The organism is Nitrosomonas ureae, from assembly GCF_001455205.1.
In the GTDB taxonomy this organism is placed as follows: Bacteria; Pseudomonadota; Gammaproteobacteria; order Burkholderiales; family Nitrosomonadaceae; genus Nitrosomonas; species Nitrosomonas ureae.
In genome coordinates this window covers 56,489-517,861 of record NZ_CP013341.1, presented here as the reverse complement: position 1 = coordinate 517,861, position 461,373 = coordinate 56,489, and the positions used below count along the sequence as shown (strand labels likewise).

The following is a 461,373-nucleotide window of genomic DNA, read 5'->3' as shown; positions in this document are numbered from 1 at the left end:
GGAACCAAGTGTAGAAAAAATAAAAATCAATAAGATGCGTGTAACCTGATTGTTCCACCATCCTTTTAGAGTGGTTGTGTCAGTTCTGAGCCGTTTAAAATCGCCTACTTCCGGCTTGCGCAAATAAGTTTCTACGGCGGCTACTACCATGCCCGCACCAATGGTTGGATTGAGTGATGTTAACGGGGCCGCCAGAAAAGCGGCCAGAATTGAGAGTGGATGCGCGAAAGCTATCGCTGCACCCAATGCCGAAAGCCCGCCATTGATCAGTATCCAATCAATGACCATGGTTGTTCCCAGTTCCGGACTGCGCATAAAGCCAATAACAAATCCTGTGAGAATAAGTGCAACAACCAGCCATGGAATAAATTTGAGCCATTGAGAGGTAGGAGGAATAGTATCCAATTGCACAATTCGTTCATTCGGACTTGTGATGCTTTGTGCCTCAAGTTGTTGCGCCATACCATTCAAATGACCGGCGCCAATCACCGCGAGGATATGCTGATAGTTGTTTTCTTTGCTTTCTCTGAGAAGACGGGCGGACATGTATTCATCCCGTTCACTGATGAGGGGGTGGAATAAATCTTTTTCATTTTCGGCAAACTGCGAGAAAGAGCTTTCCAGAACATCCCCTTCCTTAAGCTTCTCAATTTCCTCGGCGCTGAATTTTTCTTTGCTGATTACACTTGCAATTAAACCAGCGAACAGATTCATGCGTTTCCACCAGGGGACATTATGATAGATCCGTTTCATCGTTGTGCCAATCTCTCGATCTATGAGTAAAACCGGTAACTTAGCAGCTTGTGCATCTCTGATTGCCACGCGCATTTCGGCTCCCGGTTCAATGCCGAACTGTTCTGCCATGCGTTGCTGGAAGGCGCCCAATGCGAGACTCGCAGCGACCATGCTGGCTTGACCTGTTTTGATTACTTGGAAAAGATCCATCTTAGCCATAGCATCAGGGTTGACGATAACTTTGTGTCGACTCGGGCACAATTCAACCGCTACTGCATCATAATTTCCTGTGGCTATTAATTCCTGTACTTTATCCGCGCTCGCTTTTGAGACATGCGCGGTTCCCAGTAATGTGATGCTGCAGTTATTTACTTTAACAGTTCTGATCGGTTCGGCGCGAGTGCTGGATATGCCGGATGTCTCAGCGGTTTGTTCTTCGATATTGATCATGGGTTATTGGATGAAATAAATCATAAAGGAATGGCGGATGATACCAGTATTGCATAACAGTACAGTAGTTATCACGAGGATAGTTAGGATGAATAGCATTGCGGTAAGAATGAACGGTTGAGTATAAGCGCTGGCGGATGTAAAGAGTTGTAGTATCGGTGTACAATTCATAAAAATAGATGGTAGTGTGATAGTTATTTGCAAGCATAATAAATTCGAGGGAAAAGTAATTATCATGAAGAAACTTATTGTCGCTGTTCTTTTTGCCTTAGCTATTATGTTATCCGGTTGTGCATCTTCATCAGAAAAATATAATGCGCCCTATATATCGCCCGCACAATTTCAAACTTATAGTTGCGCTGAATTATTGGCTGAGATTGAGCGAATTCAATCCAGAGTCAGTTATTTAACAGGTAGATCAAATGGCAATGTGTCGGCTAATGGTAAGTTGGCACTGGATGCGGATTTATCACTTTCATGGACAGCGTTATTTGCGCTAGCGGGATCTAAAGAACAAGAATCTGAATATGCGCAACTTAAAAGTGAGTATGATGCAATACAACAATGGGCGGTTATCAAGCAGTGTTCGGATGTAATTCCTCCCGCTGAAAAGCCTCCTGAGTTCGATCCAGATCTGGTGGAAAGATTTATATCAAATCCGATTGTTAGTTAGCGAGGTATTAGAAAGTGAAGAGCTTGGATACAAAATGATAGCGTGCTAATTGGTACCGATGTATTTTTTGCAGATCCGAGATAAAATCCGGGTTAGCTCGATATTTTCGCAATATCCATTAGTTCTTTCTGGAATCTATTAAATTTACAGTGAGGCAGATACGCTGATTAGGACGTTCTCTAGAGCATTGCCTGGTAGCCGCTTCATTGCGAGCTGCTGATCATCGTTAGTGAAGTGTTGTTTTCTACTCAAACCAAACGGATCGAAACGCGAAATGATGTGTGCAATAGGCAGCGACAGAATTCATTAATTTGCGAACGCACGATTGTCAGCTATCAATTATTCAACATGAGGCAGTAATAGCGAATACATACGCACCTTAATGTGAGTTTACAGAGGCTGGAATTATGACATAATTAATCAATTTAACTGACTAATTAAATTTGAAAAGTGATTTGGCTAATTTTTTTTAAAGATTATTTAAAAATTTTATTAATTGGATTGTTTGTTTTTTCAATTATGCAAAATGTTGTTCGGGCTGATAATGGAATCTGGATAGATGTAGACACGGTTGAGCAAACATTGTCAGTGATGCAAGGTGATATCGTTCAAGCGGTTTTTGAGAATGTCGCCATTGGCCGTTATGGCACTACTTGGTCTAAGGTGACAAAAGATGACAAGACCCCTTTGGGTAGATTCAAAGTCGGCTGGGTTAATGAAAAAAGCCGTTATTATCGCTTCTTTGGTCTTGATTATCCCAATCTTGACACGGCGAAACGTGCATTGGAAGAAAACAGGATTGATGAAGAAACTTGGTTGTCAATCAAGCAAGCAAAAAGTAGCGGGAGAACACCTCCGCAGGATACATTGCTTGGAGGACATATTGGAATACATGGTATTGGAAGAGGTGATCAAGAAATTCATCATAAATACAACTGGACGAATGGTTGCGTTGCGCTGACAAATGAGCAAATAGATCAGCTGGGTAAATGGATTAAACCAGGTATATGGGTGAATATCCGTTAGCAATAATTCCATAATCCATATGATTTGTATGACTTTGTTGTTAATTACTTGAGCTTGTGCCTGCGTAGAAATACATAATTTTATTATGTACTTAGTGCGTTATTTGTTGGGTTTATAGCTAAGCTGTTGGTAAATTAGTCATAAAATCCATTTATTTTGCGAAAGAAATCGGATAAGATTCCAATGCGTTGCTGGTATGTGGTATCAGTGGCTAGTAAAGTTGTGAATGTTTGTGCGTGTTGAATAGAATAAACAACTGAGGAGATTGGAATGAAAGAAAAAATTCAGCATCCAGTACGTATGTTAACGCTGGCAGTAGTGGCAGGTGCTTTTATTGGATTGACGGGCTGTGCAACGACTGGTCAATTAGAAGAATTGCAAAATAAACATAATGCTGATGTCGCTTCAGCAAAAGCTGACGCAGCTGCAGCCAAACAGGCTGCGGATGCTGCTAATGCAAAAGCAAATGATGCATTACGCGTTGCAGACGAAGCAAACAGACGTTCAATGGATACGGAATCGAAAATAGATCGTATGTTTAAGAAAGCTATGCATAAATAAGCGGTTAATAGTTCTTGTATTCAGAAACCCCTCTTAAGAGGGGTTTTTTATATGTATTTGTAATTGAATTGTGTTTATGTTTAGTTAAGCTGCTGTAAAATTAATTGCTTAAGTTTTGTGAATGAATCTGAGTTTGAGTGCGTGAGATTAAAATAGGAATTCCGCTTTTTTCAATTATGGCTTGTTTTAAGGCTTCCTGATCGATTTCAAAATTTACCGGAATATTTCTTTTGTTATTACTTAATAAGAGAAAATCATTAATTGCATCGATTACTATTAGCTGGTAGTCGATATATTTTGATTCGTCTTCTTCCAGTGGGGGATGAAGCTCAATGAAAAGTGAATCTAATAACCAGCCGAGTTTAATGGGTTGATTGACCACTTGCACTTGCGTACCGACCGGAACTTTATCAAATAATGCTTCAATATCTTCTGGGTACATGCGAACACATCCAGCCGAAACGCGCATTCCAACACCAAATGGCTTGATAGTGCCATGTATTAGGTAACTACCGCTACCAATACTTAATCTCATTGCATGCCGCCCTAATGGATTAGTCGGGCCTGGTGGCACTATGCTGGGATAGGGTGGCTCACCATTTGCAATTCTATCCATTTGAAGCGATTTTGGGGGTATCCAAGTTGGATCTTTCTTTTTTTCAATTATTCTAGAGATACCCAAAGGTGTTACCCAATCCATTCTGCCGATCCCAACCGGGTGAGTAGTGACGGTAGGTTTTTCCCCTTTTTTAGGTTCAGGGAAATAGTAAATCCTCATTTCGGGTAAATTTAATACTAAACCTTTTCGCTCGGCCCGGGGGATAATATAGCGGCTTGGCAGGATAACCGTGACACCATCTTCAGGTAGCCAGCGGTCAACGTTAGGATTGGCCAGTAAGATTTCTATTTGACCAATATCGTATTGCCTGGCGATATCAAGCAATGTTTCTGAGCTGCTGGCGTGCATGGTTTTTATTTGACCGAAAATATCAATGCCGGGTGGAGGAAGAGTCCATGTTTCAGCTCGAACAATGGTAATCGTAAAAAGAAAGGCTATAGCAGGGAGAAAAAATAGCTGAGTTTTGTTCATGATCATGTCATAACAGCATCAATAAAGTTAGTGAGGGAAGTGAAATGATAACTGAAACTTTCTTATCAGTAATGTAAAAAAACGAGCGTAACTATAGGGTATTTGCAAAATCTGACGGATAATGGAAACACTCAAGGTGTTTTGTGTTTTATCTATATGATTTGATAGATAATAGAATAAGGGTTTATCGATTCAATCATGTTTTTATGCGGGTAATATCGGAATTTTGCGCAAACTCATAGAATTTTTGGGCTTAACCCACAAATACGGGTCTTAAAGTTAGTATTGATTTTAGATTTAAATTGCTTTGCAATTCGAGTCGCACTTTAAGCTTGGAAATGAATGATCAAGTATGTATTTTTCAAGTCATACATGCATGGCTAATCCTGAATTAAGCTTGAGTGAAATATATAAAAAATAAAATTATAGTCAGAAAAACAACAGGAGTGTTGTTTGGATGCAACATCGTGGTGGTTAAATTTGTAAAATATGCTCGTTTTTCTTGCAGAATGCTTATGTGTTCGGCACAATCAAATCAAACCCTCCGAGTCGGGGGGTCCGGACAAGCGGGGTGCATTCCACTGGAGTGTAGTAGGGCAAAAAGGACGGCCCCAATCGTTTTAACATTAAAGGAGAACTTCCGTATGAAGAAGAAACTTATATCGCTGGCAGTAGCTGGCGTACTTGCAGCCCCGATGGTTGTGTCAGCACAAGGAACGAATGTAACGCTTTTCGGTAGTGTGCAAGCCGAGTATGCTACAGTTAATAAAGACGGTCAAAGTAGTCAGGCTCTTATCGGTGATGATACAGGCCGTTCAAGAATGGGGATGCATGTAACTGAGAATTTAGGCGGTGGTTTGAAAGCAAAGGCGCATGTTGAATATGGTTTTAGTACTGGCAGTGGTGCATTGGGTGTTGCGCGTGAACGTTGGGTAGCGTTGGCAAACGATAGCTGGGGTGAAGTGAAATTTGGCCGTGTTCAATCTCCATTTAAAGATTTTGCGGGCGGTATGACGATTGATCCGTTTGCATACACCACTCTACAGGCTGCAGGCAGTGGTGGTACCATGACTGCTTCTGCTAATGGTTTAGGTTCAGGCGCTCAAAGTTTTGTAAATAGTGCTGTGCGTTTTGATTCGCCACGGGTTGAAGGGTTCAGTTTTGCAGGTATATTAATGCCTGGTGACTCTAATCGGTTGGATCAAGCGAATTTTATTCCTGGGTCAGATACCTACCAGGGAAGCATAGCCAATTCAGGTGGTGAAGATGGTGAGTGGGACTTCCAAGTCGCAGGTAAATATGAAGCACAAGTTGCAGGTCATAATCTAGGTTTATTCGGTGGATATTCCCGCGATAATATTAGTACTCGACAAAGAACAGTTTTAGGTTTAAATAACAATGAGCACGTGTGGCGTGGTGGTTTGATGTGGGGTTTTCAAAACTTCAAGCTCAGCGGTCAATATGAAAGAGTTAGTAATGCAGTAGGTGCAGCTACTTGTTCCAATGCTGCTGCCTTGGGTAACCCAGGTACTGGTGCTTTGGATTCACGTTCGCACTGTAATTCAGCAATGAATCTGGGTGGTGATGGCCATCTCTGGTTTGCCAGTGGTCAATATGACTGGGGTAATACCAGCTTTATCGCTCAAGGTGGTATGTCAGATGCTAACGCAACTGCCACTGCACTTAAGCATGAAGTCAGTACTTTTACTGTGGGTCTGATACATAACCTCAGCAAGCGCTCAAGTCTGTTTGGTGGTTATCAACGGGGTATGCTTGATGATAAAGCAGCAGTTAACCCGCTCAGAGACCATAATACTTATTCTGTAGGTATGCGTCACAACTTCTAAACCAACTTGGTTTTGTAAAAAAGGCACCATTTGGTGCCTTTTTTATTGTCAGAAAGAAATATAATGAATCTCTATGATTGCTATTATTGATTGATGTTTATAGAGAGGTTTCAAATATGAGTATGAAAAAATGGACTGATGAAGAGCTTATTTCAACACGTGATAATCTTGAGTCATGGAACAAACGAAGCAATGGCCCAGGTTCCGGTTCAAAAATGTGGCTGTTTACAGCTATATTAGGGGCATTTGCAATTTCAACAGGTATTGTATTTATCTTTTTTGATGGCATCGACGTATTAAGCATTTTGTTAATAATTATGGGTACTATTACGTGCGCATCATGGTATAAAAGTGAAAAGCAGCGTAAAGATAATGCTGCATTCCTGAATGAAATTAATAGAGAAATTAAATCTCGTAAGATAGAGAAGGCGCCAAAACTCAAGAATGGATCAAATGTGCAAGTAAATGAAATCGAGCATGCAGAATCAACAAATATAGATGATACAGAGACAACGACTGAAGCAAGACATCTAGAGAAAATAGAAGAAAAATCAGAAAAATAGCTTGTATATAATAATGATTCAGCCATCGATAAAATCGAATCGGTTCATTATTTATGGAAGAGATCATGCAAACAAAAGAGCATTGCCGATGAATGATTTAAATGTATTTTTCGATTTAACTCAGAAAGAGAAATGCGTTTTTGTGATGCTCTGTCAGTTTTCATGGGTGCAAGGTGAACCGTTGTTGCTTATTTTTGATGTGGAGAATGAGGTTTATTCAAAGCAAGGAATCACTCTATCAGTATTAAAGCATTTAGAGAATATTGGTTTAATTACATTTGAGAGTAAAGGTTTCGTAAAAAAAGGATTGGGAAAACATACGCGACTTTTTTATTGTGGTAGGCCGACGAAAATAGGCTTTCAGGATAATGAGAATAATTCCTTGGATCTGGGGCATGTTCTATTAACAGCGTGCGGTAAAGAATTAGCTTCAACTATTCCGGTGATTTGGAACCAGCAATTTTATGAGTATGTTATTCGCAGATGGTTTGAGCAAGGATTGGTTTTGTCTTCTATACAAATTGACCGCGATCGGAAACTAAGTTTTGTTGACCGCGTGTGTGCGATTAGAGTACCAGGATAGCGCGATAATCATTGACATTGGTATGCGTGGGACCGGTAATGATTAAATCATTTAATTGTTGGAAAAATGTATAGGCGTCATTATTAGATAGAAACGATACAGGATCCAAGCGAAGTTTATTTGCGCGAATCAGAGAATCCGGGGTGATGAGTGCTCCAGCATTATTTTCGCTGCCATCCAGTCCATCCGTATCGCATGCCAGTGCATAAACGTTATCAAGAGTAGAAAGTTCGATTAATAATGACAACAAGAACTCGGTATTACGACCTCCTCGACCATTGCCTCTCAATGTGACGGTTGTCTCACCTCCCGATAACAGAGCCAACGGTGGCTTCAGCTTTTGCGGATGTAATCTTATTTCTTTCGTCAACGCGGCATAGCATTTGGCAATCTCTCGAGATTCTCCCGTTACTGTGTCACCAAGTATTAAAGTACTTATCTCATGTTTTTTGAAATAATCCGCAGCTGCGACCAAGGATTGATGAGCGTTTGCGATAATTCTGTTTTCGACTTGATTAAAGATGGGGGAACCAGGTTTGGGTGTTTCGATGATAGCATGTTCTATGCCTGCCAATAATAGTTGCCGGATTGTTGCGGGCACATCCAGATGGTAGCGAGCGAGTACAGCAAGCGCATCAGAAAATGTGGATGGATCAGGGGAGCATGGTCCGGAAGCGATATGCGTTGCTTCATCTCCAGTAACATCGGAAATAATTAAAGCGAGGATGGGAGCTCTGCACGCGGCAGCAAGCTTGCCGCCTTGAATTGCTGATAAATGTTTGCGAACAATGTTAATTTCCTGAATGCTCGCTCCACATCGCAGTAGTTGATGAGTGACTGCTTGAAGGTCTTGCAGTGAAATACCTTCGGCTGGCAAAGATAACAGACTGGAGCCCCCTCCACTGAACAAGCAAAGCAATAGATCACTAGGTTCTAATGCTTGAGCTGCTGAGAGAATTTTTTGTGCTGCACGCTCGCCATTTTCATCCGGTATTGGGTGACCCGCTTCAACCACTTTAATTTTATGCGTGGGTAATGTGTGTCCATAACGAGTGACGACCAGTCCATCGATTCGAGCGTCAGCGGGCCATGCGTTTTCGACCGCCATCGCCATCGCGGCAGATGCTTTGCCAGCGCCCACAACAAGTGTGCGACCTGGGGGAGGATGAGGAAGATTCGACGGAATGATGTGAGTAGGGTCGGCAGCTTTGACAGCTACTGCAAAGCTTTCCAGCAAATGATCGCATGGATTCATTTTGCCAGCATGGATTGCAGATAATGGCCAGTATAACTGTTTTTATTGGCTGCAATCGCTTCCGGCGTGCCTTCTGCAATGATATACCCGCCACCATCACCACCTTCCGGGCCTAAATCAATAATCCAGTCGGCTGTTTTGATGACATCCAGATTATGTTCAATGACTACAACCGTATTTCCATGATCGCGCAGTCGGTGTAATACATTCAACAACAGATCGATATCCTGGAAATGTAGGCCGGTTGTTGGCTCATCCAGGATATACAAGGTCCGGCCTGTATCGCGCTTGGAGAGCTCCAATGATAGTTTTACCCGCTGCGCCTCTCCGCCGGAGAGTGTAGTGGCGGATTGTCCCAAGGTGATATAGCCGAGGCCAACATCAAGCAATGTATTTAGTTTCCGGGCAATCACCGGCACTGCGTTGAAGAATTCAAATGCATTTTCCACAGTCATTTGCAAGATTTCATTAATGTTTTTTCCTTTATACTGAATTTCCAGAGTTTCCCGGTTATACCGATGACCGTGGCATACATCGCAGGTAACATAAATATCTGGAAGAAAGTGCATTTCCACTTTTATCATGCCATCACCTTGACAGGCTTCGCACCGGCCCCCTTTGACATTGAATGAGAACCGACCGGGTGCATAACCACGTTCGCGTGCTTGGGGCACCCCGGCAAATAATTCCCGGATCGGAGTGAATAATCCGGTATAAGTTGCAGGATTGGAACGCGGTGTACGTCCAATCGGGCTTTGATCCATATTGATAACCTTATCGAGAAAAGCCAATCCCTCGATGTGTTGATAGGGTGCCGGTTCAGTATTACTGCCATAAAGATGGCGAGCGACTGTGCGATGTAGCGTTTCATTAATGAGTGTGGATTTGCCGGATCCCGAAACACCGGTCACACAAATAAAGAGACCTATCGGTAGAGTCAACGTAACGTTCTTGAGATTATTTCCAGTGGCGCCTTTGATTAGAAGTACCCGATCATCGTTGAGAGAATGACGTTTTTCTGGAATTTTTATTGATAATTTACCGGATAAAAATTTTCCCGTCAGAGAATCATTATCTTCCTGGATTGATTGTGGTGTACCTTGAGCAACAACGAATCCCCCGTGCTCACCGGCGCCCGGTCCCATATCCACAACATAGTCTGCTATCTGTATAGCGTCCTGATCATGCTCAACCACGATGACACTATTACCCAGATCACGCAGTTTCTTGAGTGTATTGAGCAGGCGCTCATTATCGCGTTGATGCAAACCGATGGAGGGCTCATCTAAAACGTACATGACACCCGTTAAACCGGAGCCGATTTGACTGGCTAAACGAATACGTTGAGATTCACCGCCGGACAGTGTATCCGCGGAACGATCCAAAGATAAGTAATCCAGACCGACATTATTGAGAAATTGTAAACGGTTGGAAATTTCCTTGATGATACGCTCAGCAATTGATTGCTTGTGACCCGATAATTCAAGGTGATCAAAAAATTGCTTGGCTTTCTTGAGTGGAAAAGCACTAATCTGGTAAATTGCTTGTCCGGCAACATGCACATGACGCGCAGCCTGACATAAGCGCGTACCCTGGCAATCCGGGCAGGTTTGTGCATTGAGATATTTAGCCAATTCTTCCCGCACGGTTTGTGATTCGGTTTCTTTGTAGCGACGTGTCAGATTGGGAATGATTCCTTCAAAAGAATGGGTTTCCTGTTGCTTGCGTCCGTTTTCTGTCAAATAAGAGAAATGTATTTTCTCTTTACCGGAACCATATAAGATAATGTCGCGAATAGCTTCATCCAGTTTCTCAAAGGGTGTTTCCAGATCAAAACGATAATGTGTTGCGAGGTTAGTTAATAACTGAAAGTAAAACTGATTGCGCCGATCCCAATTTTTTACCGCACCGGCGGCTAGTGATAGGTGCGGGAAAGCTACGACACGTACTGGATCAAAAAAAGTAATCTGCCCCAGGCCATCGCATTTGTTGCAAGCCCCTAATGGATTGTTGAAAGAGAATAATCTCGGTTCCAGTTCGGATAGCGAATAACTGCACACCGGACAACTGAATTTGGCTGAAAACAAATGTTCGTGACAGGTATCTATCTCAACCGCCAAAGCGCGCCCATCCGAATGGCGTAATGCAACTTCGAATGATTCGGCAAGCCGCTGTTTAGCATCCGGAGAAACCTTCAAGCGGTCAATGACCACTTCAATGGTATGTTTCTTGGTTTTCTGCAGCCTTGGCAATGCATCGATTTCATAAACTTCGCCATCAATCCGCAAACGAACAAAACCTTGTGCGCGCAGTTCGTCAAATAATTCTGCTTGTTCACCTTTGCGCTCGACGATTAACGGAGAAAGGATCATCAAGCGTGCGTCAGGCGGTAGCTGTAATACATGATCTACCATTTGTGATACGCTTTGCGCAGTCAGAACAATGTTGTGTTCAGGGCAAAAAGGATCACCCACGCGCGCGAATAGCAAACGCAAATAGTCATGAATTTCTGTCACAGTTCCTACCGTCGAACGCGGGTTGTGCGAAGTCGCTTTTTGTTCGATGGCAATTGCGGGAGAAAGCCCCTCGATCAAATCAACATCCGGTTTCTCCATCAATTGAAGAAATTGTCTTGCATAGGCTGAAAGGGATTCCACATATCGACGCTGACCCTCCGCATAAAGCGTATCAAATGCAAGTGATGATTTTCCTGATCCTGATAGACCGGTAATGACAACAAGCTTGTTACGAGGTAGGTCAAGATGAATATTTTTCAGATTATGCGTGCGTGCACCGCGTATTTTTATGGATTCCATGAACTATCTATGTATGAGTCAACCTGCTAATATACCCAACTTTTTAGAAATATAACAACTTGATTCATGTCTGCTTCATCATCTGAAAAAATGTCTCCGGCAGAATTGCGAGCAACCATTGGTTTGGCCGGTGTGTATGGCTTGCGTATGTTTGGACTATTTATCATTTTACCGGTGTTTGCTTTTTATGCTGAGGACTTGCCTGGCGGCGACAATTATACGTTAGTCGGTATTGCATTAGGAGCATACGGCTTAACGCAAGCTATACTGCAAATTCCTTTTGGCTGGCTGTCCGATCGTATTGGACGTAAGCCTGTCATATATTTGGGGTTGATTTTATTTGCTGTTGGTAGCTTGATCGCAGCTATTGCGGTGGATATATATTGGGTAATAGTGGGGCGTGTCATCCAGGGTGCTGGCGCAATATCGGCTGCTGTAATGGCTCTCGCAGCGGATCTTACGCGAGAAGAGCATCGTACTAAAGCGATGGCGACGATCGGCATGACCATTGGTACAGTTTTTGCCATTTCCCTGATTGCTGCTCCGGTTCTAAATCAATGGATAGGCGTGCCAGGGATTTTTGCTATGACCGGTATACTGGCGTTACTTGCGATGCTTGTTGTGAAGAAGATCATTCCTGATCCGCATATCAGTCGCTTTCACTCGGATACCGAAGTGTCACCTGCAAGTTTTGTAAGCGTGTTGCAGAATAGGCAGTTGTTGCGTTTAAATTACGGTATTTTTGCTTTACATGCCACATTAATGGCGCTTTGGCTTGTTGTGCCTCTCACTTTACGGCAAGCAGGAATGGCGGCGAGTGATCATTGGCAGATTTATTTGCCTGTGTTATTGCTGTCGATTGTCTTGATTATCCCAGCAATTATTTATTCTGAGAAGAAAGCCAAGTTAAAGCAGGTGTTTGTTGCAGCAATCGCTATTTTACTGATAGGGCAGATATTGTTGGCCATGATGTTTGATTCGATATGGGGTACGGCCATTGCATTATTGGTTTTTTTTACGGCATTTAATTTGTTGGAAGCTAGCTTGCCTTCCTTGATTTCCAAGATTGCACCTGTGGGTGCGAAGGGGACAGCAATCGGGGTATACAGTAGTACGCAATTTCTGGGCGCTTTTGCCGGTGCTGCGGCAGGTGGTTATTTATTCGGTACGCATGGAAGCTCTGCATTATATATGTTCTGCGGATCATTGCTGATAGTGTGGTTGGTATTGGCTGTAACGATGAAATCCCCTGCTGCTGTGCGTTCCAGAATGTATCCCGTAGGTGAAATGGACATCGGCCAATCTCGAGAATTATCGCGTCAACTTGCAGCAGTATCGGGTGTCAATGAAGCGTTAGTATTGGTTAATGAGAGAGTGGCTTACTTGAAAGTAGACATGAAAGGCTTCGATGAAAAAAAAGTGATTCAATTGCTTGGGGAGAAAACATAAATGGCTTCAGTCAATAAAGTTATACTTATTGGTAACTTGGGGAAAGACCCGGAAACTCGTTATATGTCAAGTGGAGATGCAGTGACCAATATTACTTTGGCTACTACAGACACTTGGAAAGACAAGAATGGTGAGAAACAGGAGAGAACTGAGTGGCATCGTGTAACTTTTTATCGAAAGCTTGCCGAAATTGCGGGAGAATATTTAAAAAAAGGTCGCTCAGTTTATATTGAAGGAAGGTTGGAAACTAGAAAATGGACTGATAAAAGCGGTGTGGAACGTTATACGACTGATATTATCGCCAGCGATATGAAGATGTTAGGTAATCGATCGGGAAGCGGTAGTTTTGAATCAACTCCTGATCAAGAAGAAGATCACTCGGCTCCTGCTAGATCTTCCTCAACTAAAAGTGCAAGCGGATTTGATGACATGGATGACGATATTCCATTTTAATCATATAGTTGAAAATTATTAGTTATTTCAAGCTTTATTCTTTACTTCAAAAGATGCTCGATTGAAAATCTGCCATTATGATAACCATACTTAATATTTTGTTGTTTGCGACGAGATGCTTTGTCCGAGCACGTTAACGTTCCTCAGGTAAACGGAATACTTCCTGCCGAAGTTCGGCGGGAGCCATGTTGGCTTGACGACGAGAAGGCAATGAGAACTCGATACTTGCAATATTACCGCCAATCTCCTTGGCCATATTTCTAAACTCCAGCGCTAACATGCATTTTGGAACAATAAATGTCTGCTTAAATCCAGATTTAAAATGAACAAGAATTTTCATGGTTTATCCAAGTAAGTTTTATTTATTAATGAGTTAGTTGTTAAATTAACAGCAATGATGCTGCTTCAACGACTTAAAAAAAATAAACTTTAGCCTAGAGTTATGATTCTTTTATGTCCATATATATGAGGCGCCAATTGATATGAATTCGTATTGAGGCTATCTCAGGATGTCATTATTTTAGATTGAAGCTTGCCATGAAGCTGCGATCGATATAGTTTTTCCAAAGCCAAACCCACTTTCCATGGGTAAAAAGAGCACCTCGGGAAGCAACCGCATGACGCCCTCCTGTAGTTAGTAAGCTTAAGAAGTGTCGTTGCGGCTTATAAGGTTGAAGATGTTTATGCCCCACTAATTGCGTTGAAATGTTTTTGGCCAGAAGTGGTCCCTGGCGGACAGCATAGACACCGGTTTTAGGTAAGTGCATTGGTGTAAATGCTGCGCAATCGCCTGCGGCAAAAACATCTGGATGTGAAGTGCTGCGAAAGAATTCATCAACTTGAATAAAGCCATTGTTGTCGTATGCCAATCCGCTTCTTTCCATCCATGATTGCGCACTCGCATGAATGGCCCAAGCGAGAAAATCATAGTCATGGCGTGTATAGTCATCGAGCACCAACTGATGTTCGAGCGCCGAGATCACGAATTTCCCCTGAATAAGTCGGATTCCGTGTCTTTGTAAATACCGATAGAAAAAATCCTGTACTTTCTTGTTGTGTGACTTAAGGATATGTGAATCAGCGCAAATCAAGGTGAATTCTGCACGAATAGAAGTTGTATTTGCTATTCTATAGCGCAAAGCGAGTAATATTTCTATTCCGGCAGCACCTCCACCGACAATGACAATGCGCTGTAGCCGACTTGATCGTGACTGCGTGGTAAACCAATGCTGCCACTGCTGCAGAAATTGCTTTATGGGTTTTACCGGGTAACCGTAAATAGTTGCCCCAGGGATACTATGAAGCGCAGGTTGCGACCCCACATTGATCGACAAAACATCATAACGTAACAAGAGATTATCTTGACAATCGATTTGTTTTCTTGACGGATCCATATGCATAACTTTGCAATGGACAAATTTTATACCAGCCCATTGGCAGAGTATTCGCAAATCGATATGACAATCCCCATATGCGTAGTGCCCGGCAATGAGTCCGGGTAGCATGCCAGAGTAGGGTGTCATCGTATCGCTACTGATAAGCGTTATGCGAACACCGGTAAGTGGTTTCATAGCCAGTCGTTTAATTGCAATGAGATGGCTATGACCACCGCCGATCAGGAGTAAATCTTTATTTCTTTGTGTTAAGCCTATCATTATTAACTTTTTTGTGTTGCGTTCTTATTAGAAAAATGTGATAGTTCTCACCGCAACATTATAAGTTAATACAAAATACGATAAGGAAATTACAAATATGTTGCTTGGCTTCGAAGGTGGATATGGTATTGCATTGAAATTGAAACAGTATTTCATTCTGCTTCAATGCCTGGAAGCGGCTGGATAATTTATTTAATATTTTTGGGAGATTAGTTATGAATTTTATTAAAACGAGTACATTAACATCATGTCTTGTTCTTTTTTTATCCGTAGCGCTGTTAATTGGTTGCAAACCAATATTCGAAAAAAAGCCGATACCATCCAAAGATGATCAGGCAGCTGCCGCGACAGCGCCTTCATCAGCACTGGAACCCGAACCCGAACCCGAACCCGCGGCGCTCGCGACTCCTGAGCCAACCGAAATTGAAGATGTACAAAGCTTGCAAAGCATGGACTCAGCAGAAAGTGATATTGATGCTGTAGGTATTGACATTGAGAACAACGAAGCTCCAGCACCTATTGCTGATGATGGTGATGATATTGTAAAGCCTGATACGGCAATGATACGCGATATTCAACAGGCGCTCGTGAATGCTGGATTTAATCCTGGTCCGGTTGATGGAAAGAGTGGTGGTAAAACTACAGCAGCGATTGAAGCATTTCAAAAAGAGAATGGTATTGTACCTGGAAAGATTGATAAACGGACATTACGTGCATTAGGTGTTGAGTTTTAAAAGGTAGTATTTTATAAATACCAGGAGCTATAAGTTTCTGGTATTTTTTTATTGGTGCATATTGACCATTAATCAATGAGTTGAAAAATATTTGCTATAGTGAGCGGTCATGGTCTATAGTTAAAGAACTTCTGAACAGCTTTGTTCTTCATTGTGGGCGTAGGTAGGAATATTTTTGAGTTAACAATGTGGATTTCTTATTGTGTTCGAGAAATGAAGGTTGTTGAAATACTCCATAAGAAACTGATTCTCAGAGTTCTTGGAGATATATATAAATATATATGATTAAAGCTGAGAAAATTTAGTTTTTGAGGATTTTTATTAGATTAGATATATTTCAAGTTTTTTAAACATGTATTAGTGTGTTTAATGAATTATTGAAAATTTTTTAGATAGCGGCTGCAAGGAAGAAAGAGAGAAAAGCACAGGGTGCATACTATATTAATAGTAGCACGTGCACTTACCTTAAGCCGGAATGCAACACAGATAGTTCTCAATGGTGTGCTAAAAGATACGTGACGGGCTGATTGTCAGCATTGTCTCATATTGATTGTAAATCAAGTTGTTAATAATTTGTTTTTGAAGTACTTTTGGAGGTTATTCATGGGTGTTCCCTTACGTCAGCAGATTGCAGTAGGTACGTATTTGATCAAGCAAAAATTAAAAGGAGTGAAAAAATACCCTTTGGTATTGATGCTGGAACCTTTATTTCGATGTAATCTAGCTTGCGCAGGCTGTGGAAAAATCGCACATCCTGAAGATGTGCTTGATCAACGTCTCTCCTATGAAGAGTGCATGCAAGCTGTAGATGAATGTGATGCTCCAATGGTGTCGATTCCAGGTGGTGAACCATTGCTTCATAAAGAGATGCCGCAGATTGTGGCGGGTATTATTCAGCGTAAGAAATATGTTTATCTATGTACTAATGCATTGTTGTTAAAGAAACGTATCGACGATTACACGCCATCACCTTATTTGACTTTTTCAATTCATTTGGATGGTATGCAAGAACGACATGATGCTTCAGTTTGCCAGGAAGGAGTTTTTGACCGTGCGGTTGAGGCGATTAAGCTGGCATTAAGTAAGGGTTTCAGAGTCACAGTAAACTGTACGTTGTTTCAAGGCGAAACACCGGAAGATGTGGCAGAATTTCTGGATTATGCCATGGAGTTGGGCGTCGAGGCTGCAACGATTGCTCCCGGATTTAGCTACGAAAAGGCACCGCAACAGGATGTGTTTATTAAAAGTCAGGATACCAAGGTATTATTCCGAGGTATTTTTGAGCTAGGTAAGAAACTAAAACGTAAATGGCGTTTGAATCACTCAGCATTGTATTTGGATTATCTTGCAGGGAATCAGGAGTATGAATGCACCCCTTGGGGTAATCCGACACGCAATGTATTTGGATGGCAGAAACCTTGCTATCTATTGTCAGATGAAGGTTACGCTAAATCCTTTAAGGAGCTTCTTGATGATACGCCTTGGGAAAAATATGGAACGGCTAATAATCCGAAATGTGCTCAATGCATGGCACACTGTGGGTATGAAGCGACAGCCGTAGAAGATACTTTGCGCCATCCATGGAAGGCGCTGATTGCATCACTTAAAGGGCCTAGAACATCAGGACCTATGGTTGCCGAGCCGATACCAAAATGGGCTGCAGCAGAAAACAAAGCACCTAAAAAGCTTTCCGATATAGCAGTAACACTGGTTAATAAATAGACAGCGGTTGTATTAATTCTGTATTTTAAAATTCAGTGTGAGTAAGAATGTTGATAAAGTTAGTACTTTATCTGTCGGTCTTCGGCACCCTATGTTGGTGGCTGCTAGTATTATTTCCATGGCGTCCTTGGAGTACGCGTGAAAAAATTGAAATTCTAGCGCATAGCAAAGCTATTTTCAGTGACGACCTGAGCAATATCACCGTCTTAATCCCAGCGCGTAATGAAGGTCCTTATATCCGGCATACACTCCATGGAGTTAGAGCACAAGGTGAGAATGTGCGTATTATTGTAATCGACGATCAATCCGTGGATGACACTGCGGAACAGGCCAGGCAGTGTGGAGTGCAGGTATTAGCAGGTACTGCGCCGCCAGCTGGTTGGAGCGGTAAATTATGGGCGTTAGAACAAGGGTTGCGGGAGGTTAAAACGCACTATACATTACTACTGGATGCTGATATTGAACTGGCTCCGGGAATTATTTCTGAGTTACGGCAAAAAGCGAGTAATGAGAACCTGGCCCTCGTATCGCTGATGGCTAAGCCACCTATGGACAATTTTATAGAGTGTTTGCTGATGCCGGCATTTATTTTTTTCTTCAGATTGTTATATCCATTTGAACTGGCAAATAAACCGGGATCAAGTGTTGCTGCTGCCGCTGGCGGATGTATTTTGGTAAGAACGCAAGCATTGCGTTCCACAGGTGCTTTTGCCAATTTACATGATGCATTGATTGATGATTGTACTTTGGCCGCACATATTAAGGGTAGGGGAGCACAAACGTTTATTGGACTTAGTCATGCGGCGCGTAGTCATCGCGGCTATCATGAGTTAAAGTCAATCTGGGAAATGGTCGCGCGTACTGCGTTTACGCAATTAAGATATTCATCCATTTTGCTTGTGATTTGTACATTGATCATGATTTCCATGTTTTGGATGGCGCCGTTTGCTTTTATGTTTTCGCCTGGCTTGGAAGTATATCTTGTGAGTATTCTGGCGTGGGCTGCTATGTTTTTTACTTATTTGCCTACTTTAATTTATTATCAGCGTTCCCCGCTTTGGGCGGGTGCTTTACCGATCATCGGTATTTTGTATCTTGCCATGACTTGGACGTCAGCATTGCGGTATTGGCAGGGGGAACGCGCTTTGTGGAAAGATCGTCGCTATGAAAGTAAAACAAACACTTAAATTGATAGGATGGTGTCTGATCTTAGTAATGCTGTTACCAATTCCTGCAGCGTTGAGTTCATCCGATTCACAAAAAAACGGCCCAGAACAGGCTGTAGCGTATCTGCAATCGTCTTTACTCGAGGTTATGCGAGAAGGCGAGAAATTGGATTACGATGGGCGCTTCAAGTATTTACAGCCCGTCATTGATCAGACTCATGATATCGATCTAATTATAAGAACAATATTGGGCACAACGTATTGGTCGCAGCTGGATAATGTACAGCAAGATTTAATAGTTGAAACTTTCCGTCAATTGAGTATAGCAACATATGCGGGTCGTTTTGTTCAGTATGAGGGTGAGCAGTTTCAGATCATTGAGCAGCGTGCCCTGCCGCGAGATCAAGTGTTGGTGCGCAGTCAATTGACCAAATCGGATGGTGGTACGGTAAATTTTGATTATGTGCTACATCAAGTTGCAGGGGAGTGGCGTATCGTTAACATCCTGTTTGACGGTGTGAGTGATCTGGCAATAAAACGTGGTGAATATCGTGCCATTCTGCAACGGGATGGTTTTCAGGCGCTGATTGAAATGCTCAAGGAAAAAATTGCATTGACACGACAGAGTCCATAATGATTTTTATCTATTCTTTTTCAATGGATTGATAAGACGTGAAAAACTCACTGGGTTCTGGTTATCGTTTCTTTGCGCGTTGGGCAGATATATCCTACTGCTATGCTATTTGGATTATTCTGCTTATTCTAACATTGGTTACACTGAGCACATTCTATGTAGTCAATAATCTTGGTGTTCATACAGATACGACCGATATGCTATCCGAAGAGGTTCCTTTTCGCGCAAATCATATCCGTTATCGACAATCGTTTCCTCAATATGAGGATACGTTGTTGCTGGTATTGGATGCTCCCACACCTGAACAAGCACATATAGCAGCAAAACGTTTTACTCGTTATTTGCAGGATGATGTTACACAATTTCCTGCTACTTACTATTTAACCGGAGAGCCTTTTTTTGAGCAGAATGGATTGTTCTACAAGGATTTGTCCGAGTTAGGCCGACTTACTGATTATTTGGCTGCGGCGCAGCCACTGATCGCACGTTTGGCTGAGAGTCCCACTCTATCCACATTTTCTTCGGTTTTGACAGATGCAGTTGAGGAATTACGCAAGGGGCGAGAATTGGAACTGGAGCCAGTGCTCAGTGGTATCAGCGCAACGCTGGATGCCCGGTTCACTGGCAAATCCCGGGCGCTATCATGGCAGGCGCTATTAGGTGGGGAAGCACAAAAAGATACCTATCAGGAATTGATTATCGTAAAGCCCAAGCTTGATTATTCCCAAATATTTGCTGCTGAAGGACCTATTGACGCAATTCGTACTACAGCGCAGAAGATGGGGTTTGCTCCAAATGCAACTGAAAAATTGCGTATTACAGGAGAGGTGGCACTGGCTCATGATGAACTTAATAGTGCAATGCACGGAACTCAAGACGCCGGGTTGCTGGCACTGATCATGGTTGCTGCGGTACTGCTGATTGCATTTCGTTCTGTAGGTGCAATCTTTACAATCATAGTGAGTTTATTGCTTGGTTTGTTGTTGACAGCCGCTTTTGCAACCCTTGCCGTCGGCTATTTAAACCTGATCTCTATTGCATTCGCGGTATTATATATAGGGCTGGGTGTTGATTTTGCGGTTCATTTTCTGCTTCGGCTTGAAGAAATTAGAAGGACTGATCAGACCACTGTTCCAGAAGCGGTATATAAAACAGGCGGCGATATGGGACAATCGCTGCTCATCTGTGCATTGACTACTGCGATCGGTTTTTATGCTTTTATGCCAACGACTTATCGAGGTGTTGCAGAGCTGGGTTTAATCTCGGGAACGGGTATGCTCATAAGTTTTCTGATCACGATCACAATGATACCCGCCTTACAAAAGCTTTTTCCGATTCAGATCAGGAAATCATCCTCTTCGGTTCGATTGGTCGATAAAATACTGGACCTGCCAGGGCGTTCACGCAAGCTCGTGTACAGCGTGACCAGCGTCGCTATACTGGCGTCTATTTTTGCCTTGCCACATATCAAGTTTGATTACAATTTATTGAATTTGAATAATCCGAGTGCAGAATCAGTCAAAACTTTTCAGGAGTTGTTGAGAGGTACCGAAGATTCACCTTGGCATATCAATATATTGGTCGATGATTTTCAGGAAATAGGGCAAATAGTAAAGCAGTTAAGCACCCTGCCCGAAGTTAAAAGAGTTGTCAGTATATTGGATATGGTGCCTGAGGAACAGGAAGAGAAGGGCCTTTTGATCGAAGAGATGGCAATGATTCTGGGACCCATTTCTTATTCTCCCACGGCATTTCTGATTCCGAATCCGCATACAGTTGCGCAGCAGAGAATGGCGCTGGATCAGTTAAGAATCGCATTAAGTCAATTCGTTGTTGAGCAACCGGAACATGCCGCCGCAGTTTCTGCTCGTGCATTACAGGAATCGATTGCGAATTTGCTCATGCAGCTGGGCAAGCCCGCATTGGAAAATGGCGAAGCAAAACAACAATTATTGCTTGCAGTTAATAATGATTTGCTTAGCTTGTTACCGGGCGCTATCGAACGTCTGCAGTTGGCCTTGGAGGCGCAGCCATTTTCGCAAGAAGCGTTACCGGCGTCAGTGACTGATCTTTGGTATGGTAAGGATAATGTGTATCGTATTGCAGTTTATCCATCAGAAAATATTAATGACAATGATGCCTTGCGCCGGTTTGTTCGTGCTGTGCAAGAAATTACCCCTAATGCCACGGGCGTTCCTGTTATTAGTTTGGAAGCAGGAGAGGCGGTAGTCGATGCATTTTTTCATGCGTTCTCGCTCGCACTGATTGGTGTCATATTAACGATCTGGATTATGCTTCGAAGCGCTACTGCTACTTTTATGGTGCTAATTCCGCTATTAATCGCAATATTGTTAACCGGAGCCAGTACAGTAGTGATGGATCTGTCGTTTAATTTTGCCAATATTATCGCGTTGCCGTTATTGTTGGGAATTGGGATCGATAGTAGCTTGCATATGGTATATAGAAGCCGGAGTGCTGGTGCGGATTATGAAAATCTGCTACATACCAGCACGGCACGTGCCATTTTCTACAGCGCGCTGACAACTCTTGTAGGATTTGGCAGTCTTATATTCTCCATTCATCAGGGTACATCCAGCATGGGGCAGCTGTTAACTATAGGACTGCTGTTGACTTTGGTCTGTGTTCTGATTATTTTGCCGGTATTGCTGCAATCAGCAAGCGGCAAGAAAGAGATCAGTGCTTAAATCTTCTTTATTCTGGTTTTGCCGAATCATTTCTCGTTAAAGCGGCGGCGAAGAAACCATCCGTTTGATGTAGTTTAGGAAATAACTGCAAAAATTCACCGGTATCCAGCAGTATTTTTTGCTGAGACAGCAGCTCAGCGCAATTCAACAGGTTAAACTGGGGATGCGCGGCCAGAAATTCGTTAATGACAGTTTGGTTTTCTTCCGGTAAAAAGCTGCATGTTGCATACACCAACCGCCCGCCCGGTTTTAGCAAACTGGCGGCTGCAGAAAGAATGGCAGCCTGCTTGGTTTTGAGTTCATCAATACTGTGGGGTGATTGGCGCCATTTTAAATCGGGATTGCGGCGCAGTGTCCCGAGACCGCTGCAAGGAGCGTCTATCAATACACGATCAATTTTTCCAGCCAGTCGTTTGACCTTGATATCATTCTCATTTGTGATTCGTTGTATATGCAGATTGGATAAGCCTGAACGTTTGAAGCGCGGTTTCAAGTTGTTCAATCTTTTTTCGGAGACATCAAAAGCATAAATACGCCCTTTTGAATTCATTAAAGCGCCCAGCAGTAATGATTTACCGCCCGCACCGGCGCAAAAGTCGACAACCATTTCGCCGCGCTTGGGTGCCAGCAAATAGCCCAGTAATTGGCTTCCTTCATCTTGCACTTCTATTTTTCCCGATAAGAAAAGTGCATGGCGATTAATCGCAGGTTTCCCGACAAGTCTGATGCCACAAGGGGAGTAAGGTGTCGCCTCGGCATTAATGCCTTCCTGCTTGAGCGTTTCCAGCACCTCACCGCGTTTGGCGAGGATGGTATTGACCCGGAGATCAAGTGGCGCGGATTTTTGTAGCGAGAGCCCCAAATCAAGAATATCCGTGTCGGGCATGAAATGTTGTAGTTTCTCTACCAGCCATGCGGGAAATTCGGCCTGAGTCGCCAAGGGAAATATATCCGGTTTGATAGCTTTAATCTCTGACAGCCATTTAGTCTCCACTTCGCTGATCAGCGATGCTAACTCGCGTAAATTCATTCCTTGAAGCTTAACCAGATACGCTAATATCAATGCGCGTGGCGTTACAATTTTTACCAGACTTTCAAGAAAAAAACGGTGCCGCAAAATATCAAAAACTGCTTCTGCAATGAATGCGCGATCCTGAGCTCCTAGCATTGGATTATCCCGAAAGAAACGCCGCAAGATTGCATCGGCCGGATACTCCAGAGGAAGTATAGTACGTAGGGCAACAATCGCTGCGTCCAGCTGAGAAGAAGTAAAATGCATTGATTTCCTGATGTGTAGTTGTAGCTGAAAGATCGGATTAGTAATCAGCTTTGTAGCTGATATTAATTCCGGTTACTATTTTTTCGATTTCACGGCCATTCTCTTCAATCGAAACAATGCGGACAGGGAGCATATGATTGTTTTGCGCAAGCCACAAGATCCTTTTGAGCTTTGAGTTTTTATCTTCTTGGCGGGTCAATACAATAGTTTTCATTTTCCCGAGCGGAGTATTGAGTGTTTCTTTGGTGATGGTATAACGTGATAACACCAAACCATGCCCATTGGTAATGTGGCGTTCTACATGGTGCTCAGGTAAGGGGGTAAACATAAAATTATAAGATAAACTTAAGCGGTCGAGAGTGCCTTTGGGTAGTTTTTCTTGCGCTTTGTGTTTCTGATGACTTAAAGTGACAGTGTGATTTTCCCAATCAAATATGGCCATGCTGGGTTCTTTTTTTCCGCGTTTTTCATAAGCGCGAGAAGGCCGCAATCCATTTTCAGTAATCATTCCTTCGCTATGACGCATGATACTGTTGGGCTCTAAAAGCTTGAAAATTCCCGTGGCTTGAGCTTCGCTATTAATGCTATAACTATAGCGGCCGTCGTCCATATGTTTGATTTCCATAACCTCATTGATTTCTCCTTCACCGATATCTGTTGTCACGGCATAGTTAATTTCAATGCGGGAAGGTATATCCGTTGCATAAACCGGGACTGAGAAGCTTAATACCCATACTAGAAGTGCCGCGGATGAAAGTTTCATTTGGATAGTCCCGGTGAATAAAGTGTAATTTCACAAATACTGGAATCCAGCACTTCAACGTGATTTTCATTCATTATGATCCGATCTTCCATAAACCACCGTACAGCTAGGGGGTAGATAAGGTGTTCCTGCTGCAAAACCCGGGTGGCCAATGTTTCTTCGGTATCACTGGGTAATACAGGAATAGCCGCTTGAATTACAATGGGGCCATGATCCAGCTGCGGAGTGACAAAATGTACCGTGCAACCATGAATTTTAATACCTTCTTGCAATGCGCGCGCATGCGTCCCCAAACCTGGCAAGGCGGGTAACAATGAAGGATGAATGTTCATTAACCGGCCTTGATAACGTTGCACAAAGCGATCGCTCAGTATACGCATGAAGCCAGCCAGCGCAACCAGCTTTGGCTGATACGCATCGATGCACTCTGCCAATGCGGTATCAAAAGCTTGTCGGTCGGGATAAGAGCGGTGATCAATAACGATCGTTTCAACACCATAATTTCTGGCGGTCTCTAAACCCATTGCATCGGGATTGCTACTGATTACAGTAACGCGATCGATTTGCGCTCTGGCTTCCAGCAACGATTGCATATTGCTGCCACGTCCGGAGATCAGAATAACCAGTGATTCCATGTCTTGTAATGACAATACTTCAAACTATAACAGTGGGTGCTTGACTAGATGCGCGTGACTTGATTTCACCGATTTGCCACACGGTTTCACCTTCAGCACCGAGAATTTGGATTGCGCTGTCGGCATTTCCCGGTGCGACCACGATCACCATGCCAATTCCGCAATTAAACACGCGGGCCATTTCGTATTCTGCAACATTACCTTGCTGTTGCAGCCAGTGAAATAGCGACGGCATTTCCCATGAATTTTTGTGTAATACGGCCATAACTTTTTGTGGCAGAATACGCGGTATGTTTTCAATCAACCCCCCACCGGTAATGTGCGCTAGTCCTTTGACAGGTAATTGTTGAATCAGCTTCAATATTGGTTTTACATAAATATGCGTTGGCGCCATGATGATATCAGCGATGGTTTTTCCAGCAAGATTACTTGATAGATCAATGCAATTCTGTTCGATAATCTTGCGAATTAGTGAATATCCATTGGAATGCGCGCCACTGGAAGCCAAGCCCAGTACAATATCACCGTCCTGAATTGTGCTTCCATTAATTATTTGATCTTTCTCAACAATTCCAACAGCAAATCCGGCCAGATCGTACTCATCACGGGGGTACATTCCGGGCATCTCTGCCGTTTCACCGCCGATCAGTGAGCAGCCTGCCAATTCACAGCCTTTGGCAATACCGCTGACGACTGCTGTGGCCGTTTCTACGTTCAATTTCCCGCAAGCAAAATAATCGAGGAAAAATAACGGTTCGGCACCTTGCACCAGAATATCGTTCGCGCTCATTGCAACCAGATCGATACCTATCGTGTCATGCCGCTTCAGTTCAAAAGCCAGTTTAAGTTTGGTGCCTACTCCGTCCGTACCGGATACCAAAACAGGGTTTCGATATTTCTTGGAAATTTCAAACAAAGCCCCAAAGCCACCGATTCCGGTGATTACTTCAGGGCGCAATGTACGCTTGGCAAGTGGTTTGATATTTTCAACCAGGCGATCGCCTGCCTCGATATCTACACCGGCGTCACGATAAGATAGTTGTTTTGCATCAGGATGATCAGAGTTAGAAGGAATCAAATTAAGTTCTCGCGTAGTTACTGAATAAAAGCTGCTTAAAGTTGCAATTTTAACGCAAATGAAACATGTGCATGAGATGGATGTAAAAATTCATTCGGCAGTTGATTTTGATACCACTTGTTAAAAAGGGAATCAAACCGGGGTGATGGGTTGATTATTGCTTTCTTTTTCTGAAGCTTCCGAATGATTGTTATTTTGACGGTGGGGGGGAAACTATATTGTTGATCTTACAAGATTCCTAGCCCTGTTTGCAAATGACAATCGAGGTTGTTCAGAAGTTCTTACGGATATGCCACGAGCTTTTTAGAAGAATATTGGGAGCGGGCTTTGAATATTGCATTTTAGATTTTTTAAGCGCTTATTTATTTGAATCAGCGGATAGTGACTACTACTAATTCAATAGTCATGTTGTATATATATTACACAACGAATTGTAATGTAAATTAACCGCTGTTTTAATTTTTCAATATGATTCAATTACAGTATATTGTAATTAAATTGAATATTTGATTGCTATAAAAATAGGCCTTAATACCTGGAACGAGTAATTTGTTTAATAGGGTGATCGCGCAATGTTAAAAAGTATCATCGGCCTAGCCCTTCTATTGATTGCAATTAATGGATACTCGCAGCAAACACTGAAGTTTGATGGTGTCAATGATGACTCAATTGTGAACTCTGATTCGATAACAGGTGCTTCTGCGATAACAACGAGAGAATTATCCAACGTTTCCGAATCCGGGTTCATCGAACAACCAAAGTCATCATTTGCGTTATTGGGTGCTGTGGTACCACCCGCGACAGCGATGCGGTTATCCTGGCAGCCCAATCAATCCTCGGATGGCCTTTCCATGCCAACCCCCATTCTGGTCGTTAATGGTGCTCTGTCAGGGCCTGTGCTCTGTCTAACAGCTGCGATTCATGGGGACGAATTAAATGGTATCGAGATTGTAAGACGTGTGCTTCATGGCACTGATCCTGAGAAATTATCCGGAACTATTATTGGCGTACCTATTGTAAATCTGCAAGGTTTTCAACGATCTTCCCGCTATCTGACAGATCGTCGTGACCTTAATCGTTTTTTTCCGGGAAATCCTCAAGGTAGTTCCGCTTCACGGATTGCATATTCATTTTTTAAAGAGATCATCAGTCATTGCAACTTTCTTGTTGATTTGCATACAGGTTCAGCGCATCGTACCAATCTGCCACAAGTCAGAGCCAATCTTCTGCTATCCAGCGTGGCTGAATTTGCTCAGGCTTTTGGAGTATCCGTAATTCTTCATAGCGAAGGTTCTGCAGGAATGTTGCGTCATGCTGCCGTTGAAATTGGAATTCCCTCGGTAACTTTAGAAGCGGGAAAATCCATGACATTGCAAGAACCAGCTGTTCAATATGGCGTTAAAAGCATTCAAACCCTGCTGGATAGGATGAACATGCTGGAAGCAGCTCAGCCACTAGAGGCTCCGGATTCAATTTACTATCATTCAGCGTGGGTGCGCGTAAATCATGGCGGCATTCTTCTGGGCAATGTCAGATTGGGAGATAAAATTAACAAAAATGATATCCTTGGTATTGTCACCGATCCCATTACCAATATGCGCAGCGAGATAATTTCACCCCATAACGGTCGGATTATCGGTATGGCAATTGATCAAGTGGTTATGCCCGGCTTTGCTGGCTTTCATATCGGCATTCAGGAATCCGAAGAAAGATCCGCCAGGCTTAATCATAATAAGGATCAAAAAGTCATTGTTCAGCACATATCTACAGCGCCGGAATCTGAATAATCCGCAAAATTGCAATTAAAAAATTAGAGATGCTCAAGCAAGTAACTGAACAACTGGAAGATCTTTTTTATTTAAACTCCAGTCCCTTATTTCACATATCTCATTAGTTGATTTACTTAAATCAGCCAGATTTTACATCCTGGTTCTTGATTAGACGTACATAATAATTACCATCTACGCCCAATTTCTCGAAAGTAATATTCTCAGCTTAAGTGAAGATTAGATTAGTAGTAGAGCGTTGCGTAAAACAGAAGAATTCCGAGTGTAAGTGAATAGCAGTTTTGTCATGCAAAATCTCACTGGGATAACTGAAGCATTTATGGATGCCAAAACTATGATAAATAGCATATCATGGTGCGTTTTTAGCAGCAAAAAGTGGCGCAGGAGTGGTATGATCAATGCTGAATTCGTTGCAATGATACCGCCCTTGGGCGGTATTCGTTTTTTTCTTTCCAGGAACCCTTAGACGCTAGCTTCCAGTTTGTGGCAGTTTTTTAATGCAGAGGTCATTCATGTCTTTCAGTATCGCCAATCTGTTATCACAACATCGTACCGATAAGTTCGATTTGCACGATCGGTATTTGAATGCCCAGTTGGTCAAGGTTTTGAAAACGATCGGTTATGACCGGAATTATGAGCGTGCGGCGGGGCAGTATCTGTATGATGAACAAGGTAATGAATATCTTGATTTGTTGAGCGGGTTTGGCGTATATGCGTTTGGACGCAATCATCCGACCATCGTCAATGCGTTAAGAGAGGTATTGTCACTGGATATGCCTGATTTGGTGCAAATGGATGTGTCGATTCTGAGTGGTTTATTGGCCAAGGAGATTTTGGCCACAACACCGGATAATCTGGAACGGGTGTTTTTCTGTAATTCTGGGACGGAGGCGGTTGAAGGAGCAATAAAGTTTGCGCGTTACGTTACCAAGCGCAATCGGATTATTTGTTGCGATCATGCCTATCATGGGTTGACGATGGGGGCCTTGTCGTTGAACGGCGAGCAAATTTTCAAGGATGGTTTCGGTCCATTGTTGCAGGATTGCGGTTCGGTTCCATTTAATGATCTCGTGGCATTGGAGAAGGCCTTGAGCAATCGCGAAGTGGCCGCTTTTATTGTCGAACCGATTCAGGGCAAAGGGGTAAACATCCCGGATGATAACTATCTGCCCGAGATTGAGCGCTTATGTAAGAAATACGGTACCTTGTTTGTCGCGGACGAAATTCAAACCGGACTTGGACGTACCGGTAAATTCTGGGCCATTGAGCATTGGGGCGTGAAGCCCGATATGATATGCATGGCCAAGGCGTTATCCGGTGGGTTCGTGCCGGTCGGTGCAGTGGCTATGACGCAGCAGGTTATGGATAGCGTGTTTAATCGCATGGATCGGGCAGTCGTGCACGGTTCTACCTTTTCCAAAAATAACATGGCGATGGCGGCTGGTTTGGCGAGCCTGGAGGTGATCAGAACTGAGAAACTGGTGGAAAACAGCGCGAAAATTGGTGATGAGCTGATCGGCAGGCTCAATGCCTTGACAAGTCAGTATGAGTTTTTGAAAGGAGCCCGTGGCAAAGGTTCGATGATTGCAGTTGAATTCAAGTCACCCAATAGTTTTTCGTTGAAAGCTGCGTGGATGATGTTGGAAGCTGCTAATAAAGGGCTGTTTTGCCAGATGATCACGATTCCCTTGTTTAAAGAGCACAGAATTCTGACGCAAGTGGCGGGACACGGCATGAATGTGATCAAACTTTTGCCTCCCCTTACTTTGACTCAGAAAGATTGCGACCACATCATGTGCGCATTGACCAAGACCATCGCGGATACGCATCAAGTGCCGGGTTCTATTTGGGAGCTTGGCAAAAATCTGGCCAGCCATGCGCTAAAATCAAAAGCTGGTTAATTCATTTTGTATGAACACTGAATATTCCGGAAGCTTACATTATCTCTGGTGGTTGTTATTAGCTTGCGTAGCAGGTGGGCTGATTTATCTGCTCAGTCCGATCCTGACTCCTTTTTTATTGGCTGCAGTGATAGCGTATATCTGTAATCCGATGGTGAGCTACATGGCTGACAGAAAAATACCGCGGACGGTAGGTGCGGTACTGGTTATGCTGTTGTTGCTTGGAGTGTTTGCCGCTTTGATTTTGATTATGGTGCCTTTGTTTGAGAAAGAGGCGAACCGGCTGTTGGATAAAATGCCGGCATATTTGGATATGCTGAAGAATCATGTGATCCCTTGGCTGGAATCAAGACTGGATATCAGCCTGCAGCCGGATATGAATGTATTAAAGGAAGCGCTTTCCGAACACTGGAAAAGCGCCGGAGGCGTGGCCGCAAAGATGCTGCCTTCCTTGACCAGCGGAGGAATGGCGGTTGTTGAGTTTCTGGTCAATCTGTTATTGGTGCCGGTCGTGTTGTTTTATCTGTTACGTGATTGGGATATGTTGGTCAAACTTATCGATGAAATGATCCCGCGGTATTGGCATGATCAGATTTCTCAGTTAGCGCGGGAGACTGACCGCATTCTGGCGGAATTTCTGCGCGGCCAATTATCAGTGATCTTATTAATGAGTATTTGTTATATCACCGGGCTTTGGTTGGCAGGACTGGAATTTGCGTTACCCATTGGTTTGGTGGCGGGTATTCTCGTGTTTGTGCCTTATCTGGGGATGATTGTTGGTTTAATGCTGGCGACCTTTGCCGCTATGATGCAATTCCAGGATTGGAGCGGCGTGATTACGGTGTGGGCTGTTTTTGGTATCGGTCAAATGCTTGAAGGCATGCTGATCACGCCTTGGCTGGTGGGCGACCGGATTGGACTGCATCCGGTTGTCGTTATTTTCGCTTTAATGGCATTTGGTCAATTATTTGGCTTCTTTGGAATCCTCCTGGCGTTGCCGGTCAGCGCGGTGATGCTAGTCTGGTTGCGGCATTTGCGGCAGCGTTATTTGGGAAGTGATCTCTATAATTCGTAGCAATTTTTTAGATCGGATTATGACGATTAGATAATGAACATGCAACAGATGCTGTTAGACATTAATCCTCTACCGTTACCTACGCTGGAGAATTTTCTGCCAGGGCGCAATGCGGAACTGATGTACATGTTAAGAAGTATTCTGTCTGGAAAAGAAAAAGAATGTTTTGTTTATTTATGGGGTAATTCTGGTTGTGGCAAGAGTCATTTGTTGCGGGCGATTGTCACAGCTTATGCACGAAAAAACGCAAAAGTGGTATATAGCTGCGCTGAGAATCATTATCCCTTTCGTGGTGACAGTGCGGCAGATTGTTTCGCACTTGACGACATTGATGGTCTGGATGCTTCAGGGCAGGCGGAACTATTTAGTCTGTATAATCGGTTGCGCGAAGATGGTCATGCATTATTGCTGGTAAGCGGATCCACTGCGCCGGCGTATTTGGATATGCGGCAGGATCTGGTCACCCGCTTAGGCTGGGGATTAGTGTATCAGGTGCATGAGCTAACGGAAGAAGAAAGAGTACAGGCGATGCAGACTCATGCTGCGGATTGCGGTTTTACTTTGTCACAGGAAATTTGCGTATATTTATTACGCCATGGTCGACGCGATTTACCGTCGTTGATGATGACATTGGATGCGCTGAATCGTTATTCTCTGGTTCATCAGCGTCCCATAACTATACCTTTGTTACGAGAATTATTACGGGTGGATTCATGAATTTAGCATTATTTGATCTGGATAACACGTTAATCGCAGGTGATAGTGATTTTCAGTGGGCACAATTTTTGATAGAAAAGAAAGCGTTGGATCGTGAGTTGCACGAGGCCAAGAATATTGAATTTTATGAGCAGTATAAAGCGGGAACGCTGGATATACACGAGTTTCTGGATTTTCAGTTAAAACCCCTGGCACGTCATTCACGTGCCCAATTGGAAGTTTGGCGCAGTGAATTCATGTGTAAGAAAATTATACCGCTGATTGCGCCAGGAACGCGGCAACTAATCGAGCGGCATATGCTGGACAATGATCTATGTATCATTATTACCGCCACGAATAGTTTTGTCACGGCCCCGATTGCCCAGGCGCTTGGCATCAGTCATTTGATCGCGACTGAACCGGAAGAGAAAGATGGGGAATTTACGGGCCGGGTGTCTGGAACACCTTCTTTCAGGGAAGGAAAAGTTGAGCGATTGGAGAAATGGCTGGATGCGCACAATCTGACCTGGTTATCGTTTCTCCGTAGCTGGTTTTATAGCGATTCACTCAATGATTTGCCTTTGCTCTGCAAAGTAACGCACCCGGTTGCCGTCGATCCGGACCCTACATTGAAGAGCCACGCAGAAAGCAATGGCTGGCCGATAATCAGTCTGCGCTAATCTTCCCGCCTTAATTGCGGAAACAAAATGACATCACGAATGCTCGGGCTGTCAGTTAACAGCATGACCAAGCGATCGATGCCGATACCTTCGCCGGCTGTGGGCGGTAAGCCGTATTCCAATGCACGGATGTAGTCTGCGTCATAATGCATGGCCTCACTATCGCCAGCATCCTTGGCTTTGGCCTGCTCCAGGAAACGTGCCGCTTGATCTTCCGGATCGTTCAATTCAGAAAATCCATTAGCGATTTCACGCCCGGCAATATACAGCTCAAAACGATCGGTGATATCAGGATTGTTGTCGTTACGCCGCGCTAAAGGAGATACTTCCGCCGGATAATCAACGATGAATGTGGGTTCAAACAACAAATGTTCGGTAGTTTCATCGAACAGCGATAGTTGCAAGCCACCCAGGCCATCGTTGGGATTGTAGTGAATTTTCAATGCGTTCAATTCTTCGATCAGATAATTACGATCATTCAATTGTGCGGCGGAATAGTGCGAATGGAATTTCCGGATAGCTTGGATGATGGTCAAGCGCATGAATGGTTTGGATAAATCCATTGTCTTGCCTTGGTAGGTAAGGTGCGTGGTGCCCAGTACTTTTTGCGCTGTATGGGCGAGCATTTGCTCGGTGAAGTCCATCAGGTAGATATGGTCCTGATAAGCTTCATAGAATTCCAGCATGGTAAACTCAGGATTATGCCGTGTGGAGATTCCTTCATTGCGAAAATTGCGATTGATTTCAAAAACTTTTTCCATGCCGCCGACAACCAGACGTTTCAGGTACAGCTCGGGGGCGATGCGCAAGAATAGCGCCATATCCAGCGCGTTATGATGGGTGGAAAAGGGTCTTGCCGATGCGCCTCCGGGAATCGGGTGCATCATTGGCGTTTCAACTTCCAGATAATTGCGCTCGACAAAGAATTCACGAATTGCCTGGATAACTTTGGAACGAATAGTGAATACCCGGCGCGTTTCTTCGTTAGTAATCAAATCAAGGTAACGTTGACGATATTTTTGCTCCTGATCGGCCAAACCATGAAATTTCTCCGGCAAAGGGCGCAAGGATTTTGTTAGCAATTGTAAATCAGTGACGCGAATGGAGAGTTCGCCTGTTCTGGTTTTGAATAAAATGCCTTGCGCGCCCAGGATATCACCCAAGTCATAATGCTTGAATGCTGCGTGTGCAGCTTCTCCGGTATGATCGTTCGAGATATACAACTGAATGCGTCCACTCATATCCTGTATGGTTGCAAAGCTGGCTTTACCCATGACGCGCTTAAGCACCATGCGCCCTGCTATTTTTACCCCAATTGCCTGTTCTTCCAGTCTTTCTTTGGGGAACGCATCAAATTGTTGATATAACTCTGAAGCTAAATGATCGCGTCTGAATGTATTGGGGAAAGCATTGTTGATCTGACGTATTTCAGTCAGCTTGGCGCGGCGTTCAGCAATAATTTGATTTTCATCAAGACTGATCGGTGGATTTTCTTGCATCATATTATGGTGTGGTATAGGAAATATACTTTAAGACAAGTTACTGCTTGATAGTATTGTTTGCTCAATTCAGTTTCTGGTTTTGTTATTTTACGTGACTAAGGCGATGGGTTTATTTTCAGAGTATGCCCGGTGATGCATTGCTTTATGAGGTGTACCCAGATGTGTGATTTATCACAGCGCTTTGTTGTGATATAGCCTAAATTGCCAGCATTTTTCGCGTATGCGATATTAACTGATAAATCAGGCGCTTTCTAGTTCTTTATAGATACGCACAGAAGCTTCACGATAAATTAACAGAATTTAGGTCATGAAATTTATGAAAATTTCACAATAAATGAGTAAGAATAGGTTGTCTGATTTTTCTCTTAATTTGTAGGCATAAATGTTTACTGAAGCGATGCAAAACTTATTGCCTAGCAATCGTATTAAAGTACTTCTGATTGATCCGCATCCGATTGTTCTATTTGGATTAAGCGTTATCCTCGAAGAGGAGGACAGCCTGGAAATTGTGGATGCGTTGCATTCAGTAGATCGTATTAAGAATGTTTTGAAGCTGAAGAAGCCAGACATTGTGTTGATTGACCCCCATAGCCCTGGTTTTGATGGGCTTAATCAAGTCAAGCAAGTCCAAACAGCGCTTGGAGGCGAAGTCAGAATAGTGGTTTATACCGCAACAGTCAACCAGTCTGAGACCTGTGATCTGATCAGAATGGGAGTCAAAGGTATTCTGCTCAAAGAAATGCCAGTTTCACTAATCCCGCAATGTTTAAAGAAAGTGCATGCAGGCGGCGAATGGCTGGATCGCCGTTCCATGAGAATGGCGTTTGAACAAATTTTACACCGTGAATCCGCGCATAAAATGATTTCTGCGCACTTATCCAGTCGTGAAATATCTCTGGCTGCTTTAATTGCAAAAGGTTACAGCAGTAAATTAGCCGCGCGGGAACTGCAGATTACCGAAGGTTCGGTGCGGGTTTATCTTAATCGTATTTATTCCAAGCTACATATTTCCAGTCGCCTGCAATTGGCGCTTCTGTTCAGGGAAAAAGGATTGAGTTAGTTGCTCACTCATCTCATAAGTTTTGTAATTAATTGTAAAGCACCTCCAAAATTCTTAATAGCCATATCAGTTCAGTTGCCTGGACAAAGTTGGTTTTTCTGATTTGATTTCAGAATTTTTTCCCATGAATATGAAGTCGTAGCACAAGGGCACAGTCTCAATTCGATACTCAAGCGATTTGATAAGGTGTGCTGATAAATATCGGTAAAATTTAGCAAACGAATATTGTTCTGAATAAACATTTCTGAATGTAAGTAAAATCCTACATTTTATCTTTTTCCAACAAGGAGTTGGAGAATATTCCAAGTTGTGCCTATTTTAATCAGCCATGTTAACAATTGTTAATAGGGTGAATTAACATCTTGTAGCTATTTATCCATCAAACAAATCCTTAATCTTCATTATGCAGGCATGATCATTTTACAAAAATGACATTTGTCGGTGTTGTAATCAGCAGGGAAGGAAGTGACATTCATCAAGTTTGCTTTTATTTGATGGATGTCAATATAAGTTTGACAGGGCCTATACATAATCGAGACGCACCACAAAGTGTGAATTTTAAAAAAATAACTGTAGAGTAGGAGGACATTATCATGAACAATGGAGAGTATGAATCCGATCGGGGCAACATCGCTGATCCGGATTCTCCATCCAATGAATCAAGGCGTGCGTTTTTTAAAACAACGGGTGCCACGATTCTGGCCGCACCGGCCATTTTAACTTCGCGTGAAAGCTCAGCACAAGCCATTCCGGATGAATCGTTACTACCCAGCCCGCCCACCAGGCCTTGGCAAAGAGAATTGCCGGAGGAGGTTGAGCCGTTGGAACAAACTGATTTGTCCGATGACGCTTATCCTCCACAAGGTTCCGCTAATACCGCAAATGGAGAATGCGGGCGTAACGATCATCAGCGTTGGGATGATTTCTTTGGTGCGCATCCGCTTGAATCCGGTCAGGCCGATACTTACGAGCTTCGAGCTGAAGCGATTACGGATTATGAGTTCCATCCGGATTACCCGAAGCAATTGGTGTGGCACTATATCGGTAAAAACTCAAGCGGTGGTGATTACCATAATCCCACCTTTCATGCGCGTTATGGGCGCCCGGTAATAGTGCGTTTATATAATGAGTTACCAAGTAATCATACGGGTTTCGGCACACCGGAGATCAGTATGCATTTGCACAATCTGCATACGCCTTCGGAGAGCGATGGTTTCCCTGGTGATTATTTCAGTGCAACCAAAGCCGGGCCTACTTTGAATGGCCCGGGTCAATTCAAGGATCATTTTTATCCCAATATCTATGCGGGGTACGATGAATTTCCAAAAAGCGTCAAAAACCCCGTGGGTGGCGATAAGCGTGAAGCACTGGGAACGCTGTGGTATCACGATCATTGTCTGGATTTTACCGCACCCAATGCCAACCGTGGTTTGGCCGGTTTTTACTTGCTTTACGATGAGCTGGATTCAGGTGACGAGCATGATCCGAATCCGGCAGCTTTAAGATTGCCCAGCGGTGCTTATGATTATCCGTTGGCATTCCAGGACAAGCGTTTTGACGCTAACGGCATGCATATTTTCGAAGAAATGAGTTCGGAAGGCACACTGGGTGACAAAGTGACGGTCAACGGTATTATTGAACCCATACTCAAGGTGGCAAGCCGTAAATACCGTTTTCGCCTACTTAATGCAGGCATAGCACGTTTTTATCAGTTTCATTTGGTTGCGGCCAACAATGTACAACAGTCTTTCACCTATATCGCCAACGATGGTAATTTACTGCCTAAGCCGTTGCTGAACCGCAAGAATGTCCGTCTGGGCGTGGCCGAGCGTGCCGATATCGTAGTGGATTTTTCTTTGTATCCACAAGGTACCGAGCTCTATCTGGTGAATCGCTGGGAGCAAACCAGTTCGCGCGGACCCAAAGGTGTCAAAGCACCGGGAATGAAGGTGCTCAAATTCATCGTTGATCGCGAGCCGGATGAGCCGGATGTCAGTCAGGTTCCGGCCAAGCTGCGCCCGATTCGCAGACCGACCGCTACGGAAATCGCGACGGCTCCGGTCAGGTACTGGCGCTTTGAGCGCAAAAACGGCATGTGGGCGATCAATGACAAATTTGTGAACGTCCGTTCCGCGGGTGCGAATATGGCTATGGGCAGCTTTGAGATCTGGGAACTGGATAATCCGTCCGGCGGCTGGAGTCATCCGGTACATATCCATTTCGAAGAAGGACATATCCTGAATCGTTACGTGGATGGCATCGAAGTGACTGTCCCTGTACATGAGAGAGGACGCAAGGATGTATACGTTTTGGGGCCTAATGAGAAAGTGAGATTATTCATGCGGTTCCGGGATTTTCCCGGTAAGTATGTGATGCATTGCCATAATATGATCCATGAAGACCACGCCATGATGGTGCGCTGGGACATTCTGGGCTAAGAAGAGAGAGGGGGATATCATGAATAAAGAAAATAATGAACCTGTGGGTTCACGCAGGGAAATACTGGCCGGCATGGGATTGGCGGCGTTGGGTCTGATTGGACTGAATTCGGCTTGGCAGAAGCTGGGTTTCACTGAAACTAAGCCTGCGCTTAATCCTAATATCAGAAAATACAAACCGGCGGATAGCGCCACACCGTTTCCGAACGTTACGCTGTATACGCATGAAGGCGAGGCGGTAAAGTTTTATGACGACCTGATCCGCGACAAAGTGGTTGCGATCAACATGATGTATTCGCAATGTTCCGGCATTTGCCCGAAATCGACGGCGAATCTCCGGGAAGTGCGGAATATGCTGGGTGAGCGTGCGGGGCGTGATGTTTTCATGTACTCCATCACGCTGGATCCCAAGCGCGATACGCCGGAATTGCTCAAGCAATATGCTGAGCGCTATGGCATCCAGGATGGCTGGAAATTTCTGACGGGCGCGCCGGAAGATATCGAGTTGATCCGCTACCGGCTGGGTTTTTATGATGTCGAGGAAGACGTGGATAACATCAAGGAAAATCATACCGGCATGGTGCGCATCGGCAATGATGAACGTAAACGCTGGAGCATGGCGCCCGCGTTGTCTGATCCATGGCAAATCATGGCAACCATCAACCATCTGGATCCAAAGGTTGTGCATACCGCTGAGGTGCACACTTAAAAGTACGTGTACGTGTTTAAGTACTAGGGAAGCTTTGAATAAATTCTGTGACAAAGTCAGAGCTTCTTTAATCGCGACAGCAATCAGGAAAATAAAATTTATGTTAGATAGTTATAAGTTTCTTAGAACTATCAATTAACTGGAGGAAGTTGGATCATGAAGCTCTTTAAAATAAAAGAAATTACTGACATAGGCAAGAAAGTGGGTTTTGCTTTGGTCTTTGTAGTGACAATGATGGGATTGAATATGCCATCGGCCAATGCGGCATTGGCCGGAAAAGGTTTAATACATCCGGTGAATCATTTCCCGACTTGGTTTTCCGATAGCGAAGGCACTACCGTGCAACTGTGTCTGGATGGTGATGGTGCAACCGGCATGTGTTTCTTCGATCCTGTAATTCCAGGCAATGCAACCTCGGTAGCGACCGGCTTTGGCGCTGAGGCGTTCTGGTGGTCGGCCGATGCTGCTCTGACTTTGGCAGGAGGAGGACGGGCAAATCTAGTACTGGCTTTGGAGGCAGCTTATGGCGCGGGAGATCCCGCACCGAATGACCAGTTCGCTTTTGGGCGTGTACGTATCCGAGTCGATATTCCGGTTGCTGGCGAATACAAAATCTGGCATCCCTTTCTCAATGAAGCTGATGGTTGCCAACCGGAAATCTATAATGCAACGGCGGGCACGCGCGCTATTAATGTGACCCGAGATACGGGCGGTGCTGCACCGTTTGAAACCATGCTAAGCGGCGAGGTCGGTCCTTTATTGATCTGGGATCCGGCAATTGCGCCGGTGGCGCCAGTCGGTTATGTGGGCGATCCTAACGTTCCGCATGAAGTAATCGGTGGCCATTGCGGTATTGATTATTTCCGCATCGAAGGCCCGGTCGGCGTGGATTTGGATGGCAGCGGGCAAAATTTTGTGGAAACCCATTTATTTTCGGTACAAGGAAAAATTTATGACGAGGCTAATTCCCCACCAGGAATTGAACCTGTGCGCACAACCTATTTCCGCACCACAAATGTAGCCACGGGTAATACGACGGCCCGTATCAATTCATGGGTGAAAGCGCCGACTACTGCAAGCGTTGAGATCGGCGGCATACCTCAAGCCAATCAAAATGGGCCTATGGCATTCGATGGCGAAAATACCTTTTTCAAACGTGCCACGTTAAATGCAGCCAATGGTCTTTCTGTGCCTGATCAAGTAACGATTACTGCCAGGAGCGCCACTGGTTTGGAAACCGTGGAATCGGTAAGTGTCGTTGATCAAGTGAATATTACTTTGGCAACCTGGACCAAGGCGACTGGAGTAATAAGGGTCGTGGCTACTTCGAGCGACAAGATAAATCCAATTGCCGGGGGCACGATTCCTGAGCTTACGTTGCATATAGGAAGCGCAACATTCCCCATGCCGCAAGTGGGTGTTCCCGGACGATATGAAGTGTTGCTGTCGGGGGCGGATGCATTCCTAATACCGCCAGCGCGAGTTACGGTAACGTCTTCACAAGGTGGCAGTGATACTGATGGAATAGCGGATTAGTCAATGCAAAACGATAAGCCCTTGGCTATGGCTATGGCTATGGCTATGGCAAGGGCTTATCAGGGGTCGATAAAGGAGATTACTTGGAGATTTCTTAATTTGTAGTAGTTCAGGCTCGATCTGACAGTGCGAGCTAAGAAATCTTTTCAATCATTGTATTGTCTGCCAGTTCAACCCGGTTTCTACCTTTATGCTTGGCTTGATACAGTGCCTCGTCTGCTTTTTTTAATAACAATTTCTCGTCTAACGTTTTTGCTTCCGCACTGATCGCCACACCCAAACTGATTGTTACCGAGACAAATGTCTCGTTGGCTTTAATTTCTTTGCAAGCGACTGCATTACGAAATCTTTCCGCAGCTCTTAATGCGCCATCCTGATTATACGGCGAGATAATCGCCAGAAACTCTTCACCCCCGTAGCGTCCGATGTATTCATGTGAGCGAGCTGATTGAGTCAGCCGGTTGGCGATTTCGCATAAAACCGCATCTCCTGCAAGATGGCCGTAAGTGTCGTTGATGGCTTTAAAGTGATCGATATCAATCATGATAATTGCAATGCCATAGCCCCCGCGTTTGGCACGCTGGATTTGTTTGTGCAGAATGTCAAATATACCGGGACGGTTGAATAAACCAGTCAGTGCATCGTGCGTGACACGTTGTTCGAGTGATTTTTTCTGTGCCTTAAGCTGTTTGTTTAATTTTACTCCTTGATATAACTGGTTTTTCTCAATCAGAACGGATATTTGACTGGCGATTTGCAACGCCAGATCCTGATGTGAATGTAAATCTTTGTAAACACTTTTATCGCGACTGGAAAAGAAAATAAACCCGATCGGTTTGCCGCCGGCGAGCAAGGGGCAAATGAGGCAGGAACGGATACCTTCACTAAAAATGGCTTGCGTAAGGCGGGATTTTGAGTGTTTCTCCAAATACGAGTTTAAATCATCGATAACGAGCATCTCTCTAGGGTTTGTGATTGCTAGAACGCTGTGGTCAGACGCGGGAATAGTGAGTCCGATATTTAATATCAATGGATCGTATTTGGCACGTGACCAATGTAATTTAAGTTTGTTTCCATCATTCTCGAGCAGTGCCAGACTAATCCGATCGTAAGGCAGGTGGTCCTGAAAAGATTCATAGATATGGTTCAAAACATCGATTAGATGAAGATTGTGGTTGCATTCGACCATAATCTTATAAAGGGATTGACTCCTTTCCAGTTGTTTCTGAAGATAACCGGATAATTTCTCCAGTGATTTTCCAAGTTGACCAATTTCGTCATTTCCGGTTGGAATATCTGATGTGAAATCACCTTGGGACATTGCTTCAGCCGCCTTGAGTAGTGCCCGGATTCGATTATTCTTTTTCATTTCTCTCGTAACCCATTCAATGGTAATGTTCTTTCAATCAAGACAGTTAAGTGCGCATTCTGCTCATTTTCCCATCAGCATTTGAGTGATCGACTGGTCATTAATTCACTGGATTCTATTTTCCTCCAAAACACAAGAATGATGGAATGTCTTTGTGGGGAAATATTTTTAAGATAACGTCTGACCATAAAGTATTTAAGTACCGTCAGTGCTAAAATCTTTAATCGAATTTAAGAATAATGTAAAAAACAAGATGATAGGGATTTTAGTGATCACACATGAAGATTTGGGCGATCATTTGATTCGTTGTGCAAGTCATGTGGTGGGTATGAAACCGCGCCAGTTGTCGCATTTAAGTGTTTTTACCCAAGATGCCCCTGAAGTTGTATTAATTAAAGCGCGTAAATTGATAGAACAGCTGGATAGTGGCGATGGTGTGCTGCTATTGGGTGATATGTTAGGTGCGACACCCTGCAACATCGCCAGTCGATTGGTGCAGCCTGGTAAAGTGGAATGCCTTGCTGGTGTTAACTTACCGATGCTGGTGCGGGTGATAACGTATCGCAATGAGCCGTTATCGGATGTCATAGAGAAAGGACTAAGTGGCGGGCAGAGTGGGGTGATACAAATTAATGCGGAAGAGTCTAGTCATGCAAATTAAAGAAGTCGAAATTATTAACAAGTTGGGCTTGCATGCGCGGGCATCAGCAAAACTGACCAAACTGGCAAGTCAATTTAAAAGCGAAGTCTGGGCGACGCGCAATAGCCGTCGTGTCAATGCGAAAAGCATTATGGGCGTGATGACGCTGGCGGCCAATAAAGGTTCGCGCATACAGCTCGAAACCACAGGCGATGACGAGATTGAGGCGATGACAGCACTGGTCGCATTGGTTGAAGATTATTTTGGTGAGAGCGAATGAGCTTTATTTTACATGGCATAGGCGTATCCGAAGGCATTGCAATTGGTCACGCGCATCTGGCTGATCCCGCTGCTTTGGAGGTGGCACATTATTTGATTCCAAAGAGTCAGATAGAGAAGGAAATTGCACGGCTGGACAGTGCTTTTGCTGTGGTGCGGAAAGAATTTGAGGCGTTACAGCAATCTGTTGCGGACGGGCATGCACGTGCGGAGTTTAGTGCATTTCTGGATTTGCATTTGATGATCCTGGATGACCCGATGCTGTCAGAGGCCACACGCAGCATGATTGCGCAGACTTATTGCAATGCCGAGTGGGCCTTAACGCAACAGATGCAGGAATTGTTGGTGCAGTTCGAAGCCATTGAAGATGCCTATTTGCGTGAACGCAAAGCCGATGTGAAGCAAGTGGTTGAACGTATACTCAAAGCGATGTTGGGACGCCCTGGCCACTTACCGGTTGTGACGAAGTTGGCGGGTGACAGCATTTTGGTTGCGCATGACTTAAGTCCTGCCGATGTGATGCAGTACAAGCAACATCAATTCATTGCTTTCCTGACTGATTTGGGCAGCCAGACATCGCATACCGCGATTGTTGCGCGCAGTCTCAATATCCCCTCGATCGTGGCCTTGCATCACGCACATCAGTTGATTCTGGAGAATGACTGGTTGATTGTCGATGGAATTCACGGCATCGTAATTGTAAATCCGGATAAATATGTTCTGGATGAATACCGTCTGCGGCAAAGCCAGCTTGAACTCGAAAGAAAGAAACTACAACGCCTTAAAAGTGTTGCTGCGGTGACACTGGATGGGACGCAAATTGATTTATACGCCAATATTGAACTGCCTGAGGATATTGCGCAGGTCAAGGAAAGCGGAGCTACCGGCATCGGGTTGTTTCGCAGCGAATTTTTATTTCTGAATCGCGATGATTTACCGGGTGAAGATGAACAATTTGAAGCGTACCGCACGGTAGCGGTGAAAATGCATAAATTGCCAGTCACCATACGCACATTCGATTTGGGCGCAGACAAAAGCCTCAAGGGCAGCGAGCAAGTGGCGACTAATCCGGCGCTGGGTTTGCGTGCCATTCGATTGAGTTTGGCGGAACCCAAAATGTTTCACAAGCAATTGCGTGCTATTTTGCGCGCTTCCAAGTACGGCGATGTGCGTATCCTGGTACCGATGCTGTCGAATGTTGCGGAAATCGATCAAACATTGCACTACATCGAGTATGCCAAGCAGACTTTGCGCGATGACAAGATTCAATTTGACGAGCATATTAAAGTCGGTGGGATGATCGAGATACCGGCAGCTGCCCTGTGTCTGGAGACGTTCATGCGCAAGCTGGATTTTTTGTCGATCGGCACTAACGACTTAATTCAGTATACCTTGGCGGTTGACCGGATTGATGATGCTGTGGCGCATTTGTATGATCCCTTTCATCCGGCCATACTCTGGTTGATTTCGCATATCATTCAGAGTGCCAATCGCGCCAAAGTGCCCGTATCCATCTGTGGCGAAATGGCCGGTGATAAGCAATTCACGCGATTGTTGCTGGGTATTGGATTGCAGCAGTTTTCCATGTATCCATCGCAATTGCTGGCGGTGAAAAACCAGATTCTGAAAAGCCATTTGCCTGATATTATTCCACTCGCGCAAAAAATCATCAAAACGGACCAACCGGAAAAGATGGCTGCGTTGCTGACTAAATTGAATGACTAGCGGAACGTTAAGCAGTGTTTTAGAAGTGGCAGATGCACGGCAGAAAAAGGTGAAAGTCGTAGTTTATACCGATTAAATGAGCATTCTTTAATATCGCAGCGGAATGGTGATAGTTTTTCAATGGCCTGCTAGTGTGCGCTGATTTATTGACGATATAATAGCTGACATAATATTCAGCGTTTCCTTGGAATTCCTCTTTATATAAATGCAAGATTCAAAATCAGTGGGTGTGGTGATTCCCCAATTTGTACAAATTGACAAGCCCTTGCAGCTGAAAAGCGGGTTGTCGTTGGATAGCTATCATTTGGTGTATGAAACCTATGGCCAGCTGAACGCCGCATATTCCAATGCAGTATTGATTTGTCATGCGCTTTCCGGCAATCATCATGTGGCCGGTGTTTATGCGGAAAATGAGAAAAGTATCGGCTGGTGGGACAATATGGTGGGTCCCGGAAAACCGATTGATACCAATCGTTTTTTTGTCATTGGCGTGAATAATCCGGGCGGCTGTCACGGCTCTACGGGTCCGGCCAGTGTCGACCCTCACACGGGCAAGCATTATGGCGCCGGATTTCCTGTGGTGACGGTGGAAGACTGGGTAGAGGCACAAGCACAATTGGCTGAACATTTAGGAATTGAACAGTTTGCCGCAGTGGTGGGCGGAAGCCTGGGTGGTATGCAAGCGATGCAATGGACACTGGATTATCCGGAGAAAGTCCGCCATGCGCTGGTGATTGCGGCGGCCCCCAAATTGACGGCGCAAAATATTGCATTTAATGATGTTGCGCGTCAGGCAATCATGACCGATCAGGAATTCTACGGGGGTAATTTTTATGCCTATGATACCTTGCCGCGGCGCGGCTTGCGGCTGGCGCGCATGCTGGGGCATATCACTTATCTTTCCGACGATTCGATGGCGGCGAAATTCGGCCGCAGCTTACGCAACGGTGAGCTTTCTTTCGGATTTGATGTGGAGTTTGAAATCGAATCGTACCTGCGTTACCAGGGCGACAAATTCGCTGATTTATTCGATGCCAATAGCTATTTGCTGATGACCAAAGCACTCGATTACTTCGATCCGGCTGCAGCCTATAATGGTGATTTGAGTGCGGCATTCCGGGTGGCCAAAGCAAATTTCCTGGTAATCTCGTTTACTTCGGACTGGCGTTTCTCGCCCGAGCGCTCCCGGGAAATTGTCAAGGCGTTATTGAATAATGAACTTAATGTAAGCTATGCGGAAATTACCTCCAGTTACGGGCACGATTCGTTTCTGATGACAACGCCTTATTATCATCAACTGGTACGGGCGTATATGGATAATATTTCTATCTAAGTAACTGAATGAGCCTGAACTTAATCATGACTGACACTACAGTACCATCGACCATTGCATTGCGCCCGGATTTTGCCGCCATTGCGGCGTGGATTCATCCCGGTGCGAAAATACTCGATTTGGGTTGTGGCGACGGTTCGTTATTGCGCTATTTGCGCGATACGCGCAATGTTTTTGGCTATGGCGTGGAAATCGATGATGACAATCTTCTCAGTTGCTTTCGCAATGGAATCAATGTGATTCATAATGATCTGGAAGCGGGATTGTCCAGCTTTGCATCGGATTCGTTCGATTTTGTCATTCTGTCGCAGACCTTGCAGGCTGTGCGGCATACCGAGGGTATCATCCAGGAGATCCTGCGGGTCGGTAAGGAAGGCATTATTTCCTTTCCCAATTTCGGTTACTGGAAAAACCGCGTGCAGGTAATTTCGGGACGTATGCCGGTGCCAGAAACACTGCCGTATAATTGGTACGATACGCCTAATATTCATCTCTGCACGCTGGATGATTTTGAAGCGCTGTGTCAGCAATGCAACGCGCGGATTCTGGAGCGCAGCGTGATGAATAATCATTATCGCCCGGTAAATTTCCTGCCGAACCTAAGAGGGATGCTGGCGTTTTACCGCTTTGAAAGCAAAGGCTAAGAGCGATGGAAGCAAAATCTTTACGTTCCATTTATCAGCTCAAAATAACCCTGAAAGGCATGCGTCCGCCAATCTGGCGCCGGATTCTAATGGCGAGCACGACCAAGCTGGATGACGTTCATCTCATTTTTCAAATCGTCATGGGTTGGACCAATTCCCATATGCATGAGTTTATTCAAGGGCGCGATCGTTATGTTGAGCCGGATGAAGAGTTTCCTTCTGATGCCAAAGATGAAGCACAGTACCGGTTGGATCAACTTTTGGAAAAAGAAAAAGAAAAGCTGATCTATATTTATGATTTTGGTGATGGTTGGGAACACGAAGTGGTTCTGGAGAAAATTCTGCCATTTAAGACCAGTGCTGACTTGCCCATTTGTGTAAAAGGATGCCGTGCCTGTCCGCCGGAAGATATCGGAGGAATTGGAGGGTATATGATGTTTCTGGAAGCAATTTCTGATCCGACGCATCCGGAACATGAAGATATGCTGGAATGGATTGCCGGGGATATTGAAGGTCCATTTGATCCGGAAGCGTTTGATCTTGCTGAAGTGAATCAACTGTTGCAAAGTTAATTTGCAGCCATTCCTTTGACTATGAATTCATAGCGCTGGTTTCTCAGCGCGTATGGCAGAGATGTTCCAGCGCACTGAGCTCTGCTGCAGAAAATCCAGCCCTTTGTCTGGCTTCGTAATGAAAAGGGCCACAAATCCGCCCGGTAAAGTATTGGTTGATCAGTTCCCGGAATAATTGCTCCGAATCCAATTTACGCTGTTGACAAAGATACTTGAACCAATGCGAACCGATAGCGACATGTCCCATTTCATCGCGTAGGATGATTTCCAGCACGGCAATGGTTCTGTCATCACCTGCTTGTCGTAAGCGTTCGATAATGCCAGGCGTTACATCAAGCCCCCTGGCTTCCAGCACGCGTGGTACCAGGGCCATTCGCACCAGCGGATCAAATGCCGTGCGTTTGGCCATGTCCCATAAACCGTTGTGCGCGGGCAAATCGCCGTAGTCACTATTCAGCTCATTCAGGCGCTGGCGCAACAACTGGAAGTGATAAGCTTCCTCAATGGCGATTTGTACCCAATCACTATAAAATTTCTGGGGCAAATCACGAAAACGATACACCGCATCCCAGGCCAGATTGATGGCGTTGAACTCAATATGCGTGACCGCATGAATCAGTGCAGCGAGTCCTTCGGGGCTACCCAGTCGACGTTTCGGCACATCGCCGGCAGATACCAGAATGGGTTTCTCGGGGCACCCGGGCTCGTCAATGAGTTTTGGCGCGCTTTTTGATTCCAGTGATAGTAAGCCATCACGCCAAGCTTGCGCGGTTTGTTCGGTCAGTTGAAGTTTCTCCTTGATTTCACAGGCCGACAGACACGATTCAGCGGCATCGAACAGGTTTTCCATAAATTTTTAGAGTGCTTGGGAAAAGAAAGCATGGCCTAATACAAAACGTTATTATATGCTTGGATTATGCATCAATACCCAAACTCCCATAAGCGACACCATAACCATGCCTGATAAACTTAACGATCCAACACATCATGTTCAACTGCCGGAAGGGCAACCCATACTGCGCATGGTGCCGATGCCGTCGGATACCAATTATGCCGGCGATATTTTTGGTGGCTGGATCATGTCGCAGGTGGACATGGCCGGTAGTGTTCCGGCGCTACGCCGGGCGCATGGAAGGGTTGCTACAGTAGCGGTCAATTCGTTTGTTTTCAAACAACCGGTGTGTGTTGGCGATCTGGTCAGCTTCTATGCCGACATCATCAAGGTAGGGCGCACCTCGATTACCGTCGATGTGGCCGTATACGCGCAGCGCGGTGTACGGGAAGGGGGTGAGGAAGTGTGTATCAAGGTGACCGAGGCTGTGCTGACTTACGTGGCTATCGATAGCGATCGGCGGCCAAGACCGGTACCGCAGGAATGAAGCCATGCCCTTGGAGTAAATCAGCCATACTGCATTAAAGCGGAAGCAAATTTACCGCCTTCCATATGTGCACACGGCGATTCCTCTATCCATCCAATTATCTTATTGACTAACAGGTGACTGAAATGCTGGATTTACCCCGACGTACCCATATCTACCAGAATCATCATTTCGATAGCACGCGCTGGGATTATTTTCAACCGCGCGATGATGATATCGTTATTGCAACTTCCTACAAGGCGGGTACGACGTGGACACAAGCGATTGTGGCGCATCTGCTGTTTCCGGATGGGAATTTCCCGGTTCCGCCTGCGCAAATGTCGCCATGGCTGGATATGCGGATTGTTCCGCTCGAGGTGGTACTGAACACCTTGAAGACGCAACAGCATCGCCGCTTTATCAAGACGCACCTGCCGCTTGATGGCATGGTGTATAGTGAAAAAATCAAATATCTCTATGTCGCTCGTGACGCCCGTGATGTCTTCATGTCTTTGTGGAATCACTATACGAAGATGAAGGAAGAAGTTTTCATGCTGTTTAATATGCTGCCGGGTCGCGTAGGGGATACACTCCCGCCTGCCCCCGAGGATATTCATGACTTCTGGCACCACTGGATATCCCGTGGTTCTTTTGCATGGGAAACGGATGGCTGGCCGTACTGGTCGCACCTTGCCAATGTTCAATCCTGGTGGAATTTCCGCCACCTGCCGAACATTCGGTTGTTTCACTATACCGACATGCTCGCAGACACCCAGCGCGAGGTTCGACGCATTGCTGCTTTTCTCGAGATCGATGTGCCCGAGCAAGCCTGGGAGGGCATCATCAAAGCTGTTTCATTTGCCGAAATGAAGCGCCAGGGCGGACTGTATGCACCGGAAGGCGGTCAACTCTGGAAAGGCGGAGCGGAAACTTTCATGCACAAGGGCACCAATAACCGCTGGCGCGACGTGCTCTCCGACGAGGAACTGGCGCTCTATGATGCCGCTTGCAAACGTGCGTTGACACCGGATTGCCGCGAGTGGCTGGAAAATGGAGGCACGATCTGATGCAATTGCAACACTGAACAAGCATCGCTCAGAACCGTCTCTATTAACAAGAGACGGTGCGTGCCGGGTTGGCGCAGGCTTTGCTTTGCTGCCCAGGCTTGAATAATGGGTGAAGATATCCCTTCGCTAACCCCCTTGCACTCTTTCTACCTTTCTTTCTTCAGTACCCTTAGAAAGGAAGCGATTTATCCCTCTCGATGTGCGCGCCAAAGTGCTTAAGTACTTTTGGCAATCTGTTAGCTCCCCAGTGTGATCAAATTGGAATCATTGAAAACTGTAAATTAGCATTTTGTTGATCCAGATCAAAATAGCTAACTCCGATTCGGTTCACAATGCATACGCTTTCATAACCTAGAGGAGTAAACAGAGAAATGAGCACAATAGAACAACCCAAAGATTCAGACACCATTAGAAATATGAGCATCAATGTTGCAGTGATATTCGGCGTGATAGTGAGTCTGATTGTGGTATCGATATATCTTGCCGAGAATTTAAGCTGATTGGTCGGTGTGAGCGGCACTGAAAAGAAATCTACGGTCGAAGGGTTCTTGGGGGCACAGATTTAATTCTGAAAAAATGTTCCTATCGCAGGTTGGCGTGAGTGACTCTACTTGCAAAAGGGATCAATCGACTGTAGGCAATTTTGGGGCATCAGCTCATGATGCGCATTTAGTAGAGAATTGAAAAATACCATCTGGTAATGGGAAAAATGCAGAGTGGAAATGTCAATATACGCTACGCAGCGTATTGTACGGGTATTAGAAGACGGTGCAGTAAGGATAGCCGTGAATTGCCTGGTCAATTCCCGACCGGTGTCATACGACTATGCTCCTGAATGAGGCTGGTAGTCTCCGTATTGTGCTTTGCCAGCTCTGAAACAGCTTTTGCCTAACGCCTCTGCTTCTTTTGGATCGAAGCGGTTTTCGGCGTAATTTTCCAGATTTTCTTCCGTAAAATTCTCAAAGTAATTAGATCCCCTCACTCATTTCGTGTCTCCTATTTCGATTGAAGAAAATACTGCTTTTGTGATGCCCAACGGTTGACATGAGTGGCATGTCCACTCCTATGGAGTGGTTAAATCTTACTACTCCACAGCGGCATAAGCGCATCCATACACCTGAGTGGTCGTGAGGCGAACTCGGCAGCAGTCAGCGCAGTTAAGTGAATAGGGACCCCGTACATTCTTGTTGCGTCATCAAGTGCGGTTCGCAAGGCGTAGTACGTGTCTAGTGCCACTGCTGGATCGCTCTTGACAACAACAAGGATGTCGATGTCGCGGAAAGGCTCGCCGCGAAAGGCTGATCCGAAGCCATACGCAGCCTCAAGCTCGTTCTCGGCTGAGGTGATAGATTGGATTGCCATCCTTGTCGCGCTGGTGATATGCCCAATACTGACTGGCCCAAAGCGCTCCGGACATTTCATTGGTGACATAGAGACCAATCTGCTCCGAGAGGCAGAATTCCTTTGCTTGCTCTGTGTAGCCACACCATCCGCCTCCGATATAGATAATTGATGGTTTCCCGAACTCATGAATAACGCGATGTGCTGCGGTGAGTCCCATCGTGTATTCATTCAAACAGACAATCGATAGGTGATCGTTCTGCTGCTTTCGGTCAACCTCGAAGACAAGATCGTCGTGCCGAGTCAGCTTCGCTGAGTTTCCATGGTTGCACAAAAGCTTCTCAAGCCATGAAATCTGGGCAAAGCTGACGTTCCAACTGTTGCTTCCATTCTGGCTCATGACAGCATTGCCTTCTCGAAGTCCTCGGGAAAAAAAGGGTAGGTGTCCAGTCGTTTGTGTTGATGCTGCTCAAAAGCTTTGGCATGAATCTTGAACTGGAAAAAGGATTCAGTCGCGAGCGCGTTCAGCAACGCGATGTTGGCCTCGACTGCATTGATGATTTTGAGGTTGTTCGGAACGATTGTGTCTAGCTTCCGCAGTGCCCAAACTTCATGCATGTTTGACCCTGGGTCATTCTGTGCGACCGAGGACTTCGGCCCAAGGCTAGACCACAAAGCCTTGTTTTCGTGGAGCAGGCGAGCGACATAGTTTTTTAACTCGGCTGCGCTCTGGAATTGCAGTGTGGCTCCGGTCGTGCGAACGCTCTTCTCGTGATTTCGCTTCCACTGGTGGAGCATCTCCACCGAGTAGGTACCCGTAGGTGCTTTGTCAACGGTGCGGTGGCAAGTTGGGCAGAGCAAGACCAAATTCTCGTACTCATCGCTTCCGCCTGTGCCACCTCCGCGAGGGCCGGATGGCCTGCTGGCGATGACATGCGCCATCTCACCAACATTGAAGTTACGACCGTCCATTAAAAGGACGGTGAGGTCCGTTCGGCAGCCAGGGTTGGAGCAAATGCCGGCCGCTCGACCCCATAAGAGCTTGACTGTGTTGTTGCTGATTGCCACGACTGAGGTGTCCTGTGAGATCTAACTAAAATTAGACATCTGAAATGACGTAATATAATACGTCACACATGAACTTTAACACGGTAAGCTGCATGCACTTTCCTTATTATTTTATAAAATTACGCCAATTTAGTTTTAATCATAGCAGACCTGTTAGATCCATAAATATATACGATGAATAAACCCACAGAAGAAGTAACTGTTTCGTTTTCTGCGATGTTTTGGGCAACGGTGTATTCAATAGCGCTAACCCCCGGAAAACAGAAATATGAATACGAGTAACTTTGTCTTCCAGCTTTTGCCATTAAAGAAATGAAGCGCAATAATTGGCAAGGTGGTAATAGCTCAACTGAGTATTTTGTGTTACTCCGTATTCGTTTCAAAAACTGTAATCGGCGATGAGGCACGTTGCAATAACCAAGTCAATGGAATTCCTGAATCCGAGTGTCCGTTCAATCGATCCAGCAACAGGCGCTTATTCTTACCGGTAACAACCAATGCAATATGCTCACTTTCCGCCAGTATTTTCAATGAAAGACTAACCCGCAACGACGGCGCAATCGGGGGGGCAACGGCTACACAGTGGTGGTTGGAAGGCAAATCAGGATTTATGCCCGGAAACAGCGAAGCAATATGTCCATCTTCTCCCAGGCCCAATACCGTCAGGCTCAATGACGGCAGTTGATCCAGTCGCTGATGAATCGTGTCGACGGCGTCAAAAGGGTTTTCGTGCTGGGTTTTCAGGCCAATGAAAGAGGTGTTTGGCGGGAGATGCGCCATTAAATACTTTTTCACCAGCTGTTCGTTCGATTGTTCATTGTTGACATCCACCCAGCGCTCATCGGAGAGCGTGATTGTAATTCGATCCCAGGGCAGTTGGCATTTTGCCAATGCAGGCAAGTAGTGGCGTGGGGTGCTGCCGCCGGGAACGACCAGAGTGGCTTGGGGTTTTCGTGTTAGCGTATTTTTTAACGTGGTTGCGGCAAAATCGGCAAAGCCTTGGCTCAACGATTCGATATCCGGATAGGCATGTCTATGCATCACGGTGAATTGCTTAAATCGGCTAATCCGCGTAAATCGGGCACGATTTCGATATGCGCGGGGAAAGGATTGGGGTCACCCGGAAAGACGCGGCCCAGGAACGCGGTATTGTTGGCTTGTGCGCCTTCCAAATCCGCGATTGCGTCGCCGATCATCAGTACGGATGCGGGGTTGAGTCCATAGGTAGATAAAAATTCTGCGATGATGGTTTTTTTCAGTGCCGGGGCGCCATGCACTGCTTTGAAATAGGGCGCGAGACCGCGGCGTTCGACGATGACCTTGAGTTCCGAATCCGGCGTTCCGGAGGCGACAAACAGCGGAATTCTTTCGGCTTGCTGGCGAATCAGCTCAAGCGCACCGGGTACCGGATCGGCGGCGATGACGGCTTCAACCACCAGTTCGGAGAAACGGATATCCAGTTGTTTTTCTTCCGCTTTGGTCAATGGCGCCTTATGGAGATAGTGTTGCTGGAAGTGACGGAATTTGTGGTAGCGTGACATGCCGCCGTTCTGATTATGGAATTGCACCACTTTTGCGACAATTTCTTCGCCATACGGGCGGTACAGGTCTGCGAATGCCTGTGTTTTGATTTTTCCGGATTCCACCACGACACCGTCGAAATCGAAAATGATGGCTTGCCAGTCAAAATTTCTCATGGCTATGCGCGGTTATCTGACGTGGATGGCGTGGCGTCGTCGTTTTCGCCGTTATGGTGCAAATCCTGGTGAATTTCGCGCAGACAGTCGAGCATGCCTTGTCCCAGATCGACATGTTCATTCAAAACCAGTTTGCGGCCAATTCTCGGCTGGAAAGCATAGGGCGTGATTTTATAGTGGTGCACGGTGTTGGCCTCATCGAAATGTAATTCCACCGGCCACGGTAACATTTCCGTAATCATTGTCATCACATCCCGAATACGCAATTTCTCCTGACCGGTCAGGATCAGGTGCCGGTTGGCGTATTCCGGTGCCAGTACTTGTACGCTCATGCGTGCGGCGTCTTCGACATGAATGTACTCACGCATGGCTTCGCCGCTGCCTTTGTAAGTGATTGAGTGTTGTTCGACGGCTTCTTGCAGCATGCGGTAGATGCCGTTGCGTTTGTCGGCGCGGCGCCCGTACAGCGAGCCGTAACGCAGGATGTTGTAATCCAGGCCGTAACGCTCGTGATAGGTTTCGGTGAAACGCTCCGCGGCCTGCTTGCTGGCGCGATAAAAAGAGCCGGATTCGGAATAAACATAGACGCTGCTGGCGAATATAAAACGGCGCGCACCGGCGATGCGCGCGGCTTCGAGCACGTGCATATTGCCCAGTACGTTAATGGTTGCGGTGGGAATGGGTTTGTTGTGCGCTTCGTCGATGTCGGCGATTGCGGCGAAGTTATATACGATCGATGCTTCCCTGGCGGCTTCGATCACCTGTTCGAGATTCATGATATCGCCCACGATCATTTCCTGATTGCTTTTAAGAAACGGCGAAGGGTTGCGATCGAATAGCCGCACTTGATAGCCTGCAGCGGATAATGCGTCGGCGACGTGACTGCCTAAAAAACCGCTGGCGCCGAACACGATTACTTTTTCATTCGATATCGCTGTCATTGGATCACACCTGCTTTGATCAAACCTTGCAGTAGATTCTCCGCCGCTTCGATCTCCATGCGCTGACGCGATTCCCGGGCCAGGGATCCAACATGCGATGTCACCATGACGTTATTCAATTCAAGTAAGGTGCCTTGATAAGGCTCATGCTCAAAAACATCCAGCGCGGCTGCACTGACTTTGCCTGATTTGAGCGCATCCGCCAACGCGTTTTCGTCGACCAGCCCGCCGCGTGCTGCATTGATGACAATGGCTTGCGGTTTCATCGCTGCAAACGCCTGCGCATTCAGCAGATGATGCGTAGCGGGTGAGTAGGGCAGGTGCAAGGTGATGATGTCAGCGCTTGTCAGCAACTGCTCCAGCGTCAGCAACGTGACGCCTTCCGGCACTTGGGTGGCATGTGGATCATGCGCGATTACCGTGGCTTCAAATGCCTGACACAAGCGCGCAACCCGGCGGCCAATATGCCCCAGACCGATGATGCCGACGGTTTGCGCTGCCAGCAGGCGGCCCTGCGTGCGTGGCCATTCGCCTTTGCGCACCGCCTGATCAATTGCGCCGATTTGTCGCAGGAGACTTAAAATGAATCCCAGCGTCAGTTCCGCCACCGCTTGCGCAGGCGCTTCCGGCGTATTCAAGACGGTGATGCCGCGATTTCCGGCTGCAGACAGATCAACACTATCCAAACCGGTGCCGCAACGCGAGATGACTTTCAGGTTGGGGGCGGCTTGAAATACTTGCTCGGTCAATGGTTCGATACCTGCGATCATACCAACCGAGCCGGCTTTCAGTAATTCGATAATTTCATCTTCGGTTAGTTTGCGGCGATGCGGATTGGTGATGATGCGCATGCCTTTTTGTAGCAATTGCTGTAGCGGCGGGTTATTATCGATATCAAACGACGATGTGGAAATAATCAATGTATTCATGATATTTTAAGTGTCTCGCGAATGCTTTTCAGATGAGTGCGGCAAATCGAATCCAGAATACGGATATCCAATCCATACCCAAGAAAATTAAAACCCGTTTGAATGCGTCGCTGCAGCGCCTGCAAATCAGGTTCGATAACATGAATGCCGCCGGGTTTGCCGGCACGGCGGCCTGCTTCAAGCACTTGTGCGATAGCTGCCTGCACATCGGGATGATCGAGATCGCCGGGGCGCCCCATGGAGCCGGATAAATCGTAGGGGCCGATAATATATGCGTCGACGCCGGGAACCTCGAGAATGCTGTCAATCGCTCTGACAGCATCGACATGTTCAATCATCACAACAATTACCGCATTTTCTTCCAACCATTGGCGGTAAACCTGAAAGCTGTTGCCGTAACCCTGCGCGCGCGCCAGCCCGACGCCGCGTTGGCCGCGCGGCGGATAATATACGCTATCTACAGCGGCTTTGGCATCCGCGGCGCATTTGATCATCGGCACCATGATGCCGGTAGCGCCAGCATCCATAACACGCTTGATCTGATCGGGATGATTGGACGTCAGGCGCACGATAGCGGGACATTGTTTGCCGTCCAGTACCTGGATGATCGATTGCACTTCGCTGAGTTCCAGCACGCTGTGCTCCATATCCAGCACTAACCAGTCAAACCCGGCGGCTGCCATGATTTCGGCAATTGACGGATGCCCCAGTGTGACCCAGGAGCCAATGGTCAATTCGGAACGATTCAATTTTGCTTTTAAGGACATGGTAACTCCTAGTAGCGGGCAAGCAGTGGATCTGCGGCCATCAGCTTCTCGACGCGCAGCAGGTCAGCCGTGGTATCGACAGCTTGTGTGTTAAATTCGGTCGGTACCATTTTAACCTGCAGACCGTGTTCGAGCAGGCGCAGCATATCGATCGATTCCAGTTGTTCCAGTGGCGTCGGCAGCAGGCGGGTGTATTGAAACAGCGTTTCGCGGCGGAAAGGAATGATGCACACCTGCTTGTACGCAGCGGTATCGGTAAAACCGGTTTTTGCCAGTGACGGAATCGGGCGGCGTGACATGTAGAGTGCATTGTTGTGTTGATTCATGACGACCTTGATGGTGTTGAAATCGTGATAGTCAGCCTCGTGATCGATTTTACGTACCAGGTTCACGCAGCCTAGTTCCGGATCATTTCTAAATGGTGCAACAGCAGTGTCGATCATAGTCGGGTGCGTCATCGGTTCGTCGCCTTGAACCATTACGATCAATTCTGCATCAGGGATATGGGTAACCGCCTCGGCAACCCGATCACTGGCGCGTTCGTGGGTGTTCGCAGTCATGATCACCGGGGCGCCAAAGTTTTCAGCAACTTGGCGGATTTCTTCATCGCAGGTTGCGATATAAGTAGCGTCGAGTGATTTGCTCATGGCTACGCGTTTGTAAATGTGCTCAATCATCGAGCGGCCCAGGATTTGCGCAATGGGTTTTCCGGGAAAACGAGACGAGCCCATGCGGGCGGGAATGACGGCAATTGTTTTCATGAAATAATGTGTGATCGGTTGGGGTTAGAGATGTATGGTCAAGAATGATGTACTGATTATCCGATTTTTTTTATTTGTTGGACAATAATAGTTATTGGAAAATTTAAATACTTTTTCACCTGTTGTGGTTTTTTCACAGGTGCGGACATGTTACTGGTAATTGGGTAGTTGCGAGAGTAAAATGGCGCGCTTTATAGAATCATCTGTTTAAACAGGAAAAATGCCTAAGATGCACTTTGTTCTGAGTATTCGTTCATCGCGGTTATGAAAGCGCTTTTTTTTCTTCGACACTATAACGATATCGATCACGTTACCCCGATTGTGTATCAATGGATTGAATCAGGACATCAATGTGATGTGGTATTGATTGGATCAACACAATTCCGGCGTGATTTCCGCGTCAAATATCTGAGCCAACTACAAGGTGTGCGCGTGGCGCACATGAATGAGTTGTTTTCGTGGGTGGATTACTGGAAATGGCGTTTGCAGATGTTGATGCTGACGCGCAACGTTCGGCGTATCAGTGTGATTGGCCGGTTGGCAGAAAAATTGGCGGAACGGATCGACGAAAAAAAACGCGATCCCTTATGGCGGCATACCGCGGGATTTCTGCTGGATCGCTGCTTTGGTGACACAGGTAAAGGCGTGGTCGCTTTTGATTGGGTTGAACGTAACTCGGTAATTTGCGTGGAATGGGTCGAGGTTGTAATCGCCATGGCAAAGGAACGCGGATTGGGAACGGTGTCGTTACCGCATGGCGATAGTCCGCATGCCAGTCAATTGATCCGTCGTGGCGAGCGCAGGGTTGAACCGGATGCGACATTCTCGGCGGCTACGATATTCGACAAGGTGGTGGTGCCCAATGAGCTGTGTGCTGTACGTTTTCGTCCGTTTATGACAGAAAGCCAGCTTGCTGTGCTGGGTTCTCCCCGATATTGCGAGGCATGGCTCAAAGTATTGTCCGCATTGATGCCACCTTCGCCACTGATTCGATCTGATAGTAAGCTCAAGATAGTTATGTTCCTGCGCAAAGCCAACTTTACGACATTCTGGGAAGAAGTGGGGGAAGTGGTGCATATGCTGGCCGGATTTCCTGATGTCGAATTGATCATCAAACCACATACGCGCAGCGGGTGGAAGCAATCATTGACCAAAGACAGTTCGATCAAGAAATTGCCGAATGTCAGGGTTGCCGGTGATGATGCACATTCGGTGCATTTGATGAACTGGGCTGATGTCATTATTGATCTGGCCACTTCCGTGGTATTTGAAGCGGTCAGGACGAAGAAACCGGTTCTCGCGGCTGATTATTTAATTGCCGCCCGTTCTGCTGTGGCTTATTACATGCCGGAAACGGAGTTGAAATGCCGCGACGATGTATACGAAAAGATTGATTATTTTCTTGCTAACGGATTTGATTCTTTCTATGTAGAAGAGCATCGACAACGCTTCTTGAAAGAAATGTTGGATTATCCGGATGCCAATGTGCTACCTCGTTATGTGTCATTGCTTGAGCAATTGGCGAGCTGAACCAAAGTACCAGGAGGCTGCCTGTCATGCAAGGATCATGATTGATCGTTTAATCCATGAGGGGATAAGATGCGGGCTAAGGATATATTCAACGAATTGATCGTGGCAGCCTATAAACTGAAGGGAGGCTATACTGATGTGCGCGTGAGGGATCAGCGGATTTTAATTTCGGTTGATCACTTGCGCACACTCAACCGAGCTAAAACGTATTCGAACAAAGAGCCCGATACGTTAGACTGGCTGGATAGCTTTGAACCGGGTTCATGCTATTTCGATATTGGCGCTAATATTGGTCAATATTCACTCTATCCGGCAAAAAAATACGGGCCTGCCGTGCAAGTATTTTCTTTTGAACCGCAGAGCAATAACTACTATGCGCTCAACAAGAATATTTACCTGAATAATTTAGGGAATCATATTTTATCCTATTGCGTTGCGGTATCGGGTCGCAGTGAGTTTTCCAAGTTGTATATTCCTAAATTCATTCCGGGAGGGAATCGGTCCTAATTCGGACATGAGGATCTGGAAAACATGAAAATGTCGGCAACTCACACTCAAGGAATGTTTGGTGTGACATTGGATGATCTATGCGGACAATGGGGATTTCCCTGTCCCAATTATATGAAAATCGATGTGGATGGAATAGAAATTTCCATTCTGGAAGGTGCATCCGCTGTGCTGAGAAACCCCGCGCTGAAATCCGTGATTATTGAATTGGGCACGAATGCCGAACAAGAAAAAGCCACTGCGATTATGCAACAGGCCGGTCTCGAAGTGATTCGCAGACCCTCCCGAAACTGGGGTGAAACCTATCTGATTTTTGGCAGGGTTTGATCGCTCGTCTTTGACTAATGAGTACGCTCACGGCTCTCACGATTGATGTAGTAATTCCTGTATATAACGCGCCGGAATTTAGCAAGCGATGTATTGATTCTGTAGTGACGCATTTGGGTTCATTCATTCGAACGATTTATATTCAGAATGACGCTTCCGGTTCGCAAACCCGTGCGATGCTGGATGGTTTGTCGTATCCCCAAGTCAAAGTTTTTCATGCGCTGGATAATCAAGGATATGGAAAGTCGGTTAATGATGCCGTGGCGCGTTCTGATGCTGATTGGGTATTGATACTCAATTCTGATATCGAAGTTTTGGGAAATTTTTTGCTCCCCCTTTGTGCAGCGATTGCCGTCGACCGCAAGTTGGCGGTTATTAGCCCAACTGAGGGGGATATTTCAAGCGAGAAAGCGGCATCTTACTTGCGTCAACCAGGTGGATATATCACTACGTATCGCCTCAGGGGCTATGCTTTTTTGATTCGTCGCGCTGTTTTTCAAGAGCTGGGTGGATTTGATTCGCAATTTGGCCGAGGCTATTATGAAGATACCGATCTGGGACGCCGGTTGGTGAAACATGGGTGGCGTATGGGTGTGCATCCGGATGCAGTTATTCGCCATGAAACCGGTATGTCATTTGGGCGTGGAAAGGCATATCAGGAATTGGTGCGGCGCAATCGCGCGTTGTATTTCTCGCGTTATCCACTGGCACGGCAAAATGTACTGGTCGTTTCGGGTGCTTACACTTTGGCCGATTTGCCTTTGGCGGTGACAGATTTGCTGGAGCAGGTGATGCGGCAAGGTGGACGACTCCACTGGCTAACGCCAGAGCGATTGCCAGTGCTTCCCTGCTTGCAAATGCGTAACAGTGTGATTAACCTGAGTGTGCTTGTGAAATTGATGTTACGTGGCTGGTTGCGAGAGGACAAGCGTATCACTATGGTGTGGATGCTGCCAGCTGTTCCTCTATGGATGCGCATTTTATTGAAATTGTTTGTTCTATTGCGTGGTTTGAAAGTGCGCGAATGGAACGCGGCATCATTCTGAAATTTTAACCTATCGGCTTTATGCAAACGAATAATACAAGACGGGAATGGTTTATTCGCTTTGCATTAGTCTTTTTTTGCGCAGGATTCTGGCGTGGCGAATTAATGTTTATTTCCTTCCCACTGCTGACAGTTGCATGGCTTATGGACGGTGGTATATATCGTCTGAGGGAAGTAATCACAATACCCCTGACACAAGCAATCCTCCTTTTGTGCGCATTATTGACGCTAGGAGTATTATGGGGTGAGTGGCCGCAAGATGGACGGATGAAATGGGTGAAATATTTTTCGCTTCTGGTTTTTATTCCTTTTTACGCACTGATAGATAAAGAGCGTTTGCCATGGGCGCTGGGTGGTTTGATTGTCAGCTATTTATGCGTTCTGGTGGTGGGTGTTTATCAGTGGCTCACCATCGATGCCCAAGGAATTCCGTTATTAGGAATGTCTTATCTGAGTTTTTCGGCAATGCTGGGAATCGGTGCAATTGTAACGAGCGGAATTGCCTGCATGAATCCATCAGTCAGACTGCAAATATTGTTTGTGATTGCTACTCTAGTTTTACTTTTCATTCAATTTCATCAGAATGGAAGAATTTTTCTACTGGTGACACTAATAAGCATATTGCTGATTGCTTTTTTGCGTTATCAAATAGAGATGAGAAAATTTCTTACGATTCTGATTTCCGTGTTGATAGTCGCAGTGGTTTTTGCTTACAGTAGTCCTGTATTTCAGGCTAGATTGATTCAGATAAAAAGCGACATCGAGTTATTACAGCAGGGGAATTACAGCTCCAGTTTAGGGTATCGGCTTGCAATGTGGGATGTGGGACTGCACGGGATCGCGGAGCGCCCCTTATCAGGTTTCGGTACAGGTATGCCCGAGAAATATTTCGAGAAAACCATCGCGACTTACAAAGATGGCTTATACAAGGATTTGCCGGAATTCCAGGAAACTGCGCATTACCATAATGATTGGATCGAAATCGGCATGCATATCGGTGTTCCCGGAATGCTGATCTTGGGGTTTTTATTATGGAGTTGGTATCAGGCATTCCAGAGGAATAATCTGAATTTACTAGGCCTGGGTTTAATAAGTTTTATCTTTTTATCCGGGCTTACGGATACTTTTATTATTTTCAGCAGAACACCGATTCTGTTGTTGATAATTACTGCAATAGCCATAAACTGGTATAAACGTGAACATGAACATTAAGGATTCAATACGGCAAAATCTAATCGCCACCGAAGCCAATCCGGATTGCTATTTATGTGGAAAGTCCGGAGAAATACTTTATCGTAATCGTACTGATTATCTGTTTGGCACGCCAGGAGAGTGGAGTTTCAAAGTATGCAGAGGAAACGATTGCGGCTTGGTCTGGCTTGATCCAAGACCCATGGTGAGTGAGATCGGAAAGGCATATCAGCATTATTATACGCATAAAAAATCAGGCCATGTGCGGCAAACTCCTATGGCGACTATTATGCGCGCAATTTTGCATAGCATGAGTATCCATCTGCTCGGGTTGCGGAAGGAGCGAAAACACTATAAGTGTATGTATCTGGATCAGATCTCTCCGGGCCGGTTATTGGAGGTAGGTTGTGGTAATGGGAAACGATTGGCGCGAATGCAAGCATTGGGCTGGGATGTTATGGGACAGGAGGTTGACCCGGTAGCGGCCAGTTATGTTTCTGAGGAAAGGGGGATTCCCGTGCATTTAGGGATGCTTCAAACCTTGGATGTAACCGAAAGATATGATGCTGTCATTCTGAGCCATGTGATTGAGCATGTGCATGATCCGCTGTCTTTATTGGAGTCTTGTTATCGTTTACTTAAAGAAGATGGCTTGCTGGTTATACTGACACCGAATATTGCAAGTCATGGTCACCGAAAATTTGGTGCGGTTTGGCGCGGACTTGAACCGCCAAGGCATTTATATTTATTTAACCGTAAAACATTACTCCGACTTGCACAAAAAGCCGGATTTAATTCTCTACGCTCATGGACGACATCGGTAGGTGCTTTCGGCATGGGTCAGGCGAGTGTGTCTTCTGTAAGTGGTGCAAAAGAAGGGCGCTATCTTATTACTACTCGCGATGTTTGGAGAGGATTCTGGTTTCAACTTGTGACGCGGATTATTCTTTTATTTAATAAAGATTCCGGCGAGGAGTGTGTATTAATGGCGACGAGAAAGTGACTGATTCCATTTTAATCGGAGACAGGGTATGGATAATTTTCGATCGGTGGATATTGATGATTCAGACGGGTTAAATCCGGTTAATCCGGTAATTGAGGCATATCTGCGAAACTTGCTGATATGCACCGACCACCCGGTTCTTTTCGAAATGGAAGAGTTTGCTCGAGTTAAGAATTTTCCGATTGTTAATCGTCTGGTCGGTATTTTTCTTAAAGCTCAGGCGAGCATGATCAATGCCAAAAGAGTATTTGAATTTGGCAGCGGTTATGGTTACTCGGCTTATTGGTTTGCGCAGGCTGTGGGGAGTAATGGCCGTGTGATTTGTAGCGATTCAGATGCAGCAAATCGTAATCGCGCGGAAACATATCTTTCTACTGCAGATTTATGGCAGCGTACAGAATTTCATGTGGGTCAGGCGCAAGATATCTTCGAGCAAACTGAAGGTTGGTTTGATATTTGCTATAACGATGTCGACAAAAGCGCTTACCCTGAAATCTGGAAAATGGCTAAGCAGCGGATACGATCCGGTGGTTTATATATCGCTGATAATGCCTTGTGGCATGGGCGTGTAGCAATAAAAACTTGTGCGGATATGACGGCGGTGTCGGAGTCGACAGCAGCGATCATCGAACACAATCAGATGATTTTTAATGATCTGGATTTTGACGTGTTCATTAATCCAATTCGAGACGGGGTACTTGTTGCCCGGAAAAAATAATGTTTTTGTTGCATGCGGTGATCCTATCAAGATTAGATCGTCATGCATTTCTCATGGCAGTTTAATCGATTAATTGGTATAGTTATTGTATAGGTAGCAGGCCATGTGAGATTGGGTTGCTACAGGTTTGTAATTCTAATTTATCTGTTCTTCAAGGAAAATAATATGCAAATTCATGTCTACGATACTTATGTTAAAGCAAAAGATGGTCATACGATGCACTTTGATGTATTTACTGCGGTAAAAGATGATCAGAAGGCTGTCGAATATGCAAAACAATGGCTTACCTCGATTGGTGAAGGCGATGCGGTTATTACCAGCAAGGAATGCAGTTTCTGTCATAGTCAGAGCGCACCTGCCAATGTCATGGATGAAATCAATCAGAATGGTTTTTATATTTACAAGATGGAAGGCTGTTGATAATTCTATTTTATGATTAACAGGTTGAGGTGGAGTGAAAATGTCTCATGTTTTTAGCTCTGATTAATCAAAACTGCAATAACTATAATTTTCAAGGTTTCCAAAATGAAGCATAAATTTACCAGATTAGTGACGATTGGTGCTATTTTTATCTTATGTAATTCAGTTCAAGCTGCTGAACCAAAACTTATTGGTCAGCATGGTGATTGGACAGCCTATATGTTTATGGAAAACGATAGTAAGGTTTGTTATATGGTGAGTCAACCTAAAAAATCAGAGGGAAATTACACCAAACGTGGTGACGTTTTCGCTCTGATAACGCATCGTCCCGCTGAGAAAAGTAGAAATGTTTTTAGTTATATTGCCGGCTATCCCTATAAACTAGGAAGTGAAGCAACAGTCACTGTGAATAATCAGAATTTTCGTCTTTTTACTCAGGATGATTCAGCGTGGGCCTCAGATGAAGCAACTGACAATAAAATCACGGATGCAATCAAGCGAGGAAATTCATTGGTGGTTAAGGGAGCATCTGCACGAGGAACAGCAACGACGGATACATTTGGACTCAGTGGTTCAACCGCGGCCCATAAAGCAATTTCAGCTGAGTGCGGTGTGAAATAAAAACAAGATGTGATATTTTAAAACCCTATGTCTTCGATTGACAGGGTTGACGAGGGAAATTGTATGGTCGATAAAATTATTATCTATCAAAAACCTACATGCAGTAAATGTAGGGTTGCGTTATCTTTGCTTGAGGAGAGTGGTGAGGAATTTGAGTCGATTAATTATTATGAGAAACCTTTAACAGTGAATGAGCTGCGAGGGCTGATTCAAAAACTTAATTTGTCCGCGCGTGATATTCTTCGCACCGATGAGCCGGCTGCTTATAGCTTAAGCACAGCATCCGAAGATGAGATTATTAACGCAATGATAGAGAACCCGGATTTGATTCAACGTCCTATTGTAGTACGGGGTGACAAAGCAAAACTATGTCGTCCCCCGGAGACTGTTATGAGTTTCTTTAAGTGGTAATAATACATTACATATAAGGCAAGCGAATGCCTGAATAGCAATTACCGTACACTATGCAGCATAATGTACGGATTTTTTTCGATATTACCCGCACTTACTCTGTCGTGATGGAATCCGGTTCTGACTGTACAGGTTGTTTTAGATTCTTGTTGCTACCAATGCGAGCAGGTAGCTTCTCGCGGATACGAGCGGATTTGCCAGCACGATCTCTGAGGTAATAAAGTTTTGCACGGCAAACTGCGCCTCTGCGTTTAATTTCAATACTTGCTATTAATGGGGAGTAGGTCTGGAAAGTGCGTTCCACACCCTCTCCGCTTGAAATTTTGCGAACAGTAAATGCTGAGTTTAGTCCGCGATTTCTTTTGGCTATTACGACACCTTCATAGGCCTGCACACGTTTGCGCTCCCCTTCGACAACATTTACGTTGACAATTACGGTATCTCCGGGAGAGAAGTCGGGTACATCTTTGTTCAAGCGCTTCATTTCTTCCGCTTCTAATTGCTCAATCAAGTTCATGTTTTTCTCCTATTTGCTGATTCTGCCTGGATTTGCAGGATTGTTTAAATTCTTCTAAAAGTTTTTCTTCTTCTAATGTCATGCCATGAGCAAATTTTAAGTTAAATAAATCGGGTCTTTTAAGCCATGTTCTACCAAGTGCTTGCTGGAAACGCCAGCGACGGATCTTTGCATGGTTACCTGACATCAATATTTCGGGTACATGATTGCCTTTGTAAATTTCTGGGCGAGTATAGTGCGGGTAATCTAACAAGCCCTCTACAAATGAATCCTGATTTGCAGATTCAGGATCACCTAGCGTGCCTGGAATCTGCCTAACAATACAATCTATTAATACCATCGCGGCCAATTCTCCACCGGAAACAACATAATCCCCAATAGAAATTTCCACGTCCACCTGACGGTGAATCAAGCGTTCATCAATGCCTTCATAGCGTCCGCAGAGTAATACCAAACCTGGTAGCTTGCCCAGTTGTGTGACCATTTCATGGTCAAGGCGACTTCCTTGCGGTGTTAAGTAGGCAACGGTAGGTTTGTCAATACCCAATGCATTTTGTCTTGCTCGCGCCCGAATGATAGCGTCATCCAAGGGCTGGGCCATCATGACCATTCCAGGTCCGCCACCGTAGGAGCTATCATCCACTGTACGATAATGGTCGTGAGTAAAGTTTCGCGGATTCCATGTGTTGAGATTGAAAATACCGCTCCTGTTTGCTTTACCTGTAATGCCATATTGTGTAATGGCATCGAACATTTCAGGAAACAATGTAATAAGATCGAATTCAAATGACATGGGGCTTGCCTTAATAATCCCAATCCCAATCAACTATGATCTGAGCATTCTCCAAATCGATTTTCACGACATACTGCGAAATGCAAGGTATAAGAATTTCTTTTTTTTCTTGGTCTATCCTTATAATGCGTAAAACATCGTTTGCACCCGTTGCAAATAAACCGACCACTGTACCCAGTTTTTCTCCTTTTAAATTAAGTACCTTGGCATTAATTAAATCAGTCCAATAATAACCATCAACCCCATTCTCAGACAAATCAGGTAACCAATTGCGTGGGATTGCAATTTGTATTCCTTTGAGTTTTGTTGCTTGTGTGCGGTCAGAATATTCTTTTAGCTTTACTAATAAAGTAGTACCGTAGATATGGCCATTAACCACATGTACTTTGTGCCATTCTGTATTTTCATCGCCCAACCACCATTGTGAATATTCCATCAATCCATCTAAATGCTCTGTATAAGGATTGATTTTTATCCAGCCATGAACTCCATATGGGCCGATGATATGACCCATTACTATCATTCGTGCAATTTTGGTTCAGCTACTTTAACCGTTTGCTGGAACTTCTTTTTTAGTTGCGAATTGTTTGATCAAGCGGGCTACAGTTGATGATAATTGCGCGCCTTGGGATTGCCAGTAAGCAACTCGTTCCAGTTGAACTCGAAGAGCTTCCTCGCCACCCGTTGCTCTTGGATTGTAAAAACCGATACGCTCTATGAATCGACCATCACGCGCATATTGGGAGTTTGCTACAACCATGTTAAAAAAAGGGCGCTTTTTTGCGCCACCCCGCGCTAACCTGATAATGACCATAATTTTATATCTGCCTTTAAAACTTTAAACTAAAGTTGATTAATTAATGTTAATTTTTAAATTAAAAACACAATACTTGCTTGACGGAAGAACTATATTTTAACATTTAATTTTACATGAAATTTAATGAACGTGACAAGAGATAATATAATCATACTTGTAGAAACCATTAACTGTTAATAACAATTGGGATAAGCGTGTTAAAACTTAATCTTGTGGAATTAATAAATTGAATTTGCATTCTGATTCTTTAAGGGAATCCGTTAACAGTGAATCAAATCAATGTGTCTCATGCGGCTTGTGTTTGCCACATTGTCCTACATATCGTCTGCTGAAATCCGAGGCTGACTCTCCACGCGGACGGATCAATTTGATGAATGGATTTGTTAATGGGCGAATCCCATTGAATGCACGACTCATTCAACATATGGATCGTTGTTTGACTTGCAGGGCCTGTGAAGTTGTTTGCCCTAATAATGTGGCTTATGGAAATTTGATTGATAGCATGCGTGCACTCATTACTGCTGATCAACCAAAATCTGTTGACTCGCCACGAAAGCTCTTTGTGATAAATTTATTAAAAAAACAATTACTCAATAAACCTGTGCGATTGGATCGCATGCGTGGATTGTTTCATTTTGTGCAAAAAAAAGGTTGGTTACACTGGATAAGAAAATTAAGCAATTTTGGTAATAATAAACTTGTGCGGTTTGTTGCGCAGCTTCCATTAATTAAATTTCCGCACATGGGAGTGATTGGTGAAGAATACGGCAAGAATAATCTCTGGAAAGAAATCTACCCTGCGATAAGCAGAAAGCGTGGCGAGGTTGGATTGTTTTTAGGCTGTGTAGCACGTTTAACAGATGTGGCGACGTTAAATTCCTGTATTTATGTGTTGAATCACTTGGGATATACAGTGTATGTTCCAGCAGATCAAGTGTGTTGTGGTGCTATATACCAGCATGATGGAGCGATCAAGGATGCTGCGGTATTGTCGCAGCAGAATAAATCTGCCTTTGCGAGATACGATATTGATGCAATTATTAGTACAGCTTCAGGTTGCGGTGCGCAATTGCTTGAATCCGGAGTAACGAATGGTCGTGCACGAATTGCGGATATTAGCCAATTTTTGATTGCTAATGGGGAATGGAGGGATGTGAATCTCGCAGCGCTACCGGAAAAAATACTAGTGCATGAACCCTGCAGTCAGCGTAATGTATTGCGGGAACAAGCATATCCTTATAAGTTAATCGAGCTTATCCCGGGGGTGCAAGTGGTGCCATTGCCAGGTAATAATCAATGCTGCGGTGCTGCGGGTACTTATTTCCTAGATCAACCCGATATTGCTAATATGTTGTTGAATGAAAAGATGTTGGCGCTTGAGGAAAGTGGGGCTAGATATCTGGTTACTTCAAATATTGGTTGTGCTATGCATTTTTCAAATAGAATGTATGAGGATGGGATGCGGGTAGAAGTGTTGCATCCGGTTACATTACTGGCAAGACAAATGGGTTTAAAATTGTAATTAAGGTATATTTTTAATATATTGGAATTATAGTTTCCCCAAGAATCTTGATATCATTTTAATCATGTCCGTTCTTATTTGAGATGTTGAATAATGATGAATGTTGATAAGCTTATTATTGGTGTTGATAGTGCCTTGCGTACTTTGTTAACTTCAGCTCAGACGGCACGACCTGTTCCTGGTAACGAGTTGCCAGAAGCGGTTCTGACGGATGTTGAGAAACGATTGTCCTGTGCGTTGATGCGAGTGAATCATGTGGGTGAAGTATGCGCACAAGCTTTGTATCAGGGGCAGGGACTAACGGCACGGAATGAGGTGGTGCAGCAAACATTGTTACGAGCTGCTCGTGAAGAAACAGAGCATCTGGCGTGGACTGAACGTCGCATCGCTGAGCTGGGCGGGCGTAAAAGCGTACTCAATCCATTTTGGTATGGTGGATCTTTTGCTATAGGAATGTTCGCGGGAATGCTGGGAGATAAATGGAATCTTGGTTTTCTTGCCGAGACGGAACAGCAGGTAGGGGCTCATTTATCCAGTCATTTACAGAGATTGCCCGATAATGACGAAAAAAGTCGCGCTATAGTAAAACAAATGGAAATTGATGAAGCTGGTCATGCAACGATGGCATTGTCGCATGGAGGGGTGGAGTTACCTCTGCCAGTAAAGGTTGCTATGAAACTAGGATCAAAAGTGATGACTCAAACTGCATATTGGATTTAAGCGGTAAAATTTTTCAATAGTTCAATACAATAAGCGAAAGAATCATAATGTGTTAAGTAGATAGAGATCCCGCTATGAAAAATGTTAATTTGACACATCATTTCTTAATTGCGATGCCGGCAATGGTGGATTCAATATTTTCTAAAACACTGACCTATGTTTGCGAACATAACGAGCAAGGAGCATTGGGAATTGTCATAAATCGGCCAACAGATATGACATTGGTCAATCTTTTTAGGCAATTGAGTATTTCATCAACAGACTTGCTTGCTGAGTCAACTCCAGTGTTATTTGGCGGACCTGTACAATTGGATTGTGGATTTGTTTTGCACCGTCCAGTAGGTAGTTGGCAATCAACATTGAGCGTGAATCAAGAAGTTGGTTTGACCACATCGATGGATATTTTAAAAGCTATCGCCAATGCCGAAGGACCGAGCCAAGCTTTGATTGCGATGGGATATGCCGGCTGGGCAGCGGGTCAAATTGAACATGAACTGGCCCAGAACGCATGGTTGACTGTGCCAGCTTCAATAGATGTGATATTTGAGCTCCCTTCTGAAGAAAGACTTCCTGCTGCAATGCAGCTGCTGGGGATTAACGATTATGCAAATCTATCCAATGAAGTGGGGCATGCTTAAAAATTAGGACAAATGATAGAACATTTATCGAAAAAGCGGCAGATAAGTCAGCCGATAAGGCAATTTTCTGATGGATCTATTTTAGCCTTTGATTTTGGAAAAAAGCGAATAGGAGTGGCTATTGGCAATACTGCATTAGGTGTAGCGCATCCCCTTATTACAATTGATAGTGAAGTGACAAATAAGCGTTTTGTAATGATTGCTCAATTAATCAATACCTGGCAACCGGTATTATTTGTGGTGGGCTTGCCGTTACATAGTAATGGAGTCGTACATGAATTAACTCAGTTAAGTGAGCGTTTTGCGCGGCGCCTGGTGGGGCGCTTTAACATTCCAGTCGTAATGCAAGATGAGCGTTATACTAGCCAAACGGCCAGCACTATTTTACGTGAAGCCGGTGTCGTTGGCAGGGAACAAAAGTCAGTATTGGATCAAATAGCCGCACAACAAATACTTCAATCATTTTTTGACGAGCAGCATGCAATTACCAGACGCTGAAAAAGTTTTCAATAATCTTGCAAGAAAAATACGAACTGATAGCAATAAGGATTATGCCCTTGTTGGTATTCGTACAGGCGGAGTATGGCTAGCGGAGCGTTTGCACCAGGAGTTAGCGATCACAAAGCCGCTTGGTATCTTGAGTGTATCTTTTTATCGCGATGATTTCGATAAGATTGGGTTGCATACACAAATTAAGCCGTCAGAGATTCCTTTTGAAGTGGAGGGAGCGCATATTCTTCTGGTCGATGACGTGCTGAACACGGGGCGCACCGTGCGTGCAGCGATCAATGAGTTGTTTGATTACGGGCGGCCGGCATCGATTATTTTGGCGGCTTTAATTGATCGTGGCGGGCGGGAATTGCCGATCGCAGCTCAATATATTGGCGTTGAGCTTGAGTTGCCAGAAGAAAAAATGTTGGAATTGAAGCGGAATCAAAGTGGAAAATTAAGCCTAAATTTATATAATAAAGATTCTCCGTAATGGTCAATAGAAATCCGCAGCTGGATGAAAACGGCGCGTTGCAGCATTTATTGACAACGGAAGGTTTGCCGTTGTCTATGCTGCTGCATATTCTGGATACAGCCGAATCTTTTGTGGGAGTTACTGAGCGTGATGTCAAGAAAATACCATTGCTGCGCGGTAAGTCGATATTCAATCTTTTCTTTGAATCAAGTACGCGTACACGAACCACGTTTGAAATTGCTGCCAAACGTTTGTCAGCTGATGTCATCAATTTAAATATTGCTGTTTCTGCACAATCCAAGGGTGAAACCCTGTTGGATACTGTGGACAATCTTTCTGCGATGAATGCTGATATGTTTGTGGTGCGGCATGCGCAAAGTGGCGCTGCTCACTTGATTGCAAAACATGTCCGCTCAGATATTCATGTCATCAATGCTGGGGATGGAAGCCATGCACATCCTACTCAAGCTTTGTTGGATATGTTTACGATACGGCGTTACAAGCATGATTTTCGCAACTTACGTGTTGCCATTATCGGTGACATATTGCATTCCCGAGTAGCGCGGTCTCAGATTCACGCATTAACCACATTGGGTGTCCCAGAAGTGCGCGTTATTGCACCGAAAACTTTGCTACCTAAGATGGTGGAACGCCTTGGTGTGCACGTTTATCACGATATGGCAACCGGCCTAAAAGATGTTGATGTATTGATGATGTTGCGTTTGCAAAATGAGCGGATGAAAGGTGCAAACTTACCTAGTGCGGAGGAATATTTTAAATATTATGGGCTGACTGTGGACAAGCTGTCACTTGCTCGGCGCGATGCAATAGTGATGCATCCTGGGCCAATGAATCGTGGCGTAGAGATCGATTCAGCAGTTGCAGATGGTAAACAATCGGTAATTCTGCCTCAAGTGACATTTGGCATTGCAGTGCGTATGGCTGTGATGTCAATCTTAACAGGCAATTAAGTTTAAAGATTTTTATTATGAAAATTCATATCAAAAATGGAAGATTCATTGATCCAAAGAATGATATTGATTCTGTACAGGATATTTTTATTGCTAAGGGCAAAGTTGTCGGGATAGGTGAAACTCCTGCTGAGTTTCAGGCAAGCCGTATAATCGATGCTCAATCGTTGGTTGTATGCCCGGGTTTGGTCGATTTATCCGTGCGTTTGCGCGAACCAGGATTAGAATATAAAGCGACTTTAGAATCTGAGATGAGTGCGGCCGTTGCCGGCGGCGTAACGAGCATTGCGTGTCCTCCAGATACGGATCCACCGCTGGATGAACCAGGTTTGGTAGAAATGTTGAAACATCGCGCTAAGAATCTGAATCAAGCGCATGTCTATCCCATTGGTGCGCTTACTCAAGGATTGAAGGGCGAGCGATTGACTGAAATGGCGGAATTGAACGATGCTGGGTGTGTGGTTTTTGGTCAACCGGATGGTTTGTTACCAAACCTTCGGGTGCTCATGCAGGCTATGCGGTATGCATCTACATTTGATTTTAGCGTGTGGTTGCGTCCTCAAGAAATCAGTTTGACTGGCGATGGTGTAGCGCATGATGGTGAGGTCGCGACCCGATTAGGATTACTTACAATCCCCGTTTGTGCAGAGACAATTGCTATTTCCAACATTATATTATTAACAAAAGAAACGGGAGTTAAAGTACATCTGTGCCGAATTTCTAGTGCTGAAGGGCTGGCGATGATTTGTGCTGCCAAGCAACAGGGTTTGCCAATAACCTGTGATGTGACGATTAATCATCTCCATTTGTCAGATATGGATATTGGTTTCTTTGATTCCAACTGTCATTTAATGCCACCACTGCGTGGTTCTTATGATCGCGATGCGTTGCGACAGGGTCTGCTGAATGGTGCGATTGACGCGGTTTGTTCCGATCATGCGCCGGTAGACGAAGACGCCAAACTGTTGCCATTTGGTCAGTCTGAGATCGGAGCTACTGGCGTAGAGCTATTGCTGCCCTTGACATTAAAATGGGGGACAGAAATGCGTTTGTCTTTGCCGAAGATTTTAGCAAAGATTACTTCGGATCCGGCGGGTATTCTAGGCATTGAGGCAGGGCATTTGTCCATCGGTAGTGCAGCTGATATTTGTATTTTTGATCCTGATCATTACTGGAAAGTGACATCTTCGGCCATTCTGAGTCAAGGCAAAAACACACCTTTTATGGGTATGGAATTACCGGGTGGAATTAAATATACTCTGGTGAATGGTCATATTGTCTATGAACATTGAATCTGTTTGCACTTTTCTGATTTATTAACGATACACGAAGAAATGTTTTTCAATTATCGGGAGAAATATGTCTAATCCATTGCTTGACTTTTCTGGTCTTCCTCGTTTTGTAGAAATAACAAATGAGCATATTGCGCCAGCCATTGAGGCATTGTTGGAAGAGAATCGTGCTTTAATTGAAAAAGTGCGAACTGATGTTCAAGCGCCTACTTGGCAAAATTTTGTACAGCCAATGGTAGATGCGAGTGAGCGTTTGTCACGTGCTTGGGGTCAGGTGTCGCATTTAAATGCGGTGATGAATACTCCGCAGTTGCGGGAAATATACAATGCCAATTTACCTCTGATTACTCAGTTTTATGCTGAGTTATCTCAGGATGTCCTGTTGTTCGAAAGATTTAAACAATTACGCAAAAGTTCGGAATTCAGCCATTTGACTTCAGCGCGGAAGAAGATCATTGAGAATGAATTGAGAGATTTTCGTTTAGGTGGCGCGGAATTGCCGTCTGAAAAGAAACAGCGGTTCTTGCAGATTCAGAAAGAATTATCAAATTTATCATCAAAATTCAATGACAATTTACTGGATGCGACGAATGCATATGAATTATTGATTGAGGATGTAAAAACCGTAGTGGGTATTCCGGCCGATGTACTGCAAACAGCCAAGGAATTGGCGGCAGCGGACTCCAAGGTCGGTTGGAAGTTTACCTTACATATGCCTTCGTATCTTCCTGTGATGCAATATGCTGATGATCGCAATTTGCGCGAGAAAATGTATCGTGCTAATGCTACGCGAGCGAGTGAATTTGATAGTCCGGCTGGATCGGATAAGGATAATATGCTGCTTATTAAAGAAATATTGAAGTTGCGCCAAGAAGAAGCGCAAATGCTGGGCTATGAAAATTACGCTGAAGTCTCTTTGGCGACAAAAATGGCAGCCTCACCACAACAGGTTCTGGATTTTCTGAGGGAACTGGGGACTAAGGCAAAGCAGTATGCCGAGAGAGATTTGCAAGCACTTAAGCAATTTGCAGCTGAGAAGTTAAATTTGCCAAAAATTGAGGCTTGGGATGTGGCTTATGTCAGCGAAAAATTGCGGGAAGAGCGTTATAATTTTTCAGATCAGGAGGTTAAGCAATATTTTCAAGAAGATAAAGTGCTTTCTGGTATGTTTGGATTGGTGGAAAAACTATATGGGATTCAGATTCGTCCTGTATTGGCTTCGCGTGAAGTTCAGTGTTGGCATCCCGATGTTAAGTTTTTTGATATTCTGGATGTTTCTGGACAACTGATTGGTCAGTTTTATTTGGATCTCTATGCACGAGCCACTAAACGGGGTGGTGCTTGGATGGATGAAGCGGTAACGCGGCGCCGTATTGATGATCAGCAAACAGAGAAGCATAAAATACAAGTGCCGGTCGCATATCTTACGTGTAATTTCTCGGCACCTGTGACAATTAACGGTCAGTTACGTCCTGCATTATTCACGCATAATGAAGTAATTGTGTTATTTCATGAGTTTGGCCATGGCTTACATCATTTACTGACAAGGGTAGAGGATTTGGGTGTGTCGGGCATCAATGGTGTCGAATGGGATGCGGTAGAGTTACCAAGCCAGTTTATGGAGAACTTTTGTTGGGAGTGGGATGTGGTGAGTGAAATGACGTGTCACATTGATACAGGGGAATCCATACCTAGGGTTTTATTTGACAACATGCTGAAAGCAAGGGATTTTCAGAGCGGGTTGCAGATGATGCGGCAAATTGAATTTGCTTTATTTGATATGCATGTGCATTTTGATTATAAACCGGATGGCAACAAGACGGTTTTACAGTTAATGGATGAGATTCGGAATGAGGTGGCAGTGATCATTCCACCTGATTTTAACCGTTTCCCGAATAGCTTTGCGCATATTTTTGCCGGGGGATATGCTGCCGGTTATTATAGTTATAAATGGGCAGAAGTTCTTTCGGCAGATGCTTACAGTGCGTTTGAAGAGGTTGCATCAACTGGTGTAGTTAATGCGGTGACGGGATCGCATTTTCTCGAAGAAATTCTTGCAGTGGGGGGTAGTCGTCCGGCATTAGAATCATTTATAGCTTTCAGGGGGCGAGAGCCAGAATTAGATGCGCTATTGCGTCACAATGGCATGGGAATGGTATAAATGAAAAATTTACTTTTAGTGCTTTTTGAATGAATTTTTGTTAATTAATTTGACAAGTCTGTTGCATAACTAAAACTTGCGATTTGATTCAGTCAGGTTCTTTTTTTATATTTAGAGAGGTGGCGTCTGTTCATGGCTATTCTGAGCAAATATATCGTTTTGGATCAATTCATATTGAACGTATTCTATAAATGTGGCAAGATCAATAAAATTTTTTACTAAAATAACAAGATGATTAATATTATTCATTCCAAAGTTGTCGCTATTCTGTTGATTGGCTTATTTTTAACCGGCTGTGCTTCCACAAAATTGAATAACGACGATGGTCCTTATGATCCTCTAGAACCAATGAATCGTGCAGTTTTTGATTTTAATGAAATGGTTGATAATAATGTATTCGAGCCAGTTGCTAAAGGTTATAAAAAAATTATGCCTGATCCCCTCGAGTTGATGGTAGGGAACTTTTTTTCAAACCTTAATGATGTAGTGGTACTAACTAACTCTGTTCTGCAATTAAATTACGAGAGCGCACTTGCTAGTAGTGCACGATTACTTATCAATACCACCTTTGGTATTTTTGGTTTGATTGATATTGCAAGCGATATAAGTGCAGCCAGTGATGTTAATCTCAGCAAACGAAATGAAGATTTTGGCCAAACCTTGGGTCGCTATGGAATTGGTAGCGGACCTTACGTGGTGCTTCCTTTCTTGGGACCGAGTTCGGTTCGCGATACTTTTGGTATTGCTGTTGACAGTTTCTTTGTCGATCCTGTCACACAAGGAGTAACAGGGGTTTTTATGCATAATGTGGACTACATTAATTCTGCTGCTGTGCGCTTTCCGATAGCAACAGCGAGGGCTGTAAATACACGTGCGCAGCTACTGGATATTGAGAAAACCCTGGAGGAGGCTGCGTTGGATAAATATGAATTTATGCGCGATGCATATTTACAAAGACGCACTAGCTTGGTGAATAACAACAGTGAAGAAAAATAGGAAGGTAAACTTCCGGCGGATTAGTCGTATTGATATGGCTTCTTAAATTCTCAAAATTAATAAAATAATATCGATTGTTTGATATAGTATTAATTAATAAGTAATTTATTTATTAATAATTGGCCAGTATACCCAAAAGCACATTGATAAGGAATTTTTCCAGATTCAATGTGCTTTTTTTAATCCTGAAAATGAAAGTAAGGTAAAAAATAATAACAATGTGATATTGCGGTTTGATCTAAGACGCAGCACATGCGTGATACAGTCTGGGGAACCAAAGTGGACTAGATGGGAAGATTTTGAAATAGGGACTTATCCAAAGTGTGGAATGATTCAGAGGTGTTTTGAGATAACGGGAAAATGAATCAATGAGAAATTCAGTGGTGATTGTGGGTAGTGGTTTGGCTGGTTATGGCGTGGCGCGCGAAATACGCAAGCTTAATTCAGAGCTGCCGATTGAAATATTTTCAGCTGATCATGGCGGTTTTTATTCCAAGCCCATGTTATCTAATGCACTATCATCTGGAAAAAGTCCTGATTCTATTTTGAATGGAGATGCTGCTAAGATGGCATCGCAGTTAAAGATTTCCATTCGTCCCTTTTGCCGGGTTACTTTGATAGATCAAGAGAGGCATACGATAACTTTGTCTGATGGCGAAAAAATAATTTACGGACAGCTGGTTTTAGCACTGGGTGCAGACCAAGTGCGTTTGCCATTGTCAGGAGATGGTGCAGAGGGGATATTAACTGTCAATGATCTTGATGATTATAAGAAATTCCGGGACGCTTTGATTGGTCGGGCGAGAGTTTGTATCATAGGAGCAGGTCTGATTGGTTGTGAATTTGCGAATGATTTGGTAGCGAGTGGCTATCGAGTCGATGTGATTGATATTGGCGCGCAACCGCTTGGTCGTTTGTTGCCTCCAGAAGGGGGAGCATTTATACAAAAGAAACTGGAAGAGGCTGGTGTATTTTTTCATTTAAGCACAACAACCCAGGCGGTAGATCAAATACAGCAAGGAAGGTTTCGTTTGACGTTAGCCAATGGCGAATCAATCGAGTCTGATATTGTATTGTCAGCAGTTGGATTAAATCCGCGCACGCAACTTGCCGCCGCAGCGGGTATTCAAGTTAACCGTGGCATCGTTGTGAACCGTTTGCTGCGGACTTATTGTGCCGATATTTATGCATTGGGCGATTGTGCGGAAGTTGAAGGAAAAGTGCTACCATTTGTAATGCCTATTACGCATGCTGCGAAAGCTTTAGCTGCAACACTTACCGGTAATCCCACTCAGATTCATTATCCGGCAATGCCGGTAATTGTAAAAACTCCATCCTGTCCAACAGTAATCTCACCACCGGATTTTAGTATCAAAGGTAAGTGGAATGTTGAAACAGAAGAAGATGGTGTTAAAGCACTTTATCAAAATGACACAGGAAATATACTTGGATATGCATTATTGGGCTCAGCAACCAAGGAAAAAAATAACTTGACTTCACAATTACCTGCAGTATTGAATTGATAATGAGCAGTATTTGAATTTTGGTGGTTGTGGGCGACTAGATGATTGATAATATGATAGATATGGCATACTTAAGGCAATGAAGTTTTTCTTCGATATTTTTCCAGTAATATTATTTTTTCTAACTTTTAAACTGTATGATATTTTTATAGCAACTGCTGTTGCGATAGTAGCGGCTATTGCACAAATTGGCTGGCTTTGGTTACGAAAGCAGCAAATAGAAAAGCTGATGTGGATAAATCTGGCGACTATCGTGATTTTGGGTGGAACTACATTATTAGCTCAGGATGAAATATTCATTAAATGGAAACCGACAGTTCTATATTGGTTGATCGCATCTGTTTTACTGGTATCGAGTTTGGTATTTGGAAAAAATATAATCGAATTAATACTTAAAAAACAAATGATCTTGCCTGCGGCAATATGGGAGAAACTTAATCTGAGCTGGACAGTTTTTTTTCTATTAATGGGAGGGATTAATCTCTATGTTGCTTTTAGCTTCTCAGTAGATATCTGGGTTACATTTAAGCTATTCGGTGCTACGGGAATGATGCTGGTGTTTATAATTTTGCAAGTGATGGTATTAGGAAAATACTTGAAGCCAATACCTGAAAGAATTTTGACTGTAAATGAACAAGATAATCAGATTGAAAAAATCGACAATAAGAATGGAAAGAAACAGTGATGCTATATGCTATAAATGCAGAAGATGTACCCAATAGTTTAGAGAAAAGAATATTAGTCCGATCAGAACATTTAACAAGAATCAAGGGATTGCAGGAAGCCGGTCGACTAATTTTAGCAGGGCCATATCCTGCAATCGATAGTCAAGATCCAGGCCCACTCGGTTTCTCGGGTAGTCTGATAGTGGCAGAATTTGAATCTCTGGAGGCTGCCCAAGCTTGGATTAATGAAGATCCCTATGTTAGTGTAGGCGTTTATCAAAGAGTAACTGTAAAACCTTTTAAAAAAGTTTTACCCGAATAAAAAGTTAAGCTATATTTTTCTCTATAATATCAAGTGATTTAATTGGAAGTGGTGACTACAGAGTTCACGTCTTGCATGTAAAGGCGTATACTCCAAGAGAGGCTATATTCTGATGAGTATAAATTTTATCCTAATTGTAAAAAGGAAATTCCATGGGTTTAAAGAAATTTTCACAAGTGATGATAATTAGTGTTTGGAGCTTGGTTGCATTTTCGGTTCAGGCTCAATCATCAGGAGTGGTGGCTAAAGTAAATGGTGTGGCAATTCCACAATCTCGCTTGGAATTGATGGTGAAAGCGAATGTAGCACAGGGGCAGCAAGATGGTCCAGAGATGAGAAAGGCTTTGCGTGAGAATCTGATTGCGGAAGAGATCCTCGCACAAGAAGCGACTAAGAAGCGCCTTGACCAAGATCCGGAAGTTATTGCGCAACTTGAGATAGCGCGGCAAGCAGTTTTGGTGAGAGCATTTCAAGCTGATTATATAAAAAATAACCAAGTCAGTGACGATACTTTACGCAAGGAATACGATGTTCTAAAAGTGCAGATGGGAGACAAAGAATATAAAGCTCGTCATATTCTTGTAGAAAATGAAAATGAAGCACGGGATATTATTGCTAGTCTCAAGAAAGGTGGTAATTTTGCCAAAATTGCTGAAGAAAAATCTATCGATGACGGGAGTAAGGAAAATGGCGGAGAATTAAATTGGAGTCCGCCAGCTGCTTATGTCAGACCGTTTTCTGAGGCACTGGTGAAATTGTCGAAAGGTGGAATGACGGAGCAACCAGTACAGACTTCATTTGGGTGGCACGTAATTCAACTGATGGATATACGGCCAATGGAAGTTCCTCCGTTTGAAGAAGTAAAACAAAATATACAGCAGCGCGTATTGCAGCGCGAATTTGCTACAGTAGTGCAAGATTTACGCAGTAAAGCAAAAGTAGAATAACTTTTCTTCGATGTCCGGGTAGATTGGGAATTAAAACGACTTAAGAAATTTCCTGTCTACCCGTGCAGAGAGTCCGCAGAGTAGCTGATAACTGGAAGTCCCGGCGTACATAGCTATTTCTTCGACAGGTATACCTTTACCCCAAAGAACAACGGGGTCTCCTAGTTTAGTATTTTTAACTCCAGTAAGATCTATAGCCAGCATATCCATGGATATCCGGCCTAGTAATCGACTACGTTGATTATTAACTAATACCGGTGTGCCAGTGGGTGCGTGACGCGGATAGCCATCAGCATAACCGCACGCAACAATTCCAATGCGCATTCGATCATCAGCTTTGAACAATCCATGGTAACCGACTTTATCACCGGCCTCCAAATCATGTATTGCAATAATTTTACTTGATAGTGTCATGACTGGCAGCAGATTGAGATCTGCTGCGGTTTTATCTGGAAAAGGGGAAGCGCCGTATAACATGATTCCAGGGCGAACCCAATCACTGTGGGTTTCAGGATAATTAATGATAGCTGCTGAGTTTGCAAGAGAGCAGGGATAGTTGTATGTTTCGGTGATTGTTTCGAAGCATCGAAGCTGACGAAGAACACTTGCTTTTTCGGAAGGATCATCAGCACTAGCAAAATGTGTCATGAGCGTAATATTTTTTACATGTTGATTGTTTGTTAATTCTTTAATGACTTGTGGCAATTGTTTGGGAGATAATCCAAGGCGATTCATGCCAGTATTAACTTTTATGAATATGTCTATTTTATGATTCTTGAAATCAGATAGCATGGATACTTGTTCAGCGTGATGAATGACGGGGCTCAATTGATACTGCTCAACTAACGCTATTTCCTTCGTAGAAAAGAAACCTTCCAAAAGTAAAATTGGTTGCTGGTAGCCTATTGTGCGTAAAGTTATAGCGGCCTCTAATTCCAGTAATGCAAATCCGTCGACATTCTTAAGAGCGTTTGCGGTATGAAGTAATCCATGGCCGTATGCATTCGCTTTGAGAACTGCCAATATGCGTGCTTTGGGTGCGTATTGACGAACTATAGTCAGATTATGTACTAAGGCAGAATAATCAATGATTGCTTGAATAGGACGTGACATCAAATTTTATGATAAAAATAAATGGTATTGGCGAGGTTCTTTCCAGTGCACTAAATATATTTTCAAACGTTGGTGATTCGGCAATTTGCATAATATGCTAATCTCATCAACTTCATTGAAGTTATCGATAATGAATGAGCTAGAGTTTTTTATAAATAATGCTAAAAAAATTTAACCAATTATCACTGACAAAGAATCAACATTACGGGAAATAAGTTTGAAACGCGGGTTTTATACAATTATGGCAGCGCAATTCTTTTCCTCACTCGCAGATAATGCGCTGCTAGTTGTAGCAATTGCTTTGTTAATCGATTTACATGCTCCCGCTTACTTAACGCCCTTGTTGAAGTTTGTTTTTGTACTGTTTTATGTCATTCTTGCTCCATTTGTTGGTGCGTTTGCTGATTCTATGCCCAAAGGGCGGGTCATGTTTATTAGCAATACCATCAAAATTACTGGTTGTGGGTTATTATTTGTTGCTATGCATCAGTATCTTGCATTAGCCGCATACGCAGTTGTAGGATTGGGGGCGGCAGCTTACTCACCTGCTAAATATGGCATATTGACAGAATTATTACCACCGGAAAAATTAGTGATTGCAAACGGGTGGATTGAAGGGTTAACAGTAGCATCTATCGTATTAGGAACAGTCTTGGGTGGTGTATTAATCACTCCGTCGGTGGCGAATGCTTTGTTAGAATTTGATTTTCCATTTATAGAGACGGGGATAGATAATGCACTGGAAAGTGGAATCTTTTTGATAGCTATCATCTATTCCATTGCGGCATTATTTAATTTGTATATTCCTAATACAGGTGTCGATCATCGCATTCCTAAAAGAAATCTTTTTTTTCTGGTGCATGAATTCAGTCACTGCGTCAAATTGCTATGGTCCGACAAACTTGGGCAAATATCTCTTGCGGTGACTACTTTGTTTTGGGGGGCAGGTGCTACGCTCCAGTTTATCGTATTGAAATGGGCCGAAGTGGCAATGGATTATCCTCTCAACCAAGCGGCACAACTGCAAGGAGTGGTGGCTTTAGGTATCGCTGCAGGTGCTATTATGGCAGCTCGATGGATTTCTTTGCGTCAATCGGTAACAGTTATTCCATTGGGTATTGCAATGGGTATTGTTGTAATGGCTATGATTTTAGTGACGGATTTGTGGATAGCTATTATCTTGTTGATGCTGATTGGTGGGTTGGCAGGTTTTTTTGTGGTACCCATGAATGCCTTATTACAGCATCGTGGACATATTCTGATGGGTGCAGGACATTCTATTGCAGTGCAGAATTTTAATGAGAATTTGAGCATTTTAGTGATGTTGTCACTCTATGCTCTATTAATTCTTTTCGAAGTGCATATCTATATTGTCATTGCTGTTTTCGGATTATTTGTTTCTGTCATGATGGCATTGGTTAGGAAATGGCACCTGTCAAATCAGAGTAAAGAAGATTCATTGCATTTGATCGGCGCAAGAAAAGGGCGTTAATTTACTTCTCAATTAGTTAGGTCGAATGTGAGGTATTATCAAAGGGAGATGGATTCTGAATCAATGATTCCATAACTGATTGGGCGAAGCACAAATCTTTCCAGGCTTTGGCCTTTTCTGGTAGAGAACGCAATAAATAGGCGGGGTGATAGGTAACAATCAATGGTATTCCCGAATAGTCATGTATTTTTCCACGTAAACCGGAAATGCTATTGTCGCACTTAAGTAGGTTCTGTGCGGCTACTTTGCCTAATGCAATAATAATCTTGGGTTTGATCAATGCAATTTGTTTGGTCAGGAAAGGCTCGCACTGCGCAGCTTCGTTTGTACTAGGGTTTCTATTATTCGGGGGGCGGCATTTGACGATATTAGTAATATAAATCATATGCCTGCGGTTTAATTGAATTGCTGACAACATCTGATCCAGCAATTTCCCTGCTTGCCCTACAAATGGTTCACCTGTTTCATCTTCTCTTGCTCCAGGTCCTTCGCCAACAAATAACCAGCTTGCGTTTTTATCGCCAGTACCAAATACAGTGTGAGTGCGAGTCTTGCTCAAAGGGCAAGCAGTGCAATGTGACACTGCTAGTTTCAATTGATCAATTTCCTTGGATTGCGCTGGATTCTCTTTAAGCGTAAACGAAGATATAGTATCTTCATTTTTAGGGGATTCTGGAAGAGTTGATTGATTCATACGGAAAGTATCCGATCTAAAGTACCATGTCGGCAATAGATTTAATTCTTCAAGTATTTGTCTGCGCCGATTATTCATAACTCCAGCTGCATAACTAGAGCATCTTCGCGACCACACATGGCTGGGTAGTAACCTTTTCGTGTGGCAATTTGATGAAAACCCATTCGCTTGTAGAGCTGTGCAGCACCATGATTGGATTCACGCACATCAAGAAATATTGATTTTGCTTCTCGCTTTTTAGCGTGCTCAATGAAATATTGAAGTAATTTTTTACCTAAACCTTTCTTTTGCCAATATGTGGCAATACCAAGTGTCAGTATATGAGCTTCTTCAGGGCTCATCATCATGATTCCATATCCCGTGAGCGTATCATCTTGCTCGAGTACCTGACACACATAACCTGCCTTAATGGAATCTGCAAAATTTCCTGGTGACCATGGAAAAAGAAAAATTTCGCGTTCGACGAGAATAATGCGATCTATATCCGAATAGTGCATCTTTCTGATGTCGGCGGCTCGCTGTAATGTGTCATAACTGTCGTTCATTTTCTTTTAGTGCTACTTTGTTTCGTAAGTATACTGGTGTTGCATTGGCTGGATTGATCCCCGGACGAAGTAGTGCAAGCTGGGCGATTTCTTTAGCATGCGGGTGAAGATTGTAGTGAATTTGTTGAAGATTTTCACAATAGCGTGATGATAATTCTTCGTGATAAACATCGAATCCGCTACCGCAGCCATACCAATTAGAATCAGTGTCAGATAAAGTCGGGGCTTGTTGTGGTAAACAAAGAATGGGTGAACTAATAGTTTCCCATCCATGGTTGGTCACCTTCTGATAGGTAGCATGATAAATCTCGCCCATACGAGCATCAAGCGCCACAATAACTTTCTGTTTGTCTATTTTTTGCGCTACGGCTTCCAGGGTGCTGATTCCTATAACGGGGATGCCAGTGGCATAAGCCAGGCCTTGTGCGACTCCGCATGCGATACGTAAACCGGTAAAAGATCCCGGGCCAGCGCCAAAGGCAATGCTATCCATCTGCTGCAATGTCAATTTTGCTTTCTCCAGCATTTCATGAATCATAAATAAAAGAATTTCTGAGTGGCGTTGTCCTGCATGAGTTTCTTTCTCTATTGTTACCCCTTCCAGTTGAAGCGCCACGGAACAAAATTCGGTAGAGGTTTCAAAAGCGAGAATTTTCATGGAGATTGTAAAGTTGAAGTATCCGAGGAAATTGATTTGATTATGAGAAAATATCAGGGAATTTTTATTTAAGAGATCAGCTTATTCTAAATACCAATGATTGAGCGGAATATATTCTACCCCATTGTGTGTTGGTTGCGATTGTATGAGGAACCATTGATTGACATACCATTGAATAGGTTTAATCATGTTAGTGTTAATGTGGCAAATGGTTTTGTGGAGTATAGTAATGTGTGGCTTATAGGCACGATTGTCAAATACGAAACCATTTTCTGATAGCGCAATCTTTAACGAATCAGTAAGAGAAAAGAGCTCTGCAGGAAATTCTTTTGCTTTAATGTAAATGATATGGTTGTGCTTCCAATAACCGATTATGTCTAATTTAAGCTCAAATTTTTTTGCTGATATAATTTTTGCGATTTGCTGTAGTGTTTGAATCTGGTGGATATTGATATCCCCCAGGAATAGCAATGTCATATGAAGATGCTGCATTTTAATTTTATGGCCACCATAAATGGATTCAAGCATTTCACTATGGTATATCAATTGTTTTTGTACCTGTTTGTTAGGAAAAATCGCAAAAAATACTCGGATTGATTTTCTTTCTATTTTTTTACTCTTGATCAAAATCTCTTTCCCATATGATCAATTAAGCATACGACTTCGGCTGCGATACCTTCTTCACGGCCAATTGCGCCCAAACGTTCAGCAGTTTTCGCCTTAATATTGATATTACCGGCTTGGGTTCTTAGATCCTGTGCAACATTGCTAATCATGGCTGGGATATGCGGTGCCATTTTAGGAGCTTGAGCAATAATAGTTGCATCAATATTAATGATTTTATACCGAGAGTTTTCCAATAAGCGATGTACATTGCGTAATAACAATCGGCTATCGATATTTTTATACTGAGGATCGGAATCAGAAAAATGTTTTCCAATATCTCCCAATGCTGCGGCACCAAGAAGGGCATCGCAAATAGCATGTAGTAATACATCTGCATCAGAGTGACCCAATAATCCCTTATCGTGAGGGATTGTGACGCCACCAATAATCAAATGGCGGCCTTCGATCAGTTGGTGTACATCAAAACCTTGACCTATTCTTATCGTACTCACGGATTGTTCCTTTGATGAATAATTAATTCTGCTAATGCCAAGTCTTTAGGATAAGTGACCTTAAAATTGTAAGTATCACTCAGTATAAGTTTGGGATGGAGTCCTAGCGCTTCGATTGCACTTGAATCGTCAGTAATGTGGAGTTTCTTAGCATTCTGTAGTGCTTTGGTAAGTAACTTGTAGCGAAACATCTGCGGTGTTTGTGCTTGCCATAAATTTTCTCTGGGCTCGGTGCACATCACGAGATTATCGATATTGCTACGTTTTAAGGTATCAGATACAGGTACTGCTAATAACCCACCTATTTCATCGTGAGATAATTCACTAATTAATTTGTCCAGTTGAGCCGCAGCTAAGCAAGGTCTGGCAGCATCATGCACTAGAATCCAATCATTGGCATCAACCAAGTTTTTTTGCTTTGCTATAGTGAGTCCATTTAACACACTTTCAGCTCGTGTTGCACCGCCACAGTTAAGTACAATCAATTTGTCAGAAAACTCTGACCAGTCATGTTTGATCCAGTTGTAATCGTCGGGGGCAAGCACGACAAATATGCTTGTAATAAGCTTATTATGATAAAGTGTATTTATTGAATGATAAATCAAAGGCTTATTGTTCAAGAGTAAATATTGCTTGGGGAGTTCGCTATCCATGCGAGATCCTGAACCTGCAGCTGGAATTAAAGCAAAAAACTTTGTCATTATGATTCTTGTTAGAAAACTGATTGGTGAAGCAAGTTTGATAAAATTATTGCAGTAATTATAATTTTTTGTGTGTCTTTTGTCTGAGGTTATTGGTGTGTGGGTATTTATTTATTCAGTATAAATACTTATTGTGGTTGTTTGAGTTTAAGGAAGGTGTGTGAGCTTTTATTCAGCAGTGGTTATAATTACTAAATTTAATTCTAGGTGGAGTTTATGGAAGCTGAACAAATTAATGCAATTTCAAATCGCCTTCAGGATATTGATAGTCGGGCCAGTGAGTTACGGAGGTTTCTTTGACTTTGATTCCAAACAAACTCGACTGAATGAATTAACACGATTACTTGAGGACTCAACAGTTTGGAGTGACAGTAAACGTACTCAAGAAATAGGTCGTGAAAAAAAATCGCTGGAAGATACTGTGGTTACGTTAGTGTCTATGGAGAAGCAACTTAGCGATGCTAAGGAATTATTTCAAATAGCTAAAGATGAAGCGGATGAGGCAGCGCTAGTCAGTATTTCGCTTGATGCCGAAAATATTGAAAAAACTATAGCAAACCTGGAATTTCGGCGCATGTTTTCCGGTCCAATGGATCCGAATAATTGTTTTGTGGATATACAGTCAGGTTCTGGAGGAACCGAAGCGCAGGACTGGGCCGCGATGCTTGAGCGTATGTATCTGCGGTATTGTGAAAGGCAAGGTTTTGATGTTGAAATTTTGGAAGAGTCACCAGGTGACATTGCCGGTATCAAGAGTGCTACTTTAAAAGTTTCTGGTGAATACGCGTATGGTTTTTTGCGGACAGAAACCGGTGTGCATCGACTAGTTAGAAAATCGCCGTTTGATTCTGGTAACCGCCGTCATACTTCATTTTCCAGTGTCTTCGTTTATCCGGAAGTTGATGATAGTATAGAAATAGAAATCAATCCGGCAGATTTAAGGATTGATACGTTTCGAGCGTCCGGAGCTGGGGGACAGCACATTAATAAAACAGATTCCGCTATTCGTATCACACATAATCCCACAGGAATAGTTGTGCAATGCCAAAGTGGCCGTTCACAACATCGGAATAAGGCGGATGCGCTTACAATGTTGAAGTCTAGGTTATTTGAGGCAGAGTTACGTAAGCGCAATGAGGAGAAACAGGCCATAGAAGAAAACAAAACGGATATTGGTTGGGGGCATCAGATTCGATCGTACGTATTGGATCAGTCGCGGATAAAGGATTTACGTACAAATGTTGAAGCGGGAAACACACAAAATGTATTAGATGGGGATTTAAATAACTTTATTGAGGCGAGTCTTAAACAAGGAGTCAAATGAGCTGGATTTTCATTGGTAGCTGAGAGCTGAGTGATTGTATTCCTGAGAGTTTTTTAATATAGGTGGGTTAATTGGGTTTTTATTACAAAAATAAGGTTAGAAATATCTTGACCCGTATTATAGAGTCTGTATAATTCCGCTTCTCTGCTGCTTAGCAAGTATCAATAAGTAAAGCAGCAACGCTCTTTAAAAAATTACAATCGATAGGTGTGGATACTTAATAAAGTGAAGAGGTTTAAATCCTCAAAAATAAAATAGTATTCGCAAGAAATAAATGGTATTGATAAATTAAGAAGTTATGTCAATTATCGAAATGTCAAGCGAAAGAGTTAACAGAATCGAACTTAAGAGTTTGATCCTGGCTCAGATTGAACGCTGGCGGCATGCTTTACACATGCAAGTCGAACGGCAGCACGGATGCTTGCATCTGGTGGCGAGTGGCGGACGGGTGAGTAATACATCGGAACGTGTCCTTAAGTGGGGGATAACGCATCGAAAGATGTGCTAATACCGCATAATATCTAAGGAGGAAAGTGGGGGATCGAAAGACCTCATGCTTTTGGAGCGGCCGATGTCTGATTAGCTAGTTGGTAAGGTAATGGCTTACCAAGGCAACGATCAGTAGTTGGTCTGAGAGGACGACCAGCCACACTGGGACTGAGACACGGCCCAGACTCCTACGGGAGGCAGCAGTGGGGAATTTTGGACAATGGGCGCAAGCCTGATCCAGCAATGCCGCGTGAGTGAAGAAGGCCTTCGGGTTGTAAAGCTCTTTCAGTTGAGAAGAAAAAATTCTGGCTAATACCCAGAATTCATGACGGTATCGACAGAAGAAGCACCGGCTAACTACGTGCCAGCAGCCGCGGTAATACGTAGGGTGCAAGCGTTAATCGGAATTACTGGGCGTAAAGGGTGCGCAGGTGGTTTTGTAAGTCAGATGTGAAATCCCCGGGCTTAACCTGGGAATTGCGTTTGAAACTACAAGACTAGAGTGTGGCAGAGGGGGGTGGAATTCCATGTGTAGCAGTGAAATGCGTAGAGATATGGAAGAACATCGATGGCGAAGGCAGCCCCCTGGGTTAACACTGACACTCAGGCACGAAAGCGTGGGGAGCAAACAGGATTAGATACCCTGGTAGTCCACGCCCTAAACTATGTCAACTAGTTGTTGGGTCTTATTAGACTTGGTAACGAAGCTAACGCGTGAAGTTGACCGCCTGGGGAGTACGGTCGCAAGATTAAAACTCAAAGGAATTGACGGGGACCCGCACAAGCGGTGGATTATGTGGATTAATTCGATGCAACGCGAAAAACCTTACCTACCCTTGACATGTTAGAAAATATTCAGAGATGAATTTGTGCTCGAAAGAGAATCTAAACACAGGTGCTGCATGGCTGTCGTCAGCTCGTGTCGTGAGATGTTGGGTTAAGTCCCGCAACGAGCGCAACCCTTGTCATTAATTGCCAGCATTAAGTTGGGCACTTTAATGAGACTGCCGGTGATAAACCGGAGGAAGGTGGGGATGACGTCAAGTCCTCATGGCCCTTATGGGTAGGGCTTCACACGTAATACAATGGCGCGTACAGAGGGTTGCCAACTCGCGAGAGGGAGCCAATCTCAAAAAGCGCGTCGTAGTCCGGATCGGAGTCTGCAACTCGACTCCGTGAAGTCGGAATCGCTAGTAATCGCGGATCAGCATGTCGCGGTGAATACGTTCCCGGGTCTTGTACACACCGCCCGTCACACCATGGGAGTGGGTTTCACCAGAAGCAGGTAGTCTAACCGTAAGGAGGGCGCTTGCCACGGTGAGGTTCATGACTGGGGTGAAGTCGTAACAAGGTAGCCGTAGGGGAACCTGCGGCTGGATCACCTCCTTTCAAGAGAGCTTTATTTAAGTGTCCACACTTATCGATTGTTTTAATAGGCAGAGCTAAGATCTGGAAAGCTTTTTGTAAAATAAGTTTATCAGGGAGATAGATGATGCTTAGACTCGATTTGGGGTCTGTAGCTCAGTTGGTTAGAGCACACGCTTGATAAGCGTGGGGTCGGTGGTTCAAGTCCACCCAGACCCACCAACAAAATGAAGGGGGTGTAGCTCAGCTGGGAGAGCACCTGCTTTGCAAGCAGGGGGTCATCGGTTCGATCCCGTTCACCTCCACCACTTCTAAAGTTGATGATGGGGTGAGCTTTAACTAGATATTAGTGATGCATGTAAAATATATGTAATTTTGTTCTTTAAAAAAATGGAAAAGTAAAATATTTTGTTTGTAGTAAAGTAATATTTTTACTACAAATAAGATTGGGGTTAGATTGTATCTTATAATTTTATTGTATTGATGATGGATTTAAAATCATCAATATCTTTAATTTTTATGGCATTAAGTTATTAAAGTTATAGGATCAAGTGAATAAGTGCATGTGGTGGATGCCTTGGCGATTACAGGCGATGAAGGACGTGGAAGCCTGCGAAAAGCTTCGGGGAGTTGGCAAACAAACTTTGATCCGAAGATATCCGAATGGGGAAACCCGATTCTTGTTTAATAGGCTTTTGAGTTGTATAAAAGCAAATTAAGCAAGAATCAACCTTAGCTGAATATATAGGTTAAGTGTGGCAAACCTGGAGAACTGAAACATCTAAGTAACCAGAGGAAAAGAAATCAACCGAGATTCCCAAAGTAGTGGCGAGCGAAATGGGATCAGCCTTCAATATTTAGCATCTTGAGCTAATCGAATTTTCTGGAAAGTTAAGCCATAGCAGGTGATAGCCCTGTAGATGAAAGTTCAGATGTGGAACTAGGATTGAAATAAGTAGAGCGGGGCACGTGAAATCCTGTTTGAAGATAGGGGGACCATCCTCTAAGGCTAAATACTCGTAATCGACCGATAGTGAACCAGTACCGTGAGGGAAAGGCGAAAAGAACCCCGGAAGGGGAGTGAAATAGATCCTGAAACCGCATGCATACAAACAGTAGGAGCTCGAAAGAGTGACTGCGTACCTTTTGTATAATGGGTCAGCGACTTACATTCAGTAGCAAGCTTAACCACATAGGGGAAGCGTAGCGAAAGCGAGTCTTAATAGGGCGATTAGTTGCTGGGTGTAGACCCGAAACCAGATGATCTACTCATGGCCAGGATGAAGCGAAGGTAACACTTCGTGGAGGTCCGAACCCACTAATGTTGAAAAATTAGGGGATGAGCTGTGGGTAGGGGTGAAAGGCTAAACAAATCTGGAAATAGCTGGTTCTCTCCGAAAACTATTTAGGTAGTGCCTCATGTATCACCTTTGGGGGTAGAGCACTGTTATGGCTAGGGGGTCATTGAGACTTACCAAACCATTGCAAACTCCGAATACCAAAGAGTGTAAGCATGGGAGACAGACATCGGGTGCTAACGTCCGGTGTCGAAAGGGAAACAACCCAGACCCTCAGCTAAGGTCCCCAAGACACAGTTAAGTGGGAAACGAAGTGGGAAGGCATAAACAGTCAGGAGGTTGGCTTAGAAGCAGCCATCCTTTAAAGAAAGCGTAATAGCTCACTGATCGAGTCGTCCTGCGCGGAAGATGTAACGGGGCTCAAACTGTGCACCGAAGCTAGGGATTTACATTTATGTAAATGGTAGGAGAGCGTTCCGTAAGCCTGTGAAGATGACTTGTAAAGGTTGTTGGAGGTATCGGAAGTGCGAATGCTGACATGAGTAGCGATAAAGGAAGTGAAAGGCTTCCTCGCCGAAAACCCAAGGTTTCCTGTGCAACGTTAATCGACGCAGGGTAAGTCGGCCCCTAAGGTGAGGCAGAAATGCGTAGCTGATGGGAAACTGGTTAATATTCCAGTACCTTTGTTCAATGCGATGTGGGGACGGAGAAGGTTAGTTCGGCCGGGTGTTGGATGTCCCGGTTTAAGCGTGTAGATATGTTGCTTTGGCAAATCCGGGCAATTTAATTGAGGCGTGATGACGAAACACTCTTAGGGGTGCCAAGTGAGTGATACCATGCTTCCAGGAAAAGCCACTAAGCTTCAGTTGAATGAAGACCGTACCGCAAACCGACACAGGTGGGTGGGATGAGAATTCTAAGGCGCTTGAGAGAACTCAGGAGAAGGAACTCGGCAAAATGACACCGTAACTTCGGGAGAAGGTGTGCCTTTAGTATGTGTAGTGCTTTGCGCATGAAGCAAAATAAGGTTGCAATAAACTGGTGGCTGCGACTGTTTAATAAAAACATAGCACTCTGCAAACACGAAAGTGGACGTATAGAGTGTGACGCCTGCCCGGTGCCGGAAGGTTAAATGATGGGGTGAAAGCTCTTGATTGAAGCCCCGGTAAACGGCGGCCGTAACTATAACGGTCCTAAGGTAGCGAAATTCCTTGTCGGGTAAGTTCCGACCTGCACGAATGGCGTAACGATGGCCACGCTGTCTCCTCCTGAGACTCAGCGAAGTTGAAATGTTTGTGAAGATGCAATCTCCCCGCGGCTAGACGGAAAGACCCCGTGCACCTTTACTGTAGCTTTACATTGGATTTTGATAACATTTGTGTAGGATAGGTGGGAGACTTTGAAGCGAATTCGCTAGAATTTGTGGAGTCAACGTTGAAATACCACCCTGGTGTTGTTGAGATTCTAACCTAGATCCATTATCTGGATTGGGGACCGTGTATGGTAGGCAGTTTGACTGGGGCGGTCTCCTCCCAAATTGTAACGGAGGAGTACGAAGGTACGCTAAGTACGGTCGGAAATCGTGCTGATAGTGCAATGGCAAAAGCGTGCTTGACTGCGAGACTGACAAGTCGAGCAGGTGCGAAAGCAGGTCATAGTGATCCGGTGGTTCTGTATGGAAGGGCCATCGCTCAACGGATAAAAGGTACGCCGGGGATAACAGGCTGATTCCTCCCAAGAGTTCATATCGACGGGGGAGTTTGGCACCTCGATGTCGGCTCATCACATCCTGGGGCTGTAGCCGGTCCCAAGGGTATGGCTGTTCGCCATTTAAAGTGGTACGTGAGCTGGGTTTAAAACGTCGTGAGACAGTTTGGTCCCTATCTGCCGTGGGCGCTGGAAATTTGAGAGGACCTGCTCCTAGTACGAGAGGACCGGAGTGGACGCACCTCTGGTGTACCGGTTATGACGCCAGTCGTATCGCCGGGTAGCTATGTGCGGAAGAGATAACCGCTGAAAGCATCTAAGCGGGAAACTCTCCTTAAGATAAGATTTCCCGAGGATTTAATCCTCCTAAAGGTTCGTCGAAGACTACGACGTTGATAGGTCGGGTGTGTAAGCATAGTGATATGTTGAGCTAACCGATACTAATTGACCGTGCGGCTTGATCCTATAACTATAATAATTTAATTAATTTTTATGAATTTTTCTAACCTTATTTACTTTTTCTAAAATTAAATGATAATAATATCATTTAATTAATAAGTTACGCTTGGCGGCCATAGCACTTTGGACCCACTTCTTCCCATCCCGAACAGAACTGTGAAACGAAGCTGCGCCGATGATAGTGTGTATTCGCATGTGAAAGTAGGTTACCGCCAGGCACTCAATAACAAGACCCATCACTTTAATTTGTGATGGGTTTTTTCATTTTGGCGGTAATAAGAAAAAAATAGACACTCCGCTGTAAATGACGAGAATCTAAATTTGAAATAGGAAAAATTAAGTTATCCGATTTCTTTTATTCACGAATACTAATGTTTTGCCTTATTTCGATTGAGATCATGCCGAACATATATCATGCATGATTGTAAGTTTTCTTTATCATTAGTTGGTTTAAGTTCTTAACTTCTGTTTTTATGGGTAGAATGATTATGAAAGAATACGATCTAAAGAAGGGAGATTGGGAAAGAGATTTACTCGAAGATCTCGCTTTAGCTTCCTTAAATGAGCAGAGGCGCGCGCGTAGATGGGGAATATTTTTTAAGCTAGTTACTTTTCTCTATCTTTTTATTCTATTATTTTTTGCATTAGGCTGGATTGACGATGGGAAAGTTAGACTAGCAGACAAACATACTGCAGTGATAGATTTAAGAGGAACGATTACCACTGAGAGTATGAACAGTGCTGATAAGATTAATAGCAGCTTACGATCAGCATTTCAAGATAAAAACACGAAGGGTGTTATTTTGCGAATAAACAGTCCTGGAGGAAGTCCAGTTCAAGCAGGATATATTAACGATGAGATACGCCGTTTGCGTGCTAAATATCCAGATATTCCTCTTTACGCAGTTGTCGGAGATATATGTGCGTCCGGGGGATACTATATAGCAGTTGCAGCAGATAAAATATATGTAGATAAAGCAAGTTTGATCGGTTCCATTGGTGTACTGATGGATAGCTTTGGCTTTACAGGTACTTTAGAGAAACTTGGTATTGAAAGACGTTTGTTAACTGCCGGCGAAAATAAAAGCTTTTTAGATCCTTTTTCGCCATTGGATCCTATTCAAATGGATCATGCTACCAAATTATTACGTGAAGTGCATGAGCAGTTTATCCAGGTTGTTAAACAAGGAAGAGGAGAGCGCCTGAAGAATGATCCAGATATATTTAGTGGGATTATTTGGACCGGTCAGAAAAGTATTGATTTGGGACTTACTGACGCTATAGGTAATGCGGAGTATGTTGCCCGTGAAATTATTAAAGCTGAAACGCTTATCGATTTTACACCTCGCGAGGGTCTTTCAGATGTATTCTCCAAGCGCTTTAGCCAAATCATTTCAAATCTTATATTTGATGCTGGGTGGGCTATTAAGTAAAACACAATCTGGTCAAGTAAAAAGCGGACAACCCAGTTAAGCGATTTTTCTCAATATTTCTGTTTCCGTTTCATATTGATTCGGGCTTTTGTAGCCCAAGTATGAATGCAACCGATGACTGTTATAAAGCATGGAAATATACTGCAGCACATCTTGCTGTGCTGCATGACGGGTATGGTAGTGCCGCCAGTGGATTCGCTCCCGTTTAAGGTTGCCTTCGATACTTTCAGCCACAGCATTATCGAAACAATTACCGGTGCGGCTCATGCTGCCGATAAAGCCAAGTATTTCCTCCAGAAGCCTTCAGTACTCCCCGCTGGAATACTGCGATCCGCGGATGCCCTTCTAAATGTCAAGCAGCAATTTGGATACTATTGATAAGATTGTTGCGTTTTTTCAGAATGTAATAAACTTCTCGCGCAATATAGCGTTTAAGGCACCGCAGCGCCTCAAGTTTCGTATGCCCTTGTGTCAAACTTTTATCAACGTACTCTTTAGTTTTATTGTCCGTCCTCAGTCGTCCAATAGCGATAATATGCAGTGCACTATTAGCGGCTCTGTCACCGCCGCGATTCAATCTGTGTCTATTGACCTTGCCCGAGGAAGCAGGAATTGGATTTACACCGCATAATGCGGCAAAGCTAGCTTCGGATTTTAATCGATCCGGATTGTCTCCCGCGGTAATGAGTAATTGTGCAGCAGACTCATAACCAATGGCTTTACCTGCAATCAGATCGGGAGCAAGTTCATCAACTATGGCTGAGATCATGACATCCCGATCCGCAATCTCATCATGCAATTCCAGATATCGCCGTGCAAGAGATTTCAATGCGATTTTGTATGCAGTTGATATATTACGATACCCGCCCAGATCTGGCCGCCAAGTGACAAGAGTACGGATTAATTGCATGCGAGTCAGTGCACGGAGCGGTTCCCGAATCGACTCTGGTGCGGAAATAATATTCATTTGGATCATTTGGAGTGCGATACGTCTAGCTGCAATGGCAGTCTTCCTACATACCTTTAGAACTCGTAACGACTCCACCATGCCATCTCGTGTTTTAGGTGTGACGGTTCGTATTCCAGCAAATGCAGCATGGGCCGCATTTTCCGCATCGATTGTATCGTTCTTGCCGCGTCTGCGTCGATCCATTTTATCAGGTGAGGTAACTTCTAAAATTTCGACGTCAAACTGCTGCAGATACCTTAGCAAACCCGCACCATAAGTCCCAGTGCATTCTATTCCAATGCGCTTGACCTCACCAAAAGATTGCATCCAATTCATCAGCATTGATTTGTATCCTTGCCGTGTTGTGGGGAAAGAATTACTGGCAAGCACTCGATCGTAAGTATCGACTACGGCTGCGAAATGTATGTCTTTGTGGGTATCAACTCCTCCAACTATGCCATGATGATTGTCATCCATTCTCAGCTCCCTATTTTTGAATGATGTTATTGATAGGGATTCACCGAAACCGATTGCCGGGACAAGACAGTAATGAGATAAGCGATCAGGCCCTTCTTGGGTCACAGACAATGGCGAGGTGAAACCTCACCGATAGATATTGCCAAATAACCGACAGATCCAGGGAATGACACTATTGACGGTCTATCGCTCTGAGAGTCAGGAAACTTGGCAATTCTTACGGTACCAGAATTCCAATAATTGCTCATTCAATGATTGAGTCAAATCATTATTGAAATCTGGTGCAAGTATTCTTACTGAGCCCTTCTTTGCGTCCCATCATATCGGAAATTATAACGGCGAACTTGTTGGTCTTAAGAATATCAAGGGCTTCATTGGTGGGAGAGTGCCAGAGAGAATTCAACACCTTGTGCTTGGAAGGCTTGGACCTCATGAACGATATTCTCTGGGCGGTCATCAATCCATAAAACCCGGTTTCTCCGTTCGCTTGATATTTGACTTTTACTCGCATTAGAAACAATGCTCACAATTTCCCGAAGTTGGGATTCAGGTAATTCACCATCATGCCCAGAATGTTTGGCAGTTGCAGTGACGAGGGATGCAACGGATGTCATTTGGGATTTCATGAAATTATCTTCATTTTTAAAGTCAGAGGGTCCATGAAGTTTATTGTGATGATTGGCAACAAGCCAAGGAAATCCGCAAAATACTATTACGGGGAAGAAAACCATGAAGTAGACCAGGGGTGTGATGTGCTCTGAGATGCCTTGCCCTAAACCTACAACAAGTGACGCAAATCCGTACACAAGCACTATAAAAAGCGCAATTATTCCTAATGGACTTTTTGCAAAGCCTTGTGCCGATTCTCTAAATTTATCTGTATTCATAATGTGTTGTCACATAAACATAATTAAGTTGTAGTAATTCAGACTGGATCTTGCAGTTTTGCTGGCAGGAAACATGGTTCATGTGCTCGTGATGAATGATGCTGTATTTATTCTTCCTGATTCTTCTGACTATTATCACGATGATGTTTCTCAATCTGATTCTTCAGGATCAACATGGTTTGTTGTGACTCACGCAATTGATTTTTTAACGTCACTAATTCAATCTTTAAGTCATTGTATGCAGTTTTAGTTGCAATCAGTTCAGTCTCTAATTTTTTGGCTTCAAATGAAGGAGTGAAGAATGGGACAATCACTAATAGCGCGGTAGCGATTGCAACTATCGCAGTTAAGCCAATCAACCACTTGGTCAGTTTCTCGTTAATCATTGCATTGCGCACAGTGATGACAGCATGGACGAATGCTTCCTCACTTTGTAAGGCGTTTGGGTTTTTATTTAATCTATCCAAAACCTCATTCAGACTAACTTTCAGATATTCGTCAGTCGTTGGATTCTCTGTTTTATCGGCAAACGAGTTCATGGCATTACGTGCGTTTCATAAAGTATGGTTAGATGTATTTAAGCTATTGATATAAATATTATCCTGATAATTCTTGTCTGTAATTCCAATCATTATAAATTTTTCATTGATGGTTGGGTGATAACTGGATCAAGTTCGAGTGATTACTGGCCTCGGAGGACATAACAGATCAGTCAATATAAAATAATCCGTGCCGCCGAACAATTTTCCAATCAGAAAGTTTACCTTTTCGGCATGCACCGTAACGAAAAGAGGGTGGCAATTCCGAGAATTGGAAACGCAGATCGTAGAACCAGATGCACAAATCTGAATCAAGAGTATCAATTCGTTCCAGTACCGGGAATTGGGCAAAGGTGCGGAAAGGCTCAAAAACGGGACTGAGCCATGCTTCACGGACGAGTGTTCTCTGTGTGAAGTCATCCCCGAATTGTTGCTGGACATGCCAATTATTTTCCGAAATGGGGCGATATGCAGACGCCATCTTTGACAGGAGCGAGGTTGTCCGGTGTTGTCCTAAGGATTGCTGTAAATTCATATCGGCAAGATGATAGGTTTCATTGTGCCGGATGATGATTTTCCAGTGGAACGGTGACAGCGGTTGTGGTAATGCGGTGATATGCGCTTGTGAAATAGCTTGGGAATCGGTATAACGGACGCCGATTTCGATGGCTTGCTGGTACAAAGTCCATAAAATAATCACATATCCGCATAAACAAGCTAAAGCCGCCATAGCCGCGATTCGTTGTCGCGGATAGCGCCACGAAATGATCAGGCCGACAATGATGATCAGACTGAACCAAGGGTCGATGACAAATACCAGCGGTAGAGAAAAACGTTCGGTTGAAAAGGGCGCGAACAACATCAACCCATACGAAGTGATAAAGTCTCCCGCGATATGAATGGCAATACCGAGGCATATGGGAGGAAAAAACAATTTCCAGGCACCGTGTCTTTGAGTCAACCAGGCAAACAGCCTGGACAAGAGCCATGCCCACAACGGTAATAAAATCAGCGAGTGCGTTGGGCCCTGGTGCCAATTCAGGTAGGTGAGCGTGTCGATCAGGCGGAGCGCAAAATCTACATCCGGGAACGCGGCTGCGGTAAAGCCCGCTGCAATTTGTATGTGCAATGGTAATACGGTAATGTCTTTCGGTCGTGATGGCGGCGGTGATTGTGCTACAGCCCGTGCCAGCAGGGCACCGCTTAAGGCATGCGTGAGCGGATCCATGATTTTTTATTATCAGCCGGACTTGGCATGAATTTCTGAAGCAATCGGTTCTGTCAGTGGAGAAGACTGGGGTTCGGGAGAAGTTTCGGATGCAGATACAGATTGCTCAGCATAATCGGCTGCGGTTTCTTTGCACGGAATACCATAAATCCTATGATCCAGCGATTCAGCCACGCGCAGCTTGTGCTCCAGGAAATCGCGCGTACGCTGTGAATTTTCTGATGAATCCTGCATCCAGTAAGTAAATGTCGCTAAATAAATTGTAGTAAGCGCGGTTTCTTCCAATGCGCGCCGCAGAAAAGTGGCGTCGCGTTGTGCGGCTTCACGCATCCATTGTACTGTGCGGCTGATGCGCATGATGGCGGGAATCTGAATATGTAAATGACCGGGTTCCAGTTTGGTGCCGATCATTTGTCGCGTAATCTTGCGGTGTGCAACTAATGCATCCAGCCAAGCCATAATAAGATGCTGCAAGCGTTCGCGTGGCGATAACGACAAAAATTCCACGGTTTCTGCTGATCTGAGCATTTGACCATCGGCCTGGTCAAACCAAGCGTCAATCAAATCTTCTTTTTCGCGGAAATAAAGACGAATATCATCCAGAGAAATATTTAATTCAGCAGCCACATCAAACAAGCGCACTGCTTCCCAGGATGAACTTTCTGCGAGGGCAACGGCCGTATCCACGATTGTACCGCGTAATTCAGGCTTGCTTTTTTTCATTTTGATTCTCCCCAAGTATTGATAGGAGTAGTGCAATTTGATGCCATTTTCACTATAACATACAAGGAATCATCAGAAAAATGGTAAATTAAGAGGAGGTCCGTGATGACTCAATATCAACCGAAGCCCGGAAGTTTTTCAGGATTATGTTAAAGTTTCTTTAATCTAATCGAAGTAGTTTTTTCCTAACACGAATAAAAAATGGGATTGAGATGCTGCAGATTCCACAACAAAACATGTTTGATCGCTTGATCTGGAAAGCGGATGATTGTTTGCTTCTTGATGATCTCGTGTTTCGGGCAATGCGCCAAAAGACCGGAAAATGGAGTGGGGACAAGCATTTCATTTTTTATAAGATTCAACCCTTAATTGAGCAGTATGCGCATTATTTCCGGCGCCGCTGCGATTTCCAGCCAAAGAATATCTTTGAGTTAGGTATTTTTGATGGCGGCAGTATTGTATTTTGGCATGAGCTATTCAAACCTCAGAAACATGTTGCATGTGGACTTGGCGGATCGCATGGATAGTTCATATTTCCAGAAATACCTGACGTCACGCGGCTTATCGGATCGGATTCAAACTGTCTGGAAAACTGATCAAGCAGACAAATCAAAACTTTCGCATTTTATGAGAACCATGTTTGATGTTCCACCGAATCTGATCATTGATGACGCCTCGTATTTATACGAACCTACTCTCGCTAGTTTTGAAGCTTTGTTTCCACTCATGCCGCCGGGTAGTTTGTTTGTGTGTATTATCGAAGATTGGGGGCATTGGCGCGATTTCATTGCTCTTCCTGAATGGTCGGGAAGGAAGCCGCTCACGCAACTGATTATTGAACTGACTGAATCTGTCGGGTCATGGACCAATATCATCAACGACATTCCCATATATCGGGACTTTGTTGCTATTGAACGCGGACCCCGAATTATCGAAGATCCGGCATCCTTTAGTCTGAAAGAGCATATCTATCGACGTTCAGTCGATCAATTTGTCCCACCTATTTCAGGTTATCAGAGAATTATCAATTACTTGAAGCATAGGTTGTGTTTTCTAATTATTCTAAGAGCTCGTTGAGCATTAGGCAGTTACGTGTCAAATGATGCTGAATAGTAAGCGAGGAGGACTCGGGTTGCTTGGTTTGAAATACGGACAAGTTGATGTAATTCTGTATAACATGCCGCATGCGGTATCGTGTTGGCGTTATGATGCCGGTACTGTGAGCATGAACCCGGATCATCGTGACGAGATTCCGCATGCCTGCCAGTTGAAACCGTTCTTCTAATACCTGTAAATTTTCAATGACTGTCCGGATACGGTACGCTCGGGATTCAGACTATCAATGGTTGCTTGAATTGCATCATACCGTGTACCGTGACCTAATAACACAAGAGTTCGGTTATTGGGATAGTGATGAGGAATTAGGTTTGTTCAAGAATGCATGGGAATCGAAGCAAATCGAAATTCTTTTACAGAATGACAAGCCTGTCGGTATGTTGATCGTAGTTGCGCATGTGGATCATTTTTGGCTGGATGAAATTCAAATTGATCCTCGTTATCAAAATCAAGGCATCGGCACTGAAGTGATTGGGCGATTAATTACCAGAGCACGCGCCGGTTATTTGCCGCTGCGATTAAGAGTTTTGCATGCGAACCAAAGCGCTTACCGGCTTTATCAGAGATTGGGTTTTCTGCGAATCGGTGGGGTGAAGCATCACCATGTGATGGAAATAAGATGATTTTTTGAGAAGGGTAACGGTTGTAATCGTTCGTTTTGATAATGGGCAATCGCTGAGATGATTTGTCGGGTTCGTAAGAGAGCTATTATTAAGATCTGGTTGTATCATAATAAACATTAACATCATGTTTATTAATGAATAGATGTAAGGTTAATAAATAATCAAGTTAGAAAAGGTGTTTGGATTTGGCCACTTAATTTTCCTTTTTGTAATATACACACAGACTTATCCACAGAAATTGTGAATAGAAAATAGAGTGTTAAAATTGTAAGAGCCAGATACGATGCGTGCCGAACTAACTGCTTGGTAATATTATACGGAAATCGGGTAACATAACAGGTTGCAGAATAATGCCCGGATAAAATATCTGGATCTATAAAGTGTGTGAGGAGATTGTTTCGTGTTATCTTTAATTCAAGCTGCGGGTTGGCCGATTTGGCCGATCATCATTGCTTCCATAGTTGCCTTGGCTATTATCGGGGAACGAATGTGGACATTGCGTTTGAGTGTTGTTTCGCCGAAAGAGCTGTTACCCAGGGTGTTAAGCGAATATAAGCGTAATGGCGTTAACCCTGAAATGCTGGCGCGACTGCAGACGCATTCACCATTGGGGCAAATTCTTGCAGTCGGTCTTAGAAATGTCAAAAGTACGCGCGAGGTAATGAAAGAGTCGATTGAAGAATCCGGCCGGGTGATTGTGCATGATTTAAGTCGTTACCTGACTACGCTAGGAACCATTGCTGCACTGAGCCCTTTGATGGGTTTGTTTGGCACATTGGTGGGTATGATCGAAATCTTCGGATCAAACTCTCCTACCGGTAGCAACCCTGCACAGCTTGCTTATGGGATCTCCGTTGCGCTATATAATGCTGCATTTGGCATACTTGTCGCTATTCCCAGCATGATTTTTTATCGCCACTTCAGAGCAAAGGTTGATGATTTTGTGATAGAAATGGAATTGCAAGCGTTAAAATTAGTAGAAATTGTGCATGGCGAGAGAGAAGGGTGATTTTTCTTATATGCACTTTTTAAATTGCTTGAAGATGTTTATGACTTTATCTTGTTGTGGAGCACATTCCAATTTATAGGCGCGAATTAAAAGTGACTTTAATCGTGTGAACTTTGGAAGGATTGAGAATTTCTAGCTGGAGTACAAATCACGATGCTGAGCTAGTAGTGTATACTCCGCTGAATCTTTTTAGCAGGAAATTTTCGTTGTGCAGGTAAGTTGATGAGATACGATAGAATGTGTGGCAAATGGGAGTTGAGGTTTTGCTACCATCCGAATAATTCTTGAATAGCATGTCAGTTTTCCTGGATTGTGGCTTTAATTGATCGATTTGATAGATTTCTTGAATTTTGGTTGATTTGAATATATGACAGCACTTGATGCGCTGAGTATTCTACAAAAAGTTAATGTGCTGGGTAATCCGATGAAATTAAATAATTGTTGAATCAAGGATTGATGAGCCTGTTGCATGTTATTGGCTTTGTTGAAGAAAACATGAAAATGGGCTGTATTACAAGTAAATGAGTGAGAATTCCGGAATCTTGAGAAATATTAACTATCACTATTTGATTCTTATTATATTTTTTCTCTGCCTGACAATCTTGCAAGGATGCGCGACAACACCTAAAAGTAGTGATGAAGAAGTTGATCCGATTGATCCGCATGAGAAAATTAATCGTGCTTCCTATGATTTTACGGATCGTGTCGATCGGGTGATTTTTGAGCCGATTGTAAATGTTTATGTTGATTATGTGCCTACTGCCGCACAACGATCAATTGGAAATTTCTATGATAACCTGGCTTATCCGAATGTCGTTCTCAATTCTTTTTTACAAGGAAAGATAAAGCAGGGCGCCGGGGATACATTGCGTTTTCTTGTGAACTCGACGATTGGTATGTTTGGACTGTTTGATATGGCAACCCACATGGGTTTACAAAAACACGATGAAGATTTCGGCCAGACGTTAGGTGTATGGGGAGTTAATCCAGGCTCTTATTTATTTGTTCCGCTACTGGGGCCTAGTAGTGAACGTGACGTGACCAATATACCGGTAGGGCTTGTGACCAATGTGCTTTTTTACGCGGGTCTTGCGGTGGGTACGTATTTTGCTGCGCCATTGACTATTTTGGGTGCTATTGACAAGCGGGCACGGTTGATCGGCCCGATGCAGATTCGGGATGAAGCAGCATTGGATCCCTACTTGTTTGTACGTGAAGCATCACTGCAACAACGCGAATTCCTGGTACATGATGGCAAACTGCCTCTGGACCTTTATTATGATCCTTTTCAGGACAATCCCTTTGATAACGATGTAAAAATCAAGAAATAATGTTCCTGCTTTTGATTTTATTTTACTTCATAAGGTATTGAGTACCCGAACAACAATACAGCCGATTTCGTTAACAGACACCTTTTATTTTAAATTTACAATAGATATGAGCGCTTAGGAATATATGGATGGGTCACAGAGAATATCGGATATATCGCGGCAACCGGAGGGGTTTACTGTGAATGATGTAATGTCTTCAACGTATTCAGTATCCAATCTGAATCAGGATGAAATCAATGTAGAAGAGCTGGAAAATAAGTTTACACAAGCTCGTTCGGCCATGTTGACGCTACAGAAACCTGATGGCCATTGGTGTTTTCCGCTGGAGGCGGATTGTACAATTCCAGCAGAATATATTCTGATGATGCACTTCATGGATGAAATCGATGTCATTCTGGAGAATAAAATTGCCCGTTTCATTCGGGAAAAGCAGGATCCTGCCCATGGTGGATGGCCATTATATTATGGCGGTGCATTTGATATCAGCTGTACCATTAAATCTTACTATGCCCTGAAGCTGGTGGGCGATTCTTCCGATGCAGCGCACATGATACGTGCTCGCGAAGCTATTCTGGAACGTGGCGGTGCGGCTAAAGCCAATGTTTTTACTCGTTTGCTGTTAGCCATGTATGAGCAGATTCCATGGAGCGGAGTGCCGGTTGTGCCTACGGAATTGATATTGCTACCCAGTTGGTTTCCGTTTCATATCAGCAAAGTATCTTACTGGTCACGCACTGTAATGATTCCCTTGTCTATTTTGTGTACGATCAAAGCACGTGCAATCAATCCGCGCAATGTGGATATCCGTGAATTATTTATTGTGCCGCCCGAACAGGAAAAGAATTATTTTCCGCAAGCGGATACCTGGTTGAAGCGTGCTTTCATGCTGGTCGAACGAGTTTTGTCACGTGTCGAGCCCAAGCTTCCCCAAGCTATACGCCAATATTCGATAAGTAAAGCGGAAAATTGGACACTTGAGCGTTTGAATGGCGAGTGTGGAATTGGAGCTATCTTTCCTGCAATGGTTAACGCACATGAATCGCTGGCATTGCTGGGTTATGCGTATGACCATCCCAGCCGCGTACAATGCCGTAATGCGCTACGAGGGTTATTAGTTGACGAAGGGGAGCGTGCTTGGTGTCAGCCCTGTACCTCACCCGTTTGGGATACAGTATTGACATGTTTGGCATTGCAGGAAGATCCAGCAGCAAATCAGGAGTCTCTACTAAAAGCACTGGATTGGTTGGTTGAGCAACAGGTTTTGGATGAACCGGGTGATTGGCGCGACAAACGGCCGGATTTGCCAGGGGGCGGTTGGGCATTTCAATATGCGAATCCGCATTATCCTGATCTTGATGACACCGCTGCCGTGGCCTGGGCACTGGATCAAAGCGATTCGCAACGTTACCAGAAACCCTTGGATCGCGCAGCGAATTGGCTGGCGGGAATGCAATCACGTAATGGTGGCTTTGCGGCTTTCGATATTGATAATACCTATCATTATTTGAATGAAATTCCTTTTGCCGATCACGGTGCATTGATAGATCCTCCGACAAGTGATGTGACGGCGCGTTGTGTCGGCTTGTTGGGAAAATATGGGAAACATCAACGTGAAGTTTGGCGCGGCATCAGTTTTCTGCTGCGGGAGCAGGAGAAAAATGGATCATGGTTCGGACGCTGGGGTACCAATTATATTTATGGCACCTGGTCAGTGTTGGAAGCTTTTCAGTTGGCCAACTTTGATATGCAGCATACATCGGTGCGCCGCGCCGTTAAGTGGTTAGAGTCCGTACAAAGAGTCGACGGCGGCTGGGGTGAAACGAATGATTCCTATCTGGATCCACAGCTGGCCGGACAATTTCTTGAGACCAGCACTACATTTCAAACCGCCTGGGCGGTGCTGGGCCTGATGGCGGCTGGAGAAGTCAATAGTAAATCGGTACGCAGGGGTATCAATTACTTATTGCATAATCAGGCGGATGATCATTTGTGGGAAGATCCTTGGTTTACTGCACCTGGTTTTCCTCGGGTTTTTTATCTTCGTTATCACGGGTATTCAAAATTCTTTCCAATTTGGGCACTGGCGCGCTATCGTGCTCTAACAAAGACAAAGGAGACGGTTGCTTGAACGTAATCGGTGTTGTTTCAGCGCTAAAGTCTGAGGCAACTTGTATAGTGAATTTGCGCATTCCTGTTTATCAGGTGGTGAATGCGGGAGAGAGAACCCGTTTGTGCCTTAGTAGCATGGGAAGCAATGCAGCACGCGGAGCAGCGCTGAAATTGCGCGAGTTTGGTGTCAATGCATTGGTGAGTTTTGGTGTCGCTGCCGCATTGGATGATAAACTGATTCCCGGCGATCTGGTGTTGCCTGAATCCATTGCAGTGGATGGAGAAAGCCTGCCGGTAAATCTGGAGTGGCGTAATCGTCTGGAGCATTTGCTGTCAGCGCACTTGACTGTTACCGGTGGGATTCTCGCATCCAGTGAGGCACCTTTGACATCCAGGCAGGAGAAGCTTGCGTTGGGTGAGACAGTTGGTGCTTGTGCGGCTGATATGGAAAGCGCGGCTGTGGCAAAAGTAGCGGCTGACGCAGGCATTCCATTTGTCGCTATCCGTGCGATTGTCGATCCGGTCGATTTTTCTCCGCCGGAGGCATTGTTGAGCGCGGTGTATCCGGATGGCGGTGTTGATTTTATACGTCTCATCACATTGTTGATAGGCCGCTCGGTTTCGATCAAGACACTGTTTCATCTTGCATTAGGAATGCACGCAGCCCGTGCTACATTGACAAAAGTCGTGCAAACCGCCGGAGCGGCATTTGCCAGCGAATTCATTCTTGAAAGTTGTCATGCAGATGGTAACGGTGAATCAGCTGGTAATAGTGACTGAAACTGCAATGCGGCTAACTGTGAATACAACGGGCTCGATTGTAGCAATTGTGCATGCGTTCCCAATGCATCCAGACGCCCGCGATCAAGCACAGCAATCCGATCTGCGGATTGCACCGTGGCCAAACGATGAGCAATGACCAGTGTGGTGCGGTTGCGCATCAGAAGTTGCAATGCTTGCTGTACCCAAAACTCGCTTTGTGCATCCAGCGCGCTGGTGGCTTCATCCAATAGCAAAATGGGTGCATCGGCTAATACCGCGCGTGCAATCGCCAATCGTTGTTTCTGACCGCCGGATAAGCCTAATCCGGAATCTCCCAATTGTGTCTGATAGCCTTGTGGCAGCATGCAAATGAAATCGTGTGCAAAAGCTGCTTTGGCAGCTGCTTCGACTTCGGTATCAGTAGCGTGGGGACGGGCATAGCGAAGATTTTCGCTGATTGTGCCGTAAAATAGCGCCGGATTTTGTGATACCAGGGCAAAACATTGCCGCAATGCAAGAAGATCCACATTCCGAATATCAATTCCTTCCAGTTTGATACTGCCGGACTGGCTATCAAAAAAACGCAAAAGCAGGTCAAATAATGTGGATTTTCCTGCACCGGAAGGACCCACCAGTGCCAATGTTTCACCTGCGCGGATCGTGAGTGATAGCTGATTGATAACCAACACCTCGGGGCGCGAAGGGTAGGCAAAGCACAATTGATCAAGGGCGATATTTCCGGATACTTTTGGTAATGGGCGAGGTTGCTCAGGAGATTGAATCAGATTCTGTGCTTGCAATAATTCTACTGTCCGTTCTGCGGCACCGGCGGCACGTTGCAATTCACCAATCACTTCGGAAATGGAGGCAACGGCTGAGCCGACAATGACGCTATAGAAAACAAAAGCGGCCAATTCTCCGGCACTGATGCGACCTTCGATGACATCCATACCACCCACCCATAGCATTAATCCGACAGCGCCGAGGACCAGAATTATGACGATAGTGATCAGTAACGCGCGCTGGGTAGTGCGTTGCTTGGCAACTGCAAATGCTGCCTCGACCTGGTCGTGAAATGTGGATTGGTCGATGGACTGGTGATTGTAAGCTTGTACGGTTTTGATTTGACCGAGCACCTCGCCGACATAAGCGCCCACTGCAGCAATTTTGTCCTGGCTTTGGCGTGATAAATGCCGTACCCGGCGACCATAAATCAGAATCGGAGCTACGACCAACGGTACGCAGATCATCACCAGGGCGGTGAGTTTTGCATTGGTAATGAATAGCCAGATAATACCGCCAATCATCATAATCAAATTGCGTAGCGCGAATGAAACCGAAGACCCGATAACCGTTTGTAGTAACGTCATATCAGCAGTGAGACGCGATTGGATTTCGAGACTGCGGTTTTGCTCGAAAAAGCCGGGATGCAGATGAATCAAGTGATTGAATACCTTACAGCGGATATCGGCAATCACCCGTTCCCCAAGCCAGGTAACCCAATAGTAGCGGGTAAATGTGCCTGCAGCCAAAGCGATCACCAGCAATAAAAATATCGCTACATATTGACTCAAAAGATCTTTGGATTGCGTTGCGAATCCTTGGTCTATCAGTAAGCGGATGCCTTGGCCGATCGATAACGTAATTGTCGCTGTGAATAATAAAGCCAACAGACTGTAGATGACCTGATGCTTATAAGGTGCAATAAAACTTCCTGCTATTTTGACAGCTTGCCAGCGTGTTTGAGTACTTTTCTGAGAGTTTTTCATAGATTGTTAATTGTTTTTCAAAGGGAATCATTGCCTGTGCAATCGATATTGCACCAAGAAACGATGTGATATTTTGTGTTAATTGCTGGGATCTATGGATACTTGCTGGAGCAACTCGGAGTTAGGCGCCACAGAAAACTTTTTCTGGTTTACCAAAGCGTGTCTTGAGGCAATAGATTGATGTGGATGATTGTAACAAATGAGAAATGGAATTACTAACCGGGTTTGTCAATGTTAATAAAGCAAAACGTTATAGTGAGAAATGATCGTGAAGTATAGAGGAAATTGAGTGGATGAAATAAGATAATGGATCTGTTGAGCGTTTCAACAAATCCATTATCTTTAATTTAGCTAAAGTACAAAGTCGCTAGCAGCGAGTACATGGAGCCCGTTTAGTTGGATCTCCATATCGACAACTAAATTGCCATCACCTTCAAACTCGGCCTGAACAATGGTCATGTTATTGATCGCATCCTGAAAATATCGAACTTCACCACCGCCGCTGAAATTGCTTGTACCCCGGAAAATGAAAGCATTATCAGCACCGCCATTCAAGGCATCGATGGATGACAGATCAATTTCGTCAACACCGGGAGTAAATCCATTGATGACATCCCGATTGGCGCCGACAGCGCTTTCGCTGAGCGCATTATAGTCAAAGGTATCGTTACCGCCACCGCCGGATATTACATCCCTGCCCGCGCCCCCGATCAAAGTATCTTGTCCTAATCCACCAAAAATGATGTCATTGCCGTCCTCGCCCAGAATTGTATCGTTACCGTTTGCGCCATCCAGAGTATCCGCGCCGCCACCGCCTTTGATCGTGTTGTTGGAGGCATTTCCGGTAACATTGTCATTGCCGTTTCCCATGAATGCATTTTCAAAATTGGTATAGCTTTCTCCACCAAAGTTTGTCAGTCCGGTGGTCATGTTGAATACATAGTTGCCATTAAAGGCCGTATGGTCGATAGTATCGACACCCGTTCCACCATTCATGGTTTCACCACCAATGCCCGATCTCATCGAATCATTACCCGCATCGCCGTTATAGGTTCCGCCGTCGCCATCGGAAGTAATCGTGTCATTACCGGCACCCCCATTTAACGTATCCAAGCCACCGCCACCCACCAGAGTGTCATTGCCCAAGCCACCAAAGATGGTATTGTTCGCATTATTGCCGGTCACGGTATCATTGCCCCCACCCATTCTGGCGATTTCGAAATTGGTGTAGCTTTCTCCGCCAAAGTTTGTCAGTCCGGTTGCCATATTGAACTCATAGTTTCCATTAAAAATCGTATGATCAATAGTGTCGACACCCGTTCCACCATTCATGGTTTCGCCACCGATACCTGAGAACATCAGATCATTGCCGTCATCACCGTTATAAACTCCACCATCCCCATCGGAGAGAATGTTGTCGTTGCCGCCACCACCGTTCAGTTGATCAACGCCGGCGTTTCCTCGTAATGTATCGCTGCCAAAGCCACCAAATATGACGTCATTGCCGTCACCCCCGTTGATGGTGTCATTGTTTGCGCCGCCGTCGATGATATCATTGCCGCCATCGCCATTGAGCGTATCGTTACCACCGTTGCCGCTGATATTGTCAGCACCGGCACCACCAAAAACAGTATCCGGGCCGCCCGCGCTGCTGATGGTATCGTTACCGCCGAAACCCCTGACAGTATCGGCTAATTGTGTTGGAAATCCGGAAACACCGGGCGATATAAATGCAAATGTGATTGTGTCATTATTAGCTGTTCCATTGACTATAGCCATTTTGAATCTCCTTAAAATGAATGAAATGATTTGCCTATCAACTGATAGATTAAGATCATTACATATCAGATTACTAAATATTCTTTATGCCACGTGTGAGAAAAATCACAGAACCGGAATGATTTCCAGTTGAGTCATTATGAGGTAATTTGCCATTCAAGCAATCCTGAGTGATTGGAGCGTTGGGGTGCCCGTTTCTAAGGAAGAAAGAGATACGGAAGTAACCAAGCTATTCTTGTTATGGAGTCGGTGAGTTGTCGAATTTTTCGCCGAATCGAGCAGCGTGTATGTGCGCATCGACGAAAGTATTAACGCTGAGGCGGCCCGGACGGGTGCGCCCGTCCGGGTAATGGCGCTTGAAATAAACCATTTTCTGGGCGCGCCCGATCTCGCGTAAGCGTTCGAGCAGCAGGTGCGTGACTTCGTTCGATTCCGATGCCCATGCATTGATTAGCAAGATCTCACCGGCTTTGCTATCCTCGAAGGAAAGCTCACCTTGTTCCGCAAGCCACATTTCGCCTTTTTCCCGAGTGGTTAGCGCCCAACCAAGGAACCCCACAATGCCTCCATTATCCGATGCGATCAGATAGTGGCCACGGTTAATTTGTCCGACCAATATACGGGACCAGTGCCCGAACGGCAGGCGCGCAAAAGCCGGTTTAGTCATCAAATAACTGACCGCGAATCCAAGCGCTTGCGCAGGGTTGATTCCCGTCAGAAGACGAATCTTGGAAGCGTCAATTTGAGTCGCAGATGATTTATCCGGCATATTCCGATTGGGTGGTTCGCGATCAATAGTTTTGTAAACATCAATCGCTGCGTTGAGTCACTTCTAAAAGATGATAGCCAAACTGTGTCTTAACCGGACCCTGCACTTCACCGACCGGCGCGCTGAAAACGACAGTATCGAATTCCTGCACCATCTGTCCACGACCGAATTCACCCAGTTCACCACCTTGTTTCCCGGATGGACATAACGAGTGTTCCTGGGCCAGTGTGCCAAAATCGGCGCCACTTTCAATTTCAGCTTTGAGGTTGTTACATTGTTCTTCAGTTTTAACCAAGATATGGCGTGCGCTGGCTCGTGCCATGATTTTTCTCCTATTATTGAACGAACTCTTCTTAAAATCCCAACGCATTTACAATGCTAAATGAATCGTAAAAAAACACCTTGAATAAGGTATATAGAATTATGTGGCATCACTATTTCTTTGCTTTTCTGCTCATATCTGCCCCCTTCTGCATTTTGGGTTTCCAGAAGTGTCCGCGATTAATTAATTATCGTGATACAGTTAAAGCATACCTTGGTCGGGCGATACATGCACTGCTTTTTTCAGCATCGCTGGCCATCTATTTTCAATGAATTGCCGGGGTATTATCGAATATGCTGGAGTTACACAACATTACCAAAGGTTACGCTGAAGATCGGAAGGTGCTGGTCAACTTGAGCTACACATTGAATGCGGGCGAGTATGTCGCGATTATGGGCGAATCGGGTGTGGGCAAATCGACGTTGTTGAATCTGATTGCCGGTTTGGATTCTCCGGATTCCGGTGAAATTCGCATTAACGGGGTTGCCATTTCATCCATGCATGATGATGCCGCGACGCTATTGCGACGCGAACAGTTTGGTTTCATCTTTCAGGCATTCCACGTATTGCCTCATTTGACGCTGGCGCAGAATATCGCATTGCCACTGTTGTTGAATGGTATAGCTACGGATTGCGTGAATCAGATGCTGGAGCAAGTGGGGCTGCATGGTCGCGGACATCATTTCCCGCGCCAGTTGTCCGGTGGCGAACTGCAGCGTGTTGCCATTGCACGTGCATTAATTCATCGGCCACGATTGGTACTGGCGGACGAACCTACGGGTAATCTTGATCCGGACACCGCGCATCAAATTCTTCAGCTAATGCGCAGGGAAATCAAAGCGAATGGTGCGACCGGCATTATCGTGACGCATTCTCATATAGCGGCTGCCACGGCCGACAAAGTGCTGAATTTGACTCAGAATGGATTGCATTCGGCGGAGTCAGGACATAAGCTATGAAAGCGCCATCGATATTTCGCTGGATGCTGATTAGTGAATGGCGCGCGCATATTATGCAAATAGCCGTTGCCCTCATCGCTATAGCTATCGGGGTTGCTATGGCATTCTCAATTCATCTGATCAACAGCGCTGCTTTCAATGAATTTTCTGCAGCCAGCAAGAGCCTTTCCGGGCTATCGGATTTGCAGGTGCGTGGACGCAAAGCATTTTTTGATGAGGCGCTTTATCCGTTACTGGCTAAACATCCAAGCATTGCATTGGCGAATCCTGTTTTGGAATTGGATGTGACGATAGCTGGAAAACAGCAAAGCAGAAATGATCATAAGTTGAAAATCATCGGTATCGATCCTTTCAGAGCGGCGCAAATTTCTCCCGATTTGCTGGGGCTACCCAAAGAAGGGGAAACGCTGGATCGTATCGCCAGCGATACGATATTTCTATCCCCTGCTGCAATGGAATGGTTGCAGGTCGAGCAGGGCGATGCGTTGCAATTACAGGCTGGATTGCAAGCGATCACGTTGCGTGTGGCGGGTGGTTTAGTGCGCGCGCGCGCGGGTCAGCGCATAGCAGTGATGGATATTGGTGCAGCCCAGTGGCGCTTTGAACAGATCGGGCAATTGTCACGGATTGAACTGAAACTCAAAGATGGCATTAATCACGCGGCATTTAAAACCAGTCTGGCGGAGGAATTAGGTGAATCCTATTGGGTTATGGAAGCAGCGGATCAGGAAACGCGGATTGCCAATATGTCGCGCGCTTATCGCATTAATCTGAATATGCTGGCGCTGGTGGCGCTATTTACAGGTACATTCCTGGTGTTCTCCACGCAGGCTTTATCGGTAATACGGCGGCGTCAGCAATTTGCGTTGTTACGCGTACTGGGTTTCACGCGGCAGCAATTGCTACGGCAGATCATTACTGAAGGCGGATTGCTAGGAATAATGGGATCGCTATTGGGGTTGGGATTGGGGTATGCCGTTGCCGCGATGGCCATTCAGTTTTTGGGGGGAGATTTAGGAACAAATTTCTTCCCCGGCGTTAAACCGAGTATTTTTTTTGATCCTTGGGATGTCGTGATCTTTTTTGCAGTAGGTTTAAGTGTGACATTGCTGGGAAGTATCGCGCCGGCATTGGAAGCTGTTCGAGCCCAGCCTGCATCGGCACTGCGCTCCGGCACCGAAGATGCAGTTATGGCAAAATTGTCTTCGCCTTGGTTCGCGGTGATTTGTTTATCGCTTGCATTGCTGTTCACGCAATTGCCCCCTGTTTTCGAGCTGCCGGTATTCGGTTATCTTGCGATTGCATTACTGTTGATTGGCGGCATTACACTAATGCCGCGATTTGCTGCCTGGACATTTTCGTCTTTATCAAACCGATCGTTTCATGAACGGATAGGTGCTGTTTTTACATTAGCATTGGCACGTTTGGCAAATGCACCGAATCAGGCTGCAATTGCATTGGGCGGTATACTGGCCAGTTTTAGCTTGATGGTTGCCATGGCGATTATGGTGACCAGTTTTCGTGTATCGATCGATGCGTGGCTTGAGCATGTATTACCGGCCGATTTGTATGTGCGTACTGCTGCAATCGGTGATCAGGGTGGTTTTCAATCTGATGCGCAAAATGCGATTATCGCGTTGCCAGGATTTGATCGAGTGGATTTTTTCCGTACCCAGCAGTTGACGCTTGATGTTAATCGTCCGGATATCACTCTGTTTGCCAGGCCGGTGGATAAGGAGGATCCGCGCAATACGTTGCCGCTAACGGATGATGTAATTGCGCGCGGATTATTGCCTGAAGATGTAATGCCGATTTGGGTGTCCGAGGCGATGGTGGATTTATATGGTTATCGGGTGGGTGAGAAAGTGATCCTGTCGATTGGCGTAATCCCGAGCGAATTCCTGATCGCCGGGGTATGGCGTGATTATGGCCGACAGTTTGGTGCGATACAGATGCAGCTGACGGATTATCAGCGATTAACGGGAGATTCGAGCGTCAATAACGTGGCGCTTTGGCTGCAAGCTGGGACGTCATCAGATACCGTTATTACGAGCTTGCGTCAGCTGCCTTTTGGTGCAGCCCTTGAAGTATCGAGATCAAGTGATATGCGTGCTTTGAGTTTGGAAATTTTTGATCGGAGCTTTGCGGTAACTTATTTGCTGGAAATAGTGGCAGTCATTATTGGATTGCTGGGGGTGGCGGCTAGTTTTTCTGCGCAAATACTGGCACGCGCTAAGGAATTTGGCATGTTGCGGCATATCGGCGTAATGCGTCGGCAGATTCTTATGATGTTGACCGTGGAAGGTGGTTTGCTGACTGCGCTCGGAGTTGTGTTAGGTTTTGTATTGGGTTGGAGCATCAGTTTGATTCTGGTTTTTATTGTCAATCCACAGTCCTTTCACTGGACGATGCAATTGCATTTGCCGTGGAGCTGGTTATTGGCGATTGCCGTAATTATGTTGATTTCGGCGGCATTGACAGCTCTGTTTTTCGGACGTAAAGCGGTTTCCGTTCAGGTTATTCGCGTGGTACGGGAGGATTGGTAATGAAACGGAATAGATCTGACAGTAATTTTAAGGTTTTTGTCATGTTGTTTTTTAGTTTGCTCATTACCGGCGTATATGCCGAGTCGGGCCGATTAAAACCGGTTACTCCCGATTACAAGCTCTCTTTTCCTCTGGATTATGGCGCACACCAGGATTTTCGCATCGAATGGTGGTATATCACGGGTTGGTTGGAGACGGAAGATAAGAAATCATTGGGTTTTCAGGTTACTTTTTTCCGTTATGCCACTGATCATAATCACGATAATCCAAGCCACTTTGCTGCAAAGCACCTAATTATCGCGCATTTGGCTTTATCTGATCCTGCAGTTGGTAAAGTGATGCATGTTGAAAAAACCGCCCGTGAGGGTTTTGACCTTGCCTATGCCAAGCCAGGGAATACCAATGTTAGATTAGATGATTGGACATTGGTGCGCGAGGAGGATGGCCGCTATCAGGTGGATATGCAAGCCAGCGATTTTGGTTTGCAATTGTTATTAACCCCCACGCAAAGCATGATGTTGCAAGATATGGACGGTTTTTCCCGTAAAGGCCCAAAGCCGGAACAGGCTAGTTATTACTATAGCGAACCACATTTGAGCGTAACCGGCACAGTATTCAGGCAAAATAAACCAGTAAAAGTTAAAGGGCGGGCTTGGCTGGATCATGAATGGTCAACGGCCTATTTGGATCCGGATGCCGAAGGGTGGGACTGGGTAGGCGCCAATCTGGATGACGGCTCTGCACTGATGGCATTTCAAATACGTGCGAAACAAGGCGGAAAAGTATGGGCTTATGCAGCACTGCGTGATGCACAGGGGAATATGACCTTCTTCGATCCCGATGAGGTGGAATTTACGCCGATACGTACCTGGCGATCACCGCATACAGAGGCAGTTTATCCGGTTGCCATGCATGTCCGCACCGGTGAGATTGAATGGCGGCTTACACCATTGCTGGACGATCAGGAGCTGGATGCGCGCCAATCCACTGCAGCGGTATATTGGGAAGGCGCTGTGATGCTGACTAAGGATAATAAGCCAGCAGGGCGCGGCTATCTTGAGTTGACGGGCTACGTGAAACCTTTGACATTATGAGGCTTAAAGCACGTCCGATCACCGGCAAAGAATTTTTAATCATGCAATTTTCTGGCAATTAATAAAGCGGACTTAATTTCAACACTTTCATTGTTGTTAAATGTGAGTTAGAATTCGATGGCGCAGTAATCTAAGTGGTACAAGATGATTGCGAATAAATTACTCGGCTCCACACATAAAGATCGCTGTAGCAGTGAATCTGAGGGGCGGAGATAAGATTCACGATTACAAATTTTGTGATTGTGTGAGCAAGGGGGGTCGATAATTTGTCGGCTTTAAATCTAAATCAAAGAATGTACCTTAAATAAGGAGATAAACTATGAGCGAAATCAACAGAAGAGAAACAGATGCGCAAGTTCTGAGATTGTTCTTCATCTCAACAGCTGTTTTTATTGTTATCGGAGCAATTGTATACGGCGTATTCTAGACTGAGAAGCTTGTAACTGCCCTTTATAGGCTTAAGTTCTGTTAGTTTTCTATCGAAACTTAATTCTTTTCAGTATTTGAAAAAGAGGGTGGTATCCAGTCAATGCATGCAAAACATGCAAAAAATAAAAATGCCCGTCTAGTGATTTAGTTTACTAGACGGGCATTGTTTATATCATACAGCCCTATTGCTGTAGTCTTCCTTCTTCTTGAATCAATGGTGACCAGTCGAGTTTTAATGTAAAGATAGTGTTATCCTGCTATAGAATTTTTTGCTCAATAAAACCTAAGTAGCCGTCATCTATTCTATCGTATTACCCAATAGAGAAGTTATGAACGATGGTGCAGGCTAATGCCATGAAATCATGGTCTTAACATAATAAATGCAAACGAACCCTTATGAACTCAGGGCAACGCATAGTTTTCAGTAAATATTTTTTGCTACACTGGGGCAGGGCGTCTGATAAGCATTTTGAATGCAATAACGTTTCTGACATACTCCCATAATACTTATCAAGTAATCTCTTGATACGGGTTAGTTAATTTAATTGTTAACCACACAGAGAATTTGAAAATAATGTCATTTAGCTTTGATAGTTTTTATGAGGCCAATCGCCGTATACTGATCTGGCTTATTCTGATTGGTATATTATGGCTTTTGCAAGATTTCTTTGGACTGATTTTTATCACCTTTGTTCTTACTTTTATTGCGACACCATTGGTACATATTGGCCGGAACAAATTGAAATTACCGCATCGTGCTTCCCTGGTGCTGGTATACATTTTTTTTCTGGTTGTGCTGGGCAGTTTTTTTCGTTACGTAACGCCTAGTGTCATCGGTGAGGCCAATCGTTTTATTAATAATTTCAATGAAGTACAGTTAAAATTGATAGAAATGAAACGAGATGTTATCGGAAAATATCCGGGCATCGAACGCCCTCTGCATGGTTATGCCCGCAGTATCCTGGATGAGGATAGTTTGCGCGTAATCGATGCCAAACTTAATCGATTCCGGCAAAAGCTCAATTTTTCTGATATCGAGCACTTGGATGACGTCAAAGAAAATGAGGTTACTGAAGATACCTATGAGAAGCTGAGAAAGTACTACGACAAGGAAACCGAGTTGCTGGTGGAACTTCTTATGACCAAACAGATGGGTAAGGTTCGTGAGGAATTACCCAAGCTCATTAATTATCTTTATAAAGCGATCGGTACGATGTCTCTGGCACTGTTATTCAGTTTTTTGATTTTGTTTGACAGCGTCCGCCTGGGTGGTTTGATGAAAAGCCTGCATGAGTCGAGATTGAAGGATTTTTATCAGGAAACCGCACAACCGGTAATCCGTTTTGCTTATGTCGTTGGTCGAGCCATTCAAGCGCAAGCAATGATTGCCTGCGTTAATACTTTCCTGACTTTGATAGGCTTGGTAATACTTGGAATTCCGTCAGTTGCATTGTTATCACTCATTGTTTTTGTGTGCAGTTTTATTCCAGTGCTAGGGGTATTCATTTCTACTACGCCAATGGTACTGGTTGCGTTGAATACGGGCGGTTTGACTTTGGCGTTAGGAATAGTTGGCATGATAACTATTATTCATATTATTGAAGCTTATGGTCTTAATCCGATGATCTATGGTAAACACCTCAAGCTTAATCCGGTGCTGGTGCTTATTATTTTACTGATTGCCTATCACAGTTTTGGTTTGTGGGGAATGATACTGGGCGTTCCGGTCGCATATTATTTTATACATGATGTATTTGGTGTGCCGCTATGGGACAGGCATCGATTAGGGCCAAGAATAGCTAATTAATCATTTTTTAAGCTTAATGTAGCAGACGCTGCAGAGCTACTCTGAATAGCTTTGTAGGGGAAAAATTCACCGCTGGTGTTAAAAGTTTGTGTCTATTTTGTTAGATAAACTGACTTATGCCGTTAACGTAGAGCAATCATTTTTGCACTCAGCATTATATTTTATAACGAATTAACTTTATCTACATGTTTCTTATAGACTTTATACTTAATATTGATCGGCATCTTTATGTACTATCCTCGGAATATGGTCTATGGGTTTATGGCATTCTTTTTCTGATCATATTCTGCGAGACAGGGCTGGTTGTAATGCCTTTTTTACCGGGGGATTCGCTTTTGTTTGCGGCAGGTACTCTGGCTTCATTTGAGGATTCGCAACTCAGTCCCCATATCCTGTTTGTCGGATTATGTATTGCAGGTATTCTGGGAGATAGCGTGAATTACTGGATCGGGAAAAAAACCGGCCCCAAGGTTTTTACTTCGCAGGAATCTCGTTTCTTTAAACGCGAATACCTGGATAAAACGCACGCTTTTTACCTTAAATATGGAGCCAAAACGATAATTATTGCGCGTTTCATTCCAATTATCCGAACATTTGCGCCCTTTGTTGCCGGGATTGGATCAATGCCTTATCGCACCTTCATAACGTATAACATCATCGGTGCCATATTATGGGTAGGCATCTTTATTTATTCGGGATTTTACTTCGGACAACTTCCGATGATTCAACAAAACTTCAAGCTGGTCATCCTGGCTATTATTATCTTATCGATAACCCCTCCCATAATTGAATACCTGAAGCATCGATACAGAAAGTAGCATTTCTGCTATATAGTGACTCAAAGTGCTGTTACTGCCATAGGCCTATTTGTCGGGTAATTCGCATCACCGTTTATCTGTTGGGAAACTTAATTCTCAGTCTTTATTTCTTGATTCTGTGGAGTCTTGACTGCGATCCGCTAGCGGTCGAATCGGTTTGATAATATCTTCACCGCCCGATGAGGTATCGATGCCCAGCGCGAGGTGACTTTTGCGGTAACCGTAGAGAAAATAGAAAATCAATCCGATTCCAGACCAAATCGGGAATACCAGTTTCGCATCGTTGGGTAGGAACCAAAAAAGTGTAATACAGCCAATCACGGCAAGAGGACCCACCAGCCAGATTATCGGTGCCCTGAAAGGCCGTGCGCGATGCTTATCTCGGGTGCGAAGTATCATGACCGCCAATGCAACCACCATGAAAGCGAACAATGTACCGGAATTGGAGATGTCCGCCAGCTTGCCAACCGGAAAGAAGGCGGCAGCAATGGTGACGCCGATACCTGTTACGTAGGTCACGATATGAGGTGTTTTAAATCGTGTGTGCACGCGACTTAATACTTCAGGAAGCAATCCATCGCGGGCCATAACGAAAAAAATTCGCGTTTGTCCGAACAGCATCATCAAAACGACCGATGGCAATGCCAGGAATGCAGCGAGGCCAAGTAAATTCCCAAATTTTTCCCACCCGATCTCACGTAAAACCAGTGCCAAAGCTTCACGTGAACAGACGAGCGGCTGCTGTCCAACAGCGGCAAGCGATTGGCATTGTTCAGCCAGAACGATTGAACCGGGCATCAGGCCTTTGCCGGTTTCGTCGAGTATCGGTTGTGCACCGATCGCACCAATGGCACCGGCTGAAACCAATATATAGAAGATGGTACAAATTACGAGCGAGCTGATAAGTCCAATCGGCACATTGCGTTGTGGATTCTTGGTCTCCTCAGCAGCGGTTGAAACCGCATCGAATCCGACATAGGCAAAAAAAATCGAGGATGCGGCCGCAACCACGCCTGCCTCGCCCAAAGGCAAGAAAGGTTGGAAATTTTCGATCTCGGCCACGGGTAGTGTCAGAGCAATAAATAGCGTCAAAGCTGCAATCTTGACCGTAACAAGCACGGCATTAAATGAGGCGCTTTCGCGCGTGCCAATAACTAATAATCCGACCACCAGAATGCAGACGAAAACTGCGGGCAGGTTGATGATGCCGCCAGCGAAGGGACCATTGGCCAGCTCAAAGGGTATTGTGATTCCTAGTGAGTTGTTGAGAAGGCCGACAAAATAGCCCGACCAACCGACCGCTACCGCGCTTGCAGCGACAGAGTACTCGAGGATTAGCGCCCAGCCCACCATCCAAGCTACCAATTCTCCCAGTACCGCGTAGGAATAAGTATAGGCTGAGCCTGAAACGGGTACCATTGAGGACAATTCGGAGTAACAAAGGGCCGCTACAATGCAAACGAAACTCGCAATGATGAATGAGAGCATCATGCCTGGCCCGGCTTTCTGTGCTGCTTCCGCTGTGAGTACAAAAATACCGGTTCCGATGATTGCGCCGACGCCCAGAAGAGTCAATTGCCAGGGCCCCAGGGATCGATGAAGGCTTTTCTTTTCTGCTGTAGCCAGAATGGCGTCAAGTGATTTTACGCGCCAGAAAATCATGAATTCTTCCTTTTGTTAATGCAATTGTTTTTGATAGTCCAGATATTCTTTGGGAGACAGTGTGTAAGCATTCGCGATATTGAAAAATGCAATTATGGCAAACTAAAGCGTAAAGTTTGAGAAAATGCTTTTTCAAATTAAATCGTTATTTATAACACGATGTATTGGCAAGAGCAGTATTTTCTATGTGGTTTCTACAATAGGGTTTCACATCCTGTTAAATATACCATACCTTAATAGTGGCTGGCCGTGGGCTTGCAGCAGAGAGATTAGCATGCTGTGGGGAATTATGTTAGTCATTGGAATAAAATGAGTTCGTTACCTTAAATTAACGGTTTTCCGGGATGATTTCATGTTGTCATCATGCCTAAACTGTCGTGTAACGCCATTCGATATGCGGATATCGCAGGGATCATAGCAAGCAGAAAAGTGCTGAATAAAACGACACTTACAATAATCAGCATCTGGCTATTCATTGAAAAATAATTAATAACTATTCCATAGTTTTCTGCAAGATAGGTTTGAGAAAATAGAACTCCCATTGATATTGCTACCAAAGCAATGATGATTCCGGCAATGGAGATTAATAACGCCTCTACTTGAATGATGAGAAATATAAAGGAAGGACTAGCACCGATAGCGCGCATTATGGCAATTTCACGTCGTCTTGCACTCATTGATGAAAGTAGCATGGTGATTAATCCCAGTAGTGCTGAAAATAAAACCAAATATGAAATAAGCTGCAAAGTACTTTCCATGGCGCGCATCATTTGCCACAGTTCGGTCAGCGTGACACCGGGCAAGATGGCGAGTAGCGGTTCTTTGGCATATTGATTGATCTGGCGGTGCGCCTTGCGTGCCATGGGAAATCCACTGTGTTTTAATTTGGTGGATGCCGGGAAAGAGGATAAACAGTTAGATCATTATTTGCTTTAAATCCTTGATCTGCTGGCATTGGAACATGTAGCGCGCATGGATATCCGCATGTTTACCATGATAATCCTGGTGTTGATCGCTGTCGCGATGGGAATGCCTATCAGGCATTGGGATAGCCACATTTTCCACCTGGCATGCCTTAGCCGAAAATGAAAATAATCGGCTCGTATTTGCCAAAGTGCGCTGAGTGGAGATAAACAATGCGTATTGTTCGTCGTTAACCGGCGCATGCTCAAATCCCAATAAATTCATCGCGGGAGATTCGAATTCCATGAACACAGCATGATCCTCCAATACCACGTTGAGCGTTGCAACACCATGAACATGTACCTCATGCGACAACTGTTCCGTTGACGAAGCGATCTCCATCGGCCTAATCGTTATCATTGATAAACAGCCTGTTAACAGAACCTTATGGCGTATCTCTCCTCCATGCTGAATTTGCCAGTGTAAAAGTGTCCTCAAGCCACCTCGGCCTCGTCGCGTGATAGATTCGGCGTGGCTTCGCTGATCTTCGGGCGGTCATTCGGGAATTCTCCCTTAGGATCGAAATTAGGGTATATACATCATGGATAATGCGCGGCAGGGTACGACAGTGGGGATTTTGGGCTCAAACAGTTAAATCGGCTTATGGTGATACAGCGATAGTACGCTGATTCTTCAAATATTTTATTGCCATTTCGGCGGCTTGTCAGGATGTGGAGGCTGATTGCCCACTCAGGTTGAATGATCCTGGCAAAACTTGCAAACGCCATGCAATTCCAATTGTTTGTGTGCCAAAGTAAAGCCCGTATTTTGGATGCTGCGCTCCAGTTCTTCGATGATGCGTTTTTTGATACCGACTTCCTTGACGCTGCCGCACCGATCGCAAATCAGAAATTGTGGTGTTTCATGTTGATGGTCGCAAGCAATGTGCGCGCACGACATATATTGACCCGCAGTTTCCAGTTTGTGCACCAGTTTTTCCTGAACCAGAAAATCAAGCATGCGATAGACCGACATTACCGGCAGTGATTCCTGGAATTGCGTCTTATACTTGTCGACAACTTCATACGCCGAAAGCGGTGTCGCTGAAGCCAGCAATACCATTAGCACGTTCTTGCGCTTATGAGTTAATTTGGCACCAGCTGATGCGCAGACTTCCTGGGATTTCTTGATGATTTGTTCAATATTGGCTGACATTTTTATAAAATTCAGCATTGCTGCAGTCAGGGTAATTTCCGGTTAATGATCAGTAGAAGCATATCATGCGCGCAAATTTTCATGTGTAGAATCATCAGTTAGTAATTCCATTTTTATCGTTGACAATCACTTTAACGTACGCTGATTTAATGATCGTCCGCAGCAGGAGAGCGCATAGCGACTAAGAAGTTGTCAGTTAATATTTTTTGGAATGAATAGAATGAATATTTGTTATAATATAACATATCATTTTATGGGCGCAGTATTACGCCCGCTTGAAGTCTGGTTTTGTGAAAAAAGTCGGAAGTATCTTGTGATAACAAATTTCTTAATTCTTACATTACCTTGGAATGAATAAAACGATGAGTCAGCAGAAAACTTCTGTAATGGTGCGAGATTTGGAAGGTTGGGTATGAAGACGCGATGGGTGATGGTCAATATCTTTCATGCATCGGAACGTTATCCGGAATGCCGCGTCTCGTTCGGCAGATAGCGATTAGTATTTTATCGGTATTGATTATGGGAACGGTCAATCAAGTACTGGCAGACCACACAACCAATAACTCAGGGCCCATCAAAATATCGCCTGTGGTCAAAGAAGGCGGTGCTGCTATCCGGTTATCGCCAATAAATATCATCGGTGTGGTGCCGGATCAACAGCCGCAAACCAATGCCACTATACTGAAAGGCCGTTCTCTGCGCTTGCAGCAGAGCGATACGCTGGGTCAGACCTTGCAGGAAGAGTTAGGTATCAGCAATGCATCTTTTGGGCCGGGGGTAGGAATACCGGTCATACGCGGTTTAACCGGATCCCGGGTACGGATTCTACAAAATGGCATCGGCACGCACGATGCCACCAGCCTGAGCCCGGATCACGCGGTGGCCATTGATCCCTTGTTTGCCGAAGAAATCAAAATATTACGTGGCCCGGAAATAGTTCGATATGGGGGCAACGCGATTGGCGGGATTGTTGACGTTAACGATCAACGCATACCCGAGAAGCGTGCCAAGAATCCGCTCAGCGGCTCTGTTGAAAGCCGTTACGATACCAATGGTAATGGCTCCAATTCCGCATTTAAATTGAATATGGGGAAAGATCGTTTCGCCTTTAATCTGGGCGGTTTCTTTCGCAACCGGGGCGATACCCGAATTCCGGGTAAGGCAATTGACGAGCTTTTCGTAGAACAGCAGTTAGGTTTAACGGAAATACACAATGTCAGCGGAAAAATCCCCAATACCGATAGCGCAGGCATGGGCGGATATACTGGTGTGTCTTGGATTGGCAACAACATCATGGCAGGCATGTCGGTCAGTCACACGGATAATCGCTACGGGGTGCCCAAGGGTAGCCATAATCTGGATCCGAACCACTTGGATGGATTGGAATCGATTCTGCCCAGAATCAGGGATTTGACCGGATTTGAAGATATTTTCGGTCCCCAGGCATTGTTCCCGAATATCCGCATCAACATGCAACAGACCCGCTATGATTTTAAATCCGAGTGGTACGAGCCGATGCGCGGGATCGAGAGCATCAGCTTCCGCTATGGCTTGGTTAACTATGGGCACACTGAGATGGAAGGTGGATCGCCTTTCACCCGGTTTAAGAATGATGTGGGTGAGGGGCGCGTTGAAGCACGTCATGCTGCGTTACCGCATTTGACCGGTACTTTTGGTGTGCAATGGATCAACCGGAATTTTTCCGCACTCGGGGTGGAAACGTTCGTGCCGCCTACCCAACAGCAGATGCTGGGTGTATATACCACGCAGGAATATAGCCTAGAAAAATGGATAGTGCGCGGTGGTATCCGGTTTGAACATTCCCGGGTCGATCCCGGTGCAAACGAGCTGAAACTGCGTGGCAGCGCCCTGCCGCCGGTCGCACTGCCCAGCTCGCTGGACTATCAGGCGCTATCCGCTTCCTCAGCCGTACAGTGGAATCCACGACAAAATACCGCCTTGACACTTACGCTCAATCGCGGCAAGCGTCCTCCGGATATTCAGGAATTGCTGGCACTTGGCCCGCATTTAGCTACTCGCAGCTTCGAAATTGGCAATGTGCAGCTCCAAAACGAGACCGTGAACATGGTTGATTTGGGTCTGGAGTGGAAGTCTGAGCGCATCAGCTCACGCGTCAACGGCTACTATAACCGTACCGACGATTTTATCTATCTGCGTAACACCGGCCTGGTGTATGAGATCGATAACGAAGTGATCCGGCAACGCTGTGTCAGTGAAGTCGAATGCGTATCGATTTTTGCGTACGACCAGCGCAATGCCGAATTCACCGGATTTGAATCCAGAGTTGATGCAACGCTTTATCGCATGCCGCGCGGCAATGTGCTGTTGACACTGTTTTCCGATTACGTGCGCGGACGTTTCGTCAATGGCGATCGCGCCGATGTGCCGCGCATGCCACCGCTGCGGTATGGCGCCGAGCTGGGATTGGGTAATGACCTTTGGAATACCGCGCTACGCTATACGCGAGCGCAAGCGCAGCCCCATCCAGGGCGAAATGAAACTCCCACGGATGGCTATCATTTACTGACCGCCAGCGCGGATTATCAGATCAAAGCGGGTAAATGGGGGGATGTGTGGTTGTTCGCCAAAGGTCACAATTTACTGAATGAAGAAATACGCAATTCGGTTTCCTTTTTGCGTAATTTTGCACCGGAGCCGGGCCGCAGTTTCATATTCGGGCTACGGGCTACCTTTTAAGCGAGTGTGCGGGATTCAAAATCACAGTCCGGGAAATTGGGGTTGAAAATAACAATGCGTAAAATTTATTTTTATTTGCTGATCACTGCGCTGCTAGCCGGTCGGCAAGTTTACGCCCAGCACCTGGATATTGAAGTCTGGGGGGAGGGAAATGCCTTATTTACGGGCTATTGCCGTACGCCCGGTGTGGTTGGTTGTGATCTGGGTAGATTGACCGATGTGCTCCACTTGCCGGTCGGTACATTGCCCATTGAAGCGGTAACCGGCAAGCTGATCTTCCTGGCTGATTTTCAGGATCTGCCCGGAGGGGATTTCAGAACCAAAAACCCGGGATTTCAATCCATTCAGCATGCGCTGTTACCGAATGAGCTGCTCAGCTATCGTGCGGTGGGTAATTTGAAATATTGGGATGCGGGGCTTGGGATTTGGAAAGATGCACCGCCGGAAGTCCAAATCAGCCTGTTTGGCGGGTTGGAAGCCAGTGCCGACGTGCTCAGCGATTTTTTGAAATGCGCCGGACAACTCATCTGCTTCAGCGACGGAAGTTTTGGCGTTGACGGCAGTACTGTTTTTACCGGTGAGGGTATCCAAGGTAAGCCGGAGCTGGTGGTCGATATTACCGACAATAATGGCATTCTCCATACGCATTTAAGCTTTTTCCTGGAAAATCGGCTGGGTGAACCCGGAGGACCCCATGGCGCGTATGGGGTGGAAATGCAGCTTATTTCCAATGCCCGTTTTTTTCCGTCAGAACCTTTTCTGATCGTGTTCAATGCCGGACTGGAAGAAGAACAATTCGCCGCAGCTTTGTTAGCCTTGACGGGCGAGCCGAGCGGTGTCGATCCGCCGCCACAACCGATCATTCCCGTATCTATTCCTGGCGATGTGGATTTGGATGGTGATGTGGATCGCATTGATGTGGCATTGATTCTATTGGCCGCACAAAACAGCGACCCGCTCAAACCGAGTAATGCCGCGTTCGATATCGACGGAGACGGTGTAATTACCCGTAACGATGCCTCTGTGGCAAAAGATGTATGTTCGTTGAGATTGTGCAATATCCCCATTGAAGCACCGGCGACCGCTCTGAATGTGGCGGCCGTTTTCGATAGCAGCACGGGCATACTGAATTTGAACGACATTCAAGTGGGTAATCAACATTATCGCGCGCAATTGCAGCTTCAAGATGACCATCTATTGGTTCTGAAGGGAGTGCAGGAAGACCGGCCGCGTTACGCCGTGCCAGCACACTATCACATTGAAAGCGGAACAGTGGAAATTGCCTCGGTGTATATCCATGGAAAAAACTATAAAGCAATTTTGAGTAATGTGGGTAATTCCCGATTCCGGGTGGACCATTTGGAAGAATTGAATGCGGATTTAATACAACGCTAAAGTTAGCAGGAGGGTCTGGTCATTTAATGTCATTGAAAAGTATATAAATCATTAAACAGCGTGTTATATCAACTTAGGAGATGTGGTGATGAGTAAGAAAATTTTTAATCTGGGTATGGCTTTTGTTTGCGTCTTATTTTATTCGTCGGTAAGTGCGCAAGATCAGCATGCAGGCGATATCCAGCCTTGGCGGGTGGGGGCTGAGATATTGGTTAACAATAGTTTGTTTGAACCGGATTTTGGTGATTTGGGCGGCGGATTATTTGCGACCGATGAACCCGGTTTTGATGTCAATGTTGAGAAAGGAGCATTCACGCCGGGTAATTGGTTGCGTTTCCAGCCCGTTGGCCAGCTGCTGTTCTGGAATGGTACCGACTGGATTTCCGCGGTTCCAAACGGAGAAAGAATCGAGATCACGGATGCACTGGGCAATGTCATTGCATTTCGCACGGAGGGTGTGAGTGAATCTACTGCGGTAATTGGTGAAATTGATAGCGAAGGAGGGCTGCACGAGCATGTGGAAATGTCTATTTTTGATGCTGCCAATGCTCTGGGCGGTAGCGTGGGTGCCTATCGCATACAGCTCAAGTTGTTCGAATCTACAGCCAATGATGAAACCTCCGTTTCGATCGCTACTTCACCGATTACCCTGGTTTTTAACCGCGGCCTGGAACAGGACAAATTTGAATTGGCGGTTTCTGCTGCAGCGGATCTGAATAATAATTCTGTTTTTGTCGCGGATACCGGAATATTAACCATCCAGGAAGTAAAGGCCTTGGGGACTTTTTATAAGGTGAAATTGCAGCATCTTGGCAATTTTCAATTTCAGTTAATCGAAGCGAACGAAATTCCCAAAGCGCAATAAGGTATAAAAATATTTCTCAGATTGCCATTACCCCCACCCCCACCATCCTGGCATGATCAACCAGGTCGGTGCCGGTTTGTTTCAAGCGCGAAAGAAGCTATACTTCTGCGCACCAATAGGTGGGCTAAGGAATTTTAAGGTTTAATCATAACGAAGAAAAACAAGAAGGAGGCGTTGATGGCTATATTTTTCCGGCGAATCCTGATTGGGGTCGTTAAAGGTTATCAAATTGTGATCAGCGCATTATTGGGGCAAAGTTGTCGCTTTTATCCGACCTGCTCCAATTACACCATTGAAGCGCTGGAGCTTCATGGTATTTTGCGTGGCAGCTGGCTTGCGATCAAGCGCATTTCGCGGTGCCATCCTTGGAATCCGGGTGGGTTTGATCCCGTGCCGCCAAACAAAACAGGGCATCGGGATCCTATGTGATTTTAGGTTATCCGTTTATTACAGGTAAACGGTTATTCATTGGCTGTAAATCAAGTTCGCACCAAACGAAAAAAGTAATAGCACCATAACACCATGACCCAAAACACCAACAACCTGGCGGCTTACATCTGGAATCTGGCCGATTTGCTGCGCGGTGATTTCAGGCAAAGTCAATATGGCCGCATCATTTTGCCATTTACGCTATTGCGCCGTCTTGAGTGCGTGCTGGAGCCAACCAAACCAGCCGTTCTGGTCGCGTACGAAAAAGTGATCGCCATGAATGTCCCGGAAGAAGTGCAGGAAAAGCTGTTGCTCAGATCCACGGGCGGCTTGTCCTTTTTCAATATCTCGAAAATGGATCTTGCCAAATTGGGGGAGGCAGGCATTGCGGCCAATCTGGAATCGTACATTCAAGGATTTTCCAGAGATGCGCGGGAGATTTTCGAGCACTTCAAGTTCCGGGAATTCATCGGTGAATTGAACGATGCCAACCTGCTGTACAAAATCGTGCAAAAAGTGCGGCAGACCGATTTAAGCCCCACGGCGGTTTCCAACCACGAAATGGGGCTGGTATTTGAAGAACTGATCCGGCGCTTTGCTGAAAGCTCGAATGACACCGCCGGAGAGCACTTCACCCCGCGCGATATCGTGCGCCTTACCACTTCGCTGGTATTCATGGAGGATGACGAGGCTCTCACCAAGCCGGGCATCATCCGCACCATTTACGATCCGACCGCGGGTACCGGCGGCTTTTTGTCGGCAGGCATGGAATATGTGCACGAATTAAACCCGCAAGCGGTGATGCGCGGCTATGGGCAGGAACTGAATCCCGAAAGTTACGCCATCTGTAAAGCGGATATGCTGATCAAAGGCCAGGAAGTCAGCAATATCAAATTAGGCAACACGCTGTCGAACGATCAACTGTATACCGACAAATTTGATTACATGCTATCCAATCCACCGTTTGGCGTCGATTGGAAAAAAATCGAACAAACTATCAAAGACGAACATACCCAAAAAGGCTTTGCCGGACGCTTTGGCCCCGGCCTGCCGCGGGTCTCGGACGGTTCGCTGTTATTCCTGCTGCATCTCATCAGCAAGTTGCGCGATGGCGCCAATGGCGGCGCGCGCATCGGCATCATCCTGAACGGCTCGCCGCTGTTTACCGGCGGCGCGGGTTCGGGGGAATCCGAGATTCGCCGTTACATCCTCGAAGCGGATTTGCTGGAAGCCATCGTCGCATTGCCCACCGACATGTTCTACAACACCGGCATAGCCACCTATGTGTGGATATTGTCGAATAAAAAAGCCGCGCAACGCAAAGGCAAAGTGCAGTTGATCAATGGCGTGAACCTATGCAGCAAAATGCGCAAATCGTTGGGTTCCAAGCGCAATGTGATGGAAGAAGACGACATCGCCACCATCACCCGCGCCTTTGGGGCTTTTGCAGTGGTCGAAGCGCGTGAACTGGACAAACCCGCCGAGCAAAAAAGCAACCGTGGCCGCCAGTCCGAAAACCCCAAAACAGCCGCCGCAAAAACCTTTGCCAGCAAAATCTTCCCGGCCCATGCTTTCGGTTATCGCCGCATCACCATTGAACGCCCGTTACGGCTTTCCTACCAGTTCAGCGATGAACGCCTAGCGGAATGCCGCTATGCGCCCGGCGCACTGAATGCGGCGATGCAATGGATTTATCAGGAATACCAAAGCTGGGAAGGCAAAACTTGGACGGATGCGGAAGACTGTCCGCACTATGGCGATGTGGCTGAACACGAAGAAGCCATCCGCCGTTACCTGAAAACGCACTTTGCCGAGCTAAAGGAAGCACAGATCAAGGATCTGCTGGATCGACAAACCTGGCTGGAACAAAAACAGGTGCTGCTGAAGGCCAAACAACTGCAAACCGCCATCGGCACGCAGCAATACGATGACATGAATGGATTTGACGAAACGCTCAAGACCGCCTGCAAGCAGCAAGGCATTGCACTGGAAGCCAAAGAGAAAAAACAAATCACCGATGCGGTGAGCTGGAAGAATCCGGCAGCGGAAAAAGTCATCCGTAAAATTCACGCCACCAAGGCCAATCCCATTTACGGCTTGTTTGAAGTCATTGGTGCGGATGGCAAGAAAAGCGTGGTGGAATATCAGGCCGATGGCGACTTGCGCGATTTTGAGAATGTCAGCCTGGACCCTTCCCAATCCGTGAATGCAATTAACGAAGCGTATTTTCTGAAAGAAGTGCAGCCGCATGTGCCGGATGCGTGGATTGATGCCAGCAAAAAAGACGACAAGGATCAGGAAATCGGCATTGTCGGTTATGAAATTCCGTTTAACCGGCATTTTTACCAATATCAGCCGCCGCGGGATCTGGCAGAGATCGATGCGGATCTGGACGCGGTGTCCGCCGAGATTATGAAATTGCTGCAAGAGGTGCATTCCTGATGCCCATTTCACTGTCATTCCAGCATGCCGTCTCCCCCTCGTCATTCCTGCGTGATTTAAGCAGGAATCCACAACACAGCAATTCATCATCAACGCAATCTTCTAGCCGGAATCTCCGCGCCAGTAATGGATTCCCGCTAAGAGCATGCGGGAATGACGGGACGGGAGTGTTTTATGGGAGGTAAATATCAAGCGTATCCTGGGTATAAGGATTCTGGAGTTGAATTGTTGAATGGTATTCCATCGCATTGGAATGTGATGCAATTAAAGCACAGTGTGGATGGTTGCATAAATGGTATATGGGGCAGTGAGCCTGAAGGTGATGAAAACGACACAATCGTCTTACGTGTAGCTGATTTTGACCGCTCTAAACTCTCATTAAAGAACGAAGGTTACACATATAGGAAAATTGAGCCGAAAGAAAAAATAAATCGAGCACTTAAGCGTGGTGATTTGCTTCTAGAGAAGTCAGGTGGAGGCGAGAAAACTCTAGTTGGCCAAGTTGTATTATTTGATAGAGATTTTGAAGCAGTTACTTCTAATTTTGTGGCTAAAATGTCACCAAAGGATGGATTCGACAGTCGTTATCTTAATTATGTTTTTAGTAGATTCTATGACGATAGAATTAATTACTGTTCAATAAAACAAAATACAGGAATTCAGAATTTGGATTCTGAATTATATTTGTCTGAAAAAATCGGATTTCCGACAAATGCTGAGCAACTAAAAATCGCCAACTTCCTCGACCACGAAACCGCCAGAATCGATACTCTGATCGAAAAACAGCAACAGCTTATCAAGTTGCTCAAAGAAAAACGCCAGGCCGTCATTAGTCATGCCGTGACCAAAGGCTTAAATCCCAATGCCAAGATGCGCGACTCGGGGGTTGAGTGGCTGGGGGAAGTGCCGGAGCATTGGATCGTAGCGGGGTTTAAAAAATATTTAAATAAGATTGTTGATTATCGTGGCAAGACTCCCGAGAAACATGACTCAGGTATTTTCTTAGTGACTGCGCGAAATATTAAAAACGGCAAAATCAACTATGAAGCGTCACAAGAATTCATTTCTGAAAGAGACTATGAGAATGTTATGAGTCGAGGAAAACCAAAATTTGGTGATGTTCTTTTCACCACAGAAGCACCTCTTGGCGAAGTAGCTTCGGTTGATCGAGAAGACATTGCTCTGGCACAAAGAATTATAAAATTTGATGGAAAGTTAGACATTTTGAATAACAGCTACCTTAAATATCTAATTATGTCCGATCAATTCCAACAGAGTCTGATGATGTTTGCGTCCGGCTCTACTGCATTAGGAATTAAAGCTGAGAGGCTAGTTTACTTGAGATCGTTAATACCACCTCTAAACGAACAATTAGATATTGTTGAACATATTGAGAGGATGACTAGAAAAGTCGATAACCTTATAGTGAAAGCTGCTGGTGCAATTGAAATCATACATGAACGCCGCACCGCCCTGATCTCCGCTGCCGTTACCGGCAAAATCGATGTTCGAGACTGGCAACCACCCAATGGCTAACGATAACAACACCCTGGCTGAAAACATCACCTGCGTGATTCATGCGCATGCGCAAGTGGACGCCATTTATCTGTATGGTTCACGTGCGAAACAAACGGCACAGGCACACAGTGATTGGGATATCGCCGTGGTGTTCAGTCATTTTGAGCCGGATGTGAATGCGCGTTTACTGCGTCCACAAATGTTGGAAGCCGTGCTGGAGCGTGAATTAAAACTTTATAATCTGATAAGCGTGATTGATCTGGAAGCTGCGCCGGTTCTTTTGCAATACAGCATTGTGAATGTCGGCGGTGAAATGGTTTGATCGCAACGTGCCGCATGTCAGGCGGGTTGAGCAGAGTATTTTGTCGAAATGGGAAAAAGATTATCAAGGTACGAATTTTGGGCAGGCATTGCCTCGGCATCAACACAAAATGTTGCGCATTTTGGATGAATACAGTCGCGAAGAGGGTAAATCCTGGACCGAACGCGATTTTCTAGCGATACAACGCGCCTTGCAGATTTATATCGAATCGTTCATTGGCATGGCGCGGTATTTTGCCCAGCAAAAATATGATTTGTCCGTGAGTCAATCCCGCGAAGCGATCGACGAATTAAAAAGCCGTGGCGATTTGAGTCCTCAGCAACACGAGGAATTGCTGAAAATGATCGGCTTTCGCAATGTGCTGGTTCATGATTACTTGGAGATTAATGACAACATTGTGCAAGCCGTGGTCACTAAAAAGGATTACGCCATCATGGAGCGGTTGATTGTGCAATGGCAGCAAGCCTTAAGCACGCTGGGCAAGGACGCAAAACAGCCGTGAATTTAACGTCCCATACCGGCAAAGCCAACGAGCTGACGTTCCAGAACGACATGCTCAGACACCTGATCGCCAGTGGTTGGCTGTTGGGCAAGGCAGAAAACTATCACCGCGAACTGGCTTTTATACCCCAGCGATCCCGAACAAAAGTTATTAGAGTGCGTCGACACACTGTTGAATAAAGCCGATCCCAATGCGGTGAATGCCGAGCAATTTTATATTGAAAAGGTTCAAATGGAAGCATGACGATTACTCCTGAACAAATTGATGTCTGGCGTACGGCTCGTTCAGAAGCTCAGAATCTGGAGTTTAAAGAAGCCAAAACGCAATTTGATAATACGAAGCTTAATAAGTACTGCGTTGCCTTGGCTAATGAAGGTGGTGGTTTTCTCGTTCTTGGGATTTCAAATAAGCCACCTCGAAGAGTAGTTGGTTCAGCTGCATTTAATGATCCCGTCGCTATGGCGGCTAAACTATTTAAGGCCGTTGGTTTTCGCGTTGAAATTGAAGAAGTCCAACACCCGGATGGGAGGGTTGTTGTTTTTCATATACCTTCAAGACCTAAAGGAACAGCTTATCATTTCGAAGGTTCCTATCTTATGCGTTCGGGCGAAGAGCTCGTGCCAATGAGCGAAGATCAATTGCGGAAAATTTTTGCGGAAGGCCAGCCTAGTTGGCTTGACGAAATCGCTAAAAAAGATTTGAGCGGCCAAGACGTTATTCAATTGCTGGATACGCAAACTTTTTTTGATTTGTTAAATCTTCCATATCCCACTGACCAACTTGGTGTGCTTCAGCGACTTGAGTCGGAAAAGCTTATCTATTCAGTCAATGGTAATTATGGGATTTTAAATATTGGTGCAGTGTTGCTCGCAAAAAATTTACGGAATTTTGAAGGTGTACAGCGCAAAGCAGCCCGAGTTGTTGTTTATGAGAAAGACTCTAAATCACAGACAGAATCTGATATTACTGGCGAAAAAGGTTATGCAGTTGGGTTTAAGGGGCTTGTGCAATATGTGATGGGTAAGCTACCTCAGAACGAAGTGATTGAGAATGCTATCCGCAAAGCCGTCAAGCTTGTACCTGAAGTAGTTATTCGAGAGCTTCTCGCTAATGCGTTAATTCATCAGGATTATGAATTTATAGGCATGTCGCCCGTTGTTGAAATTTATTCCGATCGCGTTGAGATTTCAAACCCTGGAAAACCAATTGTTCCCGTTGAACGATTTATTGATGGTTATCAGTCGCGGAACGAGCGACTGGCTGATTTAATGCGTCGATTTGGAATTTGTGAGGAAAAGAGTAGCGGTATTGATCGAGTTATCGAGACAGCAGAAATTCTGCAATTACCAGCGCCGAACTTTTTAGTGGAACATCAAAGAACTGTTGTTGTTATATTTGGCCCTCGTGAATTTCGCGCAATGGATCGCAGTGACCGGGTTCGTGCTTGCTATCAACATTGTGTGTTGCAATGGGTGCTGAGAAAGAAAATGACGAACCAATCGCTAAGAGATCGGTTTGGTTTATCCGAGCGCAGTGGCAATACCATTTCACAGATTATTTCTGAAGCCGTTCAACAAGAATTGGTTAAGAATGACCCAAGTGCACCAGATTCCAGAAAATACGCAAGGTATATACCGGCCTGGGCTTAGTTTTATTTTGTTTTATCCGGCATCTTCGCTGCGCTTGATTTGTAACTCATTAAAATGACAATAAAATCTTATTTCATTGCAACCGGAAGATGAAGTGGTTAAGGAAAGATGAATGGGAAAGACGAATGAAATAACGTTCCAAAATGACATGCTCAGGCACCTGATCGGCAGTGGTTGGCTGTTGGGCAAGGCAGAAAACTATCACCGCGAACTGGCTTTATACCCGGAAGACTTGTTGGGTTTTGTCAAGGAAACGCAGGATGAGCAATGGCAGAAATTCTGTGCATTGTATCCGTCCAACCCGGAACAAAAATTTCTGGAGCGCGTGGCCAATCAGCTGAATAAGTCCGATCCCAACGCCGCCGACAAGGCGATGCGCACTTTCGGCACGCTCGGCGTGTTGCGCCATGAATTGCGTGACCGCGGCACGCGGTTCAGTTTGTGCCAATTCAAACCGGAACATGAATTAAACCCGGATACGCTCGCGAAATACCAAAAGAACCGTTGTCGCGTGGTGCCGGAGCTGGTGTATTCGTCGTGGGCAACGGGTGAGCATCTCACTCAGACGGGAGCGAAAGCCAAGGCGTGGCGCATCGATTTGGTGCTGTTTGTGAATGGTTTGCCGGTAGTGACACTGGAACTGAAATCGGAATTCAAGCAGGCGGTGTTCAACGCCATCCAGCAATACAAAACCACCCGCTTTGCGACCGATCCCGTCACCAAAAAGCCCGAGCCGTTGTTGACCTTCAAGCGCGGTGCGCTGGTGCATTTTGCCGTGAGCCAATACGAAGTGTATATGGCCACGCGGCTGGAAGGCGAAGACACCTTCTTCCTGCCGTTTAATAAAGGCACGGCGGAAGGCGGTTCAGGTAACGATGTGCCCAAGGATGTGAACCGGTACGCCACCGATTATTTATGGAATGAAGTTTTATTGCCGGATAATCTGCTGACGATTCTCGCGCGCTATGTGCATTTGCAGATTGAAGAAAAGGAAGATTGGGAAGGGCGCAAAACCAAAAAAGAAACCCTGATCTTTCCGCGCTATCACCAATGGAATGTGGTCAATAAGCTGATGAATGCAGCGCGGATTGAGGGCTCCGGCCATAAATACTTGATCCAGCACAGCGCCGGTTCGGGGAAATCCAATTCGATAGCCTGGGTGGCGCATCAGTTATCGTCACTCTACAACCCGCAGGGCAGCAAGTTGTTTAATTCCGTGATTGTGGTGACCGATCGGACGGTGTTGGATGATCAGTTGCAGGATACGATCAATCAGTTTGAGCATGTGGATGGTGTGGTTGGGCGCATCAATCGTCAGGAAGGCGACGGTTCCAAATCGGAGAAGCTGGCTGCCGCGCTGGAAAATTCGCAGCCGATCATTATTGTGACCATTCAAACTTTTCCGTATGTGTTGCGCGCGATTGAGAACAGCGTCAGTTTGAAAACACGCTGCTATGCGGTTATTGCCGATGAAGCGCATTCGTCACAAACCGGCTCGACCGCGCGCCAATTGAAAGAAGTCTTGATGATCGATGCGAAAGCAGACGGGGAAGAAGAACTCAGCAGCGAAGATATTCTGGACGCCGCCGTAGCCTCGCGCCGCGCTTCCAATAATCTGAGTTATTTTGCGTTTACGGCCACGCCCAAAACCAAAACGCTGGAATTGTTCGGCCGCTTGCCGAATCCGAATGAACCGCCATCCAGAACCAATAAGCCGCAAGCCTATCATGTGTACAGCATGCGTCAGGCGATTGAGGAAGGTTTCATTCTGGACGTGTTGAAAAATTACACCAACTACAAGGTGGCTTATAACCTGGCGCAGAAAATCCGGAGCACAGATCAGGAAGTCGAAAGCAGGAAAGCCAAGGTTAAGCTCAACCAGTGGGTGCGCCTGCATGAATACAACATCGCGCAGAAGGTGCAAGTCATCGTCGAGCATTTCCGTGCCAATGTGCAGGGGCTGTTAGGCGGACAGGCAAAAGCGATGGTTGTCACCAGTTCGCGCAAGGAAGCGGTACGCTACAAACTGGGTTTTGATAAATATATTGCGCAACAGGGTTATCCAAAGATTCATGCCATGGTGGCCTTCTCCGGCGAAGTGGAATTTAGCGAGAAAGATCCGAACGCGACCGCGTTGCTCGGTGAGAAATTTACCGAAAGCAACATGAACCCCAATCTGAAAGGCCGCGACATGCGCAAAGCCTTTGATACCGATGACTATCAGGTGATGATCGTCGCCAACAAATTCCAGACCGGTTTTGATCAACCCAAACTCTGCGCCATGTATGTGGATAAGAAACTTGGCGGTGTGGAATGTGTGCAAACGCTGTCGCGCTTGAATCGCACCTATCCCGGCAAAGCAGAAACCGGCACTTTTATTCTGGATTTCTTCAATGAACCACAGGATATTCTCGACGCCTTTCAGCCCTATTACCAGATTGCTGAACTGGTCGATGTTTCCGACCCGGACTTGATTTTTGATCTGTTTGATAAACTTCGGGCTGCCGGTATTTTTACATGGAATGAAGTGGAGCAGTTCTGCGATGCTTTTTTCGTCAAAAACAAAAGCAATGCCGCCATTGCCAATATCTGCAAGCCCGCCGTAGAACGCTGGCAAAAACGTTATCAATCCGCGGTGGAAGCCTACCGATTGGCGAAGGAAATGTTTGAGCGTACCAAGAAAACCCGTGATACGGTGCTAATCGCCAATGCGGAAAACAGCTTTAAAGAGTGCAAAAAAGAGAAGGACGCGCTCGATATCTTTAAAAAAGATTTGGGTACATTTGTGCGGTTCTATGAATTCATGTCGCAGATCGTCGATTACGACGACAAATTATTGGAAAAACTCAGCCTGTATGCGCGGCATTTACGCCCGATGCTGCGCGAAACGTTGATGGAAGAAGATAGCATCGATTTAAGCGGCGTATTGCTCAGTCATTACCGCCTGTCCAAAATTCGCCAGCAGGATTTGAAGTTACAACAAGATACTGGCGAATATCAACTTAAACCCGGTGAGGGACTAGGCACGGCAAGCGCTAAAGATAAACAGGAAGAATTTCTGTCGCACATCATCAGCCGTTTGAATGAGCTTTTTATTACCGACCATCTGACCGAGAAAGACCTGGTGAATTACGCCTATACCATCCGCGATAAAGTCAGTGAGAATGCCCTGGTCATGAAGCAAATCGCCAATAATTCACCGGAACAGGCGATGCTGGGGGATTTTATCAAAGCCGTTGATGACGCCGTTATGGATAGCAGCGAGGCGCATCAGAATCAGATGATGCAATTATTATCCGATCCCGTCAAAGCGGCGGGTTTTGCCAAGGTGGTGTTTGATTTGTTGAAGCTGGCGAAGTGAATTTTTTGGTCGCTGAGATTTACGCAAATGTTGTTGCTGGAAAATAAAACAGCCTGAATCTCTTCAAGCTTTTATTTGATTGCGATGAAGTGCTCATATAGAGCACATTTTTTTGGGGTTAAATGTAGTAATCCTTTAATGGCGGAAACCCGTTGAACTCCACTGAGCTGTATGTCGTTGTGTAGGCGCCAGTTGACAGCCAATATAATCGATCCCCAGTTGCGAGATTCAACGGTAAGCCGTATTTATAGTTTTCATACATGATATCTGCGCTGTCGCATGTCGGTCCGGCGATGATCGCGTTCTCAAATTCGCCGTTCTTCTCGGTGTAGATCGGATACTTGATTGATTCGTCAAGTGTCTCGATCAACCCGGTAAACTTCCCGACATCGGTGTATATCCATCGATGCAGTGCTGTGCGCGATTTACGCGAGATCAGCACGACTTCGCTGACCAGCACGCCAGCATTGGAAATCATTGAACGACCCGGTTCAATGATAATCTCGGGCATGTCATCCAGGAAATCTTCGTGCAGGAATCGCGCAATCTCCTCAGCGTAGATCGAGAGTTCGTTCGTGCGTTGCAAATAGTTGGCTGGAAAGCCGCCGCCCATGTTGATCATCTTCAACTTAATGCGATCTTCTTCCCACAAGCGATTGAAGATTACTTTTACCTTACCGAGCGCCGCATCCCAAGCGCCGATTTCACGCTGTTGTGATCCGACATGGAACGATACGCCATAGGGGTCGAGGCCGAGATCGCGCGCCAGGATCAACAAATCCATAGCCATGTCACTCTCGCAGCCGAATTTGCGCGACAGCGGCCAATCAGCGGTCAATGTACCTTCTGTCAGGATGCGGGTGTAGACGCGCGCACCGGGCGCGGCTTTCGCAATGTTGCGCAGATCTGCCTCGGAATCGGTCGCGAACATGCGTACTCCCTTCTGATAGAAGGTGCGGATGTCCTTGGCTTTCTTGATCGTATTGCCGAAGCTGATTCGATCGGGTGTCACGCCAAGTGCGAGCACCTTATCCAATTCGTAAGTCGATGCGATATCAAAGCATGCGCCTTTATCTCTGAGCAGTGTCAGGACTTGCGGTGCCGGATTGGCTTTGACCGCGTAATAGGTGCGCGCGTACGGAAAATGCCGCGACATTTCATCGTATTGGCGATCAATCGTCGCGAGATCAACAACCAGGAATGGTGTTTCGTGCGTGTCGGAGAAGGCTTTAATTCGCTTCCAGGTGGATTCATCGAAATAATCGTAAACTGTAATCGCTGTGTCGGACATGAGCAGATGGATTCTCCAAGTTAGGATGTTCGGGAGTATTATGTAGCCGAGAGCGGATGATCCTACAGGGTATCTGCCCGTTGTTGCAACTGACAATTCCGGAAATTTCTAGCATTATAAACATAACAATATGAAAAAATGGATTTCTAATCCCGTTTTATAGTATCAGAGTTAGTCAGTGTGGTAATAAATATCGATAATAAGTGGGGAGCAAGCTATCTTGGCAGCTCACCGGCTGCGCGAGTATCGTGCAACGAAGTGATTCGCTCGTGCAGCCAATTAATCAGCGTTTCCTAAGAAATAGAAAATAGTGAGTGCGTAGTCTAATTTGGAGTCCATGTAATCAAGCTGCAAGAAGATCTGCATACTATCGCTGCGTAAATTGTGCTGGCCATAAGCAACTTCGCCCTTTCTGCTTGTGCTAGCGGTTTTGAAAAATTTCTGTCGATTTCGTAATCTCCTGCCGCTTGTTCCGATATCTTGTATTTACGAAAATGCAATGATCATTCTGAAATGATTGGATTAATATCAAAATGGTGCGAAATCAGTCGTATAAATTCTGGTTGCCTGCATTGTATGCAGGAGTAGCTGCGGGGATATTTTCAACCGTCGCACAGATAATTCTGTGGTGGTTATTCTGGGATGAGCTACCTTCGATTCTGTATCGTGATGCCCGGTTTGCGGCAGCGATCATTTTGGGGAAGGGAGTTTTGCCACCTCCAGCAACCCTCGATTGGTATGTAATGTTCATTGCAACATTGCTCCACTTCGGTCTTTCCATCGCTTACGCGATTATCCTTTCCTGGCTGATTCGCGGTATTGACATAACAAATTCACTGATCGCAGGTGGCTTATATGGTTTGGGATTATTCCTCATGAATATGTACGGTTTTGTCATGATTTTCCCGTGGTTTGTTGATACGCGGGATTGGATTACAGTCACTGCTCATATAGTGTTCGGTGTTTCTGCTGCAGGTGTGTACAAGGTTTTATCCCGGCAATAAATAACATCAAGTATTGATTGTTGTTGGGGGGTATGTGAGATTCAGCTTCTTATCATCCTGATTAAGCGTATGTTTAAGAATGGATTTGACGGCAGAGGTTATGTACGATAACGAACGGAAATTCGAATGCCTTTGTTTTAATATCTATCCTCATATAAGTATTGGATAGGTAGATATTCAAGTGCAAGCACGAGCATTGCATATGTACTCACTTACTGCTCGTTTCTGTAAAGAATTTGTTAGAGCCGGAGCATCCTGCCTATTTAGATATTTCTCTGTTTGAATTCAGCGCACTTAAACATTTAGGAGAATTCCATGGGTCGTACCGTTGCCGAACAATTGGTCGAAATGCTCAAAGCTGCCGGTATCCGTCGCATTTATGGCGTTACTGGCGATAGTCTGAATTTCTTCAACGATGCTTTGCGACGGGATGGCAATATTGACTGGATTCACGTTCGCCATGAGGAAGTTGGCGCCTATGCAGCGATGGCTGAAAGCGTGCTGGGTGGGATTGGTTGCTGTGCTGGCAGTTCCGGGCCGGGGCATGTCCACCTCATTAATGGTCTTTACGATGCTCATCGTTGGGGTGCACCCGTGTTGGCTCTCGCCTCGACCATTACTTCCGAGGATTACGGAACTGAAAGCTTTCAATCCACCGACTTGCTCATGTTCGATGGATGCAGTTATTACAATGAGGTGGCGACGACGCCGCAGCAATTGCCGCGAATGTTGCAACAAGCGCTTCAGCATGCATGGAATCGTAAGGGTGTAGGCGTGTGTGCTTTTCCTGGGGATTTGATGACATGCAACGCCGATGATGATGCACTGTGTGCCGATTTGTACCGGCCACAGCCGGTTATAACCCCTTCCGACCCTGAGATTCAGCTATTGGCGGAATTGATTAATGGTTCTGAGGACATCGGCATTTATGCCGGTGTTGGCTGTGCTGATGCTCGTTCAGAGGTGATTGAGTTGGCTCGTCTTCTCAAAGCTCCAATGGCTTATACGCTTAAAGCCAAAATGATGTTGGAATACGACAATCCTTACGCTGTCGGACTGACAGGTTTACTGGGCAACAAGGCCGGCGCTCGCGCCATCACCGGGGGCAAGCTGCTGCTCATGCTCGGCAGCGATTTTCCTTGGAAGGAATTTCTCGATAGCTCGGTTAACATTGTACAAATCGACAACAAGCCGGAACGGCTGGGGCGGCGTGTTGCATTACACATGGGCCTGTGCGGTGATATCGGCCCCACGTTATTAAAGTTGTTGCCATTAATTAATCCCAAGACCGACGCTGGTTTTTTAAATGCCTGTCAGGCGGATTATGCCGAAGTGGAGGAAGATCTCCGCGTGCATGCTGCTGATTCCGGAGAGGAAAACTTGATTAAGCCTGAGTTTGTTGCCGCGATGATTGATCGGCTAGCCGATGTCGATGCCATTTTCACTGCAGATACGGGTATGAGTACAGTATGGTCGGCACGTTATCTGCACGGTACCGGAAAGCGCACATTGATGGGTAGTTTTTCTCACGGATCGATGGCCAATGCGATGCCGCAATCAATCGGCGCCGCATTACACTCGCCCGAACGCCAAGTCATCGCATTTTGTGGAGATGGAGGTATTTCGATGCTCATGGGAGATCTGATGACTATTGCCCAATATAAACTGCCGATAAAACTGATTGTTTTCAATAATCGCAGTCTGGGTATGGTCGAACTGGAAATGCAGGTTGCCGGTTTGCCCGACTGGCAGACTAAAATGATCAATCCGGATTTTGCGCGGGTGGCGGAAGCTTGCGGTATACGAGGCTATTCGGTCACTAATCCTGATGAGCTCGAAAATATTCTTCAAGAAGCTCTGCTGCATAACGGTCCAGCGCTGGTGAATGTGTTCACTAATCCACATGTGCCGACTTTGCCACCGCACACTTCGGTCGGTGTAATGTCCCGTTATATACAGTCTCAAGCCAAGCTGGCGCTGGGGGGGCGGATGGACGAAGTCTGGGATGCATTCAGGACAAATATAAAATATATCAGAGACCTGTGACATGCCATTAAATCAATATTCCTGATTTTTTACTTCATCGGTCGCAACTGAAACTCCCACTTTTGAGGCCACCTCCAACGCAAGGCGCTGCAGTATGCCGGTTTCATCGAGGCCTTCCAGGAAGCGCCTGGGTATACCCGATAACCCGGTCTGAGCTCCGACGAGCGCTCCGGTCAGAACAGCGCGCGCCTGATTTTCACCGCCGCCATTTACAGCGTGGAGTACCGCCGTTTCGAAATCGTTCGAAAAGCGGGCTGCAAGATGATAGGCGGCGGGAAGTTGGTGATATACAGCGCACGTCATGCCATAAACGGAGGAAACTTTCCAGGCAGGCTCTATGCGGACATCGGGATCCATAGCGGCATCTGCGACATAGGAGGGGGTGAGCAGGGCGTCTGGTGAGATAAAAAAACCACTTTCCAATGGGCGATCCTTCTGCGGCGGCTGCAAGTCGGTATGCGCCATCGTATGGAAGGGCAGTTTTCTCGCTCTTGCCAGCCGCATGAGCTTGCCGGAAAGATGGCCGTCGAGCTTGTTCCCCTGTACCAGAAGTCCGAGTACCGCCCCGTATGCGACTGTAAGAGCAACAACAGTCTCGTCCCTCTGGGTAAGGCGAGTGTTGCTAGCGATGGCGTCGGCCATTTCCCGCGGTTGAAAGGCATAGCGCACTGCCAAGGCGAGCGTTCTTCCTATTCCTTCGGTGGTGTCCGCAGGCCCCCCCGTTTCTACTCCCCAAGGCAGATTCTGCTGGACACGTTTGCGCCAAGTGTCGCGAATCGACTGCTGAGTGTATCCGCCCGGTCCGTTGACAGGCAGACCATTGAGCAACGGGAATATTTCCTCATCCATGCGCCGACAGAAATCCGCTTCATCATAGCCGCCGTGCTCGATGAGGGAGTGCAGCATCAGGCGGAGAATAATGCCCCCCTGGGAAAGTTGCCCCGCTTTGAGATCACAATGGTAGCGGCCGGGCTTGGGGTCGGTATAGTTCGTGATCCAATCGCCGTAGTCCCGACGGAGCGCCGTCAGGTCATAATACCAATGAGGGCCGAGACCTAACGCATCTCCAACGAAGGCGCCTATAATGGCACCCGCTGCGCGATCCCGAGCGGCAGAGTCTTGATTAAAAGAGCCTGGCATATACTGATCCTCCTGTTTGTTAGCGTTGTTGAATGATTTTCCGAAACCTGGGAACGAATCATTCATTAGTTATAATCGGAAGTAATTATCATGGCATATGAATGTTGCTTCCGTGCGATTACAAACATTGAATAAAATTAGGAGAAAAAGATTCAGCACGCCTTGAGAGAGCGTGTCTATTTTTCTGTTTCAAGGGGGGTATGAAATGGTTTAATAATCCCGGGCACATCTAAAAGCAGCTTATACTGTCAGCAGAGGTGACCTAAGTGAAAGAGATAAAACACAATTCACTTTATCGGTTGCCCATCAGGCTACAACTTATTTATGTATCTGCGTAACCATTCCAGTGATAAGATTTTTACAACTCCAACTTCGAAGTTGTCTTCGGAATATATTCACAGAGTACACACAAATTATGCAAGGAAGAAACAAAAAGACTTAAATTTGTTTAAGTATTTGTTTTATTTGGCGTCCCCAACGAGATTCGAACTCGTGTTACCGCCGTGAAAGGGCGATGTCCTAGGCCTCTAGACGATGGGGACAAAGTGTTATGTCGGTACAGCTTCGCGTTGTTAAAATTAACTGGTGGAGATAAGCGGGATCGAACCGCTGACCTCTTGCATGCCATGCAAGCGCTCTCCCAGCTGAGCTATACCCCCTGAGCAAAGGAAGGAGGATTATACTGATGCCTTGATTCATTGTAAAGAAAAGATCAATCCTGGAAATTGCTAAGATGGCTGTTCATGCGGGTGAGCGTTTCTTCGCGTCCGAGCAGCGCCAGCACTGCATCGATTGATGGCGTGTGAATCTCTCCGGTTACCATGAGGCGCAGCGGCATCGCAATTTTCGGAAATTTAACGTTGTGTTCCTTCACGGCGGTCTTTATTTCCTGATGAATCGATTCGCGTGTCCATTCAATGTGCTGGAATTTTTCCAGCAAACCGAGCATGATTGGCTTAGCTTCCGCGGTTAAGTGTTGCGTTTTCAGTTCATCGGCGGGTTCCAGTGGGCGATAAAAATACACCGCCGCATCGGCCAATTCTTCGATGGTATTGACTCTTTCCTTGAGTAAATCGACAACCAGCGCTAAATCGGGACCGTCATCAATTTGGCAATGGTCTTTTGCAAGAAAAGGTGTTACCAATTCAGCCAAACGCGCATTATCAGTGGTTTTGAGATATTGCTGGTTGATCCAGTGCAGTTTCTCCGGATTGAATTTGGCCGGAGAGCGGTTAATTGCAGCTAAATCGAACCATTCGACCAATTGCTCGCGGTTGAAAATCTCTTCATCACCGTGCGACCATCCCAGTCGGGCCAGATAATTCAGCAAGGCTTCGGGTAAATAACCATCTTCGCGGTATTGGATCACCGAGACTGCGCCATGGCGCTTGGACAGACGCTCACCGTTGGCACCCAGGATCATCGGGACATGCGCATATTCGGGTAACGGCGCATTCAGGGCTTTAAGAATGTTAATTTGGCGCGGGGTATTGTTGACATGATCGTCGCCGCGTATCACATGGGTGATATTCATATCCAGATCGTCGATCACGACGCTGAAATTATAAGTCGGCACGCCATCGCCACGCAATAACACCAGATCATCCAGCTCAGTGTTGGCGACCGTAATCTTTCCCTTGATTAGATCATTGAATGTGACATGACCTTCCAATGGATTTTTCAGCCGGATCACCGGTTTTACACCGGCCGGCGGGGTTTCTTGGGAATCACGCCAGCGTCCGTCATAACGGGGTTTCAAGCCGGCGGCCAATTGCTGTTCACGCATGTGTTCCAGTTCTTCCTTGGTGGCGTAGCAATAATAGGCCTGATTATTTTCCAGTAATTGTTCGGCCACTTCATGATAGCGCGCTAGCCGTTGCATCTGATAAAACGGTCCTTCATCGTAATCCAACCCCAGCCATGCCATGCCGTCCAAAATCGCCTGGATCGACTGCTGGGTGGAGCGTTCCAGATCAGTGTCTTCAATGCGCAAAATGAATTGTCCGCCGTGCTTGCGTGCATAAGCCCAGGAGAAAAGGGCGGTGCGTGCGCCGCCAATGTGCAGATAACCGGTAGGGCTGGGTGCAAATCGTGTACGTACTATCATGATTGTTGTATTAACTGTAATGCCTAATGTTGGGAATAGGATAGTTTACGCGATTCCGTAAAACCAGTGTTTCTTTTACCTCGGCTATTGCCAAGCAGGATGCATGTTCATCGAGGCTTACGGCTTAAAGCCGATTATAATGTGCGCAATTTAATTCCACTGATTTTTAACTGATGCGTATGATCATCATGCATTTGACAAATGACCGATTTAATTCATGACCTGATTTTCGCAACCGCGGAGCGGTCGCCGGATGCTGAAGCATTGTGGTATCAGGATCAATCCATGTGCTACGCCATGCTGGCAAGGCAAGTTGAAGCAAAGGCGGGTGGGTTGCGGGCTCTTGGCTTAAGCCGGGGCGAGCGGGTTGCAGTGTATCTTGAGAAACGTTTCGAGACGGTCGTAGCATTATTTGCCGCAGCGGCGGCGGGGGGTGTTTTTGTTCCGGTCAATCCGGTATTAAAACCGGAACAAGTCGCTTATATTTTGATCGATTGCAATGTGAGGGTACTGATCACTTCGCTGGAGCGATTGAAATTATTGCAAACCGTTTTGTTATCCTGTCGTGATTTGCATACGATTGTGCTGGTGGATGGCAAAGATAAACTTGCGGTCATCCCCGGTTTTTCTGTTGTTTGCTGGGAAGAAATGGGGGGCGTCAATATGGGTGTGCCAACGATCGATAACGATATGGCGGCCATCATTTATACCTCTGGCAGTACGGGTAAACCCAAAGGTGTCGTACTTTCGCATCGTAATTTGGTTGCCGGTGCTAAAAGTGTTGCGCAATATTTACAGAATTGCTCTGATGACCGGATTTTGACCGTGCTGCCGTTGAGCTTTGATTACGGATTAAGCCAGCTGACGACAGCTTTTTACGCAGGTGCGGCAAATGTATTGATGAATTACCTGCTGCCGCGCGACATCCTCGGTGTTGTCAAAGAATTGCACATTACCGGATTAGCCGCTGTACCACCCTTGTGGGCTCAACTTGCACAGCTGCATTGGGAGAAAGTCCCTGCGTTGCGCTATATCACCAATTCGGGGGGGGCCATACCCCGTACGATATTAGATCAATTACGCCACGCTCTGCCTGCTACGAAAATATTTTTGATGTATGGCTTTACCGAAGCTTTCCGCTCAACGTATCTGGCGCCGGAAGAAATCAACCGACGTCCTGGTTCTATCGGTAAAGCGATTCCGAATACCGAGGTCATGGTGCTGCGGGAAGATGGGTCGCATTGTGTGCCGGGCGAACCCGGTGAATTGGTGCATCGAGGTGTTCTGGTAGCCATGGGGTACTGGAACGATGCAGAGAAGACCGTGACCTGTTTCAAACCCATCAAGTCACGTCAGGCTGGGTTGACGCTTACAGAAATTGCTGCGTGGTCGGGGGATACGGTGCAAATGGACGAAGAAGGTTTTTTGTACTTTATCGAACGCCGTGATGAAATGATCAAAACTTCCGGTTATCGCGTGAGCCCGACCGAAATCGAGGAGGTTATCTACGCCACGGAATGTGTCGCCGAGGCAGTTGCCTTTGGCATTCCGCATCCGATGCTGGGGCAGGCGATCGCTGTGATTGTTACTGCCAGGGAGGGCGTCCAGCCGGATGTTGATAGGTTGTTAAGCGCGTGCAAGAAACAATTGCCCGCTTATATGGTGCCCAGTCATCTCGAAGTGCGTGAAGGAAAACTGCCGCTCAATCCAAACGGCAAAATTGACCGTAAATTTCTTTCCCGGCAATTACAACTACTATTTAGCGGAAACGACTGATGATCAATCAACTGTTGGAACATGCACCGCTTGCACAGTTTTCTGTGCAAAACGATTGTTTGCAGATAGGCGGAATGGCATTGACCCGATTGGTGGATCGGGTGGGTACCACGCCGTTTTATGCCTATGATCGGAAAAAAATTACCGAACGGGTTGAACTGCTACGCCAGAATTTGCCCCCGGAAATCTTGTTGCACTACGCGATAAAAGCGAATCCCATGCCGGCTGTGGTGCAGCATCTGGCAAGTTTGGTCGATGGCATGGATGTGGCCTCGGCAGGGGAGATGAGGGTTGCGTTGGATACCATTCTAACCTCTGAAAAGATAAGTTTTGCCGGTCCGGGGAAAAAGGTGCATGAGTTGCGCAGTGCGATTGCTGCAGGCGTGGTGCTGAACATTGAGTCGCCGCAGGAAATGGAGTCGATCGCACAACAAGGCGTAGATTTAGGGATTGCTCCCAAAGTTGCCATTCGCATTAATCCGGATTTTGAGCTCAAGTCTTCCGGGATAAAAATGAGTGGTGGCTCCAAACCATTCGGCATAGATGCCGAATGTGTGCCCGATGTGTTGAAGCGGCTGGATTTACTTGACTTGGATTTTGTTGGCTTTCATATTTTTAGCGGCTCACAGAATCTGAATGCGGCAGCGATTCAGGAGGCGCATGAAAAAATCGTTATGCTTGCCATTCAACTGGCTGAATATGCAACATCACCGGTGAAGTTGCTAAATATCGGCGGCGGCTTCGGAGTGCCCTATTTTCCGGGTGACCAGCCGTTGGATATTGCAGCGATTGGAGTCAATTTGCAGCGTCTGATAAAAAGAATAAAACAGCAATTACCGGAAACCGCGGTGGCACTTGAGTTGGGACGGTATCTGGTTGCCGAGGCAGGCATTTATGTCTGTCGTGTTCTGGAGCGTAAGGTGTCGCGCGGGCAAGTCTTTCTCGTAACGGATGGCGGGCTGCATCATCACTTGGCGGCTTCCGGGAATTTAGGTCAAGTTATCCGCAAAAACTATCCTGTCGTTATCGGCAACAAAGTTCAAGGTACCGCAAGGGAAATTGTTTCAGTCGTGGGGCCGCTATGCACGCCGCTGGATAAGCTGGCGGATCAAATGGTAATGGCTCGGGCATCCGTAAACGACCTAGTAGTTGTTTTACAATCAGGTGCTTATGGTTTGACTGCCAGTCCGACAGCATTTCTTGATCATCCTCCACCGATTGAAGTATTGGTTTGAGCAACGATTTGCCGCAGAAATTATTATTTTATCTGCGATAAAGCGGGCTAATCGATACCATTCATTTTGATAAAGTTCTTTGCACTCAGTTTAAATGTTGTTTATATTGTGTATGGGGGTGGGGTCATGCTGAATTTCTTCGATAAATTGTGCAAAGCAGTTGAATATTCGCTTTAAATATACTTAAATGGCTAGGGGCAATTAATAGGTATTACTTGTTGCATGAAAAAGTGTTTGTTTTATGCTGATAGAATAGAAAATACACTATAGTTGTTGCGTTTTTTCACTGATGATATAGCGTAGATGCGGTATATGATTTCTACGCATGCTATTAACCAATTCATTATCATCTTCATTTTTTGAATAGTTACAAATTGCTTAAGAATTTGTTTAAATATGAATAGAGTGAATTTTAAACCCGAACTAGGTGATTCTATGAGTGATTTGTATCAAAACTTTCAGAAATTCTTTGAACTTGTTGTCGCTGATACCGCTGAACTGCTGGAACATGTTTACAGGATTCGCTATCAAGTATTATGTGTTGAACAACGTTTGCCCGGCTTTGATCCGGTATTGTGTCCGGACCAAATGGAAAGGGATGGTTACGACAGTCACTCCTCACACGTTCTTTTGCGCTATCGTCCTACCGGAGAATTTATTGGTACCGTAAGACTGATTTTGCCCGATTCATCCAAGCCTGAAAAGCCTCTACCGGTAGAGTTATATGGGCAGCTGGATCCCGAATTGTGTGATATCAAGGCATTGCCCCGTCAACAAACTGCTGAAATTTCACGTTTCTTGGTTGTTAGTCGGTTTGATCGGCGCCAAGGGGATCGTCGCAAGCAAGTGGAAGAGACTGAAGGTGAGAAAAGAGGAGTACAACCGGAAAGGGAGCAGAGAGGTACCCAACAAGATCGGCGTTCCTCAGATCGTCGCTCTTCACTTAGTATCGGATTGGTACTTATGGCAGGGGTAATGCGCATGTCAGTCAAATATAACATCAGGCATTGGCTGTCAGTAGCGGATCCCGCACTGAATAAATTGATGGGTTTTTATGGTTTGAATTTTAATCCGATTGGTCCCCCGGTTAATTACCACGGTATTCGCAGGCCTTATTATGTGAAAGTGGAAGATGCTTTGGAAAAAATGTATAACGAGCATCGTGATGCATGGGAAGTTGTAACTGATTGTGGCGAGTATAACCTTGCCCATACCAATTAATGGAATATCCGCCTTGAATCAGGGATCTGTTTCTTGAATTTATTTCATTTCTCAATACAAGCTCGAATATCACTCTACAGTTTGTCAAGAGCCAGATCTTACTTTGGGTTTGCGCTATTTATCTGTTTTCTGGGTGTTAAAGCAGATGTCAGGGCAAATGATCACTATGAGATTGTAACTAATCCGAATGTCAGCGAAACCGCGCTCACGGTCAATTCATTGCGCTCCATTTTTAGCATGAGCCTGAAAACCTGGCCGGATGGAACCAAGATTCGGGTATTTGTATTATCCGATGAGGATAAGTTACATAAGGCAGTCTCGAAGGAAAAATTGAACGTATTTCCTTATCAGTTAAGGTCTACCTGGGATCGCTTAGTATTTTCGGGCACAGGTCAGGCGCCTGTCAGAGTTAATTCAATAGAAGAGATGCTTGACAAGGTTGCTAATACCCCAGGGGCGATAGGTTATTTGTGGAGAGCCAATATTAATGAAAATGTTAACGTGCTCCAGATTAAATAGCTACTTTGGGAATCCATCCAAATGGGTTGCCAAGGGGGTTATTTTGTTATTTGCGATTGGAAGTATTTCTGCTCAAGCTCAGGAATCTCCAGCGCAAAAGCAATCTGAATTGATCAAGCCGCTTAATAAAAGACTGAAAAGCACAGACTTGCTTGCTCAAGTTACCGAGACTGAGGTCAGTAGCGTCACCGAAAAACCCGGATTGGTAAGTACTGCGATGCAATGGTTACGTTCGACAGACCGTCCAGGAGATTTGCAGTTTCATGGTTTTGTCAGTCAGGCCTACATTACGACTTCCGATAATAATGTTTTTGGGAATAGTGACAACGGTGGCAGCTTTGGGCTTACAGAAGCGGGACTCAATGCTTCGGTGCGGCCACTCCCGAGACTGCAACTTTCGGCGCAAGTGTTGTCACGTCGTGCCGGTGAGGGAAGCTCAGGCATGCCACGCTTAGATTATGCTATTATCGATTATCAGGTGTATGCTCACGAAGCTAACCAATTTGGCATTCGAGTGGGTCGATTGAAGAATCCCTTCGGTTTCTATAATGAAACCCGGGACGTGGCATTTACGCGTCCCAGCATCCTACTGCCGCAGTCGATCTATTTTGATCGTACCCGAAATTTGGGACTTTCAAGTGATTCTGTGCAACTTTATGGCGATGCGGCAATATTTAATTGGGGTACGTTTTCTACTCAATTTGGAGTAACACTGCCTGTCGTGGATAATAGAGATACTGAGAGCTCACTGCTTGGGTTAGTGCGGCCAGGAAGCTTGAATCGGGAAGTTTCGTACATTGGTCGTGGAATATTTGAAACGAACGACAAACGACTTCGCCTCGGTGTCAGCGGAATATGGTTGAATACATCCTACGATCCTAATAACAAATTGAACGATCTGATAGGGTCAGGTGCATTGCAGTTCACGCCTGTCTTTTTTTCTGCTCAGTATAATACAGAGCGCTGGACGTTGACTTCCGAATATGCGATACGTCCCTTCCACTATAATAATAATTTTGGAGTCGCCGAGCCAACTGCCCGAGGGCTCAATGGTTTAGATTTCGTTGGCGAGAGTTATTACTTCCAGGGTGAATATCGCTTTACTCCAAAATGGGAAGGTATTGTGCGATATGACGCGCTATTTACTGATCGATCAGATCGCGACGGAAAGGATTGGGTTGCTGAAAGTCCCACACGTCGGAGTGGTTTAGCGCATTCACGTTTCGCCAAAGATATCACGGTGGGTTTGCGTTGGAATGTTACACCGCAATTCATGCTGCGGGCTGAATATCATTATGTGAACGGCACCGCATGGTTATCAGGGTTAGATAATCCAATTGATCTAAAAACGGGGCGACCATTTGATACTGATCAACACTGGCATCTTTACGCAATTCAGGCCTCTTATCGCTTTTAGGCAGGTTTCTGATGGGAACTAGTTCCGAGGTTAAATTGGAGAAAGCACCTATTGCTCCGAATCATAAGAGCCGTAGATTCCGCAGTCTGAGATGGAAAATTTCATTAAGCAGCAGTTTGATATTGCTGGCCGTTGTAATGTTGTTTTGTTTTGTTAGCTACCTGGGTTTAATGGCTAATTTTGACAATCAACGAGAAGATAATTACCGCCGTTATTCCAGAGAAGTCAATAGTCTGATCCAGAACACTTCGCAGAATTTATATCAGCTGGCTGAAATGATTCCGTTCCTGGACGGCATGAAAAAACCCTTGCTGATGAATGATGAAGAAGCGATCAGTAATGTTTTTGATTCGCATTGGGCACTGTTGCAATTTCATAATAGTGTTGAATTCATTCATTTCTATAATCCCTCGAATCAATTGAGTGCCAGTTGGGACAGTTTGGCTACCAATATAGATGACAGTATTTTACTGTCAAATTGGGTACGCCAGGTTAATCAGCCCGAACGGCCGATCAACCCGCTACTTTGCCGGGAAAGTTGCATCCAATACATTATTGCGCCTCTACTGGTAGAAGGAAAGAAGGTGGGTGTCGTGGTTATGGGAATTTCCTTAGCGGACGTGTTTTTGGCATTTAAGCGACTCTCCGGCGCCGATATGGGCTTGTTGATCAAAGAGCAGGATAATCTGAAACAAGGCGATTCTGATTTTTCGCATTGGGATATCTATATTTCAGCCCTAACCAGCAAAGAAAGAAATCTTGAAATTCTCAATAAGGCGGCTCAGAACTATACGAATATGTCTGCGTTGAGCGATGGAATTCAAGTGCGCTGGAATGATCAGCATTTTCAATTAAAAATATTCCCGCTCAATTCATATGAACCGGATAAAGCCCATTTGGTTATCATCACGGATGTTACAGCGGCAGTAAATAATATTTATGATTCCATCTGGAAAATTGCATTAATCGGTTTGCTGGGGTTAATTTGCTCTGAAATTTTGTTGTTTCTTATTTTTACCAGGCTACTGGCAAAGCTTAAAGATGTGGCGTTTGTACTTCCACTTCTCGCCAACGGACAGTTTGAGAAATTCCGCTTGTCTCTGGCTTCTACAGGGCGCATACAACGTTTTAGAGATGAAGTCGATACGCTTTCGGAAGCGGCTGTGTCTTTGTCGCTACAGTTGGAAAAGCTGGAACAGGAAGTATCCAGCCGGACTGAAATGCTGATTGAACAAAAGAATGAGCTCAGTAAAGAAAGAGATTTTGTGAAGAATTTGCTGGATACGGCACAGGCAATTGTGTTAACGCAGGATTCTAACGGCGAAATTATGTCATTAAACGCTTATGGAGAGATGCTGACTCGTTATTCGGAAAATGAATTGTATGGTAAATCTTTTCTGGATATCTTAATCCCGGATTATGAATCACACGATCTGCTTTTTCACATTAAAGAAATTCATACCGGACAGAGAATGCAATTGCGTCATGAGGCTATAACGCATTGTAAGGATGGAACAACGCGTCATGTTGCCTGGCTGCACTCGCATTTATCCTGGAAATCTCCCGATGAACCATCAATTTTATCAGTCGGTCTGGATGTCACCGAGTATAAACGAGTTGAAGGACACTTAGCTTGGCTGGCTGATCACGATCCGTTAACTAATTTGTTTAACCGGCGCCGTTTTAGTGAAGAACTGGAGCAGGTACTTAGTCGCGCGGAGCGGTATAACCACCCGGGTGCTCTGTTATTTTTTGATCTGGATCGCTTTAAGTATATCAACGATACCAGCGGGCACCAAGCCGGCGACACATTGCTTAAAATGGTTTCGAGTATGCTGGCGCAAAACATTAGAGCGGATGATATTACAGGCCGTCTCGGGGGGGATGAGTTTGCGATCATATTGCCGGAAATTAATGCCAACGGAGCAATAGGCGTGGCCAAGAAGGTGTTGGATCAACTGAGTCTGGCACAATTGACGATCAATAATCGTACTCACAAAATTTCAGCCAGTATCGGGATTGCCTTATTTCCCGAACACGGTGCCAACATCCATGATTTGCTGGCAGCCGCTGATCTCGCCATGTATCAGGCAAAAGCAATGGGGCGGAATGCCTGGTATCTGTTCTCGGATAAGGACCGCAGCCGCGAACGTATTCATACGCTGGTATATTGGAAAGAAAAAATCGAGTATTCGCATTTACATGATAATTTTATATTGTATTTGCAGCCGATTATGCATGTTAAATCGAAGAAAATTTCACATTATGAAGTATTGTTGCGCATGCAGGATATCGATGGCACCGTGTTATCGCCGGCAGATTTTATTCCCGCTGCAGAGCATACCGGATTAATCCATGCAATTGATCATATGGTGCTGCGCAAGGCCATAGCGCAAGTGGCCGAAATTTATCAAGCTGGATTTCAAGTTAATTTCTCAATCAATTTATCTGCGCATGCTTTCAACGATCCGGAATTATTGCCCATTCTCAAGGCAGAATTGGCATTGCATCAGATGGATCCGGCATGTGTGATGTTTGAAATCACTGAAACTGCGGCACTGGAAGACTTGCCCGGTGCGCGCGGATTAATGGTGGAGATTAAAGAGTTGGGTTGCGGTTTTGTGCTGGATGACTTTGGTGTTGGTTTCTCGTCATTTTATTATTTGCGGGAATTGCCGGTGGATGTGGTAAAAATTGATGGTTCGTTTATACGTAACTTATCCGAAAACAGCGATGATCTTATTCTGGTGAATGCACTTTGTAGTGTTGCGAGGGGTTTTGGCAAAAAAATTACAGCCGAATTTGTCGAGAGTGCAGAAATACTTTTATTGATAGAAAAAATGGATATTGATTATGCTCAAGGCTATTACATAGGAAAACCAGCACCTGCAAATCAGTTCTTGATGAAATAAACGGTAGTTCAGCGGTTTGTGGCTTATACGGGTAACAATATCATTGTTTGATCGATAGGCAGCCATTTGGAATAGTGGCAGCGCAATGGGGCAAGATCAGCATGGAATTTCGTAATGGTAGAGTTTTTCTAATTTTTCTGACCGGACTGGCGATCTGGTTTGCTCAGCCCGTATTTGCAAATAAAGTGCGCGGAATTTTCTCCGCACAGCAATCTTGTCCAGCCTTTGTATCAAAAAATAAATCAATCAATCCGGATAATGCACAAATTCTGGCGGGTAACCGGTACGATATTATCGAGGTCACCAAACCAAACCCTCCTGCCTGGTATCGGATTGTTCTTCCAAGGGTTAATCCTCAAGCACGTTGGGTAAGCGCGACCTGCGGTCAGGCCCAGATAACAGGCGAAGACACGGGAGATAATGAAAGTGGCGAAAGTGATAACAACTGCAATACTGCAGGTCAAGCGGATAGTTATGTGCTGGCGCTAACATGGCAGCCTGCCTTCTGTGAGACTAAGCCGGACAAGCCGGAATGTGAAATAATTGATCCAGATGCATATCACGCCAAACATTTTGCATTGCATGGTTTGTGGCCGAACAAAAAAAATTGCAATAAAAATTATGCATTCTGCGGTACTGTAAAAAAGAAGAAAGATGAATTTTGTGATTATCCGGCAATTCAATTGGATACCGCTTCTCAAGCATCATTGGCAGAAGTAATGCCCAGCGTGATAGCTGGCTCTTGCCTTGAGCGGCATGAGTGGCACAAACATGGCAGTTGTCAGGAAAACTGGTCGATAAATGAATTTTTTGATCTGTCTGCTGATTTGGTACGACAGTTTAATGATTCCGGTATGGCTTATTTTATGAATCGCAGAATTAACCAGAAGGTACGCACGGAAGATTTCCTTAATCGCTTGGAAGCAGTACTGGGTTCCTCTGCTAGAGACCGAATTAAACTGAATTGCAATCAGCAAGGAATGATGGTGGAGATTCAGTTGAGTCTGTCTGGTGATTTAATTGCGGGCGCTGATCTTGAAAAATTGATCATGAATGCGCCAGTACAAGAAAAATCCAATTGCGGAGAAATGTTCCGGGTAGATCGTATTGGCCAGTAATCCCGTTCAAGGAAATACAAAGATTATCCACTTCAGGTTTTATTCTAATTCCGGTATTTGAGGAAGATCATATTCGGTTGATCAAGCAATTTGGGAGTATTCGGCTGGAAAACACAAGAAATAAGTGCATGTAGGAAGAGTTGAAGGAGTTATTTTGATTTGATGCGAGGTGATAATCACATGATATAATAAAAATCTATTTCTTATATATATTTATATTTATTTATTAAGAAATGGGGTCGTAAATGCCGTTAATTTTTCCTACTTGATGTCATGTGAACATCTTATAATACAAAATAAATTAAAATGAGCTGGATGATTTTTCGATTGCTGCGGTTCAGCAAAAAATTTTTGGATAATTATCCGCGATAAAATTGATTTGTAAGATTAAGTATCAATGAAGCACTCAAAATTCCGTAATCATAAATTCACGAGGTGAGTCTAATATAGGTTTCTAGCATCGTAAGAATCAAATGGCTGTGAGTAATTAAGTGACAAGCTTGATGTTTATTGTTGATAATCAATTTGAGATCATTAAGATTATGTTATTGCTGATATTTGTATCGCTAAAGTTTTTGTCCGGTAATCGCAGGGAGCGATTATATGAATCAGTTTGCTAATGCCAGCCCATCCGTGATTGCACGGGAGACATTAAAGCAGCTTGCTATACTCAAAATCCAACCTACGCCTGAAAGCTACTTTAAGCTGTACAACCAAATAGCAGGTAATCCGGATAGTCAGGTTTGTGCTGTTACGGCAAAATTACTAATGGAACTGGCAAAAGAATTTCCGCGTCATACACCGCCTTTACTCAACTGTGCCAATAACTTAGAACTGGCGGTGAAAGATAAGAGTTGGTCTGATTTTAAATCTGTATTGGTAAAATTTGTTGCAACCGTAACGGCTTCTAATAAAACTGTTCCACCGATTGAAACTGCAAAATCTATACCTGGAACATCCTGGGTAAAAATTATTGACAGCTTATTCGATGACCTCTTTGATTCGGAAAATTTTTCTGAGAATGTAAATAAAAGAAAAAAAATAAAATATGTATTGGATGAATTTTCTGATGATCCTGAACTTGCTTACACCAAATTAATAGCATTGGTTCAGTCATGGAAAGGTTCGGATTCTATTTATCAAGAGTCTGAAGAGAGTATAGAGAACATATCGATACCGGTATCAGATGCAAACTTTTTTAAGCAACAATCTGAACCCAAAGAAGATATTCTGGCACAAGAATATCAAATCAGCGGCTATACAGATCAATTGCTGGAATTGTTGGCGCAGACTCTGGAACAAGTTATTGCTAATCAGATTGAAGATAAAATTCTGGCGGGCGAGGCCAGATCTCTGGGTAAGCAGGTTAAAAAAATTCAAAGTAAGCTGGGAATGGAACAATTCATGGCTAGCTTTCAGAGATTCTGTGTCAAGTTGGAATTGGGTAATGAGGACAAATCGAATATACAACAAGGTCTGCTTAAATTATTAAGCATGCTGATGGATAGCACCAGTGAATTGTTGTCTGAAGATCAGTGGATTAAGTTACAGGTTTCCAAGTTAAAGAAAACCATGTCTAGGCCACTGGATATGCAGATACTCGCGCAAGCTGAATTTTCGCTTGGAAAAATAATACAAAGGCAGATCAAAGTAAAACAAAGCCTGGGCAAAGCCAGGGAAACCATGCGGCAAATGGTAACTTCTCTAATTTCCAATCTTGAGGAACTTTCAGATGCTACAGGCGGGTATCATGAAAAATTGGAATACTACTCTGAAAGAATCAATCATATCAATAATATTGATGATATAAATCAGTTACTTGCCGATATAATGCAAGATACCCAAAAAGTGCGGAATAATGTCCTGAAATATCGCAATGACTTGGTATTTGCGCGTGCAGAAATTAATGAAGCACAAAATCAAATCAATCAGCTTGAAACGCAATTGCAGGAAATGAGCGAACAAGTACAAGAAGATCATCTTACGGGTGCACTAAATCGACGAGGATTTGATAAGGCATTTGAACGCGAGATTACGCAATTGGCTCGCAGCCAGGGAACACTTTGCTTTGCTTTATTGGATATTGATAATTTTAAGCAGTTAAACGATACGCATGGACATCATGTGGGTGATGATGCATTGAAATACTTGGTTGAAGCGGTCAAAGAGACTGTGCGTCGGGATGACGTGATATCACGTTATGGTGGAGAGGAATTTGCAATTTTGCTGCCTAATTCCGGGTTAAAAGCGGCGATATCAACAGTTGCGAGAATACGGCGCTATTTAACCAAGAAATTCTTTTTGCATGGAAACAATCGATTGTTAATTACTTTTAGCGCTGGCGTAGCACAATATCAGCCGGGGGAATCTCAGGAAAATTTGTTTAAACGTACTGACGAAGCGTTATATTTTGCGAAGAGAAATGGTAAGAATCAGATTGTTGCAGCTGAAGAGGCTGTGGCAGCCGATGAAATTTGTAAAAGTCAGAATTTAGATCCGGTTAACACCATTTGATTCAATGTAGTGACACAAATCGCCAAGACCCAATATCAGCAAATACTACATGCTGTGCCAGCGTAGCAAGTTATTTTATTTGCTTCTTTGTTCTTTTGCCCAGTACCTGGATTGCCTCAACTGAGAAGATTACCCGGGTTATTTGCCAATGAAAGACGAAGTTTATTAATGTTTCATACGGTGTCATGCAAAGAGTTTGAAGAATCCTCGTTTTGGCAGATCCACTGATTGAGCAACAGCCGAGCGACACCGATAACCTCCGATGCAACCATTCCCAGCGATCCATGATTTTTCTGCAGCAGGTGGTCTGCTGCAGCGCCATGCAAGTAAACAGCAAGCAATAGGGCCTGCCCGGGTTTCAAACCTTGAGCGATCAATGCTCCAATAATTCCGGCTAATACATCGCCGGTGCCAGCAGTACTCAGTCCAGGATTACCGCTGGTGTTCAGATAACGTTTTCCATCCGGGAAACAACAAATACTGCCAGCGCCTTTCAATACGACATAACAATTAAAACTGTGCGAGATTTGATGCACGGTATGCATTCGATCGTTTTGCACGGTGGCGGTGTCGATATGCAGAAGGCGTGCAGCTTCGGCAGGGTGTGGGGTCAAAATAGCCGGTACATTACGCTGGCTGAGGTTTCTGGCTAGATCAGGATGTGAAGCAATCAGATTGAGTGCATCGGCGTCCAGCACCAGCGTGAATTCACTATGTAAGGCAGTCTCCAGCAACAACAATGCCTGCGCGGATTGTCCCAGACCGGGGCCAACCACCAGACAACTTAATGAACTCAATGAGAACAACTCAGATGGAGTGCGTAGCATCAATTCCGGTTGTGAGAAATCGACCGGCGGTGCGTTCTCTGCGAGTAATCCGAGATACACGCGCCCCGCGCCCAGATGCAAGGCAGACCGGCCTGCCATCAGAGCAGCGCCTATCATACCGCTGGAGCCGCCGAGAATCGCCACGTTGCCGAATGAACCTTTATGACTGTTAATAGGGCGAGGCGGTGGCAGAAGGGAATTTGCAAGCTTCTGATTCAACAGCCAGATATGTGGTTTTGGGGGTGAGGATAACAGGATATTCAGGTCGCATAAAACGATCATGCCGCAGCATTCCGGTCCGAAGTTCGTGAACAGGCCCGGTTTGAATCCAATAAAGGTTACGGTGAGGGTGGCGCGGATTGCCGCACCGTAAATGCAGCCATCATCGCTGCCGAGCCCGGAAGGAATATCCAACGCTACAATAAGAATATTCATTTGGTTGACGGTATCCACCCATTCTCGATATTTACCATCGATGGGTCGGCTTTGAGACAGATTCAGACCAATGCCGAATATGCCGTCAATTACTGCATCCCAGTCTTGCTTGCCGTCGGGTATGTCAGTAAGTATTTCACCGTCGATTTCGAGCCAGGCTTGCATTGCTTGCTTGGCATCCGGTGGAACGCGATTGTGATCGCCGTGGAAAACCACGGTAACGGTATTTTCCCATTCTTTCAAATAACGTGCCACAACGAAGGCATCGCCGCCGTTATTGCCCGGACCGGCGAGTACCAATATGTGAGGGTTGGCTTTCTTGTGCAATTGATCACGGATGATTTGGGCTGCGGCTAATCCCGCTTTTTCCATTAACCGGGGAGGTTCAGGCAGCTGGGTGGTTAAATGCTCTATTGCGCGAATTTCTGCAGTAAGCAAAACCGGATCAGCAGTCATCATATTTTTCACACTCATGGGATGATCAGCGATAAGTACATCTTCTCGTGTAAAATTGCAATCTTTAAATAATAGTTTTATTTCTTCTGATGCTTCAATTTTGTGGTGGTCGTGCGCTTTCTCCATTCCGTCTGGAAAAGTTATTCAAAGAAATTAGAGCCTTTAGTCTGCCAGTAACAGCTATCCATGCGGAATATTGGCATTTTTGTTCAGTGACGCGCACTATGGGAGATAGTGATCTGGAAGGACTGAGAAAAATACTTAACCATGATCAGACACAGGAAAGTAAATGTCATTCAGGGAAGTTTTTTTTAGTCTTGCCACGCCCGGGCACAATTTCCCCGTGGTCAACAAAAGCTACGGATATTGCTCATCATTGCGGCTTAACTGCTGTCGAGCGTATTGAGCGGGGGGTTGCGTATTATATTCAATGTGATGCACACCTTGCGATTGATGACGAGAAGCGTCTCGCACGCATGTTGCATGACCGCATGACAGAAGCCGTTTTTGCTTCGTTTGATGAGGTTGTCAAACTATTCCAGCATTTCCCCCCAAAACCGCTCAACACGATTGATGTGATACACGGTGGCATTGAGGCTTTGTTACAAGCGAATCGAAATATGGGGCTGGCTTTATCACCTGATGAAGTTGATTATTTGTTACATCATTTTAGGAGCGTGCAGCGTAATCCGACTGATGTCGAATTGATGATGTTCGCCCAAGCCAATTCCGAACATTGCCGCCACAAAATATTTAACGCAGACTGGATTGTAGATGGCAAGCCGCAGGATAAATCGCTATTTGCTATGATACGTAACACGCATCAAATGCATCCGCAGGGCACTCTGGTGGCCTATGCCGACAATGCCAGCGTGATAGAAGGGGCGAAAATAAACCGTTTTTATCCCGGCAATCAGCAAACCTATGGTTACGCCGAAGAAGAAACACATGTATTGATGAAGGTGGAAACGCACAACCATCCGACCGCGATTTCACCGTTCCCAGGAGCTGCAACCGGAGTCGGTGGTGAAATTCGCGATGAAGGCGCTACGGGCCGAGGTGCTAAGCCAAAGGCGGGGTTATGCGGTTTCTCGGTATCCAATCTGAATATTAATGGGTTTGTACAGCCGTGGGAGTACGATGGAAGTGATAATCAAACAACCTACGGCAAGCCCGGGCGCATTGCATCGGCGCTCCAGATTATGCTGGAAGGTCCGATTGGCGGAGCAGCATTCAACAATGAATTCGGTCGCCCCAATTTAGCAGGTTATTTTCGTACTTTTGAAGAGCGCCTGGGCGGAGAAATGCGTGGTTATCACAAGCCAATCATGCTGGCGGGCGGTATCGGACAGATTTCAGGTGTACACGTGCGTAAGGAGAAATTCCCTGCAGGTACTTTGCTGATTCAACTGGGCGGGCCGGGTATGTTGATCGGTCTGGGCGGTGGCGCGGCTTCCAGCATGGATACCGGCAGCAATGCCGAAGCATTGGATTTTGATTCGGTGCAGCGTGGTAATCCGGAAATGCAACGACGCGCGCAGGAAGTGATAGACCGATGCTGGCAACTACAACGAAGCGGTGTCGAGAATCCAATTTTATTCATCCATGATGTGGGTGCAGGAGGTTTATCCAATGCGTTTCCGGAATTGGTGCACGACTCCGGCTGCGGTGGACGTTTCAATTTGCGCGATGTGCCTTGCGAAGAAACCAGTTTGTCACCGATGCAGATTTGGAGTAACGAAGCCCAGGAACGTTATGTTTTGGCAATAAAACCGGAGTCTTTAGCGTTGTTCCAAAGTATTTGTGCGCGTGAACGTTGTCCATTTGCGGTAGTGGGTGAAGCCACGAGTGACGGGCAGTTGGTGGTAACCGATGCGCAGTCTTCCACTGCGCCAGTCGATATGCCGCTGCAGGTGCTGCTTGGCAAGCCGCCGAAAATGATGCGGGACGTTACTCACAGTAACCGGGTACTTCCGGTACTTGATTGGCGGGACGTAAGTTTGACCGAAGCTGTCTATCGGGTATTGCATTTACCTGCGGTGGCCGATAAAACTTTTTTAATTACTATCGGTGATCGCAGTGTCGGTGGTTTATCGATGCGTGATCAGATGGTTGGTCCGTGGCAGATTCCGGTTGCTGATGTTGCGGTAACCAGCATGGGATATCAAACCTATTTAGGTGAGGCATTTGCCATTGGCGAACGCACGCCTTTAGCTTTGATAGATTTCAAGGCAGCCGCACGCATGGCGGTAGGCGAAGCGATTACCAATATTGCCGCAGCATCAATCGGCAATCTCGAAAAGATTAAATTATCGGCGAATTGGATGGCTGCAGCCGGGCACGCAGGTGAAGACGCCGGATTGTACGACGCAGTGCATACCATCGGCATGGAATTGTGTCCGCAACTGGGTATCAGCATACCGGTTGGAAAAGATTCGATGTCGATGAAAACCACTTGGGAAGAATCGGAAGTGCGCAAGGATGTTACGGCGCCACTATCGCTGATTATCACCGCTTTTGCAACAGTGATGGATGTGCGCAAAACCCTGACACCTCAATTGCGTACTGATTATGGTGACACCGAACTCATTCTGATTGATTTGGGACAAGGGCAAAATCGATTGGGCGGTTCAGCATTGGCTCAGGTGTATAAGCAGATTGGCAATGTTGTGCCAAATATTGATGGTGCAATGGGTGCGCAGCACTTGAAGAAGTTCTTTAGTGCGATTCAACAGCTTAATGAAATGGGCCAACTGCTTGCATATCACGATCGTTCCGATGGCGGTTTATTCGTGACATTATGTGAAATGGCATTTGCCGGGCATACCGGTCTGACCGTGAATCTGGATCAGTTGTGTTTTGATTCGCATAGCTGTGATATCGATGGATCGGAATTACAGCCTGAGCAATTGCGTGGACGTTTTCTGGAACGTCTTTTAACGGTGCTTTTCAATGAAGAGTTGGGCGCTGTGATTCAAATCGAAACCAGGCGGCGCCAGGAAGTATTGCAGGTGCTAGCAGAAGCCGGATTGCGTGATGTCAGTTTTATCATCGGCCAGTTAAATAAAACCGATGAAGTTCGCCTGATGCGTAATAATAAACCAGTGCTGGCAGAGAAACGGGTAGATTTACAGCGCGCTTGGTCGGAGACTACGTACCAAATGCAAAAATTGCGTGATAATCCGGATTGCGCACGACAGGAATACGATCGGATCCTTCATACTGCCGATCCAGGACTCCAGGTCGAGCTGTGCTTTGATGCCAGTGATGATATTGCCGTGCCCTATATTCAAACCGGGGTGCGTCCGCGTATGGCCATATTGCGCGAGCAAGGCGTGAATGGGCATGTGGAAATGGCGGCGGCTTTCGACCGTGCTGGCTTTAGCGCAATCGATGTGCATATGAGCGATATCCTGTCAGGTCAATTGTCTCTAAAAGATTTTGTGGGATTGGCTGCCTGTGGCGGCTTTTCTTATGGTGATGTGCTGGGTGCGGGCGAAGGCTGGGCCAAATCGATTTTATTTAACTCACGCGCACGCGAAGAATTCGAAGCATTCTTTCACCGTAGCGACACATTTGCACTGGGTGTATGCAACGGTTGTCAAATGATGAGTAATTTACATGAGATTATTCCCGGTGCCGAAGCTTGGCCCCGTTTTAAACGCAATCTGTCGGAGCAATTTGAGGCACGTTTTGTCATGGTGGAAATACAACACGGCCCATCGTTATTTTTTGATGGCATGGCCGGGAGCCGAATGCCGATCACGGTGGCACATGGCGAGGGCAAGATTGAGCTATGCTCCGGTCAATCCGACAAAATTGCGTCACTGGTAACCATGCGATTTGTGGATAATCACGGACAAATAACCGAGCAGTATCCTTATAATCCGAACGGATCGCTTCAAGGGATCACCGGATTGACTACACCGGATGGGCGATTTAATGTGTTGATGCCGCACCCGGAACGGGTATTTCGAGTGACGCAGCATTCCTGGTATCCCGGTATTCGTTCTGATTGGGGAGAAGATGGGCCTTGGATGCGTTTATTCCGGAATGCACGCAAATGGATTGGATAACTCACTATTTTATGGATCTGTTAACAGGATAATCAAAAAAATGACAAATTTTAATGTAAGCCGCTGTAGCAGAGTTATTAGCGTCATTCTTATGCTGCTGGGGTTGTGCGTAAATAATGCAACGGCAACCATCATTCCGGCAAAAAAACCGGCATCTAAAGACTGCGTCCCCTTGGGGGATTGGGTTGTTCCGGGTTTGGGTAAAGCTTCACAGCAGGAAATCATCGCGCGCGCGGCGAAGGCATCGGTGGTGCTGTTGGGCGAAACACATGTCAATGCGGATCATCACCGCTGGCAGTTGCAAACACTGGTGGCTTTGCACGGTGTGCATCCCAATATGGTGATCGGATTCGAAATGTTTCCGCGTCGCGTGCAAGCAGCATTGGATAAATGGATTGCAGGTAAATTAAGTGAAAAGGAATTTCTTCGTGCAGCTGAATGGGATCGGGTGTGGAATACCGATGCCAATCTTTATTTACCGTTGTTTCATTTTGCGCGTATGAATCGTATCCCAATGGTCGCCTTGAATATTGAAACAAAACTGCGTCACCAGGTGGCTGAAAAAGGCTTTTATGGCGTACCCATGGAGGAGCGGGAAGGATTGACGCGCCCGGCGGAGCCCAGTCAAGCATATATTGATTATTTATTGCCGATTTATAAGCAACATGATCGTAAGGACAAGAAAGCAGGAGAAATTACGCAAGATGATTCGGATTTCCGGCGTTTTATCGGTGGACAGCAATTGTGGGATCGAGCCATGGCACAGATACTGCAGCAAGCCGTAACAAAATCTACCAATTCGGAGCAGCCGCTGGTCGTGGGTGTCATGGGTTCGGGTCATGTATTGCATGGTTTTGGGGTAGCGCATCAATTACATGACTTAGGTATTCAAAACGTTGTGGCATTGCTGCCGTGGGATAGCAGTAAATCTTGCCAGCATTTAGTTAAAGGGGTGGCCGATGCCGTTTTTGGCGTAATGCCGCATGTTTCTGAATCTTTCAGGCCACAATTCCAGCGTCTGGGGATCCGCTACGAAATGGGGCGGGGCGGGGCCGTGGTACTGCAAGTGGAAAAAAACAGCATTGCCGAAGTCGCAGAACTCATGGTTTCGGATGTGATTCTGGAAATGGCTGGTGTGCCGATCAAAATTACCGAAGATGTGATCAATGTCGTGAAACGGCAAGCGCCCGGAACCTGGTTGCCGATTAAAATAAAACGAGATGATATAGAAATGCTGATTATCGCCAAATTCCCGGCCTTGAGTCTTTAATTATTTTTATTTCAATCTATGACAGTGGATAGTTTAATCAGAAGTTGTTGTTTATTTTTGTTTTCTTGTCTGGTGTCGGAACAGATTCTATCGGCACCCGTACCGATCAAGTTTAATGACGTCGAATACGATATCACGGTAAAAATTGATCCCGGGAATCGTACCATTGAAGGGAAAAGCCTGATTACCGTCCATAGACCAAGAGAGTTGCAATTGATGCTGGGAGCGGAATACGAAGTGACTCAGGCGGAGTTTAATGATGGACCATTGGGCATTGGCCGTGAGCAAGCCAACCAAGCACATGTTTGGAACATTCCGTTTCATTTCAGGCATCAAATCCAGTTTCTGATACGGTGGAAAGGGACATTGGCCGCATTGGATACTTCTTTGGATCATCAGCAGACATTGGGCAGGCCGGTCGCAGCAAGTGGTGAATCCGGTGCGTTCCTGCCGGATGGATCGAATTGGTATCCGCGCATAGCCGGGCATTTAGCACGGTATAAGGTCAGTATCGAACTACCGTCCGGTCAGAAGGGCTTGGTGGCAGGTCGGCTGGTGAAGGAAAGTGAGTCGGAGCAAAGCTATCACGCTTCCTTTGAATTCTCTCATCCGGCCGAAGGAATTGATCTGATGGCTGGGCCGTATGCGATCGAAACACAGATGCACCAAAGCATACATCATCAACCGATTCAGCTGCGCACCTATTTCCATCCACAAATTAGTAACTTATCAAAGGATTATCTAGATGCGGTGAAGCGTTATTTGAACCTTTACGAATCCTGGATCGGTGCGTATCCCTATAGGGAATTTAGCGTGGTTTCGAGCCCGACGCCAACCGGATTTGGCATGCCTACATTGACTTATCTTGGCATTGATGTGTTGCAATTGCCGTTTATCCGCGATACTTCACTCGGCCATGAAGTGTTGCACAATTGGTGGGGCAATGGAGTTTATCCGGATTATGCGAGCGGCAACTGGTCGGAAGGCCTGACCACGTTCATGGCCGATTATGCCTATAAAGAACAAGAGAGCACAGAAGCTGCACGTGAAATGAGACTGGGGTGGGTGCGTGATTTTGCCGCCTTGCAACCAGGCCAGGATGTGCCATTGACCGCGTTTACTTCACGCATGCACGGCGGTGCGTCTAAGGTTGTCGGTTATAACAAAGCCGCAATGTTTTTCTTTATGTTGCGCGATCATTTGGGTGACGCGGTTTTTCAGCGCGGTATTCAGGGATTGTGGCGCGTACAGCGTTTCAGAATTACATCATGGCAAGAGCTGCAAAAAATGTTTGAGATGATTTCAGGGCAGAATCTGCAGCTATTCTTTTCTCAATGGGTGGAACGCACCGGCGCACCGGCTATCATGATTAGCCATGTAAAAAATATAGCGACGGATTCCGACTATGAATTATCAATTGCTTTGAAACAATCCGAGCCGGTATATCACTTGCGTGTCCCGGTTGCAATTGAAAGTCCGCAGGGCACAACAACACACATACTGGATTTACAACAAGAGCAACAGCTTTTTAAGCTGAAGCTAGCGGATAAGCCGTTAACGGTTTCACTGGATCCGGATTTGCACCTGTTTCGTCAATTGGCGCCCGGTGAAGCACCGCCAATTCTGCGCGAAGTGATGATTAATGCCGCTACGCGGACAGTTCTATTGCCCTCTGATGCCGGGATTAGAAAAATTGCCGAAACGCTTGCCAGCAAATTGCAAGACCGCAAACCGCAGATTATTACACCGGATGAACCATTTTTCAGTGTACCTGTGCTGGTTATCGGTTTGGATTCGGAAGTCGATGCCTGGCTTGCTGCTGAACAATTACCTGCCAAACCGGATGAAATCAACAGCAAAGGCACCGCACAAGTTTGGACTTTGGCTCGCGCGAAGGGAGCTTCCATGACGGTTATTGCCGCAAAGGATGCTGCATCACTTGAAGCTCTGATCCGTCCGTTGCCGCATTACGGCCGACAAAGCTACCTTGCGTTTGATGGCCGACAGGTGATAGAGAAAGGTGTTTGGCCAACGCAGGTACAAAAAATAGTAGTTAAATAATATGTGTATTGAGCCCTGCAATCAATAATGGGCCGCTTGCGACCGACTAAAATATTGTCATGCTGTCGGAGGGGGCAATTTTTCGGGTTGGGCCGATAGCGGCGCTGTATCAGTTTTATCATCAAACCATCGGTACAACATTGGCATGACTACCATGGTCATCATAGTTGCTGTCGTTAGTCCGAATATGACCACGATAGCCAAGGGTTTTTGTACTTCAGAACCCAACCCTGTAGCTGCTAGAAACGGTGCTAAGCCTAAAACAGTTGTGGCTGCCGTCATCATGACAGGGCGGAAGCGCTGCGCACAGGCTTTTCTGACCGCGTCTTCTACAGTTAAGCCTTTATTTCGCAATTCCCGTATAAAAGAAATAATGACCACGCCATTCAGAATCGATGTTCCCCATACGGCTATAAAACCTACCGATGCCGGTACCGATAGGTATTGACCGGTAACAAAAAGCCCGACAACTCCGCCGACAGATGCAAAGGGTAATACCAAATAGATCAAAATGGCCTGCTTGACCGAATTGAATAACATGAACAGCAAGAAGAAAATAGCTGCCAGCGTAACAGGAACGATTATTGAAAGTGTTGCCATCGCACGCTGCATATTTTCAAATTGTCCACCCCAGACAAAATAATAGCCTGAAGGTAGTTTGATTTCCTTGGCGGTACGCTCCTGCAGTTCTTCCACAAATCCACCCATATCGCGCCCATGCACATTAACGCCAATCACAACGCGTCGCTTGGCGAATTCACGCGAGATAATCGCCGGGCCATCGATCACTTTTATTTCTGCTACGGCACTGAGCGGTACCAGCATGCCGCCTTGTGCCATGCCATTCTGTACGTTTGTATTGCCAGGTCTTAACAGGAGATCTTTGATGGCTTCTACATCAATGCGGAATGCTTCAGGAAATCTTAAAAGCAAATTGAAGCGACGTTCACCTTCAAAAACCTGGGTGACAAATTTACCACCAACCGCTGTGGCAATTAATTCGTTGACATCTGAAACATTGATGCCATGCCGTGCTATGGCCCGCCGATCAATGTTGATTGTCAATTCTTGTTGGCCGGATAACCGTTCAATACGGATATCTCTGGCACCTGCTGTGGATTTGACAATGCGCGCTACTTGCTCGGATAACAAACGCAATTGCTCCAGGTCATCGCCAAAAATTTTAATGGCCACTTGCGAACGTACCCCGGTTACCATCTCATCCACCCGTTGTTCAATTGGTTGCGACAGGACAACATTCACACCGGGTAATACCTCTAATACTTTGCGGATATCCTCCTCGATTTCTATTTGGGTCCGGCCTGATCCTTCCAAATCCAGGTCGGCAATCGGATCGGATTCATTTTGCGACGCGGGATCCGCGGGAGTATTACCGCGACCCAGTTTGGACACGACACTTTTGACTCCTGGTACCGCGGCAATTAACTGCATTGCTTCGGTTTCAATCTTGATAGCTTCATCCAAGGAAATGGAAGGTGCGCGGATAATTACCGGTGTTATAGCACCTTCCTTCATAATCGGGATGAAAGAGGTACCTAGGAAGGGAAACAACGCAAAAGCAAATATCAGTGAACTGATTGCGATAATCATTGTTTTTTTCTGATTGCGCATGGCTAGATCAAAGAAACGAAGGTAACTGTTTTTCAAGACAGCGACAATTTTTGTGTCCTGTTCGCTTCCCCCTTGTAGAAGATAATCACTCAATACAGGTGATAGTAGCAATGACACAAAGAGAGACACCAATAGGGCAATGGCAATTGTCATAGCTAATGGACTGAACGTTTTTCCCTCCATACCTTCGAGTGTTATCAAGGGCAGGAAAACCAGAATCGTGACAAACACGCCAAAAATAACCGGAGTGCCGACTTCAGCAACGGCATTAACAATAACATCAAACTTGGATTGACCGGTGCCTTTTGCCTCGCCCAGGCGTTGGTAAATGTTTTCAACCACTACCACGGTGGGGTCAACCATCATGCCTAATGCGATGGTTAATCCGCCTAATGACATCAAGTTGGCAGGCATGTCGTTGTAATTCATTATCATGAATGTAATCAGTGGCGTGATAATCAGGGTAAAACAAACGACGATGCTGGTACGAATGGTTCCCAGGAAAATCGATAGTACAACGATAACCAGAATCAGGGATTCCATCAAGGTGCTTTGTACTGTAGATAGCGCACCATCCACTAGATCGGTGCGATCATAAAATGGCACGATCTGCAAACCATTCGGCAATATTCCACGTTCGTTGATTTCAGCAACTTTTTCCTTGATTCGACCGACAATCTCCTTGGCATTGCCGCCACGCAGCATCATCACGATACCCGCAACCGATTCGGTGTAGCCGTTTTTGATGCTGGCACCCTGGCGAACTTCGCCGCCAAAAGTGACTTCGCCGATATCGCGCACATAAATCGGTACGCCATTCATTTCCCTGAGTACGATATTGCGAATGTCATCCAGACTAGCAATCAAGCCCACGCCACGGATCAGGTATTGCTCATAATGCAATGCCAGTATATTTCCGCTGGCATTGGCATTATTGCTGGCCAGAGCACGATCCACATCTGTGAGTGTCAGGTCGTAATGCCGCAATTTGTTGGGATCAGCATAAACCTGATATTCCTTGACGTGCCCGCCCATTGAGTTGATTTCCGCGATACCGCGAACTGATCGTAATAAGGGACGCACTATCCAGTCCTGAACGGTGCGGCGTTCGGTGAGTTCTTCAACCGTGAGAGCGCGTTTACCATCGTCCGGATGCTCGATGGTATATTGATAAACTTCGCCCAATCCAGTGGAAACCGGTCCAAGTACAGGTGTAATGCCGGGTATTAAGCGCGGGGTAACATCAATAATGCGCTCCATGACTAACTGGCGCGCGAAAAATACATCCGTTTTGTCAGTAAAAACCAAGGTAATCAGCGATAATCCGCTTTTATTCATTGAGCGCATCTCGACCAATCCCGGCAAACCGGTCATGGCAATCTCGACCGGTACCGTAACCAACCGTTCCATTTCTTCCGGGCTGCGGCCAATGGCGACCGTAGCGACTTGTACTTGAATATTGGTGACATCAGGAAAAGCATCTACCGACAGGTTTTTTGCGGCAAATCCACCGGCGACACACAACATCAAACCGATTATCAATACCAGCAAACGCTGGTTTAATGCCGCACGAACAATAGCAGCCATCATGATTACTCCAATTCAGCCAGCTTGCGCTCGCTATCCAGATGAAAGGCGCCTTCCATTACAATGCGTTGATCAATTGTAAGTCCATCAAGCACGGGCCGGAAATCGGCCACTTCAGGGCCCAGTTCGACAGGAACGCGTTGAAATTGGTTATCGCTGATGGCGACAAAAACATAATCCTGGTTTAATTCCCGTACAATCGCTGCTTCCGGGACAACCAGGGTTTTGTGTTGTGTATCAGTGATGTGCATATTGGCCAACATATCCGGCTTCAATTTCCGTTCCGGATTTTCCACCATTACGCGGGTCATCACGGTACGGGTCAGGCGATTAACCGTATCCGAGACAAATATTATGATGCCATCAAAATCAGTACCGCCTATCGCGGGCACGTTGATTTCTACATGTTGTTCCAATCGTACGTCGCGTGCAATTTGCTCAGGTACATCGCCAACGACCCAGACGTAAGAGAGATCAGCAATCTGAAAGAGTGGGTCAGCAGGTTGTACAACTTGGCCTACAATCACATTACGTGCAATGACGTAGCCTTCCCGGGTGGCTTTGATGTCGAGCCACGGAAGAATTTTTCCTTTTTTGGATAATTCCTTTATTTCGGACTCATTCATGCCAAACAGTCTTAATTGATCGCTGGCTGCGCCCCATTCAGCCTGAGCAATTTCCAGTTCGGATTGGCGTCGTTCCACTTCGGCAACCGGGATAGCATCGGCGGCTAATAAATGATGCGCGCGATCAAGCGATTTTTGAGTGACTACGACACGCGAGGCGGCGCGGAGGTAAGCTAATTGCGATTGCGTTAAATCCGGACTGGTGATGCGAGCCAGCGGTTGCCCTGCTTTTACATAATCGCCCAGGATGACGAATAAATTAATAATGCGCCCTGTAACGTAAGAACCGATTTGCGATGTTCTCTCTTCATCGACTTGAACCCGGCTGGGTACCAGTATTCTATCAGCGAGATCAATTAAGGATGGGTTGCCGATTTTTAATCGGTCGATCAATTCCGGGCGAACAGTAATGCTATTGATATCGCGTTCTTCTTCGGATTGCTTGGAAACTTGTTCGTCGGATGTACTGCCGCATCCTGCCAGCAGTAGTGTTGCAATAAATAAGAAACTGAAGGTCGAGTAAATAATTTTCATTCTGCAACTAACTCCTTGGGATAATATGCGCGTAAACGATCGATTTCGGCAACCGCTGAGTGGAGTTCAAAGCGGGCTTGCAGGGAGTCAAAAAGAATTCCTCTGAGAATTCGCTGAGAATCTAAAAACTCGATCAAAGTACGTTCACCAAATTTGTAAGCTGCCTCCGCCACTCTCACTGCATTTTCCGCTTCCTTGATTAAACCGCCCTCGAACATCGTTACCCGCTGCTGGGCAATTTGATAAGCCTGCCAAGCTGCTTCGAATAATTGAGCCATTTCGTAACGGCGATATTCGAGCGATTCTCGAATTCGAGCAGAATCGTGGATAGCCGTATCGATTTCACCACGGCGGCGATACCAGATCGGAATTCTGACGCTGAGCCCGGCAGTATTGGAGGTAAATTGTTGATCCTGATAATTGGTGTACATTACATTAACAGATGGCAATATAGAAGCGCGTTCTTGGCTGATCCGCTGTTTGGCACGCGCTTGTTCCGCTTCTAAACGAACTATATCCGGATTGACGATAGGTACTTGGCTGCGTAGCTCTTCCAGTGAAGGAAGATCGATCGGATCCTTTAAGGATCCTTTAATTTGAAAATTTGCGGGTAACGTTCCTCCGGTTAATTGCATCAAAAATACTTTCGCACGTTCTGCATTAAGTTTTGCCGCTTCCTTGCGATTGGCCGCGCTTTGTAATTCAGTTTCTGCACGTATGAGTTCAAAGCGGGCAAGCTCGCCGCGTTCGACGTTGACTGCAATGCGTTGTCGTACAGTGTTTATCAAATCGTAAATATTTTGCTCCAAGGCGGCCTGATCTTGTCGCAACAATAACTCATAGGCACGAACACGCAATAGTGCGGATAAATCGGTACTGACTTGAGTCAAGCTAGCTCTGCTGGCATCGACGATGGCTTCCGATGCAGCGATACGCGCACTTCGCATAAAAGGATTTTCAATCGGCTGGATAACTGTAATCGAGCGTTGATCATTAGCTGGCCCTGTCAGGTTTTCCGGCAATCGTCGATCCATGGGGCCCATCATGAACATGACTTCCGGGTTGAGATACGCGGTAGCGGCAATTACTCCACCTTTGGCCATACCAACTTGTGATCGCGCTGCGAGCACCAGACCGTTGGCTTGTAAACCTAATCGTTGTAGTTCCTCAATCGTATAAAGTACAACCGGCCCTTGTGCTTCTCCAGTCGGCATAGGCACTTGCGATCTTGGTAATTCGCTCTTAAATGGCGCCATAGATGGAGATAATTCATGCGCAGAAGGGGATGAATGCTCAGGTTGTCTTAATGAATCCGCTCCAATTGGAAGCGGAGCCATGGGTTGTGCTAAGGTTATCGAAGAAAATATTAAGTTTATACTGAGTAAAAAAAGGTTAACTTGGGAAATTCGCATAGAATCCTTTAATTTAATCTTGTCAGGGGGTATTTAAGAAGGAAATTCTGATTAATCCTTTGACAGATGCAAAGCTAAGAGCAATTTAATCACGATTCACTTAAATTTATTACAATTATTTCACAGGTTATTTACATCGAAATTGATTCGCAATAGCTCAATCTTATATGAAATATATAATGAGCTAATATAAAAATTAGCCATTAATAAAGTCGCATTTTATTACTTTAAAGAAACTGTAGTAAGCTGATTTTTCAGTTGTGCGTGATTTAAACAGAGCATTCCTGAATGCTTGCTGAACAGATAGTAAATTTGGATAAATAAATGTTGCCCAATTATTTTTTACAGTGGATCAAACTATTCCTGCTGGTATGCAGTGTGGTGGCAGTAGTTTGGCTGCTGGCAGGAGTCTTGCTAAGACTGTATGAATTTCGTGATAATGATCCTGACCGTGGTGCTATTTCGAGCGGTACCGATAAATTTGGCGATCAATTTTTTCAAACCATTTACCTTGATCAAGGTTGGTCGGCATCTGACAGCTTATGGTTTTATAATACAACGCAAGGCTCTAATTTATTACCCTACAGTTTTTTTCTGGTACTCGAGCAACCTGATTCATCTGATTTATTTCGCGATAATCAAAATATTGATCGCTATGGTTATCTGCCGCAACGCCCAACCATAAGCAATCCGGATGGTTTGCCAGTTGGCATGGTGCGAGATGAATACCAAAGCCAAGCATTTATGGGATTTACATGCGCAGCCTGCCATACGACTCAACTCAATTATCAAGGTGTAGGTATCCGCATTGATGGTGGTCCGGCAAATGCGGATATGGAAACTTTTATGATTGATTTGGCAGATGCATTGTATGCCACCCTGAAGAATTCGGAAAAACGTGATCGCTTTGTTGTTAACGTATTGGAGAAAGGTCAATATAAGAATCAGGAGGATGTATTAATTGATCTTAAAAAATACGCACAGCGAATCAAAACTTATACCATCATCAATGTTCCCAGAGATACCACCCGACCATTAACTCGCTACGGCTATGCACGACTGGATGCATTTGGGAGAATCTATAATCGTGTGCTTGAGCATATTATGGGCGCACAACAATTACGTGAATTGCTCACCGAGATTCTGACCACGGAGGAATTGGCTGAGATAATGTCAAATGTGGAACCCGTTCTCAGCAGTACAAATCGCGATCATATTATTGAAAGGATTCAAATATATTTGACTAGCAAGCAGATCATCCAGCTGCGTAACAGAATCTATAATCCAGCCGATGCACCGGTTAGTTATCCGTTTCTGTGGGATATACCACAACATGACTACGTTCAATGGAATGGTAGAGTCGATAACAGCGGATTAGGCCCTATGGCCAGGAATGCGGGCCAAATGATTGGCGTATTTGGCACGCTGGATTGGCAGGAAAGAGATGGCTTCACGTTGTCTTCAGTTATTGGCGGACAAGGATTTGGCCCAAAACATATTGATTTCCAATCCTCTATCGATATTCGAAATTTGCGCCGGGTGGAGAAGCATCTACGTAAACTGACCTCGCCGCAATGGCCTGAACATATTTTACCTAAGATCGATAGAGCGCGAATGGTTAATGGTGCGAAGCTATTTTCCCAATATTGCGCATCATGTCATGGACACATTGATCGCATCGATCCGGATCGTCGTGTTGTGGCTAAAATGATCGATACTTCGTCTATTGGAACGGATTCCAAGATGGCTACTAACGGTATTGAGTATGCCGGCTATAGCGGTATTTTGCGGAATCAATATGTCGGTGTCAGTACAGGTAATCTTTTGCTGCAACGCCAAGCGCCAGCGGCGGCGTTATTAACTTCCGCTACGCGCAATGTAGTCACGACGCCTGATCGAGACAAATGGTTTGTACGCAGATGGGTTGAACGATCGTTGGATTTTGCGTATACATTTTTTGATAACGAAGTGCAATCTTCCTTGAAACACGGCAATTATACTCCCGATACCAGCGACAATCCTTTTGCTTCAATCCTGGCTTACAAAGCTCGTCCGCTCAATGGCATCTGGGCGACCGCTCCTTATTTGCATAATGGCTCTGTTCCAACTTTGTATGATTTGCTTCTTCCCAAACGTCGGCCTGGTGACCCTGTCGAAGGAGAATATCGTCCTGATGAATTTATGGTGGGATCGCGCGAGTTTGATCCAGTAAAAGTTGGATTAAAATCGACCGATTATGATGGCTTTCTGTTTCGCACGCATATTTGGGGTAACAATAATGGCGGTCACGAGTTCGCCTCGGGAAGAATGCCTCAGCCTGATGGGATGTTCCTTCCAGCCTTGACCAAAAAGCAACGACTCGATCTTGTTGAATATCTTAAATCGCTTTGAAGTGTAAGCGTAAATGAGCAAATAATGTGTACCTACTAAGATTAAGCGGCAACTAATACCCGTTATTCTTAAATCTTATTTTCCATTGATGCAGTAACAGCGCCAGGGTGAATCTTTTTACAGACCATGCCACCTCCTTTTCTTCAGGAGATTCTTCCAAATAAATGACTTTACCGGTTGGAATTATCCTGAGCTGATTATTGTAAGCAAAATCCATTATAAATTGATACATAACTGGATTGATATCTTTTAGTGCGGTTTTTACATGGACGCCTATCTTTCCTTCATGTATGACAGGCTGAGCATATTCCGAATATTCCCAACGGTTATTGCGATTATGGACGGCAAGTGCACCGCAAAGGCGTTCCGACCAATCACTTGGGCGGAATGGGCGACCTTCCATGGTGATTCCCAGAATTAGTAATTCTTCATATTTGATTTTCATGAGTGCAGTAGCAGTCCGGAAGATAAAAATACTATGCAATCGATCTTTGTTGATTTGTGATGAGGGGTGCTGGAGTAATAATTTTTTCAGTATCCCAGGATTTCATCGTTAGATTTTGTTTTCACTTGAATTTATGCTGTTATATATCGGCGAAGGCTGAAAAAAATGAATAGAATTTTGAATAAAGCTTAAAAATTAGTCTCTTGGAAAAAGAGAAACCCGCTGGAGCGGGTTTCTCTGGGCAACACTTAAGTTTCTGGATTATGCAACTGTTTTTTGCATTCGGCGTCGATTAGCAAAACCGAGTAAGCCGAGACCAACAAGTAACATGGCATAAGTTTCTGGTTCTGGTACGGGCGCTGCGATATCACTAAGTTTTAAATAATCAAAACCATAAAAATCAGTGGAGTTGTTGCGATCGATGGTAATAACCAGCTCACCTGTAGCGTTGATCGAATCAATCACCGAACCAGTTAGTGTATAAAAATGGATAAGTGTATTCGGGAATCCATCATTGTAAGCAAAGTTTTGTGTAATGCCGTTAAATGTAGTGATTACTGAACCGAATGTCGAAGCTTGGAAGTCGGCCATGTCGATCTCCAGATGACCGACTGCCCAACTATTGCCTAATCCTGTGAAACTGAACGTGGCTACGGTTTCAGATCCATGCGGACTGAAGCCGGGTTGAGCAGTGCTATAGGTATCGGTGTATTGTGTGCCATCGGTCGCCACCATTTCTGCCGCACTGCGGCCATCATAGTTTGCCGTGAAGCCATTGAATGAGTGCTGGCAGTTGTCACAAATGCCAGCGCCATAACCATCATTGTCACCAATTTGCCAGGAAGCCGCTGCAACTGGCCCGCTCATCAGCGCAAGTAAACTCATCATAGATATAATACGCATTATAAAACCTCCCATAAGAAGAAAAATTACATTAAAGTTTGTTAATTTCATCTACACGTGTCAATAATATGCTCTGTTTACCTGCAGCGGTTTTAATGGGGCTGCGTGTTTGCAGAGAGAAATGGAATTGATGTGTAGTGACTTGCAGATAATTTGTTTTTCTTGGTTATTTTTAAATTTACATAAGAAATAACTCTGCATAGCCGTATGTAAGATAAACTGAGAATCTCTCGAAAGTAATAGGAGATAGTTCCTTTTTTTTCGGTACATACGTACTATGTTTTTAGTTTGAGCGATAGGATATATGCCCTTTTGCGCGAGCAATATCGATATAGGAAGTTTTCGCGTCGCAATGAATGGTGCGATTTTTAAATTCCTATAGGTTAATTCCCGGTTCCCTAGGACGAGAGTCGACTAATAATCAGAAGAGTAAAGAGTCTGCAATGAGAAGATGATACTGTTAAGAATGAAGTTTGCAGCGGTAGGAAATGCTTAACTTAAGCTAATATCCAAACCTTGTTTGATAATAAAGTTTCTGTCATGTTGCTAGTGTCTAGACATCCTCTTCAGGTTCCGGGTCTTCTCTCGACGGTGCCTGAAATGTTGTCACAGATTTTTCTATTGTATTTGCATTGCCGGGAATTTTGGGCGTTTTGCACTGTACATCAGCATTCTGTGCGCGATGCCGCAAAGCATGATCCATTAATACCAGGGCGAGCATGGCTTCGATAATCGGGGTAGCGCGGATGCCAACGCAAGGGTCATGACGGCCGTGCGTTTCGACGATGACCGGATTACCGTTCTTGTCAATTGAATGTCGTCCGAGACGAATGCTGGATGTTGGTTTGATCGCAATGTGAATCGTGATGTCCTGGCCGGTTGAAATACCGCCGAGGATGCCGCCGGCATTATTACTTAAAAAGCCATTCGGTGTCATCTCATCCGAATGCTCGGTGCCTCTTTGTGTTACGCTGGAAAAACCTGCGCCGATTTCAACGCCTTTTACTGCATTGATGCTCATCATGGCGTAGGCGATTTCCGCATCCAATCGATCATATACCGGTTCGCCCCAGCCGACTGGCACACCCTGTGCCACTACGCTGATTTTGGCACCCACCGAATCGCCGGATTTACGCAACTGATCCATGAACGTTTCCAATTGATCGACATAGTTGCTGTCTGCAACAAAGAAGGGATTCTGCCTGATATCTTCCCAGCATTTGAATGGAATTTCGATGGATCCCAGCTGCGCCATATAGCCGCGGATCATAATACTATACTTCTCGTGCAGCCATTTTTTTGCAATCGCACCGGCTGCAACACGCACTGCAGTCTCACGCGCCGATGCGCGACCACCGCCACGATAATCGCGGATGCCGTATTTCTGCCAGTAGGTATAGTCCGCATGGCCGGGACGGAAAGTGTCCATGATCTTACTATAATCCTTGCTGCGCTGATCTTCATTTCGTATCAGTAAAGCAATGGGTGTACCCGTAGTTTGTCCTTCAAACACGCCGGATAGAATTTCTACTGTGTCGGATTCACGTCGTTGCGTGACATGACGCGACGTGCCGGGTTTACGCCGGTCCAATTCAAGTTGTATCTCTTCGGTGCTGATAGTTAAACCTGGTGGGCATCCATCCACAATACAACCAATTGCTGCGCCGTGAGATTCACCAAATGAGGTAATAGTAAAAAGCGTACCGAATGTATTGCCAGACATATTATTGCTATTTTGTATTTAGGATGATGATGCGAGTCTATCATATGTATCTCGGCTTTTTTCTCTGAAAAAGTTTCTGAGTTTGGCCTATTGGCCGATGTATACAAGTCATCAAGCTTAGCTTGAAGCATATCAAGAATGAAATTCATTTGTCATGCTATCTCTTACGCTAGAATGCGGATTATTGGCCGGTGCGAACATCATTCTCTGTACGAATTTTCAAAGGCTCTAGCCTGCCGAGGCTGCACAGCAGAAAATCCAGATATTATAAGGAATGCATAACAGAAAACTTTCCCGGTTCATGGCAAATGCCATGAGGATATTCATGTCCTAGAAAAGCATATCTTTACAAATATTAAGAAGAAATTGCTAACCGATTTTTGTTGGTTTTGAATCTATGAATAGGCCAATTTTAGAAAGCTGCATTAAGTAAGGTGTTCGCCGTCGAAGGCCGTCAAGGTTTTCGCGACTTTTTGTAGAAAATTACTCTGTTGAGAGAACATTCAGAAACTGTCCGCCCCATAGCAGTTTTTTGTCTACTTTGATGAATTCAGCTTCTTCACACACGCCCTCCCAATGTCGTTTGATTGGATAAATTATCTTTTCAAAGATGGCTCGTGCTTGTATTTCGGAAAGCAGAAAGTTATAAACGGTCTCTAAGCGGGATTTTAACTGGTTAAGTTTATTGTTACCGGATATGAGCATAGCCTGTGAGGCTTCATTACCAGGTCGGCGTTTTGGGCAGATATCATAAGCTGGCGTAAGAGTCAGCTCTTTGCCATTCCAGGATGCGGCATGATTTCGTGCATGATCATCAGTGTTACCACAAAGAATGTTAAAGACGAGCCGTGAAAACAGTTCATCAAGTGTCGCTTTCGGATCAGTAAAACGATGACTGATAATTTCCGAAAATTTTACATAGCGATACCATGCAAATCTATTCGCTCCTTAAGACACAGTTAATCAATGAAACTTTATTCTTGATATCGGATTCAAGTCGATTGTTCGTAAACGTAACCAAAAAATTTCTATAAAGTTAATGCAATAGTTTTATCCATCTCAATTTGCTACTACACTGATGAATCGTGTCAACGTAAAGATAATGGAATCGTTATTAAGACGTTTCGTTCATAGTTTTTTTATCAGTTTGCCAGTCATTAAAGCCATGTTGACTGGTAACTGACTCTTACCAGTACGCATCTGCATTCAAATAACCATGCGTACTGGTTTTTTCTTATGAGCAAAGTTACCAGACAAAAAGTACACTTGCCTCTCAGCAGGTTACTTACAACTCTGCCTACTTTTAAAATATCAAGAAAGTCAAATAAGCCTGATTCAAGCGAAGCAATTCAATTTCTGATTAAGTAATAGCTCAAATCGCTAACCTGTCTTTCCGGTGAGTTTTTGTGATTATTTTTGATCTGACTTTCTTATATCAACCTTACACAAACTTATAAAATGAAAAAGTGCCTAGATAATTATATCTAGGCGTTTGATTTTATTAGTTACGAGGGTAGAGTTTGAATCTACGACCTTCGAGTTATGGGCCCGAAAAATAACGTATTCCTCTGTGTTGATTGAAATTCTTGAATCACTTCGGGTTATATTCGCCGTCGCTTGCGGCGTAGAATTTGTGGATGAGCAAATATATTCATAAGAGCCGCAATGTTACGGTTTTGATGCATTACTTAGTATTTTTGGCCGAATATAGTCGGGTAATCTTTGATGAGCAGATTGATGCTGTTCTCAAGGTGGTTTGCCTTGGGTTGCAGAACGCTATCAAGTGAAGTTTTTAGAGATTGGTACGGATAAGGATCATATTCATTTTTTGGTACAGTCAGTACCGACATATTGCGTGACCAAGCTTGTTGCGCTCATTAAGAGCATAACCACACGAGAAATTTTCAGGCGATGTTCCCAAGTTAGGAAGAAACTCTGGGGTGGAGAGTTTTGGACTGATGGTTATTTTGCAAGTACAGTTGGCAAGCATAGAAATGAACAAATGATTGGCAAGTATGTACAAAATCAAGGTAAAACGTATCAGAAGCTACACTCGGATTATCCGCTTGCGTTGTTCTAAGCAAAAATACCCCGCTGCTTGCGGCGGGGTGCTTTATTGGACTAACAAAATAGTACTTGAATTTAAGGTATAAATTTTATTTACGAAAAAAGTGCATCTTAGAGGTATTGATGCGCAGCAGTTAAAAATGATGATTGAAGCGCCAAATGTTCGATTTTATTTAGACACACTTAATTAACCTGCAGATTTAAGTAATCTTTTGTTTTTATAGTCTTCTAAGTATATTACCGAACTTTTATTTCGACTATTTTTCAGAGTTTCTTTAATACTTGAGAATCCATATGATTCATAATTAAATGAGTGATTTTTTTCATTAAAAACTTTAATGAGGTAATCTTCTTTATTTCCAGCCATTCCATTTGCTAGTGCATATTTCCAAATATAGTTAAAAATTCCATTTGGAGAAAACTCCGATTCAGTAATTTTTGATAGATCAATCAAGGTGTTATATATTTGCAAATTCGTTTTGCGATTAATGAATGTAACAAGTGTTCGCATTTTTATTACCACTCCAAAGATAAATTATCAGAAACTATTATTTCGTTACTCATTAAAATATCATGTGGATAGCAATTAGAATTTAATAACAAACACATTCTTCCTGGCTATTTCAAATCATTTCGGGTGATTTGCTTTTGGCAAATTTGCCAGATGTAAATAATTGAATAAAGTCCCCGCTGCAATCATAAAATCTTACTTATGTTTTCTACCGCACAGATAGCCTTTAAATTACTAGGCATTATTAAAAATAGCTTGGTTTGTGATTTTAAATATAATTTAAATTATGGAGATACTGATATGAAAATATTCAATTTAATATTGATGATAACTGTGAGTTTGATTTTTTCTACACCTTTAATGTCTGCTGCTGAGCAGGTCGCGGACTTTCCATCTGAAAAAAATCGAGAAATAGGAAATGTAAAAGACAGAATACAGATTTTGGAAGGACGTCTAAATTGTATGCAAAAAACAAATGATTTTGAATCTTTGAAGACTTGCAATCAAGCAGCAGCTCAAAAGTTAGATGCTTTGGAAACTAAAATTGATGCACAAGAACGTAAAATAAAACAAGCTAATAACAAAACCAAGCAGCCTGATAATAAAGCTTCCGATAACAAACAGCCCAATAACAAGAAACCAGAAACTAATAATAAGCCCAATTGATTAGTTGCAAAAGCATTTGAAAACTGACCAGCATTAATGCTGGTTTTTTTCATTCAACTTGGTAAAAGTTTCAGAAATCCTGCTCTAAATTGCTTAATGTAAATTAACTCTCTGAATTAATATAGCTTTTGAGATATTATTTTTAACATAAATAAGATCTCATCGTTATGAGAGGCGTTTTGTTCATAGATTCATCTGCTAATGAGTTCTCTTAGCCATGTTAACTGGATGACTTATAGCTCGTGCGTACCCATGCGAATTCGCCAGCCATGCGTACTGGTTTTTTCTTAATGGAAGGGTAACAATATCGTAGAAAATTAAATTAGTATTTGAGGAGTAACCAGAGAGACATTAACTAATCTCCCTGGCTATTTCATAAAGCGTGATGTTGTGCCTTAGCTTTATCGGCAAATTAAAAAGTAACTGTAGTAAAAAAATAAAAATTTCATAACTAACTGCTTAATGGTGGTTTTTTATTGATTAGTATTGATGTAATTTTCCTACATGATGGTTACTTCAAAATATAAAATAAAAATGGCTTACAATAAATTAACTGTAAGCCATTGTTTTATTTGGTTGCGGGGGCAGGATTTGAACCTACGACCTTCGGGTTATGAGCCCGACGAGCTGCCAGACTGCTCCACCCCGCGTCAGGAGCGGGATTATAGCACGAGCAATCATATACCGGTCAATCAACATCTTTATTCTATACTTTTATCGACGCACAATACTCAACATTGTGAGAAATGGTTATTCCATTTCGTTTGTTTATGGCGCTGCCAAGCAATTTCTTTTCTGAGCGCTGAATTAATGACCTGGAGAACATTGCCAACATTTGCCGGTCTTTCCTGTTGTTTAACATTTCCGGTTAAACGCGCTTGCGGCAACTGACCCCGCTGATAATAAGACCATATCTCAGCTGCATAATCTGAGTGCGCCAATTCCGGTGCAAATCGACTGAAATAAGTTGTTAAGTTATCGATATCACGTTTTATCATGATACGCGCTTGGTGATTTCCGGTAGCACTCACAGCCTGCGGCAGATCAATAATCACTGGCCCTTGATTGTCAATCAATACGTTGTAAGGTGAAAGATCTCCATGCACAATTCCGACGCATAGCATTTGCACAATCTGATCAATCAGGATTTTGTGATAGGTACGTGCCTGCTTGGGTGTCAGCATTAATTCACTCAATCGTGGCGCTGCATTTCCTTCAGAATCCGTAATCAACTCCATCAGCAGGACCCCGGCAAAGAAATTATAGAATTTTGGTGCGCGAATTCCGATCCTTTCAAGTCGGCATAACATGTCAACCTCGGTGCTTTGCCAAGCTTCTTCACGCATGTTTCGGCCATAATGGCTGCCTCTTTCCATCGCGCGGGCGCGCCGACTGTTTTTAATCTTACGTCCCTCTGTATAACTGGAGCGCTGATGGAAATTACGCTTATTGCTATCTTTGTAAACTTTTGCGCAACGGATATCGCATCCACTGCTTACCATATAAATCATGGCTTCTTTTCCGCTCATAAGCTGACAGATTACGCTGTCAATCAGGCCTTCTTCAATTAATGGCTCGAGTCTTGCGGGTATTTTCATAGGGCATTATGCAAGCGTATAAAATATTCTTATACGCTTTTCATCCTCCTGTAATTGTATTGTAAAAAAATGCTTGCAAATCTTTTGGGATATTCGTTAGCTATGCCACCCGGAATAACTACGTTCCGATAATTGTAGAAAGATTGATTGCTTTTTGGAATGTGACAAATTGTCGCGCGACAATTTGTCACATCAGGGTTTTACAATCGAAACAGAAGCTTTTTTGCGGGTTATACATTTCAGATGTCTGATCCAGGCCGTATGGCCATGACAAATCGTCTAAAATGCAAACTTATTGGCTTGTCTCCCTATCATTATCAAGCCTGGCGTAATAGCCCAGGTTTTACTACGCACCATCTGATGGAAGGAATGTTATGCAATCGGAAGAAGATCTGTTTACACACCAAGATACCCTAGCCAACTTACATGAAAATTTACCGCTGACAGAAAAGTTACGCTTCTTGCACCAGACCATACGCCAGGATTTTCCCTTTATTGATCGACTGGCAATTGCTTTATTTGATGAAAAAACCGAGATGCTCAAGACCTATACGCATAGCACCGAAGGCAGTGAGAATCCAGTGTCTACCTATGAGGCACCGTTGAGTGCAGCGCCGTCATTATTGACTATTATTGAGCATCGCCGCCCGCGGCTAGTACAAGATCTCAATATTTTTTCCCACGGCACCCATGAGCATACCAAGCGAGTAGCCGCGACGGGATACAAATCCAGCTATACTATGCCGCTTTATCAAAATAGCGTTTTTATGGGGTTTCTTTTTTTTAATTCGCTGCAGGAACATCCATTTACCCCCCAAACGCTGCGCCAGATCGATATTTACGGTCATTTAATCGCATTGATGGTTATCAGTGAATTGACTGCGATCCGCACCTTGTTGGCTGCAGTACGAGCGGCTCGAAGTATGACGCATTATCGTGATCTTGAAACCGGCTCGCATATCGACCGAACGGCCCACTATGCACGCTTGATTGCGCGTGAACTCGCATCCCGTTATGGCATTACTGATGAACAGATCGAACACATATTCCTGTTTTCTCCCATGCACGATGTGGGTAAGATTGGAATTCCCGATAATATTCTGCGTAAGCCAAGCAAGTTAGATGCAGCAGAATTTGATATCATGAAAACGCATCCGGTAAAGGGGCGTGAAATTATCGATGCCGTGTTGGATGACTTTGGATTGAGCGCATTTGGTCACACCGACATCCTGCGAAACATTGCTGAATATCATCATGAGGCGGTGGATGGCAGTGGTTATCCCAATGGTTTAAAAGGTGAAGAAATTCCGATAGAAGCGCGCATCAGCGCTGTTGCGGATGTATTTGATGCATTGACTTCGCGCCGCTCGTACAAAGCACCATGGAGTAATGAAGAAGCTTTTGCGGTACTGCGGCAAATGTCCAATTCCAAACTGGATTGGGATTGCGTTGAAGCATTGCTCAATAATGCTGACAAGGTTCTGGAAATACAACATCGCTTCCGCGATAACAATCTGATCTAGGGTCTGTTGACGTTTTGAGATAAGTATTTAATAGATAGAAACAAACTCGTAATATTGGGGTTCCCATACCACCAACAAAACGAGTTTGCGATGCCCCGATTGATGCTCAGTGATGAGTTCTGGTCGAAGCTGGAGAAGATTCTGCTTCAAGAAGCGATATATAACAAGCGCAATCTGCGCATGACAGTAGAAGGTATGCTGTATCGAATGCGGGTTGGCTGCCCGTGGCGAGATTTGCCTGAGGCATTTGGAAGCTGGAATTCCATCTACAAAAGATTCAATGCGTGGTCATTAAGCAGCAAATGGTTAAGGATTTTCAAGGCGTTGTCTATTGATCCGGATTGTGAATGGGAATTTATTGATGGCAGCTATGTTAAAGCGCACCAGCATAGTGCAGGCGCAGCGGACAAGGAACCACAGGCGATCGGGAAAAGCCGCGCAGGCAATACCACAAAGATTCACCTGGCGGTTGATAGTTATGGTTTACCAGCCGATTTTGAAATCACCGGTGGAGAAGTCAATGACTGTTCTATAGCACCTGATTTGATTGCCAAACTGCCTGACGCGAAAGCGATTGTTGCGGACAAAGGCTATGACAGCGAATGTATACGAGGACAGATAACGAAGAAAGGGGCTCGAGCTGTGATACCGAGAAAGCGCAACTCGTTGAAGGGCAACGCAGATATGGACTGGGGTTTGTATGGATACCGACATTTGGTGGAAAATGCTTTTGCCCGGCTAAAGCAGTATCGGGCAGTAGCGACACGATACGACAAACTGAAGAGAAATTTTGAGAGTATGGTAGCCATGGCATGTGGATATCTGTGGCTACCTATGTGAAATGTCAACAGACCCTAGAAATCCAGAGAGCCAAAGCTTATTCGCCAAGTTTATCCCTATTAATCCAATGCTGTACCACCAGGCTTCCCACCATATCCCCCTCCACGTTGACCGCAGTACGCAGCGTATCGAGTATCCGGTCAACGGGCAGCAATATCGCGATCGCTTCAACCGGCAATCCAACAGATTGCAGTACCACCACCATCGTTACCATACCCGCACTTGGAATACCCGGTGCACCAATTGCCGCCAGCATGGCAGTTACAAATACAATCAACTGTTGCGAAAAGCTGAGCTCAATTCCTACCAGATTAGCGATAAACAATGCTGCAACCGCTTCATACAGCGCGGTACCATCCATATTCATCGTCGCGCCCAGCGGAATCACGAACCCGGCCACATCGCGTTTGACATGCAAATGCTGTTCAGCGCAACGTAACGTAACCGGCAGTGTCGCAGCACTGGAGCTGGTTGCAAAAGCAGTGATTAACGCTTCGCGTGCACCCAGCCAGAATTTAAGTGGCGTCATACCCGTAGTCAGATAAAGAATCATTGGCAGCACCACCAATCCATGCAGCAAAGTAGTTCCTAATACTATTGCCACAAACTTAATCATCGTTAACAACAAACCGGGATTTTGCGCAACCACTAACTGCAACACCAGAGCCATGATGCCAAGTGGTGCCAGACGCATAATCCAACCCACTAACATCATGATTAATTCCAGGAATTCCTGCATTAATGTCAGAATGTTGCGATAACGTTCCCCACCCACTACCAAGGCAATGCCCAATAATAAAGCAAATATCACTACCGCCAGCACATTGCCTTGCGCTAAGGCAGCGATCGGGTTCTGAAACAGCGAGCGCAGGAATTGTGCAAAAAAATCAGGTAGCGACATTTGTGTCGCGTGAAAACCCTGCATTGCATCCTGAAACATCGTAATTTGTAATTCGCCGCCAGGCTGCAATAAGTTAGCGGAAATCAATCCCAATATCGCCGCAAGCATCATCGTAGAAATAAAGAAAATCAACGCTATTTGCCATACGCGATTCATTTCTCGATGGGAACGTAAATTGGCCACGCCGACAACGATCGATGTAAACACCAGTGGAATCAATACCATCCGCAATAAATCAGTAAATAAGGTGCCGGCCAGCTTTGCGATGTATAGCCCACTTTGTACAATCACCGATTGTTGCTCCAGCACTGCAAGCCAGAAACCCAGCAATGCACCGGTAACAACACCGAGCAAGATTTGATTATTCAATGATATTGCGCGCATGGAGTGATTACACCCAGTCCTTGCCGATCAAAAAATCCGTATATAGTTTTTCCTCAGCGCTGCCTGCCATAGGTCTCCAGTCATAGCGCCATTTCACAATCGGGGGCAAAGACATCAGAATGGATTCAGTACGACCTCCTGTTTGTAAACCAAATAAAGTTCCACGATCCCATACCAGATTAAACTCCACATAACGGCCGCGGCGATAAGCCTGAAAATCGCGTTCGTTTTCGCCGTAGGGCGTATCTTTACGTTTCTCCAGTATGGGACGATAGGCGTTGAGGAAGTTTTCACTCACATTGCGAATGAGTTTAAAACAGGAATCAAAGTCAGGTTGATTCAAATCATCGAAGAATACACCCCCGATACCACGTGGCTCTTTGCGATGTTTCAAGTAAAAGTACTCATCGCACCATTTTTTAAAGCGCGGATAATAATCATCGCCAAAAGGTTGCAATGCATGTTTGCAAGTTTGATGAAAATGAATCGCATCTTCTTCATACCCATAATAAGGTGTCAAATCCATACCACCGCCAAACCACCAAACGGGTTCCGCGCCCTCCTTGCGTGCTTCGAAATAGCGTACATTCATATGCACGGTTGGCGCATAAGGATTGCGCGGGTGCAACACCAATGATACGCCCATCGCTTCAAACGAGCGGCCTGCTAATTCGGGACGAGCGGCGGTAGCTGATGCAGGTAATCCGGCTCCATAGACATGGGAAAAATTGACGCCACCGCGCTCCAATACATTTCCTTCTTCAATGACACTGCTCATCCCACCACCGCCTTCCGGACGATCCCACTGATCTTGTTTGAACGTTTTACCGTCCACCTGCTCCAGCCCGCTAACGATACTGTGTTGCAAATTAATAAGAAATTCTTTGATTCGTGACGTGTTCATGCAAGCTCCTGATTTTACTTTGTTGGTCTGATCAAAATTCGTATGTTCCGGACATTATTTTATTTTGAAAGCTTTAGACTAACAGACACAATCCGCCGGCCCAGAAAGATGTTAAGAAGCGGTAAATTAAGTGATTATTACATCAAAAAAATAATTCAATGTTTCTGTATTGATATCCCTGCTAGCAAAACAACCTTGTTGTTAGGTAAAAATCGTAACACGATTAACTGCCCGTATGGCATTTTCAGGCAGTAATTTATCGTTGCCGGGCAGCCCTTAAGAATAAGTTGTTAGGTAGAGTGGAAGTGGGTAAAGCCGCCACTGCCCAAGGCGGCATTGGCAATAAACTTGCAATTAATATTAGGATGTCTGAAAGTCGTTATCGATTGAAACAGTAACGCCGGAGATATAAAAAGAAACCCAGCACACCTATAAGGAAGAGAAGACGATGTGCTGGGTAGGGGTGCGTGAGGGCTTATTTTCACGCAATTAGGAGCCAAAAATGAAACAAGCATGAGTATAGTATCTGATAATTTATTTTATTGCAAATAATTCTCATTACCATTATTAAATGAAACTTCAATTCTTAACAAAATGGGATGGAATTTTCATAAACCAGAGGTTGTAGTAGTATGAAAACATTTAATTTTCATTAGAATTAGAGCTTAATATTTAATTTTCTCCAAGTTACTATGCGTATGTTTTATTAATAAAATTGATAACGTTACAAGGGAAGTTATAAGTATTTATAGTGGCTCAGGAAATAAGCGCAAAGTAAAAAGAGTCATTAGAAATTTTAAGAATACAAAAATACAAAGGCGAAGAATAAAGAAACGAAGACAAAGCCTATTGACGCAATGTATTATTCAATGAACACCGGTATTTAAATCATCAGTATTTCAGTAGTGCAAATGTTAAAAGGGGTAAAAATGGATTTTATTGATCAGCTCAGAGAATTGGGTTTAAGAATTGCAAAAATTAAAGACACGATTCAAACAGAGGAAGCAACGAAGAACGCAATGATCATGCCTTTCATCCAGATTCTCGGATACAACGTTTTTGATCCCTTGGAGGTTACTCCTGAAATCGTGGCGGATGTGGGAATGAAAAAAGGTGAAAAAGTTGACTATGCAATTTTAATGGATGGGAAACCTATCATCCTGTTCGAATGCAAGCGTAGTGGCGGTGATCTAAGTATTAATCATGCAATCCCAGTTATTTAGATACTTTCATGTAACAGATGCTCGTTTTGGTGTTTTAACGAATGGATTGGTCTATAAATTCTTCACTGACCTCGAACATGCTAACAAGATGGATGAAAGACCATTCTTTGAATTCAATATATTAGATTTTAAAGAGCATCATGTCGAAGAATTAAAGAAATTTACTAAGTCTTCATTTGATATTGATCAGATTCTAACTACAGCAAGCTACCTTAAATACACTCGAGCAGTAATGAATCTACTTTCTGGATGGATGAAAACCCCATCAGAGGATCTGGTCAGAATAATTTGTGGCGAGGTACATAATGGAAAAAGGTTTACCCCCGCATTAAAGGAACAATTTACACAGATAACCAAGGATGCATTTAATGAGTTGGTAGCTGAAAAAATTACTGAACGATTAAGAATGGCGATGGAGCCCTCCCAGAATACAAAACCGAACCTAGTTCCTGAACAGGAATCTGATGTGATTCAGACATCACCAGAGGAATTGGAGAGCTTTCACATTATTAGAGCAATTCTTTGTGAAACCATTGATCCCGACAGAATTGTTATGAGGGATGCGAAGAGTTACTGCGCGATTCTATTCGATGACAATAACCGCAAACCTATTTGTAGATTGAGAATGAATAATCCCTCCAAATTAGCATTGGGGTTATTTGACGAGAAGGACGAAAAAATAGTTTCTTTAAAGACCACATCAGAAATTTACAAATTTTCCACTCAAATAAAAAAAGCAGTAACTTTATATTTGAGCAGCGAATAATCCAAATATAACGAATGGCAAGAAGTAAATGACTATGTAACTCCTGACATGAAACCATTGGAATAAACCTAGAACTAACAGTGTTCCGGAAATTGTATCTCTGCGTAATGTGGCCTACAACGATGTTGTCTTGGAAATCAATCGGCCGGATACTCTTATTCCTCTGTCCCCATTACAAAAATTACTTAGGTACTGACTGAAATGAATTGATTAGAGCGCCGCATGCACCCATAAAAACAGCGCATTTAGTAGCAATAAATGCGCCGCTGAACTGAGAAGTATTGGCTTAACCCAGTTATCTTTGCGCCTGAAAGAACAAAGATAACTGGAAGATCCAGCTAAATTATATGGAGATAGCTAGCATCTGGGCTAATGATGCTTTAAATCGATCTATCAATCTGTACGCTAGCACACATAAATAATAACGAGTGGATTGAAACAAATTGTTCGTGCGGCTGAGCGGATACTTGCCCTGGTAAAGAAAAAGGGGGAACATCAACGTCCCTATCACTCATTGGTGAGTAAGCGCACAGATATAAATGCTTAAAGTTAAGATAATAGATTTCCTTTAAATTACTGGAAAACTATTATGTATGCAATTTCTCTTGCAGAAACAAAACCATTACATGCAGAAACCACTCCTCCCACACCTGTGCCTCCGGAAATTATACCGCCCCAAGAACAACCTCCAGAAATAATTCCCCCCGAATATGACCCATCGCCAGAAATTCCTCCGCAACCTATTTCTCCCGAGCGAATTCCTCCCGAGAGAGATCCGGCGCGGCAATTTCCTCAAAAATAAAATTCAAGGAGGCGTTCGTGTTTTGATAATTTGTTTCGATGTTTTTTATAGCATTCACCTGATATCTGACCATTGATAAGTATCCTAACGTACAGATGCTTAACTTTATATCAAGCATTCTTATACATACATTCCATTGAATGTTAATGGAGTATTATTATGGTTAAATTATTAATTTATCTACTATTGGCGGATTTCTGTTTGTTAGTGCGCATGCGTTTTTTTGAGATCCTTCTCAAACGCAGAACAATTCACCTGACAGGATAAATTCGCCCAATAAGGTTCAACAAGATAATTCTTCCGATAAAAAAGATAATGTTACACACAAAATTACGAGAAGAATGATGTTGAGATGGTGCCTAATCCGGAGCAAATGAACGATCAACGAAGGGATCCTGCACCCTTGAAATAACATTTTTCTGTGTTCCGCTCCGGCGGATTTGTGTTTATTTCAAAGCGTGATATCGTACATACATATTTAATATGTGAGTAATTGCATCACCATTATTTGTCATAAAGGAGAATTACTATGTTTCAAAAAAATAATTTTATACGGATGTGGACGTATATGATCGGCGTAGTATGTCTGTTGGCCAATGGTCTGGCCCTGGCTCAAAGTGATAGATCCAGCGTTATCCTGGAGAATGAAGCCGTGCAAAGATCCATTGATTCGCGAATTGGAAATAATCCTTCCGGAAGCGACCCCAATGATTCGACAGGATTACCTGCACCCGGACGCCCTTTTAATCCCCCTGGTATCAATGCTCCGCAACCATCCGGTTTCAATATCGACCGTCCCACGAGCCTACATTCACCCAATCCGTCAGCATTCAATCCCGGCAGCCCTTCTGGAGCCAATCAGGTTTATCCATAGTTTCATTTGACGATGGGAAGAAATTATTTCCCACAAAAATCAGTTTAATCCCAAGTCTGTAGGCAATTTTCCATTAGCTTGATGCAACTATAACCCGTTCCGGCGGGTTTGTTGAGCTATTTAATCGTAACAGGGCAAGCATTACGTCACCCGAGCTCCACCCATACCGGCTGATGATCCGAAGCTGCTGTTTCAGCATCAATGCCATGTATTTTGACGTGCTTTACTAATCCATCGGTAATCAGCACAAAGTCATAGCATTCTGCCCGGTCGACGAAGTCTACCGGGTGAATGCCGACGGTGGGTGCATGGGTTATGCCAGGATTCAGTACCGACCAGGTATCGTGAAAGTTTGGGGTGTCATTGTTGAATGGTGCGAGAATCTGTGCGAGTTCTGGCGCTGTGGCCGGGAAGTTGAGATCGCCGCACAATATTGCTTCCATCGGTCGGGGAAAGACTTCGAAAGATCCGCCCCGCTCTCCGGTTAGAAATTTTCGTTGCGATAGGGTATGCGCCTCACGATGCAAGTGGCGGATAGCATCTATCTGGACTTGGCGTTGATGGTGCGAGTAGTACTCGAGATGTGTCGTCATCACGCGCAACAGACCGGCCTCCGTTGTTGTAATGACCGCTTCCACCAGTACACGCTGCATGCTGGGTGTGGTTAATTCCGCTTGCCACGGCAACAGATGCCGCCAAATCTGACCGACAGGCAAGCGGGTGAATATGGCGTTGCCAAACTGACTGCGTCCACCAGAGCTGTCCGGTACATCGGTGGCTGCGCCATAGATTGCAGTATAGCCGGGCAATTGTGCTGAAAGTTCGGCAACCTGATTCTCGCCCCGGCTGCCCGGCAGGCCGGGGAAATTAACCGCGACTTCCTGCAGGCAAATGACATCAAATTCGCCTATCTGGCGGATTGTCCGGATGATGCGTGCAAGATCGACTCGTCCATCCATGCCACGTCCCCATTGGATGTTCCAGCTCAATAGTTTCATGATTTTTCTCCTTGTACACATTGTTGGACCGATAACTATGCTCGTCCTGATGGAAATATGCCAATGATCCTATTGATATTTTAATCGGATTGATCTGCGATTTGCACCCTTTGCAGCAACGGATATGGATCAATCGGAATGCGGCTGAGCTTAAATTTTATCCTGGCCTGTTACTACTGCGAGTTCAGAGTAAGCGCTTTATAAGTAGTTGGGATAAAACTCGTGCTTGATCCGATCGGCGTAATCGATCAAATTCTTTTTTGCCAGCCCGTATTCTTTAAGCGGCGATTCGATGAGGCAACCGATGTGTACGCCATTAAAGCAATTTAAACAGATGATTTCAATTAGCAAGTAAAAACGAGAGCATAAGCCCCCGTTTTAGTTAAAATCTGAATCTGATTTAAATTGCTGATTCTTTTCTGCGCCGTGCCATGAATCCCAGCAACCCTAGACCAGCCAAAAGCATTGCGTAGGTTTGTGGTTCGGGTATCGGCGCTGTTGGGTATTCAACTATTAATCCTCCCCAATACGACAATTCCTCCACATCATTCCATCTGCCTATGCCTACCCAGAACTGAAGCACCTCCTCATTTGCCCCAACCATGTCTGGTAGCGGTATTATTCCATCTCCACCGTATGTATCATTAGGTTCTACTGATGCCCAATTTGTGTATGACCAAGGTTCTCCTGTTACCCATTGCCAATTACTCCCCGGTTCAGGGCTACCTACTGGTTGAAATCCACCAAGAAAGAAAGTATCGAGTTCAGATGGCCCTCCTAGAGCGTTAATAATGAAGGAGTTCTCTGCGGCCGATGTAATGGTTGCTAAATGACCATTTACTCCTAGATATACAGAGTTCTCTGCCATAATTTTTGCCTCGCCCCATGTTATTCCCTCAGGGAAAGGTATTGCATCGTAGTAGTGTCCATTTGATTTCCATTGAACTGGCGAGGCTTGTGCCATGCTAACAACACCAGAAACCAGAACCATAAGCCCTAGCGCAAATCCATCTATTATGATCTTATTCATCGTAACTTCTCCTTGTATTTGTAGCCATTTTAGGAACCTAAGCCCCCGTTCTGAATTAATCTAAGTTAATTATTAGAATTGAATTATCCTCTCTAGCCAATAGATTAATTACTATAGTCAATATATTATTTCTTATGTGTCTCGGTTTGATGTAAATCAATAAGAGGCTAAATAGTATGAGTTTTTTAGCTGTTGTGATTATTGACCGACGTGAAGAAACTGATTACTTGCTAGTTTGGAAAGAATGAGTGAGAAATCGATTGATTAAGGATAAATGAGTAAATTTGCAGCGCTTTGCAGCAACGGATATGGATCAATCGGAATGCGGCTGAGCTTAAATTTTATCCTGGCCTGTTACTACTGCGAGTTCAGAGTAAGCGCTTTATAAGTTGGGATAAAACTCGTGCTTGATCCGATCGGCGTATTCGATCAAATTCTTTTTTGCTAACCCGTATTCTTTAAGTGGCGATTCGATGGGGCAACCGATGATATTGATGAGGAGTCCGAATGCGGATGCATCGAGTGTTGTGGGTTGATCGCCCAGGAAATATTTTTTGTTATCTAGCGTTGCAGATAATGCATCGATATCTTGCTTGCCTAGCGCGAATATTTCGTCTGGCTGGTGTCTGCCGGTACCATGACCGTAAATTTGTCGCTGGATTTTACGGCGTGTGCGATGAGCGACAATATCCTTGATAACAGGCGGTAATCCCCCGAAAATTGCCTGCTTGTTGATTTGCCAGTTTTCGTCCGTGTATTGCCAACGCGAATAAAGTGCGGCCCAGAACAGATGCTCTTCGAGTAAGCGCTGCATAGCAACCGATATTGCCAGTTCGGCATTGTTCAATGCTTTATCCAGATCCTTATAAGAAGATTTTAAATAAGTGATGATGAAACGCGAATCTCCAATAATTCTGCCGCTGTCTTCAATGTAGGGCAGTTTTCCTTTGGGCGCTCCTAGAGGCAATACAGGTACAATCTGATAATCAATTTCAGCCATTCGCAAGTAAGTTTCTATTTTGCAGCAGAAAGGACTTAAATTCGGGATACCCCAAGTACGTTCAAATTGATAAAGCTTTAGCATATCTTCAGCCTTCAGTGTGATTAATCGAGTGTTTGCTTGTATAATGCAAGTAACTTTATCGCATAAACTTGTTAATAGCAAGTGACTGTAAGGGTATTGCGTAATTCACTTTTTTATATCATAGAGATTAATGACCGATGGTTGATCCTGACGAACAAAACCACGAACGATCTTGTTGTCCGATAGCCTGTGCCCTGGATCATTTAGGGGACAAATGGACTTTGTTGATTATCCGGGACTTATTGTTGGGTAAAAAGCGCTATCAAGAATTTCTGGGATCACCCGAGCAAATTGCTACCAACATATTGGCGAATCGGCTTAAGAAACTGGAAGCTGCCGGTTTTTTAACGCAGCAGATATACCAGAAAAACCCGGTACGATACGAATATGTGCTGACAAAAAAGGGGGAGGATCTAAGACAGGTATTGCAAGCGCTAGTGGAATGGGGAAAAACATACTATCCAGGCACAGAAGTTTTTAAACCGTATGGGTGAAATAGTAGTTTTCCATCTTGGCGAGCGCCCCGTAATAAATTCCGGAGCGCTCAGTAAAAGAAATTATGCAATGGATTCCGGTTTCTCTCCGGTCTCACGGTTTTGCGTCGCGGCAATGTTGCTTTCTAATGTCATAACCCGTAATTCCAATCTTGCAATTAATGCTTTGGTCTCAGGAGATTCCATCGGAGCGTGCGGTTTAGGCGCAGAGCTTTGAATTTCCAAAGCCTCGACGCGCGTTTGTAGCTGCTCCGGAAGTTTTTCTGTTTCCGGGCCTGCAAGGTGTGTAAATTCCACGCTATCTTCATAAGGCTCACGTGTGGTGCCGGTTGCCTTGATAATGGCACCTGCGATCAAACCGCCAACAATCGCGATGATAAGCGTTATCATGATGCCATTAAACTGTCCGATTGCGATGCCGGGAACAACCAGGAACGCACTGAGGCCACCTAATAATCCGGGCATTCCGTGCAAATTATGCACACCGCAGGTATCCACGATTTTAAATTTCGATTCCAATAACGGTTGCAAAAACACATAGCCTAGAACAGAAAGTATTCCGGCGAGCAAACCGATACCGAAAGCGCCGGTAGGCGATACGACATCGCATACGGAACCGATAGCCACGCCCCCGGCCAACGCGGCATTAGCCATATCCACCATGGAGGTTTTGCCGTGATGCAGTTTGGAACTCAGGAAATAAGTGGCGATGGTTGCACCACACAATGCTAACAGGGTATTGGCCACAGTTTGCGGCATGTTCTCTAATGGCACTAACGCAGTGGCAAAGCTTGGCCAAAACAGCCACAGCACCATGGAGCCCAGCATTGCGAATCGATCCGAAGTATGATCCGATTCGATCAGTTTGCTGCGCTGATACTCGGTGGTTAAAACAATGGACATGCTCAATCCGAAATAAGCGCCAAAAGCATGAATGACCATCGAACCGGCGGTATCTTGAAATCCCGTGGTATAGCCGATGGCATCATCGAGCACAATCCATTCGTTCAGAAGATAAAGCGGAACAACTAACAGTGCCAGCAGGGCATATTGAAATACGCGTAAACGGCCCAATACCGCGCCCATGGCGATCAGGGTTGTAGCAACGGACAATTCTGCGAATAACAGCGAATCGAGCGTATGCGGCGATAGCTGGTGTCCGAAAATACCGTTTGCGCGTAACAGAATGTAGAGTGGAAGCCCTACTGCCACAACCAGATAGGTACCGGTTACCGCACCAAAGCCATAACGGCGCACGAATACCATTAGAAAACCGAAACCAATCAATAGCATGGCCAAGATATGAATAATGTAATTATACTGCGCGACAACACGCGCTTCACTTAAAACGGGCGTTTCTGCACTGACTAAGCCGCTGAAACTCAGGAGAAGCATGCCGATTGCTCCTGATAGTATCGGATTAAAGCTTTTATTCATGTGATTTTCCTTATTTTAGTGATTTCTCGGGTTACTCCTCGACGAGATCCAGAGGAAGGGGCATAAGCTATTAAAGCTACAAAACCCCACCGAGAGTGTGAGCTTTAATTACCTTAAAGACAATAGGGATTAGAGAAAAAATTATGAAGTGGACAGACTGCAGAGGATTCCACAATCGTTTGGTGCAGGATGATGCGTTACAGAACCGTGGTTTAGTATAGTCAACAGACCGGGATGTGGTTTTTGGGATCAGGGGCTGGAACTCTGGTTCGCTGGGTTTGAAATGCCGATTTCATTATCTTGCATCATCCGGTGTATCGTAAGGAATGGTGTCGATCGGAGGATTGTGGCTCTGCATGCTGGCGAGACCGACGGATGATTTATTGGCTTAATCACTGATGTATGGGTATGTAGGGGGATAAGTCGAGAATTGAGAATATTGTTGATGAATATATCTTTGTTTCTTTTAATCTCTTTGGGTTCAACTCCTCGCCTTTTGAGGCGAAGGCTGGTTGAAAACAAGTAGATTGAAGAGTGCAGTTAATACCCCGCTGATTGCGGCGGGTGCTTTATTCTATATTGGTAATTCTATGCCTGATCTTTTTCTTTCTCGTGTGCAGCGGGCGGGCCTGTTAGAGGATTTAATTCGGGCGTTGAATAGTGTGACGTGCGAGAGTGCCGCTCACCTAGCGGTAAATAGTACGATGTATCCCGGCTTTTAAAGCTTGAATAGCATCTTCCGTGCTGGTTACGATTTGACGATGCGGACAAAAGATATTTTTAGCCAGTTCACGTTGCGCGTTAAGTTGCTGCACCAATTCAATTTTTTGCCATTCCGGTGTACGAGGTTGTATCCAGGTTTTATCATCTCTTCCGAGTGCATACAGTTTTCGTTCGCTGGTAGCGCAACGGATGCCCTCGTAGCTGACATTGAGTGCGCCTGTCGATGATTTGACGACTAAAGTAAAACGGATTACGCCATCTTCACCGATATTAATGGAAGTCGGATCCACCAAATACTGATTACCGGAGACAACGCCCGCATCGAATTCCATCAGGTTTGTCGCATCGGGGTAAGCAGGGAGTTGTGCCAATTGCTCGACCCACGGCTTGTCGCTTTCAAATTGATCCTTGAATGGCGGCTTGGCACAGGCCAGCAGCAAGAGGCAGAGTAAAATACAAATTCGTTTCATGCGCCGGATAAATCTTTCAACAATGAGGCGCGGATATCGTTGTCGAGTTTGTCAATGGATGCTTGATAGGCGGGATGATCAACACCCAAACTCAAAGCCGCGTCGCGATGAAGCGATTGAATCATCTCGGAAGTGAGCTCAAAGCGAAGAAAATGTACCGCTGATGTTTTTTCGCTATTTTCCCGTTCAAGATCCTCGTCAGCGATTGCATATACCGGTGTATGCTCAGCAATTCTGACCCACACCTTATCTTCTATACCGATCAAATCGGCCAATCTGGCGGCACGTACTGCAGGATCGGGGTATTCAATCAACATCGTGGCCTTCCAGTTATGCCCATCCGGAATCAACGGGGTGTATGTTTCAAGTTCGTGCAGGATTTCATCTTCTTGAAAAATACGCTCCACATACAACATTTCCTGGATTTGATAGCGAATAGTTAAGGCGTCTTCGAAAATAAGGGTGATATTTTCTCCCAGCGGAATTTTTCGCGTTTTTTTATGCGCCATCACCTGGACGCGAAAATCATTGCGGATTTTGGCATATGCTTCCAGTGTCAGTAGATCATCGCGGGTAATTTTAGTCATGTATTTTTCAGTAGGAGTGGATTGGGTAACCGGCGTAAGGTCATCAGCCGATTGGGGTGTGGAGTCAGCATCGTAAGCCATGCGTAACAAAGTTAGCGGGTGGAGTTTTTGTGCCTTGCTTTTACCGATACCTTGCTCGATATGCCGCCCAGCAATGGCGCAATCCGAACTTATGTAATCCGGATCGGAGGCAGCCATTTGTTTGAAAACGGGGCGGCCTATTTTCATCGAATCCGCAAAGTGCTCGCTTTTCACACCCCAGGTTCCATCATGACCCGAGCAGCGTTCGACAGTGTTGATGGTTGTTTCCGGAATAAGCTGCAGTATATCGCGTGTCTTTTTTCCAATGTTTTGTACCCGTTGATGGCAAGGGATATGATAAGCCACGGTGCCGAGGGGTTTCTTGAAATCCGTTTTGAGCAATTTATCCTGATTTCTTAATGCCAAGTATTCAAATGGGTCAAACATTGCAGCGGCGACGGCCTGAACCGTTTCATCCTCTGGAAATAATAGTGGTAATTCCTGTTTGTACATCAAGGTGCAAGAGGGTACCGCGGAGAGAATGGCATATCCTTCCCGGGCTAATTTCAGCAAAGGTGGAATATTTTTATTTTTAAGTTTTTCCACCGTGTCCAAGTCGCCCAGTTCCAGCTTAGGCATCCCACAACACACCTCTTTTTCAACCAGACAGGTGGGAATCTCGTTATGTGCCAGTATTTTTAATAAATCGTGCCCAATACCGGGTTCGTTATAGTTGATGTAACAAGTCGCATAAATGGCAACTTTTCCGGGCGTGCGCGTACCATCAATAACAGGGAAGCTGGGATTGGATTGCGCATTTGAACGAAATTTCCGGGTTGTATACTCCGGTAATTTTCTTTCGGCATGAATTCCCAACACGCTATCCATCAGCTTCCGTGCGGCGGGTGCTTTGTTCACTGCATTAACGGTTTGGACCACGACAGGAATAGTGGCTAATTTACCCATCAGGTCGGTGCTTGACAGCAATTTGTCTCGAAACCCTGCACCCTGGTGCTTATATTTGACTGACTTCGCGCGCAGCATCAAATGCGGGAAATCGATATTCCATTCATGCGGCGGTACATAAGGGCACTTGGTCATAAAGCACATATCGCAGAGATAACAGCGGTCAACCACTTCCCAGAACTGGTTTTTATTGACGCCATCCAATTCACCTGTAGTGCTTTCATCAATCAGATCAAACAGACGTGGAAAGGCCGTGCATAAATTGACGCAACGCCGACATCCGTGGCAAATATCGAAAACCCGCTCCAGTTCCTGGTTCAAGCTGGTTTCGCTATAAAAATCAGGATTTTTCCAATCGATGGGATGGCGCTTGGGTGCTTCGAGACTGCCTTCGCGGGTGGTCATAATAAGTTTGGCATATTAAAAATTTTGAATAAGACGATGCCGGGGTTTAACCAAAAAGTCGATCTGGAAAAATCCCCGGACTTTTAACTACGCAACCATATAATCGTGCGAATTAATCAGCTAAACCATCCAACGCACGCTGGAAGCGATTGGCATGCGAGCGTTCGGCCTTGGCTAGGGTTTCAAACCAGTCGGCGACTTCATCAAACCCTTCGTCGCGAGCTGTTTTTGCCATGCCGGGATACATGTCGGTGTATTCATGTGTTTCTCCCGCAATGGCAGTTTTCAGATTGTCACGAGAAGCGCCAAAGGGCATGCCGGTGGCCGGATCGCCACAATTTTCCAGGTATTCCAGATGGCCGTGGGCATGACCTGTTTCGCCTTCGGCGGTAGAACGAAATACGGCAGCCACGTCATTTTGCCCTTCTACATCCGCTTTAGCTGCGAAGTATAAGTAGCGCCGATTGGCTTGAGATTCTCCGGCAAAAGCGGCTTTCAGATTACCTTCAGTTTTAGATCCTTTAAGTTCCATCATTTTCTCCTTTTTGATTAATATGTAGTTATATTTGATATCGATGAAGAAATGTATTTATGTATTGCACAAAAAAAATCAAGATTAGCTGATAGTTGAAGGTATGAGGTAATAGTTGCAGCACCTTGTCAACATTCTCTTAATCTATTCAGGACATGGTGAGTACGCATAAAATACAAAATCCGATCTGTTCAGGGAGACTATCGAAGGGCTTGTGGATTGTCAACTATCTGCTTGCAGATCCTTTTGAGACGGATAAATTATCCGGTTGATTCGTAATCCGGATTTACGTTATGCATGATTCATCCTGTCGAGTAAAGGCAGTGTAAGAACTTTGCTAATATTCATCGCGAGCTTGCATTGCTGTAAAATCAATTGATTTGATTGCAGCAGATTATTTGCTGTTATGTTTTGATTCCGTGAATTCCGTATTTCATTTTTATCAACAATTCTTTGTTTAATCGCTGCATCATCTAGCGTATGCCCTCACTTCCTTACTGGCGCCTTTCCGGTTTTTATTTCTTCTATTTTGCTTTTATTGGGGCTTTTGCACCGTATTGGAGTTTGTATCTCCAGTCATTATCGTTTAGCGCATTGCAAATCGGTATTCTGATGTCCTTACTGTTGGTTACGCGCATCTTTTCTCCAGCTGCCTGGGGATGGTTGGCGGATCATACAGGCAAGCGAGTCTGGGTGGTGCAGATCGCGGCAATAAGCGGCTTTGTGAGTTTCTGCGGTTTTTTTGCAGGCACAGGGTTCGCCTGGATTTTTATCGTCATGTTGTTGATGAGTTTCTTTTGGAGTGCTTCACTGCCATTGATGGAAGCCATTACCTTGTCTCATCTGGGAGATTATACCGATAAGTATGGGCGGATCCGATCCTGGGGGTCGGTTGGATTCGTTGTGGCGGTGATCGGAATGGGTTATCTTTTGGAGGTGGTGGAGATTATCTGGCTGCTTTGGATCCTTTTAGGGCTCAAGCTGGGTATTGTGATTTTTTCTTATCATATTCCTGACAAAGAAATCATGCACTACGCTACCGGATTGCTTTCGATACGGCAGATATGCTTGCGCCCGGAGGTGATGGCATTTTTACTGTCCAGTTTATTAATGCTGTTTGCGCATGGCGCTTATTACACGTTTTTCTCCATTTATCTGGTTGAGCATGGCTATGATAAAGGGTTTGTCGGGTGGTTATGGGCAATTGGCGTGATTTGTGAAATTGGAATTTTTTTTATCATGCCATGGCTGATGCAACGATTTCTGCTAAAGCACATTCTGCTTTTCAGTTTTGCTTGTGCCATACTTCGTTTTGTATTGATAGGCCAATACGTCGAGTGGCCGCTGATTATTGTCATGGCGCAGATTTTACATGCAGCGACCTATGGGGCGCATCATGTCGCAGCCATGATGGTGATTCATCAATTCTTTCAGGGGCGCCATCAAGCCAAAGGTCAGGCGATTTATACCAGTATCGCCTATGGGATGGGCGGAGCTTTGGGGGCGGTGTTCAGCGGTTATACCTGGGATTGGCTGGGAGCGGACAACACCTTTTTTATGAGCGCCGCAGCAGCGCTGGCGGGCATGATTCTAATTGCATGGAAAATGAAGTCATTCAATCATTAACGCGCGATAGTGTGGTTGGTTTGTTGAATCAGTAAACTTTATGGGATAATTACATATTAAGTTCGATTTTATTTTTACTGATGCAAACTTTATACGACAAGCTTTGGAATCAACATATAGTGCACACCGAATCGGATGATCCGGGTAGCATGGCACTGATCTATATTGACCGTCATTTAGTGCATGAAGTGACCAGCCCGCAAGCATTTGAAAGTCTCAGGCTGGCTGGGCGAAAGCCCTGGCGCCTTAACTCCATATTGGCCGTTGCAGATCACAATGTTCCGACCACTGACCGCAGCCAAGGTATTCATGATCCTATTTCCCGCTTACAGGTCGATACACTGGATCAAAATTGCGATGAACTGGGAATTACCGAATTCAAAATGAATGATCTGCGCCAGGGTATCGTACATGTCATTGGTCCTGAGCAAGGCGCGACGCTACCGGGAATGACAGTGGTTTGTGGCGACTCGCACACCAGTACGCATGGCGCATTTGGATGTTTGGCATTCGGTATTGGCACATCAGAGGTCGAGCATGTGCTGGCAACGCAATGTTTGTTGATGAAAAAATCCAAGGCCATGCGCATTTCGGTGGAAGGTGAATTGGGGCTGGGGGTTACTGCCAAAGATATTGCTTTGGCAATTATTGGTAAAATTGGCACTGCGGGTGGAACAGGTTATGCAATCGAATTCACAGGCAGCGCTATCCGCGCGCTATCAATGGAAGGACGAATGACGCTGTGCAATATGGCGATTGAAGCCGGTGCACGTGCAGGAATGGTGGCTGTAGATGATACGACCATCGATTACATTAAAGGACGGCCGTTTGCTCCCAAGAACGAACTATGGGATAGCGCTGTTGCATTTTGGCGTACGCTGCATAGCGATGCCGATGCGGTGTTTGATCGCACAGTGGCATTGGACGCTGCGCAGATCGAGCCGCAAGTGACTTGGGGTACTTCTCCGGAAATGGTGACAACAATCGATGGAGTCGTGCCTGATCCCGCACATGTTCCTGATGAAGTGAAACGACATGATATGCAGCAAGCATTGAATTACATGGGACTCAGTGCCAATACTCCGATCCAACAGATTAACCTGGATAAGATTTTTATCGGTTCTTGCACCAATTCACGTATTGAAGATTTGCGCGCAGCGGCACACATTGTCAAAGGAAAACATATCGCGGCTAATATCAAGCTGGCGCTGGTGGTTCCAGGATCAGGCTTAGTCAAGAAACAGGCCGAGCAAGAAGGATTGGATCAAATTTTTCTCTCGGCTGGATTTGAGTGGCGTGAGCCTGGCTGTTCCATGTGTTTGGCAATGAATGATGATCGCTTAACCGCTGGTGAGCGTTGTGCTTCAACCTCAAATCGAAATTTCGAAGGTCGTCAGGGACCTGGCGGAAGAACGCACTTGGTTAGCCCTGCAATGGCTGCTGCTGCTGCGATTGCAGGACATTTTGTTGATGTGCGTAAACTTAATAACGAGCGATGAACAACAGTTTTTTTGCTGTTCGCAAATCACACCCATAATTCGGTAGCTAAATATAAATTAATGGAAAAGTTCCAAACAATTACTGCGCTGGTGGCACCAATGGATCGCGCTAATGTTGATACGGATGCCATCATTCCGAAGCAGTTTCTCAAATCAATCAAACGCTCGGGTTTTGGTCAAAATTTATTTGATGAATGGCGTTATCTGGATCATGGTGAACCAGGTATGGATTCATCGCAACGTAAACCGAATCCGACGTTTGTATTAAATCAACCCCGCTACCAGGGTGTTCAGATATTGCTGGCGCGTGCAAATTTTGGGTGCGGATCAAGTCGTGAGCATGCTCCTTGGGCGCTCCAGGATTATGGCTTTCGCGTCATTATTGCGCCCAGTTTTGCTGATATCTTTTTTAATAATTGTTACAAGATTGGTTTATTGCCGGTTGTTCTTGACACGGCGGTATTGGACAATTTATTTGAAGAAGTAAAATCAACAGAGGGATATCGGTTGACGGTAGATCTCCGGAATCAAGTCGTAATTACACCCAAAAGAGAAGAATTTACATTCGAAATTGATATTTTTCGTAAACAGTGCTTGCTAAATGGTTTGGATGATATTGGCCTGACTCTGCAGCACGCTGAAAAAATTAGTCAATTTGAGCAGAAACGACGCAATGAACAGCCCTGGCTGTTTATGTGAGTGACCGTTTGATAAGTGGGATAAAATGAAAATTGCTGTGTTGGCGGGCGATGGTATCGGGCCGGAGATTGTTGCTCAGGCTGTTCGTGTATTAAATGCACTCAAAACTGATGGTTTGGGCATTGAACTGGAATACGGATTGATCGGAGGCTGTGCGGTTGATGCCACCGGGGAACCGTATCCTGACGCCACCCATCGCTTAACCAGTCAGGCGGATGCAGTTCTCCTGGGTGCTGTGGGAGGGCCGCAATACGATAATTTGCCGCGCCAGCAGCGCCCTGAGCGTGGTTTGCTTGCGATTCGCAAGAAACTTAATTTATTCGCTAATTTGCGCCCCGCAATGCTTTATCCAGAACTTGCCAATGCTTCCAGTTTGAAATATGACGTGGTTGCGGGTCTCGATATCATGATCGTGCGTGAATTGACCGGCGATATCTACTTTGGTGAACCGCGCGGGATTGAAACCCGCGACGGTGAACGTGTTGGGTTTAATACGATGATTTACAGCGAAAGCGAAATACGACGTATCGCACATGTTGCATTCCAAGCCGCTGTTAAACGTCAGGGTAAATTGTGTTCGGTAGATAAAATGAATGTGTTGGAATGTACGCAATTATGGCGTGATGTGGTTACCGAAGTTGCTAAGGAATATCCGCAGGTTATTTTGTCCCATATGCTGGTTGATAATGCTGCCATGCAATTGGTTCGCAATCCCAAACAATTTGACGTCATGGTCACGGGAAATATGTTTGGCGATATATTGTCTGACGAAGCTTCCATGTTAACCGGATCCATCGGCATGTTACCCTCTGCATCCTTGGATGAAAATAACAAAGGGTTATATGAACCCATTCATGGTTCAGCCCCCGATATCGCCGGAAAAGATATCGCTAATCCGCTTGCAACAATACTATCAGTAGCTATGATGCTGCGCTACACGTTCAATCAGGAAGAGATGGCGAGGCGCATAGAAAATGCGGTTAAGAAAGTTTTGGCGGCGGGTTACAGGACAAAAGATATTGATGAAGCCGGTATGAAATCCGTGGGTACAAAGGCCATGGGGGATATGGTTTTGGCAATGCTGTAATTATATTGGATGACAAATGATTGCATCTTTACGAAATAAAGGTGTAATTAATACACTAATCATTTTGTATCCTTTTATAAAGTAAGTTAATATTTATACGGTTTTTTTTATTTGATTAACGGATTGTCAATTTTAGAAAAAGAGATAAGCAATGAAGCAAGTTGGTTTTGTGGGTTGGCGTGGAATGGTCGGATCTGTGCTAATGCAGAGAATGCGGGAAGAAGAAGATTTTTCTCTGATCGATCCTGTTTTTTTTACAACCTCACAGAAAGGGGGCGTAAGCCCTGAAATTGGCAAAGAAACACCGTCGTTAAAAGATGCTTTTGATATTAATCAACTGAGCGCGATGGATATTATCATTTCCTGTCAGGGTGGGGATTATACACAGAGGATTTTTAAGCAGTTGCGACAATCAGGTTGGCAAGGATATTGGATTGATGCGGCTTCAGCATTGCGTATGGAAAAAGATGCCGTGATTATATTGGATCCGGTCAATAAACCTGTAATTGAGCAGGCGCTTCATGATGGGGTAAAAAATTATATTGGCGGTAATTGTACCGTTAGCTTGATGCTAATGGCGGTTGGCGGTCTTTTTGAGAGAGGTATGGTGGACTGGATGAGCGCCATGACTTATCAAGCTGCATCAGGTGCTGGTGCTAAGAATATGCGCGAACTGCTGCAGCAAATGGGTGAAGCACATCGAGTGGCGAAGGATTTGCTAGATAATCCTGCTTCCAGTATTTTGGATATTGATCGCGAGGTTGCTGGAACATTACGTGATAAAAAATTTCCTACTGAAAATTTTGGCGTTCCACTGGCGGGCAGCCTGATCCCCTGGATCGACAAGGAAGTCGCTAATGGACAAAGCCGGGAAGAATGGAAGGGGCAGGCGGAAACCAACAAAATTCTTGGAACGAGCGACCGGCAAATTCCGGTTGATGGCATTTGTGTGCGTGTCGGTGCAATGAGATGTCATAGCCAAGCATTAACTATCAAACTAAAACAAGATGTACCCTTAGATGAAATAGAAGAAATTATTGCAAATTCAAATGATTGGGTAGAAGTTGTTCCCAACGAGAGAGAAGCAACAACTTCACAGCTGACGCCAACCGCAGTAACGGGTACTCTATCAATACCGGTAGGACGATTACGCAAACTGACAATGGGCGGTGAATACTTGTCTGTTTTCACCGTGGGTGATCAATTACTTTGGGGTGCTGCAGAACCATTGCGCAGAATGCTGCGCATATTGATTGCACACTAAATGTCTTTTATCGATATCCTTAAAAAATAGCCGAATGTATTTTATCGTTTCGAGTTTAATCCTTCGTTACTTAACGAATAGTGGTAAATAGAACCAGCAACTTGAGGAACATATATTTCGCACCTTGCATGTATTGTAAGGTGCCATAACTGATTATGGGTTTGCTTGAAATGAATTCCCGTAATCTGGAGCATAATTGCAGCGAGTGTGATTGTGCTGCAATACTGGCCTTTCGATATTTATTTCCAAAAAACTAGAGAGGGTACTTCGGTGTATAAAACATCTTTTAAAGTAAGCTTGTTTGTAATTATTCTGATGTTACCATGGGTTGTTGCTCAAGCAGCCGGACTCGGTAAATTGACGCTTAATTCCGCGCTAGGGCAGCCTTTCAGCGCGGAAATCGATATCGTATCGACTGGTAATGATGAGCTCTCATCTCTTAAGGCCAGTGTGGCTACTCGTGAAGCATTCACGCAAGCAGGTATAAATTATGAATCTATCTTGTCAGCTTTTAAAGTTTCAATCGAAACAAGGGCAAATGGTAATCCTTATATTAAGTTAACTTCGCAGCAAGCGGTTAATGATCCATTTTTAATGTTGTTGATGGAGTTAAATTGGTCTTCAGGGCGAATTTTACGGGAGTACACTATTCTACTGGATCCTGTTGAATCGCCAGCGCAAAATCTGGTAGCGGCCAATACAAATCCTCCTCCCCTAGTCGGTGCGTCAGGATATGATGCAGAAAGATCGACTCGCATCGAAAATAATAATCCAATTACAAACTCGGCTCCATCAACTGTCGATACGTCCACTCGATCTAATAATACTTATGGCCCAGTTAACCGGGGTGATACCTTGTCATCGATTGCGATCCAGGTATTACCAACTGGTGTCGATCTTAATCAAATGCTGGTGGCGCTTTATCGTGCCAATCGAGAAGCCTTTATCGCCAACAATATGAATTTACTCAAGACGGGTGCTATTCTGAAAGTGCCTGAGAAAAAAGAGATAACAGCAATTGATTCATCAACAGCCAGAGCCGAAATAAAAACGCAAATAGCAGACTGGCGTAATTACCGGGGGCGGTTGGCAGCCATTAATCACGAATCCCCAGCGCCTCATGCGATCAGTCAATCAGATCAAGGCCAGATTACCAGTATTGATAAGAAGTCAACGTCAATTCCCGATGCGCCCAAAGAGGTTCTGAAACTATCCAGTGGAGCACAGTTGCTTGATCAAGACGGTCAGATTGCTGAATCCTCACTGGTTGATCGTCTTCGTATGATGGAAGAAGATGCGATTGCGCGAAATCTTGCATTGAAGGAAGCGAATGAACGTGTAGCCATGTTGGAAAAAAGTGTTGAGAACTTGAAACAATTACTAGAGTTGAAAGACTCGGTATTAGCTCAGGTGCAGATTAAGGCAGAATCAATTCCAACAACAATTGATAAACCAGAGTTACATTTTCCGCCAGACGGGGTTTCAGTTACCGAAAACGTAGAATTGGACTCTACTTCTATACCGGAAGAAGCATCGGTAATTCAACCGGCCGCAGAAGCCCTAGTAATCAATGCGCCTTCAATGGCGGATGAAGAGGCTGGCCGATCACTGCTCGATCAGGCATATGACTATATAGAATATATTGGTGTGGTTTTAATTCTGGTGTTGTTGCTCATTTTGTTGATTCTTAAAAGACGTCGGAATCAATCGCAAGACGATGAGGAGATAGATGATAATGAAGAAAATTTTTCCTCAGCAATGCGTTCTCGAATAGCTTCAATGGCTGCTGCAAAGGCTGCGCCTGTTACTGAGGAAGATCGCTTGCCATCTGAAAATATGGATCATGATCAATCTTTTCACCATATCGATTCCTATTCTCCAGCGGAAGAATCGGAAAAGTTTGATAGAGAGGTGGATTTATCCTACGAAGATAGTGCCGAACATACTTTGCAATCCGATTTTGATACTGAATCGACTACAGAATCGCAGGTCAACGATGAAACGATTCTGGAACATTCACAGGCTATCCATAAAAACTTACAGGAAGACTCTGATGAAGACTTTAGTCGACCGATTGCATCTGCAGAAGATAAGAATTCTGCTGGACTTGCAAATCAAATTGATTTTGATTTGAGCGATGAGGCCGATGAAATTGCAACGGATGGAAAAAGAGAATTAAAGAATATTAAGCAAATAAAGGAAGCTGAAAATGTTTCTGATTATGCGGTAGAGATTGATTTTGATGAACCAGAGCAATCGCTTGATGCTATCGACTCAAGCAATAAGGCTGTAGAAAAAAATAAGGATGATTTTGAGTTTTCTCGTTCAGAAATTGATCTGGCAGATAACCAAAATCCGAATGAAATTGAGATTCCCTTGTTCAGTGAGGAGATTAATCGAAATTCAGAGGAACCTGCACTGGATGATGATTCTTTAGAATCCGAGCGATCCCCCGGTGCTGAACAGAGTGATGGAGAATCAAATTTTTCATCAATAACGCCTGAGATTGATTTGGCCGCTATTGATTTAGATCTAGAGGAAGCAAATGTAGGCGATAACAAGGATAAAAAGGAAGATCTGAATGCACCAAGTGAGGCATGGCAGGAAGTTGAAACCAAATTAGATTTGGCAAGAGCATATCAAGAAATGGATGACAAGGAAGGCGCTAAAGAAATGCTTGAAGAAGTCATTCGAGATGGTGATACAAAGCAAAAGAAAGCTGCCAGGAAAATATTAAAAGATCTGCGATGATCATTCTTTAGTTTGTTGCGATTTATTGGGAAAGGCAGTTTCTGTTGGCACGAATAATTTTAGTTTTAGAATATAATGGCAGCCGCTATTGTGGATGGCAAAGTCAACCGGAAAATTGCTCGATACAGGATACACTGGAAACTGCTTTATCAAAAATAGCGCATGAAGAAATACGCATAATTACTGCCGGGAGAACCGATGCAGGTGTACATGCACTCTATCAGGTGGTACATTTTGATACTTTCGTGCAACGTCCTATCAATGCATGGGTGCGTGGGGTAAACGCGTTTCTACCTGATGATATTGCTGTTTTGTGGGCATCGGAAGTGTCCGACAGATTTCATGCAAGATATAGCGCACTTGAGCGACGTTATTTGTATTTCTTACTTAATCAGTCAGTGCGTCCGGGGGTTAATCATAAAAAAGTTGGATGGTTTCATCAACCGCTACAATTGGACATCATGCAGTGCGCGGCTAATATCCTGATTGGAGAACATGATTTCTCTTCGTTCCGGGCAGCTGCATGTCAAGCAAAATCTCCTATACGCACAATTACGCAATTAAAGATTGTTCGTCATGGAAATTTATTGATTTTTGATTTACGTGCCAATGCATTCTTGCAGCACATGGTGAGAAATATTATTGGTTGCCTGGTTTATATTGGTAAAGGTAAATATCCTTCCGAATGGATGCTTGAGTTGCTGGAAGGTCGCAATCGTGCCTACGCTGCGCCAACTTTTTCTGCTGCGGGCTTATATTTGGCGGGTGTGAAATATGATTCCAGCTGGTGTATGCCAGAATTATCTAGAATACCCATTATTCCCAACATGTTCCTATATAATTAAGTATTCAAAGTTTATAACTAGCATGTCAGTACGTGTAAAAGTGTGTGGGATTACTCGATGTGAGGACGCTGCAGCAGCAATTCGGGCAGGTGTTGATGCTATCGGTTTTGTTTTTTGGCCTCAGAGCGCACGCTATATCGAGCCTGATATTGCACGCATTATGACTGCTAATGTCCCACCTTTCATTTGTAATGTAGGGGTTTATGTTGATCCCGATGTTGCTTGGGTCGAGAAAACTGCTCGAGTAGCTCAGTTAAACTTGCTTCAATTTCATGGCGATGAGCCCCCTGAATTCTGTAATCAATTTTCCCAACCTTATATTAAAGCAATTAGAGTCAAACCAGACACAGATTTGCTACAATATGCCGAACGATACAGAACCGCAAAAGGCTTATTGCTTGATACTTATGTGGCCGATATGCCGGGAGGTACTGGGCATGCGTTTGAATGGGATTTGATACCCAAACGTTTGTCTCTGCCCCTTATTTTGTCTGGGGGCTTAAATCCAGCCAATGTGTCTGGGGCAATTCAACAAACTCAACCATGGGCAGTCGATGTTTCAAGTGGTGTGGAAACCTCGAAAGGAATTAAAGATGAAAAAAAGATTTTTGCTTTCATGCGAGGAGTAAAACAATTGTGAGCGCCTATGATCTTCCTAGTAAGAACGGTCACTTTGGACCCTACGGAGGCATTTTTGTTGCTGAAACATTAATCTCGGCACTGGAAGATTTGCGAAAGCAATATGAATTTTATCGTAACGATGCGGATTTTCAGTCAGAATTTGCTGAAGAATTAAAACATTACGTAGGGCGTCCCAGCCCCATCTACCATGCCAAAAGATGGTCGGAGCATTTAGGTGGCGCACAGATACTGTTAAAACGAGAAGATCTGAATCATACCGGTGCACATAAAATAAACAATACAATCGGACAAGCTTTATTGGCCCGACGCATGGGAAAGAAGCGTGTTATCGCGGAAACCGGTGCCGGCCAACATGGTGTAGCCAGCGCTACGGTTGCGGCACGTTATGGCATGGAATGCGTCGTTTATATGGGTTCTGAAGACGTTAAACGTCAGGCGACCAATGTTTATCGTATGAAGCTCTTGGGGGCCACAGTGGTGCCGGTGGAGTCGGGGTCACGAACATTGAAAGATGCGTTAAACGAGGCGATGCGGGATTGGGTTACCAATGTCGAAAACACTTTTTATATTATCGGTACTGTTGCCGGGCCTCACCCGTATCCGATGATGGTGAGGGATTTTCAAGCAGTAATAGGGAACGAGTCTAAAATACAAATGCAAGAAGATTTTTCGCGACAGCCGGATGCGCTTATTGCATGCGTCGGTGGAGGATCAAATGCCATTGGTTTATTTTATCCCTATATTGATGACGTCAATGTTCGCTTGATAGGTGTCGAAGCGGCAGGGAAAGGAATTGATACTCACCAACATGCGGCGACTTTATCAATGGGCAAACCAGGCGTATTGCATGGCAATCGTACTTATCTGATTCAAGATGAAAATGGTCAAATTGTTGAAACACATTCTATTTCGGCTGGTCTCGATTATCCCGGCGTAGGGCCGGAACATGCTTGGCTTAAAGATTGTGGGCGTGCTGAATACGTAGCAATTACCGACGATGAAGCGCTGGAAGCATTTCATACGTTGTGCCGGTATGAAGGTATTATGCCGGCATTGGAATCGAGTCATGCGCTGGCTTATGCGGCCAAATATGCGACTACCCTTACCAAAGATAAATTATTGCTGGTTAATTTATCTGGTCGCGGTGACAAGGATATGGCGACAGTTGCGCAAATGTCAGGTTTGACACTGTAATAAATTTGCCCCATGTATTGTTATAGTAATTCTCTGAAAAAATTCGAGAACGGATTGAGTGGATGAGCCTAGACAGTATTAAAAATTTACTAAATTTTTTTAGCGGGCAAAGCGATGCTAAAAGAACCAATCGCATTGCTAAAACATTTGCCGAATTAAAAGAACAAAATCGTAAGGCTTTGATTCCCTTCATTACGGCGGGTGATCCTCATCCAAAATATACTGTTCAATTGATGCATCAATTGGTTGAGTCAGGTGCTGATATTATTGAATTGGGCGTTCCTTTTTCCGATCCCATGGCGGATGGGCCTACTATTCAAAGATCTTCAGAACGGGCGTTAAAACATCATGTTAGTCTGGTTGATGTGTTGAAGTTGGTGGTTGAATTCAGAAAAATAAATACAAATACGCCGATTGTTTTGATGGGATATGCAAATCCTGTTGAAGCACTGGGTCATGTTTCATTTGCTGTCAAAGCGAGAGACTGCGGGGTTGATGGTGTGCTTATTGTTGATTATCCTCCGGAAGAATCAAGTGAATGGGTACAGTGTTTGGAGCAGCATCAAATTGATGCAATCTTTTTATTGTCTCCCACAACGCATCAACAGCGCATTGAGCAAGTGGCAAAAATAGCGAAAGGCTATATTTATTATGTTTCTCTAAAAGGAGTTACGGGTGCATCGCACCTTGATCTACAAGATGTCGGCACGAAACTGGAACAATTGCGTCAGTATATTTCATTGCCAATCGGCGTTGGATTTGGCATACGCGATGGTGCGACAGCCAAGGCAGTTGCAGAATTGGCAGATGCTGTGGTTGTAGGTAGCAGAATAATTGAGGAAATTGAAAAGTCTTCTGAGTCAGATTTATTAAGAAATGTCGGAAATCAGATAAAAGCGTTACGTGATGCTATTGATGAGAATTAAAGTAAGACATTCGGGGAAAAAGTTTTTATGAGTTGGTTTCAGAATATCATTCCACCTAAAATTAAACGCAAGGAAGCCGGCGAAAAAAAAATAGTGCCAGAAGGTTTGTGGAGTAAATGTGTCACTTGTGAAGCAGTCTTATACTACACGGACCTGGCCAAAAACCTGAACGTTTGCCCAAAATGTGATTTTCATAATCGTATTTCTGCCAGAGATCGCCTCGATCAATTGCTGGATCCCGCAGGGCGAATTGAGATTGGTATTGGAGTAGTTGCAACCGATGCATTAAAATTCAAGGATAGCAAGCGTTATGTTGATCGACTGACGCAAGCCAAGGAAAATACTGATGAAGATGACTCTCTAGTAGTCATGCAGGGAACCATTAAGAAAGTTCCCGTTGTTATTGCTGTATTTGAGTTTGGTTTTATGGGTGGATCGATGGGCTCTGTTGTAGGTGAGCGATTTGTTCGAGGTGTCAAAGCTTGTATTGATAGCCATATCCCGTTTATTTGCTTCAGTGCGAGCGGAGGCGCGCGCATGCAAGAAGGCTTGTTTTCCCTAATGCAAATGGCTAAAACTACGGCCGCGTTGACGCAATTGAGCCGCAATAAGCTCCCGTATATTTCTGTTTTGACAGATCCTACAATGGGCGGAGTATCTGCAAGCTTTGCTTTTATCGGAGATATTGTAATTGCAGAGCCAGGCGCTCTTATCGGTTTTGCTGGTCCGCGTGTAATCGAGCAAACTGTACGCCAGACGCTTCCCGAAGGTTTTCAGCGCGCTGAATTCTTATTGCAACATGGCGCGATTGATATGATTGTCGATCGCAGGCAAATGCGCGACAGAATCGTCAATATTTGCACGCAATTAATGCGTATCCCGATATCGGTATCTTAAATCTGGAGCAATCAAGGGCAATGAATGTGCCGGATAAGCTTCCTGTTTCAGTTGCAGATTGGTTAAGTTATTTCGAGGCATTTCACCCTCAAACGATTGAGTTGGGACTGGATCGAATTAATCTGATTCGATCAGAACTTGCATTGTATCCTCAGTTTCCTATCATCATAGTCGGCGGAACAAATGGTAAAGGATCTGTCTGTGCGATGCTTGAATCCATACTCTATTGTGCGGGGTATGAAGTTGGCTGTTACACTTCTCCTCATTTATTGCACTATAATGAACGAATACGTATCGGTAAAAAAAACATTGATGATCAGAGGCTTTGCAATGCCTTTATGCAGATATATTCAGTCTGCAAGGTTCGAGGCATCTCATTAACCTATTTTGAAGTTGGTACATTGGCCGCGATGTATTGTTTTGTCCATGCCGGCGTCAATGCGGCGGTTCTAGAGGTTGGGTTAGGAGGGCGCCTTGATGCGGTTAATATATTTGATGCTGATTGCTCAATTCTGACCAGTATCGATCTGGATCATGTTGATTACCTTGGGGATACACGAGAAAAAATAGGTTTTGAAAAAGCCGCGATTTTTAGAAAAAACAAACCGGCAATTTGTGCGGAAATTGATTTGCCGCAATCGGTTATCCAGCAAGCTGAAAAGAACGATGCAATCTTATATCGGATTAATGAACAGTTCGGTTTTTTAAAACAAGATGTGCATTGGGATTTTTGGGGGCCGAAAAATAAACGCTATTCTCTTCCATTTCCGGCTTTAAGGGGGGAGAAACAATTACAAAATGCCAGTACTTGTTTGGCGGCTTTAGATACGTTGGAGGAGGCACTGCCCGTCAGCATGAGTAATGTACGTCAGGGTTTAATCGAGGCGGTTATTTCAGGACGATTTCAAGTGGTTTCAACACAGCCACTCATTATTCTGGATGTCGCACATAATCCAGGTGCTGCGATGGTACTGTCACAAAACTTACGTGCAACAAAACCAATCGGACAAACTTTTGCAATTATAGCTATGTTGCAAGATAAGGATATCCGTGGCGTTATCCAGGCATTGAAAAATGATATCGATTACTGGTTCGTATCTTCTGTTAATTCTTCTCGAGCCGCTGCTGCTGATTATTTGATTAATGAACTTTATGAAGCTGAAGTTGCGGATGATAGTGTCCGAAAATTTTCCGATACTATTTCCGCTTTTGTTTTTGCCTGTGAACAAGCAGGTAAAAATGATAGAATTTGCGTGTTTGGATCTTTCTATACGGTAGGTGATGTGTTGCGATACCTAAACACTCATCAAAGCAAGTAATCATCTGGATTTGCTTATGACTAAAAATATCACTGAAGAAGAATTACTGCTTCGGAAACGTGCCAGGAGGCGCTTGGTCGGAGCAATAATTCTGGTTCTTGTTTCCATCATTGTTTTGCCAGCCATATTCGATGAGCCTAAACCGGGGGATGAAACGCATGAAATTGCTATTAATTTACCAGGAGTTGATAGAAGTACTATAGTTCCAAGTGCGGAGCAAAGGACTCAGGAATCTTTTAGTGATATGAGCGCAACCACTGAATTCCAGAATGAACCCGAAATTTATACTCAAGATATCGAGGAAATCATTGAAGCACACTCTTACGAACCCGGAGGTATACCCATTCCCGGTATTAAGCCAAAACTTGATAAACGATCTACTGAAATATTGAGCGTAAACGATGCAAACTCAGTGCGTAGCGCTGTAAATACACCTGCTGCAGCGACTCGTGCGACTGAAACAGCCAAGACTTCCCAAATTTCATCAGATTCAACAAAAGGATTTGTTATCCAGTTAGGCGCATTTTCAGATCAATCAAAAGCCAGACAACAACATGCAAATTTAGTGTCCAGTGGTTTTAATGCTTATACCGAAACACTTAAGGTTGATAATAAGGAAATAACGCGCGTGCGCATTGGGCCTTTTATGGCACGAGGGGCAGCTGATAACGAATTAAAGAAATTAAAGAATATTGGATTGGACGGAGTAATAATTCCCAAGTAGCGTGTTAATCCAAACAGTATTTCTTAAAATGAAATCTCTTTAATAATATTATTCAGCGAATTGCGTTAATTTTGATCAATGACCGCTTTTGACTATGTTGTTCTCAGTATTTTTTTTGTATCTGTAATATTAAGTATTTTTCGTGGGTTTGTACGAGAATCATTGGCTATTGCGGGGTGGGTGGTTGCGTTTATCGTTGCTGGTGCCTATACATCCTTTTTTGAGCAATTTTTGCCTGTTGAAATAGCTGGAGAAACATTAAGATTCTTCATCACATTTGTTTTGACTTTTCTTGCAGTATTACTAGTCACGGCATTGATAACCATGTTACTGGCTGCGCTTATCAAGGGTATAGGATTGGGGTTTATTGATCGAATTTTAGGTTCAATATTTGGTTTTTTACGGGCTTTAATTATTGTAATGCTATTGGTTCTGATTGCGGGATTAACGACAATTCCTAGCCAGGTTTTTTGGCAACAGGCTGTTTTAAGTAAGCCGCTGGAGGCTATCGCATTACAAATATTACCCTGGTTGCCCAATGACTTATCAAAACATATCAATTATGAGCGAAGGGAAAGTTCTTAAATTGATCCTGGATCAATAAAATTTGCTATGCTTACCTGCAAATACTTACTTCATAAGCAAATTTATATCCATTCTTAAGCTGATTAAGGCAAAATTTACGGAGTATTTCTATGTGTGGAATTCTCGGCATTGTTGCAAAATCACCGGCCAATCAATTACTTTATGATGGCTTGTTAATGCTGCAGCATCGCGGACAAGACGCGAGCGGTATAGTAACAGCGCAAGGCAACACCTTTCACATGCATAAAGGGCTTGGTCTGGTAAGGGATGTATTCCGCACTAGAAACATGAGAGCGCTGACCGGGAATATGGGTATCGGTCACGTACGTTACCCCACTGTCGGGTCTGCAGCCTCTCCGGCTGAGGCTCAGCCCTTTTATGTGAATTCTCCGTTTGGTATTGTACTCAGTCATAATGGGAATCTGACAAATGCCGAACAGCTTAATCATGAGTTGTTCAGAACTGATCTAAGACATGTGAATACCAATTCCGATTCAGAAGTGCTTTTAAATGTTCTTGCACATGAATTACAGGAAAGTACGCGCAATTGTCAACTTGACCCTGAAGCTATTTTTTCTGCAGTAGCTGGCGTACATAGGCGCTGTAAAGGTGCATATGCGGTTGTAGCTATGATTGCCGGATATGGATTGCTCGCTTTTCGTGACCCTTATGGAATACGCCCCCTGGTATTTGGAACCGCGGAAAATGAAATGGGCGATGAATATCTGGTTGCTTCCGAAAGTGTTGCTTTGGATACACTGGGATTCAGGCTGATACGTGATGTAGGTCCTGGAGAAGCTATTTTTATTGATGAAAACGGCAACTTCTATAATAAACAATGTGCTCAATCTTCTTCATTAAACCCTTGTATTTTTGAATATGTATATTTAGCTAGGCCTGATTCTGTCATTGATGGAATTTCTGTTTATGAAACACGGTTAAATATGGGAGAGTATCTGGCTGATAAAATTAAAAAATCAATGTCTCATTTAAATATTGATGTGGTTATTCCCATACCGGACTCGGGCCGTCCTTGTGCTTTACAGTTAGCTAATTGTTTGGGAGTAAATTTTCGTGAAGGCTTTGTTAAAAATCGATATGTTGGCCGGACTTTTATTATGCCGGGACAGCAGCAGCGACGTAAATCAGTGCGGCAAAAATTAAATGCAATGAGTATAGAATTCCGTGGAAAAAATGTTTTGCTGGTCGACGATTCCATTGTACGTGGCACTACAAGTCGTGAGATTGTGCAGATGGCGCGCGAGGCTGGTGCAAACAAGATTTATTTTGCTTCAGCAGCTCCCCCGGTGAGATACCCCAATGTGTATGGTATCGATATGCCAACGCGCCAAGAACTAATCGCAACTGATCGCGATACGGATGAAATTTGTGCTGAAATCGACGCAGATTATCTGATTTTCCAAGACCCGGATGCACTCAATCATGCGGTTTCAGTTGTTTCACCCGCTGTCAATAAGTTTGAGACCTCATGTTTTGATGGAATCTATATTACTGGCGATGTGACGCCGGGTTATTTAAATTCTCTCGAGTTTCAAAGAAATTCCAGTCAATTATCACATTACACCAGATACAATACTCAATTGGATCTGAGTTTGGTTTTCTCCGAATAGTGCTTGTGGAAAAACAAATAAAGTTATCCAACAAGCCGATTCAAAAACGATCAGTGCCAAATCGCCATAAATTCTGAAAATTAATCATTGCTTGAGGTTCCCGTTATATGTCTGATCACTTACAGCCAGAAACGCTTGCACTACATACTGGCATCCATCGTAGTCAGTTTAACGAGCATTCAGAGGCCATGTATTTAACCTCGAGCTTTGTATTTGATAGTGCCGCACAAGCCGCTGCCCGTTTCTCCGGGGATGAGCCTGGCAATATCTATTCCCGGTTTACGAATCCTACTGTGACAGCATTTGAAGAAAGGCTTGCTGTGTTGGAAGGCGCTGAGACGTGTATTGCGACATCTTCCGGCATGTCCGCAATACTTGCATGTGTCATGGGATTGTTATCCGCCGGTGATCACATCATAGCGTCCAGGAGTTTATTTGGTGCAACAGTAAATTTATTCAATAACATACTTAAGAAATTTAATATTGAAACGACTTTTGTGGCGGCGACTGACGTGCATTCATGGCAAGCTGCCATACAAACTAATACCAAGTTATTCTTTCTGGAAACCCCCTCTAATCCATTGACGGAAGTATCTGATATTTCTGCATTAGCTGAGATTGCGAAGAAATCGAATCTCTGGTTAGTGGTCGATAACTGCTTCTGCACTCCTGTCTTGCAAAAACCGCTCGAGCTGGGTGCAGATATTGTCATTCACTCTGCTACCAAATATTTAGATGGGCAGGGAAGGGTATTAGGAGGCGCGGTACTAGGCAAGCGCGATGTATTAATGGAGGGCGGTATTTATGGATTTTTACGAACAGCCGGGCCAACTCTTAGTGCATTTAATGCCTGGGTTATACTTAAAGGGCTGGAAACACTTAAGATTCGTGTAGAAACGCATTCTAGAAATGCGCTGCAACTGGCCCAATGGCTTGAATCCCATCCAAATGTGTTACGCATTTTTTATCCCGGCTTAATGTCTCACCCGCAATATGAATTGGCAAAACAACAACAAAAATCAGGTGGAGGTATTGTTTCCTTTGAAGTTAAAGGGGGTAAAGAAGCAGCTTGGCGCGTTATTGATTCGACCCGCTTAATATCAATTACTGCCAATTTGGGCGATACGAAGAGTACGTTGACTCACCCTGCTACGACGACCCATGCGCGAATCAGTCAGGAAGCACGGGACGCTGCGGGGATATCTGATGGATTGTTGCGGATTGCAGTAGGATTAGAATCGGTGCAAGATCTTCAAACTGATTTAGCGCGAGGCTTGGCGCTATAGCTAGTGTGTTAAGCATGACAATGAGTTCAAAATTATTGAACACAATTCTATACGTAACTAAATTATTTCAGCCTTCTGGATAATGACATCATCAATAGGAACATTCTGATGTCCGGCAGAATTTCCGGTTTTAACTTTCTTTATCTTATCTACCACATCCTGGCCCTCAATCACTTTACCAAATACACAATATCCAAAGCCATGCGAGGATGGGTCTTTATAATTTAGAAATCCGTTATTGGCTACATTGATAAAAAATTGCGCTGTCGCTGAATGCACATCGGCGGTACGTGCCATCGCTATGGTGTAAGTATCATTTTTTAGGCCGTTAGCGGCTTCATTCTGAATGGGTGCTCGGGGTGTTTTCTGTTTCATTCCAGGCTCAAATCCACCCCCCTGAATCATGAAATCATCGATAACACGATGAAACAGTGTGTTGTCATAGAATCCGTTGGTTACATATTCCAAAAAATTTTGTACGGTTTCAGGCGCTTTCTCGTTATCCAATTCAATTTTTATTTCACCTAAATTGGTTTTCAATCTAACCATTGTTGATCCTTTGCTTATTTGTCGTTCTTATTATTGAATATTAACGGGTAGTTTAATGACTTCTTCGATAATAACATTGTTTTTCGGTACATCGCTTGAGAAAGGACCTTTTGATCCGGTCGGCATTGATGCAATTTTGTTGACGATATCCATGCCGGAAATGACTTTTCCAAATACTGCATAGCCGTAGCCACTTTGATTAGGTGCCTTAAAATTAAGAAATTTGTTATCGGCGACATTAATAAAAAACTGGGCTGATGCAGAATGCGGATCTGATGTTCGTGCCATTGCGATTGTGCCGGGCCCATTCTTCAGATCGTTAGCAGCCTCATTTGGAATGGGTGCCCGTGTCGGTTTCTGGTTGAATGCGGTATCGAATCCGCCGCCTTGAATCATAAAGCCCGCGATTACCCGGTGGAATATCGTATTTGTGAAAAAACCATCGTCTACATACTGTAGAAAATTCTCAACGGTTCTGGGTGCTTTGTCAGGATAAAGCTCAAGGACAATATTTCCAACATTCGTTTTCATTTCAACTTTTATATTTTCTGCATTAGCATACAGAGGAAACGAGAATAAAAACAGAAAAAATAAAATTTGGCGAAAATACATGGTTAGTGTGTCCTCATTGTTAGTTGCGCGGAGATTCAAATCCACATTATGTTATACTCATCGGCCATTCCGGTTGCATCCGGGAAGGTTCTGGATTCTATCAAAAAGACAAGTAATTCCAAAATTTATCCATTGGCTTTATGCTTAAAATATATAACTCAATCGCCCGTGAAAAACAAGATTTTGTTCCGATTACGCCTGGAAAAGTTAAGCTATATGTGTGCGGAATGACCGTTTATGATTATTGTCATTTGGGTCATGCGAGAGTTCTGGTTGTATTCGATACGGTTGTTCGCTGGTTTGAAGCGAATGATTTTGCTGTCAATTATGTGCGAAATATTACTGATATTGACGATAAAATCATTAAACGTGCACAAGAAAATAATGAATCAATTGGAGCACTAACGCAGCGTTTTATTCAAGCCATGAATGAGGATTCTGCGGCATTAGGCGTTTTATCACCCACTCATGAGCCGTGCGCGACACATCATGTTGAAAGCATGATTCGAATGATTGGTACGCTGGTTGAAAAGAACCTCGCCTATCAAGCTCATAATGGGGATGTTTATTACTCTGTTCACAACTTTCCTGGTTATGGCAAGCTTTCCGGTAAATCTTTGAATGATCTACGGGCGGGTGAGCGCGTAGATATTGATTCGAGCAAAAAAGACCCATTGGATTTTGTATTGTGGAAATCAGCAAAATCCGGCGAACCATTCTGGGAATCCCCTTGGGGGCCAGGACGGCCAGGTTGGCACATTGAATGTTCAGCCATGTGCGAGCAATTTCTTGGGGAGCATTTTGATATTCATGGTGGAGGTCAGGATCTACAGTTTCCGCATCATGAAAATGAAATTGCGCAAAGTGAGGGAGCGCATGATCATCCATTTGTCAACTACTGGATGCACAATGGGTTTGTTCGCGTTGACAACGAAAAGATGTCAAAGTCTTTGGGCAATTTCTTTACTGTCCGTGAGATATTGAAGTTATACCAACCTGAGGTGGTGCGCTTTTTTATTTTGCGTGCGCACTATCGCAGTCCACTCAATTATTCAGATCAGCATTTGAAAGACACAAAACTGGCACTTGATCGTCTTTATATTGCATTAAAAGAGGTTGAGCCCATTAGTGTTGCGATGGTCGATTGGGATTATCCCTATGCACAAAAATTTAAACAGGCAATGGATGATGATTTTAATACGCCGGATGCAATTGCTATATTGTTTGATCTTGCCAGCGATATCAACAAAACTGGGTCAAGAGAACACGCTGGATTACTCAAGGCGTTCGGTGGCTTGCTAGGGATTTTGCAGCAGAACCCGCAAGAATATCTGCAAAATAAGACGGCTAGCAGTGAATTAAATCCCTCAGCGCACGATGAAATCGAGCAATTGATTCAGGAGCGTATAAACGCTCGTAAAGAGGGACGTTACTCCGATGCGGATGCAATCCGGAAACAACTGCAGGAACAGGGCATCATTCTTGAAGATAGTTCGCAGGGAACAACATGGCGTCGGGCGTAGGCGATTAAAATCAGGGCGTTAAATTTTCCAGAGATATAACGTGGAATTCGAGAAATCATTAAGCTTGATACATTTGTCAGGTGGAATATCAGGAATAATAAAAGTATTACTGATTAGAAAACTTCCGGGGCGCATTTCCTGAGTGACCTTTCGCCACAGCGAAGCCATCGGAACCGGGGATAAATAGGCATATACAACATCATAGTTTGAGAAATCATGTTTCCAGAAATCACCCCATACGATTTTACTGGCTGAAGCAGAAAACATGTTTCTTAATTGACTGATCAGAAAAGGTAAAGGGGCATGTTCGATGCCATAAAAAGAACCATTTTTGTGAGTATTTGCCAGATTGCTGACTAACCCCCCACATCCACTTCCAAGGTCAATAAAGGAAAATTGATCGCGTTGAGGTAATAATGCTGCCAGTGCCCGACTCACGCTTTTGCTTGAAAGATACAAGGGTACCTGGGTTTTATAAGTTTTGCCGTAGGTGAGTAATAAACAAAGAAAAAGTATCAAGAACCACGTGGGTGAAATATTCAGTGCTAATACCGCAATCGCTAAGGGCATAAAAATAAAATGGATCGGAATCCACCACAACGGCATTCTGAGGCAATAACTCACAAGCCCCGCCAGCAATCCCTGCACGATAGCCCATGCAAAGATATTTAAAACGATTACCGATTGGATTCCGATAAAGAAACCAACCCCTATCAAGGTGGCTATCTGAGTGAGCAGGGCGATAATAACCGGATGCCGAAATTTCATCATAGTAAACAATTATAAGTTTATAAAGCGTTCGCTCCTGGATTTTGCAATAAATCTTTCGCGGGCTCTTCCTGCATATCGATATCAACCGTGGGATTATCCATAGTAATCGCTTTCTCCGCCTTCTCATTCATTACCACGATGCTGATCCGGCGATTAATGGGATTAAGGGGATTATCCTTATCAAATAATACGGCCGAAGACAATCCAACAACTTGCAGCATTTTGTTAGCATCCATGCCACCTACAATCAGTTCCCGGCGGGAAGCATTGGCCCGATCGGCGGAAAGTTCCCAGTTACTGTAACCTTTATCACCGGACGGAAAAGGTTTTGCATCCGTATGGCCGGAGAGGCTGATTTTGTTAGTTACTTCGTTCAGCATTTTGCCAATTTCACGCAGAATGGTTCTGGTATAGGGTTGTAATTCGGCTCTTCCAAGGGCGAACATAGGCCGGTTTTGCTCATCAACGATTTGGATTCTTAACCCATCCGTGGTGATATCCAATAGCAATTGATTTGCAAATCTTTGCAATTGGGGATTAGCCTGAATGGCTTCCTCGATTTTCTTTTTTAACCCTTCGAGCTTTTCCAACTCAATCCGTTCTTTAATAACTTTTATTGCTTGCTTATTGGCTTTGTCGTTAGTAATAATTTCTCCATTCTTAACTTGACCGTGCTGACGGGTCAGATCTGTGCCGCCGCCCTTGATTAAGCTATTAGTTTCTCCAATGCTCGAGCCACCCATGAAAGCAATTTTTAGCGGTGTTTTAAAATATTCCGAGATACCCTCCAATTGACTTTGGGTTGATGATCCCAATAACCACATCAGTAGAAAGAAAGCCATCATGGCGGTTACGAAATCCGCATAGGCGATTTTCCAGGCACCGCCATGATGGCCACCGGCCACCTTTTTAATTCGTTTAATGACTATTGGGCGCTGTGAAAGATCATCAGCCATAAATATTCTCGCAAATTAAATTGTGGACATTGCTATGAATTACCGGGATTTACTTTGTTTAACATGTTCTTCCAGTTCTAAGAAAGAAGGTCTTTCGGTGGTAAACAACACTTTTCTACCGAATTCAACCGCAAGCACAGGTGAGTAGCCGTTTAAATTGGCTAATAATGTAATCTTGATGCACTCAAACATTTTGCTGGATTCATGTAGATTATGTTCGAGCTTACCGGCCAGTGGACTGACAAATCCATAAGCCAGCAAAATTCCCAGGAATGTACCCACTAAAGCTGCAGCGATCAGAATGCCTAATTCCGCAGGTGGGAGGTGAACGGATTCCATTGTATGTACTACGCCCATAACTGCTGCCACGATACCAAAAGCTGGCAGCCCATCACCCAGTTTTGCGACACAATGAACAGGTACTTCCCCTTCTTGGTGATGCGTTTCCAATTCGCTGTCCATGAGACTCTCGATTTCCAGAGAGTTAAGATTGCCGCCGACCATTAACCGTAAATAATCGGTAATAAATTCGGTGATATGATGATCGGCCAAGATATCCGGATATTTGGTGAAAATAGGACTATTCGATGGATCATCCACATCCCCTTCAATGGACATCAGTCCTTCTTTGCGAATCTTTCCAAGCACCTCATAAAGTAATGTCATCAGATCCATATAAAGCGCTTTGGTATATTTAGAACCCTTGAAAACGGTAGGTAAAGCCTTCATCGTGGCTTTGAGCGCTTTGTTTGAGTTGCCAACCACAAACGCACCAATAGCACCACCACCGATCATGAGAACTTCCACAGGTTGCCATAAAGAAGCCAAGTGACCGCCTGCCAGAGCAAAACCGCCAAATACTGAAATGATAATAATGAGATAACCAACCGATACGAGCATTGCGATGACTCCCTAGAATGTAAATACGCAATTGTTTGATGGCAAATTCTGAAGTGAGAAGTTAGCACATCACGACTTTAATCATTCTTGAAGAAAAGGTTGGTTTTCCCTGCGTTTTCCTGCTTTTTTATTTACTCAGATCGATAACAAGAAAACGAACCATGCGCTATTTATAGAAATACAGTATGCAACTGATTGATGTAGATTGATTTGTCAATGAGAATGGCTGAATTGGTTAACTAGCGGTTAAAATTAGGGGTGAATTTTGATCGGCTTCTTTTTGTCGCTGTAATTCCCACATACGCGCATATTGATCGTTCATTGCCAGCAACTGCTGATGTGTGCCACGTTCAATGATGCGTCCATGATCCATGACCAGGATCTGGTCAGCATCCGCAATAGTGGATAATCGGTGCGCTATGGTCAATGTCGTTCGATTCTTTGCGATGCGTTTTAATTCGACTTGAATCCGTTTTTCTGAATGTGAATCCAGTGCTGATGTGGCTTCGTCAAAAATCAGCATGGCCGGATTCTTTAAAATGGTGCGGGCGATGGCTACACGTTGTTTTTCACCACCCGATAGTTTCAAGCCACGTTCGCCGACGATGGTTTCATATTTATCAGGAAGACTTTCAATGAAATCATCGATATGTGCTGACTTTGCTGCTGCATAAACTTCATCCGTCGTGGCATCCGGGCGCCCATATGCAATGTTGTAATAAATGCTATCATTAAATAGCACGGTGTCTTGTGGCACGATACCCATGGCACTGCGCAAGCTTTGTTGCGTGACGTCACGGATATCCTGATCATTGATTTGGATGCAGCCTGATTGCACGTCATAAAAGCGGAACAACAAACGCGCCAGTGTGGATTTTCCTGAGCCACTGTGACCTACAACAGCGATATTTTGCCCGGCAGGGATATCGAAGCTGACATCAAACAGAATTTGACGATTAGGCTCATAGCTAAAATTTATATGATTAAAATGGATCGCCGCATTTTTGACATCAAGTATCCAGGCATCGGGTTTGTCCTGAATTTCTTTGTTTTCTTCCAGCAAAGTAAACATGCGTTCCATGTCTGCAAGCGAATGCTTGATTTCACGGTACACAAAACCGAGGAAATGCAATGGCATATAGAGTTGCAGCATAAAAGCATTGATCAACACCAGATCGCCCAGCGTCATATGGCCATCGATTACCTGGTCGGCTGCCAATAGCATGAGTAGTGTGACCCCGACAGCAATAATTGCGCTTTGTCCTGCATTCAGTGCTGCCAGCGAAGTTTGATTGCGTATGGCGGCTTTTTCCCATGATTGTAGATGTTCATCGTAACGCCGGGCTTCCCAGGATTCATTGCCAAAGTATTTGACCGTTTCGTAATTCAGCAAACTGTCGATTGCCTGGGTGTTGGCCTTGGAGTCCATATTGTTCATGGTGCGGCGGAAAATCATGCGCCATTCGGTGACGATCAGCGTCAACGCAATATAAGCCAACAAGGTCAAAACAATGATGATGGCAAACCGGATATCGTACTGGCTAATCAGAATGATCAATACCAAACCAATTTCCAGCAGTGTCGGCAAGATATTGAACAGCATAAAATTCAGCAGGAATGAAATACCGCGCGTGCCGCGTTCGATATCGCGCGAAACTCCACCGGTCTGTCGTTCCAAATGAAAACGCAATGACAGCGAATGCAGGTGGCTGAATACTTTGTTGGCAATACGCCGGATCGCTCGTTGCGTCACCTTGGCGAAGATGGCATCGCGTAATTCGCCAAATAAAGTGCTGCACAGGCGTAATACGCCATAACTCAGCAGCAAAAAAACGGGTAGCGTCAGTTCGGCGCGCGTTTGATCCAAAGCATCGACAATTTCCTTCAGTACCAATGGGACAGAAACGTTGGCTAATTTGGCCAATACCAGCAAGCTAAGCGCAAGCACAACTCTGACTTTAAATTCCCATAGATAGGGTAGCAGTGCAGCAATTGTTTTAAGATTGCTGCGGGTAGCCGCTGGCTTCTCAAGGCGGGTAGGGCGCATTAAATATTATTTCTCAGGAAAATTAAAGTAATAACAAATAGGTAATCGAGCATCCGGACAAAGCGACAACCCCCGACCAGCACCAAATCCACATCAGTTTTCCCGGACGATACTGATCGGGCATATTTTTACTAAATACGGCCTGCATGTTTAGTACGGCGAGAAGCGGGGCTGCAACGAAAGAGACGATGGTGGCAATTTTAACCATTTCACGCATCGAGGTAAGATAAAAGAAGAGGATAAATAATGTTCCTGTAATAATAATCAGTAGCCAGACCAAATAGGTTTTTTCATTATTCAGCAGTGATTTTCGCGGGAATAATAATTCCAGGGAGGCGCTGATTGAGCGTGGAAAAGCATCGAGTACGGTCAAGGTCGTGCTGAACATAGTCGCCAATGCGGCGATGGCAACAATGGGATAAGCCCACTCGCCTAATGCTTGTTTGTACATATCCAGCAATTGTCCTGCAAAGGCAGCGCCTCCGGCCGCAAAAGGAACGTTACTGCCATACATCACCAGCGCACCCAATAATAAAAAGCAGATCGCCAGAAAAGCAGTTCCAATATAACCCACCCTAAAGTCGAACAGGGCATCTTGCATGCTGGTTAACTTACCGCTACTCTCATTTTTGCTTTTAGCCCAAATGGAATGCCATACGGCAAGATCGAGAGGTGCGGGCATCCAGCCAAGAAAAGTGGCCAAAAAAACTAAATGCACCGTATCAGAAAATGAGAAAAATACAGTGGCGGATTTGTGATGTCCGGGGTTGTCAAACAACAGCATGATCACAGCAGCAACCGAAGTGATTGTGAGCACCAGGATAATTATTTTCATCAGTTTATCCAGAAGCTTATAGTGACCACTGACCAGCAAAATCAAAGCAAACAGCAGTAAAATACTGCCGATAATAAATTCAATTATTTTGGGATCATGCCCGCCAAATCCTTCAAGGCCAAAAATACTCTTTATTAAACCAGCTGTTACTACAGTAATGGCGGCTTGAACGATGAACATGGTCGATATCGACAAGAGTAGATAAAGCCATATGGCCCATTTCCCCAGTTTTAAATATCCGTGCAAGATATGCTGCCCCGTTGCTGCGGTATAGCGCGGGCCGAATTCGAAGAAAGGATATTTGATTAAATGAATAATAATAATCGCAATAATTAATTCCAATCCAAACATGCCGCCGGCTTGAGTGGATTGAACCAGATGAGAAACCCCCACAGCTGCGCCCGCATAGAGTAATCCAGGGCCTAGGCGAGAAATAAAATGATTTAAAAGCTTGGGCGGTGACATAACATGTTGTTCTGGTAAGGGATAGGGATTGTTAGCTGGATTAACAAAATTTACTTCCCGGTTTGGCTAATGAATAAAAATTATTGTTCATTACCTTGAGTTCTTGGATTATCGGCGGTAAGGTAACACAAGTATGGATATTTTGCTTCTCATCTGAGTTGCCGGAAGCATTTGGGGTTATAACAATAATCTAAATCTTTAATACTTAACTGGAGCAATTATGGAGATTACCTGTTACCGTGATCCGGAGATCTATCGGGAGACTCGCCACCTACCTGCAGATATTTATAATCTGACCATTACTTTATTAACGCGCTGTCCGACCGGGCATTTGTTCGTACCTATCCGTGCCATGCAATATATGGCCATTGTCGATAGCAATGAATTTGTGTTTGTCGACGGGGAGCGTAAATGCTGGATTGATATTGCATGGTGTAATTTCCAGCGGGAAGATCGTGATGCATTGAATCAGCCAGTCGTCTATGATGTAGTCTATTATCGTGAGAACATGTCAGCCATCATGGTTCGATTGCAAAGGGAATTCCCCCTGGCATTAAAGAGCTTGGTCAATAAAGTCAAGCTGGATGGTCCGGCACGGATTCTTCATTTTCCGGTAAAGCGCTAATCCTCGTCATCCAATTCGGTATCCCAGCCTTTCTCTTTAGCCCTTGCAATGGCTTGCGCATACAGTTGTGTATGCCGTTTACGTAATTCATCCGGTAAACGACTTGGCAGGTGTGCATACGGCTCCCAAGCGGCGTACACCTTTTCATAGAGAGACTGCATTTGCGCGCTACTCCAGCCCGCGCAGGTTTCGGAGTCGGGCAAAATGCCGAACACCCAGGCATCGCGCACAATGCGGCCTAGATGAGTGAGCCCTTCATTTTCATCTTGATCAATACCTACATAGTGTTGCTCTAGCATTGCGGTAATCTCATTATTGTGGGTGTGCAAAAATTTTCACTTAGTGCTTTATTGTGTCATTCTCTGAATTTGTATCAAAGCGTTGCAATATATGATGAGTCATGCTTTTAGCAAGCTCCTCTTCACTGAAAAATACGGTGCCCACCTTATCCTGGCGCAGTAATGCCGTTTCATCTTCATTGCGGGTGCGTAATACAATCTCGATTTCAGGGTTTAAGGTACGTGCGGTATCAATCATCTGGCGAACATTTAACGGATCGGGGATTGCAATGACTAACATTGCCGCGTCGGTAATATGGGCCTGAATTAATACCGAGGGTTCTGTCGCATCCCCGGATACCGCATTAATATTCTGTTTTCGCAAGTCCTGTACCAGCTCACGGTTTTGCTCAGCAACGACAAACGGAATATCCTGTCCCCTAAGTGCCTGTGCAATACGTTCACCTACGTGACCATAGCCGACGAGCACAACCTGACCGTGCAAAAATTTGCGTTCGGTACTCATCGGGAGCTCAGCATAGGGATCATCCCGGCTTTCATATTTGCGTGCCACGGCAGAATGTTTCAAGATCAAATTACGCAGAGGCGCAATAACGGCAAATGCAATCGGATTAAAGGCAATAGAAATCAGCGCACCCGCAAGTACCAGACTCATCCCTTCTGCGGGCATCAATTCAAGAGTGAGCCCCAAGCCGGCCAGAATAAACGAAAATTCGCCGATTTGTCCAAGACTGGCCGCCACTGTCAATGCAGTATTCAATGGATAACGCAGAATCAGCACCAGCAACATGGCCGCTATTGATTTTCCCACGATAATAATTGCGACCACCGCTAACACATGCATAGGCTCATCGATCAATACGGTAGGATCGAACAACATGCCTACGGAAACAAAAAATAACACTGCAAAAGCATCACGGAGCGGTAGGGATTCTTCCGCAGCGCGATGACTGAATTTTGATTCGCGCATTACCATACCGGCAAAGAAGGCGCCCAATGCAAACGACACATTAAACAATGCCGCAGCGCCATAGGCGATACAAATGGCGGCAGCAACCACAGCCAGCGTGAACAGTTCGCGTGAGCCGGTGCGTGCAACCTGCCATAGTAACCACGGTAATACACGCAGCCCGACAACAAGCATGATTGCGATAAAGGCCGAAACTAACAGTAAAGTGGTTCCGATTGTTTGCCACAGGGGTTCCGTTGTCGTTTCAGCTCCATTTGATCCTCCCAGCATGGTAGCAAATGATGGCAGTAGCACTAGAATCAAAACTGTAACTAAATCTTCAACAATCAACCACCCAACCGCAATTCGACCGGTCATGGTGTCCAGTAACCCTCGTGATTCAACTGCTTTGAGAAGCACGACCGTACTGGCGCAGGATAATGATAAGCCTAGTACCAGCCCTGCGCCAAAATCCCACCCCCACCAATCGGCCAGGGCCATACCCAGTAAAGTTGCAACAGTCATTTGCACGATTGCACCTGGTACGGCGATACGCTTGACAGCTAACAGATCATTCAAGGAGAAATGTAATCCGACACCAAACATCAACAGCATTACACCGATTTCCGATAATTGCGAGGCAATGTCAATATCCGCGACAAATCCCGGTGTGGAGGGACTGATTGCAATTCCGGCTAATAGATAGCCAACCAATGCGGGGGTTTTCAGTTTTTCAGCGATAAAGCCAAAAACCAAAGCCAAACCAAAACCTGCTGCGATCGTGGTGATCAGTGTAATGTCATGTTCCATTCAAATTTTAAAGATTAAGGTTATCAGTAGGAGCAAGCTAATTGGGTTTCTGGAAGACTTCAGGATGTTTCTCAATTTCCGACCATGTCATCAAGGCTTATCCAGTAAAACTGGAGTGTTTAAGAATTTCTCAAATTCGATACGCTCTTCCTCAATGGCTTCAAGGATTTGATGCTTAAACTCTTCACGTGAGAATGCTTCTTCAAGCATCAAGAGCAATTTCTCGATTGTTAATCCAATGGTAATGCCACCAATGATACCACCAATGGCTGCACCGATGGCCGTTCCAATACCGGGAATGAATGAGCCCAGCGCCATGCCGGTTGCGGCGCCTGCTGCGGCTCCGCCTAAGGCACTGACTGCTTTGCCGGCGGTCACTTTGATCAGCGCTTGTGCTCCCAGCTTGATAATACCTTTTCCGGCTACTTTCGCTGTGATCTTGCCGGCAATCGCACCGGTGATTGCACCGGCGGTACCTATTCCGCCGGAAATCAGCATACGATTTTCCAGATTGACAATCACACTGTGCGTAGGTGGCTCTTTCAGTGCGCTTAACGAGGCCTGACGAATAATTTCCAGTTGGGAGTTATCGATGAGATCAACGCGATTTTCATTGAGTATGCGTTCAACTTTCTGCAAATGCTCAGCGCGCAATTGCAGATTATTCTGTAACAGATCTTCAATGGATTGTTGTACCGGACCGAATGCATTGCCTTGCATCAGATAATTCTGCAGTTTTTCCGCCATCCAGTTTTCCAATACGCCGGTAGCAAGCGCTACAATACGCTCATATTCGCCGGGCAAGCTATAATACCAATCGAGATAATCATCCACATTATCAATCATTTGATTAAATCCTAGCTCAGTAGTTTTGCGCAATTGATCGATTGAAGTTTCCAATTTGTGCAAGCTTTCGAGATAAGCCTGCTCGATTTGTTCCGCAGTTCCGGGCTGGTAGTAATCATCTCCAATTTTTTCCACTGTCTGAATGACAATTTGCTGAGAAGCGCGAATTTCATCGACAGTTTCCGGATTGGAACGCATCCAGGCATCGACGTAGACAGTGGACGGTACATAAATGAAGAAAACAAAAAAAGTGGCTAACGCTGATGTGATACCCCAAGCCCACGGGGAAACCGCAGGCGGATCATCACTATCCTGTATCGGGGCGAATACGCGGCGATATTCGGATAAAGGAACCATGAAACTGGAAATGCCCAAGGCTACATTGAAGAAAAACACTAAGCTGCCCAAAAAAACCGCGCCTAGATAAAATATAGCACTGAATGAGTGCAAGCTACTGAGTGCATAGCGTTTTGTGCCTTCTATAAAACCCAGAAACCGATTGGTTTCAAGAATCAGAGCACTGTTTGTGGTTCCATCCAAATGCTTGCTTTCCATCATAATCGCTTCAGCCAGTGACGAATATTGGCGATTAAGGTCACTGTGGTTGATGAAAACTACAAAAAATACGGCCATAATCAGCGCAGTTACCCAGCGTGACCAAGATAAAGATTTGTGCACGGCAATGTAGGGTCTGTATTCACGTGTAGCCAAAGGAAAAAAAACAGCATACATAGCCGCGAATACGGGGATTGCTGCAAAAAATGCGATCCATTCCTGCTTCTCAGCTGCACCAAGATAAAACAGCAATAAGAATGCAAAAATGACCGACCACAGCAACCACGCGATATACGCTAAAATCCGCCGGGTGAATAACCAGTGCAAAATACCGAGTTTCTTGAATTGACTGGAAAGATAAATTCTTTGTATGGTTACTGCATAAATAGCAGCAGAGTAAATTGGTAAGGCAAATATGAGTGTTACCAGTAAAGCAAACCATAATTGTTGATGCGGAATCAATCGTCCTAAGAAATAAGCAAATGCGAGCCAGCTTGCGGAAAATACCAGATAACCAAGCGCTGTTATAAAACTGAAATTTTTAAACGTTGAAAACACCGCAATGATTCCTTCATGGTCAATCTACCGGAAATGAGTTTTAACTGTTGCAAGTGGGGGTGCAAAGCCTGATAGGCTGCTGATAGTAGACTTTATTGGCTAGCGGCTGTCAAGATATTGATAGTGAGCTGGATTGATACAATCCTTCAAGTTCGCTTGGTAAGAATTGCACCAATCTTGGTTTGTGGTTTAAAACAGTATAAACCCGTTTTTCAATGACTGGTTGGTTTGGGTATTGGAACAATTGTTGCTGATGACGATCCCGATTGTTGGTCTGTAGAAACTTTGGTATCGGATTGTAAGCTGTTCACGGATTGGGATGCACCAGGAATTTTATTTTTTGATCCGGGGTTATCAAGTTTTGCTTTGTCTTCAGTGATGGTTTCACTTTTCTTATCCGAGAGTTGTTTCTGTGTTTCTTCGCGAGTGCCTGGGTTAAAGTGATCACTCGCCCAAAGGTATAATAGGATGCTGCTTAGCAGCAGTATGATAAACAAATATAGTTTCCATGGACGTTCTTTTTCGGCATAAGGATCAACCAATGATCTCTGGGCGCCGGGCGGTAAGCTAGCCATTTTTGTCAGTGAGGCGCCAAAGGGAATATTGATAATGGCGCGCGTATTTACTGCCCAGCCATTGCCATCCAGTAATGGTGCCAGATTGCGTTTACGTAGTTTGAGAAACGCAAGAATAACCGATGGGCCTGAGATCAACAGAATCAGACCAAGAATTGCCAAGGGCATTTGCCACCAGACTAAACTGATGAATCCTGTAACGACAGATGCAATCGCGGTACCAATCGCTCCGATGGCCAGTCCAATTGCCGCAAAAATACCGGCAAATTTGCCGACATCAAACGGAGCGGGAGGGGTTTTGCCTGCCTCTGCTGTTTGTGCGGTGTTGGCTATTCCGGAAGCAGCCTGATCTTGCACGGCTTTTTCCCGGGCGCTGACCATTTTTTCGATCTGTTCCCCAATCATTTTACCAATCCGCTTATACGGATACCAGAAAGCTTGGCGGACGCTGATAGGGTGTTCGATAATTTTTACGATCGTTGCATCCCAGTCTTGGCCTTTGCGGTCATAAAAAATGCCATTCCGTCCTACCATCAGATTATCGGCATCCCCGTTCGTAAACGCTGCGGCGATATTCATTTTTTGACTATCATCGCCTCTGCGTTGGCATTCGCAATAGGCCAGATAGGTGCCGCTTAAATTTGCCATGCTGCTGTGCTTGTTGATGTCAGTAACGTGCAAGCAAAAATCACAGCTACGCCCATCCAGATAGAGCGATCCCACCTGAAAAATTGCCTTGTTCTGGGCGGTGTAAAAATCGTGAAAAGATACAAAATTATCCAATAGCTGGAAAAGATGGCAGTGAAAGCGAATTAACTTTTCCACCGAATTGATGGCATCCGCAGTGCCGGAGTGTGACTTGTCGTTCTGAATCAGTTGCATGATTTTGTCATGGTATCCACCTGTCAGAATGGCGCGAACACGTTTGATTCCTAGCGGTTCAACGGCAGCGCCGCGTTTGGCTTTCAACCATGCCTGATAAGCAGCGAATTTGTTGCATAGTTCCTGCCAATCTCCATGACTTAGATTATCTTTATTGCCCAACAAGGGAATGACAACCTTCTTTTTGAACTCAGCCAGAGCTTCGATCCACGCAGGATTAATTCCATTATCGAGCGGAAGCGGCTTTTTGGCTTCGACTTTTGCCAAAGGGAAAGCAGCGACTTCTTCAGAATCCGCGGATAGATTTTTGCTTGTCAACGCTTCATATTCGGTTAGCGCGGGATTCAGCGGATCACTGGCGCGCTGATCAAATTCTGCCAATTTGCTGCGTGTAAAGTAATCATCAATTTTAACTTTAACGCGGTCGAATGCTGCCTGAGCAGCACCCGTTTCGTCGCCCAGCAGCAGAATGTTGATCGAGTCTTTCTCAGCTTCCCGCCACCATTCAGAAAAAGCGTTCGCTTCCAGATAGAATTGTTTGACTTTTTCTTCAGAGATGCCTGGCAAACCCGACCGATCTTCCTCCGATCCGACACAAAGAATGATTTCCTCAATGACAGTTTGAGTATTGGGTTCCGACGCGGCGCTCGAAGGAATAATGCCATCCCCGTTGTATTTTGTGCTGGCAAAAATCTTGTTCAAATCTGCCGTATCTTCAACAGTGATTGCGGGCTCTTCGCCTTTGCCAATATTGAGCAATATTTCTTTTGCCGATGCCAGTAAAATAGCGCCTTCTGCCGTGTCATCATTGATAGCATTCAAAGGCAGGGAATTTGATCCCCGGATCATGTCTTCCGGATTCTTTAGCAGGGATGTTGCCCAATTCACGGCTGCAATAATTTCCGGTACGCGTATATGACCATCTTTATCGGTATCTATGAATTCGAGTGTTTTAGCATCAAATTCCAAATGATCGGTAGGGCAACTCAGTGCTGCCCAGAGTTTAGGGTCGAGCTCGCCCAGTGATTTTAAGTCAGCGCTTGAGTTTAGATGAACTTGATCGAAACCGCCGGAGCGGAAAAAATGCCATTTATGTAAAATACTCATGATTTCCTTTAGTTGTAGCTGTCTGATTTAAGGCGATTAATAACTTGAGAAGACTACATGGACTCTGCTGCCAAGGCAAGGCTTTGAATATTGGTTTGGAGATAAACTTATCGTGCTATGTACAGCTTGTTCTCGAGCATTGCCTTGGTTTTGAGGAAATCGTTGAGATGCTGGTCAGTTGATTAATTTTATCAGCTGTGACAAATATTAATTAAATATAATCAGTTACTTACTATAAAATGAGTATCGGCAAATACAAAATTAAATCGAGAAATAAGAATTGCATAAATCTTGAAGTTACTCGTTGTGTGGTAAAGGGATTTTGGTAGGTTAGATTGTACTGAGTGGGTGGTTGTCTGGCCTGAGCAGGGTATTTCTCATTCAACAGTCGTAAATCCGTAATCAATTGTTTACTGAGTTCGACTTCAGTTCGATTATAAGCGCCATAAGTAATCATGCCACCATTAAGATCATTTAGATTCTTATGTTTTGAAAGCAGGTGATTTTTGAAATACTCTCCGTATTCATCATTAATGAATGAAGTAACGGTTCTGCGATAGATGCTCTGGCAAAAATCGACCAGTTGGTATAGCTTGGCGATTTCTGATTTTTCTTTTTCCTGAATATAGCTCGTGTCAGTTTGCATGGCCAAGGTAGGTTCGCTGAGGCCGGATATCCAGAAAATCTTGTCGCGGGTGTTAGGAAGTGTTGTTTTCTCGATACTTTGCCTACATTGCGAGGTGTCTTCTTCCAGCGCACGAATGAAGGCGGATTTTTCTCCATCCTTGGGATTGGAGTGAAAAATACTGTGTACACAGCCAACCAGAAGCGGGGGTTGTAAAATTAATAATATGATTATTATTGGTTTCTTCATGCTTCTCTCTTTTCTAAGTCGGAACCATTTGGACACAAACTGTGTTGTGACTTTGCCTTGCATTAGAGGCTTTATTAACTCTTTTTCACCTACTTTACAACTGCATTAGGGCTCAGATCAAGGTTCGAGGATGCAGCAGACAGCATTGTTGAAGATTAGTATCGTTGCCATGGATACCTTCCCGTGTATTACCGCGCTTAGTCACATGATAGAATGCCTTGGAAAACTTTATGTGTAAGACGTGGTTCCAAGATTGCAATCTCTATTTTTGTATATAGGAGGTGCATATGTCGAAAAAGAGCATTCAGGATCGTGCTAGTGGCGCCATCATGGGCGCTTTCATTGGTGATGCACTGGCCCTCGGCCCACACTGGTACTATAGTCTGGACGATCTCCGACGTGATTATGGGGAGTGGATCAGTTCCTATACTGATCCCAAACCTGATAGGTATCATGCAGGCCTTAAAGGCGGCCAGTTATCGCAAGCAGGTTTCATTCTCACGCTTATGGTGCGTTCACTAGTTGACCGGGGCGGCTATGATACAGAAGATTTTTGCCGCCGTCTGGATGAAGAACTTTTACCCCTACTCGATGGGACACCGGTGAGCGGGCCCGGCGGGTACACCAGCCAGTCAATTCGTGAGGTATGGCGGCGGCGGGTGCAGCAAAAACTGCCTTGGGGGGAAACCGGTAGTCACGCCGATACGACTGAAGCCATAGAGCGTACCCTTGCCATTGCGGTCCGCTATGCACTGAAACCTGGTCAGCTTGCCGATGCGATAACCCAAAATACCCTCCTGACCCAATCTGATGAAATCGTAGTATCACTGACTGTCGCGTATGGCGCAGTATTGAGCCTTTTGATTCAGGGACATGCTCTGGATACGGAGTTGTCCGGGAAGCTCATGAAATTAGTAAAAAAAGGCGAACTGCCCTTTCATGTAGTAACGCGGGATAATTTACAAATGCCACGTCCGGGTGATCCTGACCCGCCTCGCGCAGGACGGTTCGCCTCACCGGATGCATTGCTGACACCTTCGTATATGGCCGCAGCCGTTAATGATCCGGAAATTCGTATAGAGCCGGCATGGAAAGTATCGATTGTTTATGGCATGCCTTGTGCCATTTATCACCAATTGCCTGCTGCCTATTATCTTGCAGCTCGTTTTCCCAGCGATTTTGAATCGGCTGTACTCAATGCTGTTAATGGCGGTGGACAAAACCAGGCGCGCGCTATTCTCACGGGTGCACTAGCAGGCGCTCAAACCGGGTTGTCAGGTATTCCCAGGAACCTGATCGATGGGCTAAAAGAAGCGGCTATTCTGGAGACACTAGCTAAGGATCTGGCCGCATGTATTGAAATACCCTAGCAGTATTTTCTCTCAGATTGTTCAGTTCAAAAGTGCCGCTCAATATCCGGCTTTATTGAACTACCACACTATATGAGATGCCACTTACTTGTGGCGCATCGATGTTGTTTAGGGTAGCGAGTGCCCTTTCCATTAGTACATTTTCCACCATGCTGCTTGCTGTACACCGGGTTTTCAGTGATAATCGCGCTTTCTGTTTATTCAAGAACAGTAAAATGTTTTGGCCGAGATGGCGGAATTGGTAGACGCACGGGACTCAAAATCCCGCGATGGTGACATCATGGGGGTTCGATTCCCCCTCTCGGCACCAATAAAGGTTTTCAGAAAGTTTCATATCGTATCAAATGCATTGAATTAGTTAAGTTTTAATGCACATTTATATATCAGATAATCTCATAAGAAAGCTTTACATACCATAATTTTGGTGGTAGTTCCTCAAGCAACTTTACGAGATACCATCATATGCTTACGCATATAGCTATTAGTCAAGCGAAATTCAAAGACAAGTCTTATAAAATCAGTGATAGTGCTGGTTGAGGTATGTTGTCAAAAATGGAGTCCATAGGTTTAAGCAGCGAGTAGATTTGCCTAGTACTGCTGCGAAAATTGTGCAGGCTATAAATAACCTAATTTTTCTTGCTTGCGCTGTCGGTTATAGAATATTTCGATATATTCGGTAATCTCCTGAATGGTTTGTTGCCGTGTTTTGAATCTCCGATGATGCACCAGCTCGGTTTTAAATATCCCCAGAAGCTTTCCATCGGAGCATTATCATAGCAGTCCCCTTTGCGACTCATGGAAGCGATCATGCCAAATTGTTGCAATAAATTCTGGTAATCATGCGCACAGTATTGGCTGCCGCGGATGCCCTTCTAAATGTCAAGCTGCAATTTGTGCGCTATTGATTAAATTATTTCTCTTTCTCAAAGTGTAATATACCTCTCTTGCGATATAACGTTTAAGGCAACGAAGTGCTTCAAGTTTAGTGTGACCCTGAGTTAAACGCTTTTCAACATACTCTTTAGTTCTGGCGTCTATCCGCAATCGTCCTATAGCAATAATATGCAGCGCGCTGTTAGCCGCTCTATCACCCCCACGATTTAACCTGTGCCTATTGACCTTGCCTGATGAGGCAGGAATTGGATTGACACCACACAACGCCGCAAAGCTAGCTTCAGACTTTAAGCGTTCCGGATTGTCTCCTATGGTAATGAGTAGCTGTGCCGCAGATTCATATCCAATGGCTTTGCCTGTAATCAGTTCGGGGGCTAATTCATCAACAATGACGGAAATCATCACATCCAAATCTGCAATTTCGTCATGTAACTCCAAATATCGTCGTGCAAGCGATTTCAATGCAATTTTGTATGCAGTTGATATATCACGATACCCACTCAGATCTGGTCGCCAGGCAGCAAGGGTACGGATTAATTGCATTCGAGTCATTGTGCGTAGTGATTCACGAATCGCTTCTGGCGCAGAGATAATATTCATTTGGATCATTTGTAGTGCGATACGGCGAGCTGCAATGGCGGTCTTCCTACACATCTTGAGAACCCGTAGCGATTCGACCATGCCATCACGCGTTTTAGGTGTGACGGTGCGTATACCAGCAAATGCTGCATGCGCCGCATTTTCCGCATCAATTGTGTCGTCTTTACCACGTTTGCGCCGAATTGTTTTATCTGGTGCAGTAACCTCTAAAATTTCGATATCAAATTGTTGTAAATATCTTAACAAGCCTACACCATAAGTCCCTGTGCATTCTATTCCAATGCGCTTGACCTCACCAAAAGATTGCATCCAATCCAACATTGATTTATAACCCTGTCGCGTCGTTGGGAAAGAATTACTGGAAAGTACTCGATCATAGGCATCGACTATAGCGACGAAATGAAGATCTTTGTGTGTATCGACTCCCCCAACAATGGTTTGATGATTGGATAATGATTGATTATTCATTTTCGTTCCCCATTTTGAATACAGTTATTGATAGGGATTCACCGAAACCGATTGTCAGGACAAGACAGTAAAGAGATAAGCGATCAGGCCCTTCTTGGGTCACAGACAAAGGCGAGGTGAAACCTCACCGTCAGATGTTGCCAAGTAACCGACAGATCCGAGGAATGACACAAATTGTGGTCGATCAGAGTGGGGGTCAGGAAACTTGGCAACCCTTACGGCACCAGAGCTCCAATAATTACTCATTCAATAATTGAGTCAACTCATTATTGAAATCTGGTGCATGTATTCTTACTATCCGAGTGAGCAATGAGTCCTTTGTCCGGATATTTTTTCGCTGTTGCACGAAATAATGCCTGTATAACCAGGCTCCTGGTCATTCTCTCATTCATGGCATAGCCCACCAGTTCGCCATTAAATAGATCTTTTATTCCAGCCAAGTACAACCAGCTCTCATATCCGCCAAATCATGATGCAAGCGCTTTGCACTGTAGGTCTCTCGTGTACGTTGGTGTGCGGCCAGTATTTCTATTTCCAGCCTTCTATTCTCCCGCTTACGTTTACAAAGCGGGCGCGTTCTTTGAGCATGAGAGCCGCTCTCGGAAACATTCAATACTTGACACATGAGCCCAACCGAATAGCTTCGTCGCATCGACTCAATCAGACCGTATCTCACCGTGACTCCTTGGCGAAATACGTCGCTGGAGATTCAATGGATGAAAGCAACACTTAAATTGTATAGTTTACATTTGGAGTGAGCTCATGAATCATCAACCCTCAAAACGAAGTTTTACTTATCATCAACAGGAAACCATGTGGCAGCTATGGTCAGAAGGCAAATCGTTGAGTGAAATCGGCCGGCAATTGAATAAACATGCCGGTTCGGTATTTTGCTACTTACAAAAATCCGGTGGAATAAAGCCATCGCCACCCAAACGTTCGGTCAGGGACTTGTCGTTACTAGAGCGTGAGGAAATATCACGAGGCCTATCGGCTAATTTATCCTTTAGAGCGATTGCCAGAAATCTCAACAGGACCACGTCAACGGTTTCCCGAGAAATCAACCGCAATGGCGGACTATCGAAATACCGTGCTGTAGCAGCCGATAGACGCGCCTGGATGAAAGCCAAACGGCCAAAAACCTGTAAGCTTAATGACGACGCCAACTTACGCGCTATCGTATCGGATAAACTGGCTAGCAAATGGTCACCAGAACAAGTGGCGGGTTGGCTAAAACAAACTTATCCTGAAGCATCGGCTATGCATATTTCACACGAAACCATCTATAAAGCGCTGTTCATTCAATCGCGCGGTGCTTTAAAAAAAGAGCTACTCCGGCAGTTGCGGACGCAACGGGTGATGCGTCAATCCAAGCACTTCAATACCAAAGGCAATGCCCGAGGCGCTAATATTGATGCGGTATCCATCCATGATTGGCCGCAAGAGGTGAACGATCGGATCATCCCGGGACACTGGGAAGGCGATTTAATCTGCGGTACCCAAAAGTCGTATATCGCAACCTTAGTCGAGCGAAGTTCCCGTTATACATTGCTGGTTAAATTAACCGGGAACGATACTCATGCTGTGGTTAGCGCTATCACCCAAAAATTCATTGAGCTGCCCCAGCAACTGAAAAAAAACGTTGACCTGGGATCGAGGGATGGAATTGGCGCAGCACAAACTGTTCACTATTGATACCGATATCAAAGTCTATTTCTGTGATCCTAAGTCACCTTGGCAAAAAGGAACCAATGAGAATACTAATAAACTACTGCGTCAATATATGCCTAAAAAGACCGATCTATCCGTTTATTCACAAGAGCAACTCGACATGATGGCAGAAGAGTTAAATGATCGGCCAAGAAAAACGTTGAATTTTTTATCGCCATCACAGAAAATTTCAGCAGTGTTGCTATGACCGGTTGAATCTCCAGCACACTTTTTTATGAAGTCACGCTCCATCTTCACTTCTGCTAATTCCCGTTTAACTCTGGATGCCCTGTTCAAGTTCGATCAGCAGCTTCTGATGCTTGCCTACTGCAGCGAGTTCTCCTCGTTTGCCAGCATAAACCCAATTCTTTAGTGTCCCTTGGGGTAACGACAGCCGTTTTGCTGCTTCAACCAGAGTCAATCCGCTTTCTTTGAAAAACTTAACTGATTCCTTCCGAAATTCCTGACTATATTGTGTGCGGGGTAATTCCATCTCCATCCTCCATTTCATGTCTTCATTTTATGAAACTTCGGACTCCTTGAAAATCATAATACCTCAGACTTTAATATGCTAATATCACGGTTACTAACGATTTTCTAAAAATAAAGACTTTCAGGTCAACTGACAATGCAGATAAAGATCGCGGTCTAGGTATCAATATGTCTACGGTTGAAGAAGTAGCTGCTAAAATACAGAATCAGCTTTTAGCGGCTTTGCCACAAAACGAATTCGACGTGATTAAGCCTTCGTTAAGGCTGGTCGATCTGGAAATGGATCAGGTCTTGTGGGAAATGGATGAAAGGCGTAAGCATATCTATTTTCCTACTACTGTCATGATCTGCATGCTCTACGATACAGAAGACGGAAATTCGATTGAGGTTGGAATGACAGGTCGGCAAGGTATGGTTGGCATTGTAACCTTTGTCGGAGATGCCCGAATGGCTAAAAGAGCAGTTGTCATGAATCCTGGTCAAGCTTATGTCATGGAGGCTAAATACGCAGAGAAATTTTTTGAGGAATTACCATGTTTTCAGGAAATTTGTTTATGTTATACACAGACGCTGATAGTTCAACTCTCTCAAAGTATCATCTGTAATCGTCTGCACTCCATTGAACAGCAGCTGTGCCGCTATTTACTGATCTATAATGACACTTTACGATCTACCGTTTTTAATTTGACGCAAGCGCGAATTTCACAAGTATTGGGCGTGCGCCGCGAAAGTGTTTCCCTCGCGGCTACTCAGCTTCAGGAAAAAGGACTTATAAAACGCACCCGTGGTAAAATAGAATTGCTCGATCGCAAGGGCCTGTTGGCTACCACTTGCGAGTGTTACGGAGTAGTCAGGGAGCAAAACGAAAGAATTCTCGGCAAGTATTTCGCTCAATATGACCTGGTCAAGTAAAAGCGGACAACCCAGTTAAGCGATTTTTTCAATATTTCTGTTTCCGCTTCCTATTGATTCGAGCTTTTGTACCCCAGGTATGAATGCGGTCGATGGCTGCTATAAAACATGGAAATATACTGCAGCACATCTTGCTGTGCTGCATGACGGGTTTGGTAATGCCGCCAGTGGATTCGCTCCTGTTTGAGGCTGCCAAAAAAGCTTTCAGCCGCTGAATTATCCCAACAATTTTCCAAACAACTCATGCTACCGGTAAAGCCATGTATTTTTAGGAGTCGTCGGTATTCTTTACTGGCATATGCGATCCGCGATCCGACTGTACTATCAATCCTGCTTGTGGCTGGTGTTGCCAGATAGCCATTCTCAATGCATCACAGACTAACCTCGCTTTCATTCTTGAGTTCATGCTCCAGCCAACTACTTTCCTGGAAAACAAATCAATGACGACAGGCAGACACAGCCAGCCTTCCCGGGTCCAAATGTAGGTTATGTCGCCAACGTAGACTTGATTCGGGGCTTTAACATCAAACTGTCGATTCAGCTTGTTCTCGAACACAGGTTGTTTGTGATTGCTGTTGGTTGTCACTTTGTATTTCTTCCTGCTCCGGTGTCAGTTTCCCATTACTCCGGAATGACTGATCAGCTTCATCTGCCTGGTATTCCCTGATCCACCTCCTCAGCATATTGGCACTGATTTCCAGGCTCCGAGATACTTCCGATGTCGTATGGCCCTGATCCAATACCAGACTGACTGCATCTAATTTGTATTCCTTTGTATATTGCTTTCTCTTAACTGGAATGTCCGGTTTCATTAAACCGCGTCAGTCCCTGATGGAATTCGCTGAGTAGCTCCTTATCAGGTCAACGTGCTCTCTATGCACTTGGTCAAATTTAGGTTTAGCCACTCACGGCCTGACCATTCTCGCCATCACGTCATAATTGCCTGTGCAATCAGTGAAAGTTTTTCTCCTTAAACTCGTTCTATTACAATATTACCAATACACCGGCCCGATCAGGCTGGGCAGCAGACAATGCCCAAGTGTGATCGGGCCAATACCGGGAATGGCCTCCAGTTTCTGACTAGCTTCATTCTCCTTATGCCATAGCTTCATCTGCAGCCCTAGTTCTTCCACTTGACGATCCAATTTCTTAAAATGGTCATTTAATCTTTCCAACAACTTGCGCAGGATGCCTGGCAAACCATTCTCGGCATCTTACAGAATATCCGGCATACGTTTGCTGATCGATCGGATTCCCAGGGGCAGCACGATACCAAATTTAGAGAGCAAGCCGCGTATCTGATTTGCCTGCGCGGTTCTGGCTTTGACGAATCCCTGTCTGACACGGTGCATCGACAGGAATGCTTGTTGTCCAACGTTTTTGATCGATACAAAACGCATGTTGGGTCGATTCACTGCTTCACAAATCGCTTCTGAATCCGCCAGGTCATGTTTGTTGGTCTTCACATAGGGCTTTACAAACCGGGAGTGACATGAGCTCGACTGTATGTCCCCAATTCGCCCAGCTTTCTTGCCCAATAGTGTGAACTACCACAAGCTTCCATGCCAATCAGGCAAGACTCAAGATTGACGACGAACCAACCATCTCGCTGCGGCGCAGTTGCTCGCGCAGCACAGCCTTGCCGTGCATATCTACCTCGTGAATCTGAAATACTTCTTTTGTTAAATCAATGCCTATCATTGTAATCTTCTTGTCGGGCGTGCCCTACTTAGTCGTCCCTGAAAAACCCCATCAATCGCTATATTTGTATCAGTGGTTTCAAAAGATGGTTTGTCAATAAAGTAAACGAACAGGCTAATTTTGATCTATCAAAGAATCTGTGAAACTTGTAATCTTCGCCACGGGAAGAAAAACAAAAAAATGGGCAACAGCCATTAGTTTGAGATTCCAGGCGGCAGCCATCAGCAGGTTAATGCGATCACCCACAGCACCCTTCAAATAGTTTCTCGTCATGCGATAATCCGATTTCAAATGGCCTATGATGGGTTCAATCGCGGCACGCCTCCTGCATTGTTTTCGCTTCTTGTCTTTCTGGTACCGGGTATCTTTCTTGAGTCCTTTTCCAGGCAAAATGATCTGGGTTCCATTGACTTCACGTTTGCCACGGTAGCCGCGATCGCATACGGCTTGCTTAGCGGCTCTCCCGCGCGATTGTTCCACATGACGCAATATTTCCGGTAACGTATGACTGTCATGTCGGTTTTGTTCATGACTGACAACACCGACGATCAAATTGCTTTTGCGGTACTGGCTATCGATGCTTTACTGCCGTATTCGTATTGTTTGTGATCTTTTCCCTTGGCCACACAGTACACTTGCGATTCATGCAGCGAGTAGATCTTGTTTTTATCCTTCGGCTGTTGCGCAAGAATCCGTTCATACAAGAGAAAATCCCTTTGGTAGCACTCGAACAAACAGTGTTGCGGTAATTGCCTCCCGAGCTCCCGCATCAAAATACCGGCAATGGTTCTAAGCCGCTTCAGGGCACGTTTGGCTTGCGCTCGTTTGGTAACGTGACGGAAATGCCGGATCGCCAGCCGCAATGATTTGACTTCCTTAACAAAGGTACGTCGTTGTGTAACACCATGCACTTTGCCAATCTTGTTCAGGCGATTGATGATCTTAATTGCAAGCTTGCTGTCGGTCGGGTATGTGATGTTCTTCTCTTGGACCGTCGTATCTACATGGATGACATCTTCCTGTGCCAAGTCTCCATGCAGACCAACGCTCATTTGAAAAATCCGGTCTACGCCTTCAGCGCCAATGCGCTTACGAAAGTGAACCAGTGCCGTGCTGTGGCAGGGCAATTTTCGCTGGAATTCTTTCAGACCACAAAATGCCTGGTAGTACGGATTGCGCTTCCATTGCAATACCACCGATTCGTCACTCAGATCCTCTAACTGTTTCAGTATCAATAGCCCACAACCATCAGTCGGATCGGTTTACTGGGCGCTCCTGTCAACGCCGTGTAATGAATCGAGAATGATTCTTCAAACGCTTGCCATGGTATCGCCGATGCAAGCTTCAGCAATGGGTCAGCAGGATCAAGCTGCATCAACAAATCTGTTCCAAACAAATTCGGTTGATGAATCGTACTGCTACGTCTTAGGGTCTGTTGACGTTTTGAGATAAGTATTTAATAGATAGAAACAAACTCGTAATATTGGGGTTCCCATACCACCAACAAAACGAGTTTGCGATGCCCCGATTGATGCTCAGTGATGAGTTCTGGTCGAAGCTGGAGAAGATTCTGCTTCAAGAAGCGATATATAACAAGCGCAATCTGCGCATGACAGTAGAAGGTATGCTGTATCGAATGCGGGTTGGCTGCCCGTGGCGAGACTTGCCTGAGGCATTTGGAAGCTGGAATTCCATCTACAAAAGATTCAATGCGTGGTCATTAAGCAGCAAATGGTTAAGTATTTTCAAGGCGTTGTCTATTGATCCGGATTGTGAATGGGAATTTATTGATGGCAGCTATGTTAAAGCGCACCAGCATAGTGCAGGCGCAGCGGACAAGGAACCACAGGCGATCGGGAAAAGCCGCGCAGGCAATACCACAAAGATTCACCTGGCGGTTGATAGTTATGGTTTACCAGCCGATTTTGAAATCACCGGTGGAGAAGTCAATGACTGTTCTATAGCACCTGATTTGATTGCCAAACTGCCTGACGCGAAAGCGATTGTTGCGGACAAAGGCTATGACAGCGAATGTATACGAGAACAGATAACGAAGAAAGGGGCTCGAGCTGTGATACCGAGAAAGCGCAACTCGTTGAAGGGCAACGCAGATATGGATTGGGGTTTGTATGGATACCGACATTTGGTGGAAAATGCTTTTGCCCGGCTAAAGCAGTATCGGGCAGTAGCGACACGATACGACAAACTGAAGAGAAATTTTGAGAGTATGGTAGCCATGGCATGTGGATATCTGTGGCTACCTATGTGAAATGTCAACAGACCCTAGCATTCTTAATCACCATTTCAACCAGAAAATAACCGTCATTTTAACATTTCCGATCGTTATAATCATCGCAATCAATAGAATCTATCCCTAATATCAATAGCTTGGTGATATTTCAGGGGCGACTACTTACCTGGTTTTATTGCATCATACTTTGGCACTTCGATGACCTTTAAGATAGTGGGCGTCCATTCCTATTAGGTCAACACGATTCTTAAGAGCCTAAAATTCAGTTGTCATTGCGTTTTCTAGGGCGCTTCTGAATGAGTATTTATAGTGGCTTGTTTATTCATTTAAAGTTTTTTCTTGCACAATATCTCCGTTAATATACGGGACACGCCAGTTTGCCAAGCTGGCAAACTTAAGTGGAATGTGTTTTCCAATTTGCTTGTATTCAAGCGTGAATTAAGAGGTCGTTTGGCTGGTAAAGGAAACTCAACACTTGAAATTGGATCTATATCAGTCGAGTGAATTTTAAGTGGAAGATTTCTTTTTTCAACATATTCCAGAATAAATTTAGCGAACTCGTACCAGGATGTATATCCTTTTGCAGTTAGGTTAAACAATCCGGAAATCTCGGGTTTATACTTTACTGTAAACAACGTATAAGCTGTGGTATCAGCGATTAATTCTGCGCTTGTTGGCGAACCTATCTGATCATTCACAATGGTTAACTTATCCCGGTTCTGTGCCAGGTAAAGAATCGTTTTGATGAAATTGCTTCCAAAAGTTGCATAAATCCAGCTAGTACGGAAAATCAAGTGCGAGCAACCTGATGTCAGTATATTCTCATCACCTTCCAGTTTTGTTTTGCCATAATAATTTAGAGGATCAGCAGTATCAGTTTCATCATAAGGTTGAGCGCCATTACCATTGAAAACATAATCCGTTGAGTAATGAATTAACCTCGCATTTTGTTCTTTTGCCGCTTGCGCCAAAATCTTAGGCGCTTCTGCATTAAGGATTTGTGTTAATTCTGGCTCATTTTCTGCTTTATCGACAGCGGTATAAGCTGCGGCATTAACAATGATATTGGGCGCAGTCTTTTGAATTGTTTGTTTGATTCCCTTAAGATTAGAAAGGTCACCGCACAATTCCTTGCTTGCTGAATCTAAAGAAATAAGTTCTCCTAAAGGTGCTAGACTTCGTTGTAGCTCCCATCCCAGTTGTCCACTTTTGCCTAAAAGTAAGATTCTCATTATCTTAACTCGGTATAATTTTTTTTAATCCACTCGCGGTATGCCCCGGTCTGAATATCTGCTACCCACTCTTGATTATTAAGATACCAATGAATGGTTTTACGAATTCCTGTTTCAAATGTTTCTGCCGGTTTCCAGCTTAATTCTTTTTCAATCTTAATGGCATTAATAGCGTAGCGCCGATCATGGCCAGGACGATCTTTGACGGAAGTAATCAGATTATGAAAAACTACATTTGGATAAATTTCTTCAAGTATCGTACATATCGTTTTTACGATTTCAATATTTGGTTTTTCATTCCAGCCCCCGATATTATAAGTTTCTCCTGGAATGCCTGTTTCTAGGATACGGCGAATGGCACTGCAATGATCCAAAACAAAAAGCCAATCACGAATTTGCAAACCATCCCCATATAAAGGTAAGGGTTTCTGCGCCAGAGCATTAACAATGACTAGTGGTATCAATTTTTCCGGAAATTGAAAGGGGCCATAATTGTTTGAACAATTTGTGGTAAGCACGGGTAAACCATAGGTATGATGGAACGCGCGTACTAAATGATCGCTGGAAGCTTTGCTGGCTGAATAAGGGCTATTGGGCTGATATCTATGATTCTCTGTGAATGCAGGCTCGTTGGATGCTAATGAACCATAAACTTCATCGGTTGAAACATGAAGAAAGCGGAAATTCTGTTTTGTGGCGGTTGAAAGATTATTCCAATAAGTTCGAACAGATTCCAATAAGCGAAATGTTCCTAAGATATTGGTTTGAATAAAATCTTCGGGGCCATGAATTGAACGGTCGACGTGGCTTTCTGCAGCTAAGTTAATAATTGCGCGCGGCTGGTACTGCGTTAATATTTGATCGATCAGCTGTGTATCAGCAATATCTCCTTGTATAAAGATATGCCGAGGATCTTTAGCTACCGTCAGTAAATTTTTTAGGTTTCCGGCATAAGTCAATTTATCAAGATTTATAATTTTTTCATCAGATTGCGTTAACCAATCTAAAACAAAATTACTTCCAATAAATCCTGCGCCTCCGGTGACAAAAATCATTTTGCTTTCCTATAAAGAATAAGTGGTCCGAAACGACAACCCTTGTGATATGGGAACTCGGAATTCAAAGCACATAATTTCTTATTGTTTGTTACAGAGGGTGCCATATAGGTAAGATTCCGAACTCGTCCGATTCTACTTGAAATTCACAATCAATGCCGATACCAGGAACCCATATCAGTTTTTCTCCACAAAATATTAAAGGTATTGTGTTACGTTCCCATGGTGGAATTGATGCTTCTTGCAGTAAATTTTTCAAGCTTTTTCGAGGACGATTGCAGGTTGGCATAAAACGTTCGCCACCCTCACGTGAGCGTATGGTAATCAATTCAGTCGATATTTTCTTTCGACTAATGCCTTGGCTTTTTATGTCTGTAAAGCAGATAGTGCCGTTAAAATGATCCAATACTAAATGGGTTTCTCCATTCCATATATAATGTGCAGAACTTGAAAGAGGGGTTTTGCTGGATAAGATATGAATTGAGCCTTTGTGACGGCGAATTTCAGTATTCCCGAAACGGATGCAAGGTTGACTATCAGGCCCTGCCGACAAAATCTGGTGCAGAATGGTTTCTAATTTTACCGTGCTAGGAAGGGTAATATCCCGTTGTGCCAGATTGTAACGTAGCAGATTTTTAGCGCGCGCAAAACTGAGCATACGTATGTTGCTAATTTGAATTTTTCCTGAAACCATACAATATTCATTATCTATGGCGGCTAATTCATCTAGCAGCAATGAAGCTTCTGAGAAATGACGGCTGGTGCGTAGCAATATTTTGGGATAATTAGGATATCGTGTTTTTAATATCGGCAAAATTTCATGACGGAGAAAATTTCTATTAAAAATAATGCTGTCATTACTCTCGTCCTTGATCCAGTTCAATTTGTTTAATCGCCCATAACTTTCTATTTCATCGCGAGAAATTTCTAGTAAGGGCCGCAATATTTGCGGTATTCCTATAGGCGATAGTTTTCTGACTGGAGGCATGCCACATAACCCTTTTATGCCAGCGCCACGAAGTAATTGTAATAACAATGTTTCTGCTTGGTCATCTAAATGTTGTGCTAATACCACATAATCTGCCTGTATTTGACTAAATACGCGGTATCGTTCTTCTCGAGCTTTTGCTTCAAGGCTTTCACCAGTTTCTTTCTTGATTTTTAAATAAGCAATATAAATAGAAATACCGTAAGAATGGCATAAATGACAACAAAACTTACTCCAGAGGATTGCATTGCTACTTATACCGTGATTAATGTGTACTGCGGATAGTGTTAGAGGAATTTCTCTGGAAAGTGTGGCGAGTGTATGTAGCAAAACAACTGAATCAACACCACCGCTCAGAGCGACAGCTAAGTGATCACCTGGCTTGATGTGAGCGAGTAATGCCTCCCGAACATTCCGCAGAAAATTAATCGACTTTAACTTCCTTGAATGAACCATATGTCATAAGCCGTTCCAGACGCTTTTCTAAGAGTGTTTCGATTGAGTGATCCTGGAGTTTACGTAGGGATTCCTGTAAAACATTTTTTACCGCCTGCATAGTTGCCGGATAATCACGGTGAGCACCGCCTACAGGCTCAGCTATTATACTATCCACTAAATTAAACGATTTTAGTCGATCGGCTGTGATGCCCATAATTTCAGCTGCCTCTGGTGCTTTATCCGCGCTTTTCCATAAAATTGATGCGCAACCCTCGGGAGATATTACTGAGTAAGTGGAATATTGCAACATATGAATTACATCACCTACTGCTACTGCCAAGGCTCCCCCTGATCCGCCTTCCCCAATAATTACGCAAATAATGGGAATTTTTAGTTGCGCCATGACATAGAGATTTTTGCCAATGGCTTCTGATTGCCCTCGTTCTTCCGCATCGATTCCTGGATATGCTCCGGGAGTATCGATAAAAGTAATTAACGGGATAGAGAATTTCTCTGCCAAGTACATTAAACGTAAGGCTTTACGATACCCTTCCGGTTTAGGCATGCCAAAATTTCGGTAAATTTTTTCCCTCGTGTCACGTCCTTTCTGATGTCCGATTACCATGATAGTTTGCCCGTTAAAACGAGCCAGACCGGCTACAATTGCATGATCATCAGAAAAGTTACGATCACCGTGTAACTCTTCAAAATCAGTAAACAGATGTTCGATATAATCCAGTGTATACGGACGTTGCGGATGCCGAGCAACTTGTGAGATTTGCCAGGGAGTCAGTTTTGCATAAACATTCTTTGTGAGCGATTGGCTTTTAGCTTGTAAACGCGTGATTTCTGCTGAAATATCCAGTGCAGAATCATCTTGTGCAAAACGTAATTCCTCAATTTTTGACTCAAATTCAGCAATACTTTGCTCAAATTCCAGAAAAGTTATTTTCATGTAGGCTGAGATATAATCTTAAAATTGTGATGATACAGGATTTGTAGAGGAATCTGCAGGGCGCGGAATATGTCTGAAACTTAGTGCCAACCAATAGATCAAATTTCAGCAAAGCAAATAAACTGATGAGTATCTGTTTGAATTGTTAATAGGCTTACGATTTTCCGGAAATGATTAAAGTGGCAATGGTGCCAGGATTGAATTAATAATTTGCATTTCTGAGTTGCTGGTATTGCTTGATAGCCTGTTATGTATCGATGTCAATGTTGTGGGGAATTTCTTATGAATCGGCGTACCTTTCTGCAGGGAATGAGTTTAGCCACTGCATTACCCGTGTCGATGTTTTTTATTCCCGATCAATCGCTTGCCATAACCGTTAATGACGCGCCGATTGAGCGACTGAAGAAATCTCCTAAAGAGTGGCGTAGCCTGGTGTCTTCAGAAGCTTTCCGGGTATTATTTCACGAGCACACTGAACATCCGGGCAGCAGCGAATTGAATCACGAACATAGAGAAGGAACTTTCATATGTGCTGCATGCTATCTGCCGCTATTTGAAAGTCAATATAAGTACGAGAGCGGAAGCGGATGGCCAAGTTTTACACAACCTATTTCTGGGCACGTTGGTACTAAGCGTGATTTTAAATTGATTATTCTGCGGATAGAGTATCACTGTGCACGTTGTGGAGGGCATCAGGGTCATGTTTTTAAGGATGGCCCGCCACCCAGAAATGAACGATGGTGCAATAATGGAGTGGCGCTAAAATTTATTCGGAAAGAGGATCAACTACCAGCGCTCAGGGGGTAATTTCATGTGGGAGCGAGTTTTGCATTTACGGTATTTTTTGTATGTGATTTTGTTATTTGTGTCCGTGAGCGGGTGCCAACAAATTGATTCAATGATTGCTGAATCGGAATCTGTTTATTTGACAAATGAGAATTTAGACACTGCAATTTTTGCCGGTGGCTGTTTTTGGTGTACAGAGTCTGATTTTGACAAGATGTCGGGCGTGGTATCGACGATATCCGGCTATATTGGCGGTACAGTTGCAAATCCAACCTATGAGCTGGTAGTTGCCGGAAAAACGGGGCATGTTGAGGCAGTCATGGTTTATTTTGATAAAACAAAAACCAACTATTCCAAGCTACTGAATGCCTATTGGTTTACCATTGATCCGCTAACTCCTGGCCGGCAGTTTTGTGATACTGGTGCGCAATATCGTAGTGCAATCTTTTATCGCGATTCTGAGCAAAAAGAACAAGCTGAAACCTCGAAAAAGATGCTGGATCAATCCGGTAGATTTACTAAGCCGGTAGTGACTGAAATCTTACCCGCGACAGAATTTTATCGAGCTGAAGAGTATCATCAGGATTATTATCAGAAAAATCCGTTGCGATATAAATATTACCGGAATAATTGCGGACGGGATAAACGCTTGGAAGAATTGTGGGGAATGCGGCATTAATAAAATTAAGACAATTTCATTGGGAGGAATTACCCCCAAAGATTTCCTAAGAGATTACTGGCAGAAACGTCCGTTGCTGATCAGAAATGCATTACCTGGGTTTAACGGTTTGTTAACGCGCGATGAACTGATAAAGCATGCATGTACTGAAGATGCGCAATCTCGTCTAGTTATCCATAAAAAGGGAAAATGGCATCTGCAGCATGGTCCCTTAAACGAGTATGATTTTACCAAGCTCCCTAAAAAACAATGGACTTTACTGGTACAGGAAGTAAATCATTTTCTCCCTTCCGCTCGTGATTTGTTGAAAAAATTTTGCTTTATTCCTCATGCTCGCCTGGATGATTTGATGGTGAGCTACGCGCCTAAAGGCGGTGGAATCGGGCCGCATTTTGATTCTTACGATGTGTTTCTGTTGCAGGGTATGGGATCCAGGCGCTGGCAAATATCCTCTCAACAGGATGATGAATTTGTAGCCGATGCTCCGCTTAGGATATTGAAAAATTTTTTGCCGGAACAAGAATGGGTGCTTAATGCCGGAGATATGCTTTATTTGCCCCCCAAATATGCTCATAACGGTATCGCTGAAGCTGATTGTATGACCTATTCCATCGGGTTTCGCGCACCCAGTTATCATGAGTTAATGATGCAATTTCTGATTTATTTACAAGATGATTTAGCTGTGGAGGGCAGGTATTCGGATCCTGATTTGCGATTGCAAGTTTATCCATCAGAAATCAACGTGGCAATGCTTTCTCAGGTAGATTCAATTCTGAAAAAGATTAAATGGACTCGTACCGATATTCAAAACTTTCTGGGTATTTATCTTTCAGAACCGAAACCTCATGTTTTTTTTGAACAGCCGACGAAGCCCTTGGGTTCGGATTTATTTCTACGGCAAATTATGAGAAATGGCGTCCAACTTAACTTAAAAAGTAGAATGTTAAGTGGAGTCAATAAGTTATTTATAAATGGTGAAATTTTTGAAGTTGGCGATGATGCATATCATGTGTTGATTAAGCTGGCGAATGATCAAGAAATATTGCCACCCCTATATATGAATGAAGAAACTGAAGAAGTGCTTTATCAGTGGTATGTCAATGGATATGTGGAGGTGATTAAAGATTAATTGGTTATTTGTTAAACATAATTTATCGATTCCGCCTGAAGTGACAGTTGTGCAATCTGACAGAACTTATTATCCGCAATAATTTTTTGCAAGTGGTAAGTAATAAATTTCGAAAAATAAGCTTCGAATTTATTGTGAAATTGCCTGAGAGATTTGTTTTGTTTAGCTAAATTGAGGCGTATCTATCAAGTAAAGCAAGGAAAGTTTTCGCCAAGATAGCCGGAAATACCGCCAATGCGATTGAGCGATTTAAGTTTTCGGCCATTATGTGCTTGAATTAGTTGCGTAGATTGTGATCTGATAAATCAGACTGCAAAGGAGAAAATATGGCTATCAATATTGCTTATACACCGGATACAGCTATTACTAAAGCCATGTTCAACTTTGATGCATTCGGCTTACCCAATTACAAATTCGGCAGCACCATCCGCGTTTCCGTTTCGGATGACTTTAGCCATGATGATTATCTGAATCTAAATTATTCCAGTTTCAATCCAATACTTTATACGAGTGGCACAAGCGAAGTTACATGGACCACGCGCATGGAGAGTAATATTCAAGCTATTCTGCAGACCTACTCGCAATTTGCAAATATTACTTTTCAGTGGTTAGGGGACTATGACAGTTTTACCAGCAGCATTGATGTTACGCCAAATCCTGAAGATGTTGGAAGGGCTGGTGTTTCCGATATCAACATTAGCTGGATTTATCGTTCAGACGTGAATTTTGCCGGAATTTCCGGAGGGAATTCCGATAATTTTCTGTTTAACTATACAGGAGGGGCAAATGATATTTTTCTTAACGCTTATGCACCAAAATTCAACGGCGATTTAACACTTGATTTAAATACACGAGCCCGGCAAACTCTGGTACATGAATTGGGGCACTCGCTAGGCCTTTCTCATCCTCATAGCGCATATAACATCAGCACCGGTAAGCCTACCATTACCACGGATTACGTTGCTACCAAAGATCTTGGATTTGCTCAGCTTGGCTTTCGCATCAACGGTGCGGAAGACATGTACAAGGAATATTTTACGATTATGTCGTATGATAATCAGCATTCCTTGCTGCCTGGCTCAAGCGATATTTTTCAGGCCTATACTCCGATGATTCTGGATGTGATTGCACTGCAACAGGCTTACGGTGAAGGAACTGGAACGAGCGGATTAAGCAATGACACGATCACGGCGGGTGTGGCAGGATATCGAACCTATTTCGATACCGGCGGTATAGATACGATCAATCTATCAGAGTATGCCGGTGGTGCTTATCTGAATATGGGAGTTAACATCACGAGCGCTGCCCATTTAGTCGGCGTATCCATGAGCATCTTTGATGTGCAAAATACCATTTCCTTGGGTAAGGATCCTGCTAATTTGCGCTGGTTCTATGGAGAATACGAGAAAGCTTCCGGTTCAGCAACGGCCGACTGGATTATTGGCAATTCACTCGGTAATAGGATTGATGGTGAAGATGGCGATGACATTCTCACGGGTGGAGGAGGCAACGATAGCTTAAACGGTAGCGGTGGAGATGATAATCTCAATGGGCAAGAAGGCATTGATGTAGCTATCTATGCCGGTAGCCACGATGCTTTTACCCTTACCCGCAACACCAGTAGCGGCGTTAGCGTTCACGATAACACTAGCATAGAAGGAACTGACACGCTGAAAGAGATTGAACGGATCAGCTTTAGTGATGTAAATCTTGCATTGGATGTCGATGGCAATGTCGGCATCACTGCCAAAACGCTTGGCGCTGTATTTGGTGCAGATTCGGTTGCAAATAAAGAATATGTGGGAATCGGGCTGGAATTGTTGGATGGTGGGTGGAGCTATGGTAGTTTGATGGAATTAGCTTTAAGTATCAAACTAGGAACGAATGCAAACAATAATAATATCGTTGACTTGCTGTATACCAATGTCGTAGGCACTGCACCGTCGCTCAGCGACTTGAATTATTATGTTGAGCTACTCCAGCAGGGCATTTACACGGAATCCAGTTTGGGTATGCTGGCGGCCGATTCGGCAATCAACGCCGACAATATCGATCTCATCGGGTTAGCGGCGACAGGTCTGGAATTTGTATGATGTGTATGATAACAATATGATTAATAGAGAAATATGACTTGCTTATTATTTTTGTTGAACGGGTGGAGCATTAGATGGAATTTACATCATTATTTATAGATTAAATCCAGATCCTGCATTGGATAGCTTCTTTCCCTGATATTTGATTCATTATTCGAGTTCATTAATGCCATCGCCTTTTACTTCCAGTGAGATTACTCACGTTGATTCAGCCAATGATACGATTGACTCACTATTGAGTATTTCTCGTTGGGCCAGTACAACGATTTCATATAGTTTTCCAATTAGTAATAATCCATTATTTTGGTCGTCGCTTTCGGGAGGATATGGTTTTCAATTTGGTGATGGTGAGCCATGGAATAGTGCTTTTGTCCCGCTTACCGCAGCAGATCAAACCAATTTTGTGAGCGCGTTACAGCAATGGGCCAATGTTGCTAATTTGAATTTCGTGCAGGTGGCGGAAACAGCCAGTGAAGTGGGGGATATACGTGCAGCCTATACGGAAGATCCAGAAGAATCAATCCTTGCTTGGACTTATCTTCCGAGTCCCAGCACTCTGGCAGGTGATATTTGGATTAACACGAAAGGCCTTCTTCGTTTTCAGGATTGGAATCCAGGTAGTATTTCTTTTGAAACTATCTTACATGAGCTTGGCCATGCATTGGGTCTCGAGCATCCATTTGCGGATCCCAACGACCCATCAAAAGTCGCATTGCCGAGAGATCTGGATAACACCCGGCATACCATCATGAGCTATACCTACTCAAACTTGGAGGGTGATGAAGGTACAGAATTTTCCTTTCATCCCACTACGCCGATGGTGCTTGATATTTCTGCCATACAATTTCTGTACGGTTCTAATAATTTTTATCATACCACCAATGATACTTACACTTTCGATGATTCAAGCACCTATCACGAAACCATCTGGGATGCAGGCGGTTCCTCCGATACCATTCGGTATGCAGGTGCAATCCCGAGTTTGATCGATTTGAATCCGGCTAGTGCATCACGGATAGGCCAGTCGGTATATGTGCAATCCAATGGCGTAAATATCGGTTCACCAATTCATAATATATGGATTGCTGATAATGTGACGATTGAGAATGCTATTGGTGGTCAAGGCAATGATATATTCATAGGTAACAGTGCCAGCAATAGCCTGGATGGAGAAGGGGGGACAGATACTGTGGTGATCGGATTCCCGCGTCATCAATTTACGTTCGGTAAATCCTCCGGCCATTACTTTATCGCAGCTAATACCAATCCCGCTAATCAAGACATATTATTGAATATTGAGCGCGTAGAATTTGACGACACTGGACTGGCACTTGATCTGGATGGTCATGCAGGGGAGGTTGCAAAGCTGCTTGGTGCAGTATTTGGCGCTTCAAGCGTTGCGAATCAGGAATACGCCAGTATCGGCCTGACCAAAGCTGATGAAGGTTTGAGCTACGAACAGTTGGGCGCATTTGCTATCAATGCTACAAACCTTACTCATCACGATGAAATTGTAACTTTGTTATGGTTAAATCTTTTCGGAACCATTCCAACGCAAAGCGATAAGTCGCCCTACATCAATATGCTCGATAATGGCGAGATATCAGTCGGTTCTTTAGCCATATTGGCCGCAGACAGCGAAGTAAATGAACAAAACATTCATTTAACTGAACTCATGCAAACAGGTCTTGCGTATATTTAATGTTCTCCGGATGATTTGAAGTTGTTATGATTCCGAGTTGCTTTAAAACTGTGATGTTTGGAGGGTGATATCGGCGATTGATTCTGATTATCGAACTTCACTGGGATAAGCTGTGACAAGTTTTGCGAAGCATCAACGGAACTCAAATATTGGATCGTTCAGGACGATTAAATACAGCCAATACTTCAACGTGATGGGTGTGGGGAAACAAATCAATCAATTGAATTTCAGTAATCAAAAATCCGTTCTGATAAAAAAACCAAGCATCGCGCGCAAAAGTTTCTGGGTTGCACGAGAAATAGATAATCGTACTTAGGGTTCTGAATCCATTAAAGAATCCGTTGTGTTTTTTTAATCCCGCGCGTGGTGGATCGAGTACCAGTATTTTTGCATCATTGATTTTCTGCTGCAGCTTCTTCCAGACTAATGGATCAAACAGATCGTATTTTTGAGGTATGACTTTATCGAAATTTCTTGTTTTAAGTTGTTGAATTGCACTATCGTCAGATTCCAATGCAATTATCGAGGTGCAATTTGATTCGGCTATGATTTGAGTGAGATTACCTGAGCCACAGAATAATTCTACCACTTTGTCAGAACAGGAGTTGCTGGCCAGTTTTTCTTTTAACCAGGATTGCATCCATGCATTCTGCGCGGCATTACCTTGTTTGAAAGGGCGTTTCTGATTAATGAGAATTTCATTAGCCTGCATATCATCATCCAGTTCGATGAAATTCCAATTCTGACCATTATCAATTTGCCAGTTCGCATTGGGTAATTGCTGAATGGCTGTTTTTAATAAGTTTCTGCAGGCATCATTGAGTACGATGCAATCTTTGAGCGGTACAATTTGATATGAGTTTTCAGATACAAAGCCCAGTTGCACGCCATCGGTTTTTAATTGACAGCGATTGCGATAACCATAAGATTGTGGCGCAGGGTGAACAGGATTGATAGTAAGCTGCGTAGTATCAAATCCGACTCTTTTCATCGCATAAATAAAGCGATTTCTTTTTTGCTCAAGTTGGCTTGTATAATCGGCAATCATCCAAGGACAACCGGTGCAGGCATTTTCTTCCTGACTCAGGTGCGGGCAAATGGGAATTTGTCTATGTATTGAGGGTTTCAATAAATGTAGCAGTTTGGCGTAGGCGAATTTCTTATTACCGAGAGGTTTGTCGATGATTGCAAATTCGCCGTTATCGCCCGGCCAGGTGCCATAAACAAAGTAGGACATGTTATTCTGGGCATTTTTGACAACACCGAGGCCTTTTTGCGATAAGTGGGTAACTGTGCCGATAAATTTCATCATCAATAAGTGAGCAGAAAAGGGAAAACCACAATGGCTAATCCGTATGAAAATTTTAAAAAAGATCCCGAATTACTGAAGGATGACTTAACGGCACTTCAATATCAAGTTACGCAATACGCTGATACCGAGCCGCCATTTCAGAATGAATTCTGGAATCACATGACCGAAGGTATCTATGTGGATATTGTATCGGGTGAACCGTTGTTTGCGTCGATTCATAAATTTGACTCAGGCACTGGTTGGCCGAGTTTTTATCAACCGATAAGTGAACAGTATATCCAATTCAAAACCGATTATGAGCTCTGGACGCCACGCACCGAAGTTCGTTCCCGATATGCAGATAGTCATTTGGGTCATGTTTTTGAGGATGGTCCAGCGCCTACTGGCCGACGATATTGTATTAATTCCGCAGCGCTTAAATTCATTAAAAAGGAAGACTTGCAAGCGAAGGGGTATGGTGACTGGGTGGCATTGTTCGAAAATGAAACATCGAAATAGAGTTGCCGATGACTGAACAAGATGTGTCGATAGATGAGTTATCAATTGCCTGTCGGTTGCCGTCATTTTTCCATGCAGTATTTTGCTTTTCTGGTGTATTGCTGCTGATTTCACTGGGGTTGTTTGTTTGGCAAGCCAGTTTGCACACGCTCATTTTTCTGGCATTAATCTGGGTCAGCATACAAACACGCGGACTGGGCTATTCGTTTGTCGCTATCCGTCGTATGATGGATGCGGGCATTACCAAAGCGTTACCGGCAATTTATATTTTTCTGTTGATCGGCATGGTGATTGCCAGTTTTATGCAAAGCGGCACCATTGCCAGTTTGTTATATTACGGACTGGATTGGCTCAATCCCAGCATATTCCTGGTAGTAGGGTTTGTTTTATGTGGCTTAATGTCGATTGCTACCGGCACCTCATGGGGGACTGTCGGGACCGTTGGCATAGTACTGATTGGTATCGGCGATGCAATGAGTATCCCATTGCCCTTGGTGGCGGGGGCAATCGTTTCTGGCGCGACCTTTGGTGATAAATTGTCACCCATTTCCGATACCACTAATCTTGCTGCCATGAGTGCGGGCACCAGTCTTTATCGCCATATCGGTTCGATGCTTTATACCTCTATGCCAACGTTTATCATCGTTTTGATCATTTTTACTATATGGGGAATGCAATATGACAGAAATGCATTGCCCGAAAACTATATTAATGAAATTCGTGACGCCTTGGCAGACGCTTATCAGTTGGATTTGTGGGTGACATTATTGCCTTTGTTGCTGATGCTTGGATTGAGTATTCAGCGTTATGCTGCAGAAGTTAGTATGTCGTGCAGTATTCTACTGGCGATGTTGATCGCTGTGGTGTATCAGGGCCGGGATGGCGTCGATGTGATCAATGCGCTATGGATAAATTTGCCGGAAACCACCGGTATTGAAAGCATCGATACTTTGCTTGGGCGCGGTGGTATATACAGTATGGCTTGGACGTTATTATTGTCCATTCTGGCACTTGCGCTGGGTGGCATCATGCATCATGCTGGTTTTCTGCGAGTGTTATTGCTGCAAATCATTTCGCGTATTCAGCGTATTAGTACATTAATTTTCACCACAATCGCAGCGGGATTTCTCGGTAATATAGCGATGGGTGAAGCATATATATCGATAATTCTTAATTGTCAGCTATTTAAAGGGGCATATCAGGAGAAAGAATTAGATCCGGCCATATTATCTCGTTCGGTGGAAGAAGGTTCTACTTTGACGACCGGATTAATCCCTTGGACTACGGCAGGTACTTTTTATGCTGCCACATTGGGAGTTCCGACTTTGGATTACGCGGGGTATGCTTTGTTAAATTTGCTGAACCCTCTGGTTTCCATTGTTATGGCGATCTTGGGGATTGGACTGCTACAGAAAATGCGGTAGTATTAATATGAATAGTGCCTATCTTGTGCGACATTAACGGTATGTTTACTCTGAGAATAAGTTCAAATTCTCTAATTTGCTGATTCTTTATTTCTGCTGAATGCCATAAAAACAAATGAGAAAAATAGCTAATGAAAAGCCTGCAGTTTCGACTGGATTGAATATTGCAATTATTGTGGGTACTATAATTTTTCCCATTGTGGGGATAGCGATGGGATATACCTATTATAGAAGGGATCATCCGGATCTGAAAACAGCAGGAAAAAATTGGTTAATACTCGGAATAATTATGTTTCTAGTAAATATCTTATTCGTTAGTGTCATGAGATAAATTCATCAATGATTTCGATATCCATGGACAAAAATATTTCTGCTGATATTGGAGTGATGATGCTTATCCCTTTAGTTATTGTGAGTAAAGGGGAAAGGGGCGAAAGGAGGGGGAGAGGCTTTGAGTTTTGGAAGGTAATTTTATGACAAATGACTTGACTTTGAACCCCAAGGTCGACTAGCCTGAGAGGTGTAGCTAAAAGCGGGGTAGAATACTATAAGTTATATGAAGGTTTTGGCTACCGAATTTAGGAGTACTAATTAATTAGTATTAAGTAAGTAAGAAGTATAAGAGTAGTAGTATTAGAGAAGAACGAGAAGTAGTTTTGATTAACAGTTAGGAGGTAGAAACATGGCAACAACCTATGGCACAACTAGCGGCGCTGCGAGCGCCAACTATGACATGTCGCTGTGGTACGACTCGAAATATTACAAGATAGGCATGTTAACGATGCTTTTGGTAGCGATATTTTGGATCTGGTACCAAAGGACATTTGCGTATTCACATGGCATGGACTCGATGGAGCCGGAATTTGACAAGGTATGGATGGGACTGTGGCGCGTCCACATGACACTGATGCCATTGTTTGCGTTGGTAACCTGGGGCTGGATACTGAAGACCCGCGATACCAAGGAACAACTGGACAATCTGGACACCAAGCTTGAAATCAAACGTTATTTTTACTGGATGATGTGGCTGGGTGTATATTTGTTTGGTGTTTACTGGGGCGGCAGCTTTTTTACCGAACAAGACGCCAGCTGGCACCAGGTGATTATACGAGACACGAGCTTTACACCGAGTCACGTAGTGGTGTTTTATGGCTCATTCCCGATGTACATTGTATGCGGAGTAGCGGCATACCTGTACGCGATGACACGTCTGCCATTGTATAGCCGCGGTACATCTTTCCCGTTGGTAATGGCGATTGCAGGCCCATTGATGATTCTGCCGAACGTAGGGTTGAACGAATGGGGACATGCATTCTGGTTCATGGAAGAGCTGTTTAGCGCGCCGTTGCACTGGGGCTTTGTGATTCTGGGCTGGGCGGGATTATTCTCAGGTGGTATAGCGGCACAGATTATCACCCGTTACTCTAACCTGACCGATGTAACCTGGAACAACGCAAGCAGAGAAATTCTGAACAATCGTATCGTTCCTTAATTTGGATGGAACTTACCTTCCTCTGCCAGGAAAAGGACGAGGGAGGTAAGGAATATCTCGACTAAGTTTTTGTACTAATGGGAACAAGCCTATAGGCTGACGATAAAGAGAAGTAAGGGAAGCGTATCGTCATGTTTTCATATTTAATATCACATGAAATGAAGGGAGGGTCTAGTGAGTAGAACAGACGAAATTATAGCGGCAGCGAAGATGCCGCCGGAAGCGGTCAAGATGTCCAGATATATAGATGCGGTTTATTTTCCAATTCTCTGTATTCTTCTGGTAGGAACGTATCACATGCACTTCATGCTACTGGCAGGGGACTGGGATTTCTGGCTTGACTGGAAAGATCGTCAATGGTGGCCTGTAGTAACACCGATTGTAGGTGTCATGTACTGTGCGGCGCTGATGTATTACCTGTGGGTAAACTATCGCCTGCCATTTGGCGCGACACTTTGTATTGTATGCCTGTTAGTAGGTGAATGGCTGACCCGTTACTGGGGTTTTTACTGGTGGTCGCATTATCCGATCAATTTTGTACTGCCATCGACCATGATTCCTGGTGCACTGATGCTGGATACGATTTTATTATTGACGGGTAACTGGCTGGTAACCGCACTGTTAGGCGGTGGATTCTGGGGTTTATTTTTCTATCCGGGCAACTGGCCTATTTTTGGTCCAACCCACTTGCCGCTGGTTGTAGAAGGTGTATTACTGTCAGTAGCCGACTACACAGGTTTTCTGTATGTACGTACAGGTACACCGGAATATGTTCGCCTGATTGAGCAAGGATCGCTGCGTACCTTTGGTGGTCACACCACGGTGATTGCTGCGTTTTTCTCAGCCTTTGTATCTATGCTGATGTTCTGCGTATGGTGGTACTTTGGCAAACTATACTGTACCGCTTTCTACTATGTTAAAGGAGAAAGAGGACGTATATCGATGAAGCACGACGTAACGGCATTTGGTGAAAAAGGCTTTGCACAGGGGATTAAATAATGAATATAAAAAGCATTTTTAAACTGGGCGTATTAGGCCTGTATGGAGCGGCGATAGGGGCGGCCTCACTGGCGCTGACGCTGACGGTAGATGTTAATACAGCGGCGGCACACGGTGAACGTTCACAAGAACCGTTTCTGCGTATGCGTAGTATTCAATGGTATGACCTGAAATGGCAACCTAAAGTCACCAAAGTAAATGACATTGCAACCATGACAGGGAAATTTCACCTGGCAGAAGATTGGCCACGTGCGGTAGGTAAGCCTGATCGTGCATTCTTTAACGTAGGTAGCCCAAGTCCGGTGTTTGTACGTTTGAGCACCAAGCTGAATGGCGAACCGACATTCATATCAGGGCCATTGATCATTGGTCGTGACTATGAGTTTGAAGTTAAACTGAAAGCGCGTATTCCAGGCCGTCATCACATGCATGCAATGGTGAACGTAAAAGATGCGGGCCCTATTGCAGGACCAGCGGCGTGGATGAACATTTCAGGTAGCTGGGATGACTTTACCAACCCTGTAACCACATTGACAGGAAAAACGATTGATCTGGAGACGTTTAACTTCAGCAATGGTATATTCTGGCACGTTTTATGGACAGGCTTAGGGGTATTCTGGATTGGTTATTTTGTAGCGAAACCGATGTTTTTGCCGCGCAGTCGTGTATTGCTGGCGTATGGTGACGAACTACTGACATCACCGACAGACAGGAAATTTGGTATGGCGATAGCGATACTGACCTGCGCGCTGGTATGGGGAGGCTATCGTTATACTGAAAGCGTACACCCTTATACCATACCGATCCAAGCGGGTGAATCCAAGGTAGAACCAATGCCGATTGCACCGAATCCGGTAGCGATCAAGGTAACGCATGCTAACTATGACGTTCCTGGACGTGCATTACGCGTGACGATGGAAATCACCAACAACGGAGACTCAGCGGTTAACATCGGAGAGTTTACGACGGCGGGTGTTCGTTTTGTAAATCCATTGGGTCAGAAACATCTGGATCCTGATTATCCAAAAGAACTGGTAGCTACTGGTTTGACAATGGATGACGACAGAGGGATTGAACCTGGAGAAACCCGTGAAGTTAAGATGGAAGCCAAAGACGCGTTGTGGGAAGTACAACGTTTGATGGCTCTGTTGGGTGATCCGGAAAGTCGCTTTGGTGGTTTGCTGATGACATGGGATGATGACGGCAATCGTTATATTAACAGTATTGCTGGTGCGGTAATTCCAGTCTTTACCAAGTTATAATCTGGTATAGCTTCAATACACCGGTACACCACTGTCGGAAGACAGCCGGTGTACCGGTTTTTTTATAAGTAAGAACAGAGTGAAATTTTAAGGTACCACAAGAGAATGCGGATAATGGAACTGGAAAAATTAGAGACGCTTACCCAAGAGGAGGATTTGTCGTGGTCAGACAAATAATACAAGCAGGGATTGCAGTCTTTATACTTATTATGGCACTTCACACAAGTACAGTTGGTGCGCATGGCAAGGTAGCCATGGAAGAAGATAATTGTATGCGTCGGATTGGGGAGAACATGATTCACCTCAGTGCTTATCAACCTCAAGTTGATAAGGAAGGTCATTATTGTACAGATATACCCAAAGCCGGTAATGCCATACTTGTTATAGATTTGGTTGATCCTGAGTTGCGAGATATACCGGTTGGAGTAAAGATAATAAGAGGTAGCAATGCAACCGAAGGTGAAGCAATTACCAGCTTGCGACCTGCATTATATGAAGATGGTGTAATTAGCACGCAAAATGTATTGGATCAGGGGAAGTATTTGGTACTGATTACAGCCGAAGGTTTGCCGCCGTTGAATTATGAATATCATCTGCGAGTGGAAATGGTTAATTATGCGAATGTATTCAGAGCCACTGTAGGACCTGCCGTGGGTTTGTTGTTGGCCACGATACTAATATATAAGCTGCTTAGATCAAGGCGCTTCAAGAATTGGTTGGTATCGCGCCGCGCAAAGCCGAATTAAATAACATTGACAATTCAACATCAAGAGAATTTAGCAACAACCATTTATCGATACAGGGAAATTTTAAATGTTAGTAAGATTAATAAAAATGAAACAAGTATTATTGACGGCATTGCTTGCGATGAGCATGCTGCTTGCAGCGCAAGTACAAGCGCATGGTGGGCTGGCTTTAGCGGATGATATGTGTATATTAACAATTGGACCATATCGGATGCATTTTACTGGCTATCAACCATTATCACAGGAAGAGGAATTTTGTGAGGATATACCGGAAGTAGGTAAGACTGTGATAGCGCTGGATTATATTCAGGAGGAACTACGTCCGTTGACGACAGAGGTAAGGATAATTAGAGATACGGGTTCGGAAGAAAATCTGGATGAGATTACGGTATATCACTTGCCACCTAAAATATATCCCTCTGCATCAATTACAGTAGAGCATGTTTTTCCGGAAAAGGGTAAGTTTGTAGGGCTGGTGACGGTAACGGGGGGTGCGCAGGATTATGTGTCGAGATTTCCATTTTCGGTAGGAGAGGGTCGCCCGGTATCGAAGATTGCAATCATTGTACCAATAGTGGTGCTGATTGCAGGAGCTGCAGCTTTTATGATGATGCGTAAACGTAAAACTGAGGGATAACGACTGTTTCAGAAAGACTCAGTTCGCAATAGTTAAAGGCACAAAATTAATTTGTGCCTTTTCATTAAGCTATCTGGAATTTATTAGGAGCTTCAAAGCTAAAGTAAGCTCCAGTTTGATTTTTGAAAGTGGATCAAGCATGTAGTATTAAGTAACAGCACGATATCTTATGCCCTACGGATATTGTTTTTACATTCGGTTGTCGGGGTTAAGCACAACATAGACTTTCCTTGTCTAACGCCATCAGTAAATTGGTCAGATATAAATAATATTCCAGTATTGCTGTAGTAATAATGACATGATCCATAAATATCCGTAGCAAGGAATAACGAAAGCCCTGCGTTGGATATTGCTGGGATGTCAAATAAGGAATCAACGTTGCCTGATGCGATACATTGTTCGCGAGCTGTATCCGCCTATTCTCGCAGATTTGTCAGATGCGGCAACAATTATTTGACATAGGAACGTCAATGCGGGATTAAGGTTGATATCAGTTTTACTCTGTTTTAACTGAAATATGCCGCCGATATTTCTCTTATGCACGTAAATTTAAACTGTCAAAGATGATAATATGCGAATCAATTGGGCTAATGCTTAATTTTATCAGTTTTCTCTGCAATCATTAGGGCTAGCATACGGACACCCACTGTGAAACTATTAATCGCTGAGCGATCTAGTAAGACACAAGGTTTGCCAGACGACTTGCAGTAATATTTGATAGTTTGGAATACTGTATGGTTGACACAATCGACTGGACAAATAATCATGTCGGCTTTTTTTTCCATGAGTAGAAATAAATTATCCAGTGTGTCATTTGAATCACCATGAAACGATATGAATGTTCCGCCAGAGTTTTTTACAATTTGATTATATTCGGTATAAAGTTTGATTTTGCCGCCCACACATAGAATTGTTTTTCCATTTAATAGATTGTCATAACACTTGTCGGTTTGGTTTTCGTGGTTTGTGCAACCAATGATTTCAATTGAAGAAGATGCTTTAATCAAGGGTGCCCAATCAACGATACGAGAATCTTGGTTTGCAGAGGAGCGCTCTTTGATAATTTTTTGTTTGAGAAGTCCCCAGTTTTGCTTCAGCAAATGAGCAAATTTTATAAATTTGTATAAAACTAAAACATCTTCACACCTTGAAGAAGTGTTCGCGTATGAAGAAATGGGGTAGTGATAATGGAAAATTGCGCATGATGTAGTCATAGCAGTCTGTTTTTTTAGAAGAAATTTCATAAAAGAATCTCCTTTAAATTGTCAGCAAGTAAAAAAATGGCTGGCTGACCTAAAAAACAGGTTGGCTGGCTAAATGTACTGCTGGAGAAGGAAGAGGAACTCCAGCAGTATTGAAAACGCTAAATCTGGCTTTGTAACCAGTTATGGATGCCGACCTTTTGCATGACGCCGAGCTGGCTTTCTAACCAATCGATATGCTCTTCGGTGTCCTCAAGAATATGCTCAAAGATTTCTCGTGATGTAAAGTCTTGGCTTGATTCACAAGCTGCTATTGCAGCTAGCAGAGTTTCTCGTGATGTAAATTCAAGCTTTAGATCACAAGCGATACATTCCTCAACAGTTTCACCAATCATTAACTTTCCTAGATCTTGTAGATTGGGTAAGCCTTCCAGAAACAGAATTCTTTCAATCAGAAGATCAGCGTGCTTCATTTCTTCACATGATTCTTCAAATTCGTGTTTTCCTAGACTGTTAAATCCCCAGTTCTTGTACATCCGGGCATGCAGAAAATATTGATTAATAGCTGTTAATTCGTGTTGTAACTGCTGATTTAGCCAGCGAATGATATCTATATTACCTTTCATTTTTAGCTCCTAAGACAAATAGTTTTACTTGGGCTGGATTCATTTCAAAAGATCTCGCTCAGTTACTTTCAAATTATTTGTTATTTGCCATTGTTATTATGCCACAGGCAATTGTTATTGCTGAGTAATTCTTGTTATGAATCCATATCATATATTCGCTTACCGTATACCACGGATGCCCTTCTAAATGTCAAGCTGCAATTTGTGCGCTATTGATTAAATTATTTCTCTTTCTCAAAGTGTAATATACCTCTCTTGCGATATAACGTTTAAGGCAACGAAGTGCTTCAAGTTTAGTGTGACCCTGAGTTAAACGCTTTTCAACATACTCTTTAGTTCTGGCGTCTATCCGCAATCGTCCTATAGCAATAATATGCAGCGCGCTGTTAGCCGCTCTATCACCCCCACGATTTAACCTGTGCCTATTGACCTTGCCTGATGAGGCAGGAATTGGATTGACACCACACAACGCCGCAAAGCTAGCTTCAGACTTTAAGCGTTCCGGATTGTCTCCTATGGTAATGAGTAGCTGTGCCGCAGATTCATATCCAATGGCTTTGCCTGTAATCAGTTCGGGGGCTAATTCATCAACAATGACGGAAATCATCACATCCAAATCTGCAATTTCGTCATGTAACTCCAAATATCGTCGTGCAAGCGATTTCAATGCAATTTTGTATGCAGTTGATATATCACGATACCCACTCATATCTGGTCGCCAGGCAGCAAGGGTACGGATTAATTGCATTCGAGTCATTGTGCGTAGTGATTCACGAATCGCTTCTGGCGCAGAGATAATATTCATTTGGATCATTTGTAGTGCGATACGGCGAGCTGCAATGGCGGTCTTCCTACACATCTTGAGAACCCGTAGCGATTCGACCATGCCATCACGCGTTTTAGGTGTGACGGTGCGTATACCAGCAAATGCTGCATGCGCCGCATTTTCCGCATCAATTGTGTCGTCTTTACCACGTTTGCGCCGAATTGTTTTATCTGGTGCAGTAACCTCTAAAATTTCGATATCAAATTGTTGTAAATATCTTAACAAGCCTACACCATAAGTCCCTGTGCATTCTATTCCAATGCGCTTGACCTCACCAAAAGATTGCATCCAATCCAACATTGATTTATAACCCTGTCGCGTCGTTGGGAAAGAATTACTGGAAAGTACTCGATCATAGGCATCGACTATAGCGACGAAATGAAGATCTTTGTGTGTATCGACTCCCCCAACAATGGTTTGATGATTGGATAATGATTGATTATTCATTTTCGTTCCCCATTTTGAATACAGTTATTGATAGGGATTCACCCAAACCGATTGTCAGGACAAGACAGTAAAGAGATAAGCGATCAGGCCCTTCTTGGGTCACAGACAAAGGCGAGGTGAAACCTCACCGTCAGATGTTGCCAAGTAACCGACAGATCCGAGGAATGACACAAATTGTGGTCGATCAGAGTGGGGGTCAGGAAACTTGGCAACCCTTACGGCACCAGAGCTCCAATAATTACTCATTCAATAATTGAGTCAACTCATTATTGAAATCTGGTGCATGTATTCTTACTGTTCAGAGTGATTTTCGTATATGAACCGCTAATAACTACAAGTATTAATATACATGATATAGGCTCATAATCCACTATTTGTTCAGGATTAACTTGCCATTTCGCGTGCGACGTAATGTGTATTGCTCACCTTTGTGCAATATAAATACAACATCACCGTTTTTAAATAAGGAATTACTATCTATCAGTGCATTTAAATTAGTAAGTTCGGATTGATACAAATTCTGTGCCATTAACTGTGTTAGCGCTTGGGTATTCATATTAATATATAAATGATAATGAGAATTGTTCTCATTATATAGATGTACTAATAAAATGCAAGTGTAATCTATAATATATCTGGATGTTGGCTGGGAGGATTGACTAATTGCAGTAGTTATATAAGCCCGTGTCCGGAAATGTTAACCTGCCATGAGAACAATAGAAATGATGTTTATTGGCATGAATGATCTGTTGAAAATCCATTAGAATTGACATCACAGATAAATCAAATAATGAGGTGCTGGAATTCGCAGTAATTATGATCGAGCGGCGTAATTTCTATCGCATTCTTTACATTCAGCCTGATGCACCAATGGAGGTGATCAAAGAAAGTTACTGGGCATTGATGCAAAAACTTGTAATGCATCCTGAGCTGGCCAATCCGGATTGGAATGTGAGCTTACTTAATCTTGCTTATAGTACGTTAAGGGATCCCTTCAAGCGGGATGAATATGACCAAGAATTATTGGATCGATATCATATTAAAGTTCTAGGTCAGGGTGCATTGGGCTCCAATGCTAGGCCTGGGGCGGAAAGAAAGCCTAGTGAGCATGCGGACAATTTGAATCAACGTAATTATTATCGGATTCTTCAGGTTCAATCTGATGCACCAATTACCACAATTAAAGCGAGTTATCGAGTATTAAAAGAAAATTCTCTTCAAGATAAAGTATTGCTTGAGGAAGCTTATCGAATTCTATCTGATCCGGGGGCGCGCACGCGGTATGACGCATTTTTGGCGAGTAAATTACTTCATGCTGCGCAAGAAACAGCGAATAAGAAGATTAATTTACCCCACTTGGTTTCCGCCCCTGGTGCGTCGGAACGCTCTGTTAAGCCTTATCGAGGATTAATTACGCATTATTGTTTTTTCTGCAAAACGCCCTACGTGCCGCAGACAGGTTTATACCAAAGTGAGAATTGCTTGGAATGTGAAAGCCCGCTTTTTGTATTGCATCATGAAAATCCGGAATCAACGCAACGTACTATCATGCGAATTCCAGTGAGAGGGGAGTTGGTTTTTTATTTGTTCTGGCCTGGGCGGCCGGTGCAGGGTGTTTTTCAAGATTTGTCACCCGCAGGGATACGTTTCTTGACAGAAGTAATGCTGGATTTCAAAGATATTATAAAAATTGACGCACCAAATTTCCAAGCGGTAGCGGAAGTAACCAATAAATATCATGAGAATCATGCAATTTCGGTGGGTGCCCGTTTTATTGCGGTAAAATTTGATCAGCAACGGGGTAACTTTATCACCATGCAGGTTTAAAGACAGGTGAAAGCTATCTGTACTTATCGATCAACTAGTATTAAGCAGCGGTATTTCGTCAGATATGATGAAATCTAAATGTCACGCATCAAATTAAGTTAATCGGTATTTTGAAGTATGCAACACCATTAGGCTCAGCTGGCGGTAGTTTACCGCCTCTGACATTTATTTGTATTGCGGGTAGCAGCAGATTTGGCATTTCTAATGTTGCGTCGCGTTCAGTGCGCATCTTTACAAATTCGTCTTCAGTGATTCCGGCATGAATGTGAATATTGCGTGCGCGTTGTTCAGCAACCGAACATTCCCATTCTGGCGGGCGATTGGTGGGGGGGTAATCGTGACACATCAATAGACGGGTTTCAGGCGGGAATGCGAGTATTTTTTGAATGGATTTAAACAACTGGCGGGCATCACCGCCTGGAAAATCTGCGCGCGCGGTGCCAACATCAGGCATAAAGAGCGTATCGCCCACAAAGATTACATTGTTGATTTGATATGCGATGTCGGCGGGTGTGTGGCCTGATACTGCAATGACTTTTGCTGTAATTTTTCCGATCCGGAACGACTCGCCATCGGAAAACAAATGGTCAAAATGATGGCCATCGGGTATAAAATCATCACCAAAGTTAAAAATTTTTTTGAATGTTTTCTGAACTGCAGGAATATTCCGACCAATGGCGATTTTTCCACCTAGTTGATTTTTAAGGTAATCAGCTGATGACAAATGATCCGCATGTGCATGTGTTTCTAGAATCCACTGAACCGAAAGACGTTGATCATGAATAAATGCGATTAGCTTGTCGGCATTATGGGTGAGGGTTTTACCAGCCTTAGGGTCATAATCCAGTACGGGATCAATAATGGCGCAACAGCCTCCCGCTTCATCAAAAATAACATAGCTGATAGTCTGTGTTACGGTATCAAAGAATGCTTGTATGGTGGGGTTCATTTTATTCTCCTGGTGGTTTTTCAGATAAAGTTATTACTGAAAATAGTATAAATAGAAATTATTATATTCTAATATATACTATATAATAATTTAATGACCGGCATTATTTTTTCAGTGTAGGGGGTGCATATTAATTATCTGGACTTATTACCATGGCAAGCTGTAGCAGGAGGGCTCGCAATAGGTTTTGCGGTGACAATATTATTACTGTTTAATGGACGTATTGCTGGGATATCCGGAATTATGGGTGGTTTATTCCGTTTGCAAAGAGGAGATATCGGTTGGCGCATCGCTTTTATTTCAGGGTTGGTTTTATCGATAACCATTTGGAATATTTTTTTCGCTCTACCGGAGATACGGATTGAAACCAGTCATTTGATGTTGCTATTAGCCGGTTTATTAGTGGGATACGGAACAAGATTGGGCTCCGGGTGTACAAGTGGTCATGGCGTTTGTGGGTTATCGCGAGGGACAATTCGCTCTTTTGCCGCCACAGCAATATTTATACTGACGGCAATGCTGACAGTTTATGTGGTAAGACATGTGATTGCCAATTAGTTTAAATGGCTGCGAATAATGGAGGATATCAAATGGTTGGTTTGATGGCGTGGGTGTCCGGAATCGTATTCGGATTGGGAATTATTTTATCCGGCATGGTTAATCCGGCAATTGTATTGGCTTTTCTTGATATAACGGGTCGCTGGGATGCTTCGCTGATAGGGGTGATGGCTGGCGCGGTCGCCGTAAGCTCAATAGCTTTTGCGATTGCAAAGAAACAAAAGAAAAGCTATTTGGGCGGATACATCCAGATACCGAGTGTTACCAAAATCGATACGCGCTTGATATTAGGCGGGATTGTGTTCGGGATCGGTTGGGGAATAGCGGGAATCTGCCCCGGGCCAGCGTTAGTGCTGGTGGGATCGGGCAACCTGGAGGCTATTATCTTTCTAGGGGCAATGTTATTGGGAATGGGTATTTTTGAAGCTGTGCAGCAGAAACGTCAATAAGTTTACTGACAATTTCTATAAAATAAATTAGGATTAATATCCTTGTCATCATTGTTGAATTTCGGGGCCTCGAATAATTAATTACACTAAAGTATGATAAAACATGAAAACACAACCAGTTTTAAACGGTATGGCAGCATTACACACATCGGCTGCGGCGGCCTGTGCATTGCTGAAGATTCTCGCTAATGAAGATCGATTGCTCATTTTATGCGAACTGAGTCAGGGAACACGGAATGTGGGGGAACTGGAAGAATTATTGGACATTCATCAACCCACTTTATCGCAGCAACTCACCGTGTTGCGTGAAGAAAATCTGGTTTCGACAGAACGAAGAGGTAAGTACATCTACTATAGTCTAGCAAGCTCGGAGGCCATTCAAATCATGGAGACTTTATTCAATCTCTACTGCAAGAAACATTCCACATAAAAGACTGAAGATTGGTTATAGCGCCTATGGGTCTTTTTTGCGATACCACATCGCGGGTTAATAAAGGAGGATAGGCATGTCCATGAACATTATTAAACTGGATCACCAGTTTTCAGTGAGTGGTCAGATTAGTGTTGACGACATCAGTGCGGTTGCTGCAGCCGGTTATAAATCCATCATTTGTAACCGCCCGGACTACGAAGGTGGCGAGAATCAACCGCATAGTGAAGAGCTGGAAGCGATGGCTAAAGCTCAAGGCATTATCTTTATTTATCTGCCTGTCAAAATGGGCGCCGTACCTACCGAACGTGTTGAAGCTTTTCAGAAGTTAATGGTTGAGTTGCCTAAACCGGTTCTGGCTTTTTGTAACTCCGGCAGGCGGGCAGCTGCTTTACACGAGATGGCTCGGCAAAGTAATGGCGATAAAGTGAAGGTGCAGGACTCGGTCATCGATGCGTGCAATTGGGGAAGCGCTTTCGATGTGGTTGTTATTGGTGGTGGTTCGGCAGGTATCGGGGTGACTGCCAGTCTTCTCAAACGGCGGCCAACCTTGCGCATTGCAATTATCGAACCCAGTGATCGTCACTATTATCAGCCTGCATGGACGCTGGTGGGTGCAGGCGCATACGATATTGCTGAAACGGTAAAGCCGATGGGGAATGTGATTCCAAGAAACGCGGAGTGGATACAGGCATCTGCAACTGTATTTGATCCGGAGCAAAACAAAGTTCGTCTGGATGATGGGCGGGTAATCGGCTACCGGCAGTTGGTTGTATGTCCCGGCATCCGGACCGCATGGGAAAAGATTGAAGGATTGGAAGAAACGCTGGGTAAAAATGGTGTTACCTCGAATTATCGTCATGATTTGGCGCCTTATACCTGGGAATTGGTACAGGGGTTTAAATCCGGGAAGGCGATTTTCACTCAACCGCCCATGCCCATTAAATGTGCCGGTGCGCCACAGAAAGCCATGTATCTTTCTTGTGATCACTGGCTGCAAGCGGGTTGTTTGGAAAACATAAATGTTGAGTTTGATACCGCGGGTGCTGTGCTATTTGGTGTGGCTGATTTTGTTCCACCCTTGATGGAGTATGTTAGGCGTTATCATGCAAAACTGGTATTTAATTCCAATCTGGTCAAAGTGGACGGAGCACAAAAAATTGCTTATTTTGAAATTAAAGATGCGAATGGTACGGTGATTCACGAAGCAAAACCCTTTGATTTGCTGCATGTAACACCGCCACAAATGGCGCCGGACTTTTTGCGCGATAGTCCCTTAGCGGATGCCAGCGGTTTTTGCAAGGTGAATGAGAAGACACTGCAGCATACCGATTATGCCAATATATTTTCACTGGGAGATGCGTGTTCTTCGCCGAATGCGAAAACTGCAGCCGCCGCCAGAAAGCAAATTGTTGTGGTGGCCGGGAATTTGCTGGCGGAAAAAGAAGACCGGGAATTTACAGCCTTTTACGACGGTTATGGTGCATGTCCGCTGACTGTGGAAAACGGCAAGGTAGTCCTAGCTGAATTTGGTTTCGGTGGAAAATTATTGCCCACGTTCCCATTGAAACCTACCGTGCCGAGTAAGCTTTACTGGTTTCTCAAGAAGACTGTTTTTCCATGGATTTATTGGAATGGCATGTTGAAAGGCAAGGAGTGGCTTGCCCATCCTCGCAAGTCGCACTGAGCTGGAGTGGAAATATTGTTAACCAGCATACTGCTTGGCGCCGGTACCGGCGCCGTCCTAGCGCTGACCGGTGCAGGCGGAGCGATAATCGCAGTGCCCTTACTCATCTTCGGGTTGCATTTCACTGTGGCCGAATCCGCTCCGATCGCCTTGCTCGCAGTGTGCGTGTCATCAGCAATTGGCGCACTTATCGCGTTACGACAGGGAAAGGTGCGTTACCGGGCGGCAGGATTTATTGCAATTACCGGAATATTGGTAGCACCCGCCGGGATATGGCTGGCGCAGAAGCTGCCGAATGCACCCTTGACAGTGTTATTTGCACTGGTTTTATTTTATGTGGCGGTGAATATGTTGCGGCAAAGCGCGCAACCAATGGCTGAAAAAAAGGATGCGGCAGATCCGCAATCTAATCTTGCTGCCATTCCTTGTCGGCTGGAATACGAGCACGGTCGCTTAATATGGGGCTGGCCGTGTGTTCGCGCGCTGGGTTATTCAGGCATCGCCACCGGCTTTATATCAGGCTTGCTCGGGGTCGGCGGTGGTTTTGTGGTTGTTCCGGCGCTTAAAAGAGCCACCAATCTTTCAATGCAATCCATACTGGCTACAGCGCTGGCCGTCATCGCGCTTATTTCAGCCGTCGGGGTGGCCTCGGCAACTGTTCTGGGTACGATGAACTGGCCTGTTGCACTGCCTTTTGCCACCGGAGCATTGGCTGGCATGTTGATAGGGCGTGCTATTGCCGGTTATCTTGCACCTTCAAGGCTACAGCAGGGATTTGCGGTCGTTTCGATGGGCATAGCGGTGTGGATGATTTTGCGGTTATTTTGGATTGGTTAATTTATAGCAGCGTGCGCTGTTTAAAAGGAACAATATTTGCTTGCGAGTGGTTAGAATATGTATCCCAATCCAAGGTGTATTCACGAGACTGATTACCCCACACAAACCAGCTCTTTCTTGACCCTCTTGAAAAAAGCTCAATATATGGATCCGGGCTACAAGATTCTATGATTTGATATTGTTCATCGGGTTTTCTACTGTGTTCTCTTTTTTGGGATGAGATGATATTTTCTTGACTTCTTCCCGGCTGCAACGTGCGTGCACTTTTTCCTCTCACTCCGAACAAAATCATCTCGGTCACATTTCGGAAGTAAAAACCAACGCCCCTTCTATCGGGGCCACCATCTTTTCTAATTTTGTACCAGATTAAGTTGGTCTTATATGTAAAACCCCAATGTTCCATTACTTGTAGTCCATCGGCAAGCAAAGCGTTTGGAACCCATAGATAAAGATGCGCCGTATCATTCACAATGGCTTCCACAGGAAGATCTTTAATTTCTTGTAGAGTCATAGTTGGGTATCGTGAAAGACGCTTGTGTTCAGGAGCCATTTTCCCTGTTCTATTCTGAAACTGCCACGGTGGATCAGCCAATACAGTTGAGAATTTTCGTTTTCCTACTTCTTCCAATAAATCATCAGATGCTCCCACCTTTATTCATCCTCCACATAGAGTGATTTTGAAATTCCCAGTACTAGTAAAGGGCAGCCAGCACCACTTCCGCCCTTGATGCGCGGTAGAAGCTTGCTCATATGTGTCGTTGATGCACCATATGAACTTCCCCTACCGAGATCATTAAAAATATCCTGAAGATCATCGCATCGTGTAATTATAACGCCAACGCTAATTGCTCTTAGATCGAAAAGCAATCTGAAATTGTTCAAATCTCGATCATAAAATGGATCTTTATTATTCCACTCGATTTCCAGCGCTACACGATTTCTGAAACAATCGACTCTATGTGTGGGAGTATCTATAGTGTTCTGGTCAACAACTACTTGTGTTTTAAATTCTTTCTCAATCCAGTTGCGACTATATAGAAAGCTATCTATAAATTTAGAAACTTGAGATTTGCTTCCACCGGAATTGGTAATCCAGCTTTTATTTAAGCGAAAAGCAGTTAGAACCGCAAAATATCATTCCATTCGTTAGGAAAATCTACCTTCAAGATTGCGCAAGCATGCTTCCACTCATGGACTTCATAGTTTTGCCTGATAAACTCAGGAAGCAGCTCAGTACTCATTTATTTTTCATTAGGTTATTCAATCAACATAAAAGTTAACGGATAGCAATAGAAAGAGTCGATCTCTTTGTTTAATGATTGGCTAGTCCGATCTGCAGAGTAGGCTTTATTTTGAGTGCTCTACCAATGTCGAACTTGGTTGCTTTCTGCAACCAAACATAAGGATCAAGGTAGCGGTTATAATCAAGAACGGTTATTTCAACAATGTCAATCGTCAGCATTTTCTCAGTCTGCTTATAGCAAGTGACCGCGATAATGACTCAATTGAGCATAATTTCACGAAGCTTTTCCTCGAGCGGCGGGCGTAAACCCATTTTGCGTGCTTCTTTGATGGCTGCTTCCGGTTCAACACCTTGGGTAATGCGATAGCTGGCCCACATGGCGCTGGCGCGGTTACCCGATCCGCAATGAATCAAGACCGGTTTTTGGGCGGATTCGATAATTTTGGTAAATTCGGCCACCTGTTCCCGCGTGATTCCGGCAACCGTGGTCGGGATGTTGAAGTACATCATGCCGGCCCTGTCGACGAGCGCTTTTTCCTCGGCGGTTCCTTCATTCTTTGTTCGTAAGTCAATGACGGTTTTAAATCCAGTGGCGGCCAAGGCTTGCGTGCCGCCATCGCTGATCATTCCGGAAATGGCGATTTGTTCTGTGGCGCGGCTGTAGTTTTGCACCTCGATCACCTGATGTCCGAACGGCACGCGTCCGGATGCTTGCGTCAAAGGGGTAAACAAGATAGTCATCAATGCCATCAGAATGATAGAGTATTTCATGGAAAGCTCCATTTGCTATGTTAAGGTAAAAGAATGTTTTCCATTGTAGCGGTACTGGATATTCAAATACAAATTATTCCTGATAACTGGGTGTGTCCGTTTTTTGCGTCAAAGGAAATTTTTTATGTCGTATGATCCCGATTCGTTGGTTGATAAAACACCCGCATGGCACAGTTATGCGGCAGAAAGCGTTCTGCAGGCGTTTGCGACCGGGCAGAGCGGTTTGTCACAATCAGAAGCCAAGCTACGCTGGGAAAAATATGGTGCCAATCGCTTAAAACCGCCCAAACCCGAAAGTGCGGTTATCCGTTTTTTGTTGCAATTTCATAATGTACTGATTTATATCTTGTTGGGTGCGTCGGTGGTGACAGCATTTATGGGGCATTGGGTGGATAGCGGCGTTATTCTGGGCGTCGTGATGATTAACGCCGTCATCGGTTTTTTACAGGAAGGCAAGGCGGAGAAAGCGCTCAGTGCGATCCGACGCATGCTGTCGCTTAACGCAATGGTATTGCGCGAAGGACGTCGGATACAGATTCCAGCGGAGCAATTGGTGCCGGGGGATGTGGTGGTGGTGCAGTCCGGTGACAAGGTGCCTGCTGATATGAGGTTGCTCAGCTGTAAAAATCTGCGCATCGAAGAGGCGGCGTTGACCGGCGAATCCGTGGCGGTCGAGAAATCCATTCCAGCGGTCGATGCCGTGACAGCGATCGGAGACCGTTTCTGCATGGCGTACTCAGGTACGCTGGTGGTTTACGGCCAAGGGATGGGTGTTGTGGTTGCCACCGGTCAGTATACCGAGATTGGGCGTATCAGCCAGATGATCGCGCAAGTCGATAAGCTGGTTTCACCGCTACTGCGGCAGATGGCAATTTTTGGCCGCTGGCTGACGGTAGTAATTCTATTCCTGGCGGTGAGCCTGTTTGTTTACGGCTTTTTGCTGCATGATTATCCTCCGGGCGAGATCTTCATGGCCGCGGTGAGCATGGCCATCGCCGCAATTCCGGAGGGATTGCCCGCCATCATGACGATTACGCTGGCGCTGGGGGTGCAAAATATGGCGCGGCGCAGCGCCATTGTACGCAGGCTGCCCGCAGTGGAAACACTGGGTGCGGTAACCGTTATTTGCACGGATAAGACCGGTACGCTGACGCGCAATGAAATGACCGTGCAAAGTGTCATGACTGCGTCCGATCAATTGCAAGTCAGCGGCGTAGGCTATGCGCCAGCAGGCGGTTTTAGCCGGGATGGAAGGGAAATCAGGATTGCGGATGATGCCGATATACTGGAATTGTTCCGGGCCGGATTGCTGTGTAACGATGCCTCGCTGCAGCAGCATGATGACCGGTGGGATATCCAGGGCGATCCGACCGAGGGCGCACTGGTTACGTTGGCAATGAAGGCGGGCTTGGATTCGATTTCGGAGCAGAAAGCATTACCGCGCGTGGATGTGATTCCTTTTGAATCGGAACATCGTTTCATGGCGACGTTGCATCATGACTCTGTCGGACAGGGCCTGATTTATGCCAAAGGCGCTCCGGAGGAAGTATTGGCCATGTGCAGCCATCAGCGCAGCCAGGGAAAAAACGAATCGATTCAATTGGGTTTCTGGCATGCCAGAATAAGCGCAGCCAGTGAAAACGGTCAGCGCATACTGGCCATAGCCAGTCGCAAGGTACAGGCGAAGCAACAAACACTGGCATTCTCCGATGCTGAAACGGGATTTACCTTGCTCGGGCTGGTTGGCATTGTCGATCCGCCGCGCGAGGCAGCCATCGCCGCCGTGCAACAATGCCACGCGGCCGGTATTCAGGTCAAAATGATCACGGGTGATCATCGCATTACCGCCTGTGCGATCGGCACGAAATTAGGGATCGGGGATGGTCAGCGCGCTATTACGGGCATTGAACTGGACGATATGGACGACGCGCAATTGCGCAGAGTGGCGGCCGATGTGGAGATTTTCGCGCGCGCTAATCCCGAGCATAAACTGCGGCTGGTGACTGCGTTGCAGGAAAACGGCGAGGTTGTCGCAATGACGGGAGACGGCGTGAATGATGCTCCGGCGTTAAAGCGTGCCGATATTGGCGTCGCGATGGGACGTAAAGGCACTGAAGTTGCTAAGGAAGCAGCAGAAATGGTGTTGATGGACGATAACTTTGCATCGATCACCCACGCCGTGGAGGAAGGCCGCACTGTCTACGATAATATCCGCAAAACGGTTGTTTACATTCTGCCGACCAGTAGCGGTGAAGCAGGTATCCTGATGCTTGCCATTATCCTGGGGATGGCCTTGCCCATCACGCCCGTGCAGATTTTGTGGATCAATATGGTGACGACGGTGACGCTGGCGATTTCGCTTTCTTTCGAGCGGCCGGAGAGCGGCGTGATGTCGCGCCCGCCGCATGATCCCAATGCATCTATTTTGTCAGGATTTCTGGTGTGGCGCATTGTCTTCGTTTCTTTATTAATGATCAGTGGTGGCTTCGCTCTCTATATTTGGGAAACCCTGCAAGGTTCCAGTGTTGAATTGAGCCGCACGGTGGTGGTGAATACGCTGGTGATGTGTGAAATCGTTTATTTGTTCAATTGCCGCTATCTGGTGGCTTCCGTTTATTCGCGTCAGGGATTTCTGGGCAATCGCTATGTTTTATGGGCGATTGGTTTATTGCTGGTGCTGCAAATGTTGTTTACCTATTGGCCCGTCATGCAGCAATTGTTTGGCACAACGGCGCTGGATGCAGCGACTTGGGGGCGGATCATTGCGGTTAGTTTGATTTTATTTCTGCTGATTGAATTCGAGAAATTCTTGTTAAGAAGGCGGGGGATTACGAATTTGTAATGCTGGATTATTCATCCACCATGCAGATAAAACACATAGGTATTGAGCAGATAGAGGGTGAACAGGCTCAGGCTGATCCAGCCAATGCTGATGAACAAACGCGTGCTGGGGCGATAAACCAGGCCCACGATGACAATGCCGCTCATGATGACTGCCGAGAAAGCGGAGAAAGCATGCAAGGGTGAAGTAAAAGTCAGGAGCGGGCCTGCAACAAAAATGATGTCTTCCAGTGCCAGTATCAAGATATTGAACAAATTGCTACCCAATAGATTGGCAATGGCCATATCCAGTGCACCCATGCGCAATGCGGCGATGCTGACTGCAAGTTCCGGAAGCGAGGTGATCCCGGCAATGAATAGCGTCCCTACAAACGTATTGTGCCAACCCATCACTTCAGCCAATTGTGCGCCTACAAACGGTAAATAAATCCCGGCCGCGATAACCAAAGAAGCCGACAATACATAACGCACATAAGCCTGATGCAAGGTCATGTCCGGGTAGCGATCCGCGACCTGTTCAACGAATTCTTTTACCTGCGCTCGCTCGTGGATGTAGAGTGCCCGCATGGCAACAATGTAGAACAATACGATAGCGGGCGTATAAATTCCCAGGTGAGCAATAGTAAGAGTGGTTTTGTCGATTAGTAAAACATTCAGCCCAACAAATCCTATGAGTATTACACCAAATCCTGCGGATAGAATGTGGCTCGAACTGGCGCGGCGGTACAATGATTCGCCGCGCGCCAGATAGTCCAGTACCACCAGAATAGCCAAATTGAAGACGCAACTACCCAGCAAACTGCCCACTGCAATATTGGGTATGTTTGCCAATGTCAAGGCACTGACGCCTGTTACAAGTTCAGGCAGTGAAGTCACCGTAGCAAGTAGAATGAGACCAATCCAGCTGCCGGACAAACCGGTTTTGTCCGCGATGACGTCGGCGTATCGGCATAATCGGGTTCCCGCAAAGCCAATCAATATGGCACAGAGACCGAATTCGAACCATATAATTAGAACTGCCGACATATCAATTGTAAGTTATGTCTTTGGAGCAGGTTACTGGATACGGACATTTTTAATTGTTCTATCGGTTAGAAAGAAATGGCAATCTTAACATTTCCGCTTGATAGAATATTGCTGTCAGAGGGTTGCTAGTTTCTCATAAGCGGCTGTGCAAATCTGGCTGCTACCTTACCCAATCGATCCTATCGTGAATGCGCATATCAAACCAAATGTTTCCGGGTTTTCAGTTAAGAACCTGTGTTAAATTGCAGATTATGAGCTGCAAAAGTTTCAAAATGTCGAATTAAAAAATTAAATACGGCAAGCGTGTGATGTGCGCACGATTGATCCGGATTTATAAATTGCGGAAAAATTTTAAATGACACGTTTTATTATATTGATATTGTTATGTATTACGAGCGTGGCGAACGCCATTGGTGGTGAAGTGCCCGATACCATGGCCGAGCGGGTTAAGGCCTGTACCATCTGTCATAGCGCTGAAGACAAAGTAGGGCGTGATGCATACTATCCTCGTATAGCGGGTAAACCGCAGGGGTATATCTTTAACCAGTTGCGTAATTTCAGGGATGGCCGGCGCTATTATCAACCTATGGTCGTTTTGCTGGAAAATATGTCGGACGAATATCTGCGGGAAATAGCACAGTATTTTTCTTCTTTGCAATTACCCTATCCGGATCCCGAGCGGATTCAGATGCAACCTGAGGAAATAAAACTGGCGCAGCATCTGATTTATTCAGGATCTCCGGAGCGCAATATTCCGCCATGCAGTGCCTGTCATGGAGATATTTTGATGGGCGTGGAACCTGCAATCCCGGGTCTGATTGGGTTGTCCCGCGCTTATATTACAGCGCAGCTGGGCGGGTGGCGTAGTGGGAGCATTATGCGGAGTCGGACATCGGATTGCATGTCTGAAATCGCTAAACAGTTGACCGAGAGAGAGGTGAATGCCGTTGCAAAATGGCTGGCGAATCAATCTGTTTCTGGGAAACCCGGTTCATTCAATGTGCTTTCACCTGAATTGGTAGCTCGGTGTAGCCGGACTATTCTGGAAAACGGGGGTGCGGAATGAGGCACGGAGTCATGATATTCAATGTAATAGGTTATTGGAAAAATATTATCTTGCTGTGGGCATGCGGGATATCGCTGACATTTGTTTTGCTGACGATGCCAGGGAAAGTCATGGCTGGTGAAGCGGAACATTCTGCTGCAGTGGAGTATGGCGCTTACTTAACTCGCATTGGTAATTGCATGGGATGTCATACGACTAAGGGGGGGCAGCCATTTGCAGGTGGGCGCCGATTGTCCACGTCATTCGGTGTGTTTATTACACCTAATATCACGCCTGACAAAGAAACGGGGATTGGCCTATGGAATCAACAGGATTTCTGGCAAGCCCTGCATCAGGGCAAATCGCGTGATGGGCGGCTTCTATATCCCGCTTTTCCCTATACCGAATACACCAAAGTGACGCGGCAAGATGCCGATGCAATTTTTGCTTATCTGCAATCGCTACCCCCAGTTTCGCAGACTAATCCGGCGCATGATATTTTCTTTCCCTATAATTCCGAATCATTGCTTGCGGTCTGGCGCACTTTGTATTTTAAAGAAGGCGTTTATAAGCCGGATCAATCCAAGAGCCCAGCATGGAATCGTGGTGCCTATCTGGTGCAGGGGTTAGGTCATTGCAATGCCTGCCATACCACCCGCAATATGTTGGGGGCGAGTCAGGACGAGGCATTAACAGGTGGGCAAATAATGGGCATGAATTGGTATGCCCCTTCTCTGTCTTCGAATCTGGAAGCAGGCAGCGGCGATTGGGAAATCGAGGAAATTGTTACGTTGCTGACAACGGGTATCACAAAGCGTGCCGTGGCTTCGGGGCCTATGGCCACTGTCGTCAGGCAAAGCCTGCAATATTTATCGTCAGAAGATGTGCTCGCTATGGCAGCCTATCTGAAATCACTGACGGAAAATGACATAGGCAATGTGACTGGTGTTCATTTTTCGGTGACATCAGGCAGTTTTCGCAAACAACTGGAACTGGGCGGGAAAATTTATCAAGAATATTGTCAAGCGTGCCATGGTGCTGACGGAAAAGGCGCTCCGGGTATTTATCCCGCACTGGCCGGTAATCGAGGTGTAGTGATGGATTCGCCTTTGAATGTTATTCGCAGCGTGTTGAATGGCGGTTATCCGGCCACAACGGCAGGAAATCCCCGGCCCTATGGAATGCCGCCGTTCCAGCAGATTTTACGTAATGAGGAAGTAGCACTCGTGGTGTCATATATTCGGAATGCCTGGGGAAATCGTGCCAGTTTAGTGAGAGCGCTGGAGGTTGATCGTAGTAAAGGCGGGGATGATTAGCAGGAATTTGGCATAGTGGTAGTGTTATATGCCTATGTGAAGTGGAAGTGGCGTTCAGAAACTAGCTCTTGATAAAAAGAGCAATAGATGTGAGGAACGTAAAACCTAGATAAGCAGCGCGCATCTCACCTACTCAAAGGAGCGACCATCATCCGGCCTACTCAGGTTCAGATTGGAGCTATCACGTATGCCACAATGAAAGAAAAATGGCTATTTTGTTGCCATCATCGCTAATCGATTGGTATTTCCGCATAATGCCCGGTGGGTGCCTGCTAGATAAGATAATCATGAATATCCAGGCACAATAAGCGGTCATTGATGGTCACAGGTTTTTATTTGTTGAAACTGCAAGCCAGGAAGAGGATTAATGAATCCCTCCCCTGGTTTGCTGGTTTAGTAAAGATCGAGTGAAATTTTATGGCGATTAGATAATAAAGTCGCTATTGCCGGCGAAATCCAGACTGGCCAGTGTCGTTCCGACCAGGATGATATCACCTGTGCCCGCACCCCCGCTTCCAGCGGCTGAAGTGAGGTCAATACGCACATTGGCGCCTTCAGTAGCTGACAGAGCCTGGATTTGAGCAAGCGTAAGCCCGAAGTTGCTGAGGTTGATAACGTCGTCACCAGAATCATCAAAGTCCAGAATGGCGGATTCCGCAGAGGATGTCGTGACGACGAAGGTATCATTGCCCGCGCTGCCCCTGTAACTAGTTGCCAAGGCGTTGGAAACGGTTATGGTATCGTTGCCGCTGCCGCCATCAGTTTCTTCAATACCGGCCAGTGATGGATTGCCAGAACTGAAATCAATCGTATCATTACCCGAAGTGCCGACGATCCGATCATAACCGCCAGCGCCATCGATAACTTCAATGGAAGTGAGGTTGTCCAGATTGCCGGTTGTTCCGCTGACATAGAAGTAATCGTTGCCGGAACCGCCCAGCCAGGTATCGGCACCATCGCCGCCATCAATCGCATCCAGGCCATCGCTGGAGCCACTGACCAGGAAGGTATCAGCACCCAGACCACCGTTCAGGATATCGTTGCCGTTGTTACCACGAATGGTATCTGCGTTGTCGGTACCGGTTATGGTATCAACACCGTTGCCGCCATCAATTTCTTCAATACTGGTCAATGATGGATTGCCAGAACTGAAATCAATCGTATCATTACCCGAAGTACCGACGATCCGATCATAACCGCCAGCGCCATCGATAGCTTCAATGGAAGTGAGGTTGTCCAGATTGCCGGTTGTTCCGCTGACATAGAAGTAATCGTTGCCGGAACCGCCCAGCCAGGTATCGGCACCATCGCCGCCATCAATCGCATCCAGGCCATCGCTGGAGCCACTGACCAGGAAGGTATCAGCACCCAGACCACCGTTCAGGATATCGTTGCCGTTGTTACCACGAATGGTATCTGCGTTGTCGGTACCGGTTATGGTATCAACACCGTTGCCGCCATCAATTTCTTCAATACTGGTCAATGATGGATTGCCAGAACTGAAATCAATCGTATCATTACCCGAAGTACCGACGATCCGATCATAACCGCCAGCGCCATCGATAGCTTCAATGGAAGTGAGGTTGTCCAGATTGCCGGTTGTTCCGCTGACATAGAAGTAATCGTTGCCGGAACCGCCCAGCCAGGTATCGGCACCATCGCCGCCATCAATCGCATCCAGGCCATCGCTGGAGCCACTGACCAGGAAGGTATCAGCACCCAGACCACCGTTCAGGATATCGTTGCCGTTGTTACCACGAATGGTATCTGCGTTGTCGGTACCGGTTATGGTATCAACACCGTTGCCGCCATCAATTTCTTCAATACCGGCCAATGATGGATTGCCAGAACTGAAATCAATCGTATCATTACCCGAAGTACCGACGATCCGATCATAACTGCCAGCGCCATCGATAGCTTCAATGGAAGTGAGGTTGTCCAGATTGCCGGTTATTCCGCTGACATAGAAGTAATCGTTGCCGGAGCCACCCAACCATTTATCAGTGCCATTGCCGCCATTGATCGTATCCAGGCCATCACTGGAGCCACTGACGAGAAAAGTGTCATTGCCGTTATCACCGAAGAGCGAATCAGCTCCATTTGATCCCCTGATGGAATCGGCGCCTTCACCGCCCCGTAACGTATTGGCCTGGTTGTTGCCAGTAATAGTGTCGTTGCCGAAGCCGCCGTTAACCACTACATCGGTCAGCGTGGTACCGGAGAAGTCGAGAATGTTGCCTGAGCCGTCACCTGCTACTGTCACGCCAGTCTTGCCATCAGCGGTGATGGTTTCAACGCTGTTGCTGGCGTTGAAATTGCCTGCCAGACCGATCGTAGTGTTGTTGCTTTGTGCCTTGATGGTGTCGTTGTCGGCACCCCCTTGATAAGTATCGCTGCCTTCGCCACCGCCGGAGACCAGGAAGGTGTCCTCGCCGCCAGCGCCGTTGATAGTGTCGTTACCCACGCCACCTCGGATGGTATTGGCATCATCATTGCCGGTGATGGTGTCGTTGCCGAAGCCGCCATCTATCAAAACATCGGTCAGCGCGGTGCCGGTGAAGTCGAGAATGTTGCCTGAGCCGTCACCTGCTACTGTCACGCCAGTCTTGCCATCAGCGGTGATGGTTTCAACGCTGTTGCTGGCGTTGAAATTGCCTGCCAGACCGATCGTAGTGTTGTTGCTTTGTGCCTTGATGGTGTCGTTGTCGGCACCCCCTTGATAAGTATCGCTGCCTTCGCCACCGCCGGAGACCAGGAAGGTGTCCTCGCCGCCAGCGCCGTTGATAGTGTCGTTACCCACGCCACCTCGGATGGTATTGGCATCATCATTGCCGGTGATGGTGTCGTTGCCGAAGCCGCCATCTATCAAAACATCGGTCAGCGCGGTGCCGGTGAAGTCGAGAATGTTGCCTGAGCCGTCACCTGCTACTGTCACGCCAGTCTTGCCATCAGCGGTGATGGTTTCAACGCTGTTGCTGGCGTTGAAATTGCCTGCCAGACCGATCGTAGTGTTGTTGCTTTGTGCCTTGATGGTGTCGTTGTCGGCACCCCCTTGATAAGTATCGCTGCCTTCGCCACCGCCGGAGACCAGGAAGGTGTCCTCGCCGCCAGCGCCGTTGATAGTGTCGTTACCCACGCCACCTCGGATGGTATTGGCATCATCATTGCCGGTGATGGTGTCGTTGCCGAAGCCGCCATCTATCAAAACATCGGTCAGCGCGGTGCCGGTGAAGTCGAGAATGTTGCCTGAGCCGTCACCTGCTACTGTCACGCCAGTCTTGCCATCAGCGGTGATGGTTTCAACGCTGTTGCTGGCGTTGAAATTGCCTGCCAGACCGATCGTAGTGTTGTTGCTTTGTGCCTTGATGGTGTCGTTGTCGGCACCCCCTTGATAAGTATCGCTGCCTTCGCCACCGCCGGAGACCAGGAAGGTGTCCTCGCCGCCAGCGCCGTTGATAGTGTCGTTACCCACGCCACCTCGGATGGTATTGGCATCATCATTGCCGGTGATGGTGTCGTTGCCGAAGCCGCCATCTATCAAAACATCGGTCAGCGCGGTGCCGGTGAAGTCGAGAATGTTGCCTGAGCCGTCACCTGCTACTGTCACGCCAGTCTTGCCATCAGCGGTGATGGTTTCAACGCTGTTGCTGGCGTTGAAATTGCCTGCCAGACCGATCGTAGTGTTGTTGCTTTGTGCCTTGATGGTGTCGTTGTCGGCACCACCTTGATAAGTATCGCTGCCTTCGCCACCGCCGGAGACCAGGAAGGTGTTGTTTATTTGGCTACCGGTGAGATTATCATTGCCGACGCCTCCGTTAATAGTGACATTTGTGACTCCAGATGCGGAAGTTAGTGCGGATAAGTCGATGTCATCGTTGCCGAATCCGCCATTCACGATAATCGTATCGTCGACAAATGGACCGATTGTGTTTACGTTTAGGGTTACATCGAAGCCTGCACCATTATCTGCAATCGAAATTGCATCGTTGCCGCCAGTACCATTGATTGTTTTTGTTGTCATTGTATTTCCTTAATATTATGAAAGTTTATTTTTTTCATGAGAATGCAGGCTGCATAAGGCAGGTTTTATAAAGCTGCCACCGATAACTTGCCGGTCTCTGGCATTTCATAAAACACTGGATTATTGATTTTTAACTGTTATTTTGCAGTGAATTTAAACGATTACTACTTTACTTCATGCACAAATCACCAATATATATAACATGCACTTGATTTGAACTGTGCATGGTATGGAAACACACTTCGTTGAATGTTTCAATCAAGAAAATGTCCCGAATTAAATGGAAAAATATCCCGAATAACTGATCGAGTCCGGTCAATACACGATAGTCTCGACGGGCAATATTTGCTGTCCGGAAGGGAGGAATTCTTGCGGAAATTTGAAGCGTAGTTGATAGAGTTAGGAGCATGAAAAAGTCATTGCCATTTTTGTGAACGATGAGGGGTTCTTGTTGACGATTATCGAATTGTCGGAAATTGACGTCTGCAAGCTCGTAATTTTTTGTGATGAATTTCTGGTGTAAAACCCATAAAAATAATATAGTTGAATAAAAATTAAATACTTCCCTGCTGATACCGGGAGGATGCAAATGATTACCGAAATAAATGGTCAATTTGATTCAAGGCCTTGAGGACTAGGGAGATAATCAAAGATTGATACCCTATTACATCGGACTGTGAAGATCAGTATTATTGATTCTAAATTAGTTACGGAGGTGATGCGTGAAAACTTGGAAGCAGTTCGGCATCATTCGGTGGAGCAAGAAGGTGTTGAATATTGTAAGAAAATTCGAAAGATAACGAAGGCTATGATCAACCTAGGTTTGATATTTATACAATGTGCAAAATGAGTGCAAAACAATACGTACAGCATTTGCTAAATTTTATTGATGAAAGCCCGAGCCCTTGGCATGCCGTTGCTACAGTTGAATCGGCGATCCGGGCATTTCAGTTTGCCAGGTTGGATGAGACGGTCAAATGGCAGTTGCAAGCGGGCGGGCGGTATTACGTCGTGCGCGATGATTCTTCGATCGTGCTGTTTGTGTTGGGACATACCACACCTTCTGAATCGGGTTTCAAGATTGTGGGGGCGCATACGGACTCACCGGGATTCCGCATCAGACCGAACGCCGCGACCGTGAGCAATGGCATAGCCAGGGTTGGTGTTGAAATTTACGGCGGGCCGATTCTTGCAACCTTTACCGACCGTGACCTGAGTTTGGCCGGACGGATTAGCTATACTGATGAGCAAGGAAGGCTCTCACACAAATTAGTGCGCATCGATCAATCTTTGTTACGCTTGCCGAATCTTGCGATTCATTTGAACCGGGGTGTCAATGAAGATGGGTTGAAGCTGCATAAGCAAAATGAGCTATTTCTATTGCTCGCGCAATTGACCGCAGATCAATTGCCGCCACAGTCGTATTTTGTCGCATTATTGGCGCAGTTGGCAGAGATAGAGGCTGAGCAGATTCTAGCCTGGGATCTGGCAGTTTACGACACGCAAAAAGGCGCATTCTGGGGTGCGAATCAGGAATTTTATGCCAACAGTCAAATCGATAACCTGGCCTCTTGCCATGCAGGATTGCAGGCCCTGCTTGACGAGGATGTATTAAATTCTGCTGAGAGTACGCTGGTCTGCGCATTTTTCGATCATGAGGAGATTGGCAGCAGGAGTCATATCGGAGCGGCAGGTAGTTTTCTAACTGATGTATTGCAGCGTGTCAGTATCGCCACTTCATCGGATCGGGATGCCATGTCATGCGCATCGGCGAACAGTTTTCTGATCAGCGCGGATATGGCGCATGCCTTTCATCCCAACTTTGCTTCGGCTTATGAAGCGGATCATAGTGTTATTGTCAACCACGGCCCGGCGATTAAATTTAACGCAAATCGCCGTTATAGTTCTGAAAGCATTTCCACCGCCCGTTTTATCCGCTGGTGCAAGGAAGCGGATGTTCCTTATCAACGCTACTCCCATCGCAGCGATTTGCCCTGCGGTAGTACGATCGGCCCGATTGCTTCAGCGAAACTCGGCATACGCAGCGTCGATATCGGCTGTCCGATGTGGGCGATGCACAGCATTCGCGAAAGCGCAGGGGTACAGGACCATGAATATCTGATTAAGGTGCTGAAGCGATTTTTTAATGATTGATTGCACGATATTGTGAGAAAAAGCAATGTTTTCCATCAACCTAAGCACCCGCTTAAGCATATTTCCCAATATTTCTGCAACTCGGGAATTTTAACTCATTGCTGGCGATTATCGTATGATCAACGCGCTGGGGTGTTGAATTAACACAGTGTAGTGATCCTTGTTGCGCGATACCCAACCCCGGATCTCCAGCGATTTTCCTACATAAGTATTCAGTGCGGGGAACAGATCGAGATTGGTATTCTGGATGCGTATATCTATCTTGTCATCAAACATCAGTCGCGTGTATTTTCTGCTTTTCTTAATGGATGCGGGAATTCCGGTGAACCGCTGCCAGCCTTTGTTGTGATTGGCGATTTGTTCGATCGGCTTGGGTTGATAATCCGGCATTGACCAGATACCGAGCTTTTGTTTCTCGGCCTGCAGCTGAGCCTGAATCAACTTATCGCTGTAACGTATATTAGGCGGGATGATACTGACGAAAGCCAGACCGTTTTCCAATAATGCTTGGTTGATATGTTTGCCATCAGGGGTAAAAACGTGCGCGAGCAGGCGCTTGTACTTATCCCGCTTGGTTTGATCATACTCCAGATAGACTTTGTTTTCCTGCAACTGAGCCTGCAGCCATTTCTTAGCCACTACTCCGCCAGGCTCTTCAGCTCGCAGCCGGCTTTCTATTTCTGGGGTGTTGACTCCTAATAAACGAATCTGTTTTTTATCCGTCAATATGATGGTGTCGCCATCGTATACCCTGGCAACGTCATGTAAATGACGTCCTGGCTGACTGATAATGTCAAGTTTCTGAGCACCGGTTGAGGGGATATCGGAATAGGTTATCCGGCCCCGGTCATCGACGCTGCGGTAAATCTCGGTTGCGAGCAGTGCGGGCGTGACAAGATTGAGAACCAGATAAGCGAGCAGAGGAAATTTCTTTATAGGAAACATGGAATTAATTTGCATCGCCTATCAGGAATAGCATCAAGTGCAGCGGCATGAGACAAGCATCATGAATAATACTGCATTGAATTTTGGGTTGCCTGCCGGGTTGATGCGTGAATGAGATCGCTGGGTCATGTGCAAGATCATGCATTTTTGCGGATTTATTAAGAAATTTTTGGCAAGAGAGATACGGGCGAGATGAATATAGCGCAATATTCCGAAGAAAAGTAGATTAAAATTAGCACCTGTTTAATTTAATCGATATCTGGTTTTTCTTATCTTTGTGCTTCATCATTTACACTCATTAAAATCTTTCAGCCATAACCATTTATGGAATCGTCCATATCAACCTGATTACATAGTAGCATGACATCTGACAATTTAATTGAAGTCAGCGATCTGAATTTTTCCTATGATACGCGCGCGATTTTGAAGGGCATCGATATGACCATGCGGCGCGGGCAGGTTATCGCGGTGATGGGTGGCAGCGGATCGGGCAAAACAACGTTGCTACGATTAATCAGTGGCGCGATTCAACCCACCTCGGGATACGTGAAATTTGCGGGAGAAGTGGTGCATGAACTGGATCGCGATGCGTTGTTTAAGCTGCGGCGCAAAATGGGCATGTTGTTTCAGTTTGGCGCATTGTTTACGGACTTGTCCGTATTTGACAATGTGGCGTTTCAGATGCGTGAACATACCAATTTGCCGGAATCGATGATTCGTGATCTGGTATTGATGAAATTGCATGCAGTCGGTTTGCGCGGCGCACATCGGTTGATGCCTAATGAATTATCCGGTGGGATGGCGCGACGTGTGGCTTTGGCCCGTTCGATCGCGTTGGATCCGATGTTGATCATGTATGATGAACCATTTACCGGGCTTGATCCGATTTCGCTCAGTGTGATTGGTAATCTGATTCGTCGGCTTACTGACTCACTCGGTATGACTTCAATTGTGGTGACGCACGATGTGCAGGAATCCTTGAAAATTGTTGATTATGTTTATTTTATTGCGGATGGCGTGATAGCAGCCGAAGGCACACCCAAAGAAGTGCGTGAATCTGTCGCACCCTTTGTGCATCAATTTATTCATGGCGAAGAGGATGGGCCGGTGCCCTTTCATTATCCTGCCCGGGCTTATCGAAAGGATTTGAATCTGGAGGATAGCGTTGCCTAAGCGGATCGTATCCGGTATTCGGAATATCGGGCATCGTGTGATTGAAAGTATCTGGCGGCTGGGTATTGCCAGCCGTTTTTTTATTCTGGTGTTATTAAAATCAGGCACCAGTTTGCGCCGATTTAATCTGGTCATACGGGAGTTGTATTTTACCGGTGTCTTGTCGCTGATCATTATCGTCGTATCAGGCTTGTTCGTGGGAATGGTGCTGGGTTTGCAGGGCTATGAAACGTTGCAGAAATACGGTTCGGAATCAGCCGTTGGCACGCTGGTTGCGCTGTCATTGGTACGGGAACTGGGCCCGGTCGTGGCAGCGTTATTGTTTGCCAGTCGTGCGGGTTCTGCAATTACTGCAGAAATAGGCTTGATGAAAGCAACCGAGCAATTGGCGGCGATGGGAATGATGGCCGTTGACCCGATTGCCCGTGTCGTCGCTCCACGGTTCTGGGCTGGCGTGATTTCCATGCCGTTTCTGGCGGCAATGTTTTCCGTGATGGGTGTTTTTGGCGGTTATCTGGTTACTGTGGTGTTCATTGGTGTGGATGAAGGTTCCTACTGGTCGCAGATGCAAAGTGCGGTTGATTTCCGCTTTGATATTTTGAATGGTTTTATTAAAAGTTGTTTTTTTGGTGTGGCGGTTACTGCGATTGCGGTTTTTGAAGGATATGATGCGCCGCCCACGGCGGAAGGTGTATCTGGCGCGACTACGCGTACGGTTGTGACTTCTTCGTTAGTTATTTTAGGACTTGATTTTATTTTGACCGCTTTCATGTTTAGAGGGGTGAGTTAATGCAGCGGACAACGATGGATTTATGGGTGGGATTGTTTGTGGTTATGGGGATTATTGCACTCATGATCCTGAGTCTCAAGGTCGGTAATCTGAATGTTTATAATCCTTCGCAAAGCTATGTAATTACCGGGAATTTTGAAAACATCGGTGGCTTGAAGATTCGTGCGCCGGTTAAAAGCGCGGGTGTCGTAGTTGGACGTGTAACGAACATTCAATTTAGTACGGAAACTTACGACGCAGTCGTGACAATGAGCATGGATGCCCGGTTTCAATTTCCTAAAGATACGTTCGCCAGCATCTTGACATCGGGGTTATTGGGAGAACAGTACATTGGGTTGGCTGCAGGTGGCGATGAGGCGATGCTCAAAGCAGGCGATAAAATCATGAAAACCAATTCGGCCATGGTGCTTGAGGAATTAATCGGACGTTTTTTATTTAATAAAGCGGCGGAAGATGATTCTTTCTAAGGAAACCCTCAATAATTGTCTGCGCAAGCGATTTGCTGCGTTAGGCGGGGCTCGAAAATTCGCCTATCGCTATGATATGTTTAATTTCCTGCGCTCCGTTTGCCTTGCATCTCGTATTGCTCGCCCAATTATTCAGCGTTTCCCTAATTCATTGGATTGTTAATTTTATTCTGGTTGGTTAGTATTGCAACTATACGATTTAAAACTTGGTGAGGTGATAATGAAAAGGTTTCTAGGGTTAATAATATTCATGCTTTTTAACTTGTTGGCATTGCCTGCATGGTCAATGGATCTGGCCCCGGATAGATTGGTCGATAAAACAGTCAAGGAAGTGATCGAGATTATCCAGCAAGATGAAGCGCTAAGAAATGGTGACAGAGAGAAAATGTTCGATTTGATCGAAACTAAAATTCTGCCGCATTTCAATTTTACACGCATGACGCAGCTTGCCATGGGGCAGCATTGGTCCAAAGCCCAACCGGAGCAGCAAAACAGGATCGTGGATGAATTCCGTACCTTGCTGGTACGCACATATTCCAATGCATTAACCAGTTATCACGATGAAACGATTAAAGTAAATCCATTACCTGAGCTGGGTGATCGCACTGAAACCAAGGTACGTACCGTGGTGATTCAAGGAAAAGGTAAAGAGCCGGTTCCGATCGATTACAGTATGGAAAAAAAATCAGATGGCTGGAAAGTTTATGATGTTACGGTGGCCGGCGTGAGCCTGGTGACGAATTATCGCGGAACATTCAACAGCCAGGTTCGTAAAGGCGGTGTGGATGGGCTTTTGAAAGCCTTGTCGGATAAGAACAAATCGCTTGAAGGCAAGAGGTAGCTGTGGCGGTGAATCAATCGGGTTCTTGTGTCACCATGATTTTTCGCGATAACGACAGAATTATCGTGCAAGGCCCGGTTACCATAGATAATGTTGTGTTGCTGACGCAAAATGGAATTGCGCTGTTTGAGGATCAGCCCCTAACGATTGATCTGGAAAAAGTGTCCGAAGTTGATTCAACCATAATCAGCATGTTGCTCGAATGGTTGCGTGCAACACGCAAGCATGCGTATACGCTGCAGTTTGTAAATATGCCATTAAGTCTCGTCAGCCTGATTCAGTTATATGGGATGGCGGAGTTAATTTCACTTCCGGTGTCACCCGTTATAAACCAAAATCCCTCCTTGATTTGATGCGATTTTGCTTTCGCTGAAGCTCTTACAGTTAAATTCCTTTTAAATGCTACCTGCGATTGAAATCACACGCGTGTGTAAAAACTTTGGAGGGATTCGCGCATTGGTCGATGTCGATCTGGAGATCCGCCCAGGGGAATTTTTTGCGTTGCTGGGTCCCAATGGGGCCGGCAAAACAACGTTAATCAATATCATTGCCGGCTTGTCGCTGGCCAATAGTGGTTCGGTCAATGTGATGGGATACAACGTTACTACGCAATATCAGCAGGCGAGGCGAAATTTGGGGGTTGTTCCACAGGAATTGGTATTTGATCCTTTTTTCAGTGTGCGCGAGGTTTTACTCATCCAATCTGGTTACTACGGAATAAAGCACAATAATCGCTGGGTGGATGAAATTATTGAACGTCTCGATCTTGTCGACAAAGCCAATGCGAATATGCGCGCTTTATCCGGCGGCATGAAACGGCGTGTTCTGGTTGCGCAAGCATTGGTGCACAAGCCTCCTGTGATTATTCTGGATGAACCGACAGCGGGTGTGGATGTTGAGTTGCGCCAGACATTATGGGAGTTCATCAAGCAACTTAACCAGGATGGACATACGATTGTTTTGACTACGCATTATCTGGAAGAGGCGGAAACACTGTGCAGCCGCGTGGCGATGCTGAAAGAAGGAAAGATCATCGCGCTGGATAGCACGCAAAGCCTGATTGGAAAATTGCCTTCAGGTAACTCATTAAAAATAAGGTTGCTGCCCGACCGTTTGCCATTGGAACTCCAGTCGTTACAAAGAAGCTGCAGTAACGGTTTGTATGAATTGAGAATAGATAATTATGCGCAGATAGAATTTATTTTATCGACTTTGAGAACTGAAAATACGCAAATACAGGAAATGTATTTGCAGCAGCCTGATCTGGAGGATGCTTTTGTCAGTCTCATCAGAAATAGCGGGAATAAACTGCAATGACCGGTTTTTTTACCTTACTGCATAAAGAATTGCTGCGTTTCTGGAAAGTGGGTTTTCAAACCATCATAGCACCGATGGTTTCTACGCTGTTGTATCTACTGGTTTTCTTTCATGTGTTGGAAACGCGGACGGAAGTTTACCCGGAAGTGGCGTATGCTGTTTTTCTAATTCCCGGGTTGATCATGATGGCAGTGATTCAGAATGCCTTTGCCAACTCATCTTCCAGCATCATTCAATCCAAAATCAGTGGCAACATCGTGTTTGTTTTGCTTTCACCCTTGACGTATCGCGCCATATTTTTTGCTTATATTCTGGCATCCATTGTGCGCGGGCTTTTGGTTGGTTTGGGTGTTTATCTGGTGACATTGATATTTTTTGATATTCCGTTACTATTACCCCTGTGGGCGATATTGTTTGTCATTCTGGGAAGCGCAATACTTGGCGCATTGGGGTTAATTGCAGGAATTCTGGCTGATAAGTTTGATCAATTAGCGGCTTTCCAGAATTTTATAATTCTACCGCTCACGTTTTTATCGGGCGTTTTTTATACCCTACATTCATTGCCAGCCGGTTGGCAGTATTTGTCTCATCTTAATCCATTTTTTTACATGATTGATGGATTTCGCTACGGATTTTTTGGAGTATCGGATATTTCGCCTTATATCAGCTTAGTGATAGTTTCGGTAAGCTTGATCGTGATATCCCTGCTGACCATCAAGTTGCTCAGAAGTGGATATAAACTGAGGCAGTAATAATTTTGCTTTATTTAAAATACGCATAATGCTTTGAGGAGAATTACAATGCTTACTGCAGAGAATATTAAAACCTATATTGAATCATCGCTGCCCTGTGAGCATGTGCAGGTAGAGGGAGATGACGGGGTTCATTTTCATGCACTGATCGTCAGTCCCGAATTTAACGGAAAGAATGTCGTGCAGCAGCACCAATTGGTTTACAAATCTTTGGGCGATAAAATGAAGCAGGAGATTCATGCGCTATCGATGAAAACGTTGACGCCTGCACAATGGGCAGCAACATCCCAATGATTCAATCGCTGACAATATCGGCTGATAGCTTAATCGAAAGATAATTTATATCACTTCTTACTTACTGATCTGGAATTTCATTGTTTAGAATACTGGGTGCCTTCGTCGGGTTTTTCATCTTTGGCTTTTTGGGTATTTTCCTGGGCTATTTTGTTGGAAGCTTTATAGACCGATTCAACGCTTATGGTTCTGTTGGAATGAATCCATTTAATGCCGCGCGCCGTCAATCAGTCTTCCTGGAAACCACTTTCATATTGATGGGCAAGCTGGCGAAAGCGGATGGGCGTGTCTCTGAGACTGAGGTGTCGCATGTGGAGCAGTTCATGCAAAAACTGGGTATGACGCGCGAACACCGGTTAAAGGCCATCGCCTTATTCAAGCAAGGCTCCTCGGTTAACTATGATATTTATCCGCAAATTAACGAATTCCTTTCTGTATGCGGTGCATCCGGTAACTTGAAACAGATGTTGCTGGTGTATTTGATCATCATGGGATTATCGGATGGGCAACTGAACTCTGCCGAAGAAAACCTTCTGAGAGAGATCGCCGGGCGTCTCGGGTATCATCACGCGGCATTCGATCATTTGCTTGATATGGTGAAGAATCAAATGCACTTTGCCGGTGGGCAAACAAGCTCGCCCAGTGCATTGGAGGATGCCTACCGGGCACTGGGTATCAGTAAGGATAGTACGGACCAGGAGGTCAAACGCGCTTATCGTAAGCTGATGAGCCAATATCATCCGGATAAATTGATGGGCCAGGGCGTACCGGAGGAAATGGTTGCGATGGCAACCGAGCAAGCCAAGGAAGTGCAGACTGCCTATGATTTAATCAAGAAGAACCGAGAGCAAAATCGCTGAAAGCCTGATCGACTCAATCATTCGTTGAATTATGAAGCCGCTCCTGTATACATTCCGCCGTTGCCCTTTTGCGATTCGCGCCCGGCTGGCGATCAAAGTTAGCGGGGTGGCAGTGCAAATGCAGGAAGTCAGTTTGCGTGCCAAACCGATAGCAATGCTGAAATGTTCACCCAAAGGCACCGTACCGGTGTTGAAGTTAGCCGATGGTAGCGTGCTCGAGCAAAGCCTGGACATCATGCAGTGGGCACTTTCCATCAATGATCCTGAGCATTGGCTGGAGAGTGATCTGGAGAAGTCCAATGCAGTCATGTCCTTGATTAAGCAAAATGACGAATCGTTTAAACCGGCGCTGGATCTGTATAAGTATGCCGTGCGCTTTCCGGAGCATTCCGAAGCGCATTACCGTGAACGAGCCGAACCCTTTTTAGCCGATCTGAACGCACGGTTGAGTAAGGATGGTTACTTGATGAGCGGCCGCTATACATTGGGGGATATGGCGATCTTTCCTTTCATCCGGCAGTTTTGTAATGTCAACCCGGATTGGTTTTATGCCTCTTCATACTCTCATCTGATTGCATGGTTAGATCGCTTGATCAGTTCGCAGTTATTTCATGATGTAATGCAGAAAGAAGCGGATTAATGAGATTTTTCTTGGCTGCTGAGGTTTCAAGGCAGGCAATGCATCATGGAGCGAACCCAAAGGCATCGTCATGGAAAAGCCACAAAATTACTTGAGTATTTTGCCTCCTTCAGGTTTGACAGCTTCACAGTCAAGGGTATCGTTAGAATTCAAATTTCGTCACAGCTCCATGTAACCCAAGAGTCAGGTTAAATATTCTGTTTTTTTCGGTGCAACATAAAACCAAGCAAGCCTAATCCAGCTAACAGCATCGTGTAGGTTTGGAGTTCTGGAACCGCAGCAATAGAGATATCCCCAAACTGAACAAGGTCCAGTGCGATGCCGCCGCTGGATGTGTTGAAGAGTGTTTGATCAACCGTTACTCTGTGGAATTGACCCACGCCACTAATAGTGAGTGGTGCTGTAAAGTCGCCAGTCTCCGTATAGCTGGCTTGTCCAACAAGCGAACCATCAAAATCATAGGCCGAAATCGTGATGATGTTGGCGCTACTTCCGAACAAATCAGCGGAGTAGCCAAAGAAATCCGTTGTTCCCATCACCTTGTCGTTGCCGGGAGCGAAAAAGGAGAAGGTCACTGGCGTGTCGTAGTCTATCCTTCCATTGTCGTCAATCCCGGCGAGTGCATTAATGCCCGAAGGAGCAGCTGCGGAGGGTAATGCAACCAATGCCGCTCCATCTATCATTAGACCATCATTAAGGTACTGATCTGTCACCCGAGCGGAGGCGGGTATGATCGTGCTTTGCAAATACGATGTTGCTACAAGATCACCGGGCAACGGATTTTCGAAATCTATGACTGTGTTTGCGGTTACGTAGCAGGGAACGAAAAACGCGATTGTGGCCCAAATTGTTACACATAGCTTTGAGTTCATTTATTTTTCCTGAATTGTTTTATTGTTATAAAGAGATGATGGCAATAGTTGTTGATACCGTTACAAGTATGATTTTATTCAAAAATAATGACGTGGTCAACTCATTCGGGACAACACTCATTCGGGACAATCCAGTCAAGTGCCGTCAAGTTAACCGCATCTGAACGATAATATTAGAATGAGTAATTCGCGACCTGATCCTTTTTGAGCTGGCACTTATTGGTTATTCACAGATTTTGGAATGATATCTGTGCAAAACTAACATTAAATGTTATATATGCATAGATGATAAAACGTTATCTTGAAGGCAAAATTCGCTTGGATTTGATTGCTCATTCGTCTGTGGCGCTTATGGGGCCACGTCAGGTAGGTAAAACAACGCTTGCTCTCAATATTGCGGATACTATTCCCTCGGTTTATCTTGATCTTGAAAACCGGCTTGATCTGCAGAAAGCTCAGGACATTGAAGCCTTTCACAAAGCAAACAGCGATAAGCTGATTATTCTGGATGAAGTGCAACGATTGCCGGATATTTTTGCGCCGATCCGCGGACTCATTGATCAACAACGCAGAAAAGGAAACAGGGTAGGGCAGTTTTTGTTTTTGGGCTCAGCTTCCATTGATCTGCTTCAACAATCCAGTGAAACTTTGGCCGGACGTATTTCTCATGTTGAGATGTTTCCGGTGAATGTTCTGGAGTATGCAGAAAGTGCTCAGCATGGCGAAGCCGTGAATGATCTCTGGTTGAAAGGCGGTTTTCCAGACAGCCTGTTGACCGGTAATGACGAAACCAGCTTGAACTGGCGCTATGATTTCATCAAGACTTACCTTGAACGGGATATTCCGCAATTGGGGCCAAGAATTTCTGCAGAAACGTTAGGAAGATTCTGGACCATGCTGGCGCATAGCCAGGGAACCAATATCAATGCTGCCAAGCTCGCATCCAATATCGAAGTATCAAGCGTAACCGTAGCGCGTTATATTGATCTTTTGGTTGATCTGCTGCTGATCCGTAAAATACAACCCTATACGGCCAATATTAAAAAGCGCCTGGTCAAATCGCCTAGAGTTTATGTGCGTGATAGCGGTATCACGCATGCACTGCTGAATATCGGTTCTTATAATGATCTATTGGGACATCCTGTCGTCGGCAAAAGCTGGGAAGGATTTGTGATAGAAAATATCGCCTCTGTTTTACCGCCACGCGTAAGGGTCTATTACTATCGAACGGCAGGCGGGGCTGAGATTGATCTTGTCCTGGAATTCGGCGTGAATGAGAGATGGGCTATAGAAATTAAAAAAGGCGCATCGTTTAGCCTGGGGCGTGGATTTCATGAGGCTTGCGAAGATATCAGGCCGCAAAAAAAGTTTGTCATTTATGCCGGGAAGGACAAATTCCCCCTGCCGCATGAGATTACGGCCATCGCTCTGTATGATTTCATGGAAATTCTGAAAGAAAAAAGGAATGTAAAAATGAAGGAATGAAGGAATGTAGCGGATGTTCCCTGTAGCAAGTCATCTTATATATTCGCGATCTGATCCGGGATGCCGGATGCACTATTTTGTTTTAGGCCATTCCCATGGCGGTATTGGCGCAGGATTTTGCCACAACCCCTTATGCTCGGATTTAGCTTGTTCCTGGAGGGTATACAACTCAGTATTTGTCACATACTTATCAAATACCCATGCCATGCCCCGTTTAATTTGCTCAGTTCCGGCATTTTTGCCGGAACACTTGACGTAAGCTACCGTGTGTCCAAAATTATCTTCAGTTTTTTTAACCACTTCGGCGTTTTTGTATAAGCATAATTCAACCAGGGATTGACGCGAACTGAGGCCAAAATCCTGACGTTTTTCTGGCGCATCAATCTCAGCTATCCTAATAACTATTTGGTGATGATCGCAATTTGCGACTACGATATCTCCACTCAGTACCGCAATGATGAAACAAAGTATTGGCGTTGAAAGCATTTAATTATTCAATAATTACATCTGTTTTTTTATTCTCCGGCCAACTTACCGGTCGGCAGCGTCGGGTAGACGGGTGGATTGCAGTGATGTATGACAATGCTACCAGAGTGAGAATAAGCCTGTCGAATGGGTATTTTTTCCTATCGGAATCGGCTTATGTTTTGTACTTTTCCGGTAATTTTATGCAAAAAAGCAAAATCCGCTTTTCTGGATTCGCGACCTGACTGCGATGTGTATGGAGTCACACGAGGTGGTCTATCAACAGTGCGAACAATAAAGTGAGAGCGATGAGCATGGCGGCAAAAGACCAGATGATCGCTTGCGTCTTGCGATAGCCCTTACCCTGGCCTATTTTTTTGTCTGTCTTGATGCTTGTTTTCTGCGCAGACCACTCGACGGGATCGTAGAACCCAAGTAACTCGCATGTCTTTACATACTCCGCTCCGAAGCGGGCGTATATTTGATGATCGCTGCTTATCTTAATGTGCGCCGTCCACGCGACGGTGACTGCGAATACCGAAACGACCACCCATAGACCCCACGCAATTTCTTGTACATGTTTCGGGGTGACCTGTGGAAACAAAATCGCTAACACTACAGCCCCCGCAGCGGCTGAGATTGCCAGCAGCATGGTGATTGCGTGATGGGCATGACTAATCTCAGATTGATGATAGGCGCGCATTCCATCGAACATTTCGCGCTTGTTCTCTGCAAGATCTGACATTGTCGGCCCTTTCCGCTTGCTCATTCCGAATTTACACCAAGCATCCAAGCTCATCGGTGGTAATGGAATGTATCGGAGTTGCCGTCCGGTGCAATGTTTTGGTAGCCGATTTGTGTCCTGAGCTGATGTTTTCTTGGTTCGCCGATTTCATCCCAATGCTTGTCAGTCAAAGCGCCTTCAAATGAATATAAGTAGTAACATACCGATAACGACTCGTCTGGATGCTTCTCCCTGATCAGGCGATGTGCTTCAACTGCGCCAATTCGCTGTAGATCGTCTTCGGAAAAGATTCTTACTTCGTTCAAACGGTCGGCAATTTTCTTGCCGATATTCTTGAGATCGGTGAGGATTCTATTCTGTGACATAATTTTTCCGATATTCTTCGGTTGGCTCAAAAGATTGGACAATATCGATGTAAACCCCATTCGGGTCTTGGATACAAAAGTGCCGCTGTCCCCAATCCTCGGACCGCAGCTCCAGCACGATATTAAGCGATTTCGATTTGGCCACTGTAAGAGCGGCATCAGCGTTGTCTACTTCCAGACTAAAAATGACGCCTTCGCCAGAGTAGGGTCTCTGAAATATGGGGGGTTGAGTAGGTTGATCTGGCAACAAAAAACCGATCTGAACACCCGACTTCGAAACCAGATGAATGTACCAATCACCCGAAAAGACAACATCAAAGCCAAAATTTTCTGCGTAGAAGGATTTCGCTGCATCAAGGTCCTTAACAGTAAATACGGGAAAAGAGCTTTTGGGTTCAATCATGTACGACTCCTTATTTGTTGGCTGCCGCTCGTGTTAACCCGCATGCAAAGAGAGTGCGAAGCGCCACTTTTGCGCGCCAGTGTTAAACGATGTTAGCCGTCCTTGCCATGCCCAGCCGGTGCCTCTGCTTTTTTCTCGGATAATGTTGTCATGACATTGAGAGTAGATGCATTTTCAGAGGCGATTGCATTCTCGATCCTGTCCACAAAATTCAAAAAAGCTTCTTTCTCATCCTGATTCCTGTAAGGACCTTCACCGGTGACGAAGTTGAAATATTCTTTGGCTAACCATTGCTCGGTTGAGCGATAGTTTTTCCACTGCTCTCGAAAGTGAAATACGCTTTCGAGAGAGATCAAAATCACCACAACCAGGCTTACTGCCGTGGTCAAATAACGAATCGCACTGTCATCAAATGGGAGGTTGACTAATACGGGAACCACTGCGCTCCCTATAACTGTGATGGCTCGCATCCATTGGTAGTTTCTCTTGGCAATCACCGCCTTTTTGTCGTACCACTCACGAAACTGATTAAGCCGCTCATCGATGTATTCTTCCGGCGTCATACTCGAGTACGGTCTTAATTTCTGGTGTGACCAATGTTTTTCTTTATTCTCCGTCATAGCTTTTCCGTTTCTTCTTAATAAATTCTCGGGTGTTACATCTTGATAACATGGTTTTACCGCTCTCCCTTGATGATCCTGCTAACGGTAGAATAGTGAATCTTTGTTTGTTGTGCAATGGCAGCCATTGTATAACCGCATTCGAGATAAGCGCGCCGGATTGTCTCGTCACGCACTTGCTTGTCTTTACATATATTTTCTGGAAAAAGAACTTCCAAATCAGGGCGGTGCGCCAAGCGCTGATTACGCGGTATCTCCTTAATGTCGCCAATACCTGCAAGCAGAGGTTGCATTTGCACCAAGAATTGCGCCGAACCGAGCAATACTTGACTTTTTAACTCAGGCCAAGGCGAAGGAAGGTTCCGCCCCTGTGCGACAAATTCCACGTATTGGCGCTGAGCTACCGCACGGCGGCTGCCAAACCGGCTTAATACCCAATCCGTGGTTAACCACGCTGGTGCGGGCTCACGGCCTGCAGTCGCCGGATAACTGCTCCAAAGATAGTTATGGATATCCGTCACCATTTTGGCCCGAACCGGGTTAAGCACGATATACCGGCAAAGTTCCAGCAGATAGCTATCCCGTTCCACGAGAATAGCCTTGAACCGCCCTTGGAATAAATGACCCGCGCGCGCATGGCGGCGGTTGACACGTTGCGTGTACACACCATTGATCAGGCGCATACCTTGCGAAAGATTGCTATCCGGCGTTTCGATAAGCAGATGATAATGGTTATCCATGAGACAGTACGCGTGGCATAACCAACCAAAGCGGGCAATGGCTTCTGCCAGCACGGAAAAGAACAGCACTCTGTCCTCATCATCCAAAAAAATAGCTCCCTGCGCATTACCGCGAGCGGTTATGTGATAAATTGCACCGGGGAATTCAAGTCGAAGTGGACGGGACATGGGGAAGATTAGTTGCATAAATAAAACATGTCAAGACTTGACCCCCTGATTCCTGCTAACGCCCGCGTAATGGGCGCGAGCTTGCGAGCGTCCTGATTGACGCGTTTGTTAGAGTGCTACCACCAATTAAGCTGTCCAAGAACTTGTTTGAATTCGTTTGCTGCTTTTTCAAATCGCTCATAGGAACCTCCGAACATACCTGATTTTATCGGTGGCCAATGCTCCTTCAGATTAGAAGCTTCTGTAACAACCCTTACAAAAGGCGAATTTTCTCTTCTGTTTGAGAACTTCCATCCGAATCTACCGATGGGTCCCCATAAATGATGCTGTGCTTGCAGTCTAAGATCCGCTACTACTAAAGCGTATAATATTTCAAACTCATCAAAGCTTGCTTCATAACCCTTTCCCAAAAAAAACAGGTTATCTATTACGGGCTGAACTTGCTTAAACAAATATTCGCTTATAGGTGTATATTGTCGCTCATGTCCCGGGATTCGTTTAAATGCATCAGCCCTAGTAAGCTCAAGTATTCCACTAGATAGTTTTTGAGCAAAATATGGCTCACGATTACCATAGTCTGAGTCGCCTAACTTCGTGTAAAGGATTGTCGATAGTGTTTGGTAGTTTTTACTCTCTACGGCCGCTATACCAGCTTGATACAATAGTAATAGTAAAGGATACCAACGCAGATTTAACCAGACAGTTAATCCCCCTTGAGTTTCAATTAGTCTATCGCTAACCCTCGATATAATTTTCCTTAGCACCTCAAGCTCTGATTCAGTCGCCCAATATGCTATTACGGCAAATATCGCTCCGAGATCTCTGGTGTATTTCTCATAAGAGGAAATTCGATTCAAAAACTCTTCCTCAGAATAGCTGCCACTTACAGCAAAATTATCTTCGCTAGTTCCTGAGAGAAATAATCGCACTTCTTCTATGGCAAAATCATGCAGTTTAATGTGTGACTTTTGTGAAGATAATAGCTCTTTTACGTAGTCGACTTTTTCTTCCAGCGTTACGTTATTTCTCACCGCCTCTATATAAGGAACTGATATAAGCTCATCAATATCTTTCTTCTCATCACCTGCAAGATCGTCAATATTCGGCGCAACAATTATAAAGTCGCCATCTCCGTCAAATTGACCATAATGTGGAGTCTGCTCAGAATTTAGATCGTTGGCTACTTTTGTATACACATATGCCATAAGAACGCTAGCTGTAATTACACCATGCTCATTTGCAGCCTTGCCACGAATACCCTCAATAAGATGGCCAGTGAATACAGAATGATCTGGTATCGGGCCACCTGAGTCTGAAACAACTTCATTTGCCTTTCCCGCTGTTATTACTTGGCGAGAAAATCTTTGGTACATATCTTTTAGAAATCGACTACTTCCAGCTTGGATGTCTCTATTCACGGCTAAACCGCCGTAACATGCATCCATAATAAATAATATATGCTTTGCCCTTATAAGCTCTGCATTTCTCGTAAGCTCGTCCCAGCGTATGAATGTAGAGTAATCATTCATATCTGCATCGTAGGGGACTAAATAACCAACTTCGCCTCGAAACCCTGTTTTAGTGTGTCCGTGACCGGCAAAAAAAACGAGTAACCTGTCATCGACCTTCACATTTTCTGATGTAAAAGAAAGAAATGATTTTAGGATGTTAGATTTGGTTGCATCACTATCAGTAAGGTAAGTAACATTTTCAGCTTCAAACCCCTGTTCTCCAATGAGAATATCCTTTATTTCTTTTGCGTCATTTACGGCATATCCAAGCGGAGAGGCATTCTGATATTTGTTTATGCCTATGATCAAAGCTCTGCTGCTTTCATAACTCTGCTTTAATACGTATTTTAAATCTCGCATCTGCTCTCTCCTAGAGCTCTAACTAAATTAGAAAGGCAGTATTTTATTGATTGGATTTACCAAGTCAATAAAGGAGAATTATTATCCAATTTAATTAGATTGATATAATCCTATTCTTTTTTATCAGAACCTAAAAAAATACGGATGAGTAGTCCACCCAAATTACTGGATCAGGTGCGTGAGCGTATACGTGTCAGACATTATTCCATTCGTACTGAGGATTCGTACGTCGATTGGGTGAGGCGATTTGTTTTGTTTCATGGCAAGCGCCGTCCGAAAGAGATGAGGGTGCCAGAAGTCGAAGCTGTTTTTTACGCATCTTGCAGTTGAGCGCAATGTTGCTGCATTCCCGCGGGGGCAGGCAAAAGCAGCCTTGCTGTTTTTATATCGGGAAGTGATGAATATTGTGATGTTTCAACGGCGATGATTTATACGCTGTTTTGGATAAGGACGGGAAAGGCGTTATTAGTCCTTTAGGGAAACGCTGATTAACTTGGCGAACGAGATGAAGCACGAGACGCTCGGAACGCAGCAATTTCAGAAATATTACTATGAAAAAATTCTCTCCCGAAGTTATCGCACAGCGGCTGGTGCAGCTTCCTACCCCGATTTATGTCGACGATCTGCCGGTTAATGCGCGCCGCGAGGAAATCAAACAGGCGATTGATCATCATCAGGTGATGATCATTTGCGGTGAAACCGGTTCGGGCAAAACCACGCAAATTCCCAAAATCTGTCTGGAGCTCAAACGCGGCGTGCATGGGCTGATCGGGCATACGCAACCGCGCCGCATCGCGGCGCGAACGGTGGCGACGCGTATTGCTGCTGAGCTGAATAGCCCGTTGGGTCAGGCTGTCGGTTATAAAGTGCGCTTCTCGGACAAGATCCGCCCGGATAGTTATATCAAATTGATGACCGACGGGATTCTGCTGGCGGAAACGCAAGGTGATCCGCAATTGCAGGCTTACGATACGCTGATTATCGATGAAGCGCACGAGCGCAGTCTGAATATCGATTTTCTGCTTGGGTTTATTAAGCAATTATTGTCCCAAAGGCCCGATCTCAAGGTTATCGTCACTTCCGCTACAATCGATGCGCAACGCTTCTCGCAGCATTTCAATGATGCGCCTGTCATCGAAGTGACCGGGCGTTTGTATCCGGTGGAGATGTTATACCGTCCGCTACACGCCGATGATGAGGAAGAGAGCGATATGCAGCGTGGCATCATTCATGCGGTTGATGAATTGATGACATTGGGGGCGGGCGATATTCTGATTTTTCTTCCGGGCGAGCGTGAAATCCGTGAGACGGCGGAAACATTGCGCAAACATCACTTTGAACGTTTGCGCACTGGGGTGGAAATCTTGCCCTTGTTTGCACGTTTATCGTTTGCCGAGCAGGAGCGGGTTTTTCACATCAGTAGCAATCGTCGCCGCATCGTGCTGGCGACCAATGTGGCTGAAACTTCATTGACGGTGCCAGGCATTCATTACGTGATCGATAGCGGATGGGCGAGGGTAAATCGCTATAGTTATCGCAATAAAGTCGAGCAATTGCTGGTCGAGAAAATTTCCCGTGCGTCGGCTGATCAAAGGGCAGGGCGCTGCGGCCGGGTGGCCAATGGTGTTTGTATTCGTTTATATTCCGAACAGGACTATCAAGCACGTAAGCCCTATACGGATCCGGAAATCCTGCGCTCTTCTCTTGCAGCCGTAATTCTGCGTATGCAATCGCTGAAAATTGGCGATGTGGAAAATTTTCCGTTTCTCGAGGCGCCTGCGCCACGCATGATTGCCGATGGGTATCAACTGCTGGCGGAACTAGGTGCAGTCGATGAAAAAAGACAGCTGACGGCAATTGGTTGGCGTTTGGCTAAATTTCCGATCGATCCCAAAATCGCACGTATGATTTTAGCGGCCAAGCATGAAAATTGCTTACGTGAAATACTCATCATTACTTCGGCATTAAGCCTGCAAGATCCACGGGACAGGCCGTTTGAACAACAAGCGGCGGCTGATGAGGCACATCGGCGCTTTCAAGACGAGCGTTCGGATTTTCTTGCCTATCTCAAGCTTTGGGACTTTTTTGATGAGTTATTAAAGCATAAAAAATCCACCCGAAAACTGATTGCCCATTGCCGGGAAAACTTTTTATCTTATCGGCGTTTGCGTGAGTGGCGCGAGATTCATGGCCAATTGCATGTGCTGTTGACGGAATTTGGTTTCAAACCTAACGAAATACCCGCGAGCTATGATGAAATTCATCGTGCATTGCTTGCGGGATTGCTTGGTAATATCGGTTTTAGAACTGAGAAAGATAACGAGTATCTCGGCGCGCGCGGTATCAAGTTTGCAGTTTTTCCGGGTTCCGTATTGAGAAAAGGCAAAACCAAATGGGTCGTTGCTGCGGAATTGGTCGAAACCAGTAAGTTATATGCACGCTGCGCGGCAAAAATCGATCCGGCCTGGCTGGAGAGAATTGGCGGTAGTCTGTGTAAGCGGCACTATTCTGATCCGCACTGGGAAAAGAAACGCGCACAGGTTGTGGCCTTTGAGCAGGTCACGCTATATGGCTTGATTATCGTTCCCAAACGACCGGTACATTATGGTGCCATTCATCCGCGGGAAGCGCGTGAGATTTTCATCCGTTCGGCGTTAGTAGCCGGTGAATATATTACGCAGGCGTCTTTTTTTCACCATAATCAGGCCTTGATTCAAGAAATTGAAGAACTGGAACACAAAACCCGCAGGCAAGACGTCCTGGTTGATGAGCAGGAGATTTATGCCTTTTTCGACGCCATTCTTCCGGAAGAAGTAACCAACGGCGCCGGGTTTGAGAAATGGCGCAAGCAAGCCGAGCAGCAGGATGCGCAGGTGCTTTATTTGAAACGGGAATTACTCATGCGCCATCAGGCCGATCATGTCACTGAGGTGCAATTTCCTGAGTGCATGACTGTGCCGGAGGGTAGCGTACTGCCACTGGCGTATCGTTTTGAACCGGGCCATATCATGGATGGTGTTACCGTCTCCGTGCCACTCCCCTTGTTAAACCGGCTGGACGGCAAACAGTTGGATTATCTGGTGCCTGGCTTGATTCGTGAAAAGGTGACCTGGTATTTGAAAGCGTTGCCGAAAAATATCCGCCGTATTCTTGTGCCGCTCCCGGAATCGGTCACTAAATTTCTGCAAAGTCAGTCAATCGCCTTGCATGTGCTTACATTGCAGGAGGCTTTAGCGAAATTCGTGTTAGCGGAAACCACATTGAGCGTTCCTCCCGAGGCTTGGCGGATCAGTGATATTCCAATACATCTGTTGATGAATATTCGCGTGCTCGATGATGCCGGGCAAGAATTGGCCATGAGCCGTGATCTCAACGAATTGCAAAAGCGACTGGGTGAAGCGGCGCAAAGGACCTTTGTAAAGCGTAATGACGAGAGCGAGAAAATTTCTATTGAGCGCGAACAGATAACGCAATGGGATTTTGGCGATTTGCCCGATGAAATATTATTTATGCGCAATGGCCAACAACTGACAGGTTACCCGGCATTGATTGATCGTTCCGATTGTGTCGCCATTCGGTTGTTTGATACGCGCGAAGCGGCGGAAATTGCGCTACGTTCCGGTATTAGACGGTTGTTATGCTTAACGCTGAAAGATCAACTTAAGCAATTGGAAAAGAGTCTGCCGGGATTAAGGGAAATCAGTATGCAATTGACAACCCGGATTAATCCGGGTGATCTGAAAGAGGATATGCTGACTGCCATCATAGATCGCGCATTGCTGGGCGATGATCCATTGCCGCGGACAGAATCAGCATTTATTGCACAACAGCAGCGCGCCAAAAATCGCCTTCCGGAAATTTCCGTTACTTTGGCCCGGCTGCTACAGCAGATAGGTCGCGAGTATCAAACCCTGTTACAAAAATTCACCCAAATCCGAATCGATAAAGTAAAAACCGAATTGAACGTGCAACTTGATAATTTGATTTATCCCGGATTTGTCAGCAACACCCCTTGGAACATCATTCTGCACATTCCACGTTATCTGAAAGGCATGGGATTGCGTATTGATAAATTGTCCGCAAATCCGGCGCGTGATGAGCACAATAGCCGCGAAGTCAATGCACTTTGGCAACAATATGTACAACGACTGGAGAAATACCGGGAAATTGAGCGCACAGATGAAAATCTAAGTGAATTTCGCTGGCAGATCGAAGAGTTGCGTATTTCCTTGTTTGCGCAAGAATTAAAAACGCCTTATCCGGTATCTGTTAAACGGTTACAAAAGCTTTGGGAATGTGTGCGTCAATAATTCGGGGAAGTTTGCGGGAGGTTTTTGTTACTTGGAGTGAAGAAGCCTACGGGTTACAAAATAAATCTCTTCCAGCAATTTGTTGGAAGAGATTTATTTCTCACTGCAAAAATAATCAGTGTTACGAATCCACTCTATATGGATGGAATTAATCTGCGTTCTGATCCCGTAGGGATATTTGAATTCTTGGGTGTAGGATCACTTGGAACTACTGCTTCCGAAGGCAGTTGCATTTCTTCCTCTGCAGTTTTGGTTTTCTCGGCTTTCTCTTTGTCTAAAATATAACCGGGCTCAAAATTGGGTCCAATTTTGTTCTGATCGACAAATTGATGGTTTGGATGAAAAGCTTTATCGAAAGCCACTGCATTCCCTACGTAACAAACTGCCCCTATCGTGATGGCTATTGTTAAGGCTTTTAATTTATTCATGATGATTCTCCTTGTATTTTGTTTAATGAGAGCTACGGATAATGGCTTATTTTCTTATAAAGGTTTGTACCGTAAATAAAGAACGTTTAGTGATAATACATAAAACTTATTATGTCGCATTATTGTAACTACAAAAATAAACTGCTACACAATATGTACCAGTTGGTAAATATACACCAAAAACGGTTTAATTTTTTAAAACGAACAAATCGGGCATTGGATTCAATTTTCTTCTTTGTTCAAGAATAAAGAAATTTTGCACGAAATGAAGTGACACGCACCACAAAACGTTTAAGCACGATAGCGCATAAAGCTTGATTGAAGAATGGTGCCGCCGCGAACTATGTGGCGTTAAACGGTCCGGAAGCGAGTGGCAGCAGCGTTTGAGAAACTACCGCAACCCTAACGAATCAAGCGTAATGTCATCCTCATTGTCATCTCTATCAGCGAAATCTTTTCTGACGACTGCGAATTCGTTATCTTCAAAATCATCTTTGTCGGTTTCAAATTCATCAATAATTTGTGCTAAATGACTGGATGGAATTTTGCTATCGGCTATTGCATCCTCTTCGCCATCCAAATCGTTGGCAGGATAAAATTCATCATCATCGTCATCATCAAAAGAAAGTTCTTTGATCATCGCCATCAACCTCCGTATAACATTTATTTGAACAAATGCTATTGATATCACACTGCGCTGATACAAAACTGATAATAACATATGGTTTTTTCCGGTATTTTCAAGTTTTAAAGCTTTTCCAATGTTGGGTATCGTACAGATTGTTTTGGTTCCTGCTTATATCATCAGCATCAGAATTAAGTGATGGGAGACAGATGTGTTGTCTTTATCAACACTTAACTCTAAATATTTTTTATCACAGGAGTTAAAAGGCTATGAAAACTATTACATTACTTACAACCTTAGTCATGATGACTTTTTTTTCGTTGAGTGCGTTAGCGGATGCAAGCCATTTGGATCAAGCAATTCAGCATTCTGAAGCTGCGGCTAAATCAGCCGACGGAAAGGCTGTTGCCAAACATGCAATGGAGGCAAAAAAACATGCGAATGCCGCAAAAAACGATAAAGATCGCCAAATTGATGCTAAACACCTGGATGAAGGCATTAAGTCGTTAGATGAAGCTGTTAAGGAAGGTAAGGATGGAGAAGCGGATGCGGCTAAAAAAGCTGCGTCGGATGCTATAGAGCATTTTAAGCAAGCTACAAAATAATCCCATTTATTTACTAGAGCATAAAAAAGACAGTGTTTTCCTATACACTGTCTTTTTTATGCTAATGCATTTCCTTATCCACACTTATGGATTGTTCATATCCATTGACACGACACCGATTGTATAACACTTGTACGAACGGAGCTTTGTAAGATCTTCTATGAATTATCTACATCAACTGCAGTGGCCTGCGATGATTGTTACGATATTGGGCGTTTGGCTTATTGCATCTCAAGATAAACGTAGGCGTCTGATCGGCTTTTGGTGCTCACTTTTTAGTAACTTTCTCTGGGTAATCTGGGGCTGGTATGCCCATGCTTATGCTCTAATAATCCTGCAGATTGCTTTAGCCATTCTGAATATCCGCGGCGCAAGCAAGAATGAGCCCGAAGTAAAAGCCAAGTCGCATGAGCTGTAACCTGTAATATTGGATAGAAAGTTAGAGAAGTAATAACTCCCACATAACTTTTAACCATTTCAAGCGTTATTCAAAAATTTCAAAGATACACCACTGTTCATTCCAGTTTTACTTCATGTGTTTTGTTCTAGGGGTGATTGTGAGTGATAGATACCAAGAAAGTGTAATTCGTTGAAGTATGCGGATATCTTTGACTATCTATGTGAAATATCAACAGACCTGACTTGATCAGTTGTTGCAATAAATTATCTTAGTACGTTATGCATAAATTGGGAATGCCTAAGGATCTTTATTTATCGTAACAAAACCTGATGCTCGAGTGCGATAATATGTTGTAACAAATTAACGATAGTTATGCGTTGATTTGCTGATTGGCGTTTTATTTTTATTACTTGGGAAATCATGATTTGGAAACCTAATGTAACAGTTGCAGTGGTTGTCGAACAAAATGGCAAATATTTACTGGTGGAGGAAGAACCGGAAGCGGGTAGTGGACTGTTTCTAAATCAACCTGCGGGGCATTTGGATCCGGGAGAATCCATCATTCAAGGAGCAATACGCGAGACGCTGGAGGAAACGGCCTATACCTTCGAACCTGAATATTTATTGGGCATATATCAGTGGTATTCAGAGCGTGCAGATACTGTTTATATTCGATTTGCGTTTGGTGGGCGCGTCACACATCACGATCCGGAACAGAAACTCGATACTGGAATTCTGCGGGCATCTTGGTTTGATTCTGATGAAGCGGGTCAAATGATTCATCGTCATCGAAGTCCTCTGGTTATGCAATGTATCCATGATCATCTTGCCGGTAAGCGCTATCCGCTTGAATTATTGATGCACTATGAAGCCTAGAGCGATGACAAAACACCGTGTAATCGTCGGTATGTCCGGGGGTGTTGATTCATCCGTGGCTGCATATGTGTTAAAACAGCAAGGCTATGATGTTGTAGGACTATTTATGAAAAATTGGGAAGATGATGATACTGACGAGTATTGTTCTTCGCGTCAGGATTTTATCGATGCAGTATCAGTGGCTGATGTTATTGATATTCCGATCGAAATAGTCAATTTCTCAACCGAATACAAAGAGCGGGTGTTTTCACAGTTTCTTGCAGAATATCAAGCCGGGCGTACTCCGAACCCTGATGTATTGTGCAACGCCGAGATCAAATTCAAAGCATTTTTGGATCATGCCAATAAGCTGGGGGGCGATTATATTGCAACCGGTCATTATGCTCGGGTGCGTAAAGCTGGTAGCGTTTTCCAATTATTAAAAGGTGAAGATGGAAACAAAGATCAAAGCTATTTTTTATATCGATTGAATCAAGCGCAGCTTGCTAAATCGCTCTTTCCGATCGGTCATCTCTATAAGCGCGAAGTACGTAAAATAGCTAGGGAGTTGAAGCTGCCCAATTCCTCTAAAAAAGACAGCACGGGCATATGCTTTATTGGCGAGCGTCCGTTTCGTGAATTTCTTAACCGTTATCTTCCCCATGAGCCTGGAGAAATCCAAACAACTGATGGAAAAGTTATTGGTGAGCATATCGGATTAATGTATTACACCATCGGACAACGACAGGGATTAGGGATTGGTGGCATTCGGAATGGTGGCGATGAACCGTGGTTTGTGGCTGCCAAAGATATGAACAGAAATGTTTTGATTGTTGTTCAAGGTCATAATCATCCGGATTTATTTCGCCCTTCTCTGAAAGCAATCGATTTATCATGGATCGATGATAAACAGCCACATTGCAATTGGGTTTATGCCGCAAAAACGCGCTATCGTCAAACTGATGCGCCTTGCACCATTACAAATTTGTCGCATGAATACTGCGAGGTAGAATTTGCACAAAATCAGTGGGCAATCACACCGGGACAATCCGTTGTTATTTATGAGAGTCAGGTGTGTTTGGGAGGTGGAGTGATTTTACAATAATTCTGGCCTAAGTGGTATGCCGGATGAATCCGGTTCTATCAGTTTTAGCGATGACTTGTATGTCTATGATCTCTCTGACTTCCTGGTTGTATTAGGTTCGCGATAATTCCGTCTATATATACTTTGGCAAGTAATTGATCCAACCAGTGAGGAAGCAAGTTACAACCAGCCGATCCGCTTGAAACGAAAATAAAGAAAAAGACAAGCCGAACAAATGGTCAACAGCGCCAATGGATAGCCGTATTCCCATTCCAGTTCGGGCATGCGCTCGAAGTTCATTCCCCAAATCCCGGCCAATGCTGTGGCGACGGCGAAAATTCCCGCCCACGCAGCCAGGCGTTTGCTCACTTCATTGTTTTCAATGGCTCCCATCGATAGATTGACCTGAATAGCGGTGCTGATAGTGTCTCTGACAGTGTCGATAGAAGCGTCAATTCGGAGCAAGTGGTCGTAGACATCGCGGAAATAGTCCCGGATATTGGAACATACGGCGGATCCCCGGCTGCCGGATAATTTACCTGCTACTTCCATCAGCGGAGCAACAGCGTGTTTCAGAACCATGATCTTCCGTTTAAGGCCGTAGAGCTGTTCAATATTGGAGCGAGCAGCCCCTTTGGTGAAAATTTGTTCTTCGATTTCTTCCAGTTCGGACTCCAATTGGTCGATTATTGGAAAATAACGGTCAACCACTGCATCCATCAAGGCATAAAGAACAAAACCAGACCCCTCTTTTAATAGGTATTGCTCCCGTTCACAGCGCTCACGTACCTCAAGAAAATGCTGCTGACTTCGATTCCTCACAGACAGTACGTAGTTAGGTCCGACAAAAACATTCAATTCGCCGGGATTGTTTTCTCCCTGGTTAGACTCGAGCAGATGCATAACAACGAAGAGCGATTCGCCATATTCCTCAAGTTTGGGTCGCTGGTGCCCATGACGTGCATCTTCGACTGCTAGTTCATGGAGATTGAACTCTTCCTTCATCTTGTCGAGTTCTTCGGGTGTCGCATCTTGTAGAGCTACCCAGACAAAACATTCCAATCGTTCCAGATAGTCGCTAATTTCCTCTACCGTAATATCGGCCAAGCGCATACCATTCTCGTAAGCAACGCAGTTGATGAGCACTATTGAATTCCTTTTTTTTAAATGAGATATGAGTCTACATGCTTCGTAGCTGGTGAACTAGCATTGCCTTAGATCGTATCGCTACAAGATAGAAAATAGCATGATTAAAAAAATACTCATTTCTAACGAGAAGATTTGTCATGATTTCAATCAGTGCAGCATATCTCAGGCACGACATTTCAAATAAAGTTTTGCCGTTAATTAGAACCGCATTTAGCTGCAGAGAAGGTATATGGAGAGGCTAAGCACGAGATAACCGCCAATTTGTCAATGTGTGGTTCCGGATTTTAATAACAGGAGGGGCTAAAAATACCTGGCTGCTCACAAATAATCCGAAAGTGCGATGAGGTGAAAAATTTACGACCTTTTGCAAGGGTTTCCTGCCATGTTTCAAAATATGTTTTTCTACGGCTCAATTGAATCTTTAAAATATACTAAACAATACTCCTGAAAATTAGCCAATATAAAGATTCATAAACAATTCATAAAGTTGTATTCATCAAATCAGAAACTCAATATTGTAATCATAGGGAACAAATAGGACTCCCCTCAACAATTCTTTGCTTAGCTGATAAATTAGCTAGTCGGCAGCTAGCCAAGAAGAGCTCTAAAAGGTATGATTCGGCCTGCAGGTTTTATAGAGGAGGCGTGGCCGAGCGGTTTAAGGCAGCAGTCTTGAAAACTGCCGTAGGGGTGACTCTACCGTGAGTTCGAATCTCACCGCCTCCGCCAATGCGTAAATATAATAAACAGGTTATGATCATTTTTTGGACTTGTCCCGCATAAAATACCACAACAAATAATTCGTTTTTTTAAGAGATTGCGTAGTAAATTCGCTGTCGCTTCGAACAATAAAAAAAACCGCCTGCAATATAACCACTCCTCGTCGTAAGTTTCGCTTGAGGTATCCCTATTCGCCGTAGCTAGATTGGATTAAATTTGATGAAGTTACTGTTCATATTTAAAATGGCGGATTCAAGTCTGAAGTGCAATTTCGACTGGCTGGTAAAAAAGGCTCAGATGCTACCGCATCCAACCCCCATGACCTGCGTTATTCAAAATTGCACTTCAGACTTGAATCCGCTTATTCAACAACCTTAAACAACAGGGAAAACTTCACCCGACTGTAAAGATAGAATTACGTTGAATAGGGCAGCTATATCTACAAGATCATAATTTGTCACCAGCACAATTTACTCAGCAATACTGTGCAAATTTACTCGCTGCTAAATCACATGGACTCCATTTCTGAGAACACATTCATAAGTGATAAATATTGCTAACATGAGGTTCATAGATCAGGAAGGCAACCATAATGAAGAAAAGATTCAATCAATCGTCCGAAGTTACAGAACTGTTGCGGCCGTTTTTAGCATGGATTATGTTGTCAGCCGGAGCGGGTATCGCGGCAGGGGCTGCTACCGTGGCCTTATTGGATACGATCAATCATGTACTCCATTACCCCGAAGGATTGACAGGAAATCTGCTATTGGTTTTTACTGCCTTGTGTGTTTTGGTTTTAATAGGCCGCATGGTATCCGATATGTCGACTAATCTTGTGGGGCAACGGTTGGTCGCGCAGATACGCAAAACACTGGCACGCAAAATACTCGGAGCTCCGATTGATGCATTGGAGCGTTATCGTACCCATCGTTTAATGCCTGTATTGACACAGGATATTGATATGATTAGCGATGTAGCCTTTACGTTGGCTTCAACTGTCATTGCGATCGCCATCGTACTGGGATGTCTGGGCTACCTCGCCTGGTTGTCTCCGCAGCTATTTGTGCTATTGATTGTGGCATTGATCGTGGGCGCTACGGTACAGGCTTGGGCGCAGGCTCGGGGTGTCGCCGGTTTCTGGAAAGCAAGGGATTTGGAGGAAACTCTCCATAAGGCATATCGTGGCATCAGCGATGGTGCCAAAGAGTTACGCATGCATCGATCACGTAGAAGCCGTGTGCTGGAAGATCAAATCGACCTGACTGTGGACAAAATCCGCGCCATCAATCAGAAAGCAATTAACACCTATGTTATGGCAACGGCATTTGGTTCGGCACTTTTCTTTATGCTGATCGCTGTAGTCCTATGGTGGGCAACGATTCAGCATCCAGCACCGGAAGTGGTGAGCGGGTTCGTGATGGTATTGCTCTTCCTCAAAGGACCGATGGAGCAAATCATAGAGACTTTACCGGGTATCGGGCGAGCCAAGGTGGCGTTTCAGCGCATCAAAGACCTTTCAGTACGCTTCGCCAGTCCTGAAGCTTATCTGAATTTAGCGCTCGAGCCATCCATGATTTCGCTCAACGAAAGTATTCAATTAGTTGGCGTCCGCTATGCTTTCAATGTACCTGAGGGTGGAGAAGCGTTCGTGTTGGGACCAATCGATTTGATCCTAAAACCTGGCGAATTGGTGTTTGTGGTAGGTGACAATGGTTCCGGCAAGACGACATTGATTAAGTTGTTGTTAGGACTGTATGCACCGCAAGAAGGTGAGATTCATCTTGATGGAAAGCCAGTGGTTGCCGATAGTCACGACGACTATCGGCAACTCTTTACAACAGTTTTTTCGGATTTCTACTTGTTTGAAGAACTCGTGACTGATGAAATCTACAGAGCACATGGATTGTCGGAAAAAGCTTTACCATATCTTCAGCGCTTGGAGATCGCACATAAAGTATCAGTCAAAGATGGAACATTTAGCACAATTGATCTGTCGACAGGACAGCGCAAACGTCTTGCCTTGGTACATGCTTATTTGGAAGGACGTCCCGTTCTCGTATTCGACGAATGGGCTGCCGATCAAGACCCAACATTCAGACATCTTTTCTATACCGAGCTCCTTCCTGAACTGCGCACCAAGGGGCACCTACTCGTTGTGATCTCCCATGATGATCGTTATTTTCATCTTGCTGATCGAGTGGTGTGTATGAAGTTTGGGCAGATTGTTGATAACAGTAAGTATAGATAAACTTGTAGGAAAACTAAAAAGATAATTAGTCGATTAAGATATCCACAAGCATTTGATATTATAATTGAATAATAGGTTTCTTAGTGACCATAACGATCGTAAATATTAAGTTTGCATTAGCGACACGGTGACACATTGCACATTCCCCCCCATTCTTGGATAACTGTGACACTAATTAAATTGCAGCACCGGATAATGCACCTATACCCCATCAAAAAGTTTTGATTCATTCGACTAATTTGAGGATTTAACATTGATCGAAGAAAACCTGCATCTTTTTAATACTTCCCGGTTTTATCAATCATTTCGTAACACAAATCAGCTCATTCCAGTTCGTTGTATAGTTGGGGCTTTTGTTTCCTTGCTTCATCTTCCATGGTTGTTTGAAGCCTTCAGATGCGATTTTGAGGGTACCCCGCCCCATACGAGAATTAATCTGATCCATGACACTCATCAATTTGCTGGATTTTGTATCTGTTACCGGTATAGCGCCGAAAAGATCCAGCTGACGGTATTGCGTCGGTACCATTAGCTCAAACAATACTACGCCCGCTTTCTGATATTTGTGGCCCCGGCGGTAAATCTTGCGTAATCCCCAGAGCGCAGCCTTGGTTAGTAATATCGTATTATCTGTTTGCCTTGGCAGCGCAATCGTCATACTGTTGGCATAATACGGTTTATTTTCATTGAACCGACTGGTGCGGATACTGACATGCACTGATCCGGCACACGATTGTTGTCTTCGCAGTTTCTCTGCTGCGCGGCTGATGTAGAGAGTAACGGATTCTTCCAGGCTGGCCAGATCGGATACAGGAATTCCAAACGAACGGGAACTGATGATCTGTTTTCGCGACGGATTGATTTCTTCCAGTTCAATACAAGCAGTACCATTAATCTCCCGAATGGTCTTTTCCATTACCACCGAGAAACGGGCGCGCATTTGCGAGGGCGATGCTGTTTTGAGATCCAGCACGGTTTTAATACCGATTTCCTGCAATCTGGGTGCCAGTCGTTTGCCAATACTCCAGATTTCACCTACTCCAGTGCGTTGAAACCAATCCGCTTGCTGTTGAAAAGATAAGCTATTGAAATCACAAACACCATTCCACTCGGGGTTCTTTTTGGCCATATGGTTGGCAAGCTTGGCCAGTGTTTTGGTGGAACCTATGCCGACACATACCGGCAATCCAGTCCATTGTTTGATCGTTTGACGGATATGCTGACCATAAGGGGCCAGATTTTTTGTTTTAAACCCCGTGAGATCGAGAAAACATTCATCAATGGAATAAATTTCCTGGTCGGGACTGAACATCGCCAGAATCTCCATGACGCGGTTGCTCATGTCGGCATAGAGCGCATAGTTGGATGAGTAAGCGATGATTCCATGCTTTTTGGCCAAGTCTTTCAGTTGAAACCACGGTTGCCCCATTCTGACGCCTAGTGCCTTAACTTCATTGCTTCTTGCGACTGCGCAGCCGTCATTGTTGGATAATACGACAACAGGCCTGCCTTCCAGTTTGGGATTGAATACCCGCTCACAGCTCACGTAGAAGTTGTTGACATCGATCAACGCGATGGAGCGGTTATTCTTATCCATGCAGCGCAATGATCTCAACGTTCTTCCGGGGCAGAAATTTCAGCAGATAACGATACGTATCACGATCAAAACGGGGCCATGCCGATAATTCATCCAATTCTTGGTAGTCCTTGACAGTTCCCAGATGGCACCATTGGTCAAAGATGTGTATTTCCGTAATGGCATATTCCGGGTTGCGTTCCCTGATTCCAATACGTCCTGCATACGGCCATGTCAGCAGCCGATATTGGCTTAAAGCCGTGAGAAGACGTAACCAGTGCGACTCAGCGGATTCCCGGCCTGCGCACAAGCCTTTGCAGTGTTTTAATTGATGCGCAAAACACACACCGGCACCTTTCTCCAGCCCCAACGCCTTATCGCACAGCCCGTACTCGTCGGCCAGCTTGCTTAAAACCTCCACAGCCTGCCGTTTGGTTTTGAAAGTACCATATACATGGTCTGCTGTACGCCAATCGATGTCGCTGTCATTGATCAAAGTCACCAAGGGTTTGGCATTGGGGTCACGTGATACTTGCCAGGAACAGAGTTGCCGCTCGCGTCTGAGTTGCCGATTATGAATAGGCTGAAAATCCTTGATCAAACGCGATTCCAATAATAATGCACCCAGTTCTCCGCCGGTAATACGGTATTCGACTCGCTTGATTTCCTGCGCGATACGCATTTCCTTGGCCGAGCGATGATCACCTTGAAAGTGGTTGAATACCCGGGATCGCAAGGAAACACTTTTGCCGACATACAGCACTGCACTATCGCCATGGAATAAATAAACACCGAAGGTTGCCGGAAGAGTATCGATATCCAGGTGATCGAGGCCTACCGGAATCGCTGGTTGCTTCAGGAGGGTCAGCGCCATTTCCTGAATCGTTGCTTCCCCCAATTCATGCATGGCAACATCAATGAATGCCGCCATCATTTCGGTATCGCCCATGGCGCGGTGGCGCTGGTCACAGACCAATCGGAATCTTTCGATAATGGCATTGAGACTATGCGAATGATGCTGCGGATAAAGTTTCCTGGAGAGCTGGACCGTGCACAGTAGTTTCTTTTGGAAGGTAACACCGATGCGCTTGAATTCATTTTTGAGAAAACCATAATCGAAACGCGCATTGTGCGCACACAATACCGCTTGATCGAGCCATTGCAGCAGTGTTTCACACACCTGAGAAAAAGTGGGGGCATGATCGACCATGTCCTGAGTGATTCCCGTCAGCCGCTGGATGAAAGGTGGAATATTGATTCCCGGGTTGATGAGCGTATTCCAGCGGCCGGTTTCAACGCCATTCTCATAGCGGATCAAGCCGATTTCAGTGATACGATCCTGGGTTGGAGTGCCTCCTGTTGTTTCCAGATCCAACAACACATAGCACGGCAACAACGTACTCATTTAAAGCGGCGGAATGATCCTGTCACGACACCGAATATCTCAAACTGCGTATCGGGGCGAATGTAAATGGGCCGGTAAGCACCCGTCGAATTGGCTGGCATCAGCCTTGGCATTTTATTTGCACCGTAATCAAGGATTTTAATCGTAAATTCCCGATCAACCACTGCTAATACAATATCTCCGATGCTGGGTGTTTTGGAGCGATCCACGACCACTTTATCATCCGGTAACAACCCGACATCAATCATCGATTCTCCGCGGATCGTCACAAAGAACGTCGATGCTGCGTGATCGATCAGGAATTCACTGACATCGAGCCGTTTCTCGACATGATCATCGGCCGGACTGGGAAAGCCCGCCGCGACTTTGGTAGCGAATAATGGCAATAGCGTGGGTTGTTCACTAATCACGGGGGTGAAAAACTCATCCACTTCTTCCTCTGGAATTGTATTTTCACTCGCAGCATTCGCTCTTTTACACTGCAAGGCTTCCAGAAAGCTTCGGATCGTTGCTGTTTGACTTTGCGGTATGCGCATTGTAACTGTCGATTCGCCAAACTTACCCTGGCCTCGCGGCCTACCCGCATTTTCCCTTTTTCCGCCTCGATTTGACATGTTTGAATCACTCCATATTGAAATATGTAACTATATTCAAACACACCATCATTAACGATGTCAAATGCACAAAAAACAATGCAAGAAAGCTTAACCTAGAGGCTGAACTGAATTTTTCAGATGTTTTTCCTTTCCAATCAGTGTGGTATGGAAGCGTTGTCCGATACCGTAAGGCAAATACTTCAGTTCTGTATCAGATGTAATCTCAAATAGGTAACTACCGCTTATGGCGGCCGATGGCCTCCCGAATGAGATCCGGGTCAATGGCAATCTGTTATTGAGCAATATCGTCCATCAACCGTTTGGCGAGCCCAAGAGTTGGGTGTGGGGTAATAACCAGGCGTATGCACGCAGCTTCGATTCCGATAGCCGACTCAAAACCACCGCGTGAGCAAGCGATCTTGCACGCTGACTTTTGGTGACTGACAGCAACCGTTTGAAGAGTGTTGCAGTACCGGTGATAAAACTACAGTTTTGATGCTGCTGGAAAGCTCTCTGGAAATATGGTTGCAGCGGTTATTTTTTATTTCTGATAAGCGTTAAATTCTCTTGTTATTTGGCGCTGATTAATGGGGATTAAGAAAATCATTTTTTTAACGCCTGAGAGGCATTTCAAATTATCTGTTCCGATACTTCAAAATGACTATCTACAATTTAGCATAGCGTAAATTATAAGATGATTAATGTCGTGTGTATTACGTTTACATTTTAGTTATCACACTATGTACAGTTTTGGGATGAACACATGACAATGGACAATTGCTTTGAAACATTTGGACGAATGATTTGAAACGTAGATGAGCTAGTCTGTATCGCTTTGCTGGGGTTTTTTCCCATTTTAACTGTCATACCATTTTTCTCTACAACGACAAATCCCATTCGCTCATATAGCCTTTTCGCTGGATTGTCTTCAAATGTCGTGAGTTCAATACAGTCACTCGAATAAAGGGCAAGCAAGCGCTTCAACAGCTTTGTGCCAATTCCCTGGTTCTGCCAAATAGGAGATAGTTGGAGATTAACAATGTAGACGGGTAAAGGTTCCTTTATTACGTTGATGTAACCTGCTCTTCTATCCGCAATAATAACCATAGATATGTTTTCAATTACGAACCCTCTCCGGAACTCATGTGGAACCCAACCACCCCAGTGACGACAGAAAAATTCATACATATTCCGCTTAGTAAGGCGATAACAGTAAGTGTAATCATCTTGTCTGGCCGGCCTAAGTTCGTACTTCATAGTTCATCAATATTTGAAAGCTGGAGAATGTAAATAAGTTTTAAAATAACAGAATTGAAAGTTTGTGCTAAGACTATAAATACGTCTCTTAGGAAATTAAATCGGATTAAGTGAAAGTCTCATGATAGAGATTATCATGGCGATGATTAAAACGAGATTTAGTTTGAAATACCAGAGTCAATAATATAATTCCGGAGTTGTTTCTTTTTATTCCGGATTTATTTTCTTTCTTACGACAATTAATTTCGCATTTGTTTCGTTTTTGTTCCATATTTATTTCATTTTTGTATTCATAGCGTTATATAAAATTAATAATTTTATTATTTTGCGCTCTTGAAATTCTGAGCCACAAACCCTACTATTAGCACTCGTGGTTATGGAGTGCTAATAATCCTAATATTAGAACCTTGACTTTTTCGTAGTGTTAAAAAATGATGTGTATATATCAGCTTATTAATTTTCAAAGGAGACAGCAGCATGAAAATTCGTCCTTTACATGATCGTGTTATCGTAAAGCGATTGGAAGATGAACGTAAAACAGCTTCAGGTATTGTTATTCCTGACAGCGCGGCAGAAAAGCCAGATCAAGGCGAGATTTTAGCAATAGGTAAAGGAAAAGTAGGGGATGATGGAAAAATCCGCCCGTTGGAAGTGAAAGTCGGCGATAAAGTATTATTTGGTAAATATGCTGGGCAATCCGTTAAGGTTCAAGGCGAAGAACTTTTAGTCATGCGCGAAGAAGATATTATGGGTGTGATTGAAGGTTAACTCGTAGTTCGATGACACGCAAAAATAATGTATTGAGAGATTAGGAGAAGAATATGTCAGCAAAAGAAGTGAAGTTTGGTGATTCAGCACGTCATAGAATGGTAGCCGGTGTAAATATTTTAGCCGATGCGGTAAAAGTGACATTAGGACCGAAGGGACGGAATGTTGTTCTGGATCGTTCCTATGGTGCACCCACCATCACTAAGGATGGGGTATCTGTCGCCAAAGAAATTGAATTGAAAGATAAATTTGAAAATATGGGCGCGCAGATGTTAAAAGAAGTGGCGAGCAAAACATCTGATGTGGCCGGTGATGGTACAACCACCGCAACCGTGTTGGCGCAAGCGATCGTAAAAGAAGGCATGAAATATGTAGCGGCTGGTATGAATCCAATGGATCTCAAACGTGGAATCGATAAAGCAGTAACCACAGCGGTCGGTGAATTAAAGAAATTGTCAAAACCATGCACGACAGCAAAGGAAATTGCACAAGTGGGTAGTATTTCTGCAAATTCTGATAATGAAATTGGCAAGATCATTGCGGATGCAATGGACAAAGTGGGTAAGGAAGGCGTAATTACAGTTGAAGATGGATCGGGATTGCAGAATGAGTTGGAAGTTGTTGAAGGTATGCAGTTTGATCGTGGTTATCTGTCGCCTTATTTTGTAAGTAGCGCGGAAAAACAGATTGCACTGTTAGATAATCCATATATTTTGCTGCATGATAAGAAAATTTCTAATATTCGTGATCTATTACCGATATTGGAACAGGTTGCGAAAGCGGGTAAGCCGTTACTGATTATCGCTGAAGATGTTGATGGCGAAGCGCTTGCCACATTGGTTGTGAACAATATAAGGGGTATTCTCAAAACGTGTGCAGTTAAAGCGCCTGGTTTTGGTGATCGTCGTAAAGCGATGCTTGAAGACATCGCAATTTTAACTGGCGGCACGGTTATTGCCGAAGAAGTTGGTTTGACGCTAGAGAAAGCTACATTAAATGATCTTGGTCAAGCCAAACGTATTGAAGTAGGGAAAGAGAATACTACAATTATCGATGGCGCAGGCAATACCGATAATATTGAAGGCCGTGTCAAACAGATCCGTGCACAAATTGAAGAAGCTACAAGTGATTACGACAAAGAAAAACTGCAAGAACGTGTTGCTAAGCTGGCCGGTGGTGTGGCGCTAATTAAAGTTGGTGCTGCTACAGAAGTTGAAATGAAAGAGAAAAAAGCTCGGGTTGAAGATGCATTACATGCAACTCGTGCTGCCGTGGAAGAAGGCGTTATTCCAGGTGGCGGTGTGGCTTTATTACGTGCCATTTCAGCCGTCAAAAACACCAAAGGTGATAATCATGATCAAGACGCCGGCATTAAGATTGTTTTGCGCGCACTTGAAGAGCCTTTGCGTCAAATTGTAACGAATTGTGGTGATGAGCCCTCCGTTGTGGTTAATAAGGTAGCTGAAGGTCAAGGAAATTTTGGCTACAATGCCGCAACCAGCGAATATGGTGACTTGGTAGCAATGGGCGTTCTCGATCCGACTAAAGTAACTCGTTCTGCTTTACAGAATGCAGCTTCTGTTGCAAGCTTGATGTTAACTACTGATGCAATGGTTGCTGAATTGCCTAAGGAAGATGCGCCCGCCGGTGGTGGTATGGGTGGTATGGGCGGCATGGGTGGTATGGGCGGCATGGATATGTAAGGAAAATACTTATTTATACCGCTTTCTGAATTAAACAGACTTCAATTTTATATTGAAGTCTGTTTTTTTATGTCTATCAAGTTAACTAAATAGAGACATTTATCAGGCGTTATATTTTTCTTAAAAAATATTTATTCGTGATAAATTTTTGGATATGGATAAATTAGAAAACTATTCTGCACCTCAAGATCTTCTGAAAGATCGTGTGATTCTTGTCACAGGTGCGGGGCAAGGGCTAGGGCGTGCTGCGGCATTATCTTATGCAAGTCATGGAGCCACGGTTATTTTACATGGCCGTAAAGTAAAGAAATTGGAAAATGTTTACGATGAAATAGAAACTATAGGTAAAGCGCAAGCTCTAATTTATCCGCTTGATTTGGAACGCGCTGAAGAAAAAGATTTTTTTGCTTTGGCACATGCGATTGCGCAGCAACTCGGTCGCCTGGATGGAATTTTGCATAACGCAGCCTATCTGCCTGGTTTAAGTCCATTAGAGCATCAAACGACTGAGCAGTGGCACGCCCTGTTGCAAGTTAATTTGATAGCTCCTTTTGCATTAACAAAGGCATGTTTACCGTTGCTGAAAATCTCTCCTGATGCGAGCATCATTATGACATCGAGCACGCAGGGGCATAACCCATCGGCTTATTGGGGTGGTTTTGCCGTTGCAAAAGCTGGTCTGGAAGCATTAGTCAAGATACAGGCTGATGAATGGAGTCAGACGTCAAATTTGCGCATTAATACCGTTATACCCGGCTTAGTGAATTCACCGCAGCGGGTGATTACACATCCGGGTGAAATAAAACAAAAAATGCGTCAACCAGATGAGTTGATGGCGGTATATTTATACTTGATGGGACTGGACAGCAAGGAAATAAGTGGTCAGACAATCTTGTGTTAATTTATAACGAATCGAGTGATCAGGCTGCGGTTGGCAGGATTAGAAGGTATAATCGATAATAAATAAAATGATATATGCGAAAGTGGCGGAATTGGCAGACGCACCAGATTTAGGTTCTGGCGCCGAGAGGTGTGGGGGTTCGAGTCCCCCCTTTCGCACCAAATTGAGTTAATACATGGTTTACTGTTTACAAGTGTTACTCAATCAATAGCACATTCGTATTCGGGTTATGTTGGAAAAATTTAATCAATCAGGGATTTTTAATGGGATCAAAGGTAGAAAATCTCGGCGCACTAGAACGTCGTTTCGATATTTCAATTTCTCTTGAAAAATTACAGGATGAAATTGATCTTCGCTTAAAGAAGCTAGCAAAGACAACCAAGTTTCATGGTTTCCGTCCTGGAAAAGTTCCGCTTACAATAGTTAAGCAAATGTATGGCGTACAAGTACAGCAGGATGTAATCAATGATGCAATTCACAAAGAATTCACAGATACCGTTAAGGAAAATAATTTAAAAATTGCTGGCTATCCCCGCTTTGAAAATAAATTAGCCAATGAACAGGATGCACTTTACACCGTTAGCGCAACATTTGAAGTTTACCCCGAGATCATATTGGGTGATTTGAGTAATCAGAGTGTCGATCAACTTGATGTGCGAGTTGATGAAGTCGATATTGATAAAACTCTCGACATGATAAGTAAACAGCGCGTGACCTATAAACCGGTTAGTCGCGCGGCAATAAAAGGTGATCGGATTAAGATTGATTATCATGGTGTTATCAATGGAGATGATTTTGCAGGCGGAAAAGCCGATGATGTTCAGCTAATACTTGGAGATGGAAAATTTCTAAAAGATTTTGAGAGTTCCCTAATAGGTATGAAGGTAGGGAATCACAAATCTTTTGATGTTGTTTTTCCTCAGGAATACCATGGTAAAGATGTTGCTGGAAAGACTGTTACATTTGAAGTAAAAATGAATGAACTAGAAATGCCAATATTACCAACTGTGGATGAAGAATTTGCTAAATCGCTTGGTGTTGCCGATGGAGACTTAAAGAAGCTACGCGAAGGGATAAAAAAAGATCTCGAGCGTGAAATCTCTAGGCGCTCAAGATCAAAACTTAAAGAACAGGTTATGAGAGCAATTTTGGAGACTACTCAAATTGAAGCTCCCATTGTTCTGGTTAATCAAGAAATGGAGAGATTATTGCAAGATGCTAAAAATGACCTTGAAGCACGGGGGATAAAAGCAAACGAAATATCTCTTAAATCCGAGTTATTTAAAGAGAAAGCTGAGTATCGCGTCAAATTGGGATTAATTTTAGCGGAGCTTGTCAAAGTGCACTCTATTAAAAATAATCCAGCGCATGTTCGGAGCATAATAGAAGATGCAGCTCAAAGTTATGAGAATCCTGAACAGGTCGTTAAATGGCATTATGCTTCCCCAGAGCGTTTACAGGAAGCTGAATCGTTGGCTCTAGAAGAAAATATTGTCGATTGGGCGCTTGGTCAGGTTAAATTAATCAATAAAACTATTACATTTGATGAGTTGATGGGGATATCTTAAGATGGCACAAATATTTGATAACATCCGTGATATGGAGCCTAGAGACCTCGGGTTAATTCCCATGGTCATAGAAACCAGTGGTAGGGGTGAGCGTGCTTATGATATATATTCACGTTTATTGAAGGAAAGAGTTGTGTTTCTTGTTGGCCCCGTCACTGAAGCAAGTGCAAACTTGGTTGTTGCTCAATTTTTATTTTTAGAATCTGAGAATTCAGAAAAGGATATATTTTTTTATATTAATTCACCAGGAGGCATGGTTTCTGCAGGTTTGGCAGTTTATGATACGATGCAATACATTAAGCCTGATGTTAGCACACTGTGCATTGGCCAAGCTGCAAGCATGGGCGCGCTATTATTGACTGCGGGTGCAAAAGGTAAACGTTATTGCTTGCCAAATTCGAGAGTGATGATTCACCAGCCATTAGGAGGCTTTCAAGGTCAAGCTTCGGATATTGAAATACATGCGCGCGAAATACTTTATCTAAAATCACGCTTAAATGAAATTATGGCTAAACATACAGAGCGACCAGTATCTGATCTTGAGAAAGATACGGATCGTGATAATTTTATGAGCGCAACAGAAGCTGTAAATTATGGTTTGGTAGATGCAGTTCTATCTCGTAGGAATGATGGTACAAATTAAGTAAATATTTATACGCAAGTTTTTTATTACGGGTATTCAAACTCAATTAGTGTAGGATAAAGATATGCCAGACAAAGCTAGTAGCGAGAAACTTCTTTACTGTTCTTTTTGCGGCAAGAGTCAGCATGAGGTAAGAAAACTTATTGCTGGACCCTCGGTATTTATCTGTGATGAATGCATTGATCTTTGCAATGATATAATCCGTGAAGAAATGCAAGGCGATGAAGCAACAAAACTTGTTAAATCAAACTTGCCTGTGCCACGTGAAATTTGCCAAATATTAGATCAGTATGTCATCGGACAAGAATCTGCCAAGAAGATCCTTTCTGTGGCAGTTTATAATCACTATAAGCGTCTAAGAAATATACCAAGATCAGATGAAACTGATGATATTGAGCTATCAAAAAGTAATATTCTGTTGGTAGGTCCCACAGGCTCTGGTAAGACATTACTTGCACAAACTTTGGCTCGACTCTTGGATGTACCTTTTATTATGGCCGATGCTACTGCTTTAACGGAAGCGGGTTATGTTGGTGAAGATGTTGAGAATATCATTCAGAAATTACTCCAAAAATGTAATTACGACGCAGAAAAAGCTCAAAGAGGCATCGTTTATATTGATGAAATTGATAAAATTTCACGTAAATCGGATAACCCATCCATTACACGCGATGTTTCAGGTGAAGGAGTGCAGCAGGCACTCTTAAAGCTAATTGAGGGCACTATTGCCATGGTTCCTCCGCAAGGGGGGAGAAAACATCCTAACCAAGAATTTATTCAAGTGGATACCACTAATATTCTGTTTATTTGTGGCGGTGCATTTGATGGGCTTGATAGAGTAATTAGAGCACGTACTGAAAAAGGTGGGATTGGTTTCGGTGTTGAAGTGAAAAGCCATTCAGGGAAGGATGTAAATAAGGTATTACAGCAAGTAGAGCCAGAAGATCTGGTCAAGTTCGGTTTAATACCGGAGTTTGTGGGACGCCTGCCAGTTGTCGCAACTTTAGAAGAGTTAAATGAAGCTGCATTAATTCAAATATTGACTGAACCAAAGAATGCGCTTGTCAAGCAATATTGGAAAATGTTTAATATGGAAGGGGGGGTTGATCTTGAATTTCGGGAGCCAGCACTTAAAGCAATTGCGAAAAAAGCCTTAACGCGTAAAACGGGTGCCCGCGGTTTACGTTCTATTCTAGAAGAAATATTACTGGATATTATGTACGATCTTCCTTCACTAGAGAATATTACAAAAGTGGTTATTGATTACAATTCCACTAGTGATGACATTAAACCCATTCTAATTTATTCGGATCAACCTAAAGTTGCAAAACGTTCTAAATAGCTGTTATATAAATTAATTATAAGTTTAAGTAAAAAATCATCTTTATGGTAAGTAGGAATAAATATAGTGTTTTTAGACTTGAATTTTGGTTTGCGGCACATATATGTACCATTGATTGTGAACTTTATTTGTGAGTTGATATGATTTCATTACCCGAAGACTCTGAACAATTGACACTGCCGCTCTTGCCATTGCGCGATGTGGTGGTTTTTCCGCATATGGTTATCCCATTATTTGTAGGGAGGCAGAAATCGATCAAGGCACTTGAGCTTGCAATGGAGGCAAATAAAAATATTCTGCTTGTTGCTCAAAAAATAGCCTCGAAAGATGATCCTGTTCCTGAAGATTTATATGAGGTCTGCAGTATCGCTAGTTTATTGCAGATGCTGAAACTACCGGACGGAACTGTCAAGGTACTAGTGGAAGGCAATCACCGCGCACGTATTTTAGAATTCATCGATTCTGGAACTCATTTTACTGGCAGGGCATCGCAAATCTTATTACCTGACGCCACAGATAATTCCGAAGCCGAAGCAATGCGGCGTGCCATTCTGGCTCAGTTTGATCAATATGTGAAACTTAATAAAAAAATCCCGCCAGAGATAATTACTTCTCTGAGTAGTATCGATGAAGCAGGACGTTTAGCCGATACAATCGCAGCTTACCTACCATTAAAACTTGAACAAAAACAAGAGATATTGGAAATTTTTGATGTAACCAAGCGCTTAGAGCATTTGTTGGGATTGCTGGAGACGGAGCTCGACATTTTACAAGTCGAGAAACGTATTCGCGGTAGGGTAAAGCGGCAAATGGAAAAAAGCCAGCGTGATTATTATCTTAATGAGCAGGTAAAAGCCATTCAAAAGGAACTGGGTGAAGGTGAAGATGGCGCAGATATTGAAGAAATTGAGAAAAAAATCAAGTCTGCTCAAATGCCTAAAGATGCGCTGGTAAAAGCTGAATCAGAATTAAAGAAACTTCGTTTGATGTCTCCTATGTCAGCTGAAGCTACTGTTGTTCGAAATTATATTGATTCGCTGGTTGCCTTGCCATGGAAAAAGAAGAGCAAAATTAATAGTGACTTAAAATCAGCGGAAGCTGTCCTTGAGAAAGATCATTATGGCCTTGAGAAAGTAAAAGAGCGAATCGTCGAGTATCTGGCTGTACAACAGCGTGTGAGTAAAATGAAAGCGCCGATTCTTTGTTTGGTGGGCCCTCCAGGTGTTGGTAAAACCTCTCTTGGTCAATCAATTGCTCATGCAACGAATAGAAAATTTGTGCGAATGTCTCTGGGCGGCGTGCGCGATGAGGCTGAAATTCGTGGTCATCGGCGGACTTATATTGGATCCATGCCGGGTAAGATTTTACATAATATGAGTAAAGTGGGCGTTAAGAATCCATTATTTTTACTTGACGAGATTGATAAGATGGGTATGGATTTTCGTGGAGATCCATCTTCGGCTTTACTGGAGGTTCTTGATCCAGAGCAAAATAATACATTTGTGGATCATTACATTGAAGTTGAATATGATTTATCAGATGTCATGTTTGTGGCGACAGCAAATACTTTAAATATTCCTCCAGCATTGCTGGATCGTATGGAAGTAATTCAATTATCTGGATATACGGAGGATGAGAAATTAAATATTGCTATGCAATATTTATTGACTAAACAAATGCAGAATCATGGTGTTAAAGAAAGTGAATTGATGGTTTCCGATTCTGCATTGCGGGATATTGCGCGCTATTACACGAGAGAAGCTGGTGTGCGTGCAATGGAGCGGGAAATTTCAAAAATTTGCCGGAAAGCTGTAAAAGCACTATTACTTAAGAAAGCAAAACGTAAAATTTCTGTGACATCACGTAATCTGGATAAATTCCTTGGAGTTAGGCGCTATACTTATGGCGTTGCAGAAGAAAAAAATCAAATTGGACAAGTAACCGGATTGGCTTGGACAGAAGTAGGGGGCGAATTATTGACCATAGAAGCTGCGGTATTGCCAGGAAAAGGAAAAACCATTACAACGGGTAAGCTGGGAGAGGTGATGCAGGAGTCTATCCAGGCGGCTCTTTCTGTAGTTCGAGCACGAGCTCATTTGTTGGGCATATCCGAGGATTTTTATCAAAAGAATGATATTCACATACATCTGCCAGAAGGTGCAACGCCGAAAGATGGCCCTAGTGCGGGGATTGGTATTTGCGTTGCAATGATATCGGTTTTAACAAATATTGCAGTGCGTGCTGATATAGCTATGACAGGTGAAATTACTTTAAGAGGTGAGGTACTGCCGATCGGCGGACTAAAGGAAAAATTGCTGGCAGCGCATCGGGGTGGTATAAAAGCGGTAATTATTCCTGACAAGAATGTGAAGGATCTAACCGAAATTCCTTCAAATATAAAAAATAATTTGACTATTTACCCTGTTAAGTGGATAGATCAAGTGATTGATTTAGCATTGGAGCATAAGCCAGAGCTGCACTCTACTCCGATTGTGCAACCAGCTTTATCATCAAATAACGAAGAAAATTTAATAGAATCTGTCATTAAGCATTAAAATCAGAGCCTAAACTCTGCAAGAAGCGGGATATGGTCTGACAATCGGTGCCATGGCTGACCATGCAGACGATTGCAGTCGATAATATCGAGCCCTCGATAATAGATGCGGTCCATTGACAATACCGGCATCCAGGCTGGGAATGTGCGTGCGTATGCTCCACGGGTAATTTTAAATACTTCTTTAACACCCAGGTCACGATGCAAATAGTGTTCGGCCTGTTCACGCCAATCATTAAAGTCGCCTGCAATAATTAACGGTTCACTGGCTGATACATGCGTGCTGATTCGCTTGACTAATGCTGAAAGTTGACGCTTCCTTTCGCGTCCAAATAACCCGAAATGAATGCAAATGATGTGAATTTTCTGATCGGTTTCAGGAATGTGGATAACTCCATGCAACAGGCTTCTACTGGCCGATCGTAACATTGAAACATTAATATTATCCCATTCAATAATAGGATATTTACTTAGTATTGCATTCCCATGATGCCCGGAATTATAAATGGCATTTTTACCATAAGCATAGTGATGCCAAACTTGATCGGCAAGAAATTCAAACTGCTGAGTATTGGGCCAATTATCAAATCGCTGATTAGATATTCTACGTTCACCATGTACTTCCTGTAGAAAAACGATATCAGCATCAATATGACGTAGGGAATTCTTTATTTCATGTAGGATGAAACGCAAATTCGTTGCACTGAATCCTTTGTGAATATTATAGGTTAAAACTTTTAGTGATATATCACTCATACGATTCCTGAATTTTTAGGCTTTTCATGAGTCGAAAATAGCTCGGCATAATCGATTACATGAGCTATCAATGACTATCGAGTTACTTCAACTACTATTGCTGCTTATAATAGCAAATGGTGCGCCAATATTGACGCGAATACTACTCAATAATCAGTGGAATGCCGCAATTGATTTTGGTGCCAAAATGGCAGATGGTAACCCGGTATTGGGTGCCTCAAAAACTTGGCGAGGTATTCTTGCTACGCTGCTGATAACATCTATTGTTGCGTTGATATTTGGCTACACTGCGGAAGTAGGCATTCTAATTGCTATGGGTACAATTTCAGGGGATTTATTCTCCAGTTTCGTCAAGCGTCGATTGGGAATGGTACCAAGCAGCAAAGCGCCGTTACTTGATCAAATCCCGGAATCGCTTATTCCTGCGCTGATGATGATGCAGATTTTTGACCTCTCGTTACTAGGTATTCTATTTTTAGTTTTTGCGTTTACAGTCATTGACATGATTATGACGTACTTTCTTTATCACTGGAGAGTACTCAGGAAGTCCTGCTGATTAATAGTAAGCTATTGTATGGATAATGCTAAAGAACAGATAGTCAATCTGCCTAATTTGATCAGCGTAATCCGGATACTATTGGCGCCGGTAATGTTTTATTTTGCATTCAAACAGCAATCCTACTGGTTCTTTGGCGTATTGCTACTTGCAATATTTACTGATGTGCTTGATGGATTACTGGCCAGGACATTAAATCAAGCAACCACATTAGGATCGCGCCTTGATAGCTGGGGTGATTTTATTATTTATTCAACAATGGCGATATGCGCCTGGATATTATGGCCGGATATCATGCTGCGAGAGCGGTTTTACTTCATTACCATTGTTCTTAGTTTTACTTTGCCTGTGCTGGTCGGTCTTATCAAGTTTCATACAATAATCAGCTACCATACATGGAGTGTAAAGCTTGCTGTAGCTATAACTACTATTAGCTATATCTTACTTTTCGCTGAAATATTAGACTGGCCCTTTAGAATAGCTACCTTGTTTTGCATATATGCAGCCATAGAAGAAATCGCCATCACATTACTGATTCGCCGTCAACGCGTGAATGTTAAAACAGTTTGGCAGATATTAAGAAATAATCACAACACCCATAACAGTATGTAATTATTTCTCATATCCTTAAATTATTATTCTCAATAACCTATTTTTGAATGGTGCCCCTGATTGTCATTAGCTTTGACGGAAATGTTTCTTGCTTGTGAAATGATTGTCCGGGAGCGGATGTGGGGGATTGAATGACCTGGAAAATATTCTGTTTTCCAGGTCGTTATCCGATTTAAGTGCTTTCCCTATAGCGATTATCGATGTCAGCACAATAAAAAGAACCGCTACCTTTAGTAGCCATTGAATCATGTGTCTATTGTTCATTAAATTACAATTAAGAAAATAATATCTTTCGATTCATCTTACAAAATTTTGTTTCCATTTTGCAAAATTTTTTGTTCTTAATCTGACTGAGTGATATCTTGGGGTGGCTGATGGGACTCGAACCCACGACAACCGGAATCACAATCCGGGACTCTACCAGCTGAGCTACAGCCACCATAGAAAGACAAGCTGTGGTTATTCTGCGCAAACAGACAAATTAAAACCACATAGTGAAGAAATATTTATGGCGTGCCCGACAGGAATCGAACCTGTAACCCCCAGCTTAGAAGGCTGGTGCTCTATCCGATTGAGCTACGGGCACCAAGTCGGGTTGCTCTAAATATCAGGGTTTAATTGGTCGGGGTGGAGAGATTTGAACTCCCGACATCCTGGTCCCAAACCAGGCGCGCTACCAGGCTACGCTACACCCCGGAAAAGGCGACACTATACCTTCTTAGGCTGGAAACGTCAATTTCTCGTCAATGATAAAATGAACCGAATCAGTAAAAATTTAATCCTCGATTAATCCGATGCGCATACATACAATATCGTTTTTCCTTTTAGTATTTTTTCATCATGACGGATATCTCATCGCACGCCTTTGATCAGGCTGTTCTCAGTTGTCGGCAATGTCCGCGTTTGTCCGGTTTCTTGCAAACTGTGAAGAATCAGCATCCGGATTATCATGCGCGTCCGGTGATTGCGTTTGGCGCAGCCATGCCGAAGCTTCTAATTGTGGGATTGGCACCTGGTATGCATGGCGCGAACCGTACCGGACGGCCTTTCACCGGAGATTTCGCGGGGATCTTGTTGTATCAGACCTTGCATCGATTCGGCTTCGCTACCCGGAATGACTCGATTTCAGCGGACGACGGATTACGATTGATGGGTTGTCGTATTACCAATGCGGTGAAGTGTCTGCCACCGGAAAATAAGCCGATCCCGCAGGAAATCAAGCAATGTAATCAATATCTGTCGGTTGAAATCAATCAGTTTATGAAAGGTGGCGGCATTGCTGTGCTGGCGCTGGGGACGGTAGCGCATCAAGCCGTTTTGATGAGCTTGCAGCTAAAAGCGAAAGACTATCCGTTTGCGCACGGTGCGGTACACGCAGTGCCGTCATCGTCGGGCAATGGCTTGCGACTTTATGACAGTTATCATTGCAGCCGCTACAATACACAGACCAAACGCTTGACTGCAGAGATGTTTGCACAGGTGTTTGTACAAATTATTACCGATATCAAACTATGATCCGATCATTCACCAGGAGAATTTTATGCCTTATGTCAATATCCGTGTTGCCGGTACATTAACCCGCGAGCAGAAACAACAGATTGCCACTGAATTAACCGATACACTGGAGCGCGTCGCGAATAAACCGAAATCCTACACTTACATTAGTTTTGACGAACTTCCTGATGAAAATTGGGCCGTGGCAGGAAAATTATTAGGCGGCGAGGATTAAACAGTTTGTCGAACAGCAGTTTTGACGCCAAGGAATTTTGTAGCAACCTACCCTTGCAACCGGGGGTTTATCGTATGATCAACGCTAAAGGTGAAGTGATCTACGTCGGCAAAGCGGTCAGTCTTAAAAAGCGCGTCGCTTCATATTTTCAGAAAAGTAATCTGGCACCCCGAACCCAGTTGATGGTTGCGCAGATAACCGGAATCGAAACCACCGTGACACGTTCCGAGGCCGAGGCCTTGCTGCTGGAAAACAATCTGATCAAAAGCCTGAAGCCGCGCTATAACATCCTGTTCCGCGATGATAAATCCTATCCCTATGTGATTTTGAGCGGACATGAGTTCCCACGCTTGGGGTTTTATCGTGGTGCACTGGATAAAACGCATCAGTATTTTGGACCCTATCCCAATGCGGGCATTGTGCGCGAGAGTATTCAATTGCTGCAAAAAATCTTCCGGCTGCGCACCTGTGAAGATAGCGTTTTCAGTAATCGCACGCGCCCGTGCTTGTTGTATCAGATCAAGCGTTGCAGTGGCCCTTGCATCAGCCGGATCAGCCGACAGGAATATCAAACGGATGTCAAGAATGCCGAGATGTTTCTGCAAGGCAAGCAAACCGAAGTGATGGAAATGATCAATGTCAAGATGCAACAGGCTTCCGAACGATTGGAATATGAACAAGCGGCGGCACTGCGCGATCAAATTCAGGCATTGCGCCGAATTCGCGAGAAACAGTTTGTCGATAGCGGAAAAGCGCTCGATGCCGATGTGGTGGTTTGCGTGGTATCGCCGGATGGCAGCGGAAAGGTGTGCGTCAATCTGGCGATGATTCGGGGAGGGCGTCATTTGGGGGATAAAAGTTTTTTTCCGCAAAATGCAGATGATTACAGTGCAGAAAACGTGGTTGAGGCATTCCTGGCGCAGCACTATCTGAATCGTAGCGTACCTCCATTGATTATTGTGGGGGAAAAAATAGAACGCGAAGCGTTGCAGATATTATTAACAGAACAGTGCGGCCATAAAATTACCCTGCAACTCAATCCGGTCGGTGAGAAGCGCGTTTGGCTTGATATGGCCACTGAGAATGCCCACCTGGCTTTAAAACAAATGATGAGTCGTCACGCCAGCCAGGAAAAGCGCTTGCTGGCGTTGCAGCAGGAATTGCAGATGCCCGGTTTGCAACGCATTGAGTGCTTTGACATCAGCCATACCTTGGGTGAAGCGACCGTGGCATCGTGCGTGGTATACGACAATTTCGCCATGCGCAATAACGAATATCGCCGCTATAACATTGAAGGCATAACACCGGGTGATGATTATGCCGCAATGCGGGAAGCACTATCCCGTCGCTATCAGAAAGTAATCAGCGGCGAAGGTCAATTGCCGGATCTGATCCTGATCGATGGGGGTAAAGGGCAGGTGAGCGCCGCGCAGGAAGCATTGCAGGAATTGGGCATCAACGATGCCAGCTTATTGGGCGTAGCTAAAGGCGAACAGCGCAAGCCCGGATTGGAACAATTGATTTCTCCGTTATTCGAAAAGCCGTTACAATTACCCAGTGAGCATGCAGCATTGCACTTAATCCAACAAATCCGTGATGAAGCGCACCGTTTTGCGATTCAGGGGCATCGTGGCCGGCGCGGCAAAGCCAGAACCAGTTCCAGTTTGGAGAATATTGAGGGCGTCGGCGCCAAACGACGGCAGCATTTGCTGGGGCGATTTGGCGGATTGAAGGGGGTATTGACTGCAAGCATTGAGGAGTTACAGCAAACCGAGGGAATCAGCCGCAAATTAGCGGAAAAGATCTATCGGGATTTGCATTGACGCCATTACCATTTATTTTTAAGTAGCATTCCATGCCTTTTAACCTGCCAAATTTATTAACCTGGTTACGCATCCTGGCGATCCCGTTATTTGTGGGTATTTTTTATTTGCCCCACGCCTGGTTATCGCCAGCCAATCAGAATCTTGTCGCTACGCTGATTTTTGCTGGCGCAGCCATTACCGACTGGCTGGATGGCTACCTGGCGCGCGTACTCAACCAAACTTCCGCATTCGGTGCATTCCTGGATCCCGTGGCTGACAAACTAATGGTGTGCGCCGCATTGATTGTGCTGGTTTATCTGGGTCGGTTGGATGCGCCCATCGCGTTAGTCATTATCGGACGGGAAATTACCGTTTCCGCCCTGCGCGAATGGATGGCGCAGATCGGTCAATCCAAAAGTGTCGCGGTATCGTTTCTGGGGAAAATCAAGACGACATCACAAATGATCGCTATCCCGTTGTTGCTATACCATGAAAATGTCGGCGAATATTTCAATGCGCAGCAAATCGGTACCTGGTTGATCTATATTGCCGCAGTGTTAACGCTGTGGTCGATGTTTTATTATTTAAAGGCCGCATTGCCGCAAGCGTTGAAGAGTGACCAAGGAAATTTCGATGGACATTGATTCAACCCGGGCGATGATGCATGAAAATATGGATTGATGCCGATGCCTGTCCGGCTGCCATCAAGGAAATTTTGTTCAGAGCGGCCGAGAGGACGCGGCGGCAGTTAATATTGATCGCTAATCACCCCGTGTATATCCCTCCCTCGCCGTTCATCCGCATGCAACAGGTCGAATCCGGGTTTGATGTGGCGGATAATGAAATCGTCAAGGGGCTCGAAAGCGGCGATCTGGTGATTACCAGCGATATTCCTCTAGCCGCGGAAGTCATCAAAAAAGATGGCTTGGTGCTGACCCCGCGGGGTGAACTGTATACCCGGGAAAATATCGGCGCGCGGTTAAGCATGCGCGATTTCATGGAAGCGTTGCGCAATAGCGGCGTTGATACGGGCGGCCAGTCCGCCTTGAGTCAGAATGACCGTAAATATTTTGCCAATCAATTGGATAAACTGTTGGTGCAGTGCTAGCACCCGGTCTTGCTGGCCACGGATAATAACGCACGCTGATATTGCAATCTTTTCCCCTATCGCAAGTTGCTCTTGTGTCAATCGTTAGCTTCTCCGCGTATCGTGTTTGTTGTGTATGAGACAACTTTTTTTAACCTCCTGATCGGATTCATTCTTAATCCGGAAATGGCGGCCGATTATTTTCTTTGGGTTAAAAAGATTAAAAAATTTGCAGCAGGAAAATAATTTGTGGTGTACTATCGGTGCTGTAGTGTTTGTCATTAAACACTAGATATTGTGGTTTTTTGAGAATACTACTATTTCATTGAATCCATGGAAATTTGTATTTTCTTTGATGAATATTCAGCCAGGAGGAATCGTCAATGCAACTTGCGACAGAACATACCAACCTCAAATCTGTATCCGGAACTTCAAGTTTTATCGATATGCCGACCCAAAATTCCCGTTTTCCCCAGCATAGAGTCATTCGCCGCAATGGTGCGGTGGTTACGTTTGAGCCCGGCAAGATCTCGGTCGCTTTGACGAAAGCATTCATTGCTGTTGATGGTGGTCAGGGTGCTGCATCGGTCAGGGTGCGTGAGGTCGTGGCCAACTTAACTCAGGATGTGGTGAACGCCTTGCTGCGCCGACAACCCGATAGCGGTACTTTTCATATCGAAGATATCCAGGATCAGGTGGAATTGGCTTTGATGCGCTCCGGCGAACACGATGTGGCACGCGCTTATGTGCTGTATCGTGAAGAACGCACGCGGGAAAGGGCCAAGCTGAAGCAAAAATCGACCGCAGAGACGGCGGCGGAAGTTCTGTATGTTATGGATAACGGGCAAAGAGTGCCGCTGGACGTGGCCAAATTGTCCGCATTGATCGAAACTTCCTGCGAAGGATTGAAAAATGCCGTCGATCCTGCATTGATTCTGAAAGCCACATTGAAGGATTTGTACGACGGCGTACCTATCGATGAAGTCAGAAAATCCCTGATCTTGTCGGCGCGCGTGTTGATTGAAAAGGATCCCGCCTACAGCTATGTCACGGCACGTTTGCTGCTGGACAATGTGCGTCATGAAGTGCTGGGTGCGGAGGTTTCGCAACAAGCGATGAAGTCGCACTATCAAGAGTATTTTCCGGCCTTCATCAAACGCGGCATAGAGGCCGATCTGCTGGATCAACGCCTGGCGCAATTTGATTTGGCGCGCTTGAGCGAAGCGCTGGATGCGGATCGTGACCTGCAATTTGATTATCTGGGATTGCAAACCTTGTACGACCGCTATTTTCTGCATATCAAAGAACAGCGTATCGAATTGCCGCAAGCGTTTTTTATGCGCGTGGCGATGGGACTGGCGTTGAATGAGATCGATCGGGAAGCACGCGCCATCGAATTCTATCAAGTATTGTCGAGTTTTGATTTCATGAGTTCAACGCCGACATTGTTCAATTCCGGCACTTGCCGTTCGCAATTGTCATCGTGCTACCTGACCACGGTTCCGGACGATCTGGATGGCATTTATGAATCCATCAAGGAAAATGCGCTGCTGGCCAAGTATGCCGGTGGGTTGGGCAATGACTGGACAGCGGTGCGCGCCATGGGCGCGCGTATCAAAGGCACCAATGGTAAATCGCAGGGCGTGGTGCCGTTTCTGAAAGTGGTGTCCGATACCGCGGTAGCGGTCAATCAAGGCGGCAAACGCAAAGGCGCGGTTTGTGCCTATCTGGAATGCTGGCATCTGGATATCGAGGAATTTCTCGAGCTGCGTAAAAATACCGGTGACGATCGCCGCCGCACGCACGACATGAATACCGCCACCTGGATTCCCGATCTATTTATGAAGCGTGTCATGGAGGGCGGGGATTGGACATTATTCTCACCTTCGGATGCTCCGGATTTACATGAAAAATTCGGCCAGCAATTTGAACAAGCGTATTTAGGCTACGAAGCCAGGATTGAACGCGGCGAGCTGGAGTTGTACAAAAAAATTCCGGCAGTGCAATTGTGGCGCAAAATGCTGAGCATGTTGTTTGAAACCGGCCACCCGTGGATCACGTTCAAGGATCCTTGCAATATCCGTTCACCGCAGAACCATATCGGCGTGGTGCACAGTTCCAATCTGTGCACGGAAATCACTTTGAACACTAACGATAAGGAAATCGCCGTGTGCAATCTGGGTTCGGTCAATCTGGTCGCGCATTTGAAGGATGGGGCGTTGGATCTGGACAAGCTCAAACGCACCATTCATGTGGCCATGCGCATGCTGGATAATGTCATCGACATCAATTTTTACGCCGTGGCGAAAGCGCGCAATGCCAACTTGAAGCACCGTCCGGTGGGATTGGGCATCATGGGGTTCCAGGATTGTCTGCATCAACTGGGTATTCCCTACGGTTCGCCAGCAGCGGTGGAATTTGCCGACCGTTCGATGGAGGCCGTGGCTTATCAGGCCTACTGGGCATCGACCGAACTGGCGCAAGAGCGCGGTTGTTATAGCAGTTATCAAGGCAGCCTGTGGGATCGCGGCATTCTGCCGCACGATACGCTGACGGTGTTGCAGCAGGAGCGCGGCGGCTATGTCGAAGCGGATCTCTCCGCGACGCTGGATTGGGAAGCGTTGCGGCAGCGCATCAAATTGCATGGCATGCGCAATTCCAACTGCCTGGCGATCGCGCCGACTGCGACGATATCGAATATTGTGGGGGTATCCGCGAGCATCGAGCCGACTTATCAAAACTTGTACGTCAAATCGAATCTGTCCGGGGAATTCACGATTACCAATCGGTCGCTGGTCAACGATCTGAAGAGGCTCAATCTGTGGGATGAAGTCATGATCTCCGACTTGAAATATTTTGACGGCGCGATCAGCAAAATCGACCGCATCCCGGAAAATATTCGCACCCTGTACGCCACTGCATTTGAGATGGACCCGCTGTGGCTGATCGAAGCGGGCGCGCGGCGGCAGAAATGGATCGACCAATCGCAATCGCTGAATATTTATATGGGGGGCGTGTCCGGCAAGAAACTGGATGAAACCTATAAACTGGCATGGTTGCGCGGTCTGAAAACCACCTATTATCTACGCTCGATGGGCGCCACCGCGGCGGAAAAATCGACCGTGCGCGCAGGATCGTTGAATGCCGTGCCTGCCGATGGCGGAGTCGTTAAGGCGGCGGTGGAAGTATCCACGGTTGAAATCAAATATTGCGCGATCGATGACGAAAGCTGCGAATCCTGCCAATAATCCCAATATAAGGAGTTTACGATGCTGACATTTGAAGACGAATCACCTAAGGAAAAGCCATCAATCCCGGGTTTGGATGCACCGCTGCAAGGACTGTTTAAGGAATCCCACACTGCCGCGGATGAGCCAGCTGTTGCGGGCAGCGCCAACCGCCGTATTGCGGTGGAAGATAAGCAAATCATCAATTGCAATGCGGACGTGAATCAATTGGTGCCGTTCAAATACAAATGGGCCTGGGATAAATACCTCGGCGCCTGTGCGAACCATTGGATGCCGCAGGAAATCAGCATGAGCCGCGATATTGCATTGTGGAGGGATCCGAACGGTTTGACCGAAGATGAGCGCCGCCTGGTCAAGCGTAACCTGGGTTTCTTTGTCACGGCGGATTCATTGGCGGCGAACAACATTGTGCTGGGCACGTACCGTCACATCACCAATCCGGAATGTCGCCAGTATTTGCTGCGCCAGGCGTTCGAAGAAGCCATTCATACCCATGCGTATCAATATATCGTTGAGTCACTCGGCTTGGACGAAGGGGAAATCTTCAACGCCTATCACGAAGTATCCTCGATTCGCGACAAAGACGAATTTCTGATTCCGTTTATCGACACGCTAACGAATCCGCACTTCAAGACCGGTACGTTGGAGACCGATCAGCAACTGCTCAGAAGCCTGATCGTGTTTGCCTGCATTATGGAAGGTCTGTTCTTCTACGTTGGATTCACGCAGATTCTGGCGCTCGGGCGGCAAAATAAAATGACCGGTTCAGCTGAGCAATATCAATACATTTTGCGTGATGAATCGATGCACTGCAATTTCGGTATCGACGTGATCAACCAGATCAAAATGGAAAATCCGCAGTTGTGGACCAAGGCATTCCGTGAAGAAATCGCCGCATTGATGCAAAAAGCTGTGGCGCTGGAATACCGCTACGCCGAAGACACCATGCCGCGCGGCGTATTGGGCATGAACGCGCCGATGTTCAAGGAATATCTGCGCTACATCGCCAATCGCCGCTGCCAGCAGATCGGCCTGGACACGCTGTACCCGAATGCCAATAATCCATTCCCGTGGATGTCGGAAATGATGGATCTCAAGAAAGAAAAGAATTTCTTTGAAACGAGGGTGACCGAGTATCAAACAGGTGGGGCGCTGAGTTGGGATTGAGGGTTGCTGAAGCCGATGCAATCAGTTTATGCGATATTTTTTGTCACAGATATTACGTTGGGCTAGAAGAGTAAATGAATAGCGATTACAAAATTGGAGGATTACAACATGGCTAGATGCACAGCACCAGTAAATGGGCATCGCACAGCGAGCGGGAAAGCGGCCTGCCCCGTATGTAGTAGCCGCTCTCGCGGCTACGGGTCATACTCGTCCTACTCCGCACCCTACTCCTCGTCTGGGAGCAGCTGGGGCGGTCGGAGCAGCGTCGGTGGGGCCGGCACAAGCAGCGTAAGGCCGCGCTGGTCGCGAGCAGGTTCGTCCGTGGTGTACACGTCTACCGAGGTGCGGACGCTCACGCCGGTCCGCGAAAACGTCGAGAAGCGAGCATCCGTGCCAGGCCTTCGAGATGTTTTTCTTTGCCACGCGTGGGATGACCGGAAAGGGGCCGCCCAGGAGCTGCACGATCTGCTCGAGTCGCGCAGTGTCTCGGTTTGGTTCAGCGAGAAAGACGTCCTCCTCGGTGCGACTTTGCTTCGCGAAATCGATAAAGGATTGGCGAGGTCGCGAGTCGGGATCGTGCTGGTAACCCCTGCGCTGCTGCGCCGCCTCGAAGGTGAAGGCATCGCCGACAAGGAGCTTTCGGCGCTCTTGGCGCGTGATCTGCTCGTTCCAATCGTCCATGGCACGACGTATGAAGCTCTACGCGAAGTCAGCCCCTTGCTCGGCTCGCGAAGTGGCCTGAGCACAGCAGAAGAGCCGATGGCAAACATTGCGGCCAAGCTCGCGGAGCTGGTCACCTTTAGCCCTGAGGCCCAATCCATCATTCCACCGGGCTTGCCGCGACAAACCGCGCCAGGTTGATAAATACAGCTCGTAGATTGGGGGAGGCATGAACCCCAACATCAACAAGCCGCCAATCGTTGGGCTTCATTTCATTCAACCCAACCTACTACGGGGGTTGCCATTGAAGATGATGCGGTACTCGGCGGCAGTATGGGGGTTTTATATTCCGCTCATAATGTTGGGTGCAATCGCGAGGCGACTTGTAATCGGATAAAACGTTTAGCAGTCGTGTCAACTCGGACAAGAAACGTCATATATGTAATGAATGAAACGCTAAACCGGAATCTTATGAGAATACTAAATTATTCGTCACACCGGCAAAAGCCGGTGTCCAGTTCATTGACTTTTCTGGATTCCGGCCTGCGCCGGAATGACGAATTCAGTGTAATTCAGCAACTCGTTGGTAAACCAATACCTCAATTTATCCAATTTGATGAGGTAAAAACCCATGCAAGCCCTTGAAGAACGCGACACCATGGAGCCGGTGCAAGTACCCGCCGAAGCGCTGTGGGGTGCGCAAACGCAGCACTCGTTGCAGAATTTCAAGAAATAAAGCTTTACAGAGGTCTGAATTCTTATATTTTTGTTAAAATACTTATTTTAGGCTTATAATAAGTGTGAATGACATTGACTGGAAACCCAAAGCGCTTAAGCAGGTTGAGAAAATCAAGGCTGCCGCCGTGCGCAAAAGAATTTTTACTGAAGTTCAGTCGCTGGCTGATTTTCCGGATTGCCAGGGTGTCAAAAAACTCACCAATCATGCGTATAGCTACCGGCTGCGGGTTGGTGACTACCGGGTATTTTTCGAGTTTGACGGTAGCGTGCATGTTATTGATATTGAGGAGGTAAAAAAACGCGATGAGCGCACTTATTAATTACCAGACCATCCTGGATAGCAACGGAAAACCGGCTTTTGTCGTCGTGCCTTATGCCGAGTTTGTCAAACTTCCCGGCGTAGTACGCCCGGGCATGATTCCCAACGAGGTTATTGGTAAACGCATCATAAATGAAGTCAGTATGCTCGTCGCCTGGCGCGAATACCTGATGCTGACGCAAGAGGAAATGGCTAAACGCATGGGGATTACGCAAGCCGGTTACGCACAGATCGAAGCTGCCAAACGTCCGCGTAAGGCAACACTTGAGAAAGCCGCAGCGGCTATGGGCATTACCTTGGATCAACTCGCGTACTGAAGGGCGAGTTTGGGGCTAAACAAAATCGCAATCCCGGTTAACCAATCTCTTAACAGGCCGTTGAAAAACGTTTTCGAGGCAGCCGATGCAATGCAAAAACAGGCTAAAATGCGCAGTTTATGCTTAATAAATGAGCATTTTGAGCCTGTTTTTAACGCCGCAGCAGCAACGCAGGTAGTTTTTCAACGGCCTGTTAATTTATCCCATTTAGTGAGGTGAATACCCATGCAAACCCGTGAAGAACGCGACACCATGGGCGTGGTAGAAGTCCCCGCCGCAGCATTGTGGGGTGCACAAACGCAGCGCTCGTTGCAGAATTTCAAGATTTCCGGTGAGCACATGCCGCTGGCGCTGATTCATGCGCTGGCCAGGGTCAAGCGCGCCGCCGCCAAAGTCAATCACGATCTGGGGTTGCTGAGCGCCGCCAGTGCTGCGGCGATCATTGAGGCTGCCGATGAAGTGACCGGCGGTCATTTCGACGATCAGTTTCCGTTGGTGGTGTGGCAAACCGGTTCCGGCACGCAGAGCAACATGAACGTCAACGAAGTGCTCGCGAACCGCGCGTCGGAAATTCTCGGCGGCGGGCGCGGCACCAACCGGATCGTGCATCCGAATGACGATGTTAATAAAGGCCAATCGTCGAATGATGTATTTCCGACCGCGATGCACGTCGCCGCGGTACAGGAAATGCAGCAGCGGCTGATTCCCGCCATTCAGCAATTGCGCGGTACGTTGGCGGCCAAGTCCGACGCATTCGATGGTATCGTCAAAATCGGCCGCACGCATTTGCAGGATGCCACGCCGTTGACGCTGGGGCAGGAATTTACCGGTTACGTGGCGCAACTGGATCATGGCCTGCGCCATGTCCAAGCGGCTATACCGCATGTGTGCGAGCTGGCATTGGGCGGCACGGCGGTCGGCACCGGCTTGAATGCGCATCCGGAGTTTGCCGTGCGCGTAGCGGCGGAATTGTCGCGTTTGACCGGCTTGCCGTTTGTCACCGCACCGAATAAATTCGAGGCGCTGGCGAGCAACGATGCGTTGGTGCACGCGCATGGCGCATTGAAGACGCTGGCCGCTTCAATGATGAAAATCGCCAACGATATCCGCTGGCTGGCATCCGGGCCGCGCTGCGGCATTGGTGAATTGCGCATTCCTGAAAATGAGCCGGGTAGTTCCATCATGCCGGGCAAAGTCAACCCGACACAATCGGAAGCGATGACCATGGTGTGTTGCCAGGTGATGGGGAATGATGTCGCGGTCAACATGGGCGGCGCGCTGGGTAATTTCGAGTTGAATGTGATGAAACCGCTGATCATTCATAATTTCCTGCAAAGCGTGCGCTTGCTGGCGGATGCCATGGCCAGTTTCAATGATCATTGCGCGGTGGGTATCGAAGCCAACCGGGAACGCATCGATACCCTGATGCACAATTCGCTGATGCTGGTGACCGCTCTGAATCCGCATATCGGTTACGACAAGGCCGCCGAGATTGCCAAAAAAGCGCATCGTGAAGGTACAACCTTGAAGGCTGCGGCAATTGCGACCGGTTATGTGACGGCGGAACAGTTCGATGCCTGGGTGGTGCCGGAAACCATGACAGGAAAATAAACATGCTGCATTCTCCCTTTATCGGTTGCGACGATGGCATTACCTGCTGATCATTCCCATCCAGCCACGCGGCGTGAACGCTTTGCATGGTGCATGTACGATTTCGCCAATTCCGGCTATACCACGGTTATTCTGACGGCCATTTTCAATGCCTACTTTGTCGGCGTCATCGCTGCAGAACACGGCAGTGGAAATGCCACGCTGCTGTGGTCGATCACCATGGCGGCTGCCAATGCGCTGGTGTTGCTGAGTGCGCCGGTCGTGGGGGCGATTGCGGATTGTTCCGGCGCAAAGAAGCGCTTCCTGACGGTAACGACCGTCGGTTGTGTGTTGTTTACTGCGCTGTTGTATTTTGCCGGGCCGGGCGATATCGCCTTGGCCGTGATACTGGTGATTATGGCGACATTCATGTTTGCCAGCGGTGAGAATCTGATTGCGGCATTTTTACCGGAAATCAGTACCCCGCAAACCATGGGACGGCTTTCCGGGTATGGCTGGGCGCTGGGCTACTTCGGCGGTTTGCTGACGCTGGCGCTGTGTTTGATTTATGTGACGCATGCGGAAAAGCAGGGGCTGGAGGCTGCGCACTATGTTCCCGTCACCAACTTAATCGTTGCAGCATTATTTGGCGTTGCGGCATTGCCAACATTGCTTTGGCTGCGCGAGCGCGTGGATGTAACCGAGTCTTTTGACAGCAAACATCTGATCCGCGCAGGATTCGGTCGTCTAGGCGATACGCTGCGCCAGGCCCGTTTACATATTGATTTGTTCCGTTTTCTGCTGTCATTGACGGTCTACTATGCGGGCATCTACATTGTGATCGTGCTGGCGGCGGTGTACGCGCAGGAAGTGATGGGATTCAAGACGCAAGATACGATTATCCTGATCATGGTGGTCAATGTCACGGCAGCCATCGGTGCTTTCCTGTTTGGCCATCTGCAAGACCGGATCGGTTCAAGTCGCTGCATTGCGATTACATTATTGATCTGGATAGCAGCGATTATCTGCGCTTATTTAGCCACCGATGAATGGTTATTCTGGATCGCGGCCAATTTAATCGGTACCGCGCTCGGCGGCGCACAATCCGCAGGGCGAGCCCTGGTCGGGCAATTCACGCCAACCGGGCGTCAAGGGGAATTCTTCGGGTTATGGGGATTGGCGACGAAACTATCCGCAATCATCGGTCCGCTGACGTATGGCGGCATGGTTTATCTATTTGCGGGCGATCACCGCATTGCGTTGCTCAGTACCTTGGTGTTCTTCATTGTGGGTTTATTGCTGCTGGCTACGGTCAATGAACAAAGAGGGCGGGAAATGGCGAGAATTGTCTATTGATGCCTTTAGAAAGTAGTCATCGATATATTCTGAGATATTGAAGAGGTGAGTGATGGATCCATGCATGCCACCGGTTGCGACTCCACCCAATGCGATTGTTTTTAGTGCCGTGCCTTTTGGGTGAGGGTGTATGACCTCATCTAATCTTGATTTTCCAATTCATTCAGGGTGCTTTGCAAGGAATAGTCAAACGTGCCGCTTTGTTCACCTTCAATCAAAGCATGGCGCAATGTTTCCAGCCTGGTTTCGCGTTCCTCAAGTAAACGCAGATTAATGGACTGCACGAGTGAATCACTTCGTTGCACGATACTCGTACCTTCTCCTATCTTATTGATATGTCTAATGCTGCCTTCCTGGCGCCTCGTGCTTCATCTCGTTCGCCGAATTAATCACTGCTTTATGGGTATTTGTAGCAAAAACCTATTTGGTTTTATATGAATTCCCAGGAGAATTCCGCATGAAACGGATAGAGCAGGAATTTAAGGCAGCGTAACCAGCAAGGAAGGTTCTAACATAATCGAGGGCGGCTTAAACGGACGTCGCGTCGGAATATGAAATTTCTATTGGTATTAAAGGTCTGTAGGAACGATAAACTGATCCTACAGAGGTCTTATAAGTCAATTAACTGACATTGAACGATAAACAATGCCAATAATTCTTTTCAGAGCGGCTATTTAATTAGCAGGAAGCTCATTACGGCCTTCAGCCGGTTTGCCTTCATGAGTCGTTCCGTAACCTTCTTCCTTAGCGCTTTCCGGAGCCGTAGGTTTACCGCAAGCTACTAATGTCAATGCAAAAATTGTTACTGCAAAAAATTTTAAAAGTTTCATTTAATTAACGTTCTCTTTAATAAATTGATAAGTACTACATCTGTGAATTTGTCACACCAAGACTATAGCACATTGCAAGCGTTTATCTTTTGGAAAACGGTTAATAAATCGAATTAAATGCAGGCATCGGCATACCCTATATAAAGAATAATCAATAAAATCATTAATATGTTAATTCTTATCGCGCTGGTGAGAATCGTTATGTCAGTCATTTATTCGTACCTAAGCGCATCGACAGGTTTCAGTGAAGCCGCTTTTTGAGCAGGGTAAAAGCCAAAAAAAATGCCGACCGCGGAAGAGAATAAAAATGCCAGGCCAATCATTCCCAGAGTAATAACAATCAACATATCAGCCACCTGACTGACCAGCCAGGCGCCGCCAATCCCTATTAACAGGCCAATTAAGCCGCCCATGATGCAAATCATCATCGCTTCCAATAAAAATTGCGTAAGAATGGCACGTTGATTGGCGCCAATCGCCATGCGAATGCCGATTTCACGCGTACGCTCTGTCACCGATACCAGCATGATGTTCATGATCCCGATGCCGCCGACCAATAAAGAAACCGATGCGATCGCGCCGAGTACAATGGACATTACCTTGGCGGCATCGGTTGCAACATCCGCGATAGCGGTTAAGTTGCGGACAGTGAAATCATTATCCTTGCCGTTGGGAATGCGGTGACGCTGACGTAATAATTGCGTAATTTCAATTTCGGCAATATCCATTTCATCCGCTGATGCGCCTTGTGCCAGCATATAGCGGATAGAGCCGGGAAACTGATTGCCGGTGATTTGGCGTTCGCTGGTTGAGATCGGAACGAAAACATTATCGTCCTGATCCCGTCCGGTGAGGCTTTGGCCTTTGGCCATTAACACCCCCACAACCAGAAACGGACGATTGGTGATGCGTATGGTTTTGCCTACGGGCTCTTCATCGCCGAAGAGATTTTTCGCCGTGATTGATCCCAATACAACGACGCGGGCAGCCGAGCGCACTTCGGATTCTGTAAAGGCCGTCCCGGACTCCATTGTCCAGTTGCCGACTTCAAAATACTCCGGTGTGGTGCCGGTAATGAGGGTGCTCCAATTCTTGGCGGCATAGTTGAGTTGCACCGTTCCGCTCGTTACGGGCGCGGTTGCCCGGATCGATGTAAGTTCCGCAATAGCATTGGCATCATTGATGGTTAAAGTCCTGACACTGCCACTGCCGAAACTAAAACCGCCGGAAGACATGGCGCCGGGCACTACGAGCAACAAGTTGCTACCCATCGCCGCGATGGTTTCGTTGATTTTGGTGCGTGCGCCCTGACCAATTGACAGCATGAGTACGACAGCGGCAACACCGATGATCATGCCCAGCATGGTCAATCCTGTACGCAGACGGTTCTGACGTAGGGCGCGCAGTGCTTCGCCAAAAATCGCGGATAGATTCATCGATTAGCCTTGCTGCAAAATATAATGTCGAACTGAACGGTATTCAATCCCACCCAGATTGTTTAACGTCATGTCAGGGTATTGCTTGCTACGGTAGAGTGACTGTCAATCGTAATGCGCCCATCCTTCAAATGGATCAAACGTTTCGCGTAGGCTGCAATATCGTTCTCATGTGTGACCAGTATGATGGTAATCCCTTGATCGCGGTTGAGTTGCTCGAATAACTGCATAATGTCATTGCTGGTTTGCGTATCCAGATTGCCGGTCGGTTCGTCAGCCAGGATCAACGAGGGATGATTGATCAAGGCGCGGCTGATGGCAACTCGCTGTTGCTGCCCCCCGGACAGTTGGTTGGGTTGATGCATGGCGAAATCTTCCAGGCCGGTGCGGCGCAGGAATTCCAATGCTTGCTGGCGGCTCTTGGAGCGGCTGATCCCCGCGTAGAGCAGGGGTGTTGCAACATTATCGAGAGCCGTCATACGCTTGAGCAAATTGAATCCCTGAAATACAAAGCCGATGTTTCGATTACGAATTTGCGCTAATTCATTACTGGAAAGTGCCGCAACGTTCCTACCGGACAGCCAGTATGAACCGCTGGTCGGCGTATCCAGGCAGCCGAGTATATTCATCAGGGTGGATTTGCCCGATCCCGAATGCCCCATGATGGCGACAAACTCACCCTGACGAATGGTCAGGTCGATATGATGCAGAACCTGGGTGGTAATGGTTTTGCCATGCGCATCCTGCAAACTGTAGCTTTTGCAAAGACGCTCTAATTGAATGAGCGACTGAGTGGAATGCGTGGGCTGAGTCAAAGACATCAAAATACCCGTAATTTGAACTTGCTTTCGGATTCTTTTTTATCAGCAACTTCACTGAGGATCGCCTTATCCCCCGCTTTGATTTCGCTGCTGATAATTTCGGTGAAATTGCCATCGGTGATGCCGGTGGTAACGGTCTTCGGCAAAGGGTGATTTTCCGTCAGCAGATATACCGTGGGTTGTTGCGAGGATTGGGTTAATTTTCCGCTTTCACCTGACTCCAAGTTTTTCGGCTGGAATCTTAAAGCTGCATTGGGGACACGCAGTACGTCGTTTTTTTGCTTGACGACAAAATGGATGTTGGCGGTCATTCCGGGTAACAATGTGCCGTCATCATTATCGACCATCGCCACAACGTTATAAGTCACGACGTTTTCCTGTATGGTCGGATTGAGCCGGACTTGCTTGACCGTACCGGAAAATTTCCGCTGCTGAAAGGCATCCACAGTGAAATTAATCAACTGGCCGATGTGCAATTGACCGATATCCGCTTCGGCAACGCTGATGTTGATTTGCATTTGCCGCAGGTCTTTGGCGATTTGAAATAAGATCGGAGTCTGAAAATTGGCGGCAACGGTTTGACCGATGTCGACATCCCGTGCGATGACGACACCTGAAATCGGTGAGCGAATCACACTGTAATTGAGATTGGCCTGATCCCGCTCGACCTGAGCTTTGTTAATGGCCAGTTGCGCGCGTGCGGCTTCATTTTCCTGCTCAATGATTTCTAATGCTTCGGATGAAATGAATTCCTTTTCCTTCAATAACCGATAGCGCCTTAATTTGCTTTCAGCAATTCTTAACGCAACTTGCGCATTGAGAAGATTGGCTTTGGATTGCTGCAATTGCGCACTAAGTATGGCGGGATCGAGTTCAGCCAGAATTTGTCCGATTTCCACCTGATCATTAAAATCCGCATGCAATTTAGCGACCGTTCCGGAAACCTGAGTGCCTACGTTGACCAGCACAACAGGGGTAAGCGTACCATTCGCGGAGATGGTTTGTATGATATCGCCACGTTCTATGCTCCGGGTTTTATATTTGTTCGCTAACGATTCTTGAGTGTCACCGCCATACCAATAGGCGGCGGCAATGGTAACCAGTATTAGAACAATGATGATTTTTCTTGTGCCAGCAATAACCATTTGAGAGGTCTAGTTTAAATTCAATTGGGCCGCCCGATCAGTAGCAATAGGATGCTCGAGCATGCACGGCGAATATAACATTGAAGATTCTCCGGGCTCTTTTATTTTTCCGCTTTATCTGCTTCTTCCCGGAGTATTTCTACCTGCTTCAAACGTGCTTCCGCGCTGGAAAGTTGGTAGAAATTACCATTACTGTTTTGTAGCGCGGTTTTCAGTTGATCAACAGCCCCCGCGTAATGTCCTTTGAGCAGATAAGACTCGGCGAGCGCACGATGCTTGAGCATTTTATCACCTAATAGCTCGTAACATTGGGCTTGCAGGCTAAACAATTGCGCATCATTTTGTATCAGTTGTAATTTGTGGGTAATAAATTCAAGCGCTACCTCAATTTTCTTGTTTTCTATTAATGCTTGTGCATAGCCCTGGATCAGTGCCCGATATTGCGGATAAATTTTTAATGCTGTTTGGTAGGCATTGAAAGCTTCAGCTGTTTCTCCATTGGTTAGTTTAACCCGCGCTGAGAGTGTTTCAATCATTGCACCGGCGATAACGTTTTTGGATTCAATCCGTACGGTTTTTCCCAGCTGATGATTAGTCAGCGCAGATGCAGTTGGATCGCTATGCAAAACTTGATACAGGAGTGTGAGTTCAGCGTCGGCTTGTTTGTATTTTTTTGCACGCAGTAGCGCATGAATATAGCCATAACGTTCAACCGCTTCATTGCTATAGCGTTTCTCTGCCAGGCGTGTTTTGAATTGCCGCACGGTATCACGTGCATTTCCTTGCAATGCGCGTAACTTGGCGCGTACCAGTAAAAAATCGAGGCTATCCGGAACTTGCCGGTAAGGCATTTCGCGTGTGCGATTTTGAATATCCGCGATGCGCTCATAGGTGATCGGGTGTGTGCGCAAGTAAGAAGGCGCACCGTTTTCATGAAAACGCCCAGCTCGTTGCAAGCGTTCAAAAAAAGCCGCCATGCCTTGTGGATCAAATCCTGCATCTAATAGAATGCTTAAACCGATACGATCAGCTTCTTTTTCATGGTTACGGGTGAAATCCAGTTTTGATTGGATCATACTGGCTTGTGAGGCAACCAATACTGCCTGGCTTGCCTGGGCATCAGCGCGCGAGGCGACAATGGCGACTGCCAGCGCTGCTATATACTTGACTAGATCGTATTTCTGCGCAGCGATCATGCGTGCCAGGTGTTTCTGCGTGACATGCGCAATTTCATGCGACATTACGGCCGCTAATTCGGATTCGCTTTGCGCGGCGATAATCAGACCGCTGTTGAAACCCATGAAGCCTCCGGGCAATGCAAATGCATTGATTGCCGGATTATCGAGCGCGAAAAATTCAAACAATTGATTGGCATTGGCTTCATTTGAATTGGCGATTAATTTATGACCCAGATTGCCAAGATAGCTGGCGATTTCGGGATCATCCATATAGCTTGGGTCGGCACGGATCTGACGCATGATTCTCAGGCCCAGCTGCCGTTCCTGATGGGGCGTAATGGAAGCTTGCGATACGTCTCCCAATTCGGGCAATTCATGCGCTAAGCTATTGATCGGAAACAGGATCGATAGCGCAATTATCAAACAAGCTAATTTCATGATAATAGGATATCGATTTGTTTTCCGAGTTCCGTGGATGCTTACTCTGCAGTAAGGGTTGCCCAAGTTCCGGAATGCGATACGATAGGATAACGCCATGCGGTACCAAAATCGCAATGCGTGATGCGAATGCCGGGAGGAGATTGGCGGCGTTTGTATTCGTTACTATGGATTAATTGGATGACTTTGGTGACATCGGCTTCGTCGTAATGCAATGCAATGATTTCAGCCGGAGTAAGATTCTTCTCGACATAGGCTTCGATAATTCCATCCAAAATTTCATACGCGGGCAGATTGTCCTGATCGGTCTGATTCAAGCGCAACTCAGCCGATGGCGCGCGGCGGATAATGCGTTCAGGAATAACACGTTGGATTTGATTCCGATATTCACACAACTGATAAACCAGAGTTTTACTGATATCCTTTAGTACTGCAAAGCCGCCCGCCATGTCGCCATACAGGGTGCAATAGCCCACTGCCATTTCCGATTTGTTGCCCGTAGTCAGCACCATTGAGCCGGTGTAATTGGATAGCGCCATTAATAAAGTGCCGCGGATGCGCGCCTGAATATTTTCCGGCATGGTATTAAAATCAGCCGGGTCCGGTGAAATATGAAAATCCTCGGCAATTTTCTTTAGATACAAGTCAAATAGGGGCTCTATGTTGCATTCGATATGCTTGACTCCTAATAATTTCACCATTTCATTGGCGTCTTCCAGGCTCATGTCGGCGGTATAACGTGTCGGCATCATGACGGTTCTGATCTGGTCCGCGCCTAATGCATCCACAGCAATCGAAAGTGCGAGCGCCGAATCCACCCCTCCGGAGAGTCCCAGTAACACACCGGGGAAACCGTTTTTCCGGACATAGTCGTGAACCCCTAAACATAATGCCTGATAGATACTGGCTACAGGGGATTGTGTCGGCATTAATTTGCCTTTTACCGGTTGCTTGTTCTGAATTTCGATTAACTCGATGGTTTCAACAAATTCATCCAGTTGATGCGTAAGTTCGCCTTGTCCATTCATGGCAAACGATGCCCCATCAAAAACCAGTTCATCTTGCCCGCCAATCAGATTGGTGTGGATAACGGAGATACCGGTATGCTTGATGAATTGGTGCGTGGTTTGATAGCGGGATACTTGCTTGTTGATATGATAGGCTGAAGCATTGAGCACCAATACGATATCCGGCTGAGGGTGGTCTGTTTCCGCGGGCAAATGACCTAGCCAGAAATCGGCGCAAATATCAATGCCGAATGTTACGCCCTCGAGCTCAAACAAGTAGGGTTGGGTACCTGCATCAAAGTAATAGGTTTCGTTAAAAAAAGGCGATTTATTGAGAATTCTTTTGTGATAGGTATGTTGAATTTGACCTTTATGAATGATCGATGCGGCGTTATAAAGCTTGTTCTCGTCGAAACTGGGATGACCCACGATCAGTGTGATGTCGTCAATCGATTGTGCCAGTTGTATCAGGGCGTGCTGGCACAATTGGCAAAATGTTTCGCGCAGCAGCAGATCCGCAGGAGGATACCCGGATAAAGCCAATTCGGGTGTGATGATCAACGCTGCACCCGCTTGCTGGGCTTGTTTTACCGCAACCAGTATTTTGGCTGCATTTCCTGCAATATCCCCTACCGTGCAATTAATCTGAGCAATGGCAATATACATGATTTGCCGCGGTATTATTGCAAGTTAGAAGGGTAGTTGAGCATCCGGCTTTGCTTGGAGAATATTGTGGCGAAAATCTTCCTGAATACGTTTGAGCGCGGCTTCATTATCCGCTTCAAAACGCAACACGATCACGGGTGTGGTATTGGAAGCGCGCGCCAAGCCAAATCCATCGCTGTATTCAACGCGTAATCCATCAATAGTAATGACTTGTTGCGGATTACTAAAAACTGCCTGCTGTTGTAACTGTGCTATCAACGCATGATTTTCACCCTCAGTTGTGCGTACCTGTATTTCCGGTGTGTTAAGGCTGTCGGGAAGATCGTTCAGTGTGGCGTTAATATCCGCTACGCGGCTCATCAATTCCAGTAGCCGTGCACCGGCATATAATCCGTCGTCAAAACCATACCAGCGTTCCTTGAAGAACAAATGTCCGCTCATTTCTCCAGCCAGCAGAGCTTTTTCTTCAATGAGTTTGGCTTTGATAAATGAGTGTCCGGTTTTCCACATTACAGGGATGCCACCATGTTTGCTAATCCAAGGTGCCAGGTTACGGGTGCATTTCACGTCAAAAATGATTTTTCCACCGGGATTTCTCGATAATACGTCTGCTGCGAACAACATAAGCTGGCGATCGGCATTAATGATATTGCCATTCTTGGTTACGATGCCCAGCCGGTCGCCATCGCCGTCAAAAGCTAAGCCGATTTCGGCATCGGTGGTTCTTAACGCATGAATAACGTCACTGAGATTTTCGGGTACGGATGGATCAGGATGATGATTGGGGAAAGATCCATCCACATCACAGAACAATTCAGTGACCTGACAACCCAGACCGCGATACAGCGCCGGTGCGAATGCGCCCGCCACGCCGTTGCCACAATCAACAACGATTTTGAGCGGACGGTTCAATTGGATATCCTGCGTGATGCGTTCGAGATAAGCGCTGACAATAGTCTGCTCGGAATAATTGCCGGTTCCGTCGGTTAAATCATTATTTTCGATACGTATTCGCAAGGCCTGGATGGTTTCAGCTGCCAGTGTCTGACCGCCCAGCACAATCTTGAAGCCATTATATTCAGGTGGATTATGACTGCCGGTCACCATTACGCCGGAATACTGGCAGAGTTGATGTGCGGCGAAATAGAGCATGGGCGTTGCGACCATACCGACATCCACCACATCGATTCCACTGTTGCGGATGCCACGTGCAAGTGCCTGGGAAAGTTCGGTACCTGATAATCTGCCATCGCGGCCGATTGCAATCGCGCTAAGATTTCTGGCGCGCGCTTCGGAGCCTATGGCATGACCGATTCTTTCGACATTTTCTACGGTGATGGTTTTGCCGACAATACCGCGGATATCATAAGCTTTAAAAATTTCGTGAGGAATGGTTGGCATTATTTAGTAAATCCGAAAAAAGAGTGGTTAATACAGCACGGTAAATCGATATTGGTCGCATTGCAGTTGATCATCAAAACGCAGGTTTCCTCATGAATCCGTGGGTTTCAGTGATGACCTGATGCAGCGCCGCCTTTCAGCGTGTAATGGGTACCGCAGTATGGGCAAAGCGCTTCTCCGGTGGCCTCGATCGGTAGGAAAACGCGTGGATGGGAATTCCATAACAGCATCGATGGCATGGGGCAATGGAGTGGTAAGTCGTCAGTAGTCACTTCGATCTCTCGGGCTTTATTATTGGTTTGTTGATTCATACAAATTAGCTCCAATGGTGCATTATTAAATCAAGGTAAGCCAGTCGGCGTGATTCTTGGCTTTACCTTTGACACAATCAAAAAATAGCGTTTGTAGCTGCGTGGTAATCGGCCCGCGCTTACCAGCTCCGATAATGCGGTTATCCAATTCGCGAATGGGCGTTACTTCGGCAGCAGTGCCGGTGAAAAAGGCTTCATCCGCGCAGTAAACTTCATCGCGTGTAATGCGTTTCTCAATAACGGGAATGCCTATTTCTGCCGCCAATTCAATAATGGATGCGCGAGTGATGCCTTCCAGGCAGGAAGTCAGATCAGGTGTGTAAATTTTTCCTTGTTTGATAATAAAAATATTTTCTCCCGATCCTTCTGCAACATACCCTTCAACATCCAGCAGCAATGCTTCATCATATCCATTCAATCCGACTTCCTGATTGGCGAGAATTGAATTGGCGTAAGTGGTGACTGATTTGGCGCGGCACATATTAATGTTGACATGATGTCGGGTGAACGACGAAGTCTTGACGCGAATGCCATTCTCCAGGCTTTCTGGACCCAAATACGTACCCCACGGCCAGGCGGCAATGGCGACATGCACGGATAATGTTTTGGCGGAAAGCCCCATTGCTTCGGCGCCGTAGAAAGCGATCGGGCGAATATAACCGGAAGTCAATTGGTTTTGTTTCACGACATCGCATTGCGCCTGCATGATGACATCCTTGCTATAAGGTATTTTCATCATGAAAATATGCGCCGAGTTAAACAAACGGTCAGTATGTTCCTGCAAGCGGAATATCGCTGATCCTTGCGCGGTTTCATAGGCGCGCAGCCCTTCAAAAACGCCCAAGCCGTAATGCAGCGTATGGGTTAATACATGCGTATTGGCATCCCGCCAGGGAACCATCTTTCCGTCATACCAGATCACACCGTCACGGTCAGCCATTGACATTCAGGAACTCCCCATAAGATAAATTCTAAAAAGCGTATATTCTAACTTAATTTAGCGTAGCGTAAAAACACTGTATGTATTGTGATAGTGGGCCTATTCATTGATTAAAGCGGACAGGTTCTCGAGGAATTACTATAGAGACGTTATCGATTTGTCGAGCAGCATGATTACGTTGAAAATTGAGAACAGTGCGAAGTATGGTGTGAGTAGACTGAAATATGCTCATCCACGATAGAGGTATTGCTGGCCGGTGTGAATGGGGTGATGGATTTTCTTGAATAAGTATTTTTATCGACTGTACTTGCGTTTATTTGCATTTGATAAATAAATTGCGAGTTACTATCGAACCCGATTGCGTTAAAAATCCGATTGAAGTTGATTGGGCATTTGCTCTAAATTCACGAATTGCCTGAGGAAGAGGAACGATATCGCCCTGCTGATTCAGCACGTGATATCCTCGTGTGCCGCAGATATCCCCGGCTTTTTCCAAGCAGTGACTATAGTTTCTTCCAGAGCCACTGCAATTGATGTTATATCCTTTGGCTCCATCAGCAAGAAATACCTCTCTGGAAGTTGCACAACCCTGAAGCATACCCGCAAAGACTATCAGCATAAAAAGTGCGCGAAGCATGTTAATTCCTTTTTGCTAAAATTTGACATACCACTGTCAAATGAAAATTGAATAATTGTTTATTACGAATCAATACCATAAATTAATCTAACAATGATAGAGAGGCATCGGTTATTTGTTCAATCAGTAAGATACCGCTATTTTCATTCAGCTCAAAATAATGAACTCCCGTTATATTGTTGTGTTCATTATAACTACATATTACTTTTTCAATATTGCTTTCGAGGATTCAAATTCGAGATAGAGCATTAAAAGTGAGGCGTAAATTTTTAATGAGTTTAAGGTATGTACTCATTAAACACGAAATTTCCCCATGTTGTGAATTTTTTGTGAAATAAATGTGAATTTTTTGTTAATATTGGTCTATAATGTTATGCACATGAGCTTCATCGAGTTTCTCAGGTAATTATTTATAGCATTTTATGTGAGGGTAATTTTATGATTCATAATCAAATTTATATGATCATTTTGATTGTTTCTGCAATTATATTAATTTCACAGTTACCCAGCATCATTGCAGGTTATCTTTTGTCCGATATTGTTCTCGCTTTATATGTAAGTTATCTAATCCAAACCTTCTTTGTGCGCTCCGTATTTACAAAAGAGTATTAAGGGTATTCAAAAATGTCATGCAACAGAAATTGATATGCTCATATATGGTTTTCAGTATGTGTATAGGAAAACGTAGAGAATTCGAATAAAGCTTTTTATTGAGAATAATTCGCAGGTATACAAATTTATTTTTACAATGATAGGGGAATTATATATAATAATCAATAGCATGAATAATATCATCCATAACTATTTATAGAGTAATTTGTCAGTGCCTCCTAGCTGTTTTTAGCAATAATCCCTTCGATTTGTAGTTAATAGATCGATCACTTACAAAATTCTTCATCTGTTTCTTACCCAATCTAATAGAAATACTTAGAAAACCTAAGTAATAGCTTTAGTTTGGATAATTAATTCCCCTACTTACTTTAATACTTTGCCCAATATACAGCCAATTGCACGCGGGATTAGTATTCTCTCGTATCGCAAAGGGATAATTTTGTCATTAACACTATGTTTGTGAATCAGTTTGTAAAAAATAGAATGACAAATTGATGAACATGGACAACAAAAAATATCCTAGTAACTAAAAAATTGGTCTTAATTCATTAATTATAATTTTTAACAGATTGGTTGTATTTGGAGAGGGGAATTAACTTATGGCAACGCATATCGATAAAGAATCATCAGCAAGCAAGCGCCATCTAGAAGATATAAACGCGGGCGGGTATGGATCTGCTGCTTTTCAGGCCCAATATTTTTTTCGTGATACTGCTGCCGGCTTAATAACGGGTGCAATGGCGATTCCACTATCAATCGGGATCGCTATCATGTCTGATTATCCTATTAAAGTGGGCTTGGCCACAGTAGTGTTTGCTTCACTGATAGGATGGTTGTTCGCGTGGTTTAGGCCGGGTAATTATATCGGATCGCCAGGTATCGCCGCCGGACTTGCTCCCGTCCTGGCGCTTGGAGTAGCTTCTTTCGGTTGGGAGAATATGGCGTTCTGCATTTTCATGACTGCGGTAATGCAAGCGGTTATATGGAAATTCAATTGGCAAAGATATTTGCTTGTGGCGGTGCCAGTGTATCTGGTAGAAGGCTTACTGGCCGGTGTTGGACTAAAAATTTTCCTGAAATTCTCTGAGTTTACCTACGAAATTCCAGCAGAAATGGTGACTGAGGATTTCTGGAATGAAGCACGTATACAAATGGTGGCGATATCCGCTACGGGGACTGCCTTTTTCCTATTTCTTTTTTCAAAATTCAAGGATAGGCAGCCTGCAATTCCTTACTTCGCACTTATCATAGGGGGGGTGATTCTGGCGCAATTTGTGAATGTTCCTATGATTTCAGTTGAAGACGTTGATCTTTATTTAAAACTACCGTTACCTACAGAAGATGTCACCATGATGATGATGGTTTACATGCTTCTATTCTGCGCGATGCTGGCAATCGTAGATGTGATCGAACAAGTAATGAGTAATGCAGCAATTGAGAAAATTGATCCGCTGAAACGCAAAACCAATAGTAACAATAGCTTGCTAGCGATCTGGGTTGCTAATCTTGGTTCAAGCTTCTTCCATGGCATGACAAATCTGGATGGTCTTGCCAAGAGTACAACTAACAGACTGGCTGGCGCCATGACTAAATTCTCAGTTTTAATCATCGGTTGCGTTGTTTGTTTCTTCACCTTTAATGTGCAATATCTTGATTTTTTACCAAAATTTGCATTGGCAGCGATCATGCTTTTCACGGGTTATAAGATGATAGCAGGACTGGTCCATGTGACGCATTATGGTTCATATGCACTGATCCTGGCAGTGATTACTGCAGGTTTAGTGTTTAAGGTGGGTATCTTTGAAGGGTTGTTGGCTGCAATGGTAATCCACGGTGTCATTCACTATATGGTTTATACAAAACATGATCATATGCCTGGAAGAGAAGTTGTAAAAAGATATTTTCGTAGTTTAAAGACTGATAACTCGAATTTGCAATAAGAAAAGTTTCAATCATGTTTGTGGCAGTGTGCAGCGCGTTGCTAAAGCACTGCTACAAAAAAACCTCAATAAACCTTATAAAATTTAATCATGTACAAAAAAGTCTATATTGCAATTGATGAGAGCGAATTCTCAAAACAGGCCCTGACAGTGGCCACAAAAATTGCTGAAACTTTCAAGGCATCCTTATGTATAGCGCATTGTATTAATAATGATGATCTTGAGTCCAGCCAGGAAGCAGGGCTTGAAGTATTGGAAAAAGCAAAATCAAATATCAATGGCTTAGAAATCGAAACAAAGCTTCTCGTCGTTGATGATCAGTACGGTCTGAATGCAATCAGTATGGCAATCGCAGAATCAGCAACAGAATGGAAAGCGGATTTGCTTGTAGTTGGCACTTCAAATCGTAAAGGACTTGAGCGCTTCTTTTCTGGCTCTGTAGCAGAGGAGTTAATTAAGAAGGTGGATTGTTCAATAATGCTGGTACGGATTAGTTAATTAAAATCCAGATCATTATGCGCAAAATATTTCATTTCGTAATGGGAGGTTAATATGGCAATTCAGAAAATTTTTATTTTTTCTTTAATGACAATGCTGCTTACTTTATTTGTAATGTATATGAATATTCAGCATCCTGCTGTCAACGTTAATATAAGCTTAATTCAATTAAGCGACGAAGTTTTGATGGGGGCAGCGCTATTCATTATTTACTTATTATTGGGTAGTTTTTATCCCAAGAAAGCTTCACCCCGTCTCATTAAATAAGTATTACTTTGACGATCTAAGTTTTTAATTTTAAGAAACTAAATTTAAGTAAACTCAATACCAACGAGTCGTCTGTAATAGCCGTAGCTGGATTCGGCAATGTTTTGCCAAAATGGACATTTGTCAGATCAAGGCTGCGGCTATTACAGATGACTTGTTGGACTACTGGCTGTTGATTGTTATGGCGGAAAACAGCCTTCCAACATCTTATCCGAAGGATCACCCGAGCAACGGGTGATCCAGTAATATTCAGCAAGTACTTTTGTGGCATTCATAAGCAGTATTTCATGAATACTGTCAGCAACTCAAGTCATTGCAGAACAAACTCTCGATGGTTAACTGTGTACACCACATTTTCCATGCCAATTGGCAAGTTGATGATAAATGAATCAATTTGCCACGTATTAAAAAGAGCGGGCAGTTCTTATTCAGAAGTTTTCTGCTCTAAATAGCGCTCATTATCTCTTTTTTGATAATGTGTTTTTGATCAATATCCGCGATTCTTTGCAATCGCGAATATAACGGCGCTCAAATTAAGGGATTGTATTAGGAAGAAAAGATTATTTATGAACATCAGAGATGTAAATAGTTTTCATTTGCAGATTGATTGCAATAAATCGGTCAATCTTCCGAAGCATTGATCCAAACTTTGAGCAATACACCACTTCTTCAAACTCATCAAAGGAATCTTAAATGAAAGTTGAGAATTTCATGAAACCAAACATTATCTTACCGACTGTACGCAAACGGATGAACGCTATATTCATTACAGCGTTATTCGTCATAGGCATGGCTATTGCATTCACTGGAATAGTGCATGCGGCTCCACTGCCTGCCGGTACTACGGGAATAAAATGGAACCCTGGCCATTATTACACCATTCAAAACTGGGCTAATGATGACCCGATCTACATGGCAAAAGTTTATAAGGAATTAAAAGAAACCCCTGCTCTGCGGGGCATGCAACTGCGTTACTTATGGGGTTGGATCGAGAAATCACCGGGTGTCTATGATTTCTCTTCCATCGATAAGCATCTTGCCAAGCTTACTAAAATGAACAAACGTCTGGTCATTCAAGTGCAGACCAAATCATTTGAAGCTGACTGGAAGCTCATACCGAATTATTTAAAAGCCCCTAAATATGAGGGTGGCGCATTTGCATTTAATGACTGGGGAGGATCTAAAACGATAGACGGTTATAACATCAAATTATGGAACCCTCATGTACGTGACCGTCTGATCGCCTTATTCAAGGCACTGGGCAAACGCTACAACTCGCATCCGAATTTTGAAGGTATCGGCATGATCGAAACGGCTATGGGGCAAGCGGTGAAACCGCTGACAGCGGCTCAGGCTGATAAATGGTTCGACAATTTAATCATTGTGCAGCAAAAAGCACGGACATTCTTCCCCAACACCATGACCATTCAGGAAATCAATTATCCGCGCGAATATCTCAAGCAAATCACTACCGCGATGGTAAAAATGGGTGGGGCGCTCGGTTGCCCGGATGTTTATCCGGATGAGCCGGGTCTCAATTTTCCTCCCAATCCCTATTCCCCTCAAGGTGCATACCGCCATTTCTCTCAGCTCTCAGGAACCATACCTATTGCGCCGACAGTGGAGAAGGTCAATTATTTAAATACTCGTGGCGATAAAAAAGGCCATGTGCCCACCGTTCAGGAGCTTCTTGTATTCGCACGCGACGAATTAAAATCCAATTACATATTCTGGCAGCGCCTCCCTGAGTATGTCGATGATGTTCTTGAGGTCATGCGCTTTAATAAACAAAAAAGCACTCCGTCAGGCGGCCTAAAAGCTGCTTGTCCTAAGAATTATCCTTCTTGTATATGGAATTAGGATTTCTTGGTTACGTAATGAAATCTGGCTGAAATAATTGTGAATTATTATGGTATTTCACTTTGCAACAGTTTTCTTCGTTGATTCAGTGCTGAGAATTCAGAGCAGGGAGATTTATTATTGATCTGCAAACCATTTGGTTGCATAACGTATTAAATCTCCCGTATCTCTCAATTTCAATTTAGTACGAATATTAAATCGATGTGTTTCTATCGTTTTAACGCTACGGGATAATAAGTTTGAAATTTCATGGCTGTTATAGCCAAGACCAATTAAGTGGAATACCTCGAATTCACTGGGAGTCAGCGCACTTACCGTAGCCTCTTGCTTATAGCCTCTCACTGCAATTCGCCTTAATACTTGTTCTTGTATACTTTTACTCAGAAAAATATTACCTTTCAATACTTCACGAATCGCTGCTATCAGAACATTTCTAGGCTCCTGTTTCATGACATACCCACGAGCACCGGCTCTTAATGCACGTTCAGCGTAGACAGATTCATCATGCATCGAAATAAATAATACAGGCAATGAGGGGGCTAATAATTGGATGCTTTTGATTATTTCAAGCCCGGATACTGATTTAAGTGAAACATCCAAGATCAATATATCAATTGGAATTTTTTCCTTGATATTTTTCTTGATAATTTCAATGGCTTCCGGACCATCTCCTGCTTCACAAGAGACTTCCATATCCGCTTCCATGTTAATCAGCATTGCCATGCCGTGCCTAATCATGGCGTGATCATCAACTAACATTATTTTTGAATTGGTACTAATTGTCACCTTGATTTACTGGAACTATGAAATGCACTTCTACACCACTCACATTTCGTCTTAAGATTTTTAACTTGCCATCCAATTGTTTTGCACGGTAATGCATAATCTTTATTCCCATTCCCGAAAACAAATCTTCTTCTGAACTAGATTCGGATTCGTCGAAGCCTTGGCCATCATCACTGATTGTGAGGTGCAGAAGTTTTTCATTTGATTCTTCTATGGTTAAAGAAATTGATATATGCCTTGCTTTACCATGAATTACTGCATTATTAATCGCTTCCTGGGCAACTCTATACATATTTAGCGCTATTACGCTACCCACGTCCTCATCGCTAATATTGTTGGTGAACTTACAGATTACATTATACGTCTCGCTAATTCTAGTTGCGAGTGTTTGAAGAGCGGAAATCAATCCATTCGTTTCTAATTCGAAAGGTAATAGAACTTTTGAAAGTTGCTTAATATTTACCACGAGATTTTGTGTTTGTAGCGCAATGGATGCTGCCAATTCCGAGATTTTCTCGCGCGGTATATTCGTATCGCCGGTTTGCACTTCCAGTACACTGGCTTGAAATGCAACCGCAGCTATTTGCTGACCAATATTGTCGTGTAACTCTTGTCCAATTTTATGAACCTGACCTTCAGCAACAGATACCAGAGCTTCCTCAACCTGCCTAAGTTCGATCCAACCTTCTAAAACACTTGCGACAGCATCGATAAGTTTTTGCTCTTCAGTATTGGAGCTTTGCGCATCCTGCGTGTAGTAAACCCGTAAGTATCCATGATTCTTATGATTAATATAGATATCGGAGTGAATAAAAAAATTAAATATAGATTTTCTATCGCTTGATCTGACGGGTTTTATTATTTCAATAATATTAGTGGAGTGTGCTTCAATGTTTTGATTTTTGTCATAGTCTTGAGAAACATAGCGCTTATCGTTGATTAAAATTTCCGCTATGCTGGCATGTGGAAATTGTAAAGCGGGGATCAGGTGCTTAAAAATTTTCTGACATACTCCGTCGATTGATACTTCCAATTCCATTTCCTGGCGTATCTCATAAAGACAGGTTATTTCCTTTAGTCTTTTACGTAACTCTTTTTCTTTATTGGTTAATTCAATGGAATATTCTTCAGCCTTAATCTTTGATTGATGTGCTTCCTTTTCAGAGCTTATGAGTTTTCTGATAAACCAGTTCAATAACAGAATTTCAGCAAGAATCAGGGCCACCAAATAGAGGGTGATGTCTTTTAATTTATCATTAATCGGCATAAATAATTCATCCTGGTCCAATTTCAGCAACATCACAATGCTAAAAGCGGGTAATGAAGTATATGCCTCAATAACAGGAACATTTCTATAATCGACTGCAGAAGCAACGCCGTTCTTTCCTTCTAGCGCCATTTCTTTTGGAGAAACACTGCCTTCTTTGTTATAGCTAACCCCTAAGTGTGTAAATCTAATAGAACCCGGACTATTGATAAGACATGCGATGGCTTGACGATTTTCAGATAATTTGGCGCAGATTAGAAATTCCACACTCTTTCCAATAGATTGAATATCCCTGAAACTTCGGGTTAAATTCGGTAATCGTGTTTCCGTAGTGATTCTTCCAATTCTGTTTCCCTGGTTAAATACATTTACGGTTGTACGCAGTACAAAAACATTATCCCAAATTAGCTTAGAGTTTTCGTCAGTATCTAATGGTATTATGGGATTTTCGTTCGAGCTAAATACACCAACTTGAGATAACACGTTGTTATTCCGGTCATAAACTGCAGCCGCACTAAAACCTATCAGTGTAAGGGAATTGACATTACGAGTAAGATTGTTACTGGCACTTTCATTATCGATATTATCATTTAGATCCTGCATAAACTGAACAATAAAGGGCCTGAGAGCCAGTGCCCGGGTATCTTCTATTCCTTTTTCTATTCTCGTCTGAAATAATAAAGCCTTACCTTCTAGGGCTCCAGTCAATCCCCTACCCAATACGGTTTCAATCTGCTGGCGCATTGCATTATAAACAGTGATTCCGGTTGTCAGTGTCAATCCCAATAACAATAGACCGCCTACGATGCTGATTTTGTGAACATCCTTGGTAAAGAACACGCTACTCTCCTTGGGTTATTTTAATTTACTGATTGTTGAATGCGGCAATATGCCACATTGCCAATAGGGGTGCCTTAAACGATAATGCAAGAGTACTCTGCTACTGTGTAATGATTTAATCGATAGTGTATTACATCTGCTTGTCGATAATTTCCAAAAACTGCAACTGAGCATTGAATAATTATTTATCGATTTTCAGGAACTACTGGAAGGAAAATGAAGCTTAATTTCCGGAAGTGGTATCCATCTCGTCATTATTTTCTTTTTGGTACTTATATTCTTGCGGGGAATCCAGCCTATGCCACTGCTTATTAAACAACAAACCTCGATTCTTCAACTCATATTGGCCATGTTCAACGCGCCTCCAGGCGCGAGCAATCTTAATTATCTCACCGTTCAACTGAACAAAGGTCAGGCGCTGGAAAGTTTGGCGCAGTCACTGGCGGAAAGTATCCTGTTTTTTGATAAACAGTATGATACTCATCTTTCTCCCATCGATTTTTCTGAAGCCCTGACAAAGGATTTGTTCGGGAATCGACTATCAGATAAGAATAAGGCCTTAATCATCGATTATATGGTTAATAAAATATCATCCGGATCTTCTCAAGTGGAATTAATTGTGGAATTTATCAGTGTGTTATCCTCGGTTTCTATTTCCGATTCCCACTGGGGTAAAGCGGCTTTGCACTACAATCGCCATAATGTCACAAAAATTATCGATTACTTGTTAGGCGATACCTTTACCGCTGAGAACAAAGCCGTTGTGATTGAATTTATTTTGACTCAGATGAAGGCTGGAAAGACTTTTGGTGCAATGATCGTGTGGGGTATCAGAACCTTAGTGAATGTCGATCACGATAATCCTGTTTGGGGTAATGCGGCAAAGCTATTCAATCATCGTGTTGAAGTTGCGAAATATCATTCCATCGATAAAAACGGTATCGTTACAGATCTTGTAACTTTGCAACAAATTCTGTCCGGTGTTACGGCGAATTCCGCAACAATCATGATTGCAAAAGCCGCAATTGACACATTACAGGATAATTCTTGCATGCAGATTCAACATATGAAAGCATTTCGCTTGGATGAGGCATTGAAAAATGATAAACAAGACTCTGTTTTATCCTCCGCACAGGAACTAAAGTTTGCCTGACAGGCAGCACACAAATTCCGTGGTCTTGTCATAGCTTTACTTGGTGCTCGGGTGAGTAATGAGAACACTTTAATAAAACATCAGATTTCCGCATCAAGCTTTAGTGGTTTTTTATTCATGCAAATGAGCGGGTTTTAATCAGTCATTTTTGGTACTATTCGGACATAGCTTTGAAGTAAATAGGATTTAAGGTAATTTGCTGTGAAGAGGTCGATAGTCCATGCCACGTATTGAAGCAGTATTTGAGAATTCGCAGGGTGAGTCATTAACAGGCTTGTTAGAAATGCCGTCCGGCGCTATTAAATCGTATGCACTATTTGCCCACTGTTTTACTTGTTCCAAGGATAATCCGGCGGCAGCACGGATAGCCTTTGCACTGGCTGATCGGGGTATCGCCGTATTACGATTTGATTTTACCGGGTTGGGTACGAGCAAAGGTGATTTTTCGGATACCAATTTTTCTTCCAATGTTCAGGATTTATTAGCAGCGGCACAGTATCTTGAACAGCACTATGCTGCACCTGCATTGCTAATCGGACATAGTTTGGGAGGCTCTGCCGTACTGGCTGCAGCACAGGATTTGTCATCGGTTAAGGCGGTGATTACCATCGGTGCCCCGGCAACCGCCTCGCACGTGAAGCATTTGTTCGCGGATTCGTATCGTAAATTGCAAGATCAGCAATCGGTGCAAGTTGAGTTGGGTGGAAGAAGTTTTAACATTCGCCGTCAATTCATTGATGATTTGGAGAAATACAATTCTGTGGCGCATATTGGCGCGTTAAGAAAAGCATTGTTGATCTTTCACGCGCCGCTGGATGATACTGTTTCGATAGACGAAGCGGCGCGTATCTTTACTGCGGCCAAGCATCCTAAGAGCTTTGTGTCGTTGGACCATGCTGACCATATGCTATCCAATCCGCAAGATTCCCAGTATGTTGCAGAGGTATTATCCGCCTGGGCCAGTCGTTACTTAAAAACAAATCAAACATCAGCTGAACAAGGAGAAGTCGCGCGGCAAGCGGTCGAGCAGGGTGTGGTGATTGTGCGCGAGTGCGATAAAAAATTCACCCGTGAGATTTTGACGCAGCATCACCGTTTGATCAGCGATGAGCCCATTGTACTGGGTGGTTCTGATCTTGGATTAAATCCTTATGAATTATTACTTGCTGCGCTGGGTAGCTGTACTTCAATGACCTTGCGCATGTACGCAAATCACAAACAAATTGACGTGCAGGATATTCAAGTCGAGTTGCAGCATAGCCGGATTCATGCCGAGGATTGTGCCGATTGTGAGAAACAGCAGACGCAAATTGACCTTTTAACACGAAACATTCGATTGACAGGCAATTTGAGCGATCAGCAACGTACCCGATTACTGGAAATCGCTAATAAATGCCCGGTGCATAAAACGCTGCAAAACAAAATCCAGATAAATACTAATCTTACAGATTAATATTGTATGCAATCCAATGAAAATAATGAGAAATATCGTATAGATAAGTGGTTGTTTGCGGCACGGTTTTTCAAAACACGTGCATTAGCAGCTGAAGCGATTGATCGTGGCCGGGTTGCGATTAATGATCAGAAAATCAAGCCTGCAAAAACAGTGGCAGTTGGAGATAGAGTGGAAATTCGTATTAATAATTATCAATATACGATTGAAGTATTGGGGTTGTCGAATAAAAGAGGCTCTGCGCCACAAGCACAGCAGCTTTATCGTGAAACTGAGGAGAGCCGGGAGCAACGGGCGCTGCTGGCCGCACGATTAAAAGCCCAGCCCCAGCCTTTTTTTACCAAAGGACGCCCAACCAAGCGTGACCGACGGGAAATTGAACGGTTCACTTTAAACACCGATGAATTTTGAGAATTTAGTGAGTGAGTATGAGCAATGACACTTTCAACTTAGGCAAAGAACAATTGATTAAACAATCGCTGAAGCAAATGGATAAGCATTTGCAAGGCGCAAATTATACGCCGGCACAAAAATTGGCATTGACCTGCAGAATTTTGTTTGATAATGGACATGATTCAGGATTAGCCGGACAAATTACCGCACGTGGTGGGCAACCGGGTACTTATTTGACGCAACGGCTGGGATTTGGCTTTGACGAAATTTGTGCCAGCAATTTATTGCTCGTCAATGAAGATTTGGAAGTGCTGCAAGGCGACGGCATGGCCAATCCGGCCAATCGATTCCATTCCTGGCTGTATCGCGCGCGCCCTGATGTGCAATGCATTATTCATACGCACGCCGTACATACCGCTGCGCTGAGCATGCTTGAAGTGCCGCTGGAAATATCGCACATGGATAATTGCGTGCTCTATGACGATGTGGCTTTCTTACCCCGGTGGCCAGGTGTTCCGGTCGGCAATGATGAAGGCGAAATGATTTCCAAGGCTATCGGTAACAGACATGCCTTATTGTTAGCCCATCACGGTTTATTGATCGCCAGCTCGAGTATTGAAGAAGGATGCATACTGGCACTTGCTTTTGAACGGGCGGCGCGCATGCATTTGCTGGCCGCCTGCGCGGGTAAGATTCAGCCGATTGATCCCGCTTTAGGGCGTGAAGCACGCGACTGGATTCTGCGCGGACAACGTAGTACTGTGGCTTTTGCATACTATGCACGACGTACTTTAAGAAGTGGGGTGGATTGTCTGAAGTAGTTGTATGCCAAGTACCATTAACTTTGTGTGTGTCATTTGAAGAATAATATTCCCACGCTATAGCACGCTATATTTAAAAATCAATTAAAAAATTGATGCCCTTTTAATCAATATGCAAAAATATCCAATTACACAAGTTTTATTTAACATTATATAAGTATCTGTATTATAGTTAAATAATATGTATTCAGTATAAATAGACCTATAAAATACCGCATTCCTGTCGTTAATTTTTTCACCCAAAAGTGCACAATAGATTGTTTTCGTGTAGATCAGTGATTGATACTTGAAAGCTGAATCAATCAATATTAAGTAATCTGTTGATAATAATATTTATTCTTATCGAAAGAATCGCTGAGTGATTATATCGTCATCGTACAGATGAAGTTCACAATCCATTAATTGAATTTATTTTTTACTTTTATATTGAGCCTAATGATAAAGAAAGTGCAAGCCAATGAGGTCCGGCTGGGGATGTATATTCATCAGATCCGCGGCAATTGGATGGAACATCCATTCTGGAGAAAATCGTTTAAACTGATTCAGCAAAAGGACCTGGATAAGCTTGTGAGCTGCAATCTGGAGGAAATATGGATTGATACCAGTAAAGGGCTGGATGTTGTTAAAACTATTCAAGTGAAAAACCCTGATGGTGTGGATTCGGATATATTGCCACAGTCAATAAAAAAACCGGTTGCACGGGTTTCGGTCGAGGAAGAGCTGCATGTTGCCAAAATAATCCAAAATAAAGCTAAAGAAGCGGTTGCTGCAATGTTTGACGATGTTCGCATGGGTAAGGCGCTCGAAATTGAAGAAGCGAAATCATTGGTGAATGAAATCAATCAATCCATGGAACGAAATCCAAACGCATTGCTTACATTGATCCGGTTAAAAAATGTTAACGAATATACCTATATGCATTCCGTTGCGGTTTGCGTGCTGATGGTTGCGCTGGGGAGGCACTTAGGCTTGAGTGAGGTGCAAATCAAACAAGCGGGTACTGCCGGACTGCTGCATGACATAGGAAAAATGGTGATTCCGAATGAAGTACTCAATAAACCCGGAAAATTAACGGATGAAGAATTTACCATTATGAAAAGTCATCCGGTACGCGGCTGGGAAATTCTGAAATCCTGTTACCAGGTTCATGAAACGGCTTTGGATGTTTGCTTGCATCATCATGAACGGGTGGATGGAAAAGGTTACCCGGAAAAATTATCCGGTGATGCCTTGACGTTGTTTGCGCGTATGGGTGCAGTGTGTGACGTTTATGATGCAATTTCTTCAGATCGTTGCTACAAGGCGGCTTGGTCGCCAGCTGAAGCCATTCGGAAAATGGCTTCCTGGAAAGACGGACATTTTGATGAATCGATTTTTCAAGCATTTGTTAAGACGGTTGGTATTTATCCATCCGGCACTTTGTTAAAACTCCAGTCCGGGCGGTTGGGCGTGGTGATAGAGCAATCGACAAAAAAATTAACCACCCCCATTGTTAAAATTTTTTTTTCAACACGCGCCAATGCGCATATTCCGGCTGAAATTATAGATATATCAAAGGGGATGGATAGTATTGAGAGTCTCGAAGATCCCGTTAAATGGGGCTTTGATCTCAATAAGATTCAGGGAATATGATTCGCTTTGATAATCTACCTTGTTAACCCCGCATACAATGCCGGTAATTTCTCCGGCAAGCGCTCCACGTGATCCACTACCAAATAGTTGCGTTCGCCGAAAATGCGCGACACATATTGATCGGCGCGCGGGTCCAGGCTCATGCAGTAGGTGAGGATACCTGAACGCCCGGCTTCTTCCACGGCTTTCTTGGTATCGTGGCGCAGGTATTGCGGATCGCGTACGTCGACGTCCGCCGGTTCGCCATCGGTGATGACCAGCAGTAGCTTCTTCGCGGATTTCTGCAGTTTCAGGTAATGATTGGCATGGCGCATGGCGGCGCCCATGCGCGTCGATAATTGCCCGGTCATACCGGCAAGGCGGGCCTTGGGGATTTCGTTGTAGGGTTGTTCGAAATCCTTGAAACGGTAATATTCCACATCATGCCGTCCATCCGAGCAGAAGCCGTGAATCGCAAACGGATCACCGATTTTGTTGATAGCGTTCGCAAGCAATACAGTGGCTTGTCGGGTCAGATCCAGCACGGAGTAGTCTTGTCCGGCAACTTTTTCATTGGTGGATTCCGATAAATCGAGCAGCACCAGCACGGAAATATCACGCACCTTGCGTACCGAGCGCATCATGATGCGAGGATCGGGTTGCATACCCATGCGGATATCGATCATCGAACGAATCGCGGCGTTGATATCGATCTCATCGCCATCTTCCAGTTTGCGGATACGACGAGTGCCTTGTGGTTGCATCGCATCCAGTAAAAACTTCATGCGCGCAATCTCGCGTTTGTATTGTTGTGCGATGTCGTCAATGCACTGCATGTCACCGAGCTTGGCGCGTTTTTCCTGTACCGTCGCCCAGTCAGGGCGTTCCAGTTGGATCTGGTAATCCCATTCGGAGTAGTGGTACGGCGCTGACACCGGCTCCTTGCCTTCCATATCGTTGTACGAAACACCCATGTCTTCGTAGGGGAAGAATTCGGTACCCATGACCCAGATTTCCTGCGCATCGTCTCCGGCTGATTCGACTTCGACTTCGTTGGCGAATTCCATCACATTGACGTATTTGCGCACTTGTTTTGGTGCCTCATAACCAGCCGATAATGATTTGTTTAAATCAAACTCTTCGAATTCCCAGAAATAACGGTTGTCATCGCGATAGGGTGCGGTGAGGTGATCTGTAAGCATGGCAAAGGGAATGTTTTTTTCTCTAAAGCTGTGGGTCAGTTGAACCCCAATGCCCCAGGAGATTTGATAGCTATCCAATTTGTCTTGTGCAGCTGCAAAAAGACTACGGCCTTCTGCGATCCAGTGATCGGTATCCTGATAGTCCGGGTCGAGCAAAGCGCGCGCCAGGCGATTGAGATAATCGCCCATCGTGGCAGCCATGTCCGGTGTGGCGGTATGCAACGCTGCCCAGCTTTTGCGTAGACCGGGAAAGCGGCGGATGGCAAGTTCTTCGATACGTGCATCTTCAATCACGGAGATCATCGCCATTTGCATCGGATTCAATCCTTCCGCGGAAATAGGCTGTTTGGTTTCCACCAGATGTGCGGCAGCATGTGCGGCGGCGGCCCGATAAACTTCGGTTGCGGTGACATCACCATGGCTGTCATAAGCATCGGGTAGGTAGATGAAATAATTTTCAATATAAGGTTTGTAGCCCTCGCGCGATTCGAAATCACCGGAAGTGGGTTTCATGAAAAAATCCCGCCCCCAAAGGGCGCGCAAGTACATATTGATACGGCGTTGCACGTCGACAAACAGCGTACCTTTACGTTCTTTTTGCAGAACTGCGAGCGATTCTTTGGATTCCAATCCAAAGTACTTCATTTGCTCTTCATAGTCCGTGCGATGCGCATGCGCTCCCCACATCGCCCAGCGGCGCAGGCCCCCTAAAGTCAGTTGCCCGAAGAGAATATCCAATTTGTTGAGCATGGGACGCATGCCTCGCGGTGCTTGTGCAATCAGGGTATTCAGAAATTGCAGATAATTCTGGAATAACTGGGCGTCACCCAGGCGCTTGGCAGCTGTGGGGGAGGTGGCTAATACCAATTCGATTACCGCACCTGAAGTTCTTGACGCGAGTGAAAGCACAGAAGTTGCCAGATCGCTGATGATATCCTCACCAATTTCTTTGGTAACCAGTGGAATTTCATCAATCCAGCAATCCACCAGGCTGCGCCCGCGACCTAGCCCACGCAGTGCCGAGACACCTTTCAAATAATTATCCAATCCCCGTGCCGAAAAAGTTTTCACTACTTCAGGCCAGGCATGACTGAGCAATTCAACCGATTCCGGTTCCAGATCTTCCAGTAATTCTTTGTAGTCATCCAGATTAATACTCATCGTGACACACTCTTATAAAAGATTATTGAGCAACTGTATGCAATGAATTCGCCAAGTTTTAATTAAAGAAAGTTGAAACAGCGGCATCCAGCGCATCGCGCATATCAGGGTCATCGGTAATGGGGCGTACCAGGGCAACGCGGCAAGCGGCATGGGCATCTACCTTTTTGACGATAAGGCTGCCGGCGTAAATCAACATACGTGTTGAAATGCCTTCGTCCAATCCATGACCTTTCAGATTGCGTGCACGTTCGGCAATCGACACCAGTTTTTCTGCAATCTCAGTGGATACGCCGGTTTCATGCGCGATAATTTCACTTTCAATGTCATGACTGGGGTAATTAAAATCCAGCGCGCCAAAACGTTGTTTGGTCGATTGTTTGAGGTCTTTCATCAAACTTTGATAACCCGGGTTGTAGGAAATGACGATTTGGAAATCAGCATGCGCATGAACGAGTTCGCCTTTTTTTTCCAATGGCAGGACACGGCGATTATCGGTTAATGGGTGGATTACCACGGTGGTATCCTGGCGTGCTTCAACCACTTCATCCAGATAGCAGATAGCGCCATAGCGCGCGGCGACAGCCAATGGACCATCTTGCCAGCGCGTGCCATTGGCATCCAGCAGAAAGCGACCCACCAAATCGGACGCAGTCATATCTTCATTACAGGCAACGGTAATCAGCGGTTTTTTTAATTTCCACGCCATGTGTTCAACAAAACGGGTTTTGCCGCATCCTGTAGGACCTTTCAGCATCATAGGCATGCGCACGGAATAGGCCGCTTCATATAATTCCACTTCATCAGCTACGGGATGGTAATAGGGCTCTGCGGTTACGCGGTATTGATCAATGATTTTGCTCATGATGAACTCCTGTTATAGCGATCTGATAAGTACTTTATTTTGATCAAAAAAAACCCCCCGATCCTGTTACAGGCAAAGGGGGCTCCAGGGTACGAAACCCGCTGTGTTTTAAACAGTCTTGCCGCGGTATATCACCATGGCGGTACCTTGCGATTGGGTAAAATTGTTGTAACCAATCAAACGGACATGATTGTTCGGATTTGCTTTATGACAAGCAGCGGCTTCTGCAAGCACTTTGTCTACATCAGTTTCACCAAACATAGGCAGCTTCCACATGTACCAGTAGGAATCCATCACATACTCAGGCTCCGTATGCTCGATGGCTGGGTTCCAGCCTTTACTGATTAAATACTGTACTTGCTTTTTGATATCTTTGTCAGCCATTGCAGGCAAATAAGAAAATGTTTCAAATTTACGGCTTGCCGGATCACTGACACGTGATTTGTAATCGATTACTTCGCTCATTATTTATTCCTTAATTTTAGAAAGATGAAGGAGAAAAGCAGCGTTAACCATTTTAACTCTTCTCCTTGAGTTATATATTCTTACTTGTGAGCTATGTCCAGCTTATCAACCGTATCAAACTCGAACTTGATCTCTTTCCATGTTTCCATGGCGATTTTCAGTTCAGGACTGCTTTTGGCTGCTTTGGTCAGAATAGCTTTGCCTTCTTTCTCGATTTCAACACCTTGGTTACGCGCTTCCACGCAGGCTTCTAATGCGACGCGGTTAGCGGCAGCGCCCGCAGCGTTACCCCATGGATGACCCAAGGTGCCGCCACCAAACTGCAAGCAGGCATCGTCACCAAAGATCGCGACCAGGGCTGGCATATGCCAAACGTGAATACCACCTGAAGCAACCGGGAATACACCTGGCATAGAGCCCCAATCTTGATCGAAGAACAGGCCACGGCTGCGGTCTTCTTTGATGAATTTATCGCGCATGGTGTCAATCCAACCGAGGGTTGCTGCACGGTCACCTTCCAGTTTACCAACCACGGTACCGGAATGCAGATGATCGCCACCCGACAAACGCAGCACTTTGGTTAAAACGCGGAAATGAATACCATGGTGTGGGTTGCGATCGAGCACGGCGTGCATGGCACGATGGATGTGCAGTAGCATTCCGTTATTGCGACACCAGTTAGCCAAACCTGTATTGGCGGTTAAACCACCTGTCAAGTAGTCATGCATAATGATCGGTGCACCCAATTCTTTGGCGAATTCTGCACGTTTGTACATTTCTTCCGGGGTTGGTGCTGTTACGTTAAGGTAGTGACCTTTACGTTCTCCGGTTTCACGCTCGGCTTTTTGGCAAGCTTCCACCACGAATTGGAAACGATCGCGCCAGCGCATGAAAGGTTGACTGTTAATGTTTTCGTCGTCCTTGGTCAGATCCAGTCCGCCGCGCAGACATTCGTATACGGCACGGCCATAGTTTTTGGCGGATAGGCCTAGTTTGGGCTTAATGGTACAACCTAACAGTGCGCGGCCATATTTGTTAAAACGATCGCGTTCCACTTGAATACCGGCTGGGGGTCCGCCGCAGGTTTTGACATAAGCAATCGGGAAGCGGACATCTTCCAGACGCAATGCGCGCAGCGCTTTAAATCCAAATACGTTACCTACGAGAGAAGTCAATACGTTAACGACGGAACCTTCTTCAAACAGATCAATCGGGTAAGCCACAAAAGCGTAGAAACAAGTGTCATCCCCAGGTACATCCTCAATCTTATACGCACGGCCCTTATAGTAGTCCAAATCGGTCAGCAGATCGGTCCATACCGTGGTCCATGTGCCTGTGGAAGATTCCGCAGCTACGGCAGCCGCTACTTCTTCGCGAGGCACGCCGGGTTGTGGTGTGATTTTAAAACATGCCAGAATATCAGTATCCAATGGGGTGTAATCAGGAGTCCAGTAAGTTTGTCTATACTCTTTTACACCAGCGTTATATATTTTTACTGCCATAGTTTCTTCTCCAGTTAAATTCCACTCAGTTCCAGCCAACCGTCCCGACAGAAATGAGAGGGGATTGCGTTACAAACAACAAACATGACTACTTAAACCTATGGATTGCACTATAGCGCTCTTTATACATAAGAACAAATAAGTAATATTGATATGTATAATAAGGTAATGCTTATATATATGCCTTAATTTTTCTGAATCGCTAACATGCTGCATCTAACCCTACGCCAATTGAAAGTGTTTGAGTCGGTCGCCCGGCATTTGAGCTATTCGCGCGCAGCCGATGAGCTTCACTTGACTCAGCCCGCGGTCTCGATGCAAATCAAGCAATTGGAAGACAATATTGGTTTACCGTTATTGGAGCAATTGGGAAAGCGAATTTATCTGACCGAAGCGGGACGCGAACTGTATCAATACAGCCGTTCTATAGCTCAACAGCTATCCGATATGGAAGTGGCTTTAGATGAATTAAAAGGAATGGAGCGTGGCAAGCTGAATATTTCAGTAGTCACTACGGCGAATTACTTTGCCCCCCATTTGTTAGCGAAGTTTTGCCAGCGTTACCGGGGTGTGACCGTGAGTTTGAATGTTTCCAACCGTGAAGCAGTGTTAAAGCAACTGGCGGATAATTTAATTGATCTTGCGATTATGGGGCAGCCTCCTGAGAATCTGGATATTGATAGCGAATCTTTTATGGAGAATCCATTGGTTGTCGTGGCACCGTCGGATCACCCATTGTGTAAAGAGCGATTTATTCCGGTAAAACGATTGGCCAAGGAAATTTTTCTCGTACGTGAATCCGGTTCGGGCACACGTAGTGCCATGGAGCGCTTTTTCGCCGCACATAAGGTTGCTATCAATAAAGGTATGGAAACAGATACAACTGAAGCGATCAAGCAAGCGGTGCAGGCGGGCATGGGGTTGGGTATCATGTCGTTGCATACTGTGGAGCTGGAACTTGAAACTAATCGATTGAAAATTCTTAATGTTCAAGGGTTTCCCATTGTTCGTTATTGGTATGTCGTCAATCGCAAGAATAAACGCTTATCCAGTGTTGCAAATGCATTTAGGGAGTTTTTACTAAAAGAAGCAGAAAAGCTGATGTTGGTATCAAAGCGATCATAATATTTTTGACGAATATAAAAATATCACGCATTCTTACGCTTGTTAATTGACTGACTTTTAGTCAAGTATAGTTCTTAATGAATGATCAACCTTAGCTTGATAAGATGCTGTCTAAGTGAATAAGTCGACTACAGTAAATGTTAGTGTTAGTTTATGGTGCGGCTTGGGTGCGCTATTGATTTTATTGATCGATTTCAATACATCATTAGGTATCGCCAGTGGTGTACCCTATATTATTATCGTATTAATTTCATTAAAATCACCGGACAAACGCTACACGATAGCCGTTGCAATATTATGTACTGTTTTAGTTTGGATCGGGTATCTAGGATCTCCGCCCAGTGATGTGGAAATGTATAAAGCTTATATCAATCGCTTCTTGAGCGTCCTGGCTATTTGGGTTACAACTATTTTGACTTTATTACAGCGCGATAGCATTAATCAATTGCACCAAGAACGATTGAAAAACTTACAATCGATCAGGGAGGCTGAAATTCAGCAAGAAAAATTAAAAGTGCTTAGAGCAACCATGAGAACAGTACAGGATATTACTGGCAATTTTCTGAACAATTTGCATTTTTTTAAGCTCGGGATTGATAAAAATAACTCGTTGTCACCGGAATCAATGAAGTGGCTTGATCAAATAACTCAGGAGACGACAATGCGGTTGAATAAGTTAGCAAATTTGGATGAGATACGGGAAAAAAAGATGGCTGGCGATCTGGTAGGTATCGATTATGAGCGACCAGCTAAAGAAAATAAAAAGAGGGATACCATCGACGGGTAACCTATAAATTGATTTGTTGAAATAAATAAAGAGGGTGAATAATGTCAGGACAAGGATCGGGTGGAAATGTCATCGCTGCAATATGCAGTTTTTTTATACCGGGATTAGGGCAGCTGGTGCAGGGGCGTTTACTGCCGGCTTTTTTGTTTTTTGCTATTTGTGGCACAGGTTATTTTTTTGCGGTACTGATTGTCCCTGCAGTCATCGGTGGAATTTTTCATCTCTGGTCAATTATTGACGCAGCCCGGTTTAATGGATCCGCGTAATCAATCGCAAGTTGAGGGTAATTATTGTCTATCGGACTTACCGAGCTTGCAGGGTTTTTGATTGTTTTGTCACTGATCGAGAGAAACGAATTATTTGAATCGGTATTCAGATACAATCCAAAGTTTTCACCACAACTATCTCCAAATAACTATTATATGTCAGCAGGCAAGCAGTTTCCGCAAAAAGTTGGTTTTGTCTCTCTGGGGTGTCCCAAGGCCTTGGTCGATTCAGAACAAATATTGACCCAGTTGCGGGCGGAAGGTTATGAAATATCGGCTTCATATCAAGATGCGGACTTGGTCGTGGTCAATACCTGCGGGTTTATTGATAGCGCCGTTGAAGAGTCATTGGATGCCATTGGCGAAGCTTTGGCAGAGAATGGTAAGGTGATCGTGACAGGTTGTCTTGGTGCCAAGGAAGATGGGGACGTCGTCAAAAAAGCTCATCCGCAAGTGCTGGCGGTTACCGGACCGCATGCGCTGCCGGAAGTCATGTCCGCGATTCATACGCATTTGCCACAACCTCATGATCCCTATACTAGCCTGATACCTCCGCACGGAATACGGTTAACACCGAAACATTATGCGTATGTGAAAATTTCTGAAGGCTGTAATCATCGGTGTACGTTTTGTATTATTCCATCAATGCGTGGCGATTTGGTGAGCCGTCCGATTCACCAAGTGATGCAGGAAGCCGAACACTTGGTGAATGCCGGGGTAAAAGAGCTGTTGATTATTTCACAGGATACCAGCGCGTACGGTGTTGATGTGAAATACCGTACCGGTTTTTGGCAGGGAAGGCCGGTGAAAACCCGCCTGACCGAACTTGCGTATGCTTTGGGGTCGTTGGGAGTATGGATAAGGTTGCATTATGTTTATCCCTATCCGCATGTGGATGCAGTCATTCCGCTTATGGCTGAAGGCAAGATATTGCCCTACTTGGACGTGCCATTTCAGCATGCAAATCCGCGCATTCTCAAAATGATGAAACGGCCCGCAAGTGCCGAGAATAATTTGGCTCGAATTCAACAATGGCGGGAAATTTGCCCTGATATTACATTGCGAAGCACCTTCATTGTTGGTTTCCCGGGTGAGACCGAGGCGGAATTTGAAGATCTTCTGGCTTTTTTACAGGAAGCGCAATTAGACCGCGTAGGCTGCTTTACGTACTCTCCTGTTGAGGGTGCTACTGCCAATCAGTTGTCTGACCATATTCCCGAGGCAATCAAACAAGAGCGTCGCGCCCGTTTCATGCAGCAGCAGGAAGAAATCAGCCGCCAACGATTGGCTGCGAAAGTAGGTCATACAATGACGGTTATGATTGACGAATTAACTGAGAGTCAAGTGATTGCACGAAGTAGTGCGGATGCGCCGGATATTGATGGAGTGGTTTATGTGGAAAATGCTGGACACTTGCAGCCGGGTGAGCTCATCGACGTGCAAATTTCTGGATCGGATGCGCATGATTTATTTGCTGTCATGCTAAATCGAGATCCTTCGCAACAGGGTGGTTTTCCGAATTCAGAAATGCATTGACTTGATGCTTGGTTGAAACAATACGAATCTATGAATTAATGAAAAGATTATTGTTGCATTGAGGGAGGGAATTTGCGGTGCAATTGATCGGTTTGGAAAGAGTTTTTACATTAACTGGAGAAACTCTGTGCGGTGTATTCCAGTAAATAGGAGTCTGAAAGCAATCTTTTTACTGCAATAGTTTGTTCTATTGTGATCTCACCCAATCCCAAGAACTGATCTTGCTCGGTATACAATCGAACCTGCCTTCCGTTCTTGATAATTCCATGCATGCTTGATGGGCATAAAATATTGCGTCCCTGCTGAATTTGTAATGCACTCAATCGATCCAGAGTAATTGAAGGGTAATCCTGTAGCAGATAATCAATGGGTAATAAAGAATTGTCGCGTTCGGATGCGCTCATATTTTCAAGTGCGGATAAGGTATAGGTTTGTGATAAATTAAAACGATCAATTGCAGTACGTCGTAAACCAGTCAAATAAGCGCCGCCGCATCCCATTGCTTTGCCAATGTCTTCAGCGAGCACTCGGATGTAAGTGCCGGTACTACATTGAATGCTTAATTGCAGTTCATTATAGTGGAGGGATTGAATTTGAATGTCATAGATGGTTATTTCGCGTGCTTGACGTTCAATGATTTCCCCCTTTCTGGCATAACAATAAAGTGGTTTGCCATGATGTTTGAGCGCGCTGAACATGGGAGGGATTTGTTTGATTTTTCCGATAAATTGTGACAGTGTTTTCTGACACTCTGCGAGTGTCGGGTTTTGAGCAGTGGCCGCAACCGGGCTGATTATGCCTTCCGCATCACCGGTAGTGCTCATAAAACCGAGCCTCAATGTTGCTTCATAGGTTTTATTGGCTCCCAACAGCACTGATGAGAATTTTGTAGCTTCGCCAAAACAAATCGACAGTAATCCGGTGGCCATAGGATCCAGCGTACCGGTATGCCCACATTTGGCGGCAAAGAACAATTGTTTTGCAGTCTGTAATGCCTTATTGGAAGAAATTCCATAAGGCTTATCCAATAATAAAACGCCACTGATATTACGTTTTCTTGACTTAATCAAATTATTCGGTGAAATACTAACGAGTAGTCAACTAAAATTAATTATTTATCTGAATCTGTTTGATGGATTGCCTGATCTTGGGCAATGGCTTCGTCGATTAATTTTGACAAGCGAAAACCACGTTCAACTGACTCATCATAAATAAAATGGAGTTGGGGTACAAGGCGCAATTTCATGCGGTGAGATAAATTTGAGCGTAAAAAACCTTTAGCGTGCTCCAAGCCTTTCTCTATCAGAAAATTTTCATCCTGATGCACTAGCGTAGTGTAAAAAACCTTGGCGTGACTATAGTCACGCGTTACCTCGACAGCGGTGATGGTAATTTGTTTAATTCGCGGATCCTTGATTTCATTCTGTATTAAGTCCGCTAATTCGCGTTGTATCTGATCAGCGATACGTAAACTACGGGAAAAATCTTTGGGCATGTGTGCTCTATATATGTCGTATGAGCACTTGCTATAGGAAGCGTGCAGTTTCGACAATTTCATAGACTTCCAATTGATCGCCTACTTGAATATCATTAAAATTCTTGAGTGATAAACCACATTCAAAGCCTTCTCTAACTTCTTTAACATCATCTTTAAAGCGCTTCAGTGAATCGAGTTCGCAGCTGTGAATTACTAAGCCATCGCGTAATACTCTGACTAAAGAATTCCTCTTGACGATGCCATCCAATACGTAGCATCCGGCTACTGCGCCTACTTTAGGTATGCGATAGATTTCACGAATATCAATCAAACCTAGAATACTTTCTTTGCGTTCAGGTGACATTAATCCTGAGAGTGCGGCTTTTATTTCTTCAACGGCTTCGTAAATGATATTGTAATAACGCACATCCACGCCGTTGGAAGCTATTAATTTGCGCGCACCTGCATCTGCGCGAACATTAAAGCCAATTATCACAGCTTTTGAAGCTAACGACAGATTCACATCTGATTCAATAATCGCGCCCACTGCGCTGTGAATAATATTGACCTTAACTTCATCAGTTGCAAGTTTTTGTAAGGCATACGCCAATGCGCCGCAGGATCCCTGGACATCCGCTTTGATGATCAATGATAGTATTTTCACATCTTCTTGCTGATCAAAAACGTTTTCGAGTTTTGCGGCCTGCTGTTTGGCAAGTTTCACATCCCGGTATTTACCTTGCCGGAATAATGCGATTTCTCGTGCTTTTCGTTCGTCATCCAATGCAAGAACTGTCTCGCCCGCTTCAGGAACTTCGGATAAGCCCTGAATTTCGACCGGAATAGATGTTCCTGCTTGTTTAATTGCTTTCCCATTTTCATCATTCATGGCCCGCACTTTCCCAAACACCGCGCCAGCCAGCAGCGCATCGCCACGTTTCAGCATTCCTGATTGCACCAGAATTGTAGCGACGGGGCCACGACCTTTATCCAGACGTGATTCAATCACGACCCCTTTGGCAGGGGTATTGATCGGTGCTTTGAGTTCCAATACTTCAGCTTGTAGTAATATGGTTTCCAGTAAGGTATCAATGCCTTGACCTGTTTTGGCCGAAACTTCAACGAACATGGTATCGCCTCCCCACTCTTCAGGTAAGACCTCGTGGGCAATCAATTCCTGTCTAATGCGTTCAGCATTCGCATCAGGCTTATCAATTTTATTGATTGCTACAATAATAGGCAGTTTTGCCGCTTTTGCATGATGGATCGCTTCAATAGTTTGAGGCATAACGCCGTCATCAGCGGCGACTACGAGAATAACGATATCGGTAATTTTAGTACCACGTGCGCGCATTGCGGTAAATGCTTCATGGCCGGGTGTGTCCAAGAAGGTGATCATACCGTGATCAGTTTCTACATGGTAAGCACCGATATGTTGGGTAATGCCGCCAGCTTCTCCGCCAGCAACACGCGTGCGACGAATGTAGTCCAACAGTGAAGTTTTTCCATGATCAACATGACCCATAACTGTGACTACAGGAGCGCGTGCAACCAATTCTGCTTCAGTAATGGAAGATTCACGGTCGGCCAGGAAAGTTTCGGGATTATCCATTTCGGCATATTTTGCAGTATGTCCCATTTCTTCCACAACGATCATGGCAGTATCTTGATCTAACATCTGATTGATCGTCACCATGCTGCCCATTTTCATCAATACTTTAATAACATCAGCAGCTTTAACTGACATTTTCTGTGCAAGTGCGCCTACCGAAATGGTTTCCGGAACCATAATGTCGCGCACAATCGGCTCTGTCGGAGCGAAAAATCCATGAATATTCTGTTCTTCCGCATGAACAGGCTTGCTATGTTTATCTCTACGGGTTCTCCAGCCTTGTCCGCCAGTAAGATCGCCGTGGGTTTTAACACCCCGTTTTTTGGTATTCTCATCTTTCCAGATGACTTGCTTAGCTTGTTTCTTTTTCTTATCTGTTTTTTCTTCAGCTTTTACTATAGGTTTATGTAATGTCCCGCCAGTCGGGCTGGATTGTGAATCTATATTGCCCGGTTGTTCAATTTCATTGTTCTTTGCGGTGCTTAGGTGTGCATCCGTGATGGGTTGAGTAGTCTCTGAAGGCTGTGGATTGATTGTTGCCGAGTTCGTTTCAGTAATTATTTCTGCCTTGGTAGCTTTCTTTTGTGCATGATCAGTTGCCTCAGTGCTTTTGCGCTCTCTTTTTTGTCTTACTTCCTCAGCTTGGCGTGCCATCAGCTCAGCTTGTTTTCTGGCTTCTTCATTGCGCAAAGCCAATTGGTCTTCATCAATGATGGATCCTGTTGCAGCTTGCTTTGTAACATCCGCCGATTTACTCGCTGTTGCGGGTATAGCATCAGCATCTCCAATCATCATTGGTTTTGTCAGTACGCGTCTTTTTCTGACTTCTACTTGAATGGTCCGTGCTCGGCCGGTACTGTCAGATTTCCGAATCTCCGAGGTTTGTCGGCGTGTTAGAGTAACTTTGCTTTTGGTCTCAGTCGTGCCATGGGTTTTCCTAAGATAATCAAGTAATAGAGCTTTATCTTGCTCAGTTAAACTGTCTTCCGCCAGCATCTTTTTTACACCGGCAGCTTTAAGTTGCTCCAGCAGTACTGCCGGTAGCAAACCCAGTTCATTCGCAAATTGTTCCACACTCATTTGAGCCATTTATAACCTTTCAACAATCAAAACTACAGATAGGTTTCACTATAAAATAAACAAATCGGCTAATCTATTATTAACCAGTTATTAAAATTAAGTAAACCAGGGTGCACGTGCTTTAATAATCAATTGATTTGCAAGTTCAATATCAATACCGGTCATCTCAACCAAGTCATCGGCAGCTAAATCAGCCAAATCAGATTGGGTAATGATACCCTTTGCTGCTAATTCTCGAATAATATTGATATCCATTCCTTCGATTGAAAGCAAATCTTCAGCAACATGCTCGACTTTTTCTTCATTAGCAATGGCATCTGTCAATAATACATTGCGCGCCCGATTTCTTATCTCATTGACTGTTTCTTCGTCTAATGATTCGATTTCCAGCATCTCATTTAATGGGATATAGGCTACTTCTTCAAGAGAAACAAAGCCTTCCTGCATAAGTATTTCTGCGATTTCTGCATCAACATCCAATTTTTGCATAAAAAGTTGACAGATTTGTGATGTTTCCTGTTCATGCTTGGTTTTAGATTCTTCAATGGTCATGATATTGAGCTCCCAGCCTGTTAGCTCGGAGGCTAAACGTACATTTTGCCCGCCTCGACCAATAGCCTGTGCGAGATTATCATCATCGACTACAATATCCATGCTGTGTTTTTCTTCGTCAACCATGATGCTGCTGATTTCTGCAGGTGCCAGTGCATTAATAATAAAAGTGGCGGGGTCGTCAGACCACAAAACGATATCAACACGCTCGCCCGCCAACTCGCTAATCACAGCTTGCACACGGGATCCGCGCATACCTACACAGGTTCCAATCGGGTCAATGCGTTGATCGTTCGATTTAACGGCGATCTTGGCGCGTGACCCTGAATCCCGGGCAGCTGCTTTAATTTCCAATAGCCCTTCTTCAATCTCTGGGACTTCTAATTCAAATAACTTCATTAGAAATTCAGGGGAGATGCGTGAAAGTTTTAGTTGCGGTCCCCTAGCCGCACGATCAACTTTGTATAAATAAGCACGCACGCGATCACCGACGCGCAAGTTTTCTTTGGGTATCATCTGGTCGCGTGGCAATTCCGCTTCAATTTTCCCAGATTCAATAATGGCATTGCCGCGCTCCATGCGCTTAATCGTGCCGTTAATTAAATAATCTTCTCGTTCAAGAAAATCATTCAAAGTTTGCTCACGCTCTGCTTCACGTATTTTCTGGAAAATTACTTGTTTTGCTGCTTGTGCTCCGATGCGCCCGAATTCTATGGGTTCCAGGGGTTTTTCAAGATGATCGCCTAGTTGGATATTAGTATCAATTTTTATTGCATCACTTAAAGCCACTTGGCGTGCTGAATCTTCCACGGAATCGTCGTTTACAACCAGCCAACGACGGAAAGATTGATGATCTCCTGTTTCTCTATCAATAGAAATGCGTGTTTCAATATCCTCTTGAAACCGTTTCTTGGTGGCGGATGATAATGCAAGCTCCAAAGCCGTGAAAACAATTTCTTTTTCAACTGATTTTTCACGCGCTAATGCATCAACTAACAGTAAAATTTCGCGGCTCATAATCCTCCAGTTTAATCCTTATCCTACAATCTTGGAACCAAACGAGCTTTTCCAACGTTACTTAATTCAAGGTCTAATAACTTTCCTTCGATTTCAAGTTTTATTATGCCATTATCCACTTCTCGTAAAATCCCTACAAAATTTTTTTGACCCTCTAAAGGGATGCGCAACTTTAATTTTATTGTTTCTCCTCTAAACCGAAGAAAATCCGCTTCTCTTCGTAAAGGTCTATCTAATCCTGGTGATGAAACCTCTAATCGACCATAATCAATATTTTCGACTGCTAGTAATCGGCTCAAGTGGTTACTGATTGTCACGCAATCGTCAATGCAAATACCCTCTGCCTTATCTACAAATATTCTTAGCAATTTGTTGTGTGCTGATCGTTCCACCTCGACCAACTCATAACCCAAACCATGCAGAGTTGATTCCAGTAATTCTTCCAGTGCCATAGCTCCACCACAAATAAAAAATGGGCTGAAAAAGCCCATCGCATCTACTACGTCAATTTTAACAAATATTTATAAAATATGGAATATAAACTTCGCAAAAGAGTAATGCCTTAGCGATTTTCAACGTTTTCTATTCGCATCCTGTTGTCAGCTTTTTTGTAGGACTATGGACTCAGTTTACTGCTTTCGAAATAAGAACACCGCATCTATTAGAGTGCCAATGATACAATTCTGATCCAGTGTATTGAACTGTAAGTACTGGAGACCAAGCATGCCGACCATTGAATCAATATTAAACGAAACTCGAGTTTTTTCACCTGCGAAAGAATTTTCCACCAAAGCCAACATACCCAGCTTTGAAGCATATCAAGCTTTATGTGCGGAAGCGGAGGAGGATTATCTGAGTTTCTGGGCAAAACGGGCACAAGAACAGATCGCATGGCATAAACCTTTTACGCAAGTGCTGAATGATCAGATGGCTCCCTTTTTTCAGTGGTTCGGTGACGGTGAGTTAAACGTTTCTTATAATTGTCTTGATCGGCATCTGGAGACACAAGCCGATAAGGTTGCTATCATTTTTGAGTCCGATGACGGAGAAATAACACACTCAACGTACCGCGATCTTCACCAACGTGTTTGTAAGCTTGCTAATGCACTGAGATCAAATAACATTAACAAAGGCGATCGAGTCATCATTTACATGCCGATGCGTATTGAAGCGGTTGTTGCAATGCAGGCCTGCGCACGTATTGGTGCAATTCACTCAGTGGTATTTGGCGGGTTCTCAGCCAAAAGCTTGCATGAGCGCATCCAAGATGCGGGTGCAGTAGCAGTTATCACGGCCGATGAACAGGTGCGCGGGGGTAAACGCAATCCGCTCAAATCAATTGTTGATGAAGCCTTGAATAAGGTTGACGCGATTTCCGTACGATTGGTCGTGATTTATCAACGCACGGGCGCCGCTATTCGATTTGATCCCGTACGTGATGTTTGGTGGCATGAGCTTACGGAAAATGCCAGCCTCCAATGTGAGCCTGAATGGGTGGGCGCTGAACACCCATTATTTACACTTTATACTTCGGGATCCACGGGTAAACCTAAAGGGGTTCAGCATTCCAGCGCGGGCTATTTGCTTGGAACCAAACAAAGTATGCAATGGATTTTTGACTACAAGCCTACCGATGTGTTTTGGTGTACCGCGGATGTCGGCTGGATTACCGGTCACAGTTATGTGGCTTATGGACCTCTTGCGATGGGAGCTACCCAAGTAATTTTTGAAGGAATACCGACTTATCCTAATGCCGGGCGTTTTTGGGACATTATACAAAAGCACAAAGTTACGACATTTTACACGGCACCCACCGCAATTCGCTCATTGATTAAGCTCGGTGCGGATTTGCCAGAACAATACGAGCTTTCATCATTGCGATTGCTGGGCTCTGTAGGTGAACCAATTAATCCTGAGGCCTGGATGTGGTTTTATGAAAAAGTAGGCCGATCACGATGTCCGATCGTTGATACTTGGTGGCAAACGGAAACCGGCAGCCATATGATTGCACCGGCTCCGGGTGCAATTGCGCTCAAGCCGGGTTCATGTACTTTTCCTTTGCCGGGAATTTTTGCGGCGATAGTCGATGAAGCTGGGCATGATGTCGAAAACGGTAAGGGCGGTTTTCTGGTAATCAAAAAACCATTTCCCTCACAGATTCGTGCCCTGTGGGGTGATCCCGAGCGCTTCAAAGAGACTTATTTTCCAGAGGATATGGGTGGCAAGTATTATTTGGCAGGTGATTCCGCATATCGTGATATGGAGGGTTATTTTTGGATCATGGGTCGTACCGACGATGTGCTGAACGTATCCGGGCACAGGTTGGGAACGATGGAAATTGAATCGGTGCTGGTGGCGCATCCCTCGGTTGCAGAGGCTGCCGTGGTTGGTAAACCCCATGAGATAAAGGGAGAAGCTGTGATAGCTTTTGTGGTGCTAAAAGGCCAGTATCCACATGCAGAGGAAATTACGCAAATCACTCATACATTGCGTGAGTGGGTGGCGAAAGAGATTGGCCCTATTGCCAAGCCTGATGAAATTCGTTTTGGAGAAAATCTACCGAAAACCCGATCCGGAAAAATTATGCGCCGACTATTGCGCAGCCTTGCCAAAGGTGAAGAAATCACCCAGGATGTTTCCACGCTGGAGAATCCGGCTATCCTTGAACAATTAAAATATCCAGCACAATAGTATTTTCCGAATTAAAGATTTTCAAGAAAAAACGGAGAGATATGTCATTGCCTCTTATTACCGATTATGAATATGGCATTAGTGCCATTGATGCACAATTTCACCGTCCTAGACGAGCAGCGATACACTTGATTGTCGAGAAAGGGGTGGCCGCCCTGGTGGATACCGGTACATCCTTTTCCGTTCCGGGTGTAGTTGCAACGCTCAAGCAAAAGAATATTGCTGTTGAAGACGTGGCCTATGTGATTTTGACGCATATTCATCTTGATCATGCCGGCGGCGCAAGCCAGTGTATGCAATTTTTCCCGAATGCCAAACTGGTTGTTCATCCTCGTGGCGCGAGCCATATGGCAAATCCGATACGACTTGTTGCCGGTGCAATGAGTGTTTATGGAGAAGCCGAATTCAAACGTGTATATGGTGAAATTGTTCCGATTAATATCGAGCGTATCATGGAAGCGCCTGACGAAAGCCGCATTAATCTTAATGGGCGTTCGCTATTGTTTCTTGATACGCCTGGTCATGCGCGTCACCATAACTGCATCTATGATGAGTGTAGTCAGTCTTTTTTTACGGGTGATACTTTTGGAGTTTCGTATCGTGAGTTCGATGTCAATGGTAGAGAATTTGTCTTTCCGACCACTTCGCCCGTTCAATTTGATCCTGTTGCGGCACATACTTCAATCGACCGCATCATAAGTTATAAACCACGCTATGCGTATTTGACACACTATAGTCGGATTGGCAATTTAGAATATCATGCGCAATCCCTGCATGATCTGATTGATGCGCACGTTGCGATTGCGCAACGCGCAAAAGATAATGGGGGTGAGAGACAGTCAATCATTTCCAGGGCGTTAAGAAATTTGCTTTTGCAAAAATTGGCAGAACACGGTTGTCAATTGCCGCCAAATGAAATAAATGAGCTCTTGAACACGGATATTCGTCTGAATGCACAAGGATTGATTCATTGGCTTGATCAACCACCTGATCGATTTAAGCAATTATGATTGATCCAACTCAGTTTATATTTTAATTTTTGAATAAAAAATGGGATCAGGGCAATTGAATTAATTACCTTAATCCCATTAAATTGGAGAGTCTATGCAGTAATTTTTTTTCTCGTGTAGTACATTCTGCTTTTGGGTGAGTCGCTTAACATAGCAATCACGAGATAGTTGATGTACAGTATTGCGCCGAGAATGACATCAGAAATAAACCAGTCTGTTACAGATTCCGGTAAATCAAACACTGATAAAACACCAAAAAATGTGGTTGAGATGACTATTGCCGAAATAATAAAAATTTGACTCGTTTTCATAAAATCTCCTTATAAATAAAGTTTATTAAGATTGTGTATTAAGAGGACCTCACATGAGGCGCTTACCTCATAAACACGCCTTTTTCTATCGTTGTTTTAAATTAACGCATTCTGGGTGTGGATGTTCCTTTGAACACGCCGATTGCTAGGTAGCTTATATAAAGAATGACAGCAAGTGCACCATCGGTAATTACCCATTCTAGAATTGATTGTGGCAATCCAACCATGAATAAAACCCCAAAAAAAAACTCCACTGATAACTAGTGCTGCAATAGCAAAAATTTGATTGGTAGTCATGAGAATCTCCTTAATTAAAAATTATCAAAATTGTTTAAAAATACGTTACTGATCATTTGACGAATAACTTCACAAAAAGTTCACACTTATTTCACATTTAATTCACATTATTTCCGAACGCTGGGAATCTTAGCTTTGTCATGTCACAATGAATTGTGTTTAATTTGATAATAATAAGTGCCTAGCAAATCCTGCTGCCTTATAAAGATAAGAAACAAACAAATTTCAGCGATGATTTGCTGCCAGCTCCTTCCAACTCTCGGTGAGAAATTCTGATTCCAAAAGCAAGAAATCGCACCGGAGAAACTGAGAAGCTAAGCCAACAAACTGTATAGTTGCATCTTATATCTTGGGGCTCTGGGACGTAATTAAGAAAAAACGGAGAAAAAGGCGGTAATTCTAAAGTTATAAGTGTCTGTTTATCCGTGTATCTTAATTCTAATTACACTCCAAGATATACTATCAGACAGCTATGTTTTTTCACTGCTTATGGGTTTTATCGGCGAGGAAGCGGGCAAGGATGTCGTCTTGAGATGAGTGGATGTAATGGTCTTCGGTACCAGTTTCCTGGCGAATTCCGGTTTACCGATATGGGTCAGAATGAGCGTAGCGCTCAATCAGCTTAATCCGACGACATTTTACACCTGAGGTGTGGAAGAATATGCCGATTACCCGGTATTAACGACATCATGAGTATTTGAAAATGCGTTCTCTTTTAATTGGTTCTATTGTATTTTTGCTCAGTGGGTGTTTATCTATACCCTATAATATCGCACCGGTGGACGGATTTGAACTCAATAAATATTTGGGGAAGTGGTATGAAATTGCCCGGCTTGATCATTCGTTTGAACGTGGACTGGAGAACGTGACCGCGGAATATTTTTTGCGCGATGACGGTGGTGTCAAAGTTATCAATAAAGGTTTCTCGGTGGTGGAAAACAAGTGGAAAGAAGTGGCAGGCAAAGCATATTTCATTAGAGGTCAGCAAGAAGGTTATTTGAAGGTCTCTTTCTTCGGTCCATTTTATGGCGCCTATATTGTGTTTGAATTAGATCGGGAAAACTATCAATACGCTTTCGTGACCAGTTATGACAAATCGTATCTTTGGTTATTAGCAAGAACACCGGCGGTTAGCGATGCATTAGTTGATCAGTTCATGCAACGAGCTGCAGAACTGGGTTTTGCAACGGATAAGTTGATATTTCCGCGGCAGGATGAATGAAAACGATAAGCTTTGCATGTTGACCGGATAAAGCGGTATGCAACAGATATTGATTACCTTAGGAATCATTTTGCTGGTGCTGGGTTTGTTATGGTCTTGGTTATCGCAGTTACCCTTAGGGCGCTTACCCGGCGATATTCATATCGAGCGCGAAAATTTTAGCTTTCATTTTCCGTTGATGACCGGTTTGGTGATTTCCATTGTACTGACACTGATTATGTGGTGGTTGCGTAAGTAAAGTTTTTCGCGTCTGCTGAGCTTTTTTATTTTTTGTTAATTCCCACGGTGTGTTTCCGACTTTACTTTATATTCACCCCCGTCACGCTTGCCATTGATTATAAAGAATGCTTGACCTTACTCTTTCCAAAGAACAACAAGAAATATTGGCGAAATTCCTGGATGACAAAGACCGGGATGCAATAATTCATCAGTGGCTTAAGGAATGGGGCCTGGGTCCATTGCAAACGCGCGTGATCACACGCATTCTTCTACCTAAATTAGTCAAGTATCTTGGCCAAGGTGGATTGGAAGTCTTGCAGTGGCTGGATGATAAGCTAAAGCAACGATTTTCTGCCTATCATGCACTTAGCGAAAAGCTTGCCCAAGCAGTTCTGTTCAAAATTACGCGCGCAAAAACACTGGAATCCTTGATCGTACTGCGTAATACAGTATCACAACACGTCGATCCAGAACAATGGAAAGTATTGGATCAGCAGACCAAACTCTGGATTCAGCAATTCAACCGGTTAGACTTGATCAGTTGTAGCCTGGGCGAACTCAAAGCGCCCATTCGCTTGCAGATTGATCAGCCTAAACTGGATAGCTGTCAGCCGTCCAGCCGCTGGTTACGAGCATATAACGATTTTGTCCCTCTGCTGGGCCGTGCCCATGAATTACAGCAACTGCAATTCTGGTGCAATTTCGATGCAAAGTTTAGCTGGCAGGTCATGATCGGCGAAGGTGGCATAGGAAAAACCCGTCTGGCGCATGAATTTGCCAAAGTGTGCCGGGATACGCCATGGGACAGTGGTTTTTTGGATCATGCAGCACTTGATCAATTGGTGCAACACGATCAATTTGCCAATTGGGCGTTGATGGTCGATACCCTGATCATCATCGACTACGCTGCCACCAAGCTGGAAAGTCTGAAAAAATTGATACAGCAATGCGTGCGTATCACCCGCGATGAAACGATACAACCCGCGGCCAAATTACGCATATTGTTGCTTGAGCGCCATGCCGAACGAGAACAAGGCTGGATGAAAGAAATTTTGACAACCGGCGAAGGCGCATTGACCGACGACATCCAGGATGCCTGGCAACCGGCCATGAAGTTGCTACCGCCGCAGCATCACGATACAGAGCAAACCATGCAGGAAATTCTGCAAGCAACCCTGACAAGCTGGGAAAAGCTGCAGAAAAAATCTGCACCGCAACTGCCACATTTTTCTACTGCCGATTATCAGCAGCTTTGGCGTAATACTAGCGGGCGACCGCTGTATTTGCAAATGGCCGCATTGCACAATTGCGAGATAGGTTCCGCCAATCAATTTCTGACATGGCGTTCTGCGATGTTGTTGCAACAAGCCGTCGAGCGCGAGCGCGGCTATCTACGCAAATTATGCAAAGCGGCTGGTGTTCCGATGACATTGTTGGAGCGGATGGTCGCGTTGCTGGTTTTTTCCGGAAAAATATCCCTGCAGCACCCATATTTGTTCAATATCATTCGACAGGAAGCTGAAAACTGTGGTTATCCGCAAACCGAACCCGCTAAGACGGGTAACGTGCTCGATCAATTCCTAGCCGATGCGAACCGCGCCGATGGGATGCTCAATCCGATTCAACCCGATCTGATCGGTTCAGTGTTTGCCGTTACTATTTTGCGCCAAGGCGCTGGCTTACAAAAAACCTTGCAGCATGCCATCGTGCTGGGTGGCGAAACGGCCTGGGCTAATTTATTGCGTTCTACGCAAGACTTATACCCAATCGATGATTTGGCTCTGGCGGATTGGCTGATTCCATTGTTAAATCATCAATCCCGGAATGAGTTATGGCAGATTGCCGGTATGTTGCCGCAATACAGTGTTTCCTTAAGGAGTTTCTCGGTTAGAGTATATCAAGCACTATTGAGTCAATCTGTTGCTGAAGATTTACCGGAGCAGGCATTGATTTTCAATAATCTGGGTAGTTTGTATGGTGAACTGGGACGTCACGAAGAGGCGCTGGAAGCGGTACAACGTGCAGTTGAAATGCGGGAATGTTTAAATGCAAAGAATTCAGGTGTGTTTGAGCTGGATCTAGGGGGTAGTTTAAATAATCTGGGTATTCGTTATGATAAATTGGGCTTTCTTGAAAAAGCGTTAGAAGCAACGCAACATTCAGTTGAGATTTATGAACGTTTAAGCGAAAAGAAACCAAATGCATTCGAAGCGTATTTGGCGATAATTTTAAACAGTCTGGGTAATCGTTATCGTAAGTTGGGATATCGCAAGAAAGCGTTGCAAGCGGGACAGCGCTCGCTTGAAATACTAGAACGTTTAAGCGCAAAGAATCCCGATGCATTTGAGTCGGATATGGCGAAGAGCTTGAACAGTCTGGGTGGTTTCTATAGCGAGTTGGGACATTGCAAGGAAGCGTTGAAAGTGGCGCGACGTGCAGTTGAAATTTATGAACGTTTGAACGCGAAAAATCCCGATGCATTTGAGCCGGATCTGGCGAGTAGTTTGAACAATCTGGGATTATTTTACAGTGAATTGAAACTTCACCAGGAAGCGCTGGGAGCGGCGCAACGTGCAGTTGAAATTTGCGAACGGTTAAGTGAGAGAATTTCAGATAGATTTGAGCCAGATTTGGCGATGAGCTTGAACAATCAGGGTCGTTTCTACCATGAGCTGGGTCAACGCGAAGAAGCTTTAGCAGCGGCGCAACGTGCAGTTAAGATTTATGAGCGATTAAGCGGAAAAAATCCAGACGCATATGAATCGGGTTTGGCGATGAGTTTGGGTACTTTGGGTTCTATTTTTCGCGGCAATGAGGATGCGCTCGCCGCAGCAACATTCATCCGTGGAATTCAGGTATTAAGCCGCTTGTTTTTCCGGATGCCGATGGCATTTGACCACTTGATGGTCAAACTCTGCAAAGCCTATTTTTCTTGTTGCGCACACGCGGGACAAGACCCCGATGAAGAATTATTGATACCCATAATGGAAAAACTGGAAGCATTGAGCAGCGAATCATCCGCAGCGGATTCCAATTGAAATTCGCTTGGATTATCAGGTAATTTCGCCTGTTATTTCCTTCGTCAATTGATGAACCACCTTACCATTGCTATTTTGCAACATCACTTGCAAAGGCATTTTTGCCCCGCGCATATCTGGCGCAGGAAAGACAAAGATCGTATGACGCCCTGTAACTTCGAGGTAGTTTTGTATATGCTTCGGTGATCTCCTGGTCATTTAGGTTTGGTTTTGGCAGCGGCGAACGGATTTCTTCATGGTTAAATTGAGAAAAAAGGTCATTTTGATAGTTTTAGCTTAATCAGAAATTAAGAGATTTGGATGAAAGATTATACGAGGTAAATTGATACAGAGGCACTATCGATAAGTCAGAAGTTGCATTACAACAAATGAGGAGGGATGGTCAGGTTATTGATTTAAATTTTCTTTCTTTAGGTGATGAATACCTACACCGTGTTCATACACGAGCTTTCCTCCCATCCAGCCTGCACTGCAAAGAAAAATGAATCCCATAATCGAAAAAGAAATGGCCATTAAACCTGGTTGCTCAAGATGTGTGCCATTTAGACGCAGAAACAAGCTGACCGCATAAAAAGACCAACTGATCATCATAAGTATCATGTGCTGATTCGCAATCTTGAGTGCAGGGCTCTGTTGATCGATTTTTCCAAGTTCCAATAGGCCGGTCATCATGGCAAGCAATGCGGTGATCGTTCCGATGATAAGCAACACCCCAGCTACCCACCCTACTTGTTCATTTGTAAAGAGACTGGCAATGTCTGCCATTGTTGCAAGAAACCAAGTTGCGATTGGAAAATGAACTAACATTGGGTGGATAGGGTGTTTCATGTGGATTATTTCCTGGCTAGCTAAATAAACAGACTCAGTAATGTGAGAAAACCGGCCACCGCCACACCTGCATGGATGAGCACGACATTTTTCGGTGCAATGCTACCCTTTACATGGATCGAAGCGAGATAGAATCCACCTAATGCAGCCACTACAAGCAAACCAAGCGCGGCCGTCAAACGTCCGTCTCCTGAGCCTTCCAGAACCAGCAGAATTAACATGACCAGACCTGTTGCACCTAATAAAGCATGCACTATGGACAAAGACCAGGGTGCTAACTGCCCGGAAAATATTTTCATGGCTAATACAACGCCACCGACAGCTGCAATTGCTAAAACTATGATTAAATATGTAAGCATTAATTTCTCCTCTCTTCCTATAATATTATGAGGATTTGTACTTTACTTTATATTTTGGAGCTTTTGCAATAAAAATATGCCAAAACTTTTAAGATTAATTATCACAAAAAGCTAGAATGTTCTCTTTATCATTGCTAGGTCAGAGTCAACAATCCTTAGTCACCGCTTTACTTCGCCACCGCAATGGACTTACGGTGGATGAGCTGTCACATTTATTATCTATTTCCCGCAACGCAGTGAATCAGCATCTTTCCAGTCTTGGCAGTAGTGGTTTTATTCAGAGCGCTATGCTGGAAAGTACAGGGGGCAGGCCGAGCAAAATTTACTCATTATCTCCGAGCGGCCTAGAGTTATTCCAAAGGCGCTATTCGTTTATTGCAAAGCTGCTTCTTTCCTGGGTTGATAAAAATCTGGGTGAACAGGAGTCACAACTGTGTTTGCGCTCACTTGGAGAGCAAATGGCCGGAGAATTTGAAAGTCGTATGACAAAACAATTGTCATCTGCTGATAGATTGCGTGAAGTAGTGACCATTATGTGTGAGCTTGGTTATGATGCAAGCGTGAAGCAGATTTCGGAGAGATATACTGAGATTATCGCTAATAACTGTATTTTTTATAAGCTTGCGGAAGAATATCAGGGGTTCTGTGCGCTTGATTTGAGTTTCTTGGCTTCACTGTTAAAGGTTGATATCGAGCATAAAGAATGTATAGTCAAAAAAGGAAATTACTGCTGTTTTGCGATTGCAAGCCCTGTTGGTTAGAAATTTGCACGGCGCTTATACTTTAACAATACTTTTAGTCATGCCCACAATCGAATTTCATTAAAAGCCGATATCCTCAAGCCGACCGCACTCGGCGCTTGCAGTACCCAGGTTGCAGCATTGATTCTGTCACATTATTTTGCGCCGAGATTGCGCATGAACAACCGGGCTTGCAATAGAAAAATAAATGGTGTGGGTAGTATTGAAGAGGCTCTATAGAAGGACATTCTTAATGAATGTCTTGTCTATGATGTACCCCCCAGTGATACTGAGGGTACATATTCTGTACTAAAGTTAAAATTTAATTATGAGCTCTGCCACCGGACTGATGCATATGGCTATGGGCTTCTTCGGCATGCTTGGTTGCTTCATCGGCATGTCCCATTTCAGCGTGCTTGATAGCTTCATCTAAATGCTTGACAGCTTGATCCATATGAGCATCGGCACCTGCTGCCAATGCTGCATTAGCTTGATCCCGGCTTTCCTTGGCATGCTCAAGCAATTCTTTGGCATGCCCCATTTTCCCATGCTTGATAGCTTCGTCAATATGTTCCATCGCCTTCATTTTCTCTGGTGCGTCGGATGCTGTAGCCTGGGTACTCAAGAAAAGCGCCAATATTCCAATTGCAATAATATTTGATATCTTTTTCATGACTATTACTCCTTATGATATTGAAGATAATTAATATCAAAACATCCTTAAAAAGATTGTGCTATTTGACCGCACATAGCAATTGTCATGGAAAAGGCCGACTTGCTGGATACTTTCGCATAGCACATCCCTTCTTTATATCATATATCGCTACAAAACAGTAACACTAAAAATTGAGATGCAATTGGCACGAGTTGTTGTGTTCCTGCAATGCCAAAGATTGCTTATCACAATTTTCCGAATAACCTACATTACCAGTACATGATAACTATTTTTATGTAACCTCATAAGCTGTATAGTCCGCAATAACAAATATGAGCCCTAGTCTGGAAAGCATTTTTGTGTAACATAAGATAATGATTCTTATGTTTAAATTTGATTCTCCAATTTTAATACTGAAGCAAATGAAAAAAAAGAAAACTGCATCATTGGTGTTTCAGATTTTAGGGGTTGCTTTATTAACCATAATCTATTTTGCGACCGGCAAATTGGGTTTGATTTTTCCTTATATGGGATCGAACATCACCTTATTCTGGCCTCCCGCGGGAATAGCCCTTGCGGCACTCATGGTTTGGGGATTTTGGTGCTGGCCGGGTATTTTTTTGGGTGCATTGCTAGTCAATTTAACCACCGGTGATCTTATGTTATCCACGGCCAGTCTCATTGCATTAGGTAACACTCTAGGACCGATATCAGGTGCGATATTGCTTAAGCAAGTGGTCAATTTCAAAAATGATTTTTCGCGCAGCCGCGATTTGCTGGCTTTTATCCTCATCGTGCCGGGTTGTATGTTATTGCCATCCAGTCTCGGTGTGTTGGCTTTATTTATTAGTGACAATCTGGTAGCGGATCAGATACAACAAGCCTGGCTAGGTTGGTGGTTTGGCGATATTGTAGGCATATGGATTTTTGCTCCGCTATTATTAGTTGGGGTAACTTCTTATAAAAATAAGCCAACTCGTCACGAAGCTTTAAACGTTGAATCCATCTTTATTATCATTGTCTGCGTTGTAATTGCTTGGGTGGTATTCGGAAGTGCTTTTGCACTCGGAGATTTGCAACTATCACTCGCTTTTCTGGTATTCCCTCCTTTGATCTGGGCATGTTTGCGTTTAGGTACGGTTGATGCTGTGCTAGCAGCAACGGCTATTTCCATGATAGCAGCCTGGGGTACTGCGCAAGGCCTGGGTCCTTTTGTAAATGGTTCTTTAACGCTAGATCATTTTATTTTGTGCGTTTTTGTCGCCACCAATATGATGATCGCATGCTCAATCACCGGCCTCCAGACTGCGCGCAAGAATGCTCATCGAGATTTAGTGAATAGTGAGTTACGTCTGCGTCTGGCTCTGACTGCTGCCAATGAGGGCCTGTGGGATCTTAATGTCCAAACGGGAGAAGTATTAGTAAATCCGGAATATGCGTTGATGCTTGGTTATTCGCCCCATACATTTGTAGAAACTAACAGTAAATGGCGGGAGCGCTTGCATGCGGAAGATCAGGAACGGGTATGTCGAATTTATCAGGAATACATTAGCGGTTTGCGTGAAGATTATCAGGTGGAATTTCGACAGCTTACACAGCAGGGCACTTGGAAATGGATATTGTCACACGGTAAGCTGGTGGAATACGACGATCAAAATCGTCCGTTGCGTATGCTGGGCATACACACCGATATTGAAGAACGCAAAACCAGAGAAATCGCTTTAAAAAGAAGTGAGGAAGCGCTGAATCACTCTTTGGAAGAATTAAAGCTATCCGAAAAGCATCAGCGTGAGCTACGTATTTTGGCGGAGCGCGAACAAAGCCGTATGGGTGCCTTGCTTGCAGCCATGAACATTGGTATTTTGTTTGAAGATAACGAACGTCGGGTTGAATACGTGAATCCGGCTTTTTTGAGGATGTGGTTAGTCAACGAACATGACGATCTGACAGGATTGCCTACGAAAATTGTTCTGGAAAAATCCACAGAACGTTTTGCGCAGCCGACTCATGCCTCTAAGTTTGTTCTCAATGTTATGCATACGCATGAAATTAGCGAACGCTTCGAACTGGAGCTAAGCGATGGTCGCATGCTAACCCAATTATCGTATCCGGTTACTGATGCAGAAGGTAGGCTATTAGGACGGTTATGGATTTACGAAGACATAACGCAAGAACGTCAAACCGCTCAGCAATTGTTGTATTTAGCCGAGCGTGATCCGTTAACCGGCCTTTACAATCGACATCGCTTTCAGGAGCAACTCGAATCTTTGATTGCAAACTGTTTGCGTAGCCGGGGAAAATTTGCTTTGTTATATTTCGACCTGGATGATTTCAAATATATCAATGATACTTTCGGGCATAGCGCGGGTGATACGGTATTAGTCAGAGCTGCCGGTGAAATATCCAGCATTATTCGGCAGATAGAAATTTTCGCCCGGCTCGGCGGTGACGAGTTTGCCATACTCAGCATTATTCATCCGGAGGAGGAAATAAATGTTTTACCCTCCCGCATTATCACTGCTATTTCATCCATTCCATTGCGTTTTCATGGTAGAAATATTCGTCTTACAAGCAGTTTGGGTGTAGCGATCTTTCCAGAGCACGGCGAAACCACCGAAGATTTGATTGCGCATGCGGATACCGCGATGTATCAGGCCAAAAACCAAGGCAAAAACACATGGGCAATTTATGATTCGGCACGAGATGATTCGGAGGCTATGTTGCAACGAATGACATGGCGTAGCAGAATCGCTCAGGCATTGGAGCAGGATCTGTTCGAGTTGCATTTTCAAGGCATTTATTTAACCAGTGATAAAATGCTCAGTCATATTGAGGCACTGATCAGAATGCGGGATCTGGAGCGATCGGGTCACTTGATCATGCCAGGTCAATTCATTCCAATTGCTGAGAAAAGTGGTCAAATTCTGGATATTGATCGTTGGGTTATAAAAGAGTGTATCGAGAAATTGGCCAATGATCTTAGTATGCCACCACTGGCGATCAATATTTCCGGGCGAACATTCGATGAGCCTTCCTTACCGCTTTATATTCGAAAATTATTGATGGAACGAGGTGTTGAACCTGGTCGCCTGATTATTGAGTTAACCGAAACCGCTGCCGTTTCTGATATTCAGGATGCTCAACGTTTTATTGAGTCCATTCATCAGTCAGGCTGTAAAGTGTGCCTGGATGATTTTGGCAGTGGTTTTTCCACCTTTGGTTATCTTAAGTACTTAGGCGTGGAGATTCTGAAAATAGATGGTCTGTTTATCACTGGCTTGCACAATAATCGGGACAATCAGGTTTTTGTTAAAGCGATGGTGGATGTGGCGCATGGATTAGGAAAAATAACCGTGGCGGAATACGTTGAAGATGAAGATACCTTTAGGATGGTTAAAAAGTTGGGTATCGATCTGGTGCAGGGATATAACTTCGGTAGACCCAGTAAAACGTTACCCAAATAAGTTAGGCTATATTTAAAAATTTGATGGTTAAATAAACATCCTGCAGCAAGTTGCTAAAATGTTTTATTGCGGATGCATCCATATATTCAGTTAGTTTGATTCCGACGGTGTCCTGATCGACAAGACCACAATCAACGGAAAGATAGAATGGGTATTACGAGTTGTCAGCCGGAAGTATCGCCTGCGATTGATAGTGGAGCACAAAGACAGATGTGTTAATGTCCGTTCTCCTGAAACTCATATTGAGCAGGGAATATAAGCATGACAAGGGGGCGGTTATGTGGTGACGCTGCGGCTCTCCGTTTGAGAGTCTTGTAGGTTATTCCTTCACTTGTTTTTGTCTTGATCAGCTGCTTCGAAAATGTTTTTCAATGGCCTGTTAGGCCAGCAGAGCCGCTACAATACCGGTGATGAATATTCCATCAAATGTACCTGCACCGCCGATCGAGGCATACGGTGCGCCGAGCCGGAAAATATCCTTTATGCGCAATAAATCTGCGCCGATCAATACTCCTAATGTGCCGCTGATATACGCTAACGAAGCACTTTGTTCCGGACTGATTGATAATCCCACTAATGCGACACTAATTGGAGCGATCAGAACCGGCATGCCGATGCCAAGCCCCTGAATCGGACGACTGAAGACATAGATAGCTGATGCTGCCCATGATAAAGATTTCCAGCAGTGTGAACGAGAGACTCAGCGTGCTATTGGAAAACAAGTAAATCGATAGCGTCACCGGTATCAAACAGCCTCCAAGATTGATAAAAATCTGTGTTTCATTATGAAGTGATGGTGCGGGGCTTCCAATCGAATCCTTACAGGCAGGGTGTGTGAATGCCTGCTTAGATGTATTTCTTTTAGTTTTTGTGACGGGTAGATTCACGGTGCTGCCAAGCAAGGAAAGAAACAGTACCATCAATCCAAATTCCGGCGACAGCCCCAGCTTTACAAGAGCAAAAGACAGTAACTTTACCTGGATTAAAATCACCAGGATGCCGAGTAGAGCAATGAAAAATAGCAGGTGAATCGGAGAAAAATAGTTTTTCATCAGATTGTAGGGTATCAGAGTGTGAATATACTGCTCAGTGGCATTATTCTTTAAATTCAGTAGAAAGAAATTTGATTATGATGTTTCTCCAAGAACTGGTTTAAGAATAGCTACGATAAAGAGAGTGCGGTCGAACTCGAATTTTCCTGGGTGTCAATTAGAAATAAAATAATCAATAATTGTTTATCTGCAAGACTTGAAGGGCTATATTCGCTGCAGTAAGAGAATGATAATCCCTTGACGAAGACACTTTGTCTAACTACCATAAAAAAGGAAGGCAGTACAAGTTGTTGCTGTTTTCTGTATGTTTCTTTAACTAACTTAAGGGCTTATTATGTTACAGTTTAAAAAAACGTTATTAAGCAGTATTGCTCTCGTATTGTTGTCCATTGCGTTGGCAAATCCAGTGATTGCTTCAGATGCGCATCATGCACACAAAGGGCTTAATTATGGTAGCTTTACTAAAGAACATGTATTGCTAACTCCTAAAGGCTATCGTGAATGGGTTTTTATTGGTGCATCTGTGACACCCAATGAATTAAACGATGATAAAGCAGCCTTTCCAGAATTTCATAATGTCTATATTGACCCTACCAGCTGGGATCACTGGAAGAAAACAGGTGAATTCCGTGATGGAACAGTTATCGTTAAAGAGTTAGCTGGCGTTGGAAGCAAAGCCTCACCCAGCGGAAATGGCTATTTCCCAGGCGAGTTCAATGGTATTGCCGCTATGGTGAAAGATTCCAAACGCTATTCTGAAAGGCCTGGCAACTGGGCATTTTTTGGTTTTGAATCGTATGAAGCCAAACAAGGTATTATCCAAGCTGATGAGGCATGTGCTGCCTGCCACACGGAACATGCTGCACACGATATGGTCTTTACCCAATTCTATCCTGTATTACGTGCAGGTAAGCCCAGTAAATAAAAATAATGATGTATGTCAAGCTTTGATCTGAGGTGATATAGGAGCCTCTGAATAGCATTGTTTGCCATTTCGGATAGTGAGGGAATTTTTTAGAGTCATCATATAGATTTATCCCCGCATGTGAAATGACGGTTATTCGGAGGCTCTTTTAGTTTTCCATTTTGTGGCTGAGGAAAAGTATGCCGGAGAAGAGAATGTGGTTCAGTTTGAGACTACTGATCGGTGAGTGAGAAATTGCTCTACTATCGCCTGCGAGTATACGATAAAGCCTGAACCCCCTTTTCTGAGGATCAAGTCGCTGAAAAAATCCATGTGGCGCGAGCTGACCATATGCCATACCAAGCAATTGCCTAACGACCATCCGCTATTGAGAAACAGCAAGCAAGAATTGCTCAGAAAAATGCATTCAATGAATGTTTAAAAAGGATTGTTGCTCCTCTGCTTATTTTTGCGAACATCTCATTTATATTGAACGCAATAAGAAGTGCCTGCATGAATTAGCGTAAGAAAGAAGACGGCCACACATTTGCTACGAAAAATTTTGATGAATTAGGCAATTTGACGTGTGATGAATGAAGTTTGAAAGTTATCTTTTTATCGGGCATTTCGTTAAGTTAAACATAATTCTAATGGCAGTTTCCATCCTTAGTTACAAGTCCCGTTTGTTCTTGTGATTTGTAACTAAGGATGGGAGAATCATTCAGTTGAATTCAAGATTCAATTTAACCGGTAGATCTCATTTCATTGAGAAGCAGAAAGTAAGCACTTCGCAATATATCAAAGCTCTTTATTCGATGACATTCAAAGAGCCTGGTAAATGGATATTTTTTGGATGGAGTTGACACCAGATAGTAAAGGCACCAGCTTTATCGGCTACGAAAGAAATAACTTTTGTTTCTCCTGCTTTAATTATTTCTTTAATTTCGTATTCATCAATGGCAAATCCTTCGCTAATGGGTGATTTGTTCTCTACAGTGATTTTGACTGCAGTTCCTTTTTTGACAGCTAATGTTTCGGGCTCATTGAGAACATTAAAAGCACGAATATTGTTAACCGTTACACCTTCGACTTTGAGCTCTGGAATTGTAGTGTCATAAGCATTGATAACAACTTTAAAATTTTGCTCTGCAGCTTGCGCGATGCCTGATAATAGTAATCCAAGAACAGAGCTTATGATGACGATTTTGGTTATTTTCATAGTATATATTTCCTCTTAAATTATATGTTTTAGTATAATGGTACTTGCTCCGCACTTTTTAGCACGTAAGCGGCATTTACTCTAGAGGGGATAATTCCATATGTCAATATCGAATTATCCTAGCGCTTGAGGTAAATTCTCCGCTATGCACCACTGGCTATAATTCCCATAACCAGCTGAAAGAGCTCGTCTGCGCGATTGGTTGAGCTAATTGCACCGTGCTTTTTTGCGTGTTTCTTGTGTTCTGGCAAGTTTGAGCTGGCATATTTACATATCATCAACAGGAAACCATGTGGCAGCTATGGTCAGAAGGCAAATCGTTGAGTGAAATTGGCCGGCAATTGAATAAACATGCCGGTTCGGTATTTTGCTACTTACAAAAATCCGGTGGAATAAAGCCATCGCCACCCAAACGTTCGGTCAGGGACTTGTCGTTACTAGAGCGTGAGGAAATATCACGAGGCCTATCGGCTAATTTATCCTTTAGGGCGATTGCCAGAAATCTCAACAGGACCACTTCAACGGTTTCCCGAGAAATCAACCGCAATGGCGGACTGTCGAAATACCGTGCTGTAGCAGCCGATAGACGCGCCTGGATGAAAGCCAAACGGCCAAAGACCTGCAAGGCTTAATGACGACGCCAACTTACGCGCTATCGTATCGGATAAACTGGCTAGCCAGTGGTCGCCAGAACAAGTGGCAGGTTGGTTGAAACAAACTTATCCTAAAGCATCGGCTATGCATATTTCACATGAAACCCTCTATAAAATGCTGTTTATTCAATCGCGCGGTGCTTTAAAAAAGAGCTACTCCGGCAGTTGCGAACGCAACGGGTGATGCGTCAGTCCAAGCACTTCAATACCAAAGGCAATGCCCGAGGCGCTATTATTGATGCGGTATCCATCCATGATCGGCCGCAAGAGATGAACGATCGAATCATCCCGGGACACTGGGAAGGCGATTTAATCTGCGGTACCCAAAAGTCGTATATCGCAACCTTAGTCGAGCGAAGTTCCCGTTATACATTGCTGGTTAAATTAACCGGGAACGATACTCATGCTGTGGTTAGCGCTATCACCCAAAAAGTCATTGAGCTGTCCCAGCAACTGAAAAAATCGTTGACCTGGGATCGAGGAATGGAATTGGCGCAGCACAAACTGTTCACTATTGATACCGATATCAAAGTCTATTTCTGTGATCCTAAGTCACCTTGGTAAAAAGGAACCAATGAGAATACTAATAAACTACTGCATCAATATATGCCTAAAAAGACCGATCTATCCGTTTATTCACAGGAGCAACTCGATATGATGGCAGAAGAGTTAAATGATCGACCTAGAAAAACGTTGAATTTTTTATCGCCATCACAGAAAATTTCAGCAGTGTTGCTATGACCGGTTGAATCTCCAGTCGCTTCCTTTAGTATTTCCCTCTCCAGCTTGAGCTGCTTGATTTGCGCTTTCAACTGACGAATTTCTTCCTGCTCCGGTGTCGGTTTCCCATTACTTCGGAATACCTGATCAGCATTATCCGCCTGGTATTCCCTGATCCAATACCTGACTGAATGCATCCAATTTGAAGCTTTTATCCTTTCGCTAAGAATTTCAAAATAAAATTGGTTTGTACACGCATAGTGCAATGTAGACAAGAAAGCGGACTGCAGATTATTCCTCAGCCTTTTTTGTCAGTTAAAGGTAAGCTCGCATTAAGGGGTGTGGGTTCAGCTACCCAGAAGCCTGGTACATAATCGACACTGATATTTTCCAGGATTTGTAGTGTTTGATCATTTTCCACCCATACGGCGATCGTTTTAAGTCGCATGATATGGCCGATGTGATGAATCGATTCAACCATTGCCTGGTTGACTGGATCGGTAAGCATATTTTTGATTACTCGTCCGTCGATTTTCAGATAATCAAGTGGAATATCTTTCAAATAATTGAGCGATGATAAGTTGCTGCTAACATCATCAATAGAAATGCGACAACCCAGTTCTTTCAAGGTAGTGACAAAACGTATGACATGCTGTAAATCATTCAGCGCAGTCTGTTCGCTGATTTCGAAACAGATACAGGCGGGATCCAACTGGCTGTCTTTGATGCTGTTTACCGTGAAATCAAGAAAATTTTCATTTACAAGTGCTTGTCCGGATATATTGATGGTGTAGATTGCATTGGTCGTGTGCGTTGCATGCGCTCTTATGAACTGTAGTGATCGCTGCACCACCCAGCGATCAATTGGCAGTACTTGATCATACCGCCCCGCGGCAGATAGAAATGCTCCAGGCATAATCAGTCGGCCATTCTCATCGTGCAGACGCAATAAAATTACACCATGTTGTTCTTGTTCCGCGTGCTCTGACGAGATTAATTGGGTTGGTTGATAATAAGGCTGAAAACGTTGCTCTGTCAGGGCGTTCCGAATACGCGGTAGCCATTGTTGCATTTCAACAGAACCTTGCAGATGAGGTATGGATTGATATAACTGTACTCGATTGCGTCCTTGTTCTTTGGCAGCATAACAGGCACTGTCAGCCGCATTGAGTGCATGCTCAAGCCCCTGATTTCCATGAGTGATCGGAAATAACCCGATGCTTACCCCAATAGTGAAAGTTTTTCCGCGCCACTGGAAACGGAAATTTTGTACCGACTCACGTAATGTGTCGGCTACTTGTAGCGCTTGATCTTTTGGGCAGTGCTCAAGAATAACACCGAATTCATCACCGCCCAGACGTGCCAATGTATCTCTTGCACGCAGTTTGGAATGCAATAATGCGGTTACTTGGCGCAATAACTTATCACCGGCACTGTGGCCGCAACTGTCGTTGATAATTTTGAATTGATCGAGGTCAAGATACAGCAGCGCATGCATGTCATTCTTGCGCATGGATGTTAGGATTTTGCTGAGGCGATTCTCGAATTCCTTGCGATTGAGCAGACCGGTTAACGAGTCATGTGCTGCTTGGTAAGCAAGTTTCAACGTCCGCTTACGTTGTTCTGTCACGTCGCGGAATGTTATCACGGCACCAATCCTATGTTTTTGTTCGTTTTGAATCGGCGCTACAGCGTAATCAATGATGTATTCTTTCTTGTCTCTATTGACCAATATACATTCGCTGTGCTGGGGAGAATTTTCAAGTTCGTTTAAGTAATCTGCCAGGGGGTCCGGTACCGGTTTATGGGTGGCTATGTCCATAATATGGAACGCTTCATGCAGTGGTTTGTTGTGCATTTCCTCATTGCTCCAACCGGTAAATATTTCCGCAGTCGGGTTCAGAAAAGTAATTTTTTCATTCGCATCTGTGGTAATGACTGCATCACTGATACTTGCCAATGTGATCTGAAACAGCTCTTTTTCCTGATGCAGGATATCGTTGGTTATGGTGAGCGCTTCGGTACGCTCCGCTACTCGCTGTTCCAGCTGATTCTTGGTTTGAATCAGGCGTTTTAGCAGCTCAATATTGTCAAAACGAAATTTTAGCGAATCCGTGACTGTTTGGTGCAGTTGGTGTGAAATTCTGCCCATCGTAAATACAAACAACAAAAAAGTCAGCGCGATGATCATCTGAATGTCACTTTCGTGCATGATGACCTGATAGGTGAAAGGAAGCGCAACAGGTATCGAAAAAGCTAAAAAGACGCCTTTATACGACGATAAGGTTGCCATTGCGCCTGCAACCATGCCGCCCAGCAAGTAAGCTAGAAATAATTGATGAATGGCACTATCAGCAACAAAAAAAATGCTTCCGGCAGAACCCCACAGTATCCCTGCTAACAGTGCGCCAATATAAAATTGCTGTCCCCAGATTACTGATTCGGCAGCGGATGGTTTTTTACGGAAATAGGCCTTGACGATCAGAAACCTGACGAAAGTGAGAGCATAAATAGCCGCCACCCAGCCTAAAAGCCAGTTTTTTCCGACCAATTCCCAAAAAATATAAGCTAACATAGTGGCAACAATCAATGTGACAAATAATGCCTTAGGAGCTTGCTGATAAGCCAGCTTGATTTGTTCTGCCAGTAATGCGCCGGAACGGTTGGGGGAGGGAGATTGGGAATTCACATTGCAATTAATTGGATCTTAACATCATATAATAAGGCTTTTTTGCGGCAAGATAATGGAGATTTTTGCAGTATTACTGAATGTTTATGATGAATGTGCAAGCGCAGTTTAGAGTAAAGGTGCATAAATTTTCAGCGCTTTGAAATCGATGAGTAAATATGCAGTTTTCTCTGGCGCAATGCTGATTGCGTAAAAGATTTAGAATATTCATTGTGTTATATGTCAGAAAATTCTTATAGCCATACTCAAAAAATTGAGCCTAATTTTTTTGAAATAAAGTAAGTTTCTATAGTGCAACAGCTGGGTAAGGCACTGGAGAATAAATTACGGGAGCATGTTCATTAACATGAGATGTATTGCAGAAGGTTTATCTTGTTGGAAGTTTCTGTATCGTGCCGGGCTTATTCTACTCGTGGCTTCTGCGCCAGTATCCGGTGCCGGTATTGCTGTGATGGAACACAGTGTCAAGGAATTGGGTCAAGCGTTCTCCGGCGCGCCCACTAATACGAGCGATGGCAGTATGGTGTTCTTTAATCCGGCTGCGATGAGCCAGGTGCGGGGTAAATTGATTTCTGCCGCGAGTTACTATATCGCACCATCTGCAACTTTTCATGATAGCGCTTCGCGGCTGGGTAACGCGCCGCTTACGGGTGGGAATGGCGGAGATGCCGGGCAATCGGTTTTTATTCCGAATTTTTATTATGTGCAGGAATTGTCGAACCGCTTAGCCTTTGGTTTTGGATTTAATCTACCTTATGGCATGCGCAATAGTTATGATTCGGACTGGAAAGGGCGTTACCAAGCCATTGATTCAGAAGTTCTGACGATTAATTTTAATCCGTCTCTGTCGTTCAAGCTGACCGAAAAATTTTCTTTAGGTGCCGGTTTTAATGTGCAGTACTTGAGATCCAAATTAACCAACGCAATTGATCTGGGGCCGGCATGTTTTTTAGTGCAGGGAGCATTGCCATGCTTAAGTCAGGGAATTGCGCCGCAAGCCGCGGACGGGCATGTTTCGCTCAAGGGTGACAGCGTCGGCTTTGGCTACAATTTAGGCGCATTTTACACGCTGACTCCTGATACTCGATTCGGCGTCAGTTATCGTTCCCGCATTGCTCATGACGTAAAGGGGAATGCAAATTTTACCTTGCCGGATAAAGCTATTGCGTTGACGCAAGGGAATATTTTGGTGGATACGCATGCGGTTACGCCAGTGACTTTGCCGGACTCGGTCTTATTCGGTTTCTCGCACCATCTCAATCCGCGCTGGGAAGTTTCAGCGGATGCTTTATGGACGCACTGGAGTTTGGTTCGAGAGCTCAGAACGAATTTTTCCTCATCGCAATCCGATGATGTACAAAATCTGAAATGGAACGATACGTGGCGTTATGCTTTCGGGGTTAATTATTTTTCCGCAACCCATAAATGGGTATGGCGAACAGGATTTGCTTATGATCAAACGCCGGTTCGCAATGCACAACACAGATCGCCTCGAATTCCCGATAGCGATCGTTATTGGTTGACCGTTGGTTTTACTTATGCAGTGCGGAATAATATTTCCATTCATGGTGCGTATGCGCATCTGTTTATGGATACTCCTTCAATCAGTCGCAGGGGCGTAACGGGAGATTTCCTTTCCGGACAGTTTTCTGAGCAAATCAATATCGGCGGTCTGCAACTAGACTGGCGTTTCTAATTCTGATCGTCACAATTCATTGGGCTGTAGTGCAGAAACTTATGCAGACATTATCTTATAATGTCGCATGTATCGTTCTAATGGATAAATTTTCTAACCCAATTTTGGAATTAATCAATGGACAGAAGAACGCATCTTAATTTCTGGTTTGTTACCCTGGCGCTATTGGCTTTGCTGTTAGTGCAAAATTTGTATAAGCAATATACTCAAGTTGAGCCCATTCCCTATAGTCGTTTCCAGCATTTGCTGGAGCAGGGGCAGGTAGCTGAGATTGCGATTACCGAGAATCAGATTTTTGGAACATTGAAAGAAAAACACGCGGATGGATATAAAGATTTCGTTACGACACGGGTGGAGCCTGAGTTAGCGGAAATTCTGGATAAATATCATGTGGTTTATACCGGTGTGGTACAAAGCACCTGGTTGCGTGATTTATTGTCCTGGATTGTGCCGACAGCAATTTTTGTCGGAATCTGGCTATTTGTGATTCGCCGCATGGGAAGCAGTATGGGAGGCGGGCTGATGTCGATCGGTAAAAGCCACGCCAAAGTATTTGTGGAAAAGGAAACAAAGGTGACTTTCGACGATGTGGCGGGTGTCGATGAAGCCAAGGAAGAATTGGTCGAGATCATTAATTTCTTAAAAAATCCGGTGGATTATGGTCGTTTAGGTGGACGGGCACCGAAAGGGATTTTGCTGGTGGGGCCGCCAGGCACCGGGAAAACATTGTTGGCACGCGCAGTGGCGGGTGAGGCGGGTGTGCCGTTTTTCTCCATTTCCGGCTCGGAATTTGTAGAAATGTTTGTCGGTGTGGGTGCGGCCAGGGTGCGTGACTTGTTTGAACAAGCAAGACAGATGGCGCCGGCGATAATTTTTATTGATGAACTGGATGCACTGGGGCGTGCACGCGGTGCTTACGGATTGGGTGGCGGGCATGACGAAAAGGAGCAAACCCTGAATCAACTGTTGGCCGAACTGGATGGTTTTGATTCCAGCAGTGGCATCGTGCTGCTGGCAGCGACCAACAGACCGGAAATTCTTGATCCGGCGTTGTTGCGGGCCGGACGGTTTGATCGCCAGGTGTTGGTGGATCGTCCTGACAAAATTGGGCGGGAACAAATTCTTAATGTCCATGCAAGAAAGGTGAAGTTGCATAACGACGTTAGAATTGAGGAAGTTGCAGCATTGACGCCGGGATTTACCGGAGCAGATCTGGCTAACCTTATCAACGAGGCGACTCTGTTAGCAACCCGGCGTGCCGCGCCGTCGGTAACGATGGCGGATTTTAATAATGCGATTGAGCGCATCGTGGCAGGATTGGAAAAACGTAACCGTCTGTTGAACCCCGATGAACGCCGTGTAGTGGCATTTCATGAACTTGGGCATACGATGGTGGCGTTGGCATTACCGGGTACCGATGAGATTCATAAAGTATCCATTATTCCAAGGGGTGTCGGTGCACTGGGTTACACCATTCAACGCCCTACCGAGGATCGCTATTTAATGACTCGTGTGGAGTTGCAAAATAAAATGGCGGTATTGCTGGGAGGGCGCGCAGCCGAGCAAATCGTATTTAAGGAAGCTTCCACCGGTGCGGCAGATGATCTGATACGCGCCACCGATATTGCTCGCGCCATGGTGCTGAGGTATGGCATGAGCGAAGCATTGGGTAACGTGGCGTATGACCGAGAGCAATCGGTATTTCTACAACCCAATGTTGCTATGCCACAAAGCCGAAATTACAGTGAAGAAACTGCCAGCAAGATCGATGTTGCAATTCGTATGTTGGTTGATCAAGCCCTGGAATGTGCGCTCAGTATACTTCAATCCAATCGTGGTTTGCTGGATCAAACTGCGCAAGAGCTATTGGAAAAAGAAACGCTCAATCAACCTGAAATACTTAAATTAAAGCAAACGATAGTTTCCAGCGTGTCCCATTGAGGCGTATCTTTGCCACATCGAAATTTTATTCGTAACTGACTAAGGTGAATTGATACGATTCTGCATCGGTTAATTGCAGTTGCACGTTTCTGAGAATGGTGGATGGATTGATCATTGCTGATGGAATATGTAATTGACCATTTGTGCTCAAGAAAGTGGCGATATTAAGGGGTTTATTGTCCAGCGTTACTATATTGTTCAGGTCGAGTTCAAATACAATGGAAGGGCTATTTTGAATCAACCGTAAGTTGACTTCCAGTGCATTTTCCGCTCCGATATCCACCGCAAAACTCAAAATTTCCTGGCTGAAGACGCTTGCTGTGTCAATGAGTTCAACCATGCTTATCCGAACTAGATTATTAAATGATACGGATGATGAGCCATCATAATCTTTCAGTGGCGTGTCGGTAAAGCTGCCACTACCCAGGTCTCTTACGGGGAGTTTTTCAATAGCATCGAAGACAGTCATGCCATCAAAAATAACGCGACCAAATACGGTAAATCCTCCATTCTGATTATCCAGATTCAAAGCGTTATCATTTAAGTTGACAAACCATTGGCTGGTTGCGCTGTTGGGGTTGCCGCCAATTTTTGCCATGGCCACAGTTCCACGGGTATTGGAAATTTTAAATTCATTAATAATTGGAGGAAGGGGACTTACGGCGGTGAGCGATTCTCCGGTGGTGCCAGGAATAATTTTAAAGCCGCCGCCTTGGATGACAAACTCAGGAACACTGCGATGGAAGATTCCATCAATATAGGCGCCATTGTTGATGTAACTAATGAAATTGGCGGTTGTGATCGGTGTCTGTGTTTCAAAAAGCTCAATACAAAATTGCCCCATATTGGTTGTAAAGCACGCAACCCGGTTAGCGTGTGTAATGGACGATGAGAAATACAAACAGGCAAACAATACGATTTTATATAAGGGTGAGCTGACTCGCATGATGATTGGGTATTTTTGTATGGGTTGAAATTGGATTTTACTGACAGATGCCTAGCTGAGGCAATATTTCATTTTGGATTAGCTGCAGTTTTGTATTGAAGAATCTTGGATATGATGAGAGTGAGCGATTTATTAAGGCGATGCACAAAGTGAACTGATCATAATTTTGATATAGGGATTATTTCGGTATTCCTTGATTTGAAGTTTTCTTCAATGGCGTCAAGCATCATAGCTGCAACATTCAATCCGGTCTGCTGTGTAATTTCCTGCATTCCTGTGGGGCTGGTGACATTAATTTCGGTTAAATAATCACCAATCACATCCAATCCTACCAACATTAAACCATTTTTAACCAATTCCGGGCCTAACGAGTCTGCAATGTCTTTGTCGCGCGCAGATAGGGGCTGCGTTGTCCCCGTACCGCCGGCAGCAAGATTGCCGCGCGTTTCACCGAGCTTAGGAATGCGCGCTAAAGCAAAAGGTACCGCTTTGCCTGCAATCAGCAGGATACGTTTGTCGCCTTGAGCGATTTCAGGAATGAAGCGCTGCACCATGATGGTTCGGGTTCCATAGTGAGTGAGCATTTCGAGAATCACGCTGATATTATAGTCTGCAAGATGGATACGAAACACGTTGGCACCTCCCATGCCATCCAGTGGTTTTAAGATAATATCATGATGAATAATAAGAAATTCCCTAATTAAGTGCGCCTGGCTGGTTACTAGCGTAGGGGTAATAAATTGTGAAAATTTAGTGATCGCAAATTTTTCGTTGTAATCGCGAATACTCCTGGGGCTATTGATTACCCAGGCACCCTGGGTCTCAGCTAATTCCAGCAAGTACGTACTGTAAATATATTCCATATCAAACGGCGGGTCTTTGCGCATTAATACAATGTCAAATTCGTGCAAAGGAGTTGCCGAAATATCACTGATTTTGTACCACAAACCATCCGCAGATGATGGATTTATGAGTAACAGTGCGCGCGAAAAGCCTGTGACAACATGGTTGATCAATACGATGTCATGTTGATAAAGTACCCAGACCTGATGGTTTCGCGCAATTGCCTCACAGATCAAGGCATAGCTGGTGTCCTTATGCGTTTTCATGGAATCCAGTGGGTCAATGATAAAGGCAAGCTTCATAGCGGAATTTATGCGGAACTTAATTTCGCATCCGAAGTATCGGTTTGCTGCAATTCCAATGCGGCGGCTAATAGCGCCAAACGCGCTACAACGCCATAGGCATAAAAACGATTCGGAATGATATTAGGTTGGGAGGCATTCGGCTCCAGGCAAGTGGTTTCAAATGCCAAAGGAACAAAATGCATGCCGGGAGCATTAAGGTTTTCGTCGATACCGCGCCCGGTATGAACGCGATAAAATCCTCCGACGACGTGACGATCTATCATATAGATAACAGGTTCCGCTACCGCTTGATTGATCGTTTCAAATGTATAAACGCCTTCTTGTACCAACACATGGGAAACTTGCAATCCTTCTTTCACTACGGCCATTTTATTCCGCTGTTTGCGGTTTAGCTTATAAATTTCGGTGCCATTTTTTACTGTCATGATTCCCATTCCATAAGTTCCCGAATCGGCTTTGACAATGACGAAAGGATCTTCCTTAACACCATATTGTTGATACTTTTTCCTGATCACCGAGATAATGCGGTCAACAGCCGCTGCTACGCATTCCTCACCTTGTTTTTCATGAAAATTAATTTCTCCACATGAGCTAAAACGTGGATTGATTAACCAAGGATCAATGCCGATCAAATCCGCAAATTCCAGAGCAATGCGATCATAAGCGGCAAAATGATTAGATTTTAGGCGCGTTGCCCAGCCGGCATGCAAAGGAGGAATCACAATTTGATTCAGATTTTGTAAAATCTCCGGAATGCCTGTGGATAGATCATTGTTAAGCAACACAGCGCAGGGTTGAAAATTTTCTACACCCAATTGATTGTTTTTCCTCACAATCGGCTCAAGCTGTATAGATTGCCCATCGGGAAGATCAATATCGATGGCTGTAGTGACTTCCGGCAATAAGGTACCAATACGGACATTCAGTCCGGCCCGTTGCATAATATTTTGCAAGGTGGCAATGTTTTGCAGATAAAAGATATTGCGTGTGTGGTTTTCCGGAATCAACAATAAGCTATGCGTATCCGGGCATATCTTTTCGATTGCATTCATCATCGCTTGTACACATAAAGGAATGAAGTCCGGATTTAGATTGTTGAACCCACCGGGAAACAAATTGGTATCAACGGGTGCCAGTTTAAAACCGCTGTTACGTAAATCTACGGAACAGTAAAATGGCACTGTATACTCGCGCCATTTGCCTCTCATCCAATGTTCGATGGTTGGCATGGCATTAATGATACGATTTTCGAGGTCAAGAATAGGACCGCGCAGGGCTGTGGAAAGATGAGGTACTGGCATTTTGCTTTGAATTATTAAATCAGGGCCATTATAGCATTATGGCTTAAATAGATTGTGATTGCCCCGATTCTGAAGTGTTTTTCATAGGGATGTACTCATTGTCATGAAACGTATTATATTTGGTTTGGGAGCGACGCAAGCAAGCGCGGTAGGATTAGTGGAAGGTTTTTTCTCCAGCTCGTTCAGACAGCAACAGTACTGTCAATTCTTGTTGGGCAGCTTCTATCCTGGAGAGTAACCGATGAAACGGAGAACGATCATGAAGATTATTTTTGTGACTCCTCGTAATAATAATGGCGGCTAGAAGTGCGGCAGCCATCAATAAAACTTTTGAGAGTGTGAGTTTGCGGGTCTGGTTGCTGAAGTAACGGCGAGGAAAAGGGGAAGCATTGGTGGCTTGCCAATGAAACAGGATTAGAAACTGGTGACGTTATTTTGTGCTCAGAGGAGCACAAGAGAATTTAACCGCTGCAAAAATTAAATTATCACAAGGTTAACAGGGTGATTATGCATTCACGCAATGAAAAAATCCCCTGTTCATATTGTGACTTTATCAAAAAGATTTCAGTAGTTTACGTTACGCAAAAATAGACAGTGCAACGAAGAAAGTGTATAGTTCCGGCACTGCCCTTTACTCTTGAGATTCAGAAAAGGGAAGGTGTTGAAGCAATTTGAGATTGTCTCAACGAATTAAGAATGGCGCATAAAAAAAAGCGCAAAGTTCATCATTTATGGAGGGATATATGATTAAAGCTGTTCAGGCGGTAATAGGTTTAGGGTTGCTTTGTTTTGCTGCTACACAAGTAGCGGTAGCGCAAGACATTTCTAAATTACCACGTGTAAAACAAAAACTGGTGGCTCCACCAAACGTACCTGCACACGATCAGGTTGCCAAAGGTGGTCCAAAGATTGTTGAAATACATATGGAATTCGAGGAAAAACTAATAGAAGTTGCTCCTGGTGCAAAAGCCTGGGGTATGACTTTTAATGGCAGCATTCCCGGTCCGCTCATCATTGTGCATGAAGGTGATTATGTTGAGTTGACATTATCTAATCCAAAATCCAGTACATTAGCACATAACGTAGATTTCCATGCAGCAACCGGTGCATTGGGTGGTGCTGGTTTAACACTGGTACAGCCGGGTGAAGAAGTGGTTTTGCGCTGGAAAGCTGTGAAGCCAGGTGTATTTGTTTACCATTGCGCCCCTGGTGGAACCATGATTCCATTTCATGTCATTTCTGGCATGAATGGAGCCATTATGGTATTGCCGCGTGATGGTCTGAAAGATGCGAAAGGCAAGCCATACACATACGATAAAGCTTTTTACATTGGTGAACAAGATTTCTATCTGCCAAAAGACGATAAAGGTAACTTCAAAACCTATGGCTCACCAGCCGAAGGCATGGCAGACATGCTAGAAGTGTCTAAAGGACTCATTCCAACTCACGTAGTGTTCAACGGTGCGGTTGGTGCAATTACCGGTGACAATGCGCTGAAAGCTAAAGTAGGTGAAAAAGTATTGTTTATCCACTCTCAAGCTAACCGTGCTTCCTATCCGCATTTGATTGGTGGTCATGCTGATCTATACTGGGTAGGTGGTTCATTCAGCGATACACCGTTGACCAGCCAAGAAACTTGGTTTGTTCCAGCCGGTTCCGCAGTTGCTGCAGCCTATGAATTCCATCAACCAGGCCTATATGTATACCTCAGTCATAACCTGATTGAAGCTGTACTGCTGGGTGCTGCACTGCATATGAACGTTGAAGGTAAATGGAACGATGACCTGATGACTCAGATTAAAGCTCCTGCAAGCTTTGATGCAAAAGCTGCGATGGATCACTAAGATTTGATTTAGTGTAGTAGTTATTGAAGTCATTCTAAGAAAGGCCTCAACCTGTAATAGGTTGAGGCCTTTTTCATTAACAAGCCATCGCTTGCTTATTATTTGTTCAAATACACACAAATATGCCAATTAAATCTCGTATTCGCACCATCCCGAATTATCCGCGACATGGAATCATGTTTCGTGATATAACAACGTTATTAAAAGATCCTTGCGGGTTGTATACCACAATACAAGAGATTGCAGGCCGTTACGATTCAGTTACGATTGATAAGGTGGCTGGGATCGAGTCGCGAGGATTCATCATTGGTGCGCCGGTTGCGTACCAACTAGGCAAAGGCTTCGTGCCTATCCGTAAACAAAATAAACTTCCTGCAGAAACATTGGGAAAAGACTATCAATTAGAATATGGCAGTGACCGTATTGAGATTCATCGAGATGCAATTCAACCGGGAGATCAGATACTTTTGATTGATGATCTGATTGCAACCGGAGGGACTGCGGAAGCGGCTGCAGGACTGATAGAGGATATGGGCGGGGAAATCGTGGAATGTTGTTTCGTTATTGATTTGCCGGATGTGGGGGGGAGGGCTCGCCTGGAGAAGCTTGGACATAGAGTCTTTGCATTATGTGAATTCGATGGTGAGTAGCTATCGCTAGCCTGTTCCGGAATTTGCACTAACAGCCATCACTGATTCTCTTGTAAGGCTGATAATAATTTGTCATGAATGCCGCCAAAGCCGCCATTGCTCATGATCAAGACATGATCTTCAGGTTTTGTGATTGCCACGATTTTTTGTATTAGCTGATTTAAATCATCGCAATAATCGACTCGATTATTTAGCGTGCAGAGAGTTGATTTTGCCCATTGTGAGTCACGCGTAAAGCAAAAAACATGATCTGCTTCTTGCAGACTGTGTGCAAGATAATCTTTCCAAACACTCATCTTCATTGTATTAGAGCGAGGTTCGAGTACGGCGATAATTCTTTTTCGACCAACATGGGTTCTTAAACCATTCAGTGTTGTTTGAATTGCAGTAGGGTGATGTGCAAAATCATCATAAACCGTAACGCCGTTGACGGTACCGCGTTTCTCCATGCGACGTTTAACACTCTTGAATTTTGATAGTGCTGCAATTCCTGTTTCGACCGGTACTCCGGCATGTCTGGCAGCGATTAATGCTGCCAAAGCATTCATGCGGTTATGCTCACCTAGTAAATCCCAGTGTAAACACCCCTGATGGATTTGAGCAAAATAAATATCTATTTCATTGTTTGCAAGCAATTGAGTATTCCACTTCCGTTCAGTTCCAAATTCCTCTAAGGGCGTCCAGCAGCCTTGTGTCAAAACTTGTTTTATATTCTCATCTTTTCCATTGGCAATGATCAAGCCGTTATTGGGAATGATTCGTACAAAGTGATGAAATTGACGTTTGATGGCAGAAAGATCAGGAAAGATATCCGCATGATCATATTCAATATTATTTAATATTGCAGTTCTTGGATGATAATGAACAAATTTAGAACGTTTATCGAAAAAAGCCGTGTCATACTCGTCGGCTTCAATAACGAAGAATGGTGAAATTTCTGCTGAATTTAATTCAGAATCCTGTGTGTGCTCTGATCGAATAATTCCAATTCTTGCAGATAAACCAAAATTCTCGGGAATTCCACCAATCAGAAAACCCGGATTTAATCCAGCGTAGTCTAATATCCAGGCTAGCATCGAGCTGGTCGTGGTTTTGCCGTGCGTACCGGAAACGGCAAGCACCCAGCGATGCCTCAAAATATTTTCTGATAACCACTGTGGGCCGGAAATATAAGGTAAATTCCGGTTAAGAATTTCTTCCATCAACGGGTTTCCGCGGGTAATTACATTACCAATTACGAATATATCCGGCTGAAGTTGGATCTGCTCGATTGAATAACCCGGTATTAATTCTATTCCCTGAGATTCAAGCTGTGTACTCATCGGCGGATAAACATCTTGATCGCAACCTGTTACTTTATATCCGGATTCTCTCGCAATGGCTGCAATGCCTCCCATGAAAGTGCCGCAAATCCCAACAATGTGAATATGCATGATCCCGCTTAAAAGAAATCTTAATTAGAAAAAATCGAAAATGAATAGATTGCGCTTCTTTGTAAATTATAGTTTATAAGCTCAGTCAGTAATACCCATGTAACGTAGTAGTGTGATATTTTATAAATTCAACATACTTTCTTTAATGAATATTCACCCATGATAGAAAAAAATTATCGTGGTCGGTTTGCGCCATCTCCAACAGGGCTCTTGCATTTTGGTTCACTGGTTGCGGCTGTCGGCAGTTATCTCGATGCAAAATTTAATCAAGGTAAGTGGTTGGTCAGGATTGAAGATATAGATTTTCAGCGTGAAGTGCCTGGAGCCGTAAGTGAATTCTTATTTGTACTGGAAAGTCTGGGTATGGAGTGGGATGAGGAAGTTGTTTTTCAAAGCCGGCGTCTTGAAGCCTATCAGAAAGCACTGGATAGATTAGAGAAACAGAATTTAATATATCCGTGTACTTGTTCAAGAAAAGAAATTTCTGATTCCAGCATCATCGGTCTTGGTGGCCCAATCTACCCTGGGACGTGTTTGAAAAATCCTTCTTTATCAGACAAAGCATGTTCACTGCGTATTCAAACGAATCAAAATGAAATTCAATTTCAAGATATTTTAAAAGGCCCGTATACACAAAAACTCAGGCGGGAAATTGGAGATTTTGTACTACGCCGGGCTGACGGTATATATGCTTATCAATTGGCCGTTGTGGTCGATGATGCTGAGCAGGGTATCACGCATGTTGTTCGTGGTGCGGATCTTCTGGATTCTACGCCGCGCCAAATATTTCTACAGCGATCGTTAGGTTATAGTACGCCGCGATATATGCATCTTCCGGTCGTAACCAATGCTGCGGGTGAGAAACTCAGTAAACAAACCAATGCCGAGCCAATTGATATTGCAAATGCCTTGCCGCAATTGGTTAAGGCACTGTGTTTTCTGGGACAGAAACCTCCGGCGGTAATTCTTGAAGGAGATATCCCTTCTTTTTGGCAGTGGGCTAGAGAAAACTGGCAAGTCAATCTTATTCCTCGATAATTTCTTCTGTATTGTAATTAATTTCGAATTTAAGCTATCAAACAATATTTGTGCTAGTCTGTAGTAACGACGATCAGAAGTGTTTTTGAGAAATGCTGAGTTTGAAAATACGCTAACGGGGAAATTAAATGTTCCCAAGCGACAGCAGGTAAGGAGATGGTGTGGCTTTTTTGCCTTTTAATATAACCAAACAAAAAAAACTGAGAGTGATTATTGTAGGCGGAGGATATGCAGGGCTTGCTGCATTGACCAATCTGTTGCAATTTGCTCCCGATACGGATATCACACTCATAGATCCTAGAACGCAGCATCTGAAGATTACGCATTTGCATGAAACATTTAGGTATCCTCTAACAGATTTATTGTTTTCATTTGGTGATTTAGAGATTCGTTACGGATGCAGGCATGTGCTGGCATCAGTGGATCTTGATCAAAATACGTTGCAGGATTGTCAAGACAGCAAACAATTAATTCTTGATGATGCGGTTCTGAATTTTGATTATATGATCATTGCATCCGGCTGCGAAAATAGTGCATCAGGTCTTATGGATTCAAAAAATGTATTGAGCTTGTCTGATTTTACTGCCGCAAATGGATCTGATCTATTAGGAAATTTTCTTGATCAAAACAATGTTCCGAATCAAGCGATTTCTGTTGTAGGGGGAGGGGCAACCGGCATACAGTTTCTGTTTGAGATAAAGCAATTCCTGATGCGTAAGAAATATAAAATAAAATTACGTCTGATTCATTCAGGCGGGCGTGTTCTTGAGCAATTTCCTGATGGTTTTGGTACGTATGCTGAATCTCGTATGCGTGATTTGGAGATTGCTTTTTACCCTGACACATACTACAGTTATCAGGATTCTGATAAGATTTTTCTGACCGAAAAAATAACAAAAAAGCAATTTGAATTACCGTCCAGTATGGCAATTTTGTTTCTGGGTAAAAAGCAGCAAAAGACTTATACGGCTAACGCTTTTGGACAGATAATAATTAACCGGAAGCCGTTACAGAATATTTTTACGGCCGGTGATTGTTCGTACTATCAATCTCCGGGATCAAATACGCGGACGGCACAATCAGCTGTTCGTAAAGGAAAGCTAGTGGCGCGCAATATATTGCGCCATTCAGGTTTTCCTGGACTGCTTGAGCCTTATATACACCACGAATTAGGCTATGTAGTAAGCATTGGAGCCGCGGATGCTGTTGGTTGGTTGGTTTCGGAAGGAAACATTATCACCGGTATTCCGGCGCTGACAATAAAAGAGCTCGTAGAAGCCCAATATGACTTATTATTGGCGGGAATCGATACTTACTTGGTTTAGCAAACACTACGCAGGAGATATATATGCTTGGTTTGTTTAAAGATAGTCCTGTAATAGGCAAGGCCAGTACAATTATTCAAAGTCCGGCAGATAAGCTTTTCAATTTCATTGGTAATGATTTGCTTATTAACTACCCCAGATGGTCACCTGAAGTTAAGGAACTGGAGAAATTGACGGATGGCCCAATACAGCTGGGAACGGTATGCCGTCAAGTACGCATTGACCAAGGCAATCGATCTGAATCAACTTTCAAAGTTAAAATTTTTGATGTTGGTACACGCATTTGTTTTGAAGGAACATCCAATCCCTATCGATGTGACTATGTGATGGAATCAGTCAATGCGTCTGATAGCAAAATAACATTTACCTTTGAGCTGCTGAGCCTTGATCTTCATGTGAGGCCTTTTGAGAAACTGGTACGCATAGCAGTTCAGGACGGAACGGAAAGAACCGTAAAAAATATCAAAAAAATTATTGAAGCAGATTTGGCCAGCTTAAAATAATCAATCATCGCAATGCGTGTATTTAGCCAATAGCTGATTAACCTGGAGAAAAAATCATGGATTTTATCGTTGAAAAAGACCCTGGATTGATTCCACAAGTATTGTCCAAGATTCTTGATTCGTGCGTCAATGGAGTGACACTGGCCGATCCTGACCAAGAGGATTTGCCTTTGGTGTATGTTAATAAGGCATTTGAAATTATAACGGGTTATACATTGGCGGAGACCGTGGGTAAGAATTGCCGTTTCTTACAGGGAAGTGAGCATGATCAATCAGGTGTTATGCAACTCCGGGAAGCCATTAAGAATAAAAAATCTGTAGAAGTGGTATTGAGAAACTATCGCAAAAATGGCGAACTATTTTATAACCATCTGCTGGTGTCCCCACTTTTTGATTCAAACGAAAATTTACTCTATTTCCTCGGGGTACAGTACGATATTACTCCGCAAATCCGGGCGGAAGAAGAAATCAAAGCACTGAAGGAACAGTTGGCGGCACTTAAGAAATAAGTGCTTCAGATACAAAAATAAAACTATCCGTATCACTAAATTATGGCAGAGGTAGTATCGGGTGTGGCGTTTTCGATACATGATCATATTTGCTCTACCAGTTCAGGTCTAATTATAAAAAGCGCTTAAAATATAGAGTGTTGCAGAGTTTGATATGGGTTCGCAACCTTAAGTCAAACAGAAAGAAAGGTGATACTCATGCTAATAACAATCCAATTATTAAACACAAAGCAAGGTTGCCGAATCTTGCTGAAGAACTTCAGAATATTCCCAGAGTTTGCAAGAAACGGTTATATCGCGCAATGAGTTGCTGATATCCACTTTCACTGGTATTCCTCGTACCTAACAAAGGCGATGTCACCTCAAACCAGCGGTATTGATAACTGCGCAGCGCAGGGCAGCTTGATGAAACAGAGAAAGAAAACAAAAACAATGCAAAGAGTGTGCAGCAATGTATCCACTGTTGATCACTTTAATCGTTGGATATTTTTTAGGAGTGGTTGATTAATTATTAGATGATTATCGGATCGTTGCCATGATCAGATAATTACCTTGCTTATTGTTGACTAAATCAATCGGGTATTGTATAGTTGATCAAATTAATCGGGTATTATTTTTGCTAACACTTAATTTAGAGGATTAATCATGAGATTAACTACAAAAGGAAGATTTGCGGTTACCGCGCTACTTGATCTTGCTTTGCAGCAAAGCAGCCATCCAATAACACTGGCAGATATCAGTCAAAGACAGAAGATTTCCTTGTCGTACTTGGAACAGCTATTTGCAAAGTTGCGCCAATCTGAATTGGTAGATAGTGTTCGTGGTCCTGGAGGCGGTTATTGTCTTTCTAAAGATTTAGATAAGGTATCGATCGCAGACATTATTCTTGCGGTTGATGAGCCTATCGATGCTACGCAGTGTGGCGGTAAAGAGAATTGCCATAATGATGGAAAGTGCATGACGCATGATTTATGGGCAAAATTGAATGAGCTCATTTTTGAGTATCTTGGTGCGGTTACGCTTAAGGAATTGGTTGATAATCAAATCAATCAACAGAATGAAGCAATCGTACCGCTTCTTGATATGCGACGTGAAACTGATATACGGCGTGAAACAACGGCTGCGTACAGCTGATATTCGTTTTTAATAAGATTTTCCGTTCTCAAAAAATCTAACAATGTTTTATCGATAAATTGCTATAGAACAATATTATTAAGTCTGTGTCTAATTGAAGTAGCATAAGTTTTTGCTTATACGAAGAAATAATACATTGGACTAAATTATGCTTATTACACTAACTGAAAATGCTGCAAAATATATTCAACAACAACTTGTTAAGCGTGGTAAAGGACTTGCATTCCGGGTTGGGATTAAAAAATCGGGTTGTTCAGGATTTTCTTATACGTTTGATTATGCTGACGAGATTCAACCCGATGATCAGTTATTTGAGTCACATAAAACTAAGATAGTTGTTGATAGATACAGCCTGCCTTATTTGGATGGTTCTCAAATCGATTTTGTCAAGGAAGGTCTCAACAGTTCTTTCCAGTTTGTTAATCCGAATATTGATAATACATGTGGTTGTGGCGATAGCTTCAGTATAAAAGAATCTGTTTAGATTTAATTGATAGCAATCTCGATTACAGTATATTTCCGCTTTGTATATCAGTAGTCGTTTTGATGTAATTTAAGATTGTAGGAAATCTGTTTCAAACTATATAAATATTAAAAAAAGGAAGAAACCAAATGAGTGCAGTATTGCAAAGTCTGGTTAATCAACCGTATAAACACGGCTTCGTTACTAAAATTGAATCTGATGTTGCTCCCAAAGGGCTTAATGAAGATATCATTCGATTAATTTCAGCCAAAAAGAATGAGCCCGAGTGGCTTTTGTCATTTCGCCTGGAAGCTTATCGAAAATGGCTAACAATGAAAGAGCCTGAATGGCAGAACGTTCATTATCCAAAAATTGATTTTCAAGCAATCAGTTATTACTCAGCACCAAAGCCTAAGAAAAAATTGGCAAGTATGGATGAAGTTGATCCTGAATTATTGCGTACATTTGAAAAGCTTGGCGTGCCAATGCACGAACGTGCAGCACTTGCAGGCGTCGCTGTCGATGTTATCTTTGACAGTGTTTCAGTAGCCACTACCTATAAGCAGAAACTTGCGGAAGTCGGCATTATTTTTTGTTCCATTTCTGAAGCTGTGCATAACCATCCAGAACTTATTCAGAGATATCTGGGAACTGTTGTGCCTGTTGGTGATAATTATTTTGCGGCTTTGAATTCTGCTGTGTTTACGGACGGCTCTTTTTGTTTTATTCCTAAAGGTGTCAAATGCCCGATGGATCTATCCACCTATTTCCGCATTAACACGGAAGGATCCGGACAGTTTGAGCGTACATTAATCATTGCTGAGGAAGATGCTGCTGTTTCTTATCTTGAAGGCTGTACTGCGCCTAGATTTGATACTAATCAGTTACATGCTGCAGTAGTTGAACTGGTTGCGTTAGATAATGCAGATATCAAGTATTCAACAGTCCAGAACTGGTATGCCGGTGATGAGAACGGTATTGGTGGTATATACAACTTTGTTACTAAGAGGGGTTTGGCAAAAGGGAAGAATTCTCGAATTTCATGGACACAGGTAGAAACCGGTTCCGCAATCACGTGGAAGTATCCGTCATGCATATTGCGAGGTGATAATTCGGTCGGAGAATTTTATTCAGTTGCGGTAACCAATAATTATCAACAAGCTGACACCGGGACGAAAATGATTCATCTCGGGAAAAACACGCGTAGCACTATAGTGAGTAAAGGTATCTCGGCTGGCCATTCTAACAGTAGCTATCGTGGCTTGGTACGTATCTCTCCGACCGCCGAAGGTGCGCGAAATTACTCGCAATGTGACTCTATGCTTATTGGCGATCAATGTGGCGCGCATACCTTTCCTTATATTCAAGTTCATAATAACAGTGCAATTGTTGAACATGAGGCGTCTACTTCTAAAATTGGCGAAGATCAGCTTTTTTATTTTTCACAACGCGGAATTGATGCAGAAGAAGCAGTCTCTATGATTATTAATGGTTTCTGTAAGGATGTGTTTCAACAATTGCCAATGGAGTTTGCTGTTGAAGCTACCAAGCTTCTCAGCTTTAAGTTGGAAGGGAGTGTCGGATGATTGTTAATAACAGTAAAACCCTTCTCGTGGTTCAGGGGCTGCGTGCCAGTATTAATGGCACCGAAATTCTCAAAGGCATTGACCTCACGATAAAAAGTGGAGAGATCCATGCAATCATGGGCTTGAATGGATCTGGAAAAAGCACTTTGGCAAAAGTGTTGGCAGGTCACTCGGCGTATGAAATTACAGCAGGAACTGTGCGGTTTGAAGATAAGGATTTATTGGAGCTGGCACCTGAGGATCGTGCACGCGCCGGATTATTTTTGGCTTTTCAATATCCGATTGAAATTCCAGGCGTAGCAAACACGCAATTTCTTCGTCTTGCCTATAACACAATACAAGCCCAGCGGGGCAAGGAAGAGTTGGATCCTCTCGAATTTGATGATTTTGTGCGCGAAAAAATGAAATTATTAGATATGAATCCCGATTTCTTGGATCGTAGTGTCAATGAAGGATTCTCAGGTGGGGAGAAGAAACGAAACGAAATTCTGCAAATGGCATTGTTAGAGCCGAAATTGAGCATCTTGGATGAAATGGACTCCGGGCTTGATATCGACGCGCTGAAGACCGTAGCCAATGGCGTTAATCAAATTGCCAATAAAGACAATGCCACAATTTTAGTGACGCACTATCAGCGTTTACTGGATTATGTCGTTCCGGATTTTGTGCATATTATGCAGTCAGGCCATATTGTGTTGACAGGTGGTAAGGAATTAGCACTTGAATTGGAAACACGAGGTTATGACTGGGTTACTGCAAATAAACGGTCAATTGCCGGAGCAATCGCATGAGCGAAACAGTTGCTACCGATTACCTTGATTGCCTACTGAAATCTTGGTCGACAAAATCAAATGAGCCGTTATCATGGTTAAATCAATTACGTGCTCGTGCAATTGATCATGTTAGTACACAGAGATTGCCCACGAAGCGTGATGAAGAATGGCGTTTCACTGATATCTCCGCGCTTACTCGCTTATCTTTTCAGTCTGCACAACCACACACTAATTTGCAAACGCAGGATATTGAACATTTGTATCTGAAGGAAGCAAAAAGCTCTCTGGTGTTTGTAGATGGCTATTATTCTCCGCAGTTATCGACCCATGTTGATCCCGCAGTACTTCAGGTTGGCAATTTATCAACATTCTTATTAACACATGCATCAGTTCTGGAATCTCATTTTGGTCAATACGTGAAATTTGATAACAACGTATTTGCAGCACTCAATACGGCATTCCTTCGTGATTGCGCATTGATCATTGCGCCAAAGAATACCGCCATCGCCGAACCCGTTCACTTATTGTTCATTGCGACACAATCAGAGGTAACTTGCTATCCACGCTGTTTGATAATTGGAGAGCCCGGAAGTAACGTAACATTTGTTGAGGATTATGTTTCTCTTCGGGAGACTGCCTACGTCACAAATTCAGTAACAGAAATTAGCTTGTCTGCGAATGCGCACGCCAGACACATTAGAATTCAACGGGAAAGCGCACAAGCTTATCATCTGGCAAATTGCGCAGTTTCGCTGGCTCATGGAAGTAACTATCAATCGGTCAGTATTTCATTAGGGGCGCAGATTTCCCGCTACAATCTGAATGTTCAATTAGTTGATGAAGCTGCAGAGTGCACGATTGATGGGCTTGCGTTAATTTCAGATAACCAGTTAGCCGATACGCATACCTGCATCGATCACATAAAACCAAATGGAATCAGTCGTCAGCAACATAAATGTATCGTCAATGATAAAGCACATGCTGTATTTAATGGAAAAATTATTGTACGGCCTTATGCGCAGCAAACAAATTCATCGCAATCGAGCCGTAACTTGTTACTTAGTAAAACTGCACAGATAGACACGAAACCACAACTGGAAATTTTTGCCGATGATGTTAAATGTGCACATGGGGCAACAGTTGGACAGCTTGATCAAGAAGAAATCTTTTATCTACAAAGCCGTGGGTTATCCGAAGCAACAGCACGCAGTTTATTAACTTACGCTTTCGGTGCGGAAATAATCGATCGTATTCCCGTAAGCTCACTCAGGCAGCAACTGGCACAAACTGTACTTAATCAGACTCGGGGTAATAAATTATGAATTCAGCGCATGCTTCTCTGAAATCAGAAATTACTTCTGACGTCGATTGGAGAAAGGTTCGCACCGATTTTCCTATTCTCGAGCTGAAAATTGACGGAAAACCGCTTATCTACCTTGATAATGCTGCATCCAGTCAAATGCCACAATTAGTCATTGATCGTTTAGTACGCTATCAAACTAAACAACACGCAAATATTAATCGTGCCGTACATTATTTATCTGAAGTTGCCACGCAGGAATATCACGATGCACGATGCAAGTTACAACAATTCATCAATGCACGCGAAGATCGGGAAGTTATTTTTACCAGCGGTACAACAGATTCCATTAACTTGGTTATGCAAGGATATGGACGTAAATTTATCCAAGCAAACGATGAAATTATTCTTACCACATTGGAACATCACTCCAATATTGTTCCGTGGCAAATGCTGGCTAACGAAAAAGGTGCAAAAATTCGTGTTGTCCCAATTAATGACAAAGGCGAATTAGATGTCGACGAATATGAAAGATTATTTAATGAGCGTACTAAGTTTGTCGGTTTGATTCATGTTTCGAATGCACTCGGTACGATTAATCCGATTAAAAGAATGATCGATTTCGCTCATCGATATGATGTTCCCGTGTTAATTGATGGTGCACAGGCTGCTCTTCATATACCTATTGATGTGCAGGCGCTTGATTGCGATTTTTATGCATTCTCAGCGCATAAATTATGTGGTCCGACCGGAGTAGGCATTCTCTATGGTAAAGCTGTACTCCTGGAATCCATGCAGCCTTATAAAGGTGGTGGGAATATGATCGCATCGGTAACTTTTGAAGAAACGATCTATAACACCATTCCTCATAAATTTGAGGCAGGTACTCCTCCGATTGCCGCTGCTATTGGCTTTGGTGCTGCCATTGATTATTTGACGACTATTGGTATCGAGAATATTGCTGCGTATGAATCTACATTGCTTGATTACGCAACCAAATGTCTTACTCAAATCCCTGGTGTCAATATTATTGGTACAGCGAATGAAAAAACTGCCGTTATTTCTTTCACCATTGATGGAGTCCATCCACATGATATTGGAACCATCTTAAATCAAGATGGCATTGCCGTTCGTACTGGGCATCACTGTGCGCAACCTGTCATGCAGCGATTTAATGTACCTGCCACCTCCAGAGCCTCATTTGCTTTCTATAATAACAAAACAGAGGTTGATGCTTTGATTGCCGGGATTAAAACCGTTCAGAAGGTTTTCTTATAATGCATACCAATTCTCTGTATCAGGAGGTCATTCTCGACCACAACAGAAAGCCGCGTAATTATGGCAAGCTGGATCAAGCGAGTCATCATGCAGTTGGCCACAATCCGTTATGCGGTGATCGTCTGGATATTACATTGCAACTTGAGAATGAGCAGATCTGTGATATTGCATTTCAAGGAGAATCCTGTGCAATCTGCAAGGCTTCCGCATCGATGATGACAACTGCAGTCAAAGGGAAATCTCGTTTGGATGCGGAAATACTGATTCACGAATTTCGCGAACTGGCTACTGGAAAACTGGATACCGGTCATCCGCATCATCTTGGGAGATTAACGGTTTTCTCAGGCATTCGCGACTTACCCACGCGGGTTAAATGCGCAATTTTACCGTGGCACACTTTGCATGCCGCACTCAACTCTATTTCTAGCACTTCCACTGAGGCCAATAATGATTCTGCACAAATGGTGTCGAATCATTCAGTTAGTTGAGTGTCAATCCTAGATCTGTGTATAACTTCTATTAGCCATCCATACTGCATATCAATAGCAGCTTCAATACTTTAATACTGAAAAATGCCAAAAATTTCTGACATTGAAGGAACACCCAACAAGAATGCTTTGAAATTCATTCTTAAAGAACCATTGACCTGGGGCGTTGCACGTTCATTCGATAATGCTGATGCCGCCAGAGACGATCCACTGGCATCTGCATTATTCGATATTGATCATGTCACGAATGTTTTTTATATCGATCATTGGATCACTGTCACTCAGGATGGTGGAGCTAATTGGCAAGACCTGGCGCGTGATATTGCCGACCCTATCCGTGCAGCACCGGCTGCTTCTGCGCAGTCTGCCGAGACCGTCGCTACTGCTAGCCAGGCTCTGGCTAACGTGAATCCGGAAGATCAACTGCGTTTGGAGAAAATCAATATTTTATTAGATGAAGAGGTGCGCCCTTATCTGCAAAGTGATGGTGGTGATTTGCATATCTTGGGACTCGAGGGCAACATTCTGCGTATCCATTATCAAGGTGCATGCGGTACATGTCCCAGCTCTATTTCAGGCACACTTAGAGGAATTGAGAATATGCTTAGAACCATAGAGCCTGATATTCAAGTTGTTGCCAGTTAAATGCCCGACATAAGAAAGGTGGCATAGCCACCTTTCATTAATTAATTTCGACCAGTCATTAAACACGCTTTCGGAATTCGTTGTTGTGCGGATCAATCTCGATTTTATCGCCAATCTCTACAAAAGCCGCCACTTGAATTTCAAAATTTGTTCCTGCAAGGCGAGCTGGTTTCATAATCTTGCCCGTAGTATCACCCCGTATGGCTGGTTCGGTATACTCGACTTCGCGTACAATCGTATTGGGTAACTCAACAGAAATCGCCTTGCCATCGTAGAAAGTTACCTGACATACATCTTCCATACCATCCGTCAAGTAATTTAAAACGTCTGACATGTTGTCAGCCTCAACTTCAATCTGATTATAATCCGCATCCATAAAAACGTAGAGCGGATCGGCGTAATAACTGTATGTACAGTCTTTTCTATCCAGAACAACTAAATCGAATTTTTCATCCGCTTTGTAAACGGTTTCGGTTGTAGTGCTGGAAAACAGGTTCTTCAATTTCATTTTTACCACAGATGCGTTACGGCCAGACTTGGTAAACTCTGCCCGTTGTACAACCATAGGGTCATTACCAATCATTATGACGTTACCTGATCGTAGTTCCATTGCGGTTTTCATAGTTCAATTCCAAATTTTAGGTTAGAAGCTAGATTAATGTGGGTATCAACAGTAAACTTTGAGCTTGATAACCAAGAATTATAGCTGATTTTCAGCAAACTGCACCAGATTGGATGCCAAATCTTCCTGTTTCAGCAATTGATTAACCCAATTCTTATTATGCTGGATCAAAGGCCCGTAACAAGCTGCAAAGTCTTCCCAAATAAGATTATTCAATTCACATCTTACATTCCAGCAGTGCCACATTGCTTGCACGGCGGATGCAACTTTGACAGGTAACCCTGCTGTGTATAGCGTAAGAAATGCATCAAATTTATCCCGATGTGCATCCTCTTGCTGAGGATAAATATTCCATATGAAGGGCTTAATCGCCCACTGCGCACGTACAAAAGAATCTTCGCCGCGTACAAAATTAAAATCACAACTCCACAGCAATAGGTCATATTCCGTTTGTTCCATAAACGGAATAATCTGAATGGTGAGTTGCTTATAGTTTATTAATGCCTTAGTCTGGCATGGTGCATGATTAAATAATGCTGAAAGGCGATCAGCAGCAATTCCTTGCGGGACGATCAATAAAACGGGTACTGTTGATTCTGATAATACTTGAATGAAGTTTTCGACGGGCGCGCTCTGATAACAAAATAGTGAAATACGTATCTCTCCGGTTTTTCTTTCAGACAGCCTTTTGCGTTGGAAGAATTTCCGCTCTGTTGCTTGGTCAAAGTTATCATGTATTGTCAGACAATCCTTCTCCCGCAACAACCCACCACTGCCAGGCACAAAGCCGGGAAAAAAGAATGTCTTGGCTAAAGAAAAACGGGGATGGGGTGAAGGTAAACCATGATATTCAGTCACCCAAGATTCGGCACTCAGATATTCCAAATTAATCCAGACAGGATTCCTTTCTTTCTGTAACATCGCCCTCACATACTTTTCAGGCAATTCGCACGCGAATGCTTCAATGACTACGTCTGCCGGTTCAGTATCCACAAATGACCGTTGCCAATAACAGATCTCAACGCAATGAATGATTTGGTACTGAGCTCGAGGATTTACTTCCGGTACTATATTGGCAAAGCTGACTAAATTATTAACCCATAATCGTACTGATTGACCATGTTCATGAACCAGTTGTTTGGCAAGGCGCCAACATACGCCAATATCACCGAAATTATCGATAACTGCACAAAAAATATCCCATTTGCGTCGCATTGAATTATCGGCAAGTTGTGTTTGGAATCTTTTGCGTGAGCACGGATATTGCCAAGAGTATTGCATCGCAATAATTGAGAAATTTAATCACGCAATTATCTTTCTAATCGTTCTTTTTCAGAATGGCGCTTTTTTGTTGTTCAAATTCTTGTTCCGTGAGCACACCACTATCGCGTAGTTGTTGCAATCGTTCCAGTGCCATTATCTGTTCAGGTGACGGATATTTCATTGCCGATGGAATAGAATCCACAACGTTGTTTGTCACGGCTTGTCCATTTGCAAAGCCGAGAAATCTTGCAATTTTTGAAAGTAACGTATTAATTAAATGCCATAGTTTTGGTAATGACCAAATGGCAATACCCATAAACACAACAAATAATATTAGAAATATTTCCTGATGCTTCAGTGCTGCCCACATCCCAGAGAACACCAAGAAATCCTCCGTGATGGAAGCTGACCAATTCGAAACCGGTTCAGGAGATGTGTTTATCAACAACCGTGTGCCAGCTTTGGTAGCATGGCTGGTCGCAGCCACGCCCGCTCCTAAAATACCCGCAGCAATTTCGAGTGCGGGCGTCACGTCTCCGACTGCACCAGCTGCTAGCATGGCGCCTGCAGGAATTCGAACAAAAGTATGAATGGAATCCCATGCAGAATCCATTCCAGGAATCTTATCCATGAAAAATTCAATGAAATACATAATGCCGGCTGCACCTATCACCAACGGTTCTTGCAATACCGATAATTCAGCAGGCAAATTAATATGGCCTGTCGAGCCACCCAGTCCCAGTACCAGTAAAACTGCATACAGATTAATGCCACTGGCCCAGGAAGCACCCATCATCAAGGCAATTGTTGCTAGTAGTGCTTCATAATTTTCCATATTAAAATTTACTTATATCTGTATGATCATTGATCAAATTATGACATTGCGTGCGGTTTTTCAGATTGTTATGATTCGTTTGCCGATATCCATATCAGCAAATCGACACATTGTGTATAAATGCTGTTTGGATGCAGTCCTCCGATACTGTGTTCATTAATTCATTATGGGGCATTCTGAGCTTTGTTAATCACATCGACATGAAGGTCGAATTTTCCCTGATTGCGCTCTTTGAAATAGTGCTTGAGCGGATCGTGAATGACCCGAAACGCCATTTCTTCCCACGGCATTTCTTGTTCCGATACCAGTTTGACTTCCAGGCTTTCGATTCCGGGCTTGAAATCGAGGTCTAGCAACTTTGCCCTGAAAATAAAATAAACTTGGCTGATATGAGGCAGGCTATATACTGCGTATAGATCGCCTATTTCCACACGTGCATTAGCTTCTTCCAACGTTTCTCTCGCCGCGGCTTGTGCCAGCGTTTCGTTATTTTCCATAAAACCGGCGGGCAAAGTCCACCAGCCCTTACGAGGTTCTATGGCACGCTTGCACAATAAAATTTTATCTTCCCATTCAGGGATACATCCCACAACCATTTTGGGATTCTGATAATGAATGATATTACAAGTACTGCATACATAGCGGGGTAGAGAATCACCTTCAGGTATCATCAATACGACAGTGGCACTACAGTTGCTGCAATATTTCATGATGCATCCTAACTTGCTTATTCAGTAAGATCAAAAAACTTAGTTTTGCGTAACGGTAAAATCTCGGGTCGCCAGTTGATTTCCCAATTCATCGATTAATTCCACATGCCAGGAACCTATTCGTTGGTGATCCAGTTGCTTGCTGGCGTGAGTGCGCCAATTGCTATTATGCACTTGCAAGCGCAATTGTGAATCCAATTTGTTATTAAAATACCAGTTAACCCGGATATTTTTTCCTTGCAGGTTTTGTAATTGCAGATAGAAATGGATGGGTTTGGTTTCACCCGATTTTAATTGTACAGTATCAATCGAATCAACGGGCTCGCGCCCCTTAATTGCATGGGTTAACAAGGCTCTAAGAACCTCGGGCTGATCCGATGTTTTATGCGGCTTGGATTGAGATGCGGTTTTGGGTACATTTTTGTCTGGTGTATTGGATGGATCAGTAATAGAGTTTGTTTTTGGTTTTTTGGTGGGCAGGATGATGGTTTGGGGTGTGGTAATGTTGTTGTCGGATGCCGGAGCTGATGGGGCAGGATGCGTGTTGATCGGGGTATTTAACTCAGATCCAGCTGAGGCATCGGTTAGGTCGGGTCCGGCATCAATCTTTGTTGGAGGAGACGTGCTCTCAGGTGTGGAAATAGCTGAATCATTCATGGGCTCCTCAGAGCTTTGGCTACTGAAAATTAAATAACCGAGCACAACTAAAATAGTTAGCAGTGCGAGTGCGGCAATGGAAATTTTTCTCCAATCCAGCGATTCTTCATAAATGATTTCAGGTTCGGGGTAGATTTCCTCGATGGCTTGCGGAGGTTCTTGCTGAATCTGAATGCGGATTTTTAATGTATTGTTATTATTGCTCATGATGCACTTTTTAGGACAAGATGAAGTCACAGGGTTGGTTTTTTGACGAATGCGCAGTATAAAGGATTTTTGGTCAAGAACTGAAACCGTGTTTCACCGGTATTCATTATACTGATTCGATATGAATGAAAGAATCGAGAAAATAAGGCAACGCATACAAGATTTACGCGCTCAGATCGAGCTGCACAATTACCGGTATTACGTATTGGACACTCCAACCATTCCCGATACCGAATATGACAGACTATTGCGCGAGTTACAGCACATTGAGCAAGACTATCCGCAACTAATAACAGCCGATTCTCCGACACAACGTGTGGGTGCGGCACCACTCAAAGCTTTTTCGCAAATTGTGCATCGTAGACCGATGCTATCGCTGAGTAATGCGTTTGACGATGTGGAAGTAGAAGCTTTCGACCGGCGCGTGTGCGAAGGATTGGCAGTGGATAATGTCGAATATGCGGTAGAGCCGAAATTTGACGGACTGGCTGTCAGTCTATGTTATGAAAATGGAATTTTTAAAACCGGTGCGACACGTGGCGATGGCTATACGGGCGAAAATATTACATTGAATCTGAGAACGATTAAATCAATTCCTTTGTTGCTCCCAGTCGAGAATCCGCCACCATGGCTGGAAGTGAGAGGTGAAGTATTAATGTTGAGAACGGATTTCTTGGCTTTAAATCAGCGTCAATCCGCTAAAGGTGAAAAAGAATTTGCCAATCCGCGCAATGCAGCAGCAGGGTCGTTACGTCAACTTGATCCTGGTGTTACTGCAATCCGGCGTTTAACCTTCTTTGCTTATGGCGTTGGACAATATCAGGATTGCCACATGCCACTGGATAAACACAGTCATGTAATGGCCTATCTTGCGTCGTTACATTTTCCTGTTGCCAAAGAAGGCGGCGTAGTTAAGGGGCTGCAAGAATTGTTAGCGTATTATCAAGAGATTGAGGTGCAACGCGCGCGCTTGCCGTATGATATTGATGGCGTGGTGTATAAAGTCAATTCCCTGGCACAGCAGGAACGGTTAGGATTCGTATCGCGCGCGCCACGATTTGCGCTGGCGCACAAATTTCCGGCACAGGAAGCGATTACGCAACTGTTGGGTATTGAGATTCAGGTTGGAAGAACCGGCGCCTTGACGCCGGTCGCGCGCTTAAAACCGGTGTTTGTCGGTGGCGTGACCGTTACCAATGCCACTTTGCACAATGCGGATGAAATTGAACGTAAGGATGTGCGCATTGGCGATACCGTCATCGTTCGCCGTGCGGGTGACGTGATTCCCGAAATTGTATCAGTGATATTGGAAAAACGTCCGGTAGAGGTGCAGGTTTTTGTGATGCCGGAGCATTGCCCGGTATGTGGCGCTAAAGCTGTGCGGCTAGTGGGTGAAGCGGTATCGCGTTGTACCGGTGGATTATTTTGCCCGGCGCAGCGTAAACAGGCGATTCTGCATTTTGCTTCGCGTCGGGCTATGGATATCGAGGGTTTGGGCGATAAACTGGTTGAGCAAATGGTCGATCAAGGGGTCGTGCGAACCCCGGCGGATTTATATAAATTGGGATTAAGCGCTCTGGCTAATCTGGAACGCATGGCGGAGAAATCAGCCGGTAATATTCTGCGCGCGATAGAAAAAAGTAAGCATACGACATTAGCAAGATTTATCTATGCATTGGGGATTCGTAACGTTGGAGAAGCCACCGCAAAGGATTTGGCGGCGCATTGTGGCAACCTCGACCGGCTGATCGAAGCCGGTAGTGAGCGTTTGCAACAAATTCCGGATGTTGGTCCGGTGGTGGCGCAGAGCATCGCGGATTTCTTTGCCGAAGCCCATAATCGTGAAGTGATTGAGCAGCTTCGTGCCTGTGGAGTGCATTGGCATGAGCATGAGGGAATATCCGTTTTAGCCGGGGAAATGAGACCATTGCAGGGAAAGACGTTTGTTTTAACTGGAACATTACCGATTATGAGCCGTGAAGAAGCCAAAGAAAAGATTGAATTGCTGGGGGGGAAAGTGAGCGGCAGTGTTTCCAAGAAAACGGATTATGTCGTCGTGGGTGCGGATCCGGGCAGCAAATACGACAAGGCGCTGAGCTTGGGCATTGCTGTGCTTGATGAAGCGGGATTGCTGGAATTACTGCAAGAACGCTGAAATTGCCATGCTGACTTACCCACAAGCGCAACAAATCCTGGAAACGGCGGAACTGATTTATTCCGAGCGGACGGTTGCGCAAACGGTGCATCGTATGGCGAGGGATATCACGCAGCAGTTATCGCAGCAACAGCCACTGGTTTTATGTGTGATGGGCGGTGCGGTGGTATTTACCGGACACTTGTTACCGCAACTTCATTTTCCGCTGGATTTTGATTATTTGCATTTGTCACGTTATAACAAGCAACTACAGGGTGGGGAAATTCAATGGCGGGTTGAGCCTGGAGAGAGTGTCAAAGATCGGGTTGTGCTGGTGCTGGATGATATTCTGGATCAAGGCCTTACGCTTGCCGCCATTCGTGACAAGGTGCTGAAAAATGGCGCAAGAGCATTTTATAGCGCGGTGTTTGCCGAGAAAGAAACGAGCAAGCCGAAGCCGCTTCAGGCCGATTTTGTTGGGCTGATCGTTCCAGACCGCTACGTTTTCGGGTTCGGCATGGACATACACGGCGCGTGGCGAAATTTACCCGCCGTTTATGCAGTAAAAGATTGAATCCAAGTTTGGGAGAATGATGTTTGCAATTATTGGCGGCAGTGGAATGACGCAATTATCCTGCCTGGAAATATCGCGTCGGGAAATCATACGTACTCCTTACGGTGAACCTTCCGGCCCATTGACATTTGGCAAGATGAGAAATGAAGATATCGTTTTTCTGGCACGGCATGGGCATGGGCACACGATTCCACCGCATGCGATCAATTATCGCGCAAATTTATGGGCGCTGCATTCTTTGCAGCCATCGCATGTCATCGCTGTAGCGTCGGTCGGCGGTATTCGCGCTGATCTGGCACCGGGACGGCTAATGATTCCGGATCAGGTTATTGATTATACTTATGGACGCAGCTTCACTTTTTTTGAAGGCAAGGAACAGCCCGTTACGCATATTGATATGACTCTACCATATAGTCAGCGCACCCGCGCTTTGTTGCTGCAAGCGGCAAAAAATGCCAACGAAGCTGTTTTCGATGGTGGAGTTTATGCGGCGACGCAAGGTCCCCGGCTGGAAACAGCCGCCGAGATCAACCGCCTGGAGCGCGACGGCGCGGATATCGTAGGCATGACCGGTATGCCGGAAGCCGCACTGGCTAGAGAACTGAACCTAAATTACGCGAGCATTGCCGTGGTCGCCAATTATGCCGCAGGACGCGGCACTAACGTGAGCAGCATTCCGTTGAAGGAGATTTATGCGGTATTGGAGCAAGCAATGATGGGAGTCAGAAACATTCTGGAACATGTGGTGAGCTGCGATGGCCATTAAACCGGTACTCAAAATGGGTGAGCCATTGTTGCTGCAAGTGGCTAAGCCTGTCGATCGATTCGATACCCCGGAACTGCATACGTTGATTCAGGATATGCAGGACACCATGGCGTATTTGAATGGTGCAGGCTTGGCGGCACCCCAAATCGGCGTGAGTCTGCAAGTCGTCATTTTTGGATTTGAAAAGAATCAACGTTACCCCGATGCCGACGAGGTGCCCTTTACCGTGCTCCTCAATCCGCATTTGACGCCATTATCCGACGAGAAAGAAGACGGCTGGGAAGGTTGTCTCAGCGTGCCCGGCATGCGTGGTGTGGTACCTCGCTATATCAATCTGCGCTATCAGGGCTTCGATCAATACGGCACAGTGCTCGACCGCAACGTCAATGGTTTTCACGCGCGCGTGGTGCAGCACGAATGCGATCACTTGCAGGGGATTCTGTATCCGATGCGGATCAGGGATTTCAGGCAGTTCGGGTTTACGGATGTGCTGTTTCCGGGGCAGGTGGTTGTGGATGATTAGCTAGTTAAGCTAAAGGAGAAATGCGTAAATATTATGGATTGGATACCTGCTATATCGACCTCATCACTGTTAATTTTGGCTCTAGGGCTGTTTCGGAATCTTATCATTACAAGATTAACTAATTCCGTTAAGCATGAATATGATGCAAAGATTGAGAATCTAAAGGCTGAGCTGCGTAAGAACGAAGAAGCATTTAAGATAGATTTATCCACAAAAACATCACAAATAGAAGCTTTAAGAAATGTTGTGCTATCTGGAGTTACTAGTCGTCAAGCAGTAATTTTCGAACGACAATTAGTAGCTGTTGAACAGCTTTGGGAAGCATTTGTATCCCTAGCCCCGGCTAAAGAGGTATCTGCTTGGATGGCAGAAGTAAAATTTGAATCAGCCGCGAAAGAAGCAGCAAAGAATTCAAGGGTTAGAGAAATGTTTTCAATGATAGGTAATTTTGATTTGAATAATCTGGAAATCAAGCAGGCATTAAAAACTCGACCGTTTATTTCTCCACTCGCATGGGCTTATTATTCTGCTTATGAAGCTATAGTTTTTCATGCAATAACTAGGTTACATATGCTTAAAAACGGTATCGATATGGTAGAAGTCATAGATAGCAGCAGAGTGATTAGCCTTGTGAGAGTTGCGCTGCCACATCAAGTCCAATATATAGAAAAATATGGTCCCAGTGCATTTCATTATTTACTTGAGGAACTTGAGTCTAATTTATTAGCCGCATTTAGGCTAATGTTTCAAGGCGAAGAGGTTGATAAGGATAATTTAGAAAAAGCGGCTGCGATCATAAAGCAGTCCGAGGCGCTAATGGATGCAAATGTGAAATCAGGCGCGGTGGAGGAAACATTATGAATTTATCAATAGCGTATGCGTGGTGGAGTGGATAAGTATGCGCTATCCACCATCATGTGTAGTCCGAATCTCATACAATCCCTAAGTGCCATTCGCATTGGTGAATTCACCAATAGATCAATAAGCTTATGTCACCCAAGGTTGCTGTAAGTTAACTTGCATGTTAACATCCGACAATGAAAACGATACATTTTTACCGATCGGAGTCTGGTGCTTGCCCGGTAGAAGATTTTTTGGATTCTTTATCTGGGGAGCAAGCGCAGAAAGTAACTTGGGTATTGCAGTTGATTGAAGATCTGGAAGTTATTCCTTCGCAGTATTTTAAGAAACTGGTGAATACGGATGATTTATGGGAAGTTCGAATTCAGGCGGGAAATAACATTTTTCGATTATTGGGTTTTCTGGAAGGTAAGCAAATGGTGATTCTAAATCATGCTTTTCAGAAAAAAACACAAAAAACGCCTGCAAAAGAAATTCTGATCGCCGAAGCGCGTAAGAAAGAATATCTCAAAAGGAGAAAATAATCATGAGTGATTTAAGAAAATATGTCAGCAAGCGGAAGGCGGTTGATGTTGCATTTAATGAGAATTATGAAGAAGGCTACCAGGCTTTTAAAATAGGTGTGCTGCTTCGGCAAGCCAGGGAAGCTTCCGGGTTAACGCAAGAACAGATTGCTGAGAAACTCAACACCAAGAAATCAGCGATATCGAGAATTGAAAACCATGCCGAAGATATAAAATTGTCGACTTTAGAAAAATTTGCTGCTGTTCTTGGCTGTAAAATTGAAGTTTCTATTAGCCAGGATAATCGATAAACAGTACCAATAAGCTGTATCGAATGAGTGTCAATGACCGGATAAGGCTGGGAAGCTGTGAAGCAGGGGAAATGCTGACCAGCGAGGAGCTTCAATGGGAAATCGATGCATGGTAGTCTTGGAGAGATGAAAACCATCTTGCACTTCAGTCGCTACTCAAACAACCCGGAAACCACTGCCGCTAAATCCGGTTTAACCACCACCAGTATCACCACCGCAAACAAAACCAACACTGGAAATTCATTGAACCAGCGGTAAAAAACATGCCCATGCTGATTAGCATCGTTTTTAAACGCTTTAACATATTTTCCGCAGTAATAATGATAGACGATCAGTATCAATACCAATGCCAGCTTGGCGTGTAACCAGCTTCCCGAGAAACCGTACCCCAGCCACAGCCACACGCCGAACACTACAGTCAGCACCGCGCCGGGGGTCATGATGCCATAATACAGTTTGCGCTCCATGATCTTGAAGCGCTCTTTGCCGGGTTGATCTTCACATTGAGCGTGATACACGAATAAGCGTGGCAGGTAAAATAGTCCCGCGAACCAGGTGACCATGAAAATAATGTGCAGTGATTTAATCCAGAGCATGGCAGTGTGAATGGTTAGGGTTAAAGTTGTATGATGGTGAATGTGTAATTTTAGCGTTATTCCTCGGGATTAGGGGATTATTGTAATATTTGCGGTTTGATTAAAGAGCGAAATGACTATGAATCAACATTATCAAAATTTAGTGCAGAAACTGGAAGAAATTGCTCATTTAAATGGCGTGATGAGTACGTTGGGGTGGGATCAGGAAGTGGTGATGCCTGCAGGTGCCGGTGAGGCGCGCGCGAAACAGATGGCTGCGCTGGCGGGGGTGATTCATGAGCGCATGACCGATCCTGCGCTGGGGGATTGCTTGAATGAGCTGAAAGAAAAAAATTCTGATCGCCTGGGTGAAGTGGAACGCTGCAATATTCGCGAAGCGCTGCACAGTTATGAATTGGAAACCAAAGTGCCGAAGCAACTGGTGCAGGAACTGGCAGAATTGAGTTCGCGTGGCCAGGGTATTTGGGTGATGGCGCGGCAAGAGAATAAATTTTCCGATTTCGCGCCGGTGTTGAAACGTTTCCTGGCATTGAAAACCGAGTGGGCGCAGCGTGTATCGCCCGATTTGAACCCTTATGACGCAAATATCGACTTGTTTGAGCGTGGCACCACGATGGACATGATCACACCCATATTCGAGCGCTTGAAGCAGGAACTGATACCGTTGATCGAAGCTATTCAGAATCATCCTCAACAACCTGATACGTCATTCCTACAAGGCAGGTTTGCGCTGGATAAACAGGAAGCATTAGCACGCAAAATCAGCCAGGATATCGGTTTTAATATTCAACAAGGTCGGATCGATGTGTCGGTGCATCCTTTTTGCGGTGGCAGCCATCCTACCGATGTGCGAATTACAACGCGCTATAAAGACAGTGATTTTATCGAATCTTTGTATTCGGTGATTCATGAGACTGGTCATGCATTGTACGAACAGGGGCGCCCGTATGAATTTGGGGATTTGCCGGCATCGGAATCATTAACGATGGGGATTCATGAATCCCAGTCGTTGTTCTGGGAACGCATGGTTGCGCAAGGCAAGCCGTTCTGCTCGCATTATTTCGATACGATTCGAGCCACATTTCCGGATAATCTGCAATCCGCCAATGTGGATTCGTTTTATCGCGCGATCAATACGTGCAAACCGGGTTTTATTCGCGTGGAAGCGGATGAAGTGACTTACCCATTGCATGTCATATTGCGCTACGAGATCGAAAAGGGTTTGTTTGACGATTCGATGCGAGTCGATGATTTACCTGCTATTTGGAACGAGTTAATGTGGAAATATCTGGGAATTACGCCACCCACCGATACGTTGGGCGTATTGCAGGATTCGCATTGGAGCGGCGGGGCGTTCGGGTATTTTCCTTCGTATACACTGGGTGCGATATATGCCTGTCAGTTTTATACCGCATTGCTGAGCGAGCAGCCAGATACGGAAATGAACATTGCAACAGGAAATTTTGCGCCGATTAAAGATTGGTTAAACGAAAAAATCCACCGCCAGGGCAGACTTTACACGCCACAAGAACTGGTGCAGCGTGTAACAGGTGAGGCTTTGAGTCCGGATCATTTTATTGATTACTTAACGACTAAATACAGTGAGATTTATCAACTGGGTTAGTTTGGTTTAATCTGATTGATCCCGCTATACCTGCTTACGGTTTTGATTGCTTTCTATCCATTTCCTGACACGATTTGCGTCACCAATACGCGTATTTTTACCCCACGAATTAAGGAGCACGATAACAACGGGCTGCCCGGAAATTTTGGCGTGCATGACTAGGCAGCGCCCGGCCTCATTCAGGTATCCGGTTTTGGAAACATCAATAGTCCAGTTCTGGCTGCGCACCAAGCTATTGGAATTGACATATTGCAACTGACCGCGTTTATTTCCCGGAGATACGGAATGTTGTGATGCGGTGGAGAATTCACGTATGACAGTATAGCGATTGGAGGCAGCGACCAGTTTGGCCAAATCGCGCGCACTCGCTACATTATTGCTGCTCAATCCGGTAGGTTCGACAAATCGGCTGTTAAGCATACCCATTTGTTTGGCTTTAATGTTCATGGCATTCACAAATGCCTTAGTGCCGCCAGGGTAGGTGCGCCCTAATGCTGCTGCTGCACGGTTTTCTGAGGACATCAGTGATAACTTCAACAATTCATGTCGCGAAAGCTTGCTGCCAACGGGTAAGCGGGAAGTTGTGTACTTCAGCTTGTCAACATCAGCACTCTCTATCGTGATGATTTCATTCGGTGCTAAACGGGCATCCAGTGTGACGATAGCCGTCATTAATTTGGTGATGGAAGCGATGGGCATAACCTTATCGGCATTCTTGTCATAGATGACGTGCTCATTCTGCGCATTAAAAACCAGGGCAGCGTGAGATTTAACATCCAGATTGTTTTTTTTGTGCCAGTGAATTGCCGGTATAAAAAAACAGAATGCAAGATAAAATAAATACTTGTTTCATTATTTTCCATCCCAATGAGTAAAAATTGCAAAGCAAATTTGTATTAATTCACCTATTTTTATGAGCGAGGAAAATATCTTTTAAGTATTTTATTATCAAGGTATTTTTATTAAGATCTTATTTTTTCCTGAGAATAACAATTTTTTGTGCAGTTTTAGTGGATGATTGCAATAAGTTATTTTGGATGATTATATTCACTAATATGATTGCGACAAATTCAGGGAAAATTATTCAGTTTGCTGAGGGATTATCCATCCACTCCGAGATATATTCTTGCGTCGGACACGCAAAACAATAGGTCAAGCCAGTAGTTGCTTAATTTATTAAAATCATTATTCAATCTGTGCGATTGCTTTAGATGATAAAGCATAAAAAAAGCTATCTATCCAAGCTTGACCTATTTATGGGTTTGCTCTACAGCTAATTAATTATTTACCAAAATTTGGTTGTTTTATTTTCGCAGGGCAGGTAATCATTTCACCATCAGTGCGATCTCTAATTTTCTCACCGTCTTTTTTGCCTTCGCATGACATTTTATTCAAGATATCCTGGGCAGCTACTGGAGGCAGTGAAGACTCTTTGTTTCCGCTTGCCATTGTGACAGAAGATCCCACTAAAAAAACCAAACCGATTGCAGCGATCAGAAATTTGCTCATTTTCAACTCCTATATTAATGTTATGAAGGAAGCCAATTTTTATATACCTGACTTACCAACCATGAATTTATCACAATCAAGGCCGTAATGGCCATTTCTTTTTCAAATTAAAGAACTGGGGAATGCATGCATTTTTTGCGATTAATTGAGTTTAAATCAATTAAGAGCGATGACAGACTTTATTAAGCTAGGGTGGATTTAAACACGAAGTGCAATTTTTATTCTTTGTTCTCTTCCAAAATACATAAAAGCAATTGGACAGTTTGGTCTGGAATTTTCTCAATCATTCCCGCCACTAGGTGGAACCTTGCGCGACTGAGTTGATGATGGAATCATCGTCGGACTTAATCGCTGTCTTTTTTGTAAAGCCGCGATTCAGCAATTTAGCGATTGATAAGTGCGATTACTTATTTTAATTCATTGAGTTGCTATATCGTACGCTGGAATTTTTTAGTGCTACGATTTGGCTGTGACTTATTTCCAAACGCGCCCTTGCTTGCGCGCGGGGCGATTTGGTGTGTAGCCGTTCGCCATGTTTGTCCCTTATGAGGTTGCTTAAGTCTGCTCTATGCGTACTTGTATATCAGATGCTAAAGAAAGCATTATCTCAGGAAGAAATCCCCTAAAAATAAAAAAATCAGAAGCGCAAAACCTGAGATCAATTCATATAACGGTACTTGGAGAAATTTTGTACACAACTCAGAAACCAAGACTAGCCAGAAAATCATCTACCTGATCTTGATTACATACTACATCATTTCTTTTCTCAGGATTGGTAACTGGTCCATTCATAAGTCCGTCATCATCTGCATGACTCTTCTTGAGAGAAACATTGGCTAACAATAGATCAATGAGATCTTTTTCTAAACTTTGTACCATATGCGTAATTTTCTTGATTACTTGACCTGTGAGATCTTGGAAATCTTGCGCCATCATTATTTCAAGTAGTTGTGTATTGGTCGCATTAGTTTGTTCAGGCACTTTGTCAAGATATTGAAGTGTTTCAATAAGCAATGTTTTGAATATTTCAGTGTCTGGATTCCCTTGTTGGGTTTCAAGGGCTTGTTTCCATTGTTCGGATAGATAAATTGCATTATTTGCAAGCTTTTCTTGAATCGGCATCGCGATCTCTGTGGCATTGAGTACCCGCTCGGCAGCTTGTTCAGTTTTTGTGGCTACATAAGTCAGCTTGTCTTGAGCTTCGGGCACCTCAGCAGCAATCGCTTGGAGACGTGTGTCATATCCTAATTCTCGTAAGCTATCATGTAAGTTTCGTGTTAATAACCCAACCTGATCAATAACTTTCTTGTCAGATATTATTAGTGCCGGGTTTTCTGTAAGATTGACTCCAAAACTTTTTGATGCATCAGCTAATTGAATCGATTTTCTAGATTTTTTGGGAGTGGGTGCTTGATCAATTTCGTTAACTTTTATTTTTGTCTGACGTTTTGTATTCATAGTTAACTTACCTGTATGTTATTAAAGGGGATTCACGCTTTCTCAGCTAACTTGGCTTTCATGTTCTGGAAAATTTTATTTAGTTTCTCCTCAAGGACGGCGGCAGTAAATGGCTTAACGATATAACCACTTGCGCCAGCTTGAGCGGCAGCCACAATATTTTCCTTTTTAGCTTCAGCGGTAACCATGAGGACGGGAATATCCTTTAATGCCGAGTTTGCGCGCACATTCTGGAGCATAGTTAACCCGTCCATATTGGGCATATTCCAGTCGGATACAATAAAGTCAAAATTACCATCTTGCAGTTTACGCAATGCAATTGCACCATCTTCAGCCTCGTCAACATTAACAAATCCAAGTTCTTTCAGAAGGTTGCGAACGATTCTACGCATAGTGGAAAAATCATCGACCACCAAGAATTTTAAATTTTTATCAGACATACTTTTCTCCGTAAATAGCTATATTTTTGGTAGTACTAGAGTTGAAAAATCTATAACTGGCTAATTAAATGGTTTTGTTTGGATTAATCTTGCCTGGTGTGTTTACGACAGATGATTATTAAAATTTAGGTCAAATGAGAAAAAGATTCAGTGAGAATCGTACTCTAGATTTAGAGGTTTTAATGTGCCGCAGATGGATGTTTGCCGATATTTTTTTGGATAATATTTGATTAATTAGTTGCTGTAGCCATTTTCTTTGAACCAGTTAACTGCATCCCTAATTGCTTCACGTGCCGGGCGGTATTGATAACCTAATTCATGCTGTGCTTTTTTACTGGAGAAGAACATCAATTTCTTCGCCATACGAATGCTATCCAGTGTTGCACGGGGTTCTGAGTGTGTGAGACTTGCAATTTTTTCCATGCACCATGCCATAGGTAGCATGACGTTGATAGGTATGCTGATGCGATTCTTTTTTACTCCCTGGATTTCATCGATGGCTTGCAAGATTTGCAGTAGAGTCATGTCATCGCCACCGAGTATGTAGCGTTCTCCTGGCTTCCCGTTCTGGTATGCCAGTAAATGACCGTACGCGATGTCATCAACATGAGCAATATTTAGGCCAGTATTCACATAGGCAGGCATGCGATCCAGGAGTGTATCCAATATAATGCGCCCGGTTGGGGTGGGGCGAATATCTCCGGGACCTACCGGGGCTGAAGGGTTAACGATAGTTAAAGGTAGATGGTGTTCATCGGTTAATTGCTTCACTATTTGTTCAGCAAGATATTTGGAGCGTTTATAGTATCCGGTAATTGCGGAAATATCTGATATAGTCTCTTCGTTAGCCGGTGATCCATCGGAATTTAGGCCCAGCGCTGCTACACTGCTGGTATAGATAATACGTTTTATGCCTTCCTGGTGCGCAGCCAGAATGAGGGCACGCGTTCCATTGATATTGATGTCATACATGGTTTCGGGATCAGGAACCCAGAGACGATAATCGGCCGCGACATGAAAAAGATTATCGCAACCCTGAACTGCATGTTGAAGGGATTCATGGTTACGTAGATCACCTTCGGAAATTTCAACCGCAAAACGCTCAAGATTTCTCCGATCACTGTTCGGTCTAACCAAAACCCGGACATCATGGCCGGCTGTTAGCAAGCATCGCATAACCGCCGAGCCGAGAAATCCAGTTGCTCCTGTAACCAATGATTTCATGTTATTGTAATTGCTTAGCTAATTTCTGATAACGCCGCTGGGTGTGAGCTAACTTCAGGAAGATTTCTGGAAGTATACTTGAATAATAGCTCGAGTATCCAATTGTGGCTGGCAAACAGACTAGTGGTTAGGATGGTTGCTTTAACACTACGGCGACTGATCTTGACTTGTGCACCTTCAGAAAAATTCCGGTGCCGATTTATTTTATTAAGCGTCAAGATGGCCATGCCAATTGCCCATAAACAAAATCTGCGAATGCCTTTCTCGTGCGGAGGGATTAGGCTGGTGTAGATCATGGCGTTAAGTAGATGTCTTTTAGCCACTCCCAATAGCTCTGCCAATCCAGCTTGAAAGTTAGTATCGTTCATACCCGGCTGTAATTTGCTAAGGTTAAATCCATTCTTAAGAAAAATATCTTGCGGCAGCCAGCAGGCACCGCGTTTACGATCATCCCATATGTCTTTGAGAATATTGGTCATTTGTAAGCCCTGTCCAAATGATACGGCAAGTTTCATCAAGATGGGTTTGTGCGCATTAATTTCCGCTGAGTAATCACAGAATAATTCGGTTAACATTTCACCGACAACGCCTGCAACGTAATAACAATACTGATTCATTGCGGGTAAATCTTTGAGCCCTTCCAAAGATTCAGTCTCCTGATAATCCGCCATACCTTGCGCCATGATTCTGACGCATCGCTCCAGTGCCTTACGCTGCACGGGATTAAAGCTGTGCGTGACACGAATAACAGCGGGGGTATTTTTAATTAAGTCATGTTCGGCAGGAATGGTTTGATCAGAAAGGAGAGGGTGCAATTTTAGTGAAAATTCCTCCGCTGATGCATTTCCACATACTACTTCGACAAACATATCCGATAATTGCCGAGTTTGTTCTATCGTCAGAGCATTGTCATCTTCAATCGTATCCGTGATTCGACAAAGCAGATATGCATTGCCGATGATGCGTCGTAAAGCCTCGGGTAATTGTGGAATGGTTAATGCAAAAGTGCGTGAGACACCCTGCAGAATGTAGTCTTGATATTGTTCATCATTGATGCGAGAGTGGCTTGTCATTGCAGATTTATCATAAAGCGGTACAGCGTGTTAGTATAATTAAATGTATCTCCTGATTCATGCTGCTTATTAAGATAGAATTTTCTCGTTAGAAAATAACTGATCAATCGTTTCACGTTGCCGGATAATGTGGATAGTATCTTTGTCTACCATGATTTCAGCAGCGCGTGGTCGCGAATTATAATTTGAGCTCATGCTCATACCATATGCACCGGCTGACATAATAGCCAAAAGATCGCCATTGATCAGACCGATCCGACGATCATGACCTAAAAAATCACCAGTTTCGCATACAGGCCCAACGATCTGATAATCTTTGATTTCTCCGGAATTTTTGTGAACGGGTAAAATTTCATGATAAGCATCATAAAGTGCTGGGCGCATCAAGTCGTTCATTGCCGCATCAACAATTGCAAAGTTACGTGCAGGTGTATGTTTTAAGTATTCAATGCGTGTCAGAAGAATGCCTGCGTTACCCACCAAAGAGCGGCCGGGTTCAATTAGAAGGCGTTGTTTTATTTGATGCGTGTTGATACAAAGCGCGGAAACATAATCACTAATCGACGGCAGAATTTCCTCGTTATAGCGAATACCTAATCCTCCGCCTAAATCCAGATGCTCAATCTCCAGGTTTTGCGCTTGAAGACTATCCAGTAGGTGGAGCATTTTTTTGCTGGTTTGCGTGAAAGGCTCAAGTTCTGTCAACTGTGAGCCAATGTGGCAATCCAAGCCGATAAAACGAATATTGGGATATAAGTGCGCGGATTTATAAATCCTTTCAGCTTCACGGGCGGGAATGCCAAATTTGTTTTCTTTGAGGCCGGTGGAAATATATGGGTGTGTTTTGGCATCGACATCCGGATTTATACGTAAACTGACCGGTGCAAGCTTGTCCATATCTTTGGCAATCTTATTCAAAGCAATTAATTCAGCCTCGGATTCTACATTGAAACATAAGATATTCTCTTCTAGAGCCATGCGCATTTCATAGATGCTTTTTCCAACACCGGAAAAAACTGTTTTTCCCGGATCTCCACCTGCTTTAAGGACACGCTGCAATTCACCGCCGGATACAATGTCGAAGCCGCTGCCAAGTTGAGCAAAAAGATTGAGTATGGCAATATTTGAATTGGCCTTAACTGCAAAGCAGATCAGATGATCACGATTTACAAATGCTGTATCGAACTCTTGATAAGCCTTAGTCAACGCTGACCGTGAGTAGACATAGCATGGTGTTCCGAATTTTTCAGCAATCTGCTTTAGCGGCACTGACTCGACAAAAAGCTCATCGTCGTAGTAGATAAATTCCGGAAAGCCGCTCATTTTCTTTCAATTTCACTTGGCACCATGCGGTTTTCTTCCTCAGTTTGAGGAAGAAAAAGCGGACCTTTATGACCACATGCACTTAAAGAATAAGCTAAGAAAATGGTGACACAGACTAAACGCATGAATGAACCTTAAATGATAATTTACCGGATACTATCATAAGCGAATAACAAATTAATCAAACTTGTGGTTAATTTTGGTAATCTTATTAGGTTAAGCGGGGGGTAATTCTACAGTCAGCCAGTTCACTAGTTCATTAATCAGTTTATTGCTTGCAGAACTCAGGGCAAATACTGCGCCTGCAGCATCAGCAGAAGGAGTGTTTTCGGTAGTACTGAAATCTTTTTGAGCGAATAGCTTGCGGGAGTTTTGTTCAATCAAGCTAACACGAATGCTAACCACGACATGGCTAGAGTCAGTGGTATCGAACAGTTGGATAAATTCGTTCAGTTCAATGTGCAAAGTATAATCAGCTTTTACTATGCCGCTGTCTCTTATGACTTGCTCAGGTGTGTTGGTAATAATACGGTTACGTATCTGCTGAGTGAGCAATGTAGCAGGTGTCGCTATCCAGCGGCTATTAGCATAAGCATATGATTGCGCAGGATTATGATAAATCAGCCGATAATGGATAGCCGTATTATCCAGCCAGATGGGTGCTGCCGCATCAGCGATTAGCAAGCTTTTTCGATGTAGATGCGGTTGGTTCGGTATTTGTTCAATGGATGATAAATGCTGCATGCCAAAAGCATAAGTCGATATCGCGGGTTGAGGTTTATGCAATCCCGTGCAGCTCGTAAGTAGAAAAATAGTAAAGATCAACAATAGCATTTGCTTCATGGTTTATTTTCTGTAGGTGGAACGAAACCGGTTTCGCCTGGGCCAGGTGATGACGGAGAGCGGCCAAAGATCAAGCTCTGTGGGTTTTCTTCTAATTGATGAAGCACTTTATCCAAGTTACTGGAGTTACGTAATAGGCTGTAACTCAATTTTCGTAATTCAGGGATCGTAGTGGCGAGTTCCTGGGTGCTGTGCGACAAACTATCAAAAATACCTTCTTTTTCATTGGCTTTGGCTACTGTAAGATTGAGCTCGCCCAGCAGTTGATCCAAACGTTTGACCAAAGTACCTGATTCTATAGTTAATTCAGTAAATGAGCTTAACACCGGTTGTAAGTGGCCAGCAATACCGTCAAAATTTTTGGTTGCTTTATCGATATTTTGTAAAATTTGTGAGATATGATTCTGGTTTTGCTCATTCAACAAATGATGCATCTTTAATACTAACTTATTGACATTAGTTAGCAAATCCTGTCCAGAGCCGGTGACTTCATCCAGTAATGATCGGCGCATTGGAATTCTCTCATCACTCAGTATCTCATTATTCACACCATCGTCGTTTAGCTGAATATAAGCGAGTCCGGTAACACCCTGGTAGCCTAATTGTGCATAAACACTTTTTCTCAGGATAACATTCTCGTTGACTGCAATATGGATGAGTATTTGGTGTGGATTATCAGGATCAAATTGAATTTTTTCCACTTTACCAATATTTACGCCGCGATAGTGTACGGCAGATTGAGGATTCAGCCCACTCACCGATTCCTTGGTTACCACGAGATAATCTGTGCGCTTGGTGCTGTTGCCGCTGAACCACATGGCGACCAAGGCCACAGAGATACTCAATAGAATAACAAAGATGCCGGCTATGAGGGCATGGGCACGGTTTTCCATGTTTGCTCCGAGTGATTTTTTTGCTCGATTTTATGCCGTATGCTTTTAAAAAAACTGGTAATGAATGGGTGTTGAAAGCGGCATATCTCATCCAAGGTACCTGTCACGATGACTTGTTGATCGGCCAGCACGGCAATACGATCAGACAATGCCACAAGTGTTTCAAGGTCATGGGTAACCATAACAATGGTGAGATCCATTTCAGTGCGTAAAGCAAGAATCAGTTCCACAAAACTTTCACTAAGCTCGGGATCCAGTCCGGCTGTAGGTTCATCGAGAAACAATACTTTTGGATCCAATGCCAGTGCGCGGGCTAAAGCGACGCGCTTGATCATTCCTCCGGATAGGGCTGCCGGCATCTTATTGGCGTGTTCCGGTTCAATTGCCACCATATTGAGTTTAACCATCACCAAATCACGAATCATGTCTTCATCGAGTATATGCAACTCACGCAAGGGCAGTGCAACATTATCGAACACAGTCAATGCACTAAATAATGCCCCTTGTTGAAAAAGCACACCGGAATGGCTTCGTATGATTTTTTCTTGACGATTGAAGGTGGCATCGTTTCGGGAATGGCCGAAAATTTTTACTGTTCCCTGGGAGGGTTGCTCTAATCCCAACATATGACGCAGCAAAGTCGTTTTTCCACTACCCGAGCCGCCGATCAAAGTCAGAATCTCGCCGCGATACACATTTAAATTGACATCGCGATGGACATCATGATTACCATAGCGGGTGTGTAGCGATTCAATCTCAATAATACATTCCGGTTCTGTCATGAATCTAGGGGAGTCCTACATCAGAGAAGAGCACTGCAAAAATTGCATCAATAATGATTACCATGGTGATGGCGGTTACGACAGAAGCGGTGGTGCCCTCACCCAGGCTTTCAGTGTTTGGTTTAATTTTTAATCCAAAATGGCATGCAATCAACGCTATCACCATTCCGCATACAATCCCTTTTCCTAATCCTAACCACAAATTTCCTACCGGCACAGAATCCGGTAGCGCAGTGATGAAATAGTGATAGTGTAAGCCCAGTTGTATTTCTGCTGCAACCATACCGCCTAATAATGCCACTGCGCTGGTCCATATGACCAGCAGCGGCATTGCAATGCCAAGACCCAGAACTTTGGGTAAGATCAATCGTTGGCTATGGGAAATTCCCATGACAGTCAAAGCATCCAATTCCTGTGTTACGCGCATGACACCCAGTTGTGCCGTCATCGCTGAGCCAGAACGACCTGCTACCAGTATTGCCGCCAGCATGGGGCCCAGTTCGCGAATGATACTAATCCCCAATATGTTGATAATGAAGATATCGGCACCAAATAATTGCAATTGCTTGGAGGAGAGATAACTTAACACAATCCCGATCAGAAATCCTACTAATGCGGTGATACCTAGCGCCTGAGCACCGGTTCGGTATAGATTTGCAGAGATTTCCCGCCAAGGAATATAAACAGGATGCCGGATTAAGTAGATCACATCAAGCATTAACTGGCCAATCAATGCAACCAAGCTTACGGAATGCTGCCATAAAACCAATACCAGTTTACCTAAGCTAGTGATTGGCCACAGTAAATCTCGATGTTTGATTTCTGGCTGATGAGCGGGCAGCCGTTCTAACCGTTGAAACATCTTTTCATGCTCGGGACGTAGTTGTAAACGATCGGGACGCTTGGTTTTCCATACGCGCCAAAGCAGGATGGTGCCAGCAGTGTCGATTTGCTCAATACCCGTTAAATCCCAATAGAGATTCTGATTTTTAGTCTCACGAGATAGCTCATCCTCTAACGGTTTTAACAAGAATTCCAATGCCGCTAAAGTATAGTTACCCGTCAAGATAATGTGAGGAGAGCCATCTTTAGTACAGATTTGATACCAATGATTCATTGTTTCATAAGAGTAATGAATAGATATTAATTTAGACGTGACTTAGTTATAGAAATACCAAATATGTTTAAACCCGGTCGAGACTAATTTTAATATTTACAACAATATTTGTGCATCTTGATCTGGCTGTGCACACTGCGACCAACTTGGGACAGAAAGTGCTATTGTATAGGGTTATGACAAATAAAGCGGTTTAATCAGGCTTGTTATCCTCCTGACAAGCATTCAGCAAGCTTACTTTGTTTGTGCTACCGCGGCGCGAGCTAATGCGGGATTATCGGAAAAATATTTCTTTATCCCCAGAAACATTGCATCCGCCATTTTGCTCTGATAGTCTCCGCTGCGCAATTTTACTTCTTCTTTGGGATTGCTGAGAAAAGCGGTTTCCACCAGAATTGAAGGAATATCCGGTGATTTGAGTACTGCAAAACCAGCCTGTTCTACATTCCTCTTGTGTAGATGATTGATGCTGCCAAGTTGTTTCAGTACATACTCAGCCAATTTCACGCTATCGTTAATGGCGGCATTGAGCGACAGATCCAGTAGTAATTCCTTGATATCTTTTGATTTCGATGTGATGTCAATTCCCCCCATCAAATCACCATCAACACTGTTTTCCTTGTCGGCGAGCCAACTGGCCGTAGTTGAAGTTGCACCATGCTCCGATAAGGTGAATACCGAAGAGCCATGAGCGTGCGATTTCGGATTGGCGTCTGCATGTATGGACACGAACAAATCGGCATTGGCGCGCCGCGCAATTATTCGTCGCTGCGGAAGCGAAATGTAATGATCGCCATCCCGTGTTAGAACAGCCCGCATGCTGGGCTCTTTATCAATTTTTTCCTTAAGTTTTCTGGCAATTGCCAGCGTAACATCTTTCTCGTAGGTGCCCTGTTTTCCGATCGCACCGGGATCCTTGCCACCGTGACCGGGATCAATTGCTACCACGATAATCCGCGGTATCATACTTTTTTGTGGTGTTGAATTGGGCTTACGGTATTGTGCGGCTTGAAAACTGCCTGGTTGCTCAGCCTGCTTTACAGGGTGCGGTTGAATTTTTTGGGGAGACGGAGGAACAACCCGGATCAAGTTGGATTCTTGTTTGCTGCTGTCTTGTATTAATGAGGCTACCAATTCATCCAGAACATCCGTTTCAAACTTTGCTTTGGCGGCAGGATGGGTAGGAGTGCTCAATTCCGTTTTAGCCGCTTTGTGCGGATGATAAATATCCAATATCAATCGATAGGCAAAATTTTCTTTGGGCGGTACAACAAATGTGCGAGGAACGACGTGCGCTTTAAGATCAAATACCAGTCGGATAACGTGCGGAGTGAATTGACCGATACGGATATTTTGTACAAAGGGGTCGATAGCATCCACTTTCTGGGGTAAGGTATGCAGTACCGGGTTAAGCTTGGTATTGTTTAGATCAATGACCACGCGGTGCGGGTTATCCAGCATACTCAGCTCATATTCAAGCGGCCGATCGGATTCAAGGGTGATGCGTGTATAGTCAGGAGTCAATCCAACGCGAACGGATTGAACGGTGGCATCCGCAGCCATCGCGGATTGGCTTAACAGCATCCAACAACAAAAAAAGATTAGGATCAGAGGCGCCAGAAAAGTATTTTTTACGCTTGCATTACTGCAAACGCTAAAATATGCTATCAAGTATTTTTTTCTGTAGTCCAATGTATCAGGCATTGTTTTCCTGTCTCTGTGCCGCTTCGGATTTCAATATTTCTGCCCGAATCAAGTATGTTGAGAAAGCACCGCAAGTCGGCGCTGGGCAATAAGTTTCCCGCTTTTTCAGGCCATTCCACCAAGCAAATAGAATTGGAATTAAAATAATCGCGAAAACCTGCTTCTTCCCATTCCGAACAATCATTGAATCGATAAAAATCAAAGTGATACAAGTATAACCCAGAGATTTTGTAGATTTCAACTAAATTATAGGTAGGGCTTTTGACGATATGCGAGTATCCAAGGCCGTGTAAAATACCCCGGGTTAAAGTGGTTTTACCGGCGCCTAGATTGCCAAGCAGATGAATTGTCATGCCAGGGTGTAGGCAAGATGCTAATTTTTCACCAAATTTCAAGGTTTCTTCTGTGTCGGCAAGATAGTGTGTATGGCTTTGTGCTGATCCGCAATCTGTCGAATGAACGCTATGCAAAAAAATACCTCAACAAATAAAATACCTGATTATGCCGCATTGGCAGTTGCCATTAAAACATGGGGCAAGGAATTGGGTTTTCATGATGTCCGTATTGCCGATGCAAACGCGGATATCACTGTAATCGAATCCGGTTTTTTCTCATGGCTGGGTAAAGGATATCACGGTGAAATGGATTATATGGCGAAACATGGCACCAAACGCACTCGTCCCGCCGAACTTGAACCAGGAACACTGCGAATTATTTCCGTGTGTATCAATTATGCACCACCCTCCGTCAAAAATAGCTGGGATGTGATCCACTCGGGTGAACGCGCATTTATTTCACGTTATGCACTGGGGCGGGATTACCATAAGGTTCTGCGTTCCCGGTTGCAAAAACTGGCGGATAAAATGACAGTGGAAGCAGGGGCGTTCAATTACCGGGTATTTTCCGATAGCGCGCCGGTGATGGAAGTGGCATGGGCGCAGAAAGCCGGTCTGGGCTGGCGCGGTAAGCATACTTTGCTGTTGTCGCGTCAAGCGGGTTCGATGTTTTTCCTGGGGGAAATGTATGTCGACCTGCCACTTCCCGTTGATGAAGAAACTGAAAATTATTGTGGCAGTTGCAGCCGATGTATCGATGTTTGTCCAACGCAAGCGATTGTTGCACCGTATGAGGTTGATGCGCGGCGCTGTATTTCTTATTTGACCATTGAATTAAAAGACAGCATTCCCGAATCGTTACGTCCGCTGATTGGCAATCGTATTTATGGCTGTGATGATTGCCAGTTGGTGTGTCCGTGGAATAAATTTGCCCAAATCACTAACGAAAATGATTTTCATGTGCGCAATGGATTGGATGATGTATCGTTGATTGAATTATTTAGCTGGGATCAGGAAACATTTGAAGCTAAATTGGCGGGCAGTGCGATTCGCCGTATTGGTCATATACAGTGGCTGCGTAATATCGCGGTTGGCTTGGGGAATGCGCCATACTCGGTGGAAATCGTTCAGGCGCTGCAAGCGCGATTAAATGATGCTTCAGTTTTGGTGCGGGAACATGTGCAGTGGGCCTTACTACAACAGAATATGAAAAGAACAGAACAGTAACAGAGGAAAACATATGATGAATAAACGATCCGTTATCGGCACACCGCTGAGTCCGTCAGCGACCAAAGTCATGCTACTGGGCAGTGGCGAACTCGGTAAGGAAGTGATTATCGCGCTGCAGCGTCTGGGTGTCGAAACCATCGCGGTAGACCGCTATGCCGATGCACCGGGACATCAGGTGGCGCATCGCGCGCATGTGATCAACATGGCGGACGGTCAGGCGCTTCGTGCGCTGATCGAACGGGAGAGTCCGGATATCATCGTACCGGAAATTGAAGCTATCGCGACCGATATGCTAATAGAAATCGAGCAAGCGGGGATTGCGACCGTAATTCCGACTGCGCGTGCTGCTAAACTTACGATGAATCGCGAAGGAATTCGCTGTCTGGCGGCAGAAACACTGGGTTTGCCCACTTCACCTTATGCTTTTGCCAATAGTTTGGATGAACTGCGCGCCGCAATTGATGGCAAGATCGGTTATCCCTGTATCGTAAAACCGGTGATGTCCTCGTCGGGCAAGGGACAGTCGCGTATCGGAAATGCAGATGAAATTGAAGCTGCATGGCACTACGCCGCGAGCGGCGGCCGGGTGAATCAGGGGCGGGTGATTGTCGAGGGAGTGATTCATTTTGATTACGAAATTACGCAATTGACGGTACGTGCGCGGGGTGCGGATGGGGGCGTGAAAACGCATTTCTGTGAAGCGATCGGTCATGTGCAGGTGCAGGGTGATTATGTGGAAAGCTGGCAACCGCAGGGAATGTCACCTATAGCATTGGAACGCGCACGTGAGATGGCTAAGAAAATCACTGATGATCTGGGTGGTTTAGGTGTTTTCGGTGTGGAATTGTTTATCAAAGGTGATGAAGTCTGGTTTAGCGAAGTCAGTCCGCGGCCGCATGATACCGGTATGGTGACCATGTGCAGCCAGAAACAGAGCGAATTTGATTTGCATGCGCGTGCCATCCTGGGATTGCCGGTGGATACCCTTCTGTTGGCGCCAGGTGCCAGTGCGGTGATTTATGGTCAACTGGAAGCGCAAGGCATTGCGTTCTCCGGCGTGATTGAAGCGCTTAGCGTGCCGCATAGCGATTTACGCTTGTTCGGCAAGCCGGGATCATTCCAGCGCCGACGCATGGGCGTTGCGCTGGCAAATGGTGTGAACACGGACGAAGCACGGAGCCGTGCTAAACTTGCGGCCAGCCGGGTGATGCCTGTCAAAGTATAAATATGCAGAATAACCAATAACTTGATAAGGAAAATGATGACTATCGAAGAACTCAACACCAAGTACAAAATTGCAGGTCAACTTGAATTTATAGCGGGTAACGGCGGATTGCCGATGATCCGGGTGAATAATGCCAAGGCCGCGGCATTGATTTCGCTTCATGCCGGACAGGTGTTGTCATACCAGCCAGCCGGAGAACCGGAAGATGTTCTTTTCCTGAGTGAAAAAGCGTATTACCAGGATGGCAAAGCAATTAAAGGCGGCGCACCGATCTGCTGGCCATGGTTTGGCGCCGACCCGGAAGGCAAGGGTCGTCCTGGACATGGATTTGTACGTAATCGTGCGTGGAATGTCGTGGCCACCGAAGCTATGAACAATGGTGATGTCAAAGTCACGCTGGGTTTGGTGGATACACCGGATACGCGTGCGATCTGGCCGCAATCGTTCAGTCTGTTGCAAGAAATTGTAATTGGCGCTACGTTGAATCTGTCCTTGATCACGCGCAATACCGGAAAAGAAACATTCTCCATTACACAAGCGTTCCATACCTACTTTAAAGTGGGTGATATCGCACGGACGAAAGTGCTCGGGTTGGAAGGTTGTGAATATATCGATAAGGCGGGTGGCGGCAATGAGCAAAAGCGGCAATCGGATGCAGTGACCATAGAATCGGAAGTTGACCGCATCTATCTGGATGTTGGCAACACCTTAACGATCGACGATAGTGCGCTGAACCGACGCATTCAGATTACTTCGCAAGGCAGCAAAACCGCAGTGGTATGGAATCCCTGGGAAAAAATTTCCAAGGAAATGGCCGATCTGGAAGACACCGACTATCAGCGCTTAGTATGTGTTGAAACCACGAATGCCGCAAATGATGTCGTGGAAGTAGCACCGGGAAGTGAGTGCAGGTTAATTGCTAGCTACCGGGTGATACGTAACTAATTCGGAAGAATGAATATGATGTGGTTGTTTGCTGCATCATAAAAAATTTTGCATTGCATTGAAGAATTTTTTCTCGCCTAAATCGGATGCATATTTCTTCCAATCAAAATAAGGCCCTGGATCGGTTTTGCGTCCGGGTGCGATATCCGAATGTCCGGCGATATGCCGGATGGGATAGTGATCGCACAGGCATCTGGTTAATGCGCTCAACGATGCGTATTGCGCATCGGCAAATGGCATCAAATCGCTGCCTTCCAGTTCAATGCCCAGCGAGAAATCATTGCAACGTTCTTTGCCTTGCCATTGGGATATCCCTGCATGCCAGGCACGTTTAGTGCAAGGGACAAATTGAATGATCATGCCGGCGCGGCGGATGAAAAAATGGGCCGATACTTTCAACCCTAGTAACGAGTGATAATAAGGGTGTGCTTGCGGATCGATTTGATTGGTAAACAGCTCAATCACGCCAGTGCCGCCGAATTCGTCGGGCGGGAGACTGATATTATGGATCACTAATAAGTTGATTTCCGCATCCGCCGGGCGCTCGTCGCAATTTGGCGAGGCAATGAATGAAACGGCATGGACAAGGCCGGATGTATCGATTTGCATGCGATAAAATGAGTTGAAAATTAAATGATGCTGCATGGTAGCTTAGCTTAACCAAACTTGAAAACCGGAATCACATGAAGCAAGGCAAATTCATTACGCTGGAAGGTATCGACGGTGCGGGCAAATCGACCCAGTTGGCATGGATAGCCGAACTATTGCAACGCGCAGGAAAACGGGTTGTGGTGTCGCGCGAACCGGGCGGGACAGCATTGGGTGAGCAGTTGCGCGCACTGCTGCTGGATAAATCCATCACCATGCATGCGGAAACCGAAACATTACTGATGTTCGCAGCGCGGCGTGAACATTTGGATAAAGTGATTTTGCCCGCTCTTGCGCAGGATCAATGGGTGTTGTCGGATCGTTTCACTGATGCCAGCTTTGCCTATCAGAGTGGAGGCAGGGGGTTGAATAGCGCTAAACTGGACATTCTGGAGCAATGGGTGCAAGGTACATTGCAGCCGGATTTGACATTGTATTTCGATGTCCCGGCGGATGTGGGGCAACAACGTGTCAGTCGGGGAGGAGTCGTGGATCGATTCGAGCAAGAGCAAGCCGATTTCTTCCTGAGAGTGCGTGCAGCGTATCTGGATAGAGCGCAGCGGTTTTCTGATCGTATCAAAATTATCGACAGCAATCGATCGTTACCGGAAGTCAAAGCTGCGGTTGAACAAGTATTGCAGTCCTTATTGCATCATGAGTGAAATTTATCGCTGGCAACAGGAAATCTGGTCGAAATTGATGCGTAACCGTCAATTCCTGGGGCATGCGTTATTGCTTAAAGGTAAGCAGGGCATCGGCAAATATGATTTTGCGCGCCAACTGGCGAAATCATTGCTCTGCACTGCACCCATGGCTGATCATGAGGCTTGCGGAGAATGTTTGAGTTGTGGCTGGTTTGAACACGATAGCCATCCTAATTTTTATCTTGTGATGCCGGAAGCGCTCGCTGTAATTTCCGGGGGAAGTGGCGAAAAGGAAGAAGGTGAAGAGAAATCCGGCAGCGCTAGCGCCAAGAAAAGTGTCAGCCAGAAAATCAGCATCGAGCAGATTCGGAAATTGACTGATTTTGTTTATCTGACCGGCCATCAAAGCGGTTACAAGATTATTCTGATCTATCCTGCGGAAACGATGAATACCGCCTCAACCAATGCATTGCTGAAAAAACTCGAAGAGCCGCCAGAAAATGTATTGTTCATACTGATCACGCACCAGGCGCAGCATTTGCTGCCGACCATACGCAGTCGCTGTCAGCAGATTTCGATGCCGATACCGGATGTCGAATCTTCCGTGGCGTGGTTGCAACAGCAAGCGGTCAGTGATCCTGAAGGCAAGCTCGCTGCCGCGGGTTATGCACCCTTATCCGCATTGCTGTTGGATAAGGGGGAGTACGCAGCGCACTATGAACAATTCATCCGGCACATAGCTCATCCCAAGCAGTTTGATCCACTGATGCTGGCGGGAGCGTTGCAGCAAACGAGTTTGTCAACCGTGGTCAGTTGGCTGCAAAAATGGTGCTATGATTTGGTCAGTTATCACACTACCGGAAAAATCCGCTACTATTTGAAGCAATCGCAAGCCATTCAAGCGTTAAGTGAGCAAATCAGCCTAGTTGAGTGCGTGAGATTTACCCGCGAACTCTACATTAAACAACAACTGTCGCATCATCCGCTTAATTCGCGCCTGTTTCTGGAGGAAATGTTCATCACGTATGCCGTCATGATGCGGAAAGAATAATCACCTATCACTTCTTCTCAAACGTATCGTCCGCTTTCAAAACTTTCAGTGCCGCGCTGGCGCAGACTTCATCATATTCAATCCCTGGCGCGCCGCCGACGCCGATGCCACCCACCACTTCACCGCCGATTTTTATCGGAAAGCCGCCGCCCAATAACAGGATGCTTTCGTTCAAGCGCGTTAAGCTTTGCAATTCCGGTTTTTGCGTTACCAGCATCGCAAATTTATGCGTTGAATCACGCAAGCTGTTGGCGGTATAGGCCTTGCGGCGGCTGCTATCGAGCGTGTGCGGCCCGGCGCCATCGGCTTTCAACTGCACCTTGAGCAAACCTGATTGATCCACAATAGCCACGCTGACTTTAAATCCATCGTCGTGGCATTTTTTGATTGCCGCCATCGCAGCCTGGGTTGATAATTCAAGCGGTAGAGTTTTTTGTGTAGGAAAATCCTGCGCTGAGATCTGAACGGACGCGGTATACAACGTAAACGCGGAAATGCCGGTTAATAATGATTTGAGTTTAGGGGTCATAATCGAGTCCTTTGAATGAGTTTTCATACAAATACATTAACATTGCATCATAAGATTATCACTGTTTTAATTGACAACGCACCCTATTATTTGCGAGAAGAGGTAATGACATGATTACAAAAACGATCGATTATCTGGATGGAAATACAAGTTTGGAGGGCTATCTGGCCTATCACGACACCGGCAAGGTTCAACCCGTAGTATTGGTTGCGCATGACTGGAGCGGACGGCGCGAAATGGCCTGCAAAGGCGCGGAAAGAATCGCCGATATGGGTTATGTCGGCTTTGCGTTGGATATGTACGGTAAAGGTATCTTCGGTGCTGATGGCGATGCGGAAAAGAATGGTGCCTTGATGGCGCCGTTTGCCCAGGATCGCGCTCTGTTACGGCGCAGAATCACCGCCGCCTTGCATGCCGTGCGCCAATTGCCACAGGTCGATGCTGCCAAAGTTGTCGCGATGGGCTATTGTTTCGGCGGCATGTGTGTATTGGAACTGGCGCGTTCCGGTGCGGATGTGCAAGGCGTGATCAGTATTCACGGCATTCTTGCGCCGGGCAATGTCGCCAATGCAAACATCACTGCAAAAGTGCTCTGTCTGCACGGTCACGACGACCCGATGGTACCGC

The 461,373-nt window shown here is 44.6% G+C and carries 406 protein-coding genes, 11 tRNA genes, 3 rRNA genes and 14 pseudogenes (2 of these 434 only partly in view); 249 read left to right on the top strand and 185 right to left on the bottom strand.

The features are described 5' to 3' along the window. Window positions 1–1,185: the 5' portion of a TraB/GumN family protein gene (locus tag ATY38_RS02490; protein WP_176492689.1), read on the bottom strand. It extends 57 nt beyond the left edge of the window; the window shows 1,185 of its 1,242 coding nt (coding positions 1–1,185); the start codon lies at window positions 1,183–1,185; its stop codon lies off the left edge, out of view. 235 nt (window positions 1,186–1,420) lie between these two features. On the opposite strand from ATY38_RS02490, the gene ATY38_RS02485 reads away from it, so the two are divergent. From ATY38_RS02485 to ATY38_RS02475, 3 genes are all read left to right on the top strand, one after another. After that, window positions 1,421–1,858, top strand: coding sequence for a hypothetical protein (locus tag ATY38_RS02485; protein ID WP_062557896.1), 438 nt, complete (start codon window positions 1,421–1,423; stop codon window positions 1,856–1,858). A gap of 519 nt (window positions 1,859–2,377) precedes the next feature. Beyond that, entirely contained in the window at window positions 2,378–2,884 is a 507-nt protein-coding gene (locus ATY38_RS02480) for a L,D-transpeptidase (RefSeq protein WP_062560067.1), read from the top strand. Between the two features lie 270 nt (window positions 2,885–3,154). Further along, window positions 3,155–3,445 (top strand): Lpp/OprI family alanine-zipper lipoprotein, encoded by a 291-nt coding sequence (locus ATY38_RS02475; RefSeq protein WP_013646690.1) that lies wholly within the window; start codon window positions 3,155–3,157, stop codon window positions 3,443–3,445. A gap of 100 nt (window positions 3,446–3,545) precedes the next feature. Here the strand turns inward: ATY38_RS02475 and ATY38_RS02470 are convergent, their stop codons facing one another. After that, a complete protein-coding gene (locus ATY38_RS02470) occupies window positions 3,546–4,388 on the bottom strand; it encodes a L,D-transpeptidase family protein (protein WP_235590372.1) in 843 nt (280 codons plus the stop codon). Window positions 4,389–5,179: 791 nt separating this feature from the next. Here ATY38_RS02470 and ATY38_RS02465 point away from each other — a divergent pair. The 3 genes from ATY38_RS02465 (at window position 5,180) to ATY38_RS02455 (ending at window position 7,528) form a co-directional block, all read left to right on the top strand. Beyond that, the gene (locus ATY38_RS02465; protein WP_062557894.1) at window positions 5,180–6,382 is read left to right on the top strand and encodes a porin; all 1,203 of its coding nucleotides are present in this window, start codon (window positions 5,180–5,182) and stop codon (window positions 6,380–6,382) included. An 86-nt stretch (window positions 6,383–6,468) separates the two neighbouring features. Next, on the top strand, window positions 6,469–6,945 hold the full coding sequence (locus tag ATY38_RS02460; RefSeq protein WP_235590371.1) for a hypothetical protein: 477 nt from the start codon (window positions 6,469–6,471) through the stop codon (window positions 6,943–6,945). Between the two features lie 88 nt (window positions 6,946–7,033). Then, window positions 7,034–7,528: a DUF2806 domain-containing protein gene (locus ATY38_RS02455; protein ID WP_062560066.1), complete on the top strand. Its 495-nt coding sequence runs from the start codon at window positions 7,034–7,036 to the stop codon at window positions 7,526–7,528. On the opposite strand, the gene ATY38_RS02450 is transcribed toward ATY38_RS02455, so the two are convergent. Both ATY38_RS02450 and uvrA read right to left on the bottom strand, forming a co-directional pair. After that, window positions 7,512–8,783: a glycerate kinase type-2 family protein gene (locus ATY38_RS02450; RefSeq protein WP_062557892.1), complete on the bottom strand. Its 1,272-nt coding sequence runs from the start codon at window positions 8,781–8,783 to the stop codon at window positions 7,512–7,514. The two genes, ATY38_RS02455 and ATY38_RS02450, sit on opposite strands and share 17 nt — an antisense overlap. Then, window positions 8,780–11,599, bottom strand: coding sequence for an excinuclease ABC subunit UvrA (gene uvrA, locus ATY38_RS02445; protein WP_062557891.1), 2,820 nt, complete (start codon window positions 11,597–11,599; stop codon window positions 8,780–8,782). The genes ATY38_RS02450 and uvrA overlap by 4 nt, the downstream gene beginning before the upstream one ends. Window positions 11,600–11,665: 66 nt before the next feature. On the opposite strand from uvrA, the gene ATY38_RS02440 reads away from it, so the two are divergent. Both ATY38_RS02440 and ssb read left to right on the top strand, forming a co-directional pair. Continuing rightward, on the top strand, window positions 11,666–13,048 hold the full coding sequence (locus ATY38_RS02440; RefSeq protein ID WP_235590370.1) for an MFS transporter: 1,383 nt from the start codon (window positions 11,666–11,668) through the stop codon (window positions 13,046–13,048). Continuing rightward, window positions 13,049–13,501, top strand: a complete 453-nt coding sequence (ssb, locus tag ATY38_RS02435) for a single-stranded DNA-binding protein (protein WP_062557889.1) — start codon at window positions 13,049–13,051, stop codon at window positions 13,499–13,501. Between the two features lie 133 nt (window positions 13,502–13,634). Here ssb and ATY38_RS02430 read toward each other — a convergent pair whose 3' ends face one another. Beyond that, a complete protein-coding gene (locus ATY38_RS02430; protein ID WP_062557888.1) occupies window positions 13,635–13,841 on the bottom strand; it encodes a hypothetical protein in 207 nt (68 codons plus the stop codon). Window positions 13,842–14,016: 175 nt separating this feature from the next. Continuing rightward, complete coding sequence (locus tag ATY38_RS02425; RefSeq protein WP_062557887.1) at window positions 14,017–15,156, bottom strand: FAD-dependent oxidoreductase; 1,140 nt, start codon at window positions 15,154–15,156, stop codon at window positions 14,017–14,019. Between the two features lie 215 nt (window positions 15,157–15,371). Between ATY38_RS02425 and ATY38_RS02420 the strand changes: the two genes are divergently transcribed. The 5 genes from ATY38_RS02420 (at window position 15,372) to ATY38_RS02400 (ending at window position 22,117) form a co-directional block, all read left to right on the top strand. Continuing rightward, on the top strand, window positions 15,372–15,890 hold the full coding sequence (locus ATY38_RS02420; RefSeq protein ID WP_062557886.1) for a peptidoglycan-binding domain-containing protein: 519 nt from the start codon (window positions 15,372–15,374) through the stop codon (window positions 15,888–15,890). A gap of 603 nt (window positions 15,891–16,493) precedes the next feature. Beyond that, the gene (gene hpnH / locus ATY38_RS02415; protein WP_062557885.1) at window positions 16,494–17,612 is read left to right on the top strand and encodes an adenosyl-hopene transferase HpnH; all 1,119 of its coding nucleotides are present in this window, start codon (window positions 16,494–16,496) and stop codon (window positions 17,610–17,612) included. A 47-nt stretch (window positions 17,613–17,659) separates the two neighbouring features. Further along, window positions 17,660–18,799 carry a glycosyltransferase gene (locus ATY38_RS02410; RefSeq protein WP_062557884.1) on the top strand — a complete coding sequence of 380 codons (1,140 nt, stop codon included), beginning with the start codon at window positions 17,660–17,662 and terminating at the stop codon, window positions 18,797–18,799. Further along, window positions 18,777–19,412 (top strand): ABC transporter substrate-binding protein, encoded by a 636-nt coding sequence (locus ATY38_RS02405; protein ID WP_074701501.1) that lies wholly within the window; start codon window positions 18,777–18,779, stop codon window positions 19,410–19,412. Before ATY38_RS02410 ends, ATY38_RS02405 begins: the two co-directional genes overlap by 23 nt. Window positions 19,413–19,450: 38 nt before the next feature. Further along, window positions 19,451–22,117, top strand: a complete 2,667-nt coding sequence (locus ATY38_RS02400; protein WP_062557883.1) for an MMPL family transporter — start codon at window positions 19,451–19,453, stop codon at window positions 22,115–22,117. 7 nt (window positions 22,118–22,124) lie between these two features. On the opposite strand, the gene ATY38_RS02395 is transcribed toward ATY38_RS02400, so the two are convergent. Genes ATY38_RS02395 through purM form a run of 4 tightly spaced genes read right to left on the bottom strand, consistent with a single transcriptional unit; the run spans window position 22,125 to window position 25,872 of the window. Continuing rightward, window positions 22,125–23,396, bottom strand: a complete 1,272-nt coding sequence (locus ATY38_RS02395) for an RsmB/NOP family class I SAM-dependent RNA methyltransferase (RefSeq protein ID WP_062557882.1) — start codon at window positions 23,394–23,396, stop codon at window positions 22,125–22,127. A 37-nt stretch (window positions 23,397–23,433) separates the two neighbouring features. After that, window positions 23,434–24,159 carry a DUF3108 domain-containing protein gene (locus ATY38_RS02390; protein ID WP_062557881.1) on the bottom strand — a complete coding sequence of 242 codons (726 nt, stop codon included), beginning with the start codon at window positions 24,157–24,159 and terminating at the stop codon, window positions 23,434–23,436. Further along, window positions 24,156–24,794, bottom strand: a complete 639-nt coding sequence (gene purN, locus ATY38_RS02385) for a phosphoribosylglycinamide formyltransferase (RefSeq protein ID WP_062557880.1) — start codon at window positions 24,792–24,794, stop codon at window positions 24,156–24,158. Before purN ends, ATY38_RS02390 begins: the two co-directional genes overlap by 4 nt. A gap of 19 nt (window positions 24,795–24,813) precedes the next feature. Continuing rightward, complete coding sequence (purM, locus tag ATY38_RS02380) at window positions 24,814–25,872, bottom strand: phosphoribosylformylglycinamidine cyclo-ligase (RefSeq protein ID WP_062557879.1); 1,059 nt, start codon at window positions 25,870–25,872, stop codon at window positions 24,814–24,816. Between the two features lie 572 nt (window positions 25,873–26,444). Between purM and ATY38_RS02375 the strand changes: the two genes are divergently transcribed. The 5 genes from ATY38_RS02375 (at window position 26,445) to ATY38_RS02350 (ending at window position 32,011) form a co-directional block, all read left to right on the top strand. Next, window positions 26,445–27,659 (top strand): succinylglutamate desuccinylase/aspartoacylase family protein, encoded by a 1,215-nt coding sequence (locus ATY38_RS02375; protein WP_062557878.1) that lies wholly within the window; start codon window positions 26,445–26,447, stop codon window positions 27,657–27,659. A gap of 512 nt (window positions 27,660–28,171) precedes the next feature. Beyond that, the gene (locus ATY38_RS02365) at window positions 28,172–29,560 is read left to right on the top strand and encodes an aspartate aminotransferase family protein (protein WP_062557876.1); all 1,389 of its coding nucleotides are present in this window, start codon (window positions 28,172–28,174) and stop codon (window positions 29,558–29,560) included. A 10-nt stretch (window positions 29,561–29,570) separates the two neighbouring features. Beyond that, window positions 29,571–30,635 (top strand): AI-2E family transporter, encoded by a 1,065-nt coding sequence (locus ATY38_RS02360; RefSeq protein ID WP_062557875.1) that lies wholly within the window; start codon window positions 29,571–29,573, stop codon window positions 30,633–30,635. Window positions 30,636–30,668: 33 nt separating this feature from the next. Continuing rightward, entirely contained in the window at window positions 30,669–31,352 is a 684-nt protein-coding gene (hda, locus tag ATY38_RS02355; RefSeq protein WP_335337907.1) for a DnaA regulatory inactivator Hda, read from the top strand. Further along, window positions 31,349–32,011, top strand: a complete 663-nt coding sequence (locus ATY38_RS02350; protein WP_062557874.1) for a histidinol-phosphatase — start codon at window positions 31,349–31,351, stop codon at window positions 32,009–32,011. Before hda ends, ATY38_RS02350 begins: the two co-directional genes overlap by 4 nt. On the opposite strand, the gene lysS is transcribed toward ATY38_RS02350, so the two are convergent. Further along, window positions 32,008–33,513 carry a lysine--tRNA ligase gene (gene lysS / locus ATY38_RS02345; RefSeq protein ID WP_062557873.1) on the bottom strand — a complete coding sequence of 502 codons (1,506 nt, stop codon included), beginning with the start codon at window positions 33,511–33,513 and terminating at the stop codon, window positions 32,008–32,010. The genes ATY38_RS02350 and lysS overlap by 4 nt on opposite strands. Window positions 33,514–33,895: 382 nt before the next feature. Between lysS and ATY38_RS02340 the strand changes: the two genes are divergently transcribed. From ATY38_RS02340 to ATY38_RS02325, 4 genes are all read left to right on the top strand, one after another. After that, window positions 33,896–34,573 carry a response regulator gene (locus ATY38_RS02340; protein WP_062557872.1) on the top strand — a complete coding sequence of 226 codons (678 nt, stop codon included), beginning with the start codon at window positions 33,896–33,898 and terminating at the stop codon, window positions 34,571–34,573. A gap of 593 nt (window positions 34,574–35,166) precedes the next feature. After that, the gene (locus tag ATY38_RS02335) at window positions 35,167–37,011 is read left to right on the top strand and encodes a multicopper oxidase family protein (RefSeq protein WP_062557871.1); all 1,845 of its coding nucleotides are present in this window, start codon (window positions 35,167–35,169) and stop codon (window positions 37,009–37,011) included. A 19-nt stretch (window positions 37,012–37,030) separates the two neighbouring features. Next, window positions 37,031–37,720, top strand: coding sequence for an SCO family protein (locus ATY38_RS02330; RefSeq protein ID WP_082632987.1), 690 nt, complete (start codon window positions 37,031–37,033; stop codon window positions 37,718–37,720). 156 nt (window positions 37,721–37,876) lie between these two features. Next, a complete protein-coding gene (locus ATY38_RS02325; RefSeq protein ID WP_062557870.1) occupies window positions 37,877–39,256 on the top strand; it encodes a hypothetical protein in 1,380 nt (459 codons plus the stop codon). A gap of 133 nt (window positions 39,257–39,389) precedes the next feature. Here the strand turns inward: ATY38_RS02325 and ATY38_RS02320 are convergent, their stop codons facing one another. Continuing rightward, window positions 39,390–40,625: a sensor domain-containing diguanylate cyclase gene (locus tag ATY38_RS02320; protein WP_062557869.1), complete on the bottom strand. Its 1,236-nt coding sequence runs from the start codon at window positions 40,623–40,625 to the stop codon at window positions 39,390–39,392. A gap of 253 nt (window positions 40,626–40,878) precedes the next feature. On the opposite strand from ATY38_RS02320, the gene ATY38_RS02315 reads away from it, so the two are divergent. The 6 genes from ATY38_RS02315 to ATY38_RS02290 all read left to right on the top strand — a co-directional run bounded on the left by ATY38_RS02315 (window position 40,879) and on the right by ATY38_RS02290 (window position 45,818). Then, a complete protein-coding gene (locus ATY38_RS02315) occupies window positions 40,879–41,286 on the top strand; it encodes a PTS sugar transporter subunit IIA (RefSeq protein WP_062557868.1) in 408 nt (135 codons plus the stop codon). Beyond that, entirely contained in the window at window positions 41,276–41,545 is a 270-nt protein-coding gene (locus tag ATY38_RS02310; protein WP_013646723.1) for an HPr family phosphocarrier protein, read from the top strand. The genes ATY38_RS02315 and ATY38_RS02310 overlap by 11 nt, the downstream gene beginning before the upstream one ends. Beyond that, window positions 41,542–43,269, top strand: a complete 1,728-nt coding sequence (gene ptsP, locus ATY38_RS02305) for a phosphoenolpyruvate--protein phosphotransferase (RefSeq protein ID WP_062557867.1) — start codon at window positions 41,542–41,544, stop codon at window positions 43,267–43,269. Before ATY38_RS02310 ends, ptsP begins: the two co-directional genes overlap by 4 nt. 205 nt (window positions 43,270–43,474) lie before the next feature. Further along, entirely contained in the window at window positions 43,475–44,602 is a 1,128-nt protein-coding gene (metX, locus tag ATY38_RS02300; protein ID WP_062557866.1) for a homoserine O-succinyltransferase MetX, read from the top strand. Between the two features lie 26 nt (window positions 44,603–44,628). Beyond that, a complete protein-coding gene (gene metW, locus ATY38_RS02295; protein ID WP_062560062.1) occupies window positions 44,629–45,246 on the top strand; it encodes a methionine biosynthesis protein MetW in 618 nt (205 codons plus the stop codon). Between the two features lie 5 nt (window positions 45,247–45,251). Continuing rightward, window positions 45,252–45,818, top strand: a complete 567-nt coding sequence (locus tag ATY38_RS02290) for a plasmid pRiA4b ORF-3 family protein (protein WP_062557865.1) — start codon at window positions 45,252–45,254, stop codon at window positions 45,816–45,818. Window positions 45,819–45,861: 43 nt separating this feature from the next. On the opposite strand, the gene ATY38_RS02285 is transcribed toward ATY38_RS02290, so the two are convergent. Continuing rightward, window positions 45,862–46,668 (bottom strand): ferritin-like domain-containing protein, encoded by an 807-nt coding sequence (locus ATY38_RS02285; RefSeq protein WP_062557864.1) that lies wholly within the window; start codon window positions 46,666–46,668, stop codon window positions 45,862–45,864. A gap of 106 nt (window positions 46,669–46,774) precedes the next feature. On the opposite strand from ATY38_RS02285, the gene ATY38_RS02280 reads away from it, so the two are divergent. The 3 genes from ATY38_RS02280 (at window position 46,775) to ATY38_RS16795 (ending at window position 48,743) form a co-directional block, all read left to right on the top strand. After that, on the top strand, window positions 46,775–47,197 hold the full coding sequence (locus tag ATY38_RS02280; RefSeq protein ID WP_062560061.1) for an acyl-CoA thioesterase: 423 nt from the start codon (window positions 46,775–46,777) through the stop codon (window positions 47,195–47,197). Between the two features lie 125 nt (window positions 47,198–47,322). Then, window positions 47,323–48,243 carry a sulfotransferase domain-containing protein gene (locus tag ATY38_RS02275; RefSeq protein WP_062557863.1) on the top strand — a complete coding sequence of 307 codons (921 nt, stop codon included), beginning with the start codon at window positions 47,323–47,325 and terminating at the stop codon, window positions 48,241–48,243. 371 nt (window positions 48,244–48,614) lie between these two features. Further along, window positions 48,615–48,743, top strand: coding sequence for a hypothetical protein (locus tag ATY38_RS16795; RefSeq protein ID WP_013646731.1), 129 nt, complete (start codon window positions 48,615–48,617; stop codon window positions 48,741–48,743). Window positions 48,744–49,564: 821 nt separating this feature from the next. On the opposite strand, the gene ATY38_RS02265 is transcribed toward ATY38_RS16795, so the two are convergent. The 8 genes from ATY38_RS02265 to ATY38_RS02230 all read right to left on the bottom strand — a co-directional run bounded on the left by ATY38_RS02265 (window position 49,565) and on the right by ATY38_RS02230 (window position 55,747). After that, on the bottom strand, window positions 49,565–49,804 hold the full coding sequence (locus ATY38_RS02265; protein WP_143023440.1) for a hypothetical protein: 240 nt from the start codon (window positions 49,802–49,804) through the stop codon (window positions 49,565–49,567). A 176-nt stretch (window positions 49,805–49,980) separates the two neighbouring features. Then, the gene (locus ATY38_RS02260; protein ID WP_082632985.1) at window positions 49,981–50,556 is read right to left on the bottom strand and encodes an HNH endonuclease; all 576 of its coding nucleotides are present in this window, start codon (window positions 50,554–50,556) and stop codon (window positions 49,981–49,983) included. A gap of 459 nt (window positions 50,557–51,015) precedes the next feature. Further along, the gene (gene pgl / locus ATY38_RS02255) at window positions 51,016–51,693 is read right to left on the bottom strand and encodes a 6-phosphogluconolactonase (RefSeq protein WP_062557859.1); all 678 of its coding nucleotides are present in this window, start codon (window positions 51,691–51,693) and stop codon (window positions 51,016–51,018) included. After that, window positions 51,693–52,349, bottom strand: coding sequence for an HAD family hydrolase (locus tag ATY38_RS02250; protein ID WP_062557858.1), 657 nt, complete (start codon window positions 52,347–52,349; stop codon window positions 51,693–51,695). The genes pgl and ATY38_RS02250 overlap by 1 nt, the downstream gene beginning before the upstream one ends. Before the next feature lie 2 nt (window positions 52,350–52,351). Continuing rightward, on the bottom strand, window positions 52,352–53,290 hold the full coding sequence (locus ATY38_RS02245) for an NAD-dependent epimerase/dehydratase family protein (protein WP_062557857.1): 939 nt from the start codon (window positions 53,288–53,290) through the stop codon (window positions 52,352–52,354). Further along, the gene (locus tag ATY38_RS02240) at window positions 53,287–54,219 is read right to left on the bottom strand and encodes a phosphoglycerate dehydrogenase (RefSeq protein ID WP_062557856.1); all 933 of its coding nucleotides are present in this window, start codon (window positions 54,217–54,219) and stop codon (window positions 53,287–53,289) included. Before ATY38_RS02240 ends, ATY38_RS02245 begins: the two co-directional genes overlap by 4 nt. Continuing rightward, window positions 54,216–54,986, bottom strand: a complete 771-nt coding sequence (locus tag ATY38_RS02235; RefSeq protein ID WP_062557855.1) for an HpcH/HpaI aldolase family protein — start codon at window positions 54,984–54,986, stop codon at window positions 54,216–54,218. Before ATY38_RS02235 ends, ATY38_RS02240 begins: the two co-directional genes overlap by 4 nt. 8 nt (window positions 54,987–54,994) lie before the next feature. Next, a complete protein-coding gene (locus ATY38_RS02230; protein WP_062557854.1) occupies window positions 54,995–55,747 on the bottom strand; it encodes a 3-deoxy-manno-octulosonate cytidylyltransferase in 753 nt (250 codons plus the stop codon). A gap of 264 nt (window positions 55,748–56,011) precedes the next feature. Here ATY38_RS02230 and ATY38_RS02225 point away from each other — a divergent pair, with 264 nt between their 5' ends. The 9 genes and pseudogenes from ATY38_RS02225 (at window position 56,012) to ATY38_RS02185 (ending at window position 63,520) form a co-directional block, all read left to right on the top strand. Further along, window positions 56,012–57,277: a hypothetical protein gene (locus ATY38_RS02225; protein ID WP_062557853.1), complete on the top strand. Its 1,266-nt coding sequence runs from the start codon at window positions 56,012–56,014 to the stop codon at window positions 57,275–57,277. A gap of 69 nt (window positions 57,278–57,346) precedes the next feature. Beyond that, window positions 57,347–58,111: pseudogene (locus ATY38_RS17165) on the top strand (FkbM family methyltransferase). 17 nt (window positions 58,112–58,128) lie between these two features. Next, a complete protein-coding gene (locus tag ATY38_RS02215) occupies window positions 58,129–59,157 on the top strand; it encodes a glycosyltransferase family 2 protein (RefSeq protein WP_062557852.1) in 1,029 nt (342 codons plus the stop codon). Window positions 59,158–59,261: 104 nt separating this feature from the next. Beyond that, the gene (locus ATY38_RS02210; RefSeq protein ID WP_235590367.1) at window positions 59,262–60,368 is read left to right on the top strand and encodes an O-antigen ligase family protein; all 1,107 of its coding nucleotides are present in this window, start codon (window positions 59,262–59,264) and stop codon (window positions 60,366–60,368) included. Further along, a complete protein-coding gene (locus tag ATY38_RS02205) occupies window positions 60,358–61,350 on the top strand; it encodes a class I SAM-dependent methyltransferase (protein ID WP_062557850.1) in 993 nt (330 codons plus the stop codon). Before ATY38_RS02210 ends, ATY38_RS02205 begins: the two co-directional genes overlap by 11 nt. Before the next feature lie 28 nt (window positions 61,351–61,378). Then, window positions 61,379–62,068, top strand: coding sequence for an O-methyltransferase (locus tag ATY38_RS02200; RefSeq protein ID WP_062557849.1), 690 nt, complete (start codon window positions 61,379–61,381; stop codon window positions 62,066–62,068). A 165-nt stretch (window positions 62,069–62,233) separates the two neighbouring features. Further along, complete coding sequence (locus ATY38_RS02195; protein WP_062557848.1) at window positions 62,234–62,488, top strand: DUF2024 family protein; 255 nt, start codon at window positions 62,234–62,236, stop codon at window positions 62,486–62,488. A gap of 105 nt (window positions 62,489–62,593) precedes the next feature. Next, window positions 62,594–63,109 carry an invasion associated locus B family protein gene (locus ATY38_RS02190; protein WP_062557847.1) on the top strand — a complete coding sequence of 172 codons (516 nt, stop codon included), beginning with the start codon at window positions 62,594–62,596 and terminating at the stop codon, window positions 63,107–63,109. A gap of 63 nt (window positions 63,110–63,172) precedes the next feature. Next, window positions 63,173–63,520 carry an arsenate reductase family protein gene (locus ATY38_RS02185; RefSeq protein ID WP_062557846.1) on the top strand — a complete coding sequence of 116 codons (348 nt, stop codon included), beginning with the start codon at window positions 63,173–63,175 and terminating at the stop codon, window positions 63,518–63,520. 94 nt (window positions 63,521–63,614) lie between these two features. Here the strand turns inward: ATY38_RS02185 and rplS are convergent, their stop codons facing one another. The 4 genes from rplS to rpsP are packed head-to-tail and all read right to left on the bottom strand — an operon-like array spanning window position 63,615 to window position 65,644. Continuing rightward, entirely contained in the window at window positions 63,615–64,037 is a 423-nt protein-coding gene (gene rplS, locus ATY38_RS02180; protein WP_062557845.1) for a 50S ribosomal protein L19, read from the bottom strand. After that, complete coding sequence (gene trmD / locus ATY38_RS02175) at window positions 64,024–64,830, bottom strand: tRNA (guanosine(37)-N1)-methyltransferase TrmD (RefSeq protein ID WP_062560060.1); 807 nt, start codon at window positions 64,828–64,830, stop codon at window positions 64,024–64,026. The genes rplS and trmD overlap by 14 nt, the downstream gene beginning before the upstream one ends. Window positions 64,831–64,840: 10 nt before the next feature. Continuing rightward, a complete protein-coding gene (gene rimM / locus ATY38_RS02170; protein ID WP_082632983.1) occupies window positions 64,841–65,344 on the bottom strand; it encodes a ribosome maturation factor RimM in 504 nt (167 codons plus the stop codon). 33 nt (window positions 65,345–65,377) lie between these two features. Beyond that, a complete protein-coding gene (rpsP, locus tag ATY38_RS02165; protein ID WP_062557843.1) occupies window positions 65,378–65,644 on the bottom strand; it encodes a 30S ribosomal protein S16 in 267 nt (88 codons plus the stop codon). 229 nt (window positions 65,645–65,873) lie between these two features. On the opposite strand from rpsP, the gene ATY38_RS02160 reads away from it, so the two are divergent. From ATY38_RS02160 to ATY38_RS02100, 13 genes are all read left to right on the top strand, one after another. Then, window positions 65,874–67,169, top strand: a complete 1,296-nt coding sequence (locus ATY38_RS02160) for a (Fe-S)-binding protein (RefSeq protein WP_062557842.1) — start codon at window positions 65,874–65,876, stop codon at window positions 67,167–67,169. A gap of 93 nt (window positions 67,170–67,262) precedes the next feature. Further along, window positions 67,263–67,889 carry a 2-polyprenyl-3-methyl-6-methoxy-1,4-benzoquinone monooxygenase gene (coq7, locus tag ATY38_RS02155; protein WP_062557841.1) on the top strand — a complete coding sequence of 209 codons (627 nt, stop codon included), beginning with the start codon at window positions 67,263–67,265 and terminating at the stop codon, window positions 67,887–67,889. A gap of 74 nt (window positions 67,890–67,963) precedes the next feature. Next, window positions 67,964–68,527 (top strand): YqgE/AlgH family protein, encoded by a 564-nt coding sequence (locus tag ATY38_RS02150; RefSeq protein WP_062557840.1) that lies wholly within the window; start codon window positions 67,964–67,966, stop codon window positions 68,525–68,527. A 12-nt stretch (window positions 68,528–68,539) separates the two neighbouring features. Continuing rightward, on the top strand, window positions 68,540–69,025 hold the full coding sequence (ruvX, locus tag ATY38_RS02145) for a Holliday junction resolvase RuvX (protein WP_062557839.1): 486 nt from the start codon (window positions 68,540–68,542) through the stop codon (window positions 69,023–69,025). Next, window positions 69,006–69,509: a bifunctional pyr operon transcriptional regulator/uracil phosphoribosyltransferase PyrR gene (pyrR, locus tag ATY38_RS02140; RefSeq protein ID WP_062557838.1), complete on the top strand. Its 504-nt coding sequence runs from the start codon at window positions 69,006–69,008 to the stop codon at window positions 69,507–69,509. Before ruvX ends, pyrR begins: the two co-directional genes overlap by 20 nt. Next, window positions 69,509–70,462 carry an aspartate carbamoyltransferase catalytic subunit gene (locus tag ATY38_RS02135; protein WP_062557837.1) on the top strand — a complete coding sequence of 318 codons (954 nt, stop codon included), beginning with the start codon at window positions 69,509–69,511 and terminating at the stop codon, window positions 70,460–70,462. Before pyrR ends, ATY38_RS02135 begins: the two co-directional genes overlap by 1 nt. 17 nt (window positions 70,463–70,479) lie before the next feature. Continuing rightward, complete coding sequence (locus ATY38_RS02130; protein WP_062557836.1) at window positions 70,480–71,754, top strand: dihydroorotase; 1,275 nt, start codon at window positions 70,480–70,482, stop codon at window positions 71,752–71,754. 67 nt (window positions 71,755–71,821) lie between these two features. Beyond that, entirely contained in the window at window positions 71,822–73,915 is a 2,094-nt protein-coding gene (locus ATY38_RS02125) for a M3 family metallopeptidase (protein WP_062557835.1), read from the top strand. Between the two features lie 231 nt (window positions 73,916–74,146). Further along, window positions 74,147–74,911 (top strand): MlaA family lipoprotein, encoded by a 765-nt coding sequence (locus ATY38_RS02120; RefSeq protein WP_062557834.1) that lies wholly within the window; start codon window positions 74,147–74,149, stop codon window positions 74,909–74,911. 368 nt (window positions 74,912–75,279) lie between these two features. Then, a complete protein-coding gene (locus ATY38_RS02115) occupies window positions 75,280–76,434 on the top strand; it encodes an NAD(P)/FAD-dependent oxidoreductase (protein WP_062557833.1) in 1,155 nt (384 codons plus the stop codon). Window positions 76,435–76,513: 79 nt separating this feature from the next. Beyond that, window positions 76,514–77,119: a septation protein A gene (locus ATY38_RS02110; RefSeq protein WP_062557832.1), complete on the top strand. Its 606-nt coding sequence runs from the start codon at window positions 76,514–76,516 to the stop codon at window positions 77,117–77,119. Next, on the top strand, window positions 77,119–77,421 hold the full coding sequence (locus ATY38_RS02105; protein ID WP_062557831.1) for a YciI family protein: 303 nt from the start codon (window positions 77,119–77,121) through the stop codon (window positions 77,419–77,421). The genes ATY38_RS02110 and ATY38_RS02105 overlap by 1 nt, the downstream gene beginning before the upstream one ends. Before the next feature lie 152 nt (window positions 77,422–77,573). Further along, on the top strand, window positions 77,574–78,368 hold the full coding sequence (locus ATY38_RS02100; RefSeq protein ID WP_062557830.1) for a peptidylprolyl isomerase: 795 nt from the start codon (window positions 77,574–77,576) through the stop codon (window positions 78,366–78,368). 30 nt (window positions 78,369–78,398) lie between these two features. Here the strand turns inward: ATY38_RS02100 and alr are convergent, their stop codons facing one another. Further along, complete coding sequence (alr, locus tag ATY38_RS02095; RefSeq protein WP_062557829.1) at window positions 78,399–79,481, bottom strand: alanine racemase; 1,083 nt, start codon at window positions 79,479–79,481, stop codon at window positions 78,399–78,401. Window positions 79,482–79,698: 217 nt separating this feature from the next. Here alr and lplT point away from each other — a divergent pair, with 217 nt between their 5' ends. Next, window positions 79,699–80,973, top strand: coding sequence for a lysophospholipid transporter LplT (gene lplT, locus ATY38_RS02090; protein ID WP_062557828.1), 1,275 nt, complete (start codon window positions 79,699–79,701; stop codon window positions 80,971–80,973). A gap of 16 nt (window positions 80,974–80,989) precedes the next feature. Here the strand turns inward: lplT and ATY38_RS02085 are convergent, their stop codons facing one another. The 6 genes from ATY38_RS02085 to ispD all read right to left on the bottom strand — a co-directional run bounded on the left by ATY38_RS02085 (window position 80,990) and on the right by ispD (window position 84,689). Next, a complete protein-coding gene (locus ATY38_RS02085) occupies window positions 80,990–81,745 on the bottom strand; it encodes a uracil-DNA glycosylase (protein ID WP_062557827.1) in 756 nt (251 codons plus the stop codon). Next, complete coding sequence (gene rimI / locus ATY38_RS02080; RefSeq protein ID WP_062557826.1) at window positions 81,742–82,212, bottom strand: ribosomal protein S18-alanine N-acetyltransferase; 471 nt, start codon at window positions 82,210–82,212, stop codon at window positions 81,742–81,744. Before rimI ends, ATY38_RS02085 begins: the two co-directional genes overlap by 4 nt. Next, window positions 82,196–82,870 carry a tRNA (adenosine(37)-N6)-threonylcarbamoyltransferase complex dimerization subunit type 1 TsaB gene (gene tsaB / locus ATY38_RS02075; protein ID WP_062557825.1) on the bottom strand — a complete coding sequence of 225 codons (675 nt, stop codon included), beginning with the start codon at window positions 82,868–82,870 and terminating at the stop codon, window positions 82,196–82,198. The genes rimI and tsaB overlap by 17 nt, the downstream gene beginning before the upstream one ends. Before the next feature lie 81 nt (window positions 82,871–82,951). Next, window positions 82,952–83,497, bottom strand: coding sequence for an RNA 2',3'-cyclic phosphodiesterase (gene thpR, locus ATY38_RS02070; protein ID WP_062557824.1), 546 nt, complete (start codon window positions 83,495–83,497; stop codon window positions 82,952–82,954). After that, the gene (gene ispF / locus ATY38_RS02065) at window positions 83,494–83,988 is read right to left on the bottom strand and encodes a 2-C-methyl-D-erythritol 2,4-cyclodiphosphate synthase (protein ID WP_082632982.1); all 495 of its coding nucleotides are present in this window, start codon (window positions 83,986–83,988) and stop codon (window positions 83,494–83,496) included. Before ispF ends, thpR begins: the two co-directional genes overlap by 4 nt. Continuing rightward, on the bottom strand, window positions 83,985–84,689 hold the full coding sequence (gene ispD, locus ATY38_RS02060) for a 2-C-methyl-D-erythritol 4-phosphate cytidylyltransferase (protein WP_062557823.1): 705 nt from the start codon (window positions 84,687–84,689) through the stop codon (window positions 83,985–83,987). Before ispD ends, ispF begins: the two co-directional genes overlap by 4 nt. A gap of 216 nt (window positions 84,690–84,905) precedes the next feature. Here ispD and prfB point away from each other — a divergent pair. From prfB to ATY38_RS02025, 7 genes are all read left to right on the top strand, one after another. Beyond that, window positions 84,906–86,013 (top strand): peptide chain release factor 2 gene (gene prfB / locus ATY38_RS02055; protein WP_143023441.1). Its coding sequence is split into 2 segments (ribosomal slippage): window positions 84,906–84,986 and window positions 84,988–86,013, totalling 1,107 coding nucleotides; the frame shifts between segments, so codons are not numbered across the junction. Between the two features lie 340 nt (window positions 86,014–86,353). Further along, window positions 86,354–87,891, top strand: a 16S ribosomal RNA gene (locus ATY38_RS02050). 121 nt (window positions 87,892–88,012) lie between these two features. Continuing rightward, a tRNA-Ile gene (locus ATY38_RS02045) sits at window positions 88,013–88,089 on the top strand. Window positions 88,090–88,099: 10 nt separating this feature from the next. Next, window positions 88,100–88,175, top strand: a tRNA-Ala gene (locus ATY38_RS02040). 237 nt (window positions 88,176–88,412) lie between these two features. Next, window positions 88,413–91,337: ribosomal RNA gene (locus ATY38_RS02035) — 23S ribosomal RNA — on the top strand. Window positions 91,338–91,436: 99 nt separating this feature from the next. Continuing rightward, window positions 91,437–91,549 (top strand): 5S ribosomal RNA (gene rrf / locus ATY38_RS02030). Together the 16S, 23S and 5S rRNA genes with 2 tRNA genes alongside form the textbook arrangement of a ribosomal RNA operon. Before the next feature lie 270 nt (window positions 91,550–91,819). After that, the gene (locus tag ATY38_RS02025) at window positions 91,820–92,764 is read left to right on the top strand and encodes a S49 family peptidase (RefSeq protein WP_062560057.1); all 945 of its coding nucleotides are present in this window, start codon (window positions 91,820–91,822) and stop codon (window positions 92,762–92,764) included. 36 nt (window positions 92,765–92,800) lie between these two features. Here the strand turns inward: ATY38_RS02025 and ATY38_RS02020 are convergent. From ATY38_RS02020 to ATY38_RS01995, 6 genes and pseudogenes are all read right to left on the bottom strand, one after another. Further along, window positions 92,801–93,100: pseudogene (locus ATY38_RS02020) on the bottom strand (IS3 family transposase); the annotation flags it as partial. A 16-nt stretch (window positions 93,101–93,116) separates the two neighbouring features. Next, window positions 93,117–94,190 carry an IS110 family RNA-guided transposase gene (locus ATY38_RS02015; RefSeq protein WP_062557822.1) on the bottom strand — a complete coding sequence of 358 codons (1,074 nt, stop codon included), beginning with the start codon at window positions 94,188–94,190 and terminating at the stop codon, window positions 93,117–93,119. Between the two features lie 371 nt (window positions 94,191–94,561). Beyond that, on the bottom strand, window positions 94,562–95,077 hold the full coding sequence (locus ATY38_RS02010; RefSeq protein ID WP_062557821.1) for a hypothetical protein: 516 nt from the start codon (window positions 95,075–95,077) through the stop codon (window positions 94,562–94,564). 107 nt (window positions 95,078–95,184) lie between these two features. After that, window positions 95,185–95,616, bottom strand: a complete 432-nt coding sequence (locus ATY38_RS02005) for a hypothetical protein (RefSeq protein ID WP_062557820.1) — start codon at window positions 95,614–95,616, stop codon at window positions 95,185–95,187. Window positions 95,617–95,785: 169 nt separating this feature from the next. Continuing rightward, the gene (locus ATY38_RS02000; RefSeq protein ID WP_062557819.1) at window positions 95,786–96,844 is read right to left on the bottom strand and encodes a metal-dependent hydrolase; all 1,059 of its coding nucleotides are present in this window, start codon (window positions 96,842–96,844) and stop codon (window positions 95,786–95,788) included. A 12-nt stretch (window positions 96,845–96,856) separates the two neighbouring features. Continuing rightward, window positions 96,857–97,567, bottom strand: coding sequence for a TetR/AcrR family transcriptional regulator (locus tag ATY38_RS01995; RefSeq protein WP_062557818.1), 711 nt, complete (start codon window positions 97,565–97,567; stop codon window positions 96,857–96,859). Between the two features lie 212 nt (window positions 97,568–97,779). Here ATY38_RS01995 and ATY38_RS01990 point away from each other — a divergent pair, with 212 nt between their 5' ends. From ATY38_RS01990 to ATY38_RS01955, 8 genes are all read left to right on the top strand, one after another. Beyond that, window positions 97,780–98,094, top strand: a complete 315-nt coding sequence (locus ATY38_RS01990; protein ID WP_062557817.1) for a hypothetical protein — start codon at window positions 97,780–97,782, stop codon at window positions 98,092–98,094. Further along, on the top strand, window positions 98,087–98,644 hold the full coding sequence (locus ATY38_RS01985) for a hypothetical protein (RefSeq protein WP_062557816.1): 558 nt from the start codon (window positions 98,087–98,089) through the stop codon (window positions 98,642–98,644). The genes ATY38_RS01990 and ATY38_RS01985 overlap by 8 nt, the downstream gene beginning before the upstream one ends. 22 nt (window positions 98,645–98,666) lie before the next feature. Further along, a complete protein-coding gene (locus ATY38_RS01980) occupies window positions 98,667–98,852 on the top strand; it encodes a hypothetical protein (RefSeq protein WP_062557815.1) in 186 nt (61 codons plus the stop codon). Between the two features lie 16 nt (window positions 98,853–98,868). After that, entirely contained in the window at window positions 98,869–99,306 is a 438-nt protein-coding gene (locus ATY38_RS01975) for a GNAT family N-acetyltransferase (RefSeq protein WP_062557814.1), read from the top strand. 400 nt (window positions 99,307–99,706) lie between these two features. Next, complete coding sequence (locus ATY38_RS01970; protein WP_062557813.1) at window positions 99,707–100,315, top strand: MotA/TolQ/ExbB proton channel family protein; 609 nt, start codon at window positions 99,707–99,709, stop codon at window positions 100,313–100,315. Window positions 100,316–100,836: 521 nt separating this feature from the next. Further along, on the top strand, window positions 100,837–101,646 hold the full coding sequence (locus ATY38_RS01965) for an MlaA family lipoprotein (protein ID WP_062557812.1): 810 nt from the start codon (window positions 100,837–100,839) through the stop codon (window positions 101,644–101,646). Between the two features lie 124 nt (window positions 101,647–101,770). Continuing rightward, the gene (gene shc, locus ATY38_RS01960) at window positions 101,771–103,774 is read left to right on the top strand and encodes a squalene--hopene cyclase (protein WP_062557811.1); all 2,004 of its coding nucleotides are present in this window, start codon (window positions 101,771–101,773) and stop codon (window positions 103,772–103,774) included. Next, complete coding sequence (locus tag ATY38_RS01955; protein WP_062557810.1) at window positions 103,771–104,535, top strand: phosphorylase family protein; 765 nt, start codon at window positions 103,771–103,773, stop codon at window positions 104,533–104,535. Before shc ends, ATY38_RS01955 begins: the two co-directional genes overlap by 4 nt. Here the strand turns inward: ATY38_RS01955 and ATY38_RS01950 are convergent. The 4 genes from ATY38_RS01950 to ATY38_RS01935 all read right to left on the bottom strand — a co-directional run bounded on the left by ATY38_RS01950 (window position 104,493) and on the right by ATY38_RS01935 (window position 109,204). After that, the gene (locus ATY38_RS01950) at window positions 104,493–106,286 is read right to left on the bottom strand and encodes an ABC transporter transmembrane domain-containing protein (RefSeq protein ID WP_062557809.1); all 1,794 of its coding nucleotides are present in this window, start codon (window positions 106,284–106,286) and stop codon (window positions 104,493–104,495) included. The two genes, ATY38_RS01955 and ATY38_RS01950, sit on opposite strands and share 43 nt — an antisense overlap. Window positions 106,287–106,637: 351 nt before the next feature. Then, window positions 106,638–108,065: a calcium-binding protein gene (locus ATY38_RS15720; RefSeq protein ID WP_062557808.1), complete on the bottom strand. Its 1,428-nt coding sequence runs from the start codon at window positions 108,063–108,065 to the stop codon at window positions 106,638–106,640. Between the two features lie 238 nt (window positions 108,066–108,303). Further along, window positions 108,304–108,834 (bottom strand): toxin-activating lysine-acyltransferase, encoded by a 531-nt coding sequence (locus ATY38_RS01940; protein ID WP_062557807.1) that lies wholly within the window; start codon window positions 108,832–108,834, stop codon window positions 108,304–108,306. 40 nt (window positions 108,835–108,874) lie between these two features. Further along, on the bottom strand, window positions 108,875–109,204 hold the full coding sequence (locus ATY38_RS01935) for a peptidylprolyl isomerase (RefSeq protein WP_470381948.1): 330 nt from the start codon (window positions 109,202–109,204) through the stop codon (window positions 108,875–108,877). A 245-nt stretch (window positions 109,205–109,449) separates the two neighbouring features. Between ATY38_RS01935 and ATY38_RS01930 the strand changes: the two genes are divergently transcribed. The 5 genes from ATY38_RS01930 to ATY38_RS01910 all read left to right on the top strand — a co-directional run bounded on the left by ATY38_RS01930 (window position 109,450) and on the right by ATY38_RS01910 (window position 116,809). Continuing rightward, the gene (locus ATY38_RS01930) at window positions 109,450–110,115 is read left to right on the top strand and encodes an ABC transporter ATP-binding protein (protein ID WP_062557806.1); all 666 of its coding nucleotides are present in this window, start codon (window positions 109,450–109,452) and stop codon (window positions 110,113–110,115) included. Then, the gene (locus tag ATY38_RS01925) at window positions 110,112–112,661 is read left to right on the top strand and encodes an FtsX-like permease family protein (protein ID WP_062557805.1); all 2,550 of its coding nucleotides are present in this window, start codon (window positions 110,112–110,114) and stop codon (window positions 112,659–112,661) included. The genes ATY38_RS01930 and ATY38_RS01925 overlap by 4 nt, the downstream gene beginning before the upstream one ends. Continuing rightward, window positions 112,661–113,755: a lipocalin-like domain-containing protein gene (locus ATY38_RS01920; protein WP_082632979.1), complete on the top strand. Its 1,095-nt coding sequence runs from the start codon at window positions 112,661–112,663 to the stop codon at window positions 113,753–113,755. The genes ATY38_RS01925 and ATY38_RS01920 overlap by 1 nt, the downstream gene beginning before the upstream one ends. Before the next feature lie 1,003 nt (window positions 113,756–114,758). After that, window positions 114,759–115,991 (top strand): AI-2E family transporter, encoded by a 1,233-nt coding sequence (locus ATY38_RS01915; RefSeq protein WP_062557804.1) that lies wholly within the window; start codon window positions 114,759–114,761, stop codon window positions 115,989–115,991. A 185-nt stretch (window positions 115,992–116,176) separates the two neighbouring features. Continuing rightward, the gene (locus ATY38_RS01910; protein WP_062557803.1) at window positions 116,177–116,809 is read left to right on the top strand and encodes a DedA family protein; all 633 of its coding nucleotides are present in this window, start codon (window positions 116,177–116,179) and stop codon (window positions 116,807–116,809) included. A 96-nt stretch (window positions 116,810–116,905) separates the two neighbouring features. Here the strand turns inward: ATY38_RS01910 and ATY38_RS01905 are convergent, their stop codons facing one another. The 4 genes from ATY38_RS01905 to ATY38_RS01890 all read right to left on the bottom strand — a co-directional run bounded on the left by ATY38_RS01905 (window position 116,906) and on the right by ATY38_RS01890 (window position 120,589). Then, a complete protein-coding gene (locus ATY38_RS01905; protein ID WP_062557802.1) occupies window positions 116,906–118,471 on the bottom strand; it encodes an amino acid permease in 1,566 nt (521 codons plus the stop codon). 350 nt (window positions 118,472–118,821) lie between these two features. Next, entirely contained in the window at window positions 118,822–119,334 is a 513-nt protein-coding gene (locus ATY38_RS01900) for an ABC transporter permease (protein WP_062557801.1), read from the bottom strand. A gap of 52 nt (window positions 119,335–119,386) precedes the next feature. Beyond that, the gene (locus ATY38_RS01895; protein ID WP_082632978.1) at window positions 119,387–119,794 is read right to left on the bottom strand and encodes a ZrgA family zinc uptake protein; all 408 of its coding nucleotides are present in this window, start codon (window positions 119,792–119,794) and stop codon (window positions 119,387–119,389) included. Window positions 119,795–120,124: 330 nt separating this feature from the next. Next, window positions 120,125–120,589: a Fur family transcriptional regulator gene (locus ATY38_RS01890; RefSeq protein ID WP_074701614.1), complete on the bottom strand. Its 465-nt coding sequence runs from the start codon at window positions 120,587–120,589 to the stop codon at window positions 120,125–120,127. 423 nt (window positions 120,590–121,012) lie between these two features. Between ATY38_RS01890 and ATY38_RS01885 the strand changes: the two genes are divergently transcribed. The 11 genes from ATY38_RS01885 to ATY38_RS01840 all read left to right on the top strand — a co-directional run bounded on the left by ATY38_RS01885 (window position 121,013) and on the right by ATY38_RS01840 (window position 135,790). Continuing rightward, window positions 121,013–123,307, top strand: a complete 2,295-nt coding sequence (locus ATY38_RS01885) for a TonB-dependent receptor (RefSeq protein WP_062557798.1) — start codon at window positions 121,013–121,015, stop codon at window positions 123,305–123,307. 54 nt (window positions 123,308–123,361) lie between these two features. After that, on the top strand, window positions 123,362–124,702 hold the full coding sequence (locus tag ATY38_RS01880) for a dockerin type I domain-containing protein (protein ID WP_062557797.1): 1,341 nt from the start codon (window positions 123,362–123,364) through the stop codon (window positions 124,700–124,702). A gap of 88 nt (window positions 124,703–124,790) precedes the next feature. Further along, window positions 124,791–125,567, top strand: a complete 777-nt coding sequence (locus ATY38_RS01875) for a hypothetical protein (RefSeq protein WP_062557796.1) — start codon at window positions 124,791–124,793, stop codon at window positions 125,565–125,567. A 177-nt stretch (window positions 125,568–125,744) separates the two neighbouring features. Then, window positions 125,745–125,996: a membrane protein insertion efficiency factor YidD gene (yidD, locus tag ATY38_RS01870; protein WP_062557795.1), complete on the top strand. Its 252-nt coding sequence runs from the start codon at window positions 125,745–125,747 to the stop codon at window positions 125,994–125,996. 93 nt (window positions 125,997–126,089) lie between these two features. Further along, complete coding sequence (locus tag ATY38_RS01865) at window positions 126,090–128,438, top strand: type I restriction-modification system subunit M (RefSeq protein ID WP_062557794.1); 2,349 nt, start codon at window positions 126,090–126,092, stop codon at window positions 128,436–128,438. A 174-nt stretch (window positions 128,439–128,612) separates the two neighbouring features. Beyond that, window positions 128,613–129,974 carry a restriction endonuclease subunit S gene (locus tag ATY38_RS01860; RefSeq protein ID WP_062557793.1) on the top strand — a complete coding sequence of 454 codons (1,362 nt, stop codon included), beginning with the start codon at window positions 128,613–128,615 and terminating at the stop codon, window positions 129,972–129,974. Further along, complete coding sequence (locus ATY38_RS01855) at window positions 129,967–130,278, top strand: nucleotidyltransferase domain-containing protein (protein ID WP_201011904.1); 312 nt, start codon at window positions 129,967–129,969, stop codon at window positions 130,276–130,278. Before ATY38_RS01860 ends, ATY38_RS01855 begins: the two co-directional genes overlap by 8 nt. After that, entirely contained in the window at window positions 130,256–130,780 is a 525-nt protein-coding gene (gene hepT, locus ATY38_RS01850) for a type VII toxin-antitoxin system HepT family RNase toxin (RefSeq protein ID WP_235590366.1), read from the top strand. Before ATY38_RS01855 ends, hepT begins: the two co-directional genes overlap by 23 nt. Beyond that, entirely contained in the window at window positions 130,777–130,959 is a 183-nt protein-coding gene (locus ATY38_RS15715; protein WP_143023450.1) for a hypothetical protein, read from the top strand. The genes hepT and ATY38_RS15715 overlap by 4 nt, the downstream gene beginning before the upstream one ends. Window positions 130,960–131,019: 60 nt before the next feature. Then, window positions 131,020–132,429 carry an ATP-binding protein gene (locus ATY38_RS01845; protein WP_062557792.1) on the top strand — a complete coding sequence of 470 codons (1,410 nt, stop codon included), beginning with the start codon at window positions 131,020–131,022 and terminating at the stop codon, window positions 132,427–132,429. Between the two features lie 112 nt (window positions 132,430–132,541). Next, the gene (locus ATY38_RS01840; protein ID WP_062557791.1) at window positions 132,542–135,790 is read left to right on the top strand and encodes a type I restriction endonuclease subunit R; all 3,249 of its coding nucleotides are present in this window, start codon (window positions 132,542–132,544) and stop codon (window positions 135,788–135,790) included. Between the two features lie 118 nt (window positions 135,791–135,908). Here ATY38_RS01840 and ATY38_RS01835 read toward each other — a convergent pair whose 3' ends face one another. Further along, complete coding sequence (locus ATY38_RS01835; protein WP_062557790.1) at window positions 135,909–137,081, bottom strand: type III PLP-dependent enzyme; 1,173 nt, start codon at window positions 137,079–137,081, stop codon at window positions 135,909–135,911. A 533-nt stretch (window positions 137,082–137,614) separates the two neighbouring features. Between ATY38_RS01835 and ATY38_RS01830 the strand changes: the two genes are divergently transcribed. Next, the gene (locus ATY38_RS01830; protein ID WP_062557789.1) at window positions 137,615–138,085 is read left to right on the top strand and encodes a hypothetical protein; all 471 of its coding nucleotides are present in this window, start codon (window positions 137,615–137,617) and stop codon (window positions 138,083–138,085) included. 315 nt (window positions 138,086–138,400) lie between these two features. Further along, complete coding sequence (locus ATY38_RS01825; protein WP_062557788.1) at window positions 138,401–140,131, top strand: thiamine pyrophosphate-dependent enzyme; 1,731 nt, start codon at window positions 138,401–138,403, stop codon at window positions 140,129–140,131. Window positions 140,132–140,143: 12 nt separating this feature from the next. Here ATY38_RS01825 and ATY38_RS01820 read toward each other — a convergent pair whose 3' ends face one another. The 4 genes from ATY38_RS01820 to gltX all read right to left on the bottom strand — a co-directional run bounded on the left by ATY38_RS01820 (window position 140,144) and on the right by gltX (window position 143,378). Beyond that, window positions 140,144–141,337: an ADP-ribosylglycohydrolase family protein gene (locus ATY38_RS01820; protein ID WP_335337906.1), complete on the bottom strand. Its 1,194-nt coding sequence runs from the start codon at window positions 141,335–141,337 to the stop codon at window positions 140,144–140,146. A 400-nt stretch (window positions 141,338–141,737) separates the two neighbouring features. Further along, a tRNA-Glu gene (locus ATY38_RS01815) sits at window positions 141,738–141,813 on the bottom strand. Between the two features lie 41 nt (window positions 141,814–141,854). Continuing rightward, a tRNA-Ala gene (locus tag ATY38_RS01810) sits at window positions 141,855–141,930 on the bottom strand. 53 nt (window positions 141,931–141,983) lie between these two features. Beyond that, window positions 141,984–143,378, bottom strand: a complete 1,395-nt coding sequence (gene gltX, locus ATY38_RS01805; RefSeq protein ID WP_062557786.1) for a glutamate--tRNA ligase — start codon at window positions 143,376–143,378, stop codon at window positions 141,984–141,986. Window positions 143,379–143,579: 201 nt separating this feature from the next. Here gltX and ATY38_RS01800 point away from each other — a divergent pair, with 201 nt between their 5' ends. From ATY38_RS01800 to ATY38_RS01765, 8 genes are all read left to right on the top strand, one after another. Continuing rightward, complete coding sequence (locus tag ATY38_RS01800; protein ID WP_062557785.1) at window positions 143,580–145,154, top strand: acyl-CoA ligase (AMP-forming), exosortase A system-associated; 1,575 nt, start codon at window positions 143,580–143,582, stop codon at window positions 145,152–145,154. Further along, the gene (locus tag ATY38_RS01795; RefSeq protein WP_176767912.1) at window positions 145,154–146,389 is read left to right on the top strand and encodes a pyridoxal-dependent decarboxylase, exosortase A system-associated; all 1,236 of its coding nucleotides are present in this window, start codon (window positions 145,154–145,156) and stop codon (window positions 146,387–146,389) included. Before ATY38_RS01800 ends, ATY38_RS01795 begins: the two co-directional genes overlap by 1 nt. A 435-nt stretch (window positions 146,390–146,824) precedes the next feature. After that, window positions 146,825–147,610: a PEP-CTERM/exosortase system-associated acyltransferase gene (locus ATY38_RS01790; RefSeq protein ID WP_235590365.1), complete on the top strand. Its 786-nt coding sequence runs from the start codon at window positions 146,825–146,827 to the stop codon at window positions 147,608–147,610. A gap of 33 nt (window positions 147,611–147,643) precedes the next feature. Continuing rightward, the gene (locus tag ATY38_RS01785; protein ID WP_143023449.1) at window positions 147,644–148,129 is read left to right on the top strand and encodes a type 2 periplasmic-binding domain-containing protein; all 486 of its coding nucleotides are present in this window, start codon (window positions 147,644–147,646) and stop codon (window positions 148,127–148,129) included. After that, entirely contained in the window at window positions 148,098–149,546 is a 1,449-nt protein-coding gene (locus ATY38_RS01780) for a porin (protein ID WP_062557783.1), read from the top strand. Before ATY38_RS01785 ends, ATY38_RS01780 begins: the two co-directional genes overlap by 32 nt. Window positions 149,547–149,557: 11 nt before the next feature. Further along, window positions 149,558–152,458 carry a bifunctional diguanylate cyclase/phosphodiesterase gene (locus tag ATY38_RS01775; RefSeq protein ID WP_062557782.1) on the top strand — a complete coding sequence of 967 codons (2,901 nt, stop codon included), beginning with the start codon at window positions 149,558–149,560 and terminating at the stop codon, window positions 152,456–152,458. A gap of 101 nt (window positions 152,459–152,559) precedes the next feature. Continuing rightward, the gene (locus ATY38_RS01770; protein WP_062560052.1) at window positions 152,560–153,576 is read left to right on the top strand and encodes a ribonuclease T2 family protein; all 1,017 of its coding nucleotides are present in this window, start codon (window positions 152,560–152,562) and stop codon (window positions 153,574–153,576) included. A 603-nt stretch (window positions 153,577–154,179) separates the two neighbouring features. Then, entirely contained in the window at window positions 154,180–156,090 is a 1,911-nt protein-coding gene (locus tag ATY38_RS01765; RefSeq protein ID WP_062557781.1) for a GGDEF domain-containing protein, read from the top strand. 173 nt (window positions 156,091–156,263) lie between these two features. Here the strand turns inward: ATY38_RS01765 and ATY38_RS01760 are convergent, their stop codons facing one another. After that, complete coding sequence (locus ATY38_RS01760; RefSeq protein WP_235590364.1) at window positions 156,264–157,826, bottom strand: NAD(P)H-hydrate dehydratase; 1,563 nt, start codon at window positions 157,824–157,826, stop codon at window positions 156,264–156,266. Between the two features lie 71 nt (window positions 157,827–157,897). On the opposite strand from ATY38_RS01760, the gene purL reads away from it, so the two are divergent. The 3 genes from purL to ATY38_RS01745 all read left to right on the top strand — a co-directional run bounded on the left by purL (window position 157,898) and on the right by ATY38_RS01745 (window position 165,215). Then, on the top strand, window positions 157,898–161,884 hold the full coding sequence (gene purL, locus ATY38_RS01755) for a phosphoribosylformylglycinamidine synthase (protein ID WP_062557779.1): 3,987 nt from the start codon (window positions 157,898–157,900) through the stop codon (window positions 161,882–161,884). Window positions 161,885–161,924: 40 nt separating this feature from the next. After that, window positions 161,925–163,154 carry a ChaN family lipoprotein gene (locus ATY38_RS01750; protein ID WP_062560051.1) on the top strand — a complete coding sequence of 410 codons (1,230 nt, stop codon included), beginning with the start codon at window positions 161,925–161,927 and terminating at the stop codon, window positions 163,152–163,154. A gap of 72 nt (window positions 163,155–163,226) precedes the next feature. Beyond that, window positions 163,227–165,215 carry a M1 family metallopeptidase gene (locus ATY38_RS01745; protein WP_235590363.1) on the top strand — a complete coding sequence of 663 codons (1,989 nt, stop codon included), beginning with the start codon at window positions 163,227–163,229 and terminating at the stop codon, window positions 165,213–165,215. 57 nt (window positions 165,216–165,272) lie between these two features. Here ATY38_RS01745 and ATY38_RS01740 read toward each other — a convergent pair whose 3' ends face one another. The 3 genes from ATY38_RS01740 to ATY38_RS01730 are packed head-to-tail and all read right to left on the bottom strand — an operon-like array spanning window position 165,273 to window position 170,931. Further along, a complete protein-coding gene (locus tag ATY38_RS01740) occupies window positions 165,273–168,437 on the bottom strand; it encodes an efflux RND transporter permease subunit (RefSeq protein WP_062557777.1) in 3,165 nt (1,054 codons plus the stop codon). Between the two features lie 2 nt (window positions 168,438–168,439). Further along, a complete protein-coding gene (locus ATY38_RS01735) occupies window positions 168,440–169,594 on the bottom strand; it encodes an efflux RND transporter periplasmic adaptor subunit (protein WP_062557776.1) in 1,155 nt (384 codons plus the stop codon). After that, window positions 169,591–170,931, bottom strand: a complete 1,341-nt coding sequence (locus tag ATY38_RS01730; protein ID WP_235590362.1) for a TolC family protein — start codon at window positions 170,929–170,931, stop codon at window positions 169,591–169,593. The genes ATY38_RS01735 and ATY38_RS01730 overlap by 4 nt, the downstream gene beginning before the upstream one ends. Before the next feature lie 399 nt (window positions 170,932–171,330). On the opposite strand from ATY38_RS01730, the gene ATY38_RS01725 reads away from it, so the two are divergent. After that, window positions 171,331–173,397 (top strand): di-heme-cytochrome C peroxidase, encoded by a 2,067-nt coding sequence (locus ATY38_RS01725; RefSeq protein WP_062557774.1) that lies wholly within the window; start codon window positions 171,331–171,333, stop codon window positions 173,395–173,397. 52 nt (window positions 173,398–173,449) lie between these two features. Here ATY38_RS01725 and ATY38_RS01720 read toward each other — a convergent pair whose 3' ends face one another. The 4 genes and pseudogenes from ATY38_RS01720 to ATY38_RS17000 form a co-directional block, all read right to left on the bottom strand. After that, window positions 173,450–173,842 carry a DUF3579 domain-containing protein gene (locus tag ATY38_RS01720; RefSeq protein WP_062557773.1) on the bottom strand — a complete coding sequence of 131 codons (393 nt, stop codon included), beginning with the start codon at window positions 173,840–173,842 and terminating at the stop codon, window positions 173,450–173,452. Between the two features lie 261 nt (window positions 173,843–174,103). Next, complete coding sequence (locus tag ATY38_RS01715) at window positions 174,104–174,745, bottom strand: PEP-CTERM sorting domain-containing protein (protein ID WP_062557772.1); 642 nt, start codon at window positions 174,743–174,745, stop codon at window positions 174,104–174,106. A gap of 553 nt (window positions 174,746–175,298) precedes the next feature. After that, window positions 175,299–176,468 carry a chorismate synthase gene (gene aroC, locus ATY38_RS01710; protein WP_062557771.1) on the bottom strand — a complete coding sequence of 390 codons (1,170 nt, stop codon included), beginning with the start codon at window positions 176,466–176,468 and terminating at the stop codon, window positions 175,299–175,301. Window positions 176,469–176,951: 483 nt separating this feature from the next. Continuing rightward, window positions 176,952–177,380, bottom strand: a pseudogene (locus ATY38_RS17000) (HipA domain-containing protein); the annotation flags it as partial. Window positions 177,381–178,105: 725 nt separating this feature from the next. On the opposite strand from ATY38_RS17000, the pseudogene tnpA reads away from it, so the two are divergent. Beyond that, a pseudogene (gene tnpA, locus ATY38_RS01700) lies at window positions 178,106–178,548 on the top strand (IS200/IS605 family transposase). A 174-nt stretch (window positions 178,549–178,722) separates the two neighbouring features. On the opposite strand, the gene ATY38_RS01695 reads toward tnpA, so the two are convergent. Then, entirely contained in the window at window positions 178,723–179,046 is a 324-nt protein-coding gene (locus ATY38_RS01695; RefSeq protein WP_062557769.1) for a hypothetical protein, read from the bottom strand. 201 nt (window positions 179,047–179,247) lie between these two features. On the opposite strand from ATY38_RS01695, the gene ATY38_RS01690 reads away from it, so the two are divergent. Then, window positions 179,248–179,712: a hypothetical protein gene (locus ATY38_RS01690; protein ID WP_062557768.1), complete on the top strand. Its 465-nt coding sequence runs from the start codon at window positions 179,248–179,250 to the stop codon at window positions 179,710–179,712. A gap of 573 nt (window positions 179,713–180,285) precedes the next feature. Here ATY38_RS01690 and ATY38_RS01685 read toward each other — a convergent pair. Beyond that, window positions 180,286–180,362: transfer RNA gene (locus ATY38_RS01685), tRNA-Met, on the bottom strand. Between the two features lie 81 nt (window positions 180,363–180,443). After that, on the bottom strand, window positions 180,444–181,310 hold the full coding sequence (locus ATY38_RS01680; RefSeq protein ID WP_062557767.1) for a PA4780 family RIO1-like protein kinase: 867 nt from the start codon (window positions 181,308–181,310) through the stop codon (window positions 180,444–180,446). 374 nt (window positions 181,311–181,684) lie between these two features. Between ATY38_RS01680 and ATY38_RS01675 the strand changes: the two genes are divergently transcribed. After that, window positions 181,685–182,833 carry an HD domain-containing phosphohydrolase gene (locus ATY38_RS01675; RefSeq protein ID WP_062557766.1) on the top strand — a complete coding sequence of 383 codons (1,149 nt, stop codon included), beginning with the start codon at window positions 181,685–181,687 and terminating at the stop codon, window positions 182,831–182,833. 90 nt (window positions 182,834–182,923) lie between these two features. Further along, entirely contained in the window at window positions 182,924–183,673 is a 750-nt protein-coding gene (locus ATY38_RS01670) for an IS5 family transposase (protein ID WP_082632977.1), read from the top strand. Between the two features lie 37 nt (window positions 183,674–183,710). Here the strand turns inward: ATY38_RS01670 and ATY38_RS01665 are convergent, their stop codons facing one another. Both ATY38_RS01665 and hemF read right to left on the bottom strand, forming a co-directional pair. Continuing rightward, window positions 183,711–184,958 (bottom strand): dicarboxylate/amino acid:cation symporter, encoded by a 1,248-nt coding sequence (locus tag ATY38_RS01665; RefSeq protein WP_062557765.1) that lies wholly within the window; start codon window positions 184,956–184,958, stop codon window positions 183,711–183,713. Window positions 184,959–184,965: 7 nt separating this feature from the next. Further along, on the bottom strand, window positions 184,966–185,862 hold the full coding sequence (gene hemF / locus ATY38_RS01660; protein WP_062557764.1) for an oxygen-dependent coproporphyrinogen oxidase: 897 nt from the start codon (window positions 185,860–185,862) through the stop codon (window positions 184,966–184,968). A gap of 108 nt (window positions 185,863–185,970) precedes the next feature. Between hemF and ATY38_RS15710 the strand changes: the two are divergent. The 5 genes and pseudogenes from ATY38_RS15710 to ATY38_RS01645 form a co-directional block, all read left to right on the top strand. Beyond that, window positions 185,971–186,170, top strand: a pseudogene (locus ATY38_RS15710) (IS1595 family transposase); the annotation flags it as partial. A gap of 621 nt (window positions 186,171–186,791) precedes the next feature. Continuing rightward, window positions 186,792–187,085, top strand: a complete 294-nt coding sequence (locus ATY38_RS16370) for a hypothetical protein (RefSeq protein WP_235590361.1) — start codon at window positions 186,792–186,794, stop codon at window positions 187,083–187,085. Beyond that, window positions 187,066–187,851, top strand: a complete 786-nt coding sequence (locus ATY38_RS01655) for a restriction endonuclease (RefSeq protein ID WP_235590360.1) — start codon at window positions 187,066–187,068, stop codon at window positions 187,849–187,851. The genes ATY38_RS16370 and ATY38_RS01655 overlap by 20 nt, the downstream gene beginning before the upstream one ends. 589 nt (window positions 187,852–188,440) lie before the next feature. Continuing rightward, a complete protein-coding gene (locus tag ATY38_RS01650) occupies window positions 188,441–188,653 on the top strand; it encodes a hypothetical protein (RefSeq protein WP_062557763.1) in 213 nt (70 codons plus the stop codon). Between the two features lie 529 nt (window positions 188,654–189,182). Further along, window positions 189,183–189,527 (top strand): hypothetical protein, encoded by a 345-nt coding sequence (locus ATY38_RS01645; RefSeq protein WP_062557762.1) that lies wholly within the window; start codon window positions 189,183–189,185, stop codon window positions 189,525–189,527. Window positions 189,528–189,673: 146 nt separating this feature from the next. Here ATY38_RS01645 and ATY38_RS01640 read toward each other — a convergent pair whose 3' ends face one another. The 3 genes from ATY38_RS01640 to ATY38_RS01630 all read right to left on the bottom strand — a co-directional run bounded on the left by ATY38_RS01640 (window position 189,674) and on the right by ATY38_RS01630 (window position 192,639). Beyond that, window positions 189,674–190,525 (bottom strand): endonuclease/exonuclease/phosphatase family protein, encoded by an 852-nt coding sequence (locus ATY38_RS01640; RefSeq protein WP_062557761.1) that lies wholly within the window; start codon window positions 190,523–190,525, stop codon window positions 189,674–189,676. Between the two features lie 400 nt (window positions 190,526–190,925). Beyond that, on the bottom strand, window positions 190,926–191,555 hold the full coding sequence (locus tag ATY38_RS16365; protein WP_062557760.1) for a PEP-CTERM sorting domain-containing protein: 630 nt from the start codon (window positions 191,553–191,555) through the stop codon (window positions 190,926–190,928). Window positions 191,556–191,937: 382 nt separating this feature from the next. Next, on the bottom strand, window positions 191,938–192,639 hold the full coding sequence (locus ATY38_RS01630) for a glutathione S-transferase family protein (protein WP_062557759.1): 702 nt from the start codon (window positions 192,637–192,639) through the stop codon (window positions 191,938–191,940). A gap of 137 nt (window positions 192,640–192,776) precedes the next feature. Here ATY38_RS01630 and ATY38_RS01625 point away from each other — a divergent pair, with 137 nt between their 5' ends. Beyond that, window positions 192,777–193,133, top strand: a complete 357-nt coding sequence (locus tag ATY38_RS01625; protein ID WP_062557758.1) for a winged helix-turn-helix transcriptional regulator — start codon at window positions 192,777–192,779, stop codon at window positions 193,131–193,133. A 63-nt stretch (window positions 193,134–193,196) separates the two neighbouring features. Here ATY38_RS01625 and ATY38_RS01620 read toward each other — a convergent pair whose 3' ends face one another. From ATY38_RS01620 to ATY38_RS01605, 4 genes are all read right to left on the bottom strand, one after another. Then, window positions 193,197–194,570, bottom strand: coding sequence for an ammonium transporter family protein (locus tag ATY38_RS01620; RefSeq protein WP_062557757.1), 1,374 nt, complete (start codon window positions 194,568–194,570; stop codon window positions 193,197–193,199). Between the two features lie 686 nt (window positions 194,571–195,256). Further along, the gene (locus ATY38_RS01615; protein WP_062557756.1) at window positions 195,257–195,763 is read right to left on the bottom strand and encodes a CNP1-like family protein; all 507 of its coding nucleotides are present in this window, start codon (window positions 195,761–195,763) and stop codon (window positions 195,257–195,259) included. Next, entirely contained in the window at window positions 195,760–197,742 is a 1,983-nt protein-coding gene (locus tag ATY38_RS16905; RefSeq protein WP_062557755.1) for a DUF3501 family protein, read from the bottom strand. Before ATY38_RS16905 ends, ATY38_RS01615 begins: the two co-directional genes overlap by 4 nt. Before the next feature lie 112 nt (window positions 197,743–197,854). Further along, entirely contained in the window at window positions 197,855–198,274 is a 420-nt protein-coding gene (locus ATY38_RS01605) for a rubrerythrin family protein (protein ID WP_062557754.1), read from the bottom strand. Between the two features lie 480 nt (window positions 198,275–198,754). Between ATY38_RS01605 and ATY38_RS01600 the strand changes: the two genes are divergently transcribed. From ATY38_RS01600 to ATY38_RS01525, 16 genes are all read left to right on the top strand, one after another. After that, entirely contained in the window at window positions 198,755–199,900 is a 1,146-nt protein-coding gene (locus ATY38_RS01600; RefSeq protein WP_062557753.1) for an MFS transporter, read from the top strand. A gap of 80 nt (window positions 199,901–199,980) precedes the next feature. Next, the gene (leuC, locus tag ATY38_RS01595; protein ID WP_062557752.1) at window positions 199,981–201,399 is read left to right on the top strand and encodes a 3-isopropylmalate dehydratase large subunit; all 1,419 of its coding nucleotides are present in this window, start codon (window positions 199,981–199,983) and stop codon (window positions 201,397–201,399) included. Between the two features lie 60 nt (window positions 201,400–201,459). After that, window positions 201,460–202,098, top strand: coding sequence for a 3-isopropylmalate dehydratase small subunit (gene leuD, locus ATY38_RS01590; protein WP_062557751.1), 639 nt, complete (start codon window positions 201,460–201,462; stop codon window positions 202,096–202,098). Between the two features lie 25 nt (window positions 202,099–202,123). Continuing rightward, window positions 202,124–203,185 (top strand): 3-isopropylmalate dehydrogenase, encoded by a 1,062-nt coding sequence (leuB, locus tag ATY38_RS01585; protein WP_062557750.1) that lies wholly within the window; start codon window positions 202,124–202,126, stop codon window positions 203,183–203,185. 151 nt (window positions 203,186–203,336) lie between these two features. Beyond that, window positions 203,337–204,449 (top strand): aspartate-semialdehyde dehydrogenase, encoded by a 1,113-nt coding sequence (gene asd, locus ATY38_RS01580; protein ID WP_062557749.1) that lies wholly within the window; start codon window positions 203,337–203,339, stop codon window positions 204,447–204,449. Between the two features lie 270 nt (window positions 204,450–204,719). Continuing rightward, window positions 204,720–207,200 (top strand): motility hub landmark protein FimV, encoded by a 2,481-nt coding sequence (locus ATY38_RS01575; RefSeq protein ID WP_062560049.1) that lies wholly within the window; start codon window positions 204,720–204,722, stop codon window positions 207,198–207,200. A gap of 44 nt (window positions 207,201–207,244) precedes the next feature. Then, window positions 207,245–208,045, top strand: a complete 801-nt coding sequence (gene truA, locus ATY38_RS01570; RefSeq protein ID WP_062557748.1) for a tRNA pseudouridine(38-40) synthase TruA — start codon at window positions 207,245–207,247, stop codon at window positions 208,043–208,045. Window positions 208,046–208,067: 22 nt separating this feature from the next. Further along, window positions 208,068–208,685, top strand: coding sequence for a phosphoribosylanthranilate isomerase (locus ATY38_RS01565; protein ID WP_062557747.1), 618 nt, complete (start codon window positions 208,068–208,070; stop codon window positions 208,683–208,685). Beyond that, complete coding sequence (trpB, locus tag ATY38_RS01560; RefSeq protein WP_062557746.1) at window positions 208,682–209,881, top strand: tryptophan synthase subunit beta; 1,200 nt, start codon at window positions 208,682–208,684, stop codon at window positions 209,879–209,881. The genes ATY38_RS01565 and trpB overlap by 4 nt, the downstream gene beginning before the upstream one ends. 62 nt (window positions 209,882–209,943) lie before the next feature. Continuing rightward, window positions 209,944–210,807, top strand: coding sequence for a tryptophan synthase subunit alpha (gene trpA, locus ATY38_RS01555; protein WP_082632976.1), 864 nt, complete (start codon window positions 209,944–209,946; stop codon window positions 210,805–210,807). 27 nt (window positions 210,808–210,834) lie between these two features. After that, complete coding sequence (accD, locus tag ATY38_RS01550; RefSeq protein ID WP_062557745.1) at window positions 210,835–211,704, top strand: acetyl-CoA carboxylase, carboxyltransferase subunit beta; 870 nt, start codon at window positions 210,835–210,837, stop codon at window positions 211,702–211,704. 20 nt (window positions 211,705–211,724) lie between these two features. Further along, window positions 211,725–213,023 (top strand): bifunctional tetrahydrofolate synthase/dihydrofolate synthase, encoded by a 1,299-nt coding sequence (gene folC / locus ATY38_RS01545; RefSeq protein ID WP_062557744.1) that lies wholly within the window; start codon window positions 211,725–211,727, stop codon window positions 213,021–213,023. 16 nt (window positions 213,024–213,039) lie between these two features. Continuing rightward, complete coding sequence (locus tag ATY38_RS01540) at window positions 213,040–213,747, top strand: SPOR domain-containing protein (RefSeq protein ID WP_062557743.1); 708 nt, start codon at window positions 213,040–213,042, stop codon at window positions 213,745–213,747. A 78-nt stretch (window positions 213,748–213,825) separates the two neighbouring features. Next, window positions 213,826–214,332 (top strand): CvpA family protein, encoded by a 507-nt coding sequence (locus tag ATY38_RS01535; RefSeq protein WP_062557742.1) that lies wholly within the window; start codon window positions 213,826–213,828, stop codon window positions 214,330–214,332. A 110-nt stretch (window positions 214,333–214,442) separates the two neighbouring features. Then, window positions 214,443–215,963 carry an amidophosphoribosyltransferase gene (gene purF / locus ATY38_RS01530; RefSeq protein ID WP_062557741.1) on the top strand — a complete coding sequence of 507 codons (1,521 nt, stop codon included), beginning with the start codon at window positions 214,443–214,445 and terminating at the stop codon, window positions 215,961–215,963. Window positions 215,964–216,070: 107 nt separating this feature from the next. Beyond that, window positions 216,071–217,249, top strand: coding sequence for an O-succinylhomoserine sulfhydrylase (locus ATY38_RS01525; RefSeq protein WP_062557740.1), 1,179 nt, complete (start codon window positions 216,071–216,073; stop codon window positions 217,247–217,249). A gap of 57 nt (window positions 217,250–217,306) precedes the next feature. Here ATY38_RS01525 and ATY38_RS01520 read toward each other — a convergent pair whose 3' ends face one another. Continuing rightward, window positions 217,307–217,798, bottom strand: a complete 492-nt coding sequence (locus tag ATY38_RS01520; RefSeq protein WP_062557739.1) for a peptidylprolyl isomerase — start codon at window positions 217,796–217,798, stop codon at window positions 217,307–217,309. 30 nt (window positions 217,799–217,828) lie between these two features. Continuing rightward, on the bottom strand, window positions 217,829–218,410 hold the full coding sequence (locus tag ATY38_RS01515; RefSeq protein WP_062557738.1) for a peptidylprolyl isomerase: 582 nt from the start codon (window positions 218,408–218,410) through the stop codon (window positions 217,829–217,831). Window positions 218,411–218,550: 140 nt separating this feature from the next. On the opposite strand from ATY38_RS01515, the gene cysS reads away from it, so the two are divergent. Continuing rightward, a complete protein-coding gene (cysS, locus tag ATY38_RS01510) occupies window positions 218,551–219,933 on the top strand; it encodes a cysteine--tRNA ligase (protein ID WP_062557737.1) in 1,383 nt (460 codons plus the stop codon). 18 nt (window positions 219,934–219,951) lie between these two features. Here cysS and ATY38_RS01505 read toward each other — a convergent pair whose 3' ends face one another. The 5 genes from ATY38_RS01505 to ATY38_RS01485 all read right to left on the bottom strand — a co-directional run bounded on the left by ATY38_RS01505 (window position 219,952) and on the right by ATY38_RS01485 (window position 225,907). Further along, window positions 219,952–220,704, bottom strand: coding sequence for a hypothetical protein (locus ATY38_RS01505; RefSeq protein ID WP_235590359.1), 753 nt, complete (start codon window positions 220,702–220,704; stop codon window positions 219,952–219,954). 17 nt (window positions 220,705–220,721) lie between these two features. Next, window positions 220,722–221,660: a flagellar motor protein MotB gene (gene motB / locus ATY38_RS01500; RefSeq protein ID WP_062557736.1), complete on the bottom strand. Its 939-nt coding sequence runs from the start codon at window positions 221,658–221,660 to the stop codon at window positions 220,722–220,724. Between the two features lie 39 nt (window positions 221,661–221,699). Next, on the bottom strand, window positions 221,700–222,560 hold the full coding sequence (gene motA, locus ATY38_RS01495) for a flagellar motor stator protein MotA (RefSeq protein ID WP_062557735.1): 861 nt from the start codon (window positions 222,558–222,560) through the stop codon (window positions 221,700–221,702). A 235-nt stretch (window positions 222,561–222,795) separates the two neighbouring features. After that, a complete protein-coding gene (locus ATY38_RS01490; protein WP_062557734.1) occupies window positions 222,796–224,607 on the bottom strand; it encodes an ABCB family ABC transporter ATP-binding protein/permease in 1,812 nt (603 codons plus the stop codon). Window positions 224,608–224,629: 22 nt separating this feature from the next. Beyond that, window positions 224,630–225,907 carry an NRAMP family divalent metal transporter gene (locus tag ATY38_RS01485; RefSeq protein WP_062557733.1) on the bottom strand — a complete coding sequence of 426 codons (1,278 nt, stop codon included), beginning with the start codon at window positions 225,905–225,907 and terminating at the stop codon, window positions 224,630–224,632. A 220-nt stretch (window positions 225,908–226,127) separates the two neighbouring features. Here ATY38_RS01485 and ATY38_RS01480 point away from each other — a divergent pair, with 220 nt between their 5' ends. After that, the gene (locus tag ATY38_RS01480; RefSeq protein ID WP_062557732.1) at window positions 226,128–226,532 is read left to right on the top strand and encodes a hypothetical protein; all 405 of its coding nucleotides are present in this window, start codon (window positions 226,128–226,130) and stop codon (window positions 226,530–226,532) included. Here the strand turns inward: ATY38_RS01480 and ATY38_RS01475 are convergent. The 5 genes from ATY38_RS01475 to ATY38_RS01455 all read right to left on the bottom strand — a co-directional run bounded on the left by ATY38_RS01475 (window position 226,529) and on the right by ATY38_RS01455 (window position 233,987). Continuing rightward, the gene (locus ATY38_RS01475) at window positions 226,529–226,831 is read right to left on the bottom strand and encodes a hypothetical protein (protein WP_062557731.1); all 303 of its coding nucleotides are present in this window, start codon (window positions 226,829–226,831) and stop codon (window positions 226,529–226,531) included. The genes ATY38_RS01480 and ATY38_RS01475 overlap by 4 nt on opposite strands. A 40-nt stretch (window positions 226,832–226,871) precedes the next feature. Next, the gene (locus ATY38_RS01470) at window positions 226,872–228,590 is read right to left on the bottom strand and encodes a cation:proton antiporter domain-containing protein (RefSeq protein WP_062557730.1); all 1,719 of its coding nucleotides are present in this window, start codon (window positions 228,588–228,590) and stop codon (window positions 226,872–226,874) included. A 90-nt stretch (window positions 228,591–228,680) separates the two neighbouring features. Beyond that, window positions 228,681–230,549, bottom strand: coding sequence for a hypothetical protein (locus tag ATY38_RS01465; protein ID WP_062557729.1), 1,869 nt, complete (start codon window positions 230,547–230,549; stop codon window positions 228,681–228,683). A 212-nt stretch (window positions 230,550–230,761) separates the two neighbouring features. Further along, entirely contained in the window at window positions 230,762–233,113 is a 2,352-nt protein-coding gene (locus ATY38_RS01460) for a hypothetical protein (RefSeq protein ID WP_062557728.1), read from the bottom strand. A 232-nt stretch (window positions 233,114–233,345) separates the two neighbouring features. Continuing rightward, window positions 233,346–233,987, bottom strand: a complete 642-nt coding sequence (locus ATY38_RS01455) for a hypothetical protein (RefSeq protein ID WP_062557727.1) — start codon at window positions 233,985–233,987, stop codon at window positions 233,346–233,348. 287 nt (window positions 233,988–234,274) lie between these two features. On the opposite strand from ATY38_RS01455, the gene ATY38_RS01450 reads away from it, so the two are divergent. Next, window positions 234,275–235,357, top strand: coding sequence for an ADP-ribosylglycohydrolase family protein (locus ATY38_RS01450; protein WP_062557726.1), 1,083 nt, complete (start codon window positions 234,275–234,277; stop codon window positions 235,355–235,357). Window positions 235,358–235,580: 223 nt separating this feature from the next. Next, window positions 235,581–235,667, top strand: a tRNA-Leu gene (locus tag ATY38_RS01445). Between the two features lie 305 nt (window positions 235,668–235,972). Here ATY38_RS01445 and ATY38_RS15360 read toward each other — a convergent pair. The 3 genes and pseudogenes from ATY38_RS15360 to ATY38_RS16350 all read right to left on the bottom strand — a co-directional run. Next, window positions 235,973–236,220: pseudogene (locus ATY38_RS15360) on the bottom strand (IS3 family transposase); the annotation flags it as partial. A gap of 16 nt (window positions 236,221–236,236) precedes the next feature. Next, on the bottom strand, window positions 236,237–237,319 hold the full coding sequence (locus ATY38_RS01440; RefSeq protein WP_062557725.1) for an IS110 family RNA-guided transposase: 1,083 nt from the start codon (window positions 237,317–237,319) through the stop codon (window positions 236,237–236,239). A gap of 296 nt (window positions 237,320–237,615) precedes the next feature. Then, window positions 237,616–238,016: pseudogene (locus tag ATY38_RS16350) on the bottom strand (IS3 family transposase); the annotation flags it as partial. Window positions 238,017–238,081: 65 nt separating this feature from the next. On the opposite strand from ATY38_RS16350, the pseudogene ATY38_RS01430 reads away from it, so the two are divergent. Continuing rightward, window positions 238,082–239,245 (top strand): annotated as a pseudogene (locus ATY38_RS01430) (IS30 family transposase). Window positions 239,246–239,303: 58 nt separating this feature from the next. Here ATY38_RS01430 and ATY38_RS01420 read toward each other — a convergent pair. Next, window positions 239,304–239,522, bottom strand: a complete 219-nt coding sequence (locus tag ATY38_RS01420; RefSeq protein WP_074722820.1) for a transposase — start codon at window positions 239,520–239,522, stop codon at window positions 239,304–239,306. Between the two features lie 167 nt (window positions 239,523–239,689). Here ATY38_RS01420 and ATY38_RS01415 point away from each other — a divergent pair, with 167 nt between their 5' ends. Further along, window positions 239,690–240,433 carry a Crp/Fnr family transcriptional regulator gene (locus tag ATY38_RS01415; protein ID WP_062557721.1) on the top strand — a complete coding sequence of 248 codons (744 nt, stop codon included), beginning with the start codon at window positions 239,690–239,692 and terminating at the stop codon, window positions 240,431–240,433. Between the two features lie 50 nt (window positions 240,434–240,483). Here the strand turns inward: ATY38_RS01415 and ATY38_RS15355 are convergent. The 3 pseudogenes from ATY38_RS15355 to ATY38_RS16995 form a co-directional block, all read right to left on the bottom strand. Beyond that, window positions 240,484–241,245: pseudogene (locus ATY38_RS15355) on the bottom strand (IS3 family transposase). A gap of 228 nt (window positions 241,246–241,473) precedes the next feature. Continuing rightward, window positions 241,474–242,134, bottom strand: a pseudogene (locus ATY38_RS15350) (IS110 family RNA-guided transposase); the annotation flags it as partial. Between the two features lie 128 nt (window positions 242,135–242,262). Next, window positions 242,263–243,509, bottom strand: a pseudogene (locus ATY38_RS16995) (IS5 family transposase). Between the two features lie 144 nt (window positions 243,510–243,653). Between ATY38_RS16995 and ATY38_RS01385 the strand changes: the two are divergent. Then, on the top strand, window positions 243,654–244,403 hold the full coding sequence (locus ATY38_RS01385) for an IS5 family transposase (protein ID WP_082632973.1): 750 nt from the start codon (window positions 243,654–243,656) through the stop codon (window positions 244,401–244,403). A 308-nt stretch (window positions 244,404–244,711) separates the two neighbouring features. Here ATY38_RS01385 and rfbD read toward each other — a convergent pair whose 3' ends face one another. From rfbD to ATY38_RS01365, 4 genes are all read right to left on the bottom strand, one after another. Further along, window positions 244,712–245,617: a dTDP-4-dehydrorhamnose reductase gene (rfbD, locus tag ATY38_RS01380; protein WP_062557718.1), complete on the bottom strand. Its 906-nt coding sequence runs from the start codon at window positions 245,615–245,617 to the stop codon at window positions 244,712–244,714. Next, window positions 245,617–246,672, bottom strand: coding sequence for a dTDP-glucose 4,6-dehydratase (rfbB, locus tag ATY38_RS01375; protein WP_062557717.1), 1,056 nt, complete (start codon window positions 246,670–246,672; stop codon window positions 245,617–245,619). The genes rfbD and rfbB overlap by 1 nt, the downstream gene beginning before the upstream one ends. A 91-nt stretch (window positions 246,673–246,763) precedes the next feature. Next, entirely contained in the window at window positions 246,764–248,116 is a 1,353-nt protein-coding gene (tilS, locus tag ATY38_RS01370) for a tRNA lysidine(34) synthetase TilS (RefSeq protein WP_062557716.1), read from the bottom strand. Next, on the bottom strand, window positions 248,085–249,053 hold the full coding sequence (locus ATY38_RS01365) for an acetyl-CoA carboxylase carboxyltransferase subunit alpha (RefSeq protein WP_062557715.1): 969 nt from the start codon (window positions 249,051–249,053) through the stop codon (window positions 248,085–248,087). The genes tilS and ATY38_RS01365 overlap by 32 nt, the downstream gene beginning before the upstream one ends. Before the next feature lie 282 nt (window positions 249,054–249,335). On the opposite strand from ATY38_RS01365, the gene msrB (ATY38_RS01360) reads away from it, so the two are divergent. From msrB (ATY38_RS01360) to ATY38_RS01340, 5 genes are all read left to right on the top strand, one after another. Then, window positions 249,336–249,860, top strand: coding sequence for a peptide-methionine (R)-S-oxide reductase MsrB (msrB, locus tag ATY38_RS01360; RefSeq protein ID WP_062557714.1), 525 nt, complete (start codon window positions 249,336–249,338; stop codon window positions 249,858–249,860). Window positions 249,861–249,978: 118 nt separating this feature from the next. Then, window positions 249,979–250,518, top strand: a complete 540-nt coding sequence (gene msrA, locus ATY38_RS01355) for a peptide-methionine (S)-S-oxide reductase MsrA (RefSeq protein WP_235590358.1) — start codon at window positions 249,979–249,981, stop codon at window positions 250,516–250,518. A gap of 19 nt (window positions 250,519–250,537) precedes the next feature. Beyond that, window positions 250,538–251,647 (top strand): cupin domain-containing protein, encoded by a 1,110-nt coding sequence (locus tag ATY38_RS01350; RefSeq protein ID WP_082632972.1) that lies wholly within the window; start codon window positions 250,538–250,540, stop codon window positions 251,645–251,647. 326 nt (window positions 251,648–251,973) lie between these two features. Beyond that, on the top strand, window positions 251,974–253,740 hold the full coding sequence (locus tag ATY38_RS01345) for a hypothetical protein (RefSeq protein ID WP_062557711.1): 1,767 nt from the start codon (window positions 251,974–251,976) through the stop codon (window positions 253,738–253,740). A gap of 166 nt (window positions 253,741–253,906) precedes the next feature. After that, window positions 253,907–255,442: a M10 family metallopeptidase gene (locus ATY38_RS01340; RefSeq protein WP_062557710.1), complete on the top strand. Its 1,536-nt coding sequence runs from the start codon at window positions 253,907–253,909 to the stop codon at window positions 255,440–255,442. A gap of 142 nt (window positions 255,443–255,584) precedes the next feature. Here the strand turns inward: ATY38_RS01340 and ATY38_RS01335 are convergent, their stop codons facing one another. After that, on the bottom strand, window positions 255,585–256,754 hold the full coding sequence (locus tag ATY38_RS01335; protein WP_235590357.1) for a class I SAM-dependent RNA methyltransferase: 1,170 nt from the start codon (window positions 256,752–256,754) through the stop codon (window positions 255,585–255,587). Window positions 256,755–256,784: 30 nt separating this feature from the next. Between ATY38_RS01335 and msrB (ATY38_RS01330) the strand changes: the two genes are divergently transcribed. From msrB (ATY38_RS01330) to ATY38_RS01295, 7 genes are all read left to right on the top strand, one after another. After that, a complete protein-coding gene (gene msrB / locus ATY38_RS01330) occupies window positions 256,785–257,252 on the top strand; it encodes a peptide-methionine (R)-S-oxide reductase MsrB (protein WP_062557709.1) in 468 nt (155 codons plus the stop codon). An 8-nt stretch (window positions 257,253–257,260) separates the two neighbouring features. After that, window positions 257,261–258,676: a Na+/H+ antiporter NhaC gene (nhaC, locus tag ATY38_RS01325; RefSeq protein WP_062557708.1), complete on the top strand. Its 1,416-nt coding sequence runs from the start codon at window positions 257,261–257,263 to the stop codon at window positions 258,674–258,676. Between the two features lie 682 nt (window positions 258,677–259,358). Further along, window positions 259,359–260,168: a methane monooxygenase/ammonia monooxygenase subunit C gene (locus ATY38_RS01315; protein ID WP_062557706.1), complete on the top strand. Its 810-nt coding sequence runs from the start codon at window positions 259,359–259,361 to the stop codon at window positions 260,166–260,168. A 174-nt stretch (window positions 260,169–260,342) separates the two neighbouring features. Further along, complete coding sequence (locus tag ATY38_RS01310) at window positions 260,343–261,167, top strand: methane monooxygenase/ammonia monooxygenase subunit A (RefSeq protein WP_062557705.1); 825 nt, start codon at window positions 260,343–260,345, stop codon at window positions 261,165–261,167. Continuing rightward, window positions 261,167–262,429 (top strand): methane monooxygenase/ammonia monooxygenase subunit B, encoded by a 1,263-nt coding sequence (locus ATY38_RS01305; protein WP_062557704.1) that lies wholly within the window; start codon window positions 261,167–261,169, stop codon window positions 262,427–262,429. Before ATY38_RS01310 ends, ATY38_RS01305 begins: the two co-directional genes overlap by 1 nt. Window positions 262,430–262,590: 161 nt before the next feature. Beyond that, window positions 262,591–263,175, top strand: coding sequence for a hypothetical protein (locus ATY38_RS01300; protein ID WP_062557703.1), 585 nt, complete (start codon window positions 262,591–262,593; stop codon window positions 263,173–263,175). Between the two features lie 88 nt (window positions 263,176–263,263). Then, window positions 263,264–263,812 carry a hypothetical protein gene (locus ATY38_RS01295; RefSeq protein ID WP_418006944.1) on the top strand — a complete coding sequence of 183 codons (549 nt, stop codon included), beginning with the start codon at window positions 263,264–263,266 and terminating at the stop codon, window positions 263,810–263,812. 587 nt (window positions 263,813–264,399) lie between these two features. On the opposite strand, the gene ATY38_RS01290 is transcribed toward ATY38_RS01295, so the two are convergent. From ATY38_RS01290 to hemP, 4 genes are all read right to left on the bottom strand, one after another. Beyond that, window positions 264,400–265,056, bottom strand: coding sequence for a DUF2325 domain-containing protein (locus tag ATY38_RS01290; RefSeq protein WP_062557701.1), 657 nt, complete (start codon window positions 265,054–265,056; stop codon window positions 264,400–264,402). A gap of 119 nt (window positions 265,057–265,175) precedes the next feature. Then, complete coding sequence (bfr, locus tag ATY38_RS01285; RefSeq protein ID WP_062557700.1) at window positions 265,176–265,640, bottom strand: bacterioferritin; 465 nt, start codon at window positions 265,638–265,640, stop codon at window positions 265,176–265,178. A 190-nt stretch (window positions 265,641–265,830) separates the two neighbouring features. After that, entirely contained in the window at window positions 265,831–266,913 is a 1,083-nt protein-coding gene (locus tag ATY38_RS01280; protein WP_062557699.1) for an IS110 family RNA-guided transposase, read from the bottom strand. A 370-nt stretch (window positions 266,914–267,283) separates the two neighbouring features. Further along, window positions 267,284–267,442 (bottom strand): hemin uptake protein HemP, encoded by a 159-nt coding sequence (gene hemP, locus ATY38_RS01275; protein WP_197702881.1) that lies wholly within the window; start codon window positions 267,440–267,442, stop codon window positions 267,284–267,286. Between the two features lie 287 nt (window positions 267,443–267,729). On the opposite strand from hemP, the gene ATY38_RS01270 reads away from it, so the two are divergent. Further along, window positions 267,730–268,740, top strand: a complete 1,011-nt coding sequence (locus tag ATY38_RS01270) for a J domain-containing protein (RefSeq protein ID WP_062557697.1) — start codon at window positions 267,730–267,732, stop codon at window positions 268,738–268,740. Between the two features lie 88 nt (window positions 268,741–268,828). On the opposite strand, the gene ATY38_RS01265 is transcribed toward ATY38_RS01270, so the two are convergent. Further along, the gene (locus ATY38_RS01265; protein ID WP_062557696.1) at window positions 268,829–269,689 is read right to left on the bottom strand and encodes an MBL fold metallo-hydrolase; all 861 of its coding nucleotides are present in this window, start codon (window positions 269,687–269,689) and stop codon (window positions 268,829–268,831) included. Window positions 269,690–269,812: 123 nt separating this feature from the next. On the opposite strand from ATY38_RS01265, the gene ATY38_RS01260 reads away from it, so the two are divergent. The 5 genes from ATY38_RS01260 to ATY38_RS01240 all read left to right on the top strand — a co-directional run bounded on the left by ATY38_RS01260 (window position 269,813) and on the right by ATY38_RS01240 (window position 273,650). After that, on the top strand, window positions 269,813–270,247 hold the full coding sequence (locus ATY38_RS01260) for a YeeE/YedE family protein (RefSeq protein WP_062557695.1): 435 nt from the start codon (window positions 269,813–269,815) through the stop codon (window positions 270,245–270,247). Window positions 270,248–270,279: 32 nt separating this feature from the next. Beyond that, entirely contained in the window at window positions 270,280–270,696 is a 417-nt protein-coding gene (locus ATY38_RS01255) for a DUF6691 family protein (RefSeq protein WP_062557694.1), read from the top strand. A gap of 103 nt (window positions 270,697–270,799) precedes the next feature. Then, entirely contained in the window at window positions 270,800–271,126 is a 327-nt protein-coding gene (locus ATY38_RS01250; protein ID WP_013648366.1) for an ArsR/SmtB family transcription factor, read from the top strand. A gap of 76 nt (window positions 271,127–271,202) precedes the next feature. Then, window positions 271,203–272,813 carry a bifunctional protein tyrosine phosphatase family protein/NAD(P)/FAD-dependent oxidoreductase gene (locus tag ATY38_RS01245; RefSeq protein WP_074702186.1) on the top strand — a complete coding sequence of 537 codons (1,611 nt, stop codon included), beginning with the start codon at window positions 271,203–271,205 and terminating at the stop codon, window positions 272,811–272,813. 6 nt (window positions 272,814–272,819) lie between these two features. Then, a complete protein-coding gene (locus ATY38_RS01240; protein WP_062557693.1) occupies window positions 272,820–273,650 on the top strand; it encodes a sulfite exporter TauE/SafE family protein in 831 nt (276 codons plus the stop codon). Between the two features lies 1 nt (window position 273,651). On the opposite strand, the gene ATY38_RS01235 is transcribed toward ATY38_RS01240, so the two are convergent. The 4 genes and pseudogenes from ATY38_RS01235 to ATY38_RS01225 all read right to left on the bottom strand — a co-directional run bounded on the left by ATY38_RS01235 (window position 273,652) and on the right by ATY38_RS01225 (window position 275,664). Continuing rightward, on the bottom strand, window positions 273,652–274,299 hold the full coding sequence (locus ATY38_RS01235; protein WP_062557692.1) for an MT-A70 family methyltransferase: 648 nt from the start codon (window positions 274,297–274,299) through the stop codon (window positions 273,652–273,654). Between the two features lie 2 nt (window positions 274,300–274,301). Beyond that, window positions 274,302–274,766: pseudogene (locus ATY38_RS16990) on the bottom strand (BglII/BstYI family type II restriction endonuclease); the annotation flags it as partial. 196 nt (window positions 274,767–274,962) lie between these two features. Next, window positions 274,963–275,112, bottom strand: a complete 150-nt coding sequence (locus ATY38_RS16000; protein WP_158441752.1) for a hypothetical protein — start codon at window positions 275,110–275,112, stop codon at window positions 274,963–274,965. Window positions 275,113–275,151: 39 nt separating this feature from the next. Further along, window positions 275,152–275,664 carry a protein tyrosine phosphatase family protein gene (locus ATY38_RS01225; protein WP_062557691.1) on the bottom strand — a complete coding sequence of 171 codons (513 nt, stop codon included), beginning with the start codon at window positions 275,662–275,664 and terminating at the stop codon, window positions 275,152–275,154. A 124-nt stretch (window positions 275,665–275,788) separates the two neighbouring features. Here ATY38_RS01225 and ATY38_RS01220 point away from each other — a divergent pair, with 124 nt between their 5' ends. After that, a complete protein-coding gene (locus ATY38_RS01220) occupies window positions 275,789–278,506 on the top strand; it encodes a cation-transporting P-type ATPase (protein WP_062557690.1) in 2,718 nt (905 codons plus the stop codon). Between the two features lie 11 nt (window positions 278,507–278,517). On the opposite strand, the gene ATY38_RS01215 is transcribed toward ATY38_RS01220, so the two are convergent. Then, the gene (locus ATY38_RS01215) at window positions 278,518–279,531 is read right to left on the bottom strand and encodes a sodium:calcium antiporter (protein WP_062557689.1); all 1,014 of its coding nucleotides are present in this window, start codon (window positions 279,529–279,531) and stop codon (window positions 278,518–278,520) included. Between the two features lie 355 nt (window positions 279,532–279,886). Between ATY38_RS01215 and ATY38_RS01210 the strand changes: the two genes are divergently transcribed. Together ATY38_RS01210 and ATY38_RS01205 are read left to right on the top strand one after the other, a co-directional pair. After that, window positions 279,887–280,597 carry a c-type cytochrome gene (locus ATY38_RS01210; RefSeq protein ID WP_062557688.1) on the top strand — a complete coding sequence of 237 codons (711 nt, stop codon included), beginning with the start codon at window positions 279,887–279,889 and terminating at the stop codon, window positions 280,595–280,597. A gap of 11 nt (window positions 280,598–280,608) precedes the next feature. Further along, window positions 280,609–281,892 carry a c-type cytochrome gene (locus ATY38_RS01205; RefSeq protein ID WP_418006943.1) on the top strand — a complete coding sequence of 428 codons (1,284 nt, stop codon included), beginning with the start codon at window positions 280,609–280,611 and terminating at the stop codon, window positions 281,890–281,892. 424 nt (window positions 281,893–282,316) lie between these two features. Here ATY38_RS01205 and ATY38_RS01200 read toward each other — a convergent pair whose 3' ends face one another. Beyond that, on the bottom strand, window positions 282,317–285,913 hold the full coding sequence (locus tag ATY38_RS01200) for a beta strand repeat-containing protein (RefSeq protein ID WP_062557686.1): 3,597 nt from the start codon (window positions 285,911–285,913) through the stop codon (window positions 282,317–282,319). 846 nt (window positions 285,914–286,759) lie between these two features. On the opposite strand from ATY38_RS01200, the gene ATY38_RS01190 reads away from it, so the two are divergent. Continuing rightward, window positions 286,760–288,067, top strand: coding sequence for a M18 family aminopeptidase (locus ATY38_RS01190; RefSeq protein ID WP_062557684.1), 1,308 nt, complete (start codon window positions 286,760–286,762; stop codon window positions 288,065–288,067). A 108-nt stretch (window positions 288,068–288,175) separates the two neighbouring features. On the opposite strand, the gene ATY38_RS01185 is transcribed toward ATY38_RS01190, so the two are convergent. Continuing rightward, the gene (locus tag ATY38_RS01185; protein ID WP_074701670.1) at window positions 288,176–289,012 is read right to left on the bottom strand and encodes a thermonuclease family protein; all 837 of its coding nucleotides are present in this window, start codon (window positions 289,010–289,012) and stop codon (window positions 288,176–288,178) included. 360 nt (window positions 289,013–289,372) lie between these two features. Here ATY38_RS01185 and ATY38_RS01180 point away from each other — a divergent pair, with 360 nt between their 5' ends. The 10 genes from ATY38_RS01180 (at window position 289,373) to ATY38_RS01135 (ending at window position 296,146) form a co-directional block, all read left to right on the top strand. Beyond that, a complete protein-coding gene (locus tag ATY38_RS01180) occupies window positions 289,373–290,185 on the top strand; it encodes an ABC transporter ATP-binding protein (protein ID WP_062557682.1) in 813 nt (270 codons plus the stop codon). Next, the gene (gene mlaE, locus ATY38_RS01175; protein WP_062557681.1) at window positions 290,178–290,975 is read left to right on the top strand and encodes a lipid asymmetry maintenance ABC transporter permease subunit MlaE; all 798 of its coding nucleotides are present in this window, start codon (window positions 290,178–290,180) and stop codon (window positions 290,973–290,975) included. Before ATY38_RS01180 ends, mlaE begins: the two co-directional genes overlap by 8 nt. Next, the gene (gene mlaD / locus ATY38_RS01170; protein WP_062557680.1) at window positions 290,975–291,442 is read left to right on the top strand and encodes an outer membrane lipid asymmetry maintenance protein MlaD; all 468 of its coding nucleotides are present in this window, start codon (window positions 290,975–290,977) and stop codon (window positions 291,440–291,442) included. Before mlaE ends, mlaD begins: the two co-directional genes overlap by 1 nt. 220 nt (window positions 291,443–291,662) lie before the next feature. Further along, window positions 291,663–292,283, top strand: a complete 621-nt coding sequence (locus tag ATY38_RS01165; protein ID WP_062557679.1) for an MlaC/ttg2D family ABC transporter substrate-binding protein — start codon at window positions 291,663–291,665, stop codon at window positions 292,281–292,283. Window positions 292,284–292,285: 2 nt separating this feature from the next. Beyond that, the gene (locus tag ATY38_RS01160; protein ID WP_062557678.1) at window positions 292,286–292,636 is read left to right on the top strand and encodes an STAS domain-containing protein; all 351 of its coding nucleotides are present in this window, start codon (window positions 292,286–292,288) and stop codon (window positions 292,634–292,636) included. A 46-nt stretch (window positions 292,637–292,682) separates the two neighbouring features. Continuing rightward, on the top strand, window positions 292,683–293,600 hold the full coding sequence (locus tag ATY38_RS01155; protein ID WP_062557677.1) for an ABC transporter ATP-binding protein: 918 nt from the start codon (window positions 292,683–292,685) through the stop codon (window positions 293,598–293,600). Beyond that, on the top strand, window positions 293,597–294,352 hold the full coding sequence (locus ATY38_RS01150; protein WP_062557676.1) for an ABC transporter permease: 756 nt from the start codon (window positions 293,597–293,599) through the stop codon (window positions 294,350–294,352). Before ATY38_RS01155 ends, ATY38_RS01150 begins: the two co-directional genes overlap by 4 nt. A 48-nt stretch (window positions 294,353–294,400) precedes the next feature. Next, entirely contained in the window at window positions 294,401–294,646 is a 246-nt protein-coding gene (locus tag ATY38_RS01145) for a BolA family protein (protein WP_062557675.1), read from the top strand. An 80-nt stretch (window positions 294,647–294,726) separates the two neighbouring features. Further along, window positions 294,727–295,506 carry a co-chaperone DjlA gene (djlA, locus tag ATY38_RS01140; RefSeq protein WP_062557674.1) on the top strand — a complete coding sequence of 260 codons (780 nt, stop codon included), beginning with the start codon at window positions 294,727–294,729 and terminating at the stop codon, window positions 295,504–295,506. 31 nt (window positions 295,507–295,537) lie between these two features. Then, complete coding sequence (locus ATY38_RS01135) at window positions 295,538–296,146, top strand: glutathione S-transferase (RefSeq protein WP_062557673.1); 609 nt, start codon at window positions 295,538–295,540, stop codon at window positions 296,144–296,146. Between the two features lie 188 nt (window positions 296,147–296,334). Here ATY38_RS01135 and ATY38_RS01130 read toward each other — a convergent pair whose 3' ends face one another. Continuing rightward, complete coding sequence (locus tag ATY38_RS01130) at window positions 296,335–297,018, bottom strand: PEP-CTERM sorting domain-containing protein (protein ID WP_062557672.1); 684 nt, start codon at window positions 297,016–297,018, stop codon at window positions 296,335–296,337. A gap of 285 nt (window positions 297,019–297,303) precedes the next feature. On the opposite strand from ATY38_RS01130, the gene ATY38_RS01125 reads away from it, so the two are divergent. Next, the gene (locus ATY38_RS01125) at window positions 297,304–298,503 is read left to right on the top strand and encodes an ATP-binding protein (protein WP_062557671.1); all 1,200 of its coding nucleotides are present in this window, start codon (window positions 297,304–297,306) and stop codon (window positions 298,501–298,503) included. Window positions 298,504–298,575: 72 nt separating this feature from the next. On the opposite strand, the gene ATY38_RS01120 is transcribed toward ATY38_RS01125, so the two are convergent. The 7 genes from ATY38_RS01120 to ATY38_RS01090 form a co-directional block, all read right to left on the bottom strand. Next, a complete protein-coding gene (locus tag ATY38_RS01120) occupies window positions 298,576–298,989 on the bottom strand; it encodes a thermonuclease family protein (RefSeq protein ID WP_062557670.1) in 414 nt (137 codons plus the stop codon). A gap of 241 nt (window positions 298,990–299,230) precedes the next feature. Then, complete coding sequence (locus ATY38_RS01115) at window positions 299,231–299,713, bottom strand: hypothetical protein (protein ID WP_143023456.1); 483 nt, start codon at window positions 299,711–299,713, stop codon at window positions 299,231–299,233. Window positions 299,714–299,763: 50 nt separating this feature from the next. Beyond that, window positions 299,764–300,078: a TfoX/Sxy family protein gene (locus tag ATY38_RS01110; protein ID WP_062557668.1), complete on the bottom strand. Its 315-nt coding sequence runs from the start codon at window positions 300,076–300,078 to the stop codon at window positions 299,764–299,766. Further along, window positions 300,065–300,481, bottom strand: a complete 417-nt coding sequence (locus ATY38_RS01105; protein ID WP_062557667.1) for a VOC family protein — start codon at window positions 300,479–300,481, stop codon at window positions 300,065–300,067. The genes ATY38_RS01110 and ATY38_RS01105 overlap by 14 nt, the downstream gene beginning before the upstream one ends. A 92-nt stretch (window positions 300,482–300,573) precedes the next feature. Next, window positions 300,574–301,101: a DUF4231 domain-containing protein gene (locus ATY38_RS01100; RefSeq protein WP_062557666.1), complete on the bottom strand. Its 528-nt coding sequence runs from the start codon at window positions 301,099–301,101 to the stop codon at window positions 300,574–300,576. Between the two features lie 56 nt (window positions 301,102–301,157). Then, window positions 301,158–302,009 (bottom strand): transposase, encoded by an 852-nt coding sequence (locus ATY38_RS01095; protein ID WP_062560043.1) that lies wholly within the window; start codon window positions 302,007–302,009, stop codon window positions 301,158–301,160. A 116-nt stretch (window positions 302,010–302,125) separates the two neighbouring features. Beyond that, window positions 302,126–303,880: a caspase family protein gene (locus tag ATY38_RS01090; protein ID WP_062557665.1), complete on the bottom strand. Its 1,755-nt coding sequence runs from the start codon at window positions 303,878–303,880 to the stop codon at window positions 302,126–302,128. 144 nt (window positions 303,881–304,024) lie between these two features. Here ATY38_RS01090 and ATY38_RS15345 point away from each other — a divergent pair, with 144 nt between their 5' ends. Together ATY38_RS15345 and hrpA are read left to right on the top strand one after the other, a co-directional pair. After that, entirely contained in the window at window positions 304,025–304,210 is a 186-nt protein-coding gene (locus ATY38_RS15345; protein WP_074701661.1) for a phage integrase N-terminal SAM-like domain-containing protein, read from the top strand. 221 nt (window positions 304,211–304,431) lie between these two features. Further along, a complete protein-coding gene (gene hrpA / locus ATY38_RS01085) occupies window positions 304,432–308,190 on the top strand; it encodes an ATP-dependent RNA helicase HrpA (RefSeq protein ID WP_062557664.1) in 3,759 nt (1,252 codons plus the stop codon). Window positions 308,191–308,324: 134 nt separating this feature from the next. On the opposite strand, the gene ATY38_RS01080 is transcribed toward hrpA, so the two are convergent. Together ATY38_RS01080 and ATY38_RS01075 are read right to left on the bottom strand one after the other, a co-directional pair. Continuing rightward, window positions 308,325–308,618, bottom strand: a complete 294-nt coding sequence (locus tag ATY38_RS01080) for a hypothetical protein (protein ID WP_062557663.1) — start codon at window positions 308,616–308,618, stop codon at window positions 308,325–308,327. Window positions 308,619–309,009: 391 nt separating this feature from the next. Beyond that, window positions 309,010–309,258, bottom strand: coding sequence for a hypothetical protein (locus ATY38_RS01075; RefSeq protein WP_062560042.1), 249 nt, complete (start codon window positions 309,256–309,258; stop codon window positions 309,010–309,012). Between the two features lie 254 nt (window positions 309,259–309,512). Between ATY38_RS01075 and smbP (ATY38_RS01070) the strand changes: the two genes are divergently transcribed. The 4 genes from smbP (ATY38_RS01070) (at window position 309,513) to mnmA (ending at window position 312,208) form a co-directional block, all read left to right on the top strand. Next, entirely contained in the window at window positions 309,513–309,848 is a 336-nt protein-coding gene (smbP, locus tag ATY38_RS01070; protein WP_062557662.1) for a small metal-binding protein SmbP, read from the top strand. Between the two features lie 160 nt (window positions 309,849–310,008). Beyond that, window positions 310,009–310,266 carry an amino acid transporter gene (locus ATY38_RS01065; protein ID WP_062557661.1) on the top strand — a complete coding sequence of 86 codons (258 nt, stop codon included), beginning with the start codon at window positions 310,009–310,011 and terminating at the stop codon, window positions 310,264–310,266. Window positions 310,267–310,668: 402 nt separating this feature from the next. Continuing rightward, window positions 310,669–311,124, top strand: a complete 456-nt coding sequence (locus ATY38_RS01060; RefSeq protein WP_062557660.1) for an NUDIX hydrolase — start codon at window positions 310,669–310,671, stop codon at window positions 311,122–311,124. A 4-nt stretch (window positions 311,125–311,128) separates the two neighbouring features. Further along, a complete protein-coding gene (gene mnmA, locus ATY38_RS01055) occupies window positions 311,129–312,208 on the top strand; it encodes a tRNA 2-thiouridine(34) synthase MnmA (RefSeq protein WP_062557659.1) in 1,080 nt (359 codons plus the stop codon). Window positions 312,209–312,367: 159 nt separating this feature from the next. On the opposite strand, the gene corA is transcribed toward mnmA, so the two are convergent. After that, window positions 312,368–313,300 carry a magnesium/cobalt transporter CorA gene (corA, locus tag ATY38_RS01050; RefSeq protein WP_235590356.1) on the bottom strand — a complete coding sequence of 311 codons (933 nt, stop codon included), beginning with the start codon at window positions 313,298–313,300 and terminating at the stop codon, window positions 312,368–312,370. 675 nt (window positions 313,301–313,975) lie between these two features. Here corA and ATY38_RS01045 point away from each other — a divergent pair. Together ATY38_RS01045 and ATY38_RS01040 are read left to right on the top strand one after the other, a co-directional pair. Further along, a tRNA-Ser gene (locus tag ATY38_RS01045) sits at window positions 313,976–314,065 on the top strand. Window positions 314,066–314,648: 583 nt separating this feature from the next. Further along, window positions 314,649–316,304 carry a cyclic peptide export ABC transporter gene (locus ATY38_RS01040; RefSeq protein ID WP_062557657.1) on the top strand — a complete coding sequence of 552 codons (1,656 nt, stop codon included), beginning with the start codon at window positions 314,649–314,651 and terminating at the stop codon, window positions 316,302–316,304. Window positions 316,305–316,605: 301 nt separating this feature from the next. Here the strand turns inward: ATY38_RS01040 and ATY38_RS01035 are convergent, their stop codons facing one another. The 3 genes from ATY38_RS01035 to ATY38_RS01025 are packed head-to-tail and all read right to left on the bottom strand — an operon-like array spanning window position 316,606 to window position 319,899. Continuing rightward, window positions 316,606–317,901 (bottom strand): Y-family DNA polymerase, encoded by a 1,296-nt coding sequence (locus ATY38_RS01035; RefSeq protein WP_062557656.1) that lies wholly within the window; start codon window positions 317,899–317,901, stop codon window positions 316,606–316,608. Continuing rightward, window positions 317,894–319,285 (bottom strand): exonuclease domain-containing protein, encoded by a 1,392-nt coding sequence (locus tag ATY38_RS01030; protein ID WP_062557655.1) that lies wholly within the window; start codon window positions 319,283–319,285, stop codon window positions 317,894–317,896. Before ATY38_RS01030 ends, ATY38_RS01035 begins: the two co-directional genes overlap by 8 nt. Then, window positions 319,282–319,899, bottom strand: coding sequence for a LexA family protein (locus ATY38_RS01025; protein WP_062557654.1), 618 nt, complete (start codon window positions 319,897–319,899; stop codon window positions 319,282–319,284). The genes ATY38_RS01030 and ATY38_RS01025 overlap by 4 nt, the downstream gene beginning before the upstream one ends. A 226-nt stretch (window positions 319,900–320,125) precedes the next feature. Between ATY38_RS01025 and ATY38_RS15995 the strand changes: the two genes are divergently transcribed. Continuing rightward, a complete protein-coding gene (locus ATY38_RS15995; RefSeq protein ID WP_158441751.1) occupies window positions 320,126–320,290 on the top strand; it encodes a hypothetical protein in 165 nt (54 codons plus the stop codon). 329 nt (window positions 320,291–320,619) lie between these two features. On the opposite strand, the gene ATY38_RS01020 is transcribed toward ATY38_RS15995, so the two are convergent. Continuing rightward, window positions 320,620–320,988: a GNAT family N-acetyltransferase gene (locus ATY38_RS01020; RefSeq protein WP_201011903.1), complete on the bottom strand. Its 369-nt coding sequence runs from the start codon at window positions 320,986–320,988 to the stop codon at window positions 320,620–320,622. Between the two features lie 627 nt (window positions 320,989–321,615). On the opposite strand from ATY38_RS01020, the gene ATY38_RS01015 reads away from it, so the two are divergent. The 8 genes from ATY38_RS01015 (at window position 321,616) to lon (ending at window position 330,618) form a co-directional block, all read left to right on the top strand. Next, window positions 321,616–321,906, top strand: a complete 291-nt coding sequence (locus ATY38_RS01015; protein ID WP_013648311.1) for a co-chaperone GroES — start codon at window positions 321,616–321,618, stop codon at window positions 321,904–321,906. 53 nt (window positions 321,907–321,959) lie between these two features. Beyond that, window positions 321,960–323,609, top strand: coding sequence for a chaperonin GroEL (gene groL, locus ATY38_RS01010; RefSeq protein ID WP_062557653.1), 1,650 nt, complete (start codon window positions 321,960–321,962; stop codon window positions 323,607–323,609). 154 nt (window positions 323,610–323,763) lie between these two features. Continuing rightward, window positions 323,764–324,510: a YciK family oxidoreductase gene (locus ATY38_RS01005; protein WP_062557652.1), complete on the top strand. Its 747-nt coding sequence runs from the start codon at window positions 323,764–323,766 to the stop codon at window positions 324,508–324,510. 76 nt (window positions 324,511–324,586) lie between these two features. Then, a tRNA-Leu gene (locus ATY38_RS01000) sits at window positions 324,587–324,671 on the top strand. Between the two features lie 102 nt (window positions 324,672–324,773). Continuing rightward, window positions 324,774–326,078: a trigger factor gene (gene tig, locus ATY38_RS00995; protein ID WP_062557651.1), complete on the top strand. Its 1,305-nt coding sequence runs from the start codon at window positions 324,774–324,776 to the stop codon at window positions 326,076–326,078. Window position 326,079: 1 nt separating this feature from the next. After that, window positions 326,080–326,721: an ATP-dependent Clp endopeptidase proteolytic subunit ClpP gene (clpP, locus tag ATY38_RS00990; RefSeq protein WP_062557650.1), complete on the top strand. Its 642-nt coding sequence runs from the start codon at window positions 326,080–326,082 to the stop codon at window positions 326,719–326,721. A gap of 64 nt (window positions 326,722–326,785) precedes the next feature. Next, on the top strand, window positions 326,786–328,063 hold the full coding sequence (gene clpX, locus ATY38_RS00985) for an ATP-dependent protease ATP-binding subunit ClpX (RefSeq protein WP_062557649.1): 1,278 nt from the start codon (window positions 326,786–326,788) through the stop codon (window positions 328,061–328,063). A 140-nt stretch (window positions 328,064–328,203) separates the two neighbouring features. Beyond that, complete coding sequence (lon, locus tag ATY38_RS00980) at window positions 328,204–330,618, top strand: endopeptidase La (protein ID WP_062557648.1); 2,415 nt, start codon at window positions 328,204–328,206, stop codon at window positions 330,616–330,618. A gap of 2 nt (window positions 330,619–330,620) precedes the next feature. Here lon and ATY38_RS00975 read toward each other — a convergent pair whose 3' ends face one another. Continuing rightward, entirely contained in the window at window positions 330,621–331,373 is a 753-nt protein-coding gene (locus ATY38_RS00975) for an endonuclease/exonuclease/phosphatase family protein (protein WP_062557647.1), read from the bottom strand. A gap of 70 nt (window positions 331,374–331,443) precedes the next feature. Between ATY38_RS00975 and ATY38_RS00970 the strand changes: the two genes are divergently transcribed. Beyond that, complete coding sequence (locus tag ATY38_RS00970; RefSeq protein WP_062557646.1) at window positions 331,444–331,929, top strand: CDP-archaeol synthase; 486 nt, start codon at window positions 331,444–331,446, stop codon at window positions 331,927–331,929. 18 nt (window positions 331,930–331,947) lie between these two features. Continuing rightward, on the top strand, window positions 331,948–332,541 hold the full coding sequence (locus ATY38_RS00965; protein ID WP_062557645.1) for a CDP-alcohol phosphatidyltransferase family protein: 594 nt from the start codon (window positions 331,948–331,950) through the stop codon (window positions 332,539–332,541). Between the two features lie 363 nt (window positions 332,542–332,904). On the opposite strand, the gene ATY38_RS00960 is transcribed toward ATY38_RS00965, so the two are convergent. The 3 genes from ATY38_RS00960 to ATY38_RS00950 all read right to left on the bottom strand — a co-directional run bounded on the left by ATY38_RS00960 (window position 332,905) and on the right by ATY38_RS00950 (window position 333,237). Then, window positions 332,905–332,980, bottom strand: a tRNA-His gene (locus ATY38_RS00960). Window positions 332,981–333,050: 70 nt separating this feature from the next. Continuing rightward, a tRNA-Arg gene (locus ATY38_RS00955) sits at window positions 333,051–333,127 on the bottom strand. A gap of 33 nt (window positions 333,128–333,160) precedes the next feature. Beyond that, window positions 333,161–333,237 (bottom strand) — tRNA-Pro (locus tag ATY38_RS00950). Between the two features lie 144 nt (window positions 333,238–333,381). Between ATY38_RS00950 and ATY38_RS00945 the strand changes: the two genes are divergently transcribed. The 13 genes from ATY38_RS00945 (at window position 333,382) to ATY38_RS00885 (ending at window position 346,557) form a co-directional block, all read left to right on the top strand. Then, on the top strand, window positions 333,382–334,056 hold the full coding sequence (locus ATY38_RS00945; protein WP_062557644.1) for a uracil-DNA glycosylase: 675 nt from the start codon (window positions 333,382–333,384) through the stop codon (window positions 334,054–334,056). A 25-nt stretch (window positions 334,057–334,081) separates the two neighbouring features. Then, window positions 334,082–334,270, top strand: a complete 189-nt coding sequence (locus tag ATY38_RS00940; protein ID WP_013648300.1) for a tautomerase family protein — start codon at window positions 334,082–334,084, stop codon at window positions 334,268–334,270. 5 nt (window positions 334,271–334,275) lie between these two features. Then, window positions 334,276–336,093, top strand: a complete 1,818-nt coding sequence (gene uvrC, locus ATY38_RS00935; protein ID WP_062557643.1) for an excinuclease ABC subunit UvrC — start codon at window positions 334,276–334,278, stop codon at window positions 336,091–336,093. Between the two features lie 32 nt (window positions 336,094–336,125). Continuing rightward, window positions 336,126–336,719, top strand: a complete 594-nt coding sequence (pgsA, locus tag ATY38_RS00930) for a CDP-diacylglycerol--glycerol-3-phosphate 3-phosphatidyltransferase (protein WP_062557642.1) — start codon at window positions 336,126–336,128, stop codon at window positions 336,717–336,719. Window positions 336,720–336,739: 20 nt separating this feature from the next. Next, window positions 336,740–337,183 (top strand): YaiI/YqxD family protein, encoded by a 444-nt coding sequence (locus tag ATY38_RS00925; protein WP_062557641.1) that lies wholly within the window; start codon window positions 336,740–336,742, stop codon window positions 337,181–337,183. 362 nt (window positions 337,184–337,545) lie between these two features. Next, entirely contained in the window at window positions 337,546–340,410 is a 2,865-nt protein-coding gene (locus ATY38_RS00920) for a ribonucleoside-diphosphate reductase subunit alpha (protein WP_062557640.1), read from the top strand. 21 nt (window positions 340,411–340,431) lie between these two features. Next, on the top strand, window positions 340,432–341,577 hold the full coding sequence (locus ATY38_RS00915) for a ribonucleotide-diphosphate reductase subunit beta (RefSeq protein WP_062557639.1): 1,146 nt from the start codon (window positions 340,432–340,434) through the stop codon (window positions 341,575–341,577). A 133-nt stretch (window positions 341,578–341,710) separates the two neighbouring features. After that, entirely contained in the window at window positions 341,711–341,869 is a 159-nt protein-coding gene (locus ATY38_RS16330) for a hypothetical protein (protein ID WP_235590355.1), read from the top strand. Window positions 341,870–341,901: 32 nt separating this feature from the next. Continuing rightward, window positions 341,902–342,438: a toll/interleukin-1 receptor domain-containing protein gene (locus ATY38_RS00910; RefSeq protein ID WP_235590354.1), complete on the top strand. Its 537-nt coding sequence runs from the start codon at window positions 341,902–341,904 to the stop codon at window positions 342,436–342,438. 599 nt (window positions 342,439–343,037) lie between these two features. Further along, on the top strand, window positions 343,038–343,295 hold the full coding sequence (locus ATY38_RS00905) for a type II toxin-antitoxin system RelE family toxin (RefSeq protein WP_062557638.1): 258 nt from the start codon (window positions 343,038–343,040) through the stop codon (window positions 343,293–343,295). Beyond that, window positions 343,279–343,611 carry a helix-turn-helix domain-containing protein gene (locus ATY38_RS00900; RefSeq protein ID WP_062557637.1) on the top strand — a complete coding sequence of 111 codons (333 nt, stop codon included), beginning with the start codon at window positions 343,279–343,281 and terminating at the stop codon, window positions 343,609–343,611. Before ATY38_RS00905 ends, ATY38_RS00900 begins: the two co-directional genes overlap by 17 nt. Before the next feature lie 225 nt (window positions 343,612–343,836). Beyond that, window positions 343,837–345,222 carry a class II fumarate hydratase gene (gene fumC / locus ATY38_RS00890; protein WP_062557635.1) on the top strand — a complete coding sequence of 462 codons (1,386 nt, stop codon included), beginning with the start codon at window positions 343,837–343,839 and terminating at the stop codon, window positions 345,220–345,222. Between the two features lie 33 nt (window positions 345,223–345,255). Next, entirely contained in the window at window positions 345,256–346,557 is a 1,302-nt protein-coding gene (locus tag ATY38_RS00885) for an MFS transporter (protein ID WP_062557634.1), read from the top strand. Between the two features lie 140 nt (window positions 346,558–346,697). Here the strand turns inward: ATY38_RS00885 and ATY38_RS15330 are convergent, their stop codons facing one another. The 11 genes from ATY38_RS15330 to ATY38_RS00845 all read right to left on the bottom strand — a co-directional run bounded on the left by ATY38_RS15330 (window position 346,698) and on the right by ATY38_RS00845 (window position 357,367). Further along, complete coding sequence (locus ATY38_RS15330; RefSeq protein ID WP_235590353.1) at window positions 346,698–346,862, bottom strand: type II toxin-antitoxin system ParD family antitoxin; 165 nt, start codon at window positions 346,860–346,862, stop codon at window positions 346,698–346,700. A gap of 369 nt (window positions 346,863–347,231) precedes the next feature. Beyond that, window positions 347,232–347,387 (bottom strand): hypothetical protein, encoded by a 156-nt coding sequence (locus ATY38_RS16190; protein ID WP_176492677.1) that lies wholly within the window; start codon window positions 347,385–347,387, stop codon window positions 347,232–347,234. A 212-nt stretch (window positions 347,388–347,599) separates the two neighbouring features. Then, window positions 347,600–348,823: an ABC transporter permease gene (locus ATY38_RS00880; RefSeq protein WP_062557633.1), complete on the bottom strand. Its 1,224-nt coding sequence runs from the start codon at window positions 348,821–348,823 to the stop codon at window positions 347,600–347,602. A gap of 68 nt (window positions 348,824–348,891) precedes the next feature. Continuing rightward, window positions 348,892–349,644, bottom strand: coding sequence for an ABC transporter ATP-binding protein (locus ATY38_RS00875; RefSeq protein ID WP_062557632.1), 753 nt, complete (start codon window positions 349,642–349,644; stop codon window positions 348,892–348,894). Beyond that, complete coding sequence (locus ATY38_RS00870; RefSeq protein ID WP_062557631.1) at window positions 349,644–350,789, bottom strand: efflux RND transporter periplasmic adaptor subunit; 1,146 nt, start codon at window positions 350,787–350,789, stop codon at window positions 349,644–349,646. The genes ATY38_RS00875 and ATY38_RS00870 overlap by 1 nt, the downstream gene beginning before the upstream one ends. Window positions 350,790–350,890: 101 nt before the next feature. Continuing rightward, window positions 350,891–352,405 (bottom strand): M48 family metalloprotease, encoded by a 1,515-nt coding sequence (locus tag ATY38_RS00865; protein ID WP_062557630.1) that lies wholly within the window; start codon window positions 352,403–352,405, stop codon window positions 350,891–350,893. A 41-nt stretch (window positions 352,406–352,446) separates the two neighbouring features. Further along, entirely contained in the window at window positions 352,447–354,078 is a 1,632-nt protein-coding gene (locus tag ATY38_RS00860) for an NAD+ synthase (RefSeq protein ID WP_062557629.1), read from the bottom strand. A 24-nt stretch (window positions 354,079–354,102) separates the two neighbouring features. Then, entirely contained in the window at window positions 354,103–355,479 is a 1,377-nt protein-coding gene (locus ATY38_RS00855; protein ID WP_062557628.1) for a phosphomannomutase/phosphoglucomutase, read from the bottom strand. A 107-nt stretch (window positions 355,480–355,586) separates the two neighbouring features. Further along, window positions 355,587–355,790 carry a zinc-finger domain-containing protein gene (locus ATY38_RS15325; RefSeq protein WP_074701667.1) on the bottom strand — a complete coding sequence of 68 codons (204 nt, stop codon included), beginning with the start codon at window positions 355,788–355,790 and terminating at the stop codon, window positions 355,587–355,589. 25 nt (window positions 355,791–355,815) lie between these two features. Next, on the bottom strand, window positions 355,816–356,736 hold the full coding sequence (locus ATY38_RS00850; protein WP_062557627.1) for a branched-chain amino acid transaminase: 921 nt from the start codon (window positions 356,734–356,736) through the stop codon (window positions 355,816–355,818). Window positions 356,737–357,043: 307 nt separating this feature from the next. Continuing rightward, window positions 357,044–357,367: a hypothetical protein gene (locus ATY38_RS00845; protein ID WP_062557626.1), complete on the bottom strand. Its 324-nt coding sequence runs from the start codon at window positions 357,365–357,367 to the stop codon at window positions 357,044–357,046. A 1,211-nt stretch (window positions 357,368–358,578) separates the two neighbouring features. Here ATY38_RS00845 and ATY38_RS00840 point away from each other — a divergent pair. From ATY38_RS00840 to ATY38_RS00825, 3 genes are all read left to right on the top strand, one after another. Further along, on the top strand, window positions 358,579–359,919 hold the full coding sequence (locus tag ATY38_RS00840; protein WP_062557625.1) for a SulP family inorganic anion transporter: 1,341 nt from the start codon (window positions 358,579–358,581) through the stop codon (window positions 359,917–359,919). A gap of 90 nt (window positions 359,920–360,009) precedes the next feature. Further along, the gene (locus ATY38_RS00835; RefSeq protein ID WP_062557624.1) at window positions 360,010–360,417 is read left to right on the top strand and encodes a universal stress protein; all 408 of its coding nucleotides are present in this window, start codon (window positions 360,010–360,012) and stop codon (window positions 360,415–360,417) included. A gap of 960 nt (window positions 360,418–361,377) precedes the next feature. Continuing rightward, window positions 361,378–362,544 carry a hypothetical protein gene (locus ATY38_RS00825; protein ID WP_062557622.1) on the top strand — a complete coding sequence of 389 codons (1,167 nt, stop codon included), beginning with the start codon at window positions 361,378–361,380 and terminating at the stop codon, window positions 362,542–362,544. A gap of 117 nt (window positions 362,545–362,661) precedes the next feature. Here the strand turns inward: ATY38_RS00825 and ATY38_RS00820 are convergent, their stop codons facing one another. After that, a complete protein-coding gene (locus ATY38_RS00820; protein ID WP_062557621.1) occupies window positions 362,662–363,303 on the bottom strand; it encodes a response regulator in 642 nt (213 codons plus the stop codon). A 16-nt stretch (window positions 363,304–363,319) separates the two neighbouring features. After that, window positions 363,320–365,437: a sensor histidine kinase gene (locus tag ATY38_RS00815; RefSeq protein WP_062557620.1), complete on the bottom strand. Its 2,118-nt coding sequence runs from the start codon at window positions 365,435–365,437 to the stop codon at window positions 363,320–363,322. A 298-nt stretch (window positions 365,438–365,735) separates the two neighbouring features. Between ATY38_RS00815 and ATY38_RS00810 the strand changes: the two genes are divergently transcribed. From ATY38_RS00810 to ATY38_RS00790, 5 genes are all read left to right on the top strand, one after another. Beyond that, entirely contained in the window at window positions 365,736–366,590 is an 855-nt protein-coding gene (locus tag ATY38_RS00810; RefSeq protein WP_062557619.1) for a hypothetical protein, read from the top strand. Between the two features lie 220 nt (window positions 366,591–366,810). Next, window positions 366,811–368,043 carry a bifunctional alpha/beta hydrolase/OsmC family protein gene (locus tag ATY38_RS00805; protein WP_062557618.1) on the top strand — a complete coding sequence of 411 codons (1,233 nt, stop codon included), beginning with the start codon at window positions 366,811–366,813 and terminating at the stop codon, window positions 368,041–368,043. A 6-nt stretch (window positions 368,044–368,049) separates the two neighbouring features. Beyond that, window positions 368,050–368,454, top strand: coding sequence for an RNA-binding S4 domain-containing protein (locus tag ATY38_RS00800; RefSeq protein WP_062557617.1), 405 nt, complete (start codon window positions 368,050–368,052; stop codon window positions 368,452–368,454). Window positions 368,455–368,471: 17 nt separating this feature from the next. After that, window positions 368,472–369,257 (top strand): aldolase, encoded by a 786-nt coding sequence (locus tag ATY38_RS00795; protein WP_062557616.1) that lies wholly within the window; start codon window positions 368,472–368,474, stop codon window positions 369,255–369,257. A gap of 435 nt (window positions 369,258–369,692) precedes the next feature. Then, complete coding sequence (locus ATY38_RS00790; protein ID WP_062557615.1) at window positions 369,693–370,889, top strand: HD-GYP domain-containing protein; 1,197 nt, start codon at window positions 369,693–369,695, stop codon at window positions 370,887–370,889. Window positions 370,890–370,903: 14 nt separating this feature from the next. On the opposite strand, the gene ATY38_RS00785 is transcribed toward ATY38_RS00790, so the two are convergent. The 4 genes from ATY38_RS00785 to ATY38_RS00770 all read right to left on the bottom strand — a co-directional run bounded on the left by ATY38_RS00785 (window position 370,904) and on the right by ATY38_RS00770 (window position 376,063). Next, complete coding sequence (locus ATY38_RS00785) at window positions 370,904–373,231, bottom strand: nitric oxide reductase activation protein NorD (RefSeq protein ID WP_062557614.1); 2,328 nt, start codon at window positions 373,229–373,231, stop codon at window positions 370,904–370,906. Window positions 373,232–373,289: 58 nt separating this feature from the next. Further along, window positions 373,290–374,096 carry a CbbQ/NirQ/NorQ/GpvN family protein gene (locus ATY38_RS00780; protein WP_062557613.1) on the bottom strand — a complete coding sequence of 269 codons (807 nt, stop codon included), beginning with the start codon at window positions 374,094–374,096 and terminating at the stop codon, window positions 373,290–373,292. A 108-nt stretch (window positions 374,097–374,204) separates the two neighbouring features. Beyond that, the gene (locus ATY38_RS00775) at window positions 374,205–374,561 is read right to left on the bottom strand and encodes a ribulose bisphosphate carboxylase small subunit (protein ID WP_013646859.1); all 357 of its coding nucleotides are present in this window, start codon (window positions 374,559–374,561) and stop codon (window positions 374,205–374,207) included. A gap of 80 nt (window positions 374,562–374,641) precedes the next feature. Further along, window positions 374,642–376,063, bottom strand: coding sequence for a form I ribulose bisphosphate carboxylase large subunit (locus ATY38_RS00770; protein ID WP_013646860.1), 1,422 nt, complete (start codon window positions 376,061–376,063; stop codon window positions 374,642–374,644). A gap of 207 nt (window positions 376,064–376,270) precedes the next feature. Here ATY38_RS00770 and ATY38_RS00765 point away from each other — a divergent pair, with 207 nt between their 5' ends. From ATY38_RS00765 to rimO, 4 genes are all read left to right on the top strand, one after another. Next, a complete protein-coding gene (locus ATY38_RS00765) occupies window positions 376,271–377,188 on the top strand; it encodes a LysR family transcriptional regulator (RefSeq protein WP_062557612.1) in 918 nt (305 codons plus the stop codon). A 115-nt stretch (window positions 377,189–377,303) separates the two neighbouring features. Then, window positions 377,304–377,975, top strand: a complete 672-nt coding sequence (locus ATY38_RS00760; RefSeq protein WP_062557611.1) for a hypothetical protein — start codon at window positions 377,304–377,306, stop codon at window positions 377,973–377,975. A gap of 41 nt (window positions 377,976–378,016) precedes the next feature. Beyond that, window positions 378,017–378,241 carry a hypothetical protein gene (locus ATY38_RS00755; protein ID WP_062557610.1) on the top strand — a complete coding sequence of 75 codons (225 nt, stop codon included), beginning with the start codon at window positions 378,017–378,019 and terminating at the stop codon, window positions 378,239–378,241. A 156-nt stretch (window positions 378,242–378,397) separates the two neighbouring features. Next, window positions 378,398–379,777 (top strand): 30S ribosomal protein S12 methylthiotransferase RimO, encoded by a 1,380-nt coding sequence (gene rimO / locus ATY38_RS00750; protein WP_062560041.1) that lies wholly within the window; start codon window positions 378,398–378,400, stop codon window positions 379,775–379,777. 110 nt (window positions 379,778–379,887) lie between these two features. Here rimO and truB read toward each other — a convergent pair whose 3' ends face one another. The 5 genes from truB to rimP all read right to left on the bottom strand — a co-directional run bounded on the left by truB (window position 379,888) and on the right by rimP (window position 385,967). Further along, window positions 379,888–380,847, bottom strand: coding sequence for a tRNA pseudouridine(55) synthase TruB (truB, locus tag ATY38_RS00745; protein WP_062557609.1), 960 nt, complete (start codon window positions 380,845–380,847; stop codon window positions 379,888–379,890). A 41-nt stretch (window positions 380,848–380,888) separates the two neighbouring features. Next, complete coding sequence (gene rbfA / locus ATY38_RS00740; RefSeq protein WP_062557608.1) at window positions 380,889–381,272, bottom strand: 30S ribosome-binding factor RbfA; 384 nt, start codon at window positions 381,270–381,272, stop codon at window positions 380,889–380,891. Between the two features lie 31 nt (window positions 381,273–381,303). Beyond that, the gene (infB, locus tag ATY38_RS00735; RefSeq protein ID WP_062557607.1) at window positions 381,304–383,955 is read right to left on the bottom strand and encodes a translation initiation factor IF-2; all 2,652 of its coding nucleotides are present in this window, start codon (window positions 383,953–383,955) and stop codon (window positions 381,304–381,306) included. An 87-nt stretch (window positions 383,956–384,042) separates the two neighbouring features. After that, a complete protein-coding gene (gene nusA, locus ATY38_RS00730) occupies window positions 384,043–385,515 on the bottom strand; it encodes a transcription termination factor NusA (protein WP_062557606.1) in 1,473 nt (490 codons plus the stop codon). A 23-nt stretch (window positions 385,516–385,538) separates the two neighbouring features. After that, the gene (gene rimP, locus ATY38_RS00725) at window positions 385,539–385,967 is read right to left on the bottom strand and encodes a ribosome maturation factor RimP (protein ID WP_062557605.1); all 429 of its coding nucleotides are present in this window, start codon (window positions 385,965–385,967) and stop codon (window positions 385,539–385,541) included. A 271-nt stretch (window positions 385,968–386,238) separates the two neighbouring features. Between rimP and acs the strand changes: the two genes are divergently transcribed. Further along, window positions 386,239–388,206: an acetate--CoA ligase gene (gene acs, locus ATY38_RS00720; protein WP_062557604.1), complete on the top strand. Its 1,968-nt coding sequence runs from the start codon at window positions 386,239–386,241 to the stop codon at window positions 388,204–388,206. Window positions 388,207–388,247: 41 nt separating this feature from the next. Then, window positions 388,248–389,216: an MBL fold metallo-hydrolase gene (locus tag ATY38_RS00715; RefSeq protein ID WP_062557603.1), complete on the top strand. Its 969-nt coding sequence runs from the start codon at window positions 388,248–388,250 to the stop codon at window positions 389,214–389,216. Between the two features lie 92 nt (window positions 389,217–389,308). Here the strand turns inward: ATY38_RS00715 and ATY38_RS00710 are convergent, their stop codons facing one another. Together ATY38_RS00710 and ATY38_RS16325 are read right to left on the bottom strand one after the other, a co-directional pair. Continuing rightward, the gene (locus ATY38_RS00710) at window positions 389,309–389,527 is read right to left on the bottom strand and encodes a hypothetical protein (RefSeq protein WP_062557602.1); all 219 of its coding nucleotides are present in this window, start codon (window positions 389,525–389,527) and stop codon (window positions 389,309–389,311) included. A 767-nt stretch (window positions 389,528–390,294) separates the two neighbouring features. Beyond that, entirely contained in the window at window positions 390,295–390,441 is a 147-nt protein-coding gene (locus ATY38_RS16325; RefSeq protein ID WP_176767904.1) for a hypothetical protein, read from the bottom strand. Between the two features lie 86 nt (window positions 390,442–390,527). Between ATY38_RS16325 and ATY38_RS00705 the strand changes: the two genes are divergently transcribed. From ATY38_RS00705 to ATY38_RS00695, 3 genes are all read left to right on the top strand, one after another. Further along, a complete protein-coding gene (locus ATY38_RS00705; RefSeq protein WP_062557601.1) occupies window positions 390,528–391,046 on the top strand; it encodes a lipocalin family protein in 519 nt (172 codons plus the stop codon). Window positions 391,047–391,083: 37 nt separating this feature from the next. Next, window positions 391,084–391,284 (top strand): DUF2905 domain-containing protein, encoded by a 201-nt coding sequence (locus ATY38_RS00700; RefSeq protein WP_062557600.1) that lies wholly within the window; start codon window positions 391,084–391,086, stop codon window positions 391,282–391,284. Window positions 391,285–391,390: 106 nt separating this feature from the next. Further along, window positions 391,391–394,303, top strand: coding sequence for a tetratricopeptide repeat protein (locus ATY38_RS00695; RefSeq protein WP_062557599.1), 2,913 nt, complete (start codon window positions 391,391–391,393; stop codon window positions 394,301–394,303). 15 nt (window positions 394,304–394,318) lie between these two features. On the opposite strand, the gene ATY38_RS00690 is transcribed toward ATY38_RS00695, so the two are convergent. From ATY38_RS00690 to ATY38_RS00680, 3 genes are all read right to left on the bottom strand, one after another. Beyond that, window positions 394,319–394,501 (bottom strand): hypothetical protein, encoded by a 183-nt coding sequence (locus ATY38_RS00690; RefSeq protein WP_062557598.1) that lies wholly within the window; start codon window positions 394,499–394,501, stop codon window positions 394,319–394,321. A 189-nt stretch (window positions 394,502–394,690) separates the two neighbouring features. After that, on the bottom strand, window positions 394,691–395,131 hold the full coding sequence (locus ATY38_RS00685) for a DUF2231 domain-containing protein (protein ID WP_062557597.1): 441 nt from the start codon (window positions 395,129–395,131) through the stop codon (window positions 394,691–394,693). A 20-nt stretch (window positions 395,132–395,151) separates the two neighbouring features. Further along, window positions 395,152–395,490 (bottom strand): hypothetical protein, encoded by a 339-nt coding sequence (locus ATY38_RS00680; RefSeq protein ID WP_062557596.1) that lies wholly within the window; start codon window positions 395,488–395,490, stop codon window positions 395,152–395,154. Between the two features lie 194 nt (window positions 395,491–395,684). On the opposite strand from ATY38_RS00680, the gene ATY38_RS00675 reads away from it, so the two are divergent. Further along, a complete protein-coding gene (locus ATY38_RS00675; protein WP_235590351.1) occupies window positions 395,685–396,251 on the top strand; it encodes a helix-turn-helix transcriptional regulator in 567 nt (188 codons plus the stop codon). Window positions 396,252–396,552: 301 nt separating this feature from the next. On the opposite strand, the gene smbP (ATY38_RS00670) is transcribed toward ATY38_RS00675, so the two are convergent. Further along, on the bottom strand, window positions 396,553–396,903 hold the full coding sequence (smbP, locus tag ATY38_RS00670; protein ID WP_062557594.1) for a small metal-binding protein SmbP: 351 nt from the start codon (window positions 396,901–396,903) through the stop codon (window positions 396,553–396,555). A gap of 404 nt (window positions 396,904–397,307) precedes the next feature. On the opposite strand from smbP (ATY38_RS00670), the gene ATY38_RS00665 reads away from it, so the two are divergent. Beyond that, entirely contained in the window at window positions 397,308–400,349 is a 3,042-nt protein-coding gene (locus ATY38_RS00665; protein ID WP_235590350.1) for a bifunctional diguanylate cyclase/phosphodiesterase, read from the top strand. 379 nt (window positions 400,350–400,728) lie between these two features. On the opposite strand, the gene ATY38_RS16775 is transcribed toward ATY38_RS00665, so the two are convergent. Next, window positions 400,729–400,959, bottom strand: coding sequence for a DUF1614 domain-containing protein (locus tag ATY38_RS16775; RefSeq protein ID WP_250635668.1), 231 nt, complete (start codon window positions 400,957–400,959; stop codon window positions 400,729–400,731). Then, window positions 400,934–401,401: a DUF1614 domain-containing protein gene (locus ATY38_RS16770; protein ID WP_250635667.1), complete on the bottom strand. Its 468-nt coding sequence runs from the start codon at window positions 401,399–401,401 to the stop codon at window positions 400,934–400,936. Before ATY38_RS16770 ends, ATY38_RS16775 begins: the two co-directional genes overlap by 26 nt. Window positions 401,402–401,735: 334 nt before the next feature. On the opposite strand from ATY38_RS16770, the gene ATY38_RS00655 reads away from it, so the two are divergent. Beyond that, window positions 401,736–402,326, top strand: coding sequence for a cytochrome P460 family protein (locus ATY38_RS00655; protein ID WP_062557592.1), 591 nt, complete (start codon window positions 401,736–401,738; stop codon window positions 402,324–402,326). A gap of 787 nt (window positions 402,327–403,113) precedes the next feature. On the opposite strand, the gene ATY38_RS00645 is transcribed toward ATY38_RS00655, so the two are convergent. Further along, the gene (locus ATY38_RS00645; protein ID WP_062557590.1) at window positions 403,114–403,524 is read right to left on the bottom strand and encodes a nitrosocyanin; all 411 of its coding nucleotides are present in this window, start codon (window positions 403,522–403,524) and stop codon (window positions 403,114–403,116) included. 290 nt (window positions 403,525–403,814) lie between these two features. On the opposite strand from ATY38_RS00645, the pseudogene ATY38_RS15320 reads away from it, so the two are divergent. After that, window positions 403,815–404,926: pseudogene (locus ATY38_RS15320) on the top strand (IS30 family transposase). A gap of 6 nt (window positions 404,927–404,932) precedes the next feature. Here the strand turns inward: ATY38_RS15320 and ATY38_RS15685 are convergent. Together ATY38_RS15685 and ATY38_RS00625 are read right to left on the bottom strand one after the other, a co-directional pair. Continuing rightward, window positions 404,933–405,076, bottom strand: a pseudogene (locus ATY38_RS15685) (IS3 family transposase); the annotation flags it as partial. Window positions 405,077–405,195: 119 nt separating this feature from the next. Further along, entirely contained in the window at window positions 405,196–407,586 is a 2,391-nt protein-coding gene (locus ATY38_RS00625; RefSeq protein ID WP_062557588.1) for an EAL domain-containing protein, read from the bottom strand. A gap of 346 nt (window positions 407,587–407,932) precedes the next feature. Between ATY38_RS00625 and ATY38_RS00620 the strand changes: the two genes are divergently transcribed. Next, complete coding sequence (locus tag ATY38_RS00620) at window positions 407,933–409,282, top strand: OmpP1/FadL family transporter (protein WP_062557587.1); 1,350 nt, start codon at window positions 407,933–407,935, stop codon at window positions 409,280–409,282. A 117-nt stretch (window positions 409,283–409,399) separates the two neighbouring features. Continuing rightward, window positions 409,400–411,223 (top strand): ATP-dependent zinc metalloprotease FtsH, encoded by a 1,824-nt coding sequence (gene ftsH / locus ATY38_RS00615; RefSeq protein WP_062557586.1) that lies wholly within the window; start codon window positions 409,400–409,402, stop codon window positions 411,221–411,223. 25 nt (window positions 411,224–411,248) lie between these two features. On the opposite strand, the gene ATY38_RS00610 is transcribed toward ftsH, so the two are convergent. The 3 genes from ATY38_RS00610 to gshA all read right to left on the bottom strand — a co-directional run bounded on the left by ATY38_RS00610 (window position 411,249) and on the right by gshA (window position 414,618). After that, the gene (locus ATY38_RS00610; RefSeq protein WP_062557585.1) at window positions 411,249–412,169 is read right to left on the bottom strand and encodes a peptidylprolyl isomerase; all 921 of its coding nucleotides are present in this window, start codon (window positions 412,167–412,169) and stop codon (window positions 411,249–411,251) included. Between the two features lie 158 nt (window positions 412,170–412,327). After that, a complete protein-coding gene (gshB, locus tag ATY38_RS00605; protein WP_062557584.1) occupies window positions 412,328–413,314 on the bottom strand; it encodes a glutathione synthase in 987 nt (328 codons plus the stop codon). Window positions 413,315–413,322: 8 nt separating this feature from the next. After that, the gene (gene gshA / locus ATY38_RS00600; protein ID WP_062557583.1) at window positions 413,323–414,618 is read right to left on the bottom strand and encodes a glutamate--cysteine ligase; all 1,296 of its coding nucleotides are present in this window, start codon (window positions 414,616–414,618) and stop codon (window positions 413,323–413,325) included. A 103-nt stretch (window positions 414,619–414,721) separates the two neighbouring features. On the opposite strand from gshA, the gene ATY38_RS16790 reads away from it, so the two are divergent. The 3 genes from ATY38_RS16790 to ATY38_RS00590 all read left to right on the top strand — a co-directional run bounded on the left by ATY38_RS16790 (window position 414,722) and on the right by ATY38_RS00590 (window position 417,112). Continuing rightward, entirely contained in the window at window positions 414,722–414,856 is a 135-nt protein-coding gene (locus ATY38_RS16790; protein WP_256325495.1) for a hypothetical protein, read from the top strand. 505 nt (window positions 414,857–415,361) lie between these two features. Beyond that, window positions 415,362–416,462 (top strand): copper-containing nitrite reductase, encoded by a 1,101-nt coding sequence (nirK, locus tag ATY38_RS00595; protein ID WP_062557582.1) that lies wholly within the window; start codon window positions 415,362–415,364, stop codon window positions 416,460–416,462. A 122-nt stretch (window positions 416,463–416,584) separates the two neighbouring features. Next, the gene (locus ATY38_RS00590; protein ID WP_062557581.1) at window positions 416,585–417,112 is read left to right on the top strand and encodes an adenine phosphoribosyltransferase; all 528 of its coding nucleotides are present in this window, start codon (window positions 416,585–416,587) and stop codon (window positions 417,110–417,112) included. A gap of 38 nt (window positions 417,113–417,150) precedes the next feature. Here the strand turns inward: ATY38_RS00590 and mpl are convergent, their stop codons facing one another. Continuing rightward, complete coding sequence (gene mpl, locus ATY38_RS00585; RefSeq protein WP_062557580.1) at window positions 417,151–418,545, bottom strand: UDP-N-acetylmuramate:L-alanyl-gamma-D-glutamyl-meso-diaminopimelate ligase; 1,395 nt, start codon at window positions 418,543–418,545, stop codon at window positions 417,151–417,153. 159 nt (window positions 418,546–418,704) lie between these two features. On the opposite strand from mpl, the gene gluQRS reads away from it, so the two are divergent. From gluQRS to ATY38_RS00525, 12 genes are all read left to right on the top strand, one after another. Continuing rightward, a complete protein-coding gene (gene gluQRS / locus ATY38_RS00580; protein WP_062557579.1) occupies window positions 418,705–419,583 on the top strand; it encodes a tRNA glutamyl-Q(34) synthetase GluQRS in 879 nt (292 codons plus the stop codon). Between the two features lie 161 nt (window positions 419,584–419,744). Next, a complete protein-coding gene (locus ATY38_RS00575) occupies window positions 419,745–420,908 on the top strand; it encodes an NAD(P)/FAD-dependent oxidoreductase (protein WP_062557578.1) in 1,164 nt (387 codons plus the stop codon). 23 nt (window positions 420,909–420,931) lie between these two features. Continuing rightward, entirely contained in the window at window positions 420,932–421,411 is a 480-nt protein-coding gene (locus ATY38_RS00570) for an SRPBCC family protein (RefSeq protein ID WP_062557577.1), read from the top strand. A gap of 56 nt (window positions 421,412–421,467) precedes the next feature. Further along, window positions 421,468–421,920: a PAS domain-containing protein gene (locus ATY38_RS00565; RefSeq protein WP_062557576.1), complete on the top strand. Its 453-nt coding sequence runs from the start codon at window positions 421,468–421,470 to the stop codon at window positions 421,918–421,920. Window positions 421,921–422,565: 645 nt separating this feature from the next. Next, on the top strand, window positions 422,566–423,054 hold the full coding sequence (gene iscR, locus ATY38_RS00560; RefSeq protein WP_062557575.1) for a Fe-S cluster assembly transcriptional regulator IscR: 489 nt from the start codon (window positions 422,566–422,568) through the stop codon (window positions 423,052–423,054). 148 nt (window positions 423,055–423,202) lie between these two features. Next, window positions 423,203–423,538, top strand: coding sequence for a HesB/IscA family protein (locus ATY38_RS00555; RefSeq protein WP_062557574.1), 336 nt, complete (start codon window positions 423,203–423,205; stop codon window positions 423,536–423,538). 128 nt (window positions 423,539–423,666) lie between these two features. Continuing rightward, complete coding sequence (gene sufB / locus ATY38_RS00550; RefSeq protein ID WP_062557573.1) at window positions 423,667–425,103, top strand: Fe-S cluster assembly protein SufB; 1,437 nt, start codon at window positions 423,667–423,669, stop codon at window positions 425,101–425,103. Continuing rightward, window positions 425,100–425,894, top strand: coding sequence for a Fe-S cluster assembly ATPase SufC (gene sufC / locus ATY38_RS00545; protein ID WP_062557572.1), 795 nt, complete (start codon window positions 425,100–425,102; stop codon window positions 425,892–425,894). Before sufB ends, sufC begins: the two co-directional genes overlap by 4 nt. Next, entirely contained in the window at window positions 425,891–427,198 is a 1,308-nt protein-coding gene (gene sufD / locus ATY38_RS00540) for a Fe-S cluster assembly protein SufD (RefSeq protein WP_062557571.1), read from the top strand. Before sufC ends, sufD begins: the two co-directional genes overlap by 4 nt. Then, entirely contained in the window at window positions 427,195–428,454 is a 1,260-nt protein-coding gene (locus ATY38_RS00535; protein WP_062557570.1) for a cysteine desulfurase, read from the top strand. The genes sufD and ATY38_RS00535 overlap by 4 nt, the downstream gene beginning before the upstream one ends. Then, entirely contained in the window at window positions 428,454–428,942 is a 489-nt protein-coding gene (sufU, locus tag ATY38_RS00530) for a Fe-S cluster assembly sulfur transfer protein SufU (protein WP_062557569.1), read from the top strand. The genes ATY38_RS00535 and sufU overlap by 1 nt, the downstream gene beginning before the upstream one ends. Window positions 428,943–429,026: 84 nt before the next feature. Further along, window positions 429,027–429,587, top strand: coding sequence for a NifU family protein (locus tag ATY38_RS00525; RefSeq protein WP_062557568.1), 561 nt, complete (start codon window positions 429,027–429,029; stop codon window positions 429,585–429,587). 58 nt (window positions 429,588–429,645) lie between these two features. On the opposite strand, the gene ATY38_RS00520 is transcribed toward ATY38_RS00525, so the two are convergent. The 5 genes from ATY38_RS00520 to ATY38_RS00500 form a co-directional block, all read right to left on the bottom strand. Beyond that, window positions 429,646–430,209, bottom strand: coding sequence for an elongation factor P (locus tag ATY38_RS00520; protein WP_062557567.1), 564 nt, complete (start codon window positions 430,207–430,209; stop codon window positions 429,646–429,648). 78 nt (window positions 430,210–430,287) lie between these two features. Further along, on the bottom strand, window positions 430,288–431,424 hold the full coding sequence (earP, locus tag ATY38_RS00515) for an elongation factor P maturation arginine rhamnosyltransferase EarP (protein WP_062557566.1): 1,137 nt from the start codon (window positions 431,422–431,424) through the stop codon (window positions 430,288–430,290). Window positions 431,425–431,527: 103 nt separating this feature from the next. Continuing rightward, the gene (locus tag ATY38_RS00510) at window positions 431,528–432,307 is read right to left on the bottom strand and encodes a DUF4126 family protein (protein ID WP_062557565.1); all 780 of its coding nucleotides are present in this window, start codon (window positions 432,305–432,307) and stop codon (window positions 431,528–431,530) included. 164 nt (window positions 432,308–432,471) lie between these two features. Continuing rightward, the gene (locus tag ATY38_RS00505; protein ID WP_062557564.1) at window positions 432,472–433,017 is read right to left on the bottom strand and encodes an NUDIX hydrolase; all 546 of its coding nucleotides are present in this window, start codon (window positions 433,015–433,017) and stop codon (window positions 432,472–432,474) included. A gap of 39 nt (window positions 433,018–433,056) precedes the next feature. Further along, entirely contained in the window at window positions 433,057–433,881 is an 825-nt protein-coding gene (locus ATY38_RS00500; protein WP_062557563.1) for a DUF2914 domain-containing protein, read from the bottom strand. 121 nt (window positions 433,882–434,002) lie between these two features. On the opposite strand from ATY38_RS00500, the gene ligA reads away from it, so the two are divergent. The 7 genes from ligA (at window position 434,003) to ATY38_RS00465 (ending at window position 439,553) form a co-directional block, all read left to right on the top strand. Next, window positions 434,003–436,036 (top strand): NAD-dependent DNA ligase LigA, encoded by a 2,034-nt coding sequence (gene ligA, locus ATY38_RS00495; RefSeq protein WP_062557562.1) that lies wholly within the window; start codon window positions 434,003–434,005, stop codon window positions 436,034–436,036. Window positions 436,037–436,043: 7 nt separating this feature from the next. After that, window positions 436,044–436,589 (top strand): hypoxanthine-guanine phosphoribosyltransferase, encoded by a 546-nt coding sequence (locus ATY38_RS00490; RefSeq protein ID WP_062557561.1) that lies wholly within the window; start codon window positions 436,044–436,046, stop codon window positions 436,587–436,589. Between the two features lie 19 nt (window positions 436,590–436,608). Continuing rightward, the gene (locus tag ATY38_RS00485) at window positions 436,609–437,355 is read left to right on the top strand and encodes an S-methyl-5'-thioinosine phosphorylase (protein WP_062557560.1); all 747 of its coding nucleotides are present in this window, start codon (window positions 436,609–436,611) and stop codon (window positions 437,353–437,355) included. Beyond that, window positions 437,345–437,878, top strand: coding sequence for a peptide deformylase (def, locus tag ATY38_RS00480; protein ID WP_062557559.1), 534 nt, complete (start codon window positions 437,345–437,347; stop codon window positions 437,876–437,878). The genes ATY38_RS00485 and def overlap by 11 nt, the downstream gene beginning before the upstream one ends. A gap of 33 nt (window positions 437,879–437,911) precedes the next feature. Next, window positions 437,912–438,739: a hypothetical protein gene (locus ATY38_RS00475; RefSeq protein ID WP_062557558.1), complete on the top strand. Its 828-nt coding sequence runs from the start codon at window positions 437,912–437,914 to the stop codon at window positions 438,737–438,739. A gap of 176 nt (window positions 438,740–438,915) precedes the next feature. Beyond that, window positions 438,916–439,263 (top strand): type II toxin-antitoxin system RelE/ParE family toxin, encoded by a 348-nt coding sequence (locus ATY38_RS00470; RefSeq protein ID WP_062557557.1) that lies wholly within the window; start codon window positions 438,916–438,918, stop codon window positions 439,261–439,263. A 2-nt stretch (window positions 439,264–439,265) separates the two neighbouring features. After that, the gene (locus ATY38_RS00465) at window positions 439,266–439,553 is read left to right on the top strand and encodes a helix-turn-helix domain-containing protein (RefSeq protein ID WP_062557556.1); all 288 of its coding nucleotides are present in this window, start codon (window positions 439,266–439,268) and stop codon (window positions 439,551–439,553) included. Between the two features lie 152 nt (window positions 439,554–439,705). On the opposite strand, the gene hemJ is transcribed toward ATY38_RS00465, so the two are convergent. Beyond that, window positions 439,706–440,149, bottom strand: a complete 444-nt coding sequence (gene hemJ, locus ATY38_RS00460) for a protoporphyrinogen oxidase HemJ (RefSeq protein ID WP_062557555.1) — start codon at window positions 440,147–440,149, stop codon at window positions 439,706–439,708. 112 nt (window positions 440,150–440,261) lie between these two features. On the opposite strand from hemJ, the gene ATY38_RS00455 reads away from it, so the two are divergent. Further along, window positions 440,262–441,773 carry a carboxypeptidase M32 gene (locus ATY38_RS00455; protein WP_235590349.1) on the top strand — a complete coding sequence of 504 codons (1,512 nt, stop codon included), beginning with the start codon at window positions 440,262–440,264 and terminating at the stop codon, window positions 441,771–441,773. A 24-nt stretch (window positions 441,774–441,797) separates the two neighbouring features. Here ATY38_RS00455 and pbpG read toward each other — a convergent pair whose 3' ends face one another. The 14 genes from pbpG to tsaE form a co-directional block, all read right to left on the bottom strand. Then, entirely contained in the window at window positions 441,798–442,529 is a 732-nt protein-coding gene (gene pbpG / locus ATY38_RS00450) for a D-alanyl-D-alanine endopeptidase (protein ID WP_418007001.1), read from the bottom strand. A gap of 525 nt (window positions 442,530–443,054) precedes the next feature. After that, complete coding sequence (locus ATY38_RS00445) at window positions 443,055–443,282, bottom strand: hypothetical protein (RefSeq protein WP_013648203.1); 228 nt, start codon at window positions 443,280–443,282, stop codon at window positions 443,055–443,057. Between the two features lie 699 nt (window positions 443,283–443,981). Next, window positions 443,982–444,740: a protein phosphatase CheZ gene (locus ATY38_RS00440; protein WP_062557553.1), complete on the bottom strand. Its 759-nt coding sequence runs from the start codon at window positions 444,738–444,740 to the stop codon at window positions 443,982–443,984. 32 nt (window positions 444,741–444,772) lie between these two features. After that, on the bottom strand, window positions 444,773–445,180 hold the full coding sequence (gene cheY, locus ATY38_RS00435; RefSeq protein WP_062557552.1) for a chemotaxis response regulator CheY: 408 nt from the start codon (window positions 445,178–445,180) through the stop codon (window positions 444,773–444,775). A gap of 234 nt (window positions 445,181–445,414) precedes the next feature. After that, entirely contained in the window at window positions 445,415–446,404 is a 990-nt protein-coding gene (gene hpnA / locus ATY38_RS00430; RefSeq protein ID WP_062557551.1) for a hopanoid-associated sugar epimerase, read from the bottom strand. A 14-nt stretch (window positions 446,405–446,418) separates the two neighbouring features. Next, complete coding sequence (locus ATY38_RS00425; RefSeq protein WP_062557550.1) at window positions 446,419–447,477, bottom strand: phytoene/squalene synthase family protein; 1,059 nt, start codon at window positions 447,475–447,477, stop codon at window positions 446,419–446,421. 69 nt (window positions 447,478–447,546) lie between these two features. Then, window positions 447,547–448,800 (bottom strand): diaminopimelate decarboxylase, encoded by a 1,254-nt coding sequence (gene lysA, locus ATY38_RS00420; protein ID WP_062557549.1) that lies wholly within the window; start codon window positions 448,798–448,800, stop codon window positions 447,547–447,549. Next, window positions 448,797–448,925 carry an LPS translocon maturation chaperone LptM gene (gene lptM / locus ATY38_RS16320; RefSeq protein ID WP_144429449.1) on the bottom strand — a complete coding sequence of 43 codons (129 nt, stop codon included), beginning with the start codon at window positions 448,923–448,925 and terminating at the stop codon, window positions 448,797–448,799. The genes lysA and lptM overlap by 4 nt, the downstream gene beginning before the upstream one ends. 91 nt (window positions 448,926–449,016) lie before the next feature. Beyond that, on the bottom strand, window positions 449,017–449,586 hold the full coding sequence (locus ATY38_RS00415; protein WP_235590348.1) for an ABC-type transport auxiliary lipoprotein family protein: 570 nt from the start codon (window positions 449,584–449,586) through the stop codon (window positions 449,017–449,019). A gap of 53 nt (window positions 449,587–449,639) precedes the next feature. Continuing rightward, the gene (locus tag ATY38_RS00410; protein ID WP_062557547.1) at window positions 449,640–450,536 is read right to left on the bottom strand and encodes an MlaD family protein; all 897 of its coding nucleotides are present in this window, start codon (window positions 450,534–450,536) and stop codon (window positions 449,640–449,642) included. Next, window positions 450,509–451,318 carry an ABC transporter ATP-binding protein gene (locus ATY38_RS00405; protein WP_062557546.1) on the bottom strand — a complete coding sequence of 270 codons (810 nt, stop codon included), beginning with the start codon at window positions 451,316–451,318 and terminating at the stop codon, window positions 450,509–450,511. Before ATY38_RS00405 ends, ATY38_RS00410 begins: the two co-directional genes overlap by 28 nt. A 4-nt stretch (window positions 451,319–451,322) precedes the next feature. Further along, window positions 451,323–452,435, bottom strand: a complete 1,113-nt coding sequence (locus ATY38_RS00400; RefSeq protein WP_062557545.1) for an MlaE family ABC transporter permease — start codon at window positions 452,433–452,435, stop codon at window positions 451,323–451,325. 234 nt (window positions 452,436–452,669) lie between these two features. Beyond that, window positions 452,670–453,998 carry an N-acetylmuramoyl-L-alanine amidase gene (locus ATY38_RS00395; protein WP_235590347.1) on the bottom strand — a complete coding sequence of 443 codons (1,329 nt, stop codon included), beginning with the start codon at window positions 453,996–453,998 and terminating at the stop codon, window positions 452,670–452,672. Window positions 453,999–454,102: 104 nt separating this feature from the next. Next, on the bottom strand, window positions 454,103–454,609 hold the full coding sequence (gene tsaE, locus ATY38_RS00390; protein WP_062560040.1) for a tRNA (adenosine(37)-N6)-threonylcarbamoyltransferase complex ATPase subunit type 1 TsaE: 507 nt from the start codon (window positions 454,607–454,609) through the stop codon (window positions 454,103–454,105). On the opposite strand from tsaE, the gene queG reads away from it, so the two are divergent. From queG to ATY38_RS00375, 3 genes are read left to right on the top strand one after another with little or no spacing between them, the layout of a single operon-like run. Further along, window positions 454,604–455,701, top strand: coding sequence for a tRNA epoxyqueuosine(34) reductase QueG (gene queG / locus ATY38_RS00385; RefSeq protein WP_062560039.1), 1,098 nt, complete (start codon window positions 454,604–454,606; stop codon window positions 455,699–455,701). The genes tsaE and queG overlap by 6 nt on opposite strands. A 16-nt stretch (window positions 455,702–455,717) precedes the next feature. After that, window positions 455,718–456,929, top strand: coding sequence for a formate-dependent phosphoribosylglycinamide formyltransferase (purT, locus tag ATY38_RS00380; protein WP_062557543.1), 1,212 nt, complete (start codon window positions 455,718–455,720; stop codon window positions 456,927–456,929). Window positions 456,930–456,962: 33 nt separating this feature from the next. Beyond that, on the top strand, window positions 456,963–457,874 hold the full coding sequence (locus tag ATY38_RS00375) for a D-hexose-6-phosphate mutarotase (protein ID WP_235590346.1): 912 nt from the start codon (window positions 456,963–456,965) through the stop codon (window positions 457,872–457,874). Between the two features lie 36 nt (window positions 457,875–457,910). Here the strand turns inward: ATY38_RS00375 and ampD are convergent, their stop codons facing one another. Beyond that, complete coding sequence (ampD, locus tag ATY38_RS00370) at window positions 457,911–458,483, bottom strand: 1,6-anhydro-N-acetylmuramyl-L-alanine amidase AmpD (protein WP_062557541.1); 573 nt, start codon at window positions 458,481–458,483, stop codon at window positions 457,911–457,913. Between the two features lie 74 nt (window positions 458,484–458,557). Here ampD and tmk point away from each other — a divergent pair, with 74 nt between their 5' ends. Together tmk and holB are read left to right on the top strand one after the other, a co-directional pair. Next, window positions 458,558–459,184 (top strand): dTMP kinase, encoded by a 627-nt coding sequence (gene tmk, locus ATY38_RS00365; RefSeq protein WP_062557540.1) that lies wholly within the window; start codon window positions 458,558–458,560, stop codon window positions 459,182–459,184. Further along, a complete protein-coding gene (gene holB, locus ATY38_RS00360; RefSeq protein WP_062557539.1) occupies window positions 459,177–460,217 on the top strand; it encodes a DNA polymerase III subunit delta' in 1,041 nt (346 codons plus the stop codon). The genes tmk and holB overlap by 8 nt, the downstream gene beginning before the upstream one ends. Before the next feature lie 7 nt (window positions 460,218–460,224). On the opposite strand, the gene ATY38_RS00355 is transcribed toward holB, so the two are convergent. Beyond that, window positions 460,225–460,746: a GlcG/HbpS family heme-binding protein gene (locus tag ATY38_RS00355; RefSeq protein ID WP_062557538.1), complete on the bottom strand. Its 522-nt coding sequence runs from the start codon at window positions 460,744–460,746 to the stop codon at window positions 460,225–460,227. 110 nt (window positions 460,747–460,856) lie between these two features. Between ATY38_RS00355 and ATY38_RS00350 the strand changes: the two genes are divergently transcribed. Beyond that, window positions 460,857–461,373 carry the 5' portion of a dienelactone hydrolase family protein gene (locus ATY38_RS00350; RefSeq protein ID WP_062557537.1) on the top strand. It continues 197 nt past the right edge of the window, so the window shows 517 of its 714 coding nt (coding positions 1–517); it begins with the start codon at window positions 460,857–460,859; its stop codon lies off the right edge, out of view.

What these genes read in the sequence shown, in the direction of transcription:
- purL (WP_062557779.1), top strand. Translation starts at nt 157,898, where the DNA reads ATGCTTCAATTTTGTGGTGGTCGTGCGCTTTCTCCATTCCGTCTGGAA.
- ATY38_RS01515 (WP_062557738.1), bottom strand. Translation starts at nt 218,410, where the DNA reads ATGTATTTTCGCCAAATTTTATTTTTTCTGTTTTTATTCTCGTTTCCT.
- ATY38_RS01305 (WP_062557704.1), top strand. Translation starts at nt 261,167, where the DNA reads ATGAATATAAAAAGCATTTTTAAACTGGGCGTATTAGGCCTGTATGGA.
- corA (WP_235590356.1), bottom strand. Translation starts at nt 313,300, where the DNA reads ATGCGCTTGGCCGATATTACGGTAGAGGAAATTAGCGACTATCTGGAA.
- ATY38_RS02410 (WP_062557884.1), top strand. Translation starts at nt 17,660, where the DNA reads ATGTTGATAAAGTTAGTACTTTATCTGTCGGTCTTCGGCACCCTATGT.
- ATY38_RS01905 (WP_062557802.1), bottom strand. Translation starts at nt 118,471, where the DNA reads ATGATTTTCTGGCGCGTAAAATCACTTGACGCCATTCTGGCTACAGCA.
- nirK (WP_062557582.1), top strand. Translation starts at nt 415,362, where the DNA reads ATGATTAAAGCTGTTCAGGCGGTAATAGGTTTAGGGTTGCTTTGTTTT.
- ATY38_RS16000 (WP_158441752.1), bottom strand. Translation starts at nt 275,112, where the DNA reads ATGCTGACGATTGACATTGTTGAAATAACCGTTCTTGATTATAACCGC.
- ATY38_RS01075 (WP_062560042.1), bottom strand. Translation starts at nt 309,258, where the DNA reads ATGATCAAAGAACTTTCTTTTGATGATGACGATGATGATGAATTTTAT.
- ATY38_RS01620 (WP_062557757.1), bottom strand. Translation starts at nt 194,570, where the DNA reads ATGAATAAAAGCTTTAATCCGATACTATCAGGAGCAATCGGCATGCTT.
- ATY38_RS00520 (WP_062557567.1), bottom strand. Translation starts at nt 430,209, where the DNA reads ATGAAAACCGCAATGGAACTACGATCAGGTAACGTCATAATGATTGGT.
- acs (WP_062557604.1), top strand. Translation starts at nt 386,239, where the DNA reads ATGCCGACCATTGAATCAATATTAAACGAAACTCGAGTTTTTTCACCT.
- ATY38_RS01130 (WP_062557672.1), bottom strand. Translation starts at nt 297,018, where the DNA reads ATGAACTCAAAGCTATGTGTAACAATTTGGGCCACAATCGCGTTTTTC.
- rfbD (WP_062557718.1), bottom strand. Translation starts at nt 245,617, where the DNA reads ATGAGAATCTTACTTTTAGGCAAAAGTGGACAACTGGGATGGGAGCTA.
- msrB (WP_062557709.1), top strand. Translation starts at nt 256,785, where the DNA reads ATGGCTAATCCGTATGAAAATTTTAAAAAAGATCCCGAATTACTGAAG.
- ssb (WP_062557889.1), top strand. Translation starts at nt 13,049, where the DNA reads ATGGCTTCAGTCAATAAAGTTATACTTATTGGTAACTTGGGGAAAGAC.
- ATY38_RS16190 (WP_176492677.1), bottom strand. Translation starts at nt 347,387, where the DNA reads ATGAAACTTTTAAAATTTTTTGCAGTAACAATTTTTGCATTGACATTA.
- ATY38_RS00645 (WP_062557590.1), bottom strand. Translation starts at nt 403,524, where the DNA reads ATGAAAATAACCAAAATCGTCATCATAAGCTCTGTTCTTGGATTACTA.
- uvrA (WP_062557891.1), bottom strand. Translation starts at nt 11,599, where the DNA reads ATGGAATCCATAAAAATACGCGGTGCACGCACGCATAATCTGAAAAAT.
- ATY38_RS01415 (WP_062557721.1), top strand. Translation starts at nt 239,690, where the DNA reads ATGTCTACGGTTGAAGAAGTAGCTGCTAAAATACAGAATCAGCTTTTA.
- gltX (WP_062557786.1), bottom strand. Translation starts at nt 143,378, where the DNA reads ATGATAGTACGTACACGATTTGCACCCAGCCCTACCGGTTATCTGCAC.
- rpsP (WP_062557843.1), bottom strand. Translation starts at nt 65,644, where the DNA reads ATGGTCATTATCAGGTTAGCGCGGGGTGGCGCAAAAAAGCGCCCTTTT.
- ATY38_RS01335 (WP_235590357.1), bottom strand. Translation starts at nt 256,754, where the DNA reads ATGATGAAATTTATCGGCACAGTTACCCACTTATCGCAAAAAGGCCTC.
- ATY38_RS01900 (WP_062557801.1), bottom strand. Translation starts at nt 119,334, where the DNA reads ATGGCACGCAAGGCGCACCGCCAGATCAATCAATATGCCAAAGAACCG.
- ATY38_RS01930 (WP_062557806.1), top strand. Translation starts at nt 109,450, where the DNA reads ATGCTGGAGTTACACAACATTACCAAAGGTTACGCTGAAGATCGGAAG.
- folC (WP_062557744.1), top strand. Translation starts at nt 211,725, where the DNA reads ATGAATGTGCCGGATAAGCTTCCTGTTTCAGTTGCAGATTGGTTAAGT.
- hda (WP_335337907.1), top strand. Translation starts at nt 30,669, where the DNA reads ATGAACATGCAACAGATGCTGTTAGACATTAATCCTCTACCGTTACCT.
- ATY38_RS02240 (WP_062557856.1), bottom strand. Translation starts at nt 54,219, where the DNA reads ATGAATACATTGATTATTTCCACATCGTCGTTTGATATCGATAATAAC.
- ATY38_RS16905 (WP_062557755.1), bottom strand. Translation starts at nt 197,742, where the DNA reads ATGACCACCCGCGAAGGCAGTCTCGAAGCACCCAAGCGCCATCCCATC.
- ATY38_RS00805 (WP_062557618.1), top strand. Translation starts at nt 366,811, where the DNA reads ATGCCACGTATTGAAGCAGTATTTGAGAATTCGCAGGGTGAGTCATTA.
- ATY38_RS01225 (WP_062557691.1), bottom strand. Translation starts at nt 275,664, where the DNA reads ATGAAATACTCTATCATTCTGATGGCATTGATGACTATCTTGTTTACC.
- tmk (WP_062557540.1), top strand. Translation starts at nt 458,558, where the DNA reads ATGAAGCAAGGCAAATTCATTACGCTGGAAGGTATCGACGGTGCGGGC.
- ATY38_RS01255 (WP_062557694.1), top strand. Translation starts at nt 270,280, where the DNA reads ATGGTTGGTTTGATGGCGTGGGTGTCCGGAATCGTATTCGGATTGGGA.
- ATY38_RS00755 (WP_062557610.1), top strand. Translation starts at nt 378,017, where the DNA reads ATGTCAGGACAAGGATCGGGTGGAAATGTCATCGCTGCAATATGCAGT.
- ATY38_RS01615 (WP_062557756.1), bottom strand. Translation starts at nt 195,763, where the DNA reads ATGAAACGAATTTGTATTTTACTCTGCCTCTTGCTGCTGGCCTGTGCC.
- ATY38_RS01065 (WP_062557661.1), top strand. Translation starts at nt 310,009, where the DNA reads ATGAATTATCTACATCAACTGCAGTGGCCTGCGATGATTGTTACGATA.
- ATY38_RS02250 (WP_062557858.1), bottom strand. Translation starts at nt 52,349, where the DNA reads ATGAGAAATTTTGACTGGCAAGCCATCATTTTCGATTTCGACGGTGTC.
- ATY38_RS02450 (WP_062557892.1), bottom strand. Translation starts at nt 8,783, where the DNA reads ATGAATCCATGCGATCATTTGCTGGAAAGCTTTGCAGTAGCTGTCAAA.
- ATY38_RS01025 (WP_062557654.1), bottom strand. Translation starts at nt 319,899, where the DNA reads ATGTCAAATCGAGGCGGAAAAAGGGAAAATGCGGGTAGGCCGCGAGGC.
- ATY38_RS16365 (WP_062557760.1), bottom strand. Translation starts at nt 191,555, where the DNA reads ATGAATAAGATCATAATAGATGGATTTGCGCTAGGGCTTATGGTTCTG.
- ATY38_RS00965 (WP_062557645.1), top strand. Translation starts at nt 331,948, where the DNA reads ATGGATAATGCTAAAGAACAGATAGTCAATCTGCCTAATTTGATCAGC.
- smbP (WP_062557662.1), top strand. Translation starts at nt 309,513, where the DNA reads ATGAAAACTATTACATTACTTACAACCTTAGTCATGATGACTTTTTTT.
- alr (WP_062557829.1), bottom strand. Translation starts at nt 79,481, where the DNA reads ATGTCACGTCCTATTCAAGCAATCATTGATTATTCTGCCTTAGTACAT.
- ATY38_RS16330 (WP_235590355.1), top strand. Translation starts at nt 341,711, where the DNA reads ATGGGCATCGCACAGCGAGCGGGAAAGCGGCCTGCCCCGTATGTAGTA.
- ATY38_RS02225 (WP_062557853.1), top strand. Translation starts at nt 56,012, where the DNA reads ATGAAAGCGCTTTTTTTTCTTCGACACTATAACGATATCGATCACGTT.
- ATY38_RS02265 (WP_143023440.1), bottom strand. Translation starts at nt 49,804, where the DNA reads ATGGGACTCACCGCAGCACATCGCGTTATTCATGAGTTCGGGAAACCA.
- ATY38_RS02245 (WP_062557857.1), bottom strand. Translation starts at nt 53,290, where the DNA reads ATGACAGCGATATCGAATGAAAAAGTAATCGTGTTCGGCGCCAGCGGT.
- ATY38_RS01600 (WP_062557753.1), top strand. Translation starts at nt 198,755, where the DNA reads ATGCCCTCACTTCCTTACTGGCGCCTTTCCGGTTTTTATTTCTTCTAT.
- pgsA (WP_062557642.1), top strand. Translation starts at nt 336,126, where the DNA reads ATGCCTTTTAACCTGCCAAATTTATTAACCTGGTTACGCATCCTGGCG.
- ATY38_RS00655 (WP_062557592.1), top strand. Translation starts at nt 401,736, where the DNA reads ATGTTACAGTTTAAAAAAACGTTATTAAGCAGTATTGCTCTCGTATTG.
- ATY38_RS02200 (WP_062557849.1), top strand. Translation starts at nt 61,379, where the DNA reads ATGGATAATTTTCGATCGGTGGATATTGATGATTCAGACGGGTTAAAT.
- ATY38_RS01920 (WP_082632979.1), top strand. Translation starts at nt 112,661, where the DNA reads ATGAAACGGAATAGATCTGACAGTAATTTTAAGGTTTTTGTCATGTTG.
- ATY38_RS02275 (WP_062557863.1), top strand. Translation starts at nt 47,323, where the DNA reads ATGCTGGATTTACCCCGACGTACCCATATCTACCAGAATCATCATTTC.
- ATY38_RS01855 (WP_201011904.1), top strand. Translation starts at nt 129,967, where the DNA reads ATGGCTAACGATAACAACACCCTGGCTGAAAACATCACCTGCGTGATT.
- ATY38_RS00855 (WP_062557628.1), bottom strand. Translation starts at nt 355,479, where the DNA reads ATGCCAACCATTCCTCACGAAATTTTTAAAGCTTATGATATCCGCGGT.
- ATY38_RS01420 (WP_074722820.1), bottom strand. Translation starts at nt 239,522, where the DNA reads ATGGAATTACCCCGCACACAATATAGTCAGGAATTTCGGAAGGAATCA.
- ATY38_RS01690 (WP_062557768.1), top strand. Translation starts at nt 179,248, where the DNA reads ATGTTTTCTACCGCACAGATAGCCTTTAAATTACTAGGCATTATTAAA.
- hepT (WP_235590366.1), top strand. Translation starts at nt 130,256, where the DNA reads ATGTCGGCGGTGAAATGGTTTGATCGCAACGTGCCGCATGTCAGGCGG.
- ATY38_RS01035 (WP_062557656.1), bottom strand. Translation starts at nt 317,901, where the DNA reads ATGGATAAGAATAACCGCTCCATCGCGTTGATCGATGTCAACAACTTC.
- ATY38_RS00590 (WP_062557581.1), top strand. Translation starts at nt 416,585, where the DNA reads ATGCCAATTAAATCTCGTATTCGCACCATCCCGAATTATCCGCGACAT.
- ATY38_RS00485 (WP_062557560.1), top strand. Translation starts at nt 436,609, where the DNA reads ATGTTTGCAATTATTGGCGGCAGTGGAATGACGCAATTATCCTGCCTG.
- ATY38_RS00880 (WP_062557633.1), bottom strand. Translation starts at nt 348,823, where the DNA reads ATGAATCTATCCGCGATTTTTGGCGAAGCACTGCGCGCCCTACGTCAG.
- ATY38_RS02475 (WP_013646690.1), top strand. Translation starts at nt 3,155, where the DNA reads ATGAAAGAAAAAATTCAGCATCCAGTACGTATGTTAACGCTGGCAGTA.
- ATY38_RS01270 (WP_062557697.1), top strand. Translation starts at nt 267,730, where the DNA reads ATGATCGAGCGGCGTAATTTCTATCGCATTCTTTACATTCAGCCTGAT.
- ATY38_RS00715 (WP_062557603.1), top strand. Translation starts at nt 388,248, where the DNA reads ATGTCATTGCCTCTTATTACCGATTATGAATATGGCATTAGTGCCATT.
- ATY38_RS00765 (WP_062557612.1), top strand. Translation starts at nt 376,271, where the DNA reads ATGCTGCATCTAACCCTACGCCAATTGAAAGTGTTTGAGTCGGTCGCC.
- ATY38_RS01735 (WP_062557776.1), bottom strand. Translation starts at nt 169,594, where the DNA reads ATGAAAATTATTTACTCGACCTTCAGTTTCTTATTTATTGCAACACTA.
- ATY38_RS01080 (WP_062557663.1), bottom strand. Translation starts at nt 308,618, where the DNA reads ATGAATAAATTAAAAGCCTTAACAATAGCCATCACGATAGGGGCAGTT.
- ATY38_RS01880 (WP_062557797.1), top strand. Translation starts at nt 123,362, where the DNA reads ATGCGTAAAATTTATTTTTATTTGCTGATCACTGCGCTGCTAGCCGGT.
- ATY38_RS00685 (WP_062557597.1), bottom strand. Translation starts at nt 395,131, where the DNA reads ATGAAACACCCTATCCACCCAATGTTAGTTCATTTTCCAATCGCAACT.
- ATY38_RS01995 (WP_062557818.1), bottom strand. Translation starts at nt 97,567, where the DNA reads ATGAAAAAAAGCAAGCCTGAATTACGCGGTACAATCGTGGATACGGCC.
- msrB (WP_062557714.1), top strand. Translation starts at nt 249,336, where the DNA reads ATGAATCGGCGTACCTTTCTGCAGGGAATGAGTTTAGCCACTGCATTA.
- ATY38_RS01490 (WP_062557734.1), bottom strand. Translation starts at nt 224,607, where the DNA reads ATGCGCCCTACCCGCCTTGAGAAGCCAGCGGCTACCCGCAGCAATCTT.
- ATY38_RS15995 (WP_158441751.1), top strand. Translation starts at nt 320,126, where the DNA reads ATGGCGGCCGATGGCCTCCCGAATGAGATCCGGGTCAATGGCAATCTG.
- def (WP_062557559.1), top strand. Translation starts at nt 437,345, where the DNA reads ATGGCCATTAAACCGGTACTCAAAATGGGTGAGCCATTGTTGCTGCAA.
- ATY38_RS01460 (WP_062557728.1), bottom strand. Translation starts at nt 233,113, where the DNA reads ATGAGTATTTTACATAAATGGCATTTTTTCCGCTCCGGCGGTTTCGAT.
- ATY38_RS01060 (WP_062557660.1), top strand. Translation starts at nt 310,669, where the DNA reads ATGATTTGGAAACCTAATGTAACAGTTGCAGTGGTTGTCGAACAAAAT.
- hemP (WP_197702881.1), bottom strand. Translation starts at nt 267,442, where the DNA reads ATGGCACAGAATTTGTATCAATCCGAACTTACTAATTTAAATGCACTG.
- ATY38_RS00425 (WP_062557550.1), bottom strand. Translation starts at nt 447,477, where the DNA reads ATGACAAGCCACTCTCGCATCAATGATGAACAATATCAAGACTACATT.
- ptsP (WP_062557867.1), top strand. Translation starts at nt 41,542, where the DNA reads ATGAGCTTTATTTTACATGGCATAGGCGTATCCGAAGGCATTGCAATT.
- ATY38_RS00455 (WP_235590349.1), top strand. Translation starts at nt 440,262, where the DNA reads ATGACTATGAATCAACATTATCAAAATTTAGTGCAGAAACTGGAAGAA.
- ATY38_RS02395 (WP_062557882.1), bottom strand. Translation starts at nt 23,396, where the DNA reads ATGCATTTTACTTCTTCTCAGCTGGACGCAGCGATTGTTGCCCTACGT.
- coq7 (WP_062557841.1), top strand. Translation starts at nt 67,263, where the DNA reads ATGATGAATGTTGATAAGCTTATTATTGGTGTTGATAGTGCCTTGCGT.
- ATY38_RS00925 (WP_062557641.1), top strand. Translation starts at nt 336,740, where the DNA reads ATGAAAATATGGATTGATGCCGATGCCTGTCCGGCTGCCATCAAGGAA.
- ATY38_RS01215 (WP_062557689.1), bottom strand. Translation starts at nt 279,531, where the DNA reads ATGTCGGCAGTTCTAATTATATGGTTCGAATTCGGTCTCTGTGCCATA.
- ATY38_RS00900 (WP_062557637.1), top strand. Translation starts at nt 343,279, where the DNA reads ATGAGCGCACTTATTAATTACCAGACCATCCTGGATAGCAACGGAAAA.
- motA (WP_062557735.1), bottom strand. Translation starts at nt 222,560, where the DNA reads ATGCTCGTATCGGTTGGTTATCTCATTATTATCATTTCAGTATTTGGC.
- ATY38_RS00970 (WP_062557646.1), top strand. Translation starts at nt 331,444, where the DNA reads ATGACTATCGAGTTACTTCAACTACTATTGCTGCTTATAATAGCAAAT.
- smbP (WP_062557594.1), bottom strand. Translation starts at nt 396,903, where the DNA reads ATGAAAAAGATATCAAATATTATTGCAATTGGAATATTGGCGCTTTTC.
- ATY38_RS02210 (WP_235590367.1), top strand. Translation starts at nt 59,262, where the DNA reads ATGTTTATTTCCTTCCCACTGCTGACAGTTGCATGGCTTATGGACGGT.
- cysS (WP_062557737.1), top strand. Translation starts at nt 218,551, where the DNA reads ATGCTTAAAATATATAACTCAATCGCCCGTGAAAAACAAGATTTTGTT.
- ATY38_RS02185 (WP_062557846.1), top strand. Translation starts at nt 63,173, where the DNA reads ATGGTCGATAAAATTATTATCTATCAAAAACCTACATGCAGTAAATGT.
- ATY38_RS02390 (WP_062557881.1), bottom strand. Translation starts at nt 24,159, where the DNA reads ATGAAACTTTCATCCGCGGCACTTCTAGTATGGGTATTAAGCTTCTCA.
- lptM (WP_144429449.1), bottom strand. Translation starts at nt 448,925, where the DNA reads ATGCGTTTAGTCTGTGTCACCATTTTCTTAGCTTATTCTTTAAGTGCA.
- motB (WP_062557736.1), bottom strand. Translation starts at nt 221,660, where the DNA reads ATGGCTGATGATCTTTCACAGCGCCCAATAGTCATTAAACGAATTAAA.
- ATY38_RS00535 (WP_062557570.1), top strand. Translation starts at nt 427,195, where the DNA reads ATGAATTCAGCGCATGCTTCTCTGAAATCAGAAATTACTTCTGACGTC.
- ATY38_RS01385 (WP_082632973.1), top strand. Translation starts at nt 243,654, where the DNA reads ATGCCCCGATTGATGCTCAGTGATGAGTTCTGGTCGAAGCTGGAGAAG.
- gshB (WP_062557584.1), bottom strand. Translation starts at nt 413,314, where the DNA reads ATGAAGCTTGCCTTTATCATTGACCCACTGGATTCCATGAAAACGCAT.
- infB (WP_062557607.1), bottom strand. Translation starts at nt 383,955, where the DNA reads ATGGCTCAAATGAGTGTGGAACAATTTGCGAATGAACTGGGTTTGCTA.
- ATY38_RS00510 (WP_062557565.1), bottom strand. Translation starts at nt 432,307, where the DNA reads ATGGAAAATTATGAAGCACTACTAGCAACAATTGCCTTGATGATGGGT.
- ATY38_RS01180 (WP_062557682.1), top strand. Translation starts at nt 289,373, where the DNA reads ATGACATCTGACAATTTAATTGAAGTCAGCGATCTGAATTTTTCCTAT.
- ATY38_RS01925 (WP_062557805.1), top strand. Translation starts at nt 110,112, where the DNA reads ATGAAAGCGCCATCGATATTTCGCTGGATGCTGATTAGTGAATGGCGC.
- mlaD (WP_062557680.1), top strand. Translation starts at nt 290,975, where the DNA reads ATGCAGCGGACAACGATGGATTTATGGGTGGGATTGTTTGTGGTTATG.
- ATY38_RS02120 (WP_062557834.1), top strand. Translation starts at nt 74,147, where the DNA reads ATGATTAATATTATTCATTCCAAAGTTGTCGCTATTCTGTTGATTGGC.
- ATY38_RS01985 (WP_062557816.1), top strand. Translation starts at nt 98,087, where the DNA reads ATGGATAGTTCATATTTCCAGAAATACCTGACGTCACGCGGCTTATCG.
- ATY38_RS01135 (WP_062557673.1), top strand. Translation starts at nt 295,538, where the DNA reads ATGAAGCCGCTCCTGTATACATTCCGCCGTTGCCCTTTTGCGATTCGC.
- ATY38_RS00440 (WP_062557553.1), bottom strand. Translation starts at nt 444,740, where the DNA reads ATGAATACAAAACGTCAGACAAAAATAAAAGTTAACGAAATTGATCAA.
- leuC (WP_062557752.1), top strand. Translation starts at nt 199,981, where the DNA reads ATGCAAACTTTATACGACAAGCTTTGGAATCAACATATAGTGCACACC.
- ATY38_RS00770 (WP_013646860.1), bottom strand. Translation starts at nt 376,063, where the DNA reads ATGGCAGTAAAAATATATAACGCTGGTGTAAAAGAGTATAGACAAACT.
- cheY (WP_062557552.1), bottom strand. Translation starts at nt 445,180, where the DNA reads ATGTCTGATAAAAATTTAAAATTCTTGGTGGTCGATGATTTTTCCACT.
- ATY38_RS00490 (WP_062557561.1), top strand. Translation starts at nt 436,044, where the DNA reads ATGCTGACTTACCCACAAGCGCAACAAATCCTGGAAACGGCGGAACTG.
- ATY38_RS01200 (WP_062557686.1), bottom strand. Translation starts at nt 285,913, where the DNA reads ATGACAACAAAAACAATCAATGGTACTGGCGGCAACGATGCAATTTCG.
- lon (WP_062557648.1), top strand. Translation starts at nt 328,204, where the DNA reads ATGATTTCATTACCCGAAGACTCTGAACAATTGACACTGCCGCTCTTG.
- ATY38_RS00395 (WP_235590347.1), bottom strand. Translation starts at nt 453,998, where the DNA reads ATGGCTGCGGATGCCACCGTTCAATCCGTTCGCGTTGGATTGACTCCT.
- gshA (WP_062557583.1), bottom strand. Translation starts at nt 414,618, where the DNA reads ATGCCAGTACCTCATCTTTCCACAGCCCTGCGCGGTCCTATTCTTGAC.
- ATY38_RS01830 (WP_062557789.1), top strand. Translation starts at nt 137,615, where the DNA reads ATGGTGCGAAATCAGTCGTATAAATTCTGGTTGCCTGCATTGTATGCA.
- ATY38_RS00710 (WP_062557602.1), bottom strand. Translation starts at nt 389,527, where the DNA reads ATGAAAACGAGTCAAATTTTTATTATTTCGGCAATAGTCATCTCAACC.
- ATY38_RS01845 (WP_062557792.1), top strand. Translation starts at nt 131,020, where the DNA reads ATGACGATTACTCCTGAACAAATTGATGTCTGGCGTACGGCTCGTTCA.
- ATY38_RS01950 (WP_062557809.1), bottom strand. Translation starts at nt 106,286, where the DNA reads ATGAAAAACTCTCAGAAAAGTACTCAAACACGCTGGCAAGCTGTCAAA.
- yidD (WP_062557795.1), top strand. Translation starts at nt 125,745, where the DNA reads ATGGCTATATTTTTCCGGCGAATCCTGATTGGGGTCGTTAAAGGTTAT.
- ATY38_RS01840 (WP_062557791.1), top strand. Translation starts at nt 132,542, where the DNA reads ATGGGAAAGACGAATGAAATAACGTTCCAAAATGACATGCTCAGGCAC.
- purT (WP_062557543.1), top strand. Translation starts at nt 455,718, where the DNA reads ATGAATAAACGATCCGTTATCGGCACACCGCTGAGTCCGTCAGCGACC.
- ATY38_RS02135 (WP_062557837.1), top strand. Translation starts at nt 69,509, where the DNA reads ATGGTCAATAGAAATCCGCAGCTGGATGAAAACGGCGCGTTGCAGCAT.
- ATY38_RS02465 (WP_062557894.1), top strand. Translation starts at nt 5,180, where the DNA reads ATGAAGAAGAAACTTATATCGCTGGCAGTAGCTGGCGTACTTGCAGCC.
- ATY38_RS01990 (WP_062557817.1), top strand. Translation starts at nt 97,780, where the DNA reads ATGCTGCAGATTCCACAACAAAACATGTTTGATCGCTTGATCTGGAAA.
- ATY38_RS01760 (WP_235590364.1), bottom strand. Translation starts at nt 157,826, where the DNA reads ATGAGTGTGAAAAATATGATGACTGCTGATCCGGTTTTGCTTACTGCA.
- ATY38_RS01790 (WP_235590365.1), top strand. Translation starts at nt 146,825, where the DNA reads ATGAGTGATTTGTATCAAAACTTTCAGAAATTCTTTGAACTTGTTGTC.
- ATY38_RS01910 (WP_062557803.1), top strand. Translation starts at nt 116,177, where the DNA reads ATGTTTCTTATAGACTTTATACTTAATATTGATCGGCATCTTTATGTA.
- ATY38_RS01835 (WP_062557790.1), bottom strand. Translation starts at nt 137,081, where the DNA reads ATGTCCGACACAGCGATTACAGTTTACGATTATTTCGATGAATCCACC.
- sufD (WP_062557571.1), top strand. Translation starts at nt 425,891, where the DNA reads ATGAGCGAAACAGTTGCTACCGATTACCTTGATTGCCTACTGAAATCT.
- hpnA (WP_062557551.1), bottom strand. Translation starts at nt 446,404, where the DNA reads ATGAAATCATTGGTTACAGGAGCAACTGGATTTCTCGGCTCGGCGGTT.
- ATY38_RS01190 (WP_062557684.1), top strand. Translation starts at nt 286,760, where the DNA reads ATGAGTGCAAAACAATACGTACAGCATTTGCTAAATTTTATTGATGAA.
- sufB (WP_062557573.1), top strand. Translation starts at nt 423,667, where the DNA reads ATGAGTGCAGTATTGCAAAGTCTGGTTAATCAACCGTATAAACACGGC.
- ATY38_RS01290 (WP_062557701.1), bottom strand. Translation starts at nt 265,056, where the DNA reads ATGAAATTTCTTCTAAAAAAACAGACTGCTATGACTACATCATGCGCA.
- ATY38_RS02340 (WP_062557872.1), top strand. Translation starts at nt 33,896, where the DNA reads ATGTTTACTGAAGCGATGCAAAACTTATTGCCTAGCAATCGTATTAAA.
- ATY38_RS00865 (WP_062557630.1), bottom strand. Translation starts at nt 352,405, where the DNA reads ATGAAATTAGCTTGTTTGATAATTGCGCTATCGATCCTGTTTCCGATC.
- nusA (WP_062557606.1), bottom strand. Translation starts at nt 385,515, where the DNA reads ATGAGCCGCGAAATTTTACTGTTAGTTGATGCATTAGCGCGTGAAAAA.
- ATY38_RS01480 (WP_062557732.1), top strand. Translation starts at nt 226,128, where the DNA reads ATGGAGATTACCTGTTACCGTGATCCGGAGATCTATCGGGAGACTCGC.
- ATY38_RS02440 (WP_235590370.1), top strand. Translation starts at nt 11,666, where the DNA reads ATGTCTGCTTCATCATCTGAAAAAATGTCTCCGGCAGAATTGCGAGCA.
- clpX (WP_062557649.1), top strand. Translation starts at nt 326,786, where the DNA reads ATGCCAGACAAAGCTAGTAGCGAGAAACTTCTTTACTGTTCTTTTTGC.
- ATY38_RS16795 (WP_013646731.1), top strand. Translation starts at nt 48,615, where the DNA reads ATGAGCACAATAGAACAACCCAAAGATTCAGACACCATTAGAAATATG.
- ATY38_RS01780 (WP_062557783.1), top strand. Translation starts at nt 148,098, where the DNA reads ATGAAAATGTTAACGTGCTCCAGATTAAATAGCTACTTTGGGAATCCA.
- ATY38_RS16775 (WP_250635668.1), bottom strand. Translation starts at nt 400,959, where the DNA reads ATGCCGGTTCTGATCGCTCCAATTAGTGTCGCATTAGTGGGATTATCA.
- bfr (WP_062557700.1), bottom strand. Translation starts at nt 265,640, where the DNA reads ATGAAAGGTAATATAGATATCATTCGCTGGCTAAATCAGCAGTTACAA.
- ATY38_RS00680 (WP_062557596.1), bottom strand. Translation starts at nt 395,490, where the DNA reads ATGCTTACATATTTAATCATAGTTTTAGCAATTGCAGCTGTCGGTGGC.
- ATY38_RS01775 (WP_062557782.1), top strand. Translation starts at nt 149,558, where the DNA reads ATGGGAACTAGTTCCGAGGTTAAATTGGAGAAAGCACCTATTGCTCCG.
- ATY38_RS00975 (WP_062557647.1), bottom strand. Translation starts at nt 331,373, where the DNA reads ATGAGTGATATATCACTAAAAGTTTTAACCTATAATATTCACAAAGGA.
- ATY38_RS01095 (WP_062560043.1), bottom strand. Translation starts at nt 302,009, where the DNA reads ATGTCCCGTCCACTTCGACTTGAATTCCCCGGTGCAATTTATCACATA.
- ATY38_RS02215 (WP_062557852.1), top strand. Translation starts at nt 58,129, where the DNA reads ATGAGTACGCTCACGGCTCTCACGATTGATGTAGTAATTCCTGTATAT.
- ATY38_RS00445 (WP_013648203.1), bottom strand. Translation starts at nt 443,282, where the DNA reads ATGAGCAAATTTCTGATCGCTGCAATCGGTTTGGTTTTTTTAGTGGGA.
- ATY38_RS01935 (WP_470381948.1), bottom strand. Translation starts at nt 109,204, where the DNA reads ATGCGTTGGGATTTTAAGAAGAGTTCGTTCAATAATAGGAGAAAAATC.
- hemJ (WP_062557555.1), bottom strand. Translation starts at nt 440,149, where the DNA reads ATGCTCTGGATTAAATCACTGCACATTATTTTCATGGTCACCTGGTTC.
- ATY38_RS01110 (WP_062557668.1), bottom strand. Translation starts at nt 300,078, where the DNA reads ATGTCACAGAATAGAATCCTCACCGATCTCAAGAATATCGGCAAGAAA.
- ATY38_RS02405 (WP_074701501.1), top strand. Translation starts at nt 18,777, where the DNA reads ATGAAAGTAAAACAAACACTTAAATTGATAGGATGGTGTCTGATCTTA.
- ATY38_RS01525 (WP_062557740.1), top strand. Translation starts at nt 216,071, where the DNA reads ATGTCTGATCACTTACAGCCAGAAACGCTTGCACTACATACTGGCATC.
- ATY38_RS02115 (WP_062557833.1), top strand. Translation starts at nt 75,280, where the DNA reads ATGAGAAATTCAGTGGTGATTGTGGGTAGTGGTTTGGCTGGTTATGGC.
- ATY38_RS00785 (WP_062557614.1), bottom strand. Translation starts at nt 373,231, where the DNA reads ATGAGTATTAATCTGGATGACTACAAAGAATTACTGGAAGATCTGGAA.
- ATY38_RS02290 (WP_062557865.1), top strand. Translation starts at nt 45,252, where the DNA reads ATGGAAGCAAAATCTTTACGTTCCATTTATCAGCTCAAAATAACCCTG.
- ATY38_RS01245 (WP_074702186.1), top strand. Translation starts at nt 271,203, where the DNA reads ATGTCCATGAACATTATTAAACTGGATCACCAGTTTTCAGTGAGTGGT.
- ampD (WP_062557541.1), bottom strand. Translation starts at nt 458,483, where the DNA reads ATGCAAATCGATACATCCGGCCTTGTCCATGCCGTTTCATTCATTGCC.
- ATY38_RS01665 (WP_062557765.1), bottom strand. Translation starts at nt 184,958, where the DNA reads ATGCGCGCAATATCATTGAATAATCAAATCTTGCTCGGTGTTGTTACC.
- ispD (WP_062557823.1), bottom strand. Translation starts at nt 84,689, where the DNA reads ATGACAAAGTTTTTTGCTTTAATTCCAGCTGCAGGTTCAGGATCTCGC.
- ATY38_RS01535 (WP_062557742.1), top strand. Translation starts at nt 213,826, where the DNA reads ATGACCGCTTTTGACTATGTTGTTCTCAGTATTTTTTTTGTATCTGTA.
- ATY38_RS00875 (WP_062557632.1), bottom strand. Translation starts at nt 349,644, where the DNA reads ATGTCTTTGACTCAGCCCACGCATTCCACTCAGTCGCTCATTCAATTA.
- ruvX (WP_062557839.1), top strand. Translation starts at nt 68,540, where the DNA reads ATGATAGAACATTTATCGAAAAAGCGGCAGATAAGTCAGCCGATAAGG.
- leuB (WP_062557750.1), top strand. Translation starts at nt 202,124, where the DNA reads ATGAAAATTGCTGTGTTGGCGGGCGATGGTATCGGGCCGGAGATTGTT.
- ATY38_RS00400 (WP_062557545.1), bottom strand. Translation starts at nt 452,435, where the DNA reads ATGAATCATTGGTATCAAATCTGTACTAAAGATGGCTCTCCTCACATT.
- ATY38_RS00790 (WP_062557615.1), top strand. Translation starts at nt 369,693, where the DNA reads ATGATAAAGAAAGTGCAAGCCAATGAGGTCCGGCTGGGGATGTATATT.
- ATY38_RS01730 (WP_235590362.1), bottom strand. Translation starts at nt 170,931, where the DNA reads ATGGCTCCGCTTCCAATTGGAGCGGATTCATTAAGACAACCTGAGCAT.
- ATY38_RS01890 (WP_074701614.1), bottom strand. Translation starts at nt 120,589, where the DNA reads ATGTCAGCCAATATTGAACAAATCATCAAGAAATCCCAGGAAGTCTGC.
- hpnH (WP_062557885.1), top strand. Translation starts at nt 16,494, where the DNA reads ATGGGTGTTCCCTTACGTCAGCAGATTGCAGTAGGTACGTATTTGATC.
- ATY38_RS01020 (WP_201011903.1), bottom strand. Translation starts at nt 320,988, where the DNA reads ATGGTTATTATTGCGGATAGAAGAGCAGGTTACATCAACGTAATAAAG.
- ATY38_RS00355 (WP_062557538.1), bottom strand. Translation starts at nt 460,746, where the DNA reads ATGACCCCTAAACTCAAATCATTATTAACCGGCATTTCCGCGTTTACG.
- lysA (WP_062557549.1), bottom strand. Translation starts at nt 448,800, where the DNA reads ATGAGCGGCTTTCCGGAATTTATCTACTACGACGATGAGCTTTTTGTC.
- ATY38_RS00465 (WP_062557556.1), top strand. Translation starts at nt 439,266, where the DNA reads ATGAGTGATTTAAGAAAATATGTCAGCAAGCGGAAGGCGGTTGATGTT.
- ATY38_RS01250 (WP_013648366.1), top strand. Translation starts at nt 270,800, where the DNA reads ATGAAAACACAACCAGTTTTAAACGGTATGGCAGCATTACACACATCG.
- ATY38_RS02010 (WP_062557821.1), bottom strand. Translation starts at nt 95,077, where the DNA reads ATGAATACAGATAAATTTAGAGAATCGGCACAAGGCTTTGCAAAAAGT.
- ATY38_RS01475 (WP_062557731.1), bottom strand. Translation starts at nt 226,831, where the DNA reads ATGCTAGAGCAACACTATGTAGGTATTGATCAAGATGAAAATGAAGGG.
- ATY38_RS00620 (WP_062557587.1), top strand. Translation starts at nt 407,933, where the DNA reads ATGAGATGTATTGCAGAAGGTTTATCTTGTTGGAAGTTTCTGTATCGT.
- ATY38_RS01770 (WP_062560052.1), top strand. Translation starts at nt 152,560, where the DNA reads ATGGAATTTCGTAATGGTAGAGTTTTTCTAATTTTTCTGACCGGACTG.
- ATY38_RS01885 (WP_062557798.1), top strand. Translation starts at nt 121,013, where the DNA reads ATGGGTGATGGTCAATATCTTTCATGCATCGGAACGTTATCCGGAATG.
- ATY38_RS00375 (WP_235590346.1), top strand. Translation starts at nt 456,963, where the DNA reads ATGATGACTATCGAAGAACTCAACACCAAGTACAAAATTGCAGGTCAA.
- rimO (WP_062560041.1), top strand. Translation starts at nt 378,398, where the DNA reads ATGTCAGCAGGCAAGCAGTTTCCGCAAAAAGTTGGTTTTGTCTCTCTG.
- ATY38_RS01540 (WP_062557743.1), top strand. Translation starts at nt 213,040, where the DNA reads ATGACTAAAAATATCACTGAAGAAGAATTACTGCTTCGGAAACGTGCC.
- hrpA (WP_062557664.1), top strand. Translation starts at nt 304,432, where the DNA reads ATGAAAAAATTCTCTCCCGAAGTTATCGCACAGCGGCTGGTGCAGCTT.
- ATY38_RS01485 (WP_062557733.1), bottom strand. Translation starts at nt 225,907, where the DNA reads ATGTCACCGCCCAAGCTTTTAAATCATTTTATTTCTCGCCTAGGCCCT.
- ATY38_RS02015 (WP_062557822.1), bottom strand. Translation starts at nt 94,190, where the DNA reads ATGGATGACAATCATCATGGCATAGTTGGAGGAGTTGATACCCACAAA.
- mpl (WP_062557580.1), bottom strand. Translation starts at nt 418,545, where the DNA reads ATGCATATTCACATTGTTGGGATTTGCGGCACTTTCATGGGAGGCATT.
- rimP (WP_062557605.1), bottom strand. Translation starts at nt 385,967, where the DNA reads ATGGCACTGGAAGAATTACTGGAATCAACTCTGCATGGTTTGGGTTAT.
- ATY38_RS02205 (WP_062557850.1), top strand. Translation starts at nt 60,358, where the DNA reads ATGAACATTAAGGATTCAATACGGCAAAATCTAATCGCCACCGAAGCC.
- ATY38_RS00695 (WP_062557599.1), top strand. Translation starts at nt 391,391, where the DNA reads ATGCTTGACCTTACTCTTTCCAAAGAACAACAAGAAATATTGGCGAAA.
- ATY38_RS00405 (WP_062557546.1), bottom strand. Translation starts at nt 451,318, where the DNA reads ATGACAGAACCGGAATGTATTATTGAGATTGAATCGCTACACACCCGC.
- ATY38_RS00915 (WP_062557639.1), top strand. Translation starts at nt 340,432, where the DNA reads ATGCTGACATTTGAAGACGAATCACCTAAGGAAAAGCCATCAATCCCG.
- ATY38_RS00470 (WP_062557557.1), top strand. Translation starts at nt 438,916, where the DNA reads ATGAAAACGATACATTTTTACCGATCGGAGTCTGGTGCTTGCCCGGTA.
- ATY38_RS00610 (WP_062557585.1), bottom strand. Translation starts at nt 412,169, where the DNA reads ATGCGAGTCAGCTCACCCTTATATAAAATCGTATTGTTTGCCTGTTTG.
- ATY38_RS01720 (WP_062557773.1), bottom strand. Translation starts at nt 173,842, where the DNA reads ATGAAAATCAAATATGAAGAATTACTAATTCTGGGAATCACCATGGAA.
- ATY38_RS16370 (WP_235590361.1), top strand. Translation starts at nt 186,792, where the DNA reads ATGGATTTTATTGATCAGCTCAGAGAATTGGGTTTAAGAATTGCAAAA.
- ATY38_RS01980 (WP_062557815.1), top strand. Translation starts at nt 98,667, where the DNA reads ATGATGCTGAATAGTAAGCGAGGAGGACTCGGGTTGCTTGGTTTGAAA.
- ATY38_RS01915 (WP_062557804.1), top strand. Translation starts at nt 114,759, where the DNA reads ATGTCATTTAGCTTTGATAGTTTTTATGAGGCCAATCGCCGTATACTG.
- ATY38_RS01295 (WP_418006944.1), top strand. Translation starts at nt 263,264, where the DNA reads ATGAAACAAGTATTATTGACGGCATTGCTTGCGATGAGCATGCTGCTT.
- ATY38_RS01340 (WP_062557710.1), top strand. Translation starts at nt 253,907, where the DNA reads ATGCCATCGCCTTTTACTTCCAGTGAGATTACTCACGTTGATTCAGCC.
- ATY38_RS02420 (WP_062557886.1), top strand. Translation starts at nt 15,372, where the DNA reads ATGAATTTTATTAAAACGAGTACATTAACATCATGTCTTGTTCTTTTT.
- ATY38_RS01450 (WP_062557726.1), top strand. Translation starts at nt 234,275, where the DNA reads ATGTCGAAAAAGAGCATTCAGGATCGTGCTAGTGGCGCCATCATGGGC.
- ATY38_RS02085 (WP_062557827.1), bottom strand. Translation starts at nt 81,745, where the DNA reads ATGAATAATCGGCGCAGACAAATACTTGAAGAATTAAATCTATTGCCG.
- ATY38_RS00705 (WP_062557601.1), top strand. Translation starts at nt 390,528, where the DNA reads ATGCGTTCTCTTTTAATTGGTTCTATTGTATTTTTGCTCAGTGGGTGT.
- ATY38_RS01005 (WP_062557652.1), top strand. Translation starts at nt 323,764, where the DNA reads ATGGATAAATTAGAAAACTATTCTGCACCTCAAGATCTTCTGAAAGAT.
- ATY38_RS02005 (WP_062557820.1), bottom strand. Translation starts at nt 95,616, where the DNA reads ATGAACTCGTTTGCCGATAAAACAGAGAATCCAACGACTGACGAATAT.
- metW (WP_062560062.1), top strand. Translation starts at nt 44,629, where the DNA reads ATGACTGACACTACAGTACCATCGACCATTGCATTGCGCCCGGATTTT.
- ATY38_RS01315 (WP_062557706.1), top strand. Translation starts at nt 259,359, where the DNA reads ATGGCAACAACCTATGGCACAACTAGCGGCGCTGCGAGCGCCAACTAT.
- ATY38_RS01505 (WP_235590359.1), bottom strand. Translation starts at nt 220,704, where the DNA reads ATGATGAAATTTCGGCATCCGGTTATTATCGCCCTGCTCACTCAGATA.
- ATY38_RS01640 (WP_062557761.1), bottom strand. Translation starts at nt 190,525, where the DNA reads ATGAAACTATTGAGCTGGAACATCCAATGGGGACGTGGCATGGATGGA.
- ATY38_RS01795 (WP_176767912.1), top strand. Translation starts at nt 145,154, where the DNA reads ATGATCAATCAACTGTTGGAACATGCACCGCTTGCACAGTTTTCTGTG.
- ATY38_RS01105 (WP_062557667.1), bottom strand. Translation starts at nt 300,481, where the DNA reads ATGATTGAACCCAAAAGCTCTTTTCCCGTATTTACTGTTAAGGACCTT.
- ATY38_RS01155 (WP_062557677.1), top strand. Translation starts at nt 292,683, where the DNA reads ATGCTACCTGCGATTGAAATCACACGCGTGTGTAAAAACTTTGGAGGG.
- mnmA (WP_062557659.1), top strand. Translation starts at nt 311,129, where the DNA reads ATGACAAAACACCGTGTAATCGTCGGTATGTCCGGGGGTGTTGATTCA.
- tsaB (WP_062557825.1), bottom strand. Translation starts at nt 82,870, where the DNA reads ATGAAAATTCTCGCTTTTGAAACCTCTACCGAATTTTGTTCCGTGGCG.
- ATY38_RS01565 (WP_062557747.1), top strand. Translation starts at nt 208,068, where the DNA reads ATGTCAGTACGTGTAAAAGTGTGTGGGATTACTCGATGTGAGGACGCT.
- ATY38_RS15325 (WP_074701667.1), bottom strand. Translation starts at nt 355,790, where the DNA reads ATGAATCAACAAACCAATAATAAAGCCCGAGAGATCGAAGTGACTACT.
- ATY38_RS02280 (WP_062560061.1), top strand. Translation starts at nt 46,775, where the DNA reads ATGCCTGATAAACTTAACGATCCAACACATCATGTTCAACTGCCGGAA.
- rplS (WP_062557845.1), bottom strand. Translation starts at nt 64,037, where the DNA reads ATGAACTTGATTGAGCAATTAGAAGCGGAAGAAATGAAGCGCTTGAAC.
- ATY38_RS02310 (WP_013646723.1), top strand. Translation starts at nt 41,276, where the DNA reads ATGCAAATTAAAGAAGTCGAAATTATTAACAAGTTGGGCTTGCATGCG.
- ATY38_RS00840 (WP_062557625.1), top strand. Translation starts at nt 358,579, where the DNA reads ATGGCAACGCATATCGATAAAGAATCATCAGCAAGCAAGCGCCATCTA.
- ATY38_RS02365 (WP_062557876.1), top strand. Translation starts at nt 28,172, where the DNA reads ATGTCTTTCAGTATCGCCAATCTGTTATCACAACATCGTACCGATAAG.
- ATY38_RS00820 (WP_062557621.1), bottom strand. Translation starts at nt 363,303, where the DNA reads ATGTTAGTTGATGATCACGCCATGATTAGGCACGGCATGGCAATGCTG.
- ATY38_RS16770 (WP_250635667.1), bottom strand. Translation starts at nt 401,401, where the DNA reads ATGAAAAACTATTTTTCTCCGATTCACCTGCTATTTTTCATTGCTCTA.
- ATY38_RS02425 (WP_062557887.1), bottom strand. Translation starts at nt 15,156, where the DNA reads ATGATAGGCTTAACACAAAGAAATAAAGATTTACTCCTGATCGGCGGT.
- ATY38_RS01030 (WP_062557655.1), bottom strand. Translation starts at nt 319,285, where the DNA reads ATGAGTACGTTGTTGCCGTGCTATGTGTTGTTGGATCTGGAAACAACA.
- ATY38_RS01975 (WP_062557814.1), top strand. Translation starts at nt 98,869, where the DNA reads ATGACTGTCCGGATACGGTACGCTCGGGATTCAGACTATCAATGGTTG.
- sufC (WP_062557572.1), top strand. Translation starts at nt 425,100, where the DNA reads ATGATTGTTAATAACAGTAAAACCCTTCTCGTGGTTCAGGGGCTGCGT.
- metX (WP_062557866.1), top strand. Translation starts at nt 43,475, where the DNA reads ATGCAAGATTCAAAATCAGTGGGTGTGGTGATTCCCCAATTTGTACAA.
- ATY38_RS02485 (WP_062557896.1), top strand. Translation starts at nt 1,421, where the DNA reads ATGAAGAAACTTATTGTCGCTGTTCTTTTTGCCTTAGCTATTATGTTA.
- ATY38_RS00505 (WP_062557564.1), bottom strand. Translation starts at nt 433,017, where the DNA reads ATGAAATATTGCAGCAACTGTAGTGCCACTGTCGTATTGATGATACCT.
- ATY38_RS02360 (WP_062557875.1), top strand. Translation starts at nt 29,571, where the DNA reads ATGAACACTGAATATTCCGGAAGCTTACATTATCTCTGGTGGTTGTTA.
- ATY38_RS00690 (WP_062557598.1), bottom strand. Translation starts at nt 394,501, where the DNA reads ATGACCAGGAGATCACCGAAGCATATACAAAACTACCTCGAAGTTACA.
- ATY38_RS02000 (WP_062557819.1), bottom strand. Translation starts at nt 96,844, where the DNA reads ATGGATCCGCTCACGCATGCCTTAAGCGGTGCCCTGCTGGCACGGGCT.
- ATY38_RS01895 (WP_082632978.1), bottom strand. Translation starts at nt 119,794, where the DNA reads ATGATAACGATTAGGCCGATGGAGATCGCTTCGTCAACGGAACAGTTG.
- ATY38_RS02025 (WP_062560057.1), top strand. Translation starts at nt 91,820, where the DNA reads ATGAAAGAATACGATCTAAAGAAGGGAGATTGGGAAAGAGATTTACTC.
- ATY38_RS01630 (WP_062557759.1), bottom strand. Translation starts at nt 192,639, where the DNA reads ATGCTAAAGCTTTATCAATTTGAACGTACTTGGGGTATCCCGAATTTA.
- ATY38_RS00775 (WP_013646859.1), bottom strand. Translation starts at nt 374,561, where the DNA reads ATGAGCGAAGTAATCGATTACAAATCACGTGTCAGTGATCCGGCAAGC.
- rimM (WP_082632983.1), bottom strand. Translation starts at nt 65,344, where the DNA reads ATGGGTCATATCATCGGCCCATATGGAGTTCATGGCTGGATAAAAATC.
- ATY38_RS01125 (WP_062557671.1), top strand. Translation starts at nt 297,304, where the DNA reads ATGATAAAACGTTATCTTGAAGGCAAAATTCGCTTGGATTTGATTGCT.
- ATY38_RS01100 (WP_062557666.1), bottom strand. Translation starts at nt 301,101, where the DNA reads ATGACGGAGAATAAAGAAAAACATTGGTCACACCAGAAATTAAGACCG.
- ATY38_RS00555 (WP_062557574.1), top strand. Translation starts at nt 423,203, where the DNA reads ATGCTTATTACACTAACTGAAAATGCTGCAAAATATATTCAACAACAA.
- ATY38_RS02285 (WP_062557864.1), bottom strand. Translation starts at nt 46,668, where the DNA reads ATGGAAAACCTGTTCGATGCCGCTGAATCGTGTCTGTCGGCCTGTGAA.
- ATY38_RS00570 (WP_062557577.1), top strand. Translation starts at nt 420,932, where the DNA reads ATGCTTGGTTTGTTTAAAGATAGTCCTGTAATAGGCAAGGCCAGTACA.
- ATY38_RS02350 (WP_062557874.1), top strand. Translation starts at nt 31,349, where the DNA reads ATGAATTTAGCATTATTTGATCTGGATAACACGTTAATCGCAGGTGAT.
- rfbB (WP_062557717.1), bottom strand. Translation starts at nt 246,672, where the DNA reads ATGATTTTTGTCACCGGAGGCGCAGGATTTATTGGAAGTAATTTTGTT.
- ATY38_RS00825 (WP_062557622.1), top strand. Translation starts at nt 361,378, where the DNA reads ATGAAAGTTGAGAATTTCATGAAACCAAACATTATCTTACCGACTGTA.
- ATY38_RS00700 (WP_062557600.1), top strand. Translation starts at nt 391,084, where the DNA reads ATGCAACAGATATTGATTACCTTAGGAATCATTTTGCTGGTGCTGGGT.
- ATY38_RS01940 (WP_062557807.1), bottom strand. Translation starts at nt 108,834, where the DNA reads ATGCCGGATAAATCATCTGCGACTCAAATTGACGCTTCCAAGATTCGT.
- lysS (WP_062557873.1), bottom strand. Translation starts at nt 33,513, where the DNA reads ATGATGCAAGAAAATCCACCGATCAGTCTTGATGAAAATCAAATTATT.
- aroC (WP_062557771.1), bottom strand. Translation starts at nt 176,468, where the DNA reads ATGTCTGGCAATACATTCGGTACGCTTTTTACTATTACCTCATTTGGT.
- ATY38_RS02230 (WP_062557854.1), bottom strand. Translation starts at nt 55,747, where the DNA reads ATGAAAACAATTGCCGTCATTCCCGCCCGCATGGGCTCGTCTCGTTTT.
- ATY38_RS00845 (WP_062557626.1), bottom strand. Translation starts at nt 357,367, where the DNA reads ATGCTTCGCGCACTTTTTATGCTGATAGTCTTTGCGGGTATGCTTCAG.
- ATY38_RS01265 (WP_062557696.1), bottom strand. Translation starts at nt 269,689, where the DNA reads ATGAACCCCACCATACAAGCATTCTTTGATACCGTAACACAGACTATC.
- ATY38_RS01150 (WP_062557676.1), top strand. Translation starts at nt 293,597, where the DNA reads ATGACCGGTTTTTTTACCTTACTGCATAAAGAATTGCTGCGTTTCTGG.
- ATY38_RS01875 (WP_062557796.1), top strand. Translation starts at nt 124,791, where the DNA reads ATGAGTAAGAAAATTTTTAATCTGGGTATGGCTTTTGTTTGCGTCTTA.
- ATY38_RS02130 (WP_062557836.1), top strand. Translation starts at nt 70,480, where the DNA reads ATGAAAATTCATATCAAAAATGGAAGATTCATTGATCCAAAGAATGAT.
- tig (WP_062557651.1), top strand. Translation starts at nt 324,774, where the DNA reads ATGGGATCAAAGGTAGAAAATCTCGGCGCACTAGAACGTCGTTTCGAT.
- ATY38_RS00920 (WP_062557640.1), top strand. Translation starts at nt 337,546, where the DNA reads ATGCAACTTGCGACAGAACATACCAACCTCAAATCTGTATCCGGAACT.
- ATY38_RS00835 (WP_062557624.1), top strand. Translation starts at nt 360,010, where the DNA reads ATGTACAAAAAAGTCTATATTGCAATTGATGAGAGCGAATTCTCAAAA.
- ATY38_RS01015 (WP_013648311.1), top strand. Translation starts at nt 321,616, where the DNA reads ATGAAAATTCGTCCTTTACATGATCGTGTTATCGTAAAGCGATTGGAA.
- ATY38_RS00945 (WP_062557644.1), top strand. Translation starts at nt 333,382, where the DNA reads ATGACGGATATCTCATCGCACGCCTTTGATCAGGCTGTTCTCAGTTGT.
- shc (WP_062557811.1), top strand. Translation starts at nt 101,771, where the DNA reads ATGGATGGGTCACAGAGAATATCGGATATATCGCGGCAACCGGAGGGG.
- ATY38_RS01345 (WP_062557711.1), top strand. Translation starts at nt 251,974, where the DNA reads ATGGCTATCAATATTGCTTATACACCGGATACAGCTATTACTAAAGCC.
- ATY38_RS01280 (WP_062557699.1), bottom strand. Translation starts at nt 266,913, where the DNA reads ATGAATAATCAATCATTATCCAATCATCAAACCATTGTTGGGGGAGTC.
- ATY38_RS00800 (WP_062557617.1), top strand. Translation starts at nt 368,050, where the DNA reads ATGCAATCCAATGAAAATAATGAGAAATATCGTATAGATAAGTGGTTG.
- leuD (WP_062557751.1), top strand. Translation starts at nt 201,460, where the DNA reads ATGGAAAAGTTCCAAACAATTACTGCGCTGGTGGCACCAATGGATCGC.
- ATY38_RS01520 (WP_062557739.1), bottom strand. Translation starts at nt 217,798, where the DNA reads ATGGTTAGATTGAAAACCAATTTAGGTGAAATAAAAATTGAATTGGAT.
- ATY38_RS01715 (WP_062557772.1), bottom strand. Translation starts at nt 174,745, where the DNA reads ATGCGTATTATATCTATGATGAGTTTACTTGCGCTGATGAGCGGGCCA.
- rimI (WP_062557826.1), bottom strand. Translation starts at nt 82,212, where the DNA reads ATGAACGACAGTTATGACACATTACAGCGAGCCGCCGACATCAGAAAG.
- ATY38_RS01645 (WP_062557762.1), top strand. Translation starts at nt 189,183, where the DNA reads ATGTTTCAAAAAAATAATTTTATACGGATGTGGACGTATATGATCGGC.
- ATY38_RS01440 (WP_062557725.1), bottom strand. Translation starts at nt 237,319, where the DNA reads ATGAATAATCAATCATTATCCAATCATCAAACCATTGTTGGGGGAGTC.
- gluQRS (WP_062557579.1), top strand. Translation starts at nt 418,705, where the DNA reads ATGATAGAAAAAAATTATCGTGGTCGGTTTGCGCCATCTCCAACAGGG.
- ATY38_RS01865 (WP_062557794.1), top strand. Translation starts at nt 126,090, where the DNA reads ATGACCCAAAACACCAACAACCTGGCGGCTTACATCTGGAATCTGGCC.
- ATY38_RS00565 (WP_062557576.1), top strand. Translation starts at nt 421,468, where the DNA reads ATGGATTTTATCGTTGAAAAAGACCCTGGATTGATTCCACAAGTATTG.
- ATY38_RS02330 (WP_082632987.1), top strand. Translation starts at nt 37,031, where the DNA reads ATGAATAAAGAAAATAATGAACCTGTGGGTTCACGCAGGGAAATACTG.
- ATY38_RS01455 (WP_062557727.1), bottom strand. Translation starts at nt 233,987, where the DNA reads ATGAAGAAACCAATAATAATCATATTATTAATTTTACAACCCCCGCTT.
- ATY38_RS00795 (WP_062557616.1), top strand. Translation starts at nt 368,472, where the DNA reads ATGAGCAATGACACTTTCAACTTAGGCAAAGAACAATTGATTAAACAA.
- ATY38_RS02430 (WP_062557888.1), bottom strand. Translation starts at nt 13,841, where the DNA reads ATGAAAATTCTTGTTCATTTTAAATCTGGATTTAAGCAGACATTTATT.
- ATY38_RS02150 (WP_062557840.1), top strand. Translation starts at nt 67,964, where the DNA reads ATGAAAAATGTTAATTTGACACATCATTTCTTAATTGCGATGCCGGCA.
- ATY38_RS01205 (WP_418006943.1), top strand. Translation starts at nt 280,609, where the DNA reads ATGATATTCAATGTAATAGGTTATTGGAAAAATATTATCTTGCTGTGG.
- ATY38_RS01220 (WP_062557690.1), top strand. Translation starts at nt 275,789, where the DNA reads ATGTCGTATGATCCCGATTCGTTGGTTGATAAAACACCCGCATGGCAC.
- ATY38_RS02375 (WP_062557878.1), top strand. Translation starts at nt 26,445, where the DNA reads ATGTTAAAAAGTATCATCGGCCTAGCCCTTCTATTGATTGCAATTAAT.
- ATY38_RS01860 (WP_062557793.1), top strand. Translation starts at nt 128,613, where the DNA reads ATGGGAGGTAAATATCAAGCGTATCCTGGGTATAAGGATTCTGGAGTT.
- ATY38_RS00850 (WP_062557627.1), bottom strand. Translation starts at nt 356,736, where the DNA reads ATGTCAATGGCTGACCGTGACGGTGTGATCTGGTATGACGGAAAGATG.
- ATY38_RS01725 (WP_062557774.1), top strand. Translation starts at nt 171,331, where the DNA reads ATGTTGCCCAATTATTTTTTACAGTGGATCAAACTATTCCTGCTGGTA.
- ATY38_RS02110 (WP_062557832.1), top strand. Translation starts at nt 76,514, where the DNA reads ATGAAGTTTTTCTTCGATATTTTTCCAGTAATATTATTTTTTCTAACT.
- ATY38_RS00870 (WP_062557631.1), bottom strand. Translation starts at nt 350,789, where the DNA reads ATGGTTATTGCTGGCACAAGAAAAATCATCATTGTTCTAATACTGGTT.
- ftsH (WP_062557586.1), top strand. Translation starts at nt 409,400, where the DNA reads ATGGACAGAAGAACGCATCTTAATTTCTGGTTTGTTACCCTGGCGCTA.
- ATY38_RS00780 (WP_062557613.1), bottom strand. Translation starts at nt 374,096, where the DNA reads ATGAGCAAAATCATTGATCAATACCGCGTAACCGCAGAGCCCTATTAC.
- ATY38_RS02190 (WP_062557847.1), top strand. Translation starts at nt 62,594, where the DNA reads ATGAAGCATAAATTTACCAGATTAGTGACGATTGGTGCTATTTTTATC.
- ATY38_RS02235 (WP_062557855.1), bottom strand. Translation starts at nt 54,986, where the DNA reads ATGTCCTTAAAAGCAAAATTGAATCGTTCCGAATTGACCATTGGCTCC.
- ATY38_RS01115 (WP_143023456.1), bottom strand. Translation starts at nt 299,713, where the DNA reads ATGTCAGATCTTGCAGAGAACAAGCGCGAAATGTTCGATGGAATGCGC.
- ATY38_RS02125 (WP_062557835.1), top strand. Translation starts at nt 71,822, where the DNA reads ATGTCTAATCCATTGCTTGACTTTTCTGGTCTTCCTCGTTTTGTAGAA.
- ATY38_RS02105 (WP_062557831.1), top strand. Translation starts at nt 77,119, where the DNA reads ATGCTATATGCTATAAATGCAGAAGATGTACCCAATAGTTTAGAGAAA.
- ATY38_RS16790 (WP_256325495.1), top strand. Translation starts at nt 414,722, where the DNA reads ATGAAACGTATTATATTTGGTTTGGGAGCGACGCAAGCAAGCGCGGTA.
- asd (WP_062557749.1), top strand. Translation starts at nt 203,337, where the DNA reads ATGAAGCAAGTTGGTTTTGTGGGTTGGCGTGGAATGGTCGGATCTGTG.
- ATY38_RS01365 (WP_062557715.1), bottom strand. Translation starts at nt 249,053, where the DNA reads ATGAAAATAACTTTTCTGGAATTTGAGCAAAGTATTGCTGAATTTGAG.
- iscR (WP_062557575.1), top strand. Translation starts at nt 422,566, where the DNA reads ATGAGATTAACTACAAAAGGAAGATTTGCGGTTACCGCGCTACTTGAT.
- purN (WP_062557880.1), bottom strand. Translation starts at nt 24,794, where the DNA reads ATGGAATCACTGGTTATTCTGATCTCCGGACGTGGCAGCAATATGCAA.
- ATY38_RS02100 (WP_062557830.1), top strand. Translation starts at nt 77,574, where the DNA reads ATGGGTTTAAAGAAATTTTCACAAGTGATGATAATTAGTGTTTGGAGC.
- ATY38_RS01965 (WP_062557812.1), top strand. Translation starts at nt 100,837, where the DNA reads ATGAGTGAGAATTCCGGAATCTTGAGAAATATTAACTATCACTATTTG.
- ATY38_RS01625 (WP_062557758.1), top strand. Translation starts at nt 192,777, where the DNA reads ATGGTTGATCCTGACGAACAAAACCACGAACGATCTTGTTGTCCGATA.
- ATY38_RS00475 (WP_062557558.1), top strand. Translation starts at nt 437,912, where the DNA reads ATGGATTGGATACCTGCTATATCGACCTCATCACTGTTAATTTTGGCT.
- ATY38_RS00885 (WP_062557634.1), top strand. Translation starts at nt 345,256, where the DNA reads ATGGCATTACCTGCTGATCATTCCCATCCAGCCACGCGGCGTGAACGC.
- ATY38_RS01800 (WP_062557785.1), top strand. Translation starts at nt 143,580, where the DNA reads ATGACCGATTTAATTCATGACCTGATTTTCGCAACCGCGGAGCGGTCG.
- ligA (WP_062557562.1), top strand. Translation starts at nt 434,003, where the DNA reads ATGAATGAAAGAATCGAGAAAATAAGGCAACGCATACAAGATTTACGC.
- ATY38_RS01650 (WP_062557763.1), top strand. Translation starts at nt 188,441, where the DNA reads ATGTATGCAATTTCTCTTGCAGAAACAAAACCATTACATGCAGAAACC.
- ATY38_RS02315 (WP_062557868.1), top strand. Translation starts at nt 40,879, where the DNA reads ATGATAGGGATTTTAGTGATCACACATGAAGATTTGGGCGATCATTTG.
- holB (WP_062557539.1), top strand. Translation starts at nt 459,177, where the DNA reads ATGAGTGAAATTTATCGCTGGCAACAGGAAATCTGGTCGAAATTGATG.
- earP (WP_062557566.1), bottom strand. Translation starts at nt 431,424, where the DNA reads ATGCGACGCAAATGGGATATTTTTTGTGCAGTTATCGATAATTTCGGT.
- ATY38_RS01605 (WP_062557754.1), bottom strand. Translation starts at nt 198,274, where the DNA reads ATGGAACTTAAAGGATCTAAAACTGAAGGTAATCTGAAAGCCGCTTTT.
- groL (WP_062557653.1), top strand. Translation starts at nt 321,960, where the DNA reads ATGTCAGCAAAAGAAGTGAAGTTTGGTGATTCAGCACGTCATAGAATG.
- ATY38_RS01210 (WP_062557688.1), top strand. Translation starts at nt 279,887, where the DNA reads ATGACACGTTTTATTATATTGATATTGTTATGTATTACGAGCGTGGCG.
- sufU (WP_062557569.1), top strand. Translation starts at nt 428,454, where the DNA reads ATGCATACCAATTCTCTGTATCAGGAGGTCATTCTCGACCACAACAGA.
- pgl (WP_062557859.1), bottom strand. Translation starts at nt 51,693, where the DNA reads ATGCATAGACATGCCTATCCGGATATCGAATCGTTGAGCCAAGGCTTT.
- ATY38_RS01655 (WP_235590360.1), top strand. Translation starts at nt 187,066, where the DNA reads ATGCAATCCCAGTTATTTAGATACTTTCATGTAACAGATGCTCGTTTT.
- ATY38_RS02195 (WP_062557848.1), top strand. Translation starts at nt 62,234, where the DNA reads ATGCAAATTCATGTCTACGATACTTATGTTAAAGCAAAAGATGGTCAT.
- ATY38_RS01820 (WP_335337906.1), bottom strand. Translation starts at nt 141,337, where the DNA reads ATGAATGATTCGTTCCCAGGTTTCGGAAAATCATTCAACAACGCTAAC.
- ATY38_RS15345 (WP_074701661.1), top strand. Translation starts at nt 304,025, where the DNA reads ATGAGTAGTCCACCCAAATTACTGGATCAGGTGCGTGAGCGTATACGT.
- clpP (WP_062557650.1), top strand. Translation starts at nt 326,080, where the DNA reads ATGGCACAAATATTTGATAACATCCGTGATATGGAGCCTAGAGACCTC.
- rbfA (WP_062557608.1), bottom strand. Translation starts at nt 381,272, where the DNA reads ATGCCCAAAGATTTTTCCCGTAGTTTACGTATCGCTGATCAGATACAA.
- ATY38_RS01145 (WP_062557675.1), top strand. Translation starts at nt 294,401, where the DNA reads ATGCTTACTGCAGAGAATATTAAAACCTATATTGAATCATCGCTGCCC.
- ATY38_RS02325 (WP_062557870.1), top strand. Translation starts at nt 37,877, where the DNA reads ATGAAGCTCTTTAAAATAAAAGAAATTACTGACATAGGCAAGAAAGTG.
- ATY38_RS02260 (WP_082632985.1), bottom strand. Translation starts at nt 50,556, where the DNA reads ATGGACGGTCGTAACTTCAATGTTGGTGAGATGGCGCATGTCATCGCC.
- ATY38_RS01090 (WP_062557665.1), bottom strand. Translation starts at nt 303,880, where the DNA reads ATGCGAGATTTAAAATACGTATTAAAGCAGAGTTATGAAAGCAGCAGA.
- ATY38_RS02480 (WP_062560067.1), top strand. Translation starts at nt 2,378, where the DNA reads ATGCAAAATGTTGTTCGGGCTGATAATGGAATCTGGATAGATGTAGAC.
- ATY38_RS00500 (WP_062557563.1), bottom strand. Translation starts at nt 433,881, where the DNA reads ATGAGCAATAATAACAATACATTAAAAATCCGCATTCAGATTCAGCAA.
- ATY38_RS01670 (WP_082632977.1), top strand. Translation starts at nt 182,924, where the DNA reads ATGCCCCGATTGATGCTCAGTGATGAGTTCTGGTCGAAGCTGGAGAAG.
- ATY38_RS01825 (WP_062557788.1), top strand. Translation starts at nt 138,401, where the DNA reads ATGGGTCGTACCGTTGCCGAACAATTGGTCGAAATGCTCAAAGCTGCC.
- purF (WP_062557741.1), top strand. Translation starts at nt 214,443, where the DNA reads ATGTGTGGAATTCTCGGCATTGTTGCAAAATCACCGGCCAATCAATTA.
- ATY38_RS01740 (WP_062557777.1), bottom strand. Translation starts at nt 168,437, where the DNA reads ATGATGGCTGCTATTGTTCGTGCGGCATTAAACCAGCGTTTGCTGGTA.
- ATY38_RS01765 (WP_062557781.1), top strand. Translation starts at nt 154,180, where the DNA reads ATGAATCAGTTTGCTAATGCCAGCCCATCCGTGATTGCACGGGAGACA.
- ATY38_RS00860 (WP_062557629.1), bottom strand. Translation starts at nt 354,078, where the DNA reads ATGTATATTGCCATTGCTCAGATTAATTGCACGGTAGGGGATATTGCA.
- hemF (WP_062557764.1), bottom strand. Translation starts at nt 185,862, where the DNA reads ATGAACACGTCACGAATCAAAGAATTTCTTATTAATTTGCAACACAGT.
- trpA (WP_082632976.1), top strand. Translation starts at nt 209,944, where the DNA reads ATGAGCCTAGACAGTATTAAAAATTTACTAAATTTTTTTAGCGGGCAA.
- ATY38_RS01750 (WP_062560051.1), top strand. Translation starts at nt 161,925, where the DNA reads ATGACAAATTTTAATGTAAGCCGCTGTAGCAGAGTTATTAGCGTCATT.
- ATY38_RS01040 (WP_062557657.1), top strand. Translation starts at nt 314,649, where the DNA reads ATGAAGAAAAGATTCAATCAATCGTCCGAAGTTACAGAACTGTTGCGG.
- queG (WP_062560039.1), top strand. Translation starts at nt 454,604, where the DNA reads ATGCAAAAAAATACCTCAACAAATAAAATACCTGATTATGCCGCATTG.
- ATY38_RS00940 (WP_013648300.1), top strand. Translation starts at nt 334,082, where the DNA reads ATGCCTTATGTCAATATCCGTGTTGCCGGTACATTAACCCGCGAGCAG.
- ATY38_RS00665 (WP_235590350.1), top strand. Translation starts at nt 397,308, where the DNA reads ATGAAAAAAAAGAAAACTGCATCATTGGTGTTTCAGATTTTAGGGGTT.
- ATY38_RS01165 (WP_062557679.1), top strand. Translation starts at nt 291,663, where the DNA reads ATGAAAAGGTTTCTAGGGTTAATAATATTCATGCTTTTTAACTTGTTG.
- ATY38_RS01120 (WP_062557670.1), bottom strand. Translation starts at nt 298,989, where the DNA reads ATGCTTTCAACGCCAATACTTTGTTTCATCATTGCGGTACTGAGTGGA.
- ATY38_RS01470 (WP_062557730.1), bottom strand. Translation starts at nt 228,590, where the DNA reads ATGGAACATGACATTACACTGATCACCACGATCGCAGCAGGTTTTGGT.
- ATY38_RS02320 (WP_062557869.1), bottom strand. Translation starts at nt 40,625, where the DNA reads ATGAAAAAGAATAATCGAATCCGGGCACTACTCAAGGCGGCTGAAGCA.
- ATY38_RS01680 (WP_062557767.1), bottom strand. Translation starts at nt 181,310, where the DNA reads ATGAAAATACCCGCAAGACTCGAGCCATTAATTGAAGAAGGCCTGATT.
- ATY38_RS00525 (WP_062557568.1), top strand. Translation starts at nt 429,027, where the DNA reads ATGCCAAAAATTTCTGACATTGAAGGAACACCCAACAAGAATGCTTTG.
- ATY38_RS02335 (WP_062557871.1), top strand. Translation starts at nt 35,167, where the DNA reads ATGAACAATGGAGAGTATGAATCCGATCGGGGCAACATCGCTGATCCG.
- ATY38_RS15720 (WP_062557808.1), bottom strand. Translation starts at nt 108,065, where the DNA reads ATGGCTATAGTCAATGGAACAGCTAATAATGACACAATCACATTTGCA.
- trmD (WP_062560060.1), bottom strand. Translation starts at nt 64,830, where the DNA reads ATGTCATTTGAATTCGATCTTATTACATTGTTTCCTGAAATGTTCGAT.
- ATY38_RS01695 (WP_062557769.1), bottom strand. Translation starts at nt 179,046, where the DNA reads ATGCGAACACTTGTTACATTCATTAATCGCAAAACGAATTTGCAAATA.
- pyrR (WP_062557838.1), top strand. Translation starts at nt 69,006, where the DNA reads ATGCAATTACCAGACGCTGAAAAAGTTTTCAATAATCTTGCAAGAAAA.
- tilS (WP_062557716.1), bottom strand. Translation starts at nt 248,116, where the DNA reads ATGGTTCATTCAAGGAAGTTAAAGTCGATTAATTTTCTGCGGAATGTT.
- fumC (WP_062557635.1), top strand. Translation starts at nt 343,837, where the DNA reads ATGCAAACCCGTGAAGAACGCGACACCATGGGCGTGGTAGAAGTCCCC.
- accD (WP_062557745.1), top strand. Translation starts at nt 210,835, where the DNA reads ATGAGTTGGTTTCAGAATATCATTCCACCTAAAATTAAACGCAAGGAA.
- ATY38_RS01675 (WP_062557766.1), top strand. Translation starts at nt 181,685, where the DNA reads ATGCAATCGGAAGAAGATCTGTTTACACACCAAGATACCCTAGCCAAC.
- ATY38_RS00810 (WP_062557619.1), top strand. Translation starts at nt 365,736, where the DNA reads ATGCCACTGCTTATTAAACAACAAACCTCGATTCTTCAACTCATATTG.
- nhaC (WP_062557708.1), top strand. Translation starts at nt 257,261, where the DNA reads ATGACTGAACAAGATGTGTCGATAGATGAGTTATCAATTGCCTGTCGG.
- ATY38_RS02455 (WP_062560066.1), top strand. Translation starts at nt 7,034, where the DNA reads ATGAATGATTTAAATGTATTTTTCGATTTAACTCAGAAAGAGAAATGC.
- ATY38_RS01185 (WP_074701670.1), bottom strand. Translation starts at nt 289,012, where the DNA reads ATGTTTCCTATAAAGAAATTTCCTCTGCTCGCTTATCTGGTTCTCAAT.
- ATY38_RS00410 (WP_062557547.1), bottom strand. Translation starts at nt 450,536, where the DNA reads ATGGAAAACCGTGCCCATGCCCTCATAGCCGGCATCTTTGTTATTCTA.